The sequence below is a fragment of the Brevundimonas sp. PAMC22021 genome, assembly GCF_019443405.1.
Lineage (GTDB): Bacteria > Pseudomonadota > Alphaproteobacteria > Caulobacterales > Caulobacteraceae > Brevundimonas.
This window is the reverse complement of record NZ_CP080376.1, coordinates 2,238,235-2,683,966: the sequence shown is the minus strand read 5'-3', so window position 1 is coordinate 2,683,966 and position 445,732 is coordinate 2,238,235. Positions and strand designations below refer to the sequence as shown.

General features: G+C 67.9%; 434 protein-coding genes, 3 tRNA genes and 4 pseudogenes (1 of these 441 cut by a window edge). 226 read left to right on the top strand and 215 right to left on the bottom strand.

Annotated elements, in window-relative coordinates; translation table 11 throughout:
- Positions 1-41 precede the first annotated feature (41 nt).
- Positions 42-1,691: a chaperonin GroEL gene (gene groL / locus KY493_RS13240; RefSeq protein ID WP_219896788.1), complete on the top strand. Its 1,650-nt coding sequence runs from the start codon at positions 42-44 to the stop codon at positions 1,689-1,691.
- Positions 1,692-1,820: 129 nt separating this feature from the next.
- On the opposite strand, the gene KY493_RS13235 is transcribed toward groL, so the two are convergent.
- Positions 1,821-2,393, bottom strand: a complete 573-nt coding sequence (locus tag KY493_RS13235; RefSeq protein ID WP_370627332.1) for an OmpA family protein — start codon at positions 2,391-2,393, stop codon at positions 1,821-1,823.
- A gap of 200 nt (positions 2,394-2,593) precedes the next feature.
- On the opposite strand from KY493_RS13235, the gene KY493_RS13230 reads away from it, so the two are divergent.
- The 10 genes from KY493_RS13230 to KY493_RS13185 all read left to right on the top strand — a co-directional run bounded on the left by KY493_RS13230 (position 2,594) and on the right by KY493_RS13185 (position 14,183).
- Positions 2,594-3,523, top strand: a complete 930-nt coding sequence (locus KY493_RS13230; protein ID WP_219896787.1) for a hypothetical protein — start codon at positions 2,594-2,596, stop codon at positions 3,521-3,523.
- Positions 3,524-3,631: 108 nt separating this feature from the next.
- A complete protein-coding gene (locus KY493_RS13225) occupies positions 3,632-4,861 on the top strand; it encodes an argininosuccinate synthase (RefSeq protein ID WP_219896786.1) in 1,230 nt (409 codons plus the stop codon).
- Between the two features lie 87 nt (positions 4,862-4,948).
- Positions 4,949-5,425, top strand: coding sequence for a hypothetical protein (locus KY493_RS13220; protein ID WP_219896785.1), 477 nt, complete (start codon positions 4,949-4,951; stop codon positions 5,423-5,425).
- Positions 5,426-5,467: 42 nt separating this feature from the next.
- Positions 5,468-6,100 (top strand): LysE family translocator, encoded by a 633-nt coding sequence (locus tag KY493_RS13215; protein ID WP_219896784.1) that lies wholly within the window; start codon positions 5,468-5,470, stop codon positions 6,098-6,100.
- 78 nt (positions 6,101-6,178) lie between these two features.
- On the top strand, positions 6,179-6,745 hold the full coding sequence (locus tag KY493_RS13210) for a hypothetical protein (RefSeq protein WP_219896783.1): 567 nt from the start codon (positions 6,179-6,181) through the stop codon (positions 6,743-6,745).
- A gap of 77 nt (positions 6,746-6,822) precedes the next feature.
- The gene (gene gshB / locus KY493_RS13205; RefSeq protein WP_219896782.1) at positions 6,823-7,773 is read left to right on the top strand and encodes a glutathione synthase; all 951 of its coding nucleotides are present in this window, start codon (positions 6,823-6,825) and stop codon (positions 7,771-7,773) included.
- Positions 7,774-7,788: 15 nt separating this feature from the next.
- A complete protein-coding gene (locus KY493_RS13200) occupies positions 7,789-9,138 on the top strand; it encodes a M1 family aminopeptidase (protein ID WP_219896781.1) in 1,350 nt (449 codons plus the stop codon).
- 62 nt (positions 9,139-9,200) lie between these two features.
- Entirely contained in the window at positions 9,201-10,796 is a 1,596-nt protein-coding gene (locus KY493_RS13195) for a YifB family Mg chelatase-like AAA ATPase (RefSeq protein WP_219896780.1), read from the top strand.
- Between the two features lie 64 nt (positions 10,797-10,860).
- Positions 10,861-12,393, top strand: a complete 1,533-nt coding sequence (locus KY493_RS13190) for a response regulator (RefSeq protein WP_219896779.1) — start codon at positions 10,861-10,863, stop codon at positions 12,391-12,393.
- Positions 12,394-12,434: 41 nt separating this feature from the next.
- On the top strand, positions 12,435-14,183 hold the full coding sequence (locus tag KY493_RS13185) for an MFS transporter (protein WP_219896778.1): 1,749 nt from the start codon (positions 12,435-12,437) through the stop codon (positions 14,181-14,183).
- A 54-nt stretch (positions 14,184-14,237) separates the two neighbouring features.
- Here the strand turns inward: KY493_RS13185 and KY493_RS13180 are convergent, their stop codons facing one another.
- On the bottom strand, positions 14,238-14,375 hold the full coding sequence (locus KY493_RS13180; RefSeq protein ID WP_219896777.1) for an entericidin A/B family lipoprotein: 138 nt from the start codon (positions 14,373-14,375) through the stop codon (positions 14,238-14,240).
- Positions 14,376-14,543: 168 nt separating this feature from the next.
- On the opposite strand from KY493_RS13180, the gene KY493_RS13175 reads away from it, so the two are divergent.
- Genes KY493_RS13175 through rplS form a run of 4 tightly spaced genes read left to right on the top strand, consistent with a single transcriptional unit; the run spans position 14,544 to position 18,275 of the window.
- On the top strand, positions 14,544-16,403 hold the full coding sequence (locus KY493_RS13175) for a DUF885 family protein (RefSeq protein ID WP_219896776.1): 1,860 nt from the start codon (positions 14,544-14,546) through the stop codon (positions 16,401-16,403).
- Between the two features lie 22 nt (positions 16,404-16,425).
- Positions 16,426-17,058 (top strand): glutathione S-transferase family protein, encoded by a 633-nt coding sequence (locus tag KY493_RS13170; RefSeq protein WP_219896775.1) that lies wholly within the window; start codon positions 16,426-16,428, stop codon positions 17,056-17,058.
- Between the two features lie 47 nt (positions 17,059-17,105).
- Positions 17,106-17,819, top strand: a complete 714-nt coding sequence (gene trmD, locus KY493_RS13165; protein WP_219896774.1) for a tRNA (guanosine(37)-N1)-methyltransferase TrmD — start codon at positions 17,106-17,108, stop codon at positions 17,817-17,819.
- A 36-nt stretch (positions 17,820-17,855) separates the two neighbouring features.
- A complete protein-coding gene (gene rplS, locus KY493_RS13160) occupies positions 17,856-18,275 on the top strand; it encodes a 50S ribosomal protein L19 (RefSeq protein ID WP_219896773.1) in 420 nt (139 codons plus the stop codon).
- Positions 18,276-18,334: 59 nt separating this feature from the next.
- On the opposite strand, the gene KY493_RS13155 is transcribed toward rplS, so the two are convergent.
- The gene (locus KY493_RS13155) at positions 18,335-18,820 is read right to left on the bottom strand and encodes a PA2169 family four-helix-bundle protein (RefSeq protein ID WP_219896772.1); all 486 of its coding nucleotides are present in this window, start codon (positions 18,818-18,820) and stop codon (positions 18,335-18,337) included.
- 133 nt (positions 18,821-18,953) lie between these two features.
- Here KY493_RS13155 and trxA point away from each other — a divergent pair, with 133 nt between their 5' ends.
- The 3 genes from trxA (at position 18,954) to KY493_RS13140 (ending at position 20,899) form a co-directional block, all read left to right on the top strand.
- Entirely contained in the window at positions 18,954-19,856 is a 903-nt protein-coding gene (gene trxA / locus KY493_RS13150; RefSeq protein WP_219896771.1) for a thioredoxin, read from the top strand.
- Positions 19,857-19,901: 45 nt separating this feature from the next.
- Complete coding sequence (locus KY493_RS13145) at positions 19,902-20,561, top strand: LON peptidase substrate-binding domain-containing protein (RefSeq protein ID WP_219898573.1); 660 nt, start codon at positions 19,902-19,904, stop codon at positions 20,559-20,561.
- A gap of 143 nt (positions 20,562-20,704) precedes the next feature.
- Entirely contained in the window at positions 20,705-20,899 is a 195-nt protein-coding gene (locus KY493_RS13140) for a Trm112 family protein (RefSeq protein WP_219896770.1), read from the top strand.
- Here KY493_RS13140 and KY493_RS13135 read toward each other — a convergent pair.
- The gene (locus KY493_RS13135; protein ID WP_219898572.1) at positions 20,896-22,149 is read right to left on the bottom strand and encodes a UbiH/UbiF/VisC/COQ6 family ubiquinone biosynthesis hydroxylase; all 1,254 of its coding nucleotides are present in this window, start codon (positions 22,147-22,149) and stop codon (positions 20,896-20,898) included. The genes KY493_RS13140 and KY493_RS13135 overlap by 4 nt on opposite strands.
- Before the next feature lie 401 nt (positions 22,150-22,550).
- Between KY493_RS13135 and KY493_RS13130 the strand changes: the two genes are divergently transcribed.
- The 3 genes from KY493_RS13130 to KY493_RS13120 all read left to right on the top strand — a co-directional run bounded on the left by KY493_RS13130 (position 22,551) and on the right by KY493_RS13120 (position 26,858).
- The gene (locus KY493_RS13130; RefSeq protein WP_219896769.1) at positions 22,551-25,031 is read left to right on the top strand and encodes a DNA translocase FtsK; all 2,481 of its coding nucleotides are present in this window, start codon (positions 22,551-22,553) and stop codon (positions 25,029-25,031) included.
- Positions 25,032-25,279: 248 nt separating this feature from the next.
- Entirely contained in the window at positions 25,280-25,978 is a 699-nt protein-coding gene (locus KY493_RS13125) for an outer membrane lipoprotein carrier protein LolA (RefSeq protein WP_255567901.1), read from the top strand.
- A gap of 82 nt (positions 25,979-26,060) precedes the next feature.
- Complete coding sequence (locus tag KY493_RS13120; RefSeq protein WP_219896767.1) at positions 26,061-26,858, top strand: exodeoxyribonuclease III; 798 nt, start codon at positions 26,061-26,063, stop codon at positions 26,856-26,858.
- Here the strand turns inward: KY493_RS13120 and KY493_RS13115 are convergent.
- Complete coding sequence (locus KY493_RS13115) at positions 26,855-28,264, bottom strand: SLC13 family permease (protein ID WP_219896766.1); 1,410 nt, start codon at positions 28,262-28,264, stop codon at positions 26,855-26,857. The genes KY493_RS13120 and KY493_RS13115 overlap by 4 nt on opposite strands.
- An 82-nt stretch (positions 28,265-28,346) precedes the next feature.
- Here KY493_RS13115 and KY493_RS13110 point away from each other — a divergent pair, with 82 nt between their 5' ends.
- Entirely contained in the window at positions 28,347-29,186 is an 840-nt protein-coding gene (locus KY493_RS13110) for a hypothetical protein (RefSeq protein WP_219896765.1), read from the top strand.
- 4 nt (positions 29,187-29,190) lie between these two features.
- Here the strand turns inward: KY493_RS13110 and KY493_RS13105 are convergent, their stop codons facing one another.
- Together KY493_RS13105 and KY493_RS13100 are read right to left on the bottom strand one after the other, a co-directional pair.
- Positions 29,191-29,877 carry a response regulator transcription factor gene (locus tag KY493_RS13105; protein ID WP_219896764.1) on the bottom strand — a complete coding sequence of 229 codons (687 nt, stop codon included), beginning with the start codon at positions 29,875-29,877 and terminating at the stop codon, positions 29,191-29,193.
- Positions 29,878-29,939: 62 nt separating this feature from the next.
- Positions 29,940-30,665: a YggS family pyridoxal phosphate-dependent enzyme gene (locus KY493_RS13100; protein WP_219896763.1), complete on the bottom strand. Its 726-nt coding sequence runs from the start codon at positions 30,663-30,665 to the stop codon at positions 29,940-29,942.
- On the opposite strand from KY493_RS13100, the gene KY493_RS13095 reads away from it, so the two are divergent.
- The gene (locus KY493_RS13095) at positions 30,664-31,329 is read left to right on the top strand and encodes a thiamine phosphate synthase (protein ID WP_219896762.1); all 666 of its coding nucleotides are present in this window, start codon (positions 30,664-30,666) and stop codon (positions 31,327-31,329) included. The genes KY493_RS13100 and KY493_RS13095 overlap by 2 nt on opposite strands.
- Here KY493_RS13095 and KY493_RS13090 read toward each other — a convergent pair.
- Entirely contained in the window at positions 31,319-31,717 is a 399-nt protein-coding gene (locus KY493_RS13090) for an NtrZ family periplasmic regulatory protein (protein ID WP_219896761.1), read from the bottom strand. The genes KY493_RS13095 and KY493_RS13090 overlap by 11 nt on opposite strands.
- Positions 31,718-32,044: 327 nt before the next feature.
- Here KY493_RS13090 and KY493_RS13085 point away from each other — a divergent pair, with 327 nt between their 5' ends.
- The 4 genes from KY493_RS13085 to holA all read left to right on the top strand — a co-directional run bounded on the left by KY493_RS13085 (position 32,045) and on the right by holA (position 36,728).
- Positions 32,045-32,500, top strand: coding sequence for a DUF3576 domain-containing protein (locus KY493_RS13085; protein WP_219896759.1), 456 nt, complete (start codon positions 32,045-32,047; stop codon positions 32,498-32,500).
- Positions 32,501-32,629: 129 nt separating this feature from the next.
- Positions 32,630-35,179: a leucine--tRNA ligase gene (leuS, locus tag KY493_RS13080; RefSeq protein WP_219896758.1), complete on the top strand. Its 2,550-nt coding sequence runs from the start codon at positions 32,630-32,632 to the stop codon at positions 35,177-35,179.
- Positions 35,179-35,679, top strand: coding sequence for an LPS assembly lipoprotein LptE (lptE, locus tag KY493_RS13075; protein WP_219896757.1), 501 nt, complete (start codon positions 35,179-35,181; stop codon positions 35,677-35,679). Before leuS ends, lptE begins: the two co-directional genes overlap by 1 nt.
- The gene (holA, locus tag KY493_RS13070) at positions 35,676-36,728 is read left to right on the top strand and encodes a DNA polymerase III subunit delta (protein ID WP_219896756.1); all 1,053 of its coding nucleotides are present in this window, start codon (positions 35,676-35,678) and stop codon (positions 36,726-36,728) included. Before lptE ends, holA begins: the two co-directional genes overlap by 4 nt.
- A gap of 6 nt (positions 36,729-36,734) precedes the next feature.
- Here holA and KY493_RS13065 read toward each other — a convergent pair whose 3' ends face one another.
- From KY493_RS13065 to hemE, 10 genes are all read right to left on the bottom strand, one after another.
- Complete coding sequence (locus KY493_RS13065) at positions 36,735-36,920, bottom strand: hypothetical protein (RefSeq protein WP_219896755.1); 186 nt, start codon at positions 36,918-36,920, stop codon at positions 36,735-36,737.
- Positions 36,921-36,945: 25 nt separating this feature from the next.
- Positions 36,946-37,836 (bottom strand): ParB/RepB/Spo0J family partition protein, encoded by an 891-nt coding sequence (locus tag KY493_RS13060; protein WP_219896754.1) that lies wholly within the window; start codon positions 37,834-37,836, stop codon positions 36,946-36,948.
- 17 nt (positions 37,837-37,853) lie between these two features.
- Complete coding sequence (locus KY493_RS13055) at positions 37,854-38,666, bottom strand: ParA family protein (protein WP_255567900.1); 813 nt, start codon at positions 38,664-38,666, stop codon at positions 37,854-37,856.
- Positions 38,650-39,270 (bottom strand): 16S rRNA (guanine(527)-N(7))-methyltransferase RsmG, encoded by a 621-nt coding sequence (gene rsmG / locus KY493_RS13050; protein WP_219896753.1) that lies wholly within the window; start codon positions 39,268-39,270, stop codon positions 38,650-38,652. Before rsmG ends, KY493_RS13055 begins: the two co-directional genes overlap by 17 nt.
- Position 39,271: 1 nt before the next feature.
- Entirely contained in the window at positions 39,272-41,149 is a 1,878-nt protein-coding gene (gene mnmG / locus KY493_RS13045; RefSeq protein WP_219896752.1) for a tRNA uridine-5-carboxymethylaminomethyl(34) synthesis enzyme MnmG, read from the bottom strand.
- Between the two features lie 85 nt (positions 41,150-41,234).
- Positions 41,235-42,542 (bottom strand): tRNA uridine-5-carboxymethylaminomethyl(34) synthesis GTPase MnmE, encoded by a 1,308-nt coding sequence (gene mnmE, locus KY493_RS13040; RefSeq protein WP_219896751.1) that lies wholly within the window; start codon positions 42,540-42,542, stop codon positions 41,235-41,237.
- Positions 42,543-42,726: 184 nt separating this feature from the next.
- A complete protein-coding gene (gene rho, locus KY493_RS13035; RefSeq protein ID WP_370627385.1) occupies positions 42,727-43,977 on the bottom strand; it encodes a transcription termination factor Rho in 1,251 nt (416 codons plus the stop codon).
- Between the two features lie 377 nt (positions 43,978-44,354).
- The gene (locus KY493_RS13030) at positions 44,355-44,819 is read right to left on the bottom strand and encodes a CopD family protein (protein ID WP_219896749.1); all 465 of its coding nucleotides are present in this window, start codon (positions 44,817-44,819) and stop codon (positions 44,355-44,357) included.
- Positions 44,816-45,889, bottom strand: a complete 1,074-nt coding sequence (hemH, locus tag KY493_RS13025; RefSeq protein WP_219898570.1) for a ferrochelatase — start codon at positions 45,887-45,889, stop codon at positions 44,816-44,818. The genes KY493_RS13030 and hemH overlap by 4 nt, the downstream gene beginning before the upstream one ends.
- Before the next feature lie 5 nt (positions 45,890-45,894).
- Positions 45,895-46,944, bottom strand: a complete 1,050-nt coding sequence (hemE, locus tag KY493_RS13020; RefSeq protein ID WP_219896748.1) for a uroporphyrinogen decarboxylase — start codon at positions 46,942-46,944, stop codon at positions 45,895-45,897.
- A gap of 460 nt (positions 46,945-47,404) precedes the next feature.
- Here hemE and KY493_RS13015 point away from each other — a divergent pair, with 460 nt between their 5' ends.
- The 5 genes from KY493_RS13015 to dnaQ are packed head-to-tail and all read left to right on the top strand — an operon-like array spanning position 47,405 to position 51,090.
- Positions 47,405-48,298, top strand: a complete 894-nt coding sequence (locus KY493_RS13015; protein WP_255567899.1) for a pyruvate, water dikinase regulatory protein — start codon at positions 47,405-47,407, stop codon at positions 48,296-48,298.
- The gene (locus tag KY493_RS13010; protein ID WP_219896746.1) at positions 48,295-48,891 is read left to right on the top strand and encodes a nucleoside triphosphate pyrophosphatase; all 597 of its coding nucleotides are present in this window, start codon (positions 48,295-48,297) and stop codon (positions 48,889-48,891) included. Before KY493_RS13015 ends, KY493_RS13010 begins: the two co-directional genes overlap by 4 nt.
- Complete coding sequence (locus tag KY493_RS13005) at positions 48,888-49,712, top strand: shikimate dehydrogenase (RefSeq protein WP_219896745.1); 825 nt, start codon at positions 48,888-48,890, stop codon at positions 49,710-49,712. Before KY493_RS13010 ends, KY493_RS13005 begins: the two co-directional genes overlap by 4 nt.
- Complete coding sequence (gene coaE / locus KY493_RS13000; protein ID WP_219896744.1) at positions 49,709-50,326, top strand: dephospho-CoA kinase; 618 nt, start codon at positions 49,709-49,711, stop codon at positions 50,324-50,326. Before KY493_RS13005 ends, coaE begins: the two co-directional genes overlap by 4 nt.
- A gap of 38 nt (positions 50,327-50,364) precedes the next feature.
- A complete protein-coding gene (gene dnaQ / locus KY493_RS12995; protein ID WP_219896743.1) occupies positions 50,365-51,090 on the top strand; it encodes a DNA polymerase III subunit epsilon in 726 nt (241 codons plus the stop codon).
- Between the two features lie 165 nt (positions 51,091-51,255).
- Here dnaQ and secB read toward each other — a convergent pair whose 3' ends face one another.
- Entirely contained in the window at positions 51,256-51,780 is a 525-nt protein-coding gene (secB, locus tag KY493_RS12990) for a protein-export chaperone SecB (protein ID WP_219896742.1), read from the bottom strand.
- A 183-nt stretch (positions 51,781-51,963) separates the two neighbouring features.
- On the opposite strand from secB, the gene timA reads away from it, so the two are divergent.
- Both timA and KY493_RS12980 read left to right on the top strand, forming a co-directional pair.
- Positions 51,964-52,614 (top strand): TIM44-related membrane protein TimA, encoded by a 651-nt coding sequence (timA, locus tag KY493_RS12985; RefSeq protein ID WP_219896741.1) that lies wholly within the window; start codon positions 51,964-51,966, stop codon positions 52,612-52,614.
- 68 nt (positions 52,615-52,682) lie between these two features.
- Positions 52,683-53,759 carry an MltA domain-containing protein gene (locus KY493_RS12980; protein ID WP_219898568.1) on the top strand — a complete coding sequence of 359 codons (1,077 nt, stop codon included), beginning with the start codon at positions 52,683-52,685 and terminating at the stop codon, positions 53,757-53,759.
- A 66-nt stretch (positions 53,760-53,825) separates the two neighbouring features.
- On the opposite strand, the gene KY493_RS12975 is transcribed toward KY493_RS12980, so the two are convergent.
- Entirely contained in the window at positions 53,826-54,239 is a 414-nt protein-coding gene (locus tag KY493_RS12975) for a metallopeptidase family protein (protein WP_219896740.1), read from the bottom strand.
- Between the two features lie 148 nt (positions 54,240-54,387).
- Between KY493_RS12975 and KY493_RS12970 the strand changes: the two genes are divergently transcribed.
- Positions 54,388-56,733, top strand: coding sequence for an ATP-binding protein (locus KY493_RS12970; protein ID WP_219896739.1), 2,346 nt, complete (start codon positions 54,388-54,390; stop codon positions 56,731-56,733).
- On the opposite strand, the gene KY493_RS12965 is transcribed toward KY493_RS12970, so the two are convergent.
- Positions 56,734-57,423 carry a TMEM175 family protein gene (locus tag KY493_RS12965; RefSeq protein WP_219896738.1) on the bottom strand — a complete coding sequence of 230 codons (690 nt, stop codon included), beginning with the start codon at positions 57,421-57,423 and terminating at the stop codon, positions 56,734-56,736. It lies immediately after the preceding gene.
- A gap of 37 nt (positions 57,424-57,460) precedes the next feature.
- Complete coding sequence (locus KY493_RS12960) at positions 57,461-58,705, bottom strand: TIGR03862 family flavoprotein (protein WP_219896737.1); 1,245 nt, start codon at positions 58,703-58,705, stop codon at positions 57,461-57,463.
- A gap of 66 nt (positions 58,706-58,771) precedes the next feature.
- Here KY493_RS12960 and greA point away from each other — a divergent pair, with 66 nt between their 5' ends.
- The gene (gene greA / locus KY493_RS12955; protein ID WP_219896736.1) at positions 58,772-59,251 is read left to right on the top strand and encodes a transcription elongation factor GreA; all 480 of its coding nucleotides are present in this window, start codon (positions 58,772-58,774) and stop codon (positions 59,249-59,251) included.
- Between the two features lie 6 nt (positions 59,252-59,257).
- Here greA and KY493_RS12950 read toward each other — a convergent pair whose 3' ends face one another.
- The 10 genes from KY493_RS12950 to KY493_RS12905 form a co-directional block, all read right to left on the bottom strand.
- Positions 59,258-59,683, bottom strand: coding sequence for a helix-turn-helix domain-containing protein (locus KY493_RS12950; protein ID WP_219896735.1), 426 nt, complete (start codon positions 59,681-59,683; stop codon positions 59,258-59,260).
- Between the two features lie 74 nt (positions 59,684-59,757).
- Positions 59,758-60,141, bottom strand: coding sequence for a helix-turn-helix domain-containing protein (locus KY493_RS12945; protein ID WP_219896734.1), 384 nt, complete (start codon positions 60,139-60,141; stop codon positions 59,758-59,760).
- Positions 60,142-60,212: 71 nt separating this feature from the next.
- Positions 60,213-61,790 carry an apolipoprotein N-acyltransferase gene (lnt, locus tag KY493_RS12940; RefSeq protein WP_370627384.1) on the bottom strand — a complete coding sequence of 526 codons (1,578 nt, stop codon included), beginning with the start codon at positions 61,788-61,790 and terminating at the stop codon, positions 60,213-60,215.
- 16 nt (positions 61,791-61,806) lie between these two features.
- The gene (gene ybeY, locus KY493_RS12935) at positions 61,807-62,256 is read right to left on the bottom strand and encodes an rRNA maturation RNase YbeY (RefSeq protein ID WP_219898567.1); all 450 of its coding nucleotides are present in this window, start codon (positions 62,254-62,256) and stop codon (positions 61,807-61,809) included.
- Positions 62,256-63,239, bottom strand: coding sequence for a PhoH family protein (locus KY493_RS12930; RefSeq protein ID WP_219896732.1), 984 nt, complete (start codon positions 63,237-63,239; stop codon positions 62,256-62,258). The genes ybeY and KY493_RS12930 overlap by 1 nt, the downstream gene beginning before the upstream one ends.
- Positions 63,240-64,649: a tRNA (N6-isopentenyl adenosine(37)-C2)-methylthiotransferase MiaB gene (gene miaB, locus KY493_RS12925; RefSeq protein WP_219896731.1), complete on the bottom strand. Its 1,410-nt coding sequence runs from the start codon at positions 64,647-64,649 to the stop codon at positions 63,240-63,242.
- A 53-nt stretch (positions 64,650-64,702) separates the two neighbouring features.
- Positions 64,703-65,188, bottom strand: a complete 486-nt coding sequence (locus KY493_RS12920) for a Fur family transcriptional regulator (RefSeq protein WP_219896730.1) — start codon at positions 65,186-65,188, stop codon at positions 64,703-64,705.
- A 27-nt stretch (positions 65,189-65,215) separates the two neighbouring features.
- Positions 65,216-65,659, bottom strand: a complete 444-nt coding sequence (gene rimI / locus KY493_RS12915; protein WP_219896729.1) for a ribosomal protein S18-alanine N-acetyltransferase — start codon at positions 65,657-65,659, stop codon at positions 65,216-65,218.
- On the bottom strand, positions 65,656-66,327 hold the full coding sequence (gene tsaB / locus KY493_RS12910; RefSeq protein ID WP_219896728.1) for a tRNA (adenosine(37)-N6)-threonylcarbamoyltransferase complex dimerization subunit type 1 TsaB: 672 nt from the start codon (positions 66,325-66,327) through the stop codon (positions 65,656-65,658). The genes rimI and tsaB overlap by 4 nt, the downstream gene beginning before the upstream one ends.
- An 18-nt stretch (positions 66,328-66,345) precedes the next feature.
- Positions 66,346-66,903, bottom strand: a complete 558-nt coding sequence (locus KY493_RS12905) for a NifU family protein (RefSeq protein WP_219896727.1) — start codon at positions 66,901-66,903, stop codon at positions 66,346-66,348.
- A gap of 401 nt (positions 66,904-67,304) precedes the next feature.
- Here KY493_RS12905 and KY493_RS12900 point away from each other — a divergent pair, with 401 nt between their 5' ends.
- From KY493_RS12900 to KY493_RS12865, 9 genes are all read left to right on the top strand, one after another.
- A complete protein-coding gene (locus KY493_RS12900) occupies positions 67,305-68,144 on the top strand; it encodes an outer membrane protein (RefSeq protein WP_219896726.1) in 840 nt (279 codons plus the stop codon).
- Between the two features lie 212 nt (positions 68,145-68,356).
- A complete protein-coding gene (locus KY493_RS14670) occupies positions 68,357-70,114 on the top strand; it encodes a hypothetical protein (RefSeq protein ID WP_370627331.1) in 1,758 nt (585 codons plus the stop codon).
- A complete protein-coding gene (locus KY493_RS14665; RefSeq protein ID WP_370627330.1) occupies positions 70,069-73,203 on the top strand; it encodes an NAD-glutamate dehydrogenase domain-containing protein in 3,135 nt (1,044 codons plus the stop codon). Before KY493_RS14670 ends, KY493_RS14665 begins: the two co-directional genes overlap by 46 nt.
- Before the next feature lie 9 nt (positions 73,204-73,212).
- Positions 73,213-73,680, top strand: coding sequence for a universal stress protein (locus KY493_RS12890; protein ID WP_219896725.1), 468 nt, complete (start codon positions 73,213-73,215; stop codon positions 73,678-73,680).
- Between the two features lie 102 nt (positions 73,681-73,782).
- The gene (locus KY493_RS12885; RefSeq protein WP_219896724.1) at positions 73,783-74,886 is read left to right on the top strand and encodes an acyltransferase; all 1,104 of its coding nucleotides are present in this window, start codon (positions 73,783-73,785) and stop codon (positions 74,884-74,886) included.
- Between the two features lie 79 nt (positions 74,887-74,965).
- Positions 74,966-75,496 (top strand): CHAP domain-containing protein, encoded by a 531-nt coding sequence (locus tag KY493_RS12880; protein WP_219896723.1) that lies wholly within the window; start codon positions 74,966-74,968, stop codon positions 75,494-75,496.
- Positions 75,497-75,573: 77 nt separating this feature from the next.
- Positions 75,574-76,353, top strand: a complete 780-nt coding sequence (locus KY493_RS12875) for a tryptophan 2,3-dioxygenase (protein ID WP_219898565.1) — start codon at positions 75,574-75,576, stop codon at positions 76,351-76,353.
- A 100-nt stretch (positions 76,354-76,453) separates the two neighbouring features.
- Positions 76,454-77,467 carry a sensor histidine kinase gene (locus tag KY493_RS12870; RefSeq protein WP_219896722.1) on the top strand — a complete coding sequence of 338 codons (1,014 nt, stop codon included), beginning with the start codon at positions 76,454-76,456 and terminating at the stop codon, positions 77,465-77,467.
- Between the two features lies 1 nt (position 77,468).
- Positions 77,469-77,855 carry a response regulator gene (locus tag KY493_RS12865; protein ID WP_219896721.1) on the top strand — a complete coding sequence of 129 codons (387 nt, stop codon included), beginning with the start codon at positions 77,469-77,471 and terminating at the stop codon, positions 77,853-77,855.
- Positions 77,856-77,874: 19 nt separating this feature from the next.
- Here the strand turns inward: KY493_RS12865 and KY493_RS12860 are convergent, their stop codons facing one another.
- A complete protein-coding gene (locus KY493_RS12860; RefSeq protein WP_219896720.1) occupies positions 77,875-78,402 on the bottom strand; it encodes a prolyl-tRNA synthetase associated domain-containing protein in 528 nt (175 codons plus the stop codon).
- 50 nt (positions 78,403-78,452) lie between these two features.
- Between KY493_RS12860 and KY493_RS12855 the strand changes: the two genes are divergently transcribed.
- On the top strand, positions 78,453-79,193 hold the full coding sequence (locus KY493_RS12855) for a DUF6065 family protein (protein ID WP_219898563.1): 741 nt from the start codon (positions 78,453-78,455) through the stop codon (positions 79,191-79,193).
- A gap of 152 nt (positions 79,194-79,345) precedes the next feature.
- Here KY493_RS12855 and KY493_RS12850 read toward each other — a convergent pair whose 3' ends face one another.
- From KY493_RS12850 to dapF, 6 genes are all read right to left on the bottom strand, one after another.
- Complete coding sequence (locus KY493_RS12850; protein ID WP_219896719.1) at positions 79,346-79,909, bottom strand: hypothetical protein; 564 nt, start codon at positions 79,907-79,909, stop codon at positions 79,346-79,348.
- A gap of 128 nt (positions 79,910-80,037) precedes the next feature.
- Entirely contained in the window at positions 80,038-80,853 is an 816-nt protein-coding gene (locus KY493_RS12845) for a transglutaminase family protein (protein WP_219896718.1), read from the bottom strand.
- Positions 80,850-81,290, bottom strand: coding sequence for a YraN family protein (locus tag KY493_RS12840; protein ID WP_219896717.1), 441 nt, complete (start codon positions 81,288-81,290; stop codon positions 80,850-80,852). Before KY493_RS12840 ends, KY493_RS12845 begins: the two co-directional genes overlap by 4 nt.
- The gene (rsmI, locus tag KY493_RS12835) at positions 81,287-82,162 is read right to left on the bottom strand and encodes a 16S rRNA (cytidine(1402)-2'-O)-methyltransferase (RefSeq protein ID WP_219896716.1); all 876 of its coding nucleotides are present in this window, start codon (positions 82,160-82,162) and stop codon (positions 81,287-81,289) included. The genes KY493_RS12840 and rsmI overlap by 4 nt, the downstream gene beginning before the upstream one ends.
- A gap of 46 nt (positions 82,163-82,208) precedes the next feature.
- Positions 82,209-84,539 (bottom strand): NADP-dependent malic enzyme, encoded by a 2,331-nt coding sequence (locus tag KY493_RS12830; protein WP_219896715.1) that lies wholly within the window; start codon positions 84,537-84,539, stop codon positions 82,209-82,211.
- 123 nt (positions 84,540-84,662) lie between these two features.
- Entirely contained in the window at positions 84,663-85,493 is an 831-nt protein-coding gene (dapF, locus tag KY493_RS12825; protein WP_219896714.1) for a diaminopimelate epimerase, read from the bottom strand.
- A 39-nt stretch (positions 85,494-85,532) separates the two neighbouring features.
- Here dapF and KY493_RS12820 point away from each other — a divergent pair, with 39 nt between their 5' ends.
- The 3 genes from KY493_RS12820 to KY493_RS12810 all read left to right on the top strand — a co-directional run bounded on the left by KY493_RS12820 (position 85,533) and on the right by KY493_RS12810 (position 90,974).
- The gene (locus tag KY493_RS12820; RefSeq protein ID WP_219896713.1) at positions 85,533-86,330 is read left to right on the top strand and encodes a potassium channel family protein; all 798 of its coding nucleotides are present in this window, start codon (positions 85,533-85,535) and stop codon (positions 86,328-86,330) included.
- Between the two features lie 102 nt (positions 86,331-86,432).
- A complete protein-coding gene (locus KY493_RS12815) occupies positions 86,433-88,604 on the top strand; it encodes a prolyl oligopeptidase family protein (protein WP_219896712.1) in 2,172 nt (723 codons plus the stop codon).
- Between the two features lie 150 nt (positions 88,605-88,754).
- Entirely contained in the window at positions 88,755-90,974 is a 2,220-nt protein-coding gene (locus KY493_RS12810) for a prolyl oligopeptidase family protein (protein ID WP_219896711.1), read from the top strand.
- Between the two features lie 151 nt (positions 90,975-91,125).
- Here KY493_RS12810 and hslU read toward each other — a convergent pair whose 3' ends face one another.
- Together hslU and ppa are read right to left on the bottom strand one after the other, a co-directional pair.
- On the bottom strand, positions 91,126-92,424 hold the full coding sequence (gene hslU, locus KY493_RS12805) for an ATP-dependent protease ATPase subunit HslU (protein WP_219896710.1): 1,299 nt from the start codon (positions 92,422-92,424) through the stop codon (positions 91,126-91,128).
- 216 nt (positions 92,425-92,640) lie between these two features.
- Positions 92,641-93,195, bottom strand: a complete 555-nt coding sequence (gene ppa, locus KY493_RS12800) for an inorganic diphosphatase (protein ID WP_219896709.1) — start codon at positions 93,193-93,195, stop codon at positions 92,641-92,643.
- 135 nt (positions 93,196-93,330) lie between these two features.
- Between ppa and KY493_RS12795 the strand changes: the two genes are divergently transcribed.
- Positions 93,331-94,005 carry a DUF599 domain-containing protein gene (locus KY493_RS12795; protein WP_219896708.1) on the top strand — a complete coding sequence of 225 codons (675 nt, stop codon included), beginning with the start codon at positions 93,331-93,333 and terminating at the stop codon, positions 94,003-94,005.
- A gap of 235 nt (positions 94,006-94,240) precedes the next feature.
- Here the strand turns inward: KY493_RS12795 and KY493_RS12790 are convergent, their stop codons facing one another.
- Positions 94,241-95,059, bottom strand: a complete 819-nt coding sequence (locus KY493_RS12790) for an N-formylglutamate amidohydrolase (protein ID WP_219896707.1) — start codon at positions 95,057-95,059, stop codon at positions 94,241-94,243.
- A 116-nt stretch (positions 95,060-95,175) separates the two neighbouring features.
- Between KY493_RS12790 and cpdR the strand changes: the two genes are divergently transcribed.
- Together cpdR and KY493_RS12780 are read left to right on the top strand one after the other, a co-directional pair.
- Positions 95,176-95,532, top strand: coding sequence for a cell cycle two-component system response regulator CpdR (cpdR, locus tag KY493_RS12785; protein ID WP_219896706.1), 357 nt, complete (start codon positions 95,176-95,178; stop codon positions 95,530-95,532).
- A gap of 95 nt (positions 95,533-95,627) precedes the next feature.
- Positions 95,628-95,702: transfer RNA gene (locus KY493_RS12780), tRNA-Val, on the top strand.
- Positions 95,703-95,772: 70 nt separating this feature from the next.
- On the opposite strand, the gene KY493_RS12775 is transcribed toward KY493_RS12780, so the two are convergent.
- Positions 95,773-96,576, bottom strand: a complete 804-nt coding sequence (locus tag KY493_RS12775) for a phytanoyl-CoA dioxygenase family protein (protein WP_219896705.1) — start codon at positions 96,574-96,576, stop codon at positions 95,773-95,775.
- Positions 96,577-96,790: 214 nt separating this feature from the next.
- On the opposite strand from KY493_RS12775, the gene KY493_RS12770 reads away from it, so the two are divergent.
- Together KY493_RS12770 and KY493_RS12765 are read left to right on the top strand one after the other, a co-directional pair.
- Positions 96,791-97,216 (top strand): TadE/TadG family type IV pilus assembly protein, encoded by a 426-nt coding sequence (locus KY493_RS12770; protein ID WP_219896704.1) that lies wholly within the window; start codon positions 96,791-96,793, stop codon positions 97,214-97,216.
- A complete protein-coding gene (locus KY493_RS12765) occupies positions 97,217-98,884 on the top strand; it encodes a TadG family pilus assembly protein (RefSeq protein WP_219896703.1) in 1,668 nt (555 codons plus the stop codon).
- A gap of 13 nt (positions 98,885-98,897) precedes the next feature.
- On the opposite strand, the gene KY493_RS12760 is transcribed toward KY493_RS12765, so the two are convergent.
- On the bottom strand, positions 98,898-100,253 hold the full coding sequence (locus tag KY493_RS12760; protein WP_219896702.1) for a M23 family metallopeptidase: 1,356 nt from the start codon (positions 100,251-100,253) through the stop codon (positions 98,898-98,900).
- Between the two features lie 329 nt (positions 100,254-100,582).
- Here KY493_RS12760 and KY493_RS12755 point away from each other — a divergent pair, with 329 nt between their 5' ends.
- From KY493_RS12755 to KY493_RS12740, 4 genes are all read left to right on the top strand, one after another.
- Positions 100,583-103,753 carry a YdbH domain-containing protein gene (locus KY493_RS12755; protein ID WP_255567896.1) on the top strand — a complete coding sequence of 1,057 codons (3,171 nt, stop codon included), beginning with the start codon at positions 100,583-100,585 and terminating at the stop codon, positions 103,751-103,753.
- A gap of 85 nt (positions 103,754-103,838) precedes the next feature.
- Positions 103,839-104,030, top strand: a complete 192-nt coding sequence (locus KY493_RS12750; RefSeq protein WP_219896701.1) for a YnbE family lipoprotein — start codon at positions 103,839-103,841, stop codon at positions 104,028-104,030.
- 29 nt (positions 104,031-104,059) lie between these two features.
- The gene (locus KY493_RS12745) at positions 104,060-104,419 is read left to right on the top strand and encodes a YdbL family protein (protein ID WP_219896700.1); all 360 of its coding nucleotides are present in this window, start codon (positions 104,060-104,062) and stop codon (positions 104,417-104,419) included.
- Positions 104,420-104,437: 18 nt separating this feature from the next.
- A complete protein-coding gene (locus KY493_RS12740; RefSeq protein WP_219896699.1) occupies positions 104,438-104,719 on the top strand; it encodes a hypothetical protein in 282 nt (93 codons plus the stop codon).
- Here the strand turns inward: KY493_RS12740 and KY493_RS12735 are convergent.
- Positions 104,716-105,840, bottom strand: coding sequence for a DNA cytosine methyltransferase (locus tag KY493_RS12735; RefSeq protein ID WP_219896698.1), 1,125 nt, complete (start codon positions 105,838-105,840; stop codon positions 104,716-104,718). The genes KY493_RS12740 and KY493_RS12735 overlap by 4 nt on opposite strands.
- Before the next feature lie 52 nt (positions 105,841-105,892).
- Between KY493_RS12735 and KY493_RS12730 the strand changes: the two genes are divergently transcribed.
- From KY493_RS12730 to odhB, 8 genes and pseudogenes are all read left to right on the top strand, one after another.
- On the top strand, positions 105,893-106,333 hold the full coding sequence (locus KY493_RS12730; RefSeq protein WP_255567895.1) for a COG3650 family protein: 441 nt from the start codon (positions 105,893-105,895) through the stop codon (positions 106,331-106,333).
- A 28-nt stretch (positions 106,334-106,361) separates the two neighbouring features.
- On the top strand, positions 106,362-107,840 hold the full coding sequence (locus tag KY493_RS12725; RefSeq protein ID WP_370627383.1) for a spinster family MFS transporter: 1,479 nt from the start codon (positions 106,362-106,364) through the stop codon (positions 107,838-107,840).
- 91 nt (positions 107,841-107,931) lie between these two features.
- Positions 107,932-109,122: an ADP-forming succinate--CoA ligase subunit beta gene (gene sucC / locus KY493_RS12720; RefSeq protein ID WP_219896696.1), complete on the top strand. Its 1,191-nt coding sequence runs from the start codon at positions 107,932-107,934 to the stop codon at positions 109,120-109,122.
- The gene (locus KY493_RS12715) at positions 109,122-109,658 is read left to right on the top strand and encodes a hypothetical protein (RefSeq protein ID WP_219896695.1); all 537 of its coding nucleotides are present in this window, start codon (positions 109,122-109,124) and stop codon (positions 109,656-109,658) included. Before sucC ends, KY493_RS12715 begins: the two co-directional genes overlap by 1 nt.
- Before the next feature lie 35 nt (positions 109,659-109,693).
- Positions 109,694-110,596, top strand: coding sequence for a succinate--CoA ligase subunit alpha (gene sucD, locus KY493_RS12710; RefSeq protein ID WP_219896694.1), 903 nt, complete (start codon positions 109,694-109,696; stop codon positions 110,594-110,596).
- Between the two features lie 188 nt (positions 110,597-110,784).
- Positions 110,785-113,802 (top strand): 2-oxoglutarate dehydrogenase E1 component, encoded by a 3,018-nt coding sequence (locus tag KY493_RS12705; RefSeq protein WP_219896693.1) that lies wholly within the window; start codon positions 110,785-110,787, stop codon positions 113,800-113,802.
- A gap of 40 nt (positions 113,803-113,842) precedes the next feature.
- Positions 113,843-114,049: pseudogene (locus tag KY493_RS14660) on the top strand (biotin/lipoyl-containing protein); the annotation flags it as partial.
- Positions 114,050-114,181: 132 nt separating this feature from the next.
- Positions 114,182-115,420 carry a 2-oxoglutarate dehydrogenase complex dihydrolipoyllysine-residue succinyltransferase gene (gene odhB / locus KY493_RS12700; RefSeq protein WP_370627382.1) on the top strand — a complete coding sequence of 413 codons (1,239 nt, stop codon included), beginning with the start codon at positions 114,182-114,184 and terminating at the stop codon, positions 115,418-115,420.
- 40 nt (positions 115,421-115,460) lie between these two features.
- Here the strand turns inward: odhB and prfA are convergent, their stop codons facing one another.
- A complete protein-coding gene (gene prfA, locus KY493_RS12695) occupies positions 115,461-116,528 on the bottom strand; it encodes a peptide chain release factor 1 (protein WP_219896691.1) in 1,068 nt (355 codons plus the stop codon).
- Between the two features lie 162 nt (positions 116,529-116,690).
- Here prfA and KY493_RS12690 point away from each other — a divergent pair, with 162 nt between their 5' ends.
- Positions 116,691-117,470, top strand: a complete 780-nt coding sequence (locus KY493_RS12690; RefSeq protein ID WP_219896690.1) for a sulfite exporter TauE/SafE family protein — start codon at positions 116,691-116,693, stop codon at positions 117,468-117,470.
- Between the two features lie 5 nt (positions 117,471-117,475).
- Here KY493_RS12690 and ispG read toward each other — a convergent pair whose 3' ends face one another.
- From ispG to KY493_RS12670, 4 genes are all read right to left on the bottom strand, one after another.
- A complete protein-coding gene (gene ispG / locus KY493_RS12685; protein ID WP_219896689.1) occupies positions 117,476-118,624 on the bottom strand; it encodes a flavodoxin-dependent (E)-4-hydroxy-3-methylbut-2-enyl-diphosphate synthase in 1,149 nt (382 codons plus the stop codon).
- Between the two features lie 49 nt (positions 118,625-118,673).
- Positions 118,674-119,780: a helix-turn-helix domain-containing protein gene (locus tag KY493_RS12680; RefSeq protein WP_219896688.1), complete on the bottom strand. Its 1,107-nt coding sequence runs from the start codon at positions 119,778-119,780 to the stop codon at positions 118,674-118,676.
- A gap of 61 nt (positions 119,781-119,841) precedes the next feature.
- The gene (ptsP, locus tag KY493_RS12675; protein ID WP_219896687.1) at positions 119,842-122,118 is read right to left on the bottom strand and encodes a phosphoenolpyruvate--protein phosphotransferase; all 2,277 of its coding nucleotides are present in this window, start codon (positions 122,116-122,118) and stop codon (positions 119,842-119,844) included.
- A 48-nt stretch (positions 122,119-122,166) separates the two neighbouring features.
- Positions 122,167-123,456 carry an aspartate kinase gene (locus KY493_RS12670; protein ID WP_219898559.1) on the bottom strand — a complete coding sequence of 430 codons (1,290 nt, stop codon included), beginning with the start codon at positions 123,454-123,456 and terminating at the stop codon, positions 122,167-122,169.
- 68 nt (positions 123,457-123,524) lie between these two features.
- Between KY493_RS12670 and ubiG the strand changes: the two genes are divergently transcribed.
- Complete coding sequence (gene ubiG, locus KY493_RS12665; RefSeq protein ID WP_219896686.1) at positions 123,525-124,340, top strand: bifunctional 2-polyprenyl-6-hydroxyphenol methylase/3-demethylubiquinol 3-O-methyltransferase UbiG; 816 nt, start codon at positions 123,525-123,527, stop codon at positions 124,338-124,340.
- A 4-nt stretch (positions 124,341-124,344) separates the two neighbouring features.
- Here the strand turns inward: ubiG and KY493_RS12660 are convergent, their stop codons facing one another.
- The 5 genes from KY493_RS12660 to KY493_RS12640 are packed head-to-tail and all read right to left on the bottom strand — an operon-like array spanning position 124,345 to position 127,199.
- Positions 124,345-124,845 (bottom strand): GNAT family N-acetyltransferase, encoded by a 501-nt coding sequence (locus KY493_RS12660; protein ID WP_255567894.1) that lies wholly within the window; start codon positions 124,843-124,845, stop codon positions 124,345-124,347.
- On the bottom strand, positions 124,842-125,276 hold the full coding sequence (locus KY493_RS12655) for a DUF1178 family protein (RefSeq protein ID WP_219896685.1): 435 nt from the start codon (positions 125,274-125,276) through the stop codon (positions 124,842-124,844). Before KY493_RS12655 ends, KY493_RS12660 begins: the two co-directional genes overlap by 4 nt.
- Positions 125,273-126,112 (bottom strand): carbon-nitrogen hydrolase family protein, encoded by an 840-nt coding sequence (locus tag KY493_RS12650; RefSeq protein WP_219896684.1) that lies wholly within the window; start codon positions 126,110-126,112, stop codon positions 125,273-125,275. The genes KY493_RS12655 and KY493_RS12650 overlap by 4 nt, the downstream gene beginning before the upstream one ends.
- 8 nt (positions 126,113-126,120) lie before the next feature.
- Positions 126,121-126,378 carry a glutaredoxin 3 gene (gene grxC, locus KY493_RS12645; protein WP_219896683.1) on the bottom strand — a complete coding sequence of 86 codons (258 nt, stop codon included), beginning with the start codon at positions 126,376-126,378 and terminating at the stop codon, positions 126,121-126,123.
- Between the two features lie 26 nt (positions 126,379-126,404).
- Entirely contained in the window at positions 126,405-127,199 is a 795-nt protein-coding gene (locus tag KY493_RS12640; protein ID WP_219896682.1) for a ComF family protein, read from the bottom strand.
- On the opposite strand from KY493_RS12640, the gene KY493_RS12635 reads away from it, so the two are divergent.
- Positions 127,198-128,091, top strand: a complete 894-nt coding sequence (locus tag KY493_RS12635; RefSeq protein ID WP_219896681.1) for a methyltransferase domain-containing protein — start codon at positions 127,198-127,200, stop codon at positions 128,089-128,091. The two genes, KY493_RS12640 and KY493_RS12635, sit on opposite strands and share 2 nt — an antisense overlap.
- A gap of 5 nt (positions 128,092-128,096) precedes the next feature.
- Here KY493_RS12635 and KY493_RS12630 read toward each other — a convergent pair whose 3' ends face one another.
- From KY493_RS12630 to KY493_RS12605, 6 genes are read right to left on the bottom strand one after another with little or no spacing between them, the layout of a single operon-like run.
- Positions 128,097-128,273: a Flp family type IVb pilin gene (locus KY493_RS12630; RefSeq protein WP_219896680.1), complete on the bottom strand. Its 177-nt coding sequence runs from the start codon at positions 128,271-128,273 to the stop codon at positions 128,097-128,099.
- 24 nt (positions 128,274-128,297) lie between these two features.
- Positions 128,298-128,696 carry a (deoxy)nucleoside triphosphate pyrophosphohydrolase gene (locus KY493_RS12625; RefSeq protein WP_370627381.1) on the bottom strand — a complete coding sequence of 133 codons (399 nt, stop codon included), beginning with the start codon at positions 128,694-128,696 and terminating at the stop codon, positions 128,298-128,300.
- An 8-nt stretch (positions 128,697-128,704) separates the two neighbouring features.
- Positions 128,705-128,989: a hypothetical protein gene (locus tag KY493_RS12620; protein WP_219896678.1), complete on the bottom strand. Its 285-nt coding sequence runs from the start codon at positions 128,987-128,989 to the stop codon at positions 128,705-128,707.
- Complete coding sequence (locus KY493_RS12615) at positions 128,961-129,185, bottom strand: colicin E5-related ribonuclease (RefSeq protein ID WP_219896677.1); 225 nt, start codon at positions 129,183-129,185, stop codon at positions 128,961-128,963. The genes KY493_RS12620 and KY493_RS12615 overlap by 29 nt, the downstream gene beginning before the upstream one ends.
- Positions 129,185-130,579: a bifunctional glutamate N-acetyltransferase/amino-acid acetyltransferase ArgJ gene (gene argJ / locus KY493_RS12610; RefSeq protein ID WP_219896676.1), complete on the bottom strand. Its 1,395-nt coding sequence runs from the start codon at positions 130,577-130,579 to the stop codon at positions 129,185-129,187. Before argJ ends, KY493_RS12615 begins: the two co-directional genes overlap by 1 nt.
- A 2-nt stretch (positions 130,580-130,581) precedes the next feature.
- Entirely contained in the window at positions 130,582-131,475 is an 894-nt protein-coding gene (locus tag KY493_RS12605; RefSeq protein WP_219896675.1) for a peptidylprolyl isomerase, read from the bottom strand.
- 245 nt (positions 131,476-131,720) lie between these two features.
- Here KY493_RS12605 and secA point away from each other — a divergent pair, with 245 nt between their 5' ends.
- The 4 genes from secA (at position 131,721) to KY493_RS12585 (ending at position 136,380) form a co-directional block, all read left to right on the top strand.
- Positions 131,721-134,570: a preprotein translocase subunit SecA gene (secA, locus tag KY493_RS12600; protein WP_219896674.1), complete on the top strand. Its 2,850-nt coding sequence runs from the start codon at positions 131,721-131,723 to the stop codon at positions 134,568-134,570.
- Between the two features lie 75 nt (positions 134,571-134,645).
- Positions 134,646-134,927 carry a hypothetical protein gene (locus KY493_RS12595; protein WP_219896673.1) on the top strand — a complete coding sequence of 94 codons (282 nt, stop codon included), beginning with the start codon at positions 134,646-134,648 and terminating at the stop codon, positions 134,925-134,927.
- Entirely contained in the window at positions 134,924-135,223 is a 300-nt protein-coding gene (locus tag KY493_RS12590; RefSeq protein WP_219896672.1) for a type II toxin-antitoxin system RelE/ParE family toxin, read from the top strand. The genes KY493_RS12595 and KY493_RS12590 overlap by 4 nt, the downstream gene beginning before the upstream one ends.
- The gene (locus KY493_RS12585) at positions 135,220-136,380 is read left to right on the top strand and encodes an aminotransferase class V-fold PLP-dependent enzyme (protein ID WP_219896671.1); all 1,161 of its coding nucleotides are present in this window, start codon (positions 135,220-135,222) and stop codon (positions 136,378-136,380) included. The genes KY493_RS12590 and KY493_RS12585 overlap by 4 nt, the downstream gene beginning before the upstream one ends.
- A 4-nt stretch (positions 136,381-136,384) precedes the next feature.
- On the opposite strand, the gene KY493_RS12580 is transcribed toward KY493_RS12585, so the two are convergent.
- Positions 136,385-137,341, bottom strand: coding sequence for a hypothetical protein (locus tag KY493_RS12580; RefSeq protein WP_255567893.1), 957 nt, complete (start codon positions 137,339-137,341; stop codon positions 136,385-136,387).
- A 72-nt stretch (positions 137,342-137,413) separates the two neighbouring features.
- The gene (gene obgE, locus KY493_RS12575) at positions 137,414-138,463 is read right to left on the bottom strand and encodes a GTPase ObgE (protein ID WP_219896670.1); all 1,050 of its coding nucleotides are present in this window, start codon (positions 138,461-138,463) and stop codon (positions 137,414-137,416) included.
- 101 nt (positions 138,464-138,564) lie between these two features.
- On the opposite strand from obgE, the gene KY493_RS12570 reads away from it, so the two are divergent.
- The gene (locus KY493_RS12570) at positions 138,565-138,936 is read left to right on the top strand and encodes a cupin domain-containing protein (protein ID WP_219896669.1); all 372 of its coding nucleotides are present in this window, start codon (positions 138,565-138,567) and stop codon (positions 138,934-138,936) included.
- Positions 138,937-138,993: 57 nt separating this feature from the next.
- Here KY493_RS12570 and KY493_RS12565 read toward each other — a convergent pair whose 3' ends face one another.
- The 5 genes from KY493_RS12565 to KY493_RS12545 all read right to left on the bottom strand — a co-directional run bounded on the left by KY493_RS12565 (position 138,994) and on the right by KY493_RS12545 (position 143,367).
- Positions 138,994-140,448: an NAD-dependent succinate-semialdehyde dehydrogenase gene (locus KY493_RS12565; RefSeq protein ID WP_219896668.1), complete on the bottom strand. Its 1,455-nt coding sequence runs from the start codon at positions 140,446-140,448 to the stop codon at positions 138,994-138,996.
- Positions 140,449-140,527: 79 nt separating this feature from the next.
- Positions 140,528-140,665, bottom strand: a complete 138-nt coding sequence (locus KY493_RS12560; RefSeq protein WP_219896667.1) for an entericidin A/B family lipoprotein — start codon at positions 140,663-140,665, stop codon at positions 140,528-140,530.
- Positions 140,666-140,715: 50 nt separating this feature from the next.
- Positions 140,716-142,551 (bottom strand): sensor histidine kinase, encoded by a 1,836-nt coding sequence (locus KY493_RS12555; RefSeq protein ID WP_219896666.1) that lies wholly within the window; start codon positions 142,549-142,551, stop codon positions 140,716-140,718.
- Between the two features lies 1 nt (position 142,552).
- Positions 142,553-143,164 (bottom strand): sigma-70 family RNA polymerase sigma factor, encoded by a 612-nt coding sequence (locus KY493_RS12550; protein ID WP_219896665.1) that lies wholly within the window; start codon positions 143,162-143,164, stop codon positions 142,553-142,555.
- Entirely contained in the window at positions 143,161-143,367 is a 207-nt protein-coding gene (locus KY493_RS12545; RefSeq protein ID WP_219896664.1) for a NepR family anti-sigma factor, read from the bottom strand. Before KY493_RS12545 ends, KY493_RS12550 begins: the two co-directional genes overlap by 4 nt.
- Positions 143,368-143,566: 199 nt before the next feature.
- On the opposite strand from KY493_RS12545, the gene KY493_RS12540 reads away from it, so the two are divergent.
- Entirely contained in the window at positions 143,567-144,361 is a 795-nt protein-coding gene (locus KY493_RS12540; protein ID WP_219896663.1) for a response regulator, read from the top strand.
- 297 nt (positions 144,362-144,658) lie between these two features.
- On the opposite strand, the gene hisS is transcribed toward KY493_RS12540, so the two are convergent.
- The 6 genes from hisS to typA all read right to left on the bottom strand — a co-directional run bounded on the left by hisS (position 144,659) and on the right by typA (position 151,486).
- The gene (gene hisS / locus KY493_RS12535) at positions 144,659-146,191 is read right to left on the bottom strand and encodes a histidine--tRNA ligase (protein ID WP_219896662.1); all 1,533 of its coding nucleotides are present in this window, start codon (positions 146,189-146,191) and stop codon (positions 144,659-144,661) included.
- A 41-nt stretch (positions 146,192-146,232) separates the two neighbouring features.
- Positions 146,233-146,802 carry a DUF4893 domain-containing protein gene (locus KY493_RS12530; protein WP_255567892.1) on the bottom strand — a complete coding sequence of 190 codons (570 nt, stop codon included), beginning with the start codon at positions 146,800-146,802 and terminating at the stop codon, positions 146,233-146,235.
- 174 nt (positions 146,803-146,976) lie between these two features.
- Positions 146,977-147,744: a hybrid sensor histidine kinase/response regulator gene (locus KY493_RS12525; protein ID WP_370627380.1), complete on the bottom strand. Its 768-nt coding sequence runs from the start codon at positions 147,742-147,744 to the stop codon at positions 146,977-146,979.
- A gap of 6 nt (positions 147,745-147,750) precedes the next feature.
- A complete protein-coding gene (locus KY493_RS12520; protein WP_219896659.1) occupies positions 147,751-148,326 on the bottom strand; it encodes a HAMP domain-containing sensor histidine kinase in 576 nt (191 codons plus the stop codon).
- 64 nt (positions 148,327-148,390) lie between these two features.
- Complete coding sequence (locus tag KY493_RS12515) at positions 148,391-149,374, bottom strand: DUF4167 domain-containing protein (protein WP_219896658.1); 984 nt, start codon at positions 149,372-149,374, stop codon at positions 148,391-148,393.
- A gap of 279 nt (positions 149,375-149,653) precedes the next feature.
- Positions 149,654-151,486: a translational GTPase TypA gene (gene typA, locus KY493_RS12510; protein WP_219896657.1), complete on the bottom strand. Its 1,833-nt coding sequence runs from the start codon at positions 151,484-151,486 to the stop codon at positions 149,654-149,656.
- Positions 151,487-151,654: 168 nt separating this feature from the next.
- Here typA and KY493_RS12505 point away from each other — a divergent pair, with 168 nt between their 5' ends.
- From KY493_RS12505 to KY493_RS12470, 8 genes are read left to right on the top strand one after another with little or no spacing between them, the layout of a single operon-like run.
- A complete protein-coding gene (locus KY493_RS12505) occupies positions 151,655-152,554 on the top strand; it encodes a class I SAM-dependent methyltransferase (RefSeq protein WP_219896656.1) in 900 nt (299 codons plus the stop codon).
- A gap of 34 nt (positions 152,555-152,588) precedes the next feature.
- Positions 152,589-153,332 (top strand): pseudouridine synthase, encoded by a 744-nt coding sequence (locus tag KY493_RS12500; RefSeq protein WP_219896655.1) that lies wholly within the window; start codon positions 152,589-152,591, stop codon positions 153,330-153,332.
- A 33-nt stretch (positions 153,333-153,365) separates the two neighbouring features.
- Positions 153,366-154,007 (top strand): phosphoribosylanthranilate isomerase, encoded by a 642-nt coding sequence (locus tag KY493_RS12495; RefSeq protein WP_219896654.1) that lies wholly within the window; start codon positions 153,366-153,368, stop codon positions 154,005-154,007.
- Positions 154,008-154,039: 32 nt separating this feature from the next.
- Positions 154,040-155,254 carry a tryptophan synthase subunit beta gene (gene trpB / locus KY493_RS12490; RefSeq protein WP_219896653.1) on the top strand — a complete coding sequence of 405 codons (1,215 nt, stop codon included), beginning with the start codon at positions 154,040-154,042 and terminating at the stop codon, positions 155,252-155,254.
- A 1-nt stretch (position 155,255) separates the two neighbouring features.
- Positions 155,256-155,723, top strand: a complete 468-nt coding sequence (locus KY493_RS12485; protein WP_219896652.1) for a hypothetical protein — start codon at positions 155,256-155,258, stop codon at positions 155,721-155,723.
- Entirely contained in the window at positions 155,720-156,550 is an 831-nt protein-coding gene (gene trpA, locus KY493_RS12480; RefSeq protein ID WP_219896651.1) for a tryptophan synthase subunit alpha, read from the top strand. Before KY493_RS12485 ends, trpA begins: the two co-directional genes overlap by 4 nt.
- 9 nt (positions 156,551-156,559) lie before the next feature.
- Complete coding sequence (locus tag KY493_RS12475; protein WP_219896650.1) at positions 156,560-157,453, top strand: acetyl-CoA carboxylase carboxyltransferase subunit beta; 894 nt, start codon at positions 156,560-156,562, stop codon at positions 157,451-157,453.
- A 46-nt stretch (positions 157,454-157,499) separates the two neighbouring features.
- Entirely contained in the window at positions 157,500-158,375 is an 876-nt protein-coding gene (locus tag KY493_RS12470) for a pirin family protein (protein ID WP_219896649.1), read from the top strand.
- 6 nt (positions 158,376-158,381) lie between these two features.
- Here the strand turns inward: KY493_RS12470 and KY493_RS12465 are convergent, their stop codons facing one another.
- Positions 158,382-158,795, bottom strand: a complete 414-nt coding sequence (locus KY493_RS12465; RefSeq protein WP_219896648.1) for an HIT domain-containing protein — start codon at positions 158,793-158,795, stop codon at positions 158,382-158,384.
- Positions 158,796-158,798: 3 nt separating this feature from the next.
- Positions 158,799-159,692, bottom strand: a complete 894-nt coding sequence (locus tag KY493_RS12460; RefSeq protein ID WP_219896647.1) for an SIMPL domain-containing protein — start codon at positions 159,690-159,692, stop codon at positions 158,799-158,801.
- 129 nt (positions 159,693-159,821) lie between these two features.
- On the opposite strand from KY493_RS12460, the gene mdh reads away from it, so the two are divergent.
- The gene (mdh, locus tag KY493_RS12455; protein ID WP_219896646.1) at positions 159,822-160,784 is read left to right on the top strand and encodes a malate dehydrogenase; all 963 of its coding nucleotides are present in this window, start codon (positions 159,822-159,824) and stop codon (positions 160,782-160,784) included.
- A gap of 81 nt (positions 160,785-160,865) precedes the next feature.
- On the opposite strand, the gene zapE is transcribed toward mdh, so the two are convergent.
- Positions 160,866-161,966 carry a cell division protein ZapE gene (gene zapE, locus KY493_RS12450; protein WP_219896645.1) on the bottom strand — a complete coding sequence of 367 codons (1,101 nt, stop codon included), beginning with the start codon at positions 161,964-161,966 and terminating at the stop codon, positions 160,866-160,868.
- Positions 161,967-162,108: 142 nt separating this feature from the next.
- Here zapE and KY493_RS12445 point away from each other — a divergent pair, with 142 nt between their 5' ends.
- Both KY493_RS12445 and rarD read left to right on the top strand, forming a co-directional pair.
- Positions 162,109-163,155: an aspartate-semialdehyde dehydrogenase gene (locus KY493_RS12445; RefSeq protein WP_219896644.1), complete on the top strand. Its 1,047-nt coding sequence runs from the start codon at positions 162,109-162,111 to the stop codon at positions 163,153-163,155.
- 4 nt (positions 163,156-163,159) lie between these two features.
- Complete coding sequence (gene rarD / locus KY493_RS12440; RefSeq protein ID WP_219896643.1) at positions 163,160-164,077, top strand: EamA family transporter RarD; 918 nt, start codon at positions 163,160-163,162, stop codon at positions 164,075-164,077.
- Here rarD and KY493_RS12435 read toward each other — a convergent pair.
- Entirely contained in the window at positions 164,074-165,210 is a 1,137-nt protein-coding gene (locus tag KY493_RS12435; RefSeq protein ID WP_219896642.1) for a serine hydrolase domain-containing protein, read from the bottom strand. The genes rarD and KY493_RS12435 overlap by 4 nt on opposite strands.
- A gap of 257 nt (positions 165,211-165,467) precedes the next feature.
- On the opposite strand from KY493_RS12435, the gene KY493_RS12430 reads away from it, so the two are divergent.
- Both KY493_RS12430 and KY493_RS12425 read left to right on the top strand, forming a co-directional pair.
- Positions 165,468-166,115, top strand: a complete 648-nt coding sequence (locus KY493_RS12430; RefSeq protein WP_219896641.1) for a TetR/AcrR family transcriptional regulator — start codon at positions 165,468-165,470, stop codon at positions 166,113-166,115.
- Positions 166,116-166,279: 164 nt separating this feature from the next.
- On the top strand, positions 166,280-168,406 hold the full coding sequence (locus KY493_RS12425) for a transglycosylase domain-containing protein (protein WP_219896640.1): 2,127 nt from the start codon (positions 166,280-166,282) through the stop codon (positions 168,404-168,406).
- Between the two features lie 9 nt (positions 168,407-168,415).
- On the opposite strand, the gene KY493_RS12420 is transcribed toward KY493_RS12425, so the two are convergent.
- Positions 168,416-169,144: a M48 family metallopeptidase gene (locus KY493_RS12420; RefSeq protein ID WP_219896639.1), complete on the bottom strand. Its 729-nt coding sequence runs from the start codon at positions 169,142-169,144 to the stop codon at positions 168,416-168,418.
- 19 nt (positions 169,145-169,163) lie between these two features.
- Positions 169,164-169,784 carry an SCO family protein gene (locus KY493_RS12415; RefSeq protein WP_219896638.1) on the bottom strand — a complete coding sequence of 207 codons (621 nt, stop codon included), beginning with the start codon at positions 169,782-169,784 and terminating at the stop codon, positions 169,164-169,166.
- A gap of 46 nt (positions 169,785-169,830) precedes the next feature.
- On the opposite strand from KY493_RS12415, the gene KY493_RS12410 reads away from it, so the two are divergent.
- Together KY493_RS12410 and KY493_RS12405 are read left to right on the top strand one after the other, a co-directional pair.
- Complete coding sequence (locus KY493_RS12410; protein WP_255567891.1) at positions 169,831-171,327, top strand: ActS/PrrB/RegB family redox-sensitive histidine kinase; 1,497 nt, start codon at positions 169,831-169,833, stop codon at positions 171,325-171,327.
- Positions 171,328-171,378: 51 nt separating this feature from the next.
- Positions 171,379-171,936 (top strand): ActR/PrrA/RegA family redox response regulator transcription factor, encoded by a 558-nt coding sequence (locus KY493_RS12405; protein WP_219896636.1) that lies wholly within the window; start codon positions 171,379-171,381, stop codon positions 171,934-171,936.
- Between the two features lie 10 nt (positions 171,937-171,946).
- On the opposite strand, the gene KY493_RS12400 is transcribed toward KY493_RS12405, so the two are convergent.
- Genes KY493_RS12400 through thpR form a run of 4 tightly spaced genes read right to left on the bottom strand, consistent with a single transcriptional unit; the run spans position 171,947 to position 173,877 of the window.
- Positions 171,947-172,231, bottom strand: a complete 285-nt coding sequence (locus KY493_RS12400; protein WP_219896635.1) for an SWIB/MDM2 domain-containing protein — start codon at positions 172,229-172,231, stop codon at positions 171,947-171,949.
- Positions 172,232-172,288: 57 nt separating this feature from the next.
- Entirely contained in the window at positions 172,289-172,732 is a 444-nt protein-coding gene (mmcB, locus tag KY493_RS12395; RefSeq protein WP_219896634.1) for a DNA repair putative endonuclease MmcB, read from the bottom strand.
- 45 nt (positions 172,733-172,777) lie between these two features.
- Positions 172,778-173,341 carry a GNAT family N-acetyltransferase gene (locus tag KY493_RS12390; protein WP_219896633.1) on the bottom strand — a complete coding sequence of 188 codons (564 nt, stop codon included), beginning with the start codon at positions 173,339-173,341 and terminating at the stop codon, positions 172,778-172,780.
- Positions 173,338-173,877, bottom strand: coding sequence for an RNA 2',3'-cyclic phosphodiesterase (gene thpR / locus KY493_RS12385; RefSeq protein WP_219896632.1), 540 nt, complete (start codon positions 173,875-173,877; stop codon positions 173,338-173,340). The genes KY493_RS12390 and thpR overlap by 4 nt, the downstream gene beginning before the upstream one ends.
- A gap of 131 nt (positions 173,878-174,008) precedes the next feature.
- Between thpR and KY493_RS12380 the strand changes: the two genes are divergently transcribed.
- Entirely contained in the window at positions 174,009-174,758 is a 750-nt protein-coding gene (locus KY493_RS12380) for a Bax inhibitor-1/YccA family protein (RefSeq protein ID WP_219896631.1), read from the top strand.
- Positions 174,759-174,809: 51 nt separating this feature from the next.
- On the opposite strand, the gene KY493_RS12375 is transcribed toward KY493_RS12380, so the two are convergent.
- A complete protein-coding gene (locus tag KY493_RS12375; RefSeq protein ID WP_219896630.1) occupies positions 174,810-175,145 on the bottom strand; it encodes a DUF2794 domain-containing protein in 336 nt (111 codons plus the stop codon).
- A 283-nt stretch (positions 175,146-175,428) separates the two neighbouring features.
- Complete coding sequence (locus KY493_RS12370) at positions 175,429-176,529, bottom strand: S1C family serine protease (RefSeq protein WP_219896629.1); 1,101 nt, start codon at positions 176,527-176,529, stop codon at positions 175,429-175,431.
- 129 nt (positions 176,530-176,658) lie between these two features.
- Between KY493_RS12370 and rlmN the strand changes: the two genes are divergently transcribed.
- The 3 genes from rlmN (at position 176,659) to KY493_RS12355 (ending at position 179,344) form a co-directional block, all read left to right on the top strand.
- Positions 176,659-177,816, top strand: a complete 1,158-nt coding sequence (gene rlmN / locus KY493_RS12365; RefSeq protein ID WP_219896628.1) for a 23S rRNA (adenine(2503)-C(2))-methyltransferase RlmN — start codon at positions 176,659-176,661, stop codon at positions 177,814-177,816.
- 241 nt (positions 177,817-178,057) lie between these two features.
- Positions 178,058-178,498 (top strand): DUF350 domain-containing protein, encoded by a 441-nt coding sequence (locus tag KY493_RS12360; RefSeq protein ID WP_219896627.1) that lies wholly within the window; start codon positions 178,058-178,060, stop codon positions 178,496-178,498.
- A 3-nt stretch (positions 178,499-178,501) separates the two neighbouring features.
- Positions 178,502-179,344, top strand: a complete 843-nt coding sequence (locus tag KY493_RS12355; RefSeq protein ID WP_219896626.1) for a serine protease — start codon at positions 178,502-178,504, stop codon at positions 179,342-179,344.
- Positions 179,345-179,347: 3 nt separating this feature from the next.
- On the opposite strand, the gene KY493_RS12350 is transcribed toward KY493_RS12355, so the two are convergent.
- The 3 genes from KY493_RS12350 to KY493_RS12340 form a co-directional block, all read right to left on the bottom strand.
- Positions 179,348-182,224: a pitrilysin family protein gene (locus KY493_RS12350; protein ID WP_219896625.1), complete on the bottom strand. Its 2,877-nt coding sequence runs from the start codon at positions 182,222-182,224 to the stop codon at positions 179,348-179,350.
- Between the two features lie 96 nt (positions 182,225-182,320).
- Entirely contained in the window at positions 182,321-183,190 is an 870-nt protein-coding gene (locus tag KY493_RS12345) for an isoaspartyl peptidase/L-asparaginase family protein (protein WP_219896624.1), read from the bottom strand.
- Positions 183,191-183,260: 70 nt separating this feature from the next.
- Positions 183,261-183,674: a YkvA family protein gene (locus KY493_RS12340; RefSeq protein WP_219896623.1), complete on the bottom strand. Its 414-nt coding sequence runs from the start codon at positions 183,672-183,674 to the stop codon at positions 183,261-183,263.
- A gap of 55 nt (positions 183,675-183,729) precedes the next feature.
- Between KY493_RS12340 and KY493_RS12335 the strand changes: the two genes are divergently transcribed.
- The gene (locus tag KY493_RS12335; RefSeq protein ID WP_219896622.1) at positions 183,730-184,512 is read left to right on the top strand and encodes an SDR family NAD(P)-dependent oxidoreductase; all 783 of its coding nucleotides are present in this window, start codon (positions 183,730-183,732) and stop codon (positions 184,510-184,512) included.
- Between the two features lie 168 nt (positions 184,513-184,680).
- Positions 184,681-184,755, top strand: a tRNA-Gly gene (locus tag KY493_RS12330).
- Positions 184,756-185,218: 463 nt separating this feature from the next.
- On the opposite strand, the gene KY493_RS12325 is transcribed toward KY493_RS12330, so the two are convergent.
- Positions 185,219-186,439 (bottom strand): ATP-binding protein, encoded by a 1,221-nt coding sequence (locus KY493_RS12325; protein WP_219896621.1) that lies wholly within the window; start codon positions 186,437-186,439, stop codon positions 185,219-185,221.
- A gap of 294 nt (positions 186,440-186,733) precedes the next feature.
- Between KY493_RS12325 and KY493_RS12320 the strand changes: the two genes are divergently transcribed.
- On the top strand, positions 186,734-187,981 hold the full coding sequence (locus tag KY493_RS12320) for a DUF3363 domain-containing protein (protein WP_219896620.1): 1,248 nt from the start codon (positions 186,734-186,736) through the stop codon (positions 187,979-187,981).
- A 22-nt stretch (positions 187,982-188,003) separates the two neighbouring features.
- On the opposite strand, the gene KY493_RS12315 is transcribed toward KY493_RS12320, so the two are convergent.
- Together KY493_RS12315 and KY493_RS12310 are read right to left on the bottom strand one after the other, a co-directional pair.
- Entirely contained in the window at positions 188,004-188,297 is a 294-nt protein-coding gene (locus KY493_RS12315) for a hypothetical protein (RefSeq protein ID WP_219896619.1), read from the bottom strand.
- Positions 188,298-188,486: 189 nt separating this feature from the next.
- The gene (locus tag KY493_RS12310) at positions 188,487-189,404 is read right to left on the bottom strand and encodes a HEPN domain-containing protein (protein ID WP_219896618.1); all 918 of its coding nucleotides are present in this window, start codon (positions 189,402-189,404) and stop codon (positions 188,487-188,489) included.
- Positions 189,405-189,755: 351 nt separating this feature from the next.
- On the opposite strand from KY493_RS12310, the gene KY493_RS12305 reads away from it, so the two are divergent.
- The gene (locus tag KY493_RS12305) at positions 189,756-190,349 is read left to right on the top strand and encodes an SH3 domain-containing protein (RefSeq protein WP_219896617.1); all 594 of its coding nucleotides are present in this window, start codon (positions 189,756-189,758) and stop codon (positions 190,347-190,349) included.
- A 130-nt stretch (positions 190,350-190,479) separates the two neighbouring features.
- Here KY493_RS12305 and KY493_RS12300 read toward each other — a convergent pair whose 3' ends face one another.
- Positions 190,480-191,142, bottom strand: coding sequence for a glutathione S-transferase family protein (locus KY493_RS12300; RefSeq protein WP_219896616.1), 663 nt, complete (start codon positions 191,140-191,142; stop codon positions 190,480-190,482).
- 17 nt (positions 191,143-191,159) lie between these two features.
- Positions 191,160-191,828 (bottom strand): glutathione S-transferase family protein, encoded by a 669-nt coding sequence (locus KY493_RS12295; protein ID WP_219896615.1) that lies wholly within the window; start codon positions 191,826-191,828, stop codon positions 191,160-191,162.
- Positions 191,829-191,983: 155 nt separating this feature from the next.
- On the opposite strand from KY493_RS12295, the gene KY493_RS12290 reads away from it, so the two are divergent.
- A complete protein-coding gene (locus KY493_RS12290) occupies positions 191,984-192,877 on the top strand; it encodes a LysR family transcriptional regulator (protein ID WP_255567890.1) in 894 nt (297 codons plus the stop codon).
- A gap of 87 nt (positions 192,878-192,964) precedes the next feature.
- Here KY493_RS12290 and KY493_RS12285 read toward each other — a convergent pair whose 3' ends face one another.
- The 5 genes from KY493_RS12285 to KY493_RS12265 form a co-directional block, all read right to left on the bottom strand.
- Positions 192,965-196,318 carry a DEAD/DEAH box helicase gene (locus KY493_RS12285; protein WP_219896614.1) on the bottom strand — a complete coding sequence of 1,118 codons (3,354 nt, stop codon included), beginning with the start codon at positions 196,316-196,318 and terminating at the stop codon, positions 192,965-192,967.
- Between the two features lie 331 nt (positions 196,319-196,649).
- Positions 196,650-197,120 (bottom strand): hypothetical protein, encoded by a 471-nt coding sequence (locus KY493_RS12280; protein ID WP_219896613.1) that lies wholly within the window; start codon positions 197,118-197,120, stop codon positions 196,650-196,652.
- Between the two features lie 66 nt (positions 197,121-197,186).
- Positions 197,187-197,357 (bottom strand): hypothetical protein, encoded by a 171-nt coding sequence (locus KY493_RS12275; protein WP_219896612.1) that lies wholly within the window; start codon positions 197,355-197,357, stop codon positions 197,187-197,189.
- A 7-nt stretch (positions 197,358-197,364) separates the two neighbouring features.
- Positions 197,365-197,625, bottom strand: coding sequence for a hypothetical protein (locus KY493_RS12270; RefSeq protein WP_219896611.1), 261 nt, complete (start codon positions 197,623-197,625; stop codon positions 197,365-197,367).
- Positions 197,626-197,681: 56 nt separating this feature from the next.
- Positions 197,682-197,903 carry a DUF2188 domain-containing protein gene (locus KY493_RS12265; protein ID WP_219896610.1) on the bottom strand — a complete coding sequence of 74 codons (222 nt, stop codon included), beginning with the start codon at positions 197,901-197,903 and terminating at the stop codon, positions 197,682-197,684.
- A 129-nt stretch (positions 197,904-198,032) separates the two neighbouring features.
- On the opposite strand from KY493_RS12265, the gene KY493_RS12260 reads away from it, so the two are divergent.
- Both KY493_RS12260 and KY493_RS12255 read left to right on the top strand, forming a co-directional pair.
- The gene (locus KY493_RS12260; RefSeq protein ID WP_219896609.1) at positions 198,033-198,338 is read left to right on the top strand and encodes a helix-turn-helix domain-containing protein; all 306 of its coding nucleotides are present in this window, start codon (positions 198,033-198,035) and stop codon (positions 198,336-198,338) included.
- Positions 198,335-199,204, top strand: coding sequence for an ImmA/IrrE family metallo-endopeptidase (locus KY493_RS12255; RefSeq protein ID WP_219896608.1), 870 nt, complete (start codon positions 198,335-198,337; stop codon positions 199,202-199,204). Before KY493_RS12260 ends, KY493_RS12255 begins: the two co-directional genes overlap by 4 nt.
- A gap of 225 nt (positions 199,205-199,429) precedes the next feature.
- On the opposite strand, the gene KY493_RS12250 is transcribed toward KY493_RS12255, so the two are convergent.
- Positions 199,430-200,554, bottom strand: coding sequence for a TIR domain-containing protein (locus KY493_RS12250; protein ID WP_219896607.1), 1,125 nt, complete (start codon positions 200,552-200,554; stop codon positions 199,430-199,432).
- A gap of 174 nt (positions 200,555-200,728) precedes the next feature.
- On the opposite strand from KY493_RS12250, the gene KY493_RS12245 reads away from it, so the two are divergent.
- The gene (locus tag KY493_RS12245) at positions 200,729-201,292 is read left to right on the top strand and encodes a hypothetical protein (protein WP_219896606.1); all 564 of its coding nucleotides are present in this window, start codon (positions 200,729-200,731) and stop codon (positions 201,290-201,292) included.
- Between the two features lie 118 nt (positions 201,293-201,410).
- Here KY493_RS12245 and KY493_RS12240 read toward each other — a convergent pair whose 3' ends face one another.
- The 5 genes from KY493_RS12240 to KY493_RS12220 form a co-directional block, all read right to left on the bottom strand.
- Positions 201,411-203,009 (bottom strand): DUF5677 domain-containing protein, encoded by a 1,599-nt coding sequence (locus KY493_RS12240; RefSeq protein ID WP_219896605.1) that lies wholly within the window; start codon positions 203,007-203,009, stop codon positions 201,411-201,413.
- 144 nt (positions 203,010-203,153) lie between these two features.
- Positions 203,154-204,371 carry a hypothetical protein gene (locus tag KY493_RS12235; protein ID WP_219896604.1) on the bottom strand — a complete coding sequence of 406 codons (1,218 nt, stop codon included), beginning with the start codon at positions 204,369-204,371 and terminating at the stop codon, positions 203,154-203,156.
- A 7-nt stretch (positions 204,372-204,378) separates the two neighbouring features.
- The gene (locus KY493_RS12230; protein WP_219896603.1) at positions 204,379-205,461 is read right to left on the bottom strand and encodes a DUF4238 domain-containing protein; all 1,083 of its coding nucleotides are present in this window, start codon (positions 205,459-205,461) and stop codon (positions 204,379-204,381) included.
- A gap of 297 nt (positions 205,462-205,758) precedes the next feature.
- On the bottom strand, positions 205,759-208,152 hold the full coding sequence (locus KY493_RS12225) for an SIR2 family protein (protein WP_219896602.1): 2,394 nt from the start codon (positions 208,150-208,152) through the stop codon (positions 205,759-205,761).
- Between the two features lie 247 nt (positions 208,153-208,399).
- Positions 208,400-209,062, bottom strand: coding sequence for a phytanoyl-CoA dioxygenase family protein (locus tag KY493_RS12220; RefSeq protein ID WP_219896601.1), 663 nt, complete (start codon positions 209,060-209,062; stop codon positions 208,400-208,402).
- Positions 209,063-209,340: 278 nt separating this feature from the next.
- Here KY493_RS12220 and KY493_RS12215 point away from each other — a divergent pair, with 278 nt between their 5' ends.
- Positions 209,341-212,403, top strand: coding sequence for a DUF3857 domain-containing protein (locus tag KY493_RS12215; RefSeq protein ID WP_219896600.1), 3,063 nt, complete (start codon positions 209,341-209,343; stop codon positions 212,401-212,403).
- A gap of 290 nt (positions 212,404-212,693) precedes the next feature.
- Positions 212,694-213,320 carry a tyrosine-type recombinase/integrase gene (locus KY493_RS12210; protein WP_219896599.1) on the top strand — a complete coding sequence of 209 codons (627 nt, stop codon included), beginning with the start codon at positions 212,694-212,696 and terminating at the stop codon, positions 213,318-213,320.
- Positions 213,321-213,397: 77 nt separating this feature from the next.
- On the opposite strand, the gene KY493_RS12205 is transcribed toward KY493_RS12210, so the two are convergent.
- Positions 213,398-214,537: an LptF/LptG family permease gene (locus KY493_RS12205; RefSeq protein WP_219896598.1), complete on the bottom strand. Its 1,140-nt coding sequence runs from the start codon at positions 214,535-214,537 to the stop codon at positions 213,398-213,400.
- 246 nt (positions 214,538-214,783) lie between these two features.
- Here KY493_RS12205 and KY493_RS12200 point away from each other — a divergent pair, with 246 nt between their 5' ends.
- Positions 214,784-215,122 (top strand): hypothetical protein, encoded by a 339-nt coding sequence (locus KY493_RS12200; protein ID WP_219896597.1) that lies wholly within the window; start codon positions 214,784-214,786, stop codon positions 215,120-215,122.
- Positions 215,123-215,897: 775 nt separating this feature from the next.
- Complete coding sequence (locus tag KY493_RS12195) at positions 215,898-217,415, top strand: hypothetical protein (RefSeq protein ID WP_255567889.1); 1,518 nt, start codon at positions 215,898-215,900, stop codon at positions 217,413-217,415.
- Positions 217,416-217,434: 19 nt separating this feature from the next.
- Here the strand turns inward: KY493_RS12195 and KY493_RS14530 are convergent, their stop codons facing one another.
- Together KY493_RS14530 and KY493_RS14655 are read right to left on the bottom strand one after the other, a co-directional pair.
- Complete coding sequence (locus KY493_RS14530; protein ID WP_255567888.1) at positions 217,435-218,163, bottom strand: site-specific integrase; 729 nt, start codon at positions 218,161-218,163, stop codon at positions 217,435-217,437.
- Between the two features lie 294 nt (positions 218,164-218,457).
- Positions 218,458-218,745 (bottom strand): annotated as a pseudogene (locus KY493_RS14655) (Arm DNA-binding domain-containing protein); the annotation flags it as partial.
- Between the two features lie 332 nt (positions 218,746-219,077).
- Between KY493_RS14655 and KY493_RS12185 the strand changes: the two are divergent.
- Entirely contained in the window at positions 219,078-219,827 is a 750-nt protein-coding gene (locus KY493_RS12185) for a M48 family metallopeptidase (RefSeq protein ID WP_219896595.1), read from the top strand.
- A gap of 271 nt (positions 219,828-220,098) precedes the next feature.
- Here the strand turns inward: KY493_RS12185 and KY493_RS12180 are convergent, their stop codons facing one another.
- Genes KY493_RS12180 through ccmA form a run of 5 tightly spaced genes read right to left on the bottom strand, consistent with a single transcriptional unit; the run spans position 220,099 to position 222,819 of the window.
- Positions 220,099-220,623, bottom strand: a complete 525-nt coding sequence (locus KY493_RS12180; RefSeq protein WP_219896594.1) for a DsbE family thiol:disulfide interchange protein — start codon at positions 220,621-220,623, stop codon at positions 220,099-220,101.
- On the bottom strand, positions 220,616-220,768 hold the full coding sequence (gene ccmD / locus KY493_RS12175) for a heme exporter protein CcmD (RefSeq protein WP_219896593.1): 153 nt from the start codon (positions 220,766-220,768) through the stop codon (positions 220,616-220,618). Before ccmD ends, KY493_RS12180 begins: the two co-directional genes overlap by 8 nt.
- Positions 220,768-221,487 carry a heme ABC transporter permease CcmC gene (ccmC, locus tag KY493_RS12170; RefSeq protein ID WP_219896592.1) on the bottom strand — a complete coding sequence of 240 codons (720 nt, stop codon included), beginning with the start codon at positions 221,485-221,487 and terminating at the stop codon, positions 220,768-220,770. Before ccmC ends, ccmD begins: the two co-directional genes overlap by 1 nt.
- A 43-nt stretch (positions 221,488-221,530) precedes the next feature.
- Positions 221,531-222,196: a heme exporter protein CcmB gene (gene ccmB, locus KY493_RS12165; protein WP_219898552.1), complete on the bottom strand. Its 666-nt coding sequence runs from the start codon at positions 222,194-222,196 to the stop codon at positions 221,531-221,533.
- Complete coding sequence (ccmA, locus tag KY493_RS12160) at positions 222,196-222,819, bottom strand: heme ABC exporter ATP-binding protein CcmA (RefSeq protein ID WP_219898550.1); 624 nt, start codon at positions 222,817-222,819, stop codon at positions 222,196-222,198. The genes ccmB and ccmA overlap by 1 nt, the downstream gene beginning before the upstream one ends.
- Positions 222,820-223,183: 364 nt before the next feature.
- On the opposite strand from ccmA, the gene acnA reads away from it, so the two are divergent.
- From acnA to KY493_RS12145, 3 genes are all read left to right on the top strand, one after another.
- Positions 223,184-225,952, top strand: coding sequence for an aconitate hydratase AcnA (gene acnA / locus KY493_RS12155; protein ID WP_255567887.1), 2,769 nt, complete (start codon positions 223,184-223,186; stop codon positions 225,950-225,952).
- A gap of 129 nt (positions 225,953-226,081) precedes the next feature.
- Positions 226,082-226,549: an antitoxin Xre/MbcA/ParS toxin-binding domain-containing protein gene (locus KY493_RS12150; RefSeq protein ID WP_219896591.1), complete on the top strand. Its 468-nt coding sequence runs from the start codon at positions 226,082-226,084 to the stop codon at positions 226,547-226,549.
- A gap of 2 nt (positions 226,550-226,551) precedes the next feature.
- The gene (locus KY493_RS12145; protein WP_219896590.1) at positions 226,552-227,028 is read left to right on the top strand and encodes an RES family NAD+ phosphorylase; all 477 of its coding nucleotides are present in this window, start codon (positions 226,552-226,554) and stop codon (positions 227,026-227,028) included.
- Between the two features lie 15 nt (positions 227,029-227,043).
- Here the strand turns inward: KY493_RS12145 and KY493_RS12140 are convergent, their stop codons facing one another.
- On the bottom strand, positions 227,044-227,940 hold the full coding sequence (locus KY493_RS12140) for a hydrogen peroxide-inducible genes activator (RefSeq protein WP_219896589.1): 897 nt from the start codon (positions 227,938-227,940) through the stop codon (positions 227,044-227,046).
- A gap of 100 nt (positions 227,941-228,040) precedes the next feature.
- Positions 228,041-230,284 carry a catalase/peroxidase HPI gene (gene katG / locus KY493_RS12135; protein WP_219896588.1) on the bottom strand — a complete coding sequence of 748 codons (2,244 nt, stop codon included), beginning with the start codon at positions 230,282-230,284 and terminating at the stop codon, positions 228,041-228,043.
- A gap of 258 nt (positions 230,285-230,542) precedes the next feature.
- On the opposite strand from katG, the gene KY493_RS12130 reads away from it, so the two are divergent.
- Positions 230,543-231,097 carry a peroxiredoxin gene (locus KY493_RS12130; protein WP_219896587.1) on the top strand — a complete coding sequence of 185 codons (555 nt, stop codon included), beginning with the start codon at positions 230,543-230,545 and terminating at the stop codon, positions 231,095-231,097.
- Between the two features lie 121 nt (positions 231,098-231,218).
- The gene (locus KY493_RS12125; protein WP_219896586.1) at positions 231,219-231,752 is read left to right on the top strand and encodes a carboxymuconolactone decarboxylase family protein; all 534 of its coding nucleotides are present in this window, start codon (positions 231,219-231,221) and stop codon (positions 231,750-231,752) included.
- Positions 231,753-231,813: 61 nt separating this feature from the next.
- Here KY493_RS12125 and KY493_RS12120 read toward each other — a convergent pair whose 3' ends face one another.
- Both KY493_RS12120 and KY493_RS12115 read right to left on the bottom strand, forming a co-directional pair.
- Positions 231,814-232,575 (bottom strand): glutaminyl-peptide cyclotransferase, encoded by a 762-nt coding sequence (locus KY493_RS12120; protein ID WP_219896585.1) that lies wholly within the window; start codon positions 232,573-232,575, stop codon positions 231,814-231,816.
- Between the two features lie 5 nt (positions 232,576-232,580).
- Positions 232,581-233,417, bottom strand: a complete 837-nt coding sequence (locus KY493_RS12115) for a TerC family protein (protein ID WP_219896584.1) — start codon at positions 233,415-233,417, stop codon at positions 232,581-232,583.
- Between the two features lie 382 nt (positions 233,418-233,799).
- Between KY493_RS12115 and KY493_RS12110 the strand changes: the two genes are divergently transcribed.
- The 6 genes from KY493_RS12110 to KY493_RS12085 all read left to right on the top strand — a co-directional run bounded on the left by KY493_RS12110 (position 233,800) and on the right by KY493_RS12085 (position 239,431).
- A complete protein-coding gene (locus KY493_RS12110) occupies positions 233,800-234,354 on the top strand; it encodes a F0F1 ATP synthase subunit delta (protein ID WP_219896583.1) in 555 nt (184 codons plus the stop codon).
- A gap of 67 nt (positions 234,355-234,421) precedes the next feature.
- Positions 234,422-235,957 carry a F0F1 ATP synthase subunit alpha gene (atpA, locus tag KY493_RS12105; protein ID WP_219896582.1) on the top strand — a complete coding sequence of 512 codons (1,536 nt, stop codon included), beginning with the start codon at positions 234,422-234,424 and terminating at the stop codon, positions 235,955-235,957.
- Between the two features lie 33 nt (positions 235,958-235,990).
- A complete protein-coding gene (locus KY493_RS12100; RefSeq protein WP_219896581.1) occupies positions 235,991-236,869 on the top strand; it encodes a F0F1 ATP synthase subunit gamma in 879 nt (292 codons plus the stop codon).
- Positions 236,870-236,912: 43 nt separating this feature from the next.
- Entirely contained in the window at positions 236,913-238,463 is a 1,551-nt protein-coding gene (gene atpD, locus KY493_RS12095; protein ID WP_219896580.1) for a F0F1 ATP synthase subunit beta, read from the top strand.
- Positions 238,464-238,465: 2 nt separating this feature from the next.
- Positions 238,466-238,735, top strand: a complete 270-nt coding sequence (locus tag KY493_RS12090) for an ATP synthase F1 subunit epsilon (protein WP_219896579.1) — start codon at positions 238,466-238,468, stop codon at positions 238,733-238,735.
- 123 nt (positions 238,736-238,858) lie between these two features.
- Entirely contained in the window at positions 238,859-239,431 is a 573-nt protein-coding gene (locus tag KY493_RS12085) for a hypothetical protein (RefSeq protein WP_219896578.1), read from the top strand.
- A gap of 4 nt (positions 239,432-239,435) precedes the next feature.
- Here the strand turns inward: KY493_RS12085 and KY493_RS12080 are convergent, their stop codons facing one another.
- On the bottom strand, positions 239,436-241,262 hold the full coding sequence (locus tag KY493_RS12080; RefSeq protein WP_219896577.1) for a cation:proton antiporter: 1,827 nt from the start codon (positions 241,260-241,262) through the stop codon (positions 239,436-239,438).
- Positions 241,263-241,420: 158 nt separating this feature from the next.
- Here KY493_RS12080 and KY493_RS12075 point away from each other — a divergent pair, with 158 nt between their 5' ends.
- A complete protein-coding gene (locus KY493_RS12075; RefSeq protein ID WP_219896576.1) occupies positions 241,421-243,547 on the top strand; it encodes a M13 family metallopeptidase in 2,127 nt (708 codons plus the stop codon).
- Between the two features lie 73 nt (positions 243,548-243,620).
- On the opposite strand, the gene KY493_RS12070 is transcribed toward KY493_RS12075, so the two are convergent.
- Entirely contained in the window at positions 243,621-245,327 is a 1,707-nt protein-coding gene (locus tag KY493_RS12070; protein ID WP_219896575.1) for a hypothetical protein, read from the bottom strand.
- Between the two features lie 188 nt (positions 245,328-245,515).
- Between KY493_RS12070 and KY493_RS12065 the strand changes: the two genes are divergently transcribed.
- From KY493_RS12065 to KY493_RS12045, 5 genes are all read left to right on the top strand, one after another.
- Complete coding sequence (locus tag KY493_RS12065; RefSeq protein WP_219896574.1) at positions 245,516-246,220, top strand: response regulator transcription factor; 705 nt, start codon at positions 245,516-245,518, stop codon at positions 246,218-246,220.
- Positions 246,189-247,808, top strand: a complete 1,620-nt coding sequence (locus KY493_RS12060; protein ID WP_219896573.1) for a cell wall metabolism sensor histidine kinase WalK — start codon at positions 246,189-246,191, stop codon at positions 247,806-247,808. The genes KY493_RS12065 and KY493_RS12060 overlap by 32 nt, the downstream gene beginning before the upstream one ends.
- Entirely contained in the window at positions 247,805-248,248 is a 444-nt protein-coding gene (locus KY493_RS12055) for an HPr kinase/phosphorylase (protein ID WP_219896572.1), read from the top strand. Before KY493_RS12060 ends, KY493_RS12055 begins: the two co-directional genes overlap by 4 nt.
- Before the next feature lie 118 nt (positions 248,249-248,366).
- Positions 248,367-248,771, top strand: a complete 405-nt coding sequence (locus tag KY493_RS12050; RefSeq protein WP_219896571.1) for a PTS sugar transporter subunit IIA — start codon at positions 248,367-248,369, stop codon at positions 248,769-248,771.
- Complete coding sequence (locus KY493_RS12045) at positions 248,768-249,046, top strand: HPr family phosphocarrier protein (protein WP_219896570.1); 279 nt, start codon at positions 248,768-248,770, stop codon at positions 249,044-249,046. The genes KY493_RS12050 and KY493_RS12045 overlap by 4 nt, the downstream gene beginning before the upstream one ends.
- A gap of 7 nt (positions 249,047-249,053) precedes the next feature.
- On the opposite strand, the gene KY493_RS12040 is transcribed toward KY493_RS12045, so the two are convergent.
- A complete protein-coding gene (locus KY493_RS12040) occupies positions 249,054-250,154 on the bottom strand; it encodes a phytase (protein ID WP_219896569.1) in 1,101 nt (366 codons plus the stop codon).
- 240 nt (positions 250,155-250,394) lie between these two features.
- Between KY493_RS12040 and KY493_RS12035 the strand changes: the two genes are divergently transcribed.
- From KY493_RS12035 to KY493_RS12020, 4 genes are all read left to right on the top strand, one after another.
- The gene (locus KY493_RS12035; protein ID WP_255567886.1) at positions 250,395-252,668 is read left to right on the top strand and encodes a TonB-dependent siderophore receptor; all 2,274 of its coding nucleotides are present in this window, start codon (positions 250,395-250,397) and stop codon (positions 252,666-252,668) included.
- Between the two features lie 151 nt (positions 252,669-252,819).
- On the top strand, positions 252,820-254,226 hold the full coding sequence (gene lpdA / locus KY493_RS12030; RefSeq protein WP_219896568.1) for a dihydrolipoyl dehydrogenase: 1,407 nt from the start codon (positions 252,820-252,822) through the stop codon (positions 254,224-254,226).
- A gap of 25 nt (positions 254,227-254,251) precedes the next feature.
- Complete coding sequence (locus KY493_RS12025) at positions 254,252-255,043, top strand: SDR family oxidoreductase (RefSeq protein ID WP_219896567.1); 792 nt, start codon at positions 254,252-254,254, stop codon at positions 255,041-255,043.
- A gap of 63 nt (positions 255,044-255,106) precedes the next feature.
- Positions 255,107-255,457, top strand: coding sequence for a hypothetical protein (locus tag KY493_RS12020; RefSeq protein WP_219896566.1), 351 nt, complete (start codon positions 255,107-255,109; stop codon positions 255,455-255,457).
- Positions 255,458-255,468: 11 nt separating this feature from the next.
- Here KY493_RS12020 and KY493_RS12015 read toward each other — a convergent pair whose 3' ends face one another.
- Genes KY493_RS12015 through fsa form a run of 3 tightly spaced genes read right to left on the bottom strand, consistent with a single transcriptional unit; the run spans position 255,469 to position 257,772 of the window.
- Positions 255,469-256,383: a tyrosine recombinase XerC gene (locus KY493_RS12015; protein ID WP_219896565.1), complete on the bottom strand. Its 915-nt coding sequence runs from the start codon at positions 256,381-256,383 to the stop codon at positions 255,469-255,471.
- Entirely contained in the window at positions 256,380-257,081 is a 702-nt protein-coding gene (locus KY493_RS12010) for a DUF484 family protein (protein WP_255568142.1), read from the bottom strand. The genes KY493_RS12015 and KY493_RS12010 overlap by 4 nt, the downstream gene beginning before the upstream one ends.
- A gap of 37 nt (positions 257,082-257,118) precedes the next feature.
- The gene (gene fsa, locus KY493_RS12005) at positions 257,119-257,772 is read right to left on the bottom strand and encodes a fructose-6-phosphate aldolase (RefSeq protein ID WP_219896564.1); all 654 of its coding nucleotides are present in this window, start codon (positions 257,770-257,772) and stop codon (positions 257,119-257,121) included.
- Between the two features lie 186 nt (positions 257,773-257,958).
- On the opposite strand from fsa, the gene KY493_RS12000 reads away from it, so the two are divergent.
- Positions 257,959-260,121 carry a primosomal protein N' gene (locus KY493_RS12000; RefSeq protein WP_219896563.1) on the top strand — a complete coding sequence of 721 codons (2,163 nt, stop codon included), beginning with the start codon at positions 257,959-257,961 and terminating at the stop codon, positions 260,119-260,121.
- On the opposite strand, the gene KY493_RS11995 is transcribed toward KY493_RS12000, so the two are convergent.
- Entirely contained in the window at positions 260,118-260,519 is a 402-nt protein-coding gene (locus KY493_RS11995; RefSeq protein WP_219896562.1) for a Tat pathway signal protein, read from the bottom strand. The genes KY493_RS12000 and KY493_RS11995 overlap by 4 nt on opposite strands.
- A 156-nt stretch (positions 260,520-260,675) precedes the next feature.
- On the opposite strand from KY493_RS11995, the gene ahcY reads away from it, so the two are divergent.
- Complete coding sequence (ahcY, locus tag KY493_RS11990; RefSeq protein ID WP_219896561.1) at positions 260,676-262,067, top strand: adenosylhomocysteinase; 1,392 nt, start codon at positions 260,676-260,678, stop codon at positions 262,065-262,067.
- A 60-nt stretch (positions 262,068-262,127) separates the two neighbouring features.
- On the opposite strand, the gene KY493_RS11985 is transcribed toward ahcY, so the two are convergent.
- On the bottom strand, positions 262,128-263,282 hold the full coding sequence (locus KY493_RS11985) for a hypothetical protein (RefSeq protein WP_219896560.1): 1,155 nt from the start codon (positions 263,280-263,282) through the stop codon (positions 262,128-262,130).
- Positions 263,283-263,405: 123 nt separating this feature from the next.
- Between KY493_RS11985 and KY493_RS11980 the strand changes: the two genes are divergently transcribed.
- Complete coding sequence (locus KY493_RS11980) at positions 263,406-263,609, top strand: twin transmembrane helix small protein (RefSeq protein WP_219896559.1); 204 nt, start codon at positions 263,406-263,408, stop codon at positions 263,607-263,609.
- A gap of 4 nt (positions 263,610-263,613) precedes the next feature.
- Entirely contained in the window at positions 263,614-264,186 is a 573-nt protein-coding gene (locus KY493_RS11975; RefSeq protein ID WP_219896558.1) for a cob(I)yrinic acid a,c-diamide adenosyltransferase, read from the top strand.
- Between the two features lie 3 nt (positions 264,187-264,189).
- On the opposite strand, the gene KY493_RS11970 is transcribed toward KY493_RS11975, so the two are convergent.
- Complete coding sequence (locus tag KY493_RS11970; RefSeq protein WP_219896557.1) at positions 264,190-264,531, bottom strand: hypothetical protein; 342 nt, start codon at positions 264,529-264,531, stop codon at positions 264,190-264,192.
- A 129-nt stretch (positions 264,532-264,660) separates the two neighbouring features.
- Between KY493_RS11970 and KY493_RS11965 the strand changes: the two genes are divergently transcribed.
- The 6 genes from KY493_RS11965 (at position 264,661) to arfB (ending at position 270,461) form a co-directional block, all read left to right on the top strand.
- On the top strand, positions 264,661-265,428 hold the full coding sequence (locus tag KY493_RS11965) for an electron transfer flavoprotein subunit beta/FixA family protein (protein WP_219896556.1): 768 nt from the start codon (positions 264,661-264,663) through the stop codon (positions 265,426-265,428).
- A 1-nt stretch (position 265,429) separates the two neighbouring features.
- Entirely contained in the window at positions 265,430-266,359 is a 930-nt protein-coding gene (locus KY493_RS11960; RefSeq protein WP_219896555.1) for an electron transfer flavoprotein subunit alpha/FixB family protein, read from the top strand.
- 244 nt (positions 266,360-266,603) lie between these two features.
- The gene (locus tag KY493_RS11955) at positions 266,604-268,076 is read left to right on the top strand and encodes an amidohydrolase (RefSeq protein WP_219896554.1); all 1,473 of its coding nucleotides are present in this window, start codon (positions 266,604-266,606) and stop codon (positions 268,074-268,076) included.
- Positions 268,076-269,416: an amidohydrolase family protein gene (locus KY493_RS11950; RefSeq protein WP_219896553.1), complete on the top strand. Its 1,341-nt coding sequence runs from the start codon at positions 268,076-268,078 to the stop codon at positions 269,414-269,416. Before KY493_RS11955 ends, KY493_RS11950 begins: the two co-directional genes overlap by 1 nt.
- A gap of 188 nt (positions 269,417-269,604) precedes the next feature.
- A complete protein-coding gene (locus KY493_RS11945; protein ID WP_219896552.1) occupies positions 269,605-270,063 on the top strand; it encodes a YaiI/YqxD family protein in 459 nt (152 codons plus the stop codon).
- Positions 270,060-270,461 (top strand): alternative ribosome rescue aminoacyl-tRNA hydrolase ArfB, encoded by a 402-nt coding sequence (gene arfB / locus KY493_RS11940; protein ID WP_219896551.1) that lies wholly within the window; start codon positions 270,060-270,062, stop codon positions 270,459-270,461. The genes KY493_RS11945 and arfB overlap by 4 nt, the downstream gene beginning before the upstream one ends.
- A 3-nt stretch (positions 270,462-270,464) precedes the next feature.
- Here the strand turns inward: arfB and KY493_RS11935 are convergent, their stop codons facing one another.
- Genes KY493_RS11935 through KY493_RS11925 form a run of 3 tightly spaced genes read right to left on the bottom strand, consistent with a single transcriptional unit; the run spans position 270,465 to position 273,306 of the window.
- A complete protein-coding gene (locus tag KY493_RS11935; protein WP_219896550.1) occupies positions 270,465-270,920 on the bottom strand; it encodes a hypothetical protein in 456 nt (151 codons plus the stop codon).
- 14 nt (positions 270,921-270,934) lie between these two features.
- Complete coding sequence (ubiB, locus tag KY493_RS11930) at positions 270,935-272,461, bottom strand: 2-polyprenylphenol 6-hydroxylase (RefSeq protein ID WP_219896549.1); 1,527 nt, start codon at positions 272,459-272,461, stop codon at positions 270,935-270,937.
- A 44-nt stretch (positions 272,462-272,505) separates the two neighbouring features.
- On the bottom strand, positions 272,506-273,306 hold the full coding sequence (locus KY493_RS11925) for a class I SAM-dependent methyltransferase (protein ID WP_219896548.1): 801 nt from the start codon (positions 273,304-273,306) through the stop codon (positions 272,506-272,508).
- A 124-nt stretch (positions 273,307-273,430) separates the two neighbouring features.
- Between KY493_RS11925 and KY493_RS11920 the strand changes: the two genes are divergently transcribed.
- Positions 273,431-273,736: a 4a-hydroxytetrahydrobiopterin dehydratase gene (locus KY493_RS11920; RefSeq protein ID WP_219896547.1), complete on the top strand. Its 306-nt coding sequence runs from the start codon at positions 273,431-273,433 to the stop codon at positions 273,734-273,736.
- The gene (locus KY493_RS11915; protein ID WP_219896546.1) at positions 273,733-274,515 is read left to right on the top strand and encodes an SDR family oxidoreductase; all 783 of its coding nucleotides are present in this window, start codon (positions 273,733-273,735) and stop codon (positions 274,513-274,515) included. Before KY493_RS11920 ends, KY493_RS11915 begins: the two co-directional genes overlap by 4 nt.
- Positions 274,516-274,590: 75 nt before the next feature.
- Here KY493_RS11915 and rpsT read toward each other — a convergent pair whose 3' ends face one another.
- The 3 genes from rpsT to KY493_RS11900 form a co-directional block, all read right to left on the bottom strand.
- Entirely contained in the window at positions 274,591-274,863 is a 273-nt protein-coding gene (gene rpsT / locus KY493_RS11910; protein WP_219896545.1) for a 30S ribosomal protein S20, read from the bottom strand.
- 93 nt (positions 274,864-274,956) lie between these two features.
- Positions 274,957-275,823, bottom strand: a complete 867-nt coding sequence (locus KY493_RS11905; protein WP_219896544.1) for a haloacid dehalogenase-like hydrolase — start codon at positions 275,821-275,823, stop codon at positions 274,957-274,959.
- Positions 275,824-275,854: 31 nt separating this feature from the next.
- Entirely contained in the window at positions 275,855-276,370 is a 516-nt protein-coding gene (locus KY493_RS11900; protein WP_219896543.1) for an S-type pyocin family protein, read from the bottom strand.
- A 101-nt stretch (positions 276,371-276,471) separates the two neighbouring features.
- Here KY493_RS11900 and coaBC point away from each other — a divergent pair, with 101 nt between their 5' ends.
- From coaBC to KY493_RS11885, 3 genes are read left to right on the top strand one after another with little or no spacing between them, the layout of a single operon-like run.
- The gene (gene coaBC, locus KY493_RS11895; protein WP_219896542.1) at positions 276,472-277,695 is read left to right on the top strand and encodes a bifunctional phosphopantothenoylcysteine decarboxylase/phosphopantothenate--cysteine ligase CoaBC; all 1,224 of its coding nucleotides are present in this window, start codon (positions 276,472-276,474) and stop codon (positions 277,693-277,695) included.
- Positions 277,692-278,141, top strand: coding sequence for a dUTP diphosphatase (dut, locus tag KY493_RS11890; RefSeq protein WP_219896541.1), 450 nt, complete (start codon positions 277,692-277,694; stop codon positions 278,139-278,141). Before coaBC ends, dut begins: the two co-directional genes overlap by 4 nt.
- 15 nt (positions 278,142-278,156) lie before the next feature.
- Positions 278,157-278,522 carry a hypothetical protein gene (locus tag KY493_RS11885; RefSeq protein WP_255567885.1) on the top strand — a complete coding sequence of 122 codons (366 nt, stop codon included), beginning with the start codon at positions 278,157-278,159 and terminating at the stop codon, positions 278,520-278,522.
- Between the two features lie 3 nt (positions 278,523-278,525).
- Here the strand turns inward: KY493_RS11885 and dapB are convergent, their stop codons facing one another.
- The 3 genes from dapB to dnaK all read right to left on the bottom strand — a co-directional run bounded on the left by dapB (position 278,526) and on the right by dnaK (position 282,557).
- The gene (gene dapB / locus KY493_RS11880) at positions 278,526-279,266 is read right to left on the bottom strand and encodes a 4-hydroxy-tetrahydrodipicolinate reductase (protein WP_219896539.1); all 741 of its coding nucleotides are present in this window, start codon (positions 279,264-279,266) and stop codon (positions 278,526-278,528) included.
- Positions 279,267-279,269: 3 nt separating this feature from the next.
- The gene (gene dnaJ / locus KY493_RS11875) at positions 279,270-280,469 is read right to left on the bottom strand and encodes a molecular chaperone DnaJ (RefSeq protein ID WP_219896538.1); all 1,200 of its coding nucleotides are present in this window, start codon (positions 280,467-280,469) and stop codon (positions 279,270-279,272) included.
- Positions 280,470-280,652: 183 nt separating this feature from the next.
- Complete coding sequence (gene dnaK, locus KY493_RS11870) at positions 280,653-282,557, bottom strand: molecular chaperone DnaK (protein WP_219896537.1); 1,905 nt, start codon at positions 282,555-282,557, stop codon at positions 280,653-280,655.
- Between the two features lie 206 nt (positions 282,558-282,763).
- On the opposite strand from dnaK, the gene KY493_RS11865 reads away from it, so the two are divergent.
- The 3 genes from KY493_RS11865 to KY493_RS11855 all read left to right on the top strand — a co-directional run bounded on the left by KY493_RS11865 (position 282,764) and on the right by KY493_RS11855 (position 286,718).
- Entirely contained in the window at positions 282,764-283,408 is a 645-nt protein-coding gene (locus tag KY493_RS11865) for an alpha-ketoglutarate-dependent dioxygenase AlkB (protein WP_219898544.1), read from the top strand.
- A gap of 73 nt (positions 283,409-283,481) precedes the next feature.
- On the top strand, positions 283,482-284,381 hold the full coding sequence (locus tag KY493_RS11860; protein ID WP_219896536.1) for a dienelactone hydrolase family protein: 900 nt from the start codon (positions 283,482-283,484) through the stop codon (positions 284,379-284,381).
- A 90-nt stretch (positions 284,382-284,471) separates the two neighbouring features.
- The gene (locus tag KY493_RS11855) at positions 284,472-286,718 is read left to right on the top strand and encodes a S8 family peptidase (RefSeq protein WP_255567883.1); all 2,247 of its coding nucleotides are present in this window, start codon (positions 284,472-284,474) and stop codon (positions 286,716-286,718) included.
- Positions 286,719-286,729: 11 nt separating this feature from the next.
- Here KY493_RS11855 and grpE read toward each other — a convergent pair whose 3' ends face one another.
- Together grpE and hrcA are read right to left on the bottom strand one after the other, a co-directional pair.
- Positions 286,730-287,329, bottom strand: a complete 600-nt coding sequence (grpE, locus tag KY493_RS11850) for a nucleotide exchange factor GrpE (protein ID WP_370627379.1) — start codon at positions 287,327-287,329, stop codon at positions 286,730-286,732.
- Between the two features lie 32 nt (positions 287,330-287,361).
- The gene (gene hrcA / locus KY493_RS11845) at positions 287,362-288,480 is read right to left on the bottom strand and encodes a heat-inducible transcriptional repressor HrcA (RefSeq protein ID WP_255568141.1); all 1,119 of its coding nucleotides are present in this window, start codon (positions 288,478-288,480) and stop codon (positions 287,362-287,364) included.
- Between the two features lie 49 nt (positions 288,481-288,529).
- Here hrcA and rph point away from each other — a divergent pair, with 49 nt between their 5' ends.
- From rph to KY493_RS14650, 3 genes and pseudogenes are all read left to right on the top strand, one after another.
- Positions 288,530-289,246, top strand: coding sequence for a ribonuclease PH (gene rph, locus KY493_RS11840; protein ID WP_219896533.1), 717 nt, complete (start codon positions 288,530-288,532; stop codon positions 289,244-289,246).
- A gap of 66 nt (positions 289,247-289,312) precedes the next feature.
- Entirely contained in the window at positions 289,313-289,660 is a 348-nt protein-coding gene (locus tag KY493_RS14525) for a hypothetical protein (RefSeq protein ID WP_255567882.1), read from the top strand.
- A pseudogene (locus KY493_RS14650) lies at positions 289,660-290,568 on the top strand (acyltransferase family protein); the annotation flags it as partial. The gene KY493_RS14525 and the pseudogene KY493_RS14650, both read left to right, overlap by 1 nt.
- A gap of 100 nt (positions 290,569-290,668) precedes the next feature.
- Here KY493_RS14650 and KY493_RS11830 read toward each other — a convergent pair.
- The 7 genes from KY493_RS11830 to KY493_RS11800 form a co-directional block, all read right to left on the bottom strand.
- Positions 290,669-290,753: transfer RNA gene (locus tag KY493_RS11830), tRNA-Leu, on the bottom strand.
- 64 nt (positions 290,754-290,817) lie between these two features.
- Entirely contained in the window at positions 290,818-291,339 is a 522-nt protein-coding gene (locus KY493_RS11825) for a CcdC protein domain-containing protein (protein ID WP_219896532.1), read from the bottom strand.
- Between the two features lie 64 nt (positions 291,340-291,403).
- A complete protein-coding gene (locus KY493_RS11820) occupies positions 291,404-291,667 on the bottom strand; it encodes a hypothetical protein (protein ID WP_219896531.1) in 264 nt (87 codons plus the stop codon).
- Positions 291,664-292,719 (bottom strand): isoaspartyl peptidase/L-asparaginase family protein, encoded by a 1,056-nt coding sequence (locus KY493_RS11815; protein ID WP_219896530.1) that lies wholly within the window; start codon positions 292,717-292,719, stop codon positions 291,664-291,666. Before KY493_RS11815 ends, KY493_RS11820 begins: the two co-directional genes overlap by 4 nt.
- A 13-nt stretch (positions 292,720-292,732) precedes the next feature.
- Positions 292,733-292,915 carry a hypothetical protein gene (locus KY493_RS11810; RefSeq protein ID WP_219896529.1) on the bottom strand — a complete coding sequence of 61 codons (183 nt, stop codon included), beginning with the start codon at positions 292,913-292,915 and terminating at the stop codon, positions 292,733-292,735.
- The gene (hppD, locus tag KY493_RS11805; protein ID WP_219896528.1) at positions 292,915-294,015 is read right to left on the bottom strand and encodes a 4-hydroxyphenylpyruvate dioxygenase; all 1,101 of its coding nucleotides are present in this window, start codon (positions 294,013-294,015) and stop codon (positions 292,915-292,917) included. The genes KY493_RS11810 and hppD overlap by 1 nt, the downstream gene beginning before the upstream one ends.
- Positions 294,016-294,134: 119 nt before the next feature.
- On the bottom strand, positions 294,135-294,845 hold the full coding sequence (locus KY493_RS11800; protein WP_255567881.1) for an exopolysaccharide biosynthesis protein: 711 nt from the start codon (positions 294,843-294,845) through the stop codon (positions 294,135-294,137).
- A 24-nt stretch (positions 294,846-294,869) separates the two neighbouring features.
- Between KY493_RS11800 and KY493_RS11795 the strand changes: the two genes are divergently transcribed.
- The 8 genes from KY493_RS11795 (at position 294,870) to aguB (ending at position 304,831) form a co-directional block, all read left to right on the top strand.
- Entirely contained in the window at positions 294,870-295,412 is a 543-nt protein-coding gene (locus KY493_RS11795; protein ID WP_219896527.1) for a disulfide bond formation protein B, read from the top strand.
- Entirely contained in the window at positions 295,409-295,987 is a 579-nt protein-coding gene (locus KY493_RS11790) for a demethoxyubiquinone hydroxylase family protein (protein WP_219896526.1), read from the top strand. Before KY493_RS11795 ends, KY493_RS11790 begins: the two co-directional genes overlap by 4 nt.
- Positions 295,988-296,169: 182 nt before the next feature.
- Entirely contained in the window at positions 296,170-297,321 is a 1,152-nt protein-coding gene (locus KY493_RS11785) for an OmpA family protein (RefSeq protein ID WP_219896525.1), read from the top strand.
- Positions 297,322-297,699: 378 nt separating this feature from the next.
- Positions 297,700-298,959, top strand: a complete 1,260-nt coding sequence (locus tag KY493_RS11780) for a capsular biosynthesis protein (protein ID WP_219896524.1) — start codon at positions 297,700-297,702, stop codon at positions 298,957-298,959.
- Between the two features lie 155 nt (positions 298,960-299,114).
- The gene (locus KY493_RS11775) at positions 299,115-302,417 is read left to right on the top strand and encodes a TonB-dependent receptor (RefSeq protein ID WP_219896523.1); all 3,303 of its coding nucleotides are present in this window, start codon (positions 299,115-299,117) and stop codon (positions 302,415-302,417) included.
- A 127-nt stretch (positions 302,418-302,544) separates the two neighbouring features.
- On the top strand, positions 302,545-303,546 hold the full coding sequence (locus tag KY493_RS11770) for an agmatine deiminase family protein (protein WP_370627327.1): 1,002 nt from the start codon (positions 302,545-302,547) through the stop codon (positions 303,544-303,546).
- The gene (locus KY493_RS11765; protein WP_219896521.1) at positions 303,543-303,938 is read left to right on the top strand and encodes a four helix bundle protein; all 396 of its coding nucleotides are present in this window, start codon (positions 303,543-303,545) and stop codon (positions 303,936-303,938) included. The genes KY493_RS11770 and KY493_RS11765 overlap by 4 nt, the downstream gene beginning before the upstream one ends.
- On the top strand, positions 303,935-304,831 hold the full coding sequence (gene aguB / locus KY493_RS11760; RefSeq protein ID WP_219896520.1) for an N-carbamoylputrescine amidase: 897 nt from the start codon (positions 303,935-303,937) through the stop codon (positions 304,829-304,831). The genes KY493_RS11765 and aguB overlap by 4 nt, the downstream gene beginning before the upstream one ends.
- On the opposite strand, the gene KY493_RS11755 is transcribed toward aguB, so the two are convergent.
- The gene (locus KY493_RS11755) at positions 304,828-305,562 is read right to left on the bottom strand and encodes an alpha/beta fold hydrolase (RefSeq protein WP_219896519.1); all 735 of its coding nucleotides are present in this window, start codon (positions 305,560-305,562) and stop codon (positions 304,828-304,830) included. The genes aguB and KY493_RS11755 overlap by 4 nt on opposite strands.
- A gap of 141 nt (positions 305,563-305,703) precedes the next feature.
- Here KY493_RS11755 and infC point away from each other — a divergent pair, with 141 nt between their 5' ends.
- The 3 genes from infC to rplT all read left to right on the top strand — a co-directional run bounded on the left by infC (position 305,704) and on the right by rplT (position 307,035).
- Positions 305,704-306,225 (top strand): translation initiation factor IF-3, encoded by a 522-nt coding sequence (gene infC / locus KY493_RS11750; RefSeq protein WP_219896518.1) that lies wholly within the window; start codon positions 305,704-305,706, stop codon positions 306,223-306,225.
- A gap of 208 nt (positions 306,226-306,433) precedes the next feature.
- Complete coding sequence (gene rpmI, locus KY493_RS11745; RefSeq protein ID WP_219896517.1) at positions 306,434-306,631, top strand: 50S ribosomal protein L35; 198 nt, start codon at positions 306,434-306,436, stop codon at positions 306,629-306,631.
- Between the two features lie 50 nt (positions 306,632-306,681).
- Entirely contained in the window at positions 306,682-307,035 is a 354-nt protein-coding gene (rplT, locus tag KY493_RS11740) for a 50S ribosomal protein L20 (protein WP_219896516.1), read from the top strand.
- 72 nt (positions 307,036-307,107) lie between these two features.
- Here rplT and KY493_RS11735 read toward each other — a convergent pair whose 3' ends face one another.
- Positions 307,108-308,718 (bottom strand): ATP-binding protein, encoded by a 1,611-nt coding sequence (locus KY493_RS11735; protein WP_219896515.1) that lies wholly within the window; start codon positions 308,716-308,718, stop codon positions 307,108-307,110.
- A gap of 184 nt (positions 308,719-308,902) precedes the next feature.
- Between KY493_RS11735 and pheS the strand changes: the two genes are divergently transcribed.
- The 3 genes from pheS (at position 308,903) to KY493_RS11720 (ending at position 313,161) form a co-directional block, all read left to right on the top strand.
- Positions 308,903-309,991 (top strand): phenylalanine--tRNA ligase subunit alpha, encoded by a 1,089-nt coding sequence (pheS, locus tag KY493_RS11730; protein ID WP_219896514.1) that lies wholly within the window; start codon positions 308,903-308,905, stop codon positions 309,989-309,991.
- Positions 309,991-312,414 carry a phenylalanine--tRNA ligase subunit beta gene (gene pheT / locus KY493_RS11725; protein ID WP_219896513.1) on the top strand — a complete coding sequence of 808 codons (2,424 nt, stop codon included), beginning with the start codon at positions 309,991-309,993 and terminating at the stop codon, positions 312,412-312,414. Before pheS ends, pheT begins: the two co-directional genes overlap by 1 nt.
- A 138-nt stretch (positions 312,415-312,552) precedes the next feature.
- Positions 312,553-313,161: a DUF1134 domain-containing protein gene (locus tag KY493_RS11720; RefSeq protein WP_219896512.1), complete on the top strand. Its 609-nt coding sequence runs from the start codon at positions 312,553-312,555 to the stop codon at positions 313,159-313,161.
- Here KY493_RS11720 and KY493_RS11715 read toward each other — a convergent pair.
- The 4 genes from KY493_RS11715 to KY493_RS11700 form a co-directional block, all read right to left on the bottom strand.
- Complete coding sequence (locus tag KY493_RS11715; protein ID WP_219896511.1) at positions 313,158-313,535, bottom strand: VOC family protein; 378 nt, start codon at positions 313,533-313,535, stop codon at positions 313,158-313,160. The two genes, KY493_RS11720 and KY493_RS11715, sit on opposite strands and share 4 nt — an antisense overlap.
- A gap of 44 nt (positions 313,536-313,579) precedes the next feature.
- Entirely contained in the window at positions 313,580-314,464 is an 885-nt protein-coding gene (locus KY493_RS11710; protein WP_219896510.1) for an NAD-dependent epimerase/dehydratase family protein, read from the bottom strand.
- A 15-nt stretch (positions 314,465-314,479) separates the two neighbouring features.
- Positions 314,480-315,712: an NAD-dependent epimerase/dehydratase family protein gene (locus KY493_RS11705; protein WP_219896509.1), complete on the bottom strand. Its 1,233-nt coding sequence runs from the start codon at positions 315,710-315,712 to the stop codon at positions 314,480-314,482.
- Positions 315,713-315,789: 77 nt separating this feature from the next.
- On the bottom strand, positions 315,790-316,818 hold the full coding sequence (locus tag KY493_RS11700; protein WP_219896508.1) for a 2'-deoxycytidine 5'-triphosphate deaminase: 1,029 nt from the start codon (positions 316,816-316,818) through the stop codon (positions 315,790-315,792).
- A 92-nt stretch (positions 316,819-316,910) separates the two neighbouring features.
- Here KY493_RS11700 and apaG point away from each other — a divergent pair, with 92 nt between their 5' ends.
- Positions 316,911-317,318 carry a Co2+/Mg2+ efflux protein ApaG gene (gene apaG / locus KY493_RS11695; protein WP_219896507.1) on the top strand — a complete coding sequence of 136 codons (408 nt, stop codon included), beginning with the start codon at positions 316,911-316,913 and terminating at the stop codon, positions 317,316-317,318.
- A 54-nt stretch (positions 317,319-317,372) separates the two neighbouring features.
- On the opposite strand, the gene KY493_RS11690 is transcribed toward apaG, so the two are convergent.
- Entirely contained in the window at positions 317,373-317,933 is a 561-nt protein-coding gene (locus KY493_RS11690) for a GcrA family cell cycle regulator (RefSeq protein WP_219896506.1), read from the bottom strand.
- 200 nt (positions 317,934-318,133) lie between these two features.
- On the opposite strand from KY493_RS11690, the gene KY493_RS11685 reads away from it, so the two are divergent.
- Positions 318,134-318,961 (top strand): ABC transporter permease, encoded by an 828-nt coding sequence (locus KY493_RS11685; protein WP_219896505.1) that lies wholly within the window; start codon positions 318,134-318,136, stop codon positions 318,959-318,961.
- A 40-nt stretch (positions 318,962-319,001) separates the two neighbouring features.
- Here the strand turns inward: KY493_RS11685 and KY493_RS11680 are convergent, their stop codons facing one another.
- Positions 319,002-319,211 carry a hypothetical protein gene (locus KY493_RS11680; protein WP_219896504.1) on the bottom strand — a complete coding sequence of 70 codons (210 nt, stop codon included), beginning with the start codon at positions 319,209-319,211 and terminating at the stop codon, positions 319,002-319,004.
- A gap of 168 nt (positions 319,212-319,379) precedes the next feature.
- Here KY493_RS11680 and KY493_RS11675 point away from each other — a divergent pair, with 168 nt between their 5' ends.
- Together KY493_RS11675 and argF are read left to right on the top strand one after the other, a co-directional pair.
- On the top strand, positions 319,380-320,573 hold the full coding sequence (locus tag KY493_RS11675) for an aspartate aminotransferase family protein (protein WP_370627326.1): 1,194 nt from the start codon (positions 319,380-319,382) through the stop codon (positions 320,571-320,573).
- A 139-nt stretch (positions 320,574-320,712) separates the two neighbouring features.
- Positions 320,713-321,627: an ornithine carbamoyltransferase gene (argF, locus tag KY493_RS11670; RefSeq protein ID WP_219896503.1), complete on the top strand. Its 915-nt coding sequence runs from the start codon at positions 320,713-320,715 to the stop codon at positions 321,625-321,627.
- A gap of 55 nt (positions 321,628-321,682) precedes the next feature.
- On the opposite strand, the gene KY493_RS11665 is transcribed toward argF, so the two are convergent.
- Together KY493_RS11665 and KY493_RS11660 are read right to left on the bottom strand one after the other, a co-directional pair.
- Complete coding sequence (locus KY493_RS11665; protein WP_219896502.1) at positions 321,683-322,186, bottom strand: pyridoxamine 5'-phosphate oxidase family protein; 504 nt, start codon at positions 322,184-322,186, stop codon at positions 321,683-321,685.
- Between the two features lie 83 nt (positions 322,187-322,269).
- Positions 322,270-322,467 carry a hypothetical protein gene (locus tag KY493_RS11660; RefSeq protein ID WP_255567879.1) on the bottom strand — a complete coding sequence of 66 codons (198 nt, stop codon included), beginning with the start codon at positions 322,465-322,467 and terminating at the stop codon, positions 322,270-322,272.
- A gap of 232 nt (positions 322,468-322,699) precedes the next feature.
- Here KY493_RS11660 and KY493_RS11655 point away from each other — a divergent pair, with 232 nt between their 5' ends.
- The 3 genes from KY493_RS11655 (at position 322,700) to KY493_RS11645 (ending at position 327,410) form a co-directional block, all read left to right on the top strand.
- On the top strand, positions 322,700-325,579 hold the full coding sequence (locus KY493_RS11655) for a hypothetical protein (protein ID WP_255567878.1): 2,880 nt from the start codon (positions 322,700-322,702) through the stop codon (positions 325,577-325,579).
- Positions 325,580-325,680: 101 nt separating this feature from the next.
- Positions 325,681-326,604 (top strand): sulfite exporter TauE/SafE family protein, encoded by a 924-nt coding sequence (locus KY493_RS11650; RefSeq protein WP_219896501.1) that lies wholly within the window; start codon positions 325,681-325,683, stop codon positions 326,602-326,604.
- Positions 326,604-327,410, top strand: a complete 807-nt coding sequence (locus KY493_RS11645) for a TIGR02186 family protein (protein WP_219896500.1) — start codon at positions 326,604-326,606, stop codon at positions 327,408-327,410. The genes KY493_RS11650 and KY493_RS11645 overlap by 1 nt, the downstream gene beginning before the upstream one ends.
- On the opposite strand, the gene gluQRS is transcribed toward KY493_RS11645, so the two are convergent.
- Positions 327,394-328,254: a tRNA glutamyl-Q(34) synthetase GluQRS gene (gene gluQRS, locus KY493_RS11640; protein ID WP_219896499.1), complete on the bottom strand. Its 861-nt coding sequence runs from the start codon at positions 328,252-328,254 to the stop codon at positions 327,394-327,396. The genes KY493_RS11645 and gluQRS overlap by 17 nt on opposite strands.
- 111 nt (positions 328,255-328,365) lie before the next feature.
- Here gluQRS and KY493_RS11635 point away from each other — a divergent pair, with 111 nt between their 5' ends.
- The 4 genes from KY493_RS11635 to KY493_RS11620 all read left to right on the top strand — a co-directional run bounded on the left by KY493_RS11635 (position 328,366) and on the right by KY493_RS11620 (position 333,447).
- The gene (locus tag KY493_RS11635; protein WP_219896498.1) at positions 328,366-329,607 is read left to right on the top strand and encodes a PQQ-dependent sugar dehydrogenase; all 1,242 of its coding nucleotides are present in this window, start codon (positions 328,366-328,368) and stop codon (positions 329,605-329,607) included.
- A 56-nt stretch (positions 329,608-329,663) separates the two neighbouring features.
- Positions 329,664-329,891, top strand: a complete 228-nt coding sequence (locus tag KY493_RS11630) for a hypothetical protein (protein ID WP_219896497.1) — start codon at positions 329,664-329,666, stop codon at positions 329,889-329,891.
- A gap of 137 nt (positions 329,892-330,028) precedes the next feature.
- A complete protein-coding gene (locus KY493_RS11625) occupies positions 330,029-331,234 on the top strand; it encodes an acetyl-CoA C-acetyltransferase (RefSeq protein WP_219896496.1) in 1,206 nt (401 codons plus the stop codon).
- Positions 331,235-331,251: 17 nt separating this feature from the next.
- The gene (locus KY493_RS11620) at positions 331,252-333,447 is read left to right on the top strand and encodes a 3-hydroxyacyl-CoA dehydrogenase NAD-binding domain-containing protein (protein WP_219896495.1); all 2,196 of its coding nucleotides are present in this window, start codon (positions 331,252-331,254) and stop codon (positions 333,445-333,447) included.
- A 167-nt stretch (positions 333,448-333,614) separates the two neighbouring features.
- Here KY493_RS11620 and KY493_RS11615 read toward each other — a convergent pair whose 3' ends face one another.
- The 3 genes from KY493_RS11615 to KY493_RS11605 form a co-directional block, all read right to left on the bottom strand.
- Positions 333,615-334,451 carry an aldo/keto reductase gene (locus KY493_RS11615; protein ID WP_219896494.1) on the bottom strand — a complete coding sequence of 279 codons (837 nt, stop codon included), beginning with the start codon at positions 334,449-334,451 and terminating at the stop codon, positions 333,615-333,617.
- 46 nt (positions 334,452-334,497) lie between these two features.
- Positions 334,498-336,702, bottom strand: coding sequence for an AGE family epimerase/isomerase (locus tag KY493_RS11610; protein ID WP_255567877.1), 2,205 nt, complete (start codon positions 336,700-336,702; stop codon positions 334,498-334,500).
- A 64-nt stretch (positions 336,703-336,766) separates the two neighbouring features.
- A complete protein-coding gene (locus tag KY493_RS11605) occupies positions 336,767-337,771 on the bottom strand; it encodes an LLM class flavin-dependent oxidoreductase (protein WP_219896493.1) in 1,005 nt (334 codons plus the stop codon).
- A gap of 89 nt (positions 337,772-337,860) precedes the next feature.
- On the opposite strand from KY493_RS11605, the gene KY493_RS11600 reads away from it, so the two are divergent.
- From KY493_RS11600 to KY493_RS11585, 4 genes are all read left to right on the top strand, one after another.
- Positions 337,861-338,217: a ribonuclease gene (locus KY493_RS11600; protein WP_219896492.1), complete on the top strand. Its 357-nt coding sequence runs from the start codon at positions 337,861-337,863 to the stop codon at positions 338,215-338,217.
- A gap of 73 nt (positions 338,218-338,290) precedes the next feature.
- The gene (locus KY493_RS11595; protein WP_219896491.1) at positions 338,291-338,776 is read left to right on the top strand and encodes a hypothetical protein; all 486 of its coding nucleotides are present in this window, start codon (positions 338,291-338,293) and stop codon (positions 338,774-338,776) included.
- 32 nt (positions 338,777-338,808) lie between these two features.
- Positions 338,809-339,516 (top strand): hypothetical protein, encoded by a 708-nt coding sequence (locus KY493_RS11590; protein WP_219896490.1) that lies wholly within the window; start codon positions 338,809-338,811, stop codon positions 339,514-339,516.
- A gap of 8 nt (positions 339,517-339,524) precedes the next feature.
- Positions 339,525-340,460 carry a right-handed parallel beta-helix repeat-containing protein gene (locus KY493_RS11585; protein WP_255567876.1) on the top strand — a complete coding sequence of 312 codons (936 nt, stop codon included), beginning with the start codon at positions 339,525-339,527 and terminating at the stop codon, positions 340,458-340,460.
- Here KY493_RS11585 and glmM read toward each other — a convergent pair.
- On the bottom strand, positions 340,457-341,806 hold the full coding sequence (glmM, locus tag KY493_RS11580; RefSeq protein ID WP_219896489.1) for a phosphoglucosamine mutase: 1,350 nt from the start codon (positions 341,804-341,806) through the stop codon (positions 340,457-340,459). The two genes, KY493_RS11585 and glmM, sit on opposite strands and share 4 nt — an antisense overlap.
- 159 nt (positions 341,807-341,965) lie before the next feature.
- Between glmM and glmS the strand changes: the two genes are divergently transcribed.
- Positions 341,966-343,780, top strand: coding sequence for a glutamine--fructose-6-phosphate transaminase (isomerizing) (gene glmS / locus KY493_RS11575; protein WP_219896488.1), 1,815 nt, complete (start codon positions 341,966-341,968; stop codon positions 343,778-343,780).
- Between the two features lie 12 nt (positions 343,781-343,792).
- Here glmS and cysN read toward each other — a convergent pair whose 3' ends face one another.
- The 5 genes from cysN to KY493_RS11550 all read right to left on the bottom strand — a co-directional run bounded on the left by cysN (position 343,793) and on the right by KY493_RS11550 (position 349,220).
- The gene (cysN, locus tag KY493_RS11570; protein WP_219896487.1) at positions 343,793-345,694 is read right to left on the bottom strand and encodes a sulfate adenylyltransferase subunit CysN; all 1,902 of its coding nucleotides are present in this window, start codon (positions 345,692-345,694) and stop codon (positions 343,793-343,795) included.
- Positions 345,694-346,608, bottom strand: coding sequence for a sulfate adenylyltransferase subunit CysD (gene cysD / locus KY493_RS11565; RefSeq protein WP_219896486.1), 915 nt, complete (start codon positions 346,606-346,608; stop codon positions 345,694-345,696). The genes cysN and cysD overlap by 1 nt, the downstream gene beginning before the upstream one ends.
- Before the next feature lie 68 nt (positions 346,609-346,676).
- Positions 346,677-347,765 (bottom strand): glycosyltransferase family 1 protein, encoded by a 1,089-nt coding sequence (locus KY493_RS11560; protein WP_219896485.1) that lies wholly within the window; start codon positions 347,763-347,765, stop codon positions 346,677-346,679.
- Between the two features lie 77 nt (positions 347,766-347,842).
- On the bottom strand, positions 347,843-348,304 hold the full coding sequence (locus KY493_RS11555) for an Lrp/AsnC ligand binding domain-containing protein (protein WP_219896484.1): 462 nt from the start codon (positions 348,302-348,304) through the stop codon (positions 347,843-347,845).
- Between the two features lie 76 nt (positions 348,305-348,380).
- A complete protein-coding gene (locus tag KY493_RS11550) occupies positions 348,381-349,220 on the bottom strand; it encodes a phytanoyl-CoA dioxygenase family protein (protein ID WP_219896483.1) in 840 nt (279 codons plus the stop codon).
- 141 nt (positions 349,221-349,361) lie between these two features.
- Between KY493_RS11550 and KY493_RS11545 the strand changes: the two genes are divergently transcribed.
- The 7 genes from KY493_RS11545 to KY493_RS11515 all read left to right on the top strand — a co-directional run bounded on the left by KY493_RS11545 (position 349,362) and on the right by KY493_RS11515 (position 359,630).
- Complete coding sequence (locus tag KY493_RS11545; protein ID WP_255567875.1) at positions 349,362-351,851, top strand: glycosyltransferase; 2,490 nt, start codon at positions 349,362-349,364, stop codon at positions 351,849-351,851.
- 183 nt (positions 351,852-352,034) lie between these two features.
- The gene (gene putA / locus KY493_RS11540; protein WP_219896481.1) at positions 352,035-355,166 is read left to right on the top strand and encodes a bifunctional proline dehydrogenase/L-glutamate gamma-semialdehyde dehydrogenase PutA; all 3,132 of its coding nucleotides are present in this window, start codon (positions 352,035-352,037) and stop codon (positions 355,164-355,166) included.
- A gap of 76 nt (positions 355,167-355,242) precedes the next feature.
- The gene (locus tag KY493_RS11535) at positions 355,243-356,037 is read left to right on the top strand and encodes a class I SAM-dependent methyltransferase (RefSeq protein ID WP_219896480.1); all 795 of its coding nucleotides are present in this window, start codon (positions 355,243-355,245) and stop codon (positions 356,035-356,037) included.
- A 63-nt stretch (positions 356,038-356,100) separates the two neighbouring features.
- Positions 356,101-356,880 (top strand): ABC transporter permease, encoded by a 780-nt coding sequence (locus tag KY493_RS11530; RefSeq protein ID WP_219896479.1) that lies wholly within the window; start codon positions 356,101-356,103, stop codon positions 356,878-356,880.
- 28 nt (positions 356,881-356,908) lie between these two features.
- Entirely contained in the window at positions 356,909-358,069 is a 1,161-nt protein-coding gene (locus KY493_RS11525; RefSeq protein ID WP_219896478.1) for a chain-length determining protein, read from the top strand.
- The gene (locus KY493_RS11520) at positions 358,066-358,740 is read left to right on the top strand and encodes an ABC transporter ATP-binding protein (RefSeq protein WP_219896477.1); all 675 of its coding nucleotides are present in this window, start codon (positions 358,066-358,068) and stop codon (positions 358,738-358,740) included. Before KY493_RS11525 ends, KY493_RS11520 begins: the two co-directional genes overlap by 4 nt.
- A complete protein-coding gene (locus tag KY493_RS11515; protein ID WP_219896476.1) occupies positions 358,737-359,630 on the top strand; it encodes a hypothetical protein in 894 nt (297 codons plus the stop codon). Before KY493_RS11520 ends, KY493_RS11515 begins: the two co-directional genes overlap by 4 nt.
- A 48-nt stretch (positions 359,631-359,678) precedes the next feature.
- Here the strand turns inward: KY493_RS11515 and rfbA are convergent, their stop codons facing one another.
- The 4 genes from rfbA to rfbC are packed head-to-tail and all read right to left on the bottom strand — an operon-like array spanning position 359,679 to position 363,055.
- Entirely contained in the window at positions 359,679-360,545 is an 867-nt protein-coding gene (gene rfbA, locus KY493_RS11510; protein WP_219896475.1) for a glucose-1-phosphate thymidylyltransferase RfbA, read from the bottom strand.
- Positions 360,542-361,444, bottom strand: coding sequence for a dTDP-4-dehydrorhamnose reductase (rfbD, locus tag KY493_RS11505; protein ID WP_219896474.1), 903 nt, complete (start codon positions 361,442-361,444; stop codon positions 360,542-360,544). Before rfbD ends, rfbA begins: the two co-directional genes overlap by 4 nt.
- A complete protein-coding gene (rfbB, locus tag KY493_RS11500; protein WP_219896473.1) occupies positions 361,437-362,492 on the bottom strand; it encodes a dTDP-glucose 4,6-dehydratase in 1,056 nt (351 codons plus the stop codon). Before rfbB ends, rfbD begins: the two co-directional genes overlap by 8 nt.
- A gap of 11 nt (positions 362,493-362,503) precedes the next feature.
- On the bottom strand, positions 362,504-363,055 hold the full coding sequence (gene rfbC, locus KY493_RS11495) for a dTDP-4-dehydrorhamnose 3,5-epimerase (protein WP_219896472.1): 552 nt from the start codon (positions 363,053-363,055) through the stop codon (positions 362,504-362,506).
- 194 nt (positions 363,056-363,249) lie between these two features.
- Between rfbC and KY493_RS11490 the strand changes: the two genes are divergently transcribed.
- On the top strand, positions 363,250-366,960 hold the full coding sequence (locus tag KY493_RS11490) for a glycosyltransferase (protein ID WP_219896471.1): 3,711 nt from the start codon (positions 363,250-363,252) through the stop codon (positions 366,958-366,960).
- Here KY493_RS11490 and KY493_RS11485 read toward each other — a convergent pair.
- Positions 366,900-367,892: a cell wall hydrolase gene (locus KY493_RS11485; protein WP_219896470.1), complete on the bottom strand. Its 993-nt coding sequence runs from the start codon at positions 367,890-367,892 to the stop codon at positions 366,900-366,902. The genes KY493_RS11490 and KY493_RS11485 overlap by 61 nt on opposite strands.
- A 107-nt stretch (positions 367,893-367,999) precedes the next feature.
- Between KY493_RS11485 and KY493_RS11480 the strand changes: the two genes are divergently transcribed.
- From KY493_RS11480 to KY493_RS11470, 3 genes are read left to right on the top strand one after another with little or no spacing between them, the layout of a single operon-like run.
- On the top strand, positions 368,000-368,623 hold the full coding sequence (locus KY493_RS11480) for a prepilin-type N-terminal cleavage/methylation domain-containing protein (protein ID WP_219896469.1): 624 nt from the start codon (positions 368,000-368,002) through the stop codon (positions 368,621-368,623).
- Positions 368,610-369,635 (top strand): general secretion pathway protein GspK, encoded by a 1,026-nt coding sequence (locus KY493_RS11475; protein WP_219896468.1) that lies wholly within the window; start codon positions 368,610-368,612, stop codon positions 369,633-369,635. Before KY493_RS11480 ends, KY493_RS11475 begins: the two co-directional genes overlap by 14 nt.
- Complete coding sequence (locus KY493_RS11470) at positions 369,604-370,680, top strand: hypothetical protein (protein ID WP_219896467.1); 1,077 nt, start codon at positions 369,604-369,606, stop codon at positions 370,678-370,680. Before KY493_RS11475 ends, KY493_RS11470 begins: the two co-directional genes overlap by 32 nt.
- Here the strand turns inward: KY493_RS11470 and KY493_RS11465 are convergent.
- On the bottom strand, positions 370,628-371,128 hold the full coding sequence (locus tag KY493_RS11465) for a Tfp pilus assembly protein FimT/FimU (RefSeq protein ID WP_219896466.1): 501 nt from the start codon (positions 371,126-371,128) through the stop codon (positions 370,628-370,630). The genes KY493_RS11470 and KY493_RS11465 overlap by 53 nt on opposite strands.
- Positions 371,100-371,591, bottom strand: a complete 492-nt coding sequence (gene gspG, locus KY493_RS11460; protein ID WP_255567874.1) for a type II secretion system major pseudopilin GspG — start codon at positions 371,589-371,591, stop codon at positions 371,100-371,102. Before gspG ends, KY493_RS11465 begins: the two co-directional genes overlap by 29 nt.
- Before the next feature lie 115 nt (positions 371,592-371,706).
- Here gspG and KY493_RS11455 point away from each other — a divergent pair, with 115 nt between their 5' ends.
- From KY493_RS11455 to KY493_RS11445, 3 genes are all read left to right on the top strand, one after another.
- Positions 371,707-372,381 (top strand): hypothetical protein, encoded by a 675-nt coding sequence (locus tag KY493_RS11455; protein ID WP_219896464.1) that lies wholly within the window; start codon positions 371,707-371,709, stop codon positions 372,379-372,381.
- A 266-nt stretch (positions 372,382-372,647) separates the two neighbouring features.
- A complete protein-coding gene (locus KY493_RS11450; RefSeq protein WP_219896463.1) occupies positions 372,648-372,863 on the top strand; it encodes a hypothetical protein in 216 nt (71 codons plus the stop codon).
- A 16-nt stretch (positions 372,864-372,879) separates the two neighbouring features.
- A complete protein-coding gene (locus KY493_RS11445; protein WP_219896462.1) occupies positions 372,880-375,234 on the top strand; it encodes a secretin N-terminal domain-containing protein in 2,355 nt (784 codons plus the stop codon).
- On the opposite strand, the gene KY493_RS11440 is transcribed toward KY493_RS11445, so the two are convergent.
- The 6 genes from KY493_RS11440 to KY493_RS11415 form a co-directional block, all read right to left on the bottom strand.
- Positions 375,231-375,650 carry a prepilin-type N-terminal cleavage/methylation domain-containing protein gene (locus KY493_RS11440; RefSeq protein WP_219896461.1) on the bottom strand — a complete coding sequence of 140 codons (420 nt, stop codon included), beginning with the start codon at positions 375,648-375,650 and terminating at the stop codon, positions 375,231-375,233. The two genes, KY493_RS11445 and KY493_RS11440, sit on opposite strands and share 4 nt — an antisense overlap.
- Positions 375,650-376,861 carry a type II secretion system F family protein gene (locus KY493_RS11435; RefSeq protein ID WP_219896460.1) on the bottom strand — a complete coding sequence of 404 codons (1,212 nt, stop codon included), beginning with the start codon at positions 376,859-376,861 and terminating at the stop codon, positions 375,650-375,652. The genes KY493_RS11440 and KY493_RS11435 overlap by 1 nt, the downstream gene beginning before the upstream one ends.
- Positions 376,858-377,532 carry a class I SAM-dependent methyltransferase gene (locus tag KY493_RS11430; protein WP_219896459.1) on the bottom strand — a complete coding sequence of 225 codons (675 nt, stop codon included), beginning with the start codon at positions 377,530-377,532 and terminating at the stop codon, positions 376,858-376,860. Before KY493_RS11430 ends, KY493_RS11435 begins: the two co-directional genes overlap by 4 nt.
- A 4-nt stretch (positions 377,533-377,536) precedes the next feature.
- Entirely contained in the window at positions 377,537-379,279 is a 1,743-nt protein-coding gene (locus KY493_RS11425) for a GspE/PulE family protein (RefSeq protein WP_219896458.1), read from the bottom strand.
- Between the two features lie 5 nt (positions 379,280-379,284).
- Positions 379,285-379,557 (bottom strand): hypothetical protein, encoded by a 273-nt coding sequence (locus KY493_RS11420; RefSeq protein ID WP_219896457.1) that lies wholly within the window; start codon positions 379,555-379,557, stop codon positions 379,285-379,287.
- 100 nt (positions 379,558-379,657) lie between these two features.
- Complete coding sequence (locus KY493_RS11415; protein WP_219896456.1) at positions 379,658-381,319, bottom strand: hypothetical protein; 1,662 nt, start codon at positions 381,317-381,319, stop codon at positions 379,658-379,660.
- Between the two features lie 228 nt (positions 381,320-381,547).
- Here KY493_RS11415 and KY493_RS11410 point away from each other — a divergent pair, with 228 nt between their 5' ends.
- Positions 381,548-382,300 (top strand): sulfotransferase domain-containing protein, encoded by a 753-nt coding sequence (locus tag KY493_RS11410; protein ID WP_219896455.1) that lies wholly within the window; start codon positions 381,548-381,550, stop codon positions 382,298-382,300.
- Between the two features lie 21 nt (positions 382,301-382,321).
- Here the strand turns inward: KY493_RS11410 and KY493_RS11405 are convergent, their stop codons facing one another.
- Together KY493_RS11405 and KY493_RS11400 are read right to left on the bottom strand one after the other, a co-directional pair.
- Positions 382,322-383,749, bottom strand: a complete 1,428-nt coding sequence (locus KY493_RS11405; protein ID WP_219896454.1) for a sulfotransferase family protein — start codon at positions 383,747-383,749, stop codon at positions 382,322-382,324.
- A gap of 47 nt (positions 383,750-383,796) precedes the next feature.
- Positions 383,797-385,107 (bottom strand): glycosyltransferase family 1 protein, encoded by a 1,311-nt coding sequence (locus KY493_RS11400; protein WP_219896453.1) that lies wholly within the window; start codon positions 385,105-385,107, stop codon positions 383,797-383,799.
- Positions 385,108-385,226: 119 nt separating this feature from the next.
- Between KY493_RS11400 and argB the strand changes: the two genes are divergently transcribed.
- The 4 genes from argB to KY493_RS11380 are packed head-to-tail and all read left to right on the top strand — an operon-like array spanning position 385,227 to position 388,435.
- Complete coding sequence (gene argB / locus KY493_RS11395; protein ID WP_219896452.1) at positions 385,227-386,156, top strand: acetylglutamate kinase; 930 nt, start codon at positions 385,227-385,229, stop codon at positions 386,154-386,156.
- On the top strand, positions 386,153-386,827 hold the full coding sequence (locus KY493_RS11390) for a pyrimidine 5'-nucleotidase (protein WP_255567873.1): 675 nt from the start codon (positions 386,153-386,155) through the stop codon (positions 386,825-386,827). Before argB ends, KY493_RS11390 begins: the two co-directional genes overlap by 4 nt.
- Entirely contained in the window at positions 386,824-387,681 is an 858-nt protein-coding gene (gene dapD, locus KY493_RS11385; protein ID WP_219896451.1) for a 2,3,4,5-tetrahydropyridine-2,6-dicarboxylate N-succinyltransferase, read from the top strand. The genes KY493_RS11390 and dapD overlap by 4 nt, the downstream gene beginning before the upstream one ends.
- A gap of 7 nt (positions 387,682-387,688) precedes the next feature.
- Positions 387,689-388,435 carry an A24 family peptidase gene (locus KY493_RS11380; RefSeq protein ID WP_219896450.1) on the top strand — a complete coding sequence of 249 codons (747 nt, stop codon included), beginning with the start codon at positions 387,689-387,691 and terminating at the stop codon, positions 388,433-388,435.
- 14 nt (positions 388,436-388,449) lie between these two features.
- Here the strand turns inward: KY493_RS11380 and KY493_RS11375 are convergent, their stop codons facing one another.
- From KY493_RS11375 to KY493_RS11355, 5 genes are all read right to left on the bottom strand, one after another.
- Positions 388,450-389,817, bottom strand: coding sequence for a HAMP domain-containing sensor histidine kinase (locus KY493_RS11375; protein WP_219896449.1), 1,368 nt, complete (start codon positions 389,815-389,817; stop codon positions 388,450-388,452).
- An 88-nt stretch (positions 389,818-389,905) separates the two neighbouring features.
- Complete coding sequence (thrS, locus tag KY493_RS11370; protein WP_219896448.1) at positions 389,906-391,825, bottom strand: threonine--tRNA ligase; 1,920 nt, start codon at positions 391,823-391,825, stop codon at positions 389,906-389,908.
- Positions 391,822-392,073: a membrane protein insertion efficiency factor YidD gene (yidD, locus tag KY493_RS11365; protein WP_219896447.1), complete on the bottom strand. Its 252-nt coding sequence runs from the start codon at positions 392,071-392,073 to the stop codon at positions 391,822-391,824. Before yidD ends, thrS begins: the two co-directional genes overlap by 4 nt.
- An 87-nt stretch (positions 392,074-392,160) precedes the next feature.
- Positions 392,161-392,616 (bottom strand): iron-sulfur cluster assembly scaffold protein, encoded by a 456-nt coding sequence (locus tag KY493_RS11360; RefSeq protein ID WP_219896446.1) that lies wholly within the window; start codon positions 392,614-392,616, stop codon positions 392,161-392,163.
- A gap of 39 nt (positions 392,617-392,655) precedes the next feature.
- The gene (locus KY493_RS11355; RefSeq protein ID WP_219896445.1) at positions 392,656-393,456 is read right to left on the bottom strand and encodes a tetratricopeptide repeat protein; all 801 of its coding nucleotides are present in this window, start codon (positions 393,454-393,456) and stop codon (positions 392,656-392,658) included.
- Between the two features lie 100 nt (positions 393,457-393,556).
- Here KY493_RS11355 and KY493_RS11350 point away from each other — a divergent pair, with 100 nt between their 5' ends.
- Both KY493_RS11350 and KY493_RS11345 read left to right on the top strand, forming a co-directional pair.
- A complete protein-coding gene (locus tag KY493_RS11350) occupies positions 393,557-394,966 on the top strand; it encodes a M17 family metallopeptidase (protein ID WP_219896444.1) in 1,410 nt (469 codons plus the stop codon).
- A gap of 26 nt (positions 394,967-394,992) precedes the next feature.
- Complete coding sequence (locus KY493_RS11345; RefSeq protein WP_255567871.1) at positions 394,993-395,889, top strand: C40 family peptidase; 897 nt, start codon at positions 394,993-394,995, stop codon at positions 395,887-395,889.
- 56 nt (positions 395,890-395,945) lie between these two features.
- Here the strand turns inward: KY493_RS11345 and KY493_RS11340 are convergent, their stop codons facing one another.
- Positions 395,946-396,713 (bottom strand): cytochrome c family protein, encoded by a 768-nt coding sequence (locus KY493_RS11340; protein ID WP_219896443.1) that lies wholly within the window; start codon positions 396,711-396,713, stop codon positions 395,946-395,948.
- Positions 396,714-396,862: 149 nt separating this feature from the next.
- Between KY493_RS11340 and KY493_RS11335 the strand changes: the two genes are divergently transcribed.
- On the top strand, positions 396,863-397,600 hold the full coding sequence (locus tag KY493_RS11335) for a 3-deoxy-manno-octulosonate cytidylyltransferase (protein WP_219896442.1): 738 nt from the start codon (positions 396,863-396,865) through the stop codon (positions 397,598-397,600).
- 225 nt (positions 397,601-397,825) lie between these two features.
- Here the strand turns inward: KY493_RS11335 and purT are convergent, their stop codons facing one another.
- Both purT and tkt read right to left on the bottom strand, forming a co-directional pair.
- Complete coding sequence (purT, locus tag KY493_RS11330) at positions 397,826-399,022, bottom strand: formate-dependent phosphoribosylglycinamide formyltransferase (protein WP_219896441.1); 1,197 nt, start codon at positions 399,020-399,022, stop codon at positions 397,826-397,828.
- 149 nt (positions 399,023-399,171) lie between these two features.
- Positions 399,172-401,121 (bottom strand): transketolase, encoded by a 1,950-nt coding sequence (tkt, locus tag KY493_RS11325; protein WP_219898528.1) that lies wholly within the window; start codon positions 401,119-401,121, stop codon positions 399,172-399,174.
- Between the two features lie 145 nt (positions 401,122-401,266).
- On the opposite strand from tkt, the gene KY493_RS11320 reads away from it, so the two are divergent.
- The 3 genes from KY493_RS11320 to KY493_RS11310 are packed head-to-tail and all read left to right on the top strand — an operon-like array spanning position 401,267 to position 402,112.
- The gene (locus KY493_RS11320) at positions 401,267-401,566 is read left to right on the top strand and encodes a hypothetical protein (RefSeq protein ID WP_255567870.1); all 300 of its coding nucleotides are present in this window, start codon (positions 401,267-401,269) and stop codon (positions 401,564-401,566) included.
- A complete protein-coding gene (locus tag KY493_RS11315; RefSeq protein ID WP_219896440.1) occupies positions 401,566-401,892 on the top strand; it encodes a cell division protein ZapA in 327 nt (108 codons plus the stop codon). Before KY493_RS11320 ends, KY493_RS11315 begins: the two co-directional genes overlap by 1 nt.
- 13 nt (positions 401,893-401,905) lie before the next feature.
- The gene (locus tag KY493_RS11310) at positions 401,906-402,112 is read left to right on the top strand and encodes a KTSC domain-containing protein (RefSeq protein WP_219896439.1); all 207 of its coding nucleotides are present in this window, start codon (positions 401,906-401,908) and stop codon (positions 402,110-402,112) included.
- A 3-nt stretch (positions 402,113-402,115) separates the two neighbouring features.
- Here KY493_RS11310 and KY493_RS11305 read toward each other — a convergent pair whose 3' ends face one another.
- The 6 genes from KY493_RS11305 to phnC all read right to left on the bottom strand — a co-directional run bounded on the left by KY493_RS11305 (position 402,116) and on the right by phnC (position 408,017).
- Positions 402,116-402,910 (bottom strand): enoyl-ACP reductase, encoded by a 795-nt coding sequence (locus KY493_RS11305; RefSeq protein WP_219898526.1) that lies wholly within the window; start codon positions 402,908-402,910, stop codon positions 402,116-402,118.
- A 232-nt stretch (positions 402,911-403,142) separates the two neighbouring features.
- Entirely contained in the window at positions 403,143-404,030 is an 888-nt protein-coding gene (locus tag KY493_RS11300) for a UTP--glucose-1-phosphate uridylyltransferase (protein ID WP_219896438.1), read from the bottom strand.
- Positions 404,031-404,137: 107 nt separating this feature from the next.
- Positions 404,138-405,205 (bottom strand): substrate-binding domain-containing protein, encoded by a 1,068-nt coding sequence (locus tag KY493_RS11295; RefSeq protein WP_219896437.1) that lies wholly within the window; start codon positions 405,203-405,205, stop codon positions 404,138-404,140.
- A gap of 156 nt (positions 405,206-405,361) precedes the next feature.
- The gene (phnE, locus tag KY493_RS11290; RefSeq protein ID WP_219898525.1) at positions 405,362-406,189 is read right to left on the bottom strand and encodes a phosphonate ABC transporter, permease protein PhnE; all 828 of its coding nucleotides are present in this window, start codon (positions 406,187-406,189) and stop codon (positions 405,362-405,364) included.
- 14 nt (positions 406,190-406,203) lie between these two features.
- Positions 406,204-407,211, bottom strand: a complete 1,008-nt coding sequence (gene phnD / locus KY493_RS11285; RefSeq protein ID WP_219896436.1) for a phosphate/phosphite/phosphonate ABC transporter substrate-binding protein — start codon at positions 407,209-407,211, stop codon at positions 406,204-406,206.
- Positions 407,208-408,017: a phosphonate ABC transporter ATP-binding protein gene (gene phnC, locus KY493_RS11280; protein WP_219896435.1), complete on the bottom strand. Its 810-nt coding sequence runs from the start codon at positions 408,015-408,017 to the stop codon at positions 407,208-407,210. Before phnC ends, phnD begins: the two co-directional genes overlap by 4 nt.
- Before the next feature lie 262 nt (positions 408,018-408,279).
- Between phnC and KY493_RS11275 the strand changes: the two genes are divergently transcribed.
- Positions 408,280-409,545: a type III PLP-dependent enzyme gene (locus tag KY493_RS11275; RefSeq protein ID WP_219896434.1), complete on the top strand. Its 1,266-nt coding sequence runs from the start codon at positions 408,280-408,282 to the stop codon at positions 409,543-409,545.
- 127 nt (positions 409,546-409,672) lie between these two features.
- Positions 409,673-410,731, top strand: a complete 1,059-nt coding sequence (locus KY493_RS11270) for a deoxyhypusine synthase (RefSeq protein WP_219896433.1) — start codon at positions 409,673-409,675, stop codon at positions 410,729-410,731.
- 189 nt (positions 410,732-410,920) lie between these two features.
- On the opposite strand, the gene KY493_RS11265 is transcribed toward KY493_RS11270, so the two are convergent.
- On the bottom strand, positions 410,921-412,969 hold the full coding sequence (locus KY493_RS11265; protein ID WP_219896432.1) for an OPT family oligopeptide transporter: 2,049 nt from the start codon (positions 412,967-412,969) through the stop codon (positions 410,921-410,923).
- Between the two features lie 76 nt (positions 412,970-413,045).
- A complete protein-coding gene (locus KY493_RS11260; protein WP_219896431.1) occupies positions 413,046-413,477 on the bottom strand; it encodes a DUF488 family protein in 432 nt (143 codons plus the stop codon).
- Positions 413,478-413,603: 126 nt separating this feature from the next.
- Between KY493_RS11260 and KY493_RS11255 the strand changes: the two genes are divergently transcribed.
- Complete coding sequence (locus KY493_RS11255; RefSeq protein ID WP_219896430.1) at positions 413,604-414,599, top strand: complex I NDUFA9 subunit family protein; 996 nt, start codon at positions 413,604-413,606, stop codon at positions 414,597-414,599.
- Here KY493_RS11255 and KY493_RS11250 read toward each other — a convergent pair.
- Entirely contained in the window at positions 414,596-415,402 is an 807-nt protein-coding gene (locus KY493_RS11250) for an undecaprenyl-diphosphate phosphatase (RefSeq protein ID WP_219896429.1), read from the bottom strand. The two genes, KY493_RS11255 and KY493_RS11250, sit on opposite strands and share 4 nt — an antisense overlap.
- Before the next feature lie 104 nt (positions 415,403-415,506).
- Here KY493_RS11250 and KY493_RS11245 point away from each other — a divergent pair, with 104 nt between their 5' ends.
- The 3 genes from KY493_RS11245 (at position 415,507) to queG (ending at position 418,533) form a co-directional block, all read left to right on the top strand.
- Complete coding sequence (locus KY493_RS11245; protein WP_219896428.1) at positions 415,507-416,505, top strand: cation diffusion facilitator family transporter; 999 nt, start codon at positions 415,507-415,509, stop codon at positions 416,503-416,505.
- A 47-nt stretch (positions 416,506-416,552) separates the two neighbouring features.
- Positions 416,553-417,233: a glutathione S-transferase family protein gene (locus tag KY493_RS11240; protein ID WP_219896427.1), complete on the top strand. Its 681-nt coding sequence runs from the start codon at positions 416,553-416,555 to the stop codon at positions 417,231-417,233.
- 166 nt (positions 417,234-417,399) lie between these two features.
- Positions 417,400-418,533 carry a tRNA epoxyqueuosine(34) reductase QueG gene (gene queG / locus KY493_RS11235; protein ID WP_219896426.1) on the top strand — a complete coding sequence of 378 codons (1,134 nt, stop codon included), beginning with the start codon at positions 417,400-417,402 and terminating at the stop codon, positions 418,531-418,533.
- A 63-nt stretch (positions 418,534-418,596) separates the two neighbouring features.
- Here the strand turns inward: queG and KY493_RS11230 are convergent, their stop codons facing one another.
- Together KY493_RS11230 and KY493_RS11225 are read right to left on the bottom strand one after the other, a co-directional pair.
- Positions 418,597-419,118 (bottom strand): FKBP-type peptidyl-prolyl cis-trans isomerase, encoded by a 522-nt coding sequence (locus KY493_RS11230; RefSeq protein WP_219896425.1) that lies wholly within the window; start codon positions 419,116-419,118, stop codon positions 418,597-418,599.
- On the bottom strand, positions 419,099-420,301 hold the full coding sequence (locus KY493_RS11225; protein WP_219896424.1) for a threonine ammonia-lyase: 1,203 nt from the start codon (positions 420,299-420,301) through the stop codon (positions 419,099-419,101). Before KY493_RS11225 ends, KY493_RS11230 begins: the two co-directional genes overlap by 20 nt.
- 176 nt (positions 420,302-420,477) lie before the next feature.
- Here KY493_RS11225 and KY493_RS11220 point away from each other — a divergent pair, with 176 nt between their 5' ends.
- Both KY493_RS11220 and KY493_RS11215 read left to right on the top strand, forming a co-directional pair.
- A complete protein-coding gene (locus KY493_RS11220; RefSeq protein WP_219896423.1) occupies positions 420,478-420,990 on the top strand; it encodes a hypothetical protein in 513 nt (170 codons plus the stop codon).
- A 99-nt stretch (positions 420,991-421,089) separates the two neighbouring features.
- Positions 421,090-421,284, top strand: coding sequence for a hypothetical protein (locus KY493_RS11215; protein WP_219896422.1), 195 nt, complete (start codon positions 421,090-421,092; stop codon positions 421,282-421,284).
- A 19-nt stretch (positions 421,285-421,303) separates the two neighbouring features.
- Here KY493_RS11215 and KY493_RS11210 read toward each other — a convergent pair whose 3' ends face one another.
- The 3 genes from KY493_RS11210 to rplU all read right to left on the bottom strand — a co-directional run bounded on the left by KY493_RS11210 (position 421,304) and on the right by rplU (position 422,959).
- Positions 421,304-421,837 carry a GNAT family N-acetyltransferase gene (locus KY493_RS11210; protein WP_219896421.1) on the bottom strand — a complete coding sequence of 178 codons (534 nt, stop codon included), beginning with the start codon at positions 421,835-421,837 and terminating at the stop codon, positions 421,304-421,306.
- Positions 421,838-422,009: 172 nt separating this feature from the next.
- On the bottom strand, positions 422,010-422,297 hold the full coding sequence (rpmA, locus tag KY493_RS11205) for a 50S ribosomal protein L27 (protein ID WP_219896420.1): 288 nt from the start codon (positions 422,295-422,297) through the stop codon (positions 422,010-422,012).
- A gap of 95 nt (positions 422,298-422,392) precedes the next feature.
- Positions 422,393-422,959: a 50S ribosomal protein L21 gene (gene rplU / locus KY493_RS11200; protein WP_219896419.1), complete on the bottom strand. Its 567-nt coding sequence runs from the start codon at positions 422,957-422,959 to the stop codon at positions 422,393-422,395.
- Between the two features lie 176 nt (positions 422,960-423,135).
- Here rplU and KY493_RS11195 point away from each other — a divergent pair, with 176 nt between their 5' ends.
- The 4 genes from KY493_RS11195 to KY493_RS11180 all read left to right on the top strand — a co-directional run bounded on the left by KY493_RS11195 (position 423,136) and on the right by KY493_RS11180 (position 427,731).
- A complete protein-coding gene (locus KY493_RS11195; protein ID WP_219896418.1) occupies positions 423,136-423,795 on the top strand; it encodes a hypothetical protein in 660 nt (219 codons plus the stop codon).
- 120 nt (positions 423,796-423,915) lie between these two features.
- Entirely contained in the window at positions 423,916-424,782 is an 867-nt protein-coding gene (locus KY493_RS11190) for a cation diffusion facilitator family transporter (RefSeq protein WP_255567869.1), read from the top strand.
- 42 nt (positions 424,783-424,824) lie between these two features.
- Positions 424,825-425,922 carry a GTP-binding protein gene (locus KY493_RS11185; protein ID WP_219896416.1) on the top strand — a complete coding sequence of 366 codons (1,098 nt, stop codon included), beginning with the start codon at positions 424,825-424,827 and terminating at the stop codon, positions 425,920-425,922.
- 204 nt (positions 425,923-426,126) lie between these two features.
- Positions 426,127-427,731: an alkaline phosphatase gene (locus KY493_RS11180; protein ID WP_255567868.1), complete on the top strand. Its 1,605-nt coding sequence runs from the start codon at positions 426,127-426,129 to the stop codon at positions 427,729-427,731.
- On the opposite strand, the gene KY493_RS11175 is transcribed toward KY493_RS11180, so the two are convergent.
- The 4 genes from KY493_RS11175 to KY493_RS11160 are packed head-to-tail and all read right to left on the bottom strand — an operon-like array spanning position 427,728 to position 429,794.
- On the bottom strand, positions 427,728-428,552 hold the full coding sequence (locus tag KY493_RS11175; protein WP_219896415.1) for a TIGR00282 family metallophosphoesterase: 825 nt from the start codon (positions 428,550-428,552) through the stop codon (positions 427,728-427,730). The genes KY493_RS11180 and KY493_RS11175 overlap by 4 nt on opposite strands.
- Positions 428,549-428,968, bottom strand: coding sequence for a type II toxin-antitoxin system VapC family toxin (locus KY493_RS11170; protein ID WP_219896414.1), 420 nt, complete (start codon positions 428,966-428,968; stop codon positions 428,549-428,551). Before KY493_RS11170 ends, KY493_RS11175 begins: the two co-directional genes overlap by 4 nt.
- Positions 428,969-429,202 (bottom strand): type II toxin-antitoxin system VapB family antitoxin, encoded by a 234-nt coding sequence (gene vapB / locus KY493_RS11165; protein WP_219896413.1) that lies wholly within the window; start codon positions 429,200-429,202, stop codon positions 428,969-428,971.
- Between the two features lie 46 nt (positions 429,203-429,248).
- On the bottom strand, positions 429,249-429,794 hold the full coding sequence (locus tag KY493_RS11160) for a 5-formyltetrahydrofolate cyclo-ligase (RefSeq protein WP_219896412.1): 546 nt from the start codon (positions 429,792-429,794) through the stop codon (positions 429,249-429,251).
- An 81-nt stretch (positions 429,795-429,875) separates the two neighbouring features.
- On the opposite strand from KY493_RS11160, the pseudogene recQ reads away from it, so the two are divergent.
- A pseudogene (recQ, locus tag KY493_RS11155) lies at positions 429,876-431,741 on the top strand (DNA helicase RecQ); the annotation flags it as partial.
- On the top strand, positions 431,727-432,107 hold the full coding sequence (locus KY493_RS11150) for an endonuclease domain-containing protein (protein ID WP_370627378.1): 381 nt from the start codon (positions 431,727-431,729) through the stop codon (positions 432,105-432,107). The pseudogene recQ and the gene KY493_RS11150, both read left to right, overlap by 15 nt.
- Before the next feature lie 173 nt (positions 432,108-432,280).
- Here KY493_RS11150 and purL read toward each other — a convergent pair whose 3' ends face one another.
- A complete protein-coding gene (purL, locus tag KY493_RS11145) occupies positions 432,281-434,491 on the bottom strand; it encodes a phosphoribosylformylglycinamidine synthase subunit PurL (RefSeq protein WP_219896411.1) in 2,211 nt (736 codons plus the stop codon).
- Positions 434,492-434,558: 67 nt separating this feature from the next.
- Between purL and KY493_RS11140 the strand changes: the two genes are divergently transcribed.
- From KY493_RS11140 to KY493_RS11125, 4 genes are read left to right on the top strand one after another with little or no spacing between them, the layout of a single operon-like run.
- Complete coding sequence (locus tag KY493_RS11140) at positions 434,559-434,819, top strand: type II toxin-antitoxin system VapB family antitoxin (RefSeq protein WP_219896410.1); 261 nt, start codon at positions 434,559-434,561, stop codon at positions 434,817-434,819.
- Positions 434,819-435,205 (top strand): type II toxin-antitoxin system VapC family toxin, encoded by a 387-nt coding sequence (locus KY493_RS11135; protein ID WP_219896409.1) that lies wholly within the window; start codon positions 434,819-434,821, stop codon positions 435,203-435,205. Before KY493_RS11140 ends, KY493_RS11135 begins: the two co-directional genes overlap by 1 nt.
- Before the next feature lie 56 nt (positions 435,206-435,261).
- A complete protein-coding gene (locus KY493_RS11130) occupies positions 435,262-435,411 on the top strand; it encodes a hypothetical protein (RefSeq protein ID WP_219896408.1) in 150 nt (49 codons plus the stop codon).
- Positions 435,411-435,674 carry a Tat pathway signal protein gene (locus tag KY493_RS11125; protein ID WP_219896407.1) on the top strand — a complete coding sequence of 88 codons (264 nt, stop codon included), beginning with the start codon at positions 435,411-435,413 and terminating at the stop codon, positions 435,672-435,674. The genes KY493_RS11130 and KY493_RS11125 overlap by 1 nt, the downstream gene beginning before the upstream one ends.
- A 9-nt stretch (positions 435,675-435,683) precedes the next feature.
- Here the strand turns inward: KY493_RS11125 and KY493_RS11120 are convergent, their stop codons facing one another.
- Positions 435,684-436,484: a hypothetical protein gene (locus KY493_RS11120; protein ID WP_219896406.1), complete on the bottom strand. Its 801-nt coding sequence runs from the start codon at positions 436,482-436,484 to the stop codon at positions 435,684-435,686.
- Between the two features lie 132 nt (positions 436,485-436,616).
- Between KY493_RS11120 and KY493_RS11115 the strand changes: the two genes are divergently transcribed.
- A complete protein-coding gene (locus tag KY493_RS11115) occupies positions 436,617-436,910 on the top strand; it encodes a hypothetical protein (RefSeq protein WP_219896405.1) in 294 nt (97 codons plus the stop codon).
- 6 nt (positions 436,911-436,916) lie between these two features.
- On the opposite strand, the gene KY493_RS11110 is transcribed toward KY493_RS11115, so the two are convergent.
- Genes KY493_RS11110 through KY493_RS11100 form a run of 3 tightly spaced genes read right to left on the bottom strand, consistent with a single transcriptional unit; the run spans position 436,917 to position 439,687 of the window.
- Positions 436,917-437,747 (bottom strand): hypothetical protein, encoded by an 831-nt coding sequence (locus KY493_RS11110; RefSeq protein WP_255567867.1) that lies wholly within the window; start codon positions 437,745-437,747, stop codon positions 436,917-436,919.
- Positions 437,748-437,778: 31 nt separating this feature from the next.
- Positions 437,779-438,441 (bottom strand): phosphoribosylformylglycinamidine synthase subunit PurQ, encoded by a 663-nt coding sequence (gene purQ, locus KY493_RS11105; RefSeq protein WP_219896404.1) that lies wholly within the window; start codon positions 438,439-438,441, stop codon positions 437,779-437,781.
- Positions 438,442-438,451: 10 nt separating this feature from the next.
- On the bottom strand, positions 438,452-439,687 hold the full coding sequence (locus KY493_RS11100; RefSeq protein ID WP_219896403.1) for an MFS transporter: 1,236 nt from the start codon (positions 439,685-439,687) through the stop codon (positions 438,452-438,454).
- Positions 439,688-439,852: 165 nt separating this feature from the next.
- Here KY493_RS11100 and KY493_RS11095 point away from each other — a divergent pair, with 165 nt between their 5' ends.
- Positions 439,853-440,971, top strand: a complete 1,119-nt coding sequence (locus tag KY493_RS11095; protein ID WP_219896402.1) for an alpha/beta hydrolase — start codon at positions 439,853-439,855, stop codon at positions 440,969-440,971.
- A gap of 77 nt (positions 440,972-441,048) precedes the next feature.
- Here the strand turns inward: KY493_RS11095 and KY493_RS11090 are convergent, their stop codons facing one another.
- Genes KY493_RS11090 through purC form a run of 3 tightly spaced genes read right to left on the bottom strand, consistent with a single transcriptional unit; the run spans position 441,049 to position 442,528 of the window.
- Positions 441,049-441,534 carry a YbhB/YbcL family Raf kinase inhibitor-like protein gene (locus KY493_RS11090; protein WP_219896401.1) on the bottom strand — a complete coding sequence of 162 codons (486 nt, stop codon included), beginning with the start codon at positions 441,532-441,534 and terminating at the stop codon, positions 441,049-441,051.
- The gene (gene purS, locus KY493_RS11085) at positions 441,534-441,770 is read right to left on the bottom strand and encodes a phosphoribosylformylglycinamidine synthase subunit PurS (protein WP_219896400.1); all 237 of its coding nucleotides are present in this window, start codon (positions 441,768-441,770) and stop codon (positions 441,534-441,536) included. The genes KY493_RS11090 and purS overlap by 1 nt, the downstream gene beginning before the upstream one ends.
- Complete coding sequence (gene purC / locus KY493_RS11080) at positions 441,770-442,528, bottom strand: phosphoribosylaminoimidazolesuccinocarboxamide synthase (protein ID WP_219896399.1); 759 nt, start codon at positions 442,526-442,528, stop codon at positions 441,770-441,772. The genes purS and purC overlap by 1 nt, the downstream gene beginning before the upstream one ends.
- 305 nt (positions 442,529-442,833) lie before the next feature.
- Between purC and KY493_RS11075 the strand changes: the two genes are divergently transcribed.
- The gene (locus KY493_RS11075) at positions 442,834-443,157 is read left to right on the top strand and encodes a DUF1476 domain-containing protein (protein ID WP_219896398.1); all 324 of its coding nucleotides are present in this window, start codon (positions 442,834-442,836) and stop codon (positions 443,155-443,157) included.
- Positions 443,158-443,340: 183 nt separating this feature from the next.
- Here KY493_RS11075 and KY493_RS11070 read toward each other — a convergent pair whose 3' ends face one another.
- Both KY493_RS11070 and purB read right to left on the bottom strand, forming a co-directional pair.
- Entirely contained in the window at positions 443,341-443,838 is a 498-nt protein-coding gene (locus KY493_RS11070; protein WP_219896397.1) for a DNA-deoxyinosine glycosylase, read from the bottom strand.
- Complete coding sequence (gene purB, locus KY493_RS11065) at positions 443,835-445,136, bottom strand: adenylosuccinate lyase (protein WP_219896396.1); 1,302 nt, start codon at positions 445,134-445,136, stop codon at positions 443,835-443,837. The genes KY493_RS11070 and purB overlap by 4 nt, the downstream gene beginning before the upstream one ends.
- 96 nt (positions 445,137-445,232) lie before the next feature.
- Between purB and KY493_RS11060 the strand changes: the two genes are divergently transcribed.
- Positions 445,233-445,732, top strand: partial view of a glutathione S-transferase family protein gene (locus KY493_RS11060; RefSeq protein ID WP_219896395.1) — the 5' portion only. 160 nt of this gene lie beyond the right edge of the window; 500 of the gene's 660 nt are visible here — the first part of the coding sequence; it begins with the start codon at positions 445,233-445,235; the stop codon falls past the right edge of the window.

Below are 445,732 nucleotides of genomic sequence, written 5' to 3'. Positions count from 1 at the left end.
GCCACTAACCACTCGTCACTCATCCAAAAGGAGCAGCCCGCATGGCCGCTAAGATCGTACAGTTCAACACCGACGCGCGCGACAAGATGCTGCGCGGCGTCAACGTCCTCGCCAACGCCGTCAAGGTGACCCTGGGTCCCAAGGGCCGCAACGTCGTGATCCAGAAGTCCTTCGGCGCCCCGCGCTCGACCAAGGACGGCGTCTCGGTCGCCAAGGAAATCGAGCTGGAAGACGCCTTCGAGAACATGGGCGCCCAGATGATCCGCGAAGTCGCTTCGAAGACGAACGACAAGGCGGGCGACGGCACCACCACCGCCACCGTCCTGGCCCAGGCCATCGTCCAGGAAGGCCTCAAGGCCGTGGCCGCCGGCATGAACCCGATGGACCTGAAGCGCGGCATCGACAAGGCCGTGACCCTGGTGCTGGAAGAGATCAAGACCAACTCCAAGCCGGTCTCCAACAACTCGGAAATCGCGCAGGTCGGCACCATCTCGGCCAACGGCGACTCTGAGATCGGCGAGCTGATCGCCCAGGCGATGGCCAAGGTCGGCAACGAAGGCGTCATCACCGTCGAGGAAGCCAAGACCGCCGACACCACCGTCGACGTCGTCGAAGGCATGCAGTTCGACCGCGGCTACCTGTCGCCCTACTTCATCACCAACGCCGACAAGATGGAAGCGGTCCTCGAAGAGCCGCTGATCCTGCTGTTCGAAAAGAAGCTGACGTCGCTGCAGGCCATGCTGCCGATCCTGGAAGCCGTGGTGCAGTCGGGTCGTCCTCTGCTGATCATCGCCGAGGACATCGAGGGCGAGGCCCTGGCCACCCTGGTGGTCAACAAGCTGCGCGGCGGCCTGCGCGTCGCGGCCGTCAAGGCTCCGGGCTTCGGCGATCGTCGCAAGGCCATGCTGGAAGACATCGCCATCCTGACGGGCGGCCAGGTCATCTCGGAAGACCTCGGCATCAAGCTCGAGTCGGTCACGCTCGACATGCTCGGCAAGGCCAAAAAGGTCTCGATCACCAAGGACGACACCACCATCGTCGAAGGCGTCGGTGAAAAGGACGGCATCGAGGCTCGCGTCGCCCAGATCAAGCGTCAGATCGAGGACACCACCTCGGACTACGACAAGGAAAAGCTGCAGGAACGTCTGGCCAAGCTGGCCGGCGGGGTCGCGGTTCTCCGCGTCGGCGGCTCGACCGAAGTCGAAGTGAAGGAAAAGAAGGACCGCGTCGACGACGCCCTGAACGCCACGCGCGCCGCGGCTGACGAAGGCATCGTTCCCGGCGGCGGCATCGCCCTGCTGAAGGCGTCCAAGGTGCTGGACGGCGTGGAAGGCGACAACGCCGACCAGAAGGCCGGCGTCAACATCGTGCGCCGCGCCCTGCAGGCTCCGATCCGTCAGATCGCCGAAAACTCCGGCGTCGAAGGCTCGATCGTGGTCGGCAAGGTGCTGGAGAACGCCGACGCCTCGTTCGGCTTCAACGCCCAGACCGAAGAGTACGGCGACCTCGTCCAGATGGGCGTGATCGATCCGGCCAAGGTCGTGCGCACGGCCCTGCAAGACGCCGCTTCGGTGGCCGGCATCCTGATCACCACGGAAGCCGCCGTGGCCGATGCTCCGAAGAAGGCCTCCGCCGGCGGCGCCCCCGACATGGGCGGCGGCATGGGCGGCATGGGCGGCATGGACTTCTAATCCACGCCAGGCTCATCGCTTGAACAAGGAAGGGGCGGGATCGAAAGGTCCCGCCCCTTTCTCTTGCGCGCACAGAAAAGGGCGAGGCGCGAGGCGCCCCGCCCTTTGTCATGTTCGTGAGAGGACGTCCTAGCTGAGGACGATGATCGCCACGCGGCGGTTCTGGGCGCGGCCTTCGCGGGTGTTGTTGGGCGCGGCCGGCGAGGTGTCGCCGTACGAGATGGTCGACATCCGGTTCAGCGCGATGCCCTCGCGGCTCATGAAGCGGCGCACGGCCTCGGCGCGGGCCAGACCCAGAGCCTCGTTTGCCCGGGCGTCGCCGGTGGCGTCGGTGTGGCCTTGGATTTCCAGATAGACGTTGCGATTCTCGGCCTTGAGGCGCTGCACCAGTTCGCGCAGGCGCGCTTCGGCTTCCGGCGACAGCGAGTCGCCCTCGACCGGGAACTTCACCGAGTCGTCCGACAGCACGACCTCATAGAGGAACTTGCCCTCGGCCAGCTTCTGGGCGTCGGTGGCGCGGCGCAGGGCCTCGCCGGCGGTGCCTTCCACCTGGCCGACGCGCTGTTCGACGCCATCGACGCGGCTGTTCACGATCGCGTCCTGGTCACGGACGAAGCGGTGGCTGGCGCAGCCGCTGGCGGCGACGCCGACGGCGAGCAGTACGGCCGTTACGGAAGCGGTTCTCATCTTGGAACGGGTCAAAGTGCTTTTCTCCTGTTGGGGCGCTGGGGGAAGACGCCCGGTCCATCACACAATCGTCATCTGGACGGGGCCAAGAGGCCTCCTCATGTCCCGTCTAAGGCGAGAACCCGGCAGCTTGGCCGTAAGTTCCGCCACGATGCGGACGCGTTGCCGGTGATGGTGGGGTGGATCGCGGGCGTCGCCCCGCCGCCGGAGCCCGGATGACGCCCGTTTCCCGCCCATCGGCCAAGCCGCCAACCCGCCGCCGGGGCGCCCTGGCGGCGAGCGTGCTGCTGCATCTTTCGGTGCTGGCGCTGATGCTTCTGCCGCAAGCGCCGCGGGCGCCGCTGCAACCGCCCGCCGCGGTGGAGGTCACCCTCATTCCCGCGCCCACGCCGCCGGTGACCCCGGTCCCGGGGCCGGACGGCGAGGCGGGCGGCGGCGGATCGCCGGCCGCGAGCGCGCCCGATCCGGCGGCCAGCGCAGCCGCACCGTCGCCTCCGGCGCCGCAAACGCCGCCGCAGCCCACCCTAGCGCCGACGCCGGTGATCCGCCCGGCGCCCCGGCCGACGCCGACACCGGTCTCGCCCGTCCGGCCGCGCCCCGCGCGCCTGCCCGCGCCCTCGCCCGTGCCGACCGTAGCCCTGGCGACCGTGCCGTCCGACCTGATCCAGCGCCTGGGCGAAGGCGCGCTGGCGGGCGCGACCGTGGCGGGCGGATCGGCCGGCGGGCAGGGCTCAGGGGCCGGCAGCGGCGGCTCGGGCGGCGGCGCCGGCGGTGGATCGGGATCAGGCGTCGGATCGGGCTCCGGTGCAGGCTCCAACGGCGGCTGCGACATGGTGCGCCGGCTTCAGGATGCCTTGCGCGACGCGCCGGCCGTGCTGGCGGCGGCCGAGCGGGCCCAGGACGAGTTCGGTCCGGGCGGCGCGCTTCTGGTCTGGAACGGCGACTGGCTGCGCAGCCGGGGACAGGACGGCAAGGGGCTGGCCTCGGTGCGCCAGGCGGTGGCGGTCGAGGTCGCATTCGCCCCCGCCGCCTGCCGGGCGCCGCCGGTGCGCGGGCTGGTGGTGATCGCACTGACCGACCGCTCCGGCGGGCCGCGCGTGGCGCTGGGCCGCGACCGCTGGCGCTGGTCCGACCTGACCCGCTGATCACCTTTGGAACAGTAGAATTTGCATCAAGGCGGCGCGGGTCTTATGCGCGCGTCGATCCATCCTTCCCCCGCCTCCTCCCCGAGCGGTCGCGAAAGAAACGCCCCTATGTCCTCAAGCCCGATCAAGAAGGTCGTCCTCGCCTATTCCGGCGGCCTCGACACCTCCATCATCCTGAAGTGGCTGCAGACGGAATATGAGGCGGAGGTGGTGACCTTCACCGCCGACTTGGGTCAGGGCGAGGAGTTGGGCCCGGCGCGCGAAAAGGCGCTGAAGCTGGGCATCAAGCCGGAAAACATCTTCATCGACGACCTGCGCGAAGAGTTCGTGCGCGACTTCGTGTTTCCGATGTTCCGCGCCAACACCGTCTATGAAGGCCAGTACCTGCTCGGCACCTCCATCGCCCGGCCACTGATCGCCCAGCGCCAGATCGAGATCGCCCGCCAGGTCGGCGCCGACGCCGTCTGTCACGGCGCCACCGGCAAGGGCAATGACCAGGTGCGGTTCGAGCTGAGCTACTATGCCCTGAACCCCGACATCCACGTCATCGCTCCCTGGCGCGAATGGGAGTTCCGGTCGCGCGAGGCCCTGCTGGACTTCGCCGAGAAGAACCAGATCCCGATCTCCAAGGACAAGCGCGGCGAGGCGCCGTTCAGCGTCGACGCCAACCTTCTGCACTCCTCCTCCGAGGGCAAGGTGCTGGAGGACCCGGCGGTCGAGGCGCCGGAGTTCGTGCACCAGCGCACCATTTCTCCCGAAGACGCGCCGGATACGCCGACCGTCTTCACCCTGGGCTTCGAGCGCGGCGACGCCGTCTCGATCGACGGCGAGCTGATGAGCCCGGCCGAGATCCTGACCCGGCTGAACCAGCTGGGCCACGATAACGGCGTGGGACGCCTCGACCTGGTCGAGAACCGCTTCGTCGGGATGAAGTCGCGCGGGGTCTATGAGACGCCGGGCGGAACCATTCTGCTGGCCGCCCACCGGGGGATCGAGTCGATCACCCTGGATCGCGGGGCCATGCACCTGAAGGACGAGCTGGCGGTGAAATACGCCCAGCTGATCTACAACGGCTTCTGGTTCTCGCCCGAGCGCGAGATGCTGCAGGCGGCCATCGACCACTCCCAAGCCAAGGTCTCGGGCACGGTGCGGGTCAAGCTGTACAAGGGCAACGTCCAGGTGATCGGCCGCGAGAGCCCCTTCTCCCTCTACGACCAGGACCTGGTGACGTTCGAGGAAGGCGTGCAGGCGTACGACCACCGCGACGCCGCCGGCTTCATCAAGCTGAACGCCCTGCGCCTGCGGGTGCTGGCGCGCCGGGACCAGCGCGGGGGCTGACGCCGACCGGCGTCCATGAACGATCGCTCACTTGCCGCCGCCGTGATCCCGCGTCACGGTGGCGGACCTGTTTTTGGAGCCCGTCCCATGCGCCTGCTCGCCGCTGTTTCCATTCTGGCCCTCGCCGTCGCCGCTCCGGCGCTGGCGCAGACCGATGCTCAGACCCCGGCCTCGCCGCCGGCCGCCGCCACACCGGCTCAGCCGGCCACGCTCGACCCCGCCCAGTTGCAGGCCAAGGGCGAAGCCTTTGGCGCTCGCATTCAGGCCATGATCACGGAAATGCAGGCGGCCCGGACGGCTGCCGGCTCCGATACGGCCAGGGCGAAGACAGACCTGGACGCGATCCAGGCGCGCTACCAGCCGGAGGCCGACGCCTTCGCCACCGAACTGGAGACCTTTGTCGCCGCTCAGGCCTCGCAAATTCCTGATGATCAGCGCGCCGGCTTCACCACCGGCATGGCGCAAGCCGTGTCCGCCGTCAGAGGGGCGCCGGCCGAGGCCCGCGCCGATCTGGAAAAGGCGTCCGTCTCGGCCGCTCCGGCGACGGCGCCGCACCAGCACTGATCGCGGCTTGACGCGACGGGCGGCGGGTCCGACACCGCCGCCATGCCCGTCCTGCCCGTCGATCCGCACCTGTTCACCACCTTTCTGGGGATCATGGCGGTGATGGCGATCACGCCCGGCCCGGCGAACCTGTTCGCCGTGGCCTCGGGCGTGCAGCGGGGCCGCGCCTCGGCCCTGGTCAGCGTGGCCGGCATGAACAGCGCCAGCCTCGTCTGGTTCGGGGCGGCGGCGCTGGGCCTCGGCGCCCTGGTGGCGGCTTTTCCCGCCGTGTTCCGGCTGATCGCTATCGGCGGCGCGCTGTATGTCGCCTGGCTGGGGCTGAAGGCCCTGCACGGCGCCTTTCGCAACCCTTCCGACCCGTCCGAGATCGCGGTGCGGGGCGGCGGCAACGCCTATGCCAACGGCTTTGCGGTCCAGATCGCCAATCCCAAGGCCATTCTGTTCTTCACCGCCGTGCTGCCGCCGTTCATCGACACGGCCCGGCCGGTCTGGCCGCAGCTGGCGCTGTTCGCCGTCGCCATGATCGGTCTGGATACGTTGGCCATGAGCGCCTACGCCCTGTCCGGCGCCGCCCTGTCGCGCCGGATGCGGGAGCCGCGCTTTCGCCGGGGCTTCAACGTCTTCGTGGGCCTGCTGCTGCTGACCGCCGCGGTGCTGATCGCCATGCGGCTGTAGCCCGCCTTACCGCGATTTCACTTGAGGCCGGGCGGCGTTGGGCCGACCCTCGCGGCGGTCAAACACCGGAAGCCCGCCATGATCCGCGCCCTCCTTTCCGCCGCCGCCGTCCTGTCCGCCGCCGCGCCGGCCCTGGCCCAGCAGGCGACGCCCGCACCTTCCGCCGAAGCCAGGCTCGAAGCCGCCGCCGAGGCCTTTGAAGCGCGCATGGAGGCTTTCGGCGCCCGCGCCGAGGCCATCGCCGCCGACAAGGCCTTGAGCGAAAGCGAGCGCGCCGCGCGTGTCGCCGCCCTGTGGGCCGAGCACCAGCCGGAGGTCACGGCCTTCACCGCCATGGCCGCCGCCTCGGCCAGCGCCATCGCGGCCGAAGCCCTGGCCGAGGTCGACGTCGACGCCGTGGTGGCCGAGGCCATGAACGACCCGGAGGTGCAGGCCTCCATCCAGCAGGCCTCGGCGGTGGGGACGGGCATCGCCGCCAACAGCGCCTGGACCAATCCGGACCCGGAGCAGCTGGAGACCTACAAGCTGATGACCGAATACGCCCTGGCCGAAGTCGAGGAGTCGCTCGACGACGCGCCCGAGCCGCCGGAAGCGCCAGAGGCTCCGGAAGCGCCCGAGGCGCCGGAGGCCCCCGAAGCGCCCTGATCCTCCGGCGCGGCCTTGCGCCCCGGGGGCGGCGGACCCATTAGCGAAGCTGACCCGCCCGCCTTCAGGACCTCCCCATGCTTCGTGTCGCCATTCAGATGGACCCCGTCGAGTCCGTCAACATCGAGTCCGACACCACCTGGCTGATGGCCACGACGGCGCAGGATCGGGGCCACGCGCTGTGGATCTACGACTTCCGCACCCTGGCGCTGGAGGACGGCCGCCTGTTCTGCCGCGCGCGCCCGGCGACGCTGCGCCAGACGCAGGGCGATCATGTTTCCTTCGGTGAAGAGGTCCGGCTGGACCTATCGAAGGATGTGGACGTGATCCTGATGCGCCAGGATCCGCCGTTCGACATGGCCTATGTCACCGCCACCTACCTGCTGGAAACGGTGCATCCGCAGACCCTGGTGGTGAACGACCCGGCCGAGGTGCGCTCGGCGCCGGAGAAGCTTCTCGCCACGCGGTTCCCGGGCCTGCAGCCGCCGACGCTGATCTCGTCCGATCCGGTCGCCCTGTTGGATTTCCACCGCCGCCACGGCGACGTGGTGCTGAAGCCCCTGCACGGCGCGGCCGGCTCGGGCGTGGTGCGGTTGAAGGCCGACGATCCGAACCTGGAGGCGCTGATCGAGATCCACGCCGCGGGATCGCGCGACCCGCTGGTGATCCAGAAGTTCATTCCCGCCGTCTCGGCCGGCGACAAGCGCATCATCCTGATCGACGGGGAGCCGGTCGGCGCCATCAACCGCGTGCCGGCCAAGGATCAGGTGCGCTCCAACCTACGTGTCGGCGGCACCGCCGCACCGGTCGAACTGACCCCGCGCGACCGTGAGATCTGCGCCGCCATCGGGCCCACGCTGCGCGAACGGGGCCTCTTGTTCGTCGGCATCGACGTGATCGGCGACTACCTGACCGAGATCAACGTCACCTCCCCAACGGGCGCCCAGCAGCTGAAGCGCTTCTCCGGCGTCGATGCGGCGGCCCTGATGTGGGACGCCATCGAGTCCAAGCGCGTCCCCTCCGCCTGATCGTCGGCATTGGGCTTGTTTCGACAGGGGATCGCGTGGGCGGCGGTGACCCTGGTCGCCGCCTGTTCATCGACGCCGCCCGCCGCTCGGCCGGCTTCAGCGCCGCGGCCCGAGGCCGTCGTCGCTTTCGACATCCTGCATCAGGACGTGGAGATCGCGCCCTTCGCCGAACCGAACGAACTGACGGGCGCGCAGACGATGGTCTTCCAGGCCCAAACGGCCGGGGACCGGCTTCGCTTCACGGGCGGCCCGCTCCAGATCGCCACGCTGAGCCTCGACGGCCGCGCGCTCGAGGACTGGCGCACGAGCGGAGATGCGATCAACATCCGGCTTGGGCGCACGCTGGACGCGAACAGCCGGCATTCGCTGCGCCTGACCTACGAGGCGGCGCCCGGCCGGGGCGTCCGGCGGTCCGAGACCCTCGCCTATTCCACCTACTTCTCCTGCGACTGGATGCTGTGCAATCAGGCGGATTTCGCAGACCGGTTCACCTTCGACCTGACGATCCGAACGCCCCGGGGCATGCGGACGCTCGGCCCGGGAACGGAGCTCGGCGCCGCGCGCGACGGCGAGGACGAACTGCACCGCTGGCGCACGACCGAGCCCTACTCCGCCTATGTCCACGGATTTGTCGCCGGGCGGCTGAGGCCACACGACGTGACGAGCGGATGCGCCGCGCGGCTCGACGTCCTGTCGTCCGCGCCAGCCCAACAGGTCGCGGCCTTGTTTGGCCCGACCTGCGCCATGTTGGAATATTTCGCGGGTCGCGCCGGCGTCCCCTATCCCGCCGACCGCTATAGCCAGCTCTATGTTCCGGACGCGTGGGAAGCGCAGGAGGCGATCTCCCACAGCACCTTGGGCGGCGGCGCGATGGAGCCCATGCTGACCGATCCCGCCGAGGACTGGGCGGTCGCTCATGAACTGGCGCATCAATGGTGGGGCAATCGCGTCACGGCGACAGACCTGTCGCAGTTCTGGCTGAACGAGGGCGTGGTCACCTTCATGGTCGCCAGCTGGAAAGAACATCGCTGGGGCGACGCGGCCTACCGGCGCGAGATCGAGCTGGCGCGCAGCCGCTGGATGCGCTGTCGGGAGGCATGGCGCGATGTTCCGCTGGCCTATTCGGGCGATTACCCTTCCCTCGCCACGCGCCGGTGCTTCCAGTATTCCAAGGCGGCCGTCTTCCTGCACGAACTTCGGACGCGCATGGGCGAGGAGGCGTTCTGGCGCGGGGTGGCCGACTTTACGGCCGCGCAGGTCGGGCGTTCGGTGACGTCGCGAGACTTCGAGGCGGCCATGCAGGGCGCGACCGGCGTCGATCTGCACCCCCTGTTCGCCGAGTGGGTCCACCCCGCCGCAGAATAACGCCGCTCTTGCAATCGATCTGAGTTCATGGTTCGTTCTTCTCGGGTTTATGGAGGAACGGCATGGTCGCGCGGGTGGTGACGGTGGCCTTTGACGGGGTCGAGGCGCGGCGCGTGGACGTGGAGGTGCAGCTGGTCGGTCAAAACCAGCAGACCATCTTCACCATCGTCGGCCTGCCCGACAAGGCGGTGGCCGAAAGCCGCGAGCGGGTGCGCGGCGCCTTTGCCGGCATCGGCCTGGCCCTGCCGTCGCAGCGGATCATCGCCAATCTGGCGCCGGCCGACCTGCCCAAGGAAGGCAGCCACTTCGACCTGCCGATCGCTCTGGCGCTGATGGCGGCGATGGGGGTGATCGCGCCCGACGCGCTGGACGGCTGGGCGGCCATTGGCGAGCTGGGGCTGGACGGGCAGATCGCACGCGTGGGCGGCGCCCTGCCCGCCGCCGTGGCGGTGGACGGCATGGGGCTGGGCCTGATCTGTCCCGAGGTGAACGGGCCGGAGGCGGCCTGGGCCGGCGATGCGCGCATCCTGGCGCCCCGCTCCCTGATCGGACTGGTCAACCACTTCAAGGGCGCCCAGGTGCTGCGTCCGCCCGAGCCGGGCGCCATGGTCGAGGGCGGGGTCGTCCCCGACCTGCGCGAGGTCAAGGGTCAGGAAAGCGCCAAGCGCGCGCTGGAGATCGCGGCGGCCGGCGGCCACAACATCCTGTTCATGGGTCCGCCGGGCTCCGGCAAGTCGATGATGGCCCAGCGCCTGCCCGGCCTGTTGCCGCCGCTGACCTCGCAGGAGCTGTTGGAGACCTCCATGGTCTGGTCGGTGGCCGGCCTGATCGAGCGCGGGACGCTGACGCGCGACCGGCCGTTCCGCAGCCCGCACCACTCCGCCTCCATGGCCGCCCTGACCGGCGGAGGGGCCAAGGCCAAGCCCGGCGAGGCGTCGCTGGCGCACAACGGCGTGCTGTTCCTGGACGAACTGCCGGAATACAGCGCCCAGGCGCTGGACAGCCTGCGCCAGCCGCTCGAGACGGGCGAGATCGTGGTGGCGCGGGCGAACGCCCATGTGCGCTATCCGGCGCGGTTCCAGCTGGTGGCCGCCATGAATCCCTGCCGCTGCGGCCTGGGCGGGGCGGGACGGGGCGCCTGCGGCAAGGCTCCGCGCTGCCAGCGCGACTACCAGAACCGCATCTCCGGGCCGATGTTCGACCGCATCGACCTGACGGTGGAGACGCCGCCGGTGACCGCCGCCGACATGGCGCTGCCTCCGCCGGCGGAGGGCACGGCGGAGGCGCGGGCGCGCGTCGCCGCCGCCCGCGCCATGGGCGAGGATCGGATGCGCGAGGCCGGCCTTGATCCCGGGGTCAACGCCCGGGCGGGGGGCGAGCTGCTGGACCGGTTCGCCACGCCGGACGAGGCTGGACGGGCCCTGCTGATGCGTGCGGGCGAGGCCGGCGGCCTGACCGCGCGGGGCTGGACCCGCACCCTGCGCCTGGCCCGCACCATCGCCGACCTGGACGGATCGGCGGGCGTGCTGCGCCGCCACATCGCCGAGGCCCTGATCTATCGCCGCACCACCATGGACGCCCAGGGCGACTTCGATCGCGCCACGTCCGCACGCGGCATGGGGGTGCGCGAGGAAGCGCAGACGCCCTTCGTCCACTAGACGCCGCTTACATCATCCTTAACGCTTCGCTGACCATGCTCGGCCCCGCACGTGGGAGACGCGCATGACCCAGGCCGCCCGGAAGCCCCGCAAGACGCCGACGCCGCCTGCCGCCGACGTCGATCCGGCGGGCCAGCAGTTCCTCCGGCTGATGAGCCACGAGATGCGCACGCCCCTGAACGGCGTCATCGGCATGATCGGCCTGTTGCAGCGCACGCGGCTGGACGGAGCGCAGCGCGCCTATGCCGACAATGCGCTGCAGTCGGCCGAACACCTGCTGGGCCTAGTCAACGACCTTCTGGACTACGCCAGGCTGGAGGCCGGCAGGCTGGAGTTCGATCTGGCGCCAGTCGATCTGGAAGGTCTGGCGCGTGGCGTGGCCGAACTGCTCAGCCCCCGCGCGCACGACAAGGGGCTGGAGATCGCCTGGTCGGTCGCGGGCGATGCGCCGGACGTGATCGCCGACGACGGCCGTCTGCGTCAGATCCTGTTCAACCTGGCCGGCAATGCGGTGAAGTTCACGCAAACCGGCGGCGTGCGCATCGGCATCGAACGCTGCGGCGGCACGCGCGCGCGGCCGCGCCTGGCCTTTGTGGTCGAGGACACCGGCCCCGGGGTGCCGATCGAGGCGCGCGGCCGCATCTTTGAAGAGTTTGGTCACGCCGATGCGTCCGACGCGGTGCGCGTCGACGGCGCGGGCCTGGGCCTGGCGGTGGTGCGTCGCCTGGCCCAGGCCATGGACGGCAAGGTCTGGGTCGAGGACCGGCCGGACGGCCCCGGGGCGCGCTTCCGTTTCGAGGCCGCCTTCGAGGCCACAGCAATAGCGCGCGACCGCCCTCTGAGCGGTTGCGCCGTCGCCTTGCGCATCCACGATCCGCTGGTCGAGGCTTCCGCCGCGGTCCAGATCGAGGCGTCCGGCGGAACGGTGACGGATGAGGCGCCCGTGGTCCTGGTCGATCACGCCCTGGCCGCGCGGGAGGGCCGGCCGCTGGTCGAGGCGCCCGCCGGCGCACGCGCCATTGTGCTGCTGAAGCCGGGCGAGCGCGAACTGATAGCCCGATATCGTTCGGTCGGCTTCAGCGGCTATCTGATCAAGCCGCTGCGCCGCGCCTCGCTGGCTGAACGCGTGCTGGCGGCGCAGCGGTCGCCGTCTGAGGCCGCTCCTCAGGCGCCGGTCGAGGACGACCGCGTCCAGCCCGTCCGCTTCGCCGGCGTGCGCGTGCTGCTGGCCGAGGACAATCCGGTCGGCGCCCTTCTGGCCCGCACCCTGCTGCGCCGCGAAGGCTGCGTGGTCGAAACCGCCGGCTCGGGCGACGAAGCCATCGAGGCGCTGAAACGCGCGCGCTACGACCTCGTGTTCATGGACATGCGCATGCCGGGCCTGGACGGCCCCTCGGCGGCGCGCATCATTCGCTCGGGCGGCGATCGCACCCCGATCCTGGCCCTGACCGCCAACGCCTTCGCCGAGGATCGCCGCCTGTGCCTGGAGGCCGGCATGGACGACCACCTGGCCAAGCCGCTGGAGCCCGAGGCCCTGCGCGCGGCGCTGGCGCGCTGGACGGGCGGGGCCGTTCGCGCCAAGGTCGCCGGACAGTAAACGACGGCCGCGATCCGGCCGCCGCCGGAGCCGTAAGCCGCATGACCGACGCCGCCTCGCCCAAGTCCGCCTCTCGCCTTGGGGGCCTGGCGGTCTACGGCGAGCGGCGGGTGTTCATCATGCTGCTGCTCGGGTTTTCGGCCGGCCTGCCGAACCTGCTGATCTTTGACACCCTGTCGGCCTGGCTGCGGGAAAGCGGCCTGTCGCTGGAGGTGATCGGCTTCTTCGCGCTCGCCACCCTGTCCTATTCGCTGAAGTTCGTCTGGGCGCCGCTGATCGACCGGACGGCGATTCCCGGCCTGACGCGCCTCCTGGGTCACAGGCGGGCCTGGATGCTGACGACGCAGGTCGTGATCATCCTGGGCCTCTGGGCGATCTCGGGCCTCGATCCGGCGAACGCCCTGCTGCAGGTGGCGCTGTTCGCCACCCTGGTCGGCTTCTTTGGTGCGACCCAGGACATCGTCATCGACGCCTGGCGGATCGAGGCCGCCGACGACAGCCGCCACGGCGCCATGGCCGCCGCCTATCAGATGGGATACCGCGTCGCCATGATCGTGGCCGGCGCCGTGCCGCTAGTCCTGGCCGACCTCTACAACTGGAACCTGTCCTATGCGGTGATGGCGGCGCTGATGGGCTTCGGCGTCGCCGGCGTGCTGTTCGCCCCGCGCGAGAAGGCCCATGAGGTGCGCCGCATCCCCGTGGGCGACGCGCCATCGCGTCCCGCGCTGGAAGGGCTGGAGTGGATCGCGCGGCTGCTGGTCATCGCCGCTGCGGCCTGCGTGATCGGCTCCGGCCTGACCGGCCAACCGGGTCCGCTGAACGCGCTGTTGTCCCTGTTCGGTTTGAGCGACGGCGGGCGCGAGGCCGTGGCCGCCGCCTGGGAAGCGCGGCCGGAGGGCGTCTATCTGCAGGTCGCCTCGGTGTTCGGGGGCTTGAGCCTGCTGGTGCTGGCCTGCTGGCCGATCCCGCGCCTGCGCACGCGGCCGGGCGCCTATCTGGCGGGATCGTTCGGAGAGCCGTTGCGCGATTTCTATCGGCGGTTCTCGGGCGTGGCGACGCTGATCCTGGCGCTGATCTGCGTCTATCGCCTGGCTGACTTCGTGCTGAACATCATGAACCCGTTCTACCTGGACCTCGGCTTCACCAAGACCGAGCTGGCGGAAGTGCGAAAGGTGTTCGGCGTGGTGATGACGACGCTGGGCGTGCTCGTCGGCGGCTGGTCGGTGGCCAGGCTGGGCCTGATCCGCACCATGGTGATCGGCGCCTTCATGAGCCCGGTGTCCAACCTGGTGTTCGCCTGGCTGGCGACGCAGGGACCCAGCCTGCAGGCGCTGTTCGTCGCCATCGGCGTCGACAACCTGGCCACCGGCTACGCCGGCACCGCCTTGATCGCCTATATGTCCAGCCTGACCTCGATCGGCTTCACCGCGACCCAATATGCGCTGTTCAGCTCGCTGTATGCCCTGCCCGGCAAGCTGATCGCCTCGCAGTCCGGCCGCATCGTCGAGGCTTCGGCGCGGGCGGCGGAGGGCTCGGGACCGTTCTCGGGCCTTCGCGCGCTGTTTGCGGGGTTGCCGGAAGGCTCGCTGGCGGCGGGCGCGGCGACCAGCGGCGTCACGCGGGAGGCCCTGGGCGCCGGCTATGTGACGTTCTTCCTGTACTCGACCGCGATCGGTGTCTTCGCCGTGATCCTCGCCTTTATCGTGGCGCGCAAGCAGACGGCGCTTCAGGCCCGTCTGTCGAACCAGGCCGAGAGCGACGTGGCCCGGGTCGAACCGGCGCAGACATGAAAAAGGGCCCGCCGGCGACCGGCGGGCCCTGTTCCGAACCGTCGAAGGATCGACTTAGTTCTTGGCGTCTTCAGCGCCCGAGGTCACGGCCGAACCGGCGGCCGAGACGTCGCGGCCGGCGCCCGAGATGGTGTTGCAAGCCGACACGGCCAGGGCGGCGGCGACGACGGACAGAGCGATGATCTTGCGCATTTTGGGTATCCCTAAACGGTGAAGCTCTGAAAACGCCGACCCCCGGCTCGGGTTGCATGACGATGATGAAGCGGATGAAGGTGTTGCAGCCGCGCATCTGACGCTTCGGTAACTTGCGTCGGAGAGCGTGCCCTGTGAAGCTCCCTGCCGTTCTTGGGGGAGCCGCCGATGCGCCGATTTTTGATGGTTACAACCGCCGTGCTGGCCACGCTGTCAGCCGCGCCGGCGGCTTGGGCGCAAGGCGTTGCGGGGGCGCAAGCGGGTCCGGCGACGCAAGCCGCCGCGCAGGGCGAGGACGCGCGTCTCGCCGCCTGGTTCGAGACGGCCTTCGACCAGTCGCTGGCGCTCAGCCCCGAAAGCATGACCTCGCTGGGGATCAAGACCGACTACGACAAGCTGGACGACTACACCGACGCCGGCTCGGCGCAGGGCCAGGCGCTGGCCGAACGGCAGCTGGCGGAGATGAAGGCCGGCTTCGATTACGACGCGCTGTCGCCGCAGAGCCAGGTCAGCTGGCGGCTGTTCGAGCACGGCGTGGTGCAGAGCCGGCTGGGCGAGCAATGGCGCGACTGGGGCTATCTGTTCGCCGCCAACCGCAATCCGACCACCGGCCTGCCGGTGTTCCTGATCAACGAGCACGCGGTGGACAGCGTCGAGGACGCCCGCGCCTATGTGGCGCGCATCCGCGAAGCCGAACGCGTCATGGGCGAGGTCACGACGGTGCTAAAGGCGCGGGCCGACAAGGGCGTGATCTCGCCGGCCTTCGTCTTCGCCCCGTCCATCGCCAATACGCGTCAGGTGATCGCGGGCGCGCCGTTCGACGATGGCGAGGACAACCCGGTATGGGCCGATTTCAACGAAAAGGTCGAGGCGCTGGACGCCGACGCCGCCGCCAAGGCCGCTCTTCTGGACGAGGCGCGCGCCGCCCTGACCGGACCGTTCCGCCGAGGCTACGACACGGTGCTTGCGGCGCTGGGCGAACTGCAGACGCGGGCCGAGGCCATGCCCGACCGGAACGCCGGCGTCTGGCGCCTGCCGAACGGGAAGGCCTACTACAACGCCCGCCTGCAGCTCTCGACCACCACCGAACTGACGGCGGACCAGATCCACGACATCGGCCTGAGCGAGGTCGCGCGCATCCAGGCCGAGATGGAGGCGATCAAGGCGCAGGTCGGTTTCACGGGCTCGCTGCAGGACTTCTTTGTTTTCCTGAAGACGGACCCCCGCTTCCAGTATCCGAACACGCCGGAAGGCAAGGAACAGTATCTGACGGACGCGCGGGCCTTTATCACCCAGGTCATGGCGGCGGCGCCGCAGTGGTTCTCGACCCTGCCCGAGGCTGAACTTGAGGTGCGAGCGGTGGAGCCGTTCCGCGAGGCCACCGCGTCCATCGCCTTCTACAATGCCCCTGCGCCCGACGGGTCGCGGCCGGGCATCTACTACGTCAACCTGTCGGACATGACCCAGGTGCTGAAGCCGCAGATCGAAGGCATCAGCTATCACGAGGGCGCGCCCGGCCACCATTTCCAGATCGCCTATGCGCAGGAGTTGGGCGAGATGCCTCGCTTTCGTCGCTTCGGCGGATACGGCGCCTATGCCGAAGGCTGGGGCCTGTACGCCGAGGGACTGGGCAAGGAGATGGGCTTCTACCAGGACCCCTACTCCGACTTCGGCCGGCTCTCGACCGAGCTGTGGCGGGCGGTGCGGCTGGTCACCGATACGGGCCTGCACGCCAAGCGGTGGTCGCGCGAACAGGCCATCGACTACTTCCGCCAGAACTCGCTCCTGAGCGAGCGCGACATCGTCAAGGAGGTCGAGCGCTACATCACCAACCCGGGCCAGGCGACCAGCTACAAGATCGGCGAGCTGAAGATCGAGGAATTGCGCGACAAGGCGCGCGCGGCGCTGGGCGACCGCTTCGACATCAAGGCCTTCCACGCGGTCGTGCTGGGCTCGGGCTCGGTGCCGCTGGACGTGCTGGAGGAACAGGTCGACGCCTGGATCGCGGCGGGCGGCGGCCAATCCTGAAGATAATGGAGAGACACACGCCATGACCAACGACCTCGTGCTCTACACCAATCCCATGTCCCGGGGCCGCATCGCGCGCTGGATGCTGGAGGAGATCGAACAGCCCTATCAGGTGGAGGTTCGGGCCTTTGAGCAGCTCAAGTCCCCCGAGTTCCTGGCCGTCAACCCGATGGGCAAGGTGCCGACCCTGGTGCATGGCCAGGCTGTGGTGACCGAGGCGGCGGCGATCTGCGCCTATCTGGCCGACGCCTTTCCGCAGGCCGAACTGGCGCCCGCGCCGAGCGATCCCCTGCGCGCCCTCTATTACCGCTGGCTGTTCTTCGCAGCCGGGCCGATGGAGGCGGCGGTGACGGCCAAGGCGCTGAACCTGCTGGCTCCGGCCGAACGCGCGGGCATGGTGGGCTACGGCTCTTTCGAGCAGATGGTCGATGCGCTGGAAGGCGCCGTCGCCTCGGCCGATCCCTGGCTGTGCGGCGAGCGGTTCACGGCCGCCGACGTCTATCTGGGCTCCCAAGTGCTCTGGGGCATGCAGTTCAAGACCCTGCCGGAGCGCGAGGCGTTCACCGCCTATGCGGCGCGACTGACGGCGCGGGACGCCTATCGTCGGGCGGCAGCGGCCGACGACGCCCTGATCCCGCCGGCCCCCCAAGCCTGACTGGCCGCAGGCGCGCGGCCGATGGTTTTGCGCTATGAGCGCGCGCCATGACCGCCGCCCGTCCCTTCACCGCCACCGTCCTGACCATGTTCCCCGAGGCCTTTCCGGGCGCGTTGGGGGTGTCGCTGATCGGCACGGCGTGGCGGGAGAAGGGGCTGTGGGCGCTGGAAACAGTGGACATTCGCGACTTTTCCACCGATAAGCGCGGCTTCCTGGACGACACCCCCGCGGGTGGCGGGCCGGGAGCCGTGTTGAAGGCGGACGTGGTGGCCCGCGCTCTTGATTCTGTCGAGGGCGACTCCGGGTCGCGGCGGCCGCTTTTGTACATGAGCGCCCGGGGTCGGCCCCTGACCCAGGCGCGCGTCAAGGACTGGGCGAAATCGGACGGCGTTGTCGTCCTTTGCGGCCGGTTCGAGGGGGTGGACCAGCGCGTGCTCGACGCGCGCGGGTTCGAGGAGGTCTCCGTCGGAGACGCGGTTCTCGCCGGCGGCGAGGCGGCGGCGATGCTGGTGATCGAGGCGTGCGTACGACTGATCCCCGGAGTTCTGGGCCAGGCCGCGAGCCTGAGCACCGAAAGCTTCGAGGACGGGCTTCTGGAGCATCCGCAGTACACGAGACCGCGGACGTTCGAGGGGCTGGAGATACCCGAGGTGCTGCTGTCGGGCGATCACGCAAGGATCGAACGGTGGCGCCAGGCGCAGCGGGAAGAGACCACGCGGGAACGGCGTCCGGACCTCTGGGCCGCTCGCCCCGCCAAATGACAGCTAAAGGGCGCTAAAGCCCAGGAGACAAGAACCATGAACCTTCTCCAGCAACTCGCTGCCGAAGAAAAGGCGCGCGTCCTCGGCGATCGCACCATTCCCGAATTCCAGCCGGGCGACACCCTGCGCGTCAACGTGCGCATCAAGGAAGGCGAGCGCGAGCGCGTTCAGGCCTTTGAAGGCGTCTGCATCGCCCGCGACGGCGGCGGCGTGAACGAGACCTTCACCGTCCGCAAGATCTCCTTCGGTGAAGGCGTGGAGCGCAAGTTCCCGATCCTGTCGCCGAACATCGAGTCGATCGAGGTCAAGCGTCGCGGCGTGGTGCGTCGCGCCAAACTGTATTACCTGCGCGATCGTCGCGGCAAGTCGGCCCGGATCGCCGAGCGTCAGACCGTGCGTCCCGCCAAGGGTGCGGTGGTTCCGGATACGGGCTCGGCCGAGACGACCGAGGGCTGATTTCCCGGCCTCACGGCATGAACAAGGCCCCGGCGGAAACGCCGGGGCCTTTGTTGTTTCTACTGCGGGTACAGCGGGCTGGACGCGTCGCGTTGGCCTTCCAGGCTGTGCTTCAGCGCGCTCATCTCGTCGTGGCCGACCTGAACGGAGGCGTAGGCGCGGCGGATCACGTCGCGCGTGGTGGCCGAGATGCGCTGGTCCTCCAGCGCCCGTTCGAACCGGGCCTTCAAGTGGTCCTCGCCGCTTTCGACCGAGGCGACGACCGACTGGTCGTCGCGCAACAGCGCATGTTTGATGTCCAGAAACGCCCGGTGCGCCTTGGCCAGGATCGAGCCCTCGTGATCCGGCTCTCCGCCCAGGCTCCGCACCGCCGCTTGCAGATCGGCGGCGACGCGTCCGCGCTCCTGCGCCCGCTGCTCGAACAGGCCGCGATAGCGCGGCTGATCCGTGTCCTTGGCCGCCTCGCGATAGCCGTCGACGCTGTCCAGCGTGGATTCCAGCAGGTCGTTCAGCACCTTGATGTCGTGGTCGTTGGCGGAGTTCATTGGGGAGGTTCCTCTTCTTCGCTGACGGAACACACCAGAACGGCGACGGTTTCCGATCCGGGCGCTTGAGTCCGGGCGCGGGGGCGACCATCTCTCCCGTTCGCGCGTTACCGACCTGAACAGGGACCGATCCATGACCTTCGCCGACCCGACCACCGCCAAGGACGACCTGATCAAGGACGGCTCGGACGCCAGCTTCATGACCGACGTGATCGAGGTCTCGCGCACCACGCCGGTGATCGTGGATTTCTGGGCGACCTGGTGCGGGCCGTGCCGGACGCTGGGCCCCGCACTGGAAAAGGCCGTGCGCGCCGCCGGCGGCAAGGTGCGGATGGTCAAGATCGACGTGGACAAGAACCCGGCCTACGCCGGCCAGTTGCGGGTGCAGTCGATCCCCACCGTCTACGCCTTCGTCAACGGCCAGCCGGTGGACGGCTTCCAGGGCGCGGTGCCGGACAGCCAGATCAAGGCCTTTATCGAAAAGCTGACCGGCGGCGCGGGCGGGGCCTCGCCCGAGATCGACGAGGTGCTGGCCATGGGGGAGGAGTCTCTGGGCCTCAACGACTTCGGCGGCGCGGCGCAGGCCTATGCGCATGTGCTGTCGATCGAGCCGGAGAACCCCAAGGCCATTGCGGGACTGGCCCGCGTCTATCTGGCCGGCGGCGACGTCGAACAGGCGCGCCAGACCATCGCCATGGCGCCGCAGGACTCCACCGAACCGTCGGTGCAGAGCGTACGGGCCCAGCTGGCGCTGGCGGCCTCGGCTCCGGCCGCCGGCGAGAACGCCGAGCTGGAGGCCCGCATCGCGGCCGATCCCAACGACCACCAGGCCCGCTTCGACCTGGCCCAGGCGCTGGCGGCGTCCGGCGACATGAAGGGCGCAGCCGATCACTTGCTCGCCATCGTGCAGGCGGATCGCGAGTGGAACGAACAGGCGGCGCGCAAGCAGCTGCTGACCGTGTTCGAGGCCGCCGGCGCCATGTCGGACGTGGCCAAGGACGGACGGCGGCGGCTGTCGTCGATCCTGTTCTCGTGACCTGCCGTCCCGCATGACCTGCCCTCCCACATGACCTGGAAGTCGATGGCGCAAGGCTACAACAGGGCGGCGGACCTGCCGCAGGTGATCCCGGTGTTTCCGATCGGCGGGGTCATCGTGCTGCCGCGCGGCCAACTGCCGCTGAACATCTTCGAGCCGCGCTATCTGAACATGATCGACGACGCCATGGCCGGCGACCGGATCATCGGCATGGTCCAGCCGAGCGGAGGGTCGCGCGAACTGCCGGGTCTGTCGCCGATCGGCTGCGCGGGGCGGATCACCTCCTTCGCCGAAACGTCCGACGGGCGCTATCTGATCACCCTGACCGGGATCAGCCGTTTCCGGATCACGAGCGAGCTGCCGTCCAAGGCGCCCTACCGGACGGTGCGGGCGGATTTTTCGCCGTTTGAAGCCGACCTGATCGCGCCGGACGCAGATGACGAGGCGTTCGATCGACATGGATTCCTGGACGCCTTGCGGGTCTATCTGGAGCATCGGGCGCTGGAGATCGACTGGGACACGGCCGAGGGCGCGCCGGTCGAGGCGCTGATCAACAGCCTGTCCATGGCCCTGCCGTTCGAGCCGGCGGAGAAGCAGGCGCTGTTGGAAGCCGCAGACCTGCTGCGACGCGGCCAGGCCCTGACCGCCCTGATGCGCATCGACGCCGCCGACGCCGGCGACGACGCCTCTCCCTCCATGCAGTAGCAAGCGCGCGAGATAAGCCCTGCGCCTGGGCTCAAGTCGTGCGAAGCACGGTAGCCCTCAAAGAATGGCTCAAGTAGCGCGACCGCGCGATAGCCCCTAAAAGCGTGCCCTCAAGTAGCGCGACGCGCGATAGGCCCCTGAAGATGTCCGACGCCTTCCACACGCCCGCCTCGGTCGATCCGCGCCTGCTGGAGGTGCTGGTGTGTCCGGTGACGCGGGGCAAGCTGACCTATGACCGCGCCGCCAACGAACTGGTCTCGGCCGGCGCCAAGCTGGCCTATCCGATCCGCGAGGGCGTGCCGATCATGCTGGCGGAAGAGGCGCGTCAGCTGGATTAGAGCCATTCGCCCTTCAGGAGGCGCGGCAGGTCGCCGGTGGCGCCGCCGGCCTCATGCATGAAGGCGCGGCGCAAGGGGGCGATGCGGTTGACGGCGGCCATGCCGAGATTTCGCACAAGCCGAACCGGCGCGAGGTCGTTGGAGAACAGGCGCACAAAGGCGTCAAAGCCCGCGGCCAGGGCGGCGTTGTCGAACCGACGCCAGCGGGCGTAGCGTTCCAGCACCGTCTCCGAGCCGATGTCCTCGCCAAGACGCGCCGCGTCCGTCAGCACCTCTGCGAGGGCGGCGGCGTCCTTCAGCCCCATGTTCAGCCCCTGCCCCGCCACTGGGTGCACGCCGTGGGCGGCGTCGCCGATCAGGGCGATGCGCGGCGCATGCAGCCGCTCGGCCAAGGACAGCGCCAAGGGATAGACGAAGCGCGGCCCCTCCACCGTCACCTCGCCCAGGAAGTCGCCGAAGCGGCGCATCAGATGCGCGTGGAAGGCGGCGTCGGACGCGTCTCGCAACGCCTCGGCTCGGCGCGTGGTCTCCGTCCAAACCAGGCTGGCCCGTTGATCGGTCAGAGGCAGGATGGCGAAGGGCCCGCCGGGCAGAAAATATTCGTGCGCCACATTGCCGTGGTCGCGGCCGAGCCGCACCGTCGCCACCACCCCGCTCTGGCCATAGCTCCAGCCCACCGTATCGATGCCCGCAGCCGTGCGCACGCGCGACTGACGCCCCTCGGCGCCGACCACCAGCGGCGCATGCAGCGCCCTCCCGTCCGACAGGGTGACGGTGGCGCGGCCCGGCCCGGCCTCGACCGAGGCGACGGAGGCGGGCGCCAGCACTTCGATGCCCGCCGTCTGCACGCCTTGCGCCAAGGCCGCGCGGATGCGGCGGTTCTCGACCATATAGCCCAGCGGCTCGCCGCCGGTGCGCCCGCCGATCTCATCGGCGTCGAAGCGCAGAAACGCCGGCGAGGCCGGGCGGCTCGCAGCGCCGGGCCTGCGGCCGTCCGTCACCAGGATGCGGTCCATGCGACACGCGTGCGGCCGCAGCGCTTCACCCAGTCCCAGCACGTCCAGCATACGAAACGTGGAAAAGGCGATGGCGGTCGAGCGGCCGTCGAAGGTGGGCGCCAGCTGTGCGTCGAAGGGCTGGGAATCGATCATCACGACCTTCAGCCCGCCCTGCGCCGCCGCCAGCGCAAACGTCGCGCCCGACAGGCCCGCGCCGGCGATGATGATGTCGTGATCTTCAGCCTGGGTCATGCCGGCCTTGTCGCGCCCCAGCCTCTCGCCGTCCACCCTTCTCCCTGTTGCGCAGCAATGGGGAGGTGCGTCAGCGCGGTGACGCGTTCTGGCCGACACAGGGTGGTGAGTGCATCCAGCACCGCAGACCCCTCCGTCTCGTCAGCTACGCTGCCGAGCCACCTCCCCATCCGCGACGCGGATGGGGAGGAGAGCACAACGATCGTCCTTCTCCTCCCTGTCGCGGAGCGATGGGGAGGTGGCGCGGCGCGTCAGCGCCGTGACGGAGGGGTTCTGGTCGGAGCCGGCAGTGAGTAGATCCGCCGCCGCAGACCTCTCCTCCCCGACGGCTGGTAAACGCCTCTTAACCCTGTTGGCGCGACAAGGGGCGGATCGTTCGCGCCAAGGGTGTCCGCCCCGTCATGTCCACCGCCCTCGCCATCGGCCATCAAGCCTGGATCAGCGCTCGCGTGCTGTGGGGCGCGCCCTTTGTTGTGCGGTTCCGGGGCGTGCTGCAGGCCTTGCTGGCGGCGCTGCTGCTGGTGGCGTTGGTGTCGTGGAACCCGGCCGATCCGAGCCTGAACGCGGCCTCGACCGCCGCTCCGAGCAACTGGCTGGGGATGAACGGGGCGCTGTTCGCCGACCTGTTCATGCAGACGTTGGGGTTGGCCGCGTGGCCGGCGGCCCTGCTGCTGATCGCCTTCGGGCTGGCGCGGGCGGTGGGCGATGCGCTGGGTCAGAGGCTGACGCCGACGCCTCTGAAGGCGCTGGCCGCCACCGGATCGGTGCTGGCGCTGTCGGCGGCGTTGTCGGCGCCCGTCGCACCAGCCGCCTGGCCGCTGGCAACGGGGCTGGGCGGCCTTTGGGGCGACGGGGTCACCGGTCTGTTCGCAACCGGCGTGGCGGCGCTGAGGATGCCGGGCGGCCGGTGGATCGCGGGCTTGCTGTTCCTGATCGCCGGCCTGTGGGCGGGCGGATACGCCGTGGGGCTGAGGATCGCGGATTTGGGCGACGCCCTGCACTGGGGCCGATCGCTGCGTCGCGCGCGCCAGCCGACGCCGGAGGTCAAGGCGCCGCCCGCGCCCAACCCCGCTCGCAAGCCGCGCGTCCGCGCCGCTGACGTCGCGCAGGAGCCCACCCTGGATGACGGTGCGCAAGGCCTCTCCCGCCAAACCATTTCACGTGAAGCGGCGGCCGAGGCGCACGCCGACACCTTCTCGGCCCCGCCGCCGTGGGAAGATGAAGACGCCGACGACCAGGCTCCGCTGATGCCGGTTCCGGCCACGCCCGCACAGCGCACCGCCGCCTCCGCCCCCGAGCCGCGCGTGGCGGCGGTGAAGGCGCCCAGGCCCGCGCGCACGGACGTGGACCAGACCGCCTTCGACTTCGCCCGGCCCGAGGGCGAGTTCGACCTGCCTCCGCTCGGCATCCTGGCCAAGCCGGTTCAGCGCACCGCCTCGGTCGACGAGGAGTCGCTGAAGGCCAACGCCAAGATGCTGGAAGGCGTGCTGCAGGAGTTCGGCGTGCGCGGCCAGATCGACCAGATCCGCCCGGGTCCTGTCGTCACCCTCTATGAGCTGGTGCCCGCGCCGGGGGTCAAGCACGGCCGCGTCGTGGCCCTGGCCGACGACATCGCCCGCAGCATGTCCGCGCGCGCCTGCCGCATCAGCGTGGTACAGGGCCGTAACGCCATCGGCATCGAACTGCCTAACGCCAAGCGCGAGACGGTGTACCTGCGCGACCTGCTGGCCAGCGCCGAATACGACAAGAAGGGCCACCTTCTGCCGCTGGCGCTGGGCGAAACCATCGGCGGCGAGCCCTATGTGGCGGACCTCGCACGCATGCCGCACCTGTTGATCGCGGGCACCACCGGCTCGGGCAAGTCGGTGGGGGTCAACGCCATGATCCTGTCGATCCTGTATCGCCATTCGCCGGCCGAATGCCGCTTCATCATGATCGATCCCAAGATGCTGGAGCTGTCGGTCTATGACGGCATCCCGCACCTGCTGGCGCCGGTCGTCACCGATCCCAAGAAGGCGGTCGTGGCGCTGAAGTGGACCGTGCGCGAGATGGAGGACCGATATCGCCGCATGTCCAAGCTGGGCGTGCGCAACGTCGCCTCCTACAACGAGCGCGCGGTCGAGGCGCAGAAGAAGGGCGAGCATTTCGAACGCACGGTCCAGACCGGCTTCGACGAGCAGGGCCGCCCGGTCTACGAATCCGAGAAGATCCGGCCCGAGCCCATGCCCTATCTGGTCGTGGTGATGGACGAGATGGCCGACCTGATGCTGGTCGCCGGCAAGGACGTGGAAGGCGCCGTCCAGCGCCTGGCCCAGATGGCGCGCGCCGCCGGCATCCACCTGATCATGGCGACGCAGCGGCCGTCGGTGGACGTCATCACCGGCACCATCAAGGCCAACTTCCCGACCCGCATCTCCTTCCAGGTCACGTCCAAGATCGACAGCCGCACCATCCTGGGCGAACAGGGCGGCGAGCAGCTGCTGGGTCAAGGCGACATGCTCTATATGGCCGGCGGCGGGCGCATCACCCGCCTGCACGGTCCGTTCGTCGGCGACCACGAGGTGGAGGAGGTGTGCAAGCACCTGCGTAGCCAGGCCGAGCCCGACTACCTCGACCTGATCACCGACGAGCCAGACGGCGACGGCGACGGCGCGATGGGTGGCGAGGACGGCGCCGGCACCGGAGACGACCTGTACGACCGGGCCGTGGCAGTGGTGACGCGCGACCGCAAGGCCTCGACCTCCTACGTCCAGCGCCGGCTGCAGATCGGCTACAATCGCGCCGCCACACTGATCGAACGCATGGAACAGGAAGGCGTGGTCAGCCCCGCCAACCACGCCGGCAAGCGCGAGGTGCTCGCCGGCCCTCCGCCTATAATCTAGGGGCGCCCGGCTCGAGGCGCGGCCGCTCGCGGCTTGAGCGCCGGATTGCCCGCTCCCCTCGAGGGCGAAGAGGAACGGTGTGGGCTTGACCACGTTCTTCTCCCGCCTCCAAGCCAAGCTTGGCCGTCTGCGATGAACGCTGCTTCATCGGAGCGCCGGAATATGGCCAGGCTGGCGTCATGCGGACGCCAAGCCGGCCCGGCATGAAGGCGACACCCACAATCCCGAACGGGAGCGAGAAGAAGACCATGACCCAACGCGCCGCCACCCGCGCTTCAGCCCGCGCCATCGCCGTCGACCAGCACGACGCCGCCCGCCGCAATCTCCTGCTCGGCATGGGCGCCCTGACGGGCCTGGCCGCTCTCGGCGCGGCCCTGCCGGCCGATGCGCAGAGCAATCTGTCGGCCGAGGATCGCGCCGCGTTGCAGCAGGCGCAGACCTATCTGCAGAACCTGAGCGCGGCCCAGGGGACCTTTGTCGAGACCAGCGGCGCCCAGCGCCGCGAGGGCCGTTTCTACCTGCAGCGGCCGGGCAAGATGCGGTTCGAGTACACCAACCCGCAAGGGCTGCTGGTCGTCTCGGATGGGTCGAACGTCAAACGCTATGATCCGCGCCTGAACGTCTTCCGCCAGGTGCCGCTGAGCGCCACGCCATTGTCCACCTTCCTTGCCCGCAACGTCCGGCTGGACCAGGGCGTGCGGATCGAGCGGGTGACGCGGATGGACTCCGGCGCCTTCGCCATCACCGCGCGCGACAGCCGCCGGCCGAACGATGGCCAGGTCATCCTGGCCTTTGCCGGCAGCCCGATGCGCCTGCGCGAATGGACCATCACCGATGCGCAAGGCCAGCGCACGCGCACCCAGCTGACCAGCCTTCAACCGGCGTCGGGCCTTTCGGCCAGCCTGTTCCAGCTGCGCGACCCGACCCGCCGTCCGGGACGCAATTAGGGTCGCTACGCTCGCGACGCGGTCGCTCGCCGCTTGAGCGCCTTGCTAGGTATGAGGCGTCTGGCCTGCTAAGGCGCGGGCCATGACGCTTCGCCTCGCCACCTGGAACATCAACTCGGTTCGCCTGCGCATCGACCAGGTGGCGCGGTTCGTGGCCGAGCGCGCGCCGGACGTCCTGATGTTGCAGGAGATCAAGTGCACTACGGACCAGTTCCCGCGCGCGGCGTTCGAGGACATGGGCCTGCCGTATCTGCGGGTGCGGGGCCAGAAGGGCTGGCATGGCGTCGCCATCGCCTCGCGCCTGCCGATCGAGGAGAATGCGACGCTTGAGGTCTGCAAGCTGGGGCACGCGCGCTGCGTCTCCGGTCGGATCGCGGGCGTGGACGTTCAGAATTTCTACATCCCGGCCGGCGGCGACACGCCGGACCGTGAGCTGAACCCCAAGTTCGATCACAAGATGGACTTCTACGAACGGCTGACCGACGAGATCGGCCGCCGGGACAAGGCCGCGCCGCTGGTGCTGGCCGGCGACTTCAACATCGCGCCGGGCGAGAACGACGTCTGGAACCACCGCTACATGTCCAAGATCGTCAGCCACACGCCGATCGAGGTGGAGACGCTGAATCGGCTTCAGGAAACGGGCGGCTTCGCCGACGTGCTGCGCGACCGCTTTCCCGAGCCGCAGAAGCTGGCCAGCTGGTGGAGCTATCGCGCCGCCGACTTCAGAAAGTCGAACCGCGGCCTTCGGCTGGATCACATCTGGACCTCGCCCGGCCTGACCCCGGCGGTGGCGCCCCAAACCGCCCGCATCCACGACGACGTGCGCGAATGGGACCGCCCCAGCGACCACGCGCCGGTGACGGTCGATCTGGACCTCTAGAACGGAAAAAAGATCGGGATCGCCACCATGGCCGCGAGCCAGGTGATCAGGTTCAGCGGCGCGCCGACCTTGACGAAGTCCATGTAGCTGTAGCCGCCCATGTTGAAGACCAGCACATTGGTCTGATAGCCGAAGGGCGTCGCAAAGGCCGTCGAGGCCGCCATCATCACGCACACCAGGAAAGGCCGGGGATCGACCCCAAGGCTCTCCGCCAGAGCCACCGCTACGGGCGTGATCAGCACGGCCACCGTGGCGTTGGAAAGGAGCTCAGTCGCCAGCAGCGTCACGCCGTAGAGCACGATCAGCGCGCCCATGGGTCCAAGCGGCCGGATCACGTCGATCAGCCGCTCGGCGCCGGCCTGAGCGAGGCCCGTGACCTCGATGGCCGTGCCCACCACCACCATGCCCGCGATCAGCAGCAGGATTTCCGGACGCAGGCCGGCGTAGGCCTCCTCCGGCGTGATGACCCGCAGGAGGATCAAGGCCACCGCGCCAGAAAAGGCCGCAGCTGCGATGGGCGCCCAGCCGAAGCCGGCCGCTGCGATGACCAGGACGAACACGCCCAGCGACATCAGCGCCGGCCGCAGGCGGAAAGGCCGATCGGCGGCGCCGTATAGCTCTACATCGCCCAGATTGGCGTCGCCTGAGCCATCGGACAGGTTGCGCGCCTCGCCGATGCGCGGCAGGCCGAACGGCAGCACCCGCCGCCGGCGGCGCGACGCCTCCAGGCTGGCCGTCCGACGCGCTTCCTCCAACTCGGCCACGCGGACCGCTTCGGCTTCATCCATGGCGACGGACCGGCCGAGCTGACGCGCGCCCACGAAATAGAGCCACAAGCCGCCCGTCGCGGCGATGCACAGGCCCACCGGCGTGATCTCGAACAGGCTGAACACCGGCTGGCCGGCGTTACGCGCCATGTCGTTGACCAGGAGGTTGGTCGAGGTGCCGATCAGGGTCAGCAGGCCGCCCATCACCGTCACATGGCTGAGCGGCATCAGGAACCGCTTGGGCGACAGGCGCAGCGACTGGGCCACGTCACGGATCACCGGGGCGGCCAGCACCACCACCGGTGTGTTGTTCAGAAAGCCGCCTACCGAGCCGCACAGGCCGATCACGATCCAGATTCCCGCCGCGCCGATGCGCGCCGCCAGACGCGTGGCGTTGCGGATCAGCAGCCCCAGCAGCCCCGACATTTCGATGGCGTAGGCGATCACGAACAGGCCGGCGAGGGCGATCACCGCCGGGCTGGCGAAGGCGCCCTGCACCTCGACCGGCCGCACCACGCCCAGCAACAGCAGGACGGCCGCTCCAGTGAGAGCCACAACGTCGGCCCGCGCCTTGCCATGGATCAGCACGCCCACGACAGCGACAAGCACCGTCAGCGCCACGGCTTGGTCAAAAGTCATAGGGGCCTGCAGACCGTTTCCCTTAGCTTGCGTCAACCGTCATGACGGGCTCTTTCAGAGACTCCCATGCTAGAAGGGTTGCATGTTCAAACCGGTCGCGCTGATCCGCCCGTCGATGGTCATCCTTGCGGCGTCCGCCCTTGGTCTTTCCGCCTGCGAGCGCAAGGAAGCGCCACCCCCGGTTCCGGCCGTCGTCCCCCCGGTCAGCGCTCCGCCGGCCGTAGCCATCGCGCACGATCCGACCCTGGATCGCGCCGAACTGCTGCAGGCGCTTGACGCCGCCGCCTCGGCCTATGCGGCGGGAACGCCCGGAGGCGCGGACACGTCCCTGGCCGGCCGGCGCTTTGTGGTGCGCCAGGCTTTTGGCTGCGCGGGCGCCGTGCCGGCGGAGGCCGAAGGTCTGACCGAAGAAGGTCTTGCGAGCGCCGCGCGGGGGGCGGATGGCAGGACGCTCAGGCTGACCTTGTCGCCGGGCGACTGGACAGGGTCACCGCTGATCGCGGGCGGCGCCGAGACCTGGGAGGCGGCGGAGGGCTTCTGGCTGACGCGGCCCTGGATGCGGAGCGAGAGCTGCCCCGGCGCGGCGTCCGACCCGCTGGCCAGCGAAACGGGTGCGCCGTCGCCGCAGACGATGGGGCTGGCGGCGGTGTTCGAGGCTGACGGCTCTCGCCTGGGGCGGCGCAACGGACGCGCCTACAGCTTCGTGGTCCGGGGCGAGAACGACCAGCCGGCCGCGGTCCCGCCTGGCGGGTATCGCCTGGTGCTGGAAGGACGCATGGCCGCCTTCTCCGACGGCCGCGCCATCCGCTGCCGCGCCGCCAGTCCCGATCAGCGGCCGGTCTGCATTGGCGCCGTTCGGTTGGACCGCGTCGCTTTCGAGGACGCGCAGGGCGCGGTGCTCAGCGAGTGGCGCGCCGCCTGAAGCGTCAGGGCTGCAGCCGGTAGCCGCCGGCGTCCGTCAGCAGCAGGCGCGCCTGGCCGGGCTCGGGCTCGATCTTCTGGCGCAGGCGATAGATGTGGGTTTCCAGCGTGTGGGTGGTCACGCCGGCGTTGTAGCCCCACACTTCGGTCAGCAGCTCCTCGCGCGACACCGGCTTGGCCCCGGCGCGGTAGAGGTACTTCAGGATGTTGGTTTCCTTCTCCGTCAGCCGGATCTTGCGATCCTTGGCGTCCACCAGGACCTTGGCGGCGGGTCGGAACTCATAGGGACCGATCGAGAAGACCGCATCCTCGGATTGTTCGTGGCTGCGCAGATGGGCGCGGATGCGGGCCAGCAGGACGGCGAAGCGGAAGGGCTTGGTGACATAGTCGTTGGCGCCGGCGTCCAGTCCCAGAATGGTGTCGGCGTCGGCCGCCTGGGCCGTCAGCATGATGACCGGCGTGGACACGCCGTCCTTGCGCAGCAGGCGGCAGGCCTCGCGCCCGTCCATGTCAGGCAGGTCGACGTCCAGCAGGATCAGGTCTGCCCGCACCTCGCGGCCCATACGCACGCCGTCGGTGGCGGTGGCGGCCTGGACGGTGCGGAACTCCTCGTGCAGGGCCAGCTGCTCGGCCAGGGCCTCGCGCAGGTCGTCGTCGTCGTCGATGATCAGGATGGTCTTTGGGGCGGGCATCACAACAGAATGGCGGGGCTTGACGGCTACGCCAAGGCTTGAACGATGGAAATCACGCGGCGTTACAGCGCGGGCGCATCTTTAGAGGGCGCAACCGGCGGATTTCGTTCCCCGAACAGCGCCGAACCGACCCGGACATGCGTGGCGCCAAGGCGGATCGCGGTCTCAAAGTCGCCGCTCATGCCCATGGACAAGACCGACAGGCCATTGCGTTCAGCGATGCGGGCCAACAAGGCGAAGTGGGGGCCTGCGGCTTCCTCGGCCGGCGGAATGCACATCAGGCCCTCGACCCTCAGGCCGCAGTCACGAGCATGAGCGACCAGGGCATCGGCGTCGCGGGGATGAACGCCGGCCTTTTGCGGCTCGGCGCCGGTGTTGACCTGGATCAGGACGCGCGGCTGGATGCCCGCCTTCTGACCCGCGTCGGCCAGGGCGCGGGCGAGCTTCTCGCGGTCCACGCTTTCGATCACGTCGAACAGGGCCACGGCGTCTTGGACCTTGTTGGTCTGCAAGGGACCGATCAGCCGAACTTGAAGGTCCGGGAGATCGGCGCGGCGAGAAGTCCAGCGGCCCTGCGCCTCCTGCACCCGGTTCTCGCCGAACACGCGCAGACCGGCGGCCAAGGCGGCGTCGATCGCCTCAGGTAACTGGGTCTTGGATACGGCTGTCAGGATCACGCCCGCCGGGTCGCGGCCCGCAGCGCGAGCGGCCGCTGCGATGCGACCGCGCACGGCGCCGATGCGTTCGGCGATGGACGCGGGTCGGTTGGCGGGGGATGAAGCGGTCATGATCCTGCCGGAAGACTACAGCGACGAGGCGCGCGCGCTCTGGAACGCCGCGCTTGATCTAAACCGCGCCGCCATCGCTGTCAGCCCAGGCGCGGGACGTCTGCCGCCCCTGCTGTTCTTCACCGATCCGGATCGAACGCCGCGCCCCTGGGAGACGGCGGCGCGGCTGCCGAGGGGGGCCGGCGTGGTGTTTCGCGCCTTCGGCCGCGCCGAGGCGCTGGAGATCGGGCAGCGGCTGAGAGCAGCGACGGCCGGACGTGGAGTACGCCTGCTGGTCGGGCGGGACGCCGATCTGGCGGTGAGGCTAGAGGCGGACGGGGTTCACCTGCCGGAGCGCGCAATGGCCGAGGCGACAGCGATGCGCCGCATCCGGCCAGATTGGCTGCTGACCTCAGCCTGGCACGGCGCGCCGCTGCAGATCGGGGCGGTTGATGTCGACGCGCTGGTGCTGTCGCCGGTGTTCCCGGCCGGAGGCGCCTCGGCGCGCAAGCCGGCCTTGGGCGTGAGCGCCTTCAGGGCGAGGACGTTGGCGGCGCCGTGCCCGGTCTATGCGCTTGGCGGCGTCAATGGCGCGCGTGCGGCTGGGCTGGCGGAAAGCGGCGCATGCGGGATCGCCGGCGTCGAGGCGATCCAGGCCGCGTTCGCCCAGCCTGCTAGAACTTGAAGATGCTTTCCAGGCGCACGCGCGGCTGGGTGCGGGCGCCGGTCTCGGGGGCGCGGGCCGGGTCGGTCTCGGGTGCGGCGAGGCCGGCCGCTGCGCCCACGCGCAGGCGATCGTTGAGACGATAGTAGGCGCCCGCCTCCACGTCGCTCCAGTCCTGCTCGCGGCCGACCGGCTGGTTCAGGTTGAAGTCGAGACCCCAGCGGCCACGGTCGTTCAGGCGCAGACCGCGTCGCTGGCTCGGCGCGGCGCGCTGGGCGTTGGCCGCCTCGGACAGGGTAAGCGCCTGGCCCCGGTTCGCCTGAGCCTGGCCTTGCGCATGCGCGACGGCGCCCGTGCTTAACAGCACGGCAAGGCTCAACGCCGATATCGACAGGCCGCCAGCACGCATTTCCAACCCTTCGACGCCTAAAAAGGCGCAGAACTTCCTGAACCGGCGTTTTCGCCGTGAGCCGGTGGATTAGACACCCGCCGCTCGCCCGGTCAACGCAACGTCAACGTCTGGAGCCGGTTCCTCGACATCTTGCCCGCGCCATGTGTCGCCGACGTCACGGCAATGCGGCGGAAACCGCCAAAGGGGCGATGCGCCGCCGACCGGCGTCCGCCTTGTCATCGCCCCTTTTCGCCGTGTTATAGAAGATCGCTGCGGTCACGGTGCGCCGGATCAACCGCGCGCGTGACGGACCGTCCGCGATCACTTGGTTTGGAGACTATCCCGATGGGCCTCAACAAGGCTTTGGTTCGCGGCGCGACGGTCGCCCTGGTCGCCTCGGGCGTGGCGCTGGCGGGCTGTTCCAGCCTGCCGTTCGTCGGCGGAGAGCGCCGCGCGCCCCGCGCCGACGTGCAGCAGGGCATCGGCGTCAACGGCTATCTGTGGCGCGCCTCGCTGGACACCCTCAGCTTCATGCCGCTGGTGACCGCCGATCCGTGGGGCGGCGTGATCAACTATGACTGGTACATCAATCCGCAGACGCCCAATGAGCGGTTCAAGGCCACCGTCTTCATCCTGGACACCCGTCTGCGCGCCGATGCGCTGAACGTCACCGTGGTCAAGGAGGTGCGCGGCGCCGACGGCCAGTGGACGGGCGCCCCCGTCGCCGCCCAGACCGAGGCGGACCTAGAAAACGCCATCCTGACCAAGGCGCGCCAGCTGAACCTCGCCAACGCGGGTTAAGGCCCACGGCTTTTCTCTGTGGCGCTATCGGCCTTTGGCCTGCTTGAGCGCCATAATCTCTTGGGCGTCTGCGCCCTTCGGGCTAGTGGAGTGCGAGGGGCGCGAGCCCCTCTGCCTTTCAGGACGCCCGTGGCCCGATACGACCCCAAGACCGCCGAACCCCGCCAACAGGCCCGCTGGGCCGAAGCCGACGCCTTCGTCACCCGGGATACCGGCCGACCGAAATACTATGTCCTTGAAATGTTTCCCTATCCTTCGGGGAACATCCACATGGGGCATGCCCGCAACTACGTCATGGGCGACGTGGTGGCGCGCTCCAAGCGGGCGCAGGGGTTCGACGTGCTGCACCCCATGGGCTGGGACGCCTTCGGCATGCCCGCCGAGAACGCGGCCATGGAGCGCGGCATTCACCCCAAGGGCTGGACCTATTCCAACATCGCGGCGATGCGCGAACAGCTGAAGCTGTTGGGGCTGTCGCTGGACTGGTCGCGAGAGTTCGCCACCTGCGATCCCGAATACTACGGCAAGCAGCAGGCCTGGTTCCTGGAGCTGTATCGACGCGGCCTGATCTATCGCAAGGACGGGGTGGTCAACTGGGACCCGGTGGACAACACCGTGCTGGCCAACGAGCAGGTGATCGACGGGCGCGGTTGGCGCTCGGGCGCGGTTGTCGAAAAGCGCAAGCTTAACCAGTGGTTCCTGCGCATCACCGACTATGCCGACGACCTGATCGATGGGCTCAAGGACCTGGACCGCTGGCCGGACAAGGTTCGGCTGATGCAGGAGAACTGGATCGGCCGGTCCAAGGGTCTGCGCATGACCTGGAAGTGGGCGGGCGAGCCGCCGGCCGGGTTCGAAGACGGGGTGGAGATCTACACCACCCGACCCGACACCCTGTTCGGCGCCAGCTTCCTGGGCCTGGCGCCCGATCATCCAATCTCCAAGTCGCTGGCCGACGCGAACCCGGAAGTGGCCGCCTTCGTCGCCCAGTGCCGCCAGGGCGGCGCCTCGCAGGCCGAGATCGAGCAGGCTCCCAAGATCGGCTGGGACACCGGCCTGACCGTGCGCCATCCGTTCGACGGCCGCGAGGTCAGCGTCTGGATCGCCAACTTCATCCTGTCGGAATATGGCACGGGCGCCATCTTCGGCTGTCCGGCGCACGACCAGCGCGACCTGGACTTCGCCCGCAAATACAGCCTGCCGGTGATCCCCGTCGTGCGGCCGGACGGCGCCGGCGACGACTTTGCGGTGGATGCGGAAGCCTATACCGGCCCCGGCCTGATCTTCCATTCCGACTTCCTTGACGGTCTCGACATCGAGGCGGCGAAGGCGGAAGCCGTCCGCCGCATCGAGGGTGCCGGCCAGGGTCAGGGCGCGACCATCTATCGCCTGCGCGACTGGGGCGTCAGCCGTCAGCGGTACTGGGGCTGCCCCATCCCGATTATCCACTGCCCGTCCTGCGGCCCCGTGCCCGTGCCGGCCGATCAGCTGCCGGTCGTGCTGCCCGAGGATGTGACGTTCGACGTGCCGGGCAATCCTCTGGATCGGCATCCGAGCTGGAAGCAGGTCAAATGCCCGACCTGCGACGAGGACGCGGTGCGCGAGACGGACACGCTGGACACATTCGTCGACAGCTCCTGGTATTTTGCCCGCTTCACCGATCCGAGCGCGGCCGAGCCGATCAACACCGCCGCGGCCGATCGCTGGCTGCCGGTGGACCAGTACATCGGCGGGGTGGAGCATGCGGTGCTGCACCTGCTCTACGCCCGCTTCGTCACCCGGGCCCTGACGAACGCGGGCCTGATGAACGTGAAGGAGCCGTTCGCCGGCCTGTTCACGCAAGGGATGGTGGTGCACGAGACCTATCGCACCGAGGGCGGCCAGTGGGTCGAGCCCACGGATGTCGAGCTGGCCAACGAGGGCGGCGCCCGCTCGGCCCGGCGGCTGTCGACCGGAGAGACCCTGACCATCGGCGACATCGAAAAGATGTCCAAGTCCAAGAAGAACGTGGTCGCGCCGCAGGAGATCGTCGATGCCTATGGCGTGGACGCCGGACGCCTGTTTGTCTTGTCCGACAGCCCGCCGGAGCGCGACGTTCAGTGGACCACGGGCGGGGTCGAAGGCGCGAGCCGCTTTGTCGGCCGGGTCTGGAGCGAGTTCGACGCGTATGACCCGTCCGCTGCCGGCGACGAGGCGCAGAACAAGAGCCTGATCCGCGAGACGCACAAGGCCATCAAGGCGGTCACTGAAGGCGTCGAGGGCTTCCGCTTCAACTCGGCCATCGCCAAGCTCTATGCGTTCGTGGCCACGGTGAAGGCGCACGACAAGGCCGGCGGTGACGCCAAGGCTCAGGCGCTGTCGGCGCTGGCGCGGTTAGTCGCGCCCTTCACCCCGCACCTGGCCGAGGAATGCTGGACCCGTCTGGCAGAGGACGGGATGATCCTGGATGCGCCCTGGCCCGTCTATGACCCGGCTCTAGCCGCCGACGACGAGGTGGTGCTGCCGGTGCAAATCAACGGCAAGCGAAAGGCCGAGGTTCGTGTTCCACGTGGAACGGAACCGGCCGAGGTCGAAGCCGTCGTCCTGGCCGATGAGACGGTGAAAGCCCGACTAGAGGGACTCAGCATCCGAAAGGTGGTCGTGGTGAAGGACCGCATCGTCAATCTGGTGGCCGCCTAATGCGGCGCGCGGCGCTTTCGCTGATGCTGGCGAGCGGTCTGGCGGGCAGTCTGGCCGGCTGCGGCTTTACGCCCATGTACGCCGAACCCGCGACCGGATCGGGTCTGCGCCGGATCGCCGTGTCGACGCCGGACAATCGGCTCGGCTACCGATTGCGTGAGCAGCTGGAGGACGCGCTTGGCTTCGACCGCGCCTCCCCTGCCCTGTACCGGCTGGAGACCTCGGTCGAGCAGAGCCGTCGGGCGCTGGGGCGGCGCATCGACGACACTGCCTCGCGCTATGAGCTGACGGTGCGTGCGGTTTGGGTGCTGACGCCGCTGGATGGGCGCCCGGCCCTGACTGGCGACGAGACCGTCACCACCACCTACGAGGCGGCGGACCAGCCCTATGCCGCCATCGCCGCCCAGCAGGACGGCGAGGAGCGCGCAGCCGCCGAGCTGTCTCGCATGATCCGCCTCGACCTGGCCCAGGCCCTGAACCCGGCGTCGGCCGGCCGGTGATCCTCTCCAAACGGGCCGAGATCGAGCGTTTCCTCAAGGCGCCCGATCGCGCCGTCCGTGCGGCCGTGATCCACGGCAGGGATCGATCGGGCGTGACCGAGCGCGCCGAGATCCTGTGCCGCACGGTGACGCCCGACCTGAACGACCCGTTCAACGTCACCGTCCTGACCGACAGCGACATCGACGGCGACGAGGCCAGGTTGGAAGAGGCGCTGACCGCCCTGTCGATGATGGGCGGGCGACGGTTGGTGCGGGTGCGGCTTTCGTCGGACAAGGCGTCGGTGGACAAGATGCTGGCGGCCGCGGTCAAGACCCACGCCGAGGGCGGCTTCAATCCCGACGCCATGCTGGTAGTCGAGGCGAGCCAGCTCGGCCGCGACTCCGCCCTGCGCAAGACCGCCGAAAAGGAGGCCGGCGCGGTCGGCATCGTCTGCTACGAGGACGAGACCGGCGACGTGGCCCGCATGACGCGCGAAGCCTTGGCGGCGGACAAGGTGGGCCTGACGTCCGATGCGCTGGACCGCTTCGTCGCTCGCCTGCCGCGGGAGCGGGGGCTGATGCGGCAGGAGATCGAGCGGCTGGCGCTGTTCATCGGACCGGGATCGGGCAAGACCATCGACAGCGAGGAGCTGGATCGACATCTCGGCGTCGAGCCGGACGCCTCGCTTCAGGACGCGGCGCTCCAGGCGTTCGGCGCGCGGGCGGGTCCGGCGCAATCCGGTCTGCGCCGCGCGTTGGCCGAGGGCGAGTCGTCAGTCATGGCGGTGCGTCAGGCGGCGCTGCATCTCGGCAAGCTGCGTCGCATCAATGTTCTTCAGACCAACGGCGCCAATGCCAAGGAAGCCGCCAAGGCCGCCGGCGTATTCTGGAAGCAGGAGGCCGAAATGCTGCGCCAGGCCCGCGCCTGGCGGCTGGAGGCGTTGGACGAGGTGCTGGATAGCATCAACACCGCCGATGTGGCCACCAAGACCACGGGCATGCCGGATCAGCTGATCGCCGAACGGCTGCTGCTGGAGATCGCCGGACGGGCGCGGCGGCTCGGGCTCTGAGCCGCCTCAGCCGCGCTTGGACGCCTTGCGGAAGGCCGGCTTGGCCAGGGTCTGGTTGCGCTGGGCCACGACCTTTTCGGCCGCGCGTCCGCTCTCATGCGCCACGCCAGGCGCGCCCTTGACGCCCTTCTTGGCGGCGACCGCCTGCCTGAGCTTTTCGGTGGCGGTCAGAGGCTGTGCGTCATCGGTCATGCCGCACCTTATCACGCCGTGGGGATCAGGCCTGCATCAATCTGCGGCAGATGTCGTCGAGCTGTTCGAGGGAGGCGTATTTCACCACCACCTCGCCCGCACCATCGCGATAGCCGATGGAAACCTTGAGCCCGAGCACGTCCAGCAGATCCTGCTCCAGCGCCGCGATATCCTCGTTGCGGCCGCTTCCCGACGCACCTTTCGAAGTCGGCTTGGGCTGAGGCGGACCTTCGGCCGCGCGACGCGCCAGCGCCTCGGTCTGGCGCACGTTCATGCCTTCGCGGATGACCTGTTCAGCCAGGGCCTGCGGATCGGGCGCAGTGATCAGGGCGCGGGCGTGACCGGCGGTCAGCTTGCCGTCGATCACATGGTTCAGCACCCCCATCGGCAGCTGCAGCAGCCGCAGGGTGTTGGCGACGTGGCTGCGGCTCTTGCCGACGATTCCGGCGATCTCGTCCTGGGTGCGGCCATGGCGTTCGATCAGCAGGCCATAGGCGTTGGCCTCTTCCAGCGGGTTGAGGTCGGCGCGCTGAACATTCTCGATGATGGCGACTTCGAACACTTCGACGTCGTCCATTTCGCGCACGACGATCGGCACTTCGGTCAGGCGGGCGACCTGGGACGCGCGCCAGCGGCGTTCGCCGGCAATGATCTGCCACACGCTCGGCTCGTCCGGCTGGCTGCGCACCAGGATCGGCTGCAGCACCCCCTTGTCGCGGATGGAGGCGGCGAGCTCCTCCATGTCCGAGCGGGAGAACAGCTTGCGCGGCTGATCCGGGTTGGGCTTCAGGCTTTCGATCGGCACACGCTGCACGCCGGCGGGTGCAGGCGCGCCGGCCGCGATCGGGGCCTCGGTCGCCGCCTCGCCCATCAGGGCCGACAACCCTCGCCCCAGTCCTCTTTGTCGTTCCGCCACGTCTTTGTCCGTCCGCTTCAGGCTGCGTGCTTCAGTCGCTTGCGTTCGCGCTGCACCAGTTCGCGCGCCAGCTTGAGATAGGCCTGGCTGCCGGTGCATTTCAGATCATAGATCAGCGCCGGCTTGCCGAACGAAGGCGCCTCGGCCACCCGCACGTTGCGGGGAATGACGCTGTCATAGACCTTGTCGCCGAAGTGGGCGCGAACGTCGTTGGCCACCTGACCCGACAGGCTGCTGCGCCGGTCGTACATGGTCAGCACCAACCCCTGGATTTCAAGGCCAGGATTGAGGCTCTGCCGCACCATGTCCACCGTGCGCATCAGCTGGCTGAGACCCTCCAGCGCAAAGAACTCGCACTGCAGCGGCACCAGCACCGCGTCGGCTGCCGCCATGGCGTTCAGCGTCAAAAGGTTCAAAGACGGCGGGCAGTCGATCAGCACATAGTCATACGGCGTCATGCCCAAGTCATGCGCGCGCAAGGCGTCCCGCAACCGGTAGGACCGTCGGTCGGCTTGGCTGAGCTCGATCTCGACGCCCGACATGTCCGCATCAGCGGGAACGATGGCCAACCCCGGCACCAGCGTTTCCACGGCCGCATCCTGGATCGACCGGCCATCCACCACCACATCGTAGATCGTCACTCGCCGTGTTTCACGTGGAACACCAAGCCCCGTGGAGGCATTGCCCTGCGGATCCATGTCGACGATCAGTACCTTCTCGCCGATGGCGGCCAGAGCGGTGCCCAGGTTGATGGCGGTGGTGGTCTTGCCGACGCCGCCCTTTTGGTTGGAAATGGCGAGAACTCGGGCGGGCTTACGCTGAGCGGGCACGACGAAGACTCCGGACATGGACGATGCGGCCACGTGGATCGCTTTCGGAGGTCGACAGGGACACATCGAAACGCCAAGCCGCGCGCGCGGCCGCCACTTCGGTTTCGGCCTTTTCGCCCTTCAGGAAAAGACCCTCCGCCCCGCGCTCGAAGTATGGCTGTGCATAACCGAGCAACTTGTCGAGCGGAGCGACGGCGCGCGCGGTGATAATATCCACCGAAAGCGTCTGCGCCTCGGCCCGCCCATTGATCACGGTGGCGGGCAGCGCGAGATAATCCACCACCTCCTGAAGGAAGCGGCACCGCTTGCCGAGGCTGTCGATCAGCCAGACGTGCGCCCCTTCCCTCCCTTTCAGCAGGATCGACAGAACCAGCCCCGGAAAGCCAGCCCCGGCGCCGAGATCGGCCCAGGTGCGTGCGTCCGGTGCATGGCCCAGCAGTTGCGCGCTGTCATAGGCGTGGCGGTTCCAGAAGTCTGGCAGGGTGTCCGGACCGATCAGGTTCATCACCGCATTGACCTGTTCCAGGCGGTCTCGGAACGCCTCCAGATCGGCCATCTGATCCGGCGTGGCGTCGGCGGCTTGAGCGAACTGGCTCGCGTTCATCTCAGGCGGCGGCCGAAGAGTTGCCGCGACGGACGTGGGCCAGAAGCGCCGTCAGGGCGCCGGGCGTCACGCCTTCGATGCGACCGGCCTGACCCAGGGTGCGAGGCCGCACGCGCATGAGCTTTTCCCGCACCTCGTTGGACAGACCGCCGATGGCGTCATAGTTCAGATCGGCCGAGAGGGTCAGGGATTCTTCCTGGCGCAAGGCTTCCGCATCCATCGCCTGCCGATCAAGGTAGGAGGCGTAGCCGGCGTCGATCTCAACCTGCTCGCGCACCTCGGCGCTCCACCCGGCGATCTCGGGCACTGCGGTTTCGAACAGAGCCAGTGAGACGTTTGGAAACGCCAGAAGGTCGCGCATCGAGCGGCGGCGGCCATCGGCATTGACGGGCACGCCGACAGCGTTGGCCTCGCCGGGAGTGAACAGCCGCTCGCGCGCGATCCGGCTCGCCTCGGCGAGCTGCGCCGCCTTGGCCTCAAACCGCGCGAGGCGTTGTGCTCCCACCAAGCCGACGTCCACGCCGAGCGGCGTCAGCCGCTGGTCGGCATTGTCGGCTCGCAACGTTAGCCGGTACTCGGCCCGGCTGGTGAACATGCGATAGGGCTCGGTCACCCCGCGCGTCACCAGGTCGTCGATCATCACGCCGATATAGGCCTGCTCCCTGCCCAGCACGACCGGAGCCTGGTTCGCCGCCGCACGCGCGGCGTTGAGACCCGCCATCAGTCCCTGCGCGCCCGCCTCTTCATAGCCCGTGGTGCCGTTGATCTGGCCAGCCAGATACAGTCCCGGACGACGCTTGACCTCCAGCGCCGGCGTCAGTTCGCGCGGATCGACATAGTCATACTCGATGGCGTAGCCGTAGCGGAACACTTCGACCTGCTCCAAGCCGGGCATGGTGCGCAGAAACGCCAGTTGCGTCGCTTCAGAGACCGAGGTGGAGACGCCGTTCGGATAGACCGTAGGATCGTCCAGCCCTTCCGGCTCCAGAAAGACCTGGTGGCTGGATTTGTCTGCGAACCGCACCACCTTGTCCTCGATCGACGGACAATAGCGTGGGCCACGTCCGGACAGGTGTCCGCCATAGACGGCGCTTTCGCCCAGGTTCTCGGCGATGATCCGGTGCGTCTCGGCCGTGGTGTGGGTGATGCCGCACTGGATCTGCGGCACGCGGATCGCGTCGGTCAGGAAGGAGAAAGGCGTCGTCTGATCATCGGCTGCCTGCATCTCCAGCCGGTCCCAAGCGATGGTGCGTCCGTCGAGCCGCGCGGGCGTGCCGGTCTTGAGGCGACCGAGGCTGAGGCCCGCCGCATGAAGGTCCGCCGCCAGTCCGATGGAGGCCGCTTCCCCAAAGCGACCTGCCGGGATGCGTTCGTCGCCGCGATGGATCACGCCGTTCAGAAAGGTGCCGGTCGTCAGCACCACCGCCGCCGCCTTGAGCGTTTCGCCGTCGCCGGTGACCACACCGACAACGCGCTCGCCGTCCATCAACAGCCGTTCTGCGGTTCCCGCTTTCAGGTTCAGGTTGGGGGTCCGGGCCAACTCGGCCTGCATGGCCTCGCGATAGAGTCGACGATCGATCTGGCTGCGCGGGCCACGCACAGCCGCCCCCTTTGAACGGTTGAGCAGGCGGAACTGGATGCCCGAGATGTCCGCCAGTCGCCCCATCAGCCCGTCCAGCGCATCGATCTCGCGCACCAGGTGGCCCTTCCCGAGCCCGCCGATCGCAGGATTGCACGACATCTCGCCGATGGTTTCAAGCTTCTGCGTCAGCAGCAGGGTGCGCGCACCCACGCGAGCGGACGCCGCCGCCGCCTCACAGCCGGCATGGCCGCCGCCGATGACGATGACGTCGAAGCTGGTGTCTGGCGTGGAGTGCATGCGCCGCCACATAGGGGAAAACGCGCGCCTTCGCCAGCGTAGCAGGCAGGCGCCGCCTAGCTGGGTTTCACGTGGAACATCGGTATTACTTCCCGATGCAGAAGGTGGAAAACACCTCGCCGAGTATGTCCTCGACACCGATCGCGCCGGTGACGCGCGCTAGCGCCTCCCCCGCCCGTCGCAGATCTTCGCCCGCCATCTCGGGCGATCGGCTCAGCATGTGTCGGGACGCCTCCACCGACTGAAGCGCCTCTTCCAAGCGCAGTCGGTGACGCGCCTGGGTGACCGCGGGGAAATCGGCGCCGGCGAGGTCGCGTTGAAGACGTGCGGCAAGCCAGTCGTGTAGTGTCGACAGTCCTTCGCCCGAGCGGGTGCTGACGTTCAGCACCTCCAACTCTTCGCCCGACAGGCCGCCGCCGAGATCGGCCTTGTTGGCGATGACAAGATCGCCGGGGCGCACATAGGTCGCCGCAGCACTGGTCGGATCGCCGGGCGCGCGGACCCACAGGCGAAGGTCCGCCGCCTCCGCGCGAGCGCGCGCACGTCGAACGCCCTCGGCCTCCACCGGGTCGTCGCTGTCGCGCAGACCGGCGGTGTCGGAAAGGGTGACGGCGTAGCCGCCGATGATCAGATCGGCGTCCAGCACGTCCCGGGTGGTCCCCGCGATCGGCGTGACGATGGCGGCCTCGCGCTGCACCAGGGCGTTGAACAACGACGACTTGCCGGCGTTGGTTTCGCCGATCAGGACGATGCGATAGCCTTCGCGCACCCGCTCGCCGCGCTCTCCGGTGGCGATGGCGGCGCGGAAGTCATTGGCCAGCCGGTCCAGCACGGGGCCGGCAGTCAGCGCGAGATTGTCCGGCACGTCTTCGTCCGGGAAGTCGATCTCGGCTTCGATCAGGGCGAGCGCGTGCAGAAGATCGCGGCGAAAACCGGAATAGGTTTCGCTCAGCCGACCCTCGAGCTGACCGAGCGCCTGGCGCGCCTGGGCGGCCGTTTCGGCGTCGATCAGGTCGGCGACCGCTTCGGCCTGGGTCAGGTCCATGCGGCCATTCTGGAAGGCGCGTCGTGTGAACTCCCCCGGCTCGGCCGGTCGCAGGCCGAGCGCAATTAACGCGCGCTGGGCTGCCTCCACCACGGCGCGACCGCCATGGAGGTGCAGCTCGGCCGCGTCTTCGCCGGTGTAGGACCCCGGCGCGACGAAGCGCAGAACCAGAGCCTGATCGATGTGCTCGGCTGCATAAGAGAGGGTTCGGACGGCGGCCAGCCGCGGCGTCAGGGCGCCCGCACCGAGTTGCTTCAGGGTTTCATCAACCCCGGGGCCAGACAGGCGGATCACGGCGATGGCGCCGCGTCCCGGCGGTGTGGCGAGAGCGAAGATAGTGTCGGTCATCTCGATCCTCCCCTCTTGGGGGAGGGGGACCATGTGCAGCATGGCGGAGGAAGCTGACCACAAGCAATGCGTGTGGGGCTAACCCCCTCCACCGCTCCGCGGTCCCCCTCGCCCAAGAGGGGAGGATGGAGCGTCCTCGCCATCATCTTCGTTCCACGTGAAACATCGGCTCGCGCCGCTTGTCTCAGGTGTTCATCGACTGGAAGAAGTCCGAGTTGTTCTTCGACTGACGCAGCTTGTCGAGAAGAAACTCGATAGCGTCCTGTGGTCCCATCGGGTTCAGGATGCGGCGCAGGACATAGGTCTTGGCCAGCTGCTCCTTGGGCGTGATCAGGTCTTCCTTGCGGGTGCCGGACTTCAGCACGTCGATGGCCGGGAAGATGCGCTTGTCGGCGACCTTGCGGTCGAGCACGATTTCCGAGTTGCCGGTGCCCTTGAACTCTTCGAAGATCACTTCGTCCATCCGGCTGCCGGTGTCGATCAGGGCCGTGGCGATGATGGTCAGCGAGCCCCCCTGCTCCACATTGCGCGCCGCGCCGAAGAAGCGCTTGGGCCGTTGCAGGGCGTTGGCGTCGACGCCGCCCGTCAGCACCTTGCCCGACGACGGCACCGTGGCGTTGTAGGCGCGGCCCAGGCGGGTGATGGAGTCCAGCAGGATCACCACGTCCTTCTTGTGCTCGACCAGGCGCTTGGCCTTTTCGATCACCATTTCGGCGACGGCGACGTGGCGGGTGGCCGGCTCGTCAAAGGTGGAGGCCACGACCTCGCCCTTCACGGTGCGCTGCATGTCGGTGACTTCTTCCGGGCGCTCGTCGATCAACAGGACGATCAGGAAGACCTCCGGGTGGTTGCGCTCGATCGACTTGGCGATGTTCTGCAACATCACCGTCTTGCCGACGCGCGGCGGGGCCACGATCAGGCAGCGCTGGCCCTTGCCGAGCGGCGCCACGATGTCGATGACCCGGCCCGAGCGATCGCGAAGCGTCGGGTCCTGGATTTCCATGTTCAGGCGCTCTTCGGGATAGAGCGGGGTCAGGTTGTCGAACAGGACCTTGGTCTTGACCGCCTCGGGGTCTTCCAGATTGATTGTGTCGACCTTGAGCAGGGCGAAATAGCGCTCGCCCTCACGGGGGCCGCGCACCGCGCCGTGCACCGTGTCGCCCGAGCGCAGGCCGAAGCGGCGGATCTGCGAGGGCGAGACATAGATGTCGTCCGGTCCCGGCAGGTAGTTGGCGTCCGGACTGCGCAGGAAGCCGAAGCCGTCCGGCAGGATCTCCAGAACGCCGTCGGCGATGATCTCCACCTCTTCCTCGGCCAGGGCCTTGAGGATGGCGAACAGCAGGTCCTGCTTGCGCAGGTTGGAGGCGTTCTCGACCTCGAGCCCCTCGGCGAAGGCGACCAGATCGGCCGGGGTCTTTTCGTTCAGCTCGGCCAGGGTGATGCGGCCGTTGGAGACGACGGGTTCTCCGTCGTCCTCTTCATTGGCCTCCTGATCGACCACGCCCTCGTCGCCGGTCGGCAGGCTGTCCTGGACCTGATCGGCATCCAGGGTCTCTGCCTCGGGCGTGGTGATGTCGGTGTCGCGGACGTCGGTCATGGCAGGGCTCGCGGTCGCGCGCACGCGGGCGATCCCCGCGCGGGCGCTGTTCATCCAGATTGTCGGCCAGGGGCCGCAGACAGGGAGGCGCGACGGGCTCCCGCCGGTCGATCGGCAGGCGTCGCAAAGAGAGAGGGACCGCAGGCGGGTCTCGCCTCACGGTTCGCGAACAGCGGAACCACAGGCGGCAGGCGAGGTCAAGCTGAGCGGCGGCTCTAGAACCGCCACTCCGTCGTCACCGACAGCACCATGACGATGGCCAGCAGGAACGGAACCTCATTGGTCATGCGCCAGAAGCGGCTGGAGTATCTGGACGCTCCCGCCGCGATCTTCCGGCGCTGTCCGGCCAGAAAGCCATGCCAGCCGCTGAGCAGCAGCACCCCGGCCAGCTTGGTCAGCATCCACGGCTCGAGCAGAAACGCCGCGCCGCGCGCAACCGTGTCCAGGTGGATCAGCCAGAGGCCGAAGCCCCAGGCCAGGATCATCGCCGGATTGACGATGATGCGCAGCAGCCGCGTCTGCCACGTCCGCAGCAGCGCCTGCATCTCGCCGCGCAGAGGCTCCGGCTTCGCCGCCTGCTCCGCGTCGTAGGCATAGAGCCGAGGCAGGAACAAAAGGCCCGCCATCCAGGCGATCACCGCCAGGATGTGCAGGCCCCGCGCGAGGTCATAGGCGGTCATGCGGCTTCAGCCTTTCCCGGGCAGAGGTGGGGGCAAGCCTTCCACGGCTTGCGACACCCGGGGCCGAACGGAGCCGATCCGATGCGCGGCAGGGCGTCCAGCACGGCGTCGGCCAAACCGCTGATGAAAGCCGGCTCGGCCCCCACGGCCGGCGCGCGCAGATAGGGCGCCACGCCCAGCCTGTGCGCCAGTTCGCCATATTCGATGTCCAGCTCGACCAGGGTCTCGACGTGCTCGGACACAAAGGCGATCGGGACAACCACCACGCCGACGCGATCGCGCGCGGCCTGTTCCAACGCCTCCGGCGTGGACGGCCCCAGCCATTTCATCGGCCCGACCCGGCTCTGGTAGCACAGGGCGTGATCGATGCTGATCCCCTCGACCGCCAGCCGCGCGACCACGGCGGCCACCGTCGCCTCGACCTGCGCCTGATAGGGATCGCCCTTCTTCTCGACCAAGCTTTCGGGAATGCCATGGGCCGAGAACAGGACCCGCACCCGCTGGTCGCCGGCTTCGACCAGCTTCTGTCGGACCGCCTCGACCTGCGCCTCGATCCAGCCCGCGCCCTCCGGATAGCAGCAGACGGTGCGCGACCGGCCGGAGCCGGCGTAGGCCTCATTCCACAGCTTCAGCGACGACTGGGAGGTGGTGGTCGAGAACTGCGGGTAGAGGGGCAACAGCACGATCTCGTCGGGGCCGAACACGGCGACGTCCGCTGCGGTCTCCTCCGTCAGCGGCCGCCAATAGCGCATGGCGATGAACACCCGCACCTCGTCGCCGCCCAGCCGGTCGTTCAGCGAACTCTCCAGAGCCTCAGCCTGCTTGCGCGTTTCGGGCAGCAGCGGCGAGCCGCCCCCCATCAGGCCGTAGTTGGCCTGGGCCGTCTTCTCCCGGCGCGACGAGATCAGCCGGGCCAGAGGCGTGCGCGCAAAGCCCGGCAGTCCGATGATCGCCGGATCGTTGAACAGGTTGAACAGGAATGGCTTCACCGAAGCCTGGTCGTCCGGCCCGCCGAGGTTGAACAGCACCACCGCGATGCGCCGACCCTTGACGCCGCTTTCCGCCGGCATGTCGGTCATTGGGCGCCGATCCGCGTCAGCACCCGCTCCACATGGGCGATCGGCACGTCCGGTAGGATGCCGTGCCCCAGGTTGAAGATCCACGGCCCTTGCCCCCAGGCCTCCATCAGCTGATCGACGCGACGATCCAGCGCCTCGCCGCCGGCGCGCAGCAGCAGCGGATCGAGCGCGCCCTGGATCGGCTTGATCGCCTGGACGCGGCGACCGACCTCGAGCGGACAGGCGGTGTCCAGCGCCACCGCGTCCACCGCGACCTCCTGGGCGTAACGCTCGGCCAAGGCCGCCGAGCCGCGCGGGAAGCCGATCAGCGGGGCCGTGACGCCCAGCTCCCGAACGCGCCGCACCAGCGCCTGATGCGGCCGCAGCACCAAGGTCTCGAACAGGTCGTCGGGCAACCCTTCCGCCCAGCTTTCGAAAATCTTGAGAACCTGTGCGCCGGCGTCGGCCTGCATCTTCAGATAATGGGCGCTGGCTTCGACCAGCACCTCCAGCGTCGCCTCGACCCGCCGGGGATCGGCATAGGCATAGGTTCGCGCCTGCGTCCGCTCGCCCTTGCCGATGGTGCGGGCCTCGCCGTCCAGCATATAGGTCGCCACGGTCCAGGGCGCGCCGCAAAAGCCGATCAGCGCCCGCTCGGGCTCCAACGCCGCCCGCACCCGGCTGAGCGAGCCGCCGACCGCCGACAGATGCTCTCCGGCGGAGGCGGCGAGCGGACGCATCTGATCCGGCTCGGGCATGCGGCCAAGCCTTGGCCCCTCCCCCGCCTCAAACCACACGTCCTGGCCCAGGGCGCGAGGGATCAGCAGGATGTCGGCGAAGATGATGGCGGCGTCGAAGCCGAACCGCCGCATCGGCTGCAGAGTCGCCTCGGCCGCCATCTCCGGGTTCAGGCAAAAGGCGATGAAGTCCGGCGCCTGGCTGCGCAGGGCGCGGTATTCCGGCAGATAGCGTCCCGCCTGACGCATGAACCAGACCGGCGGCCGGTCCAGCGTCTCGCCTTGCAAGGCCCTGATGAGCAGAGGCGTGGTCAGCAAAGGCGTGGTCATGGTCTGAAGGCTTACGGTCCCCACCCCCCGCGCTCAATCCCTAATCAAAATAAGAATTAGAAGAATCGTGGAAGCAGGTAGGGCCATGGAATGACGAGGATGAATCCGCAGTCATCCCGAGAACAAAAGCGGATATCCACGCAGCCTGCCGGAACATCCAGAGGCCTCCCGAGGCGGCCGGCGCCGCTCGCCGATCCTTAATGAACCCTTAAGATGGGCGGCTTTGCGGGCCTTGACGCATGGAAGATAGCTAACTGGCGTTAACCCTTTGGTAAGAAAATCCACAGGTACGATCGATCCGGCTGTCCCGCGCTGGATAGTTTGACCGCGCGGGATCGGAGTCATCCTCACGGTCCCCCGCTCGCTCTAGCTCGCGGCCGGCGCTATAGGATGCGGACGGAAATTCGAGCTCGGGCGCCCACCGGATGTCCACAGTCGATCAAGCCAGATGAGGCCCGCCATGAGCCCAGTTACAAGTCCCGGCAGAGGTCCCGGCAGAACGGCGGCGCCGCTTCGGCTGGCCACCTATTTCCACGTCCACCTTGTGTCGGACTCGACCGGCGAGACGCTGAACGCCATGGCCAAGGCGGTCACGGCCCGCTTCGACGGGGTTATTCCGATCGAGCACATCTACGCCCTGGTTCGTTCGTCCAAGCAGCTGGATCGGGTGCTGGAAGAGATCGAGACCGCGCCGGGCGTGGTTCTCCACACCCTGGTGGACCGCGATCTGCGCGAGCAGCTGGAGGAAGGCTGCAGGCGTCTGGACATGCCCCAGATCGGCGCGCTCGATCCGCTGGTCGGCGCCCTGTCGCGGTATCTGGGAGCCTCGCTGTCAAAGCGGGTCGGGGCCCAGCACGCGCTGGACCACGACTATTTCAACCGCATCGCGGCGCTGGATTTCGCCATGGCCTATGACGACGGCCAGGGCACGTCCGAACAGCTGGAGGGCGCGGACGTGGTGCTGTGCGGGGTCAGCCGCACCTCCAAGACGCCGACCTGCATCTATCTGGCGCACCGCGGCATCCGGGCCGCCAATGTGCCGCTGGTGCCGGGCCAGGAGGACGGCGAGCGGCTGACGGGTTTGAAGAACCCGCTGGTCATCGGTCTGACGGTCTCGCCCGATCGCCTGGTGCAGATCCGCCGAAACCGCATCGACAACCTGAACGCCAACCAGGGCTCGACCTATACCGACCAGGACGCCGTACGCGACGAGACCATCAAGGCGCGCCGCGCCTTTGAGCGACGCGGCTGGCCGACCATCGACGTGACCCGCCGCTCGGTCGAGGAAACCGCCGCCGCCATCGTCAACCTGCTGAACGAGCGTCGCACCCAGCGCGTGGGCGCCAGCTGGTGAGCGCCCCCGAGCTGATCCTGGCGTCGGGCAGCGCCGCCCGGCGCGAGATGCTGCAGGGCGCGGGCGTCCTGTTCCGCGTCGAGGTCGCGCCGGTCGATGAGGCGGCGCTCAAGGCCGAACTCGGCGTGATCGACGCCGCCGCTCTCGCCGTGGAGTTGGCAAAGGCCAAGGCGGTGGCGGTGTCGCGTCTGCAACCGGACGCCTGGGTGCTGGGCGGCGACCAGACGCTGGCCTTCGACGGCGGCCTGGTCTCCAAGGCCCGGTCGCTTGAAGAGGCGAAAGCGCGATTGTCGGCCATGCGCGGTCGCTCGCATGCGCTCCATTCGGGCGCGGCGCTGGCGCGCGGCGGCGAGGTGGTCTGGTCGGGCGTCGAGACCGCGACCATGCAGGTGCGGCCGTTCTCCGACGCCTTCCTGGGCGCCTACCTCCAGGCCGAGGGCAAGGCGCTGCTGTCCTGCGTCGGCGCCTATCGGCTGGAGGGGCTGGGCGCCCAGCTGTTCGAGCGGATCGACGGCGACTATTTCACCGTGCTGGGCCTGCCTCTGTGGGCGGTGCTGAAACAGCTTCGCCACGTCGGAGCGTTGCCGGCATGAGGGCGCGCATCACGGGCGGGGCCGTCGTCCTGGGCATCGTCGGGAGGCCGGTCGCTCATTCCCTCAGCCCGGTGATCCACAACGCCTGGATCGAGGCGGCGGGGCTGGATGCGGCCTATGTACCTTTTTCTCCTATGGACGAGGCGGGATTCCAGACGCTGGTCGCCGCCGGTCGCGCCGGCATGATCCGGGCGCTGAACGTCACCGCCCCTTTCAAGGAACAGGCGTTCGCCCATGCGGACGAGGCCAGCGAGGCGGCGCGCCTGACGGGATCGGCCAACATCCTGCTGTTCGAGGACGGCCGCATCCGGGCCGACAGCTCGGATGGATTGGGGCTGTTGACGGCGTTGAAGACCCAGGCGCCGAAGCTGATGCTGGACGGCGCGCGCGTCGCGCTGCTGGGCGCGGGCGGCGCGGCGCGGGCGGGCGCGGGCGCGCTGGTCCAGGCGGGCGCGGAGGTGCGCATCGTCAACCGAACACACGAGCGGGCCTCGGCGCTTGCCGCCGATCTGGGGCACGGAGTGGAGGCGGCCGGAGACGAGGCGCTGGACGACGCCGACCTGGTGATCAACGCCCTCAGCGTTCAGCCGGAGTTTGACCTCGCCCGCCTGCGCGCCGACGCGGTGGTGATGGACATGACCTATCGGCCGGTCGTCACGCCCTTTCTGCAGGCGGCGCGCGCCCGCGGCCTTGTCGTCGTGGACGGACTGGCCATGCTGATCGGCCAGGCGGCGCCGCTGTTCGAAGGCGCCTTCGGTCAGGCGCCGCCGCCGCTCGACCTCCGCGCGCTGCTGATCCGCCATCTGGAGACGGCCGCGTGATCGTGCTGGGGCTGACCGGATCGATCGGCATGGGCAAGTCGACCACGGCGGCAATGTTCGCAGAGTTCGGCGCCCTGATCTGGAACGCCGATGCGGCCGTGCACGCCCTCTATGCACCGGGCGGCGCGGCGGTCGGCCCGATCGCGGACGCCTTTCCTGGCGTCGTCATCGATGGCGCGGTCGATCGTGCGCGCCTGGCCGAGGCGCTGGGACGCGACGAGACCGCCTTCCGGCGGCTGGAGACGATCGTGCACCCGCTGGTGCTGCAGGGGCGATCGGCCGATCTGGAGGCGGCGGAACGCGCCGGCGTGCGCCTAGCGGTTCTGGACATCCCCCTGCTGTTCGAGACCGGCGTCTACGCCGCCGTGGACGCGGTGGTGGTGGTCACCACGCGCGCCGAGGTGCAGGCCGCCCGCGTTCTGGCCCGTCCAGGCATGACCCGCGAGCGGCTGGACGCCATCCTCGCCCGCCAGACGCCGGACGCCGAGAAACGCGCGCGGGCCGACTTCGTCATCGAGACGGGCGAGGGGATGGAGGCGGCGCGAGATCAGGTGCGGGCTGTGGTCGCTACGGTGCTCAATCCGCTGTGGACATCACCTCGGCGCCGCCCGTGACTCTTTCGCAAAGGTGCGAACACGCCCATTAAGAAGCCATGGCGCGCGAGATCGTTCTGGATACCGAAACCACCGGCTTCGACCCGAAGACGGGCGACCGGCTGATCGAGGTCGGCTGCATCGAGATTGAGGACCTGTTGCCGACCGGCCGGACCTTTCACCGCTTCGTCAATCCAGAGCGGCTGATCCCGCCCGATGCGATCAAGGTCCACGGCATCACAGACGACAAGGTCCGCGACGCGCCCAAGTTCCACGAGGTCGTCCACGACCTGATGGACTTCATCGGCGACGCCCAGATCATCGCCCATAACGCCGCCTTTGACCGCAACTTCATTGACCACGAATGCGGCCGTTGCGGTCACCCGATCACGGGCGAGGCGCGCTGGATCGACACGCTGCAACTGGCGCAGAAGCGGTTCCCCGGCATGGCCAACTCGTTGGACGCCCTGTGCAAGCGCTTCAAGATTTCGCTGGTCGAACGCAGCCTGCACGGCGCGCTGATCGACGCGCGCCTGCTGGCCGAGGTCTATCTCGAGCTGCGCGGCGGCAAGGAGCGGGTGCTGGACCTGTCGGGCGCGCGCGCGGGCGGCGCCTCAGCGGCAGTCGCCGCCACAGCCTATCCGCCACGACCCCGGCCGCTGGCGCCCCTGTCGACGCCTGCCGAACGCGCCGCTCATGTCGAGTTCCTGCGATCGGTGTTGAGCGACCACTCGCTGTGGTCGGCTCAGGGCGTTCAGGTCGTTCAGGAAGACGCGGCGGCGTGACCTTTCCCTCCCCGTCCGGGGAGGGTGGCCGCGCAGCGGTCGGGTGGGGGCGGCAAGGTGATCCATCGCTACAAGCGAAGAGAAGGGCGGCTTGTCGCCGAGCCGCCCCCACCCCGTCGCTAGCGCGACGACCCTCCCCCGAGGGGGAGGGAGATCTTTAGATGCTTACGCCATCCCGGCTTCGGTCGGACCCTGGGCGATCTGCTGCTGGCGGGCGATATAGATCGCGGCGAAGTCGATCGGGTCCAGCATGAAGGGCGGATAGAAGCCGCCGTCCGACGTGGCGCCCGAGATGATCTCGCGGGCGAACGGGAACAGGTAGCGCGGACATTCGATCAGCAGCAGCGGCTCGATGTCGCGCTCCTGCACATTGGCCAGCTGGAACAAGCCGCCATAGACCAGTTCCACGTGGAACACCGGCTGGTTCTCGTGCGTCGCCTTGACCGACAGCTTCAGGTCCAGTTCGAACAGGCCGTCGGGACGGCCTTGCGCCGCCATCTCGACGCCCAGGTCGATCGCGGGCTTGCCGTCGATGCGCAGCGATTCCGGCGCGCGCGGGTTCTCGAACGAGAAGTCGCGCACATACTGGGCCAGGATGCGGAAGCCGGGGCCGGCGGGCTGGCCTTGCAGGGCCTGATCTTGCGGCTGGTCGCCTTGCGGCAGGTCGGCGGGCGGGGCGGCGTCGGTCATGGATAGGGCCGTGGATTTAAGCGCCCGAAGGCGGAATGAAGGCCGGGCGACTACCATGGCGGGACGCTTGGCCGCAACGTCGCGTGCGGTCCGAAGGGAGCGGATCGCCTTGCTCTGCCCTATATGTGTGCCTAAGCGTGTAACGGCCGGCGGAGTCCGGCCTCCCAAGACAGGACAGACGCCTTGCCGGTTTCGTTCCAGATCGTGATCTTCGCCCTGATCGCAGCCTTTGTGCTGTTCCAGCTCTACAATGTGCTGGGCAAGCGCGTCGGTCGCCAGCCCGAGGACAACAAGGCTCGCACGCCCCTGCCCTCCCCGGCTGGACCGGACCAACCGGCGGTTCCAAAGACCCCCGGAGTGGACGCGGCGACGCTGGCCGCCATCGCCGGCCTGAAGGCGCGCGATCCCGGCTTTGATCCGGCCCGCTTCCTGGAGGGCGCGCGCCAGGCCTATGAGACCATCGTGCGGGCCTACGCCTCTGGTGATCGCACGACGCTGAAGCCGCTGCTCGCGCCCGCCGTGATGAACTCGTTCGAGGCCGGCATCGCCGCGCGCGAAACCCGGGGCGAGACCGAACAGGTCGAGTTCCTTTATCCGCCCCGCGCCGACCTGGAGAGCGGCACGGTGGAGGGTGACCGCGCCGTGACCAAGGTGCGCTTCCTGGCCGAGCTGCGCAGCAAGGTGGTCAATGCGGCCGGTCAGTCGGCCGACCAGCTCACCGGCGAGCCGACCACGGAAGAACGCCGCACCGCCGAACACTGGACGTTCGAGCGGACGCTGGGCGCCTCCGATCCCAACTGGGTGCTGGCCCGCGTCGAGGCGGCCTCGGCCTGATGAGCCACGTCGTGGCGGCGCGGGGACGCCAGGGGCGGGTGAGTTCCCGCGTCCTGATCGGCGCATCCATGGGCGTGATCGGCTTGTGGCTGGCCGCCTGTTCGACCGCCGCCCCGCCTGCGCCGACGCGGCCGGCCTATCCCGCTCCCACGACGCCTACGCCGCCTCTGCCGGTTTCGCCCCAGCCGGGACCGGGGGTCAGCCCCGCCGCCCTGCCCGGCTGGGCGGAGGAGGATCACCTAGGCGCCTTCAACGCCTATCTTCGCGGCTGCGGCGTCTCGCGCGAGACGGCCGCGCGCCGACTGTGCGAACGCGCCAAGGGGCTCGCCGCGAGCCGCGTGACGCCCAGCGACGCGCGCGCGTTTCTGGAAGCCAGCTTCACGGCGATCGAGGCCGATCCGTCGCCGGACCGTCCCAGCCTGCTGACCGCCTATTTCGCGCCCGAGTATCCGGCCCGCCGGCGACCCGATCCGGAGTTCTCGGCCCCCGTCCTTCCCGTCCCCGCCAGTCCCAAGAGCGCCGGTGATCGTTCGGCGATCGAGGGCGGCGCGCGCGCGGACCGGGCGCTGGCCTGGATGCGGGCCGAGGACCTGTTTTTCATGCAGATCCAGGGCTCGGGCTATCTGACGTTCGAGGACGGCGGGCGAATGCGCGCCGCCTATGCGGCCGACAACGGCAAGCCTTTCGTGGGCATCGCGCGGCCGATGGCGCAGCAAGGCCTGCTGCCGGCGAACGGAACCTCGGGAGAGGCCATCAGCCGTTGGCTGGCGGACCATCGCGGTACAGAGGCGCAAAGGGTCATGGCGCTGAACCCGCGCTACATCTTCTTCAGGACCGATCCGGACGACGGCGGCGATCCGGCGGGCGCGGCCGGCGTGCCGCTGCCGGCGCGGCGCGCCATCGCGATCGATCCGGCCAGTTGGCGCTATGGCGATCTCGCCTGGGTCGAGGCGGACGGCGGAAACCTTCGCGGCGCGCGCTCCAGCTATCGCGGGCTGGTGATGGCGCTGGACACCGGCTCGGCCATTCGCGGCCCCGTTCGCGCCGACCTCTACATGGGTCGGGGCCAGGCCGCCGGCGCCGAGGCCGGTTCGGTGCGGCATCCCTTGCGCATCTGGCGGCTGGTTCCGCGCTTGACGCCTTGATCATAGCCTGCCGCTGCGTTCGGTCGCGCTGATTGCGTGAAGCGGCTCGATCGACCTCGCGCCCGTTCAGTCAGCGTTCGCCTCGATCGCGTCGATGTCGTCGTCCGACAGGCCGAAGTGGTGGCCGATCTCATGGATCAGCACATGCGCGATCAGGTCGGACAGGGTCACGTCGCCCCGTTCGCACCATTCGTCCAGGATCGGTCGGCGATACAGAAACACGCGCGACGGCTCGGCGGCGGGACCCAGCCCGTCTCGCTGGCCGATGTCCACCCCGTGGTAAAGGCCGGTCAGCTCGAACGCGTCTTCGATGCCCAGGTCGCTCAGCGTCGTCTCGTCGGCGAAGTCGTCGATGCGGAACACCACCTCGCCCGCCGCCCTGCGGAACGGCTCGGGCAGGGCGTCAAAAGCCTCTCGCGCGAGGCGGGCGAAGTCGTCGAGCGACGGGGCGACCTGATCGAGCGGGGCATGGGCGTTCATGTCTCGGGATGTATGACCATTGCGCGCCTCGTCACAAGACGGCCGAACGCCGCCGCTGATCCGTCTGCGGACGCATCGCTTTTCACCGGTCCGGGGTATGGTAAACGCCGAATCGGGCGGACGTCGCCCACGGAGACATCATACGTCCATGGCCGAGGCCGACATCGCCTATGTCGCAACCGCGGGCGCGGCCGGCCTGGCCCTTGCGGTCAGCGCCTGGGCCGTGCGCCTGCGCGCGCGTCTGCAGGCTCAGGCCGCGTCGGACGCCCAGAGGCTGGAGGCCCTGCAGGCGGACCTGGCGCGCCGCAACGGCGCCCTGGCGGCGATGGACGAAATCAGCCTGTCGCTGACGCCTGACGGGGCCGCCGACGCCCTGGCCGGCCCGCCCGACGCGACCGCCGCCCTGACCGGCGACGCCTGGGCCTCGCCGGGGGCCGTGCTGGCGCTGCTGGCGCCGACCCAGGACGAGCGCATCCGCGCCCTGGTCGAAGCGGGCGAGCCGTTCGACGCCCTGATCGAGGCGCCTGGCGACGCCCGACCCTGGCGCGTGGCGGGGCGGGTCGCCGGCGGCGCCGCCTGGCTGCGCCTGTCGCCGCTGGAAAACGCCTTGCCCGGCATGGGCGGCGGCGATGCGGCCGAGAGCGGCCTGGGCGTTCTGGCCGACGCCTCGCCCGTCCCGACCTGGGTGGTGGACGCCGCCGGACGCCTGGCCTGGGCCAACCGCGCCTGGCTGAGCGAGGTGCGCGCCGCCGATCTCGCCGAGGCGCAGGAAAAGGGCCTGACATTCGATCGCGGCGCCGACGCCTTGGTGGCGGAGGCCATGCGGCTGGGCGTGCGGCAGGAGGGCTTTCGCTGGACCACCGGGGGCGGTCGCCGCCGCGCCTGGCGCATCCTGGCCGAGCCGGCGGCGGGCGGCACGGGCGCGGTGCTGGCCTTTGCCCTGGACATGACCGAGGCGGAGGAGACCCGCGACACCCTGCGCCGCCACGTCGAGGCCCACGACGAGACGCTGAACCATCTGGCCGACGCCGTGGCCATCTTCGGCCCGCAGCGCCGCCTGGCCTTTCACAACACCGCCTTCCAGACCCTGTTCGACATCGATCCCGCCTGGCTGGACGAGCGGCCGACCCATGCCGAACTGCTCGACCGCCTACGCCAGCGTCGTCAGCTGCCCGAAGTCGTCGATTACGCCGGCTGGAAGGCGCGCGAGCTCGAGTTCTACGAAGCGTCGGAGGCCGCGCCGGACGACAGCTGGTCCCTACCCGACGGCCGCACCCTGCGCGTGGTGCGCCAGCCGCACCCGCTGGGGGGCGTCCTGCTGCTGTTCTCGGACATCACCGACGAGCTGAAGCTGCGCAGCCGCTTCAACGCTCAGCTGCAGGTCCAGACCGCCACGCTGGACAAGCTGAACGACGCGGTGGCCGTGTTCGGCTCGGATGGACGATTGCGCCTGCACAACGAGGCGTTCGAGAGCTTCTGGAGCCTGTCGGGCGAGCGGCTGGCGCAGGCGCGCGACTTCGACGCCATCGCCGAGTTGTGCAAGGCGGTGCTGCCTGATCCCGCCCTGTGGCTGGGGCTGAAGGCGCGCGTGGCCGATCCCGATCCCGAAAGCCGCGTCGCCATCTCGGGCGAGAGCCGCACCGCCGACGGCCGCATGGCCGCATGGCAGACCCGGCCGCTGCCGGACGGCGCCACCCTGGTGGCCTTCTCGGACGTCACCGCGCGCCGCAAGCTCGAAAAGGCGCTCGCCGAACGCGAGGCCGCCTTGGCCGAAAGCCAGGCGCTGAAGCGCGAGTTCGTGGGCAGCGTCTCCTATGAACTGCGCACGCCGCTGACTACCATTGTCGGCTATTCCGAGCTGCTGGAGACGCTGGGCGATCTGCCCGAGCGCAGCCGTCAGCACGCCGGCGCCATCCGCGTCGCGGCCAGCCACCTGGCCCGTTCCATCGACGACGTGCTGGACATGGCCCAGATCGACGCCGGCGAGATGGAGCTGTCCTTGGGCGACCTGCGCGTCTGCGACCTGCTGGATGAAGCGGCCGACAAGGTGCGCGCTCGGGTGAAGGGGCGTGGCGCGATCCTGACCGTCTCGTGCCCCGACGGGCTGGGCCCGATCCGCGCCGATGCGGGGCGCATCGGACAGGCGCTGGATCATCTGCTGGACAACGCCGCGCGCGCGGTTGGAGAAGGCGGGGCGGTGTCGCTCAGCGCCGAGCGCGGTCCGTCGGAGGTGCGCATCCGCATCGCCGACACCGGGCGCGGCATCCCCTATCACATGCAGGCCCACGTCTTTGATCGCTTCGTGCGACGCGAGCGCGGCGGGCCGGGCGTCGGCCTGGCCCTGGTCAAGGCGCTGGTCGAGCTGCACGGCGGCTGGGCCGAGGTCGAAAGCGAGCCGGGCAAGGGCGCGACTTTTATTCTGCACCTGCCCCTGCGCGCCGATCCGGTGAACGCTCCGCCGGAGCTGGTGCTGGAGGAGGACGGCGCGGTCTGATCAGCGCTCGTCCGCTTCCTGGATGTCGTCCTCCGGCGCCTGACCCGGCTGGTACAGCGGCTTCATCGGCGGCAGCAGATAGCTGGCGATCAGCAAGGCGTCGAGCCCCATGCCGACGCGCCAGAAGCCGGCCTGGGTGATCAGCGCGGCCGCCACAAAGGCCACGGCGGCGGCGGCGTGTTTCAGCGTGGCGCGCCGCACATAGGCGGACGTCAGAGTCGGATCGAGCAGGCCGGCGCGGACGCCGTACAACCACCGCACCAGCCAGGCGATCGATGGGCCAGCCAGTGTCCAGCTGTAGACCGATGACGCCAGCTGCACATTGTCCGGATCGTCGATGTGCAGAAAGAACGGCGTGTTCGGCACCGCCGTCACGCTGACCGAGACCAGGAACACCAGGGTCAGCAGGTTGAAGCCGTGGTCGGTCTTTCGGTAGATCTTGCCGCTGAAGTGCGAATGCGCCCAGTAGACGCCGATCACCACGAAGCTTGAAACATAGGAAAAGTAGATCGGGATCGTTTCCCGATAGGCTTCGGTCAGCGGTCCCCCGTCGGGGATCGGGTCGAGCAGCAGCTCGGTCAGCGGCAGGGTCATGGCGATCGCCAGCACCGCGTCGCTGAACGCCTCCAGCCGAAAGGTCTTGCGGTCGGTGGTCGACTCTTCGGCGACCTGCGGGGCGGTTTGGGGCATGGGGTTTCCGACCTTCGCAAGGGGAAGCGTCGAAAGATCAGGCGGTTCCTCCCGCCCGATCATCCGCCGACAAGCCCAGCCACGACAGCACGCCCGCCGCCGCCGCAGCGCCCGAGGCGAAACTGGCCTGAAGCAGATAGCCGCCGGTCGGCGCCTCCCAATCCAGCATCTCGCCGGCGACGAACACGCCGGGCCGCGCCTTCAGCATCAGGCCGGCGTTCGTCTGGTCCATACGCACGCCGCCGGCCGAGGAGATGGCGCGGTCCAGTCCCTGCATGGCGATGAGCCGCAGCGGCGTCGCCTTGATCCGTTCGGCCAACGTCGGACCTTGCACCGGCAGCTCGCCGGCCTCGCGCATCAGGCCGACGGCCAGCGGCTCCAGCCCCGCGGCCTTGCGCAGATGGTTCGACAGGCTGGCCTTGCCGCGTGGCCGCTCCAGCCGATCGATCAGCCGTTCAAGACTGAGATCAGGCTTCAGATCAATGCTCAGCACCGCCTGCCCGTCCGCATCGATCGCCTCACGCAAGACTGCAGACAGCGCATAGACCGCTCCGCCCTCTACGCCATAGGCGGAGATCATCGCCTCGCCTCGGATGGTGCGCCCGCCGAAAGAAAAGGCGGCCTTCAGCGGCTGGCCGGCGAAGCGCGTCCTGAACGCCTCGGACCAAGCGATGTTGAAGCCGGCGTTGGCGGACCGGAACGGCGCGACAGCCACGCCCGCGCCTTCCAGCCACGGCCGCCAGGCCCCGTCCGAGCCCAGGCGCGGCCAGCTGGCGCCGCCCAAGGCCAGCACCACGGCGTCGGGCCGCTCCAACCGCTCTCCGTCCGGCGTCTCCAGCACCAGCGCCCCGTCGCGCCACCCGACCCAGCGCGAGCGCGTGCGCACCTCGACCCCCAGCGCCTCCAACCGTTCCAGCCAGGCTCGCAGCAGGGGCGAGGCCTTCATGGCGCGGGGAAACACCCGCCCGCTGGAGCCCACGAACGTCGGCTGGCCCAGCCCTTCGGCCCAGCCGATCAGGTCCTCCGGCGAGAAAGCCTCGATCCATCTGCCGACGCTCGCCCGCTCGCCGCCATAGCGCGGGAGGAACGCGTCCAGCGGCTCCGAATGCGTCAGGTTCAGCCCGCCGCGTCCGGCCATCAGGAATCTGCGCGCCACGGACGGCATCCGCTCGTGCACCGTCACCCGCACGCCGGCGCCCGCCAGACGCTCGGCCGCCATCAGCCCGGCGGGGCCGGCGCCGATCACGGCGACGTGGCGGACAGGAAAAGGCGCATCGGTCATTCGCCCAGCCTTTGCCCTGCTGCGCCCGCGCTGGCCATAGGCGGTGTCTCTCGCCATATGACGTGAATGAGCGTCGCCTTTACTCGCGAAGAAGATCTGGAAGCCACCGCCGCCGACCTGCCGGACCGGCCGATCTCGCCGCATCCGAACCTCGTCACGCCCGAGGGCCTGCAGCAGATCGAAGCGGCCTTGTCCGAGGCGCGCGCCGCCTATGCCGCAGCTCACGCCAAAGGGTCCATCGAGACCGACCGCACCGCCATGGCGCGGGCGACGCGCGACCTGCGCTACTGGTCGGCGCGGCGCGGCACGGCGCAGTTGGTGGAGACCGGGAACAGCGGAGGCGCCGCCCGCTTCGGCTCGCGCGTGTCGATCCTGCGCGAGGACGGTCGCGCCCAGGCCTGGCGCATCGTCGGCGAGGACGAGGCCGATCCAGAACACGGCACCGTCAGCCACGTGTCGCCTTTGGCGCGCGCGCTGCTGGGCAAGCGGGTCGGGGATGAAGCCGTTGTTGCGGGCCAGGCGGTGGAGATCACCGCCGTCAACTGAAGCCGATCAGTCCTGATCGGCTTCGGCCGAAGCGACGCCCGCCATTTCGCGGATCATCTCCAGAACCAGCTTCTGCTTGCGCACCGGCAATTGCGGGGTCAGGCGCGCGATCTCGATGGTGTGGCGGGTGGCGGGGAAGTCGTGGTCGAAGCCGGCGGCCCGACCCTCGCCCTCATCCTCGGCCATGCCGGGATTCAGGCCCTCGTAGAAATAGCCGGGCTGAACGCCGAAGAAGCGCGCGATGTCCCACAGCTTGGACGCCGAAATCCGGTTCGTGCCCTTTTCGTATTTCTGCACCTGCTGAAAGGTCAGGCCCAGGGCGCGACCCAGGTCGCTCTGGTTGTAGCCCAGGCTGATCCGCTTTTCGCACACCCTGCGGCCCACATGGCGGTCTACCGGGTGGGGACCATCTTCGCCTGTGCCTCTGGCCATTCTCGCCTCGTTCATCTCGCGCGTTGGCGCGCCTTATCAGCTTTGCTTTATACGGTCACGCTTGTCTGGCGGTTTCATGGCCGTTTCAACTTTCGCGTGCCCATGCCGCGAATCGCCGCGAGCGCCAACCTCTGCTCGAACGGCGACAGCTGGGCGGCGGCCTCCATAATGGCGCACAGTTCGGGGGTGGCGGCGGTCTCGGTCTCGAAGCGGGCGCCGGCCTCCCTCACGCCGGGTTCAGCCAGGGCGGCCTGGGGGCCGACCGAGGACGGCAGGCCGCCGAACACCTCGTGCACATCCACGCCATAGATGTTGCAGAACTGCCAGAGCCGTGCGGCCGGGACGCGCTCGCCGCCTTCGTGGTGCTGGATGCGGCTTTCGGAGACCTGCAGCGCCTCGGCCACCGCTTGGCGCGACAGGCCCATGGCCTCGCGCAGCTCACGCAGGCGCGCTCCCATCGCCAGGTCGATGTGGCGAGTGGCGCCTTCGTCCTTTTCCCTCTCGCCCCCGCGCGCATTTGCCTCGCCGCCTACCAGCGCAGCCTCCCGCGTCGCGCCGGCCGGCCGCCGGCGACCCCGGCGGCGATCAGCATCAGCCAGAACAGACCATCGCCCCAGCGGCCGAACGGGGTGACGCCGGTCGGCGCCGGCAGCGCGGCGTCGATCACGCCCATGACGCCGGGCTCCAGCCTTTGGCCATCGACGATCCGGCCCCACGAATCGATCATGGCGGAGACGCCCGTGGGCGTCGCCCGCACGATGGGCAGGCCCGTCTCGATCGCGCGGTAGCTGGCGAGATTCAGATGCTGGCGCGGACCCGACGTCTTGCCGAACCAGGCGTCGTTGGAGGCGTTGACGATCCACTGCGGACGATCCGCCGCGCCCGGCGTAAAGCCCGGATACAGGCTCTCGTAACAGATCAGCGGCTGCACGCGCGGGGCGTTCGGCAGGTCGATGGGCGCAGGGACTGGCCCGGCGCTGAAGTCCGACGGCACGTGCACCAGGCTGCGCACGCCCAGCGTGCTCATCAGCCCGCCCAGCGGCAGATACTCGCCGAACGGCACCAGCCGGTGCTTGTCGTAGACGGACGCGATCCGCAGCCCCGCGCCTTCGTCATGCAAGGCGAACAGGCTGTTGTAGTAACGTGCGCCGTCCGCCGCATCGGCCGCCGCTTCGCCGCGCGACAGGCCCATCAGCAGGGTCTGGCCGGGCCTTAGCGCCTCTGCCAGCGCCTGTCCGTCGGTGGATGCGAAGACGTCGTTGGCCGTGGCCGGCAGCGCGCCTTCGGGCCACACCACCACATCGGGCAGGCGTGATCCGGGCTGGGATGTCAGGGCCAGATAACGATCGACAATGGAGCGATAGCTTTCCGGCGACCATTTGGATTCCTGCTCCACGTCGGCCTGGACGATGCGGACGGTCGTGTCGGTCAGCCTCAGGTTCGACTGCGCCAGCCGCGCGGAGCCCCCGGCGAACAGGGCCATCAGCACCGCCACGCCCGCGCCCGCCGCGATCCATCGGTCGCGCCGGCCGCCCGGCCCGATCAGGGGCGCAAAGGCGCAAACGGCCAGGACCGTCAGCAGGCTCAACCCATAGACCCCGGCGACCGAGGCGAACTGCGACACCGCGCCGCCTGCGCGCCAACTGGCCCCCGCCGGGTTCCAGGGAAAACCGGTGAGGATGTTGCCGCGCAGCCATTCGAACAGACAGAACAGGGCGGCGAACAGCAGCGCCCGTCGCGTGTCGAGCGGCGCAAATCGGCGATACAACACACAGGCGCATCCCCAGAACAGGCCCAGGCCGGCTGGAAGCAGGCTGGCCGCGAACGGGGCCATCCAGGCCTGTTCGGGATTGACGAAAAAGGCCTCCGCCACCCACCAGCAGCCGATGAAGAAGTAGGCGAAGCCCGCCAGCCACCCCATCCAGAAGGCGCCGCGCGGCCGATCCGACCGCTCGCTCAGGATCATCAGCAGCGGATAGCCGAGCAGGCCCGGCAGCACGCCGAACGGCGGATGCGCCAGCGCCGCGCCCGCGCCGGCCAGCAGCGCCAGCGCGATCCGGACCCAGCGCAGGAACGGCTTGCGTCGCGCCTCGGGCCAAGCCCTCACCTTGGCCTGCACCGCCTCAAACGGCATGGTCGTTCCGGTACGGATCGAGGACGCCGAGATCGGCAAGAATGGCGCGCTCCTCGCCTTCCATCTCTTCGGCCTCCAAGTCGTCCTCATGGTCGCGGCCCAGGAGGTGCAGCACGCCGTGGACCACCAAATGGGTCAGATGATCCGACAGGGTCTTGCCCTGCGTTTCCGCTTCCGCAGAGCAGACGCCGTAAGCCAGCACCACATCGCCCAGATGCGGCGCGGCGCTTTCCGCGGCCGGGAAGGACAGGACGTTGGTCGGCTTGTCCTTGTTGCGGAACCGGGCGTTCAGGTCGCGTACCGCCTGGTCGTCGCTCAGCAGCACAACGACCTCGCCCTCGGCCTTGCCCAGCGCCGCCTCTCCGGCGCGACGCACCCGCGCCTCGACGTCCGGCAAGACCTGGGTCCAGGCGTCATGCTCGACTTCGACCTCGATCATCATCCGGCGTCTTCGAGGTCCGGACCGGGGCGGCTGCGGGCGGCGTCGGCGTCATACGCCTTGACGATCCGCTCCACCATGGCGTGGCGGACCACGTCACCCGCGGCGAACTTCAGCACGCCCACGCCCTTGACCCCGTCGAGGATGCGCAGGGCGTGCGCCAGGCCGGAATCTCGCGCGTTCAACAGGTCGATCTGCGACGGGTCGCCCGTCACCACCATGCGCGCGCCCTCGCCCAACCGGGTCAGCACCATCTTCATCTGCATGCGCGAGGTGTTCTGCGCCTCGTCCACGATGATAAAGGCGTGGCTCAGCGTGCGGCCGCGCATAAAGGCGATCGGCGCGGCCTCGATCTCGCCCTTGTCGCGCCGGCGCTGCACGTCCTCAGGCCCCAGGATTTCGTTCAGGGCTTCCCAGATCGGCGCCAGATAGGGATCGACCTTTTCGTTCAGGTCGCCGGGCAGAAAGCCCAGCTTCTCGCCCGCCTCGACCGCCGGACGGGTGATGACCAGCCGATCCACCTGCCCACGCCTCAGCAGCGAAGCGCCATAGGCCGCCGCCAGAAAGGTCTTGCCGGTCCCCGCCGGGCCCACGCCGAAGCTCAGCTCGCAGCGCCCCAGCATGTCGAGATAGGCGGCCTGGGCCGGCGTCTTGGGCACGATCGCGCCGCGCTTGCCCACAGGCAGCGACACGCCGGCGAGCGCCATGCCCGCCCCCTTGCCCCCGCGAACATTCGCGAGCGCGGTGCGCACGTCCGCCTCCGTCACCTCGGCGCCCATCTCGGATCGCTTGGCCAGGTCCTCGATCACGGTGCGCGCATCCTGCCGGTCACGCGCGCCGCCGTTGATCGAAACGCCGCCGCCCGGCGCCTCGACCAGCACCTTGAAGGCGTCCTCGATCAGGGCGACGTGGCGGCTGTTCGGCCCGATCACCGCCCTCAATTCGGCGTCGTTCAGGGGCAGGAATTCGGAGTCTCTCGCCATTCAGGCTGCTTTGCTTTCTGCATTGTGGTCGGAGGCGTCCGCGATCAGCCGCCCGGTCAGGCTGTTCTGCTGGCCGCTGACGACCTCCACCGGCACGATCCGGCCGATCAGATGATCCGCCTCCTCGACGTGCACCGACTGGAGATAGGGCGAGCGGCCGATGGCCTGGGCGCCGTGGCGGCCCTTTTTCTCGAACAGCACCGGCAGCACGCGTCCGGCCTGGGACGCGTTGAAGGCGACCTGCTGTTCCAGCAACAGCGCCTGCAGCTGGTGCAGCCGCGCCTTGGCGACCTCCGGCTCGATCTGCTTGGCCATGCCGGCGGCGGGCGTGCCGGGACGGGGCGAATACATAAAGGAGAAGGCGCTGGCGTATCGCACCTGCCGCACCAGATCGAGCGTGTCCTCGAAGTCCTGGTCCGTCTCGCCAGGGAAGCCGACGATGAAGTCGCCGGACAGCGCCAGATCCGGCCGGGCCTCGCGGATGCGGGCGATCAGGTCGAAATACTTCTGGCGCCCATGCTTTCGGTTCATCAGCCGCAGGATGCGGTCCGAGCCCGACTGCACCGGCAGGTGCAGATAAGGCATAAGGGCGTCCAGATCGGCGTGCGCCGCGATCAGGTCCTCGCCCATGTCGTTGGGGTGGCTGGTGGTGTAGCGGATGCGGTCGAGGCCCGGGACCTCCGCCAGGGCATAGGCCAGCCGCGCCAGCGTCCAAGGCGTTCCGTCCGGGCCCTCGCCGTCATAGGCGTTGACGTTCTGGCCCAGCAGGGTGACCTCGCGCACGCCGCGTGCGGCCAGCGCCCTCGCCTCCTCCAGCACCTTGATGACCGGCCGCGACCATTCGGCGCCGCGCGTATAGGGCACCACGCAGAAGGTGCAGAATTTGTCGCAGCCTTCCTGCACCGTCAGGAAGGCGGTGACGCCCGTGCCGCCGCGCTCGGCCGGCAGGGCGTCGAACTTGTCGACGGGGGCGAAGTCTGCGCCGATCCGCTCGCCGCGCGCGCGGGCGGTGCGGGTCAGAAGCTCCGGCAGCTGGTGATAGGCCTGCGGGCCGACGACCAGGTCCACCGCCGGCTGGCGACGCATGATCTCCTCGCCTTCGGCCTGGGCCACGCAGCCGGCCACGGCGATGGTCATGGCGGCGCCGGACGCCTGCGCCTTGGCCTGCTTCAGCTCCTTCAGCTTGCCGAGCTCGGAGTAGACCTTCTCCGCCGCCTTTTCGCGGATGTGGCAGGTGTTCAGGATGACGAAGTCGGCGTCGTCCGGCGTGTCCGTCTCGGCATAGCCCAGCGGGCGCAGCACGTCGGCCATGCGCTCGGAGTCATAGACGTTCATCTGGCAGCCGTAGGTCTTGATGAACAGGCGCTTGGGCGCCTGCTCCGACCCGGCGGGAACGAGGGTATCGGTCATGTTTCGGCTTATGATCGCCGAAACGGGCGCGGGCAAGGCGGGGGCGCCAGCCGTCAGGGCACGTCCACGTCGGCCGGGTTCACCCGCGCGGCGTGACGGGTGAAGATCAGACCCTCGCGCGAGGACGGCTCGGCGCCTTCGATCGGCACGCCATAGAGCTCCAGCTTGTGCCCGATCAGTTCGAACCCCAGCCGCTTGGCGATCTCGGACTTCAGCCGCTCGATCTCGGCGTCGAAGAACTCGATCACTTCGCCGGTCCGAGTGTCGATCAGGTGATCGTGGTGGTCGTCGCCCGCTTCCTCATAGCGCGAGCGGCCGTCGCCGAAGTCGTGCTTCTCGACCACGCCCGCTTCCTCGAACAGGCGCACGGTGCGGTAGACTGTGGCGATCGAGATGTGCGGGTCGATGGAGGAAGCGCGGCGATACAGCTCCTCCACGTCCGGATGGTCCTCGGCCGAGGACAGCACCCGCGCGATGACGCGCCGCTGCTCGGTCATGCGCATGCCGCGGTCGGCGCAAAGTTTCTCGATCCGGTCCATGCGCGGAGAATAGGGGCTGATCGCGCGTCAGGGAAGAACCGGCGATGCGAGATCGAGGCTCATTACCACGGCGTCGATGCGCCGGCCGTCCGAAGACGGATAATAGCCCTTGCGCCGACCGGTCGAGACAAATCCAGCGCGGGCGTAGAGGGCCAGCGCCGCGTCGTTGTCTTCGGCGACCTCCAGGAACAGTCGACGGGCGCCGGCGCGCGAGGCCTCAAGCGCCCCCTGCCCCGTCAATCGACCGCCGAGGCCCTGCCGCCGCGCTGTGGGTCGAACCGCCAGCGTCAGGATTTCGGCTTCATCCAGCACCACGCGCAGCATGATGAAGCCGTCGTCGTCGGCCACCACCAGCACCCCCGGCTGGGCGAGCAGCGCCTCCAGCTCGGCCGCGCTCCAGGGCGAGGCAAAGACTTCGGCATGGATGGCGGCCAGCCGGTGCACGTCGGCGGACGACGCCGTCGACGTCACTTCACGGCCGCCTGACGTGGCTGGCCCGGCAGGCGGGTCGGCGCCGTGGCGTCCGGCGCGCGAAGATACAGCGGCCGGGGCGGGTGCGCCTCAGGGTCGAGCGCGATCGTCAGGCGCGCCAGGGCCGCTGGGCTCGGCGCCGGCAGCGGCTCGATCGCCGCCCGCAGCTCGGGATGAGCGGTCACGACCACCGGCGCGCCCGAGCCGACCAGCCGCCAGTCCCCTCCGGTCAACCGTGCCGCGGCCTCGGCCAACGGCAGCGCCTCGGCTTCGCCCTGCGGCGCTCCATTCCGGAACAGGCGCGCATAGACCTGCTCGCGCCGAGCATCGATCAGGGCCGCCGTGGGCTCATCGCCCGAAACCGAGGCGGCCAGGGCGTCCAGAGCCGACAGGCCGACCACCGGCCGGTCCAGCGCCTCGCCCAGTCCCAGCGCAAAGGCCAGGCCCACGCGCAGGCCCGTGAACGATCCCGGACCCACGGTGACGCCGATCCGCTCAACCAAGTCGAAGCCGATCCCGGCCTCCGCCACCGCGTCGCGCACAAAGCCGCCCAGCCGTTCGGAATGGCCCTTGCTCATCGGCTCGGAACGCACGCCCAGCGGCCGCTCGCCGTCGAACACGGCGGCGGTGCAGGCGCCCAGCGCCGTGTCGATCACCAGGACGATCATGAATAGTCCCCTGGCGCGCTACAGCGTCTGCTCGACGCGCGTCACCTCGGGCACATAGTGTTTCATCATCTGCTCGACGCCGGCCTTCAGCGTGGCCGAGGACGAGGGGCAGCCGGCGCAGGCGCCGCGCATGCGCAGGCTCAGCACGCCCGTCTCCTCGTTGAAGGCGTCAAACAGAATGTCGCCGCCGTCCTGGGCCACGGCCGGGCGGATCCGGCTGTCGAGCAGCGCCTTGATCTCGGCCACCACCTCGCTGTCCTCGCCCGTCTCCTCCGCCTGATCCCAGCCGGCGCGCAGCAGCGGCTGGCCCGAGACGAAATGATCCATGATGACGCCCAGGATCGGCGCCTTCATCTCGGACCAGTCGAGCCCCTGAGCTTCGCGAGTCACGGACACGTAGTCGCCGCCAAAGAACACGCCGCCGACGCCCTCCAGCTCGAACAGGGCCTCGGCCAGCGGCGAGGCCGTCGCCTCGTCTACCGTGCGGTATTCCAGCGCGGCGGCGGGCGAAACGTCCCGGCCGGGCAGGAACTTCAGCACATTGGGATTGGGCGTGGGTTCGGTCTGGATGAACATGGCGGGGAAATGCGCTCGCCCCCTTCGCCTTGCAAGGCCCAGAGCCCTCGCGCGCGACGCCTTCAGGCGGTGCGACCGCCTGCCGCGCGACAGATTCGCAAATAGATCGGACAGCCCCTTGCGGCTCCGACCGAGGGGCCTATCTACCGCCCATCGTCGCGGGCCCATCCCCTCCTGTTCGCGACGCCCGACCGGTGCCACCTCCCTCCCCCTCGGCGCCGGCCAAAGCAGGCCGTCGGACTCCCCCGGTCCGGCGGCCTTGTTGTTTGTGCCCTCAATGCCACGGTTTGTCGCAGCCTCTCTGCAGGAGGGAACGGCCGTTGGGGGTCGTCGTTGATCGGGCGGGACGGGCTGTCGCCAACCTCCAGCCGTTCGCGGCGATCGATCAAATGACCACCACCATGACCCCTCGCACGACGGCGGCCGCGCTCGCCCTTTTGACCGCCGGCTTGGCCGCGCCCGCCATGGCGCAGACGACCCCCGACTGGACCGGCCCCTATGTCGGCGTCTTTATCGGCGGCAACCAGGCCAATGATCAGGGCGACGAGCGCCTGCGCTTCGACCGAAACCTGGACGGAAACTTCGGCGACACCGTCACCCTCGCCGGAACCGGCGCCGACGCCTTCAGCCCCGGCTTCTGCGACGGCGCGGCCAACACCGCCGTGGCCGCCGACGGTTGCTCGGACGACAAGACCGGCTACGAGTTCGGCGTGCGCGGCGGCTATGACTGGCAGTTCGGCAACTTCGTGGTCGGCGGCGTGGGCGAATACAGCGCCGGCGCGGCCGAGGATTCGGTGACCGGCTTCTCCACCACGCCCGCCAACTATGTGTTCACCCGCGAGCTGGAGCAGCTGGCGGCGGCGCGCGTGCGGCTCGGCTATGCGGTCGGACCGGCCCTGGTCTATGCGACCGGCGGCGGCGCCTGGGCTCGCGTCAAGAACCGCTTCTTCAGCTCCAACACCGCCAACAGCTTCTCCGAGACGGTCGATGACCAGGACGCGGACGGCTACCAATGGGGCGGCGGCGTGGAATATGCGCTCGCGCCCAACCTGTCGGTGACCGGCGAATACCTCTACACCTCGCTGGACGCGGGCGACCATGTGGTCAGCGTGACGCGCGGTTCGGCGCCGATCACCAACCCTTTCGTGCTGGCTCCGAACACGGCGGGCACGGACATCATCCGCTCCAACAGCAAGTTCGGTCTGCACGCGGTTCGCCTCGGCATGAACTACCGCTTCTAGGCATGATCACGGCCGGTTTTGGTCGTCTTCTCGACTAAACGTCGATAATCCAGGCCGGGTCCGCCGAAAGGCGGGCCCGGTTTTCTCTTTGGGGGTTTTCGCCGCTTCGGATCGGGCCTAGTCAGTCGAATACGGCGGCGTTCCGACGTCACAGGACGACCGGGTACGCCGCGCCCTCCGCGGCCCAGCCGCGCCTTGCGAGACCGTTCTTCATGTCCGCCATCGACCTGCGTTCGAAGCCCTCCGCGCCTGCTGATCTGGACGCCGTCAGTCAGGCGTTTTCCCGCCTCGGCGGCGGCGGCGCGAACCCTGGGGCCGTGCGCGCCTTTCTGGCCCAGGCGTTCGAGGACTACTCCGCCGACGAAACGCCGCAGATCGACAGTGAGGATTTCGCCTGCCTTCTGGTCGAGGGCTGGCGGGCCGCAGAGGCGCAGGCGCCGCAGGCCGCGCCGACCATCACGGTAGGGCCGCTGACGGGCGCGGAGGGACGCGCCGTCGGCTATGACCTGGTGCGCATCGTTCAAGCGGACGCGCCTTTCCTGGTCGACAGCGTATTGGGCGAGCTGGCCGAAGCCGGCGTGTCGGTGCGCGCCCTGTTCCACCCAGTGGTGGAGATGGGCGAGGATCGCCGTCTGTCGGTGATCCTGCTGGTCCTCGATCCGGTGACGCAGGAGCGTCGCGACAGCCTGGGCGAGGGTCTCGCCGCGACGCTGGCGGACGTGCACCAGGCTGTGGCCGACCATCCCGCCATGCTGGATCTGATGCGCCGCTCCATCGCCGAGCTCGAAGCGGGCGCTCCGGTCGCCGAAGCGGCGGTCGTCGCCGAGAACGTCGCCTTTCTGCGTTGGCTCAAGAGCGACCACTTTGTCTTCCTGGGCGCGCGCGACTACGACTATCCCCGCGCGGTGGACGGCGACTACGAAGCCGAGGCGCCGCTGAGCCAGTCGGGCGAGGGTTTGGGCGTGCTGCGTGACGCCGAACGGCGCGTGCTGCGGCGGGGCAACGAGCCGGCGGTGCTGACGCGCCAGATGCGCCGCCAGATGGACCTGTCCGAACCGGTCACGGTAGCCAAGGCCAATCTGCGCTCGCGTGTGCACCGCCGCGCCTACATGGACTACATCGGCATCAAGAAGTACGGCCCGGACGGCCGCGCCTCGGGCGAGACGCGCTTTGTCGGCCTGTTCACCGCCGAGGCCTATGACCACGTCGCCGCCGAGGTGCCGCTGATCCGGCGCAAGGTCGCCAACGTCCTCGCACGCGCCGACAAGGCGCCGGGCAGCCACAACGAAAAGCGGCTGCGCAACATCCTGGACAATTACCCCCGCGACGAGCTGTTCCAGATCACCGAGGACGAGCTGCTGTCGATCGCGCTGGGCGTGCTGCACCTCTACGATCGGCCGCGTATCCGCATCTTCACCCGGCCGGACCCGTTCGACCGCTTCGTCTCGGTGCTGTGCTTCATTCCGCGCGAGCGGTTCGACGCAGCGGTGCGCCAGCGCATCGGCCAGATCCTGGCGCGGGCCTGGGGCGGTCGGGTCTCGGCCTGGTACCCGCAGCTGTCCGAAGCGCCGCTGGTGCGCGTCCACTACATCATCGGCGTGACGCCCGGCGACCATCCGACGCCGGACATGCAGCAGGTCGAAGCCGACGTGACCGAGGCGGGGCGCGGCTGGGTCGAGCGGTTCGAGACGGCGCTGCGCCGCGACGGCGTGCAGGAGGTGGAGGTCGGGCCGCTCAGCGCGCGCTGGGCCCGCGCCTTCGGCGCCGCCTATCGCGACCGGTATGACGCCGCCGAGGCTGCGATCGACCTGGAAGCACTGGCCCGGGTGGGCGAGGGCGAGGCGTCGCTGGCCGTTCGCGCCTTCCGTCATGCCGACGACAGTCCGCTGCAGTTCCGCTTCAAGCTCTATCGCCGGGGGCGGCGGTGCCGCTGTCGGACGTCCTGCCGATCCTGGCGGACATGGGGCTGAAGACGCTTGAGGAATACGGCTATCCGATCCGGCCGGCGGGCGACGCCGAGATCCACGTTCACGAGTTCCTGCTGGAGGACCCGCGCGGCGAGGCGCTGGTGTTCGAGGCCGTCCGCTGCCCGTTCGAGCAGGCGTTCGCCGCCGCCTGGACCGGCCTGACCGAAAGCGACGGCTTCAACCGACTGGTGGTCGAGCTGGGCGTGTCCTGGCGCGAGGCGGCGCTGATCCGCACGCTTGCGCGCTATCGCCAGCAGACGGGCCTCGACCCGTCCCAGGCGGTGCAGGAAGAGGCGTTACGGGAATATCCGGACGTGTCGCGCGCCTTGCTGAAGCTGTGGGAGGCCAAGTTCGCCGGCGAGGGCGACGCGGCCGGCCGCCAGGCCGCCGTGGCCGAGCAGGAAGCTGCCATCGCCGGCCAGCTGCAGGCGGTGAAGAGCCTGGATCACGACCGGGCGCTGCGCCGCCTCGCCGCCCTGATCGGGGCGGTCAAGCGCACCAACTTCTATCAAACCGACGCCGACGGCGCGCCCAAGCCGCACATCTCCATCAAGATCGCCTCGCGCGAGCTGGACGATCTGCCGCTGCCCAAGCCGTATCGTGAGATCTTTGTCTGGGCGCCGCATGTCGAGGGCGTGCACCTGCGCTTTGGTCCCGTGGCGCGGGGAGGCCTGCGCTGGTCCGACCGCCGCGACGACTTCCGCACCGAGGTGCTGGGCCTGGTCAAGGCGCAGCAGGTCAAGAATGCGGTGATCGTGCCGGTCGGCTCCAAGGGCGGCTTCTATCCCAAGCAGCTTCCGCGCACCGGCGATCGCGAGGCGATCCAAGGCGAGGCGATCCGCGCCTATCGCACCTTCCTGTCGGGCCTCTTGGACATCACCGACAACATCGGCGCGGACGGCGGCGTGGTCCGCCCGTCGAACGTGATCGCCTGGGAGGGGGACGATCCCTATCTGGTGGTTGCGGCCGACAAGGGCACGGCCACCTTCTCCGACATCGCCAATGGCGTCTCGGCCGCCTACGGTTTCTGGCTGGGCGACGCCTTCGCCTCGGGCGGCTCGGTCGGCTACGACCACAAGGCCATGGGCATCACCGCGCGCGGCGCGTGGGAAGCGGTCAAGCGCCACTTCCGCGAGATGGGCAAGGACATCCAGTCTGAGCCCTTCACCATGGTCGGCGTGGGCGACATGTCGGGCGACGTGTTCGGCAACGGCGCGCTTCTGTCCAAGGCCACGCGCCTGGTCGCAGCCTTTGACCACCGCGACATCTTTATCGATCCGAACCCGGATCATGTGACCGGCTGGACCGAAAGAAAGCGGCTGTTCGACCTGCCGCGCTCGTCCTGGCAGGACTACGACAAGAGCCTGATCTCCGAAGGCGGCGGCGTGTTCTCGCGCGGCGCCAAGTCGATCCCGCTGTCGCCCCAGATCAAGGCGGCGCTGGACATCGCAGAGGACAGCCTCGATCCGATCAGCCTGATCCGCGCCATCCTGAAGGCCCCGGCCGAGCTGCTGTATCTCGGCGGCATCGGCACCTATGTGAAATCGGCGGCCGAAACCGACGCCCAGGTCGGCGACAAGTCGACCGATCCGCTGCGCATCAACGCCGACGAGTTGCGGGTCAAGGTGGTGGGCGAGGGGGCCAACCTCGGCTTCACCCAGGCCGGGCGCATCGCCTTTGGCTACGCCGGCGGCCGCATCAACACCGACGCCATCGACAACTCGGCGGGCGTGGACACCTCCGACCACGAGGTCAACATCAAGATCCTGGTCGGATCGGCGGTCACCAACGGCACGCTGCCGGCGGACCAGCGCACCGACTTGCTGGCCTCCATGACCGAGGAGGTGGGCCTGAAGGTGCTGGCCCACAACTACGACCAGACCCTGGCGCTGACGCTGCAACAGGCGGAAGGCGCGAAGGCCTTGGACGCCCAGCAGCGGTTCATGCAGACGCTGGCCGCGCGCGGAAAGCTGGATCGCAAGGTCGAGGGCCTGCCCAACGACGCCCGCATGCGCGAGATGATGGCCACGGCCACCCCGCTCAGCCGGCCGGAGATCGCGGTGCTGACAGCCTATGGCAAGCTGGAGCTGTCCGACGACATCGTGGCGTCTTCGGCGCCCGAGGATCCGGCCTTCGAGGAGGTGCTGGTCCGCTACTTCCCCGAGGCGCTGGCGCGGTTCGAGCCGGAAATGAAGAGCCACCGCCTGCGGCGCGAGATCATCGCCACGGTGATGGCGAACGAGATCGTCAACATGTGCGGCCCGACCTTCCCGGACCGGCTGCGCGGCTCGGCCGAATGCGACACGGGCACGCTGACGGTGGCGTTCGAGGCGGCGCGCCGCATCTTCCGCCTGGACGAGGCCTGGGACGCGGTCTCGGCCCTGGATCACAAGATCTCGGCCGAAGCTCAGGTCGCCCTGTACAACGAGATCGCGGTGGTGCTGCGTCGCCAGACCTTCTGGATGGCCAGGCGCGCCAAGGCGGGGCAGGGCGTTCAGGCTCTGGTGGACACCTACAGTCCGGTCGCCCGGGCCATCTACGCCGAAGGGCCCGCGGTGCTGTCGCAGTTCGAACAGGCGCGGCTGGAGGAGCGGGTGCGTCGCTTCGCCGACCACGGCGCGCCCGAGGCGCTGACCCAAGGCGTCGCCATCCTGCGTCCCCTGGTGGCGGCGTCCGACATCGGCGACCTGGCGGCAGAAACCGGCTGGCCGGTGGCCGGCATGGCGCGTCTGTATCACCAGGTGGGCGCCGCCTTCGACTTCGACCGGCTGCGTGCGGCGGCGGGATCGATCCCGTCCGCCGATCACTTTGACCGGCTGGCCGTGCGCCGGCTGATCGAGGACCTGATGGGCGAACAGCGCACCCTGACCCGCGCCGTGGCCCGCGCCCCCGATCCGTCGGTGGGCGTCAGCGAAGAGGCGGCGGAGGCGGCGGTGGACGCCTGGATCGGCGCCCGCCAGGCCGTGGTCGAGGGCGTGCGCGCCTCGGTCGACGAGATCGAGGGCTCAGGCTCAGGCTGGACCTTCGCCAAGCTGACCATCGCCAACGCCACCATCCGCGACCTGGCGGTCTCGGCCGCGCAACAGGGCTAGGGCCGGGCCATGGCGCGCAAATTCCTGGTCGTCGCTGACGACAGCCCCGAGTTCGCGGCGGCCTTGCGCTTCGCCGCGCGCCGGGCTCGTTCGACCGGCGGCCGGGTCGTCATGCTGCGGATGCTGCCGGACAATACCGACGCCCACTGGTCGGGCGCGCGCGAGGAGATCGAGCGCCAGCAGCGCGAGGAGGCCGAGGCCCTGCTGAACCGCCTGGGCGAAGAGGCGGCCGAGCGATCCGGCGCCGCGCCCGTCTTCCTGATCGAAAAGGGCGACGCCCAAGGCGCCATCAAAAAGGCGGTGGCGGACGATCCGGAGATCAAGATCCTCGTGCTGGCGGCGGGGTCCGGCTCGCGCGGACCCGGGCCGCTGGTCTCGGCCATCATCAAGCACGGGGCGCAACTGGGCAGTCGCAAGCTGCCGGTCACCATCGTGCCGGGCGACCTGACTGAAGCCGAGCTCGAGGATTTGGCTTAGGCGAGGGGGGCGACGGCCCTGAGAGGTGTTCTCTCGGTTGAAGACGGCTGCCGCAACAACCGCGATTCACCGAATCGGAACCCCCGGCGGCGATGATGGGGCATGACCCCGGTCCAGACCCCCGCCGACCTTCGGCCGATCACCGCCCTGCGCTTCGCCGCCGCCGCCTGGGTGGCCGTCTACGCCTTCTGGGAAAACCTGGCCGGCGGAGGCGTGATGCCCGGCCTGGTCGCCAAGGGCTATCTGGGCGTCGAGCTGTTCTTTGTGCTGTCCGGATTTATCCTGTGCCACGTCTATCTGGCCCAGGCCGGGGAGGGGCGGTTCTCCTATCGAGGCTTCCTGTGGGCGCGGATCGCGCGGGTCTATCCGCTGCATCTGGCGACGCTGATCGGAGTGGGGCTGCTGGCGGGGGCGGCGCTGGTCGCGGGGCTGAACGTCGACAGCAATGTGCTGAGCTGGTCGTCGCTGCCGGCAAATCTCTTGATGGTCCACGCCTGGGGCCTGGCGCCGGTGGCGGGCTGGAACCATCCGTCGTGGTCGATCTCGGCCGAGTGGTTCGCCTATCTGTGCTTTCCCGCCTTCGCCTACGTCGCCTGGCGCATGCGCGAGCGCCCGCTGGTCGCGGTCGTGCTGGCGGGCGGCTTTCTGGCCGTCGTTTATGTCGCGTTCGAACGTCTGGCCGGGTTTTCGCTGACGGAGGCGACGATCCGCTGGGGCGCGCTGCGGATCGTGCCGCCCTTCCTGTTCGGCTGTGCGCTGTACCTGGTTTACCGCCGCCAGCCGGCGCGACCGGCCGGGCTCTTGGCTGGGATTTTCCTGGTTCTGCTGGTCACCAGCGCGGCGCTGCAGCTTTGGGACGGGATCACCGTGCTTCTGGCGGGCGGGTTGATCCTGTCGCTGGCCTCCTTGCCGAACGAGCGCGCGGGCTGGCTTGCCTCGCGCCCGGCCGTGTATCTCGGGGAGATCAGCTACTCGGTCTACATGGTCTGCGTGCCGTGGAAGCTGCTGGCGGTGAACCTGGCCGCGCGGGCGACGGGCGCGCCGGACAAGCAGCTTCAACTTTTTGTGTGGTTGGTCATTCTGGCGCTTCTGCCGGTGGTCGCGGCGGCGTCCTACCACCTGGTCGAACACCCGGCCCGCAAGGCTTTGAAGGGGATGACCCGACGCCCCAAAATCGCGTCAACCCCCGTCGGCGCGCCGTTGTGACACACTGAAACAGTTCTTCAACACTCGGGCGCTATCGGTTAGCTCTGGTCCTACGGGGACGTCTTCACGCAGGCACAGCATGACAAAACGGATCAAGGCCGCCTTGGTTGCGGCAAGTCTCGGTTTTCTCGCGGTGAGCGTCACGCCCGCCGCCGCCCGGGCCGATGATCCGTATTGGCAGTGCGTCACCTTCGCCCGCATGTTCTCGGGCATCAACATCTTCGGCGACGCCTGGACCTGGTGGAACCAGGCCGTGAGCAAGTTCCGCACCGGCAAGGCGCCGGAGACCGGCTCGGTTCTGGTGTTCCGCCCCGAGGGCCGCATGAGCCGGGGCCATGTCGCCGTCGTCTCCGACATCCTGACCGACCGCGTTGTTCGTGTGACCCACGCCAACTGGGGCGGCAGCCGTGGCAAGGTCGAGGAGAACGTCACGGTGGTGGACGTCTCGGCAACGAACGACTGGTCGCAGGTCAAGGTCTGGTACAAGCCCTCCAACGACCTGGGCTCCACCGTCTATCCGACCTACGGGTTCATCTACAAGGGCGACCGCGATGCCTTTGGCGGCTCGCGCCAGATGGCCGAGAACATCCTGGGCGCCGGCCAGCCCTGAGCCGAAACGGTTGCGGCGGCTTAGGCTGACGCGTTAGGCCTCTTGCCATGAGCGCCGATCCGCATTCGCCCTCGGGCATGACCTACGCCGGCTATCTGGCTCTGGACGACCTTCTGGCGGCGCAGCATCCGCTGTCGGACCAGCACGACGAAATGCTGTTTGTCGTGATCCACCAGACCAAGGAACTGTGGCTCAAGCAGATCCTGCACGAGATCGCCCTGGCCAAGACGCTGGTGCGCGCGGGCGACCTGGTTCCCGCCTACAAGAGCCTGGCGCGGGTCAGCCGCATCCAGTCGGTGATGACCCAGAGCTGGGACATCCTGGCCACCATGACGCCGGCCGACTACCTGCGGTTCCGAAGCGTGCTGGGCGCCTCCTCCGGCTTTCAGAGCGATCAGTTCCGGCGGGTCGAATATCTGCTGGGGCTGAAGGACGACAGCTTTCTGCGCTTCCACGAGGAACGGCCCGAGGCGCACGCCGCCCTGAAGTCGGCGCTCGATCAGCCCAGCCTTTACGACGATGCCCTGCATCAGCTGTCGGCCGCCGGCCTGCCCGTGCCGGACGACGTGCTGAACCGCGATGTCAGCCGACCCTATGAGCCTTCCGACGGCGTGGAGGCCGCCTGGCTGGAGGTCTATCGCGACACTGACCGCTGGTGGGCGCTGTACCAGCTGGCGGAGAAGCTGGTCGATCTCGACGACGCCCTGCTGACCTGGCGGCACAAGCATGTGGTGACGGTCGAGCGCATCATCGGCCGCCGCCGCGGCACCGGCGGCACCGACGGCGTGGGCTATCTGGCGTCCACCCTGACCCGCCGCTGCTTCCCCGAGCTGTGGTCGCTGCGGACCAAGCTGTAGGGCGTCCCGCTGCTGCTGCAACGCTGACAAGCGGCCCGGCGTTGAAGGGGTCCGGCGCGCGTGGTAGGCGGCCATAGGCTTGGAGTTGGCCCCAAAGGGAATGCCTCAGATCATCGAAGAGTTCGACTGGGCCACGACGCCTCTGGGGCCCCGGTCTGGTTGGTCGGATGCGCTGCGCACCACCTATGACATCATGATGGGGACGGGATTCGCCACCTGCGCGACCTGGGGACCCGAGCAGACGTTCATCTACAACGCGGCCTATATCCCTTTCCTCGGAAAGCGACACCCTGACGCGCTGGGCAAGCCGATCAACGAGGTCTGGCACGACGTCTGGGACGACATCCGCCCGCTGGTGGAGAAGGCGACCGCGGGCGAGCGCGTCTACATGGAAGACATGCACCTGGTGATGACCCGCAACGGTTATCCCGAGGACACCTACTGGACGTTTTCCTACAACCCTCTGCGGGACGGCGACCGGATCATGGGCATGCTCGACATCGCCGTGGAGACGACCGACCGGATCGCGGCCGAGCGCAACGGCGCCCTGATGATGGGCGAGACGATGCACCGGCTGAAGAACACGCTGTCGGTGGTGCTGGCCATCGCCAAGCAGAGCCTGCGAGGGGTTTCGGATAAAGCGGCGGTCAGCGGGTTCGAGCAACGGCTGCAGGCGCTCGCCAGCGCCCATGACGTTCTGCATCGGCAAGACTGGACGTCGGCCGACCTGGAGTCGCTGATCGACGCGGCCCTGGCCAAGCTGACCGACCGAGCCGGCTATGACCTGGAGGGCCCTCCGCTCAAGGTCTCGGCGCGGGTGGCGCAGAATGTGTCCCTGGTTTTTCACGAGCTGGCGACCAACGCCATCAAGCACGGCGCCTGGAGCGGCGGCGCGGGCCGGGTAGCGGTGAGTTGGCGCCTGGACGGTGAGCAGGTGCGGCTCGAATGGCGCGAACGCGGCGGGCCGACCGTGATCTCGCCCGAGAAAAAGAGCTTCGGCTCCAAGCTGATAAGCGGCGGCCTGGCGGGATCGGGCGGCGTCGAAACGCATTACGATCCGGATGGCCTCGTCGTGATCTTCACCGCGACAGCCGACAGTCTTCTGGAGAAGTAGCGTGGACGATCGGAAGACACCGACCGACCGGCCCCTGGTCCTGGTGGTCGAGGACGAACCCATTCTGCGCATGACCGCCGTCGATATGGTCGAAGAGGCCGGCTACACGGCGGTCGAGGCGCACAACGCCATCGAGGCTGTCGCCATTCTCGAGGCGCGTACCGAAATCCGCATCGTCTTCACCGACATCGACATGCCGGGCGGCATGAACGGCATGTTGCTGGCCGCCGCGATCCGCGACCGCTGGCCCCCGATCGAGATCATCCTGACCTCCGGCGCCATGACTCCGGCCGCCGACCTGATCCCGGCTCGCAGCGTCTTTCTGTCCAAGCCCTATTCGCAGCGGGAGCTGGAGGGCGCATTGGGCGGCTTTTCGGCGTCCCACTGAGACAGCGTTCCGACGACGCTCACCCAGTCAGAGCGGTGAAGTCCACCACGATCGGCTCCCGGCGCAGCAGCCTCAGGATGCGTCTAAAGGCGTCCTTGGTCAGGGCGGTGGTGGCGGTGTTGGTCAGCGGGTGGAAGTTGATAGTGTCGGCTTCCCACAGGCGTTGGTCGAGCACAAAGGTCACGCGGGCGTCCGCGTCGTTGATCAGGCCGAGCGCCGTGACCGAGCCGGGACGAACGCCGAGGGTCTCGTACATCAGGGCTTCGTTTGCGAACGACAGGCGGTCCGATCCGATGGCGGCGGGCGTTCGCTTCAGGTCGATGGTGGTGTCCTGCCGCGCCGAGATCAGCCAGAGGCGACCGGTCTTGTCCTTCAGGAACAGGTTCTTGGTGTGGGCGCCGGGCAGGGCGGCCTTGAGGTCCAGCCCTTCCTCGACGCGGAACACGGCCGGGTGTTCGGTGGTTTGGAAGGGAATGGCGTGGTCGTGGAGCCAGGCTTCAAGCGCCGTGCGGTCGAACAAGGGGGCGGGGATCGGTTGAGCGGTCATCAGCGGCGCGTTACGAAGGCTGCATGGTCACTAGCGTTCAAAATCGCCCGTTGGAACTGGAGTGCTATCCGATGTCGGCGCGGCCGCCGGACCTGGTGCCCGGCCGCCAGTCACGCAACTGGATGGACGCCTTCGCCAGCCGGCATCCCTATCGCTGCCTGCCGCTGAACATGGCCAACACCACGGGGTGGGAAATCCTGTGCCCGTTCGGCTTCGCCGCCGAGTGGACCGGCGGGCCGCGTCAGGAAGACATCACGATCACGCCCGACCGGCCCCAGCCGGAGCTGGATCACTTCGTCACCTCGCACTTCTCGCGCGGGGTGCTGACGATGCATCCGCAGTATCTGTTCCGCACGCCGCCGGGCTGGGGGATGATGTGCTCGGGGTCGCCCAATCATGTGAAGGACGGCATTCAGCCGTTGGTCGGCCTGATCGAGACCGACTGGCTGCCGTTCCCCTTCACCATGAACTGGATCTTCACGCGGCCGGGGCGGGTGAAGTTCGAAAAGGGCGAGCCCTTCTGCTTCATCAACCTGATCGAGCACAAGAAGGTCGAGCAGTTTCAGCCGGTGATCCGCAGCCTGGATTCCAACCCGACGATGCGGGATCAGTTCGAGGCCTGGAACCGCCAGCGCACCGACTTCAACAACCGACTGGCCTCCGGCGACCCCGATGCGGCCAAGGAGGCGTGGCAGCGGTTCTACTTCAAGGGCGAACTGCCCGAAGCCATGGGCCAGGCGCCCGCCAGCCACGCCAACAAGCGCCGGCTGAAGACGCCGCGCGTCGGCTGAGGACAAAGTTGAGCTCACCTCCCCACATGTGGGGAGGTGGCGCGGCGCACTTGCGCCGTGACGGAGGGGTTGTGAGACCTCAGGAACCCCTCCACCCCCGCTGCGCGGGCGGTCCCCCTCCCCATCGCGAGACGACGGGGAGGAGACAATCCTTACGACGGACGCGTCACGCGCGGGGCCAGGTTCTGGATCACCTCGCGGGCGTCAAAGGCGTTGGGATCGCCGGCGGGCTTGGGACCGCGGCCGAGGATGATCTCGGCGTTGGCCTCGTAGCGGTCGACCTGACGGATGTCGAAGTCGTTGCCCCAGGTCGGACCCCACGGGCTCCAGAAGCCGCTGCGATAGAACCGCCAGGACGGGCTCCAGTACGGACCCCGCGCCGGGCCGTAGTAGCGGTTATAGAAGGGGTCGGGCGTGGTGTAGAAGCGGGTGTCGCGTTCGGTGGCGCGGTTCACCGTGGCGAACCAGTCGTAGCCGTTCTCAGCCGCCACTTCGGCCGAGCGCAGCAACAGGCTCATCTCGACCTGCTCGCGCGAGGTCAGGGAATTGCCCGAGAAGCTGACGCGGAAGCGGTTGCTCTCCAGCCGCTGCTCGGCATAGCCGTTGCGCTGGCCGTTGAAGCCGGCGGGTTGATAGGGGGTCGCGGTGGCGCAGGCGGCGAGCGTCAGGCCCGCCGTCGCAACCAGCGCGAGGGTCTTCAGCGAGGGGGTTTTCATGGATGATCTCCTAAGCGACCAATGATCGCGCTTTGTAGTTGAACGGGACATGAACAAGGCCGTTCCAGTGCGAGGCAACCCAGCGAAATGCTTGAGCTATTTACGAAGCCGCCGGTGAACCGGATGCGTCAGTTCAGCTGCATCCGCACGCGATCGAAGCTGGTGGAGCGCAGGGCCTCGGCCGGGCCGTCCAGGCTGCGGGCGCGCGACAGCGCGTCCAGCGCGCCAGCGAGCGCGCCTTGTTTCTCGCGCGCGGCCGCGACATCCAGCCACGGCCGGTGGTCGGTCGGGTCCAGCAGGGCGCGTCGCAGGGCCGCCCGTTCGGCCGCCTCATAATCCGAAGCCTTGATGGCGCGGCTGAACAGCACGTTCTGAAGGCGGATCAGGGCGTGGCGGTCGCTGACCGGCGCCATCAACAGGTCCAGCCGGTCGGCCACGTGCGGCGTCAGGCCCGCCCGCAGCGCGCGCCGCGTCAGCTCGCTGGGCAGAACCAGACGGCCCTGGCTGAACGGATCCAGGGCGACCGGCCCGTCCGGCGTCTCAACCCGCATCAGGAAGTGGCCCGGAAAATCGACGCCCGCCGCCTGAAGCCCCGCGCGTCGCGCCGCGTCGAGATAGAAGATGGCCAGGGCGGCCGACAGGCCACGCCGGCGCTCCGCCACATCGATGATGTCGGTATTGCAGGGATGGTCGTAGCTGAGCAGGTCGCCGTTGAGCCGAAGGTCGGCGGCCATGGTTTCGGCCAGGGCGTCGTCGGGACTTTCGCCGCCGATCCGCTCCTTCAGCCGTTCGCCGGCGTTGCGGGCCAGAACCCGCACCGGCTCGCAATCGCGGAACGGATAGTCGTGGATGGCGCAGGCAATGGCCGCTTCCAGAAGCGGAAAGTCGCCGTCCTCGCATGGACCGGCTTGCGTCAGCGTGTCCTCGGCTTCCTCTCGCGTCACCTGATCCTCCGGTCTCCGGGCGCGGAGCGGTCAACGCCACAAAGATGCCTTGGAAAACGGCCGGGAGCCAGCGCCACCATATCGATTCGCAACCGCAGGTCTTTTAAAGCCGGCCGATGACGCATCGCGGCCTCGCCCGCCGCGAGGAGGCGGGCGTATTGGTCGGCGGCGAGTGCGGCCTGCGCCTCGACCATCGAGCGGCGTCGCTTGACCTCGACCACCGCCAGGACGGAGCCGCGTCGGACCAGCAGGTCGATCTCGCCCGCGCGGGTCTTCAGGCGAAAGCCGAGGACCTGATAGCCCTTCAGCATCAGCCAGGCGGCGGCGATCCACTCGGCGCCGTGCCCCTGCCGGTGCGCGCGACCGCCCAAGGCCTGGCGCCACGGCCGCTTTGCCGTCCGTGCGGGCGCATTCGGACGAAGCCGTTCCGGCTTCACCGTCCCTGCATCTCCAGCGCGCGGCGATAGAGGGCCTTGCGCGGCAGATCGAGGGCGCGGGAGACTTCGGACGCAGCCTCGCCCGGCGGCAGGCGCGTCAGGGCCTCGGCCAGAGCCGCATCGGCGTCGGCCTCCGACACGACCTCGGCCGCGCCGGGCGCCACCACCACGACGATCTCGCCCTTGGGCGACTGCAGGCGCGGATCGACGGCGAGGACGTCCAGCGCGCCGCGCACGCACTCTTCGTACAGCTTGGTCAGCTCGCGGGCGACGGCGGCGGGGCGGGAGCCCAGCACGGCGGCCATGTCCTTGAGGCTGTCGGCCAGGCGCGGACCGCTTTCGAAGAAGACCAGGGTCTGGCCCGGCCCCTTCAGGCTTTCCAGCAGGGTGCGGCGGGCGGCGGACTTGGGCGGCAGGAAGCCGGCGAACAGCACGCGGTCGGCAGGCAGGCCGGCGATGCACAGGGCCGCGAGCAGGCTGGACGGGCCGGGGATCGGATGGACGGGCAGGTCGGCGGTGATCGCGGCGCGGGCGACCACGAAGCCGGGGTCGCTGACCATCGGGGTGCCCGCGTCTGATACCAAGGCCACGACCTCGCCGGCCTGCAGCCGCTCGACGGCGATCTCAGCCGCACGCGCCGAGGCATGATCGTCGCAGCGTTCCAGCCGCGCCTTCAGCCCATAGGCCTGCAGCAGCTTGGCGGTGACGCGGGTGTCCTCCGCCAGCACCAGGTCGGCCGCCTGAAGCACGTCCAGCGCGCGCAGGGTGATGTCGCGCAGGTTCCCGATCGGCGTAGCGACCAGATAAAGGCCGGACGCCACGCGGCGGGGCGGAGGCGCTGTGGGCGGAAACGGCGGGGCGGCGTCGGTCATTGGCCGACCGTGCCAGCCGGACCCCGCCGCCTCAAGCCGCTTCGGCTCAGTCCTCGATGAACGGCGCTGGCGGCTTGGGCGCCGATGACACGCCCTCGCCGTGGAACACGGGGCCTTCGTGATAGGCGGCGAAGGTGGCGGCGGTGATGATCTCGCTGACCGAGGCGCCCAGAGGCACGATCTGCACCGATTTCTCCAAACCGACCAGCAGCGGCCCGATCACGGTCGCGCCGCCCAGCGCCTGCACCAGCTTGGTGGATATGGCGGCCGAGTGGATCGCGGGCATGACCAGGATGTTGGCCGGCTTGCTGAGCCGGTTGAAGGCATAGGCGGGGTGACCCTTAGGGTCGAGCGCGATCTCGGGCGGCATTTCGCCTTCGTATTCGAAGTCGACGCCGCGACGGTCCAGGATGCGGATGGCCTCGCGCACCTTTTCGCCCCGGTCACCCGGCGGGTTGCCGAAGGTCGAATAGGACAGAAAGGCCACGCGCGGATTGCGACCCAGCCGCCGCACCGAGGCCGCCGCCTGGATGGCGATCTCGGCCAGGTCGCAGGCGTCGGGCAGCTCATGGATCGAGGTGTCGGCCACGAACAGGGTGCGGCCTTTGGCCAAGAGGATCGACAGGCCGATCAGTGTCTCCTTGACCTCCAGCACGCGCTGAACCTCGCGCAGCGCCATGTTGAAGTTGCGGGTGACGCCCGTGACCATGGCGTCGGCCTCGCCCTGGGCCACCAGGGTCGCGCCGAAGTAGTTGCGGTCCTGATTGATCATCCGCTGCACGTCGCGGCGCAGATAACCACGACGCTGAAGCTTTTCGTACAGCCAGTCGGTGTATTCGACGTTGCGGCCGGACACGCGGGCGTTGGTGATCTCGATGCCGAGTTCGTCGAAGTTGAGCCCGGCTTCCTGGGCGTTCTGGCGGATCAGGTCTTCGCGCCCCACCAGCACGGGCGTGCCCAGCTCGGCCTGTTTGAAGCCCCAGGCGGCGCGGATCACGGCCGGCTCCTCGCCCTCGGCGAAGACCACCCGCTTGTTGGGCCCGCTGCGCACGGCCGAGGAAATCTTCTGCATCAGGGCCGCCGACGGATCGACGCGCGAGCGCAGCTCGGTGCGATAGGCGTCCATGTCCGGGATCGGCTGGCGCGCCACGCCCGTGTCCATCGCCGCCTGGGCGACGAACGGCGGGATGTACCAGATCAGGCGCGGATCGAACGGCGTCGGGATGATGTAGTCGGGGCCGAACTTGAGCTTGCGGCCGCGATAGGCGGCGGCGACCTCGTCCGGCACGTCCTCGCGGGCGAGCGCCGCCAGCGCGCGGGCGCAGGCGACCTTCATCTCGTGATTCACCCGCCGCGCGCGCACGTCCAGCGCGCCCCGGAACAGATAGGGGAAGGCCAGGACGTTGTTGACCTGGTTGACGTAGTCGGACCGCCCCGTGGCGATGATGGCGTCCGAGCGCACGCTCATCACGTCTTCCGGGGTGATCTCCGGATCGGGATTGGCCATGGCGAAGATGATCGGGCGCGGCGCCATGGAGGCCACCATCTCGGTGGTGATGGCGCCCTTGGCCGACAGGCCCAGCACCACGTCGGCGCCGACCATGGCCTCTGCCAAGGTGCGGTGCGGCGTGTCGGTGGCGTGGGCGGCCTTCCACTGGTCCATGCCGTGGTCGCGGCCCTTGAAGACCACGCCGTCGCGATCGACGATGACGGTGTTCTCCGCCTTCACCCCCGCCGCCTTCATCAGGGCGATGGAGGACAGGCCGGCGGCGCCCGCCCCCGCCAGCACAACCTTGACCTCCTCCAGCTTCTTGCCGGCGACATGGCAGGCGTTGATCAGGCCGGCGGTGGAGATGATCGCGGTGCCGTGCTGGTCGTCATGGAAGACCGGGATGTCCAGCAGGTCCTGAAGCTCGCTTTCGATCACGAAGCATTCGGGGGACTTGATGTCCTCCAGATTGATGCCGCCCCAGGTGTCGCCGATGTTCTTGACCACGGTGACGAACTCGGCCGGGTCGGTGGTCTTCACCTCGACGTCGAAGCTGTCCACGTCGGCGAAGCGCTTGAACAGCACCGACTTGCCTTCCATCACCGGCTTGGACGCCATGTGGCCGAGGTTGCCAAGGCCAAGGATCGCCGTGCCGTTGGAGATCACCGCCACCATGTTGCCCTTGGCGGTGTAGTCGTAGGCCTTGTCCGGATCGGCGGCGATGGCCAGCACCGGCACGGCCACGCCCGGCGAATAGGCCAGCGACAGGTCGCGCTGCGTCGCCATCGGCTTGGTCGGCGCCATGGAGATCTTGCCCGGCGTGGGCACGCGGTGAAATTCCAGCGCCTCGTTGTCGGAAAAGGTCTGCTTGTCGGTCAGGTCGGGCATCGGTCGTCCAGGCGTCGGCGGCGGGTGTCCGCCAGTCCTAGAACCGCCCGCCGGCCGTAACAACAGTTTACCCGACGGAACATCGTGCGGTCAGACGGCGGCCTCAGCTCGGCCTTTCCAGCTTCAGAGCGCGAGCGTTCCCGTGCGTTCGATCTCGACGGGGCCAGTCATGAAGACGTGGCCGGACGCCTCGTCCCAATCGATGAGCAACTCGCCGCCATCCACAGTGACGCGCGCCTTGCGGTTCACCAGGCCGCGCCGGGCGCTGGCGACCAGCGCGGCGCAGGCGCCGGTGCCGCAGGCCTGGGTCAGGCCGGCCCCGCGCTCCCAAACCCGCAGGCGGATGTGGTCGCGCTCCAGAATGTTAGCAAAGCCGACGTTGACCCCTTCAGGGAACAGCGGGTGGTGCTCGACCAGCGAGCCCGAGCCGGTGATGAAGCCGTCGTCCTGCCGGTCGGTGAAGAAGACGACGTGCGGATTGCCCATGGAGACGGCGCCCGGCGTGTGCAGCACCGGATCGTCGATCGGCCCGACCTGAAGCTCGATGCCGCGTGTGTCCATCTCCTCGGCCAGCGGCACGTCCGTCCAGTCGAGGCGGGGTTCGCCCATGTCCACGGTGACGCGCCGATCGCCAGCGCGCGTGGCGACGGTGGGGCCGCCCAAGGTGTCGATCTTCACGCGGTCCGAGCTGTTCGCCTGCATCAGCAGCCAGCCGACGCAGCGCAGGGCGTTGCCGCAGGTCTGCACCAGGGAGCCGTCGGCGTTCCACACCCGCATGAAGGCGTCGGCCGTGGTCGAGGGCTCGATGGCGATCAGCTGGTCAAAGCCTTCGCCGGTCGAGCGGTCGGCGAGCGTCCGCACCTGCTCCTCGGTCGGCGCAAACGGCGTTTCCAGCGCATTGACCACGACGAAATCGTTGCCGGCGCCGTTCATCTTGACGAAGGGGCGTGTCATGCCCGTCCTATAGCGCCGCCCGCGCTTTCGGAGAACCGCGTGAAGTCTGGAAAGCCGACCCCAAGGAACGGCGAGGGCCTGCGCCTGCGGGCGCGGGTGCGCTATCTCTATCACGGCTCCCAGCCGCCGGCCGTGCGGTTCCGCATGGCGGTGATCGTCATCGACGTGCTGATCATCGGCTTCTTTCTGGCCGCGCCGATCCTGCGCGAGGCGGGATGGGCCTTTTATGTCGCGGACTATTTCGTGGCGACCCTGCTGGCGCTGGACCTGGCGGCGCGGGCCTGGGCCTATTCCGACTGGAAGGACTGGCTGAAGCGGCCGATCGTGTGGATGGACCTGTTCATCCTGCTGACGCTGCTGGTGCCTGCCTGGGCGGCCAACCTCGGCTTCCTGCGGCTGCTGCGCATCTGGACGGTGCTGAACTCCGACTTCTTCTGGCGCACCGTGGGCCACCGCTTCGACGACACGCGGGTCGAGGGCGTCGTGCGTGCGCTGGCCGGACTGGTCACCTTCGTCTTTGTGGCTACGGGCTTCGTCTACGCCTTCTTTCGCGGACACGACGGCATCGCCGGCTATGTGGACGCGCTGTATTTCACCGTGGCGGCGCTGACCACGACGGGCTTTGGCGACGTGACCCTGCCGGGTTCGGTCGGCAAGCTGTTGTCCATCGTCATCATGTTGACGGGGATCACCCTGTTTCTGCGGGTGGCGCAGACGGTGATCAAGCCGAACAAGGTGCGGTACCCTTGCGACCGATGCGGCCTGCAGACGCATGACCCGGACGCGGTCCACTGCAAGGCTTGCGGCAACCTGCTGTGCATCCCGGACGAGGACTGAGCCCGGCCGTCATGTGACAAAATGGCGAGACAAGGCGCGCGCGGCTTGTGGAGCGAAGTCCGACGGTTAAGGTGCGTGCCAGATCTTCGGGGAAAGACGCACATGATCCGCACCTCCGCCGCAGCGTTCGCCGCGCTGCTCGCCTCCACCTCGCTGTCGAGCCTCGCCATGGCGCAAGTCGCATCCCCTTCCTCGTCCGTGCCGGCCGCCTTCGCTACGTCGGATGCGACCGACCCCTATCTGTGGCTGGAAGAGGTCGAGGGCGAGCGCGCCATGCAGTGGGTGCGCGAACACAATGAAAAGTCGCTGGGCGTGCTGCAGGCCGACGCCCGCTACGAGCCGCTGCACCAGCAGGCGCTGGAGATCGTCCAGGCGCGCGACCGCATCCCGGGCGTCGGCTTCAACCGCGATGGAAGCCTGAGGAACTTCTGGCAGGACGCCCAGCATGTGCGCGGCGTGTGGCGCCAGACCACGGTGAACAGCTATCGCACCCAGGCGCCCGAGTGGGAGACGATCCTCGACATCGACGCCCTGGCCGCGGCCGAGGGCAAGAACTGGGTCTACAAGGGCGTCAACTGCCTGCAGCCGGACGAGCGGCTGTGCCTAGTGTCGCTGTCGGACGGCGGCAAGGACGCGGTGACGCTGCGCGAGTTCGACGCCGAGACCAAGACGTTCGTCGATGGCGGGATCGTGCTGCCGGAATCCAAGGGGAACGCCGCCTGGATCGATGCGGACACCCTGCTGATCGCGCGCGACTTCGGCGAAGGCAGCCTGACCAACTCGGGCTACCCGATGGTGGTCAAGCGGATGAAGCGCGGCCAGCCGATGGAGCAGGCCGAGACGATCTTCACCGGCCAGCCGACCGACGTGTCGGTGCAGGGCTCGACCCTGCGCGACGCCGACGGAAACATCCAGGCGACGCTGATCACCCGCGCGGTGGATTTCTACTCCAGCGAGGTCTTCAGCCTGGGCAACGACGGCAAGCTGACCAAGCTCAGCCTGCCGGCCAAGTCGGACATCGACGCCCTGGTGGACGGCCGGCTGGTGTTCACCACCAAGGAAGACTGGACCGCGCCCTCGGGCCAGACGTTCCAGTCGGGGGACGTGATCGCCTATCCGCTGAAGGGCTGGATGGCCGATCCCACGGTGCAGGCCCAGCTGGTGCTGCGCCCGACCGAGCGCCAGGCGGTGGAGGGGATCACCGCCAGCCGCAACCGCCTGATCGTCGCCCTGTTCGAGAATGTGAAGGGCGCGGTGCGCGTCTATACGCCGGGCGAGGGCGAGTGGGCCTACAGCACGCTTGAGCTGCCGCAGAACGTCTCGGTGGGGGTCGGCTCGGCGTCTGAGGCGGACGACCGCGTCTTCGTCAGCGTCTCGGGCTATCTGAACCCGTCCAGCCTGTATCTGGCCGACGCCGCGACCGGCGCGGTCGAACAGGTCAAGTCCACGCCGGCCAAGTTCGACGCCGCCGGCATGACGGTGGACCAGTACGAGGCCCGCTCGGCCGACGGGACGATGATCCCCTATTTCGTGGTGCACAAGGCGGACATCGCGTTGGACGGCTCCAACCCGACGCTGCTTTATGGCTATGGCGGGTTCCAGAGCTCGCTGCTGCCCGGCTATTCGCCGACGGTCGGCAAGCTGTGGCTGGAGCGGGGCGGGGTCTATGTGATCGCCAACACGCGCGGCGGCGGCGAGTTCGGGCCGCGCTGGCACGATGCGGCGCTGCAGGAGAACCGCCAGCGGGCGCACGAGGACTTCCAGGCCGTGGCGCTGGACCTGACCGCGCGGCGCATCACCTCCCAGCCCAAGCTGGCGATCATGGGCGGCTCGCAGGGCGGACTGTTCATGGGGGCGATGCTGACCCAACGGCCGGACCTGATCAACGGCGCGGTGATCCAGGTGCCGCTGTTCGACATGCTGCGCTTCCACAAGCTTCTGGCCGGCGCCAGCTGGATCGGCGAGTACGGAAACCCCGACGTCCCGGAGGAGCGCGCCTGGATCGAACGCTATTCGCCCTATCAGGCGCTGCGGGCGGGCCAGCCCTATCCGGAGGTGTTCATCCACACCTCGACCAAGGACGACCGCGTCCACCCCGGCCACGCCCGCAAGGCGGCGGCGCGGCTGGAAGATCTGGGCTATCCGGTGCTGTTCTACGAGAACACCGACGGCGGCCATGCGGCGGGCGCGAACCTGCGCGAGACCGCTCGTCGGCTGGCGCTGGAGTACACCTATCTGTCGCGCCGGCTGATGGACACGCCGGCGCAGGAGTAGACATCTAGGCCCGCTCATCCCCGCGAAGGCGGGGACCCAGTGCTTTCGCGAGCATCGGCGCCTGGGATCGGGGTCGGTTAGGAACGGGCGACGCCGAACGCCCAAAGGTCTGGGTCCCCGCCTTCGCGGGGATGAGCGGAAAGTCGAGCCATGCGTCACCTGATCCTGTCCGCCGCCCTTCCGGCGCTGTTGCTGGCCGCGGCGCCCGCCGCCTTCGCCCAGGCGCCCGCCGCCGCCTCGTCCGCGCCAGCGACCACGCCGCCGCCGCACTATCCGCGCGATCTGACGGTAGAAGGCGTCAAGGCCGCCGACGACCATCTGGCGCTGGAAGAGGTGGACGGCGCCGAGGCCATGGCGTTCGTGGCCGAGGAGAACCGCAAGGCGCTGGCGACCCTCACCGGCGACCGTCGCTACGAGCCGTTCCGGCAGCAGGCCGAGGCGATCCTTACGGCCACAGACCGCATTCCGCAGCCGAGCTTCCTCGGCGATGGCATCGGCAACTTCTGGCAGGATGCGACCAACCCCAAGGGCGTGTGGCGGCGCACGACGCTGGACAGCTACCGCACCGAGGCGCCCCGGTGGGAGACGCTGATCGACATCGACGCCCTGGCGAAGGCCGAAGGGCGCGACTGGGTGTTCAAGGGCGCAAGCTGCCTGGCGCCGGACGACGACCGCTGCCTGATCATGCTGTCGGACGGCGGCAAGGACGCGGTGGTGGTGCGCGAGTTCGACGTGGCGTCCAAGGCGTTCCTCACTCCGGATTCTGGGAACGGCTTCGTCCTGCCCGAAGGCAAGCACCGGATCGAATGGCTGGACCGCGACACGCTTCTGGTGGCGACCGACTTCGGCGCCGGTACGATGACGGAGTCGGGCTATCCCTTCATCGTCAAGACGCTGGAGCGCGGGCAGTCGCTGGCGGACGCGACCGAAGTCTATCGCGGCGAGCAGGGCGACGGCGGCTATGGCGTCAGCCCCTCGGTCTATCGCGACAAGGACGGCCAGGTGCTGGCGGTCATCATCACCCGCCCCTTGGACACCTTCAGATCCGAGACCTGGCGGCTGGTGGACGGCAAGCCGGTGAAGCTGGCGGCCCCGGCGCGGGTGTCGGTGTATGGCGCGATCGGCGATCGCTTGATCCTGTCCAACGACGAGGCATGGCGCTGGGGCGGACGTGACGTGGCGGCGGGCTCGCTGCTGGCGGTTTCCATGGACGAGCTGGCGCGCGGCTCGGGCGGTCTTTATCCCGATACAGACCCAGAGACCCTGTTCACGCCGGAAGCACGGCAGTCTCTGCAGTCTGTCGCGGTGATGAGCGACGCGGTGCTGGTCGCATTGTCCGACAACGTGGCGGGCCGGCTGACCCGCTTCGCCTTTGAACGGGACGGCAAGCCGGTTTGGGGCGGAGCCTCTGTCGATGTGCCCGCCAATGTCGCCGTCGGACTGGGCGACTCATCCAAGGCGCGCGACGAGGCGTTTGTCTCCTTCCAAGGCTTCCTGACGCCCCAGACGCTGAGCCTGGCGGATGCCGGCGAAGCCTCCCTGGCCGAGCTGAAATCAGCGCCCGCCAAGTTCGATGCCTCGACCCATGTGGTGGAGCAGTTCGAGGCGACGTCGAGCGATGGGACCAAGATCCCCTATTTCATCACCCGTCCGCGAGACCTGGCGATGGACGGATCGGCGCCGACGATCCTGTTCGGCTATGGCGGTTTCCAGGTCAGCCTGAACCCGGCCTACAAGCCCGAGATGGGCAAGCTGTGGCTGGAGAACGGCGGCGTCTTCGTCCAGGCCAACATCCGGGGCGGCGGCGAGTTCGGGCCGGACTGGCACCAGGCGGCGCTCGACGGCGAGCGGCAAAAGGCGTTCGACGATTTCGCCGCCGTTGCGCGCGACCTGCAACAACGGGGCATTACCTCGCCGCGTCGCCTGGGCATCTATGGTCGCTCGAACGGCGGGGTGCTGACCAGCGTATCGATCACCCAGCATCCGGAGCTGTTCAACGCGGCGGTGATCGAAAGCCCGCTGATCGACATGCTGCGCTATCACGAGCTGCCGGCCGGCGCGTCGTGGATCGGCGAATACGGCGACCCGCGCATCCCGGAAGAGGCGGCCTGGATCGCGAAATACTCGGCCTATCAGCAGCTGCGGCCCGACGTGGACTATCCGCGCGTCTACATCACCACCAACACGCGCGATGATCGGGTGCATCCCGGCCATGCCCGCAAGTTCGCCGCGCGCCTGGGCGAGCAGGGCCACGACCACCTGTATTTCGAGGACACGGCCGGCGGCCACTCCAACGACGCCGATCCGGTCGCCAACGCTCGCCGCTGGGCTCGGCACTACGTCTACCTGGCCCAGCAGCTGATGGACTGAGCCTACGCCTCTCCCGTCATCCTCGCCCTTGTGGCGAGGATCCAGACTCCCGGTGCGGCCGAGCGCCCGGGCCGGTTCATGCCGGAGGCCGGAGTCTCTGATCCTAGGCACAAGGCCTAAGGATGACGGAGAGCGAGAGGCGAGAGCGACCTTAGAGGATGAATCTCGAGAGGTCGGCGTTTCTGGCGAGGTTGCCGACCTTTTCGCGCACCGCGTCGCCGTCGAAGGCGATCGTCTGGCCAGACAGGTCGGAGGCGCGAAAGCTGGTTTCCTCCAGCACCCGCTCCAGCACGGTCTGCAGCCGGCGTGCGCCGATGTTCTCGACCGCGGAGTTGGCCGCCACCGCTGCGTCCGCCAGCGCCTCCACCGCATCGTCGGTAAAGGTCAGGGTCACCTCTTCGGTGGCCAGCAGCGCCTGGTTCTGGCGGATCAGATTGGCCTCGGGCTCGGTCAGGATGCGCTTGAAGTCGTCGCGTGTCAGGGCCTTCAGCTCCACCCGGATCGGCAGCCGGCCCTGAAGCTCGGGCAGCAGGTCCGAGGGCTTGGCGACGTGGAACGCGCCCGAGGCGATGAACAGCACGTGGTCGGTCTTTACCGGCCCGTATTTGGTCGAGACGGTGGTGCCCTCGATCAGCGGCAGCAGGTCGCGCTGAACGCCCTCGCGGCTGACGTCCGCACCGCCGCGGTCCTGACGGCCGGCCACCTTGTCGATCTCGTCCAGGAAGACGATGCCCTCGTTCTCGGCCAGCAGCAGGGCTTCCTTGGTCAGGCTGTCCTGATCCAGAAGCTTGTCGCCTTCCTCGGTGGTCAGGGGACCGGTCGCGTCGCGCACGGTCAGGCGAACCGTCTTGGTGCGCCCGCCACCCATCTTGCCCAGCATCTCCGACAGGTTCAGCAGGCCGACCTGACCGCCGGGGATGTCCAGCCCCTGGATCGGCGAGGCGGTGTCGGAAAGCGCGACCTCGATTTCCTTGTCGTCCAGTTCGCCGGCGCGCAGGCGCGTCCGAAAGGCGTCGCGCGTGGCCTGACCGGCGCCCGGTCCGACCAGGGCGTCGAGGATGCGGTTCTCTGCGGCGGCCTCGGCCCGAGCGCGCACCTCGACCCGACGCTTGTCGCGCACCATGACAAGGGCGCTTTCGACCAGGTCGCGCATGATCTGGTCCACGTCGCGGCCGACATAGCCGACCTCGGTGAACTTGGTGGCCTCGACCTTGAGGAAGGGCGAGCCGGCCAGCCGCGCCAGCCGCCGGGCGATCTCGGTCTTGCCGACGCCCGTGGGTCCGATCATCAGGATGTTCTTGGGCGTGACCTCGTCGCGCAGGTCCTCCGGCACGCGCTTCCTGCGCCAGCGGTTCCTCAGCGCCACGGCCACGGCGCGCTTGGCGTCGTCCTGGCCGACAATGAAGCGATCGAGCTCGGAGACGATCTCGCGGGGGGAAAGGTCTGTCATGCCCCGCACATAGGAGCAGCGCGGACGAAGCGGGAGAGGATGCGACGTCTGTTCTCCCTCCCCGACCGGGGAGGGAGGTCAAGCCGCAGGCGAGACCGGGTAGGAGGGGCCAGACGACACAGATTCAGGCCTGTGGGCTATCGCCTCGCCGCCCCCACCCGGCCGCTTCGCGGCCACCCTCCCCGACCGGGGAGGGAGAGTGGCTTCTGTTGCGGTTCAAAGCGTCTTTTCGCCCTTGGCCTTGGCTTCCTCGTGGGCCTTCATGCCGATCTCGATCAGCTCGGCGGCCTTGTCGGCCTCGGCCCATTTGTCGACGCGGACCATCTTGCCCTTTTCCAGGTCCTTGTAGCGTGTGAAGAAGTGCTCGATCTGCTCGATCAGGATCTTGGGCAGCTGGGTATAGCTCTGGATATCCGAATAGTAGGGGTTCAGCTTGTCGACCGGCACGGCCAGGATCTTCTCGTCGCGGCCGGCCTCGTCTTCCATCAGCAGCACGCCGATCGGACGCGCGCGGATCACTGCGCCCGGCACCACCGGCGTCGGGTTGATCACGATCACGTCGCACGGGTCGCCGTCGTCCGCCAGGGTATGCGGGATGAAGCCGTAATTGCCCGGATAGTACATGGCCGTGTTCAGGAACCGGTCCACGAACAGGGCGCCCGAGGCCTTGTCCATCTCGTACTTGACCGGCAGGCCGCCGGCCGGAATTTCGATCACGACATGGATGTCGTAGGGAGGCTTGGGGCCGACCGAAATGGCGTCGATGTTCATGGCGGTGTCTGCCTGGCTGTATGTCTTGAGCGGAAAAGCGGCTGGCGTGATAGGACGCCGTAAGCCGGCGGGCAAGCAGCAGGGCTTTGCACAGGCCCTTGCGGGGGCGGCCCGGCGCACGGCAGGAATGACGCCATGACCTTTCTGGACGGGGCCGCCCTGGCCCTCTTCTTTCTGTGCTGGCTCGGCTACGGCCCGCTGCTTGGCTTGATCGGCCGCAAGGGCGGGTCGCTGAACGACGACATGCTGCATGTGCGCCGCGTCTGGATGCAGACCATGGGGCGCCGCGAGATGCGTCTGGTGGACAGCCAGCTGATGGGCCATTCCATCAACTCGGCCTCGTTTTTCGCCTCCACCAACCTGCTGCTGATCGCCGCCGTCGCCGGCATTCTGTTTGGAGGCGAAAGCCGGCTGCAGGGCTTCGCCGCCGTCGGGGCCGAGGACGTGCCGCTGCGCCTTCTGGAGGGCAAGCTGGCCCTGGTGCTGATCTGCCTGGCGCGCGGGTTCCTGGATTTCATCTGGGCGCTGCGTCAGCTGAACTACACCCTGGCCCTGATCGGCGCGGCGCCCGAGGACGACCGGGAAAACATCGCCTTCGGCGAAGCGGCCGCCAATCTCATCAATCCGGCGCTGGCGTCGTTCAGCCAGGGCGTGCGCGGCTATTATTTCGCCCTGGCGGCGGCGGCCTGGCTGTTCGGACCCCTGTGGCTGGGGGCGGGCGTGTTCTCCGCATTTGCGCTTCTGCTGTGGCGCCAGGAAGCCTCGCCCGCCGCCCGCGCCATTCGCGCGGCGCGCCGCCTGCTGGAGTAGACGAGTTTTTCGCTGTGAACGGTCACACCATCAGAAAGACGCACATTCCGTGCGTCGTCTCGTCGCACCGTGTAACTTACCGTGAATAACTTACCAGCGGTCAGCCTTGACGCATCGGGCCTGCGTCCCTAGATTGTTCCTCGACGCCTTCGGGCGTCTTGCCCTTCCTGGGCGTTTCCTCCCTATAGACTTTACATAGCCGCGCCGGTCTGGCGCGGCTTTTTTTTCCTGCGGCTCAGCGGTAGGATCCGCAGAGCTCCGCGATGATCCGCGACAAGGCGTTTGCAAGCGCGCCATAGCCGGGCGACGCCTCCAGAGTGTCCTCGTTTAGGTAGAGCCGACGGTTGATCTCGATCTGCACCGCCTCGAACCCCTCGTCGGGGCGTCCCCATTTCTGGGTCGAGTAACCGCCTGCATAGGGGTGGTTCAGCGACACCCGCCAGCCCTGCGCCTCCATCAGCTTACGCAGATGTTGGCTGAGCGCCGATCCGCAGGCGGCGCCGTGCCGCGTGCCCAGCACCACGTCCATGTCGCCGGCGCGACTGGGCATGGAATGCCAGTCGATCAGGACCGCTCGACCATGTCGCGTCTTCGCCTGCTGCATCAGGTCGGCGATGGCGGCGTGATAGGGCCGGTGCACGCCGTCCAGCCGCACCTGCGCCTCCTCCCGCGTCAGCCGTCGTCGATGCAGGGCCAGACCGTCGCCGCTCAGCCGGGGAATGACGCCATAGCCGGCGCGCACACGTGGGGACACGGGCTCCGCCCGCGCACCCTCCACCGCCAAGGGATCGAGCTCGTCCGGATCGCGGTTCAGGTCCACAAAGGACCGGCCGACGCCGGCGGCGATCAGCACCGCGCCGTGGGTCGGACCCGCGTCGATCAGCCGGTGCATCATCGCATCCTCCGCGCTTCGCAGGCTCGACACAGGCACATCGGCCGCGGCCGGACAGGGCGGATAGACGTCGCCCGAATGTGGAGATGCGAACACCAGCGGGATCGAGGCCGCGCCGGGCGGCGGGCGGCTGATGCGAAAAACCTCTCCAAGGGGGCTCATGCCTGTCGCCATAGGCTGTTTCTCCACCGCCGGCATAGCGGGGCGGCCGGGTTTTCACGCGCGGTTTACCGTTCCGCCGCTAGCGTCCGCGCCTGTTTTCGACGAGGACTTCGGTCATGGCGCGTATCCTTCTTGCGGAAGACGACGGTTCCCTGCGCGGCTTCCTGACGCGCGCCCTGGAGCGCGCCGGCCACCAGGTCATCGATTGCGAGAACGGCGACGACGCCATCGACGCGCTGGAGCACGGGCCCTACGACCTGTTGCTGACCGACATCGTCATGCCGGGCGCCGACGGCATCGAGGTCGCCCGCGTGGCCGCCGCCCGCCAGCCGGGCCTGCGCATCATGTTCATCACCGGCTTCGCCGCCGTGGCCCTGACCGCCGCCCAGGCCTCGCCCCAGGCCAAGGTTCTGTCCAAGCCCGTGCACCTGCGCGACTTGGTCAATGAAGTCGAGCGCATGGTCGCCGCCTGACTGCGCCACGCTTTTTGCCCCTTGCGGTTCGGGAACCCCCTGGGTTATAGACCGCGCCTTCCCGCCCCGGACCCCGCGTCCAGGGCCGCCACGGCGGACGCGTAGCTCAGCGGGAGAGCACTACGTTGACATCGTAGGGGTCACAGGTTCAATCCCTGTCGCGTCCACCATTCTTCTGTGACTTGGCGATGAGGGCGCGCGGCGGTGGCGATCCGGTGCGAGCGAGCCTGGTGAAGGGGCTCAAGCCTCGTCGCCGATCGCCTTGAGGATGGCGCGTTCGACGGGCGAATAGTCGCCGTCCGTACGATCGAGGCGGTTCGGCTCCTGCTGAAACAAGGGCGGTTGAGCCATGAAGCGGGGCGCCGCGCCTCGGTTGATCTGCGCGGCATGAACCAGGAACGGATGACAGAGATAGACGTCGCCGGCGTTTCCGGTGGCGAGCGTTTCCGGACACCCGTCGCTCAGGCTCACGTCGATCTGCGCGGCGCCGTCATCGCCCAGCGGCGCGAGATATCGGGCGATCGGACGATGTGAACCGACGCGAATGCGGGTGGGCGCATCGGTTTCGCCCACGTCGGAAAACAGAAACAGCATAAGCAGCGCCCGGCCGTCCGACTGGATGTTGACCCGCCACTTGGAAAAGTCGGCCTGATCCTCCGGATTGTCGTCCAATGGCGGCAGGCTGGCGTCGATGTGCCAGCCGGTGTCGCCGGTGTCCTCGGTTGACGGAAAGCGAACCGGAAAGGTTCCGATGCTGGTGCGAGGACGCCAGCGGCCCTGTCCAACAAGGCTGTCAAAGGCGCGGTGCAGCACCGGCGTGTTGGCGGCCTCTACAAAGGGCGGCTGGGCGTAGTCCCAGAGCCAGACGACCGGCTGGGTCCACGTCGTTGGATCGTCCGCACTGCAGTCCAGGTCCTGCCACAGGATCGCGCGGCATCGCTCCGCAAGCTCGGGGGAGAAGGCCGCCTGGATCTTCACAAAGCCGTCGCGGACAAAGGCGTCGATGTCCGAGGCTTCGAGCGTCCGTGCTTGATCAGGTCGCATGCCAGGCTCTGGGGACTGAGTGTCAAGCAACGAGAAGCCCGCAAAGGCGGTTGCGCTCCGGCCTATTCAACCTGCTCGCATCGCCCATTTTGCGGTGGTGCCGACTTTCGCTTTGATCACAGGCAGTCGATCTGATCTTTTGAATACGGATAAGGTCGGAAAACCATCGTTTAACGATCCTTTGGCATTGTCGTCAGCAGTGCAGGGGGGGCAGATGGCGCGTAGGGGATGGAGACCGTGGGCTCGGGACGAGGGCGGGGCTGCGGCGGTGGAGTTCGCGCTGGTCGGACCGCTGTTCGTGCTGCTGCTCGCAGGCGTGGTGGTCTATGGCGGCTGGCTGTGGCTGGCGCAGTCGGTGCAGTCGATCGCCTCGGAAGCGGCGAGAGCCGCTGTGGCGGGATTGGACCACGAAGAGCGCGAGAGCCTGGCGCGCACCGAGGTGGAACTGGGCCTGGCGCAGGCGTCGCGCGCGCTGGACGCCGATCACATGTCCACCCGGATCGTCAGCGACGACCAGCGCATCGAGGTGGTGCTGGTTTATGACGCGAGCGACCATCCGATCCTGCAGCTGATGGACCTGGTGCCTGGCCCGTCCAGGCGGATCGAGCGACGCGCGGTGGTGCGCGTGGGCGGCTACTGAGTGGCTCGGCCGATTGCGTCCTGGATAGGGTCGTGGCTGGGCGATCGGCGCGGCGGCGTCGGCCTGATGGGCGCGGCGGGGATGGCGCTGTTCAGCGTGCTCGCAGCCCTGTCGATCGATCTCGCTTTTCTGGAGATGGAGGGGCGGCGGCTGCAGTCCGCCGCGGACCTCGCGGCGATGGCGGCGGCGCGTGATCTGGACCGGGCGGCGGCGGCGGCCGAGGCCACGGCGCGGGACAACCTGTCCGGGAGCATGAGGGCGGCCTATGCGATCGAGACCCGCACCGGCGCCTATGACGCGGACCCGAAAACGGCGCCGCGCGATCGTTTTCGCGCCAAGGCCGAGGACCCGAACGCCGCGCGCGTGCGGGTGTCGGGTCCGGCGTCACTGCACTTCGGACGGGTGATCCTGGGGCGCGACAGCGTGCTCTTGACGCGCGAGGCGACGGCGGCGCGGCCGCACCAGGCGGCGGCGACCTTTTCCATCGGATCGCGCCTGGCGCGCCTGGATGGGGGCGTGGCCAACCAGCTGCTGAAGGCCCTGACCGGCGGCGAAGTGTCGCTTTCGGCACTCGACTACCGCGCCCTGGCGGAGGCGCGGGTCAGCCTGCTGGACACGATCGACGCGCTGGCGCTGGAGGCGGACCTGAAGGCCGGCGACTATGACGGTCTCGCCGACGCCGAGATCGAAGCCGGCGCGGCCTTGCGGCGGATCGCGGCGCTGGCGCCGCCGGGCGCCGCCTCGGCGTTGAACAAGATGGCCGCCGGCGCAGGTCGCAGCCGGCTAAGGGTCGGCGAACTGGTCGGCGTCGAGGCGGCCGCCCCGCGCGGGCTGAAAGGGGCGCTTGACGTCCAGGTCTCGGCGCTGGATCTGGCCATGGCCACCCTGGAAGTCGGCGGCGGCGAGCGACAGGCGGCGCTCGACCTGGCGGCGCCGACCGGTCTGGCGGACCTCGAGGTCATGCTGGCGATCGGCGAGCGCCCGAACAACAGCCCATGGCTCACGGTCACGGCTGAGGGCGAGCCGGTGATCCGCACGGCGCAGGCACGGCTTGCCGTCACGGCGAAGACCAGCCGCGCGCTGGCGCTCTTGGGACGGGTCGAGCTGCCGCTGGTGGTCGAGGTGGCGTCTTCAGAGGCCAGGCTGGCCGGCATCCGCTGCGCGCCGGACGCGGAGGTGCGTCTGGGCGTGCGGCCGGGCGTGGCGCGCGTCCTGATCGGCCGGGTCGACGGACGGACCTTGCGAGACTTCAAGACGCCCCTGCCGGCGCGGCCGACGGTGCTGATTTCGGTCCTCGGCGTGGCGACGATCAAGGGGCGAGCCGAGGTGGCGGCGGCGGACTCAGGGTTCCAGTCTGTGGCCTTTTCAGCCGCCGACATCGCCGAGCAGCGCATGCAAACGGTTCAGTCGCGCGCCTTCGCCAGCGGGGCGGTGACCAGCCTGCTGCAGCGGCTGGACCTGGAGGTGTCGGCGCTGGGGCTAGGGGTGAACGTCGGAGCGATCACGCAGGGCGTGGGCCTGCTGCTGACGCCGCTGGGGCCGGTTCTGGACGGGGTGCTGAACGGCGTGCTGGCGCCGCTGGGTCTGCACGTGGGAGAGGCCGACGTGACGGTGCACGGCGTGTCCTGCCCGCGCGGCGGCGCAGCGCCGCCGGTGCTGGTCGGCTAGCGGAGGACGGGTCTCAGCCGCGGGCGGCGCGCAGGCCGTCGGCCGAAGCCTGCTGCAACGCCGGGCGCTTCTGACCGCCGGCGGCGATGATGCGGTCGATGCGCGATTTCTCCGCGCGGAAGGCGGCGAGGTCGGCGCCGGACAGCTCGGAGCCTTCCTGCGTCTTCACGCCCGCCGGATTGATGCGCTGGCCGTTGCGCCACAGCTCATAATGCAGGTGCGGACCCGTGGAGGCGCCGGTGGAGCCTACATAGGCGACCACCTGGCCCTGGCTGACGCGCTGGCCGGCGCGGATGCCCGAGCCGTAGCGCGACAGGTGGCCGTAGCCGCTTTCCAGGCCGTTGGCGTGACGAATGCGCAGCCAGTTGCCGTAGCCGCCCCAGCGGCGGGCCTCGACCACCACGCCGTCGGCGGGCGCCACGATCGGCGTGCCGGTGCCGGCCGCGAAATCGATGCCCTGGTGCATCTTCTTGTAGCCGGAGATCGGATGGGTGCGGAAACCGAAGTTGGACGATACGCGGCGGAAGCTTTGCAGCGGCGTGCGCATCATGGCCGAGCGCAGGTTCTTGCCCTCGGCGTCGAAGAACTGGGCTTCCTTCGCGCCGGCCGGCTGAAAGCGGTAAAACGTGCGGCCGCGCAGCTCGGCGTAGAGCAGGTCGCCGGCGGCGACGACGCGGCCGGCCTCGGTGATCTCGCGGTCGAACACCAGGGTGAACTCGTCGGAGGCGCGGATGTCGCGCTGCATGTCGAACTTGGTGGCGAACAGTCGGCTGGCGGCCCGCACGATGCCGGACGTGGCGCCCAGCTCACGCGCGCTGGACGACAGCGAACGCTCCACGTCGCCCTTCAGCACAACCGTCTCGTGGGCGACCTTTTCCTCGAGCGAGCGCAGGCGCAGGGCGCCGTCAAAGCTGCGCGACACCGTCAGCTGGCTGGCGGGGCCCGTGCGCATGGTCAGGCCGATCAGGCGGGCGTCGCCGCGTCCGTCGCGCGGCTTGGCGATGGCGGTTTCGAACTTCAATCCGGCGCGCAGATCGGCGAGATCGAAGGCGCCGGCCACGGTGGCGGCGACAGCGCTGGCTTCCTCGGAGGTCACGCCGGTGCGGCGCACGGCGTCCTCGAAGCTTTCGCCGCGGCGGATCTGGACGGGAATGGCTTCGGGCGCGGTCAAGCCTTGCGGCGCGCCGGCGGCGGCGAAGGCCTGGGCCTCCAGGCTGTCCATCTGGGCGGCTGTGATGACCGGAACTTCTTCGGCCTTGGCGGGTTCATAGGCCCGTCCCGCCAGCAGGGCCACGGTGACCGCGGCGGCTGTGGTGAGCAGATGCGGCGCGAGACGCGTCGGCTGGCGGCGTGGGTCGAACTGAGCCATCGGTCCCCGTCGGTTTGCGACGCCGCGCGGCGCCCAATCGTTCACTATCAAGGACGCGCTCAACTCAGGCCCCGAGCGCGAGACGCGTCCTATATCGCGCCTGTCTCACTTTGGGAAGCAGATCGTTACAAAGGGTTAAGACGCGGCTCGTGTCTTAAGACATTCCCGTTCAGGAAACCGGCCGCGAAAGCGTCGCCCGCCCGAATGTCGCCGCGCTTTGCGGCAACGCTTTGCAAACCGTTAAGCCCTAGCGACAGAAGCATCTCTGCCGATCCAGCATCGATCATGGCGATGTCCAGGACCTGCTATCCGACCGCAAGAAAGGCCGCGTGTTGACCGAGACGCCGGCGCCCCCGCCCGCCCGACGCCCCCGCGCCCAGCGGGCGCTGATCCTTGTCGCCACGATCACGGCGGTCCTGCTGGTGCTGCTGGCGCTGGCCTATCTGAACCGCCGGATCGCCGCGCGCGAGGTGCTGGTCGGTTGGCTGGAACGGCAGGGCGTGCCCGCCGACGTCGAGGTCGAGCGGATCGAGCTGGACGGCTTCGTCGGGCGCATCCGGATCGGCGATCCCCGCGACCCCGACGTGGTGGTCGAGCGGGTCGAGGTGGACTACGCCGTCGGCGCGCCCTGGTCGCAGGCCGGCCTTGGGGTGACGCCCAGCCGCATCCGCCTGCTGAGGCCGGTGGTGCGGGCGAGCTGGCGGCAGGGCAAGCTGTCGCTCGGATCGCTGGACCCGCTGGTGCAGCGTTTCACCGGCCGACCGCCGCGCCCGGATGCGCGCGCGCCGCTGGTGATCATCGAACAGGGCCGTCTGAGGCTCGACAGCGAATATGGGCCGGTCGAGGCGCTGGGCGACGCGAGGCTGGAAGACGGCAAGCTGATGCGGCTGACGGCCCGCGTGCCGGAAGCGGCGCTGAAAAGCGGATCAATTGCCGCGCGCGGCCTGTCCGGAGATGTCGGCCTTTTGACGCGCGGCGACCGCATCGCCCTGAAACTGAACGCCTCGGTCACCGGCTTCACCACCGAGGGCGGTGAGGCTGAGGGCGCACGCCTGAACCTGAGCGGCGAGCTGCCCTATCCCGACCTGAACAGCCGCAAGGGCGACGGGCGCGCGGTGGTCGAGGCGGCGCTGGCGGCGGATGCGCTGTCCGGCGGCGGAACGCGCATGACCGACGCCGTGGTGCGGACCCATTTCGACGGCGCGACCAGCGGCTGGATCGAGGCTTTTCGGCTGGCGGGACGCACGGCCACGACGATGACGGCGGCGCGCATCGACGGGCCGGCGCTGCAAGGGCGCGGTCTGGACGTCCGCGTGGAGGGCGCAGCCGAACTCCGCCGCCCGTCCGACGGCGCTCTGCGCTGGAGCGTGCGCGGCCCCATGCGGCTGAGGTCGGCGCGTCTGTCCACGTCCGGCGTGGTGATGGACGGTCTCGATGCGCGATCCGGCGCGCTCGCGATCGGCGGGCGCGGCGCGGCGGTGGAGGCCACGGGTCGGGTCGATGCCGCGACGGACCGCTTCGTGTTCGGCGACCTGCGGCTTTCGCGGGCGCGCTCCGGCTTTGACCTCGATCTGGTGCAGGATGGAGGCTTGCGGCTGGCGATCGACGGCGGCCTGTCGGCCGGCGACGGTGCATGGCCTCTGTTCGGCCCGTCGGGTCCGAGGGATGGCGCGGACCTCATCGAGATGAAGCGCGCGCTGGGCCGTTTCACCCTCTCCGCGCCGCAGGTGTCGGTGCGGACGGATCGGGGCGGAACGCGGGTGCGTCTGCAGCAGCCGGCGACGGTGCGACCCGCCAATGGCGGCGTCCTGACGGTTCAGCCAGCGCGCACGCCAGCGTATGAGGCTCGGCCCGGCCGTTTGGGCGGCGGCGCCCTGACGCTGACCGCGACGCGCGGACGAGGGCTGCCGCAGATGCAGGCGGCCGTGCCGTCCTGGCGGCTGACGCCGACCGGCTTCGAGGCGCAGGTGGATGCGCGCGCCGGGCTGGATTTCGACATCGCACAGGGTCTCGTGGTCCAGACGCGGGGACGGCTGGCCAACGCCGGCGGTCGCCTGACCTATGCGCCGCAAGCCTGCTCGCCCTTTACCGTCGAGCGGCTGGAACTGGGCGAGAACGATGTCGCGGCCGTGGCGGGGGATTTGTGTCCGACGACGCAGCCATTGCTGGTTTCGCAGAATGGCCGCTGGCGCATGGCCGGCGCATTTCGGCAGGTACGAGGCGAGGCGCCGTTCCTGGGTATGCGTTTCGACGAGGCGGCGGGCGGAGTCACGGTCAATGGCGCGGCGGCCGGCCTTTCGGTCGACGCTGACGTGGCCTCGGTCCAGGTCGCCGACACGATGACGCCGCGCCGGTTCAATCCGCTGTCGGCGTCGGGTGAGGCGCGGCTGCGATCCGAGCGGTGGACCGGCGGCTTCGACCTGGCGTCGGGGCCGCACGCGATCGGACACCTGACCTTTCAACATGACGGGACGACGCGCACGGGCGGGCTGGAGATCAGCGCGCCTGAGCTGACCTTTGCCGAGAACGGACTGCAGCCGCAGACGCTGACCCCGCTGCTTGACGCCTTTGTCCAATCGCCGGTGACGGGCTCGGTTCGGTTCGACGGCCGGTTCGGCTGGACCGACACGCCGGAGGAGGGGACCAGCAGCGGGCGGCTCGTGATCCCGAATCTCGACTTCACCAGCCCCGCCGGGTCTGTGAAGGGGCTGCAGGGCGAGATCGACTTCGCCAGCCTCGCGCCCCTGGTCACCGCGCCCGACCAGCGGCTGCGTGTCGCCAGCCTGGATGCGGGAACCGACATCACCGACCTGGACCTGACGTTCGGGCTGGACGAGACGGCGATCACCGTGGCCGGCGCGCGGGTCGCGGCGGGCGGCGGCGTGATCTCGGTCGAGCCGCTGTCGATCCCCCTGGACCCGACACAGCCGTTCAACGGCGTCATCGTGCTGGAGCGCGTGCAACTGGGCGACGTGGTGTCCGACGCCGGGCTGGACGACAAGGTCCGGCTGGACGCGGTGGTGTCGGGTCGTCTGCCGTTTGTGTCCGATCCCAAGGCCGGCGTGCGCATCACCGGCGGGACGCTTCAGGCGGTGCAGCCGGGCCGGCTGTCGATCCAGCGCGAAGTGCTGAGCGATGTCAGCGCCGGCGGCGCAGGAGACGCGGCGCCGCCCGGCACGGTCGAGGACCTGGCCTATCAGGCGATGGAGAACCTGGCCTTCGACATGCTGACCGCCGAGGTCAACAGCTTGGACGGCGGGCGCGCCTCCGTCCTCTTCCACATCAAGGGACGCCACGATCCGCCGAAGCGGCAGGAGCTGCGGCTGACGCTGCGCGATCTGATCACCCGGGATTTCCTGAAGCGCCAGCTGCCGCTGCCGTCGGACACCGGCATCGACCTGACGCTCGATACGACGCTGAACATGAACCAGCTGGTGTCGGACATTCTGGCGCTGAACCGCGCCCGGGCAGGGCAGGCGAGCTCGGAGCCGGCGCCATGAACAGGGTAATCCTCCCCATTCAGGCGGCGTTCACCCACGGGCATGCTAAATGCCCCCAGTCGCATTCAAACGGAGCCCCGCCGCCATGACCCAGCGCCCGCTCGTTCTCGCCCTTCTCGGCGCCGGCCTTCTGACCGCGAGCCTTGGAGCCTGCGCGCCGACGATCAAGCTGGAAGTGGCCCCGATCCAGATTTACGCAAAACTCGACGCCGACGTGCGCGTTCGTCTGGATCGGGAGCTGCAGCAGCTGCTCCAGGACAATCCGAACCTGTTTTGACGCCGTCTTTTTTGAAAGGGCAGGCTGAAATGACCTTCCGCAAAACCTTTGTGATCGCCGCCTCCGTTCTCGCGCTGGGCGTGGCCGGCGCGGCCATCGCCCAGACGGGCGCCCAGAAGGCGCTGATCGACCAGGCCAAGAGCCAGGGCGTGGTGGGCGAGCAGGCCGACGGCTTTGTCGGCTTCCGCACGTCCAGCAGCGACCCCGCCCTGCGCGCGGCGGTGGACGCCACCAACGCCGGTCGCCGCCAGGCCTATGCTCGCAGCGCGGCGGACGCGGGCACCAGCGCCGACGTGGCCGGCGCCCGCATGTTCGAAAGCCAGCTGTTGCCCCGCATCTCTTCGGGCCAGTGGTATCGCAACGCCCAGGGCCAGTGGGTCCAGCGGTAACACCGGCGGGCTGAGGCCATGCCTGAACCTGGGCCAGGTCGGACGCGCCGCTTCCTGATCCGGCTGGCCCTGGCGACGGCGATCGGGGCCGGCGCGACCTGGGCGCTGGGCGCCTTCTGGGCCTTCATCGGCGGCGGCGCAATGTCGATCCATGGCTGGATCGCGCTGGGGCTCGGCGTCATCGGCACCCTGGGCCTGACCTGGGGCCTGATGAGCCTGGCCTTCCGCTCCGACCGCGAAGGCTGGGACGACGGCGTCGACAACACCTTCGATCCCGGCCGCCCCGAAGAAGACCGCTAGGCGGCGCGTGCGGCGGCGGTCAGCGCGGGCCGCAGCAATTCTTGGCTGAGGGTGCGCACCACCGGCACGGCGACTGCGTCTCCCGTCAGCTTCAGACCGGCCGACTCGCGCGCCGGCAACCGATAATCGTCCGGCAGACCCATCAACCGCGCCGCCTCCCGCGCGGTCAGATAGCGAATGCGCACGCGGCCCTGCTCGGCCGCCACCACATACTGCCGGGACGACCCGCCCGCGGGGGTGCGCAGGCACCCGGCCAGGCCGTCGAAGCGAAGCTCCAGCCGCTGATGCTTTCCATCGCCCTCGCGCCGAACCCGACGATAGGCCGCGCCGATCCGGCGCTCGCCGGACGCCGCGACAGCTTCCAGCTTCTGCCGGTGAAGCGGCGCCAGCAGCGACAGCAGGGCCTCGGCCCTTGGCGCGTCGAACCAGTCGCAGGCCGCATCCGGCGCGAGGACCGACGCCAGATCGAGGTTGCGCAGGGGCGGCGGCGTCAGCGACCACCAGCGCCAGCGCCGCCGCACCGCGTCGGGCAGGGCGGCCTGGGCGGCGATCAGGCGGGGCGAGTGGAAGGGCGTGCGCGGACCTGCCGTCGATGGTCCCTGCGCATCCTTCATGGCCACCACGAACAGCCGGGGTCGCGATTGCGGCAGCCACAGCGCCGCGTCGATCTCCAGCGCGCCGACGACGTAGCCCAGCTCGGTCATGGCCCAGCAGACGGCGGCGAAGTCCGCGCCTCCACCAGAGGACAGCAGGCCGACCACATTCTCCAGCACGATCAGCCGGGGCGCGCGTCCCTGCGCCTCCAGTCCCTGCATCAACCGCCAGAAGCCCCAGAAGGCGCCGGACCGCCGCGCCTCCAGCCCTCCGCGCGCGCCGGCCAGGCTGACGTCCTGGCACGGCGAGGAGGCCCAGCACAGGTCGGGCCGACCGGGCAGCTCCAAGGATCCAAGGTCCCAGACGTCGCCTTGATGGAAGGGAACCTGCGGATGATTGGCGCGGAAAGCCGCCGCCTTCATCGCATCCATGTCGTTGGCGAAGCCGATGTCGAAGTCGCCGGACAGCCCGATTCCGGCCAGGCCGCCGCCGGCGAAGAACTCATGGGCGACCGGTCGAATCGACATGTGTCCAGCTATAGCGCAGCATGTCCCTTCGCGCAGCGCAGGAGGAGCCGCCGTGTCCCGCATCACTATCGGCCTCGCCGCGGCGTTGGCCCTTGCCGCCTGTTCGGACAATGACGCGCCGTCGCGCAAGGCCGATGCGGCGGAGCCGGCGACGCTGGGCGGGGTCGATCTGACCCAGCCGGTGCGGGCGGTGGGGACCGAGCCCTTCTGGGGCGTCGCGATCGATGCGGATGCGGTGGTCTATTCCGATATCGAACAGGCCGAGCGCCGGGGCGCCAACGCCGGTCCGGTGGTGCAGGGCACGACCGCGACCTGGACCGTTAAGCCCTCGGAGGGCGAACCCTTCATCGTCATCCTGATGGCGACGGAATGTTCGGACGGCATGAGCGACCGGCTTTATCCTCTGACGGCGCTTGTGGAGCTGGGCGAGACGCGACTGAACGGCTGCGCCGCGTCCGCCGCCGCCTTGCTGCAGGGCGAGGCGGCGGGTTAGTCCGCCGCGCCGGAACGCCCCGATGTCGATGCAGGAAACTTCCTTGCCGCCGCGCTCGGCCTACCGCTTCTATGTGCTGGGCGTGCTGATCGTCGTCTATGCGCTGAACTTCATCGACCGGCAGATCATCGGCATCCTGGCCGCGCCGCTGAAGGCCGAGTTCGGCCTGTCGGACACCCAGTTCGGACTGTTGGGCGGCATCGCCTTCGCCAGCGTCTATTCGACCCTGGCCATCCCGCTGGCCTGGCTGGCGGACCGCACCAGCCGGGTCTGGATCATGACGGGGGCGCTGGCGGTCTGGTCGGGCTTCACCGCCCTGTGCGGCGCGGCGGGCGGTTTCGGCCAGCTGTTCCTGTGCCGCATGGGCGTGGGCGTGGGCGAGGCGGGCGGGGTGGCCCCGGCCTATTCCCTGATCGCTGACTATTTTCCGCCCGAGCAGCGGGCGCGCGCATTGGCGGGCTTCGCCTTCGGCATCCCGATCGGCATGGCCGGCGGCACGCTGGTCGGCGGATTGCTGGCGGCGACCTGGGGCTGGCGCACAGCCTTTGTGGTGGTCGGCCTGCTCGGCCTGGTCGTGGCGCCCCTGCTGCTGTTCACGGTGCGCGAGCCTCGACGGGCGCGACGCGAGGCGGCCGAGACGTCGCTGCCGCAGGGAGATGCGCCGGCGTCAGACCGCCTCGGGCGGCGGGCGGCGACGGTCATGCTCGGGCTGGGAGCCTTGTTGCTGATGGGGGCGGGTGTCGCCGCGGCCGTCGGCGCCGGCTGGACGGCCCTCGCTTTCGGCGGCGGGTTGCTGCTGGTGATCGGCCTGTCACTGGCGGTGGCGAAGCAGGCCGCGTCGGTGGTGATCCCAAAGCCCAGCTTCTGGCTCCTGGCGCTGGGCGCGGCGTCGTCGTCGGTGTGCGGCTATGGCGTGGCGGGTTGGTTGCCGCTGTTCTTCATGCGCTCCTTTGATCTGACCCTGGCCCAGACCAGCTGGTACTATTCCGGCATCGCCCTGATCGGAGGTCTGGCCGGCATCTGGGGCGGCGGCGTGGTGGCCGATCGGCTGGCGCAAAAGAGCAAGGGCGCCTACCCGCTGACGCCCGCCATCGCCTTTTTGATCTCGGCGCCCTGTTTCGTCCTGGCGATGAACTCGCATTGGCTGATCGGCCAGCTGCTGCCAGGCGGCGGATCGCAGGGGCAAGCGCTGGTTTTGGCCTTTCTGATCTTCCTGATCCCGACGGGGCTGAACCTCACGTGGCTTGGGCCGCTGACGGCGGCGGTTCAGTCGCTGGTTCCGGCGCCGATGCGCTCCACGGCGTCCGCCCTGTTTTTGCTGATCAACAACCTGCTGGGACTGGCGGTGGGCTTTTCCTACTTCGGCTGGATGAGCGACCTCCTGGCGCCGCGGTTCGGCGAGGAAAGCCTGCGCTGGGCCATCTACAGCGGCTTGGGCTTCTACATCCTGGCGTCCGTCCTGCTGATCGGCGCCTCGCGCACGCTGAAGCGCGACTGGGTCGACTGAGGCCGATCCGCCAGACGGTTGCGCCCGTAAAGAACGGGGGCCTATAAGCCCCGCAACCTTCTCCCAGCAGCGATTGCGGCGGTTCCTCCCCATGAACATCCACGAATATCAGGCCAAGCAGGTCCTCAAGGGCTTCGGCGCTCCGGTTGCCTCGGGCGTCGCCATCACTTCGGCGGACGAGGCGGAAGCCGCCGCCCGCCAGCTGCCCGGCCCGCTCTATGTGGTGAAGTCGCAGATCCACGCCGGCGGCCGCGGCAAGGGCAAGTTCAAGGAACTGGGCGCCGAGGCCAAGGGCGGCGTGCGCCTGGCCAAGTCGATCGAAGAGGTCGTCGCCCACGCCACCGACATGCTGGGCAACACCCTGGTCACCGCCCAGACGGGCGACGCCGGCAAGCAGGTGAACCGCCTCTACATCGAGGACGGCGCCGACATCGAGCGCGAGCTGTACTGCTCTCTGCTGGTTGATCGCTCGACCGGCCGCGTGTCGTTCGTTGTCTCGACCGAAGGCGGCATGGACATCGAGGCCGTGGCCCACGACACGCCCGAAAAGATCATCACCGTCGCCATCGACCCGGAAGCGGGCGTGACCGGGGCCGACGTCAAGGCCATCTCCGACGCCTACGGCCTGTCGGACGCCGCGGCCGAGGACGCCAAGTCTCTGTTCCCCGCGCTCTACAAGGCGTTTGTCGAGAAGGACATGGCGCTGCTGGAGGTGAACCCGCTGATCGTCATGACCGACGGCCGTCTGCGCGTGCTGGACGCCAAGGTCTCGTTCGACGGCAACGCACTGTTCCGTCACGACGACATGAAGGCGCTGCGCGACGAGACCGAAGAGGACGCCAAGGAGATCGAGGCTTCCAAGTGGGACCTCGCCTATGTGGCGCTGGACGGCAACATCGGCTGCATGGTGAACGGCGCAGGCCTGGCCATGGCGACGATGGACATCATCAAGCTGTACGGCAAGGAGCCGGCCAATTTCTGCGACGTCGGCGGCGGCGCCTCCAAGGAAAAGGTCGCGGCGGCCTTCAAGATCATCACCGCCGATCCCAAGGTGCAGGGCATCCTGGTCAACATCTTTGGCGGCATCATGAAGTGCGACGTGATCGCCGAGGGCGTGGTCGCGGCGGTCAAGGAAGTGGGCCTGACCGTGCCGCTGGTGGTGCGCCTGGAAGGCACCAACGTCGAAAAGGGCAAGACGATCCTGAACCAGTCCGGCCTCGCCATCACGGCCGCCGACGACCTGGACGACGCCGCCCAGAAGATCGTCGCGGCGGTCGGCTGATGCTGGGTTTGGCCGTTCTGCTGTCCCTGAATCTTCAGGCGGCTGATCTCGGCTCACCTTCAGCCGTGGCGGTCTTCGCCGACACATGTGGGACCGTCGCCGGTGATCGGAAGGCCATTCAGAAGCTCGCAGCAGAGCGCGACTGGGCCGAGGTTCCCTACCCGCAAACGGAGGGACACGACGGCTTCTTGTGGGCGGATGCCTATCAGGCCGGGCCCATAACGGTCTTTACGGGTGCCTATCCCGCGGGTCAGGTCGACCCCTCTCGCGCAGTAAGCGTCGTGTACCCGGCAGGCACCGTCTGCGGTGTCCTCAGTGATCGATGGGAAGAGTGGCGGGAGCCTCTACGCGCCATCGCAGAGGATCGGCTCGGGATGGTTCGCATGCGGCCCGCCGTGCGGCGCAACCCGGATGGCGATTTCCAGACAGCTGCCTGGCAGGCGGACGACGGCTACATAGACGCGCAATTTCGGCGCGCTCAAAGTTCCATGCGGATCGCCAGGGTTCGCAACGACACCACTCTGGCGGCCCATTAGCGCCGCCCTCAGCACAGTTCTAAGGCGACACAAACATGTCCATTCTGGTCAACAAGAACACCAAGATCCTGGTTCAGGGGCTGACCGGCAAGACCGGCAGCTTCCACACCGAACAGGCGCTGGCCTACCACGGCACGCAGATGGTCGGCGGCATTCATCCCAAGAAGGGCGGCGAGACCTGGACGGGCGCGAACGGCGAGAACCTGCCGATCTTCGCCACCGTCGCCGAAGGCAAGGAAGCGACCGGCGCCGACGCCTCGGTCATTTATGTCCCGCCGGCGGGCGCCGCCGACGCCATCATCGAGGCGATCGACGCCGAGATCCCCTTCATCACCTGCATCACCGAGGGCATTCCGGTGCTGGACATGGTGCGGGTCAAGGCGCGGCTGGACCGCTCCAACTCGCGTCTGCTCGGCCCCAACTGCCCGGGCATCATGACGCCGGACGAGTGCAAGATCGGCATCATGCCGGGCTCGATCTTCAAGAAGGGCAACGTCGGCATCGTCTCGCGCTCGGGCACCCTGACCTATGAGGCGGTGTTCCAGACCACCAACGAGGGCCTGGGCCAGACCACGGCGGTCGGCATCGGCGGCGACCCGGTCAAGGGCACCGAGTTCATCGACGTGCTGGAGATGTTCCTGGCCGACGACGAGACCCAGTCGATCATCATGATCGGCGAGATCGGCGGCTCGGCCGAGGAAGACGCGGCCCAGTTCCTGATCGACGAAGCCAAGAAGGGCCGCAAGAAGCCGATGGCCGGCTTTATCGCGGGCCGCACGGCGCCCAAGGGCCGCACCATGGGCCACGCCGGCGCCGTCGTCTCCGGCGGCAAGGGCGACGCGGAATCCAAGATCGCGGCGATGGAAGCGGCCGGCATCACCGTGTCGCCGTCGCCGGCGCGTCTGGGCAAGACGCTGGTGGACGTGCTGAAGGGCTGATTTCGCCTCTTCCGCCAAGGATGAACGCCCTCGGTTCGCGCCGGGGGCGTTTTTCTTTGTCCATCCGACCAATTTCTCGCCTGAGCGCCCCCTTTCGGTCATGACCCGTCAGGAAACCGGGCCTATATGACGGGCGCGCCTTCACGCGGTTGTGTGCGCGAGGGCTTCAGAGACGGACACGAAGCATAATGGCGGACGATGCGGGTCGGCTGAACCAGGTCTTTGCCGAGACCTCCTTTCTCTATGGCGCGAACGCCGCCTATATCGAGGAACTGCACGAGAAATGGGCCGGCGATCCGGCCTCGGTCTCGGGCGAATGGCGGGCCTTCTTTGACCAGCTTCGCGACAACGCCGCCTCGGTAAAGGCCAATGCGGAGGCGGGCGGCTGGGGCCGTTCGACCGCGACCGAGCCCACCGAGCAGACCGCCGTGTTTGACGGCCGCTGGCCGGCGCCCAAGCCTGATCCCAAGGCGGTCGCAAAGGCCGACAAGTCTGCGACGACGACGGTGCCGGCCGCGTCCGGCGTCACCGCCGAGGACGTGCGGGCGGCGGCCCACGACTCCATCCGCGCCCTGATGCTGATCCGCAGCTATCGCGTGCGCGGCCACCTGCAGGCCAATCTCGACCCGCTGGGCATCGAGCAGCCGATCGACAATCCGGAGCTGACGCCGGAATTCCACGGCTTCGGAGCAGGCGATCTGGACCGGCCGATCTTCCTGGACGGCGTGCTGGGGCTGCAGACAGGCACCATTCGTGAGGTGCTGGCGCTGCTGAAGCGCACCTACTGCGGCAATATCGGCGTGCAGTTCATGCATATCGCCGAGCCGGAAGAGAAGTCCTGGCTGCAGCAGCGTTTCGAGGGCTCGGACAAGTTCGAGCAGAACGGCTTCACCAAGGAAGGCAAGCTGGCCATCCTGAACAAGCTGATCGAGGCGGAAGGATTCGAGCGCTTCCTGCACAAGCGCTTCCCCGGCACCAAGCGGTTCGGCCTGGACGGCGGCGAGGCCATGGTCCCGGCGCTGGAGCAGGTGATCAAGCGCGGCGGCGCCTTGGGCGTCGATGAGGTCGTGTTCGGCATGGCCCACCGGGGCCGCCTGAACGTGCTGGCCGCCGTGATGGGCAAGCCTTATCGCGCCATCTTCCACGAGTTCCAGGGCGGCTCGACCGTGCCGAGCGATATCGAGGGTTCGGGCGACGTCAAATACCACATGGGCGCCTCGTCCAACCGCGAGTTCGACGGCGCCAAGGTCCACCTGTCGCTGACCGCCAACCCGTCGCACCTCGAGATCGTCAATCCGGTGGTGCTGGGCAAGGCGCGCGCCAAGCAGGCGTTCGACCTGCGCGACGCCGCTCGCGGCGAGGGCGATGCGCAACAGGCGCTGGACCGCGCCAAGGTCGCACCGATCCTGATCCACGGCGACGCCGCCTTCGCCGGTCAGGGCGTGGTGGCCGAGTGCTTCGCCCTGATGGGGCTGAAGGGCTATCGCACCGGCGGCACCCTGCACTTCGTCATCAACAACCAGATCGGCTTCACCACCAGCCCGCGCAACTCGCGCTCTTCGCCCTATCCGTCGGACGTGGCCCTGATGGTTCAGGCGCCGATCTTCCACGTCAACGGCGACGACCCGGAAGCGGTGGTGTTCGCCGCAAAGGTGGCGACCGAATATCGGCAGAAATTCCACAAGGACGTGGTGGTGGACATGTTCTGCTACCGCCGCTTCGGCCACAACGAAGGCGACGATCCGACCTTCACCCAACCGGTCATGTACGCCAAGATCCGCGCCCAGCCGTCGACGCGCGAGATCTATTCGCAGCGTCTGGTGGCCGAAGGCGTGATCAGCCAGGCCGAGGTGGACGCCGAGCTGTCGCGCTTCGAGACCTTCCTCGACGAGCAGTTCGAGGCCGGCAAGAGCTTCAAGGCCGAGCGCGCCGATTGGCTGGACGGCCAGTGGCAGGGCTTCCAAGCGCCCAAGGAAGAGCTGCGTGGCGACACCGCCGTGCCGCTGGACAAGCTCAACGACCTGGGCCACCGGCTGACCACCATCCCCAACAGCGTCGACATGCACAAGACGCTGAAGCGGGTCATCGACGGCCGGCGCGAGGCGATCACCAGCGGAGAGGGCCTGGACTGGTCCACCGCCGAGAGCCTGGCCTTCGCCAGCCTGGTGGACGAAGGCTTCCCCGTTCGCCTGTCGGGCCAAGATTCGGTGCGCGGCACCTTCTCGCAGCGGCACTCCGGCATCGTCGATCAGACCACGGAGGAACGCTACTTCCCGCTGAACAACCTGCGCGAGGGTCAGGCCGACTTCGAGGTGATCGACTCGGCCCTGTCGGAAGAGGCGGTGCTGGGCTTCGAATACGGCTACTCGCTGGCGGACCCCAACACCCTGGTGCTGTGGGAGGCGCAGTTCGGCGACTTCGTGAACGGCGCCCAGGTGGTGATCGACCAGTTCATCTCCTCGGGCGAACGCAAGTGGCTGCGGATGAGCGGCCTGACCATGCTGCTGCCCCACGGCTACGAAGGCCAGGGGCCGGAACACTCGTCGGCGCGTCTGGAGCGGTTCCTTCAGGCTTGCGCCGAGGACAACATGCAGGTCGCCAACTGCACCACGCCGGCCAACTACTTCCATATCCTGCGTCGCCAGATGCACCGGCCGTTCAGGAAGCCGCTGATCCTGATGACGCCCAAGTCGCTGCTGCGTCACAAGAAGGCGGTGTCGAGCCTCAAGGACCTGGCCGAGGGCTCGGCCTTCCACCGCGTGCTGCACGACGACGCCCAGACGCGTCCGGACGTCGCGGGCGTCAAGATCAAGGCCGACAAGGACATCCGCCGCGTCGTGCTGTGCTCGGGCAAGGTCTACTATGACCTGCTGGACGCGCGCGAAAAGAAGGCCAAGGACGGCCAGAAGGTCGACGACGTCTACATCCTGCGGCTTGAGCAGTTCTATCCGTGGCCGATCCAGTCGCTGCGCAAGGAACTGGCGCGCTTCCCCAAGGCCGAACTGGTGTGGTGCCAGGAAGAGCCCAAGAACATGGGCGGCTGGACGTTCGTCGATCCGTGGCTGGAGCTGACGCTGGACAAGCTGGACGTCGCCGCCAAGCGCGCGCGCTACGTCGGCCGTCCCGGCTCGGCCTCGACCGCCGCCGGCCTGATGAGCCGCCACCTGAAGGAACTGGAAGCCTTCACCACCGAAGCCTTCGCCTGATACCCTAAGACTGAACGACTAGAGCGCAGCTGGACCCGACATGGCCGACATCCTGACCCCGACCCTTGGTGAATCCGTCACCGAAGCCACCATCGCCAAGTGGACCAAGAAGGCGGGCGAGCCGGTGAAGAAGGACGAGATGCTGGTTGAGCTGGAAACCGACAAGGTCTCGCTCGAGGTCGTGGCCCCCGCCGATGGCGTACTGGGCGAAATTCGGTTCGCTGAGGGCGACACGGTGACGCCGGGCGCGGTGCTGGGCGTGGTGTCCGAAGGCGGCGCGGCGGCCGCTGCGCCGACCGCGAAGCCGGCCGCTGCCAAGGCCGAGGCGCCTCAAGCGGCGGCTCCCAAGGCCGGCGAGCCGGTGCGGGCCGACGCCCCCATGGCCTCCGGCGGATCGGGCGAGAGCCTGACGGTGGCGGTGCCGACCATGGGCGAAAGTGTCGCCGAGGGCACGATCGGCAAGTGGACCAAGAAGAGCGGCGACACCGTCAAGAAGGACGAACTGCTGGTCGAGATCGAGACCGACAAGGTCGCGGTCGAAGTGTCGTCGCCGGCGGACGGCGTGCTGACCATCTCGGTAGACGAGGGCGCGACCGTCACCCCGGGCCAGGCCATCGCCACCATCGGCGGCTTCAGCTCGAGCGCGGGCTACGGCGGCGCGCCCGCGCCTGAAAGCGGCGCCCCTGCGGCCGCCTCGGCCAACACCGGCTCGGCCCAGGCCGCGCCCGCGCAGAATGCGACCCTGTCGCCGGCGGTGCAGCGGGTGGTGGGCGAGAACAACCTCGATCCCAAGTCGATCCAGGCCTCGGGACCCAAGGGCAATATCACCAAGGCCGACGCGCTGGCCGCCATCGGCCAGGCTGCGCAGGCCGTGTCCCAGGCTCCGGCCGCCGCATCCGCCGCTCCGCGCGACCTGGCTCCGCGCGAAGAGCGGGTGAAGATGACGCGGCTGCGTCAGACCATCGCTCGCCGCCTGAAGGAGTCGCAGAACACGGCCGCCCAGCTGACCACCTTCAACGAGGTGGACATGACGGCTGTGATGGCGCTGCGCAGCCAGTACAAGGAAGCCTTCGAAAAGCGTCACGGCGCCAAGCTCGGCTTCATGAGCTTCTTCACCAAGGCGGTGGTCGCCGGGCTGAAGGAGATCCCGGCGATCAATGCCGAGATCGACGGCACGGACATCATCTACAAGAACCACTACGACATCGGCATCGCCGTCGGGACCGACAAGGGTCTGGTCGTGCCGGTGCTGCGCGACGCCGATGCGCTGTCACTGGCCGGCATCGAGAAGGGCATCGCGGCGCTGGGCAAGGCGGCGCGCGACGGCGCCCTGACCATGGACCAGATGCAGGGCGGCACCTTCACCATCACCAACGGCGGCACCTATGGCTCGCTGATGTCGACGCCGATCCTGAACGCGCCGCAGTCGGGCATTCTGGGCATGCACAACATCGTCCAGCGCCCGATGGCGGTGAACGGCGAGGTCAAGATCCGGCCGATGATGTATCTGGCGCTCAGCTACGATCACCGCATCGTCGACGGCAAGGAAGCGGTGACCTTCCTGGTGCGGTTGAAGGAACATCTGGAAGATCCGCAGCGCGTGCTGCTGGACCTGTAAGACAAGCAAGGGCGGCGGGATCATCCCGCCGCCCTTCTTCTTAGCCGAACTCGGCCTCCAGATCGGCCAGGCGCGCGGCCTGGTCCTCGGCGATCAGGGCGTCCAGCACCGGGTCGATCTCGCCTTCCATCACCTGCGGCAGGCTGTGCAGGGTCAGGCCGATCCGGTGGTCTGTCACCCGGCCTTGCGGAAAGTTGTAGGTGCGGATGCGCTCGGACCGGTCGCCTGAACCGACCTGAGACTTGCGGGCGTCGGATCGCGCCGCGTCCTTGGCCTGGCGCTGCATGTCGTACAGGCGCACGCGCAGGTTCTTCATCGCCTTGTCGCGGTTGACGTGCTGCGACTTCTCCGACGACGTCACCACGATGCCGGTCGGCAGGTGGGTGATGCGAACGGCCGAATCCGTCTTGTTGACGTGCTGGCCGCCCGCGCCGGAAGAGCGATAGGTGTCGATGCGGATGTCCTGGTCGCGGATCTCGATCTCCACGTCCTCGACTTCGGGCAGGACGGCGACAGTGGCGGCCGAGGTGTGGATGCGTCCGCCCGCCTCGGTCGCCGGCACGCGCTGGACCCGGTGGACGCCGCTCTCGAACTTCAGCCGGCCGAACACGCCGTCGCCTGTGACGGTGGCGATCACCTCCTTGTAGCCGCCGGCCTCGCCCTCGGTGGCGGAATCGACCTCGACCCGCCAGCCGCGCGTGGAGGCGTAGCGCGAATACATCCGGAACAGGTCGCCGGCGAACAGCGCCGCCTCGTCGCCGCCGGTGCCGGCGCGCACTTCCAGCACCGCAGAGGCGTTCTCATCGGCGTCGCAGGGCGCCAGCAGCAGCGCGACCTCGCGCTCCAGCTCGGGCAGGCGGTCGTTCAGGGCGCGCAGCTCGTCGCCCGCCATCGCCGCCATCTCAGGGTCGTCGGCCAGCGCGCGCAGGTCCTCGATCTCGTCGCGGGCGCGGGCCAGGCCGCCGACCGCATCCGCCACCGGCTTCAACTCGGCGTGCTCCTTGGACAGGCGCACGATCTCGGTCCCGTCGGTCGCCGCGCCCATGCGCGCCTCGACCTCGTGGAAGCGGTCGAGCACCTGATCGAGACGGGCCTGGGGCAGACGCAAAGCCGGGGTTCTCCTTGAAGACGCGGAGGCTTAGCGGCCCGCCCGCCTCCTGTCGATGCGAAGGCGCGGTGACGCAAATGTCAGAGGAGCGGGCGCAACCAAGAGCGCGCCCGAGGCTTTGCCGCTGCGGCGTGGCGCGCGGGCTACGCACATGGGGGCTCGATGGACACCTTTCTGATGTTTCTGCTGGTCGGTGCGCTGGCGCAGGCGATCGACGGCGCGCTCGGCATGGCCTACGGCGTGATTTCGTCCTCGGTGCTGCTGGCGTTCGGCGTGCCGCCGGCAACGGCCTCGGCCAGCGTGCATGGCGCGGAGGTGTTCACCACCGCCGCATCGGCCGGCAGTCACGTGCTGCACAAGAACGTCGAATGGCGGCTGTTTCTGCCCCTGGCCATCGCCGGGATCATTGGTGGCGTGCTGGGCGCCTATGTCCTCAGCGGGATCGACGGCGACGTCATCAAGCCGTTCATCGTCGTCTATCTGGCGCTGATCGGATTCTACATCCTGTGGCGAGGGTTCCGAAAGGCCAGGCCGCGCCGCCTGCCGACCTGGACCACCGGGCCGCTCGGCCTGATCGGCGGCTTTTTCGACGCCATCGGCGGCGGCGGCTGGGGTCCCACCGTCTCCTCGGCCATGGTCGGGGCGGGTCAGGAGCCGCGCCGCGCCATCGGCACCGTCAACACGGCCGAGTTCTTTCTGACCGTGGCGATCTCGGCCACCTTTGTCTGGGCTTTGGTCACCGGCCACTGGGAGGACGCCGAGGCCCTGACCGACCATGCGGCGGCCGTGGCCGGTCTGGTTGTCGGCGGCCTGCTCGCCGCGCCCTTCGCCGGCTACATCGTCAAAAAGGCCCCGCAGCGGGTGCTGACCTTCGCCGTCGGGGGCCTGCTGTTGGCCTTGTCGCTGTTCCAGGGCCTGCAGTTGGCGGGCGTAATGGCCTAGGAAGGTCAGGCCACCTGACGCGCCAGGTCCTGCACGTCGGCCTGGCGGGCGGCGTTGAGCTCGGCGGCCTTTTCCTCGACCAGGCCGACGATGTGCTCGACCATGCCGTCGTTGGACAGCTTATGGGCGATCTTGCCGTTCAGATAGATCATGCCCGCCCCCTTGCCGCCGCCGGTGAAGCCGATGTCGGTATAAAGCGCCTCGCCAGGACCGTTGACGACGCAGCCGATGATCGACAGCGACATCGGCGTGGCGATATGGGCCAGCCGCTCCTCGAGCAGGGCCACGGTCTCGATGACGTTGAAGCCTTGGCGCGCGCAGGACGGGCAGGCGATGATGTTCACGCCCCGGTGACGCAGGCCCAGCGACTTCAGGATGTCGAAGCCGACCTTGATCTCCTCGACGGGATCGGCGGCCAGCGATACGCGGATGGTGTCGCCGATGCCCGCCCACAGCATGGAGCCCATGCCGATGGCCGACTTGATCGTGCCGGTGCGCAGGGGCCCGGCCTCGGTAACCCCCAGGTGGAGGGGACAGTCGATGGCCTCGGCCAGCTGCTGATAGGCGGCGACGGTCAGGAACGGATCGGACGCCTTTACCGAAATCTTGAATTCGTGAAAGTCGTGATCCTGCAGGATGCGGGCGTGGTTCAGGGCTGACTCGACCATGGCGTCGGGGCAGGGCTCGCCATACTTCTCCAGCAGCTCGCGCTCGAGCGAGCCGGCGTTGACGCCGATGCGCATCGAGCAGCCATAGTCCTTGGCCGCCTGGACCACTTCCCGCACGCGCTCGGGCGAGCCGATGTTGCCGGGATTGATGCGCAGGCAGGCCGCGCCCGCCTGGGCCGCCTCGATGCCGCGGCGGTAATGGAAGTGGATGTCCGCGACCAGCGGCACCTTGGCCTCGCGCGCGATGGTGCGAAAGGCGGCGGTCGACTCCTCGTCGGGGCAGGAAACGCGGACGATGTCGGCGCCGGCCTCTTCAAGCTGGCGGATCTGGTCAATGGTGGCGGCCGCGTCCGTGGTCGGGGTGTTGGTCATCGACTGGACGCTGATCGGCGCATCGCCGCCGACCTCGACGGAGCCGACGCGGATCTTGCGGCTCTTGCGACGCTCGATGTGGCGCCAGGGACGGACGTGGGTGTGGTCGCTCATGCGGCCAGCATATAGGAGTTCGATGACGGCGGAACCACGGCCCCGCGCATCAGCCGGCGGGCGTTGACGGCGATGCGCCGGCCGGGGGCTGGACGGCCCGCCGAGCCGCCTCTTGTTGGGCCGCCTGCTGCTGAGCCGCCAGACGCCGGGCGTTCGCCTCGGCTTCGGCGGCGGCCTGGGCCTGCACGTCCCGCGCCATGGTCTGGGCGCGGCCGTTCAACGTCTGCAAGGGCGTCAGCGGCTGTTCCAGGGCGCCGGCGTGCTCGCCGTTCAGATAGACGTCGAAGGCGGCCGGCTCTGAGGCGTCCACCACCGCCGGCACGTTCAGCGGCGCGCGCCAGGATTCGCCCCGGGCCAGCTGCCGGGCGAACAGCACCTGGCCGCTGTTCAGGCGCACCACCAGGCCGGTCGGCTTCTTGGCTTGCAGCACCACCTGCGAGGCCGTCGCCGGCGCGCCATAGACCGCGCCGCGCGGATTAAAGGCGCGCTGCACCGGTTGCGCCTTCAGGGCCGCCGCCGCCGCGACCGCTTCAGGGTCCGCGGGATCGATCCCGGTCAACTGCATCTCCAGCCCGGGCGTGACGTAGAGTTCCGGCGTGGTCTGGTCCGGCGGCGCCTGCCGCGGCGCGTTCAGGGCGACGGCCTTCAGTTGGCTGGCCGCGTCCTGCTCGGCCCAGGTCTTGGGAACGGCGGCGATGTCGGACGGGTGCGGGGCCTGGCGCAGGCTGGCGCGCTGAAAGATGTTCCAGCCGATCACCGCGACGACCAGCACCGCCACCGCCGCGATCACGCGCGGCGACTGCCGGCGAACATCCTCGAAGGCGATGCCGATGGGGGCCTTGAGCGGGGTCGAGGTGTCAGGACTGTCCCGCTTGAACCGCTCAACCGCTGCAGCCTCGTTCAGCCGCAGCGCACTGGCGTAGGCGCGCACATAGCCGGCGGCGAACACCCGTGACGGCAGCGACGACCAGTCGTTCTGCTCCAGCGCGATGAGAAAGCGCGGGTGGACGCGGGTTTCCGTCGATAGCTGCGCCAGCGACCAGCCGGAGGCTTCGCGCGCCTGACGCAAGGCGTCGCCGAGCGTCGAGGCCGCATCGACCGGGTCGACCTCGCCAGAAGGTTGCGCCTGGACAGGGTCCACAGCCGTTCGCGTCATGGACGAGAGACATAGCCGATCGGCCCGGGGGGCTCAACGCGGAACGCCGCGACAGGCGACGTCAGACCGCGATGTTCAGCTTGCGCGCCAGCGACTCGATTTCGCCCCGGATCGAACTCGAGGACAGGCCCAGAAGCGTGTTCATGCCGCGCCTTGCGGCCGAAAGATCGGTCGACAGGATCATGCGCTTGACCGGCCCCACGCCGCCGGCGGGCGCCGATAGGCGGGTGAAGCCCAGGGTGATCAGCACGAACGCCTCCAGCGGCCGTCCCGCCAGCTCGCCGCAGATGGACACGGGCGTGCCGGTGTCGGCACAGGCCTTCTGGATCGTCTGCAGCGCACGCAGCGCCGGCGGCGATAGCGGGTCGTAGCGATCCGACACCAGCGGATTGGTGCGATCGGCAGCGAACATGTACTGGAACAGGTCGTTGGTGCCGATCGAGACGAAGTCCGTCAGCGGCAGCAGGGCGTCCAGGTGCCACAGCACCGAAGGGCACTCGATCATCGCGCCCACGCGCAGCAGCGCCGGCAGGGCGCGGCCCCGACGGCGAGCCCAGGCGCATTCGATGTCGACCAGTTCGCGCGCGGCGCGGAACTCGTCCACCGTGGCGATCATCGGGAACATGACCCGCAGCTCTCGCCCGGCGGCGGCGGTCAGCAGGGCCCGCAGCTGGAGCCGCAGCAGCGAGGGCCGGTCCAGCCCCAGACGAATGGCGCGGCGGCCGAGCGCCGGGTTCTCCTCCCGCTCGGCTTCGAGATAGGGCAGCACCTTGTCGCCGCCGATGTCCAGGGTGCGGAACACGACAGGGCGGCTGCCGGCGGAGTCCAGAACCAGCCGGTAGAGCGCGGTCTGCGCATCCAGCCGCGGCAGTTCGTCGGAGACCATGAACTGGAACTCGGTGCGGAACAGGCCGATGCCCTCCGCGCCCGTCTCGTTTAGGTTCTCCAGATCGACGGCCAGACCGGCGTTGGTCAACAGGGTGATCCGCTGGCCGTCCAGCGTCATGGCCGGGGTGTCGCGCAGCAGGGCGAACTCGGCGCGGCGCTGGTCCCGCACGGCCATGCGCGACTGCACCGCCTCCAGCATGTCGGGTCGGGGCCGCAGATAGGCTTCGCCGGTTTCGCCGTCGGCGATGACCATGTCGTTCTCGGACAACCGGTCGCGCAGGCCGGCCAGGCGCCCGACGCAGGGAATCTGCAGCGCGCGGGCGACGATGGCGGCGTGGCTGGCGGCCGAGCCTTCCTCCAGCAGCAGACCCTTCAGCTTGTCGCGCGGATATTCCAGCAGATCGGCCGGCCCCAGGTTGCGCGCCACCAGGATGGCATCGTCCGGCAGTTCACGCTCGCCCGGCTTGTCGCCCGCCAGCACGCGCAACAGGCGGTTGGCCAAGTCCTCGAAGTCGTGCAGCCGCTCGCGGATGTAGGGGTCGCGCGCTTGGGCGAAGCGGGCGCGGTGTTCGTTGCGCACGCGGTCCACGGCCGCCTCGGCGGTAAGGCCGTTGCGCACCGCCTCCTCCAGCGACCGGTTCCAGCCCCGGTCGTCGGCGAACATGCGATAGGTTTCCAGCACCTCGAACGACGGGCCAGCCAGACCCTGGCCGCCCTCCAGCATGGCGTCGAGACCCGACTTCAGCGCCGCCAGGCCCAGCTTCAGCCGGGCCTCTTCCATGGCCGGGTCGTCGGACAGCAGCCGCTCGGGCGCCAGCGGCGCCTCGTGCAGCACGACATGGCCATAAGCCAGGCCTTCGGCGAACCGTTGGCCGCGTAGCCGTTCGGGCCGATGGGGAGCCAGCTCCACGTCGCGCAGCTCGTCGGGGCCCAGCAGCTCGCCGGAGGCGACGGTTTCGGCCAGCACCATGGCGATGGTCTGGATGTCCTCGACCTCGTCCTCGTCGTAGCGGCGCTCGGTGCGGTTCTGCACCACCAGCACGCCGATCGCCCGACCGCCCCGCAGCAGCGGCGCGCCGAGGAAGGCGTGATAGGGGTCTTCGCCCGTTTCCGGCCGATAGGAGAAGCTGGGGTGCGTCGGCGCATCCGACAGGCTGACCGGCTGGGCCAGCCGCGCGACCTCGCCGACCAGGCCTTCGCCTGGGCGCAGGCGGGTGTTGTGCACGGCCTCGGGGTTCAGGCCTTCGGTGGCGAACAGCTCAAGCTCGCCCGAAGCCCTGCGCAGATAGATGGAGCAGACTTCGGCGACCATGGAGCGGGCGATGATCCGCACCACCATGTTCAGCCGGTCCTGCGCCGGAGTCGCGCCCGCGCCGGCCCCGCCCAGCGCCTCGCGGATCTGGCGCAGGAGGTTTCTCGGCCCCCTCGTCATCGCTCCGCCCGCCGGCATCCTGGCTCCTGTTCCTCAGCGCAAGAGACGCGCCGTTTCCGTTGCTTCCTAGACCGCTTCCAGGCCGTAGGCCGAATGTAGTGCGCGCACCGCCAGTTCCGCATAGGCGGCGTCGATCAGGACGCTGATCTTGATCTCGGAAGTCGAGATGGCCTGGAACTTGACGCCCTTGTCGGCCAGCGCCTTGAACATGGTCTGGGCCACGCCCGCGTGGCTGCGCATGCCGACGCCGACGACCGAAACCTTGGCCACGTCCTCGTCGACGCGGATTTCCTCAAACGACAGCTGCTCCTTCGCCGCGCGCATCAGCTCGGCCGCCCGCACCGCGTCGCGGCGGCCGGTGGTGAAGGTCAGGTTCACCGTTCCCGCCGTGCGCGCCTGACTTTGCACGATCATGTCGACGTTGACGTTGGCCTCGGCCAGGCGGGTGAAGACATCGGCCGGGGCGTCTACCCGGTCGGACAGGCCCAGCAAGGTGATCCGAGCCTCGTCGCGGCTCATGGTCACGCCGGACACGATGCGCTTTTCCACGATTTCCTCCTCGTCGCAGATCAGGGTCCCGCCCTTGTCCGGCATGACGCCGTCCGCATCGGGTTCGATAAAGCTGGACAGCACCCGCACCGGCACCTGCTTGGCCATCGCCAGTTCGACCGAGCGGGTCTGCAGCACCTTGGCTCCCAGCGACGCCATTTCCAGCATCTCCTCGTAGGAGACCTTGTTCAGGCGCCGGGCGCGGCTCTCGATGCGGGGGTCGGTGGTGTAGACGCCGTCCACGTCAGTGTAGATGTCGCAGGGACATTCCAGCGCCGCCGCCACCGCCACCGCCGAGGTGTCCGAGCCGCCGCGTCCCAGGGTGGTGATCCGCCCGCCCGGCGTCACGCCCTGGAAGCCCGGCACCACCGCGATTTCGCCGCCGTCCAGCGCGGCGCCCAGCGCCTCGCCGGGGATGTCGACGATGCGCGCGCGGCCGTGCGCCTCGTCGGTCAGGATCGGCACCTGCCACCCCATCCACGACCGGGCGTTCAGCCCCATGTTGCGCAGCGTCAGCGCCAGAAGCCCCGAGGTGACCTGTTCGCCCGAGGCGACCACCACGTCGTATTCATCGTCCGGCAGGACGCCATCGACGGCCGACGGTCCCGCGCCGTCGGTCCAGGCCACCAACTCGTTGGTCTTGCCGGCCATGGCCGAGACGACCACGGCCACCTTCTTGCCGGAAGCGGCCTCCGCCGCGACGATCCGGGCGGCCCTGCGGATGCGCTCCAGGTCGCCCATGGAGGTGCCGCCGAACTTCATCACCAGTCGCGAAGTCGTCTGCGGTGAACTGTCCGGCCGCGTCATCGTCGCGTGTCGCCCCTTGGTGCTGGCTGTCTTGCGTGAGCGGGCGCGAGGGTCCATCCCTCCCGTCCATGAGCGCTTCTAACGGCACAGCCACGCCTCGCCTACCCCGCCCGCAAGAGGGTTTTTCTGCAAGCGGCGAGGAGATCGCCTCCGGCGCCTCGATCGACCCGGCCGATGTGGCGCGCTTCTCCGCGCAAGCCGCCGAATGGTGGGATGCGCGCGGGCCATTCGCGCCGCTGCACCGGTTCAATCCCGCGCGGCTGAAGCTGATCCGGGATCATGCGGCGACGCGGTTCGGGCGTGATCCCAAGGCGCGCTCGCCCTTCGGGGGATTGAGCCTGATCGATATCGGCTGCGGCGGCGGCCTCTTGGCCGAGCCGATGCGGCGGATGGGCTTCGAAGTCACCGCCATAGACGCCTCGTCCGAGAACATCGGCACGGCGCGCGCGCATGCGATCCAGGTCGGTCTCGACATCCGCTATCGCGCGGCGACGGTGGAGCAGATGGAAGCGGACGGCGCCGGCCCCTTCGATGTGGTGCTGGCCATGGAGGTGATCGAGCACGTCGCCGATCCGGAGGCTTTCATCCGAACCTGCGCCCGCCTGGTGAAGCCCGGCGGCATGCTGATGGTGATGACGCTGAACCGCACGCTGCGCTCGCTGCTGCTGGGCAAGGTGGCGGCCGAGTATGTGCTGCGCTGGGTGCCGGCCGGCACCCACGACTGGCGCCAGTTCCTTCAGCCGGACGAGATGCGACTGATGCTGTCGGGCGAGCCGCTGTCGGTGCATGGCCCCTATGGCCTGGCCTACGATCCGCTGTCGGATCGCTGGAGCGAGACGGACGACGCGGCCGTCAACTATATGATGGTCGCGCTGCGCGACTAGCGGTTTAGAGCAGGCGAACCATGTAGCGGGCGTCCGGACCGTAGGTCGCCAGCTTCTCGGCCATGCCCGGCGGATCGCGCGGCTCGAAGCCGTGACGCATCCAGAAAGGGGCGGCGGCGTTAACGGCGACCAGGGCCAGCGCAGGCCAGGCGTCCGCACGGGCCTGATCCGCCAGGCGTTCGATGATCGCCGCCGTCGTCCCGCCGCCGCGCGCCTCCGGGTGGATGGCGAGGTCGTGCAGATAGATCAGGGCGGCGTCGTCCGGCAGGCGTTCGAAACAGCTGTTCAGCGGGGGTGCGGCGTCCGCCCGCCAGGGATAGGCGATCAGGTAGCCGCACGCCTTGCCGTCGCCCGCCGCCAGAACAAAGCCGCCCTCCGGATAGAGCCCTAGGCGGTTCTCGAAACAGAAGCGGTCTTCCGGGTGGTCGGGAAAGGACAGGCGAGCGATCTCGACCACGGCGTCGACATCCGCCAACCGCATTGGCCGCCAAATCAGGTCGGTCAATTCAGCTTCTCAGGTTCGGGCGGCGGCGCGGGGAGGGCGGAGACGGGCACGCCGTCTTCCTTCAGCTTTTTGACCTCGACAGGCGTCGCCTCGCCGTAGATATCGCGCTTCTCGGAACGACCTTCGTGAATGTCGCGGGCCTCGCAGGCGAAGCGGTCGCCGACGTAGTCGAAGTTGGCCTCGACATGGGCGCGGACCTCGCGCGCGGCCTCCATCATCATCGTCTGCATCTTGCGAGCGACGTCAGGCGCGTCGGCCGATGTGCGCGTCCCACCAACGGCGGGGGACATGATCGCCTTCTCCACCGCATGCGAGCCGCAGAACGGGCATTCGACCAGTCCGCGTGCGGCCTGGTCGTCATAGTCGGAAGAGGAGCCGAACCAGGCCTCGAAGCCATGGGCCTGATCGCAGCGGAGGGCGTAGCGGATCATCGGGCGGGAGCGAACTCGCGGTCGTGGAGCAGGGACGGGATGGCTTGTCGAGCCTTTTCCACCGCCTCCATGTCCAGCTTTGCCGTCACGATGCAAGGCTCGTCGTGATCTGCGCGCGCCAGAACCTCGCCCCAGGGCGACACCACGGTCGAGCGGCCCCAGGTGCGGCGGCAGTCCTCGTGCAGACCGCCCTGCGCCGGGGCCAGGATAAAGGCTCCCGTCTCGATGGCCCGGGCGCGCAACAGCACCTCCCAGTGCGCCTCGCCCGTCGGTGCGGTGAAGGCGGCGGGCACGGCGATCATGCGCGCGCCGGCCTTGGCAAGCTGTCGGTACAGGTGCGGAAAGCGGATGTCGTAGCAGACGCTGAGGCCCAGCCGGCCCCAGGGCGTCTCCGCCACCGCCGCGCCGTCGCCCGGGCGGACGCCCGCGCTCTCACGATAGGTTTCGCCGTTCGGCAGATCGACGTCGAACACATGCAGCTTGTCGTAGCGCGCCGCGACGCCGCCGTTCGGATCGATCAGCAGCGAGCGGTTGGCGGCGCGATCGTCGCCCGATCGCTCTGACCTGACGATGGCCGAGCCGATCAGCAACCAGACGCCGAGTTCCGCCGCCAGTCGCCGCAGGCTGATCACGGCCACGTCTTCGTCCTCACCGGCCAGAACGGCCAGGCGATGGTCTCGGCGCTGCTCCAGAAGGTTGGTCCCTTCCGGCGTCAGAATGAAGCGCGCGCCTTGCGCCGCCGCCTGCCGGATCAGCGGCTCGACATGCGCCAACGCCGCCTCCGCCGTCGCCGGCGTGCGCGTCTGGATCAGCGCGATGTCGAGGCCGCCGTCCATCCTCGGGCTCAGGCGGCGAGCAGGGGATCCAGACCGCCGCGCGCGTCCAGGGCGTGGATGTCGTCGCAGCCGCCGACGTGCTGTCCGTCGATGAAGATCTGCGGGAAGGTGGCCTTGCCGCCCGACTTCTCCACCATCTCGGCCTTCAGCGCCGGATCGTTCGAGGCGACGATCTCCTGGTAGTCCGCGCCCTTGCGCTCCAGCAGCGCCTTGGCGCGCGAGCAGTAGGGGCAGCCGGGCTTGGTGTAGATGACGATGTCGGCCAAGGGAGAACTCCTGAAGTTGATGGCGCCTAGATAGTCAGTTGCCGGGCGGTTCGCACCCGGGCGACGACCGCCAGGTCCACCGCCCTCGCCCCGGCGTCGATCAGGGCGCGAGCGCAGGCCTCGGCCGTCGCGCCCGTGGTCAACACGTCGTCCACCAGAAGGATGCGCCGCCCCTTGATCCGTCTGCGGCCAATTTCCGTGACGACAAAGGCCTTCTTGACGTTCAGCCGGCGGCCGCGGGCGCTCTTGCCGCCCTGGCTGGTGGTGTGCGTCGTACGAACCAGGGCGTCGGGCAGATAGTCGAGGCGGGCATGCCGGGCGAGCGGCCGGGCGATCTCGGCCGCCTGGTTGAAGCGGCGTGACAGGAGGCGAAAGGGGTGCAGCGGCACGGGCGCGATTGCATCCGCTTCGATCAGCAGATCGGCGGCAGAGCGGCCTATCCACCGGGCGAACAGTGGGCCGAACTGCTGCTGGTCGCCATGTTTGAAGCGCAGGATCGGCCCGCGTGACGCCTCGTCGTAGACGCAGGCCGCCCGCGCCCGCGCAAAGGCGTAGGGCTGGGCGATGCAGGCGGCGCACCGGTCGGAGGCGAAGACGCCGCCGTCGAACTCGAACGCCGCGCCGCAGCCGTCGCACACCGGCGCCTCCAGAAAGACGATGCGGCTCCAGGCGTCGGGCGGCAGGCCGGCCGAGGCGCTGGCCTCGCGGCTGTCGTGGGCGACCGGCGGCAGGATCAGGTCGGCCAGTCCGCGACCGGCCTCGCGCAAATGCAGGGAGGCGGCTTTGCACGCGCCCCGCCAGCCTCCATCTTGGTCGTGCATGACGCCTTCCCCCCCAGACCCGTCCGGACCGCCCCGCATCTTTGATCCCGCAAGACGCGAAGCCCGCCTGCGCCGAGCGGCCTCGACCTTTGCCCAGGCCGACTTCCTGCACCAAAGAGCGGCCGAGAACGCGGCCGGCAGCCTGGAGGCGATCCTGCGGGATTTCCCCGTCGCCGTCGACCTGTCGGCGCACGCAGGCGTGTTCGAAGCGGCGGTTCGCACAAGCGACGCCTCGGACCGCGTGGGACCCGTTGCTAGGCCGGCGAGCTTGCGCCAGCGCGCGGCGCCAGGGGCCGAAGCCCTGCCGATCGCGGACGCGTCCGCAAACCTGATCGTGTCGCTTCTGACGCTGCACTGGGCCAACGATCTGCCCGGGGCGCTGGCGCAGATCCGGCGCGCCTTGCAGCCCGACGGCCTGTTCATCGGCGCGCTGTTCGGGGCCGGCACGCTGAAGGAACTGCGCGCCGTGCTGACCGAGGCTGAACTGGCCGAGCGCGGCGGGGCGCAGGCGCGGGTCTCGCCATTCGCCGACGCCTATGACGGCGCGGCGCTGCTGCAGCGGGCCGGGTTCGCCCTGCCGGTCTCGGACGTGGACCGTTTCACCGTCCGCTATCCGGATGTGTTCGCCCTGATCCGCGACCTGCGGGCGATGGGCGAGACCAACGGGCTGGCCGGAGCCGTTCGACCGTTAAGCCGAGGCGTGATCGCACGCGCGGCGGCGCTCTACGCCGAGCGTCATGGCGAGGCGGACGGGCGCATCCCGGCCAGCTTCGAGATCATCCATCTGGCCGGCTGGGCGCCGCATGAGAGCCAGCAAAAGCCGCTGCCGCGCGGCTCGGCGAAGATGCGGCTGGCGGACGCGCTGGGCGTCAAGGAACAAACGGGCGAGTAGCCCGACTAGCCGAGGGCCTCCGCGAGCCGGATCAGTGCGGCGCCGATCTTGGAGCCGATCCCGCCGAGAGCGGCCACGATGGCGATGGAGATCAGAGCGACGATCAGGCCGTACTCCATGGCCGTGGCGCCCTTCCGGTCGCGCGTCAGCCGTCTGAGGATGGAAAGCGATGGTCGTCGCATGGCCGCCCTCCTTATGGCGAAACGTCAGAGCAAGTCGCGCAGCCAGGCGACCAGGGGTTCGTCGGCCGGAGGCATGGGATAGTCCGACAATCGGTTCGGCTTCACCCAGGCCAGGCCGGCGTGCTCGCGCGCGACGACCACGCCGGACCAGCGCCGGCACAGGTACAATGGCATGAACAGGTGAAACGAATCGTAAGCGTGGCTGGCGAAAACGAACGGCGCGAGACACGCTTCATTGACGTCGATGCCGAGCTCTTCCTTCAGCTCACGGATCAGAGCCTGTTCCGGCCGCTCGCCCGCCTCGACCTTGCCGCCAGGAAACTCCCAAAGGCCGGCCAACGGCTTGCCCTCGGGCCGTTGCGCGATCAGCACCCGTCCGTCGGGGTCGATCAGGGCGACGGCGACGACGAAGACAGTCTTCAACGGCGCGGTCACCCCGCCTTCCTGAGCCAGGAGCGGGACCGCTCGTCCACGTCCACGGCGCGGGCCACAGCGACCATGACGTCCCGTCCGTCCGTCAGCCGGTGCTCGACCACGACCTCCTCACCGGGTCGGAAGGCCCAGGTCTCGTCAAGCGGCGCGGGTGTGCTGGCCAAACGGTACACATGCTCGCTGATCGAGCGAGCGGGAACAGGCCGCCAGACGTCGACGGCCTCGTCGAGAAGACGAACGTGGATGTCGATCCATTCAATAGATGAAGCCGTCACCGCCGACATGAATGATCTCTCCGGACCTGTCGTCAATCACGACCGAACGCCCTGTTTGTGGATGAACATAACGCGTGGCCGGGCTGTTTGTCTCGCGACGGACGGCGGCGTGCCTGAGCCCACGCTCCACCGCCTCCTCGACCTGCGCCATCGTCCAGCCGCGGGCCGCCATCTGGCGCGCCAGCTTCTCGGACGACTTGACCATCAGCTGCGATAGTCGCCGTTGATTTCGATGTAGCCCTTGGTGAGATCGCAGGTCCAGACGGTGGCGGAGGCGCGGCCGGAGCCGACGTCCACGCTGATGTCGATCTCGGCGTTCTTCATGTAGGCGCTCATGGTCGCCTCGTCGTAGTCGGCGGCGGGCGCGCCGTCGATCGCCGCGACGTGGGGGCCGAAGCGGATGGCGAGACGGTCGCGGTCCACCGGCTCTTCGGTTTTCCCGACCGCCATGACCACCCGGCCCCAGTTGGCGTCCTCGCCGGCGATGGCGGTTTTGACCAGAGGGCTGTCGGCGATTGACTTGGCGAGCTTGCGGGCCGAGGCGGGAGAGGCGGCGCCGTCCACCTGGACCCGCACGAACTTGGTGGCGCCCTCGCCGTCGCGCACCAGCTGGTGCGCTAGGTCCAGCATGACGCGGTCGAGCGCGGCCGAGAAATCCTTCAGCCGTCGGTCGCCGACGCGGCCGATGCGCGGCGCGCCGGATGCGCCGGTGGCGAACATCAGACAGGCGTCATTGGTGGAGGTGTCGCCGTCCACCGTCACCGAGTTGAAGGTGGTCCGCACATGCAAGCCCAGCAGCGCCTTCAGGACCGGCGGCGCGATGCAGGCGTCGGTGACGATAAAGGCCAGCATGGTCGCCATGTCGGGCGCGATCATGCCCGAGCCCTTGGCGATCCCGGCGATGCGGACCGTATGCCCCTCGATCTCGGCCTCGGCGTAGGCGCCCTTGGGGAAGGTGTCGGTGGTCATGATGCCGCGACCGGCCGCCGCCCAGTTGTCGGCGTGGAGCGAAGCGGTGATCTGCGGCAACCGCGCGGCTATCTTGCCGTCGTCCAGCACCACGCCGATCACGCCGGTCGAGGCGAGCATCACGTCGCGCTGGCGACAGCCGAACCGCTTGGCGACCTCGGAGGCCGTGCGCCGGGCCGCGTCGGCGCCCTGCTTGCCGGTAAAGGCGTTGGCGCATCCCGCGTTGACCACCAGGGCGCGCACGCCCTTGCCGCCGTCCGCCGCCTCCAGACGCCGACGGCACCAGTCCACCGGGGCCGACCCCACCTTGTGCCGGGTCAGGACGCCGGCGCAGTTGGTGTCCTCGGCGAAGCGGAACACCACCAGATCGTCGCGCTCATGCTTGTAGAAGCCGGCGCGGGTCGTCGCGATCTCTACGCCTCCGATGGGCGGAATGGCCGGGAACGGCACGGCCAAAGGCGAGACCTTGAGGCCGGGCTTTCCCGCCGGCGCGGCTTCCGGCGTTGCGGCGGCTCCGCCGGACGTGCGTGTGGCGCGCTTCAGCGCCGACGCCAGCGGATCCAGCGCCTTCTCAAGCGCCTGTTCGATCTTGTGGCCGGTAGAGACGGTCCTGGAGGGGGGCTTGCTCATGATCATGCCGCCGGCGCGGAGGCGCCCGGACGGGGCGTGACGGGCGTGTCGGCGGGAAGCATCACATCGACCTCGGCCTTGCCCCGCAACTGCTCCAGCAATTGGCGCACGCCTTCATAGGTCAGATAGCGGACGATCTGCGGGCGCGCCTGTTCCAGCGTCGGCGGCGTCTCGCGCCGGCGATCCTCGACCCGCAGCACCGCCCAGCCGCCCTCCGTCTGGAACGGCCCGACGACCGATCCGGCGGGCCGGTCGCGCAGTGCATCGGCATAGGCCTGGGGCATCACGTCCAGTGTGGAATAGCCGAGGTCGCCGCCGGAAAAGCGCGTCGCCTCGTCAACTGACCGCTCGCTGGCCACCGCCTCGAACGCTGCGCCCTGGCCCAGGATGCCCAGCACCGCGTCGGCCTCCGGCTTTGTGCGCGACAGGATCAGGCGCACCCGCACTTCTTCGGAGCTCTTCGCCAGCCTGAGCTGCTCGTTGTAGAGGGTCTCGACGGCCTTCTCGGACACGGCGCCGTTGACCACCGTCTCGACCAGCATGTCCCCCAGGATACGCTCGCGCGTGGCCTCGAGCCGTCGCTCGGCCAGCGGCGAGTCGTCCAGCTTGCGGCGCTCGGCCTCGCGCGCCAGCAGCTTCTGGTCGATGACCTCGTCCAGCACCCGGCGGAACAGGTCGGAGGTGACGTCCAGAGTCTCGCCTTCGCCGATCAGCCCCTGCGCCACCGCCTCGCGCTTGACGTCCGAGGCCCAGATGGTCTGGCCCTGCACGGCGGCCACGGCGCGATCGTTCGGCTCCGGCGCACGATCGCCGCCGCCGCGCCCACAGGCCGACATCGCCAGGCTGGCGGCGAGCAGGATCACGATGGGACCGGGAGTTCGCCGGATGGGGCTCATGGGGCGCGCTCCGTCGCAGGGGGCGTGAAAACCCCTTGCGTTGACAGGGGTAGAGGCGGTGCTTAAGTCCGGCCTGCGCCCAAGTCGAGGGGTTTTGATCGTCCGCGCGGCCCTTCGCGTGCGCCAGTTTCACGGCGACGGGGTCGCCGCCGGTCGGACGCCTGGCTGGTCCGCATCACCGCCGCCCCACTCGGGATTTCAGAGCCGCTCAAGCTCCAGACGCCTGACCGCCTACCGGATCCAACATGCTCGGCTTCGCCAAGAAACTCTTCGGCTCTTCCAACGACCGCAAGGTCAAGGCTTTCCAGGACCAGGCCCAGCGCATCAATGTGCTGGAGCCCAAGTTCGCCGCCCTGTCCGACGACGAGCTGCGGATGATGACGGACGCCTTCAAGGACCGGCTGGAGCGCGGCGAAAGCCTGGACAAGATCCTGCCCGAAGCCTTCGCCGTGGTGCGCGAGGCCTCCAAGCGGGTGCTGGGACAGCGCCAGTACGACGTGCAGCTGGCCGGCGGCATGATCCTGCATGAAGGCGGCATCGCCGAAATGCGGACCGGCGAAGGCAAGACGCTGGTCGCCGTGGCGCCCGTCTATCTGAACGCGCTGGCGGGCAAGGGCGTGCACGTCATCACCGTCAACGACTATCTGGCGCGACGCGACGCTGAGACCATGGGCCGCGTGTACCGCTTCCTCGGCCTCGAGGTCGGCGTGATCGTCAACGGCCTCAGCCAGGGCCAGCGGCAGGCGGCCTACGCCGCCGACGTCACCTACGGCACCAACAACGAGTTCGGTTTCGACTATCTGCGCGACAACCTGGTCTATGACCGGCGCGAGATGGTGCAGCGCCCGCACAACTTCGCCATCGTCGACGAAGTCGACTCCATCCTGATCGACGAGGCGCGCACGCCCCTGATCATCTCGGGCCCGACCGAGGATCGTTCGGACCTGTACAAGATTCTGGACGGCCTGATCAAAGAGCTGATCACCGACAAGTCGACCTACGAATTGGACGAAAAGCAGAAGCAGGTCCTGCTGACCGAGGAAGGCTCCGAGCGGATCGAGCAGGCGCTGGAAGCCGGCGGCCACTTCGCCGAGGACACCACCGGCCTGTATGACGCCGCCAACATCAGCCTGGTGCACCACACCAACCAGGCCCTGCGCGCCAACACCCTGTACCAGCGCGACAAGGACTACATCATCAAGGGCGAAGAGATCGTCCTGATCGACGAGTTCACCGGTCGCATGATGACCGGACGCCGCCTGTCCGAAGGCCTGCACCAGGCCATCGAGGCCAAGGAGGGCGTCAAGATCCAACCCGAGAACCAGACGCTGGCCTCGGTCACCATCCAGAACTACTTCCGCCTGTACGAAAAGCTGTCGGGCATGACCGGCACCGCCGCCACCGAGGCGCAGGAGTTCGGCGATATCTACAAGATGGACGTGCTGGAGGTGCCGACCAACCGGCCGATCCAGCGCAAGGACCACGACGACGAGGTCTATCGCACCCACGCCGAGAAGAACGAGGCCATCGCCCGTCAGATCGCCGAGTGCCACCTGGCCGGTCAGCCGATCCTGGTCGGCACCGTGTCGATCGAGCGTTCGGAACAGCTGTCGGACCTGCTGAGCCGCTACGAATACAAGGTCGAGACCGCGCGCACGCTGAAGTCCGAATACGCGGGCAAGGCCAAAGAGGCGGAAAAGGTTGGCGACGCCGCCTATGACATCACCTACGAGACCCGGCTGCGCGGCATCCCGCACAGCGTGCTGAACGCGCGCCAGCATGAGCAGGAAGCCTATATCGTCGCCGATGCGGGCCTTCCGGGCGCGGTCACCATCGCCACCAACATGGCCGGACGCGGCACCGACATCCAGCTGGGCGGCAACCTCGAGATGAGGATGCAAAAGTGGCTGCTGGAACAGCGCAACATGGCCGTCGAGGTGACGCCCGAGGCCGAACAGGCCACCGAGGCCGAGTTCAAGGCCGATATCGCGGTGCAGAAGCAGAAGGCACTGACCGCCGGCGGGCTGTTCGTGCTGGGCACCGAACGCCACGAGAGCCGCCGCATCGACAACCAGCTGCGCGGGCGCACCGGACGTCAGGGCGACCCCGGCGTGTCGAAATTCTACCTGTCGTGCGAGGACGACCTGCTGCGCATCTTCGCCGGCGACCGCCTCGACTCGATCATGAAGACCTTTGGCGTGGCTGAGGGCGAGGCGATCACCCACCCGTGGCTGAACCGCGCCATCGAGACCGCGCAGAAGCGGGTCGAGCAGCGCAACTATGACATCCGCAAGAACCTGCTGAAGTACGACGACGTCGTGAACGACCAGCGCAAGGCCGTGTTCGAGCAGCGCCAGGAGTTCATGGATTCCACCGACCTGTCCGAGCTGGTCGGCGACTTCCGCCGCGAGGTCGTGGCCGATCTGGTCGAACGCTACATGCCGCCCAAGGCCTATGCCGAGCAGTGGGACATCGAGGGGCTGGACGAAAAGGTCCGCTCGACCCTGGGGCTGGAGCTTCCGCTGCGCGACTGGGCGGCCGAGGAGGGCGTGTCCAACGAAGAGATCGAGGAGCGGCTGCAGGACGCCGCCGCCGCGCGCGCGGCCGAGCGGCTGGAGCTGATCGGCGCCGACCAGACCCGCGGCCTCGAAAAGCAGTTCATGCTGCAGATGATCGATATGCAGTGGCGCGAGCACCTGGTCCATCTGGACCACCTGCGCGGCGTGATCGGCTTGCGCGGCTATGGCCAGCGCGATCCGCTGAACGAGTACAAGACCGAAGCCTTCACCCTGTTCGAGAACCTGCTGCACGAGCTGCGCCACAATGTGACGCGCTGGCTGATGACAGTGGAGTTCCGCTTCCAGCCGCCGCCCGAACTGCCGGAGTTCCAGGAAATCCACCTGAACCCCGGCACCGGCGAGAACGAAATGGCCAACCCGGCCGCCCAGAACCCGGAAGGTCAGCTGATCGGGGACGATCGCGCCCGCCTGCCGGTCGAGGCCCTGCCCGTCGGCTGGGAAATGACCGGCCGCAACGCCGCCTGCCCCTGCGGGTCGGGCCGCAAGTTCAAGCACTGCCACGGGGCGCTGGTCTGACGCGAGAGGCTTTCGGGGCCTCCGCTCTTGCCGCGAGTGCGTCGTTGCACGATCTTGAGCGGAAAGGAGGTTGCCATGGGCAAGCCTGAGCGCATCACCTTCGAGGCGTCGGCGGAGATCGCTGACGGCCTCCGTTCCGCCGTCTCGTCGGGAGAGTTCGCCTCGACTGGAGACGCACTGACTGAGGCCGTGCATCACTGGCTCATCGGCCGTGGCGCCGAAGATCCTGAGGCGAGTGCCTTGAAACGTCGTCTCTCGGCCGGACTGGATGGCGCCGGGATAGACGCTGACGTGGTCTTCACACGCCTTGAAGCGAAGTACCAGGCGATGATCGACGCTCAAGAGCGGGGAGAATGAAGGTCGTCTTCTCCTTGGGGAGCGCCCGCGACCTGGAAGATATCGCCGACCACATTTCCAAGGACAACCCGCGAAGAGCACGCAGTTTCGTCGCGGAGCTTCGTCAAGCGGCGTTGGAGTTGAGCGCGTCTCCGTTGATCCATCCAAGCGCCAGCTTCGACGCGCGCATCCGGCGTGCGGTCCATGGGTCCTGCAACATCTATTACGCCGTTCTGCCTGCCGAACTTCGCATCCTTGCGATCGTACATGGATCGCGTGCGCATGATGCGGTGTTGTTCGATCTGGTGCGAAGATGACGTTCAAGCCCCTGTTCTCTCGCGCCCTGTCGCTTGCGCCGGACCGGCTGCATTTCGCCGCGCACAGCCATCATCTGTGGCCCGATGCGAGCTTCGAGGCGCAGCAGCAGGCGTGGATCGACGCGAACGCCCATGCGGATCGCAAGTGGGACCTGGTGTTCGGACAGGTGATCCCGGAGGCTCAGGGGCATGTCGCGCGCGAGCTGAACCTGCCTTCGCCGGACAGCGTGGTGTTCTCGTCCAACACCCACGATTTTCTGCTGCGCATCTTCTCCGGGTTCGAGCGCCGGCCGGTCCGTATCCTGTCCACGGACGGCGAGTTTCACTCGTTCCGCCGCCAGGCGGATCGCTGGATCGAAACGGGCGAGGCGGTGGTCACGCGCGTGCCGCTGGAGCCGTTCGGCACTTTCAGCGAGCGGTTCCTCGCAGCGGCCGAACAGGGCGCCTACGACTGGATCGTGGCGAGCCACGTCTTTTTCCGCACCGGTCAGGTGTTCGATCGGTTCGAGGCGCTGGCGGAGCTGGCGCGGCCGGAAGGGCCCTGGGTGTTGATCGACGGCTACCACGGCTTCATGGCGACGCCGACCGACCTGTCGCGCGTGGCGGATCGGGTGTTCTACACCGCAGGCGGATACAAATACGCCATGGCGGGAGAGGGGGCCTGCTTCCTGCATGCGCCGGACGGCTTCTGCCCGCGTCCGGCGATCACCGGCTGGTTCGCGGAGTTCGGCGACCTGTCGGGGCCGCCAGGCGGGGTCCAGTACCGCAGCGACGGCGGTCGCTTCTGGGGCGCGACGTTTGATTGTTCGGCGCTGTATCGCTTCAACGCAGCGCGCAGGATGCTGGCGGAACGAGGGCTGGATACGGCTGCGGTCGCGGACCACGCCCGCACCCTGATGCGTTTGTTCCAGGACGCGGCGGCGGACGGCCAAGCCGGTCCCTTGTCGCAGGCGGCCCTGCTCAATCCGCTCGATGGGGAGGGCGCGCGCGCGCGCTTCCTGGCGCTGCGCCATCCGGAGGCGGCGCGCTGGCGCGAGGCGCTCTTGGCCCGCGACATCGTCACCGACGTGCGCGACGATGTGATCCGCTTCGGCTTCGGCCTTTATCAAGACGCGGATGACGTCGAGCGCCTGATCGCCGCCTGCGCCCAGCTTTGAACGGTCAATAGAAGGTGGTGTCGTCGCCGCGTTTCGCCTGTGGGGGCTGGCGCGGCTGCGCGGGACGCGGGGATCGAGGCGCTGCGGCCGGAGCCTGTGGTTGGGTGTTCGGGGCAGTCTGGGGTGTCGGCGCCGCGGGCGGGTTCACGGACGGTGGAGACGCCCCTGGAGGCGTCGCTGACGGCGGAATGGCGGGCAGATTCGGATAGGGAAGGCCAGGATCGACGGGCGCCGGTTGCGGCTCAGGGGCCGGCGGCTCCTCGGCGGGCGGTTCGGCGTCTGTAGGCGTCCGCGCCGGAGTTGAGCGACCAGAGGCGTCGAGGTCGTCTCGGACAAAGGCCCAGGATCGGTCGTCAGCGCAGGCGCAGGCCTTGAGGAAGCCTTGGCGGTCGCGCCACAGCACGATGGGATAGCGCGCCTCCACGCCCGCCTCGCGCAGCAGCGTCGTCAGCCGTTCGGCGAAGACCTGTCCGGCCTCGACCACCGCCGCGCGAGCCAGATTGCGATCGGCGTTTGGCAGGTCTTCGGCGGGCCATTGCCTGGCGGGCGTGGCGCTCCACCGCTCATAGAGGGTCCAGTCGCGCGTCAGCCACAGTTCTGCGACCGTGGCGCGCTCGGCCGCCGTGGACTGCCTCTGCCCGTTGCGGTCAGGCCGCGCAAAGACAATGGCGCGGACATCAACGCCGGCCGCCCGCAGTCGCGGCGCTTCCTCGCGCTCGAAGCGACGGGCGGCCGGGTTGTCGTGGTAGGCGACGATATAGAGCGGCGTGTCCCCGCCGCCCGGCGACACCCAGGAGGCCTCGTCCAGCAGGCGCTGGATCTCGGCCGGCGCGCGGCTGATCGTCACCGGCTGAAAGCGGGAATAGAAGTTCCAGTAGGCCCAATAGCCCGCCGCGACCAGCAGCGCCCCGACGACGAGGGCCAGGATCGACCAGATCAGCACGCGTCTCAAGGCGGTCACCGGCGTCTCCTCAGCTTCACCGTTCGTAGCCTGAACGCAGCCGGCGGCAAACCGTTGTCGGGCGATGTCGGATCAGGGCGTCCAGACGGTGGTCTGAGCGATCTCCGCTTCCGGATCGACGACTTCGCCGCGCGTCTTCCTGACCTCGGCCCAGGCCGCGCGCAGCAGTTCCGGCACGCCCTCGCCCGAGACGCCGGACACCAGCATGGGCCGGCGACCCGCCACCGCTTCGAGTTCCGCGGCCTTTTCCTCGCGCATCTCGGGCGTCAGGGCGTCGATCTTGTTCAGCGCCAGGATCTCGGCCTTGTCGGCCAGGCCCTCGCCATAGGCCTCCAGCTCGCCCCGGATGATGCGATAGGCCTCGGCCACATCGTCCTGCGTGCCGTCGATCAGGTGGATCAGCGAGGCCGAACGCTCCACGTGACCCAGGAACCGCGTGCCCAAGCCGGCGCCGTCCGAGGCCCCTTCGATCAGGCCGGGGATGTCGGCGATGACGAACCGCTCGGTCGGCGACAGATCGACCATGCCGAGGTTGGGCGTGAGCGTGGTGAAGGGATAATCGGCGACCTTGGGCCGCGCTGCGCTGGCGGCCGCCAGGAAGGTCGATTTTCCGGCGTTCGGCAGGCCCGCCAGGCCGATATCTGCGATCAGCTTCAGCCGAAGCCAGATCCACCGTTCCTGGCCGTCCTGGCCGGGATTGGCGTGGCGCGGCGCCTGATTGACCGGGCCCTTGAAGCGGGTGTTGCCCCAGCCGCCGTTGCCTCCCTTCAGCAGCAGTTCGGACCGGCCCGCGACATCCATGTCCAGCAGCACCGTCTCCTTGTCCTCGTCCAGCACCTGGGTGCCGACCGGCACCTTCAGCACCACGTCGTCGCCCTTGGCGCCGTGCATCTGGCGACCCTGGCCGTGGTTGCCGGTCTGGGCCTTGAAATGCTGCTGGTAGCGGTAGTCGATCAGGGTGTTCAGCCCCTCCACCGCCTCGATCCAGACATCGCCGCCCCGACCGCCGTCGCCGCCGTCGGGGCCGCCATTGGGGATGAACTTTTCGCGCCGGAACGACACGGAGCCCGCGCCGCCCGAGCCAGAGCGGATATAGATCTTGGCCTGATCAAGGAACTTCATCGGCGGCTTATGCCGCAGATGCGCGGCTTTTTCGAGCCTGCGGCCGAACCGCGTGCGCGCAGGGGTGTTGAGTCGGCTCCCCACCCGAGCAAGGACCGATCATGGCCGTCTTCAACAAAGACATCATCAAGCTGACCACCGACAACAAGCACTTCCAGAAGGAGGTGTACTACGACGAGCAGTGCCAGATCGTGATGATGAGCATCGAGCCCGGCGACGACATCGGCGAAGAAACGCACGACGCCGACCAGACCACCTTTTTCGTGGCCGGCGAGGGTCAGGTCGTGGTCGACGGCTCGCGGTCCAAGGTCACGCCAAACCACATCGTGGTCATCCCCAAGGGCGCCCTGCACAACATCATCAACAAGGGCGAGGAGCCGCTGAAGCTGTTCACCGTCTATTCGCCGCCCGCCGAAGAAGAAGGCGTGTCGCACAAGACCAAGGCAGAGGCGGAAGCGGCCGAAGAGGACTGATCCCCCTGTCATGCTGAACAAGGGGCGGGCGCCGAAAGGCCGCGCCCCTTGCGGTTTCTAGCGAAGGGCCAGGGTGACGGCCTTGACGTTCACATATTCGTCGACGCCGTGGTGCGAACCTTCCCGGCCGTAGCCGGACTGTTTGACGCCGCCGAACGGCGCGACCGCGGTGGAGATGATGCCGGTGTTGATCCCGCACATGCCCGCTTCGATCCGTCGGCCCAGCCGCATGGCCCGGTCCAGATCGCGCGTGAACAGATAGGAGGCGAGACCTAGATCGCTGGCGTTGGCCTTGCCCAGCACCTCTTCCTCGCTGTCGAAGGGAAAAACGGGCACCAGCGGACCGAAGGTCTCTTCCTCGCGGAACAAGGCATCGTCGCCGCCGAGCGTCACCGTGGGCTGGAAGAAGCGTCCGCCGCGCTGGTGACGGGACCCTCCGGTCAGAACTTCGCCGCCGTCCGCGAGGACCGCAGCCACGTGCTTCTCGACCTTGTCCAGCGCCTTGTCCTCGATCAAGGGCCCGACCTTGACGCCCTCGTCGAAGCCGCCGCCGACCGGCAGTTTGGCGACCTCGGCCGCCAGAAGTTGCGCGAACTCGCGCGCCACCGATCGCTCGACATAGACGCGGTTGGGACAGACGCAGGTCTGGCCCGAGTTGCGGAACTTGCCCTTGATGGTCTCACGGACAGCGAGGTCCAGGTCGGCGTCGGCGAAGACGATGAGCGGCGCAGCGCCCCCAAGTTCCATCGACACGCGCTTCAGCGTCGGCGCGCACTGCTCGGCCAGCATCCGACCCACGGGCGTCGAGCCGGTGAACGACAGCTTTCGGATCAGGGGCGAAGCGGTCAGGGCGCCGCCGATCGTGGCCGCGTCTCCGGTGACGACGCTGAGCACGCCCTCCGGCAGCCCGGCCTGGTAGGCCAGCTCCGCCAAGGCGATGGCGGTGAAGGGCGTCTGGCTCGCCGGTTTGACCACGGCTGTGCAGCCGGCCGCGAAGGCCGGCCCCAGCTTGCGCGTCAGCATGGCGGCGGGGAAGTTCCACGGCGTGATCAGGGCGCAGGGCCCCACCGCCTCGCGGAAGGTCAGGATCAGGTGGCCGAGCGGGGTGTCGTGCGTTTCGCCGACCAGGCGTTCGGCCTCGCCGGCGAACCATTTGATGAAGCCGTTGGCGTAGGCGACCTCGCCCTTGGCCTCCTCGAACGGCTTGCCGTTCTCTATCGACATCAGGGCGGCGAGGCCGTCGGTGTTGTCGTCGATCAGCCCGGCCCAGTCGCGCAGGAACCGACCACGCGCATGGGAATCGCCTTGGGACCATGCGGGAAACGCATCATGGGCGGCCTGGATCGCCTGTTCGGTTTCGGAAGCGCCCAGCCTGGGAACATGGCCGATGATCTCGCCGGTAGCCGGATCATCGACCGCGATACTCTCGCCGGATCCACGCGATGGTGTTTTGCCGATCAAGGCATGTTCGCGCAGCAGAGCGAGGCCGGCCTGGCGAGGATCTTGGGTCATCGGTCTGTCTCCACAAAGCAAAAGAGGCCCGCCGTGTGGCGAGCCTCCCGTGTTGTCTTCAGTTGCGCGTCCGAGCGACTCAGCAGGTCTGGCCCTGGGCGCAGTCGGTGACGGCCTGACCGGCCGCCTGGGTGTCGCGGCCCACGCCGGAAATGGTGTTGCAGGCGGCGGTCGTCAGGGCGGCGGCCGCGGCGACGAGAACGAACAGCTTGCGCATGGGAGCGGCTCCGATGGGGCGCCGGCGTTGTTGACGTCGGCTGTTCAAAGTCAACGCGACGGCCGGGCGACGGTTCCGAACGGCCGAACGGGCTGGTCGGTCGGATCCACCGGGGTCAGGGCTTCGGGCGTGGCGAAGGTCATCCGTGCGATGGCCCCGCCCGACGGCGCGGCGACCAGTTCGAACTCTCCGCGCAGCTGCTTGGCGAAGGCGCCCATCAGGGTGCGGCCCACGCCGGACTGGGCGCCGGCGGCCGAGGCGCCCGGGCCGTCATCCTCGACCTCCAGAACGCTCGTGTCGCCATTGACGCGGAAGCGCACGTCCAGCCGCCCGCCGCGACCGGCAAAGGCGTGCTTCTGCGCATTGGTGACCGCCTCGACCAGCCACAGGGCCAGGGGCGCCAGTTTGTCCGGATCGACCACCAGGGAGTCGGCGTCGATCCTGGAGACCACCACAGGCCCGCGCGACGCTTCGCTGGCGACCAGCTGACCCACCAGCTCGGTCAGGAACTCGCGCGCATCGGCGTGGCGGATGTCTTCACTTTGATAAAGCGTGCGATAAATCAGGGCCAAGGCGGAGATGCGCTGACGCGTGTCGCCGAGCGCCGCCTTGGCCGGCGCATCCGTCAGGGCCCTCTGCTGCATCGACAGCAGCGAAGAGATGATCTGGAGGTTGTTCTTCACTCGGTGATGGATTTCGCGCATCAGCGCGTCCTTTTCCATCAGGCTTTCCGTCAGTGAACGGTCGCGCGCGACAATGGCTTCGGCCATTTCGTCCAGGGTCCGCGCCATGGTGCGGATTTCCGAGGGGGCGTTCGTCGCCTGCAGAGGGCGCACAGAGAACCGACCCTTGGCGTAGATGGCGGCGATCCGCTCCAGATAGTCGAGCCAGCGGATAAAGATGCGCTCCGACAGCAGCATCACCGCCGCGAACGCCGTCAGCCAAGCCCCCAGCGGCAGCAGCAGCGTGCCGATCGGGTTCAGGCGCGCCCAGGACAGAAGGCCGGGCGCCGGCGCCGACAACAGCGCGTAGATATCGCCGCCGGCCAGGACGGAGCCGGCGTAGTAGCGCCGCTCTCCATGCGCGTCCTTGCCCTGGAATACCGACGCGCCCTCGTTGGCGCGCGCGACCCATCCGCTCAGCGCCTGATCTCCCGAAAGACGAAAGGTGTCGGGGTCGGTGGCCACCAGCAGCTGTCCGGCCGCATCGGTCAGGGCGGCCTGGGAATCCTCAGGCAGGGACGGATCGTCGATGTCCGGCTGCAGTGTCTGCAGAGGAATGACCGCAGCCATCGCCCCGTCGAAGCCGCCCATGGGCCGCTCCGCGCGAATGGCGACGATCAGGGAAGGCCGGCCGTCAGAGACGCTGGGCGGCGCGCGCATCACCACCAGCTCGTCGCCCTGCCGCAACCGCTGGAACCAGGCTTCGCCCGCGCTGCTGCGGCCGCTGATGGCGGGCGTCTCCATCGAAAGCGGATCGGCGGCGGCGGGATCGGCGACAGGCGGCGCCGGCGACGAGGAGTCGCAGACCATCCGGCCGTCGGGCGTCAGGCGATAGAGCCCCTCATAGCCCTCGAGCCTGTCGACAAGCGCGGCCATTCGGGTGCGGCAGTCGGGATCGTCAACGTCGGGGCTCATGGCCCTGAGCAGCACCTGCGCGCTGTCCAGGCGGCTCTTGGTCTCCGCCGCGCTTCGACCGACCGCGAGCGCCAGATCCTGGCGCCGCTCTTCCGCCTGGGCGCGGAAGTGATCCTGGGTCTGGATGATGCTGAGGATGAAGATCGGCAGCAGGGCCAGCGCCATGGACACGCCCAGCCGGAACCGGATGCCCTGAAAACGGGGCGAGCCGCGACCGAAACTTCGGCCCACGGCCGCCAGGCGCCTCATGTCAGTTCCGGGCGCCGCTCAGACGGTCGGCGTCGGCCAGAATCGAGCGCATGGCGTCGCCGGCGGCCTTGCCGTCGCGACCGTATCCGCCCTTCTCCAGGGTGGCCTGAAGCGCGCGGCGCGCGCGGCTGACGCGGCTCTTCACCGTGCCGACGGCGCAGCCGCAGATCTCGGCCGCCTCTTCGTAGGCGAAGCCGCCGGCTCCGACGAGGATCAGGGCTTCGCGCTGCTCTTCGGGCAGGGTCTTCAGCGCCTGGCGCAGTTCGTCCAAGGCGACCGGCGCCTCGGGGTCGTCCACGGCCACCAGGGTGCGCTCGGCGGCTTCCTGATCCAGTTGCGACTGGCGCCAGGAGCGGCGCTTTTCCGAATAGAACTGGTTGCGCAGGATCATGAAGGTCCAGGCCTTCATGTTGGTGCCCATCTGATACGAGGCGCGGGCGTCCCACGCCTTCATCATGGCGTCTTGCGCCAGATCGTCGGCCGCGGTCGGATCACCGGTCAGCGTGCGGGCAAAGGCGCGCAGATGCGGGATCAGGGTGACCAGTTCGATCTTGAAGGCCGCGTCGTCGGCGGACGGCGGCTTGGGCGCGGCGCCCAGGCGTGCAGTGCTCATGAGCGATCGCCTTCCGACGAACGAGCGTCGGCGCGGCGCAGGATGTCCAGGAATTCGTCGGGAACCGGCTCGTTGACCACCTGGTCGAACATGTGCCGCAACTTTACGCCGATGGCTTGCTGGCGCAGACGCGCCTCTTCGAGCCCGGCTTCCTCATTGGACGCGCCAGAGTCTCGCCGCGAGGCGTGGGAAGAATCAGTCATATACGGGACACCGCCCCCAATTGCAGTGTGATGGTCAAGCGGCCTAAACGCCGCCGCTTGCACGCGGTTCCGGGCGCGCTTGCACTTTATTGCGGGTCTTGCACGCCGTGGGGGAACCGTGGTGGTGTGTATACGTTCTGCACCGCTGTAACGCTTCCCCGATTGCATCGGGGCGGCCGATTTCCGTCGGGGAGTATTCATGAGTCTCTTGGCCAGGCTGGCGCCGCACCTTCCGTATGTTCGTCGTTATGCGCGGGCCCTGACCGGCGATCAGGCGACGGGCGACAACTATGTCCGCGTCGCGCTGGAAGCTCTGGCCGCCGGCGAGCAACAGCTGCCGCCCGAGATGACGCCTCGCGTCGCGCTTTATCATGTGTTCCACGCCATCTGGTCCTCGACCGGCGCGCGGCTGGAGGACGAAAGCGGCCTGGACGGCGGCGACGACGCCTCGCGCCGGCTGATGCGCATCTCGCCGCGCTCGCGCCAGGCCTTTCTGCTGACGGCGCTGGAAGGGTTCACCCCTTCGGAAGCGGCGCAGATCCTCTCGGCCGATCCGCGCGATGTTGAGCGGCTGATTTCCGACGCTCAGTCCGACATCGACGCCGAACTGGCCACGGACGTGCTGATCATCGAGGACGAGGCCATCATCTCGGCCGACATCGAAAGCCTGGTGCGTGAGCTCGGCCACCGGGTCACCGGCACGGCCACGACCCACGACGAGGCGGTCGATGCGGTGTCGCGCCATCGTCCCGGGCTGGTGCTGGCCGACATCCAGCTGGCGGACGGATCGTCCGGCATCGACGCGGTCAAGGACATCCTGAAGAGCATCGACGTGCCGGTGATCTTCATCACCGCCTTCCCGGAACGCCTGCTGACCGGCGAGCGTCCCGAGCCGACCTTCCTGATCACCAAGCCCTTCCAGCCGGAGACGGTGAAGGCGGCGATCAGCCAGGCGCTGTTCTTCCACCCTTCGCGTCAGAAGGAAGCCGCCTGATCCGCGACTGAATCGACAAGGCTTCAACAAGGCCGCTTCGCCCCAGGCGAGGCGGCCTTTGTCATGTCCAGAAGGCGCAGGCAGAGGCCCAGACGCGAAAAAGCCCGCTGCGGGGGATACATCGCAGCGGGCTCTTTGCGCTCTTGCTGAGCGGACGTTTCCTCCCCGAAACGCCTTCAAGAAGCACCGCGTTTGCGTCTGGCCTCTCGAGTGAGACCAAATGACGCCTTCCCCGGGCTCAAGTCAACGCGGCCACGCCGCACGATCAAGCTTTCTTCGAGAAAACGTCGAAAACGATCAAAAAGCGGGTTTGTTTATCGAAGCCTGTTCGAGAATGGACTGGAGAACGGCGGCCAGCTGGTCACGTGGGATCGTGCGCTGGCCGGGACGTTCCGCCTTCCACGCCTCATTGTCGGCAATGCCTTGGGCAGCCGCGCGGCCGGCGTCGAGGTCCTTGATGGTGACCAGACCCTGGGCGATCTCGTCGCCGCCCAGCATCACGGCGGCTGGCGCGCCCCGTCGGTCGGCGTATTTCATCTGCGCCTTCATGCCGGCCCGCCCGAGATAGAGTTCGGCCGAAATGCCGGCCTGACGCAGTTCGGCGACGGCTGACAGATAATGCGGCATGTCGGCGTCGGAGAAGGCGATCACCACCACCGGGCCTCGCATGGCGCCAGCCGCGCCATGTCCTGCGGCGCGCAAGGCGGCGGCGAGACGCGACACGCCGAACGAGAAGCCCGTCGCGGGCAGGTTCTGACCGGTGAAACGCGCGACCAGATCGTCGTAACGGCCGCCGCCGCCGATGGAGCCGAACCGCACCGGCCGCCTCTTGTCGTCCAGAGTCTCCAGCAGCAGCTCGGCCTCGAACACCGCGCCGGTGTAGTACTCCAGCCCCCGCACGATTGTGGGGTCGAAGCGGACAACCGACTCGTCCACCCGCATGGCCGCCAAAGCCTGATCGATGGCCGACAGCTCGCTCAGCGCCGCCTCGCCCGCCGCACCCAGGGCCGCGCCGCTGTTGGCCACCGCGTGCAACGTCTCGGCGCGTGTCCCGGGGGCGTCGGTCGCCGAGGCCAGAAAGGCCCCGATCGCATCGGCCACGGAGGCGGGCAGGCGCGCGCCCTTGGTGTAGTCGCCGGATTCGTCCAGCCGCCCCTCGCCCAGCAGGGCCGCGACGCCCTCCCAGCCCAGGCGGTCGAACTTGTCCACGGCCCGAAGCGCGGTCAGGCGCTGGGCCGGATCGGTGACGCCGCCGGCGTCGAACAGGCCGTCGAACAGCTTTCGGTTCGAGACGCGGATCACCGCCTGGCCATCGGCCAGGCCCGCCGCCCTCAACCCCTCGCCCGCCATGGCGATGATCTCGGCGTCCGCTTCAGGGCGGTCCGATCCGACGGTGTCGGCGTCGCACTGCCAGAACTCGCGGAAGCGGCCCGGCCCGGGCTTTTCATTGCGCCACACCGGGCCATAGGCATAGCGCCGGAACGGCTTGGGCAGGGTCTCCCAGTTCTGGGCCGCGAACCGGGCCAGGGGGGCGGTGTGGTCGTAGCGCAGCGCCATCCAGTCGCCGGGCGTGTCCGATCCCGCGTCGTCCTGAAGCGCGAACACGCCCTCGTTGGGCCGATCGGAATCCGGCAGGAACTTGCCCAGGGCGTCGGCGTATTCGAACGCCGGCGTTTCCAGCGCCTCGAAACCCCAGCGTTGGTAGACGCGCGACACCTCGGCCACGATGCGGCGTTCGGCCAGCAGGTCCGGTCCGCGCTTGTCTCCGAAGCCGCGAGGATTGCGGGCGAGAGGGCGGGCGGCGGCGTTGTTGGGGGTGTCGGTGCTCATGGCGGGCGATTAAGCCATCGCCTCCGCCGCCGCAACGCGCCTCAGGTCGCCGGAACCAGTTCGATGAGGTCCAGGGTCGATTCCGCCTGCGGCCAGGGCGTGACAAGCCGCCAGCGGCGCTCGCCGATCCGCTCCAGCACCGCCAGCACGTCCCGATCCGCAGATTGGCCGTAGGGCAGCGTCGTTGTCTCCCCGCCCAGAGCCATCGCGCCCAGCATGACCATGCGCTGGTCGTCATCGGCGAACAGGCGGCCCGACGGGCGCTGCGATCCGGTCAGCTTGGTGAAGCGCAGTCCATCGGAGCTCTGTTCGATGCGGCAGGCGAACCAGCCGTAGACGACATATCCCAGCCCCGCTTCCTCGCCTTCGACGTCCGATTGCGAGCCCAGCTTGACCGTGCGGCAGCGATAGGCGCCCGGCGGAGGCGAGACGCCAGGCCGCGCCGCATCCTGCGCGATCAACTCGCCCAGGCGCGTCAGGTCGCCCGATCCGGGCAGGCGCCGGGACTGCTCCAGCGCCCTGGTCCAGGCCTCGGCCAGTCGGTCATGACGGCCGCGGTCGGCGGCGCTGGCCTGCGCCCGCCAACCCGACAACGCGGGCGTCGGCGCCACTGACGCCTCTGCCGGAGGAATCGCGGCAGGAGGCGTCGCGCAGCCGGAGGCGACGAAAGCGAGGGCGAGGATCGATCCGGGGCGGGCGAGACGCAAATGGCGGCTCCTTGCAGAACACGCCCGTGTTGATCCGCAAGGAGGGGGTCGCGTCAAGAGCCATGTGCGAAGTCGGCCTCAAGCGCAGGCGAGATCGCGCGGCCGCATCTCGTCGTCTGCGCCGTCGCTGGACGCATGGTCCAAGGCCTGCTGAAGCGCCTGCAACAGTGCCGGGACATGCAGCGGCTTGGCCAGATAGGTCGAGAACCCGGAGGCCTGTGCTCGCGCCAGATCGTCCGGCAGGGTGCTGGCCGACAGAGCGATCACCGGGATGTCGCGGGTCAGAGGATCGCTGTCCAGCCGCGCCTTCAGCTCGATCCCGTCCATCCCGGGCAGGTTGATGTCCAGGATCACGACGTCCGGCCGCAGGTCGCGCGCCAGGGTCAGCCCCTCCGGCCCAGTCTCGGCCACATGCAGCGTCAACGGACCCAGCGCCGCGATCACCTGACGCATCAGGGCGATGTTGGACGGGTTGTCTTCGACATACAGCAGGGTCGCGTTCGGCAATGGACGGTTCGGCGCCGTGATCATCGGCGCTTCCCGACGAACAGCCCGGGCCAGGGTAAGGGCGAGGTCGAGACCTTGGCCGGAGGCTGCGGCCTCAAGGCGCCCGCCCATCGCCTCCGCCCATCCCCGCGCGAGGGCAAGGTTCATTCCGTCGCCTTGCGGGCTGTCGGCGCTGTTCGCGCAGCCAAACGGCCTGAACAGTTCGCCGAGGTCCTGGGGGCTCGGCGCAACGCCGCTGTCGGACACATGAAGGGTCAGCTCGGCCGCGGTCGCCTCTAGACCGATGTGAACCTCGGCGCCGGACGGGCTGCGCCGGATGGCGTGGCCGACGACGGTGATCAGCGTTTAATGCAGGCGCCCGCGATCGGCGGCGATGCAGACGCCGGCCTGCGGCGATGGGGGGCGCAAGACCACGCCCCTGTCCTGAGCGAGCGGCGCCAGCCGCTCGCAGACCTGGCGCAGAAGGACCTGCGGATCCACGCGCTCCATCGACATCGACAGGCGTCCGGCCTGCAGGCGGGCAAAGGCGGTGACCTGCTCAACCAGGTCCAGCAGTTCGGATCCGGCGCTCAGGATCTGATGGACCGCCTGATCCTGACGGCGGGTCAAAGGCTCGGCGCCCGCGTTCATCCGCATCAGTTCGGCAAAGCCGATCACGGCGTTGAGCGGCGTCCTGAGTTCATGACCGAGGCCGTCGAGGAAGTCCGACTTGGACCGGCTGGCCTCGGAGAGCCGCAGCGCCTGGGCCTGCGACAGCTCGAGCGCCTGATCCAGGGCCCGGGTGCGTTCCCGCACCCGTTGCTCCAGCCCGTCGTTTTTTCGTTGCAGGCGCTCGGCCGCGCGGCGCGACCTGATCGCCATCTTCAACCCGGCCATGGCCCCGGCGAGCGCCAGGGCGACCACCACCGCCACCAGTTCCATGCGTGATCCTCCCGTTCGAGGGGATCATGCGATCAACTGGTTGCTTGCGCGTGAATATTCGCGTTCAGGTTGTTTCGGGTTCTTCCGAACGCGGCGCGGACTCGGACTTGCGCCGGGGCGCGCGACGGCGAGGCGCATCCTCGACCGGCTCATCGACGCTTTCGGGACGGGTCGAGCGCGTCAGGAAACCGGGCAGAGCCGAGCCGGATTCGTCTTCAACCGGTGCACGCGGCGTTCGCGTGCGCCGAGCGGGACGTGCGGCCGGCGTCTCGGCTTCGTCGAAGGTCGTCACGGCCTCGTTCGACCCGGCGATCGGCGCCTCGGCTGCGGGCTCCCGATCAACCTCAGCACTCGCCTCGGACGGAGCGTCGATCGCGTCTCCGGCTTCGGCCTCGCCGTCTCCGGAGGATTGCGCCTCGAACCGGCGGGCGCGTTCCTCGCGGCGGCGCTCCCAGCGCTCGCGGCGGCTTTCGCGGCGGCCGCCACCTTCGCCTTCGGCGCGAGCCTCGCCCTCTTCGCCGTCCCGATCCTGGCGTTCGGACCGCTCGGGCCGCTCGAACCGCTCGGGGCGTTCCTGACGGGGGCGCTCTTCGCGCTCGCGGCGCTGCTGTTCGGCGCGCTCTTCGCGCTGACGCTGCTGCTCGGCCCGGTCCGTTTCGGCCTTTTCGGCGGCCTGCTGGGCGGCGATGAAGGCCGCGGCCTGCGCGCCGGACTCGTCTTCGAAGTCGATGTCGAAGCCCTGATGGGAGAGCTCGCGCGCGGCGATGTCGGAGAAGGACTTCTGCGGCTGAAGCGCCCGCAGCACGCGGTAGTAGTGCTCGGCGTGCTGCTGATAGTTCTCGGCCAGCACCCGGTCGCCCGAGGACGAGGCGTCACGCGCCAGCTGCTGATAGCGTTCATAGACGGTCTGGGCGTTGCCGCGGACCTTGATGTTCTCGGGACCTTGCGAGTCCCACGACCGGTTCGGATTGGCGTTATTGGCGTTGTTGGCGCCGCCGGGCTTCCTGTTGCGTCCGCGCTGACGCTTCATGCCCTTGAAGTCTCTCATGGAAACATAACCGTTCTGTGGGGCGACGACACCGGGCGAACGAAGACGCCGGGCGTGGTCCTGATCCGTCTTTCCGTCGCCTTGAAGCCTGGTCGGGGCCGATCCCCGGGGCTGGATTGCAGGAAAGCCGTCGCCGCCCGACATGGTGCGCCGACCGCTTCGGCCGACCGTCATGCATGCTCAAGGCGCAAGATTACCGGGCGACAGGCCCGACAGACTGCGTTCGAGTGGGAGACAGGGCGAGACTTAGCGCGCGTCTCGCCCCATTCCAAGTGCAAATCACTCGGGGCGAACGCGCTTTTTGCGGAACGAGGGGTTCAGCGTCTGCTTGCGCAGGCGGATCGACTTCGGCGTCACCTCGACCAGTTCGTCGTCGTCGATATAGGCGATGGCCTGTTCCAGCGACATCTGGCGCGGCGGGGTCAGGCGAACGGCCTCGTCCTTGCCCGAGGCGCGGACGTTGGTCAGTTGCTTGCCCTTGATCGGGTTGACGTCCAAGTCATCCCAGCGCGCGTTCTCGCCGATGATCATGCCCTGATAGGTCTTTTCGCCGGCGCCGACGAACATGACCCCGCGATCTTCCAGGTTCCACAAGGCGAAGGCGGCGGTGTCGCCGTCCGAGTTTGAGATCAGCACACCCTTGAGACGGCCGGCGATGGCGCCCTTGTAGCCTTCGTAGTGGCTGAACACCCGGTTCAGCACGCCCGAACCGCGCGTGTCCGTCAGGAACTCGCCCTGATAGCCGATCAGCGAACGTGACGGGCATTTCAGGCTGATGCGGGTCTTGCCGGCGCCCGACGGACCCATGTCGGTCATCTCGGCTTTACGGGCCGACAGCTTTTCGATGACGATGCCCGAGAACTCGTCGTCGACGTCGATCATGACGTCCTCGATCGGCTCCAGCTTCTCGCCGTTCTCACCTTCCTGGAAGACCACGCGGGGACGTGAGATCGAGACCTCGAAGCCCTCGCGGCGCATGTTCTCGATCAGAACGCCCAGCTGCAGTTCGCCACGGCCCGCGACTTCATAGGCGTCGCCGCCTTCGGTCGTCGTGACGCGGATCGCGACGTTGGCTTCGGCCTCCTTCAGCAGGCGGTCGCGGATGACGCGCGACTGGACCTTGTCGCCTTCGCGACCGGCCAGGGGGCTGTCGTTGACCGAGACGGTCATGGAGATGGTCGGCGGATCGATCGGCTGTGCGGGCAGCGCCTCGGTCACCTCCATGGCACACAGGGTGTCGGCCACGGTCGCCTTGGACATGCCGGCGATGGCGACGATGTCGCCCGCTTCCGAGCCCTCGTCCAGAGCCTGACGCTTCAGGCCGCGGAAGGCCAAGACCTTGGTGATCCGGCCGCGCTCGATTTCCTTGCCGTCACGATCCAGAGCATGGATGGCCATGCCGGGGACTGCCTTGCCGCTTTCGATACGGCCGGTCAGCAGGCGGCCCAGGAACGGATCGGACTCGATCAGCACGTCCAGCATGCGGAACGGCTTGTCCTTGTTCTCCTGAACCTTGGGCGGCGGCACATGGTCGACGATCAGGTCGAACAGCGGGGCCAGGTTGTCGTTGGGCTGGTTCAGATCCATCGTCGCCCAGCCGTTGCGGCCCGAGGCGTAGATGTGGGGGAAATCCAGCTGCTCGTCAGTCGCGCCGATGGCGGCGAACAGGTCGAACGTCTCGTTGTGAACGCGGTCGGGATCGGCGTGGGCGCGATCGACCTTGTTGATGCAGAGGATGGGGCGCAGGCCCATCTTCAGCGCCTTGGTCAGCACGAACTTGGTCTGGGGCATGACGCCCTCTTCGGCGTCGACCAGGATGACGCAGCCGTCCACCATGCCCAGGATGCGCTCGACCTCGCCGCCGAAGTCGGCGTGTCCGGGCGTGTCGATGATGTTGATGCGGGTTTCGCCCGCCTTGCCGTTCCAGAGCACCGACGTGCACTTGGCCAGGATGGTGATGCCGCGCTCTTTTTCCTGGTCGTTGGAGTCCATGGCGCGTTCGGTCGTCGCCTCATTGGCGCGGAACACGCCGGACTGGGCGAGAAGCTGGTCGACGAGCGTGGTCTTGCCGTGGTCGACGTGGGCGATGATGGCGACGTTGCGCAGGTTCATTTCAGGATCAGACGTGCGAGGCGGCCGGCGAGCGGACCAAAGGGTCCGGGCGGGCCGCGTGAAAAAGAAGCGACGGTTCGGGAGGCGGGCGCCTCATACAGCGTGACGCGCCGAAAGGCCAGAGGCGGCGGTTTTGGCGTTTGCCGACGCGCGAGCTAAGAGCCGCCCATGACCTCGCTTCTCTACGGCCGACCGCCGGCTGTGTTCGATCCCCCCGCCGACGCTATCCAGACCTCGCCCCTGATCCCCGAGTCCGCAGCCCTCGAGGCGATGGAGCCGGGCACGGCGGACAGCGTGATGGTCTATGCGCCGCCGGGCGTGCTGGAGCGGCGCTACACGCTGGCGATGGCGCTGAGGGCGCTGGAGGTCGGCGGCCGGCTGGACGTCATGGCCCCCAAGGACAAGGGCGGTTCGCGCCTGGCCAAGGAGATGAAGGCGTTCGGACTTGAGATCGCCGAGACGGCCAAGGCGCACCACAGGCGTTGCATCGCCCTACGTCCGCCAGCCGTGACCGGGATCGACGAGGCGATCACGGCGGGTGCGCAGCAGCTCGTGCCGGGGCTTGAAGCTTGGTCACAACCGGGGATCTTCGCCTGGGACCGGATCGATCCGGGGTCGGCCCTGCTGGCCGAGCATCTGCCCGGTCTCAAGGGCAAGGGCGCGGACCTGGGCTGCGGCTACGGCGCCCTGGCCACGGTGATCCTGCGCTCGCCACAGGTCGGCTCGCTCAAGCTGGTCGATATCGACCGGCGCGCTATTAGGGCGGCGCGTCGCAACATCGAGGATGCGCGGGCCAAGGTGCAGTGGGCCGACGTGCGAACCTTGGAGACCAACGGCGACTATGACTTCGTGGTCAGCAATCCGCCCTTCCACGACGGAGGCGCGGAGGATCGCCGGCTGGGATTGGCGTTCATCCGCAAGGCGGCCGAGATGCTGCGCCGGGGCGGCGTGCTGTGGCTGGTCGCCAACCGGCACCTTCCCTACGAGGCCGAGCTGAACGCCGCCTTCGCTCGCGTGCGCCCGGTCGCCGATGCGGGCGGCTACAAGGTGTTCGAGGCGGTGAAGTGAGCTCGCGCTCAAATAGTCCGAAGGACGATAGCGCATGAAGAAGACCCCGACCGCCCGGATCGACAAGCTGCTGGGCTCCACGGGCTACGGCTCGCGCGCGGAGATCGGCCGGCTGGCGCGGGCCGGCGGCGTGGTGCTGGACGGAGAGGACGTGCTGGACGTCTCGCGCCGCATCGCCGTCACGCCTGACCTGTCCGCGCGAATGGAGATCGATGGCGAGCCGCTCGATCCCGTGCCCGGGCTGGTCGTGCTGCTGAACAAGCCGCTGGGCATGACCTGTTCGCACAAGGAGGACGGGGCGCTGGTGTATGACGTGCTGCCCGACCGCTGGCGTCGGCGCGACCCGGCGATCTCGACAATCGGCCGGCTGGACAAGCTGACCACGGGCCTCTTGCTGCTGACCGACGACGGCGATCTGCTGCACCGCGTGATCAGCCCCAAACGCCACGTCGCCAAGGTCTATCGCGCGACCTTGGCGCGCCCATTGCAGGGGAACGAGGGGGTGCTGTTCGCCTCCGGCGAGCTGATGCTGGAAGGCGAAAGCAAGCCGCTGGCCCCGGCCGTACTTGAGGTCGTCTCTCCCACCGAGGCCTTGCTGACCGTGACTGAGGGCCGTTACCATCAGGTCCGCCGCATGTTCGCCGCCGCCGGCAACCACGTCGAGACGCTGCACCGCGAACGGCTGGGCGGCTTGGCTCTGCCTGATGATCTCGCACCGGGCGCGTGGCGGCTGTTGAACCCCGACGAGAGCGCATCGATCTTCGATGAGCCCGCTTGACCGGACGGGCGGCCGGCCACACCTGCATGCGCCATGACCCCGGCGATCAAAATTTGCGGCCTGACCACGACCCACACGCTCGATGCGGCGCTGGCCGAGGGCGCGGCGTTTGTGGGCGCGGTGGTGTTTCCGAAGAGTCCGCGCCACATCTCGCCCAGCGACGCCGGCGTCCTGTTCGAGCGGGCGAAAGGGCGGGCGAAGATCGTGGCGGTGGTCGTCGATCCAGATGACGCCTTGCTGGAGGAGATCGGGCGCACGCTGCGGCCGGATTTCGTTCAGCTGCATGGGCGCGAAACGCCGGACCGGGCCCAAGCGGTTCGGGCGCTGACCAGGGCGGGCGTGATCAAGGCGCTGTCGATCCGCGAACCCCGCGACCTGGACGCCGCGGCGCAATGGGAGCCGCATGTCGATCATCTGATGTTCGACGCCAAACCGCCGGAAGGATCGGCTCTGCCCGGCGGAGTGGGGCACAGCTTCGACTGGTCGCTGCTGGCGGGGCGTGCGTTCGGCAAGCCGTGGTTCCTGGCCGGAGGTCTCGATCCCGACAATGTAGCCGAGGCGCTGGCGGTCACGGGCGCGCCGATGGCGGACGTGTCCTCTGGCGTGGAAAGCGCGCCGGGTGTTAAGGACGCAGCCCGGATCGCGGCGTTTCTGCAGGCCGTGCGCCGGTCGTAATTCGGACGCCTCTCCGCGCCAAGGTCCTGCCCGTGAACGCCATTCTTCCCAACACCTACGCCTGGCCCGACGCGAAGGGCCGTTTCGGCCCCTATGGCGGGCAGTTTGTCGCCGAGACGCTGATGCCGCTGATCCACGAGCTGGATCAGGCCTATTCGGACGCCAAGGCGGATCCCGGCTTCCAGGCCGAGCTGGATGGATATCTGACCCACTATGTGGGGCGCGAGAGCCCGCTCTATTTCGCCGAGCGGCTGACCGAGCATTTCGGCGGCGCCAACGTCTGGCTGAAGCGCGAGGACCTGAACCACACGGGCGCGCACAAGATCAACAACTGCATGGGCCAGATCCTGCTGGCTCGTCGGATGGGCAAGACCCGCATCATCGCCGAGACGGGCGCTGGCCAGCACGGCGTCGCCTCCGCCACCGTCAGCGCGCGCTTCGACCTGCCCTGCACCGTCTACATGGGGGCGGTGGATGTGGAGCGGCAGCAGCCCAACGTCTTCCGCATGCGCCTGTTGGGCGCCGAGGTTCATCCCGTCACCGCCGGCGCGGCGACGCTGAAGGACGCCATGAACGAGGCGATGCGCGACTGGGTCACCAATGTCGCCGACACCTACTACATCATCGGCACGGCGGCGGGGCCGCACCCGTACCCGGCCATGGTGCGCGACTTCCAGTCGGTGATCGGCCGCGAGATCAAGATCCAGTCGCGCGCCCAGATGGGCAAGCTGCCGGAGGCCGTGGTCGCCTGCATCGGCGGCGGCTCCAACGCCATCGGCGCCTTTCACCCCTTTATCGACGACGAGGGCGTGCGCCTGGTCGGTGTCGAGGCGGCGGGTCACGGCCTGGACACGCCTGCACACGCGGCCAGCCTCAAGGGCGGGCGGCCGGGCGTGCTGCACGGCAACCGCACCTATCTGCTTCAAGACGAGCATGGGCAGATCGTCGAGGGCCACTCGATCTCGGCCGGGCTCGATTATCCCGGCATCGGGCCCGAGCACGCCTGGCTGCACGACATCGGCCGCGCCGAATACCGATCGGCCACCGACGCCGAGGCGCTGGAGGCGTTTCAGCTGTGTTCGAGGCTGGAGGGGATCATTCCGGCGCTTGAACCCGCCCACGCCCTGGCTCGCACCGCCGAGGTGGCGCGCGAGGTCGGCAAGGGCGGAGACGTGGTGCTGCTGATGTCGGGACGCGGCGACAAGGACATCTTCCAGGTGGCCCGCCACCTGGGCGTGGAGCTTTGAGATGATGAAGAGTTTGATCGCCGCCGTCTGGCTGACGGCACTCGCCTCCGCGCCCGCCGTCGCGCAGGAGCCGCAAGCCCCGACCGCGCCCGTCGCGGCGGCGACCGGCGCGCCGGCGACCGACACGCCGATCCTGTCCGGCGCCCAGGCGTCAGCGGATTGCGGCGGCCTGAACAACCTGGCCGGCCGCGCCTTCTGCATCACCGCGCCGCTGGGACAGATCGGCGCCCTGGCCGACGCCTATATCGCGGACTTCGGCACGCGCGGCTGGCTGCCGGCCGGCGGAGACGACAATCGCGTGGTCTTCGTCAAGCGCCGCGAGGCCGGCGGCTGCGACGGCCTGCAGATGGTCGCCTTCTACGACACGTCGAAACCCGCCGTCGCCGAAGCGCCCGCCTATCTCGGCTTCGCCACCATCCCCGGCGACGTCTGCGCCGACCAGACGCCTGCGCAGCCCCCCGCCCAATGACCACCGCCCGCATCGACGCCCGCTTCGCCAAGCTCAAGGCCGAAGGCCGGGCCGCCTTTGTCGCCTATGTTATGGGCGGCGATCCCTCGCGCGGCGAGGCGCTGGAGATCCTGCGCGGCCTGCCCGAGGCCGGCGCCGACATCATCGAGCTGGGCTTTCCGTTCAGCGATCCGATGGCCGAGGGGCCGCCGATCCAGAAGGCGGCGCTGCGGGGCCTCAAAGCCGGGCTGTCGATGCGGGGGACGCTGGACCTGGCGCGCGATTTCCGCGCGGGCGATGCCGACACCCCGCTGATCCTGATGGGCTATCTGAATCCGATCGAGAGCATGGGTTATGAGGCTTTCGCGCAAGCCGCAGCCGACGCCGGGATCGACGGCCTGATCGTAGTGGACTGCCCGCCGGAAGAGGCCGGGCCGCTGACCGACGCGCTGGACGCGGTGTCGATCTCGCTGATCCGGCTGGCGACGCCGACTTCGGACGATGCGCGGCTGCAGATCATCGCCGAGCGGACGTCCGGCTTCGTCTACTACGTCGCCGTGGCCGGGGTGACCGGGGTCAAGGAGGCGGACGCCGCGTCCGTTGCGCCGGCCGTCGAGCGGGTGCGGCGCGCGGCCGGGCTGCCGGTCGCCGTCGGCTTCGGCGTCAAGACGCCCGAACGCGCCGCCGAGATCGCGCGCGTCGCCGACGCGGTGGTGGTCGGCTCGGCCCTGGTCGAGGAGGTAGCGGCCGCGCTCGCCTCGAACGAGGCGCCCGCGCCGCGCGTTCTGGCAAAGGTCCGCGCCCTCGGCGACGCCGTCAGGGCTGCACGATCGGTCGAAACCGTCTAAGGACGCGTCATGGTCGACAAGAACAAGCCGCAATCCGACAAGCCCGGCGGTTGGCTCAGCCGCTTCGCGCCGGGCGTCCGCAAGATCGTCTCGCGCCGTGAGACGCCGGACAATCTGTGGGTCAAGGATCCGGACACCGGCGACATGCTGTATCGGTCCGAACTGGAGGGGTCGCTGTGGGTGACGCCGTCGGGCCGCCACATGCGGATTGATGCGCCGACGCGCCTGCGCTTCACCTTTGACGGCGGCGAGTATGAGTCGATCGACACGCCGGACGTGCCCGAAGACCCGCTGAAGTTCTCAGACGGTCGCTCCTATCGCGACCGTCTGAACGCCGCGCGCAAGGCGTCGGGCCGCAAGGACACCATGGCCATCGGCTTCGGTCCCGTTGGCGGACAATCCGCGGTGGTGATCGTGCAGGACTTCACCTTCATGGGCGGGTCGCTGGGCATGGCGGCGGGCGAGGCCTTCATCAAGGCGGCGCGCGAGGCCGTGGCGCGCCAGGTCCCGCTGATCTGCTTCACCGCCGCGGGCGGCGCGCGGATGCAGGAAGGCGCGCTGTCGCTGATGCAGATGGCGCGCACCACTTTGGCGATCGACGAGATCAAGCAGGCCAAGCTACCCTATGCGGTGGTGCTGACTGACCCGACCACCGGCGGCGTCACCGCCTCCTACGCCATGCTGGGCGACGTGCATCTGGCGGAGCCGGGCGCCCTGATCGGCTTTGCCGGTCCGCGCGTGATCGAGGCCACGATCCGCGAAAAGCTCCCGCCGGGCTTCCAGCGCGCCGAATATCTGCAGGAAAAGGGCATGGTGGATCGGGTGGTGGCGCGCGGAGAGTTGCCGCAGATCCTGGGTCAGATCCTGTCCATGCTGATGGGCGGAAGCCGCCTGGCGGCCTAGCGCCGTTTCTGCTGGCCCGCTGCGATCGGCCACCTATATGCGGCGGATGACAGACGCCCTCCAGCCTCGTTCCGTGCTGCGCCAGCACCCGGCCTATCGCGATGACATTGGCGATCTCGTCACGCGCCGGCCGGTGCCTGGACCGGCGATTGAGCAGATCGACCCCTTCCTGTTCCTAAACCATCACGGGCCGCAGACCTATTCCGCGAACAACCGGGGCCTGCCGTTCGGACCGCACCCGCATCGCGGCTTCGAGACGGTGACCTTCATCCTGGAGGGCGAGCTGGCGCACAACGACTCCGGCGGCGGCGAGAGCATCATCCGCGCGGGCGGGGTCCAGTGGATGACCGCGGGCTCCGGCCTGATCCACGCCGAGCTGTCGCCGGAGAGCTTCAAGCGGGCGGGCGGGCCGATGGAAATCCTGCAGCTGTGGGTCAACCTGCCCGGCCGGCTGAAGATGACCGCGCCGAACTACATCGGCCTGCAAGCCGCCGATCTGCCGACGTTCCGCACCGACGACGGCGGCGTGACGGTTGAGCCGGTGTCGGGCTCGTGGCTGGGTGTCGAGGCGCCGATCCAGTCGCTGATCGACATCCACCTGGCGGTGCTGCGCTTCCAAGCGGGCGCCCGCTTCCAGGCGCCGGTCGCACGCGGTCGCAACGTCTTTCTTTATACGGTGCGCGGCCACGTCTCGGTAGGCGGCGTGGCCGTCGAGCCCTGGAGCCTGATCGAGATGAAGGACGACGGCGACGAGGTCGAGATCACAGCCTCCGACGACGCAATCGTCCTGCTGGGCCACGCCCGGCCGATCGGGGAGCCGGTGTTCAGCCATGGCCCCTTTGTGATGAGCACGCGAGAGGAGATCGTGCAGGCGATCCAGGACTATCAGGCCGGCCGTTTCGGCCCTCCGCCCGCAGTCTGACGCGCCTTAGCCGGCCGCGATCTCGTCCATGGCTTCGACCATGGCGACCGAGCTGTAGGGCAGGGCCGGCCCCCGCCCCCAGACGGGATCCGGCCACAGCGGATCGTCGCGCCGCCGGCCCAGCACATGGACGTGCAGCTGCGCCGTCACATTGCCGATGGCGCCGACGTTCAGCTTGTCGATCGGTCGGCCCAGCCGCTCGGCGACACGCCGCACGATGCGGCCCGCCCGCACCGTCTCCTCCATCAGCAGGCTCTGCTGATCGGCGGACAGGTCCTCCAGCTCGACCGCGCCATCGATGCGCGGGATCAGGATGATCCAGGGAAAGCGCCCGTCGTCCTGCAGCCGCACATGGCACAGCGGCCATTCGGTCACGGCGACGGAGCCGGTGGAAAAGGCCGGGTCGGGGGCGAAGGTCACGCCTCAGTTCAACTCGAAGATCACGCAGGCGCTGTCGCTCATCCGCTGCTTGGGCGGCTGAAGCGTCAGCTGCGCCATGTCGATGGCGGCCTCGCTGGGCGGCGGAGGGGGTGCGGGCGGCGGCGGCGGCGGCGGCGGCGGGCCGACCCGGCTTCCTGTCACTATGATGTCCTCGGCGCTCACCGAATAGGCGGCGTCGTCCGAGCCGCCATAGGAGGGCCAGCCTACCAGCACGTCGGTCTGGCACGCCCTGCCCGTGGGATCGATCAGCTTGACGGCGCCCAGGGTCGCGCCGGCCGATTGCGCGGCGGTCTGGGCCCGCCTGCGAGCGTCCTTGACCGCCTCGGTCGCCAGATTGGCCTTCCAGGCGTTTTCCGGCTCCAGGCTGAAGCTGACCTGGCCCAACGAGGCGGGGCGGGCGGCCAGCAGCGTGGCGTAGATGCGCTCGATCAGCGACACGTCGTCCACGAATACGGTGACCGTCGCCTGCGCCTCGTAGCGCTCGATCCGGTCGGCGCGGCGGTTGTCGCGCAGAACGCCGTCTTCGTCGCGGTATTGATCATAGAGCGGCTGGGTGGTCAGCGAGGTCTGAACCCGCACCTTGTCCTCGCCATAGGCGCCCAGCGTGCGGCTGACGGCGCGTACCTGATCGGCGGCGGCGCGCGACGCCTCGGCCACGCTGCGATCCACCGCGCGGAAGCTGGCCGACACATAGGCGCGGTTGGCCGTCAGATCGACCTGCACCAAGCCGGTCGACGCGATCACCGGCGCGCGCATCCACCAGGGCGCCGACACATAGGGCTCGCCCCGCATCACAGGCGTCTGCGCCGAGGCGGGCGTGACAGCCGCAGCGGCGAACAGGGCCAGCAGCGAGGACGACAAGGCGGCGAAACGCATGGACTATCCTCCAACGATCCCGACTCTTCGCAAGCTATGGCTTGACCGTAAAGCCCGGTTCTTGCAGCCGCGCCGTGCGAGGTCTAGACCGCCGCCACCTATCCTCTTTCCCCATCCGGAGACCTCCCCATGGCTCGCGCGAAGATCGCCCTTATCGGCGCCGGAATGATCGGCGGCACCCTGGCCCACGTGGCGGCGCGCGAAGCGCTGGGCGACGTGATCCTGTTCGACATCGCCGAGGGCACGCCTCAGGGCAAGGCGCTGGACATCGCCGAGGCCACCGCCGTGTTCGGCTCTGACGTGTCGCTGAAGGGCGCCAACGACTACGCCGACATCGCGGGCGCCGACGTCTGCATCGTGACCGCCGGCGTGCCGCGCAAGCCGGGCATGAGCCGCGACGACCTGATCGGCATCAACCTCAAGGTCATGAAGGCCGTGGGCGAGGGCATCAAGGCGCATGCGCCGGACGCCTTTGTGATATGCATCACCAACCCGCTCGACGCCATGGTGTGGGCGCTGCAGAAGTTCTCCGGCCTGCCGAAGGAAAAGGTCGTCGGCATGGCCGGCGTGCTGGACTCGGCCCGCTTCGCCTACTTCCTGGCGGAAAAGACCGGCGTCTCGGTCCAGGACATCCACGCCTGGACGCTGGGCGGCCACGGCGACGACATGGTGCCGATGGTGCGCCATTCGACCATTGGCGGCCTGCCGCTGCCGGACGCGGTCGAGGCCGGCCTCCTCAGCCAGGGCGACCTGGACGCCATCGTCGAGCGCACCCGCAAGGGCGGCGGCGAGATCGTAGCCCTGCTGAAGACCGGCTCGGCCTTCTACGCCCCGGCGGAATCCGCGATCGCCATGGCCAAGTCCTACCTGAAGGACGAAAAGCGCGTCCTGCCTTGCGCCGTGTGGCTGTCGGGCGAATACGGCCTGTCGGACCTCTATGTCGGCGTGCCCGCCCTGATCGGCGCGAACGGCGTCGAGAAGATCGTCCAGTTCACCACCAACGAAGACGAAAAGGCCATGCTGGCCAAGTCGGTGGAGTCGGTCCAGGGCCTGATCCAGGCCTGCAAGGACATCGACGGTTCGCTGGCGTAAGCCGCCTTCCACTGAATGCGATGAGGGCCGCGGACCCGTCCGCGGCCCTTTTTGCATTCCGAGGTCGGGCGCCGAGGTCTTCTAACCGCGCTCGTGCGCGAGCCAGCTCTCGCTCTGCATCTCGTTGAGGCGCGACACGGTGCGCTCGAACTCGAACGCGCCGACGCCCTCACGGTAGAGGGATTCGGGCGCTGCATCCGCCAGAACGACCAGCCGCGTCTTCGCCTCGTAAAGGGCGTCGATCAGCGTCACCAGCCGACGGGCCTCGTGGTGGTTGGCGGGGCTCAGCGTCGGAACCTCGGCCAGGAACAGGGTGTGGAACCGCGCGGCTATAGCCAGATAGTCCTGCGGCCCCAGCGGACGGCCGCACAGCTCCTCGAACGTCGCGCGCGCCAGCGAGCCGGCCGTGCGCTCCACCACCACCTCGCGGCCCAGCACCGTCAGGTGCGCCGGCGCCTCCGGCTCTCCGCCCTTGAGGTCTGACCAAAGCGCCTCGAAGCCGCGCCGCGCCGGGGCGTCCAGCGGCTGGAACCAGACGGGCGATCCCGACATGCGGTCGCGGCGCCAGTCTCGCGCGCCGGCCGTCTCCACCACCTCGCAGCGCGCCTTCAGGATGTCGATAAAGGGCGTGAACAGCTGGCGATTGATGCCGTTCTTGTAGAGCTCTTCCGGCGCCCGGTTCGAGGTGATGGCCACCACCACCTTTCGCTCGAACAGCGCCTCGAACAGCCGGCCCAGGATCATGGCGTCGGCGATGTCGGTGACCTGAAGCTCGTCAAAGCACAGCAGCCGCGCTTCGGATGCGATCAGGCCGGCGACCGGCGGGATCGGGTCGTCGCCCTTGTGCGTGTCGAACACGCGCTTTCTGGTCTTTGCATCGCCCTCGCGCCACTGTCGGACCAGGTCATGGACGCGCGCCATGAAGGCGTGAAAGTGGGCGCGGCGCTTTCGCGGCTCCGGACTGGCTGCATAGAACAGGTCCATCATCATGGACTTGCCGCGCCCCGGCGGCCCCCACAGATAAACGCCGCGCACCTCGGGGACCGAGCCGAACAGCCCTTTCCTGCCCAGGTCCTCCTCCAGTCGCTCCAGCACCGTCAGCGCCTGTCCTTGCGCCGGATCGGGCGCGATCACCCCTTCCTCGATGCGGATGTCGTAGGCGCGGCGGATGTGGGAGGTCATGGGGGCGCACTTAAGGAGCCCCGCATCGAAAAGCGATTGCTTCGCGCCCGCGACGGCCTAAATGCAGACCCACAACTCCCCTCGCGCTCAAGCAGCAAGCCGCCGCGCGGCGAGCGGTAGCGCGTCCGAAGGACCAACAAACATGGGCTACAAAGTCGCCATCGTCGGCGCCACGGGCAATGTGGGCCGCGAGATGCTGAACATCCTGGAGGAGCTCAGCTTCCCCGTGGACGAGCTGCACGCCATCGCGTCGCGCAAGTCCAAGGGCGTGGAGGTCTCGTTCGGCGACCGCACGGTCAAGTGCCAGGACATCGAGCAGTTCGACTTCTCCAAGGTCGACATCGTGCTGATGTCGGCCGGCGGCGAGGTGTCGCGCGCCTGGTCCGAGAAGATCGGCAAGGCCGGCCCGATCGTGATCGACAACTCCTCGGCCTTCCGTTCCGACCCGGACGTGCCGCTGATCGTGCCGGAGGTGAACCCCGACGCGGTTAAGGACGCGAAGAAGAAGAACATCATCGCCAATCCGAACTGCTCCACCGCTCAGTTGGTGGTGGCGCTGAAGCCGCTGCACGATGCGGCCAGGATCAAGCGGGTGGTGGTCTCGACCTATCAGTCGGTGTCCGGCGCCGGCAAGGAAGGCATGGATGAGCTGTGGAACCAGACCAAGGCCATCTATGGCCTGGGCGACGCGACGCCCAAGAAGTTCCCCAAGCAGATCGCCTTCAACGTCATCCCCTTCATCGGCGCCTTCCAGGACGACGGCTACACCGACGAGGAGGCCAAGATGTGGAAGGAGACCCACAAGATTCTGGACCCCTCCATCAAGCTGACCGTCACCTGCGTGCGCGTTCCGGTCTTCGTCGGCCACTCCGAGGCGGTGACGGTCGAGTTCGACCGCCCGATCCAGCCGGACGAGGCGCGCGAGATCCTGCGCGAGGCGCCCGGCGTCCTGGTGGTCGATAAGCAGGAGCACGACGGCTACATCACGCCTGTCGACGCCGCCGGCGAGTTCGCGGTCTATGTGTCGCGCATCCGCAAGGACCCGACGGTCGAGAACGGCCTCAGCTTCTGGGTGGTGTCCGACAATCTGCGCAAGGGCGCCGCGCTGAACGCGGTGCAGATCGCCCAGTTGCTGGACGAGACGGGCGTGATCAAGTCGTCGTCGGGCTATCGTTCGATCACGGTGTGATCCAATGACAGAGGTCAGCGCGGCTGCTCCGGACGGCCGCGCGGTCACGACCGCCGTCGCCTGCTATGGGCTGTGGGGCTTCATGCCCCTGCTGTTCATGGCCATGGCGGCGAACGGCTTTGGAGCCCCAGAGATCCTGGCGCACCGGGCGGTGTGGTCGGTGCTGTTCGCCGGCGCGCTGGTGCTGTTGGCCGGTCAGGCGATGCAGGCGCGACGCGCTCTGGCGACGCCCAAGACCGTTGGCTGGCTTGCGCTATCGACCCTGCTGATCGCCGCGAACTGGAGCGTCTATGTCTGGGCCACGACCCACCATGCGACGCTCGAGGCCAGCCTCGGCTACTACATCAATCCATTGCTCAACATGGCGGCGGGCGCCGTGCTGTTTCGCGAGCGGATCGACCGCTGGGGCAAGATCGCCATCGCGCTCGCCGCGATCGGCGTGCTGATCCAGACGGCGGCGCTCGGGCGGCCGCCTTGGCTGTCGCTGATCCTGGCCTTCAGCTTCGCCGGATACGGCGTGATCCGAAAACGGGTCGCGGCCGACGCCCAGACCGGCCTGTTCATTGAGTGCCTGCTGATGCTGCCGTTCGGGCTTGTGCTGCTGGGGTGGCTCGGCGCGCACGGGCAGGCGGCGGGCTTTCAATCGGTGGAGCAGTGGCTGTGGGCCCTGTCCAGTGGTCCGGCGACGGTAGTGCCGCTGGCTCTGTTCGCCTGGTCGGCGCGCCGCCTGCCGCTGTCCACCATCGGTTTCATCCAGTTCCTGGCCCCGACGCTTCAGTTCGCCTGCGGCGTCTGGACCGGAGAGCCGCTGACGCCGCTGCGCATGCTGTCGTTTGTCTTCATCTGGGCGGGCGCGGGCGTCTTCGCCCTGGCCGCCTGGCGGCGTAGTCGCGCCGCCAGGTTGATCGCCGAACCGATCTAGAGGGCGGCGTAGAGCGCTTCCAGTAGCCGCCTGGGCCGGGGATCGCCGATCAGGTGCGGCGACTGGCGCGTCATGACATAGGCGGCTGACAAACCGCGCTCCGGATCGGCCATGGCCATCGACCCGCCCCAGCCGTAGTGGCCGAGCGCCCGTTCGCCCGGCCCGAAGACATGGAGGCCGGTGTTGCGCATCAGGCCGGCCGCCCAGCTGATGTCATAGGGCAGCACCTTGTCCGGCCCGTGGATGCGCTCGCGCGTCAGCTGCTCGATAGCCTCGGACGAGAGAACCGTCCTTCCATCCAGCTGTCCGCCGGTCGCCACCACGCCCAGCATCCGCGCCAGCCCGGCGGCGGTCCCATGCAGGTTGGCGGACGGAATCTCCATCTTGCGCCATTCCGCCGAGCCGCGACCGCCTGGCGCCGAGCCGCGATCCAGAAAGGCCGCCTGCTTGATCGGATCGACGGGCCCCAGGCTCGGGGCCGCCGCGGGCTTTCGCATCTGGGCGACGCGGCCGTGCTCGCTCTCCGGCAAGCCGATCCACAGGTAGAGTTCGGGGAAGTCCTCGCGCAGCGCCTGGCCCATGGTGCGGCCGGTCGCCAGCTGGAACAGGTGATTGGCGAGATAACCCACCGTTACAGGATGGTAGCCAGAGGCCGTGCCTGGCGGCCACATCGGCGCCTGGGCCGCCAGACGGGCGGTGACCGCCTCCGGCTCGAACCACAGCGACGGCTCGACCGCCTGGGAGAAGCCGGGCAGCCCGGCCTGGTGGCTCATCAGTTGGGCGACGGTGACGCCGCCCTTTCCGGCCTGGGCGAACTCCGGCCAGAGGTCCGCCACCGGCTGGTCATAGCGCAACGCGCCCGCGTCCACCGCTCGCGCCAACAGCAGCGCCATCACCGCCTTGCCGGTCGAGAACACCGGAACCAGGGTATCGGCCGTAAACGCCTGGGTGCGGCCCGTATCGGCGTATCCACCCCACAGATCTACGATCACTTCTCCATCGAGGCAGACGCTGAATCGAGCCGCCAGCTCGTTCAGGCCCTCGGGCGCTTCGGCGAAGTTGGCCCCAAAGGCGTCATGCAGCCCGGAGAAGCGGCTGGGGCAGAAGCCCTGGATCGAAACGGCGTCGGTCATGCCTCTTCATACCGCCCGGCGAGAAGCGCGCCAGCCCGGGCGTGTGCTCGCTCTGCTTGGTCGCGTGGCCCGCATCCGCAATTTTGAGGGTCCCGGCGACCCATTTTCGTCACGGTTCGATGGTCGAAGGCGCCGCTGACCGGTGATCGCTGGACGCGTGATGAAGCGTCCGTCGAGGGTCCGGCCTGTTGTCATCGCCCCGCGCCACGTACCCGGCTTCCCGCGTCTTCGGGAAGCGCAAGCGTAAGAGTATCCTCATGACCGAGACCCTCACCGCCGTTGGATCGGAAGCCGGCCAACGGCTCAATCGTCGTCAGGTCGCCAAGCAGCGCACGCGTCAGAAGGTGCTGGACGCCGCTCGCGGCCTGTTCGCCGAGCGCGGCTACGAACCCGCCACCATCCGCGACATCGCCAAGGGCGCGGGCATGTCCACCGGCGCGGTGTTCGCCAACTTCCAGGACAAGGCCGAACTGTTCGAGGCCGTGCTGGTGGACGAGATGGACCGGCTGGCGCAGGTGGCGAGCGACGCCAGCGGCGGCGACGAGGCGGTGGATCAGCGCCTGGCCGCGGTGATGGCCGCCGTTTATCACGCCTCGCTCGACCACCTGCCGCTGATGCAGGCCATCGTCGCTCGCTCCTGGTTTCAGCCGCAGGAGGCCGAGGTTCGGGCGCGCAAGGCGGTGGAGCCGCTGGTCGCCGTCTTCACCCGCGTGCTGCAGGACGGCCTGCGTCGCGGCGAACTGCGCCAGGACGCCGACCTGCAACTGCTCGGTACGCTGACGTGGGACGTTTATCTGTCGAACTATCGTCGCGCCGCCTATGACGAGTGGGACGCCGGCGTGCTGGCCGAACAGGCTCAGCGCCAGGTCGAGCTGCTGCTGAGCGGCGTGCGAACCAACGCCTGAGCGACGGCCGGCTCGTCATCTCGACGCCTTTCTTTCGGCGAAATGGATGCTCACGCTCCCGTGAACGGCCGCGCTTGTCGAGCGCGGCCGTATCGGCGTCGGTTCATCCGGGATACATCTCCCGCTGGCCCTATGGCCGCATCGCGCGAGCATGAGAGGTTTGGATGGCGGGTCCAGTCTACGGGGGCGGACAGGCGGATGACGGAGGTCGTCGGCCCCGGCGTACGCCGTTTCAGCGACTGCTCTATTGGGGCACGGTTCTGGCGGTCTGGGGGCTCATCTTCCTGGTCGTCTTCTTCGCCGTCTTCGCGCGCGGCCTGCCGGACACCTCCAGCCTCTATGAGGTCGATCGCCAGCCCTCGATCACCTATCTGGACCGCAACGGCGCCCTGATCGCCACGCGAGGCACCCAGCAGGCGCCGCCGGCCGACCTCGACGCCCTGCCGGACTATGTGCCGGCCGCCTTCATCGCCATCGAGGATCGGCGCTTCTATCACCACCCGGGCTTCGATCCCGTCGGCATGGCGCGCGCCATCGTCACCAACATGCGCGCCGGGCGGGTGGTGCAGGGCGGCTCGACCCTGACGCAGCAGCTGGCCAAGAACCTGTTCCTGACGCCTGACCAGAACATGCGCCGCAAGGTGCAGGAGCTGATGCTCGCCGTATGGCTGGAGCTGAAGTTCACCAAGAAGGAGATTCTCGCCCTTTATTTGAACCGGGTCTATTTCGGCGCGGGCGCCTATGGCATCGAGGCGGCGTCGCAGCGCTATTTCGACAAGAGCGCGCGTCAGCTGACGGTCGGAGAGGCGGCGCTGCTGGCCGGCCTGCTCAAGGCGCCTTCGCGCTATTCGCCGGTGTCGGAGAGCGAGCGTGCGGCGACCCGCGCCACCGTGGTCCTGAACGAAATGGAAGAGGCCGGCGTCATCACCCCGGCCCAGCGCGAGCAGGCGGTGACCCAGCCGGTGATCGTCTCGCGCACCCTGGCGACCCAGCACGCCCAGTATTTCATCGACTGGCTGGACAAGTCGATCCGCGGCCTGGTCGGCGAACCGACCGAGGACATGGTGGTCGAGACGACGCTGGACCTGACGCTGCAGACGGCGGCCGAACGCTCGGTGCGCCGAATCCTGGACCGTGACAAGGGCAAGGGCGTGGAGCAGGCGGCGCTGGTGGCGCTGGATGGCGACGGGCGGGTCCGCGCCATGATCGGCGGCGCTTCCTATGCCGACAGCCAGTTCAACCGGGCGGTGGATGCGCGCCGGCAGGCCGGCTCGGCTTTCAAGCCGTTCGTTTACCTGGCGGCGTTGGAGGCCGGCTATACCCCCTCGACGCAGGTGGTGGACCAGCCGGTGACCATCGGCAACTGGTCGCCCCGCAACTATTCCGGCGGCTATGTCGGCCAGATGACGCTGGCCCAGGCGGTGGCGCAATCGACCAATACGGTGGCCGCCTCCGTCGCCGACCAGATCGGCCGCGACAGCGTGGCGCGGGTGGCGCGCCGCCTGGGCATCCAGAGTCGCATCGGGCTGGAGCCCGCCATGGCGCTGGGCGCGGTCGAGGTGTCGCCCATCGACATGGCCGCCGCCTATGACGCTTTCGCCAATGGCGGCCGGCGGGTCGAGCCCTACGGCGTCAGCCGCATCCGCACCCCGCAGGGACGGGTGATCTACCAGCGGTCCGAAGCCGGCGGCGGTCAGTCGATCAACAACCCGCCGCTGACCTATCTGAACCAGATGCTGAAGGGCGTGGTCACCGGCGGCACCGGCCGCTCGGCGGCGATCGGCGGGCGCGACATCGCGGGCAAGACCGGCACCACCTCCGACTACAAGGACGCCTGGTTCGTCGGCTACACCGGCGGCTTCGTCGCCGCCGTCTGGACGGGCAAGGACGACAACACCGCCATGCGCGGCGTCACCGGAGGCGCGGCGCCCGCCGCCATCTGGCGCGGCTTCATGGAGGCGGCCCTGCCGCGCCTGGCCGTCCAGCCGATCCCCGGCGGCCCGCCGATGCCGGATGGCTGGCAGGCCCCCGATCCGGTCGGCGACCTGCTCAGCGGGCTTGGCGGAGGCATGGGCGACGAGGTCGGCGGCCAACCGTCGGAGCCTGTCGATCCGAACGAGGGCGATCTCTACGGCGACCCTGCCGAGCCGGCGCCTCAGCCGCAGCCCGGCTACGGGCCGCCGGTGGTGCGTCCGACCTCGCCGCAGCCGGGTCCCTCGCGCGGCGGCGTCGAGATCCCGCCTCCGTCCCGACCGGAGCCTGAGCGCCGCCCCGGCACGATGTTCTTCTAAGGAAACCGTTCAGCGCCCAACGGCGTGCAGCGCCGCGCCGTGCTCGCGCAGCCAGCGCCGATACGGCCTGTGATCGCCGACCAGTCGCTCGACCACGCTCCAATAAGCGGGGCTGTGGTCGGCGTGGACCAGGTGGGCGACCTCGTGCGCGGCTAGGTAGTCGATGACCGGCTCCGGAGCCATCACCACCCGCCAGGAGTAGCGGATCGAGCGATTGTGCGGGCTGCACGAGCCCCAGCGCGACCGCGTGTCGACGATGGAGACGCGAACCGGACCCGGACCCGCTTCCTTGGCGAGAGTGCGTAGATGCGCGTCGGTGCGGGCGGTCAGGATGTCGCGCGCCTGGCGCTTCAGCAGGTTCTCCACGCGTCGGGAGAAGGCCTCGCCCTCTCCGCCCGACAGGATGGCCGCCCCATCGGCTGTCCGACCGAGCCGGGCCGCGCCCGCGCCGCCCGTGGCGACCAGGCGAAAGGGCGCGCCCTTCAGCATCACCACGCCGCCGGGCAGCAGCGGCGCCTCGTCGGGTCGCGCATCAAGCCGGTCCGCGATCCAGCCCGCCTTGGTGCGGGCAAAGGCCAGGCCCTGCGTCAGCAACCGCTCGCGCGGCGCGACCACCACCGCCTCGCCAGCCCGCGCATCGATGCGGATCGACAGTCGTCTGGCGCGGGGATTGACCGACAGCCGCACCGTGGGACCCTCTAGACCCAGCCGCAGCCGATCTCCGTCCCGATAGGTCACCAACGGCGCCAGCAGCGCCTCAGCCGCGCGCCATGGCGTCGCGCACGATCTGCGTCGCCTTCTGCGGTCCCAGCCCATAGCCCAGGGTGGCGCGGAACTTGCCGTCCGGACCCATCACGTAAACCGTCAGGGCATGGTTCATCGTATAGCCCTCGCCCTCGCCGACCTTCTGGTAGAAGGCGCGATAGGCGCGGGCCGCCTGCGCCACCTGCTCAGGCGTGCCGGTGAGGCCGATGGTCCCCTGCGGGAAGCCGTCGGAGGACAGATAGTCCTTCAGCGCCCGCGGCGTGTCGCGCTCCGGATCGATGCTGATGAACACCATCTGCAGGTCGCGCGCCTGTTCGCCCAGCTGCTGCTGCACCGCCGCCATCTCGGCCAGGGTCGTGGGGCAGAACTCGGGGCAGTAGGTGAAGCCAAAGAAGACCAGGCTCCACTTGCCGTTCAGGATCGTCTGATCGACGGGTTGGCCGTCCTGATTGACCAGCTGGAAGTCGCCGCCGACCAGCGGCTGTCCGGTCGCCGCCATGTCGCCGCCCGCCGCACGCTCGCGGCCGGACACCACCACCAGGGTGACGATGGCCAGCGCCACGGCGATGACGATGCAGGCGCCCGCGAACAGCAGGATGGAGCGGCGGGGCATGGGCGGTTCTTTTTCCGATTACGGTCCATCGGTCTATAGAAGCTCGGTGAGCCATCCAGAAGCCCATCCATCGTCGCAAGCCGCCGCCGACCTGTCCGGCTGGCGCGCACGGCCGCGCGAGACGACGGGGCGGGGGCGGGGCCTGTCGCTTCGCACCCTGATCGTGATCAGGTGGCTGGCGCTGCTGGGCCAGACCTCGGCGATCCTGTGGGCCTATTTCGCCCTGCATTTTCCTCTGCCGCTGTGGCCGTGCCTCAGCGTAATCGGCTTTTCGGCGGCGGTGAACCTGGGCCTGATGGCGCGGGCGCGGCGACTGGACCAGAGCCTGCCGGATGGTCGCCAGACGGGGCTGCAGCTCGGCTTCGACATCCTGCAGCTCAGCGTCATGCTGGGCCTGACTGGCGGGCTCGACAATCCGTTCTGCGTGCTGCTGGTCGCACCCGTCACGGTGGCGGCGGCGGCGCTGCCCGCGCGCCACGCGGGCGTCTTGGGGCTGATGGCGCTGACGGCGGTGGTGGTGCTGTTCTTCTGGTCGCTGCCGCTGCCTTGGCGGCTGCACGAACATCTGCAGCTGCCGCTGCTTTACCGGCTGGGGCTGGGAACCGCGCTGGTGACGGGGGTGGTGTTCACCTCCGGCTATGCGTGGCGGGTGGCGACGGACGCTGAAAAGCTGGAGCTGGCGCTGGCCACCACCCAGGACGTGCTGCAGCGAGAGCAGAGGCTGGCCGCGCTTGGCGGCCTCGCGGCGGCGGCGGCGCACGAGCTGGGCACGCCGCTGGCGACCATCCAGGTCGTGGCCAAGGAGTTGCTGCGCGCCTCGCCCGCCGACAGCGCGGCAGCCGAGGACGCGGCCCTGATCCTGCAACAGGCCGAACGCTGTCGCGGCATCCTGGCCCAGCTGTCGGCCGAGCCGGAGGAGGACCGCGTCCTCTATGCCGACGTCGGCCTCAAGGCCCTGATCGAGGAGGTGGCGGCGCCGCATCGCGGCTTCGATCTTCAGTTCGTCCTGGAGGTCAAGACCCCGCCCGGCCAGGTCGCGCCGCGCGTCAAGCGCATGCCCGAGATCGTCCACGGCCTGTCCACCCTGGTCGAGAACGCCGCCGATTTCGCCGCCTCGCGGGTGGTCATGCGCGCGGTGGTGGACGCCGGCTGGATCGAGATCGACATCCTGGACGACGGGCCGGGCTTTTCCTCCGACATCCTGCCGCGCCTGGGCGAGCCCTATGTCACCAGTCGTCCGCACGGCAAGGCGAGACGGGCGCTGGCGGCCCAGATCGCTGAGGCGGCGCGGTCGGGCCGCGCCCGACGGCCGCGCGAGGATGCGGACGCTCCCATCGCACCCAGCCAGGGCGGCATGGGTCTGGGCTTCTTTATCGCGCGCACGCTGCTGGAGCGCAGCGGCGGCCAGGTCAGCGTGGGGCAGGGGCTGGCTTCAGAGCGCGGCGGACGCGGCGCCCGGGTCGCCGTCCGCTGGTCCCGAGCGACGCTTGAGGCGCCCAGCGGCTGGGATCGGGGCGAAAGGTCGCAGTCGCATCACGCTTGACCGCAAAGGTCTCGGCGCCGACTTGAACGTAGAGAGAAGCGAAAGGCCCTCATGTCCGACCTGGAATCCCGCGTCCAAGCCCTGCCCGACAAGTCGCTGCTGCTGCTGGACGACGACCAGGCGCTGCGGACCCGGCTGGGCCGGGCGCTTGAGGCAAGAGGATTTGAGGTCACGACCGCCGGATCGGTCGCCGAGGCGACCGAGCAGCTGCGAACGGGCGCTCCCGCCTTTGCGGTGCTGGACATGAGGCTGGAGGACGGCAACGGCCTGAAGGTCGTCGAGGCGGTGCGCGAACGCCGCGCCGACGCCCGCATCGTCATGTTGACCGGATATGGCGCGATCGCCACGGCCGTGGCTGCGGTCAAGGCGGGCGCCGTCGATTATCTGTCCAAGCCCGCGGACGCCGACGACGTGGCCAAGGCGCTGCTGGCCAGCGGCGAACAGGCCCCGGAGCCGCCGGAAAACCCGATGAGCGCCGACCGCGTGCGCTGGGAGCACATCCAGCGGGTCTACGAACTTTGCGACCACAATGTCTCGGAGACCGCCCGTCGGCTGGGCATGCACCGCCGCACCCTGCAGCGCATCCTGGCCAAGCGGGCGCCTCGCTAGACCGCTTCGATCAGGCGTCGGACAGGTGATCCGACAGGATCGCGTTCATCTCGAACATGGTGAAGCGGTCTTTTCCGAACACGGCCTTCAGCTTGTCGTCGGCCTTGATCTCCTGGCTGTCCTGAAGATCGTTCTTCTTGATGTAGTCCCACAGCGCGCTGACCACGTCGGCGCGGCCCATCGGACCCTCGCCGACGACCTCCGCCAGTTCGGGCGACGGCTTGACCGGTTTGTGCAGGCCGTCGTTCTCCTCGCCCGCGCCTGGGCCGGTCGGGTGTTCGTCCTTGTCCGCCATCGGATGTCCTTTCTCGGTGTGTGTCGAGCCTGAACAACCGGCGAGCGGAGGTTCCGTTCACGCCCTCAGCGATCGCATGGCGCCCAGCCGTGCGAACGCCAGCGTCAGGGCCTTTCGCCGCGCAGGCGCCAGCGGAACCGGCTGAGCCTCCCGCACCACCGCGCCGCCAAAGCCGTCGGCCACGATCAGGCCCGGCTCGTCCGGCAAGGCGTCCAGCGGAAACTCCGGCGCCACCGCGAAGTAGAAGGCGTCGCAGAAGGGCGCGTATTCGCTCCACTTCCGGTCCGAGCGGAAATCCTCGATCCCGGACTTGACCTCGCAGATGACGATCTCGCCCTTGGGACCCAGGGCCATCACATCGGCGCGTCGCCCGTTCGGCAGGCACACCTCTAGGAGCGGCGCATAGCCCATGTCCGACATCAGCCGCGCGGCCCCGCGCGTCACCCCCAGCGTCGTCTCGGGGCGGCTGAAGACCAATTCCAGATGCACGGCGGCAGACATGACGGACTTATGTTCGCTGTCCGTTCCTGTCGCAAGCGGCGCCGTTCAGGAACACAGCGCCTTTCGGCTCTCTCGCCACTCCGCCGCCGTCTGACCCCACAGATCGACTGCATGATCTGTGAAGGGTGCGGGCAGTCGGCCGGGGCCGCGATTGTGCGAGCCCAGCCGCCGCGCCACGGCCGCCGAGGCGTGGTTGTCTGGATCGATGCAGTGGATGACGTTCGGCCATTCGAGGACGTCGAAGGCGTAGTCCATCGCCGCGGCGGCGGCCTCGACCGCATAGCCCTTGCCGGTTGCCTCCGGATGCAGGCTCCAGCCGACCTCGCGGCCAGGCCAGTCATAGGGATGCAGCGGCCCGATCCGACCCAGCCACAGGCCGCTCACCCGCTCAATGACCGAGAACATGCCCTCGCCATGCAGTGCCCACATGCCGGCCGTCGCGGCCATGCTGCGCCACACCTCGTGGCGTGACTGCACGCCGCCAATGAAGCGGGCACTGTCCGGATCGGCCATCAGCTCGCACCAGCGCGGAAAATCTTCCAGTGCGGGCGGACGCAGGATCAGCCGTGCGGTGTGAAGCGTCGGGCCCAGCACCGGCGATGTGGTCACAGCAGATACTCCCGTTCCAATTCGTAATGGCTGCCGCCCGGCGTCAGAACGCTGGAATACAGGCCGAAGCGATCGGTGCGGATCGGCGGGGAGGTCAGGAGGTTGTGCCCGGCCATCCAGGCGCCGATGCGGTCCGGGTTCGCCTGCGGCTTCAGATAGGCCAAGGTGACGTGCGGACGATAGGTCCGCGCCTCCATCGTCAGACCCGCCCGCTCGCCCGCCTTTTTGCAGCGGCCGGCCAGCACCGACAGCGGCTCATTGGGCATGACGACCCCGGCCCACAGGGTGTGGCTCCGATGCGCGTCGCCGAAGGCGCCGACGCCCGAAAGCGCGATCTCGAACGGTCCGCCGGTAATGCGCGCCAACTCCGACGCCAGGTCGTCCGCTTGTCGTTCCTGCGCCTCGCCATAGAAGGCCAGCGTTACATGCAGCGCCTCCGGCGGGCGCCAGCGCGCCCCAGGCAGGCCGGACTGGCGTCGCTGCAGCACCTCGGCGACGTCCGGCGGCAGGGTCAGGGCGGTGAACAGGCGAGGCATGCGACCGTTGGTAGCGGCCGGAACCGCTGCTGATAAGCCTGGTTCTGCTTGCGAGCGGACCGCGAGGTTCCGATATTGGCATCATGCGACCGGCGACGTCTTGCCGGCGCCATTGGGAGAAACGTGTCGCGATGAGCGATTTCAACAACGGCTACGCCCGGCCGCTGCCGCAGACGGCGGACATGTCCGTTGATGCGGGTCTGCGGGCCTTCATGCTGGGCGTCTACAACAAGCTGGCCATCGGCCTGGTGGTCGCGGGCGTGCTCGCCTACGTCACCGGCAACGTGCCGGCCGTGCAGCAGCTGATGTTCCAGGTCACGCCGGACGGTCGCGTCGGCTATACCCTGCTCGGCATGATCGTGGCCTTCTCGCCGCTGGTGCTGCTGTTCGGTTCGATGTTCTTCATGAAGAACCCGACGGCCCGGGGCGTGAACATGCTCTACTGGGCGGTGGTCGCCTCGATCGGCGCGGGGCTCGGCGTGCTGTTCCTGCGCTACACCGGCGGTTCGCTGGCCACGACCTTTTTTGTGACGGCGGCGGCGTTCGGCGGTCTGAGCCTGGTGGGCTACACCACCAAGAAGGACCTGTCGGGCATGGGGACGTTCCTGATCATGGGCCTGATCGGCCTGATCGTCGCCTCCATCGTCAACATGTTCCTGCAGTCGGGGACCTTCTACCTGATCATCTCCGCCATCGGCGTGCTGATCTTCGCGGGCCTGATCGCCTATGACACCCAGCGGCTGAAGATGACCTACTACGCCATCGGCGCGGACCAAAACGCGCTGGGCGTGGCGACCGGCTTTGGCGCCCTGAGCCTGTTCATCAACTTCGTGAACCTGTTCCAGTTTCTGCTGGCCTTCACCGGCGGCAACCGGAACTGACGATCTGCAACAGGCGGATGTGGAAAGGGCCCCTGCGAGGGGGCCCTTTTTCTATTCCACCACGTTGAACTTGCGGGCGTCGAAGACGCGCAGCGCCTGGGCCAGGTCCCGACCGCGACGCAGGATCTGGCCGCCTTCGCCGATCACCGCCCACTGCCCCTGTTTGGCCTGCAGCGCCGGCCGTTTCTCAATGCGGTACAGAGGCGCATCGCCGGAACGACGGAAGACGGCGAACTCGGCGAAATCCTTGTGGCCGGCGACCGAATAGTCGCGCCATTCCCCTTGCGCCACCATCCGCCCATAGACCCTGAGCACCAGGTCCAGTTCACGTCGGTCGAAGAAGACGGGGCCGGCGAGCGGCCGGTCGGGCGAGGTGTCGAGGCTCATGACCACAATCTAGGCGACCGACGTCCGGGCGCCACCCCGGCGATCGACCGACCGAGCCGCACCACGAAATGGCCCCGTTTCGGTCCTTCGCCCGCCCGGTTGCGGCGCGACAGAAGCATCATCGGCCTGTCGGAGTTCGGAAGCGTCCGGATCCTGAACAGCCCCCCAGCCCCCTGGATGTTTCCACCAAAGGGCTTCGACGGGCCGGTGCTTCCTCCAAGCAGACGCCCGCTCCGCCATCCCCTCCCCCTCCCGGCAGAGCGGGCGTTCTGCTGTCTGGCCGTCAGGTCGTCGGGGTCGCGGGCTGATCTTCAGTCTCGTCGCCAGGCGCTTCCGCCACCGACATCCGCGTTGAGGCCGAGCGGCCGTCCCGCAGGTAATCCACCGCCAGCTCCGTCCCGGGCGTCGACAGGCCCACGGTGGCCAGCACCGAGCCTGAGTTGACCACCGGTCGGGCGCTGATCCGCGTCAGCACGTCTTCGCGCCGCAGGCCCGCGCGATCGGCCGCGGAGCCTGGAGCCACGTCCAGCACCACCGCGCCCCGCACGATGTTGAGGTCCAGTTCGCGCGCCCGCTCCGGCGTCAGGGAGCCGAAGATGGCGCCCACCGTGCCGCGCCGGACCTTGCCGGTTGCGCGCAGCTGTTCGGTCACGGTCTGCAGGATGCGCGTCGGCACGGCGAAGGCGATGCCGTCGTTGCCGCCGCCCGCGCCGCCCGACAGGATGGAGGTGTTGATGCCGATCAGCCGCCCCTGGCTGTCCAGCAGCGGCCCGCCCGAGTTGCCCGAGTTCACCGCCGCGTCCGTCTGGATATAGTCTTCGACCGCATCGCCCAGGCCTGACCGATTGAGGCCGGAGATCACGCCCATGGTCAGGGTCTGGTCCAGCCCCAGCGGATAGCCGACCGCGAACGCCAGGTCGCCGGTGCGCAGGGTGTCGGAATCGACGGTCCGCACCTGGGTCAGGTCCAGCGGGCGGCCGTCCGGCTCGATCCGCAGCACGGCGATGTCGGTGGCCTTGTCGGCCCCCACCAGCACGGCGTCGAACAGCCGGCCGTCGGTCAGGTCCACCGTAAACTTGCGCCCGCCCTGGACCACATGGTTGTTGGTCACGACGATGCCCTGGCCCGCGTCGATGATCACGCCCGATCCGGAAGAGAACGGCTTGGGATCGTCGGCCGAGCTGGGCCCGCGCGACTGACCCAGCGTCGTCACCTGCACCACCGCCGGCAGCGACTTCTCCAGCCCGCCCGCGAAGCTGAACACCCCGCGCTTCGCGTCGAACGGCGGATAGGCCGGCTGCGTCTGCGCAAGGGCCGCGCCGGAGGCTGCAAGCATCAAGGTCGCGGCCATGGCCGTTCGGGCGAAATCAGAGGCAGTCGGCATGAACGACCCTTTCAAGACGCCCGACCCTAGCCGCAGTTGCGGCGGGTGACGATGGCTCGACGTCGACAGCCATGCAAAAGCCCGCCTTTGTGCTATAAGGGACGGCTGAACTCCAAGGGAACTTCGTCCGTGAGCGTCACGCTCGACCTTTCGCGCGCCTCCAGCCCGGCTCTCAAGACGCCCGTCAACCTGTCCGGTCTGACGCGCGAGGCCCTGCGTCAGGCGCTGATCGACGCCGGGGTCTGCCCGCCGGAGAAGGCGCGGATGCGCGCCTCCCAGGTATGGCGCTGGATCCACCACTATGGCGTGACCGATTTCGCCCAGATGAGCGACATCGCCAAGGACACGCGCGCGGCGCTGGCGTCGGCCTTTACCCTGGCCCGTCCCGAGATCGTCGAGCGGCAGGTGTCCAAGGACGGCACGCGCAAGTGGCTGATCCGCACCGCGCCCGGCATCGAGATCGAGACGGTTTACATTCCCGACGTCGGCCGCGCCGGCGCCCTGTGCGTGTCGTCCCAGGTCGGCTGCACCCTGAACTGCACCTTCTGCCACACGGGCACGCAGAAGCTGGTCCGCAACCTGACCGCCGCCGAGATCGTGGCCCAGGTTCAGGTCGCGCGCGACGACCTGGAGGAATGGCCGTCGCCCAAGGAGGACCGCCGCCTGTCCAACATCGTCTTCATGGGCATGGGCGAGCCGCTGTACAATCTGGACCATGTCGCTGACGCGATCGACATCATCTCGGACAACGAGGGCATCGCCCTGTCGCGGCGGCGGATCACGGTCTCGACCTCGGGCGTCGTGCCGCAGCTGCAGGCGTTGGGCGAGCGCACCGCGGCGATGCTGGCGATCAGCCTGCACGCCACCAACGATCCGCTGCGCGACCAGCTGGTGCCGCTGAACAAGAAGTATCCGCTGGACCAGCTGATGGCCGCCATTCGCGCCTATCCGGGCCTGTCCAATGCGCGTCGAGTGACGTTCGAGTACGTGATGCTGAAGGGCGTCAACGACAGCCCGGAAGAGGCGCGGGCGCTGGTCAGGCTGATCCAGGGCATCCCGGCCAAGATCAACCTGATCCCGTTCAATCCCTGGCCCGGCACGGACTACGGCTGCTCGGACTGGAAGACCATCGAGGCGTTCGCCGCCATTCTGAACCGGGCCGGCTACGCCTCGCCCATCCGCACGCCACGTGGCCGTGACATCCTGGCCGCCTGCGGACAGCTGAAGTCCGAAAGCGAAAAGGTCCGCGCCTCGGCCCTGCGCCGCGCCGAACAGGCGGCGGCCTGACCCTCTCTCCTCCCTGTCGCGCAGCGATGGGGAGGTGGCGCGAGGCGCAGCCTCGTGACGGAGGGGTCGATTTCGCCTGACAGAACCGCTCCGTCTCGACGGCTTCGCGCCGATCCACGTCCCCATCTTCGATGGGGAGGAGAAGCGCACCGACACAAATCCTAACGCACTGTGTCCCTGAGGCGCTTGCGGATTGGGGCGGCAATGGGGCATGCGTCGGGTCCCTCGAGCGTGAGCCCTGATGGACTCGTCCCTGACCCAAGCTCTCTTCAGCGCCGAGCTGCAGGCCTTCGCCTCCGGCTTCCCGGTCATGGTGCTGCACCTGATCGCGACCCTGCTGCTGCTCGCGGCGGGCGCGGCGATCTATGCCGTGCTGACGCCGTGGAAGGAGATCGCCCTGATCCGCGAGGGCAATCCGGCGGCGGCGGTGGCGTTCGCCGGCGTGCTGGTGGGGTTGGCCATTCCGCTGGCGGTGTCGCTGTCGGTGTCGACCTCGGTGCGCGACATCCTGATCTGGGGCGTGGCCACGGTGGTGCTGCAGCTCTTGGCGTTTCGCGTGGTGGACGCGCTGCTGACCGGCCTGCCGCAGCGAATCGAGCACGGCGAGGCGCCGGCGGCCATCGTCCTGGTGGGGGCCAAGCTCGCGACCGCGCTGATCCTGGCCGCCGCCCTCACGGGCTGAGCCATGGCGAACCGCCGTCCGCCGGACTGGGCCATCTATGCGGCGGCGTCGGCCGTACTGCTGAGCCTCTCGCTGTTGCGCCGCGAGAACGCGGACGCGCCGCCCGCCCTGCCGGCGCCTTCCTCGACGCCGCCGGACGGGGAGGGGGCGCTGCTCGGTCCCGTGACCCCGTTCGACGCGACCGTGACGGTTCAGAACCCAGACACCCCCTTCAAGCCCCAGGCCGGAACCGCCTTTTCCATCGCCGAACGCGGACGCTGGGTCACCGCGCGCCATGTGGTCGAAGGATGTCGCCAGCCGGCTCTGGTGGTCGGGCCGGGCAAGGCGGTGGCGGCGGACGTGCGCCTGGCGCCGCATGCGGACATCGCCCTGCTGCTGACCGACGGCGGCCCGCCCGCCGTGCCGATCGCGGCGGCCGAACCTCTGCGCAAGGGTCAGCGCGGCTTTCATCCGGGCTTTCCGCAAGGCCGCGCCGGCGAGGCCACGTCACGACTGCTGGGCCGCGAGACGCTGAAGGTTCTGGGGCGCGGCGCGCGTGACGAGCCGGTGCTGGCCTGGGCGGAGGTCGGGCGCACCGCGGGCCTCGGCGGGACCCTGTCCGGCCTATCGGGCGCGCCGGTGCTGGACGCCCGTGGCCGCGCCGTGGGCGTCACCTTGGCCGAGGCGCCGCGGCGGGGCCGCATCTACACCACGGCCCCGGACACCTTTGGCCCCGCCATCCGGGGCGAACAGACCCTGGACGAGCCCCTGCTCGCCCAGCGAGTCACCGTCGACAACTATGGCCAGGTGGCGGACGACCTTCGCCGTGATCTTCGCGTGGCCCAGGTCGTCTGCCTGTCCGGCTGAGCCCTACTTCAGCGCGCCGGTGTTCAGGTCCAAGTCGCTAACCGAAACGACTTCCAGGTTCGGGTGACGGGCGCGCAGGGCGTCGATGAACACCTTGCCGTCGCCGACGATCACCAGGCTGGCCTGGTTGACCGGCAGATGCCGGGCGAACGCGGCCTCCACCTGTTGCGGCGTGACGCCTCGGACACGACCGACATAGGCCTGTAGGTCGCTGGTCGGCAGATCGTAGAGCGCCAGGTTGGCCACCAGCGTTCCAAGGCCGTCAACGGTCTCCAGCGAGCGACCGAACCCGCCGATCAGGGTGGCGCGGCGCGGAGCCAGGTCGGCTTCCGTGGGCTCGGTCGCGCCCAGCTTGCCGATCTCCTGCAGGATCAGTTCGGCCACTTCCGGCACGGCGTCATTGCGGGTCTGGGCCTGGGCGGTGAAGAGGCCAGCGTCGGCGCGCACGCCCAGCGACGATCCCGCCCCATAGGACAGGCCGCGCTTGATGCGGATTTCCTGATTCAGACGCGAGGAGAAGCCCCCGCCGAGCAGGGTGTTGCCCAGCGTCAGCGGGAAGTAGTCGGCGTCGGTGCGCGACACGCCCCTCACCGCCGCCACCACGGCCGCCTGACCCGCGCCGGGCTGGTCGATCACCACGATGCGCGGCGAAAGAGCTTGGCCGGCGGGGCTGGCGCTGGCGGTTGGGGCGGCGGCGCCGGGACGCCAGTCCCCGAACGCCCGTTCGGCCAGGGCGCGCGCGGCCTCGGGCGTGATGTCGCCGGAGAAGACCAGGGTGGCGTCCTCCGGCCGATAGCGGGCGGCGTGGAAGGCGCGCACGTCCTCGGGCGTCACGGTCGGCACCGTCTGCACCGTGCCGGACCCCGGCGCGCCATAGGGCGCGTCGCCAAAGACCACCCGGCCCGCGACCTGCGAGGCGATGGCGCCCGGCTGGCTCAACGAAACGCGCAGGGCGTCCAGCGTCTGCGCCTGCTGCCGCTCCAGCTCCTCCGACGCAAAGGCCGGATTGCGCACCAGATCGGCCATAAGCGTCATGGCCTGCGGGAACACGTCGGCCGGCGCATTGGCGTAGACGTTGGAGAAGTCGACGCCTGCGCCGGCGCCGACGCTTGCGCCCAGTTGCTCGATCTCGGTGGCGATCTGCGGCGCGGTGCGGGTGGCCGTGCCTTGCGTCAGGAGGGCGGCGGTCAGGGAGGCCACGCCTGCCTTGCCGGCCGGATCGTCGGACGAACCGGCGTCAAAGCCTAGTCGCGCGGACACCAGAGGCAGCCCTTGCGTCGGCGCCACCAGCACCCGCATGCCGTTCGACAGGCGGCTCTCGGCCACCGCCGGCGTGGCGGGCGCGACCTCTGCGCCGGGGCGGGGCAGGGGCGTGCGCTGCTCGGGCGGCAGCAGGGTGGCGGGCTCGCCCGCCGGGGCGAGGGCGGCGACCGTCACCGGCGCGTCCACATTCATCTTCTGCACCGAGGCCGGATTGGCGGCGTCGGCGGGCAGGTAGCGGATGGTCGATTGACGCTGCGGCGTCAGGTATCGGGCGGCGACGCGCTGAACGTCGGCGGCGGTGACGGCCTGGATCTGGGCGATCTCGCGGTCCGCAGCCGAGGCGTCGCCGGTGTTGATCAGGGCGAACCCGAGCGCGGTGGCGCGATCGTCCACGGTTTCGCGGCTGCGGAGCGCCGAGGCCACCAGCTCGTTCTTGGCCTCGGTCAGCTCGGCCTCGCTGATCGGTTGTTCGCGCAGGCGCGCGATCTCGGCGTTCAGGGCGGCGACGCCTTCCTCGACCGTGTGGCCCTGCGCCATGATGGCGAGCGCGCTGAGATTGCCGGCCTGCTGGGCGAAGTCGGGGGTGGAGCCGATCTGGGCGGCGATCTGCTTGTCATACACCAGCGAGCGATACAGCCGGCTGCTTTCGCCGGTGGACAGGACGCCGTCCAGCACCGTCAGGGCCGCGCGATCCGCATCGGCGTACTTCACCGTCGGCCAGGCGATCACCACGGCCGGCAGCGGCACATTGGGCGCATAGTAGGTGACCTCGCGCGGGCCGGCCGGCTCGGGCTCGGCGACGTTGTTGGCGGGGATGGCGGTGCTGGGGTTCTTCAGCGGCGCGAAATACTGATCGATCCAGCGATCCAGCTGCGCTTGGTCGAAGTTGCCCGCCACGATCAGATAGGCGTTGTCCGGCCGATAGTAGGTGCGGTGGAAGCGCAGCACGTCCTCCAGCGACGAGGCCTCCAGCTCCTGGATGGAGCCGATGCCCGGACGGCGGTAGGGGCTTTCCTGGTAGATGGTCTCCGGCACGAACAGGCCGAACAGGCGGCCATAGGGATTGGCCAGGATGCGCTGCCGGTATTCCTCCTTCACCACGTCGCGCTCCGACACAAAGGTCGGCTCATCGACGACCAGAGAGCCCATGCGCTCGGCCTCGGCGAACAGCATCCGCTCCAGGTGGTTGGCCGGCACGCTCTCGAAATAGGCGGTGGTGTCGTCTGCGGTGAAGGCGTTGTTGGAGCCGCCCACGTCTTCGGTCAGGCGATCAAAGGTCTCGGGCGGCAGGTTGCGCGTCGCCTTGAACATCAGGTGCTCGAACAGGTGGGCGAAGCCCGAACGCCCGGCCGGATCGTCCTTGGAGCCGACCTTGTACCAGACCTGAACCGTGACGTTGGAGGTGTCGGCGTCGCGCGCCGTATAGACCTCCAGCCCGTTCGCCAGCACCCGCTTGTCGAAGCCCAGCGGCGGCACGACCACGCCGGCGGCAGGCTGCGGCGAGGCTGCTGCGGCTTGATCGACGGTGGCCGGGCTCGACTGCGGCGTGGTCGCGCAGGCGGCGGCTCCCAAAAGCAGCGCCGAGAGGGCGGCGGTGGCGAACAGGCGGTTTTTCATGGCGTGGCGGTTCCGGACGCTGGCTTCAAGCTTAAGCCTTAGCAGGCCGCCCGTCCGGCGCACCTTACGGAGATGTAATCTCGGGCCGCACGGAACTTACCGGCCAAACACCTCGACGCCGATCTCGCCTGAGGGCGTCAGCCAGGCGCGCTTCATGCCCTGGCTGTTGAAGGGATGGGTGATGGCGCCGTCGCGGTCGAGCGCGATCAGGCCGCCGTCCCCGCCCAGGTCGCCGATCTGGTCGATGACGCCCTGAGCCGCTTCGGAGAGGGACTGGCCCGAGCCGACGCGCCAGGCGACCTGGCCGGCGGCGGCGACGCGAATGAAATACTCGCCCTGTCCGGTGCCGGACACCGCGACACGGTCGTCGGCCCAGGTTCCGGCCGCCGGAAGGGGCGTGTCGCCGACGCGCCCCGGCATCTTGCCGAACACGCCCCCGGTCGAGGTGGCGGCGGCCAGCCGCCCTTGCGCATCCAGCACGCAGCATCCGACGGTGCCGTGGCTGAGCCCTTTGGGCGGATGATTGTCTTCACCCTGACCGGCATGGGTGAACCAGGCGGCCTCGTCGCCGATGGGCTCCAGCCCCTGGTCGTGGGCGAACAGCGCGGCGCCTTCGCCGGCCAGCATGACGTGCGGCGTCCGGTCCATCACCGCCCGCGCCGTGCGGATCGGGCTCTTGAAGCCCTGCAGCGCCGCCACCGCGCCCGCCCGCTGCCCGCAGCCGTCCATCAGGCTGGCGTCCAGTTCGTAGGCGCCGGCAAGATTGGGAGAGGCGCCGCGACCCGCGACATAGAGGCCGGACTCTTCCAGCATCGCCACCGCCTCAACCGCCACGTCCAGGGCGCTGTCGCCGGCCTCCAGCCGCGCCTTCATGGCCTCGACCACCTCGCGCATGTGCACGACCTCGGCGTCGTAGTTGCGCTCGCGCCGGGCGCCGGCGCCGCCGTGCAGGATCAGGGCGGTCATGAAAAGCGGTCTCCTGTCGGCAATGGGTCGAGGGGCTTAGCCTGCGTCGCCCAGCCTCGCCAAGTCAGCCTCAACCCTCCTGGTTCTTCAGCCGTTCCAGAGTGTCGGACGCCTGGTCCCGATGGCGGCGCTTGATGTTGGCGCCCAGCGTCGCCACCAAGGCCGCGATCACCGCCGCGTCGTCGGTGAAGCCGATGCCGGCGAAGATGTCCGGAATGGCGTCCGTCGGAAGCACGAAATAGGCCAGGGCCCCCAGCATCATGCCCTTGGCCGGCAGCGGCGTTTCCGGATCGCGCGCGGCGTACCAGACGCTGACCAGCTGATCGGCGAAGGGGATGCGGGCGGCGGTGCGCACGACCTTGGGCCAGAAGCCCTTGCGCACCCGCATCTCGTTGAGGCGCAGCACGGAAGGGACCAGCGCCTTCTTGGGGTCGATGGCGTCGAGCGGCGCGCGGGCCGGCTCAGGTTTGGCTTTGGCGGTCATGGCCGCTAAATCCTTCGCAAGACTTCAGGTTCAGAGAAACATAGGAACACCAGGGATGAAACTCGACAGCAGCATCGCCGCAGTGGTCACCGGCGGCGCATCGGGCTTGGGCGAGGGCACGGCGCGCGCCATCGCCGCGACCGGGGCCAAGGTCGCCCTGTTCGACCTGAACGCGGAAAAGGGAGAGGCGATCGCCGCCGAAATCGGCGGCGTCTTCTGCCAGGTGGACGTAACGGACGACGCCTCGGTCGCGGCCGCCTTCGACAAGGCGCGCGCCGCCCACGGGCAGGAGCGGCTGACCATCAACTGCGCCGGCATCGCCACCGGCCAGAAGACCGTGTCGCGCAAAAAGGACACCGGCGAGATCCGCGCCCATGACATGGCGGCTTTCGAGCGCACGGTGCGGGTCAATCTGTTCGGCACCTTCCGCGTGCTGTCGCAGTCGGCGGCCGGCATGGTGACGCTGGAGCCGATGGCGGACGGCGAGCGCGGCCTGATCGTCAACACCGCCTCGGTGGCGGCCCAGGACGGTCAGATCGGCCAGGCCGCCTATTCGGCGTCAAAGGGCGGCGTCTACGCCATGACCCTGCCCGTCGCCCGCGACCTGGCCCAGGAAGGGGTGCGGGTGAACACCATCCTGCCCGGCATCATGTGGACGCCGATGATGGCCGGCATGGACCAGAAGATCCAGGACGCCCTGGCCGCCGCTATTCCGTTCCCCAGCCGCCTGGGCACGCCCGCCGACTACGCCTCCCTGGTGCTGGAGCTGGCCCGCAACGTCTACATCAACGGCGAGTGCATCCGGCTGGACGGCGCCATTCGCCTGGCGCCGCGCTGACGCACGAAGGGGGCGCCATGCTCGCCGCGCGGCGGCTCGCTGCTTGAGCGCAAAATCGGCCTCAAGCAGCGCGAAGCGCGATAGGCCAAAAAAGGGGTTGCGGCCTGCCGCGACCCTCCGCTATACGCCCCCTCCTCGACGGGGAGCGCACATCGCTCTCAACGGAGTGCGGGCGTAGCTCAGGGGTAGAGCATCACCTTGCCAAGGTGAGGGTCGGGCGTTCGAATCGCCTCGCCCGCTCCAGTCGAATGTAATAAAATCAGGGGCTTGCTGGAAACGGCAGGCCCCGGTTTTGTTTCAGCGGCAGCGCTGGTCATCACATGGTCATCAGAATTGGCGTGAGAGCATGATCGCATTTCGCAAAGCCACTGTTGCTTTGTTGCCACGCTCATCGGTCGGTAGGATTGCAGCCTTGGCCTGATGGCCGTCTCCGGGTCGAGATCACGTCGCAACGACGGGGGCATTTCGGAGATACCGGTCGGAGTACGGCTCAGGGCCGATCCCGCTTGCGAGGGATTAGCAGTTAAATAACGGGCGCCTGACTGTTCAGGTTTTTTCACCCGTTTTCGTAAGTGATGGCGTCAGCGATTTAATGAGCGTGGCGCCTTCGGGCCGCCAGCAAGCTGGCTTCGGGTCCGCGGGGTTGCACCTAGGCGATGCGGGCCTGACCGCCGCGTCGGGGCTCGACCGGCGATAGCCAGCTGCCCTAGCTCCAGAGAACGCTGAGGGGCGCGGCCCACAGTCGGTCGCCAAATGGCACGGCCTGGTCGTGATCATGGAGGATCAGTCCCTGGACGAAGCGGTCGCCGACGGCTTCGGCAAGGCGGCGCAGACCTTTGAAGTCTCGGCTTTCCACTGTTGCCGACGCCTTGACCTCGATCCCGACGATGCGCCCGGCGCGGTCCTCGATGACGACATCCACCTCCGCACCGTCCTTGTCCCTGTAGTGGCTGAACGACAGCCGCTCTCCGCCCCAATCTGCAGTCTTTGCGAGTTCGGAGACCACAAAGGACTCAAGCAGCGCGCCGAAGGGGATGCGGTCCCGCGCCACCGTTTCCGGCGTCAGGCCGCGCAGGGCGGCGAGCAGACCGGTGTCGACAAAGTGGAGCTTGGGCGTCTTGGTCAGACGCTTGAGGGCGTTGTTGTGCCATGCGGGCAAGGTGCGGATCAGATAGAGCTGATCGAATAACCCCGTGTAGGTCGCCGTCGTCACGTGGTTCAGGCCAATGACCGCGCCGACGGCCGTATGGTTGACCAGCTGTCCGGCGTGCACGGCCAGCGCGCGGAGCAGGCGCGGCATACGATCGAGGTTTTCGATCGCAGCGATCTCGCGAACGTCGCGCTGGACGATGGCGTCAACATAGTTGAGCGCCCAGTCCTGGCGTCTGGTCCAGCCGTTCCGAGCCAGGGCTTCGGGATAGCCGCCGGCGAGGACCGCTTCGACGAGAGCGTCTCCGAGGATGATGTCGCCTGCTTGGGGCGCTGCACCGTCGAAGGCGCGCCTCAGGACCGACGAGGTCCGACCAAGAAGCTCGGCCTGCGCCAACGGCAGCAGTCGCATCGTCTCCATGCGACCGGCCAGAGAGTCTGCGACCTGTGGCAGCGTCATCAGATTGGCGGAGCCTGTGAGCAGGAAGCGACCTGGTGTCGGATCGCGATCCACCACCGCCTTGATGGCCAGCAGGAGATCCGGAGCGCGCTGAACCTCGTCGATCACCGCCCGCTCAAGGCCTCTGATGAAGCCTGTGGGGTCCGAGCGCGCCGCCGCCCGCGTGGTCGCATCGTCGAGAGTAAGATAGGTGCGACCTCGATCAGCCAGGCTGCGGACCAGCGTGGTCTTCCCTGCCTGGCGAGGCCCGGCCAGCATCACGACCCGCGTGTCGGCGAGGGCCTGCTCTAGCCTCTGCGTTAGATTTCTCTGGTACATCCGCGTTTCCTAAAGCGCGTCTATCGGAAAGTCGGAGGCCGTCCAATCGAAATCATATGTGCGTCTAAACGAAAACGCCTCTTCGACTGATTGAAGCCGGGGCTTGGTAATCAGGAGAAAGCAGCAGCCATCAGCCGCTCAGAGACAGATTGGATGGGCAAGATAAAAGAAGGAGGCGTCGCTTCGCTTTTTGTCTTTGTTCTCAGCCCTTAGCGAGCGCTCCCGACCGACCCGGCGACTTGCGACGACTTAGGGCGATTGGAGAGCGGTTCGCGTCTTCAAGGAGAGGCCGCCATGACTGTCCGCAGCGATCTTGATCTCCGCGTGGCCGCTCTGTCCGCATCGGCTGACGAGGGGGTCCAGGTCCGATTGGCCCCCAGCCTGAAGCGGGACGCCTCAGTCCACACTTTGCTCCTTCAGCGTCTCTCCTCAACCATGCGCTTCAGCTACGGGGCCAAGGCTGGCGCGCTCAGAACGGCGGCAAAGCGATCCGGGAGCGCTTTTCGCCTGGATGTGCGCCAGCGGGTGATCGTCAAGGCGCTGGTCTCGCGCCACGTTGGCAAGGGGATGGCGCGAGGCAAGGCCCTGGCCGCGCACGTCCGCTATCTCGGCCGTGAAGGCACTGGTCAGGAAGGTGAGGCGGGAACCTTCTTCGATCGGGAGGTCCATGCGGTGGATGGGGCCGGGCGGATCGGGAACTGGGCTGAGCACCGCCACCACTTCCGCTTCATCGTCTCGCCCGAGCACGGCGACCGCATCGCCGATCTGCGCGACTATACGCGCGACGTGATGCGCCGGGTCTGTGCCGATCTCGGCGAGCCGGACCTGCCGTGGATGGCGGTCTGCCACTACGACACCGACCAGCCGCACGCGCACATCCTGATGCCTGGGCGGCGGGCGAACGGCCGGGACCTGGTGATCCCCCGGCACTATGTCGCCTATGGCTTCCGGGCTCGGGCGCAGGAGGCGGCGCAGGAGCGACTGGGCGACCTGTCGCGGATAGACGCCGAGCGGCGCATCTGGCGCGAGACGCAGAGGGACGGCTTCACCGGCGTCGACAGACGGCTACTGGCCGGGATGGACGCCGGGGGCAGGGTGGAGGACGCGGTCGGCGGACGAAGCGCTTGGGCGGCCCTTACGCGCGGGCGCCTGGCGCATCTGGAGGCCCTCGGCCTGGCGGAGCGGCAGGGACGTCATTTCAAGCTGGCGGAGGACCTGGAGGCGCAATTGCGGCGGCTGCAGATGTCGAAGGATGTGATCCGGACGCTGAACCAGCACCGGCTGGAAAGCGGTCGACCCGTCGGAGTCTTCCGCGAGGGGAGGGTGACGGGTCGGGTGACCCGGGCGGGCTTCCACGACGAGCTGGGCGGGTCGCCGTTCGTGATGGTCAGGGATGCGCAGGGTGCGGACCACTATGTCCGCCTGGCGGTCGGGACGGCCTTGCCGTCGGTGGGTGCGCAGGCGACGCTGGGTGTGGACGCCCGAGGTCTGGCGCAGGTCCTCCCCGGAGCAGGAAGAGGCGCGGCTGGGCGCAGCCTCTGAGCGGCACACGCTCGGCAGTGGATCAGGCGTGTGCGTCGTCGGCCGAGATGGGCGACTTCCAGTCTCCTGATCGACGTGGTTCGCTGGAGGACGAACGCAGGGCGGTCAGCTGGCTTCTCGCCCAGTCATGCAGCCGATGGCGGGGATAGTAGGGCGTGCGGCCGAGGTGAACGCAGGGCGGCCCATCCGAACGGGTGCAGAAGATCTTCGCCAGCGTGGACGGCGAGCGGCGGATGCCCATCCGCAGCAGCTCGGTGGACGCCTCCTTGCGGGTCAGCAGGACGTCTTCAGCATCTCCAAGGTAAAGGCCGGTCATCGCGAGAACTCCCAATGTGAGAGGTTCATCGAGCGGCGATTATCCACAGCCGGTCAAGCCCGTCTCCAGGCCGGCTTAGGAGCCGGTTCGCGCCGGTCGGTTTCAGGAGAGTTCGCCCGGTTTCAGCCTGTTCACCCTGGCCACGCCGCCTCGCGCGAACGTGATCGAGAGAGGGCTCGGACACCAAGATCAGACGATCTCAGCCTTGGATCTGAGCTCGGCGATGCGCTCTTGGCAGAGAGCGGCGACAAGGTCGCGCAGGGTGCGGGCGCGCGCCATCGACCAGTCGAGGTCATCGGCCGAGGCGTCGTACTGATCGCTGTAGCGGGCTTCGACGTAGGCGCGCTTCAGCAGTTCGAAGCGGCGGCGGTCGAAACGCTGCTCGCGCGGCCACGCTTCGACCAAGCGCGTGCTCACATCCTCGGCCAGCGACCGGAGGAACTTGATGTTGTGAGAGCGCGGGAAATAGAAGGTGTGGACCAGCAGGAAGCAGGCGTAGGCCCGCTCGACTGCTTGGTGGAGGTTGAACGCGGCATCTCTTCCCTCACCCTCAGAGATACAAAAGGCGGCGACTTTCAGCGCGGCATCGATCCTGTCTGTCCAATGCTCATAGTACCGCTCGGCAGTGGCGACAGCGTCTTCCGCCGTCACCGGCTGCGGCGCGGCAAATGGGTGACCTGGTATCTCGTAGAGCGCGATGCCGTCCCGGACGATGTCGGTCCAGAAGTACTCGCCGCGCCGAAGCGCATCGTTCACCTCGTGGAGGTCGTGGACGATGAGGTTGACCGCGCGGCCGACGACGGGATCACGAAGGATCTGATCCTCCGAGTTCCACCAGTAGTCGGCGATGTTGGTCAGCTTCTCGTTGTTGACGACGATCAGCAGGTCGAAGTCCGAGAGGTAGCCGTTCTCCGGCTCGTCGACCCAGTCGGTTCGGGCATAGGAGCCGAAGAGGATGATCTTCAGGACCATGCCGCCGCGTCGCCAGGCAGAGGTGCCTCCGCTTCCCCCGTTCTTTGCCGCTTCGAAGCCGGCGAGCAGAGTGTCGCGAATTCGCTCGAGTTCGCGCTGCTGACGCTCCGGGAGATGGTCGAGGTCTGACCGCATCAGGCGAGTCTAGCCGAAAAAGCAGAAGCTGCACCACGGAAGGGCGCCGCCCACAGAAATATACGAGCCGGATATTCAGACTGCTGCGCTGCCCGTTTCGGGTCGTAAGCTCTTGGGTGGGCTCGGCGCCAACAGTAGACCTGACACAAAGCTTGGAAGCGGACGTTTGCCAGCCGGAACCCTCTGCTGCCGTTCACACCCATTCAGTGGAGCCAGTCTCTGCGGATGAGCAACGTTGGCGACCTGCGGTGTCCGTCAAATGTTCAATTTGGAGAGCTTTGTGGCCATGGCTACAACTGCGCTGGACTCTCGCAAGGGTTGCTTTTACCCACCTTCGCGGGGGAGTGGAGCATGGCGAAGAACAACGGGTCAGGCTGTGCAGCCTGGCTGGTCATTGGTTTTCTGATCATCGCGGCGCTCAGCCAGTGCGGCAAGGATGATGCTGCGACGCCGACGACAGCTCTGACCAATCTGAGCAGTCAATCCGTGCCCGAACGTTGGCTCTACGTGCAGCCGAGCAGTCTCAACTGTAGGGCCGGCCCGACAGCGGGTAGCGCATCGCTCCGAACCCTCTCGGCTGGAGAAAGTGTGGGTGTCGTAAGCACTCGAGGCGACTGGTCGCAGATCACAGGTAACGTCTCGTGCTGGGCAAAGACCAGCTATCTCGCTTCCGAGAAGCCTGTCCCCGCCGAGGCCACCGCCACCCTCAAACCTGCCAAGTTAGCGGGTAGCCGGCCATCGGTCGCTGCCATCAAACGGCGTATGATCGCCGCATCGATAGAAAGCTATCCGGGGAACTGCCCATGCCCCTACAACACCGCTCGGAACGGCAGCCGATGTGGAGGCCGCAGTGCTTACAACCGCGGCGGGGGCTACGCGCCATTGTGCTACGCTGGCGACATATCGGCTGCAGATGTCGAAGCGTGGCGTGAGCAAGATGAGTGAGGCCATTGAAGCCGCTGGTGAACGCTCTCGCTCACGACCAAGCCAGGCTTGTGCGGCGTAGCGCCAAGAGGAGATCCTGATTAGCGGCCTACAAGCAGACGTTCAGCCGTCCTGCCCTGCATGCCCCTGCTCACCTCCGCCAGTGAGGTGGATAGGCAGCCTCGTAGCCCCGAATCGTTTCTATCCGCGACAACCAGGCGCCGAGTGCTGGTAGACGCGCACCGAGGTCTTCGAGGCCGAGCGCCATCTCGATGGCCTCCGGGCGCGCTGAGACCCGGCACAGCATTTGGATATGCGGCAGGGCGACGATGTCGGCTGCCGTGATGTGGTCATCCGCCAGATTGGGCGTAATCGACAGCGCCTCGTCTATCCAACCGAGCGCGTCGTATGCGCGAACGGAGGCCGCCCGCATGCCCTGGGGATCGTTCGTCGCCTCGCCGCGCAACAGTGGGCGGACGACCTTCACGAGTAGATCGCGAGTGTAGTTCTCGAACTCGTTCACGCGCTGCCAGATGCGGCCGTGCTCCTGCGGCGTCTGGCCGAACAGCGGCACGGCAGCATAGGTGCGATCCAAAAAGGCCATGATTGCCACGGACTCGTAGAGCGCCGCGCCGCCTGTCTTGAGCACCGGCACCTTGCCTCGCGGGTTAAGCTCTAGGAATGCCGGCGAGCTATGCTCCTGCTTGGCCAGCTCCATACGGTGAGAGGCGTACGGCACGCCCTTGTACTCGAGCGCCAACTGTACCCGCCAAGCGTAGGGGCTGCCGCTGATCCAGAAGAGTTCGTGATACATGGTCGAGCTTTCCGCGCTCAAAGTTGGATACCGGCGGCTCCGAGCGCGCCATCGATCCGCGCATCGACCTCACGCTTAGTTTGAGCCCACGCAGGCACCGTCTCCAGCAACCGCTGCTGCCAAGCCACGAGGTTCGGGAATTCACCGAGTGGTATCTTCGTCCGATGGGATTGGGAGAAGGGCGCTGCTATGTCGAGGTCCGCCAAGGTCACCCGATCACCGACAACAAAGCGCCGATCAGCTAGATGCGCGTCCAGCACGGCCGCGCCCGCCCGGATCTTCGCAAACGCCAATCGGACGATGCTCTCATCTTCGAGCTCGCCCATGAGGCGCTTCCCAATACGTTCATCGAACGTGAGCGTCGCGAATATCCGCCACTGCTCGCCCGACCAGAACATCCATTGAAGCACCTCATACCGCTCGCGCATGGAGGTCCCTAGCAGCTCGCCGCCCGCCTTCTCCGCGAGGTAGAGGTTGATCGCCGAGGACTCGTAAACAACGAAATCGCCGTCCACCATGACAGGCGATAGGCCATGGGGGTTCAGCGCCAGGAATTCGGGTGTCTGGCTCTCGCCCGCGAAGAGGTCGATGTTCACGCGCTCGACGGCGACGCCCATGATCGCTGCTGCGGATGTGACGCGGCGAAGGCTTCCCGAACCGGGGTCGCCATAGATCTTGATCGGCATGAAGACGTGATCCTTGCGGGAGGGGCCAGTCCCACCCGCCTCATCCTGAGGCGCCGGCGGGCTTTACGGCGGTGAAGCCGCCATGAGCGAGAACTAGGTCATTCAGCTCTGTCGGTGTATCCACCGCATTTGAACAACATCTATCCGAGTTTCGAATGGGCGATCGCTGGCAGGAGATGGCTGTGTTCGCGCGTGTCGCGGAGAGCGGCAGTCTTTCGCGCGCCGGCCGCGAGTTGAAGCTGTCGCAGCCGTCGGTCTCGCGGATCATCAGCGCTCTAGAGGCGCGGCTGGGCGCGAGGCTGCTACTGCGCACCACCCGCAGCATCTCGCTGACCGACGCAGGGGCGCTATATCTCGAGCGCGCGAAGTACTTGCTCGCGGAGATGGAGGAGGCCGAGCAGGCAACTCGGGGGGCAGACTCGCTGCATGGCGTGATCCGCTTGGCGGCGCCGGTGCTCTATGGCGCCCGTGCGGTCATCCCGGCCCTAGCGCCGTTCCTGGCGCAGCATCCGGAGCTTAGGGTCGAGATGATTATGAGCGACGCGCGTCAGAACCTAATCACCGACGGGGTGGATGTAGCCATACGCATCGGGGTCGGACCATTGGAGGACTCCACCTTCGGCTCCCGCCGCCTCGCACGCGTCGCGAGGCTGGTGGTCGCGTCACCCGCCTATCTGGCGGCGAACGGCCGGCCAGTAACTCCGGCTGAGCTCGCCCGGCACGATTGCATACTTCAGCACGGCCTGTTCGGTAGAGAAAGCTGGCGCTTCAGCCACAACCAGACCGTCACGGCCGTCGATGTGTCTGCAAGGCTCTGGATCAACTCAGCGCCGGGCGTGCTAGCGGCCGCGGTGGCGGGGCTGGGCATCGCGTTGGCGACCCGCGTGATGGCAGGAGAGGAAGTGCGCACCGGTCAGCTCGAACAGCTGCTCGGAGCCTATCAGCTCGATCCGGCAGAAGTGTACGCGGTCTTCCCCGCAGGACCGCGGCCATCATCGAAGGTCAGGGCGATCGTGGACCATCTCGTAGCGTCGCTCGACGTTCCCTAAGGTCAGCTGCGCGCCAGAAGCGGTCATCGAAATTCAATCGGAATGCGGACATGCGCGATGCGCCTGGGCCAGCCGCCATCACCGGTTCTAGTGGCCAAACACACGCAAGCGGGCGTTCGCGCGACCGCAGGCCGTGCCGAGGCTTTCCAGAAACATCAGCAGCTGACGGTCGCGATGGGAGAGCGTCTTCTTCTGGGTCTTCTTCCGGACAGCCTTCACGTCCAGCAGGCGGCCGGCGACGATCCAGACCTCACGCTCGAAGCTTGGGTTCTGCAACGCCTGGCGGACCGTCTCCGCGAGCTGGTTGGCGGGCACGGCACCCTCGTTCCGATAGATGCGCGAAAGCTTGACCGCCGTGTTGTTGAACATCGTGGCCCGGTCGAAGCGGTCGTCGGCGATGCCGTCGATCTGCGCCAAGGTCGAGCAGAAGGCCAAGGAAGCGACGCACTGGCGTCCGACCGTCTCCAGCTTGGTCACCGCCCCCGCGCTCATGGTCGCGCTGGCCTTCGCGTGGATGATCGCCAGCCGCCGCTTGCCCACCGCGATGAAGTCGCCCAGCTCGGTCCCATCGTCATCCAGGAGAACAAGGTCGAAATCCCGAAGCGCCTGTTCGAGCTCATCGGCCCCGCCGGCGCCCGCCGGTTCGCAATAGGTTTTCATCAAGCCGAACACGGATCTGGACCGCCACTCGGCCGGCTTTGAAAATATCTTCTCGCCCTTTTCACTGGTCGTCTTGGCCAAGGCCTTGATGGGGGTCGCGCATTCCAGCGGCAGGACGGTGCCGTCGGCCCGCAGCACGTCGCGGGCCTTCAGGAACTCGCCGTACATATAGACCACGCCCGGTTCGCCGGTGAGGACCCGAAAAGATTGCGCCTTGTTGAGACGCTCCGTCAGAGCGACGGCACGCCTTCCCCGCGCCGCAGGCTTTGGCGGATGCCGGGCGTTGAGAGCCTTGCTGTCGATCGCGTATCGCCGGTTCTCCGGATTATAACGGATTGAGCACGGCACCTCTGACCCATCGAGCGCCTTGAGCACGAAGGCGTTGTTGTCGATGTCCGCGCAAAGATCTTCGTATCCGAAGACGCCGTCCGGGGTTCCGCGCGGATCCCCGCCCCGAAGCCCGAACTCCTCCAGCGCTTCCTCGGTCAGATCGATGAGGATGTTCTGCGGCTTTTCGGCCATCTGGTGGTTCGGATGGACCCGGCGCGCATATCGCAGGAACACCGTGTTCGCTTCGGCGGCGCTGTCGGTCAGCTGCTTTTCGACCTCCTCGGCCCAGGCCAGGAATGCGGACAGAGGCACGTTTTCATCGGTCGAATCCGCCACCTTCGCGCGGACGATTCCCAGATACCGACCGCCGCCCTTCACGTAGCCGGACACCGTGGTGGGGCGCAGCATCGGATCGAGCAGATCGGTGAACGTCTCGGCGAATGAGCGCGTGCGCTGGGTCATCGAGCGGATCGCCCGATCCGACATGTCGAGGGAGTTGGCCGAAACCTGGGTGATGGTCGAGCCCTTGGGCAACAGCCGCGTCATCGCGGCTTCTGTGGGCTTGGCGACCCCTATGCGGGATGGTGAGAAGGTCACCCCGTCGGAATCGAAGACGAAGAGATGGTCGCCCACCTGGGCGCCGATGACGACGCCCAGGCGCCACTCGGTGACGAAGTGATTGGCGAGGTAGGGGCTCTCGTCGACCGTGAAGTAGGTCCAGCCGAAGATCCGGCTCGGCAAGCCGTCGATCTCCCGGACGACGAACCGGTTCGCCGCCAGGACGCTCTCCAGGATCTCCGTGCGCGCGACGGCGCTGTCGAAGGTGGACTCCAGCTCGAACACGGCCGCGCGACGCGGCACGACGATGTCCTCGGCCGTCAGCGCCACGTTATCGGGCAGCCGATGGCGGAAACTGCCGTCGACGTACTGCATCTCCGGCATCTGCCCGACGATTTTCTCCGGCAGGTAGGCCTCGCTGGGCACGATCACATTCAAGCCCCGACCGGCGTAGGCCTCAAACTCCAGGTAGCGTCGCCATTCCGCCTCCGCCGCGGCGTGATGGTCTGACGGCAGGAGGACATGGGCTGTTTGCTGCACGCTTCGCGTCGGGTCCGTCGAGCGGAGAACCCGTCCCACCTGCTGCACGAACTGGCGCGCATTGGTGAAGGGGTCGAAGATCGCCACCACGACGTAGGTGGGCTCGTCGATCCCCTCCAGCAGCTTGCTCTGGTGCAGCCAGACGGTGGCGTCGGCCGCATCCTTGCGCGCCAGTGCGACGTTGTTGTAGCGGCGCTGCGCCTTGTCGGCGGCCTGACCTTTCACGCGGTCGTGGATCAGCACGGGCGGCGCGCCGAGCGCCTGGCCCAGCTCGCTCTGCAGCAGCTCCAGGATCTCGTAAGAGGCTGCGCGCACGATCGCCTTGGCGTTTGCGACCCCGGAACCCGACAGGAGGGTGGGGAGATCTGTCTTCAGAGCGGCGACGAAGCCCTCCACCGCACTGCGGTCCTCGGCGGTCACCGTCTGTCCGACTTCGCTGTCTTCTGCGTCATCCGCGGCCACCGAACGGGATGCGCCCACCACGGGCAAGGGAACCAGGGTCACCGCCCGGATGATGTTCTCATCGCGCGCCGACGCGAACGGGTAGTTGAACACGAACCGGCCCTTGACCTGGAAGAGCTTGTAGTCGTTGCGGAACGGGGTCGCGCTCAGCAGAACCGTCGGCAGGCCCAGTTCGCGGATGCTGCGGCTCCATGAGGGTGCGGGCTCGTAGTGCCCCTCATCGACGATGACCAGGTCGAAACGCGTCAACCAGGCCATCATCTTCGTGGCGGTCTGCAGAGCGTCTTCCTCAGGGTCAGAGATCTGACCCTTCTGGCGGAGCTTCCGCTCCAGGCGGTCACGGGTGGTGCGCACGGCATCCAGAGCCTGCATCGTGCCGACGACGACCGTCCGGTTGCCAACGGGCGTCGCCATCAGTGCTTTCAGACGACCCGGATTGGGCAACAGCAGCTCGACCTTGGCCTCGGGAATATCGGCATCGGCGTAGGCTTTATCGGCGGCGCCGTAGCCGACGTTGCGCCAGAACCGGAAAGCGATGTCGTCTTTCAACTGCTCGGCCAGGGCGGCGCGCGGCGTCAGCACGAGGGCCCGGCGCACCCCGGGCAGGCATCGTGCGATGACGGCCACGACGCCGGACTTTCCGGTGCCGGTCGGCATTTTGATTAGGGCCGCTTCGATGGCCCCGGAGGGCAAGGCCTTGTCGGAGTTTAGGTAGGCGGTCGCCAGCGCGATGGCGGAGCGCTGGTGAGCCCAGAGCGCTCGAACATCGTCTCGTCCGGTCCAGAACGCCTGCTGCTCCAGCCTCTGCATCGCCTCGGCGTAGCCGGCGGCATCGGTGACCTCGGCTGCGCTGATGGACGTCCGGGTTTTATCGCCGAGATAGGCGTCCATCACTCGCTCCCAACATTCGCCGCCCCACGTCCTTCGGGCGCGCGATCTGAACATTGAAGTCGGGAAGGGCCTCACCCCCGACCACCGGTGACGACGCCGCGCAGGTCTGCGCGCAGGCGTGAGGCTCGAGCCCTCGCGTCGCACGCTGGACCCGACGAGGCCGGTGCCCGAGAGTAGCAGCCAAGGAAGATTCGCGCTAAGGTTAAGCTTGCAGCTTTCGGGTCATGGCTCTGAGGCCGCTCGCCGCCTGACGGCTGAGAACCTGCATACAGGGACGACTGCCGTCCCGAAGAGCGCCATCGGCCGATGATGGACCGACGCTCGTAGCGGGTCATCGGACCGTGCGTTTTACAACGACCGTCTGAGCGACGATGCGTCGGTTAATCTTGACCTTCCAGGCCAGCTGCCGTTCCGACAGGTTCCGCTTGCGCATGGTCTGTTTGAGGAAGGTGTATTCTCTCTCGCCGTAGAGATACCCCATGCGCATGGCATGCTCGATCAGATCGTTGTTCGCATTGGCCGTCGGATCCTTCGCGATCCGTTTCAGACCGTCGAACAGATTGCCGGTGTCGATCTGGATGAAGCGGTTGATGCAAACGTTGCCGACATAGGTCTCGCGGCCCGTCATCCGATTGCGGATGTAACAGTGCTCCTTGATGTCCTGGCCGCACGGACAATGGTCCCACTCGTCACTGATCTCCACCGCGACGAGCCCCCACTCTCGCCGTGCGACGTTGAAATCCTGGGAGAGGGACAGCGGCAAGATATGGGCTTTGAGCCTCTCGAAGTTATGGCCGTCCATCGTCGGCTTCTCCAATAAGGGCCTGGATTCACGCGCTACGGCTTCTCGAATGGGTTGCTGGCGCCCCTACTTCGACCAGTGCCCGAGCACCCACTCCCAGGCGTGGCGATCATAGTCCCAGCGCCAGTGGGCGCGGACCCATTTGGTTTTGCCCAAGGGGCGGATCGTCCGCATGTTCTGAAGGCGGTCGACGGGCTTGGGCGGACGGGGCGGGCGGATTCGACGGGGCTTCATCATGGGGACCTCATTTCAGGATATATTCGCGCCAGGGGATGGCGCTGAGGGGCACGCGGGCCAGGAAACGCGCGATGTCAGGCCGGCCGAAATAGGTGGCTGCGCCTCGATGGGTCTGAGCCATCAGCACCACGGGCATGCCGGGGAAGGCCGGTTGGAAGCTGCGCGCCACCCGGTTGGCTTCTGCGGTGTTGTCGAGGATGTGCCGCTTCACCACGACGATCGCGAAGACGATCCCCTGTTCGCGAATGATGGCGCCTTCAAAGCGCATGGGAATGCTCCTGATGACCGAAAGGCCGCGTCACGGATGACGCGGCCTTTCGAGGTTCAGCCTTTCGGCGGGTAGGGATCGTTTCCGAAGCTGTCGCGCTCGCGGATCTGACCGTTGCGACCGTGGATCAGCAGTTCGCTCTGCTGATTTTGAGCGATTCCTCGGGCCTGAGAGATCGCTTCGGCCTGCGTCGGATGCACCGTGGTTGCGCGCGCATTGCCCGCGCCACGGACGGCCCAGCCATTGGCGTGGGGGACGACGTGTTGGTTCTTGCCCATTTCCTTCACCTCCTTTCCCGCTCTCGATGAACGTGACGTATGATATAGTTTACGCCTACGACGCTTGTCAACCCCGTCTTCCGACGCGTATGATTCATCTGTACGGCGTTTCCGAGGGACCGAATGTCTTTGGCCACCAAGCTCAAGGACCTGCGGGTCAAAAGCGGGCAATCGCTTCAGCAGGTCGCCGACGGCGTCGGCGTATCCAAGGCTCACATCTGGCAACTCGAACGCGGCGACAGCACCAATCCGAGCCTGGACCTGCTGCGGGGACTGGCGGACCACTACAAGGTGACGGTGGCGTTCCTGTCGGACGAGAGCGAGCCTTCGGAAGAGGCGCCGGCCCTCCAGTTCTATCGGGAGTTTGACGGCAAGCTGGACGAAAAAGCCTGGGCGGCTGTTCGCGCCATGGCCGAGGCGTTGAAGAAGCCGTGAGCGAGCTCCTCATGGATTTGGCGGACTGCGGCTCTCCCGAGCGGCTGATCCAGACGATCCTGAGACATCACCCTGACTGGACGCCGCCTGTTCCGATCGAGGCGCTCGCGGCGGCCGTGAATATTCTTGAGATCAGGGATCTGGACACGACCTCCTTCGAGGGGGCCTTGCTGACCGATCCTGACAAAAGCCAGGGCATCATTCTCTGCAGGCCTGGCGTGCCCGGCGGCCGTCGGCGCTTCACCATCGGTCATGAGTTAGGGCATTTCCTGATCCCCACCCACGTCGGGAACCAGCGGTGCACCCAAGCCCATCTCAGCGAGCGTGGGTTCTCGACGCCCGCGCAACGGAGGGAGGCCGAGGCGAACCGTTTCGCGGCGGGCATTCTCATGCCGAAGCCCTGGTTTGAGCGCGACGCGGACCGACTTGGCCTCCCGGAGGTCGGCCACCTGCGCAAGCTGGCGAGATCCTATGACGTCAGCCTGGAAGCGGCCGCGAACCGGTTCGTCGAATTGGCCTCGATCCCGTGCGCCGTCATCTTCTCTTACGACGGCGTGATCCGGTACGCCCGTGCGCATGTGAGCTTCCCGCGTCTGGCCGTGGAGCGGAAAAGTCGCCTTCCGTCAGACTGCGCCACCAAGGTCAGACCGAACGCCGGCATTGCGGCGCCGTCCGACTGGATCGAGATGGATGGGACGATTTGGCTTCAGCATGATTGGGGGCGTCCGTCGCCTCGTGTTCTTGAACAGGTTCTCCGGCAGGCAAACGGGCACGCGGTGACCATGCTGCTCTTGGCCGACGCCCCGACCGACAACGAGGACGATGAGGAAGACGACGTGTTGGCGCGCTGGAGCCCGCGATTCTAGTCGCTGTGCGGCGTACAGGCAGCAACTGTTTCAGCAGTGAAGCGCCAGGAGCGGACATTGAATCTCCATCCGATACTGAACCCTCCGCGCGGCAAGACGGCGTTGGGCCAGCTTCTGTCTCATTCGAGCTCACTCACGCAGTCGATGCATTCCTAGGCAAGTAGCGACCTGCGGGGCTAGCCTGGCAGCGCTAACATGGGTAGGAAGCTATGCTTTGCGACCAACCTAACCCTCGATTAATTCTTCCCGTTCAAGGACGCGGCGGACCTCTTCGAAGCAGGCTGCGATGTTCCCCTTGGGAAAGCGGATTTGGCCCAGGCCCTGGATGTTGCTGAATTCAGCGCAGCCTTCCTCCAGAAGGACAATGGCTTTGGTGAACCCCAACCGCCCTTGAAATAGGCCAGCCTCGTGCACGACGTTCATTCGAGCCTGTATGTGTCCATCGATCATCTCATCTTCGGCAGTCATCACGAGGAATGCGATAGCTGCTGCGTCCAGCATCTCTGAAAGACGCGCGATGTTCGTGACGCCAGCCACCGGCACACGATTGAACTCATCCCAAGGCAGCTTGAGACGGTCGCCAACAAAATCCTTCAACTCGCGCCACATCGGCGACCGGCCATGGCCGATGAACACGTTAGTGCCGACTCGATCCTTCGCGCTCTTCCGGCGGCTCTGTCGTTCGAGGTGTGAGGCTGCCTTTGCGATCTTCTCGCTGAGAGTGCCGCACATCACCGGAGGCCCCTGAAGCTCCAGCGCCTCAGCGTAGGGGATCAAATGAGGCGGGGTCGAGATGCCTTGCCCCATTGCCAGCATGTCGCGGGTCATGAACTGCCCCTTGGGGCGGGCATAGTCGATGAACTGCTCGGCTTTGAAAATTTTCAGCCCCGCAACTTCGGATTTGAGTCCCTCCAGAAAGCCGTCGGCACGTTGGTCAAGCTCGCTTGAGACGATCGACAAGAACTCGGACTTGGCAGAATCAAAAGCCTTCTCGGCTTCCCGTGCAAAGGCCTTAAGCGCCCCCATGTCAGGAGAACCAGCCATTTGCACGATGGTCGCGGTGATAAACTCCGCCGTATATTCTCGCCAATCCCCCCTCGAACCCATGTCCGAAAAGACTTCTTTGGTGCCCCACTCCTGACTGAACGCGGCCCCGGGCGGTGGCGTGCTCAGACCAGCGTAATAGACGCGGGAGTGATAACCGATCCAAGACCCGCTGAAAGATCTGCCGACTCGCTCGGCGGCGCTCTCCAGTGCCCTAACGGGCCCCGCTAGTTCTGAGGCTTTTCCCCGTTCGGCAATCTCGTTGAGACGGCGGGTGAGGGCGAAAAGTTCTTCATGGGTATGCATGACAAATGCCTAGAACGGAGCGTGAACCGTAACAAGGTGGGCGCGCTGGCATGAGCCGTTTACATAGCTCAGAGTCGATGCTCATAGAGGCCAATGCGGGCCGCAAGCGATGCAGGGACGGCAAGGCGTCTCCCTGCTAGGTTGTACGGGCGTGTCAATCGGGAGGGTGTGGCCATGTTCGATGATTTTCCCAAATCCTGCTTTGAGGTCATCAGCCCCGAAGGCGAGGTCAGAGGATCGGCCGAAGGGATATTCGCGGGCGAAACAGTGATGGTGAGCGATATCACCCTGCAGATTTTCGCAGGTGACGAAGTCCGCCGACCACTTCCCAATGGATCGGACGACGTTTTTACTGTCGTCGATCCCCGCTTCTATGACGCCTTTGGCGGCATCGACGCGCATTTCCAACTCAAGGTTCGCCGAAAAGGGGCCTTCCCGCATCGGCAAGGTGGGCACTTCATCAATGTCACCGGGGCTAACGCGCGCGTGACATTTGGAAACGACTCTTCAACGAATCTCATTGTCACGGACGTCGTTCGCGGGGCCATCCAAGCGGTGGAAAACCAGATCGGCGACATCGAAGCCCGCAGCCGATTGATCGAAGCGCTGGAAGCCTTCGGCGGCGCCAAACAACCTGTCGAGAAGAGTTCTGCCTACCAAGCAGTGGTCGCAAGCGCCGCAAACCACATGACAGTTTTGGCACCCTTTCTGCCTGCTCTATCACAATTGCTGACCTAGATCACTCAGTTCTAATATCGAACATCCCGCGCCATAGCCAATATTAGGCCTGTCAAAAAACGCCAAGCCCTCTTCTACGGCGTGATCAGGCCCGCCTAACCCGCTCTATGTTGTAATGTTATTTGTTTGAAGGCTCGTCATCGGGCCGAGCATTGAAGTATTCGAAGGCTTCAGACGGAAGATCGGCCAATCCGACCGTGTCGTCGAAATGTTTGAGCGTCTTGTTCAGATATTTGGCTGCGAGGAAGAGCCAATGCGCATCTGGCTCGATCGACGCCATGGCGGGTGAACGGTGGCCGCGGTGCGCCGGGTTCTGGCAAAACACCGTGTTGAACATGCTGACGTGGGCCCAGTTGGAATGCGCGACACCGCTGAACGGCTGATAGACGTAGTTGTAGAAATCGAGGAACCCGGCTTCCTCGGCCATCTTCCGTGTGTTGAGGCCAGACCAGCTCCCGAGATTCACCTCCACGAACTGCTCCATTCTCTGCATCGTCAGCCACTCGCGCCACACATCGATCATCACCTGCAACTCGGCCGCGTCATCGGGCGTCGCGGTTTCGAGAGCACGTTCCTGATGGGCAATCTGGAGCTTGATCGCGCCCAGGCCGTCTTCAACAAACTTGCTCGCCCGGGGGGCCGGCTCTCTGAGGATCCAGGCCATGGTGATGAAGACATCGGCCATGGCTCGCAGCGTCACGGGGCCTGAGTGCGGGGTCCACATTGACGGCGCGGCGGCGAACTCGATGGCGAGCGTAGCCTGACGGCTCAGCAGTGCGGCGATGACTTCGAAGGCTTCAATCTCATTCAGATTCAGACGCCATTCTCTCAGGCGCGCGCGCAGATCGGTCCTGACCGCGTTGCGAAACCCTCGAACGAACGCTTCGATGGTGTCGCCGTCTTCGCCTTCTTCGTCTTCGAAGGTGTCCTCGAACAAGCAGGGCCCGAAGCCGGCTATCCCGTCCCAGAAGCGCCCCACCCAGCTGTCATCTTCGCGGAATCCCCCTCCGTCCTCCAAAGGCGTCATAAACAGCATCGGCGCGGCCGCTCGGAACTGGCCAGCCGCGCCTTCGGACGCCTCTGTCGTCGGAAAGTCGCCGATCACCGCAAACGCCTGGTTCAACCCGTCAACCAAATGCGGGGCGACGTGGATCTTGCCTTGGGCGAGCCCCAGCTCGTAGGCGAGCGCCAGAGAGAGAACCGCCAGTCTGCCATGACGGTCATAGAACTCTTGCAGGATCGCGGGCAGCCGTTGCGCATCTTCAGGTTCCAGTGCGGCGCCGTCGTCAAGGAACGCCAAAGGGTGATCTATGGACACCTGCCGGAGCGGTCGCAGCGCCGCCTTGATCCGGACGAGGGTCAGCTCGTCCAATTCGCCGGTGATCGTGGCTTTGGTCTCGGCATCAAGTGATCCGTAGGCGCTCGCCTTTACAAACAGCGGGGTCGGTTCGCCCCGGAAGGCGCCATGCGAGGCCAGCACGAGCGACCGGCATATCTCGCGCGCCTCCGCATAGCCGAACCGATCGATAACGAGCCCGAGCCACAACGCCTCTGGAACGAGTTGCCGGGTCCAAGAGTATTGGGCCAGCTTGCCTCCAAACGCACTTACGAACGGCGGGATGAGCTTGCGCTTCACCGGGACATGATCACCGAGGACCGGCTTGCGAGGTTCCTTGCTCATGCCATCTTCTGCGTCGCTGACCTCGAAGCCGGTCACGAGGAGAATGTGTCATCGACGGTCAGGACACGCTATGTCTTGTTACCCGCAGACGCAGACACCCCCAGCTCGACATCGGCCGCGGCTAGCCAAGCAGGTATGACGAAGACGACATATACGCCGCCCGGCAGCCTGACCTAATGACTAGGTCACGCCATAAGCCTCTTCGGCATATCGACGAACCTCATCGGTGGCTTGTGCTGCGAGCTGATCAACGTAGTCGATGAAGGCGTCTCCGGTTCGCATAGAGAAGAACTTCGCCTTCATCGTGAGGTCGCGGGCCAGCGGTTGTTCCCGCAGCAAGTTCTCGCACATCCGGTCGACGAACATGGCGTCCACGTAAGGGCCGTAGGTCGCGATCGCCCGGATGTCATTCATCATGCCCTTGTCCGGCGCGCGTTGATTGTTGGCTATGCGTCGCGCCAGACCCGCGAACAGGTAAGACGAAATCCGGTGCTGGGGTTGCTGGTGGTTGCCGGCCCATCCCCAGAACTTCAGCACCTCGGCGGTTGACGCTTCGAGCGCGACGCCGCGATTCTCGAAGAAAGCGCGCAGCGCCCGAAACTGTCGCATGATGGCGCTCTCGACGCCTTCGAACATCTCGACAATGTCGTCGTTTTCAATCGCCTTCTCGATGCGCTGCGCAGAGGCCAGCACGGCACCGCGATTGGCGCTCTCCATGCTGTCCAACTCGCGCTTGAGTACCGTCGCGAAGGAAGGTTTCTCTTGTGCCCAGTGCGCAGCGAGCGCCTGAAACTCGGCCGCCGCCGCATCCCGTCCCGCCCTCGTCGCGGGAGCAAATTGGCTGAAGGACATGTTGGCCGAGATGTGCAGGTCTGGGATCCAGGCATTGCGCTCGCCATCGAGAATGCCGTCGACGTCGAAGTCGAGATCTGGTGGCGGTTTCCCATCGGCATAGGCTTCGACGAAAGCCCAAACCTGGGCCATCGCGATGTCCTCGACGCGGTCGAACTCGGTCTCACCCGAGAGCATGTCGTGGGCCAGCGCGAGTCCGTCGGCCAACCCGCCGGCAACCAGCGTCTCGTCATCGTGGATGCTCGACGCCGGGAAGACGACCTGCTGCAGCAGGTAGGCGCGCTGCACGGCCGCATGAAGCCTGACCCAGAAAGCGCGGCTGGGAGCGGTCTCCCGAAGCGTGCCGGTAGAGACCTTGTAGATGTTGCTGATCGCGAACTGGTCCAGGTAAACCACCGCCTTGTCGACCGGCGGCAGCGGTTCGCGAACCGTGTGCCGGCATCGGCGGCAACGACGGGTCAGCCAGGCGCCGCCGACCGAGAGCACGCCCAAGCCATCGTCGCTCGAGCATGCGGGGCACTTACGAAAGGGCGCGCGCTCGAACATCGGGGCTCTACTGCAGCATTGATCGCGGCCCACCCCGGAAAGCCGGGTTGTCGGCAATCATTCGGCGCACCAAGGCGAAGTCGCCGTCGTGCGACAGGATGTGACGTTCGGCCTGTGCCACCTGCAGGGAGTTCACATAGTCGAGGTTGGAGGAATCCCACTGAACCGGCGTGCCCGCTCCGATATGCGCGAGTTCCTGCCGAATTCGTCCTTCGCGGCTGGCGAGATCGGCGCGCATTCCCCGGAGCTTCAGAACCTCGGGACCGATGCCGAACATCGCCGCAGCCGCCGTATTGCGAAGGCTGGTTTCGCACTGGTTCAGCGCGGTTTCCATGAACGTGACCAGTGTCGGACACCAGAAGCCGATCGCCAGATCAGGTGCGACTGGAAGATAGAGCTCGATGCCTTCGACTTCGAAGCCAATGTTTCCATAGGGGCTATGATCGGTCGAGTTCGACATCACGACCGGGGAGTCGCCGAGCAGGAAGGTTCGCCCACGGGGTGGTTGGAACAGGAACATCGCCTTGAGCGCCAGGCTCTTGGCGAAAACGTCCAGATTGTTCCGGATGAGCATCAGCGCTGTCAGCTTGATTTGCTCAGGATCCTGTCCGCCGGCCAGTTGGGGAATAGTGTCCGGATCGTCGCCGCCTTCCCGCAGTCTGGCGCGGATCTGCGCGTCCACATCGAGCATCTGCGCCCTGATCCCTAGTCCACGCAGGCGCTGAAGGGCCGCGAACACGCAGACAGCTGCACGGTCCTCGGCGGCGAGGTCTGCGAGGCTGCGCTCGATACGCAGGCGTTGAATTGCTTTCGAAGCCTGATCTTCGATCTTCCCCATACCGCCCTCGAGCGACAACGCCATCTCGCCATCGTCGAAGCTGTTGAAGTCCCGACCAAGCATGATGTTTTCGCCCGACGTGCGAAATGATCGACTGTCATGTTTGTCGAACACGTCGACCTGCGGGAGCTTGCCCTTCGCCGGCTTGGCCCACGCCCCCTGCAGCATCAGCGGCACGTGGTGGTGACCGCGAGGCTTCGACTGCCCTTTCGGCACCCGTTGATCGTTGTTCTTTCGCGAATCACGCGCCATGTCGAACAGTCTAAGACTTCCTAGTCCCGCGAGGGCATCAGATGCCTGAAGCAGAAATCGGCGGCGTCTGCAGTGAGCCGGACATGAGCATTCGACAGCTGGTCGACGCCTCGCCCGAAAGCAGGCTTTGCCAAAGACCGCGTTGAGTCAGGTGCGGCTATTGCTCAGCGCGAATGTGGAAGTCGGCAGCGGACTCACAGTCGACGTTGACAAGGTCCGCCCTAGGACGGTCATCTAGAAGCCAAGTGACACCCCCTGCCACCCCGCCCGTGCGATGCTGCGCGGAACGATCAAGCGTCACTCAATGCGAACTAAGTCTAGACCGCGTTTCAACCCGCTCAAATATCTCTGAAACTCGGTCGATATGTCCTCGACATCAACTTCTGCGGATAGGAGAATTTCCATATTGCCGTAGCTGGTTCGGTCAGAAATTTTCCATCCGCTAGAAGTAAGCACTTCACGTGCACGTTGAAGTTTTTCCGACCATATTCGGTCGAGGTTGGAGCGATTTGTCGACGGTAGGGCTTGGTTCTTAAAGCTGACGACAACGCGGTTGCGCTGGAGATCACCTTCCACGGTGATCGTTCGACCGGCTCGCGGCTCACGAGTGAATCGAACGCCGTTGATGTCTGAAACGTATTCAGCCTCTTCGGCTTGGCTGATCAATTCTTCAGCCCACATGTCTGCAGTCAGATGCGTAGTGGTGCCGGCGAGCGCCAGACGTATTGTGCGAAGCTCTGCAGCGATTTGGTCCATTACTGGGCGTTCGTTGGGGACTGGCGAAGTTGCGCGATCGATCAGCCGCCGCATCCTGGCGCCAGCGGACCGCCACTTGTGCTTAGGTTGCGCCCTAAAGCTCGCGTCAAGCAAACCTTGCCAATCAGTGGATTTGCTTCCCCCTGGTGGCGGCGGGGATTTTGTGAACGCGAAGTAGAGACACATTCCTAATCCATAAGAGTCCACCAAAGTGGATCTCTGATGCTCGAACTCAGCGCTAGCGTGTTCCGGCGCATAGTATCCAGATTCCTGCAGGTTTCCCGAAATTGCCTGTCCTTTGGCCTTAGAGTGCCAAGACATGTCGTAGTTAAGCAGCTTAACTTCGTGTTTCTCAGGCGGTTCGCCCTGAAGGAAGTCTGGCTGCCAAAAGAAGTATGGAACCATGATGTTCGAAGGTCGCACGTCGCGGTGCAAGACGCCTTGTGGAAGGTTGTGGCCGTACCGCAAGTGCTCACACACCTTCTCCATGATCGCGAGACCATCATCCCAAGGCTTGAATGATCTCGTCTCCACGATCTCAGCCAGATTGTTCCCTTCGACGAAATCCATCACTACCGCAGTCGGGATTTCGAAAGCGACCTTAAGGGCAGGCGTGCCAGGAACCCCTGCCGCAGTTAGGAAGCCGAGCGACTGGGTTCCGCGCCGGAAACTTTCGATCTCTGGGCCTTTGTGAAGATTTCGAATCTCGAGGACTTTTAGAGCATAATCCTTCCCGTCGTATCCCTTAAGTCGCCAAACGGTAGAAAAGGGAGACTGCGCGACCACGCCATCTACTGTATATCCGTAGAACACGTTGTCTGGCGCAGTGCTGGTCAACCACCATGCCTGATGGATGCACCTTCCGTATTCATTAAGAAACTGAGCATATTTTGAGTCGCGGCCGAACTCCTCCGACTCGAGAACATACTTCGCGTAACCGCTCAGCTTTGTCCGCATGGCATCGACATCGTCGGAGAGCAAGTTTCCCGGGCTGTCGAGGTGCGGAACGACAGCGACATTTGGGACAAGAGGCTTTAGAGGAGCGTCCTTTGAGACGTACTCTTTTATGTCAGTCAGCAACTCTGTTATCGGTTGCGTGTGGTCGGCAGAGGCGTCGGAGGTAACAGGCGTATAGCGGATTATCCCTAGACCGGCCTCCCCAGCCCAAGCGCGCGAGTTCGGATCTGTTCTGTCGGTAATCCAGAAGTGCTCTCCAAGGTCCACGCCAGATTTTGTGAGCTGATCGAGGAACCCGCCCGCGGAAGCGTCTTCAGCCGATATGCCGATAAATACCACGGACATCTGGCTGAATACGGCCGCGATAAAAGCGCGATAACCTACGCTCGTAATCAAGGACGATACTTCGTCGGTAGTGAAGATCCAGCTTTTCTGTGCGTCGATAACTCCGTGAAGGTTGGCAATGAAAGGGCGCCCCTTGCCAAGGATGTGGGTGTAGTCCGATGCGTCGCGACCAACGAAGCTCACGACGTCCTCGCTCAGCCGCGTTCGCTTGTGAGATTTGAGCGCAAACTCGTCGAGATTTAGGGTGAGCATGCCGCGAACGCCGGGCAGTTCCCAAATCAAACGATATGCATCCGGCACCTCCGCTTCTGTCGCATGGGACAGAACCTCGCGTATCTCCTCCCTGAATTCATGGGGACCCATGGCCGCTTTGAGCGTTTTGAAGGCATCCCATAGGCTGGGATCCACCTTGGCTAATTCTAGCTGCGCCTCGCGGTGAGCAGCGTCCGCTTTAGGCAGACCCACAAGTGTCTCAAGTGCCCGCCTAATGAGCTCATCGCGAAGGCCGGGCCAGCTTGGCAGCTTCGCTGGCATGCTGAGACCGGCACCCGTCCAGAAGACGATCGGCTTGCGACGCTCCGAGTGGATATCGCGAAGGCGCAAGAAGGCTGGTTGCTGCGTATTGAACGCCATTGGTGGACCCGTCTCGGCTGAAGTGCGGCGACTCGACCGCACGAGCGGTTTAGGTACCGGCTGCTTTCAGTGATTGGTAGATTCCGCCAGAGATTGTCGCGCGGACCCAAAGATGTGTCAGGTGGGGCCCTGAGAGATTCAGTGGCGGCCGATAGGCTCGAGTTCTCCGCCGAGGCTCGGCTTAGCGGCTCCTGCCGGGCCAACGTCCGCTTCGCGGCACTGAGCCAAGGTCTGCTCCTGGCGCGAGTCAGACGCCTAGCCACTGCAGTTCGCCGGGAAGTTCACTGACAGCGTAGTCCACCTGAAGAACTCGGCGGCGGGCTGCTACGGATGCCCGTTCGGACGCGTGCAGGATCGGCGTGGCGTAGATCCAGACGTCGCTCGCTTCAGCCAGACACATGGCGACGCCGCACTTGTCCACCACCTCCGCGACATCAGCCTCCTGGATCCTGCCGAAGCGGTGCGAGCCTGGCGCAATAAGCAGCGGAGCGTTCGTCTGCGGCACAGGGTCGAGATGGACGCGCAGCGTGAGCATGCCGGCCAGGAGTTCGAACGGTGGCGCGACATGCAGTGCGCCATGCTTGCGCTTCCACGGCCCGAAGCCTTTGACTTCTCTTCGAGCACGCACCGCAACCACGCGGTCTTGGTGCCAAGCCAATGACCAATTCCTGGACGCCGTCCTGTCAAACAGGATGGCCCGCACCGGCCGCGCCATTTCACCCAGCCTCCGCGCGGCGAGGGAGCCGATCGGGCCGTCGGTGGCGAGGGAAAGCCAGCAGCCCTTCCGCGCCGAAGAGCCTGACGCCGGCGACATCGGGCGCTTGGCTAGCGAGCACCCGTTCCAAAGCAGCGAGTGTGGATCGATCGAGCGCTCTCGGCGCGAGCTCAGCACCGTCTCGACCGAATTCAAGTTGTGGGATCGGCACAAGCATGCTGCTGCTTACCGGCCTGCAGTGGCTCGCTCAACGAAGGTCGGCTTCCGGCGAGATCACGATGCCCGCTCGTAGCGTCAAGCAGCCCCGCTGGGCCAGCGTACATCGAGGCACAGGTGCCGAGACTGGGTGGGGGAGTGCGCGCACCCACTATCCATCGCCTAAAGGCAACTCCCTGTTCCTTCGCGTCGTCGATCTGCTACGCAGATTATGGGGATCTGATAAGGGGGTAGTCGCTTTGAGTAGAAGCCTTGTAGTGGCCGTCTCGGCTTGGTTGTTCAGCACCTCGGCAGTCGCGGGCGAAGGGATTTTACGCGGACCGGCGCCGGATTGGCTCCCGGAAGTCGCGCCGCACCTATCGAACAAGCCCGATAACCCATCGCAACCCCTTCGCTACGAGGTTGTCGAAAGCCATGTGCGAGCCTTCGGCGATCATACAGATACCTATATGCACATGCGGTTGAAGGTGCTGTCGCCTTTAGGTCTGCAACAGGCGTCGCAGCTGAGCCTGGAGTGGAATCCAGCCCTGCAGACTCCCACCGTTCACCACGCCCGTATCATTCGCGCTGGCGAAACTACCGACATCTTGGACAAATCCGACTTCACCATTCTTCGTCGCGAGGTGGGGCTGGAACAATCGCAGCAAATCACCGGGGTTCTGACTGGAGTTTTGGTCAATCCCGACATCCGCGTCGGCGATACGATCGACTTTGCTTATTCCGTGCGCACGCAGTTTGACGTCTTCGACAACCCACTCGAAGCGATCGGCTACTCCCGTTCCGCACTCCCGATCGACCTTGGCGTGACGACGGTCAGCTGGCCGTCATCAATGACGGTTCAAACGCGTACCGGTCGTCACACAAAACTCCCCCCGATCACTCAGCGGGATGATTTCAAGGTGCTCACCTACCGCGTGACCGACACGGACGGGAGCACCTACCCGGACCGCATCGCGCCCCGGTCTCTCCTGGATCACGGATGGCAGATCAGCAACGTCCCGCAATGGGCCACGATCGCCGACCATGTCCGCCCCGCCTTCGACCAAGCCATCAGTCTGCCTGACGCGGCCGATCTTGCCGATCGGGTTCAGCGGATCAGGTCCGAGCACGGCACCCCCGAAGCTCGCGCCTTAGCGGCGCTGAGGCTGGTTCAGGATGAGGTTCGATACATGGCGCTGACGCTTGGCGAGGGAGGGTGGCTGCCGACCTCAGCTGGCGAAGTCTGGGCTAGTCGCCAGGGCGATTGCAAGGGCAAGACGGTGCTTTTGGTTGCGTTGCTTCGAGCACTCGACATCGACGCGGTTCCAGTGCTGGTGTCTTCGAACAACCTTCCGCTAGACAAATATCTGCCGATGGTCAGCGTGTTTGACCATGTCATCGTCAGGACGCGCATCGGCGAGCAGACTTATCTGTTGGATGGGGCGCGTATCGGCGATAGAAGCCTGAAGCCAGACGTTCCGCTGGTATATGAATACATCCTCCCCATCACGGAGCGCTCTAGGTTAGAGCAGGTCCCGCTTAGTCTTCCTTCGCGGCCGATCGGCGCGATGAACGTCGAGATCGACTTATCCGACGGCATATATAGCCCCGCACGCGTCACTCTCACCGACATAGATCGGGGGGACGGCGCCGCCGAAATGCGGGCTGTTGCCGCTCAGGTTCCGGCTGCCGAGCTCACGCGTCTGTTCGATGAGCGATGGAAGAAGCTGCTCGAAGGAAGCGGCGAGGTCTCCAATATCAAGAGCAAATGGGAATATCACGAAGACACCTACGAATTCGTCGCTAGCGCAACGGCGCTCATGGTCTTCGACTGGAGTGACGGGCCGATCAACATCCCGTTGGCCCATGTCACATGGCAAGGGACTGATCTGAACACCGATGAGCGGTTCAGGGATGCGGATTACGCCAAAGAATTCCCTGGTTTCAGTTCATTCCGCACCACCGTGATCCTTCCCGAGGGCCAGAACGACCTTGATATCTCGGTCGAGCCTTATGAGGTTGAGGCGGGCGCCACCCGTTATTTTCGCACTGTCCAGCGCAACGGCAATCGGTTGGAGACCGATCGGGGTTCGATCACCCTGCGCCCCTATGCGACAGCGACAGAGATCCAGGCCGAACAGACGGGAATGGACAGCTTCGAAAATCTGAAGGCCACCATGCAGGTGAAGTCGGGGTACGTGCTGACTGCGGCTGACCGCCAAACACTCACAGCTAGCCCTGACGGTCATCCGGAGGTCGCCCTACGTCGCGGGTACGCCCTCAACGATCAGGGTGACCATGCCGGGGCCATCACCCAGTTCGACACAGCGATCGCAGGCTTTTCTTCGCCGCACGCCAACGCTCTAGCCAATCGCGCGCTAGCCTATCTTGCTTTGAACGAGCTTGAAAAAGGGCGCGCAGACATCGCTGCCGCCGAAGCGGCAAACCCAGATGATGCGATCCTCTTCCATGCCAAGGGTAGGCTGGCCGAAATTGAAAGGGATGATCTAGAGGCCGTGCTGGCCTTCACAGGGGCTCTGCGTTCATGGCCAGAGGACGTTCACGCCCTCTATCGCCGGGCCGCCTCCTATGAGCGGATGGGCCAGTCAGCCCGCGCGCTCGCTGATCTCGAGCGGATTGCCGTTCTGCAGCCGCGAGACCAGGGAGCTCAGATGGCGCTGGCGACGCAGTTGCTGCGAATGGAGCGGTCAGCAGCGGCCTATGAGCAGGTGAAGGCCTTGGCGCAATCCCTCGGCCATCCCGACGCGCAGGTTCAGATTTTCATCGCCATGACGCAGTCTCTAGCTTCCGGGCTGAAGACGTCGGATCCGGCCAAGGCGGAGGCTGTTCTCACCGACGCCCTGTCGGTCGAAAGCGACTTCCCCGCTCTACTGATCGATCGCGCTGGTGTCCGCGAAAGGCTGGGCGACACGCGGGGCGCCGCTGCCGACAGAGCGCGCTTTACTGAGTTGACCAGCATCAATCTCGAAGACGCGTCGCAAGTCTGTATGTCGCAAAGATTCCTTCGGATCAGTAGGGGTGTCGCATTGGACATGTGCGACAGAGCAATCGAGCAGAAGGGCAACGATGCTGAACTCAACATACGGCGCGGGTTTTTGCTTCAAGGCATGAATCGGCAGGGAGAAGCTGTCGCTGCATATCGCTCGGCAAGAGACCTGGATCCGTCCAATCAAAAGGCGAAGTACGGCCTAGGCAAGATGCTCCGGGAAACCGGACAGATCGCTGAAGGCGAGGCTCTAATGGCGGAGGCGTTGGGCGCTGATGCAAAGGCTGGTGAGCAGTACGACGAGCCGTTGCTTGAGGTCCGCACCGCCGATTGAGAGGTAATGCGCAACGATTTCATCGAGCGACACCGCTTCAAATGAGAGCCAAGCTAAGTTCATCCATATCGGTGACCGACACCCGCGCTCAACAAAGCGTCCATATCGTCGATCTGACGGCCGCTTCAGCCTGATCTTAGTCTGGGTGCCAAATACGCACCGCTTGATGTGACCGTCCTCTCGAACGTCCGGTGTTGAGCAGTCCTTCGATGTCTCCTGTTGGCGCGCAGCAGCCGAGTTCGAGGCATGATGGGCGGGGCAGGGAGGCGCATCTTCGTTGGAGGTTGGCCATGCGCCAGTCTGACCTGTTCATACAACCTAAGCGGCCTTGGAACGCCGGACGTTTGATCGGCCCGAAAGCGCCGCTCAAGCCCAAGCACATTTGGGCTATTCGGCAACAACTGAAGGTCGCAAGACGCGTTCGCGACCTCGCGATGTTCAACTGCGCTCTCGATTCTAAGCTCCGAGCTTGTGACCTCGTGCGCTTGCGGGTCAGCGACGTGGCTCCAGGCGGCATGCTCCGCCAGCGATCTATCGTGATTCAGCAGAAGACTAGCAGGCCTGTGCCGTTCGAGATAACCGAGCCCGCGCGTGACGCCATTGCCTCTTGGCTGCAGATCCGCGGACGCCGAGACGATGACTGGCTGTTCCCAAGCCGCAGCCGGCCTGGTCAGCACATCGGGACAAGGCAGTATGCTCGGCTGGTCGACCAATGGATCTGCATGATCGAGCTCAAGCCGCAGGGTTACGGCACGCATAGCCTCAGGCGGACGAAGGTCTCCCTATTGTACAAGAAGACCGGCAATCTGCGGGCATGTCAGCTGCTGCTGGGCCACCGGAAGCTGGAGAGCACCGTGCGGTACCTCGGCATCGAGGTGGACGACGCCCTAGAGATGTCGGAGCAGATCGATCTTTGACGTGGGGCCGGGCTCTGAAGCGGACCCGGCCAACGTCGCCTAAGGGTGGAAAGCGGTCATTCGTCAGAACGACGCTCTCAACTCGCACTCGCCGATTCTATGCCTAGGAGCCCCGACCATCGATGACGCCGACGCTTCGGCTTAAGCGCCCGAAACAGTAGTCTGATCGCGAGTGCCGCTGCTGCGACAGGCAGCACATATTGGAACAAGTTCAGCCAGACATTCCAGGCGCTCGCAGCCACCAAAGCGTAGCCGGCAACTCGCACCAGCAGAAACGCTCCTGCCGCTCGTGCTATCCGAAGACCATATCCAGTCCGGCTGAACGCACCGCCCATGATTGCAGCCAACGCCATCGCCATGGCGGTGAAAGCGTAAAGGGGCGCGGACAGGCGGGAGTGAGCCTCGGCCTGCAACTCGGCACGCGAGCGTTGCTCTAGCAATCCAGAGTCTGGGTTTAGCAACTCTGTCATCCAGAGGTCGGCAGGCTTGTAGCGCACGACCTCTTCGGTGTTTACGAATGGAGCCAAGTCGAACGGAAGACGTTCAAAGGCTAGTTGGTTCAAGACGCCCTGAGACGAATATTCCTGCCAAGAACCGCTTCTTAGCGTTAGAAATGGTGAGCCGTTGATCCGCTCGAAGCGAGCCTCTCCAGCGTCCCAAGTCCGGACCGTTCCGTCCTCTTCTTTTATGTAGATAAAGAGGTTTCGCAGCAGACCGTTCTGCTCGATCTGCTCTACGTAGATCGTCAGGCCCTGAGGCCCCTGGACGAACTGCCCCTCCTGCACCAGCAAGGCCGCAAGATCGGTGCGGATGGCGAAGGTCTGAGCGCGTCCTTCACGCTGTGCCCAAGGTTGGGCGAAGAGATTGATGAACAAGGCCAGCAGTGCGACCAGAGCTGCTAGCCGAAAGGGAGGAGATATCACCGCCCATCGCGTCATGCCCCCTGCGAAGGCCGCCGTCAGTTCTTGATCGCGCTGCAGCCGCGTCAGTGCGATCAGGGCTCCAACGAATAGCCCGAACGGCAAAATCACTGCCAGCAACTGAGGCACCGCCAACAGCGTCAGCTTGATCATGATCCAGACGCTTTGGCCGCGTTCAACAATGACCTCGAGCTGATCGAGGCTCTGACTCAGCACGCCAATCGCAGCTAGGGAGGAGCATGCGGCAGCGACGCGCAGGCCGATCTGCCTGTAAAGGTAACCTTGAATGAGGTTCATGAGTAGCTTGCGATCGTCCAGCAGCCAGGAACGTCACCGGGCCACTTGGTAGATGCTCACGTGACTCTGTGGCGATCAACAAGGCGATGAACGTCCGCGACGGGTCGATTTGCGCAGTTGGCATCGCGCCCGGAGGCGGACCTTTGGCTCACGCGCTGAACGTCGTGTTCGCGGCTTGGTCCACATGACCGCTCGTGGCGCCGAGCGGACGTTGACGGCCAGTTCTATCGTCCATACGCCGGGGGCATGAGACGCGCCCTGGCACTGCCGCTTCACTGTACCGTTGGATTGGTGGCCACGCTTTCCTCGACGTTCATCGGAAAACGCTCTGCGCTGGCGACCTATCCCGATATCATGGGTTGTGAGGACGGCTGTATAGTTGCCGCTTCGGGTTGGCCGCTGATTTTCGCCCGAGACTATCTCGGCATGTCCGTCGTCAACACTGCCAACATCATGGAAGTCTGGTTCGCCGCTGACCGTTTTGACTGGCTGCCCTTTTGGGCGAACGTGGCCTTCTGGACCCTGCTATCTGTAGGTGCTTTTGCGGTATCCCGCAGCTTGTGGGGTCATCGACGGACCAGCTAATTGATGTCTGATGTCCGCAACGGGTCGTGAGGCGAAGTAGGCATCGCTCTCAGGAGCGGACATCTTGCTCACGTGCTGAATGTCGCGTTCGCGGCTTGGTCTGCGTGACCGCTCTTGGCGCCTCTCGGACCTGCCGAGGCGACTTCCGCCATGCATTCTGGTAGTCTCTTGAACTGGCCGGCAATCGTCTGCGATTACCGCCACCGTGGTGATGACCATATGGTGACCACGGGCTGGTTGGTGGCGCGGACTTCATCGCTGCCATTCAGAGCTTATCACAACGGATCGGGTGGCTTCAGCTTCATCAACCGGGTTGCTGAGACCGAGCGCTTCCACAGTTTTCAGGGGAGCAGGACTCAGGTTGCAGGGTGGATGAACCGTCTAGTGAGTGTCGCCTGCGAGGCGATGCATCCACGAGGCTCCCTTGTTCAATCCCTCTTCCAACTCGCCGACCTCTCGCCGAGGCCGTCGGCCTGATCCGGTCGTTCTACATCCAGAACCACTCTGGAGCCTGATCAACGATCCGGGCGATTTCCATGCCGCGCTCGACGCTCAGATTGCCCGGCACGGAGACAGTGTTTACCGGTTGCATAAAGCCGTGACGGCGGCTGGTGCGGCTATCAACTATCAGACGATCATCGCTTGGCGGCGTGGGTCCAAAACTCCGCAGACGTCGGAGGCTCTTGCTGTGCTTTCAGCAATAGAAGTTCGGTACCGCCTCGAGCGTGGCTACTTCATAGCCCGCATGAGGCGCCGGCGAGCGATCGCGGGTCAGATGCCGGCTTCGATCCCCAGAGCAGAAACACGCAGGCTCGCCTGGCACCTGCCGGACGACTTCCGGTCTCGAGATTTGGATCAGCAGGCAGAAATTCTGCAGTGGGTTCGCAGTCACATTCTGGCGGGCGGCACAGCCTACCGCCGGTACCATGCAGAGGTCTCCCGTCACCGCTTCGGACTCCGGTTTGACGGAAACGGTCCTGCCTGGCTGCAGGCCCAGCCTGGCCTTCGTGAAGAGATGGCGGCGCTGATCCGCTTTAAATCCGCAACGCTGACAGACCTTGGCTTTGAGCGATCAGGCGTCTGGGGTGAGGCGACAGCCGCGCAACGCGGTGAGCACCTGGCGCTGATGATGGGCGCGCTGGCGGCGCCGCCTGACAGTGAGGTGAAAGGGCTTGGTGTGCCCGTGGAGCACCTCACGCTCGGGCTGCTCGTCTTTCCGGCCGTCTGGGACTGGTATGTTCAATGGCGCGAACGGCGTCGCGGCTTCTACACAGGTTGGGAGGCGGAGATGCTGCTGCTCGCAGCCGCCTTCACCAAGGAGCGCACGGGTTGGCTGCGGCAGAACCCGCAACTCGCCGATCGCCTCGTCCCCATCCCGGGCGTGGTGTCGGAAGTTGAGGCTCAGGCAGCGCAATTCGACTGGAGCGCGGCATGCGAGATCGCACACCGACATGGGCTGGCGAGAACGCGCGAAATCCAGAGGGTGGCGAGGGTGCATCGCGACCCATTCGAGCCGATCCTTCCGATCCTGGAGGCTGGCAGCCCTGTCGGCGAATATCGCAAGATCGCCGAAGAGGTCATCTCCAGGATGCCTGATGAGCGGCATTACCCTCGGGCAGCCGCCGAGACCGTCCGGGCGTTTCTCATGATCCGACTCGGTCTGCACCTCGGCGTTCGCCAGAAAAATCTGCGCCAGCTGGTGGTGTGTGCGCGGGACGGAGCACCGCGCACCGAACGGGAACTGGAGGCGCTCAAGCGCGGCGAGCTGCGGTGGTCGGTTCGAGATGCAGGGTGGGAGGTGTTCATCCCGTGTGCGGCCTTCAAAAACGCGAACTCGGCCTATTTCTCCAGGCGGCCTTACCGTCTTGTTCTACCCGATCTAGGGGGGCTCTATGAGCGGATCGAGCGCTACCTGGCGCGGGATCGCGCAGCCTTGCTGGCGGGCGCCGCCGATCCCGGCACGTTCTTCGTTAAGACGGCAAAGACGACCACGCGCGACGCGGCGTTCACCCAGTCCGGCTTCTACGAGGCTTGGCGCCTGATCATCCAGCGATATGGCATCTACAATCCCTGGACCGGCCGGGGCGCTGTAGCGGGCTTGATGTCCCATGGTCCCCACAGCGTGAGAGACGTGCTGGCGACGCACGTGCTGAAGCAGACGGGTTCATACGAACAAGCCAGCTACGCCATCCAGGACACGCCAGCGACGGTGGCCGCGCATTACGGGCGCTTCCTTCCTCAGGACAAGGCAGCGCTTGCAGCGAAGGTGCTGAACGAGGTCTGGGCAGCGTAGAAGGCAGAGAGCAGCGCCTTCATTCCAGGTTGTGGTAGCGGTCCGCGATAAGCTGGGCCGCTGCTACACCTGCTCCGGCTCGAAGATGGGCGTAACGTTCCGTGGTCGTCGACTTGCTGTGTCCCAACATCTTGGACAGTGTGTACAGGCTTTCGCCGGTAGCGATGATCTGCGATGCGAATGTGTGACGAAGTACATGAAACGAGGCGTCGAGGACGCCGCTCTGCTTCAGGACACGATCCCAGGCGCCCTTCGGCGGGGTCATCGGTTTATCTTCGAACACAGCTGGACGTACTTCGCCGTCCCGGTTGCCCGCTTTCGACTGAGCGGAGAGGGAAGGAAAGACGTGCTGGAAGCCAGGGTGGTCACCCTTGAGCGATCCAAGGACTTCAAGCGCAGCGGGAGAAAGGTGGAGAGACTTCGGTCTGGATGCGCCACCCGACTTGTGGCGGAGTGGAGGGAGAAGCAGGAAGCCTCGCTGGAGATCAACCTCGGACCAGCGTAGGCCCAGAAGCTCCCCGCGCCTTGCGCCCGTCAGCATGAGTAGGCGGAAGAATGCCGCCTGAGCGGCGGTCAGTCGTCGATCGGCTGCCAGAACTCCAATTGCCCGCCAGATCGCCGCCACTTCGTCATCGCTGAGATAACGTTCACGGCGGCCATCAGGAATTTTCGGCACCTTCTCTGCAGGGTTTGTTTCGATCAGTTCCTGGGTGACAGCCCAGGCCAACATTGCCGCCAGCGACCTCATGGCCCGCGACGCCGCCCCTTTTCCACCTCGCACGTGAATCACGCCTCGGAGCTTGCCTGACGCAACTCGACGGGCGGTGGCCCCCGCCGCGACCCTGGCCTGCCACTCCGACAATTCCCCAGGGCGGAGGCTGGTGACAACCCTGCGTCCGAGAAGAGGGAGAACATGATGGGTGAAACTGTAGCGATCGACAGCCCAAGAGCTCTCGCGCTTCGTGACTTTGTGAGCCGGGCCGTCTCGCAGGTAGACTTCACAGAGAACCGAGATCGTTAGAGAGGCCCGAGCCGCCTTACGCTTTGCAAGGGGATCCTGCCCGTGATCGGCGGCGTGAAGGATTGCCTTAGCACGCTCTCTGGCAGCCTCCGGCGTCCAGGGGGAACCGTGCCGACCGATGGCGATCTGCCGCTGCGTCGTTGCTCCGTCGGGCCTGTAGCGAACTTCATAAACCTTGCGGCCGGTCGGTCGTACCCGCAGCCGGAAGCCTGAAATTTCGGTGTCCCAGATGATCACGTCATCTGCCGCTCGTGGTACCGTGGCATCGACAAGGCGCTTGGTGATCTTCCTTCGTTGAGAGGCGGACATGGCGTTCTGGTCATCAGATGGTCATCAGCCGGCATCAACTCGAGGTAATCCCGGCCAATCGCTGGAAGGTGGAGGTAAGAAGAAAACCGTCCTACTTTCAAGGTGTTGTCTATCTGCAGAAGCAAGCATCAATCGCGGGAAAAACCAATCTGGCATCGTTGCCAAGGTGAGGGTCGGGCGTTCGATCAGCCATCGCCCGCTCCAATCGAAACGCAAAAAGGCTCGGTCTTCGGACCGGGCCTTTTTGCTTTGGGGGGCAGCGCGTTTCGTCGCAGGAACCTCTGCGCGCATCGCCGGTTTTCCTGCGTTCAACTTTGCCGCAGGAGCCCGTCATGACCCGCGCCGTTTGCATCGCCTTGCTCGCCGCCTCGGCCAGCGCCGCCCTGGCCGCCTGCGCCTACAATGAGGCGCTGGGGCGCAACCAGCTGCTGATCGTCGACAACGGCTCGCTGGTGCAGCAATCCAACGCCGCCTGGGCCGAACAGGTGCGGACCCAGAACGCGGTCACCACCGGCGCTCAGGTGGATCGTATCCGCCGCATCGGAGACCGTCTGGTGCAGGCGGCGGGGCTGGGGAACCGGACCTGGGAATACGCCGTCTTCACAAACCAGAGCCCCAACGCCTTTGTGCTGCCGTCGGGCCAGATCGGCGTGACCACGGGTCTGCTGAGCCTGGTGCAGAACGACGATCAGCTGGCGGCGGTGATCGGACACGAGATCGGCCATGTGGTCGCCCAGCACGCGGCCGAGCGCACCTCTTCCAGCACCCTGACCAATGCGGCGCTGCAGTTGGGCACGCGCGTCGCCGGCGACTATGGCCAGGCTGTGGGCGCGATCGGCGGGTTGGGCGCGCAGTACGGCATCCTCCTGCCCTACTCGCGGCGCGACGAGCTGGAGGCGGATCGGCTTGGTGTCGATTACCTGCAGGGGGCGGGGTGGCGACCCAGCCAGTCGGTGGCCTTGTGGCGGCTGATGGCGGCGCAGCGCGAAAGCCAGGTTCCGCAGTTCGCCTCGACCCACCCGTCCGACGACACGCGCATCGCCGCGCTTGAACAGTATATCGCCAGCCGCGGCTGGAGCTGACCTCTAGATCCTTATGTCCAGCAGAGACCCGGGCCGCAGAGGCCGGCTGGGGTCGGGCGCCGGCGCGCTGGTCGCGCGCGTTGTGACCACGGCGGGGGCGGACGCTGAGGCCTGAGCCGTTGCCTGGGTCTGATCCACGGCGGCGCGGAAGAAGGCGGCGGCCTGAGCCGAGCGCGCGCGACCGGCGTCCGCGGGTTGCGGAACGATCTGCGGCAGTCCGGGACGAATCGCGCTCATTCCAGGAGTGTTAACGCAATCCGTCGGAAAAAGGTTAACGCCTCTGAAGCGCCTGCGTCAGGCGCGTGACGTCGCGGTCGTCCAGCAAGGGGCCGGCCTGTTTGGCGCGGATACGGCCGGACGCGTCCACCGCGAACGTCTCCGGCACCCCCGAGACGCCGAGGTCCAGGCCCAACCGTCCCTCGCGATCGACCAGCACGGCGTCGAATGGATCGCCCATTTCCTCCAGAAAGGCGCGCGTGGCGACCGGTTCGTCCTTGTAGGCCACGCCGATCACGACCACGCCCCGGGCCTTCAGCTCCATCAGCTTGGGATGCTCGATGCGGCAGGGCGCGCACCAGGAGGCGAACAGGTTCACCAGCACCGGACGTCCGGCCGCCAAAGTACGCAGGTCGGCCGCGGCTCCCTCATCAAGCTGCGGCAGGCTCGAAGCCGGGATCATCTGGCCGACCATGGCGTCCGGCTTGATTACCGGATCGCGCTTCAGCGACCAGCCGATGAACAGGGCGGCCAGCGCCGCCAGCACCACCAGCGGGGCCAGCGCCAACCATCTATTCATCGCCGGCTTCCAGGTCGCGCAGCGCCGCCTTCCAGCGCCGGGCCGCGGCCGCCGCGCGCACGACCAGCGCGGCCAGCACGACGCCGCTGATCGCCCAGGCCGGCCAGACAAAGGCGGCGTAGGGGCTCATGTCCAGGTCGATCATCACGCCTCCAGCGCCCGGCGCGCGCGCAGCGACTGCACCCGCCGGCGGCGCACCTCCGTACGGATGGCGGTCAGCCACAACGCCACGAAAAGCACGCCGTATGCCGCCATCATCACCAAGAGCGCCTGCAGATAGGGCGGCGCCAGCGAGGATCCTCCGGCGCGCAGCAGGCTGGCCGGCTGATGCAGGGTGTTCCACCAGTCGACCGAGAACTTCACGATCGGCAGGTTGATCAGGCCGACCAGGCCGAGCACCGCCGCAGCCCTCGCCGCGCGCGCCTCGTCGTCGATCGAGGCCCGCAGGGCCATGTAGCCGAGATAGAACAGGAACAGCACCAGCACGCTGGTCAGCCGCGCGTCCCACACCCACCAGGTTCCCCACATCGGCTGGCCCCACAGCGAACCTGTGACGAGCGCCAGCGCCGTGTAGGCCGCGCCCGGCAGGGCCGCCGCCCTTGCCGCCGCATCCGCCAGCGGATGGCGGAACACCAGAGCGAAGAAGCTGGATACGCCCAGCGCCGCATAGGCCACGAGGCCGATCGAGGCGGCCGGCACGTGCACGAACATGATCCGCACGGTGTCGCCTTGCTGGTAATCGGCGGGGGCGGAAAAGCTCAGCCAGGACCCGACCGCCAGCAGCACGCCCGCCGCGCCCCAAAGCCAGGGCGTCAGCGGCCGGGTGAAGGCCATGAAGCGAGCAGGGTTCGACAGGCCGAACATCGGGATCAGCGCTTACGCGGCGGCCGGGGTGCGGGCAAGCGCCTCAGCCCTGCGCATTGCGAATGGCCGCCGCGCCCGCGAGCGGCGCGATCACGACCGCGAACAGCACATAGGCGCCGAGCAGCGCCAGGGCCGGACCCACGGGCTGGTCCAGCACCCCGCGTTGCAGTCCGCCCGCGCCGAACACCACCGGCGGGATGAACAGAGGCAGGACGATCACCGCGATCAGCAGCCCGCCGCGGCGAGCCCCCAGCGCCAGCGCAGCCCCGAGCGCGCCGGTGAAGGAAAAGCTCAGCCCTCCGATCAGCGCCGTCAGCAGCGTCAGCGGGGCAAGATCGCCCGACTGTCCCAAGGCGAGGGCCGCGACGGGCGCGACAAGCGCCAGCGGGAGGCCGGTCGCCGTCCAGTGCGCCAGCGCCTTGACGCCCACGACGCCCTCCAGCGGCACGGGACCGGTCGCCAGGAGATCCAGCGCCCCGTCCTCGTGATCGCGCTCGAACATTCGCTCCAGCGACAGCAGCGACGCCAACGCCAGCGCCGTCCAGGTCAGGCCGGAGGCCACGGGGCTCAGCACGCGCGGATCGCCGCCGGCCGCGAGCGGGATCATCGTCGTCATGCAGAGCAGAAAGGCGCAGGCCAGCAGCGCGCCTCCGCCTCCGCCCCAGGCCAGCGCCAGTTCGCGCCGATAAAGAATGCCCAGCGCGCGGATCAACGCCCAGCCCCGATCTCGAACGCGCGGGCGGCGACGGGCAGGGGATCGTGCACGGCGGCCAGGATCAGGCCGCCCCGATCCAGATGGGCCAGCATCAGCTCTCCGGCCGCCCGCCTCCAGCGCGTGTCCAGCGGGCTCAAGGGTTCGTCCAGCAGCCAAAGCGGACGCGGCGCGGCGATCAGCCGGGCCAAGGCCAGCCGGCGCCGCTGTCCGGCCGAGAGCCGGCGCACTTCCAGGTCGAGCAATGGGGCGAGCCCCAGTCGATCCGCCGCCTCGGCCACGCCCGCGTCCGTTCCGCCCAGCCACCGCGTTTGAAACGTCAGTTCGTCGCGCGCGGTGCGTTGCCCTTTAAGCCCATCGAGATGACCCAGCAGGTGCAGGTCGCGGCCGCGCGCGGTCTCGGGTTCGATGCGGTCGCCCGTCGCATCTGCGAAGGCCACTTCACCGCCATCCGGTCTGAGGAAACCTGAAACCGCCCGCAGCAGCGAGGTCTTGCCCGCGCCGTTGGCGCCCGTCAGCGCCACGGCCTCTCCGGCGCGGAGATGAAGCGACAGGTCGCGGAACAGCGTGCGCTCGCCGCGCGAGAGGGTCAGGGACGTGACGGTGACGGAGGCGACGATCACAAGCTCTCCCTCCCTGTTTCGGGGAGGGTGGCTGAGCCGTAGGCGAAGTCGGGTGGGGAGGGCCAGGCGACGCATCCACAATCCTGTGCGGCCTTGCCTTGCCGCCCCCACCCGGCCGCTGCGCGGCCACCCTCCCCAATGTGGGGAGGGTGAGGCAGAGTATGCCTCGCTGTCATGCGAGCCGTTCTCAATGTCCCTGCGGGCGGCGTGGATACATGGACGGCTAACGGTTGCGGGATTATAGGCAGGCTCGCCGCAGCAGGCTTTCGCCGCGCGCGCCGGGGACCTGTGCGCCCCTGCGTCCAGCGCGCGAAGGCGCAACCGGATTGTCGGGCGGCGCTGATCAGAGGAACCCCTCCCTATGCCGTCGAACGACAGCCTGAACGTCCGCAAGGATCTATCCGTCGGGCGCAAGAAGTACGCCTATTACAGCCTTCCCGCCGCCGAGGAAGCCGGTCTGGCCGGGATTTCCCGCCTGCCGCGCTCCATGAAGGTGCTGCTGGAGAACCTCCTGCGCAACGAGGACGGCGTCTCGGTGACCGAGGCCGACCTGCGCGCCTTGGCCGCCTGGATCGAGAACAAGGGCTCGGTCGAGCACGAGATCGCCTTCCGCCCGGCCCGCGTGCTGATGCAGGACTTCACCGGCGTGCCCGCCGTGGTGGACCTGGCCGCGATGCGCGACGCAATGGCCGCGCTCGGCGCCGACCCGGCCAAGATCAACCCGCTGAACCCCGTCGACCTGGTGATCGACCACTCGGTGATGGTCGACTATTTCGGCGACAAGCGCTCGTTCCAGCAGAACGTCGAGCGCGAGTACGAGCGCAACATCGAGCGCTACAACTTCCTGCGCTGGGGCTCATCGGCCTTTAACAACTTCCGCGTCGTGCCTCCCGGCACCGGCATCTGCCACCAGGTGAACCTGGAGAACCTGGCCCAGACGGTCTGGACCCTGACCGAGGGTAAGACCACGCTGGCCTATCCCGACACCGTGGTCGGCACCGACAGCCACACCACCATGATCAACGGCCTGGCCGTTCTGGGCTGGGGCGTCGGCGGGATCGAGGCCGAGGCCGCCATGCTGGGCCAGCCCATCCCGATGCTGATCCCCGAAGTCATCGGCTTCAGGCTGACCGGGCGCCTGCCGGAAGGCGCGACCGCCACCGACCTGGTGCTGACCGTCACCCAGATGCTGCGCAAGAAGGGCGTGGTCGGCAAGTTCGTGGAGTTCTTCGGCGACGCCCTGGTCGGCATGACCATCGAGGACCAGGCCACCATCGCCAACATGGCCCCGGAATACGGCGCCACCTGCGGCTTCTTCCCCGTGTCGCGCGCGACGATCGACTATCTGACCGCCACCGGACGCGACAAGGCGCGCGTCGCCCTGGTCGAGGCCTACGCCAAGGCTCAAGGCCTGTGGATCGACGACACCAGTGAAGATCCGGTCTTCACCGACGTGCTGGAACTGGACATCTCCACCGTCGTGCCGTCGCTGGCTGGCCCCAAGCGCCCGCAGGACCGCGTCGAGCTGACCAACGCCGCGACCGAGTTCGACGGCCATCTGACCGGGACCTTTTCGCGCGCCTCCGACGCGCCGCGCGCGCCCGTTGACGGCGAGAAGTTCACCGTCGGCGACGGCGACGTGGTGATCGCCGCCATCACCTCCTGCACCAACACCTCCAACCCGTCCGTCCTGATCGCCGCCGGCCTGGTGGCGCGCAAGGCCAATGCGCTGGGCCTGAAGGCCAAGCCGTGGGTCAAGACCTCGCTGGCCCCCGGCTCTCAGGTCGTCACCGACTATCTGACCGACGCCGGCCTGCAAAAGGACTTGGACGCGCTGGGCTTCAACCTGGTCGGCTACGGCTGCACCACCTGCATCGGCAACTCGGGCCCGCTCGATCCGGCCATCTCCAAGGCGATCAACGACAACGCCCTGGTCGCAACCAGCGTGCTGTCGGGCAACCGCAACTTCGAAGGCCGCGTGAACCCCGACGTTCAGGCCAACTACCTGGCGTCGCCCCCGCTGGTGGTCGCCTACGCCATCGCCGGCTCGATGCGCATGGACATCACCAAGGAGCCGATCGCCCAGGACAAGAAGGGCAACGACGTCTTCCTGCGCGACATCTGGCCGACGGCCGCTGAGATCGCCGAAATCCAGCGCAAGTCGGTGACCCCGTCCATGTTCGCCAAGCGCTACAAGGACGTCTTCAAGGGCGACAAGCACTGGCAGGGCATCAAGGTCACGGGCGGCCAGACCTATGCCTGGGACGACTCTTCGACCTACGTCGCCAATCCGCCCTACTTCGAGGGCCTGTCGATGGAGCCGACCCCGGTCAGCGACATCGTCGAGGCGCGCGTGCTGGCCATCTTCGGCGACTCGATCACCACCGACCACATCTCTCCGGCCGGTTCGATCAAGAAGACCTCGCCCGCCGGCGTCTATCTGACCAACCGCGGTGTGGAGACGAGCGAGTTCAACTCCTACGGCGCGCGTCGCGGCCACCACGAAGTGATGATGCGCGGCACCTTCGCCAACATCCGCATCCGCAACAAGATCACGCCGGACATCGAAGGCGGCGTGACCAAGCACTTCCCGTCGCAGGACACGATGTCGATCTACGACGCGGCCATGCGCTACCAGGCCGAGGGGCGTCCGCTGGTCGTGTTCGCCGGCAAGGAGTACGGCACGGGCTCGTCGCGCGACTGGGCGGCCAAGGGCACGCGCCTTCTGGGCGTGCGGGCTGTGATCGCCGAAAGCTATGAGCGCATCCACCGCTCGAACCTGGTCGGCATGGGCGTGGTGCCGCTGCAGTTCAAGCAGGACGGCTGGCAGAAGCTGGGCCTGACGGGCGAGGAGATCGTCACGATCCGCGGCCTGTCGGACGTCAACGTCGGCAAGCTGCGTCCGCGTCAGGACCTGTGGGTCGAGCTGTTCCGCCCGTCGGACGGCAAGATGGCGCGCTTCCCCGTGCGCTGCCGCATCGATAACCAGACCGAGCTGGACTACTTCAAGGCCGGCGGCGTCATGCCCTACGTCCTGCGCAACCTGGCGCGCGGCCCGGAAGCGGCCGTGACGGCGCCGGTCGAAACGGCCCCGGTCGAAGCCGCCCCGACCACCGAAGTCGCTGAATAAGGCGGCGGTGAAGCCAAGATGACGAGGGCCGGCGGAACGATCCGCCGGCCCTTTTTCATGGCGCCATCCCCGACCTTGCGGCGGCGTCATTTGGCGATTATCTGTGCGTCACATGACGAAAGCCGCTTGATGACCGCCCTCGACATCTACGCCCAGCCCGAGGCCCTTCCGGCCAGCGACGCCGCCCGCATCGGTCGGCTGCTGGGGCTGAAGGACGGCGCCGTGCTGGACGACATCGCCTTGGCCGACCAAGTGTCGCGGGGACTGAAACCGACTTCCGCCGCGGCCCTGGGTGAAGTCATCGGCATGCCGCATGTGGTGGGTCAGCTGATCCCGGAGGCGACGCTGCGCCGCGCCCGGACCAATCGCAAGCCGCTGTCGCGCGAGATGAGCGAGCGCTTGTACGAGGTCGGCCGCGTGGTGGATGCGGTCAGCCGCGTCTATCACGGCGACACCGCCGCCATCGCCCGCTTCCTGAACCGGCCGCACCCGCTGCTGAATGGGCGCACGCCCTTGAGCATGGCCCAATCCAGTTCGGCCGGAGCCGACGCCGTGATCAATCTGGTGCGGCGCGCCGACGCGGGCTTCGCCGTCTAGGCATGGTTCGCCGGCTGGACGATGCGCTGAAGGCCTACCGCATCGGCGATCCGCGCGGCGAGCATCCGATTTGGAGCGACGGGGGCGCGCGTTTGGCGTCGGGCCGCTGGCACGAGGCGGGCCAGCGTGCGGTCTACGCCGCCGAACACTATTCCACCGCCATGTTGGAGAAGCTGGTCCACTTCGGCGGCGAACTGCCGAACGGCCAGCACTATGTCGAAATCCATCTTCCCGCCGGCCTGTCCTACGAGATGGTCAACCCGGACCTTGTTCCCGACTGGGCGGCGCCGGGCGGGGCGGCGGCGCGCGCCTTTGGCCGGGACTGGTTCGCGCAAGGGCGCTCAGCGGTGCTGATCGTACCCTCGGTCGTAGCGCGCATGGAGCGGAACTTCGTCTTCAACGCCGCCCATCCTGAGTTCGCGCGCGTCAAACCGGGGCTGGAGACGCCCGTCTGGTGGGATCAGCGGCTGTTCGGCTGAACCACTCCTGCCGTCCTAGTCGAGCGTCAGGGCCTCGGCCAGCAGGCGCGCCTCGGCCGCGCGACTGGAGCCGGAGCGCCAGGCGACGACGATCTCGCGGCGGGGCGGCTGGTCGTCCTCGCGCGCGAACGGACGCACGGCGACGGCCGGATTGTCGGCCAGGCCCGCCTTCACCGCCATGCTGGGTAGAAAGGAAACGCCCAGGCCCGACCCGACCATCTGCACCAGGGTGTGCAGGCTCGTGGCGGCGAACACGTCGTCTCCGCGCGGCGGGTCGATATCGAGCGCGGCCAGCGCCTGATCGCGCAGGCAGTGGCCGTCCTCCAGCAGGATCAGGTCGTCGGACTTCAGCGATCCCGGCCGGATGGTCGCGCCTTGGGCCAGCGGGTGGCCGGCCGGGGCCGCCGCCAGGATTTCGTCGTCGCCGATCCGCGCATGCTCGATGCCCGAGGCTTCATAGGGCAGGGCGATCACCGCCGCATCGACATGACCGGCCTTCAGAGCGGCGATCAGACGGGGCGTCAGGTCCTCGCGGATGAACAGCTTGAGCTTGGGATAGGCGTCGCGCAGACCCGGCAGCTTGGCCGGCAACAGAAACGGCGCAACTGTGGGGATCACCCCCAGGCGGAAGCGGCCGGAGAGGGGACGGCCGGCGTTGCGCGCCGCCTCCACCAGGTCCTCGGCGCGGGCCAGAACGTCCTCGGCGCGCTTGACAGCCTCGGCCCCGACGGCGGTCAGCAGCACCGCGCCGCGCGTCCGCTCGACCACGGGCGCGCCCAGGATACGCTCCAGTTCCTGTACCCCGGCGCTCAGCGCAGGCTGGCTGACGTGGGCGGCCTCGGCGGCGCGGCTGAACGAGCCGTGCTCGGCGAGGAGCTTCAGATACTGGAGTTGACGCAGGGTGGGGAGCATCCGGGCGTCATAGGCGCTCGCTATCGCCGGATCAAACGGCATTGATCTGATCTATGAAGAGCCCCCGCCCGACAACAGCGCCGGGCGGGGGGACGTCTCGTCAGGCGACGACCTTCTCGGCGTGCAGCGCCGGTCCCGGCAGGTCGTAGCGGTCGTTGTTCATCACCTGGACCCAGGCCTTGATGAAGTCCCGGACGAACTTCCCGCCGGCGTCCGCCGAGGCGTAGACCTCGGCCAGCGCCCGCAGCTGCGAGTTGGAGCCGAACACCAGATCGGTGCGGGTGGCGGTCCAGCGCTTCTCGTGCGTCAGGCGATCGGAGCCGACAAAGGTCTCGTCGCTGCTGTCGTCGACCTGCTTCCAGCCCGTCCGCATGTCCAGCAGGTTGACGAAGAAGTCGTTGGTCAGCTGACCCGGTCGATCGGTGAGGACGCCGTTCTCCGAGGCGCCATGGTTGACGCCCAGCACGCGCAGGCCGCCCACCAGAACCGTCATCTGCGGCGCGGTGAGGCCCAGCAGCTGGGAGCGGTCGACCAGCAGTTCTTCGGTGGGCACGTTGAACTGCACCTGCAGATAGTTGCGGAAGCCGTCGGCGCGGGGCTCCAGAACCTTGAAGCCTTCCGCATCGGTCTGCTCGTCCGTGGCGTCGGTGCGACCCGGGCTGAAAGGCACGACCACGTCGTGGCCGGCGGCCTTCGCCGCCTGCTCGACGCCCACCGAGCCGCCCAGCACGATCAGGTCCGCGATCGAGACATTGAGCCCGGACGCGGCCTTGATGTCCTCATAGACCTTCAGCACGCGCGCCAGCTTCGCCGGCTCGTTGACGTCCCAGTCCTTTTGCGGGGCCAGGCGGATGCGCGCGCCATTGGCGCCCCCGCGATGGTCCGATCCGCGCCACGTCGCAGCCGAGGCCCAGGCCGTGCGAACAAGGTCGGCGACGGTCAGCTCTGACGCCGCGATCGCCTGCTTCAGCTGCTGGATTTCGGCGTCCCCGATCAAGCGGCCCTGATGAGGCGGGATCGGATCCTGCCAGATCAGGTCCTCGCTCGGCACGTCCGGTCCGAGGTAGCGGATGCGCGGCCCCATGTCGCGGTGGCACAGCTTGAACCAGGCGCGCGCGAACTGATCGGCGAAATAGGCCGGATCGGCGCGGAACTGCTCCATGATCTGGCGGTAGGCCGGGTCGACCTTGAACGCCATGTCGGCGGTGGTCATCATTGTCGGGACCTTCTTGCCCGGCGTGTGCGCGGCCGGCGCGAGCGTCTCGTCCGGATTGCCGACGGGTTGCCACTGCTTGGCCCCGGCCGGGCTGCGGACCAGCTCGTACTCGTGGTCCAGCAGCATGTCGAAGTAGGTCATGTCCCAGGTAATGGGCGTCGGCGTCCAGGCGCCCTCAATGCCGGAGGTGATGGTGTGGTCGCCCACGCCGCTCTCATGGCCCGAGACCCAGCCCAGGCCCTGCTGGGCGATGTCGGCGCCCTCGGGGCTGACGCCCACCTTTTTGGCGTCGCCCGCGCCGTGGCCCTTGCCGAAGGTGTGGCCGCCGGCGGTCAGGGCCGCCGTCTCGACGTCGTTCATGCCCATGCGGGCAAAGGTCTCGCGGATGTCGTGCGCCGACTGCAGCGCCTCCGGACGGCCGCCGGGGCCTTCCGGGTTGACGTAGATCAGACCCATCTGGATCGCGGCGAGGGGCTCTTCCAGCACCATGCCCTTGTCGGGCTGGATGCGGGTCTCATTGCTTTCATCGCCGACCCAGTTCTCCTCGGTGCCCCAGTAGACGTCCTTTTCCGGCTCCCAGACGTCGGCGCGGCCGCCGCCAAAGCCGAACACCGGCCCGCCCATCGATTCAATGGCCACATTGCCGGTCAGGATGAACAGGTCGGCCCAGGACAGCTTGGCGCCGTACTTCTGCTTGATCGGCCAGAGCAGGCGCCGCGCCTTGTCCAGGTTGCCGTTGTCCGGCCAGGAGTTCAGCGGCGCGAACCTCTGCTGCCCCGCGCTTGCGCCGCCCCGGCCGTCGCCGGTGCGATAGGTGCCGGCCGAGTGCCAGGCCATGCGGATGAAGAAGGGACCATAGTGGCCGTAGTCCGCCGGCCACCACGGCTGGCTGTCGGTCATCAGGGCGTGGAGGTCGCGCTTGACCGCCGCATAGTCCAGCGTCTTGAACGCCTCGGCGTAGGAGAAGTCGTCGCCCATCGGGTCGCCCGTCTTGCCCTGCTGGTGCAGGATGTCGACGGACAGGTGGTTCGGCCACCAGTCGCGATTGGTGCGACCCAGCAGAGAGCGCAGGGCGGCGGGCTCCTTGCGCGGGTTGTGAAGCGGGGTTGGGGCGCTTTCGCCGTCCATGATGTCCTCCCTGGGTTTAGACCGGAGATGCGACTGTGAGACGGAAGCCGACGAAAAGCCAATCGATAAACTTTGCCGTTTGCAGCGGGAAAATCTATGCAGATCGCGTTGATCCGTGGGAGCAACTATAAGAACGATCTATCCCGCACGGCAGAACGATCCATTTGACTTCACGCCGGCGGAGGCACATATGGGTCTGCGTCGGCGGCGCTCCTCCCCCTTGGGCCGCCTCAATCATCAATCTAAACGGAGTTCGCGATGCTCGGCGTCGGACAAACCCTGCCTGACTTCAAGATCACCGGCGTGAAGCCGGGCTTCAACAGCCACGAAGAGAATGGCGTCTCCGCTTTCGAGACCGTCACCAAGGACAGCTTCGAAGGCAAGTGGAAGGTCATCTTCTTCTATCCGAAGGACTTCACCTTCGTCTGCCCGACCGAAATCGCCGCCTTCGCCAAGCTCGGCAAGGATTTCGAGGACCGCGACACCGTGGTGCTCGGCGGTTCGACGGACAACGAGTTCACCAAGCTGGCTTGGCGCCGCGACCACGCCGACCTCGACAAGCTGCCGATCTGGCAGTTCGCCGACAACGGCGGCAAGCTGGCCCGCGCGCTTGGCGTGCTTGACGAGGAAGAGGGCGTCGCCCTGCGCGCCACCTTCGTGGTCGATCCGCACAACGTCATTCAGCACGTCTATGTGACGAACCTGAACGTCGGCCGCGCGCCGGAAGACACCCTGCGGGTCGTCGATGCGCTGCAGACCGACGAGCTGTGCGCCTGCAACCGCCCGGTGGGCGGCAACGTCCTGGCGGCGTAACAGTTTATCGCCTGAACGTCACGAGAAGGCGGCGGCGGATTTCCGTCGCCGCCTTTTTCATACCGGCTCCCGCGCGCAGCGTGGTGCGAGCCGCAACCCTGACTCTTCAAGGAAACCGACCATGTCGATCGACGCCCTGCGCGAGCTCATTCCCGCCTATGGCAAGGACATCTCGCTGAACCTGTCCTCGCTGGCCAACGAGACGGTGCTGAACGACCAGCAGAAGTGGGGCTGCCTTGTCGCCTCGGCGCACGCGATCGGCGTGCCGGCGGTGGTGCGCGCGATCGAGACCGCTGCCTCTGAGAAGCTGTCGCCCGAGGCGCTGAACGCGGCCAAGGCGGCGGCGGCCATCATGGGCATGAACAACATCTACTACCGCTCGCTGCACCTGATGAAGAACCACGAATACACCACGCTGCCGGCCAAGCTGCGGATGAACGTCATCGGCAATCCGGGCGTGGAGAAGCTGGACTTCGAGTTGTGGTCCACCGCCGTGTCGGCGATCAACGGTTGCGGCGCCTGCCTTGATGCGCACGAGGGCGAGTTGCGCAAGCACGGCGTGCCGAACACCCATGTGCAGGCCGCTCTGCGTATCGGCGCGGTGGTTCACGCCGCCAGCCGCATCATTGCTTCGGAAGAGGCGCTGAAGGGCTGATCGTCTCTCGATCCGGAATGAAGAAGGCGTCGCTCTGACGGGCGACGCCTTTTTTTGCGTCTCAGGGGCGGACGCGGATTTCGAACAGGCTGGGCCAGCGCTTGCCGGTGACGAACAGGCGCTTGCCCTCCGGATCCCAGGCGATGCCGTTCAGGACTTCGTCGGCTGGATCGCGGATCGAGCCGGCCGGCAGCAAGCCCTTCAGATCGACAAAGGCGGTGACGGCCCCCGTCTCGGGATTGATGCGCGCGATGCGATCGCTCTGCCAGAGGTTCGCCCAGACCTCGCCGTTGATCCATTCCAGCTCGTTCAGCATCGGCACGGGTTCGCCGTCGGCGGTCACCCGCACGCGACCGGTCTCGGCCATGGTCTCGGGGTCGATGAAGCGCAGAAACGGCGTGCCGTCGCTCATGATCAGCCGGCGACCGTCGCTCGTCAGACCCCAGCCTTCGCCCGTGTAGGTGAAGCGGCCCAGCGGCGTGAAGTCGTCCGCCTTCCAGACAAAGCCGACGCCGTTGCGCCAGGTCAGGCTGTAGAGCTTGCCGTTCAGCTCGGTCACGCCCTCGCCGAAGTAGACCGGAGCCAGGGTGCGTTGTGCAACCGGCTTTCCGTCCTCCAGTCGCACGCGCCGCAGCACCGACGGCTGACGGCCCGTGGTCTCGATCAGGTGACCGTCGCGCCAGATCAGGCCCTGGGTGAAGGCCTCGGCGTCATGCGGATAGGTGCGCACCACCTCATAGCCCTGAACCGGCACCTCGGCCTGCGCGCAGAGCGGCGAGCCGAGGGCGAGAACCAGACCAAGAAGAAGCGCGCGCCGATCCACGGGCGTCAGGCCCGACCGGCCGTATCGACGGCGGCCTCGGCTTCGGCCTGTTGGGCGCGGCTCTCGGCCTGATCGGCCTCGGCCCGCGCGGCTTGCGCCAGCTCCTTCTTGGAGGCGGACTTGCGACCCAGCATGTTCAGCGCCTCCACGCCGGCGGAAAAGGCCATGGCGGCGTAGATATAGCCCTTGGGCACATGGAAGCCAAAGCCGTCGGCGATCAGCACCAGGCCGATCATCAGCAGGAAGCCCAGCGCCAGCATGACCACGGTCGGGTTCTTGGCGATGAAGTTGGCCAGGGGGTCGGCGGCCAGCAGCATGACGGTGACCGCGGCGAGAACCGCGACCACCATGATCGGCAGGTGCTCGGTCATGCCGACGGCGGTCAGGATGGAGTCGATCGAGAACACCAGGTCCAGCAGGATGATCTGGAAGATCGCCGCGCCGGCGTTGGAGATGACCACGTCCTTCTTGTCCAGGACGTCATGCGACGGCGTGGGATCGACGGTGTGGTGGATCTCCTTGGTCGCCTTCCAGATCAGGAACAGGCCGCCCGCGATCAGGATCAGGTCCTTCCACGAGAAGTCGTTGCCGAACACGGAAAAGACCGGCTGAACCAGCCCGACCAGCCAGGCGATGATCGAAAGCAGGGCCAGGCGCATGACCAGGGCCAGGCCGATGCCGATGCGGCGGACGCGCTGGCGGTGCTCCGGCGGCAGCTTGTTCGACAGGATCGAGATAAAGATCAGGTTGTCGATGCCGAGCACGACCTCCATGACCACGAGCGTGACCAGCGCCGCCCAGGCGGCGGGGTCGGAGAGCAGGGGAAGGATGCTGTCGAGCATAAAGGCGTCCGAAAGAAACTGTTGGGCTAAGCGGTAAAGCGAGCGTGAGCGCCCATCAAGCGGAAGCCGGAGGCGTCGTGGTCGCACCCAGAGGTCCGAGAACGTCGTCGCCGCCGATTGAATCGCCGGTGACCAGCCGCCGCTTCGGTTCCGAGACGCAGACGGTTCAAAGGCGCGATCTTCGTCAGCGCGGGTGCGGCGTTATCGTTCCGCGCGCCTTGGTTGCGAGCCGCCAAACCCCGTGCTATCAGGCGCCCGGCTTGAAGGGGGCGTTTCCGATGAGACGGCCCCTGTCGTGCTTTCCACAAGCATTTCAGGCCCTTGACCGGCGCGGACGTTCGCAGCCGGTTGCGACCCAAACGCAACGACGCGGACCATATTAGTGGCTGACGATTTCAGAACGACGCAAGTCGGCGAGCGCTACGCACAGGCGCTGTTCGACCTGGCCCTGGAGACGGGCCGCCTGGACGCCGTGCGTGCGGACGTTAAGTCGCTGAAGGCCGCCTGGACCGAAAGCGCCGACCTGCGTCGCCTCATCGCCTCGCCGGTGATGAAATCCGAGGATCAGGTCAAAGGCTTGGTCGCCATCGCCGCCCAGGCCCGCTTTGAACAGACGACCCGCAACTTCCTGGGTCTGCTGGCCCAGAACGGCCGCGCCCGCGACCTGCCGGGCGTGCTGACCGGCTTTGAGCGCCTGTATGCGCGCCACGCCGGCATCGTCGCCGCCGAGGTGGTCTCGGCCCAGGCGCTGGACGAGGTCCAGATCACCCACATCCGCAACGCCCTGCGCGAACAGCTGGGCCGCGCGCCGGAACTGACCGTTCGGGTCGATCCGTCGATTCTCGGCGGCCTCAAGGTCAAGGTGGGCTCGAAGCTGTTCGACGCCTCGCTCAAGACCAAGCTCGACTCGATGAAGTACGCCCTCAAGCGCGCCTAAGCGCGCCGACCCCACTGACGCCCGCGCCCGCAACGGCGCCGAAGAGACCGAAGACAGAGAGCCCATCATGGACATCCGCGCCGCTGAAATCTCGGCCATCCTCAAGTCGCAGATCGCCAACTTCGGCGTCGAGGCCGACGTCTCGGACGTCGGTCAGGTGCTGTCGGTCGGCGACGGCATCGCCCGTATCCACGGCCTCGACAACGTCCAGGCCGGCGAAATGGTCGAGTTCCCCAAGGCCGGCGTGAAGGGCATGGCCCTGAACCTCGAGCGCGACAACGTCGGCGCGGTGATCTTCGGCGCCGACGCCGCCATCGCCGAGGGCGACGACGTCCGCCGCCTGGGCGAGATCGTGGACGTCCCCGTCGGCAAGGGCCTGCTGGGCCGCGTCGTCAACCCGCTGGGCGAGCCGATCGACGGCAAGGGTCCGATCCAGTTCACCGAGCGCCGCCGCGTCGACGTCAAGGCGCCGGGCATCATCCCGCGCAAGTCGGTGCACGAGCCGATGCAGACGGGCCTGAAGGCCATCGACACCCTGATCCCCGTCGGCCGCGGCCAGCGCGAGCTGATCATCGGCGACCGTCAGGTCGGCAAGACCGCCGTGGCGATCGACACCATCCTGAACCAGAAGTCGATCAACGTCGAAGGCGCGTCGGAGGGCGACAAGCTTTACTGCATCTACGTCGCCATCGGCCAGAAGCGCTCAACCGTCGCCCAGATCGTGAAGACGCTCGAGGAGCGCGGCGCCCTGGACTACACCATCGTCGTGGCCTGCACCGCCTCCGAGCCGGCCCCGCTGCAGTTCCTGGCCCCGTTCTCGGGCACGGCCATGGGTGAGTACTTCCGCGACAACGGCATGCACGCCCTGATCGTGTACGACGACCTCTCGAAGCAGGCCGTCGCCTATCGCCAGATGTCGCTGCTGCTGCGCCGTCCGCCGGGCCGCGAAGCCTATCCGGGCGACGTCTTCTACCTGCACTCGCGCCTGCTGGAGCGTTCGGCCAAGCTGAACGAGGACAACGGTTCGGGCTCGATGACCGCCCTGCCGCTGATCGAGACCCAGGCCAACGACGTTTCGGCCTATATCCCCACGAACGTGATCTCGATCACCGACGGCCAGATCTTCCTGGAATCCGACCTGTTCTACCAAGGCATCCGCCCGGCCGTGAACGTCGGCATCTCGGTGTCGCGCGTGGGCTCGTCGGCCCAGATCAAGGCGATGAAACAGGTCGCCGGTTCGATCAAGGGCGAGCTGGCCCAGTATCGGGAGATGGCCGCCTTCGCCAAGTTCGGCTCGGACCTGGACGTGTCGACGCAGAACCTGCTGGCCCGCGGCGCGCGGCTGACGGAACTGCTGAAGCAGCCCCAGTATTCGCCGCTGACCGTCGAAGAGCAGGTCGTGTCGATCTACGCCGGTACGCGCGGCTATCTCGACAAGATCGCCGTGTCGGACATCGGCCGCTTCGAACAGGAGCTGCTGGCCCGCATGCACTCGGCGCACCAGTCGATCCTCGACAGCATCAAGTCGACCAAGGCCCTGTCCAAGGAGCTGGAAGCCGAGCTGAAGTCGGCGATCGAAGCCTTCGCCAAGACGTTCGCCTAAGTCTGACCCGGCAAGCTGAAAGAATAGCGCCCGATGGCCAGCCTCAAGGAAATGCGCAATCGGATCGACAGCGTGAAGTCCACGCAGAAGATCACGAAAGCCCTGAACATGGTCGCCGCGGCCAAGCTGAAGCGCGCCCAGGATCAGGCCGAAAGCGCCCGTCCCTATGCCAAGAAGATGGCCTCGGTCATCGCCAACCTGGCGGCGGGCGTGACCGGCGACGGCGCGCCCAAGCTGCTGGCCGGCACGGGCGCGGACAGAAAACACCTGGTCGTCGTCGCCACGGGCGACAAGGGTCTGGCGGGGGGGTTCAACACCAACGTCATCCGCGCCGCCCGCGACCGGATCAACAGCCTGACCGCCAACGGCAAGGACGTCCGGGTCATCGCCGTGGGTCGCAAGGTCCGCGACGGTCTGTCCCGAATCTACGGCGACAAGATCATCCAGACGTTCGAGCTCAGCGACCACAAGGTCATGAGCATGGCCGCGGCCGAGCCGATCGCCGACCTGATCGCCTCTGAGTTCGAAAGCGGCCACGCCGACGTCGTCACCCTCATCTACAGCCGCTTCCAGTCGGTCATCTCGCAGGTGGCGACGCCCAAGCAGCTGATCCCGGCCGTGGTGGACGGCGACGCCGCACCGATCGCCCTCAACGGCGCCGTCTACGAGTACGAACCCTCGGAAGAGGAAATCCTCGAGACCCTGCTGCCCCGCAACATCAAGACCCAGATCCTGGCCGCCCTGCTCGAGAATCAGGCCAGCTTCTTCGCGGCCCAGATGGGCGCCATGGACAACGCCACGCGCAATGCGGGCGACCTCATCAACGCCTTGACGCTGCAGTACAACCGCAAGCGCCAGGCCCAGATCACCACCGAACTGATCGAGATCATCGCCGGCGCGGAAGCGCTCTGATCCTCCGATCCTGACAGAACAGACCGCAACGGACCCCGAACCGATGACCGACACCGTCGCTCCCAAGAAGCCCGCCGCCCGCAAGCCCAAGGCTCCCGCCGCTCCCGTCGCCTCCGCGACCGGCAACGCCGTGATCACGGCCGGCACGGGCGTGGGCAAGATCGCCCAGGTCATCGGCGCCGTCGTCGACGTTGAGTTCACCGGCCACCTGCCGGCGATCCTGAACGCCCTGCACACCCAGAACGTCGACCAGAAGACGGGCGAGCCCTTCACCCTGGTCCTGGAAGTCGCCCAGCATCTGGGTGAGAACATGGTGCGCACCATCGCCATGGACACGACCGAAGGCCTGACGCGGGGCCAGCCGGTCACGGACACAGGTTCGTCGATCCAGGCGCCGGTCGGCCCGGGCACGCTCGGCCGCATCATGAACGTCGTCGGCCAGCCGATCGACGAACAGGGTCCGATCAAGACCGACATGTACCGCCCGATCCACCGCGAGGCGCCGTCGTTCGAAGAGCAGTCGACCTCGTCGGAAATCCTGGTCACCGGCATCAAGGTCATCGACCTGATGTGCCCCTACACCAAGGGCGGCAAGACCGGCCTGTTCGGCGGCGCCGGCGTCGGCAAGACCGTGACCATGCAGGAGCTGATCAACAACATCGCTAAGGCCTACGGCGGTTATTCGGTTCTGGCCGGCGTGGGTGAACGCACCCGCGAAGGCAACGACCTGTATCATGAGATGATCGAGTCCAACGTCAACGTGGACCCGACCAAGAACGGCGGCTCGACCGAAGGCTCCAAGTGCGCCCTGGTCTACGGCCAGATGAACGAGCCCCCCGGCGCCCGCGCCCGCGTCGCCCTGACGGGTCTGGCCCAGGCCGAGTATTTCCGCGACGAGGAAGGCAAGGACGTGCTGCTTTTCGTCGACAACATCTTCCGCTTCACCCAGGCGGGTTCGGAAATGTCGGCACTGCTGGGCCGCATTCCGTCTGCGGTGGGCTATCAGCCGACCCTGGCGACCGAGATGGGCAACCTGCAGGAGCGCATCACCTCGACCAAGAAGGGCTCGATCACTTCGATCCAGGCCATCTACGTTCCCGCCGATGACCTGACCGACCCGGCCCCGGCCGCGTCCTTCGCCCACCTGGACGCCCGCACCGTTCTGTCGCGCGACATCGCCGCCCAGGCCATCTTCCCGGCCGTGGATCCGCTGGATTCGTCCTCGCGGATCATGGACCCGCTCGTCATTGGCGAAGAGCACTACAACGTCGCCCGCTCGGTCCAGGAAGTCCTGCAGCAGTACAAGGCGCTGAAGGACATCATCGCCATCCTGGGCATGGACGAGCTGTCGGAAGACGACAAGCTGGTCGTGTCGCGCGCCCGCAAGATCTCGCGCTTCCTGTCGCAGCCGTTCTTCGTGGCCGAGCAGTTCACCAACTCGCCCGGCAAGTTCGTCTCGCTGGAAGACACTATCCGCTCGTTCAAGGGCATCGTGGCCGGCGAATACGACCACCTGCCGGAAGCCGCCTTCTACATGGTCGGCGCCATCGAGGAAGCCGTGGCCAAGGCCGAGAAGATGGCGGCGAGCGCCTGATCATGGCCGGCAAGCTGAACTTCTCCCTCGTCTCGCCGGAACGCGAGGTCTTCGCGGGTCTCGTGGATCAGGTGGACGCGCCGGGCGTCGAGGGCGACTTCGGCGTGCTGGCGGATCACGCGCCTTTCATGACGGCGCTGCGCGAAGGCGTGGTGACGGTGATCGACGGCGGCGCACGCCGGGTGTTCGAAGTGCGCGGCGGCTTCGCCGACGTGACCCCCGCCGGCCTGACCATCCTGGCCGAGGAAGCGTCGGAACGCACCGCCGCCTGATCCCGGCTTTATTCTGTTGATTCTTGGAAGGCTCCGCATGTCGATGCGGAGCCTTCTTTCTTGCGAGTTCTTGACGACCCGCAGTTGCGGAGACACCCTGCCCATCCGCTAGGGGAGGGGCCTATGGCGCGGATGATCACGACCGGCGTCGTGGCAGCGGTGGCGCTGGCGGGGTGCGCCGGGCAGCAGCACACCGTGCGGCCAGCCCAGCCGGCGCCCTGGGGCGCGCTGGTGTCTCCGAGCAAGGCGATGGAGATCGTCTTCTCCGATGTCTGCCTGACCGCCTTGGAACAGGCACGCGACGTGGAAGGCCTGGCCTTGGACCACTGGCTGCGGCCGGTTCCGCCCAGATCGACAGGCTCGTCGCAGGCCACGGCGGCGTGGCGGCTGGCGTCCTATTCCGAGGTCTATGTCGTGACGCTGCCGAACGGCGGCTGTTCCGCTTCGGTCGAAGCCGGCGATCCGCAGGCGCTGCATGACGCCGCCCTCAGCCTGATGAGCCGCCATGCTGTCTTCTCAAAGGGATTGAGCATGCCGGAACAGGACAATGTACGAACGGCGTGGTGTACGGCCGAACAAGACAAGCCTCTGGTGGTCGCCCTGGTCAGGCGCACAGGCGGCCGACGCGCCGCCTTCGTGGCTAACGTCTTCCGAGCTCAGGGCGCGCGGCCGTCGTTCTGCACGCCCGAAACCTGACGCCTCAGGCCCGCGGCCGTAACGTGGCGCGCAGGGCGCGGGTGGGGCGGGCGCGGCGGTCTTCGGGCACGGCGTCCTGGAACAGCTGGCGGAAGCGGTCGCGGCGCTCGTGGATCGAGGCCAGCACCAGCCCCATCGGCACGCCGAGATCGACCAGGGTGTTCTCGGCCAGCTGCAGGCTGGCCTCCGTCGTTTCCGGCACGGCGTCGGTGACGCCCAGCGCATAAAGCCGCGCGGCGTGGCGGTCGTCGCGGGCGCGGGCGATCAGGATCAGGTCCTCGCGCAGGGACCGGGCGGCGCGAACCACCTCGTCGACCTTGCCCGGCGCATCCATGGTGACGATCAGGGCGCGGGTGGTGCGCACACCGCAGTTCATCAGCATCTCGGCCGAGCCGGCGTCGCCGTAGAAGACCTGATGGCCGTCCTGTCGCGCGCGCTGCACCGCGGCGGCGTCGGTGTCGAGGGCGATGAACGGCTGGCCATGCTCGGTCAGCAGCTCGCCGATGAGCCGGCCGACCCGGCCGAAGCCGACGATCATCACCGCCCCGTCCGGACCGGACGGCGGGACCACCGGCATGGGCGCGGCGGGCGACCGGGCGGCCGCGCGAGACGACAGCCGCTCTCCGGCCAGCGCCATCAGCGGCACGGTGAACATGCTGAGGGTGGCGGCGATCAGCACGGTCGGGGTGAAGTCCGGCGAGGTCACGCCCTGGCTCATGCCCAGCGCCAGGACCACAAAGGCGAACTCTCCGGCCGGGCCCAGCACCAGCGCCGTCTCGACCGCCGAGCGGCCGCCCACGCCCCACAGTCGCGCAAGGCCAAAGGTGACCGCAGCCTTGATCCCGATGATCGTGGCCGCCAGCGCCAGCACCACCAGCGGCGCGGCGGCCACTGCGTCCAGGTCCAGTCCGATGCCGACGCCGACAAAGAACACGCCCAGAAGCAGCCCCTTGAACGGCTCGATCGACACCTCGACCTGGCGGCGGAACTCGGTCTCGGCGAGGAGAACGCCGGCGACCAGCGCGCCGATGCTCATGGACAGGCCGGACGCCTGGGCCGCGACGCCCGCCCCGACGACGACCAGCAAACAGGCCGCGACGAACAGCTCTCCGCCCTGATCGCCCTTTCTGGCGCGCGCCACCGAGCGGAACATCGGCCGCAGCACAACCCGCCCCAGCACCACCAGCAACGCCATGCCAATGGCCGCCGGAACCAGCGTCAGCAGCGAACGGCCCAGCACCGCGGGATCCAGCCCTCCTCCGCCGGAGGCCATCGCAGCCATCACGCCGACCGTCACCAGGATGGGCGCGACCGCCAGGTCCTGGGCCAGCAGGACCGCAAAGGTCGAGCGGCCGACCGCGCCCTTCAGCCGGCCGCGTTCCGCCAGCACCGGCATCACCACGGCGGTGGAGGACAGCGCCAGGCCCAGGCCCAGCACGGCGGCGCTGGCGAGGTTCTGGCCCAGCAGCATGAAACCCGTTGCCAGCACCAGGCTGCAGACGGCGACCTGCATCAGTCCCAAACCGAACACCAGCCGCCGCATGGCCCGCAGGCGGTCCCACGACAGCTCCAGCCCGATGGTGAACAGGAGAAAGGCGACGCCGAGCTCGGACAGCTGCGTCAGCTGGGCCGGATCGCTGATGGTGAACCAGGACAGCCAGTCGCCCGAGCCCGCGAAGCGGCCCAGCCCATCCGGCCCCAGCAGCACTCCGGCCGCCAGGAAGCCCAGCACCGGGCTGATGCGGAAACGATTGAACAGCGGCACGACGACGCCGGCGGCCGCAAGGAAGACCACCAGGTCCTTGTAGTCCCCGCCGCCATGCTCGGTCATTCACGTCGCCCCCTTCGCCGTCCATCTGACCGATAGGACGCCGCTTTGGCGAGAGCCCTGATTCCGATCATGAACTTTTTTTAAGACAAACTCACCGCGATGGCGCTTAGGGTTCCGGCACGCCGCCCGTGGTGAGGCGGCCTTGCGAGACCTTGCGTATGAAACGTCTGCTTGTCGGCGCTGCTCTGGGCGCCCTTCTTCTTCCGGCCAGCCTGGCCTTTGCCCACGACGGCCATGAGCATGAGTGCGTCGACGACGCCTGCACGGTGCAGGCGCTGTTCCAGACCGCGCCGGCCGAGGGCTCCAGTGGCTTCCAGGGCACCGAGGCGCCGCGCTACGGCACCTGGGGCTTCGACCTGAACGGCCGCGATACGTCGGTGAAGCCGGGTGAGAACTTCTTCGAATACGCCAATGGCGAGGCCCTGGAAGAGCTGGTGATCCCGTCGGACCGCACCAGCTACGGCTCGTTCGCCCTGCTGCGCGAGCTGTCGGACAACCGCATGAAGGCGCTGGTCACGGGCCTGGCGGCTCGCAACGACCTGACGCCGGGTTCGGACGAGGCCAAGATCGCCGACGCCTACCGCGCCTACATGGACGAGGCGCGTATCGAGCAGCTGGACGCCCAGCCGCTGCAGCCCTACCTGACGGCCATCCGCGCGGCCGACAGCCATGACAAGATGGCGGTCTACATGGGCCAGACGGCGGGCCGCTTCGGCGCGTCCTTCTTTGGCACCGGCATCACCATCGATTCCAAGCAGCCGACCCGCTACGTCGTCTCGACCGGCCAGTCGGGCATCGGCCTGCCGAACCGCGACTACTATCTGGACGCGCGCTACGCCGACAAGAAGGAGAAGTATCAGGCCTATGTCGGCCGGATGCTGGAGATGATCGGCTGGGAAAACCCGGCCGAGACCGCCGCCCAGGTCGTCGCTCTGGAGAGCCGCATCGCAGAGGCGCACTGGACCCCGATCCAGAACCGCAACCGCGACGAGACCTACAACGAATACACCATCCAGCAGCTGACGCAGGAAGCTCCGGGCTTTGCCTGGCAGGCCTATTACGACAGCGCCGAACTGGGCGGCGTGCCGCGCCTGATCGTGCGTCAGGACACAGCCATGCCGAAGATCGCGGCCATCTACGCCGAGACGCCGGTTCCGCTGCTGCAGGCGTGGGAAGCCTTCCACACCGCCGACGACATGGCGCCCATGCTGTCCAAGCGCTTCTCGGACGCGCAGTGGGAGTTCCGCGCCCGCGACCTCTCCGGCCAGCCCGAGCAGCGCACGCGCGACAAGCGCGCCATCTCCTTCGCCGAGAACCAGCTGGGCGAGTCTACCGGCCGCCTGTATGTGGCCGAATACTTCCCGGCCGAATCCAAGGCCAAAATGGAAGAGCTGGTCGCCAACCTGCGCACCGCCCTGTCGCATCGCATCGACAACCTGACCTGGATGGGCCCCGAGACCAAGGCGCAGGCGCAGGACAAGCTGCGCAAGTTCACGGTCAAGATCGGCTATCCCAACAAGTGGCGCGACTACTCCGGCCTGGAGGTTCGAGGCGATGACCTGGTCGGCAACGCCGAGCGCAAGGGCCTGTTCGAGTGGGAATACGACCTTGCCCGCCTGAACGAGCCGGTCGACAAGGACGAGTGGGGCATGACGCCCCAGACGGTGAACGCCTACTACAACTCGGCCAACAACGAGATCGTGTTCCCGGCCGCGATCCTGCAGCCGCCCTTCTTTGATCCGAACGGCGACGCGGCGGTCAACTACGGCGGCATCGGCGGCGTGATCGGCCACGAGATCGGCCACGGCTTCGACGATCAGGGCTCCAAGTCGGACGGCGACGGCGTGCTGCGCAACTGGTGGACGGCCGAGGACAAGTCCAACTTCGAAGGACTGACCACGCGCCTGGGCGCCCAGTACGACCAGTATGAGCCGCTGCCCGGCTTCCACGTCCAGGGCGGCCTGACCATGGGCGAGAACATCGGCGACGCCGCCGGCGTGGCCGTGGGTCTCGAGGCCTATCACCTGTCGCTGAACGGCCAGCCCGCGCCGGTGCTGGACGGTGTCACCGGCGACCAGCGCTTCTTCTACGGCTGGGCGCAGGTCTGGCAGTCGAAGTATCGCGAGGAGGCGCTGAAGCAGCAGGTCGCCACAGACCCGCACAGCCCGGCCGAGTTCCGCGTGATCGGTCCCTTGCGCAACTCCGACGCCTGGTACGAGGCGTTCGGCGTCACGGAAGGCGACAAATACTTCCTGCCGGCGGACCAGCGCGTCCGCATCTGGTGATCCGCTGATCGCTTGATCGACCTGAAGGGGCTGGGCGGAAACGCCTGGCCCTTCTTCGTTCAGGCCAGGTCCATCAGGCAGCCAAGCCGGCGGCCTTCATCAGGTCGCGCATGGCGTTCAGCTCGGCTGGTGCGGCCGACAGGGCCGTGCGCGTCTCCGGCGCGCGCAGCAGGCGCAGCGCCTCGGCCTTGGCGCGGTCGGCTGCGGGGCCCAGCGGCGCGGTCTCGCCGGCGGCCAGACGCAGCAAGGCCGACAGCTTCTGTGACGGCGCGGCGCCCGCGCGAGCGATCTGGGCGATCAGTCGGCTTTCGGTCTCGACGGCCCCTCCGACGCCGCCCAGCGCCGAGATCACCTGCGCCTCGTCCTGTTCGTTCAACTGAACGCCGCGCGCCGCCTTTTGCAGGCGCGCCAGGGTGGCCAGCGTCACCATCGGATTGGCGCTCTTGCGCATCTCGGTCTCGAACCGCAGCGAGGTGATGCAGGCATGAAGCCAACGCGCTGCGGCCCGCTTGTTCGCCGCGCCGGTGACGTTTTCGCACAGGCGCATCAGGTGCTCGGCCTCGCAAAGCACCGTGTCGCAGGGCGAAACATAGGCCTGGACGAAATCGGCGGCGACCAGCGCCTTGGACCGTTCCACAAAGGCGTTCTGCACCTCTTCCAGCGTCAGCAGGCGACCGGCCGTGGCCGTCAGGCTCATGGCCAGAGCCCGCAGGATGTCGATCTCGCCCCGAGGATCGGACGGACGAAGCCGGCGCGGGCTCATCAGCTCGCGCACCACCATACGGGCGAGGGCGGCGGCGAGCAGCGGAAACTCGCCCGCGTCCAGATGCGTGCCGAGCCGCGCCGCCGGCCCGTCCAGCGTCGGCGTCAGCAGCGCCAGGCGCGGGTCCATTCGCGTCAGGGCCTCGACCTCGCGCGGGGCGACCATGCGGACCACCGCGGCCAGGCTTCCGCCCTGGTCAAGGGCGGGCCCCAGGACCTCGGCCAGAATCTTGCGGTCCGACAGCATCTCGCAGGCGATCTGTTCGGCGCCCACCAGCACCAGGGCGCGCGGGCTTCCCTCCAACGGCGCGGCGTCGATCAACTCGATCAATCGCAACAGCCGCGCCCGTGCGCCCCGCAGGTCCTTCAGCGCGGCGCACAGCACGCCGCCCATGACAAAGGCGCGGTCGGCTCCGGCCTTGAGGCGCTCCGCAATGGCGGAAAGCGGCTGCGCCGAGGCGTCAGGAAAGCCTTCGCGCCGGCCGTGTCTGATCAGCCGATCGATGGCGCCGTCCGCCAGGCGCTGATAGTGGCGCATCAGTTCGTGGATCGGCTGGCCCGTCGCCTGGCTTTCGGGCACGGCGACCTTCTGGATCGCATGCTGAAGTTCGACCCCCGACGCCTCCAGCCGCTCGGCCAGATCCGGACGGTGCAGCAGTTCAAAGGCCGTGGCGCCCTGACGGGCCAGCCAGTCTTCGAGCACGCGCCCGATCAGCGTCCGCGCCTGGGGCGCATACAGGTCCATGGGGCCGGTGCAGGCGGGGCCGGCCGCGGCGGCGTCGCGGAGCTTCGGCTTCGTCTCGGGCGCGCCGCGCGTCAGGATGGTGAGGCTGTTGAACTCCATGGTTTCGGAGTCCAGCGTCTCCTTGGTGACGCGAACGGCGGCCGCGCCGCTATCGGCCATGATGTCCTCGGCCGTGGTCATCGCATGCTTGCGATCCTCCGTCGCGATCAGCAGCGTCCAAGGCGCGGGCGCCGTGCGGCGGATGAAGACTTCGTAGTGGACGGGACCAGCCATTCGCTCATCCTGCCGTTCACGGCTTAAGACGGGGTTTGCGCTGACGCCGATGTGTGACCCGATTGCAACCGACGGGGTGGCGGCCCATTTGCCAAGGTTCTAGTGTGAACGCGTTTTTGCGGCGGACGCGCGCGAGCTTGCCTCGCGTGGACGAGGTCCGCCCCCGGCAGATGGCAGGAGACAGGCCCTTGGCGAACATCACCCTGGTCGACGACGACGAGAACATCGTGGCGTCGGTTTCGCTGGCGCTGGAAAGCCACGGACACAAGATCACCGCCTATCACGACGGCGCCTCGGGCCTGGCCGCGCTGGAAAGCACGCCGCCCGACCTCGCCATCCTAGACGTGAAGATGCCGCGCATGGACGGCATGGAGGTGCTGCGTCGCCTGCGCCAGACCTCGCAGATCCCGGTCATCATGCTGACGTCCAAGGACGAGGAAATCGACGAGATCCTCGGCTTCAACCTCGGCGCCGACGACTACATCCACAAGCCGTTCAGCCAGCGGCTGCTGATCGAGCGGGTCAAGGCGCTGCTGCGCCGCACCGGCGCCGACGGCGTGGAGCCCGAGCCCTCTGCCGAGACTTCGGGCAAGGCGATCAAGCGCGGCAAACTGACCATGGACCCGGCGCGCCATGAATCGATGTGGGACGGGCGGCCGGTCAAGCTGACCGTCACCGAATTCCTGCTGCTGCAGGCCCTGGCCCAGCGCCCCGGCTTCGTGAAGAGCCGCGACAACCTGATGGACGCCGCCTACGACGACCAGGTCTATGTCGACGACCGCACCATCGACAGCCACGTCAAGAGGATGCGCAAGAAGTTCCGCGCCGTGGACCCCGAGTTCGACGCGATCGAGACCCTGTATGGCGTCGGCTACCGCTACCGCGAGAGCTGATCCCGGCCTGACCGGAGACGACGACACACCGCCGAGGCGCGCCTTCCGCTTCGGCGGCTCGCGTCTGGGCGGCTTTATCCTGGCGCTGAACCTGCTCAGCCTGCTGATCCTGTTCGGCGGGGCGCTGCTGCTGAACGAGCTGTCGCGCGGCCTGGTGCAGGCCCGACAGGAATCGCTGTCGGTGCAGGCCGAACTGCTGTCCAACGTCCTGGGCGAACTGGGCATCACGCGCGGAGAGCCCACGCCGGAACTGGACCAGGTCGCCGCGGCTCGCTGGCTGCGCGACAACTTCATCCCGCAGGGACAGCGCGTTCGGCTGTACGACATCAACGGCCTGCCGGTGGCCGACAGCTATCAGGTGACCGAGGCCATTCCCGGCGCACCCCTGCCTGCGGCGCGGCCGGCCGGCACGCCGCCGCCGGAGCGGGACATCCGGGCCGAGACGCTCACCGCCCAGCGGCTGGAGCGCGCGAACCGCGAACTCAGCGTCGAGATCGAGAACGTCTTGGCCGGTCAGTCGCAGCAGACGGTGCGCCGAAACGAGGAGGGGGAGCGCGTCGTCTCCGTCTCCATCCCCGTGCGCCACGTCAGCCAGGTGCTGGGCGTGCTGACGCTGGAGGCGGGCAATGTGGACGAGATCCTGGGCGCGCAACGCCGCGCGCTGGTTCCCTTCGCCCTGGTGGCTCTGGGGGTGAACCTCCTGGGCTCCCTGCTGCTGCATCTGTTCGTCGCGCGCCCGGTGATGCGGCTGTCGGCGGCGGCAGATCAGGTGCGGCTGCAAAGGTCGCGCGCCATCAGCCTGCCCGACCTCGAGGACCGCAAGGACGAGATCGGCGACCTCGCCCGGTCGCTGGAATCGATGACCGAGACCCTGTCGGCGCGGATGGACGCGATCGAGCGTTTCGCCGCCGATGTCAGCCACGAGATCAAGAACCCGCTGACCTCCATCCGCTCGGCGCTGGAGACCCTGCCGCTGGTCAAGACGGATGAGCAGCGCGATCGCCTGACCAATCTGTTGCAGCAGGACGTGCGGCGTCTCGATCGGCTGATCACCGACATCTCCAACGCCTCGCGGCTGGACGCCGAACTGTCGCGCGAGCGGCCGCGCGCGGTCGAGTTGAACACCCTGCTGCGCGACATCGTCCTGGTCTATGAGACGACGGCCAAGCCGGGCGATCCGTCGGTGATGTTCGAGGCGGGCGCAGAGCCGCAGCGTGTGGTCGGCCGCGACGGCCCGCTGGGCCAGGTGTTCCGCAATCTCATCGACAACGCCCGCTCGTTCAGCCCCGCCGGCGGCACGGTGCGCGTGTTCCTGTCGGGCGCCGACAACGAGGCGCGCATCCGGATCGAGGACGAGGGTCCCGGCATACCGCCCGACAATCTGGAGACGGTGTTTGAGCGTTTCTACACCTCCAGGCCCAAGGGCGCGGCTTTCGGCTCCAACTCCGGGCTGGGCCTTTCGATCGTGCGCCAGATCGTGGAGGCGCATGGGGGGCGTGTCTGGGCCGAGAACCGGATGAACGCTGAGGGCGAAGTGCAGGGCGCGCGGTTCGAGGTGGTTCTTCCCTCGGCCGGACGTCGGCAATGACGCCTGCCGGAACGCCGCCGCGTCAGCCGGTCCACGCCACCACCGTCGCCCGACGGTGCGGCGCCCAGTGGCGCGGGCTGATGTTGATGGGACCCTCAGGCTCCGGGAAGAGCGACCTGGCCTTGCGCCTGATCGACGCGGGGTGGCGGCTGGTCGCCGACGACTACAGCCTGGTCTGGGCCTCGGCCGGACGGCTTTACGCCATGTCGCCCGCCACGATCGAGGGCCGGATCGAGGCACGCGGGCTCGGCATCGTTCGGGCGCACACCCGTCCGATGGCGCAGATCGCGGCCGTCATCGCGTGCACGGCGGAGCCGGTGGAGCGGCTGCCGGAGCCGGAGGTTCGCGTCCTTGACGGCGTCTCCGTGCCGCTGTTCCGGTTGAACGCCCTGCACGCCTCGGCCGCGACCCTGGCGGCGCGGAGTCTTCAGACGCTTTGACCCGGCGCAGGATGGGTCTATGGAGTTCCGCTTGCGGTCCCGATGGGGCGCGTCCGTCCTCCTCCGGCGGTCGCTGATCCCCAGGGATGGTGTGGGGCGGGATGCGAGTGAAGCCTTCATGATCGGCCTGGTGATCGTCACCCATGGCGGGCTGGCGTCCGAGTTCCTTTTGGCGATGGAGCATGTGGTCGGGCCGCAGCGCGGGGTCGCCGCCATCTGCATCGGTCCCGAGGACGACATGGAACGTCGCCGCCGCGACATCGTCGACGCCGCCGCCGCCGTGGACGACGGCGACGGGGTGATCCTGCTGACCGACATGTTCGGCGGCACGCCGTCGAACCTGGCCATTTCGGTGATGGAGCAGACGCGGGCCGAGGTGATCGCCGGCCTGAACCTGCCGATGCTGATCAAGCTGGCCAGCGTGCGCACGCGCGAGCCGCTGGAGGTCTGCGTCGCCCATGCGCAGGACGCCGGACGCAAATACATCTCGGTCGCTTCCTGGGTCTTGGCGGGCGAGAAATGAGCGAGCGCGTCTCCGCCACTCTTGGCATCTGCAATGCGCGCGGCCTGCACGCGCGCGCCTCGGCCAAGTTCGTCAAGCTGGCCTCCAGCTTCGACAGCGAGATCCAGGTCACCCGCGACGGCGTGACCGTGGACGCCCGTTCGATCATGGGCCTGCTGATGCTGGGCGCGGGCAAGGGGTGCGACGTCGGCGTCACCGCCGAGGGGCCGGACGCCCAGGAGGCGATCGACGCCCTGATCGACCTGGTCGCCCGCCGCTTCGACGAGGACCAGTAGGCGCTGGCTAGAGGCCCAAGGCGCGCTTGATGTCGCGCCAGTCGATGTATTTGAAGTTCTGGGTGCCGACGTCGTTGATGTCGTCCTGAACCACCACCAGGCCTTGGGGGAACGGCCCCACCGGCCCGCCGAGCGCATCCAGACCATCGGTGCCGGTCACCTTGTCGACCGCCCCGTCCGTCACCACGAACCGCCCGACGTAGGCCGGCTGTGCGCCGTCGATGCGCCAGACCGGAAAGGTCGAGTCGCCCTGGCTCGAGCCGATCAGGTAACGGGCGGAGCCGTCCTCCAGGATCGTCAGCCCCTCGGCGTCGGCGACCAGGCGGCCCGGCGCGATCGGCTGGATCAGGGTGCGGCGCGCGCCGGCGGAAGGGTCGAGGTCGTAGCGCCAGACGCCGACGTTCTCTTCGCCGAGATAAAGGGCGCTGGTCGCCTCGTCGGCGGCGCAGCCTTCGGAGATGCTGCCGATCTCGAAGCGGCGGACCTCGCGCGAGGCCGGCTGGCCGCTCGCATCGGCCGTGACCACGAACTGGCGCACTTCACCCTCGTGCCCGACCATGACGGCGTGGACGTCCGGGCCGCGCCGGGCGAAGCAGAAGCCGTAGGGCTCGACCACGTCCGAGGTGATGCGCCCCCAAGGCCGCACCGCATTGGCCGCATCGTCGGCCGCCGGATCGAACAGATACAGCGACACGCCTTCGCGGCCCGGCGTGCGATCGCTGGCGCCCAGCAGCACCTGTGGCCGGCCGGCGACGCTCAGGCCTTCGACCAGATCGACATTGTTCAACAGGCCCTCGGGCAGGAACTGCAGCACCTTGCCGTCCAGACCATAGATATAGAGGCCGGCCTTCTTGTCCGTGCCGGCGACGAAGCCGGGGGTGCGCACGCCCATGACCGTGACCGGCGTCGCAGAGGCGAAGATCGCGGGATCGTCGGCTGCATCCTGGCCTGCCGTGCCGACCGAGGGCGTCTCCAGCACCGCCTGGACGGGCAATCCCTGGCCGATCACGCCCTCGCCCTCGCCTTGATAATCGACCTCATGCGTGGCGCAGGCGCCGAGCAGGGCCAGAACGCAGACAGAGGCCGCGAGGCTGATCGTCCGGGACATGACGGTTCCTTTCGTTCGATAGGGCTTCCTTCGGCACAGCTTGCCTGCGGGTCAACGGCGTCTGCGTGACGCTTCGGCTGCTGTGCGATGACAAACCGTCCGCCCGGTGAGCAGTTGTCACCCATTGGTCCCGAATCCGAAGGCTCAGCGTCTCGCAACCGTCGCTTTGGCGTCGCGCCCTGCGGCTAAGCGCCGCTTGCATCGGCTGGGCGAAGCGTCGTCGGCCTCGGGGATCTGACCATGAAACTTCACCTGCTGATGGGCGCAGCGTTCGCCCCCCTGACCCTTGGCTCCTTGGCCTTCGCCATCCCGGCCCTGGCCGCCGAGCCGGTCGCGGCGCCTGCCGTGCAGCCGCAGGATCGCGGTCCGGTCACGGCGCTGGATGAGGTTATCGTCACCGGCGAGCCGCAGGTTCGCAATCGCACCGACGACGTGGTCCCGACCCTGTCCTACGACCTGGAATATTTCCAGCGGTTCGAGCCGCTGACGGCCGGCGACGCCCTGAAGCGCGTGCCCTCGGTCGCCTTCCTGTCGGACGTGCTGGAATCCGACGGCGTGCGCCTGCGGGGCCTTGATCCCGGCTACACCCAGATCCTGATCAACGGCGAACGGGTGCCGGGCGCCGGCGTCGACCGCTCCTTCTTCGTGGACCGCATCCCGGCCGAACTGATCGAGCGGGTCGAGGTGGTGCGGTCGTCCTCGGCGAATCGCTCTGGCGATGCGGTGGCGGGCGCCATCAACATCGTGCTGCGCGACGCTCTCAGCCTGGACGGCGGCTATGTTCGTCTGGGCGCGCTGAAGTGGGAAGACAGCGAGTACGGCGAGTTCGGCGGCACCGCCGGCGCCGTCTGGGGCGGCGAGGTCGGTCCCGGCCGCCTGCTGCTGGGCGCCAATGTCCAGGATCGCCGCAATCCCAAGGAAAAGTTCAGCCAGCGGTTCGACGAGCCGAACGGCGAACTCGAGAACGTCGAGGTCCAGACGGACACCCGCGACGGCACCGACTATTCGCTGAACGGCTCCTACCAGATGGAAGTGGGCGGCGGGATGCTGGACCTGTCGGGCGTGTTCGTGCGCACCGACCGCTATCAGGACGAGGACTCGCTGGAATACGCCGAGGGCGTGCAGACTGCCGAGAACCTGGTCAGCAGCAGCGACAACGACCTGGACATCCGCACCGACAACCTGTCGCTGAACGCACGCTACGACATCGATATGCTGGGCGGCGAGACGCACTTCCGCCTGGGCTATGCCGACATCGACGACCAGCAGTTCGAGTTCGAGGACGAGCTGAACTTCGAGGACGCGGAGTTCGAATCCGCCCGCACCCTGACAGACCTGAAGGACGAGGAGTGGTCCGGCCGCATTTCGCATGAGCGCGACTTCGGCGGGGCCGTGCTCGAGGTCGGCTTCGACTACATCGACAAGACGCGCGACACCCTGATCCAGGAATCCGGCGCCGACGGTGATCTGGACGACGCGCCGGCGGGCGAAGGGGACTACTCCGACTACGAGCCGGTGACGGGCGGCTTCAACACAATCGAAGAAACGCGCTTCGACCCCTACGTCATGCTGTCGGGCGAGCAGGGGCGCGCCAAGTGGGAAGCCGGTCTTCGCTATGAGACCACCGACACCACCATCACCGACGAGACCGCCGACGCCGCCGATCGGGTCACCGACAACGACTATGGCGTGCTGCTGCCGTCGGCCAGCCTGCGTTTGGCCCTGAACGAGCGTGACCGGCTGACCCTTTCGGTCGCGCGCACCGTGCGCCGCCCGGACTTCAACGCCCTGTCGCCCGCGCTGCTGGAGGAAGAGGTCGGCGACAGCGACTTCATCGGCAATCCGGACCTGGAGCCGGAAACCGCCTGGGGCGTGGACGTGGGCGTCGAACGCCGCCTGGGTCGCCGCGGCGTCGTCGGGCTGAACGCCTTCTACCGCGACATCAGCGACCTGATCGAGAACGTCAACACCGGCGTCGAGGGCAGCGAAGGCGAGGGGACGTTCGTCTACAGCGTCGACAACGTCGGCGACGGCGAGGTCTGGGGGATCGAGTTCGACCTGTCCACGCCGCTGGACTTCATCGGCATGGAGACGACAGGCGTCTTCCTGAACTACTCCTGGCTGGACAGCGCCGTGGACGACTTCCTGGGCGAGCGCCGCTTTAACTCGCAGTCGGATTATGTGCTGAACGCCGGCTTCACCCATGACATCCCGAGCTGGGGCGCGGCCTTCGGCGCCACCTATCGCAAGCAGGGCGACGCCTCTTCGCGGGTGATCGCCGAGGAGGTCGTCACCTCCTACGGCGCCGACCTCGAGATCTTCATCGAGAAGAAGGTGGCCGACAACATCGTGGTGCGCTTCACCGGATCGAACCTGCTGAACGCGTCCAAGGACGAAACCTTCGACAAGTTCGACAATCTGGCCGACCAGATCGACCGCGACTACGACGAGTATGAAATCGAGACCGAGGAAGCCGGTCCCTGGTTCCAGGTCGTGGCGCGCATGGCGTTCTGAGGCTGACGGCCAATGTGGACGCAAAGAGGCCGGGCGGCGACGCCCGGCCTCTTTCGTTGGACCTCGCCGCCGGCTTGCGGTTGATTCCGGCGGGTCGGGCGCTAGTGTCCCAGCCGCCTTCCCCTGCGCTTGAAGAACCCCTGAGGACCCCATGGCCGAAGCCTCCGCTCCCTACGACGTCGTCATCATCGGCGGTGGTCCGGGCGGCTACAACGCCGCGATCCGCGCGGGTCAGCTGGGGCTCAAGGTCGCCTGCGTCGAGATGCGCGGCACGCTGGGCGGCACCTGTCTGAACGTCGGCTGCATGCCGTCCAAGGCCCTGCTGCATGCGTCGGAGCTGTATCAGGCGGCTAACAGCGAATTCGCCAAGATCGGCATCGAGGTGCAGCCGAAGCTGAACCTCCAGCAGATGCACAAGGCCAAGGACGACAGCGTCACGGCCCTGACCAAGGGCATCGAGTTCCTGTTCAAGAAGAACAAGGCCGAGTGGGTGCAGGGCAAGGGCAAGATCACCGGACCCGGCAAGGTCGAGGTGACGGCCGTCGACGGCGGGGTCCGCACCCTTGAGACCAGGAACATCGTCATCGCCACGGGCTCGGAGCCCACCCCGCTGCCCGGCGTCGCCTTCGAAGCCGGCAGGGTGGTCGATTCCACCGGCGCGCTTTCGCTGCCGGCCGTGCCCAAGAAGCTGATCGTGGTCGGGGCCGGCATCATCGGGCTGGAGCTCGGCTCGGTGTGGCGCAGGCTCGGCGCCGAGGTCACGGTGGTCGAGTTCCTGGACCGCATCACGCCCGGCATGGATGCGGAGGTCGCCACCGCCTTCCAGCGCACCCTGACCAAGCAGGGCATGAGCTTCAAGCTGGGCGCCAAGGTCACGGCCGCGAAGTCGGGCAAGGACGGCGTCGAGCTGACGGTCGAGCCTTCCGCCGGGGGGACCGCCGAGACCTTGAAGGGCGATGTGGTGCTGGTCGCCATCGGTCGTCGCCCCTACACCGACGGCCTGGGCCTGGAGAGCGTGGGCGTCACGCCGGACAAGCGGGGCTTCATCGCCCACGACCATTTCAGGGTTGCGGATCGCGTCTGGGTGATCGGCGACGTAACCTACGGTCCGATGCTGGCGCACAAGGCGGAAGAGGACGCGGTCGCCTGCATCGACACTATCGCCGGCAAGTTCGGCCACGTCGACTACGACCTGGTGCCCAGCGTCGTCTACACCTTCCCGGAGGTGGCCTGGGTCGGCAAGACCGAGGATCAGCTGAAGGCCGAGGGCGTGCAGTACAAGAAGGGCAAATTCCCCTTCACCGCCAACAGCCGCGCCAAGATCAACCACGAGACCGACGGCTTCGTGAAGGTGCTGGCGGACGCACAGACCGACAAGCTGCTGGGCGTGCACATCATGGGGCCGCAGGCGGGCGAGATGATCCACGAAGCAGCCATCACCATGGCCTTCGGCGGCGCCTCGGAAGACATCGCCCGCACCTGCCACGCCCACCCGACGCGCTCGGAGGCCGTGCGCCAGGCGGCGATGGATGTCGAAGGCTGGATGATGCAGGCCTGATCGGCCAGACGCGGGAGACGACGCCATGGACCTGAAGCTGACGGGCAGGCGGGCGCTGATCTGCGGCGGCTCCAGCGGCCTGGGGCGAGCCGTGGCGGCGGCCCTGGTGCAGGAGGGCGCGCATGTCGTCCTGCTGTCCCGCAACGCGGAGACGCTGAAGACCGTGGCGGACGAACTGACCGTCGCCGGCCCCGGACGGGCCCACTTCGTCGCCGCCGATCTGGCGGATCACGACGCCCTGCTGGCGGCCGTGGACGAGGCGGAGCGTCAGCTGGGCGGTCCGGTCGAGATCCTGCTGAACAACACGGGCGGGCCGCCGCCGTCCGGTGTTTCGGGGCTCGATCCGTCGGTGTGGCGCGAGCATTTCGAATCCATGGTGCTGTCGGTGTTCCGCCTGACCGACCGCGTGCTGCCGGCGATGCGCCAGGCGGGGTGGGGCCGAATCCTGAACGTCGCATCCATCACGGTGGTGGAGCCCTCGGCCGTGCTGGGCGTGTCCAACACCCTGCGCGCCTCGATCGCCGCCTGGGCCAAGACCCTGTCCAACGAGGTCGCGGCCGACGGCGTAACCGTCAACACCCTGCTGCCCGGCCGCATCGACACGCCCCGCATCGAGCGGCTGGACAAGGCGGCGGCCGAGAGGACGGGCGCGACGCCCGAACAGGCGCGTGCCGAAGCCGTCAGGACCATCCCCGCCGGCCGTCTGGGCGCGACCGAGGAGTTCGGCGCCACCGCCGCCTTTCTGGCCAGCCCGCTGGGCGCCTACATCACCGGCTCGCTGATCCGGTTGGACGGCGGCGCGATCAAGTCGATCTGATCTCAGGCGTACTCGCCGCCGGACCCTTGTTCTGCTATCCTTGGGTCAGGAGGGAAGGGTGCGATGATCGTTTCTTTGATCCTGCTGACGGCGTTGCAGGCGGCGCCCGGCCCGGTTGAGCCGAGCCGTTCGGGCGTCATGGCATGGCGGACGCCCCAGCTCGAACCCTCCGCCTGCGACGCCATGTTGCGCGAGGCGGGCCTCGCCCCACAGCCGCAGCCGCGCGGCTCATCGTCGCTGCTGGACCGCAATCCGGATGGTGGAGAGGCGCGGCGCTACCTGCTGCTGGATCGTCGCTATCGCGGGTGCCCAGCGCCCATCAGTTTCGATGTGCCGAACCAGCCGCGCGCGCTCGGCCGCGAACTGTCGCCCGGCCCGAACGTCCCGGCCACGCCCCGACGCCCCGGAAGCTGAGGTCCCCGTCGTCAGGCGCGCGGGTGCGCCGAGGCATAGGCGTTCAGCAGATGCGCCGCGTCCACGCCAGTGTATTTCTGGGTCGTCGTCAGGCTGGCGTGCCCCAGAAGCTCCTGGATCGCGCGAAGGTCCGCCCCGGCGCCCAGTAGATGAGTGGCGAAGCTGTGGCGCAGGGCGTGCGGCGTGGTGCGCTCGGGCAGGCCGAGGCGACCGCGCAGGCGCTGCACCGTCGCCTGGACATGGCGCGGGCTCAAGGGGCCGCCGCGTCGGGCGCGGAACAGGGCCGCGTCGGGATCAAGGACGAACGGCTGCAACGCGAGATAGCCGTCCACGGCCTCGCGCACCGCGGGCAGCACAGGCGCGATCCGCGTCTTGCCGCCCTTGCCGGTGATCCGCAGCGTCTCGGCTAGAGGCGCGTCCGCGCGGCGCAGGGACAGCGCCTCCGAGATGCGCAGGCCGCAGCCGTACAGCAGCGTCAGCACCGCACCATCGCGCGCCGCCTCCCACGGCTCGGCGTCGGGATCCTGATCCGGCTCGGCCAGCAGGCCGCGCGCCTGATCCTCGGTGACAGGACGGGGCAGGGACGGCTTGACCTTTGGGCCGCGGACCAGCGCCATCTGCGGCGTGGCTATGCCCATGCGCCGGTCAAGAAAGGCGTGCAGGCCGCGAATGGCCGACAGGGTCTGCGACAGCGAGCGGGCGTTCAGCGGCGCGTCGCCGGAGCGTCGCTCGGCCATGTGGGCGCGGACCTCGGCGGCCGTGACGGTTCCGAGATCGTCTGCAAACAGCGTCTCTCCGCGATGGCGCTGCAGAAAGGCGAGATACAGCCGACCGATGTGGCCGTAGGCTTCCAGAGTGCGCGGCGACAGCCGGCGTTCGAGCGCGAGATGCGCCAGCCAGGCGGCCAGCGCCTCGTCGGCCGTCATTGCAGAACTGGCCAGCGCTCGGCCATGCGCTCGACCACGCGGGCGAGAAAGGCGGCCAGTTCGCAGCCCATGTTGGGGGTAAAGCCCTCCGGCTCCGGCGAGCCGAAGGCGACCAGGGCCGAGCGCGCCGGACCGTCGGGATCGAGGTTCAGGCTCATCCGCACCAGGGCGACGGACGCCACGCCCTCGGCGGCCGCGCCGAACAGGTCGAGTTCCGGAAAGGCGGGGCCGAGCCAGGTCAGGCCATGCTCGCCCAGCCAGCGATCGACGCCGCCGGCCTCCAGCGCGCGCCAGCCGAACGGCACGCCGCCCGGCTTCTCCAGGGCGACCGCCGCCGACGTCAGGCCGAAGCGGCCCTGCGCCGCCGCATCCAGCCGCCGCGCCAGGTCGGAGTGGCTGCGGGATTCCAGCAGGTCCAGCGTCGCCACATGGGTCTGGGTCTGGGCGGCGAAGTTCGCCCGCGCAACGGCCTCGATCTGACGGCGCGCATCGGCCTCGCGTTCAGCCACGGCCTCGATGCGGGTCAGCGCGGCGACGCCGAAGTCGACGACATTGCGCCCGTGGGGCCGCAGGCCCACCTCTTCGAGCAGAGAGCGATCATCCAGCAGAGTCTGCGGATGCGCCTGCAACCAGCCGCGTACGCGCGGCCAGTGCAGGGAATCATCCACGTCCGCTTCCGGCGTCGCGAAAAGGTCCAATGAGCCGCTCAACGAACCTCTCCGGAAAGGCGGGAAACTACAGGATGGACTGCCCCGTCTTGGCCCAGTCCGACACAAAGGCATCAAGACCCTTGTCGGTTAACGGGTGCTTGACCAAGGCCTTGAAGGTATCCGCCGGGAAGGTGGCGGCGTCGGCGCCGGCGACTGCGGCCGCCGAAACATGGGCCACGTTGCGCAAGGAGGCGGCCAGAATCTGGGTCTCGAAGCCGTGCACATCATACATGACGCGGATTTCCTCAAGCAGGCCGATGCCGTCGGCGCCCACATCTTCCAGCCGCCCGACGAAGGGCGACACGAATGTCGCGCCGGCCTTGGCCGCCATGAGGGCCTGGGCCGAGGAGAAGCACAGGGTGACGTTGGTCTTGATGCCGCGATCGGCGAAGTGGCGGCAGGCGCGAAGGCCGTCCCAGGTCAGCGGCAGCTTGACCACGACATTGGGGGCGATGGCCGCCAGCTTTTCGCCCTCGCGGATCATGGTGTCGCAATCCAGCGACACGGCCTCGGCCGAGATCGGCCCCTCGACGAGGGCGCAAATCTCGGCAATGACCTCGGCGATGTTCCGGCCCGACTTGGCGATCAGCGACGGATTGGTGGTGACGCCGTCCACCAGGCCCGTGGGGACCATGTCCTTGATGACGGCGACGTCGGCGGTGTCGAGAAAGAGTTTCATGGGGCGGGGTTTTAGCGCCGCCCTTGGCGAGAGGCGACTCCCTTTCTCCTCCCTATCTTCGATGGGGAGGTGGCGCGGCGCGAACCGACGTGACGGAGGACTATCGCGCTGTCTGACAACCCCTCCGTCTCGCAGGCTCTCGCCGGCGATCCACCTCCCCATCGCTGCGCGACAGGGAGGAAAAGGGTGAGGATCGCCTCCGTTCTCGTGCCGCTGCCGGTGCCGGAAGCCTTTGACTACGAAGTTCCAGAGGGAATGACGCTGGCGCGCGGGGACCATGTGGCGGCGCCGCTCGGCCCCCGGTTGGTGCGCGGGATCGTGGCCGAAGTGTTCGAGACCACCGGCTCGAACCGGCGGCTGAAGGCGGTGGAGCAGCGGCTGGACGATCCGTCCCTGCCTCCCGGCACGGTCGAGTTCGTTGAGTGGGCCGGGCGCTGGACCCTTTCGGCGCCGGGCGAAATGGCGGCGACGGCGCTGAAGGGCCTGCGCGCGCCGCGCCCGCGACCCGAGCGGCGCGTGCGGCGCATCGAGGGACGAACGCCCAACCGGCCGACGCCAGCGCGGACAGCGGTGCTGGAGGCGCTGGGCGGGCGCAGTCTGCCGTCGGCGGAACTCGCGCGGGCCTCAGGCGTGTCGGCTGGCGTGGTCAAGGGGCTGCTTGACGAGGGCGTTCTGGAGACGGTGGAGATCGAGGCCGTGGCCGCCTTCGACCCCGCCAACCCGGATCATGCGCCCTCGATCCTGAACCCGGATCAGGCGGCGGCGGCGCAGGCGATGGCCGAGGGCGTTCAGGGCGGGGGGTTCAGGCCCTTCCTGCTGGACGGGGTCACGGGATCGGGCAAGACCGAAGCCTATCTGGAGGCGGTGGCGCAGACTTTACGCGACGATCCGGATGCGCAGGTGCTGATCCTGCTGCCCGAGATCGCCCTGACCCAGGCGCTGATCGAGCGGATCACCGCCCGATTCGGTGCCGCGCCCGCAGAGTGGCATTCCGGCGTCGCGCCGCCGCGTCGTCGGCAGGTATGGGAAGCGGTGGTCGCCGGCCGCTGCAGCATCGTGGTGGGCGCGCGTTCGGCCCTGTTCCTGCCATTCCGCAACCTTCGCCTGCTGATCGTGGACGAAGAACACGACAGCTCGTTCAAACAGGAGGACGGGCTCGTCTATCACGGCCGCGACCTCGCGGTGGCGCGGGCGCGGATCGAAGGGGCGGCGGTGGTGCTGGCTTCGGCCACGCCCTCGCTGGAGACGCTGTGGAATGCGCGCGCCGGTCGATACGGCTGGCTTCGACTAGGTGCGCGGCACGGGGCGGCGGTGCTTCCCGACATCGCCCTGCTGGACCTACGCGAGAGCCCGCCCGATCCTCAGACCTGGCTGTCGCAGCCCCTGCGCGAGGCGATCGGCGAAACGCTGGCGAGAGGCGAGCAGACCCTTCTGTTCCTGAATCGCCGGGGTTATGCGCCGGTGGTGCTGTGTCGCGCCTGCGGGCATCGAATGACGGCTCCGGACACCGACAGCTGGCTGGTCGAGCATCGCTACACCGGCCGGCTGGTGTGCCACCTGACCGGTTTCTCCATGGCCAAGCCCCGGCACTGTCCCTCGTGCGGGGCCGAGGACACGCTGGTGCCGGTGGGACCTGGCGTGGAGCGGGTCGAGGAGGAGGTGCGCCAGCTGTTTCCGCAGGCGCGCACCGCGGTGTTCAGTTCGGACACCGCCCCGGACGCTCGCTCCGCCCGCGCCCTGATCCAGCGGATGACGGATGGCGAGATCGACATCCTGGTGGCGACCCAGGCGGCGGCCAAGGGACACAACTTCCCGCGCCTGACGCTGGTCGGAGTGGTGGATGCGGACCTGGGCCTGCGCGGCGGCGACCTGCGCGCCGCCGAACGCACCTATCAGCTGCTGGCCCAGGCGACGGGTCGCGCCGGGCGGGCGGATCGGCCGGGCCGCGCCATCCTCCAGACCTGGACGCCCGAGCATCCGGTGCTGCAGGCGCTGGCGGCGGGCGATCGCGACGCTTTCGTGGAGGCCGAGATGGCCGAGCGCGAGGCAGGGTCGCTGCCGCCTTACGGCCGTCTGGCGGCGCTGATCCTGTCGAGCGAAAACGCCGCGGCGGTCGAGAAGACGGCCGCCGAACTGGCGCAGGCCATCCCCAACGCCGAGCGGCTGGAGGTCTATGGTCCGGCGGATGCTCCTCTGGCCCTGGTTCGAGGGCGTCGTCGCAAGCGGCTGCTGGTGCGCGCCGACCGCGACGTCGATCTGCAGGGTTTCCTGCGCGCCTGGCTCGCGCGGGTGAAGGTTCCGGGATCGGTCCGCCTGACGGTGGACGTGGACCCCTATTCCTTTCTCTAGACCGCCATCACCGTGCCGAGCAGCACGGTGGCGCCGGGGCGGCCCATGACCGTGTTGGCCGCCGCCTGGAGGTCGCGCGACAGCTGGTCCACGTTCGGCGCCTGGCCGGGGCGAAGACCCAGGGCGAAGCGCTGAACCGCCGTGTTGAAGGCGGCGCGCAGGCGCGGCGCCGACTGGCTGGCGCGCAGGCGCAGGGCGGGGTCCTGCACGTCCACGCCGGCTTCGACCGAGAAGACGCCGCGCTGGCCGTTCGCGCGCATGACGCTGGCGGTCACGATGGGCAGGCGGATGTAGCTGTCGGCGGGCGCGCCGCCTCCGCTTTTGCCTGAAGATGCGTGAACGGGAGAAGCCGAGGCGGCGGCGACGGCGGCGAGACCAAGAAGAGCGCGGCGATCCATGCGCAAGTCCCTAGCGCACGCCGGTTAAGAACCGCCTGACGCCAAGCGCCGGCCTGCACATACGTGGGTCGTATAAGGATGTCCTTATATGTTGCGTTGCTGGCGAGCGCCGCGACCGCTATAGAGCGCCAAACCTTTCCTGTGCAGGAGCCTGCCTTGGCCGACTACATCATCCGCGACATCTCCCTGGCCGATTGGGGCAAGAAGGAGATCGCCATCGCCGAGACCGAGATGCCCGGCCTGATGGCGCTGCGCACCGAGTTCGGAGGCGACCAGCCGCTGAAGGGCGCGCGGATCGCCGGCTCGCTGCACATGACCATCCAGACGGCGGTGCTGATCCAGACGCTGGAGGCGCTGGGCGCCGAGGTGCGCTGGGCGTCGTGCAACATCTTCTCGACCCAGGACCACGCCGCCGCCGCCATCGCGGCCTCCGGCACCCCGGTGTTCGCCGTCAAGGGCGAGACGCTGGAGGAGTACTGGGACTACGCGCACAAGATCTTCGAATGGGCGGACGGCGGCTATCCGAACCTGATCCTGGACGACGGCGGGGACGCCACCCTGCTGTGCGTGCTGGGGCCCAAGGCCGAAGCCGACGCCTCGGTTCTCGACAATCCGCAGAACGAGGAAGAGGAAGCGCTGTTCGCGGTGATGAAGCGCTACCTGAAGGAAAAGCCCGGCTTCTATTCGGCCATCCGCGACGCCATCGGCGGCGTGTCGGAAGAAACCACCACCGGCGTGCACCGCCTGTACCAGATGGCCGAACGCGGCGAACTGCCGTTCCCCGCCATCAACGTCAACGACAGCGTCACCAAGTCCAAGTTCGACAACCTGTACGGCTGCCGTGAATCGCTGGTCGACGCGATCCGTCGCGGCACCGACGTGATGCTGTCGGGCAAGGTGGCAGTGGTCTGCGGCTATGGCGACGTGGGCAAGGGTTCGGCCGCTTCGCTGCGTCAGGGCGGCGCCCGCGTGATCGTTACCGAAATCGACCCCATCTGCGCGCTGCAGGCGGCGATGGAAGGCTATGACGTCCAGACCCTGGACGACGTCTGCGACAAGGCGGACATCTTCGTCACCGCCACCGGCAACAAGGATGTGATCACCGTCGATCACATGCGGAAGATGCGGAACAACGCCATCGTCTGCAACATCGGCCACTTCGATTCCGAGATTCAGGTCGCCGGCCTGAAAAACTTCAAGTGGGACGAGATCAAGCCCCAGGTCCACCACATCGAGTTCCCGGACGGCAACAAGATCATCCTGCTGTCGGAAGGCCGCCTGGTGAACCTGGGCAACGCCACGGGCCACCCGTCGTTCGTGATGTCGGCGTCCTTCACCAACCAGACGCTGGCCCAGATCGAGTTGTGGACCAACGCCGCCAAGTACGAAAAGCAGGTCTACACCCTGCCCAAGCACCTGGACGAGAAGGTCGCCTTCCTGCACCTGGCCAAGCTGGGCGCCAAGCTGACGCAGCTGAAGCCGGACCAGGCGTCCTATATCTCGGTGCCGGTCGAAGGGCCGTTCAAGCCCGAGCACTACCGCTACTGATCCACGCTTCATCAGGTGGACGAAAGGCCGGCGGAAACGCCGGCCTTTTTCGTTTCGGGATCAGGCGGCGAGAAAGCTCGAGGTTTCGGCGAACTCGTCGCGGCCGAGCAGGCTGGTCTCGAAATCCATGAAGATGTCGATCAGTTCTTCCACCTGCACCTGGGCCGCGCCAGGGGCAAAGCGGAAATGCCAGTAGGACACGATGTGCTGGATCGCGCCCAGCTGGTCGCCCAGTCGACTGAACATAGCGGGGGCGTCCAGCAGGAAGTCCCTGAAGGCGGTCGGGCGGCCATGCACCGTCAGGTTCTCATAGGCGTCGTCATAGATCCTCAGCGTCCTGGCCACTTCGTCGCAGGTCCGGATGATGCGCGCACGCAGCACCTCGCGGCTGCGCGTCAGGTACTCGCGCGAAGGCTGGTCCAGCTTGCCGGCGGGCTGAACGGTTCGCACGGCCTCGGCCACCGTCGCCACGTCCCCCATGACGCGCGACAGGCTCCATTTGTAATAGAGGAAGCCCTTCCAGCAGAAGACGCCCTCTTCGTACTGTTCGGGCGCCAGACGCAGGGTTTCGCGAAGCGCGTCCAGCTGATTGCCGGGCGCGTTCGACAGGATCTTCGCCGTCATGCGTGCAGCCGATTCCGAGGCCACCGCGACGGTGTCATCGTCCAGGCTCAGCGTCACCAGCGGTTCGATCTGGCGGCGGACGAACTCGGTCATCTGCAGCAGATCGCCGTCCGATATGGAAAAGTAGCAGTCGGCGGGATCCTGGCCGGAGCGCCGTAACTGCTCGCGCAGCAGAAACGGGTCCAGCGACGGCAGCTTGTCGATCAGGCGCAGGGTCTCAATGTCCGGATGATCCGGCTGAAGGCCGAACGCCTCGGTGATCGAGCGTTCGAACCCGATCTGGTTGACGAAGACATAGCGGCCGCCGGTCTTCAGGTCGGCCTCGTCGATCGGCACCACCACCTTTGTCGCCACCTGGCGGCGGCCGGTGAACAGGTCGAACTCGTTGCGTCGGAGCCGGTGCTTGATGATCAGCGAGCGATTTAACGCCTGTGAGCGAAACATCGGCCGTTCCGCCCATTCCGCCGTGCGGGCGCCGCCATCGTCGCGGCTGTCGCCATGCCGTTCCCAGACGCGCAGCAGGTTGAGCACACGGGCCGTCGACGCCGATCGTCGCAGGTGATCAAGATTGCGAACGGCGCGGTCGGTCATGGCGGTCCTGAAGGCGGGGAGAACCCGCATGATGAACGGCAAAGGTGACCAAGGACTTAGTCGAGCGCCGTTCTGTGACCGAGGTGCTGGCGTGCGGCGCATCCTGGGCCTACAGCTTGCGGCATGGAGCCGTTCGACATCATCATCCTGATCGCGGTCGCGGCGGTGGCGGTCACCCTGGGGTTTGGCCTGTATTCGCTGTATCGCGGCGGCGACTACGCCCGGTCGAACTCGAACCGGCTGATGCGGCTGCGGGTCATGCTCCAGGCCGTGGCGGTGGTGTTGCTGATGGGCGGCCTTCTTTGGAAGGCGACAAGCGGGAGCTGATCCGATGGTCGTGCTGAACCGCATCTACACCCGCACCGGCGATGACGGAGAGACGCGGCTGGCGTCAGGCGCTCCCGTGTCCAAGAGCGATGCCCGGGTCGAGGCCTACGGGACAGTGGACGAACTGAACGCGGTGCTCGGCGTGGCGCGTCTGCACAGCGGCCAGAACGATCGCATCGACGCCATGCTGGGCCGCATTCAGAACGAGCTGTTCGATCTCGGCGCCGACCTCGCCACGCCGCTGGACCCGCCGCCGAAATGGGAGGCGCTGCGGATCGTCCCGTCGCAGATCGACCGGCTCGAAGGCGAAATTGACTGGATGAACGAGAGCCTGAAGGCTCTGGACAGCTTTATCCTGCCCGGCGGCGCACCCTTGTCGGCGCATCTTCACCTGGCGCGCACCGTCTGCCGTCGGGCCGAGCGCGACGCCGTGCGCCTGATGGAAGCGGGCGAGGCGGTCAATCCGGAGGCGGTACGCTATCTGAACCGGCTCTCTGACCATCTGTTCGTGGCCGCCCGGCGCGCCAACGCCAATGGCGCCGGCGACGTGCTGTGGAAGCCGGGTGCGACGCGATAGGCGCTACTGCGCCTGACGGTTCTGGATCTGCGCCTTCTCGCGGGCGACCTGTTCACGCAGGGCGCGCTGCTGGCGGGCGACCTCGTCCTCCAGTTCGATCAGCTCCCGGTTCTTGGCGTTGGAAGCTTCGGCGCGGCTGACGCCGGCGGGACGGCCGGTGATGTCGGGGATGTAGATCGGCTTGGCGCAGGTGCGGCTTTCAACGTCGTACCAGCTGCCGGCCGCCTCGCAGCGCTTGCCGGGATCGAGCCAATAGGTCTGCAGCACGAACACGCCCGCGACCGACAGGCCGAACAGGGCCAGGAACAGCAGGCTGAGGCGAGGAAAGGTCAGGAAGCGCTTCATTTTCCGATCCACATCGCCGATCTGAAGCCGCAGAGGAGCCTCTGAGCTTGACGCGGCGTTACGTTGACAGGCCCGGCGGGCCGCTCCATGTCCCTGCCACGATATTCAGGCGATTTCACGGATAAACCCATGAAGGTACTCGTCCCGGTCAAGCGGGTGATCGACTACAACGTCAAGGCGCGCGTGAAGGCGGACCAGACGGGCGTCGATCTGGCCAACGTCAAGATGAGCATGAACCCCTTTGACGAGATCGCCGTCGAAGAGGCCGTGCGCCTGAAGGAAGGCAAGGAGCATCACGCCGCCGGCACGGCGTCTGAGATCGTGGTGGTCTCCATCGGCGTGACCCAGGCGCAGGAGACGATCCGCACGGCGCTGGCCATGGGCGCGGACCGGGGCATACTGATCAACGCGGACTCCGACCTGGAGCCGTTGGCAGTGGCCAAGCTGCTGAAGGCCGTGGTCGATGAGGAGAAGCCCGACCTGGTGCTGATGGGCAAGCAGTCCATCGACGGCGACAACAATGCGGTCGGTCAGATGCTGGCCGCCCTGCTGGATTGGCCGCAGGCGACCTTCGCCTCGAAGATCGAGATCGCCGACGGCAAGGCCACGGTGACGCGGGAAGTCGATGGCGGCCTGCAGACCATCGCCGCGGCCCTGCCGGCGGTGGTGACGGTGGACCTGCGGCTCAACACGCCGCGCTATGCGTCCCTGCCCAACATCATGAAGGCCAAGAAGAAGGAGATCGCGACCAAGGCCGCCGCTGACTATGGCGTCGATCTCGCGCCGCGTCTTTCGGTCCTCAAGGTCACAGAGCCGGCCAAGCGTTCGGCGGGCGTCAAGGTCACCGACGCCGCCGACCTTGTCATGAAGCTCAAGAACGAAGCGGGAGTGCTGTAAGATGGCCGTTCTTGTTATCGCCGATCACGACGGCTCGGCCGTTCGCGACACTACGCACAAGACCGTGACGGCCGCTTTGAGCCTGGGCGGCGACGTCGACGTCCTGGTGGTGGGCCAGGGCGCGCAGACCGTCGCCGACGCCGCAGCCAAGATTTCGGGCGTGCGCAAGGTGCTGCTGGCGGAAAGCGCCGGTCTGGGCCAGACGCTGGCGGAGGCCGTCGAGGCCACGGTGCTGCCGCTGGCCGACGGCTACGATGCGATCCTGTCGCCCTCCACCAATGACGGCAAGAACTTCGCTCCGCGCATCGCGGCCAAGCTGGACGTTGCGCCGATTTCCGACATCGTCGAGGTGGTCTCGCCCGACACCTTTGTGCGCCCGATCTACGCCGGCAATGCGCTGGAGACGATCCAGACCTCGGACGCCAAGAAGGTGATCACCGTGCGGCCCACCGCCTTCAAGGCGGCGGAAGAAGGCGGCTCGGCCTCGGTCGAGAGCGTGACGGGCGCCGATGCGCCCAAGACGACGTTCGTCGGCGAGGAAAAGGTCCAGTCGGACCGCCCCGAACTGGGCGCGGCCAAGATCATCGTCTCGGGAGGTCGCGCGCTCGGCTCGGCCGAAGAGTTCCACGCCGTGATCGAGCCCCTGGCGGACAAGCTGGGCGCCGCTGTGGGCGCCAGCCGCGCAGCCGTCGATGCGGGCTATGCGCCCAACGATTATCAGGTCGGCCAGACCGGCAAGGTGGTGGCCCCGGCGCTCTACATCGCCGTCGGCATCTCCGGCGCCATCCAGCACCTGGCGGGGATGAAGGACTCCAAGACCATCGTCGCCATCAACAAGGACGCCGATGCGCCGATCTTCCAGATCGCCGACTACGGCTGGGTCGCCGACTACAAGACCGCCGTGCCTGAGCTGCTGACGGCGCTGGACTGATCGGCTGAACCGCTCTCCTCCCCATCTCCGATGGGGAGGTGTCGCGAGGCGAATCGCCTCGTGACGGAGGGGTTGAGGTCATGGCGCAAAACCCCTCCGTCTCGCCGGCTGTCGCCGTCGATCCACCTCCCCATCTCCGATGGAGAGGAAAGATCCGAAACGCTTTGACGGCTTCGGCCGTTGCCGCTTCTATGCTCCCCACTATTCAGTGAGCCGCCGGGCTGGCGGAGATCGAGGGGCTTTGATGATCGGACATGTTCTGCGGGGCGCGAGCCTTGCGGCCCTGGCCTGCGCCGTGTTGGGCGCATCGGCCTGCGCCACGACCGGCGGCGGAAGCGAGACGGAGCCTGAGACGGAGCGCGAGGCCCTGGCCCCCGGCTTGGACGCCTCGGCCAATCCCGATCCCTATCCCTCGACCTACCGGCCGCTGCCGCGCGAGAACATGGCCATCGTCGGCGCAACCGTGCTGACCGGCACGGGCGCCAGGATCGACAACGGCGTGGTGATCGTGACCGACGGCCGGGTGGCGGCGGTGGGCGACGCCTCGACGCCGACGCCGGCCGGTCACCGGGTGGTGGATGCGCGCGGCCGCTATGTCACCCCCGGCGTCATCGACGTGCACAGCCACCTTGGCGTCTATCCCTCGCCCGGCGTGCAGGGGATGAGCGACGGCAACGAGGCCACCAGCCCGAACACGGCGCAGGTCTGGGCCGAGCATTCGCTGTGGCCGCAGGATCCGGGCTTCAACACCGCCCGGGCGGGCGGCGTCACGACCATGCACATCCTGCCCGGCTCGGCGAACCTGTTCGGCGGACGCGGCGTGACCATCCGCAACGTGCCGTCCATCACCATGCAGGGCATGAAGTTCCCCGGCGCGCCCTATACGGTGAAGATGGCCTGCGGCGAGAACCCGTCGCGCGTCTATGGCGGCCGCAACCAGAGCCCGGCGACCGGCATGGGCAACATGGCCGGTTATCGCGCCGCCTTCATCGCCGCGCGCGACTACAAGGCCAAGTGGGACAAGTGGCGCGAGGACGGCGACGGTTCGCCGCCGACCCGCAACCTTCAGAACGAGACGCTGACGGGCGTGCTCGACGGCTCGATCCTGATCCAGAACCACTGCTACCGCGCCGACGAGATGGCGCTGATGATGGATCTGGCCAAGGAGTTCGACTACCGCATCACCACCTTTCATCACGCGACCGAGGCCTACAAGCTGGCGCCGCAGCTGGCGCAGGCCGGCATCTGCGCGGCCATCTGGACGGGCTGGTGGGGCTTCAAGATGGAGGCGCTCGACGGCATCGAGGAGAACGCCGCCTTGGTGGATGCGGCCGAGGGCGGCTGCGCGGTGATCCACTCCGACGACGCCGAACTGACCCAGCGTCTGAACCAGGAGGCGGCCGCCGCCCTGTCGGCCGGCCGTCGCGCGGGACTGAACATCTCCGAAGAGCACGCCGTGCGCTGGTTCACCCTGAACGCCGCCAAGGCTATCGGCATCGACAAGGAGACCGGCTCGCTGGAGCCCGGAAAACGCGCCGATGTGGTGATCTGGAGCGCCGATCCCTTCTCGGTCTATGCCCGCGCCGACCAGGTGTTCGTCGATGGCGGCCTGGCTTTCGACCGGAGCAACCCGGCCTATCAGCCGACCAGCGACTTCGAGCTGGGCCAGCCCGGCTATGGCCAATCGGCCGCCAACGTCCGCGAAGGAGCCCGCTGATGCGCATTTCGCAAATCGTCATGGGCGCAGTCGCTTCGCTGGCGCTCGCCCTTCCGGCGCTGGCGCAGGAGACGGTCGCCATTGTCGGCGGTCGAGTGCTGACCGGAACCTCGGTGGTCGAGAACGGCACGGTGGTGATCTCCAACGGCCGGGTGGTCTCGGTGGGCCAGGGCGGCGCGCCTGCCGGCGCCCGCGTGATCGACGCGGCCGGCAAGGTTGTCGCGCCGGGCTTCGTCGCGGTGGATTCCGGCCTCGCGGGATCGGAAGTCGGCTCGATCGGCGGGACCAACGACCTGGCCAACCGGTCGAATACCCTCAGCGCCGCCTTTGACGTCTCCTATGGATTGGATCCCTGGTCCTTCACCCTGCCGGTCGCGCGGCTGGGCGGCGTCACGCGTGCGGTGGTGGTGCCCCAACATTCCGGATCGTCCGGCGGCCATGTGCACGAGCATGACACGGCGGGGGCGGGCGAAGGCGGCTATCATACGCCCGGCCTGTTCGGGGGCCAGGCGGCGGTGATCCACCTGGGGCGCGGAACCGACATCCTGGTCAAGTCGCGGGTCGCCATGACAGCGCCGTTCGGCGAGGCCGGGGCCGGCGTGGCCGGCGGCGCACGCGGCGCCGAATACACCCTGTTTAAGGAAACCCTGGCGGAGGTGCGGCTCTACGCCCGCAACAAGTCGGCGTATGAGCGGGCGGGCCTGCGCGACCTGATGCTATCGCGCGCCGATCTGGAGGCGCTGATCCCCGTGGCCAACGGCGACATGCCGCTGATCGTCACCGTGCACCGCGCCTCCGACATCCAGCAGGTCCTGCGGCTGGCGCGCGAGGAAGGGGTCAAGCTGATCCTGGACGGCGCGGAGGAAGGCTGGCTGGTCGCTTCCGACATCGCGGCGGCGAACGTGCCGGTGCTGCTCAATCCCGTGTCCAACCTGCCGGCCAACTTCGAGGTCCGCGCCGCGCGCATGGAGAATGCGGCGGCGCTGGATGCGGCCGGGGTGGTGATCGCCATCAAGGGCAACGAGGGCTCGACCCACCGCGCGCGCGAGACCCGCTACAACGCCGGCAACGCCGTGTCGCACGGGCTGCCCTATGCCTCGGCCATCGCGGCGATCACGGTCAATCCGGCGCGCATCTTCGGCATGGCGGGCCAGTTCGGTCAGATCGCGCCGGGCGCCGCCGGCGATGTGGTGGTGTGGTCCGGCGATCCGCTGGAGCCGCTGAGCCAGCCCTCGGCGGTATTCGTGGATGGCGTGGAGCAGCCGCTGGAAGCCCGCAACCTCCTGCTGCGCGACCGCTATCGGCAGCAGACGCCGATGCCGCCGGCCTATCGCAACTGATGAACACTCTCCTCCCTGTCCGCGAAGCGGATGGGGAGGTGGATCGGCGGCGACAGCCGACGGGACGGAGGGGATCTCCGCGGCGGATGCAGACCCCTCCGTCACGACGCTTGCGCCTCGCGCCACCTCCCCATCCTTGATGGGGAGGAGAGATGACGTCGGACTTTGCACGCGCTAAGCCTCCGGGCATGACCACCCTCTTCATCGACGCCGACGCCTGCCCGGTGAAGGAGGAGGTGTATCGCGTCGCGCGACGCTACGGCCTCAAGGTCTTTGTGGTTTCCAACGCCTGGATGCAGGTCCCACGCGGCGAGCCCCTGATCGAGCAGGTGGTGGTGGACGCCGGTCCCGACGTGGCCGACGACTGGATCGCCGAGCGCGCCGTCCCGGGCGATGTGGTGATCACCGCCGATATTCCGCTGGCCGACCGGTGCCTGAAGGCGGGCGCGCAGGCGCTCAAGGCCAACGGGCAGCCGTTCACGCCTGACAGCATCGGCTCGGCCCTGGCCGGAAGGATGGTGGGCGAGCATCTGCGCTCGATGGGCGTCGCCACCTCCGGCCCGCCGCCGTTTTCCGCCGCCGATCGCTCGCGCTTCTTGCAGGCGCTGGATCAGGCGGTGGTGCGGGCGAGGCGCGCCGGATCATGACGACGATCCCGGAGGAGGAGCTGGAGTTTCGCTTCTTTCGCGCCGGCGGACCGGGCGGTCAGAACGTCAACAAGGTCTCGACCGCCGTGCAGATGCGGTTCGACGTCCGCAACTCGCCTTCGCTGAGCGAGGGACAGCGCGCGCGACTGATGAAGCTGGCGGGCAGTCGGCTGACGCTGGACGGGGTCATCGTCATCACCGCCACGCGCTTTCGCAGCCAGGAGCGCAATCGCGCCGACGCCATTGAGCGATTGCAGGCCATGGTCGACAAGGCCGCCGTGGCGCCGACCTATCGCGTGCCGACGCGGCCGACGCGTGCCTCGAAGGAACGGCGCCTGGTGGCCAAGGCCAGTCGGTCCAGCATCAAGAGCGGGCGCGGCAAGCCCCGGCTGGACTGAGCCTCAGCTTTCGGCCGGGCGGAACAGCAGCAGGGCGATCTTGTTGTCGGCGTCGAAGCCGATCAGCCATTCCGTGACCTGGTTGTCGAAGGTGACGCGGAACAGGTCGGCGCCGTTCTCCTGGCCGCGCGCCTCCACAGTCTTGATGGCGCCGAAGCTCTTGATCAGCGGCAGGACCTGCGCCTCCTGAGCCTTGATCTTCGTGCCGAGGTCCGACGTGAAGTCGCTGTAGTCAAATCCGGCGCCCTGAGCCGCGACGATGACCTCGCGAAGCGCGGTCTCGGCGCGTGCGGTGTCGGGCGCCTGCGCGGCGGGAGCGGCTGCCTGTGGCGCGGCGGTCTGAGGCGTCGCGGCTTGCGGTCCATCGAAGCTGTTGGGCACCGCTCCGGCCGCGACGCTCTGGGCCATGACGGGGAGAGGCGCGGCGAGGAGGGCGGCGGCGATCAGCAGGGTCTTCATGTCGGCTCCGGCGGTCAGGACAGGTGCGGCCACAGGGCCAGGGCGAAGGCGCCGAGCGAGGCGACGGTCGCCACGATCACGCAGGCCGCCAGCCAAGGCGCGGTTCGGGGCTTTTCGATGACCACGGTGCGGACCTCCGGCTCCTCCTGGATGCGCCGCGACAGGGCGCGGGCGGCGGCCAGAAAGTCCTGCAGAGCATCCCGCGCCTGAGCCTGCGGACCCAGCTCGCGGCGGATCCAGCGTTCGACCACCGGTTGGGCGGCCTTCCACAGGTCGTGGTCGGGATTCAGCCGGCGGGCGACGCCTTCGACGGAGACCATGGTCTTCTGCAGCAGGATCAGCTCGGGCCGCAGGTGCATGTCGAACAGGGCGGTGATCTCGAACAGCTGACCCAGCAGCCGGCCCATCGAGACCTGGCTGGCGGCGCGGCCGATCACCGGCTCACCCACCGCGCGCAGGGCCTGGGCGAAGGCTTCGACCGAATGCTGCGGCGGGACGTAGCCGGCCTCGAAATGCACCCGGGCGATGCGGTCGTAATCGCGCGAGATGAAGCCCCACAGGATTTCGGCCAGGTAGCGGCGCTCGGCCGGGCCCAGCCGCCCGACGATGCCGAAATCGATGGCGGTCAGGTGCGCTGGGGCGCTGGCGAACAGATTGCCTTCGTGAAGGTCGGCGTGAAAGGCGCCGTGATCCAGCGCCTGGACCAGAAAGGCGCGCACCACATTGTCGGCCAGCTGATCCTTGTCGAGACCGGGCAGGTCGATCAGCGCCGGATCGGTCATGGGCGTGCCGGGCGCCCATTCCAGCGTCAGCACGCGCTTGCCGACCCCGTCCCAGACCACGGCGGGGGCGGACATGTAGCCGTCCTTGGCCATGACCTCGGCCATCTCGGAAGCGGCGGCCGCCTCCAGCCGCATATCGAGTTCCAACTCCAGCGAGCGGGCGATGGTCTCGACAAAGGCTTCCGGCTCGAGCCGGCGGGCCAGCGGGATCAGGCGATGCACAAGACGCGCCGCCAGCCGCATGGCGTCCAGGCCGTGCGACACCCGCCGCTCCACGCCCGGGCGCAGCACCTTGACCGCCACGCGCCGCCCGTCGGCCAGGTGCGCGGGATGGGCCTGGGCCAGGGAGGCGGCGGCGACGGGCTGGCCCAGGTCGATGAACAGCGCCTCGACCGGTCGGCCCAGCGAACGTTCGATCTCGCGCCGGGCCTCCTCCAGCGGGAAGGGCGGCAGGCGGTCCTTCAGGCGACCCAGGTCGCGCGCGAACTGGAGGCCGAAGATGTCGGCGCGGGTGGCCAGCACCTGGCCCAGCTTGATCGCGACCGGTCCGAGGTTCTCGAACGCCTTGCCGACGCGCTCGCCTGGTCGTCCCAGCTTGCCTTCGCGCGTGGCGAACATCTGGATAAGCTGCGCGAACGGGCGCGCCCAGCGGGGCAGCAGCGGCGTGGCCTCGCGCGGGATCAGGGCGTCATGACGCACCAGCACCCACAGCCAGCCGATCAGACGCAGCAGCGAGCCGACCGGGTCGTTCACCGGCATCGCCGGCGGCGGCTCTGGGGCCGTGCGATAAGGCGGGCGCGGGGTCAGATGGCCCACCCGTGGTGAATGGCCGCCACGCCGCCGGACAGGTTGGTCACCGAGACGCGGCTGAAGCCCGCCTGCTCGATCATGGCCTTGAACGTCGGCTGGTCCGGAAAGCGGCGGATGCTTTCGACCAGGTACTGATAGCTGTCACGGTCCTTGGCCACCCACTGGCCGATGCGGGGAATGGCGTTGAACGACCAGGCGTCATAAGCGCGGCGGATCACGCCTGTCGTGGGACGCGAGAACTCCAGACACAGAAAACGGCCACCGGGCTTCAGCACGCGACGCGCCTCGCGCAGCGCCTGGTCGACGTCCGCGACGTTGCGGATGCCGAAGCTGATGGAATAGGCGTCGACGCTGGCGTCCGGCAGCGGCAGGGCCATGGCGTCGCCGACCGTCCATTGCATCTCGGGCGCACTGTTCTTCAGCACGCCGTTGAGGATCATCTCGGCGTTGTAATCGAGCACGATGACGGAAGCGTCGTCGCCTCCGCGCCGCTCCTGCGCCGCGCGCGCCATTCTGGAATAGCGTCGGGCCATGTCGCCGGTGCCGCCGGCCACGTCCAGGATCGTCTCGCCCGGGCGCGGGTTCAGCTTGGCGGCGGCGGCGTCCTTCCACAGCCGATGGACGCCCGCGCTCATCAGGTCGTTCATCAGGTCGTAGTTGGAGGCGACCGAGTCGAACACGCCGCGCACCATGCGCACCTTTTCGCGTGCATCCACATCGCGAAAGCCAAAGGACGATGTCTTGCCTGAAGGCGCGGCGTCGGGGCCGGGAGGGGGAGGGGCGGCGTCGCTCATGGGAAGGGGTTTAGCCGCTCGCCGCGCCGCCGTCATCCGGACGTTTGGCCCCATCCCGCCAGCAGGCTTGGCGCATGGGACGACGCGGGCTACGCCTTTGGGAAACCGGCTGAGAGGAACCGCCATGACCGACGCACCTATGGAGTTGCAACACGCGCTGACGCAGCTTCCCGCCTGGAGCGCACACGACGGGGACCGACCTGCTATCGTGCGGGCGTTGCGCTTCGCCGACTTCAACGCCGCCTTCGGCTTCATGAGCCGGGTGGCTCTGCTGGCCGAGAAGATGGATCACCATCCCGAATGGTCGAACGTCTACGACCGCGTCGAGGTGCTGCTGACCACGCACGACGCCGGCGGGGTGACGGACAAGGACGTGCGCATGGCGCGCTTCATCGACGAGGCGGCGCAAGGCGCGGGCGTGCGCGAATGAGCGGCCGGGTCGCGGGCAAGCGTGTCCTGATCACCGGCGGCGCTGGCGGCTTGGGTCAGGCCATGGCCTGGATGATGGCGCGCGAGGGCGCACGCGTCGCCATCAGCGACATCGACGGCGCGGCGGCCGAGCGGCTGGCGAATGCGATCAACGCCGAGATCGCGGGCGCGGCCGTCGCCTACGCTCACGACGTACGCGGCGAAGACGATTGGGCGCGGGTGGTGGAAGTAGCCGCGCGCGAGCTGGGCGGCCTGTCCGTCTTGGTCAACAATGCCGGCGTGGGCGGGCCGCTGGCGTTCGCGGAGGATGACACGGTCGAGAACTGGCAGCGGCAGTTCGAGATCAATCTGCGATCGGTGATGCTGGGCTGCAAGCACGCCATGCCGCATCTGAGACAGGCGGCGCCGGCCTCCATCGTCAACATATCGTCGCTGGCGGGCCTGGTCGCGGCGCCGGGCATGGGCGCCTACAATGCGACAAAGGCCGGCGTCTGGATGTACACAAAGACGGTGGCGCTGGAGGCGGCCAAGAACGACTGGAACGTGCGCTGCAACTCGGTGCATCCGGTGTTCATCCGAACGCCGATCCTGGATCCCTTCACCGCCATGGCCGGCGGCGACGAGGCTCGGGCGCACGAGCGGCTGGCGCGCGGCATTCCGCTGAAGCGGATCGGAGAGCCGGACGATGTGGCCTATTGCGTGCTCTATCTGGCGTCGGACGAGAGCCGCTTCGTCACCGGGGCCGAGTTCAAGATCGACGGCGGCACGACGGCTCAATAACGAAAACCGGCGGCCGCAGGAGCGACCGCCGGTTCGAAATGTCTGCAGCCTGGGGCGAGCCCGCCCCGAAGAGCGTCAGGCCGCAGCCGACATCTTCTTCAGCTGGGCGGCCAGGCGCGAGACCTTGCGCGAGCCGGTGTTCTTATGGACCACGCCCTTGGACACGGCGCGCATCAGTTCCGACTGGGCCTCGATGAAGGCGGCCTTGGCGGTGTCGGCGTTGCCGCCGGTCACGGCTTCCTGGAACTTGCGCAGGTAGGTGCGGACGCGCGAACGGCGCGCCTTGTTCACTTGCGTCCGGGCTTCGATCTTGCGGATCGCCTTGCGGGCGCCGGGGTTGTTGGCCATCGTCAAACCTATGATGCGGAAACGCCGCAGACCACCTGTCCACGGCGCGGAAATCTCAAGAGCGCGCGGCTATAGCGGAAAGCCCCGCGCGGGTCAACGCGCGTCCGCAGGCATCGCCCCCTCATTGATGGCGATGCGCCCGATCAGCCCCTTGACGATCAGGTCCAGCGCCGAACCCTCGCGATAGTCGGCGGCGGCGACGAAGTTGACCCGATCCTCGGAGATCAGGCTGTAGACCTTTTTCTGGTCCCGTTCGTTGGAGCGCGGATCATAGACCGCGATCGAAAAGCCCCCCTTGGTGTGCATCATCTTCATGGTCGGCACGTCGGTGTCGCCGTCGCCGATGAAGATCATCCGATCGAACGGGATCGGCCGTTCGTCGTCGGGAATAAAGTGGTTGATGCGCTCGTGCTCCCAGTGATTGCGCACGCCCTTGTTGATGCGGAACAGGTACTGGGTCTTGGTGGTGTAGTTGACGCCCACGGCCGGCCAGGCGGCCTCGCCCTTGTCGTCATAGACGTAGTGAGAGGCGAAGACGTGCGTCAGTGCGGGGCGGATCGGCGTGCCCTCGATCATCTCCTCCAGGCCGGCCGAGACGATGTAGTGCTCGATCTCCAGATCGTACCGGGCGCCGAAGGCGTTCATGCGCTCGAACCACGAAAGGTCCTTCAGCCCTTCGAACAGCGCCACCTCACGGCCGTGATCGCGCAGGGTCTCGCGCGTGATCGGCGCACCGTTCTGGCGGGCGTGATGCAGCATCAGCTGCATGTACATCAGGATGCCGTCGCCGTCGGCGGCCTGGGTCAGGCGTTCGGCCTCGTTCCAGAAGTCGCCGATGCTCATCCCGACCGACGGGATGAAGCTGACCTCCTGCATGTTGCCGCGCGCCAGCGTCCCGTCGAAATCGTAGATCAGCGCGGTCTTCAGCGGGCGGCGAGGCGAGGGCGGGACGTGCGTCATCCCGCCGCTTTACGCCTTGCCGGACGCGCCGTCAGCCCTCGTCGCGGCTGGAGGAGCGGCGCTGACCGAAGGTGGGCGCTCGCTCCTTTTGCTCGGCCCAGTAGGCGGGGCCGTCGTCGGGCTTGAACATGGTACGCGGGGTGCCGTTGCGGGCGACCACGGCGAAGGTGTTGGTCGAGGCTTGATAGATCAGGGTGTCGCCATTGGCGCGCTTCACCGTTTCGGCGTCCTTGGGCGGGCGGCGGGTGAAGGCTTCGATCTTGTCGGCGTACTCTTCGGCCGACTTGGCGCCAAAGGCGGAGCCGTTGCGCTCATACAGGCGCGTGACCTTGTCGTTCGCGCTTTCGCTGCGATTGGCGGTGACGGCGGCCTTTTCGATCGGAGCGTCCATGGCGGAGGCGTCGGCCGCCTCTGCGTCCCCGCCGACAAGGGTTTCAGCGGCGGATGCGGCGCGATCTCTCGTTTCGACGGCCGATGGCTCGCCACAGGCAGCCAGCCCCGAGAGCGCAAGGCCGGCAGCCGCGAGCGCGACGATACGAATGGTCATGATCCCCCTCATCCCAAAACCCCGGGTAAGCTTATCCACACGTGCGCCGATCCAGCAATGATCTTTTGCGCGGCCCAGTTCGCGCGGCTAAAACAGGAGGCATGACCCCGCTCCCGCTTTCCGACCGCAAGGTGCTGCTGATCGTGGGCGGCGGGATCGCGGCCTACAAGGCGCTGGAGCTGGTGCGGCTGATCCGCAAGGCGGGCGGCGCCGTGCGGGTGATCCTGACGCAGGCCGCGGCGGAGTTCGTGACGCCTTTGTCGCTGGCGGCTCTGAGCGGCCATCCGGTGCGCCAGGGCCTGTTCCTGCCCGATGAAGAAACCACCATGGGGCATATCGAGCTGTCGCGCTGGGCCGACCTGGTGGTCGTGGCGCCGGCGACGGCGAGCCTGATCGCCCGGGCGGCGAACGGCCTGGCCGACGATCTGGCCTCAACCACCCTGATCGCCACCGACAAGCGGGTGCTGTGGGCGCCGGCGATGAACGTGCGCATGTGGGAGCATCCGGCGGTCAAGGCGAACATGGCGCGGTTGCGCGGCTTTTCCGGCTTCCACGCCGCCGCCGTGGTCGGGCCGGACGATGGCGAGATGGCGTGCGGCGAATACGGCCCTGGGCGGCTGGCCGAACCGCCGGCGATCCTTCAGGCCATCGTCGATCTGATCGGGGGCGAGCGGCGGCTTGAAGGTCGACGCGCGGTGATCACCGCCGGTCCGACGTTCGAGCCCATCGATCCGGTGCGGGGCCTGACCAATCGCTCCAGCGGCAAGCAGGGCTATGCGATCGCCCGGGCGCTGGCGGACCAAGGGTGCGAGGTGACGCTGGTGTCGGGGCCGACCGCGCTGGCGGCGCCCGCGGGCGTGCGTCGCATCGACGTGGAAACCGCGCTGGAGATGAAGGCGGCGGTTGAGGCGGCGCTGCCGGCCGATATCGCCGTGCTGTCCGCCGCCGTGGCCGACTGGCGCGTGGACACCATCGCGGGCGGCAAGATCAAGAAGGGGCCGGGCGGGCCACCGACCCTGGACCTGATCGAGAACCCCGACATTCTGAAAGGCGTCGCCGCGCCGGGTCCGCAACGTCCCTCATTGGTCATCGGCTTCGCCGCCGAGACGGGGAACCTTGAGGCGAACGCCCGCGCCAAGCTGTCGAGGAAGGGCTGCGACTGGATCGTCGGCAACGATGTGTCCGAGGACGTGTTCGGCTCGGACGGCAATGCGGTGACGCTGGTGACGGCGGACGGGGCCGAAAGCTGGCCGCGCCAGTCCAAGGTCGAGATCGCGCGGGCGTTGGTCGCTCGCATCGTCGAACATCTGAAGGAGGACCGATGACCGCTGTCCAGCTAGAGCGCCTGCCGCACGCCGAGGGGCTGCCGCTTCCGGCCTATGAGACGAGCGGCTCGGCCGGCATGGACCTGCGGGCGGCGGTGGCGGACGACCAGCCGCTGGTGCTGGAGCCGGGCGGGCGGGTGCTGGTTCCGACCGGCTTTCGGATCGCGCTGCAGCCGGGGTTCGAGGCCCAGGTTCGGGCGCGCTCGGGGCTGGCGCTGAAGCACGGGATCATCTGCCCCAATGCGCCGGGAACGGTGGACAGCGACTATCGCGGCGAAGTCGGGGTGATCCTGGCCAACATCGGCGGCGAGCCCTTCGTGATCCGGCGCGGCGAGCGGATCGCCCAACTGGTGATCGCCCGGCACGAGCGGGCCGAGTGGGTCGAGGTGGAGGCGCTGGATCAGACCGCGCGCGGCGCGGGCGGCTTTGGATCGACAGGGCAATAGGCGATGGAAGCTCTGGTGGATCGGATCATCGAGGCCCTGAGCGGCGTCTTCTCGCTGGCGGGGGCGGGGTTCGACGGGGTCAATCAGGCGCTGGGCCTGGTGATCGCGCTGGCCGCGGCGCTGATGACGTCCTCCTGGCGGCGGCTGGCGTTCTCCGCGCTGGGCGCCGTGGTGGTGCACCTGCTGTTCCTGGCCATGCTGCCGCTGGCGCGCGGCGGATCGTTCGCCTTGCCTGACGTGCTTTCAACCGACTTCTGGATCGGCGCGGCGGCGCTGTTCCTCGGCTATCTGATCGTGATCGCGATCTTCTTTGTACTGAAGTCGCTCTTGACCGGCGCGCCTGTGGGGCGCGGACCCGGCCGACGTCGGCGGCTGAGGTAAGGCTCAGGCCTGACGAAAGCCCAGCACGTCCTGCATGTCGTAAAGGCCGGGACGGCGCGAGCGCACCCAGGCGGCGGCGACCACGGCGCCCTTGGCGAACAGGCTGCGGTCGATGGCCGAGTGGCTGAGGGTCAGGACCTCGTCCTCCGAGGCGAACAGCACGGTATGCTCGCCCACGATCCCGCCCGCGCGGGTGGATGAGAAGCCGATCCGTCCGGCCTCCCGCTCGCCCCCGACGCCGTCATAGGGGGCGGTGCGCAGGTCCTCCAGGTCGGAGCCGCGCCCGGCGGCGGCGGCTTCGCCCAGCATCAAGGCGGTGCCCGACGGCGCATCGACCTTGCGCCGATGATGGGCTTCCGAAATCTCGATGTCCCAGTCGGCGGCGTCGAGACGCATGGCGGCGTGCTCGACCAGGCCTATCAGGATGTTCACGCCCAGCGAGAAGTTGCCGCTTCTGACGATGGCGATGCGCTCGGCCGCCTTGTCCAGCTCGGCTTCCTGCTCGGGCGAAAAGCCGGTCGAGCCGATCACCAGAGCCGGAGCGCCCTGTTCCGCCGCCCGCCGAGCCAGATCCACCGAGGCCTCCGGTGTCGAGAAGTCGATCACCACGTCGCACAGTGACAGGTCCGCCGTCTCGCCCCAGTCGAACCGCGCCGAAACGACCACGTCGTCTCGGGCGTCGAGAACCTGGGACACCGCGCGGCCCATCCGGCCCCGGGCGCCGGAGATGCCGGCGTGGAACATGCGTTATGCGTTCTCTTTCGATCCGTCCGCGTCCTGATTGCCCAGGATGTCGGCCCAGAAGCGTTTGGCCTTTCCAGCAAAGCTGGAGTTGCGCGGGTTCTGCGCCTCGCCGAAGGACTGCGCAAGCTCCTGCATCAGCTCCTTCTGACGGGCGGTCAGCTCGGTCGGCGTCTCCACGAACAGCTCGACCACCAGATCGCCACGCGCGCGGCCGTTCAGGTGCGGCATGCCCTTGCCCTTGATGCGCACGGTCTTGCCGGTCTGGGCGCCGGCCGGCACGGTCACGCCCGCCTTGCAGTTGCCGTCGCAAGCCTCGGACACCAGGCAGGGCGCATCGATCTCGCCGCCCAACGCCGCCACCGTCATCGGCACCGGCACGGTGACCAGCAGGTCCAGGTTGTCGCGCTCGAACAGCTCGTGCGGCTGGACCGACAGGAAGACGTAAAGGTCGCCGCGAGGGCCGCCGCGCTGGCCGGCGTCGCCTTCGCCCGACAGGCGGATGCGCGAGCCGTCGTCCACGCCGGCCGGCACCTTCAGGCTGAGGGTGCGGGTCTTTCGGACCTGTCCATGGCCGTGACAGGCGGTGCAGACGTCGGCCGCTGCGATCTTCTGGCCGGCGCCGCCGCACGAGGGGCAGGTGCGCTCGACCTGGAAAAAGCCGTTCGCCTGGCGCACGCGCCCGGCCCCGTGGCAGGTCTGGCAGGTGGAAGCCTTGGCTCCGGGCTTTGCCCCCGCCCCGTCGCAGACGTCGCAGGTGGCGGTGGAGGGAATGGAGATTTCCCGCTCAGCTCCGCGGTACGCCTCCTCCAGGGTGATCTCGAGGTCGTAACGCAGGTCGGAGCCACGACGCGGACCGCCCTGGCTGCGGTTCTGCCGCCCGCCGAAGGCGTCCCCAAAGGCGTCGCCGAACACCTGCGAGAAGATGTCGTTGATGTCGGAAAAGCCCTGCTGCCCGCCGCCGAAGCCGCCGCCTGCGCCGCCGTTCACGCCTGCATGGCCGAAGCGGTCATAGGCCGCGCGCTTCTGGTCGTCCGAAAGGACGGTGTAGGCCTCGGAGATTTCCTTGAACCGGGTCACCGACTCTTCCGAGCCGCCGTTGCGGTCGGGGTGGTGGGTCATGGCCAGCTTGCGGTAGGCGGCCTTCAGACCGGGCGCGTCGATCGTGCGCTCGACGCCCAGAACCTCGTAATAGTCACGCGCCATCTGGCGTTGGTCCTCTTTGTTTCTCAGCGATCCAGCGGCCGCGCCGCCTGTACGGGCGCCGGCCGACACGGGCCTTCCGTCCCGGCTGAGATGGGCGCCGGGGCGTTTGATGCAACCTTCATGAAAGGGCCCCGCCTATCGTGTGACAAGCGGGGCCCGATCATTTCAGCGACCTGTTGCGGATCAGGCGCTCTTCTTGTCGTCCGAGTCGGAGACTTCCTCGAACTCGGCGTCGACCACGCCATCGTCGGTGGGTTGGGTCGAGCCGGCGTCGTCCGATCCCTGCTGAGCCGCGTACATGGCTTCGCCCAGCTTCATCGAGGCCTGGACCAGGATGTTGGTCTTGGCGCGGATGTCTTCCGGGTCCGTGCCGTCGCGCGCGGCCTTCAGCTCGGTCAGGCCGGTCTCGATCGCCGTCTTGTCGTCGGCCGAGACCTTGTCGCCGTGCTCGGCCAAAGCCTTTTCGGTCGAGTGGATCAGGCTGTCGGCGCCGTTCTGGGCTTCGACTAGGTCCTTGCGGGTCTTGTCGGCGGCGGCGTTGGCCTCGGCTTCCTTGACCATCTTGTCGATGTCGGCGTCCGACAGGCCGCCGTTGGCCTGGATGCGGATCGACTGTTCCTTGTTGGTCGCCTTGTCCTTGGCCGAGACGTTGACGATGCCGTTGGCGTCGATGTCGAAGGCGACCTCGATCTGCGGCATGCCGCGCGGCGCCGGCGGGATGCCCATCAGGTCGAACTGACCCAGCATCTTGTTGTCGGACGCCATCGGGCGCTCGCCCTGGAAGACCCGGATCGTCACCGCGTTCTGATTGTCGTCGGCGGTGGAGAAGACCTGGGACTTCTTGGTCGGGATGGTGGTGTTGCGCTCGATCAGCGGGGTGAAGACGCCGCCCAGGGTCTCGATGCCCAGGGTCAGCGGGGTGACGTCCAGCAGCAGCACGTCCTTGACGTCGCCTTGCAGCACGCCGGCCTGAACGGCCGCGCCCAGCGCCACGACTTCATCGGGGTTCACGCCCTTGTGCGGCTCCTTGCCGAAGAAGGCCTTCACGGCCTCCTGCACCTTGGGCATGCGGGTCATGCCGCCGACCAGCACCACTTCGTCGATGTCCGAAGCCTTCAGGCCGGCGTCGGCCAAGGCCTTCTTGCACGGCTCGATGGTGCGTTGGACCAGGTCGTCGACCAGGGCTTCCAGCTTGGCGCGCGACAGCTTGATGTTCAGGTGCAGCGGTCCGGATGCGTTCATGGTGATGAACGGCAGATTGACCTCGTACTGGGTGGTCGAGGACAGTTCCTTCTTGGCCTTTTCGGCCTCTTCGCGCAGGCGCTGCAGGGCCAGCTTGTCCTGGCGCAGGTCGACGCCCTGCTCCTTCTTGAACTCGTCGGCCAGGTAGTCGGCCAGGCGCACGTCAAAATCCTCGCCGCCCAGGAAGGTGTCGCCGTTGGTGGACTTCACCTCGAACACGCCGTCGCCGATCTCCAGGATCGAGACGTCGAAGGTGCCGCCGCCGAGGTCATAGACCGCGATCTTCTGGCCTTCGTTCTTCTCGAGGCCATAGGCCAGCGCCGCCGCGGTCGGCTCGTTGATGATGCGCAGGACTTCAAGGCCGGCGATCTTGCCGGCGTCCTTGGTGGCCTGACGCTGCGAGTCGTTGAAGTAGGCGGGCACGGTGATGACGGCCTGCGTCACCTTCTCGCCGAGGTAGGCCTCGGCGGCCTCCTTCATCTTGGTCAGGGTGAAGGCCGAGATCTGCTGGGGCGAATAGTCCTTGCCGTGGGCGCGCACCCAGGCGTCGCCGTTCGGACCCTTGACGATGTCATAGGGCACCATGCCCTTGTCCTTGGCCACGATCGGATCGTCGAAGTTGCGGCCGATCAGGCGCTTGATCGCGAAAAAGGTGTTGGCCGGGTTGGTCACCGCCTGGCGACGCGCCGGCTGGCCGACCAGGGTCTCGCCGCCGTCCTGAAGGGCGACCACCGACGGGGTGGTGCGAGCGCCTTCGGCGTTTTCGATGACCTTGGGATTCTTGCCGTCCATGACGGCGACGCAGGAGTTGGTGGTGCCGAGGTCGATGCCGATGATCTTGGCCATGAGCTTGGTCTAGTCTCCGTTGCGGCGGGCGATGCGGCGGCCTTGCTGAAGAAGCGCCGCGCTTGACCGCCCCCAGGTGGGTTGGCGTTGATTGATCCCGGATAGCCCCAAGCGTTGCGGGGTTTCTCCGGACTGGCCCCGATATGGGAAGAGGCCGGGGGGCTGCAAGAGCCGAGACGGGCGCACGCGGGATGCGGTTGCGCTATATGCCAGGGGTGGATGTATCCGAACGCCCTTGCCTGCGCGAGACGCCGACCGCGATCGACGGTTTTCGCCTGTGGAAGAGCGCCCTGTCGCCGGACCAGCAGCGAGCCTTGCTGGCCGAGGTCGAGGCGGGGATCGCCGCCGCGCCCTTCTACCGGCCGACCACGCCGGGCGGACGCCCGTTCTCTGTGCGGATGACCAACTTCGGGCCGCTGGGCTGGGTGTCGGACCGCGCAGGCTATCGCTACCAGCCGCATCATCCCGGCACGGGAGAGCCGTGGCCGGCGATCCCGCCCGTGCTGCTGCAGCTTTGGGATGCGGCGACCGGCTGGCTCGAGCCGCCGGACGCCTGCCTGGTCAATCTGTATGAGGCTGGCGCGCGCATGGGGCTGCATCAGGATCGGGACGAGGCGGACCTCCGGGCGCCGGCGTTGTCGGTGTCGCTGGGAGATGCGGCGGTTTTCCGCATCGGGCCGGCCGAGGGTGGGCGGACCACCTCGCTGAGGTTGGAGAGCGGCGACGTCTGCGCCTTGACGAGTGCGGCTAGGCTCGCGCGCCACGGGATCGACCGGGTGTTGGCGGGGTCGTCGAGCCTGATGGCCGGAGGCGGCAGGCTGAACCTGACGCTGCGACGGGCCAGGTGTTAGGGCGTTCTGTGCTGGACGTCGGGCGATTTGACGGCGCACTGTTCAGACCACAGCCCAGACGGAGCGTTTCGCCATGACCGTACTTACTCGCCCGGATGGGCCGCAGGCCGAAGACGTGCGGGTGAGCCGTCGCACGGTGGGGGCGCTGGGCGGCCTGCTGTTCGGCGGCTACGCCGTGGCCGCCCTGGCGCAGGAGGCGCACCCGATCACGACGAGCGGCGAAGGGTTGGTCGAGGAGACGGTGCGCTATTCCTCGCCCGACGGCTTTGAGCTTCCAGCCTTTGTGGCGCGGCCGCAGGGCGAGGGTCCGTTCCCGCTGATCGTGGTGGTGTCGGAGATCTTCGGCGTGCACGAATACATCCGCGATGTCTGTCGCCGCCTGGCGCGCGAAGGCTACGCAGCTATCGCCCCCGCCTTTTTCGTCCGGGTCGAGGATCCGGCGCCGCTGTCTGATGTGGGCCGGATCATGCAGATCGTGTCGGAGGCCAAATACGAGCAGGTAATGGGCGACATCGCCGCCACGCTGGACTGGGCCAGCCGGCAGGGTTGGGCCGGCGAAGGCAAGGCCGGGATCACCGGCTTCTGCTGGGGCGGCAAAGTGGTGTGGCAGGCCTGCGCCCGCTTCGCCGCCTTCGGCGCGGGCGCCGCCTGGTACGGACGGCTGGCGCCGTCGCCCGACGCCAGCACCGAACAGATCGCCTCCGGGCGGCCGTGGCCGGTGGATCTGGCCGAGGACCTGAAATCGCCGGTGCTGGGTCTGTACGGCGGCCGTGACCAGGGCATTCCGCTGCCTAGCGTGGAGGCGATGCGCGCCAACCTGGCGCGCGCCGGCCAGTCGGGATCGGAGATCGTCCTGTACCCTGATGCGCCGCACGGCTTCCACGCCGACTATCGTCCCAGCTACCGCCAGGCCGATGCGGTCGATGGTTGGCGGAAGATGCTTGCGCTTTTCTCCAAGACGTTGAAATCTTGAGGTAAGCCCGTTGCGGGCACGGTGTCCGCGAGGTCGATCTTCGAGGATGTAATGGCAAAGCTGGCGACGGGCCGCCCAAGAGCCGCCTGGATGTTGGGCGCGGCGCTGCTGTTCATGCCGCTGGCTGCTTGCGGCGGGGGCGGAGGCGGGGGAGGATCAGGCGGAGGGGCGCTGACGCCGCCGGTTCCGCCGCCCCCTCCTCCACCGCCGCCACCGCCACCGCCTCCGCCTCCACCGCCCTCCACGAGTTCGGCCGAGTACGGGCGCAACTACGGCCTGGCGAACATCCGGGCCCAGGCGGGTTGGAACGTCGGCGCGACGGGCGAGGGGATCACCGTCGCCGTGGTGGATGACGGCATCGACCTGGATCAGGCGGACCTGGTGGGGCGCATCTCCAGCGCCTCGACCGACGTGGTTCCCGGCCGCAACCAGCCCGAGGGGCCGGACAACCACGGCACCCTGGTGTCGGGCGTGATCGCCGCCAACTTCAACGGTTTCGGCACCATCGGCGTGGCCTATCGGTCGACCATCCTGTCGATCCGCGCCGACGTCAACGAGTGCGAGGACGACGAGAACGAGTTCTGCTTCGGCAGCGCGGACCTAGTGCGGGCGCTGGACTATGCGGTCGCCAACGGCGCGCGCGTCATCAACATGTCGCTGGGCGGCGACGGCCGGCTGGGAACCGCGTTCGAGGCGGCCCTGCTGCGCGCGACCAACGCCGGCATCGTCGTGGTCGCCTCGTCCGGTAACGACAGCGAGGACAATCCCGGTTGGCCCGCGCGATACGCCATCGACTCCCGCTTCGGCGGACGTGTCATCGCGGTCGGATCGCACACGGCGCAGGACGTCATGTCCAGCTTTTCCAACAAGGCGGGGGTGGCGGCGGCCGGCTATATTTCGGCGCCGGGCACGGACATCATCACTGGATGTGACGGCACGTCCTGCTATCGCGCCAATGGCACCTCATTCTCCGCTCCGCACGTTTCGGGTGCGGTGGCCCTGTTGCTGGACGCCTTCCCGAACCTCACTGGTCAGCAGGCTGTGAACATCCTGTTCGATACGGCGCGCGATGCGGGCGATGCGGGGACGGACATCGTCTACGGGCGAGGCCTTCTCGATTTGACGCGCGCCTTCCAGCCGGTGGGGGCGACCGCCACCCCGACCGCGAGCGGCGCAAGCGTCGTGGCGGAGGCCAGCCCCGGATCGTTCGTCGGCGCGGCGTTCGGCGACGCCTTTGGCCGCCAGAGCGCCCTGACCACCGTGGCCTATGACGCGTACGATCGCCTGTTCGAGGTGCAACTGGGATCGGCCTATCCGACCGCGCCGCGACCCTCGGTGCAGCCGCGCCCCTATGAGCCGAGCCAGCAGGCGACGGTCAGCCTGGTGGGTCCCGGATCGGTGCGCCTGAACCTGGTGGCGGCCCAGCCGGTTCCGACGCCCGAGCCGATCATGCCCCGGCGCAACCTGCTGGAGACGCCTTGGCGCGACGACGACGTGCGGCGCGAGGCCATGGTCGGCATAGACGCCGGCCGCCTGCAACTGAACGTCTGGCAAGGCGAAGGCGGCGCCGCCTCGCCGTTTGACGACGGCGCCGGAGACGGCTTCGCGGCGCTGGCCCAGGCCGACCGCGCGGTTCAGGGCGGCGTGCGCCTGGGCCGTGGCCTGTGGTTGTCGGCAGAGACGGGAACGGGCGATCGCCGCATGCCGCTGCAGCGCGTCGAGGACGAGGCGTCCTCCTATTCGCGGGCGATGCTGGCGTGGCGCGGCCGAGCGGGCGGGCTCAGCCTCGGGCTGGGCGGGCTGGACGAACGGCTGGGGCCGCTCGGCGCCTGGATGCCGTCGAACTCGGACATGGCGCTGCCGTCAAGGACGCGCTTCTACGCCCTGGCCGGCGACTGGGCGGTGAGTTCGCGCATCGGGCTGTTCGGCGAGGCCAGCATGGGCCGCACCGAGATCGAGGGACGGCTGATCGGCACGGACGGCGCGGCGACCAGCCTGGCCTGGCGGTTCGGCGCGGCGGCCGGCTGCAAGGGCTGGAGCCTCCTGTGCGACCGGGTCACCCTGTCTTTGGGGCAACCGCTGCGGATCGAGCATGGCGAGCTGACAGCGCTGCTGGCCGACGTGCCGCTCGATTACTTCGACCCGCTGACGTTTTCGCAGCGCCGGTTCTCGGCCGCGCCCAGCGGACGGCAGATCGACCTGACCCTGGCGGGCGAGCGGCGACTGGCGGACGGATCAAGCGTGTCGGTGCAGGGGATCGTCAGCCGCGAGCCCCTGCACATCGCCGGCGCCAAACCGGGTTTCTCCCTGATCGGCGCCTGGCGACGGGCGTTCTAGGACGCTTGCGGTCAGGCCTTGCCGTCGAAGGCCTGACCGTCCGGCGCGGCGGACGCGGCATAGGGCGATGACGCCTTGGCGCCCGACCCCTTGGCGGCCACCACCACCATGGCCGGGCGGATCGTGCGGCCGAACAGCTCGAAGCCCGCCTGCATGGTCTGGACCACCGCGCCGCCCGATACCGTGTCCGAAGGCTGCTCCATCATGGCCTGATGGAAGTTGGGATCAAAGGCGTCGCCGGCGCCGGGCGCCAGACGCTTCAGCCCATTGGTTTCAAAGGCCTGCAGCAGCGACTTCTGCGTCATCTCCAGACCGGTCACCAGGCCGGCGGCGGGACCCTCGGCGTCCTTGGGCGCGGCCTGCAGCGCGCGCTCCAGATTGTCGGCCACGCCCAGCAGATCGCGGGCGAAACGCTGAATGGCGAAGGCGCGGGCGTCGTTCTGCTGGGTCTCGGAGCGACGCTTCAGGTTTTCCATCTCGGCGGCGACGCGCAGGGCGCGATCCTTCCAGTCGTCGCGCTCGGCGATGACCTGATCCAGGGGCGCCAAATTGTCCGACGGGTCGGCGTTCAGCCCGGCCTCGGCGTTGATCTCGGCCTCGTCGGCGTCCAGTTCGGTGGGCTTGTTGTTGAAGTCTGTGTCGCTCACGTCTCGTTTCCGTCCAGCATTCGGCCCAGCACCCGGGCGGTGTAGTCCACCAACGGGATCACTCGGGCATAGTTCAGTCTCGCGGGGCCGATCACGCCGATGGCGCCCAGCACCCGCTGGCGGCCCGACATATAGGGCGCCGCGATCACGGCGGAACCCGAAAGCGAAAACAGCCGCGTTTCCGCTCCGATGAAGATGCGCACGCCCTGCGCCGCATCGACCCCGTCGAGCAGGCCGATCAGCTGCTCCTTCTGCTCGAGGTCGTCGAAAAGGACGCGGACCCGCTCCAGGTCCGCCAGACCGTCGCGATCCTGCAACAGGTTGGCCCGCCCGCGCACGATCAGGGCGCGCTCTCGATCAGGGCCGCCCGACCAGGCCGCAAGGCCGTCCTCGATAAGCCGTGCGGCGGCCTGATTCAGCTCCAACCGGGCGACGTCCAGTTCGCGGGCCATTTCTAGACGGGCGTCGGCGAACGGGCGGCCGCGTAGCCGGGCGTTCAGGAAGTTGGAGGCCTCCTGCAAGGTCGAAGGCGTGACGCCTGCGGACAGGGTCATGATGCGGTTCTCGACCGTGCCGTCCTCGGCGACGATCACCACCAGGGCCTGGTCGCGACCGAGCGCCACGAATTCGACGTGCTTCACGCCCGCGTCGCGCACAGGACTGGAGACCACGCCGGCGCCGCCGGCCAGGCCCGACAGCAGGTTGGAAGCTTCGTCCAGAGCCGCCTCGAAGTTGCGCCCCCCATCCTTTCCGCTTCTGGCTGCGAGGCGACCGTCGATCTCGCGCCGCTCTTCTTCCCCGAGGTCGCCGACCTGCAACAGGCCGTCCACGAACAGGCGCAGGCCCGCGTGCGTCGGGATGCGTCCAGCCGAGGCGTGCGGCGACGCCAGCAGCCCCGCCAGCGTCAGGTCCTGCATGGTGTTGCGGATGGAGGCGGGCGAAAGGGCCACCCCGGCCAGCGACAGGGTCTTGGACCCCACCGGCTCGCCGGTCTCCAGATAGCTCTCGACGATGCGGCGAAAGATGTCGCGCGCCCGCAGGTCGAGCCCGGCCAGGCCGCCGAGGCTCAGGGCCGCATCCGGGAACGGCGGGTTTTTCGGGGCATACAGCGACACGCTTTCAGGATAAGCAGCGCCGCCGCCGCTTCCAAGGATTTCCCGAGACATGCGCCCGTCCGATCGCACGCCCGAACAGCTTCGTCCCGTCACGCTGGAGACCGGGATCAACCGCTACGCCGAGGGGTCGTGCCTGGTGTCGTTCGGCCACACCAAGGTGCTGGTGACCGCCTCGGTCGAGGAAAGCATTCCCGGATGGATGCGCGGCAAGGGCCAGGGCTGGGTCACCGCCGAATACGGCATGCTGCCCAGAGCGACCCATACGCGTGGCCGGCGCGAGGCCGCGGCCGGCAAGCAGTCGGGCCGCACCCAGGAAATCCAGCGGCTGATCGGCCGCTCCCTGCGTGCGGTGGTGGACCTGAAGGCGCTTGGCGAGCGGCAGGTGGTGCTGGACTGCGACGTGATCCAGGCCGACGGGGGCACCCGCACGGCCGCCATCACCGGCGCCTGGGTCGCCATGGCCTCGGCGCTCGGCTACCTGCGCGACGAAGGCGTGCTGAAGACCGATCCGATCCTGGACCAGGTGGCGGCGGTCTCGTGCGGCGTGTTCGAGAACACGCCGGTGCTGGACCTCGACTATGAGGAGGATTCCAACGCCGAGGCCGACAGCAACTTCGTGTTGACCGGCGCGGGCCAGATCGTCGAGATCCAGGCGACCGGCGAGAAGCGCGGCTTTTCTCGCGCCGAGTTCGACCGGCTGTTCGCCCTGGCCGAGGGCGGGTGCGCCGAGCTGTTCGCGCTACAGCGGGCGGCGCTGGGGCGCTGAGCCTCTTTACCTTCCCCGGGTGATCCGGCCACTGTGAGCGCGGGATTGGGCTCGGGGGGACGGACCATGCGCCGGAGAGTGATGGCGGGACTGCCGATCGTGTTGACGGCGGTGCTGATCGGCTGCGCGCCTCCGCCGGGCGACCAGCCGTCGTCGGCGCGAGAGCCTCAGGCGACGATCCCGGAGGGGCCGGACATGCGCCCGCAGCGCATCCCTGGCGGCGAGACGCCGTGCCGGAGCGAGATCGGAGAAGCGGCGGCGGCGCGGCTGGTCGAGCGATGTCGCGACGTCAGTCCCGCAACCCGACCGCCCTGCAACGCGGCCAATCCTTGCGCTCTGATCCGCGAACACATCACTTGGGCCTGCGACAAGTGGGGACCGGGCGAGACGCGGCCACGGACCTGCGTCCGGTGATGAGGCCAGCCACGCAGCGCATCGATTGGCTGGATGCCGCGCGAGGGTTGGCCATCGCGCTGGTGGTGTTCGGACATGTGCTGAGGGGATTGGAGGCGGCGGGGGAGGCGGGGGCGAGCTGGGTCGGCGCGGCCGATCTGGCGCTCTACAGCTTCCACATGCCGCTGTTTTTCTTCCTGGCCGGGCTCAACGTCCGTGCGGCTTTGGAGCGCGGCAGGGGCCGCTTCATCCGCGACAGGCTGTGGACGGTGGTCTGGCCCTATCTGCTGTGGTCAGTAATTCAGGGTTCGGCGGCGGCGCTGGCGGCGGGCGCCACCAACGGCGAGCGGGCGTGGGGCGACCTGCTGCGCATCGGCTGGGCGCCGATCGGGCAGTTCTGGTTCCTGTATGCACTGGCGGTGCTGCACGGCGTCGCCGTGCTGATGGGCGGACGCACGCGACGGCTGTTGGCGTTTGGAGCGGCCGCCTTCGCTGCAAGCGTTCTGGTCGCGCCCGATCAGGGGCTGTGGCGCGGCCTGCTGCACGGCGCCCTGTTCTATACGGCGGGCATGTGGGTCGGTCCCGGCCTGAAGCCGTGGCGACTGAGCGGCGGCCTGGCTGGGGTCGGCGCGGCGATGGCGGCGGGCGTTTTCGCGGCGACGCTGCTGCTGCTGGCGGGACAGGCGCAGGGCGATCCCCGCTCGCCTTGGCTCCTGCCCTGCGCGATCTCAGGCGGGGCAAGCTTGCTGCTGCTCAGCCAGGCGCTGAAGGGCAGGGCGCTTCACGGCGCCGCCATTCTCGGGAGGGCGTCGATGACGATCTATGTGCTGCACATCCTGGCGGCGAGCGGGCTGCGGATCGGGCTGGAGCGGGCTGGGGTCGAGCTGCCCCTCCTTGCGGATCTGGGCATCGGCACGGCTGTCGGCGTGCTGGCGCCGCTGGCCGTGCATGGCCTCCTGAGCCGCCATGATCTGCTGTGGCCGCTGGGGCTGGCGCGACACCCGTCTCATCGACAAGGGTCGGGGCCCATGGTGCGGGCGGTCGGGGTCGAACCGACACTCCTTTCGGAACCGGATTTTGAGTCCGGCGCGTCTACCAATTCCACCACGCCCGCGAGCCGTAGGGTGTGCGACGCCTAGCGCGGGCCGGGGCGCTTTTCAAGCCGAGTGCGCGGCGGATCAGGCGACGGCGGCCAGATGGCTGTCGGGCTCGCCGGCCAAGACGCGGCGAGCGCGGATGTACATCTCGAGCCGCTGGGCCATGATCAGGCCGACCGCGAACAGCAAAAAGGCGTCGGTGAACACCGCGGCGTCGACGTGCCAGCCGGCGGCGTGCGTCTCCAGAAAGCTCCGCAGGGCGGTGCGGCCCGCCAGCAGGACAACCAGCACGACCAGCCCGATCGGCGAGGCCTTGGCCTTCAGCACGCCCTCCGAGGTCTTGTGGATGGTCACGGTCTTGCCTCGCCACCAGCCAAAGGCCGCACCCAGCGCCAGGGCCATGGCGAACGCCAGCCAGGCGACGGGGCCGAACGGCTGGTGCGGGGTGAAGAACAGGCCCATGCCGATAAGCGGAAGAACCAGGGCCGGCACGACCCACATGAACTGCGGCCGCAGCGTGCGGGGCGCGCCCCGGCTTTTCAGCACGATCAGCCCGACCACCAGGATCGGGATCAGGATGGGCAGAACCTGTTGCGGCGTCATTGCATCCCTCCCCCAAGAGCGTGACTTGGGCGAGACTTACGCCTGCCGCCGAGGCTGGCAAGACCTATTCGGATCGAGGTTCGGTCAGAAGCGCGCGGGCCTCATGCCCGGTGCGGGTCTCCGGATCGTGGACCTCGACTTCCACAATGACGCCGCCTTCAGGATCGTGGGCCCAGAGGTAGCGACGGGCGACCTCGACCTCTCGGCCGGACGGCAGAAAGCCGGTGAAGCTGTCGCCCCAAGGGGTGATCTTGCGGATCTCGGCGAAGGGCATGGCGCAGGCCGCGTCCAGCTCCTCACCGGCCATGGCTTCGAGCTCGTCGCTCATCGGTCTTCGTCCGCATAGATGGCGACGCGGGGCGACTGTGTGCTTGCGACCGAGCCCCGGTACATGCCCGATGTGTTCATGGCGAAGGCGGGGGATCCATTCGCGCCCATGACGATGACGCCGCCGTCCCCGCCGATCGCGCCGACCTCGGCGATTTCCGCCTCGGCCGCAGCCTGGACCGAGGCCCCGCTCGCCGTGCGTTGGCAGATGTCGCGGGCCACGGTAGAACGGATGAAATATTCGCCCGCGCCGGTCGCGGACACGGCGCAGCCGTCGGCGTTGGAGGCGTAGGTTCCGGCGCCGATCACCGGCACATCGCCGACCCGGCCCCATCGCTTGGCGGTCATGCCGCCTGTGGAGGTGCCGGCCGCCAGCCGCCCTTGGCTGTCCAGGGCGACCGCGCCGACGGTGCCGAACTTGCGCTCGTTCAGGGGCGGGGCGGGGAGGGCGGCGGTCTGGTCTGGCGACGGCGCGCCGGCGAGGCGGGGCGGGACCGGCTGGCCCTGGTCGGTCAGCGCCTTGACCAGGCCCTGCCACCGCCGCTCGGTGAAGAAGAAGGATGGATCGACCTGCTCGATCCCTTGCGAGGCGGCGAAGGCGTCGGCGCCCTCGCCGATCAGCATGACATGGGGCGACCGCTCCTTGACCGCGCGGGCGGCCGTGATCGGATGGCGGGTGGTGGTCAGGCCGGCGACCGCGCCGGCAGACAGGTCGCTTCCGTCCATGACGGCGGCGTCCAGTTCGTTGCGGCCCTCGGCCGTGAAGACGGCGCCGCGCCCGGCGTTGAACAGCGGGTCGTCCTCCATGACCCGGATCGCCGCCTCGATCGCATCCATGGCCGAGCCTCCTCGCGCCAGCACGGCCGAGCCAGCGTCCAGCGCCGTGTTCAGCGCGGCGCGATAGGCCGCATCCTGTTCCGGCGAAAGGCTGTTGCGCTCGATCACGCCCGCGCCGCCGTGGATGGCCAGCGACCAGCGCGGGGCCTCCTGCGCCGGAGCAGGCGTCGAAAGGACCGACAGGAGGGCGGCTGTGGCGAGCAGGGGAAGGCGCATGAGATGTCTCGCGTCAGGATCGATGATGGAGCCGCTTCCACACGCGATAGGCGACAATGGGCGCGAAGCCACAGACCAGGGCCGCGATCAGAACGACCCAGAAGCCGCCGCCCAGCCAGTACTCGCCCGCCAGCGCCCCGGCGCCGGCCGCCAGCAGCCCCAGCCAGGGCAGCCAGGCCGGCGGCCGTATCGCCATCAGGCGTCGACCTTGATCACGCCGCGACGGATCTGATCCAGCTCGATGGAATCGAACAGGGCCTGGAAGTTGCCGTTGCCGAAACCCTCATTGCCCTTGCGCTGAATGATCTCAAAGAAGATCGGCCCGAACACGTCGGCGGTGAAAATCTGCAGCAAGAGGCCCTCTTCGTCGGAGCCGTCGATCAGGATGCGGTTCTTGCGCATCCGCTCCACGTCCTCGCCATGGTTCGGCAGGCGCTTGTCGATCAGTTCGAAATAGGTCTCGATGGTGTCCTGGAACTCGACACCGCGCGCCCGCATCGCCTCCACCGTCTCGAAGATGTTCTCGGTGGTCAGAGCGATGTGCTGGATGCCCTCGCCGTTGTAGCGGCGAATGAACTCCTCGATCTGGGAGTTGTCGTCCTGGCTTTCATTCAGCGGAATGCGGATGGCGCGATCGGGCGCGATCATGGCCTGAGAGAACAGGCCGGTGGCCTTGCCCTTGATGTCGAAATACTTCTGTTCCTCGAAGTTGAAGATCGAGTTGTAGAAGCCGGACCAGGTCCGCATCTGGCCGCGCCGGACGTTGTGGGTCAGGTGATCCAGCACCTCCAGGCCGACGGTGTTCCGGGCCGCCGCCTCGCGCCAGCCCTCGATCTCGGTCCAGCCGTCGTAGATCGAGCCTGCATCGCCATAGCGGTCGATCAGATACAGCAAAGATCCGCCGATGCCCTGAAGGATGTAGGGGTGCTCGCCAAGCGCGCCGCCCTGCGCGTCCGGCGCCGCCACAGCGCCCCGCTGAAGCGCGCCTTCATAGGCGGCCTTGGCGTCCTCGACCCGAAAGGCCATGCCGTTGGCCGATGGGCCATGGTCGCCTGCGAAGGCGGCGGCCTGACCCTCTGCCGAACGGTGGACCAGGAAGGAGATGTCGCCCTGCTTCAGCCGCACGACGTCGGTGGTCGGATGCACGTGGGTGGCGACAAAGCCCATGGCCTCGAGCCGGTCCTGCATCGCCTTGGGGTCGGGTCCGGTGAACTCCACGAACTCGAAACCATCGACGCCCAGCGGGTTCTCCTGGTCGATGCGAGCGGCGGCGTCCGTCTGGGTAATGTCGGTCATGGGCGTGTCCTGCCTGATGCGATTGGGCCTTGCCGGCCGGTTGCAACGGAAACTAGTCGGACGCGGGCGCTTCGCCAAGGCAAGCAACGATCACCTGCCCGCGAGGCGCACATCCGCCGTCACGCGCCCGGGATCAGCTTGGTGGCCCAGCCCGCACCCATCAGAGCACCGGTCGCCAGGGCGCCCAGGAACAGCAGCCAGGCGCTGGCCACTGCAGTTCCGCCGAGAACAAGCAGGCCGTCACGCTGGATCAGGCCGACCGACAGCAGCGCCAAGGCGACCGAGGGCACGGTATTGGTGAAGGGTATAATGATGGTCAGGGTCGCCAGGATCATGAACACCGCCGCCAGCTTCTCGCCCGCGCCGCACGCAAAGCGGCGCATTCGCGGGCGCGACAGGCGGTCAATCCAGCTCAGCTTGCTTTCGGCGAAGTCCGCCATGGCCTTCAGCCACTTGCCCTTGGCGCGCAGGTCCAGAAGCCAGCGCGGCAGCCACGGCTCCTCGCGGCCGAGCAGCAGCTGAACCGCCAGGATCAGTATGGCCACCCCGACCACCTGCGGCACGCCATAAAGGCCTGGAACCAGGCACGGGATCGACAACAGCAGGATCAGCAGGCCGTAGGCGCGCTCGTCCATCCGATCGCGAATCTCATGCAGGGTCAGGCCGTGCTCGCCGCCGTCGTCGGACAGCCTGCGCAGGAGGCGGGTGACGTTGTGGCTGACGTCGTCCTCGTGGACGGAGGCGGGCGTGTCGGTCATGACCAGCTGCGGTGCTTGAGGGGGCGATAGCCGGACATAGCGCGCCTTGCCCACGCCGGTCGACGGGGACATGACCGCACGCTAAGAGGTTCGGCGATGACCCGCGCCTATCGCCTCTTGACCCGATGGTGGACCGCGTTCGCGCTGGCGGCCTCGCTCGCCATGCTGGGGATCGCCCATGCTTTCGAGCGATTCGGCGGAATGGAACCCTGCAATCTGTGTCTGAAGCAGCGCGAGGTGTTCTGGGGGGCGGCGGCGATCGGCCTTCTGGCGACCGCCTGGACGCTGCTCAGCGGCGGGCGGAGGGGCACGCCCCGCATCGCGTCCTTTCTCCTGGCGGCGGTGTTCCTGACCGGAACAGTCGCGGCCGCCTTTCACGCGGGCGGCGAATACGGTTGGTGGCGGCTGCCGGCGGCCTGCGCGGCCGGCGGCGACGTCGATCTGGAAGGGTTGGCGGCTTTGGCGCTGGGCACGGGACCGGCGCCGCGCGTGGTCGGCTGCGATGAAGCGGCCTGGATGTGGATGGGCGTCTCCATGGCCGGGTGGAACGCTCTGATCTCTCTAGCGCTGGCGGTGTTCAGCCTCCTGGCGGCCAAACGCCCCAAGGACGCCCGCGCACCCAGAGGACCCGCCCGATGACAGACATCTCAAGCCAAAGACGCATTCCGCTGGCGCGCCCGGGCTCCAAGGCGGACAAGGCGCGGATGGACGAAATCCTGCGGGTCGATCACGCCGGAGAATATGCAGCCGTGCGCATCTATAAGGCGCAGCGCGCGGTGTTCGAAGGACGGCGGGGACGGGACGCCGTTGCTTCCGACCTCCAGCACATGCAGGCACAGGAGGCGGTGCATCTGGCGCGCTTCGAAGGCCTGCTGAACGATCGACGCGTGCGGCCTACGGCGATGATCCCGGTCTGGCGGCTGGCCGCTTCGGCGCTCGGGGTCGGCACGGCCCTGCTGGGCGAAAAGGCGGCGCACGCCTGCACCGAGGCTGTCGAGAGCGTGATCGAGGAGCACTACGCCGATCAGATCGCCGAAATCGGCGAACGCGATCCCGCGCTTGCGGCCGACCTGACCCAGTTCCGGCTCGAGGAACTGGAGCACCACGACCACGCCGTTTCCCACGGGAGCCGCGAGGCGCCCGCCTACCGGCTGTTGTCGGCGGTGATCAAGACCGGTTGCCGCGTCGCCATCAAGATCAGCGAAAAGGGCTAGGCGCCCCGAGATTGCTGCCCGCCGGGCCGGGTTGCGTCAGGATGTGTTGAAACGGCGCCACAGTCGCCACATTCCGGTTCCGACGCGCGGAACTCCCCTCGAGCGGCGCCGTTCGGTTCGGGCACGTCGGCGGACTCAATGCCGGCATTTTTAGGCATTCCTTTTTCAGAGTGAGGACGCACATGAAGTTGAAACTTCTCGCAGGCGTCGCGGCAGCGGGGCTGTTCGCGGCCGGCGCGGCTTCGGCGGAGCCGGATGGCTGGTACGGCGCGATTGACGCGGGTTATCAGTTCATTGAGCCGATCAACATCGAGTCGGAAGCGAACGGCTCGAACTTCAACATCGACGTGAACGACGGCTGGGCGGCGTTTGCGCGTCTGGGCTACCGGTTCAACCCGAACTGGCGCGTGGAGCTTGAAGGCGGCTATCGTTCGGGCGACATCGGCACGGTTCGCGCCGTGTCGGGCACCCAGGGCGTGTGCAACTTCGCTCCGGCGACGGGCCCCTGCTATTCGCCGGAAGGCGACCTCGAGTCCGCCACCCTGATGGCCAACGTCATCTATGACTTCGGCTTCGAATACTGGGGTCTGCGTCCGTTCGTGGGTCTGGGCGCCGGCGCCAACTACGTCAACACCGACTTCGCCGGTCGTCTGCGCGCCACCCCGGCGGTGGGCTTCGTGGCCGACGACAGCTCGACCAAGTTCGCCGCCCAGGCGATCGCGGGCGTCGCCTTCGCCGTTGGCGAGCGCGCCAACATCGACCTGACCTACCGCTACCTGACCAGCGACCTGGAGTTCGATACGGTCACCGGCGGTACGGGCGCTCCGAACTTCGGCACCTTTGACGGCGACTACGACGAGAGCCACACGGTGACGCTGGGCCTGCGCTACAGCTTCGGCGCCGAGCCGGTCGCGCCTCCCCCGCCCCCGCCGCCTCCGCCTCCGCCTCCGCCGCCTCCGCCCCCGCCGCCTCCGCCGCCTCCGGCTCCGGCGACCCCGCAGGCCCGTCAGTTCGTGGTCTACTTCGACTGGGATCGCTCGGACCTGACGGCGGAAGCCCGCTCGGTGGTGACGCAGGCCGCCAACTACGCCAAGTCGGGCCGTCCGACCCGCGTGCTGGTGGTCGGCCACGCCGACACTTCCGGCTCGGCCGCCTACAACGTCGGCCTGTCGAACCGCCGCGCCCGCACCGTGGCTGACGCCATGGTCGCCCAAGGCGTGTCGGGCGGCGTGGTGTCGCTGGACGGCCGCGGCGAAACCCAGCTGGCTCGCGCCACCGCCGACGGCGTGCGCGAACCGCTGAACCGTCGCGCCACCGTCGACATCAACTTCTAAGACCCAAGCCATGGACAAGAGGATCGGCCAAACCGGTCCTCTTGCTCACCGGCCGGATCCAGAAGACCGATGACGAACATCAGGCCGTCGCTCCACAACCGGAGCGGCGGCCTTTTGGTTGAAGACACCTGCCCGATGCGAAGGCTTCTCAAGGTCGATCCCTTGATCACCACGGCCCGGCGGCTCACAAGGTATGTATGAACGGCGTGTGCGAGATGAGGGGCGGCGAAGCGCGGGCGGGCATGCGAATCCTCTTGCAAGGAGAGGTCAATGGTTGATCTGCCGTCCCAACGTCGCTCGCTGTCCGAACGCCAGATGTATCTTGAACGACCGCGCCGTGCGGGGCGCGGGTCGGTTTCGCCGGGTGCAGCGGCTCGCATGTCGACGCCGTTGGGCTCGACGTCGATAAGGCCCGCCTACGCCCAGAACGCGCGAGCCGGAAAGGGAGGGCTTTCGGGACGCCGCTTCCTGATCGTCACCGCTCCGTTCGGCGGCTTCGGCCGCATCCTGGCCCGAAGCCTGGAAGCCAGGGGCGCGATGGTCCGCCGGATGATCTTCAACGCCGCCGACGCCGCTTCCTGGCGACGGCCGGGCGGGGTGGTCTACAAGCCCGGCCCTGAGGCGTGGACGGCCGATCTGGCCGGTGTCGCACACGACTTCACCGATCTCATCGTGTTTGGCGAGGGCGGTCCGTACAATCGCGCCGTGCTGTCGCAGGCCGAGACGCTGCGGGCGCACGTCTGGGTGCTGGAAAACGGCTACTTCCGGCCCGACTGGATCACGGTGGAGCGCAATGGGGTCAACGGCTCCAGCGGGCTGCCGCGTTTTCGACAAGCCTATGCCGCCGCACCGCCGGTGCTGGCGCCGCCCCGGCCGGTAGGCCGTATCCTGCCGCACCACGTCGCCAACATCAGCCTGTACCATATAGCGGAGGCGCTGGGCTCGGCGGCGTTTCCCAACTTCGTCGTTCATTATCCGCATTCGCCGCTGAAGCAGTGCGTCGGCCATGTGCGGCGCTACCTGGGGCTGGCGTTTCGGCCCCCGCAGACGCGCGACGCCCAGCAGATCGCCGCGCGCGGACCCTTTTTCATCGCCTGCCTGCAGCGCGAAGGCGACATGCAGCTGCTGCGCTATTCGCGCTATGCGGACAACACGGCCTTTCTTGCCGCGACACTGGACAGCTTCGCGCGGCGCGCGCCGGCGGACTGTCGATTGGTGGTCAAGAACCATCCCCTCGATCCCGGCGTCGTCAGCCTGCGTCGCATCACTCAGAGACTGGCGGGAGAGCGCGGCCTTGCGGACCGGGTGGATTTTATCGACGGCGGCCACCTGAACGAACTGTGCCGCGCCTCGCGCGGCATGGTGGTCAACAACTCCAGCGCGGCCTTGTCCGCCCTAGGCTTTCACACGCCGGTCAAGGTGCTGGGGGACGCCTTTTTCGACTTCGAGGGGTTGACCGATCAACAGCCGCTGGACGGCTTCTGGACTTCGCCCACGCCGCCGGACGAGGCGCTGTTCACCCGCTTCCGCGCCCATGTGATCGCGGCCAGCCAGATCAACGGCAACTACCACGAACCGCGGACCCAGCCTCTCGCCGCCGAGGGTCTGGCCGACATGTTCGAGCGCGCTTCCGCCTGAACAATCCCCAGGTGTGGCGCATGCGTCACCCTTTCCCAGTGTCATGACTCTGTCATGCAAATGTCGCCCAGCATTCGGACACCCGGCCTAATGGGGCGCCATCAAGGCCGGGCCTCCGGCCTGTCCAGGCTCAGCCTGCTCTCTGGGGATAGCTTATGAAGTTCCGCAATCTCGCCTACGGCGCCTCGACCGTGGCCATCATGCTGTCGGCGTCCACCGCCGTCTTCGCGCAAGAAACCACGGGCGGCATCCGCGGCCTGGTGACGGACGCCGCCGGCGCGCCGGTCGCGAACGCCGAGATCACCATCACGCACGTGCCGTCGGGAACCTCCTCCACCACGGCGACCGACCAGGTCGGCGCCTACAGCGCCCGCAACCTGCGCGTCGGCGGTCCCTACATCATCACCGTCAGCTCGTCCGCCGGTTCCTCGACGACCGAAGCCGGCTCGATCGGCATCGGCACGCCCGCCAGCGTCGACATCATCGTCGGCGGCGGCGCCTTTTCTGATGACGCCGCTGACCTCGGCGACGTGGTCGTGACCGGCCAGCGCGCCGGCGGCCTGCGCACCTCCCCGCGCACCAACATCAGCCTGAACGACATCGAGACGCTGCCGACCGTCAGCCGCGACATCAAGGATTTCGTCCGCACCTCGCCGTTCGCCACGGTTGACCCGACCAATAACGACGCCCTGTCGATCGGCGGCCAGAACACGCGCGCCAACGCCTTCCTGGTCGACGGCGTGCGCCAGAGCGACGACTTCGGCCTGAACGGCAACGGCTATCCGACCCAGCGTTCGCCGATCTCCATCGACACGCTGGAAGCGGTCAGCGTCGATGTCGCCCCCTATGGCGTGCAGTACGGCAGCTTCACCGGCGGCGTGATCAACTCGGTCACCAAGTCGGGCGGCAACGACTTCCACGGCACCGCCTTCTGGGAAACCACCAACGACGGCCTGCGCGGCAACAGCTTCTCGTTCGAGGACTTCGTCACCGGCCAACGCCAAGACCGCACCGTTGCCGGTACGTTTGAGGAAGAGACATGGGGCGCCAGCCTCAGCGGCCCGATCATCCGCGACAAGTTGTTCTTCTACCTGAACTACGAGAAGTTCGACTCGACCCAGCCGGTGCTGAGCGGGCCGCAAGGTTCGGGTTCGGCCAATGAAGTGCCGGGCATCACCCAGGCCGACGTGGACACGGTCCGCCAGATCGCGCGTGACGTCTACGGCTACGATCCGCTGGACTGGAGCGCCGATGCACTGGAAGTCAGCGACGAGAAATACTTCGCCAAGCTGGACTGGAACATCAACGACCGCCATCGCGCGGTCGCCTCGTACCAGCAAACCGACAGCGGCGATCTGAACCTGAACGGCACCACGACCGGCGGCAACTATCCCAGCCTCGGATTGCTGTCGTCGGCCTATTCGCTGCAGCAGAACATCAAGGTCTACAAGGCTCAGCTGTTCTCGGACTGGACCGACACCTTCTCGACCGAGTTCTCGGTGTCGCGCAAGGAATCCGAGAGCATCTCCACGTCGCTGGCCGGTAGCGACTTCGCGGCTTTCCAGGTCTATCTCGACAATCCGACCGGGACGCAGGTTGGTCCCGAGCGGTCGATCCGGTTCGGACCGGAACGCTCGCGTCACGCCAACTCGCTGACCGTCGACACGACCCTGTACCGCGCCGTCGCCAACTGGGACGTGGGCTACGGTCATCGCCTGACGGGCGGCTACGAGCGTGAAGAACAGGACATCTTCAACCTGTTCGTTCAGGTCGCTAACGGCGAATACGAGTTCGCTTCGCTGGCCGACTTCCGCGCTCGTCGCGCGTCCTCGATCGGCTACACCAACGCTGCTTCGAACAACAAGAACGACGGCGCCGCCGCCTTCAGCTACGCCCTCAACACCTTGTTCGTGCAGGACGAATGGGCGGCCAACGAAGACCTGACCATCACGGCCGGGCTGCGTCTGGACTGGTACACCTCCGATGACGAGCCGCAGTTCAACCAGGGCTTCCAGAACCGCTTCGGCTTCGCCAACGACACCAGCCTCGACGGCATCTTCGTGCTGCAGCCGCGTTTCGGCTTCAACTGGCGCGCCTCCGACGATCTGACCGTCTACGGCGGCTTTGGCCGCTTCCAGGGCGGATCGCCGAACGTCTGGATTTCGAACAGCTATTCCAATCCGGGCAACCTGACCGGCAGCTTCCAGTGCCGTACGGCGGCGACCTACAGCTCGAACTTCGCCACCTCCTTCCCGGTGTGCTCGGCCGCGGAACAGGCCGCGCTGCTGAACGTTGACGGTTTCAACGTCAACCAGGTCGCCAAGGACCGCGTCACCACCAGCGCCAATCTCGGCACCGGCAACATCAACCTGATCGATCCGTCGTTCGAGACGCCTTCGATCTGGAAGACCTCGCTCGGCGTCAACAAGCGGTTCGACTTCAGCCGCTTCAATCTCGGCGACGCCTGGAACGTGACGGCCGAATACGTGCATTCCGAGCTTGAAAACACCGTGGGCTGGGTCGATCTCAGCCTGCTGCGCACCCAAAACGGGACAGCGCCGGACGGTCGTCCGGTGTTCGGCCCCAATCCGGTTCGCACCGGCCAGCAGGTTCTGATGCTGACCAACGTGCATGGCGGCCAGTCGGACCAGTTCGCGGTCGCCCTTTCCAAGGATTGGTACGACGGCTGGCTGAACGGCACGGGCTTCAACCTCAGCTATACCTATCTGGACGCGACCGATCCGTCGGCGGGCACGTCTTCGACGGCGAGCTCCAACTTCGGCAACATCGCCGTGTCGGACCCAAACATGCCGCCGCTGGCGACCTCGAACTATGAGATCGAGCACGCCCTGAAGCTGAGCCTCAGCTATCAACGCGCCTTCTTCGGCGACTATCGCACTCGCTTCGCCCTGTTCGCGCAACGCCGCTCGGGTCTGCCGTTCAGCTATACCTATAGCTCGGGCACGCTGTTCGGAGACTACACCTCGGCCAACCGCAACCTGCTGTATGTTCCGCAGGTGGACGCCTCGGGTAACGTGACGGCGACCAGCGATCCGATCGTGACCTACGCTCCGACCTTCAACGTCACCGCCTTCAACGATTTCCTGAAGCGGACCGGCTTGATCGACTTCGCCGGCGGCATCTCGCCGCGGAACGCCTTCAACTCGCCGTATGTGACCACGGTGGACATCCACATCGAGCAGGAGCTGCCGGCCTTCTTCCCGGGCGGCGCGCGTCTGACCGGCTACCTTGATATCGAGAACTTCGGCAACCTGCTGAACGACGAATGGGGCACGATCCAGCAGATCGGCTTCCCCTACATCTCGAACAATGTGGGCGCGACGCGGAATGCGGCCAACACGCAGTACACCTACAACGCCTTCACCGAACGCTCGCCATCGAGCTTCACCGCGCAATCGGTGTGGCAGATGAAGTTCGGCGTGCGCTATCGCTTCTAAGCGACAGCGAAAGCGTCAAAGCTGAGGAGGGCGGTCCGTTCGCGGGCCGCCCTTTTTCTTGCCTGTTGAAGTGGGGGAGCGCGGACGCCATATGGCGCGGCCGTTGCTTGATCCCTGGAGGCCGCCCGTGACCGACAAGCCCATCCCCGCCGAGTGGTCGCCGCATCGGGCGATGTGGGTCGGCTGGCCGTCGCATGCAGAGCTTTGGGAAGACAACCTCCTGCCCGCGCAGGCCGAGGTGGAGGCGCTGGTGCGCGCGCTGGCGGGGCCAGGCCGCGAGGCGGTGCGGCTGATGGTCGGAAACGAAGAGGCGCTTGAAGAGGCGCGGACGCGCTTCGCCGGCGTCGAAGGCGTGGAGGTCGTGGGCGGACGGTTCGGGGACATCTGGCTGAGAGACACCGGGCCGATCTTCGGCGCGGGTTCGGTGCGCGCGGCGGCCTTCCGCTTCAACGGCTGGGGCGGCAAGTACGACCTGCCTCACGACGACGCGGTGGCCGAGCAGATCGGGCAGGCGGCGGGCGTGGCTCTGGATCGTTATGCCTTCGTGCTCGAGGGCGGGGCGCTGGATCATGACGGGGTGGGGACGGTGCTGACCACGCGGCAGTGCCTGTTGAACCCCAACCGCAATGGCGACTGGACCGAGACAAAGGCCGAGGCGGCGCTTGCCGAGGCGCTGGGCGCGCGCAAGGTGTTGTGGCTGGGCGACGGCCTGTTGAACGACCACACGGACGGGCACGTCGACAATCTGGCGCGCTTCGTGGGGCCGGGCGTGGTCGCCTGCCCGATCGCCTGGGGCGAAGACGACCCGAACGCCGAAGTTTACGACACCGTCGCGCGCGACCTGGCGGGCATGACCGATGCGGACGGGCGCGCGATCCAGGTGCTGCGGGTCCCGTCGCCCGGCCGGATCGAGGATGACGGCGAGGTCATCCCGGCCAGTCACATGAACTTCCTCGTCGCCAACGGCGCGGTGATCGTGCCGACCTATGGCGACGACCGAGCGGCGGATCTGGCGTGCCAGGCGTTGAAGACCGCCTTTCCCGATCGCGAGATCATCCCGCTGCCGTCGCTGGCCATCCTGTCCGGCGGCGGATCCTTTCACTGCATCTCCCAGCAGGAGCCTGAATGAGTGGCGAGAGGCGAGTGACGGGTGGCGAGGTCAGGAGCTATCGTGACCTGCTTGTATGGCAAAGAGCTATGATCTGGGTCGAGGCGGTGTATGCAGCAACGCGCCCTTGGCCATCAGACGAAAAGTTCGGCCTGACCAGTCAACTGCGTCGCGCCGCCCTGTCTGTACCCTCAAACATCGCAGAGGGTTGCGCGCGGCGAAGCACGGCCGAGTTCCTGAGCTTTCTCGCGATCTCGCGCGGCTCCTTGGCTGAGGCTGAGACCCAGCTCATCCTGGGGGGACGCCTTGGCTATCTGGAAGAGGGCGCATCGAACGCGCTGCTCGACGGAGCCGATGAAATCAGCCGGATGTTGGCCGGCCTGATCACCAAGCTGGAGGAGCGTCAACAATGACTTCACTCGCCACTCGCCACTCGCCGCCCGCCACTCGATCAATCTCCGTCGCCGCGATCCAGACCTCGTACGGCGAGGACATGCAGGCGAATATCGCCAAAACCATCGACTTCGTGCGCCAGGCGGCGGATCGGGGCGCGCAGGTGATCCTGCCGTCCGAGCTGTTCCAGGGGCCGTACTTCTGCGTCTCGCAGGAGGAGCGATGGTTCGCAGAGGCCTATGCCTGGCGAGAGCATCCGTGCGTCACCGCGCTGTCGCCGGTGGCGCGGGAGCTGGGCGTGGCCATTCCGGTGTCGATCTTCGAGCGCGACGGGCCGCAGTACTACAACTCTCTCGTGATGCTGGACGCGGATGGCGAAGCGCTGGGCGTTTATCGCAAGAGCCACATTCCGGACGGGCCGGGATACCAAGAGAAATACTACTTCCGGCCGGGCGACACCGGGTTCAAGGTCTGGAACACCCGCTTCGGGCGCGTGGGCGTCGGCATCTGCTGGGACCAGTGGTACCCGGAAACGGCGCGGGCGATGATGCTGCAGGGCGCCGAGGTGCTGATGTATCCCACCGCCATCGGCTCGGAGCCGCACGACAAGGAGCTGGACACGGCCGAGCCCTGGCGGCGCGCGATGCAGGGCCATGCGGTGTCCAACGTCGTGCCGGTGGTCGGCGCTAATCGCATCGGCCATGAGCAGGTCACGGAGGCCGGGCAGGTCTTCTACGGTTCGTCCTTTATCACCGACCATCGCGGCGATCTGGTCGAGAGCCTCGGGCGGGACGAGGAGGGCGTGGTCGTGCACCAGTTCGACCTCGACTACCTGGATCGGCACCGGGCGGCGTGGGGCTTCTTCCGCGATCGGCGGACCGACCTTTACGGATCGCTGCTGGGGCCGCGTTAGCTCCGCATCGCCTCCACCGCCGCGATCAGCTGGTCGAGATCGGCGGGGGTGGAGAGGCGGTGATCGCCGCCCTCGATCAGATCGAGCCGCACGTCGCCGCCGCGCAGGCGTTCGATCAGCTCGACCTGATGACGCCAGGGCACGACGTCGTCGGCGCGGCCCTGAAGGATATGGATCGGGGCGGCGATGTCGATAACGTGGTCCAGCAGCATCCAGGCTTTCGCCTCTTCGAACATGGCGCGCGTCAGGACGTAGGCGCCGAGACCCTCCTCGACCACCGTGGTCTCGCCGTCGCTCAGGATGGCCTGCCGCTCGTGGTCGGCCAGGCCGGGCCACATCAGCCGCTCGGTGAAATCCTGTGCGGGATTGACCAGCACCAGGCCCTGCATCCGTTCAGGCCTCGCCAGGGTCAGCAGCAGCGCCACCCAGCCGCCCATGGAGGAGCCGACCGGGATCACCGGGCCTTCGAGCCCGTCGGTCAGGGCGATCGCGTCCTCGCGCCAGCGGCCGATGGTCGCCTGCCTCCAGTCGCCGGAAGAGGCGCCGTGGGCGAAATGATCATAGCGGACGAAGTTCCAGCCCCGCTCTCGTGCGGCCTGGTCCAGCGCCAGCGCCTTTGTCCCCTCCATGTCCGAGCGGAAGCCGCCGATCCACACCACGGTCGGCCCGGCCCCCTGAACGGAGCGAAAGGCCAGGGTCTCGCCGTCGGGACGAGTCAGGGTCTGGATCATCACGGCGGCTCGGCTTGAAAAACGGGGCTTTCACGGCCATATTGGCCCATCGGGAGGAACGTGGCGATCCGTCGCGCGCTCCGTCTCGTCAGAACACGCCTTCTCCGATCACATAAGGAAACGACGCCCATTCGCCGTCCCATGCAAGCGCCGCCCGTAAAGGACGGGCCGCGTATGAACCAGGAAATCCGCTCGCCGCGCGTGCTGCTCATCGACCAGAACGGTGAAAAGCAGGGCGTGATGCCGACCTCCGCCGCGCTTGAAGCCGCCGAGGAAGCCGGGCTGGACCTGGTCGAGATCGTCGCCACGGCCGATCCGCCGGTGGCCAAGATCCTCGATTACGGCAAGTTCCGTTTCCAGGAGCAGAAAAAGAAGGCCGAGCAGCGCAAGCGCCAGAAGGTCGTCGAGCTGAAGGAAATCAAGCTGCGGCCGAACATCGACACCCACGACTACGAGGTGAAGACCAAGGCCATGCACCGCTTCTTCGAGGAAGGGGACAAGGTCAAGGTGACCCTGCGTTTCCGCGGCCGCGAAATGGCGCACCCGGAGCTCGGCATGAAGCTGCTGAACAAGGTCCAGACCGACTTCGACGAGGTCGCCAAGGTCGAGTTCTCGCCCAAGATGGAAGGCCGCCAGATGATCATGATCCTGGCGCCGCGCTGAGGCTTCAGCCGTAGCGAACACGACGCCCCGGTCGAAAGGCCGGGGCGTCTTGCGTTGAGGCCGTGCTTGGCGTAGAAGCCGCGCCTTCGCGTACCGAGCCGTCGGGCGAACAGGCATGCCTGGGCGGCTCTTAAACTCTGGAAGGTTCATCACTCCGGCGGGCTCAAGCAGTCCGAAGGACGATAGGCCCTCCAACTAGGAGACTGAAATGCCGAAACTGAAGACGAAGTCGGGCGCCAAGAAGCGCTTCAAATTCACGGCGAGCGGCAAGGTGAAGGCCGGGGTTGCGGGCAAGCGTCACCGCTTGATCAGCCACAACTCCAAATACATCCGCCAGAACCGCGGCACCTCGGTCATGGCCGACGCCGACGCCCGCAAGATCAAGTCCTACATGCCGTACGCCTGATCGGCGCGCATCGGACGGATCTCATCGCACAGAATTTGAAGGACTAGATCATGGCTCGCGTGAAACGGGGCGTAACGTCCCACGCCAAGCACAAAAAGGTTCTGGAGCAGGCCAAGGGCTTCTCCGGTCGCCGCAAGAACACGATCCGCACGGCCAAGGCCGCCGTCGATCGCGCCGGTCAGTATGCGTACCGCGACCGCCGCACCAAGAAGCGCAACTTCCGCGCCCTGTGGATCCAGCGCATCAACGCCGCCGCGCGTCTGGAAGGCTTCACCTACAGCCAGTTCATCAACGGCCTGAACAAGGCCGGCATCGAACTGGACCGCAAGGTGCTGGCCTCGATCGCCGCCGACACAACGGGCTTCAAGGCCGTGGCTGACAAGGTTCGCGCCGCCCTGGCCTAAGCGCCGGTCTGCACGCCTGATCGATCATACGCCCGTCCCGGTTCGCCGGGGCGGGCGTTGGCTTGTCCGGTCTCAGGCGGCCTGGGCCACCACGGCCTGCGAGGCCTCGCTGAGCGTCAGGCGAATGGCGTTCAGCAGGGCGTCGGGCTGGATCGGCTTTTGCGCCACGCCGTTCATGCCGGCGGCGAAATAGGTCGCCTCGTCCCGTTCGTCGGCGTTGGCCGTCAGGGCCAGGATCGGTGTGCCGGCCGCAGGGCCGGGAAGCGAGCGGATGGCTCGCGTGGCCTGGACGCCGTCCATTACCGGCATCTTGATGTCCATCAGCACCAGGTCGAATCGACGGGCGGATACGGCATCGACCGCCTCCTGACCGTTCTCGGCCAGTTCGAAGGTGCAGCCGAACATCTCCATCAGCTTGCCCGCGACGAAGCGGTTGGTGGCGTTGTCGTCCGCCACCAGCACGTGCAGCGTCTCATGCGGCGTCGGCTCGGCCACCGCGCCATGGGTCGGGCCGTCGGCCGCCGCGCAAGGCGTCAGCGCGGCCTGGACATGAAAGCGTGCGCCGTCTTGCGGTGAGGTTTCGAGGCGTATACCGCCGCCCATCTGCTCAGCGATCTGGCGACAGATAGCCAGTCCCAGTCCGGCGCCGGCGCCTTCGCGTCCGGCCTCGCCGGTGTTGAACGGCTCAAAGATGCGGGCGGCGGCTTCCGGCGGCACGCCCGGCCCGCTGTCGTCGACGATGAGGTCCAGCGTCATCCGGTCGCCGTTTAACCGCGTGGCCAGGGTGACGTGGACGCCGCCCGCGCCGGTAAACTTCAGGGCGTTGCCGATCAGATTGTTCAGCACCTGCTTCAGCCGCATGCCGTCGACCAGCGCCCAGGCGCCGGCCTCGAGGCGGGTCTCGATCCGCAACTCGAGTGAAGACTCTTCGGCCCGGGGCCGCCACAGGGCGTCGATGTCGGCGGCGATCCGCTCCAGGTCGGTAGGCGTCTCGTCCAGCACCACCATGCCGGCGGACGCGCGCGACATGTCCAGGGCGTCGGTCAAGAGGCGCAGCAGGCTTTCGCCCGAATCGATAATGGTGCGCACATAGGGGCGCATCTCCGCCTGCTGAAGCTGGCGCTCCATCAGGGCGGCGACGCCGAGGACGCCGTTCAGGGGCGTGCGGATCTCGTGGCTCATCACCGCCAGGAACTCGGACTTGGCGCGGCTGGAGGCGCTGGCCTCCGCTTCAGCCAGGGACAGGTCGCGGGCCAGCGCCGCCATGGCCTCGGCCCGCTGGCGGTGCAGAGCGGCGCCGGCCTGGATCACCTGAAGCGCCGATCCGACCCCGACGTAGAGCCCCTGGGACACCACAATGAAGCCGCTCAGCAGCGCGCCCAGTTCGGCCTGGTCGTAGGTTTCGAAAAAGGCCTCGGCGCCCAGAGAGGCCTCGGCGACAGGGGCGTTCCGGTCCATCAGGCTCTCGGCCGGACGGCGAGCGTAGAGGGCGCGACCGAACTCGGCCGCCATGCGCAGGGTAAAGGCATTGCGCTCGATCAATCCCAGCGGGCGACCGTCGTCACCGACGACGGCGATGGCCATGGTGTTGGGCTCGTCGGTGAACCGGTCCAGAACCGAGGCGCAGGGCGTGACGGGCGAGATCGGCGCGATCCGCTCCACATAGTCCCCGATCAGCGGCATTCCGGTCCCCTTGGGTGGTCTGTGACAGGGCCGCTGTAGGACCTGATCTTTAACGCCAGCTTTGCCGTAAATGAACCTTTTGCAGCCGCTTTTCGAAGTTTTGTCCGTAGGCTGTGCAAGTTGGCGGCGCTCCCCTTGTGCGAAGGGTGACGAGCGGCGGCTGAGGCGCTAGACGATCCGCGCGATGTCACATCCTGATCCGGCCCTGGCCCAACTCGAACTCGATCTCATCAACGCCATCGGCTCCGCCGAGAGCGCCGCCGCCCTGGAAGAGGTGCGGGTGGCCGCGCTTGGCAAGAGCGGCTCGATCTCCGGCCTGCTGAAGGGCATGGGGGCGATGAGCCCGGACGAGCGGCGCGAGCGAGGGCCTCAGCTGAACGGGCTGCGCGACCGGGTGTCCTCGGCCATAGCGGCGCGCAAGAGCGAGCTGGAGGCCGCCGAGCTGGATGCGCGGCTGCTGTCCGAGCGCATCGACCTGACCTTGCCGGCGCGTCCGCGTCGCCGCGGCGCGGTGCATCCGACCATGCAGGTGATGGACGAGATGATCGCCATCTTCGCGGAGATGGGCTTTGCGGTGGCCGAGGGTCCCGACATCGAAGACGACTTCCACAACTTCACGGCCCTGAACTTCCCGCCGAAACATCCGGCGCGGGAAATGCACGACACCTTTTTCCTGAAGCCCGACCCGGCCACCGGCGAGCGGCGCGTGCTGCGCACCCACACCAGCCCGGTGCAGGTGCGCACCATGATGAGCCAGCAGCCGCCGATCCGGATCATCGCGCCCGGCCGCACCTTTCGTAAGGATTCGGACGCCACCCACACGCCGATGTTCCACCAGATCGAAGGCCTGGTGATCGACCGCAACGTCCACATGGGCCACCTGAAGACGACGCTTCAGACCTTTATCGCCCGCTTCTTCGAGCTGGACGGCGTGGAGGCGCGGTTCCGCCCGCACCACTTCCCCTTCACCGAGCCGTCGGCCGAGATGGACATCCGCTGCGACCGTTCGGGCGGCAAGCTTGTCTTCAACACCGGTGACGACTGGCTCGAGATTCTGGGCTGCGGGATGGTGCACCCGAACGTGCTCAAGGCCTGCGGGCTCGATCCCGACGAATGGCAGGGCTTCGCCTTCGGCATGGGCGTCGACCGGCTGGCGATGCTGAAATACGGCGTCCCCGACCTGCGGCCGATGTTCGAGGCCGACACCCGCTGGCTGAAGCACTACGGCTTCTCCGCCTTCGCCGCGCCCAATCCCGCTTCCGGTCTGTCCTGATGAAGTTCACCCTGTCCTGGCTGAAGAACCACCTCGAGACCGAGGCGGACGTGCATCAGATCGCCGAGGCCATGACCATGGCGGGCCTGGAGGTCGAGGAGGTCGTCGATCCGGCGGCGAAGCTGGCGCCCTTCACGGTGGCGCGGATCGTCTCGGCAGAGCAGCACCCGAACGCCGACCGGCTGCAGGTCTGCCAGGTCGAGACCGTTGACGGCATGAAGGAGATCGTTTGCGGCGCGCCGAACGCGCGGGCGGGGCTGGTCACCATCTATGCGCCGATCGGAGCCTATGTGCCGGGACTGGATGTGACCCTGGTCGAGAAGCCGGTGCGCGGCGTGGTGTCGAACGGCATGTTGTGCTCGGCCTCGGAGCTGGAGCTGGCCGACGAGAGCGACGGCATCCTGGAGTTGCCTGAGACGCTGCAGGTCGGCGCGCCGGCGGCCGGCGTGTTCGGGGCCGAACCGGTGATCGACTTCGAGGTGACGCCGAACCGGCCGGACTGGCTGGGCGTCGCCGGGATCGCGCGCGACCTCGCGGCGGCCGGCGCCGGAACCCTGAAGACCTGGGACATCGCGCCGGTGCGCGGCGGCTACCCATCGCCGATCACGGTGAGGATCGAGGCGCCGGAACTGTGCCCCGTGTTCGCCGGTCGGCTGATCCGGGGTGTGAAGAACGGGCCGTCGCCCGAGTGGCTGCAGCGGCGGCTGGCGGCGATAGGCCTGCGCTCGATCAACCGGCTCGTCGATGTGACCAACCTGATCGCCTACGATCAGGCGCGGCCCCTGCACGTCTATGACGCGGGCAAGCTGGTCGGGACCGAGATCGTGGTGCGGGCGGGACAGGTCTCCGCCGGCGCCGAGCACATCGCGGCGGGCACGCACGAGCAGCTGATCGCACTGGACGGCAAGACCTATTCGGTGTCCGAGGCGGACTGCGTGATCGCCGATGCGGCGGGCGAGCGGCCCGTCGGTCTGGGCGGGGTCATGGGCGGCGTCAGCACGGGCTGCGCCGACGACACAACGGACGTGTTTGTTGAAAGCGCCTGGTTCGAACCGATCGTCATCGCCCAGACGGGACGGGCGCACGGCATCCACTCGGATGCACAGTACCGTTTCGCGCGCGGCGTCGATCCCGCCTCGGTGATCCCGGGACTGGAGTTGGCGACGCGGTTGATCCTGGACCTGTGCGGCGGCGAGCCGTCGGAGATCACGGTCGCAGGCCAGGCGCCGGCGGGCCCGTCGGGGTTCGCCTTCGATCCGGCCTATGTGCGCCGCCTGTCGGGGCTGGACGTGCCCGAAGACCGGATCGCGGAGATTCTGCAGGCGCTCGGCTTCACGATCGAGCGCGGCGCGTCCTGGACCGTGACACCGCCGTCCTGGCGGCGCGATGTGGAAGGCCCTGCCGATCTGGTGGAGGAGGTGGCGCGGATCGAAGGCTTCGACCGCCTGCCCGAGACGCCCCTGCCGGAGGTCGCGCGACCGGCCGGAGGTGTGCTGAGCCCTCGCCAGGCGCGGGTCCGCACCGCGCGTCGGGCGCTGGCGGCGCTGGGCTATTCGGAAGCGGTCACCTGGTCCTTCACCAAACAGACGGCCGCCGCCCTCTTCGGCGGCGGCGACGAGCGGCTGGTGCTGGAGAATCCGATCGCCGCCGACCTCGACTGCATGCGGCCGTCGATCCTGCCGAACCTGATCGAGGCGGCGGCGCGCAACGCCGCGCGCGGGCACGCCGACGCGGCTCTGTTCGAGATCGGGCCGATCTATCTGGGCGACGGACCGGGCGACCAGCGCACCGTCATCGCCGGCCTGATCTCGCCGCACGCCGGGCGGCACTGGGGCGGGGCGGGCGAGGATGCGCTGTTCGGCCTCAAGGGCGACTTGATGAGCTTGCTGGAGGACATCGGCGCGCCGGTCGCCTCGCTCCAGCTGGCGCAGGGGCAGAACCGCGCCTGGTGGCACCCGGGACGCTCGGCGCGCCTGCAGCTCGGCCCCAAGACGATCATCGCCGAGTTCGGCGCGCTTCATCCGCGCGTGCTGAAGAGCCTGGACGCGGACGGTCCGATGCTGGCGTTCGAGATCGTGCTGGACGCCGTGCCGGAACCCCGCGGCAAGTCTGGCAAGGCGCGCGGCGCGGCCAATCTGGCCAATCTGATGCCGCTGACGCGCGACTTCGCCTTCGTGGTCGAGGAAGGCAAGGCGGCGGGCGATCTGGTCCGCGCCATCGCGGGCGCCGACAAGGCGCTGATCGCCGATGTGCGGGTGTTCGACGTCTATCGCGGCAAGGGCGTCGATGACGGCTTCAAGTCCGTGGCGCTGGAGGTGGTGATCCAGCCGCGCGAGGCGACGCTGACCGACGCCGAGATCGAGGCCCTGAGCGCCCGCGTCATCGCCGCCGCTGAGAAGCAGGGCGCGCGGCTGAGGGCCTGACGCCTTCTGGCGGTGGACAAGCGCCGCCCTGTAAGGTTCGGTTAACCATCAGGCCGCAAGGCTGCCTCAAAGCCCGGCGACGGTTCGGCCCTCGCGGCCGCCATCGCCGGGCGCGTCTGCCGGAGCCCTGTTTCGCCCATGCATCGTCGTCAACTGATCCTGTCGGGTCTCGCCACCGCCGCCGGCGCCTCGTCCCTGAGCGCCTGCGCGACCGCGCCGTCCGATCCGAACTATCCGATCGCCACCGACAACACCGCGCCGGCCTATACCTTCGAGGAGGTGGTCTCGGCCGGATCGCGCGAACTGGGCATCGCCGCCGAAGTGGTGGGCAGTGCGGTGGAGCGCATCTTCGCCGAACAGGGCGACCGCCCGACCGCCTATATCGCCGGCGAGGAGGGCGCGGGCGCGTTCGTGGTCGGCGCGCGCTATGGCCGCGGCGCCCTGCACATGAAGGAGATGTTCGCCCCGCAGGAGGTGTTTTGGCAGGGCGCCTCGGTGGGCTGGGACTGGGGCGGCAACGCCAGCCGGGTTTTCACCCTGGTCTACGGCCTGTTCCACCCGGACATGATCTATCGCCGCTTCCCGGGCGTGGAGGGCACGGCCTATCTGGTGGCGGGGCTGGGCGTGAACTACCAGCGGGCGGACGGCATCACGCTTGCGCCCATCCGCACCGGCGTCGGCCTGCGCCTCGGCGCCAACGTCGGCACCATGAGCTATAGCCGCCAGCGCAACCTGATCCCCTTCTAGGTCGCGGCGAAGGTCATAGCCTCGATCTTGTTGCCGTCGAGATCGCGCACAAAGGCGCCGTAGTAGTTGGGATCGTACTGCGCTCGCACGCCCGGCGCGCCGGCGTCGGTCCCGCCCTGCTCCAGCGCGGTGCGGAAAAAGGCGTCCACCGTCGCGCGATCTCGGGCGACAAAGGCGACGTGCGCGCCGTTCCCGGCCGTGGCCTCTCCGCCATCGACCGGCGTCTCCAGGCTGAACATGATCTCGCTGACGCCGTAATCGACGGCCCGGTCGTTGCTCTGGATGCAGCGCCACCCCACCACCGCCAGCACGGGGTCGTAGAAGGCCTTGGCTTTCGCCGCGTCGCGCGTGCCGAAGGAAACATGATGGATCATCGTCCGGCTCCCTGCCTTGGTGCAAGGAAAGCGGGCGAGGCCGATCAGCGTTCCCCGGCCTCCGAAGCCAGGATCGCCCCCAGGCCTTCTCGCCAGCTGGGATAGGACGGGCGCCAGTCCAGTTCGGCCTTGGCGCGAGCGTTGGAGACACGCTTGGAGTCCAGATAGAAGCGGCGCATGCCGGGTCCGACGCTGTCGTCCATCCAGTCCACTTCCGGCGGGCGGGGAAGACCCAGGCGCTCGGCCGCCCATTGCATCACCACGTCGGCCGGCGCGGGCTCGTCGTCGGTCAGATTGTAGGCGGCGCCGGGACGTGGCCGGACCATGGAGGCGAACAGGGCCGAGACCACATCGTCCACGTGGATGCGGTTGAAAATCTGGCCGGGCTTTCGCACCAGCCGGGCCGATCCGTCGTGCAGGCGGTCGATCACGCTGCGGCCGGGACCATAGAAGGCGGGGAGACGGAAGACCTGCACCGTCAGGCCCATGCCGCGCGCACCGTCCATCCAGTCCCGCTCGGCGTTGACGCGGCGGGCGCCTTCCAGGCTGGCGGCGTTCAGCGGGCCGTCCTCGAACACCCAGCCGCCCTCGCGATCGCCATAGACGGCGGTGGAGGAGACATAGCCGATCCAGTCGGGCCAGGCGTCGCCGGCCACCTCCGCCAGCGCGCGCTGAGCCGGACAGCCGCGCGCGTCCGGCGGGGCCGTCACCAGGATGGCCGAGTGTTCGGCCACGGCGCGTCCCAGCGCCTCGCGGTCCGCCGGATCGATGGCGTGGATCCCGGCGGCCTGGAGAGCCGCCCGACGAGCGGGATCACGCGAGGTGGCCGTAGCCTGCCCTCCGCGCCTGATCGCTTCACGCGCGGCCGCCTGCCCCAGATAGCCTCCGCCGAAGACCAGAAGCGAGGGGGCGGACGAGGCTTGCGGCATCAGAACTCTTGACGATCAGGCGCTGAGGGCGGACTGCGGCTCGACGTACGGCCGAGCTTGCTCGTGCTCCAGCGCCTGGGCGCGATCGGGGTTCCAGGCGGAAACGCAGGGGATGCGCGACAGGTCGACCCGGTCGGCATAGCGGCGGGCGTTCTCCGTCACGTCCTGCATCAGCCCCTCGGCCAGGGTGATCGGCTTCAGCCCCAGTTCGCGGAAGCCGTCGTTGGCGACGACCAGCTCGTTCTCATCCGCCTCCTGGCGCGGATTGGGGACATGGTGGACCTCGGCTCCCGTCAGGCGCGAGACGATGCCGGCGAGATCGCGCACGCGGCGGCTCTCGGTCATCTGGTTCAGGATGCGCACGCGCTCGCCGCGTTTGGGCGGGTTCTCCAGCGCCAGCTCGACGCAGCGCACCGTGTCCTGGATGTGAATAAAGGCGCGCGTCTGACCGCCCGAGCCATGCACCGTCAGCGGGTAACCCACCGCCGCCTGCATCAGAAAGCGGTTCAGCACCGTGCCGTAGTCGCCGTCATAGTCGAAACGGTTGATCAGCCGCTCGTCCTGGCGGGTCTCCGCGGTCTGGGCGCCCCAGACGATGCCCTGGTGCAGGTCGGTGATCCTGAGCTTGTCGTTCCTAGCGTAGAACTGGAACAGCAGGGCGTCCTGCGTCTTGGTCATGTGATAGATCGAGCCGGGGTTCGGCGGAAACAGGATCTCCTGCTCGGCCGGGCCGTTGTCGGTGTCCACCGTGACCTTCAGGTAGCCTTCGGGGATGCGCAGGCCGGCGGTGCCGTAGCCATAGACCCCCATGGTGCCCAGGTGCGCCAGGTGCACGTCCAGCCCGCTTTCGACAATGGCGGCGAGCAGGTGGTTGGTGGCGTTAAGGTTGTTGTCGACGGTGTACAGCTTGTGACGCGCCGACTTCATCGAATAGGGCGCTGCGCGCTGTTCGGCGAAGTGGACGATGCTGTCCGGACGCAGGTCGCGGATCAGAGCGACCAGGCGATCGAACTCCTTGCCCACCGTCAGGTTAACGAAGCCTATGTCGTGGCCGGAGACGTCCTTCCAGGCGCGGATGCGTTCGCCCATGGTGCGGATGGGCGTCAGCGACTGGACTTCCAGCTCGTTGTCGATGTTGCGGCGCGACAGGTTGTCGACGATCGTCACGTCCCAGCCGCGCGCCGACAGGTGCAGGGCCGTGGGCCAGCCGCAGAAGCCGTCTCCCCCCAGAACGATCACACGCTTCATGGTCGCCTCCGTGCTCATGGCGCCTGACTAGACCATGCGGGCGGCGTGGCAAAGCGTGGCGGGCGCGACGCCTCGCCTCAACCCCAGGGCCGGAAGTGCTTGGAAAGCTTGAGGCCCTGGCTCTGATAGTGGCTGCCGCTCTCGCCGTAGAGGCGACTGGGGCGCTCGGTCAGGGGCTCGTAGACGAGGCGCGCCACGATCTGCCCGTGCTCCAACAGGAAGGGCGTGTCGTGGGTGCGGACCTCCAGCACGCCCTTGGAGCCCGCGCCGTGCGCCTCGTCCGTGCCGAAGCCGGGATCGAAGAAGCCGGCGTAGTGGACGCGGAACTCGCCCACGGACGGATCGATGGGCGTCATCTCGGCGGCCTGATCGACCGGGATTTCCACGTCGTCGGACGAGGCCAGGATGTAGAACTCGCCCGGATCGAGCAGCAGCTCGCCGCGGCGCAGGGACAACGGCTCCCAGAAGTCGCGCGGGTCGTGGCCGTCGATGTGGTCGAGATCGACGACGCCGGCATGCCTGCGGCCGCGGAAGCCCACGACGTCGCCGCCGCGCAGGTCAACACCGACGCTGCGGGTCTCCAGCTTGGGCGGCTCTCCAGCCTTGAGCCGCAGCTGATTCAGGCGGGTGCCGGGCCGCACCAGGATGGAAAAGGTCTGCGGCGCGATCTCCATATAGAGCGCGCCCTCATAGCCCTCGGCCACGTCGTCGAAGGACGCGCCCTGATCGGTCAGCAGGCGCACGAACACGTCGACACGGCCGGTCGAGCTTTTCGGATTGGCGCGCGCGATCAGGCCCTTGGGCAGCTTAAGCCGCTCCTGAAGACGCGCGATGTAGACGCAGCCCTTTTCCAGCACCACGCCCGCGTCCGTAACCTGGACGGCGTGCATGGCCACGTCGCGGATGCGATCCTCGACCTTGCGCTGGCCGGGCAGAAAGGAGGCGCGCACGCGCCAGGCCTGGTCCGACAGGCGAAGGTCCAGGCTGGCGGGCTGGACCTGATCAAGGTCGAACGGCGTGTCCGAGGTGATGGCGCCGCCGGCGATCAGGGCTTCGATGCCCTGGGCGGGCAGGATGCCGGGGCGAGAAGGGGAATAGGCGCTCATGTCGTCCTGTTCTTGGCCGAAGGAGCCCGCACCGATCAATCCCGTACAGGCCACGCTTGCACCCGCCGCGCGGCGGGGCGAGCATATAGCCCATGCACGACGCGCCTGCCTATAGCGCCGAAACCAACGGCATCCTGGTCCGGGTTCGGCCAAGCTACCTTGCCGGACAGTCCGATCCGGACGGCGGACGCTGGGTCTGGGCCTATCAGGTGGAGGTGGTGAACCTGACGGGCATGGCGGTGCGGCTGATGGCCAGGCGCTGGACCATTACCGATGGTCTGGGCCGGACCGAGGAGGTGCGGGGCGCGGGCGTGGTGGGCGAGCAGCCGACGATCCAGCCTGGCGACGCCTATGCCTACGCGTCCGGCTGTCCGCTGGGTACGCCGACCGGTTCGATGGTCGGCACCTATTACTTCACCGATGCGGAAGGTCGGTCGTTCGAGGCGGAGATACCGGCCTTTTCGCTGGACACGCCGGAGGCCCGGCGCAGCCTCAACTGAGAAGCCCCGCCGGCAGGCCGACGGGGCTTTTCCGATCTTGAGGTGCAGGCGCTATTAGATGTAGCGGCGCAGCGAGCGAGCCAGTTCGGAGGCGCCATCCTTGCCGCCGCGGCGCACCTGCGGCTGATAGGCGACGCGCGCATGCTCGATGCAGTAGACGCCTTCCGAAGCCCGACGGCCGCAGAAGCTGAACTCGCGCGAGGACGGGTCGCCGATCGGCCACTTGCACATGTGGGCACCGAGCGTCAGCACCGTGGCGGTGCCGGGAAGGTCGGGAACGTGGGCGGGCGAAGGCGCAGCGACGGGCTCGGCCGGCTTAGGCGTCTGGACCACTTCGAGGCGGCGAACGACCGGAGCCGGAGCGGCCTCCGCGACGGTCTCCGCCACGGTCGAAGCCGCCGTGCGCGGACGGCTGGTGCGGAACGCGGGGGCAGGCGCACGCACCGGCTGCGACGGGGCGGCCCGGCCGGACAGGCCCAGGCGGTGCACCTTGCCGATCACGGCGTTGCGGGTCACGCCGCCACCCAGCTGCTTGGCGATTTGGCTGGCCGATTGGCCCTCCAGCCAGAGCTTCTTCAGCGCGCCTACGCGGTCGTCGGTCCAGCCTGCGGTCATGCCACCCTCCGGCGTTCGAGATTCAATATCTAGTGGTCCAGGCCCCCTCCGGGCCAGCAACCTACAATCCGTTGTAAACCTCCTGTTAAGGGACGCAACATGTGCGAATCAGCCTGTCCACAGAAACCAGATGTTGAATCGACGTTATGCGAGTGAGGGCCGCCTTGCGGTCTCGGGCATGCGAGCGCATCTGCGCGGCCATGAGCACGCCTGATCTTCTGTCCACGCGCCCCGCCGGGCTGCCGCAGCCCCGCCGCTATCCGGGGATCAACTGGGTCGGGGTGATCACCCTCTACCAGCGCGAGGTGCGCCGGTTCTGGAAGGTGGGCGCACAAACGGTGGCCGCGCCGGTGGTGACGACCCTGCTCTACATGCTGGTGTTCGTGGTGGCGCTGCAGGGCGCACGGCCGCCGCTGCACGGCACGCCCTTCGCCGAGTTCGTGGCGCCCGGCCTGATCATGATGGCGATCCTGAACAACGCCTTCGCCAACTCATCCTCCAGCCTGATCCAGGCCAAGATCATGGGCACGGCGACCGATTTCCTGACGCCGCCGCTCAGTCCGCTGGAACTGACGCTGGGCTTCACGCTCGGCTCGGCCACGCGCGGCGCCTTGGTCGGCCTGGTCACGGCGATCTGCGTTTTGCCCTTCGCGCGACTGGGCGTGGCCAACATACTGGCCATCGTCTGGTTCGCCGTCGCCGCCAGCTTCATCATGGGAATGCTGGGGGTGCTGGCGGGCCTGTGGAGCGAGAAGTTCGACCACCTGTCGGCGGTGCAGAACTTCGTGGTCATGCCGATGACTTTCCTGTCGGGCGCCTTCTATCTGGTCGAGAACCTGCCGGAGCCCTTCGCCACAGTCAGCCACTTCAACCCGTTCTTTTATCTCATCGACGGCTTCCGCTACGGCTTCATCGGCCATGCCGAAAGCAACCTCGCGGTCGGCGTCGTGGGCAGCGCGGTGCTGATGGTCGTCATGGCCGCCGCCTGCTGGTTGGTGTTCCGCTCGGGCTGGCGGCTGAAGAGCTAAGGCGTCCCCAGCCGCCGGACGGGCCCAGTCGCCTGATCGGTCAGGGGTGCGAGCGGCCGCGATCGTCGGGATCGACGGCGCCGCCGGGCCCCGCATTGTTGTCGATGTCGCCTTCGACCGTGTTGTCGCCCTCGATCTCGTCAAGGCCTTCATGGCGGTTCAGGCCCGGCGACTGGCCGATGCCCGGATTGGTTTCCAGATCGTCCGGCAGGTCGGCCGGCTGATCGACGGGGGAGGGGTGCTTGGACATGGGGCTCTCCATTTCTCTCCGGAATCTAACCGGGCGGGCGCCAGCCGGTTCCCCACGCCGCGGCCGGTGTTGACTAAGCCGCCGCACGGTCCGACAAGTCAGGCCTCATGCAATCCGGCTCCGTCGCGCCCGCGCCGGGGCCGTCTCGCTTTTGGAGGTCAAGGTCCCGTGTCCACGAACCATCTGATGGGTGTCTACAATCGCGCGCCGCTGGAGGTGGAGCGCGGGCGAGGCGCGCGCCTGTGGTCGACGGACGGGACCGAATATCTGGATTGCGTCGCCGGCATCTCGACGAACGGCTTGGGCCACGCGCATCCGGTGCTGGTGCAGGCGGTCAAGGACCAGGCGGAGAAGCTGTGGCATGTCTCCAACATCTTCCGCATTCCAGGGCAGGAAGCCTTGGCCGACCAACTGTGCCAATCGAGCTTCGCCGACGTGGTCTTCTTCACCAACTCGGGGACCGAGGCCGTGGAGTGCGCGCTGAAGACGGCGCGCAAATACCACTCCGCCAACGGCCAGGCTGAGCGGATCGACATCTACGGCTTCGACGGCTCGTTCCACGGCCGCACCTATGGCGCGATCAATGCGGCCGCCAATCCCAGCTACACCGAGGGCTTCGGCCCGCCTATGCAAGGGTTCCACCAGCTGAAGTGGGGCGACAAGGACGCGCTGGAGGCCGCCTTCAAGTCGCCGACCACCGCCGCCGTGATCCTGGAGCCGGTGCAGGGCGAGGGCGGATGCCGCGCCACGCCCGAAGAAGACCTGCGCTGGATGCGCCAGATGGCCGATGAGCACGGCGTCTTGCTGATCTTCGACGAGGTCCAGTGCGGCATGGGCCGGAGCGGCAAGCTTTGGGCGCACGAATGGGCCTGCATGGCGCCCGACATCATGGCGGTGGCCAAGGCGCTGGGCGGCGGCTTTCCCATCGGCGCCTGCCTGGCGTCGGCCAAGGCGGCGCAAGGCATGACGGTGGGCGTCCACGGCTCGACATTCGGGGGCAATCCGCTGGCCATGGCGGTGGGACAGGCGGCGCTGTCGACCATCAACACGCCCGAGATCCTGAACAATGTGGCCGAAATCGCCGGCTATCTGAAGCAGCAGCTGGCGGGGCTGCAGGAACGCTATCCCGACGTGATCGTGGACGTGCGGGGCAAGGGCCTGCTGATCGGGGTCAAGCTGCACCCGAACAATCGCGAGTTCATGGCGCTGGCGCGCGAGACGCAGCAGCTGCTGGTGGCCGGCGGCGGCGACAACTGCGTGCGCCTGTTGCCGCCCCTGAACCTGACGCTGGAAGAGGCGCGCGAGGCGATCACGCGCTTCGAGGGCGCGTGTGCGGTGGTGCGCGAAAAGCTTACAGCCTGACCCCATTTCCGCTCATCCCCGCGAAGGCGGGGATCCAGACCTTCAACTGAAGGACCGGGATCGGCGGACCGACATCCTCCGGCGCTGATGCGCCCAAAGCACTGGGTCCCCGCCTTAGTGGGGATGAGCGGAGTAGAAGATGACCCGCCACTTCCTCGACATCCACCGGCTGGAGGCGAGCGATCTGCGCGCCATCCTGGACGACGCCCACGCCCGCAAACAGGCGCGCAAGGGCTGGCCGCAAGGGCGCGCCGACGCCGATGCGCCCGGCAGGGACCGGGTGCTGGCGATGATCTTTGAAAAGAACTCGACCCGCACCCGCTTCAGCTTCGACGCCGCCATCCGTCAGCTGGGAGGCTCATCGATCATCGCGACCGCGTCCGACATGCAGCTGGGTCGCGGCGAGCCGGTGGAGGACACCGCGCGGGTGCTGTCGCGCATGGTGGATGCGGTGATGATCCGCGCCAACGACCACGAGGACGTGGAGCGTTTCGCCCGGGTCGCAACCGTTCCGGTCATCAACGGCCTGACCGACCGCTCGCATCCGTGTCAGATCCTGGCCGACCTGCTGACGATCGAGGAGCATCGCGGGCCGGTCGCCGGCCAGACGATCGCCTGGATCGGCGACGGCAACAACGTCTGCCACAGCTTCATGCACGCGGCGGCCAAGTTCGGCTTCCACCTGAACGTCGCCTGTCCGGCCGAATACCACCCGGACCTGCGCGACCTGGCCAAGGGCGGCGAGGCGGTCAGCCTGACCTCCGATCCGCGCGAGGCCGCCGAGCGCGCAGATGTGGTCGTCACCGACACCTGGGTGTCGATGGGCGACAAGGACTATGAGGCGCGCCTGCACGCCTTCGAGGCCTATCAGGTGGATGAGGCGCTGCTGGACCTCGCCGCACCGGACGCGGTCTTCCTGCACTGCCTGCCGGCGCACCGGGGTGAAGAGGTGACGGACGCCGTGATCGACGGCCCGCGCTCTCTCGTCTGGGACGAGGCGGAAAACCGCATTCACGCCCAGAAGGCCGTGCTGGCCTGGTGCTTCGGCGGCTGAAACGGCAAGGGGCGGCCGCATCGCGACCGCCCCTTCCTGATGGCCGGCGCTCGACCTAGCTCAGGTTCACGTCCGACACGCCGCCGACGTCCGGCTCAGTCTTGGTCAAGTTGGCCTTCAGCACCTTGAAGCCGAAGCCGAGGCCGCCTTCCTTGCTGACCCAGACCCGACCGTCCTCGCCGTCGAAGCGGACCAGCGTCAGGTGCGGATCGTCCTTGCCGTCGGGATACCAGGCGGCGACGACCGGGTTCCAGTATTTGTCGATGCGCGAGCGGTCCTGATCGACCGACAGTCGGCCCTGGACGCAGGCGTAAACCTCCTCGTCCTTGGCCTGGTAGGTGAACATGCCCGCCTGGCCGCCGGACGCGACTTCCTGGGCGAAGTCGGTGTCGTCGCGGGTAAAGAACCAGATCGTGCCGGTCTCGGGCTCGCCATAGCCCGTCATCGGCTGAGCGTGCTCGCCCGGCCGGTCGACGCGCAGCATGCCGGTGTTGGATTCCTTGAGGCTTTTCCAGAATTCGGTCTCGGCCTCTTGAGGGGTCAGGTCCTTGCCGGCCATGTTCGCGTCTCCTGCGTCATCTGTGGGGAAGTGCAGAGGCAAACCCTTTGCCCGGGCGTCGGGTTCCTCGCCTCGGACGCGGGCTAGACCCAGGGTGCGCGCTCGGCGCCGAACAGCGTCGTCAGGTGGATCAGCAGCAGCAGCGCCAGCGCCGCGCCGGCCAGCATCAGGAACCGCCACGGGATCATGCGCGGACCCTTCCGCGGATCAGGCGGCCTTGCGCCGCGCCAACCCGCCAGCAGCGTCAGGGCGAGGGATGCGGCCAGCAGGATCAGCGTCATCGTCAGGGTCATCGCCGCAGGGGTGGCCGATGACGCCACTTCCGGCAAGAGCGCGAATCTTTCCGGCGGGTTAATCTTCATTCGGCATTAACCATGCTGGCGGCACAACCATGCGTTCAGGAGCGGCTGTCCACAGGCGCGTGGCGCCGGCTCCAGATGTTGAGGTTAACGCCGCGTTTACACCCAGCATCTGGGCGGTTAGCGTTCGTTGAATGGGTCGGGAGGCGAATCAGTGAGCGCAGCGGCGGCGCCTTGGAGCGTTAAGGGCATCGACCCCAAGGCCCGCGAGATCGCCAAGGATTTGGCGCGTCGCTCGGGCATGACCCTGGGCGAGTGGCTGAACTCCATGATCATGGAGGACGGCGAGGAAGACGAAGGCTACGCCACCCTGCCGCGGCGCCCGCAGGTGGCCGAGGCGTTCGAGCGACGTGGTCGCTCGCGCCGGCTGGACGACGCCTATGACAGCCCCGACGAGCACTGGCTGCGGCTGAGCGCTTCGGTCGACGTCATCGCCTCGCGTCTGGAGGCGGCGGAGCGCAGATCCACCGTTGCGATTCAGGGCGTGGATCAGGCGGTGGCCGGTCTGGTGCGTCGACTGGAGGCCCAGGACACGGCCGCCAAGACCCAGGCCGAGCGGTCCGATGAGCTGGTCGAGGAGATGCGAGAAGGTCAGAAGCGCCTTCGCAAGTTCGAGCAGGACCACGGCCCCCGGACGCTGGAAAGTTTCGGAAAGATCGAGACCTCCATCGGCGCTTTGGCCGGTCGCCTCTACGAGATCGAGGAACGCCAGCGCGGCGGCGTCAACGAATTGCGCACGCGCATGGACGCGGTGGAAAAGGCCGCTGCCCGCGCGCCGGCCGGGACGCTGAGCGCGGATGCGCTGGCCCAGGTCGGACAGCGCCTGGACCAGGCCCAGGGCCGCACCACCGCCGCCCTGCGGAACCTCGAACGCTCGTTCGCCGACCTCGACAAGCGCCTGCACGCGGCCGAGGCTCGCATCGAGCCGGAAGGCGCGCGCGAGGCCGTTCGCTTCGAGAAGCTGGCCGAGACCCTGGCGCGCCAGGTCGAAGGCAATCGTATCGAGATGATGCGTCGCCTGGATGACGCCGAGGCCGAAGACCGGATGGACCGTCTGGAGCGGGCGCTGTCCTCCGTCGGCGATCAGGTCAAGGCGTCGGAAGAGAAGTCCGCCGAGGGCATTGAGGCCATGGGCCGCGAGGTGGTGCGCATCGCCCAGAACCTGGGCGAGCGTCTGACCCGGGCCGAAGGCGCGTCGCCCGCCACGCAGATGGAGGCCATGGCCCGCGCGCTGGCTGAAAAGGTCGATGGCGAGGTGGCGCACAAGGCCGCTCAGCTTTCATCGCGGATCGAAGCCGACATCGCCCGCCGTCTGGCCAAGGCCGAGGCGGACTTCGCCAGCAAGGCCGCCCATATCGACGGTCAGTTCTCGCGGCAGGCCGAGCGGATCGAGCAGCGGCTGACCGCCGCCGACGATCGCCATGCCGTCGCGCTGGAGCGTCTGGGCGGCGAGATCACCCGCATCTCCGAACGACTGTCGGAGCGGATCGCCCAGACCGAGCGGCGCTCGCAGCAGGCGCTGGACGACATCGGCCAGCGGCTGGCCGAAAGCTCCACCCGGATCGAGCAGCGCTACGACCGCGCCTCCGGCGAGCTGGCCGAACGCATGCGGTTGAGCGAGGAGCGCACCGCCCGCCTGCTGGCCGAGGCGCGCGAGAGCATCGATCAGCGTACGCCGACGCAAGCCGCGGCCGTTTCGGCGCCGCCGGCCCATGCCTCCGTCCGCGACATGCCGCTGGAAGCCGAGGAGGTTGCGCCCGAGCTCGCACCTGACGCGGCCCAGGCCGACTGGCGCGCCGCCGCCTTCCCCGACGCCTCCTTCGACGCCGACGACGACTGGGGCGACATCGACGCCGAGGCGAAGCCGGCGCCCGCCGCCACACAGAATGAGTCGCCGACACCGCCGGGACCTTTCGGGGCGTCCAGCTTCTCCTCCTTCGGCGGCGCCGATGTCTCGGACGCCCTCGACGCCACGGCCGACGCCGCAGCCCCCGTGCCCCCCAAGGCGGAGGCCAGACCCGCCGTCCAGCCGATCGAAGACGCGGAGGACGACTTCTCTGCGGATACCGACTTCGTCGATCCGCGCCGTCTGCGCGCCAGCATGAGCGCCGCCGCAGCCGAAGGCCGCGCCGCCTCGACCCGCAGCACCATCGACGCCGCGCGGGCCGCCATGACGCCCGCGGTGGCGGAGGCGCCATCGCGCCTGGGCTTCGGCCTGAACTTGAGGCGCGGCGGCAAGTCCAAGCTGCAGGAGCGGCTGGACAAGCAGGCGGCGCAGGATGGATCGACGGCCAAGAAGGCCTTGCTCGCTTCGGTCACCGCGGTAGCGGTCACCGGAGGCCTGTTCGGCCTGAACGGCCTGGCCGAGGACAACGGCCTCAGCTTTGGACTGTCGCGCCCCGGCGACGGGGTCGCTTCCGCTTCGGACGCCTCGGCCGTTCCGCTGGCAGCCGTGGCACTGACGCCGACGGACGCCGGCTTCCCGGGCGAGGGCACGCGCGGCGCGGAGACCTATGCTCGCGCGGTCGAGCAGTTGGACGCCAACGATCCGGCCGGTGTGGAAACCCTGCGCGCCGCCGCCAACCTCGGCAACCCCTCGGCGCAGCTGCATCTGGCGGGCCTCTACCAGGCCGGAGAGCGCGGCGTGGACATCGACCTGGCCGAGAGCCGGCGCTGGGCGCGCCGCGCGGCCGAGGGCGGCGATCCCAAGGGCATGCACGCCTACGCCATGTATCTGTACGACGGCGTCGGCGGCGGTCAGAACCGCTCGGAGGCCCTGAAGTGGCTGACGCGCGGCGCCGAGCTTGGGCTGACCGACAGCCAGTACAACGTCGCCCGCCTGTACGAGAACGGCGCGCAAGGCGTTGCTCCGAACACCACCCAGGCCCTGAAGTGGTACGCGATCGCCGCCCGCTCCGGCGACGCCGAGGCGCGCGCGGCCTATGAGCGGCTGAACGCCGGCGCCAGCCCTGCCGCACGCCAGATCGCCCGTCGCGCCGCCGACGCCTTCCAGGCCTCGGACGCCGCCGGCTGATCGTGCGCGCACGGGTGGCGGCGCAGCGGGCGGGCGGCTAGACAGGACGTCCGTTCGCCGTTCGGCGTTGTTCGCTTCCGCTCCAGCCGAAGGCGCGCGCTTTGGATATCTACCTGCCGATCGCCGAGGTTTCGGTGAACTGGCCGCTCCTGGTGATCCTGGGGGCGGTGGTCGGCTTCGTGTCTGGACTGTTCGGCATCGGCGGCGGCTTCCTGATGGCGCCGATCCTGGTGTTCTTCGGCATTCCGCCCACGGTGGCGGTGGCCAGCCAGGCCAGCCACGTGGTCGCCTCCTCGACGTCCGGCGTGATCCGCTACTCGGGCCAGGGCGCGGTCGACTACCGCATCGGCGGAGTCATGGCCGCGGGCGGTGCGACGGGCGCCCTGCTGGGGGTCGAGTTGTTCCGCTACCTGCGCCTGCTGGGCCAGGCCGATCTGGTGGTGGCGATCTCATACCTGCTGTTCCTGGGCGTGATCGGCACGCTGATGCTGCGCGAAAGCCTGACGGAGATCATCCGCCGGCGACGGGGGATCACCGCACCGCGCAAGGAGCGGCGCCGCCCTCTGTGGCTATACGGCCTGCCGTTGCGGATGAAGTTCCCACGCTCGGGCCTTTACATCAGCGCCATTCCGCCGTTCGGCCTGGGCGTGTTCGCAGGCGTGCTGTCGGCCATCATGGGGGTGGGCGGCGGCTTTGTCCTGGTGCCGGCCATGCTCTATGTGCTGCGGATGCGGGCGGGCGTGGTGGTCGGCACCAGCCTGTTCCAGATCATCATCACCACCGCCGTCACCACCGTGCTTCAGGCCGGACGCAACCAGACGGTGGACATTGTGCTCGCCACCATCCTGCTGTTGGGCGGGGTGGTGGGCGCGCAGGCGGGCGCGCGCTTTTCCGGGCGGTTCCGGGGCGAAGAGTTGCGGGCCCTGCTGGGCCTGATCGTGCTGCTGGTCGGATTGCAGATGGGCCTGGGCCTGTTCGTTGAGCCCTCCGATGTCTTCCTGTTCGCGCCGGGGGTGTCGGACTGATGATGCAGGCCCTGCCGCCGCCCGCCGTCGAGGCGCCGCCGCCCGAGCGTTCGGTCGCCACCACCGATGACCTGCGCGTGGCCGCCGCCCTGACCGAGGCGAGGGTGCATGTGGACTCCAGCTTTCGCGGCGCCTCCATCGTGCTGTACGGCGCGGTGTTCAACCCCAGCGACCAGCCGACCGACGTGGTTGTGGTGGTGCGCGGCCCCGATGCGCCGGTGCGCCTGGTGCGAAAGGTGCGGACCCTCGGCGTCTGGCTGAACAGCCGGCCCGTGCTGTTCGAGGGCGCCCCCGGCTTCTACATGACGGCCTCGACCCGACCGTTGTCCGACATCGCCGACTTCGGCCAGCTGCGTCGCCTGGGGGTCGGCGTCGATCACCTGCGCATCCAGGCGCCGGAGGAAAGCCGCACCGTCACCCGCTACGGCGTGCGCGACGTGGTGGTCAGCCGCCTGGGCGAGGATTACCTCGACTGGCGCCGCGCCGTGATCCGCCTGCGAGAGGCGGCCGCCCTCTACAACACCGATCCGCAGGGCGTCAGCTTCGTGGATCGCGGCCTGTTCCGCGCCGAGGTCGAACTACCGGCCGTGGCCCCCGTCGGGCGTTACCACGCCGAGGTGTGGCTGTTCCAGGACGGCGAACCGGCGTCGGTCTCTAACCTGACCCTGACGGTCGAGAAGGTCGGGCTCGAGCGCGACATCTACGACTTCGCCCACCGCCAGCCCTGGACCTATGGCGTGCTGTGCGTCCTGCTCGCCGCCCTGACCGGTTACGGCGCCTCGCGCCTGTTCAGCCGCCGGAGCTGAAGCCGAGTTCTGCGCGCAGATCTGCGGCGCTGACGCCGCTGTTGCGCAGCTCCGCCAGGGTCATCGATCGGTCGCGCTTGGCGTAGCGGCGGCCGGAGGCGTCGGTCAGCAGGGGGTGGTGGCGGTAGCGGGGTTCTGGCCAGTCCATCAGGGTCTGGATCAGGCGCTGGATGTGGGAGGCTTCGAACAGATCCTGGCCGCGGATGACGTGAGTGACGCCTTGCACGGCGTCGTCGTGGGTCACGGCGAGGTGGTAGGCGACGCCGGTGTCCTTGCGGCCCAGGACGACATCGCCGGCGGTTTCCGGCCGGACCGAGATGCGACCGGTCTCGCCGTTCGGGCCGGCGCCGTCCTCGGTGAAGGCGAGGGAACGCCAGGCGTCTTCGCCGATGGCTTCGCGGGCGCGGTCGAGGGACAGCCGCCAGGCGAAGGGGCGGCCTTCCTCCAGCAGGCGCGCTTCTTCGTCAGCCGAGTGCGGTCCGGGGCGAACAGCTTCGGCCGCTCCGTGCGGGGCGTCGCCGATGGCGTCGAGGATCTCCTTGCGGGTGCGAAAGCAGCGGTAAAGCAGGCCCCGCGCTTCGAGATCGGACAGCACGCGGGCGTAGTCGTCGAGATGCTCCGATTGGCGGCGTACGGGCCCGTCCCAGTCGAGACCCAGCCAGTGGAGATCCTCCAGAATGGCGGCCTCGTACTCGGGCCGGCAGCGGGTCGGGTCGATGTCCTCGATGCGCAGCAGGAAACGCCCGCCGGTATCCCGCGCCGCGCGCCAGGCGGTCAGGGCGGAAAAGGCGTGGCCTTTGTGCAGTCGGCCGGTCGGCGAAGGTGCAAAGCGGGTGGTCAGCATCGGCGGCGACCCTAGCGGCTGCGGCGTTTGCGCGCGATGGGCCGGGGCTTGGAACGCCGTCGCGCCTGTGCTCGTTTGCGCCCGAGCATCGTTCCTGGAGACCTAAAGCCCATGCGCCTGATCGCCGCCGCCGCCTCGACCTCGCTGATCGTTCTGGCCGCAGCCTGCGGCGCCAGCGGGGAGGCGCCCGGCAAATCCGGCGAGGCCCCTGCCTCTCGCGGAGCGCCGCTGGAGACGCGGGCGGCCAATGCGCCGGACCAGCGTCCCGCCTTCGAGGGCCAGACCCGGGCGCCGGCGGCGCGCACCGACCAGGCGCTGATGCACCGGGTGGTCGCCTCCGGGCTCGAGCATCCGTGGGGCCTGGCGATGATGCCGGACGGCCGCTGGCTGGTGACGGAAAAGCCGGGACGGCTGCGGATCGTCACGGGCGAAGGGCAGATCAGCGCGCCGGTGCAGGGTCTGCCCCGCGTCGATGCGCGTGGTCAGGGTGGCCTGCTGGACGTGGCGATCAGCCCCGAGTTCGCCCGCGACCGCATGGTCTACTGGAGCTATGCCGAGCCGCGCGAAAGCGGCAACGCCACCTCCGTCGCGCGCGGGCGGCTGTCGGACGACGGCGCGCGCGTCGAAAACGTCCAGGTGATCTTCCGCGCCCAGCCGACCTATGACGGCGACAAGCATTTCGGCTCGTCGCTGGCGTTCGACGGCCAGGGCCATCTGTTCATCACCCTGGGCGAGCGGTCGGACAAGCCGATGCGGCCGCAGGCGCAGGACCTGAACTCGCACATGGGCAAGACTATCCGCATCAATGCGGATGGCACCATCCCGCAGGACAATCCCTTTGTCGGCCGAGACGGCGCGCGGCCGGAAATCTTCAGCTTCGGCCACCGGAACGTGCAGGGCGTGGCGGTGCAGCCGAACGGCGCGGTCTGGACCATCGAGCACGGCACGCGCGGGGGCGACGAGATCAACCTGGAGAAGCCGGGCGCCAACTATGGCTGGCCCGAGGTGTCGTACGGCATCGAATACAACGGCCAGCCCGGCACCTGGGTCACGGCGCGCGAAGGCACGGAGCAGCCGGTCTACTATTGGGATCCGGTGATCGCGCCGGGCGGGGCCGCCTTCTATCAGGGCGCCATGTTCCCGGGCTGGGACGGCGACTTGCTGGTGGCGGGGCTGAAGGACAAGCAGCTGGCGCGGCTGGTGATAGAGAACGACCGGGTGGTGGGCGAGGAGCGGCTGCTGACCGATCTGGGCGAGCGCATCCGCGACGTGGCGGTGGCGCCCGACGGCGCGGTCTGGGTCATCACGGATCAGGACGACGGCAAGCTGGTTCGACTGTCCGTCGCCTCCTGACCCCGGATCGCCTTGCGGCGCCGGTGCGTTAGGTCTGACCAATGGAGGTTGTCATAATGAAGTCCACGGTCCGTCCGATGCTTGTGATCGCCGGTCTGGCGATGCTTGCCGCCTGCGCCAGCACCGGCGGGCCCAATCGCTATCAGGCCGAGTATGACAGGCTGGAGGCCGACTGCCGCGCCCGCGACGGCATTCTCCAGCCCACGGGCTCCCAATCCGCCCAGCCGGCGCGCGACTATGTATGCCGCATCACGGGCGGGGCCAGTCCGCTGACTGATCGCTGATTAGAATCGCGTTTTCGATCACGCGCCTTCTTACTTGACGTTGACGTAAACGTAGGGCTCTTGGCGGCCAGGTTTCGCAACCGGACCCTCGCCTTCGCCGTGCGGCGACAGGAGAGGCAGACAAGGAAGAACGCACCATGGCTGACGCCTACATCTACGACGCCGTCCGCACGCCGCGCGGCAAGGGCAAGAAGGACGGCTCGCTGCACGAGATCACCGGCCTGTCGCTGGCGACCCAGGTGCTGGAGGCGCTGCGCGACCGCAACGCGCTGGACACCCGCAAGGTCGATGACGTGGTGCTGGGCTGCGTGACGCCGGTGGGCGAACTGGGCGCCGACATCGCGCGCACGGCGGTTCTGGCCGCCGGCTGGTCGCAAGAGACGGCGGGCGTCCAGATCAACCGCTTCTGCGCCTCGGGGCTCGAGGCGGTGAACATGGCGGCGGCCAAGGTCAAGGCGGGCGAGGCGGACTTCGCCGTCGGCGGCGGCGTCGAGGTCATGAGCCGCGTGCCGATGGGCTCGGACATGGGCGCCTGGCCGACCGACCCGTCGTCGGCCTTTCCGACCTACTTCGTGCCGCAGGGCGTGTCCGCGGACATGATCGCGACGAAGTACGGCTTCAGCCGCGACGACGTGGACGCCTATGCGGTGGAAAGCCACAAGCGGTCGGACCGCTCGTGGGCCGAGGGGCGGTTCAGCAAGTCGGTGGTGCCGGTCAAGGATCAGCTGGGGCTGGTGCGCCTGGACCATGACGAGACCATTCGTCCGAACACCGACATGCAGACGCTGGGCGGCCTCAACCCCTCCTTCGCCATGATGGGCGAGATGGCGTTCGATGCGGTGATCAACCAGCGCTACCCCGAGGTCGAGCGGGTCAAGCACGTACACACGCCGGGCAATTCCTCGGGCATCGTCGACGGCGCGGCCGGCGTGCTGATCGGCTCGCTGGAAGCGGGCCAGGCGCTGGGCCTGAAGCCCCGCGCACGCATCAAGGGCGCGGCCTCGATCGGTTCGGAGCCGTCGATCATGCTGACCGGACCCGAGTACGTGTCCAGGAAGCTGCTGAACCGCCTCGGCATGACCACCGCCGACATCGACCTGTGGGAGCTGAACGAAGCCTTTGCGGCCGTGGTGCTGCGCTACATGCAGGCGATGGACATTCCGCACGACAAGATCAACGTGTGCGGCGGCGCCATCGCCATGGGCCATCCGCTGGGCGCCACCGGCGCCATGATCACCTCGGTGGTGCTGGACGAGCTGGAGCGATCGGACAAGTCGACCGCGCTGGTGACCCTGTGCATCGGCGGCGGCATGGGCACCGCCACCGTCATCGAACGCGTCTGATCCGGGAGTAAATGAGCATGGAAAACTTCAAGATCGACGTTGACGCCGACGGCATCGCCCTCGTCTCCTTCGACGTGGCCGGCCGGTCGATGAACACCCTGACCGGACAGGTCATGGACGAGATCCCGCAGGTCGTCGAACGCATCAAGACCGACGACGCCATCAAGGGCGCGGTTCTGACCAGCGGCAAGCCAAGCGGCTTTTGCGCCGGCGCCGACCTCGGCGACATGGCTTCGGGCATGCTGTCCGGCGCGGGCGACCTGCAGGCCGCATATGACGCGGGCTGGAAGCTGAACGGCGCGCTGCGGGCGCTGGAAACCTGCGGAAAACCGGTGGCGGCGGCCATCAACGGCTTGGCGCTGGGCGGCGGACTGGAGCTGACGCTGGCCTGCCACTACCGGGTGGTCGAGAACGACAACAGGATCCAACTGGGCCTGCCCGAGATCAAGGTCGGCCTGTTCCCCGGCGGCGGCGGCACACAGCGTTTGACGCGCCTGATCGGCGTGCAGGCGGCCCTGATGCAGATGAGCGAAGGCAAGTCGTGGCGTCCGAACGACGCGAAGGGCGCGGGCGTCGTCCACGAAGTGGTCGAAAAAGGCCAATCGGTCGAGGCCGCCAAGACCTGGATCAGGAACGGCGGCAAGGCCCAGCAGCCCTGGGACGACAAGTCGTTCAAGCTGCCGGGCGGCGGCCCCTACCACCCGGCCGGCATCCAGAACTTCATGGTCGGCAACGCCATGCTGCGCAAGCAGTCCTACGGCAACTATCCGGCCGTGCTGAACCTGATGAAGGCGGTCTACGAGGGCCTGCAGGTTCCGATCGACGCGGGGCTGCGGATCGAGACGCGCTACTTCATCAAGACCCTGATGACGCCGCAGGCGCAGGCCATGATCCGCTCGCTGTTCCTGTCCAAGCAGGAACTGGACAAGGGCGCGGTGCGCCCGGCCGGCGTTGAAAAGTCCGATCCCAAGAAGGTCACGGTGCTGGGCGCCGGCATGATGGGCGCGGGCATCGCCTATGTGCAGGCCATGGCCGGTATCGAGACGGTGCTGATCGACCAGACCCAGGAAGCCGCCGACAAGGGCAAGCAGCACGTCGCCGACCTGTTGAAGAAGCGGCTGTCGCGCGGCCAGATGACCCAGGAGAAGCACGACGCCACCCTGGCCCTGGTCACCGCCACCACCGACTACGACCTGATCAAGGGGTCGGACCTGGTGGTCGAGGCGGTGTTCGAAAGCCGCGAGATCAAGTCGGACGTGACCAGGCGGGCCGAGGCTCAGCTGTCCGAAGGCGCCGTGTTCGGCTCCAACACCTCGACCCTGCCGATCACCGGCCTGGCCGAGGCCAGCGTGCGGCCCGAGGACTTCATCGGCATTCACTTCTTCTCGCCGGTCGACAAGATGATGCTGGTCGAGATCATCATGGGCGAAAAGACGGGCGACGCGGCCCTGGCCAAGGCCATCGACTATGTCCTGAAGATCAAGAAGACGCCGATCGTGGTCAACGACAGCCGCGGCTTCTACACCTCGCGCTGCTTCTCGACCTTCCTGACCGAAGGGCTGGCGATGTTGGTCGAGGGCTATTCTCCGGCCCTGATCGACAACGTCGGGCGCATGACCGGCATGCCGCGCGGCCCGCTGGAAATGCACGACGACGTGGCGCTGGACCTGTCCTACAAGATCGCCAAACAGACCAAGGCGGACCTGGGCGACGCCTATGTTCCGAACCCCGGCGAAGACCTAGTCGCCACCATGGTCGAGGACGGCCGTTTCGGGCGCAAGAACGGCAAGGGCTTCTATGACTATGACCAGAAGCCAAAGACGCTGTGGGCGGGCCTGGGCGAACTCGCGCCCGTGACCCAGACCGAAGGCTTCGGCGAAAGCCCCGACGCCTTCGCCCACATCGATGAGCTCAAGACACGCCTGCTCTATCGCCAGGCGGTGGAGGTGGCGCGGTGCTGGGAAGAGGGCGTGATCGACGATCCTCGCGAGGCGGACCTCGGCGCTATCCTAGGCTGGGGCTTCGCGCCCTGGACCGGAGGTCCGGTCAGCTTCATCGACGGGGTCGGCCTGGCGACGTTCGTCGAGACGGCGGATCGCCTGGCGGACGCCTACGGAGACCGCTTCAAGGTGCCGCAGCTGCTGCGCGACATGGCCGAAAAGGGCGAGGCCTTCTACGGCCGCTTCGCGCCGGAGACCAAGGCGGCCGCCTGATCGCATTTCACCTCCCCATCGCTCGGCGATGGGGAGGTGGATCGACGGCGCAGCCGGCGAGACGGAGGGGGCGCTTTTATAGGTCTTCCTGATAAGAGCCCCTCCGTCACGGCGCTTACGCGCCGCGCCACCTCCCCTTCCGCAGGGCGGACGGGGAGGAGAGGAGGTCAGATGATGTCCAGCGGCGTTGCCTTGGTCGGTTGCGGGAACACCCGGTCCAGCCGTTCCAGATCCTCGGCGTCGAAGCGGATTTCCAGCGCCTCGGCATTGGCCTCGACATGTTCGACCGTGCTGGCCTTGGGGATGGCGATCACCCCGTCCTGGCGCAGCACGGCGGCCAGCGCCACCTGGGCCGGAGAGGCGTCGTGGCGATCGGCGATGTCGGTGATCAGCGGATGCTCGAGCAGCCCTCCGCGCCCAAGCGGCGAATAGGCCATCATCGGCATGTCGCGCGCCTGCATCCATGGCAGCAGATCGAACTCCACGCCGCGCGAACCGAGATTGTAGAGCAGCTGGTTGGCCGCGCAGTCGTTTCCGCCGTCGATGTCGATCAGCCGCTCCATCGCGCGAAGATCCAGGTTGGACACGCCCCAGCGGGCGATCATCCCCTCGTCCACCAGCTCCTGGAAGGCGTCCACCGTCTCTTCCAGCGGAACGCGGCCTTCCCAATGCAGCAGGTAGAGGTCGATCCGGTCCACGCCCAGCCGCTCCAGCGACTTCTCGCAGGCCAGCATCATCTTCATTTCCGAGGCGTTCTCGGGTCGGACCTTGGAGACCAGGAAGACCTCGTCGCGCCGGCCCGCGATCACCTCGCCGACCAGCCGCTCTGAGCGTCCGTCGCCGTACAGCTCGGCCGTGTCGATGACGGTGAGGCCCAGGTCGATCCCTCGCGCCAGCGCCGCCTGCTCCTCGTCGCGCCAGGCTGGATCGTCGCCGATTTCCCAGGTGCCCTGGCCAAGAACGGGGATGGTGGTCCCATCCGAAAAGGTGACGAGGCGTGTCATACGCTCATCAATGCGCGGAGCGGCCAAAGGATCGCAAGGCGGCGCCTCAGCCCAGGGTCAGGCTGTCGGCCTCTGCCGGATACAGGGTCGTCAGCGTCTGCTTCACCTGCGCGAAGGCGGCCATGATGTGGTAGAAAGAACTGGCCGGCGCGGCCTCGTCGATGAAGTCGCCGTTGGCCAGGCATTTGTCGCGCCAGAGGCCCTGCGGCGTCAGATAACGCCACACCGCACGCTGCGCCCGCGCCGCGTCCTGAAGGAAGGCTTCGCGCTCGGCGCCCCGGCATTCCTCGGCCAGGATCAGCGCCGCCTTCAGCCATTCGGTCTGTGGCCACAGACGCGCGCGGCGGCTGCGGAACGATCCGTCGGCGTTCAGCGCGTCCACCACGATCCGGCGCTGAGGCTCCACGCCCTTGAGGCCGAAGGCGTAGAGGCGTCGAGCCGCGGCCAGGGCGTCGGGGTCCGAGCGCAGGCGCGCATAACGCGCGAGCACCCAGGCCCATTCGAACTGATGCCCCGGCTCGACCAGCAAACCGTCCTCGCCCGCCGCCGGCGTCCAGGCGGCGTCGAAGAACTCGCGCAGGAAGCCGCCGTCCGCGTCGATGAACTGCGTGAGCGCGAGTTGGGCGATGCGGTCGGAGAGGCTGCGCCAATCGCCGTTGCCGCCCGCCTCCTCCCAGGCCATGCAGGCCTCGAGCAGGTGCATGTGTGCGTTGGACTGATAGGGATGAGAACCCGTCTCGATCAGCCCGCCCGAAGGAGGCGCGGCGTCCAGAAGCGCATCGCGAGTGCGAGCGGCGTTCGCGGCGCAAGGCTCCGCCTGATCGCAGGCAACGGCGAGGGCCAACAGCAGAAAGGCCTGGTCGTAGAGGGTCGCCGTCTCATCCAGGGGCGTGTCGTCATCGTTGAGGCGCGTCCGCATCAGCCCGTCCGAACGCAGATAGATGGCGTTGATCCGTTCCAGTCCCAACCTGACCGCACGCCGCCATGGACCGCGCCAACCCAGCCGGCCGGCCTCGGCGAACACCTGAACCTGGCGGGACTGCACCCGCGCCCGGCGCGAGGACGGCACCAATCGACCGTCGAGAGCCAGAACCTCGCGGAAGCCGCCGTCTTCGCCCTGACCCAAGGCGCTCCAGGTCGGAAGCGCCGACAGCCGCATCCATTCCGCCAGGCGGCGCGCGCCGTCGAGCAGGCTCTCGGGCGTCTCGCGCGGGAAATCGAGGTGGCGAGGCGAGGCGGTCCTCAACCGCTCCACGACGGCCTTGACGTCCTGGCTACGTGACAGGTCGGCGACCAGCACGGCGTCCGGCTCGACCACGATGGCGAGGTCGCGCACGCCGACAGCCGCCACCATCACCCCGTCGCAAGCGCGAACGAGACATCCTTCCGCATCCTCGAACAGGTGCGTGCCCAGGTCGCCTTCACCGGTCTGTTTGATGGCGTCCCAGGATCCCAGATCGGACCACTCGAAGTCGACCGGCAGCACCGATGCGCGGCGCGTGTTCTCCATCACCGCATAGTCGATCGAGATCTTGGGCGCGTCGGCGAACTCAGGTCCGAGGACGATCACAGGGCTCCCGCCAGTCGGCAGGGCCGCGGAGGCGGCGGCCTCCACGGCGGCGGCCGAGAGGCGCAGCTCCTCCAGCAGCAGCCCCGCGGGCGTGATGAAGTTGCCGCTGTTCCAGACGTAGCCGGCGTCAATGTACTGGCGCGCCGTGGCCGGATCAGGCTTTTCAACAAAGGCGGATACCGGAGACAAGCCTTCGCCTTGTGGCGCGATGTAGCCATAGGCGGAGGACGCCGCGCTGGGTCTCACCCCAAGGGTGACGATGCGGCCCTGCTCGCGCGCAGCCCGCGCCGCGTCCAATGCAGCCGCTCGAAAGGCGACCTCGTCGGGAATGTGGTGATCAGAGGCGACAAAGACGTTGACGCCGTCGGGATCGCGCCGGGCGGTCCAGAGCGCGGCGGCGGCCATGGCGGGCGCCGAGTCCCGGGGTTCGGGCTCCAGCAGCACCTGCGCCTCGATGCCCACGGCGTCCAGCTGAGACAGGATGGCGTCGCGGTGGGCGACGCCGCCCACGACCAGCAGCCGCCCGCCCTCCGCCAGCGGCGCCACGCGCATGGCCGTTTCCTGGAACGGCGAACGGTTGCCCGACAGGGGAATGAACTGCTTGGGCCGCGAAGGTCGCGACGCCGGCCACAGTCGGGTGCCCGAGCCGCCGCACATGATCACGGGATAGAGCTTCATCATCACCACACACCTTATGGCGGCGCGCGGCGAGCGTCAGCATAAGTTAGCGCGAGAAGCGCGAGTTTCAGTTGGCCGATGTAGTCGCCAGCTGTTCCCGCATCTGCGCCACGATCTCCAGGCTGCGGATGCGAGCCTGATTGTCGTGCATCATGCCCGTGATCATCAGTTCGTCGATCTTGGTCATTTCGATAAAGGACCGGATCTGGTCGCGCACGGTCTCGGGACCGCCGACGGCGGAATAGAGCAGGCGGCTCTGGGCGCCCATGAGCTCGCCGGGGGAGAGCACCGCTTCGATGTCGTCCACCGGCGGGGGCAACAGGCCGGGCCGGCCGCGTTGCAGGCGGGCGAAGCTCTGCTGCATGGAGGTGGATAGACGACGGCCCTCCTCGTCCGTGTCCGCGGCGAAGACGTTGATGGCGGCCACGGCGTGCGGCTTGTCCAGCCGCTCCGATTGACGGAACTCGCGCCGGTAGATGGCCAGCGCCTCCTTCAGCATCTCGGGGGCGAAATGGCTGGCGAAGGCGTAGGGTAGACCCATCTGACCGGCCAGTTGCGCGCTGAACAGGCTGGAGCCCAGCAGCCAGATCGGCACGCGCAGACCGGCGCCCGGCACGGCGCGCACAGCCTGGTTCTCGACCGCCGGCTCGAAATAGTGGATCAGCTCGGCCACATCGCGGGGGAACTGGTCCGCCGCCTCGAAATAGCGCCGCAGGGCGCGTGCGGTGGCCCCGTCGGTTCCGGGCGCCCGGCCAAGACCCAGGTCGATACGGCCCGGGTACAGCGTCTCCAGCGTGCCGAACTGCTCGGCGATCACCAGCGGCGCATGGTTGGGCAGCATGACCCCGCCCGAGCCGACGCGAATCCGCTGCGTGCCCGCGGCCACATGGCCGATGACGATGGCGGTGGCGGCGCTGGCGATGCCCGGCATGTTGTGGTGCTCGGCCAGCCAGAACCGCTCGTAACCAAGGGTGTCGGCGGCCTGAGCGAAGGCCAGAGTCTCGTCCATGGCGCGACGGAGATCGCCGCCTTCGACGACGGGGGACAGGTCAAGAACGGAAAAGGGGATCATGGCTGCTAGATCGGGGTCCGATCCCGCCGATCAAGGGGAACCGGCCTTGGCGCCCGCGCTTTGATGAGGCGACATCCAAGGAGCGCCCGATGACCGATTCCTCTTCCGAGAACTGTGAAGCCATGGAAGCCGCCGACATGGGTGAGAAGCCGGACCTGGGTCATCAGGCCGACACCCTGTCGAACGCCTTGGGCGGGACGGACATGGGATCGGACACCCGCGCCGGTTCGCTGGAAGGCGGATCGGCGTCAGGCTCGGAAAGCGACGCCGATCAGGACCGGATCAATGAGACGCTGGCGAGCGAGGGCATGGCTTCGGCTGATCCGCAGTCGCCGTCCGATGTTGATCCTGACCCGATCAACAACACCGGCGACGATCTGACCGGGCCCGCCGGCGACCCTGCAGAGGGCGGTCGTGGCAACGATGCGGACGCCGCTTCGGGCTGATCGCCTTGCGGGCGCCACAGCGAGGCGCCACGGTGACGAAGCAGACTTCTCGGGTTCAGGGACGCACGTTTCGATGATTCGCCAATGGGCGGCGGTCGCCGCCTTTGTCACGCTTGGGCTGGCCGGATGCGAACGCACGGCCGAGCGCGTCCAGGCGGACCTCCCGACGCCCCCGCCCACTGCGGACTCGCCTGTGGCTGCTCCCACGGCTCAGAGCGCGAGCACGACCTTGTCTCCGGCTGCGCCGGGCGCGCCGGGCTTTGCGGTGCTTTATCCCGGAGCCGCTGTGGAAGAGCCGGCGACCACGGCGGTCGGCCCCGACGGCGAAGGGGGGCTTGTCACCTTTGCGACGGACGCCGCGCCCGATGCGGTGGTCGCCTTTTATCGCCAGCATGCCGAAGCCGCCGGGCTGACCTCGGTGATGGGCATGAACCAGGGCGACGCGCGCGCCTATGGCGCGGCCGGCGCCCAGCCGGACAGCGCCAGTCTGCAGGTGGTCGCCTCGCCCGGAGAAGCGGGCCGAACCTCGGTCCAGTTGACGTGGAACGCCGGGCGATAAGCACGAACCTCGCCGCGGCTCTTGCCCTGAGCATGCTGGCGGGCTGCGCCACCACGCCTGCGGCGCCGGTCGTTTCCGGATACCTCGACACGTCCCGGATTGCTGGCGCGACCAGCGGCTTGATGTCGCATGAGGCGGCGCCTTGGGCGCCGCAGGCGGTCGTCGCCGGCGGCGACCGCTGGCTGCTGGCGACCGCGCATGCGGAACTGCGGCCTCGGTATGCGCTGCAACATTTCGACTGCGCCCTGGGCGTCCGTTCCGCCTCCGGCGAGACCAGGGCGTTGGAGCAGGCCTTGGCCAGGGTGTTCAGCGATGCGGCGAAGGTCGCGGAGCGGCTGCGGCGAAAACCCCCGTCCAGGCCAGCGGAGGCGGGTGGAAGAGCCTGCCGGCGGCATGGGGGCGAGACGGATGAGTCCGAGGCCCGTCTTCGGCCCGAGACGATACTGGGCTCCGCCTACGCCGAAGTCCTTGCAGCCGCAGCGCCTCAGGCCGCTTCGCCGATCCGGAGCATCGGGCATGAGATTGGCGTCAGCCAGGCGATCTGCGGCCTTGTCACGCCGGACGAGGCCGCAGAGGGCGAAGCGTTGGGTCGCCGCCTGGGGGCGGAGATCGTGGCGACGGAGGAGTTTCGGGCCGACCTGCCCGACCTGCGCCGCGAGGTTCAAGGCTTGCAACGATCAGGTCTGACGCATCCGGGTTGCGCAGCCGAGCGGCTGGCGCTGAGCGCGCCCGTGTCGTGATCGGCCTGGTGGCGGCCCTGGTCTTGGCGCAGCCAGCCGCGCGGGCCTGCACCCCGGCGGAAATGGCCGATCTGCTGAGCCCGTCGGCTGCGCCTTACCGGCTCGCCTGCCGCGCAGTGCTGCAGGCGGGCGCCCATGTTCAACGGCCGGTGCTGATCGAGGGCGCGGAAGCGTCCGGCGCCGGTCTCGACTGCAGCGGCGGGCGCGTCGGCGTGGCTCACCGCCCCGGCACGACCAAGCTGCCGACGGTGGCGGTCTGGTCGCGTCGGACACATGCAGGCTGGAGCGCGCCTCGAGACGTTTCCATCCGCCGCTGCGTCATCCTCGGCAACGTGCGGATCTGGGGCATGGGGGCGGGCGGCGCGATGAGCGATCTGCGCGACGCCTCTCGCCAGGCCGACTTCACCCGCGCAGCGCAGGCGGCGGCGCCCAGCGGCGTGACGCTGGACGCCGTGCGGATCGAGGCCAATGGATCGATCCCGCTCTATGTCGGGCCGGGCGTCACGCGGACGACGATGCGCGGTTCGACCTTCACCGGCCGCTCGGTGTCCACGGCCGTCTATCTGGACGCCGAGAGCGCCAACGCCGTGATCGACAACAACGATTTCAGCGTCCGCACTGGCCGCGAGATCATCGCCATGGATGGATCGGGCGCCAATCGCATCACCGGCAACCGCTTCGACCTGCAGGGCCGCGGCGGCGTCTTCCTGTACCGAAACTGCGGCGAGGACGGCGTGATCCGGCACCAGACGCCGTCGTGGAACCGCATCACCGACAACACTTTCACCGGCGCGTCCTGGCTCAGGCCGCGGCTGGTGGTGGTCGGATCGCGCGAGGGGGGGCGACCTTACTGCGGGGCGGACGCCGGATGGCCGTTCGGGTCCAGCGCCGACGACGGCGACAATGCGGTCGGCAACACCGTGGAGCGCAACCGCGCCCTTTAGCCCGCCGCGCGCACGGCGGCCGAGACGTCGGCCACCACCCGCCGGACCAGCGCCTCGTCGTCGCCTTCCGCCATGACGCGGATCAGCTTCTCGGTGCCGGACGGGCGCACCAGCAGACGCCCTGAGCCATTCAGCGCGCCTTCGGCTTCGGAGATTGCGGCCTTGACGCCGGCCGTGTCCAGCGGCGCAGGCGAGGTGAAGCGGACGTTCTCCAGCCGCTGGGGCACGGGATCGAACTGGCGCGCCAGCTCGCTCATCGGCTTGCCGGACTCGACCAGAACCGCCAGCACCTGCAGCGCCGCCATCAGGCCGTCGCCGGTGGTGGCGAAGTCGTGCAGGATAATGTGGCCCGACTGTTCGCCGCCGACGTTGAAGCCGCCCTCGCGCATCCGCTCCATGACGTAGCGATCGCCGACCTTGGTGCGCTCCAGCGTCAGGCCCTCGGCCTTCAGCCGCCGCTCCAGTCCGAGGTTGGACATGACGGTCGCCACCACGCCTCCGCCGGTCAGCAGGCCGCGTCGCGCCCAGTCCATGCCGACCAGCGCCATGATCTGGTCGCCGTCGACCACCTGGCCTTTTTCGTCGCAGATGATCAGCCGGTCGGCGTCGCCGTCCAGCGCAATGCCGATGTCGGCTCGGTAACGCTTAACCGCGTCCGCCAGCGCCGCCGGATGGGTCGAGCCGCAATCGGCGTTGATGTTGACCCCGTTGGGCTCGACACCGACCGAGCAGACCTCGGCTCCCAGCTCGAACAGGGTGGTCGGCGCCACGCGATAGCCCGCGCCGTTTGCGCAGTCGATGCAGACGCGCAGCCCTTTCAGGCTCAGGCGCTTGGGAAAGGCTTGTTTGGCGATTTCGATGTAGCGGCCCTGGGCGTCGTCGATTCGCTTGACGCGGCCTAGTTCACCCGCCGCGGCCAGACCCTCACCCAGCCCCTCGTCCATCATGGCTTCGATCTTCAGCTCGATCTCGTCCGACAGCTTGTAGCCGTCGGGCCCGAACAGCTTGATGCCGTTGTCGGCATAGTTGTTGTGCGAGGCCGAGATCATCACCCCCAGATCCGCCCGCATCGAGCGCGTCAGCATCGCCACGCCCGGCGTCGGCACCGGGCCAAAGGTCAGCACGTCCATGCCCACCGAGGCGAAGCCGGCGACCAGCGCCGGCTCGATGGTGTAGCCGGACAGACGCGTGTCCTTGCCGATCACCACCAGATGGCGGCGATCCGCCTCGGTGCGGAACAGCTTGCCGGCGGCCAGGCCGACCCGCAGGGCGACCTCGGCCGTCATCGGATGCGTGTTGGCCCGTCCCCGGATGCCGTCGGTGCCGAAGTATTTTCTCTGGCTCAAGATGCCGTCTCGCTGTCAGGAAACCTTCCGAAACCCGGATTTAGATGCGATCAGGCTTTCGTTTGCCTAGACGCTCACCGGAACGATGCGGATGGCATAGTCCGATCACGCCGTCGCTGCAAAGCCGGCAAGTTGTCCTGTCTCTTCTGGAGCATTCCCATGTGCGGCATCATTGGCATCACCGGCGAAGGCTCGGTCGTTCCGCGTCTGCTCGACAGCCTCAAGCGGCTGGAATACCGGGGCTATGATTCCGCAGGCGTCGCCGCCGTCGTCGATGGCCGGATCGAGCGCCGCAGAGCCAAGGGCAAGATCCGCGCCCTGGAAGAGGTGCTGGCGGATGAGCCGCTGAAGGCCACGGTCGGCATCGGCCACACCCGCTGGGCGACGCACGGCGCGCCGAACGTGCCGAACGCCCACCCGCACCGGGCCGGCCGCGTGACGCTGGTGCACAACGGCATCATCGAGAACTTCGCCGAACTGAAGGCCGAACTGACCGCGCGGGGTCATGTGTTCGAAAGCCAGACCGACACCGAGGTGGTGGCCCATCTGCTGGATCAGACCTTGTCTGAAGGCGCGGCGCCGCTCGCCGCCTTCAAGGCGACCCTGGACCGGCTGACCGGCGCCTATGCGCTGGCGGTGCTGATCGAAGGCGAGGACGGCCTGATCCTGGGCGCCCGGCGCGGCAGCCCGCTGGTGGTCGGCTGGGGCGAGGGCGAGATGTACCTGGGCTCGGACGCCCTGGCCGTTGGCCCGTTCACCCAGAAGATCTCCTATCTGGAGGAAGGCGATTACGTCGCCGTCGACCCTTCGGGCGCGCGCATGTTCGATGCGAGCGGTGCCGCCGTCGAACGCGCGATCGTCCAGGTCTCGGCTTCCTCGGCCATGGTCGAGAAGGGCGAATATCGGCATTTCATGGAAAAGGAGATCCATGAGCAGCCCGACAGCGTGCAGCACACCCTGTCGGAATACCTCGATCTGGTGACCGGCAAGGCGAAGGCGCCGGCCGTGGACTTCGCCGCCATCGACCGCATCCAGATCATCGCCTGCGGCACCGCCTTCTACGCCGGCCAGATCGGCCGCTATGCCTTTGAGCGCATCGCCGGCCTGCCCTGCGACGTCGAGATCGCGTCTGAGTTCCGCTACCGCTCGCCCGCGCTCGGCAAGAGCGCCCTGGCGGTCGCCGTCAGCCAGTCGGGCGAGACCGCCGACACGCTGGCCAGCCTGACGTGGTGCAAGCGCGAGGGGCTGAGAACCGCGGCCGTGGTCAATGTCCACTCGTCATCGATGGCGCGCGAGGCCGAGGTGCTGTGGCCGACTCATGCCGGCCCGGAGATCGGCGTCGCCTCCACCAAGGCCTTCACCGCCCAGGTCGCGGCGCTTCTGGCGCTGGCGGTCGCCGCCGGCGTGGCTCGGGGCCGGATCGACCCGGCTCAGGAGGCTGAACTGGTCAAAGCCTTGTTCGAGAGCCCGCGCCTGATCGCGGACGCCCTGCGGATGGACGGCGCCGTCCGCGCCGTCGCTCACGATCTGGCCAAGGCCGACGATGTGCTGTTCCTGGGCCGCGGGGCCATGTTCCCGTTGGCCATGGAAGGCGCGCTGAAGCTGAAGGAGATCAGCTACATCCACGCCGAGGGCTATGCCGCCGGCGAGCTGAAGCACGGCCCCATCGCCCTGATCGACGAGGAAACCCCAACCGTCGCCCTTGCGCCGCTGGACGACGTGTTCGAAAAGACCGCCTCCAACCTGCAAGAAGTCTCGGCGCGCGGCGGCCCGGTCATCATGATCGCCCCCGAGGCCGCCCCAGCCCCCCACGGCGCCAGCATCCGCCGCATCGACGCCCCGGACTGCCATCCTCTGATCGCACCGCTCGTCTATGCCGTCCCGGTCCAGTTGCTGGCCTACTATACCGCCGTCCAGAAGGGCACGGACGTGGACCAGCCCCGCAACCTGGCGAAGTCGGTCACGGTGGAGTGAGGACGCGGCGCGTCAGCGGTCGGTGTCCGCCTCGCTGATCCATCTCAGGACCTCGGCCGCCGCAATCTCCGGAGAATCGATGTTCGTATCGATCCGGATCTCGGGCGTTTCCGGCGGCTCGTAGGGGCTGTCGATGCCGGTGAAATGTTTCAGTTCGCCGGCGCGGGCCTTGCGGTAGAGGCCCTTGACGTCGCGGGCTTCGGCGACTTCGAGCGGCGCGTCGATGTGGACCTCGACGAACTCGTCTTCGCCGACCAGCTCGCGCGCCATGCGACGCTCGGCGCGGAACGGCGAGATGAAGGACACCAGAACGATCAACCCGGCGTCGACCATCAGCCGGGCGACCTCGGCGACGCGACGGATGTTCTCGACCCGATCCTCGTCGGTGAAGCCCAGGTCGCGGTTGAGGCCGTGGCGGATGTTGTCGCCGTCCAGCAGATAGGTGTGGCGACCCTGTGCGTGCAGATGCTGCTCGACCAGGTTCGCGATCGTCGACTTGCCGGCGCCGGACAGGCCTGTGAACCAGATCACCCGTCCCTTCTGGTGCTTGATGGCGGCGCGGGCAGTCTTGTCGATGGCAGTCGCCTGCCAGTGAATGTTGTGCGACCGTCGCAAGGCATACCGCAGCAGACCGGCGCCGACGGTTCGGTTCGACATCCGGTCGATCAGAATAAAGCCGCCGAGATCGCGATTGCGCTCATAGGGCTCAAAGGCGATGGGCGCGGTCAGCGACAGGTTGCAGACGCCGATGTCGTTCATCTCGAGCCGCTTGGCCGCCTGTTCTTGCAGGCTGTTGACGTCGATCCTGTGCTTCAGTTCGGTGACCGTGGCCCCCAGCGTTCGCGCCCCGATCTTCATCAGATAGGGCCGGCCGGGCAGCATGGCGTCCGCGTCCATCCAGACCAGGGTCGCCGCGAACTGATCGGCGGTTTCCGGCGGAGTCTCTGCGGCGGCCAGAACGTCGCCGCGCGACACATCGATCTCGTCGTTCAACACCAGGGTGACGGACTGACCGGACTCCGCCTCCGGCAGATCACCGTCGGCCGTGACGATGCGGCTGACGGTGCTTTCGCGTCCGCCGGGAAGCACGCGCACACGGTCTCCGGGCTGCACCAGGCCGGAGGCGATCCAGCCGGAAAAGCCCCGGAAATCCTGATGCGGCCGGTTGACCCACTGCACGGGCATCCGGAACGGTGACCCGGTCGAGGCCTGATCGACGTCGAGGCTTTCCAGCAGTGGCAGCAGCGCCGGCCCCTGGCTCCAGGATGCGTTGGCGGATGGCGCGATGACGTTGTCGCCACGCAATGCCGACACCGGGAGCGCGTGAACCCCGGTCAGGCCGATGCTGTCGGCGAAGCGGCCGTAGTCCGATGCAATGGCGCGGAAGGCGTCCTCCGACCAGCCGACCAGATCCATCTTGTTCACCGCCAGGATCACGTGCCGGACGCCGAGCAGTTTGACGATGTAGGAGTGTCGTCGCGTCTGGGTCAGCACGCCGTGGCGGGCGTCGACCAGGATCACGGCCGCGTCCGCCGTGGATGCGCCGGTGGCCATGTTGCGGGTGTACTGCTCGTGGCCCGGCGTGTCGGCGACAATGAATTTGCGCTTGTCGGTCGAGAAGAAGCGGTAGGCGACGTCGATGGTGATGCCCTGCTCGCGCTCGGCGGCGAGCCCGTCCAGCAACAGGGCGAAGTCGAGGTCGCCGCCCTGTGTGCCGTGGGCGCGGCTGTCCGCCTCCAGCGCCGCCAGCTGATCCGAGAAGAGCATCCTGGAGTCGTGCAGCAGACGGCCGATCAGGGTGGACTTGCCGTTGTCGACCGATCCGCAGGTGATGAAACGCAGCAGGCTCTTGCGCCGTTGCGCCAGCAGATAGGCGTCGATGTCCTCGGCGATCAGGCGGGACTGATCCGGCATCAGAAATAGCCTTCCTGCTTCTTCTTCTCCATCGAGGCGGATTGATCGTGGTCGATCATTCGGCCCTGTCGCTCGGAGGTGGTGGCCAGAAGCATCTCCTGGATGACCTCGATCAGGGTCGAAGCCGTGCTCTCGACCGCCCCCGTCAACGGATAGCAGCCGAGTGTGCGAAAGCGGACCGAACGCATCCGGGGCTGCTCGCCGGGGCGCAACGGAAAGCGGTCGTCATCGACCATGATCAGCGCGCCGTCGCGCTCGACCACCGGCCGGGGCGCGGCGAGGTACAGGGGAACAATGGGGATGTTCTCCTGATGGATGTATTGCCAAACGTCGAGTTCGGTCCAGTTGGAGATCGGAAAGACGCGGATGCTCTCGCCCGGCCGCTTTCGCGCATTGTAGAGCCGCCAGAGTTCGGGGCGCTGATCCTTTGGATCCCAACGGTGATTCGCCGATCGGAATGAGAAGATGCGCTCCTTGGCGCGCGACTTTTCCTCGTCGCGCCGGGCGCCGCCAAAGGCTGCGTCAAAGCCATGCAGGTCCAGCGCCTGCTTCAGACCCTCGGTCTTCCACACGTCTGTGTGCAGGGCCGAGCCGTGGTCGAAGGGATTGATCCCTTGCGCCAGGGCGTCGGGATTGCGGTGCACCAGCAGTTCGAAGCCATGCTCGGCGGCCATCCGCTCGCGCATTTCGTACATGGCCCGGAACTTCCAGGTCGTGTCGACGTGAAGGAGGGGGAACGGAGGCCGCGATGGAAAAAAGGCCTTTCGCGCCAGGTGCAGCATCACGGCCGAGTCCTTGCCGATCGAATACAGCATCACCGGGCGCTCGGCCTCGGCGGCCACTTCGCGCATGATGTGGATGCTCTCGGCCTCGAGGCGCTGCAGATGGGTGAGAGGGGGTCTGGTCTCGATCACGTCGGGCTCATCGCGGCGGCGACTTCCGCGCAAAGGTTACGGGAATGCGTCGCCGGGACGCTGACGTCCTAAGCCGCCGCCGCGCGCTTGCGGACGCGGGCGATGCGGCGAAGACGGCGCCAGAAGCGGCCGCGTTCCGGTTCGGGGTAGGGCTGGAGGTTCTCGACGAACTGTTCGGCGGATGCGCGCCAGCTGAACTTTTCGGCGTAGGTCCGCACGTTCGCCCGATCGAGTTCGAGACACTGCAGGCAGGCGGTTCGCAGATCGTCGTCGATCGCGCCGGCGCCTGAGCCGGGGATGATGTCGATCGGACCGTGGGCAGGATAGGCCGCGACCGGGGTGCCCGTAGCCATGGCCTCCAGGATCACGAGGCCGAAGGTATCCGTCCAACTCGGAAACACGAACACATCGGCGTCGCGGAAGCAGCGGGCCAGGTCTTCCCCGAAGCGCGCCCCGAGGAACTTGGCCTCCGGGTATTTCTCCTGAAGCTCGAGGCGGGCGGGACCGTCGCCGACCACGATCTTGGTGCCGGGCAGGTCGAGCTGAAGAAAGGCCTCGATGTTCTTTTCGACGGCGACGCGACCGACGTTCAGGAAGAAGGGGCGGGGCCAGTCCTTGCCGCCGAGCTCCTCGTAGATGCGCGGCAGGTCGGGATTGAACTGTTCGGTATCGACGCCGCGCGACCAGGGCGAGACGTTCTTGAAGCCATGTTCCACCAGCTCGTCGCGCAGGGTGGGGGTCGCCACCATCAGTCGACCCGACGGCTTGTGGAACCACTTCATGTAGGCGTAGCCGACCTGCACCGGGATCGGGAAACGGGCGGAGACGTACTCCGGGAATTTGGTGTGATAGCTGGTGGTGAAGGGCAGCTTCCATTCCACGCAGATGCGCCGCGTGGCGATGCCGATGGGACCCTCGGTAGAGATATGCACCGCCTCCGGCTCGAACGCGCGCAGCATCTCGCGGATTTCTTCCTCCGCACCCAGCGCCAGCCGGATCTCGGGATAGGTCGGGCAGGGAATGGTCTTGAACAGGCTAGGCTCGATGACCTCGACCTCGTGACCCATGGCGCGGCATTCCGCGACCGTGCGGGTCAGGGTGCGGACGACGCCGTTGACCTGCGGTTCCCAAGCGTCGGTGGCCAGAACGATGCGCATGAAGTCGGCGGAACCCTGGCCGTTTCGCAAAGAGCCGGAACCCTTAGCCCGTTCGGATGACGATGGCGAGACGTGGGCTACAGCGGCAGCACGGTGGTGGACTTCACCTCTTCGAGAACGGCGTAGGTTCGGGTTTCCCGCACGCCGGGCATCCGCACCAGCACGTCGCCCAGGAAGACGCGATAGGCGTCCATGTCGGCGACGCGGGCCTTGATCAGATAGTCGAAGCCGCCGGCCACCATGTGGCACTCCAGCACCTCGGCCTGGCGACGCACGGCCTCGGCGAAAGCCTCGAACATGTCGCCCGTGGTGCGGTCGAGCAGGACCTCGACAAAGATCAGCAGGTCGCGGCCCACGCGCGCCGGATCGACCATGGCCGCATAGCCGGTGATGATCTTCTTTTCGCGCAGCCGCCTGACCCGCTCGAAGCAGGCGGCGGGAGACAGGTTGCAGCGCCGGGCCAGCTCGGCGTTGGAGATGCGGGCGTCGGTCTGCAGCACCCGCAGGATGCGTCGGTCAACGGCGTCGATATCGGTCATCGGAAAAGCTTCAGCCTGTCAGGGCGGGTGATCGTCCAATGCGCCAGCCGGACAGCCATCGGCATGCGCTTGTCGATCAGGCGGCGACCGGATCCAGTTCGCCTCGAAGCGTGTGCGCCAGGTAGGCGCGGCCGCCCTGGTCACGTCTCAAGGCGTGCGCCTGCACATCGCTCGCGCGCCAGTAGTGCACGACCAGACTGCTGCGCGTCCGTGCGAAATCCTCGATGGCGGAACCGCCGTGTATCAACTGCCCGTGCCAGATGAACACGTCCCCCGGCCGGCCCCGGAAGGTCACACGCTTTAGCCCTCGCGCCTCGATCTCCGCATCGAGATAGGCGCGGCATGCTTCTTCTTCCGCCTCGATCATGTTGAGGCGACCATCAGAGAAGCGATAGGGCGGAATTTTGTGGCTGCCGGGATAGAAGAAGATGGGCCCGTTGGCTTCATCGACGGGATCCAGAGAGATGCTGGCGGCGATCATTCCCTCGTCGTTCGGAGGGGGCATGTACCAGCTATCGATGTGCGCGTTCTGCTGGCTTCCACGTTCGAAGTTCAGCGAGTTGCAGATCATGGGTTCGTCCGCGAGCAGGCAACGGAAGATCGCCTTCAGGCGAGGCGACAAGGCCGCCTCGCGGATGCGCTCATCTCGCAGGAACAGATTATTCAGCTTGTAGACCTCGCCCTTCACCTCTGGCGGCGCTTCGCTCATCGGGAACCAGCGGCCCGCGTGTTCGCCTGTGATGACGTCAACATGGTGGGGGTTCCCCTCCGGGTTCGCCCAGTGCCAGTTCACCGTCTGGCGAATCTTGTCGATTTCCTTGGGATTGAGCGCGCCGTGCAGGTGCAGATAGCCCTGCGCTTCCCAATGCTGGCGTTCCCGTGACGAAAGCGGAGGAAGGAAGGGCAGGCGGAGCATGATGGAGATCCCTGTGTGAGGTCAGGCTAATGATCCCCAGTCGCCGTCGCAACCGTCTGGCCGCCCGGACGCGCCGTTGTTACATGGCGCCTAAAGACCGCAAGCTGCGTCGGCTCGCGAGAGGACTGTGGCAAGGGGATAATGGTGGCCGGATTGGATCTGCTCTCGCGTGCGACGGCTCTTTTTCGAAAGTCCAACACGACGCCCTTTCGCGAGGCCGGCCGAGACGCGGCGAGGGAAGGCCGACTGGCTGACGCCGTTGCGGCGTTCAGACGTCATCTCGAACTCCGTCCAGGAGACGGTCAGACGTGGATACGACTGGCCAACTTGCTCAAGGACGCCGCGCGCTATGACGAGGCCGAGCGGTGCTATGAGCGCGGATGCAAGCTGCGGCCGGACTCGGCGGAAGCTTGGCTGAACCGCGGACATCTCGCCAAGCTTCAGGCAAGGGAGGATCTCGCCGCCACGTTTTTCCGTCGCAGTTTCGCGTTGAACGGGAATGTTGAAACCGGGCGGGAGTTGATGAAGCTGTCGTCAGGGCCGGGTTCCGCCTCCGTCAGTCCATCTCTGTCGGGAAGCATCGACGGTTTGGTCGCCAACACCATATCCGGATGGGCGGTCGATCCCGACCGCCCGGGCGAGGCCGCGGAAATCGAGTTCCTCCAGAACGGGACAAGGATCGGTTCGGGCGCGACCTCGATCGCGCGTCCGGATGTCGCCGCCTGCGGTTTTGGCTCAACCCACGCGGGGTTCCGGATACTGCTGGACGGGGCCTATCGATCGGATCGCGGCCCCGTCGTTGCGCGGCTGGTTCGCTCCGGCGCCGAACTGGCGAACTCTCCCTATCAACCCGATGAGGACGACAGCATTTCGCGCTGGCTGAATCGCTGGAGCGGCCTGAATGAAGACCGGCGAGAGGAGTTGCGCCGGTTGTTCGACGACGAAACCGACGGGTTCGCTCTGTCCATCGTCATGCCCGTCTACGACCCCCCGATCGCGTGGCTGCAAGACGCGCTGGACAGCGTTCTGGCGCAAATCTGCACGCGCTGGGAGTTGATCTGCGTCGATGACGCTTCATCGAATCCCGAGGTGGGGCGCGTGCTTGCAGCGTACGCCCTTCAAGATTCGCGCGTCCGGATCGTGACGATGGGTTCGAACGCCGGCATATCGAGCAGCACGAATGCAGGTCTACAGGCAGCCACAGGCTCGCATGTGGCGTTCATGGATCATGACGACGCCCTGGAGCCCGAGGCGGTGTACAGGGTCTTGGACGCCGCTCGCCATGACTGCGACCTCATCTACAGCGATGAAGTCATCACTGGACAAACGCTGGATGAGATCATTCAAGTCGTGGCCCGGCCGGCCTTCTCCCAGGAATATTATATTTCGCATCCCTACTTCGTTCACCTTGTCGCTGTGAAACGAACGCTGGCTTGCGAGGTCGGCGGCCTTGATCCGGACATGACGATATCCATGGACGTGGATTTCGTCCTGCGGATCATCGAGCGTGCTCGGTCTATCGCCCATATTCCCGTGCCGCTGTATCGTTGGCGAACGCATGCTCAAAGCGTGGGGCATGCCAAGATGGACGCCGTCATGGCCGCGACCCGCACGGCCTTGCAGCGCCATCACGAACGTACGGGACGGCAGGCCGTCGTCTCGGACGGGCCGGTGTTCAACACCTTCCGCCACGATGCGCCGCCGACGTCGGCGCGCACGCTCATCATCGTCCCCACCAAGGACAGGCTGGATCTCGTCAAGCCTTGCATCGACTCGCTGCTGGCGACCACCACGGCGGACATCCTGGTCGTGGATCACGAGTCCAGCGATCCGGATGTGCTCAGCTATCTCGCCAGCTTGCCGGATCGCGTCCGCGTTCAACGCTTCGTCGGGCCCTTCAACTATTCCAGGATCAACAACGAAGCGGTCAAGGCGTTCGGAACCGGATACGACCTGTTCCTGTTCGCCAACAACGACATCGAGGCGATCGAGCCGGGCTGGCTCGAGCACATGGCCGGCCTTAGCATGCGCGAGGACGTCGGCGCTGTGGGCGCGCTCCTGCTCTACGGTGATGGATCGGTTCAGCATGGCGGCGTGGTGCTGGGCGTGGGCGGCCCCGCAGAGCACGTCTACAAGAATGCGCCGCATATGTTGGGCGCTCAGCGCAACCCGGGGTACATCAGCGGACTGGTCGCGGTGCGTGACTATATGGCGGTCACGGGCGCCTGTCTGATGATGCGGGCCGACGTGTTTCGTCAGATCGACGGGTTCGACGAGCTGCTGGTTGTCGGCTTCAACGACATCGACCTGTGCCTGCGCGTCCGCGAACTGGGATTGAGCGTGCTCTTCGACGGGCATGCGGTTCTTCATCATCACGAGTCCGCCACACGGATCAAATCGCAGCAGCTGCGGCATCCAGAGGACACCGATCTCATGTCTGGCCGGTGGGCGGATGTTTTGGCGCGTCCCGATCCTTATTTCAGCCCGATGTTCGGAACCAAGGCGCCCGCCGCCCACGTGATCGTTACCGCCATCGATCCCTTCGCTCCAGTGCGGATTTGGAGACGAAAGGCCGGCGCCGGCAGGCCTTCCCGGGCGAGGCGGGTCGCGCCGCCCGTTGAAGCGATCTGAGGCGTCACATCTAGACTCGGGCTGCCTTTGACGCCGCCTTGGCTGGGATGAAGCGCGAAATCTCGATGTTTCTTGTCGTTCGGCTGCTCTCGACCAAACAATCGTCGGCGTGCGGGCCGATCATACGAAGCACCTTCAACGATCCCGGCATTATAGGGCGAGATCGACTCTGGAGCCCACGCCATGGCCGCCGCCGCATTCTCCGCCGCCTCGCTCGCCGTCTGGGACGGGCTGGACCACCACAAGTTCCGCGATGAGCGGGACGCCGTCGCCGCCAATCTGAAGCGCATCCCGCTGGATGCGGGCGAGCGCCAGGCCGTGGTCGCGGAGGCTGTCGACCTGGTCGAGCGCGCGCGTCGCAGCCAGAAGAAGCAGGGGGTGGTTGAAAGCTTCCTGCAGCAGTTCTCGCTGGGCACCCGCGAAGGGCTGGCGCTGATGTGCCTGGCCGAGGCGTTGCTGCGCACTCCGGACGAGGACACGCGCGACCGGCTTATCGCCGAAAAGATCGGCTCGGCCGACTGGGCCCAGCACCTGGGGCAGTCCGACAGCCTGTTCGTCAACGCCTCCACCTGGGGGCTGATGCTGACGGGCAAGCTGGTCGATGTGGACGATCAGGCGAAAACCGACCTGCCCGGCTTCCTCAAGCGTGTCGCCGGTCGGCTGGGCGAACCGGTGATCCGCCAGGCGGTCGCGGCCGCCGTCAAGATCATGGGCGAGCAGTTCGTGGTCGGCCGCACCATCGAAGGCGCGCTGAAGCGGTCAAACAAGGAAGGCTGGCTGTGCAGCTTCGACATGCTGGGCGAGGGCGCTCGCACCGAGGCCGACGCCGACCGCTATGAGCGCATCTACGCCCACGCCATCGAGGCGGTGGGCAAGACGTCCAAGGGTCAGGGGCCGGAAGCCGGCCATGGCGTGTCGGTCAAGCTGTCGGCGCTCTCGCCGCGCTATGAGGCGACGCAGGAGGAACGCGTCTGGGTCGAACTGTACCCTCGCATCCTGCGCCTGGCGCTGATCGCCGCGAAATACGACATCAACTACACCATCGACGCGGAAGAGGCGGATCGCCTGGCCCTGTCGCTGAAGCTGCTGGATCGGTTGGCGCATGAGCCGGCGCTGGGCGGCTGGACTGGCCTCGGGCTGGCGGTCCAAGCCTATCAGAAGCGCGGGCTGGAGACGGTTCAGCGTGTCGCCGACCTCGCCCGCCGCTCGGGTCGCCGGCTGATGGTGCGGCTGGTCAAGGGCGCCTACTGGGATACCGAGATCAAGCGCGCCCAGGTGTTCGGACGCTCCGACTATCCGGTGTTCACGACCAAGGCGGCGACGGACCTGAACTATCTGGTCTGCGCGCGGGCCATGATCGAGGCGGCGCCCCATCTGTATTCCCAGTTCGCCAGCCACAACGCTCACACCCTGGCCGCCGTGCGTCGCATGGCGCGTGACCGGCGCGTGAAGATCGAGCACCAGCGCCTGCACGGTATGGGCGAGGTGCTGTACGACGCAGCCCGTGAAGCCTGGGCGGGCGAAGAGGTGATCGTGCGCGCCTATGCGCCCGTCGGCGGGCATGAGGAACTGCTGCCCTATCTGGTGCGGCGCCTGCTCGAGAACGGCGCCAACTCCTCCTTCGTCCATGCCCTTCTGGACGAGCGGGTGCCGGCCTCGGCCGTCGCCGCCGATCCCATCACCCTGGTCGAGCAGACGCCCGACCGTCACCCCAGAATCTCGGTTCCCAAAGACATGTACGGCGATCGCCAGAACTCCCTCGGCCGCGACTACAGCCAGGCCGCCGACCGCGAGAAGCATGCGCGCGCGCTGGAACTGGTGGATCGCGAAAAGCTGACCAGCGGCCCGATCGTCGGCGGCAAGCTGCGCGCCGGCGTGAACCCGCGGGATGTCACCAGCCCGGCCGATCGCGCCCGCGTCCTGGGGCATGTCTCGGAGGCTTCTCCCGAAGACATCGATGCGGCCGCCGCGGCTGCGCAGAAGGCGCAAGGACCGTGGGATCGGTTAGGCGGCGCAGGTCGCGCCCCCATCCTGCGCGCCATGGGCGATGCGCTCGAGGCCGACATGGACCGGCTGGTCGCGCTGCTGGCGCGCGAGGCCGGCAAGACCCTGAACGACGGCGTGGCGGAGGTGCGCGAGGCCGCCGACTTCTGCCGCTACTACGCCATGCTGGCCGAGCAGCAGTTCGGCGGACCCAAAGTCCTGTCCGGCCCTGTGGGCGAGGTGAACACCCTGGTGCTGCACGGCCGGGGCGTTTTCGCCGCCATCAGCCCATGGAACTTCCCGCTGGCCATTTTCACCGGCCAGATCACCGCCGCGCTCGCCGCCGGCGACGCCGTCCTGGCCAAGCCGGCCGAGCAGACGCCGCTGGTCGCGGCCGAGGCCGTTCGCCTGTTCCACAAGGCCGGCCTGAACCCGGATCTTCTGGCGCTGCTGCCCGGGCGCGGCGAGACGGTGGGCGCGGCGCTGGTGTCGCATCCGCTGATCGACGGCGTGGCCTTCACCGGCGGCACCGACACCGCAACCGCCATCAACCGCGCCATCGCCAGCCGGGCCGGGCCGATCATCCCCTTCATCGCCGAGACCGGCGGCCTGAACGGCATGTTCGTCGACACCACTGCGCTGAAGGAGCAGGTGATCGACGACGTGATCCTGTCCGCGTTCGGCTCATCGGGCCAGCGCTGCTCGGCCCTGCGCCTGCTTTATGTCCCCCACGACGCCGCCGACGCCTTGATCGAGGGGCTGAAGGGCGCGCTCGCGGTCCAGGTGGTTGGCGACCCCGCGGATCCCCGGACCGACATCGGCCCCGTGATCGACGCCGAGGCTCGCGCTGCGCTGGAGGCCCACCTGAAGCGGCTCGAAGGCGACGCCCGCATCGTCGCCCGCGCCGCCGTGCCGGACAGCGTCTCGGCCGGCGACTTCTTCGCCCCCACCATCGCCGAGGTGCCGACCGCCGACTATTTGGAACGCGAGGTGTTCGGCCCCGTCCTCCACATCTGCCGGTATCACCCCTCCGACCTGCGCGAGGTCGCCGGCAAGCTGGCCGGGCGCGGCTATGGTCTGACGCTGGGCGTCCACAGCCGCATCGACGCCTTCGCCGACGAGGTCAGCCGCCTGGTTCCGGCCGGCAACGTCTACGTCAATCGCTCCATCATCGGCGCGGTGGTCGGCGTCCAGCCCTTCGGCGGCGAAGGCCTGTCCGGCACCGGCCCCAAGGCGGGCGGCCCCCACATCCTTATCCGCTTCGCCTCGGAAAAGGCCGTAAGCGTCAATATCGCGGCGCAGGGCGGCGATCCGGCGCTGCTGAATCTCTAGTACGCATGCTTCCGCTTCTCGACTTCCCGGCAGGGGGCGGGCTTGGTATGCACGGCGGCGCTTAGCAGGATGGATGATGTTCGGACGTTCAAAACTCAAGAACACGGTCGCGGCCGAACTCGGAAACGAAGAGCGAGCCAAGCTGCTCGCCGAAATCGACAAGCTGCGCGCGGAAATGGAGCGTCGCGAACAGCAGCCGCATTTCGTATCGGACTACACGGCCTACGTTCGCGAGCTCATGGACAAGCATCCGCTGGATGAGGCGATGTCCTACGCCGTGGGCGGCTCCTATGATCTGACCGGATCGCTGCTGGTTCAGGTTCTCAAGGGGTGCGGCCTCGAAGACGGCATGTCGATCATCGATCTGGGCTGCGGCAGCGGTCGGCTCGCCAAGCATCTCGGGCTGAACTTCGAGCGGATCGACTATCTTGGCATCGACATCGTCCAAGAGCTGCTCGATTACGCCCAGAGCCAATCGCCATCGACCTACCGGTTCCAGCTGAACCAAACCCTGAGCCTTCCCGCGCCGGACGCCTCCGCCGACATGGTCGTGATCTTCAGTGTCATCACTCACCTCCTGCATCAGGAAAGCTACGTCTACCTGCAGGAAGCCAGGCGGGTGCTGAGGCCGAACGGGCGCATCGTCTTTTCTTTCCTGGAGAGCGAGCGCAACTGGCCGATCTTCCAGGGCATGGTCGATCGTGCGGCGGCGGGATCAAAGGACGATCAGTTGAATATGTTCACCGAGCGGTCGCAGATTGAAGCCTGGGCGAAACATCTGGACATGGACGTCCTCGGCTACGATTTCGGCTTGCCTCACGAAGGCGACGGGCAAACCGTCGTCGTGCTTGTCCCGCGTGACGCCGCCTGATCGACCGAAGCCGGATGTCGGTCGTGGCGGGGAGTTGCTCGTGTTGATGGAAATGCGCCGCCTATGAGCTTTACCAGACCCGGTTCCCGGCACACGCGCATCCTTGAAGCCTTGATGATGCGCGAAGTCGTTACGCGCTTCGGTCGGGAAGGCCTGGGATTTCTGTGGCTTGTCGGCGAACCCTTGTTGTTCTGTCTTGGCGTGCTGGTGATGTGGTCGATCATCAAGCCCGAATACGAACACGGCGTGCGCCTGGGGCCGTTTATCGTGACCGGCTACATGAGCTTGCTGCTGCTTCGCCACCAAATCTCGTATTCGCAGGGCGCGATCCAAGGCAACATCGGGCTTCTGTTTCACAAACAGATCAGCATTCTTCATATCATGCTGTCGCGAAACATCCTTGAATTCATGGGCGCCACCGCCGCATTCATCATCGTTTACTTTGTGCTGATGGTTCTTGGTCAGGTGTCGTGGCCTGAGAACATATTGCTGGTCTACGCAGGTTGGCTCATCTTGGCGGTCTTCAGCGTAGGCTTGGCCAACGTCATGGCCGCCCTGGCGATCCGCTGGGAAGTGATGGAGCGCATCGTTCCCCTGCTCACCTATATGCTGATCCCTCTGTCGGGAGCCTTTTTCATGGTCGCGTGGCTGCCCGAGCGTGTTCAGGAAATCTACCTTCTGGTGCCGATTCCTCACGCCATCGAGATGATCCGCGCAGGGGTGTTTGGCCCCTTTGTCGAGACGCACTACAACGCGACCTATGTTCTGGCCTGGTCGGGGGTTCTGAACTTTCTGGGATTGATCCTGCTTGCCGACGCCCGCGATCGGGTGGATGTGGAATGACCGTCGCCCGAGGCGTTTGGAACCGAGTATGACCGAGCCGAAACTGAATTACGTGGGGCCGCTGCCGGAGCTCCTTCCTTATGCTCGCTCGACGCCGTGGTGGCGGCGCATCCCGCTCGCGTTCCTGATCGTGGTGGTGGTTCCGACCGTCATCGCCGCCATCTACTTCCTGCTGATCGCTTCGCCGCGCTACGTTTCGGAGGCGCGCTTCATTGTTCGGGATGCTGGTCAGGCTCCCAGCGCCTTTGGCCTTGCGTTGCAAGGCGTCGGGCTCAGTTCGGGCCAGACAGACGCGTTCGCCGTGCACGAATACATGACCTCCGCCGATGGCTTGCGTGATCTGCGCCAACGTTTCGACGTGCCCGCCCTGCTTTCACGTCCGGGGGCGGACTCGCTTTCCCGCTACCCACGGCTTTGGGAGAGCCGGAGCGAAGAGGGTCTGCTCAAGGCGCTGGGCCGCTTCGTCACCGTTGGATACGATTCCTCGACCGGCATCAGCACGCTGAGGGTCGAGGCCTTTCGCCCCGCCGACGCTCAGAACCTAGCGGCGTCCTTGCTGAATGGCGGCGAGGCCCTGGTGAACCGCCTGAACCAGCGTGCGGTGACCGACGCCGTTCAGCAGACGCGCGTGACCCGGGAAAACGCCGTGCGCAACCTCGCCCGCGCGCAGACCGAACTGACAGCCTTCCGCAACGAGCAGGCGATCATCGATCCCCAGACCATCGTCACCGAGAACGCCCAGCTGATCGGCGAGCTGAACGTGCGCGTGGCCGAGCTTCAGGCCCAGCGCGAGCAGATCGCCGCCGAGGCGCCGCAGAGCCCGCAGCTCAGGCCCATCGATGCGCGGATCGCCGCCTACCGCCGCCAGATCGAAGCGGAGCGGGCGAAGATTTCGGGCGGATCCGCGACCTTGGCTCCGCAGGTCGGCGCGTTCGAGGAACTCACCTTCGAACGCGAGCTCGCCACACGAGAGTTGGCGGCCGCCACGACGTCTCTGCTGGCCGCCGAACAGGATGCGCGGCGTCAGCAGGTCTATCTCGAGCGGGTGGTGTCGCCAAACCTGCCTCAGGCGCCGCTGGAGCCTCGGCGCTGGTTGTCCCTGCTTGCGGTATTTGCGTCGTGCCTGTTGATCTACGGCCTCGGCTGGCTGATCTGGTCCGGCGTTCGGGAACACAGGCAGGACGGATGACCACCGTCGCGCCGGAGGTGGGCCTGCAGGTCTCGAACCTGGGATTGACCTACAGAACCGCTCAACGTCCCGTCTTTAGCGGCCTCAGCTTTGATCTCGGACCCAGAGACCGGTTGGCCATCCTGGGTCGGAACGGGCAGGGCAAGTCCACGCTCATCAAGCTGCTCGGCGGCGTGATGTCGCCGACGCAGGGCCGTATTCGCTGGAACATCAGCCAATCCTGGCCGATCGGCTTTCATGGCGGTTTTCAGGGCAGCCTTTCAGGCCTCGACAACATCCGCTTTCTGGCGCGGATCTATGGCCGCGATTTCCGGGAGGTCCGCGACCGGGTAGATGACTTCGCGGAGCTGGGCCGGTCTCTTCGTCTTCCGGTGAAGCACTACTCCTCGGGCATGAGGGCGCGTCTCGCCTTTGGCCTGTCCCTGGCCATCGAGTTCGAATGCTACCTGGTGGATGAACTGGTGGCGGTTGGCGACGCTCGCTTCCAGCGCAAATGCCAGCATGAACTGTTCGAGCGCCGCGCCGAACGGGCGTTTCTTCTGGCTTCCCACAACGTCGATCTGGTCTCCAGCTACTGCGACCGGGCGCTGTTGGTCGAAAGCGGAAAGGCCAAGGTCTTCGACGACATCGAGGAAGCGGTCGAGATCTATAAATGGCTGAGAACCGCTTGACCGATCCTACCATCGACGGCGAAGGCTGGATGCGCCGCTGCGTCCTGATCGCCGCGCCCCGCCAGGCAGAGGCCTGGCGCATCGCCCTAGCCGAGGCCGCCTTGCAACAGGGGCGCGACGTGGTGTTCCTCGATCAGGCGCCGGACGCATCCGAGGCTCGCGATCCACATCGCATCTTTGTCGCTTCTGACCACCGCTTTCTGCGCCCCTCCGCCGACGCCGAGCGCGTGGTGCTGCTACACGGCCTGACCCATTTCGCCGGCCTCGATGCCGTGTCCGAGGAGGATGCGCGGGTCCACCTCATCGAGATGTCGCGCTTCGGCGTGGAGGCGATCGACTGGTCGCGCGGCGGGCGCCGCGTCGCCGAGGACGCGCCGCAGCGGCTGTCGTTGTTCGACGACTTCGAGGTGTGCAGCCCTATGTCACCGCCAATCGGCGAGGGCCTTCGAGACCAGGCGGCCAGCAAGGCGCTGACCTATCTTGAGGCCGGCGGCCAAAGCGAGTGGAGCCCCGCCCTGTTCATCACCAACGCGCGACCGGCTCCTGGCGCCGGCGGCGACTGGCTGGACATGACCGGACCGCCCCGCGCCCTGGTTCGGGGGCCATATCTCTGGGCACCCCCAGGACGCTGGAAGATCAAGCTGCGTTTCATGATCGACGGCGACGGCGCCAAACAGGAGTTTCAGTTTCGCTGGGGTCCGCCTCTCACGCCCGTGCTCCTGAAGGCGACCCCGGCACAGTCCGGGATTTTCGAGGTGGAGCTCGAGAACGACTGGGCGGAAGCCGACGGCATGGAACTGACCGTCGCCCTGCCGCATAGCGCGGTCTCGGGCCGATTCTGCGTGGTCGGCATCGATGTGTCGGAATTCGAGTTTCGCCCCTCTGCGTAAGATTCGAGACGCGTTCAAGCGGGGTCGATCAGCGTAGGCGCGGCCCGCTTACCGGCTCTTCAGCCGCGACAGATAGGCGCCGTATGAGCTCTTGCCCAAGCGGGCGGACAGTTCTTCCAGCCGATCGGCGTTGATGAAGCCTTTCTGGAACGCCACCTCTTCGGGGCAGGCGATCTTGAAGCCCTGACGCTTTTCGAGAACTCGGACGAACTCGGCCGCTTCCAGCATGCTGTCGGGCGTGCCGGTGTCGAGCCAGGCATAACCGCGTCCCATGATCTCGACCGAGAGATCGCCGCGCTCGAGGTAGGCCTTGTTGACGTCGGTGATCTCCAGCTCGCCTCTGGATGAGGGCTTGAGCGCCTTGGCGATGTCGACCACCTCCGCATCGTAGAAGTAGAGGCCGGTTACCGCCCACTGCGAGCGCGGCGCGGCGGGCTTTTCCTCTATGGACAGCGCGCGCATCTCGGCGTCGAACTCGACCACGCCGTAGCGTTCCGGATCGTTGACGTGATAGGCGAACACCGTCGCGCCGTCCGGGCGGCTCATGGCGCTGGTGAACAGGTCGGTGATGCCGTGGCCGTAGAAGATGTTGTCGCCCAGGATCAGCGCCGAGGGGCTGTTTCCGACGAAATCCGCGCCGATGACATAGGCCTGCGCGAGGCCGTCGGGGCTGGGCTGTACGGCGTACTGAATCTCCATGCCCCATTGAGAGCCGTCCCCCAGCAGGGCCTGGAAGTTGGGCGTGTCGCGCGGGGTGGAGATGATCAGCACCTCCCGTATTCCCGCGAGCATCAGCGTCGACAGCGGATAGTAGATCATCGGCTTGTCATAGACCGGCATCAGCTGCTTCGACGTGACCAGCGTCATGGGATGCAGGCGCGTGCCCGATCCGCCGGCCAGGATGATGCCCTTCATGCCGCAGTCCTTTCGGCGTTCAGTTCGGTCACGATCTCGGCGACGGCGTCCTGCCAGCTGCGGGGCGCGACGCCGTAGTGGCGGGTAAGCTTCTCGCTCGACAGCCTCGAGTTCGACGGGCGACGCGCCGGCGTGGGATAGGCGGAGGACGGTATGCCCTCGACCGTCGCGGACGGCCCGGCGGAAGCGGCGCTGAGGGCGAAGATTTCCCGCGCCAACCCGGCCCAGTTCGTCTCGCCTGCATTGACGAAATGGTAGACGCCGGTGGGAGCGTCCGGATCGTCGATCATCCGCAGCGTGATCACCTTGAGGGCGGCGGCGATGTCGCGGGCCGAGGTGGGGCATCCCCGCTGGTCCTCGACAACCCGCAGCGCCGGTCGGTCGGCGGCGAGGCGCAGCATCGTCTTGAGGAAGTTCGCCCGGTGCACGCTCAGCACCCAGGCGGTGCGGAGCACGACAGAGCGGGGATTGCCGTTCCTGACCGCCAGTTCCCCCGCCAGCTTGGAGGCTCCGTAGACGCCCAGGGGCCCCACGGGATCGGTCTCTACATAGAGGCCGTCCTTTTCGCCATCGAACACATAGTCGGTGGAAACCTGGATCAGCGGAACGCCCGCCTCGCGTGTGGCGTCGGCCAGCACCGCGGGGCCCATGGCGTTGGCGGCGAAGGCGGCCGCGACCTCCGCCTCGGCCTTGTCCACGGCCGTATGGGCGCCGGAGTTGATCACGGCGGCGAAGGGTGTGGCGGCGAAGGCGGCCTTGACCGAGGCCGCGTCCGCCAGATTCAGTTCGGCTCGCGTCGGAGCATGCAAGACGACGCCCTCAGGCCAGTCGGCCGCCTGAAGCTCCAGACCGACCTGACCGGCCCCCCCGGTGATCAGGATATGGACGGGATCAGCCATGGGCCACGCCGAGACGCTGGGTCGAATAGCGGGCGTCGAGGATGTCCCGCCACCAGGACTGGTTCTCCAGATACCAGGCCACGGTCTGTTCGATGCCCTGTTCGAAGGTCACCGACGGCGTCCAGCCGAGATCGGCGCGGATCTTGGCGGCGTCGATGGCGTAGCGATGGTCGTGCCCCGGACGATCGGTGACATAGGTGATCTGGTCGGCGTATCGGCCCTCGGCCTTGGGGCGCAGCCGGTCCAGGATCGAACAGATTGCCGTCACCACCTCGATGTTCTTTCGTTCGGCGTTGCCGCCGACATTGTAGGTCTCGCCCGGCTTTCCGGTCTCGAAGACGGCCTGCAACGCCCGGGCGTGGTCGTCGACGAACAGCCAGTCGCGCACGTTCGACCCGTCGCCATAGACCGGCAGGGGCTCGCCGTTCAGGGCGCGGATGATGATCAGCGGGATCAGCTTCTCGGGAAAATGAAAGGGGCCGTAGTTGTTGGAGCAGTTGGTCACCAGCACCGGCAAACCGTAGGTGTGGCCCCAGGCCCGCACCAGGTGGTCCGATCCGGCCTTGGACGCCGAATAGGGCGACCGCGGATCGTAGGGCGTGGTCTCGGTGAAGAAGCCGTCCTCGCCGAGCGAGCCGAACACTTCGTCAGTGGAAATGTGGTGGAAACGAAAGGCGGACCTGGCCGCCTCATCCAGGCCGCGCCAGTAGGCAAGCGCCTGGCTCAGCATCACGAATGTCCCGACCACGTTGGTCTGAACAAAGGCGCCGGGCCCGTCGATCGAACGGTCCACGTGGCTCTCCGCCGCGAGGTGGGCGACCACCTCCGGTGCGAAGTCGCGAAAGGCTCGAGCGACGGCGTCGGCGTCGCAGATATCGGCCTGGATGAAGCGGTAGCGATCGCTTGAGGAGACAGGGTCGAGCGAACTCAGGACGCCCGCATAGGTCAGCTTGTCGAAGACCAAGACTTCATGATCGCTGTGCCGGATCAGTCGCCGCACGAGCGCCGAGCCGATAAAGCCGGCCCCGCCGGTGACCAGGATGCGCATGATCGTCTCCGTCAGAGCGCGGACAGCGGCTCTAGCGCCTGACCGTCATATTCAAAGGGGCTGTGGAACTGGGCCAAGGTCGGCAGAACCCTGTCTTTGTCCGACAACACGGCGCCCGAGGCCGGCAACGGCCAATCGATGCCGATGGACGGGTCATTCCAAACCAAGCCGCCGTCGCAGTCCGGCGCATAGACGTCCGACACCTTGTAGGCGATCTCTGTATTTGGCTCGAGGGTGACAAAGCCGTGGGCGAAGCCGATCGGCACGAACAACTGCTCGCCGCCCTCGGCCGTCAGCTTGGCTGCGACATGCTGCCCATAGGTGGGAGATCCGCGGCGGACATCGACGGCATAGTCCATGATGGAGCCCCGGACACAGCGCACCAGCTTGGCCTGGGCGTGCGGTGGCCGCTGGAAATGCAGTCCGCGCACCGTGCCGGAAGCCGCCGAAAAGGACTGGTTGTCCTGAACAAACCGGACATGGATGTCTTGCGCCGCCGCTGAACCCTCGGAGTAGGTCTCCATGAACCAGCCGCGCGCATCGCCGAAGCGTCGCGGTCGCATCAGGATCGGCTTTGATGGCAAGGCGGACTGTCCTTCTTCAACCCGCTCCGCTTAACGTGGGGGGGTGGGGTTTACAACCCGATCGCCGTCCCGGTCCTGCGCGATGCCCCGCGTTTGCGCCGCTCATCATGCGTCTGAGGTTGCGAGAAGACGACGTTTCTTGCCATACCCGCGCGACCGCGAAGGAGGCTTGGGTGAAGCACAGGAACACGGACGACAGCCCGAGGTTCGACGCGGACTATTACCGCCGACGTTACCCCGACCTTCGACAGCTTCGTGATGCGGATGCGAAGGCGCACTTCAACAGCCACGGCCGCTTCGAGGGGCGGCGCCCCTCGGCGGAGGCGCGTTTCGAGGACAGTCCGCTTGGCGTCGATTTGCCCACGCTGTTCTCCGCTGGAGAGTATCAACGCCTGAACCCGGACGTCGCGGCCGCAGCCGCCGACGACTGGGAGGCTTGTCTGCACTATATTCGTCACGGCAAAGGCGAAAAGCGTCGGTTCACCGAACTCGATCCCGACTTTTACTGGCGCATGTACCTCCACGACCAGCCGTTCAATCTCCAGGCTGTGGGTCGGCATTTTCGCGCTCACGAGGGGCGGCCGGACATTCACCGCTCGCTTGACGCCATGCTGGAGGCGTATGGCGTCGCGGGCCGGGTCTGGCTGGACGCATTTTCGGATCGCGCCTTCTCGCTGTTGAACTTCCATTGGCTCGGCGAGATGATTGAAGGTCCGCGCGCCGTCGCCCGCTTCCTGGATGAGGGCGTCAAACGGCTCGCGCCCTTCAGCTTTTCGACCCGGTTCGACCCGGACTTCTATCACGAGATTCACCCGCTTCTGGCTTCGTCGCCTCCCGAGCGGGCTTACAGGCATTGGCTCTTCAAGGGGCTGGAGACCGGCGAGCCGGGCGATGGCGCCGAATGGCTGAGGCGCAGCGGACTCGAACTGTCGCAATATCCCGCCGCTCTTGTCTGGAAGGCTTATGCAGCCGGCCGGTTGGATCAGACCGTCGAACAAAATCGCTGGACGGCCTTGTCGCATCTGATCGCGTCTTCCGCGGAGGAGCCTGCCGAATGGCCTTTGCTGTCCGAAGGCGCGGGCGTGTTTCTGCTGGCCATGGCGAAGCTGCGCTCCAGCCGTGGCGATCCGCACACGGCGCTGGCCTGTCTTGAACGCGCCGTCGCCTTGGGCGTCGATGACCCAGAGGTCAGCCATGCGATGGGAGACGCCTGTCACCGGGCGGGCCAGTCGAGCGCCGCGTTGTCGCACTATCGCAGCTTTCACCGGAGCGGACGATCAACCCTTTGGTCCGTCGTGCTCGGCGCCGAGTGCGCCGTCAAGATCAGCGACTCCGACGGCGCCCTGGAAATGCTGCTGTCCAACAAGGACGCCTATGGGGGCGATCAGCCCTGGCTGGCCATGCTGGACAAGGTTGTCTCGGCCAAGTTCGAGGACGCCACGGTTCGGGCGCGGGCGTTGTACGCCGCGGAACAGCGACCCGAGGGGGATGCGCTTCTTGAGGGCGTTGTTTCTTGGACGGCGGACGCCTGGTCGCGCGGACTCGATCTTCCCGCGACCTTGCCGCGACGCAAGCGCAAGGTCGTCATCCTCGCCAACCAGAGCCTGCCTCAGTGCACCCATTACCGGGTCGAGCAGAAGCGGTATGTGCTCGAGGCGGCGGGTTACGAGGCGGAAATCTTCGATTGGACGGACACCGGTGAGTTCCTGGCCGCGCTTCCAGACGCCTGCGCCGCCTTCTTCTACCGCGTGCCCGCCTTCCCCGGCGTCGTGAAGGCGATTCTGTCGGCGCGATCGCAGGGCGTCGCCACCTATTATGAAATCGACGACCTGATCTTCGACCCGACTGACTATCCGGACCCCTTCGCATCGTTCCAGGGTCAGATCAGCTGGGACGTCTATCAAGGCCTGATCTACGGAACCACGCTGTACCGTTCGGCGATGCGGCTTTGCGACTTCGCGCTGGCCTCGACCACGCCGCTGGCGCGTCGAATGGAGCGAGAAGTGCGCAATCGGCGCAGCTTTGTCCTGCGCAACGGCCTAGATCCGCGCAATCTGGGTCTGGAGGCGCCGCTGTCCACTCGGGCGAAGCCGCCGGGCCGGATTCGCATCGTCTATGGCTCGGCGACGCTGGCGCATAACCAGGATTTCCATGACATGGCCGGCGACGCCCTGCGCGCCGTCATGGACCGCCATCCCGAGGTTGAGCTCTGCATCATCGGCCACCTGGATCTTGGCGACGCCTTCAGCGCCTACGGCGAGCGGGTGATCCAGGTGGAACTTTTGCGCGATCCTCGCGCCTATTGGGCCCTGTTGGCGGAGTGCGACATCAATCTCGCCGTGCTCGCGCCAGGCGCGATGGCCGATTGCAAAAGCGAGATCAAGTGGTTGGAGGCGGCCATCCTCTCCATTCCCTCGGTGCTCAGCGCCACCGAAACCTACCGCGAAGTGGTCGAGCACGGCGTCACCGGCCTTCTCGCCGAGACGCCTCAAGACTGGGAGCGGGCGCTGGAGCAGCTGGTGACCAACGCATCCTTGCGTGCTGAAATCGGCAGCGCCGCTCGGCAGGCGGCGCTGAGCCGATACAGCGTCGAGGCGTCGGCCCAGGCTCTGTCAGAGGCTCTGCAGCCCGCGCTGGCCGCCGCTGTCGAAGGCGAGGCAAAGAAGCGCATCCTTCTGGTCAATGTGTTCTTTCCACCGCAATCGATTGGCGGAGCCACGCGCGTGGTGGCGGACAACCTGGAGCATCTGCTCCAATCCGGCGCCTTCGATTTCGCCGTGGCCGCGACCGACTACGACGCACGTCCAGAGTATCGCGCTCGCAACGATTCCTACCGAGGCGCCCCAATATTCCGGATCGCGCCTCCGTTGGAGGACAACCTCGACTGGAAGCCCGTCGACAAGAAGATGGCTGACTGGTTCAGGCAGGTGCTGGCAACGTTCCAGCCCGACCTGGTCCATTTCCACTGCGTCCAGCGACTGACCGCCTCCATTGTGGATGTTTGCACCGAGGAGGGCGTGCCCTACTTCGTCAGCGTCCATGATGGTTGGTGGCTGTCGGACTACCAGTTCCTGTTCGACGAACAGGCGAGGATGCGGACCCCGGGGGACGAACTCCGTCTTGGATCGCGCGCCCCAGTGACGCTGACACAGACGCTGCATCGCCTTGGACATCTACGTCAGGCCTTGGACGGCGCCCGCAGGATATTCGCTCCGTCGCGCCGCTTCGCCGAACTGTATCGAGAGGCGGGCTTTGATCAGGCGGAGGCGCTGAGCAACGGCTTGTCCGATCTGCCCATCCTCGCCAGACGACCGTCCGAAAGCGGACGGGTGCGGTTGGCTCACATCGGCGACACATCCCCACACAAGGGCTTTGACCTTGTGGAATCTGTTCTCCGGCAGGGCGCCTACGATCGGCTGGAGCTTCTGGCCCTGTCCCATGGACGATCCCAACATCAGTTTACCGACGATGTCTGGGGCAAGACGCCGGTGCGACTGGCCGGGCGTGTTCCTCAGGGCGAGATTTCCGACCTTTACGCCGGAATCGACGTGCTCCTGGCGCCGTCGGCCTGTACGGAAAGTTTTGGGCTTGTCACGCGCGAGGCGAACGCGGCGGGCGTGTGGGTCGTCACCAGCGATCGCGGAGCCATCGGCGAGGACGTTCGACCGGGCGTGGACGGTTTCGTGATCGACGTCTCATCGCCGCAGGGCCTGGCCGATGTCTTGCAGGCCATCAACGACGATCCAGAGCGGTATTTGGCGCCGGCGCCGCGTAACCCCGCGGTCTGGTCGTCTCGTGAGCAGGCCCAAACCCTCACCGGCGTTTATGAGACGTTTTTCGCCAGATCCGAGGATGAAGCGGATCGTCCGGTCAGCAGAGCATAGGCCCGCTCAATGGCGTCGTTCTTGACGAACAGCAGGCTGCGGGGCGGCGGCGAGGGCGCCGCCCCGGGCGTCACGCCGCCGTTCATCGGCGAGCCGTAGAAGATGTGCGCGCCGATCTGACGGACGCGGGCCAGCCTGCGCGACCAGGTGGGGCGGACGTAGTTGGCGTGGTAGTTGACCGAGCTGCGCGGCAGCAGCGACTTCGACTCTCCCGCATAGACGCCGCGCGCAATGCGCTCGGCGCGCGACCACGCCGTCATGTTGATAGACGAACGCCCGATCGAACCGTCGCAGGTGAAGGTGAACTGGCAGGTGCGGGTGTTGCGCTGATACACGACCTGACAGACGTCCCGAGGATAGCGGCCGCTGTGCGCGCGGTTCAGCACCACCTCGGCGACGGCAGCCTGCCCCTCTTCGCTCTCGTTGCGGGCTTCATAGTAGATGGCCTGAGTCAGGCACTCGACCGGGTTGGTCGGCACGATCGGCATCCGCTTGAGGTCCAGGCGCGGCGGCGTGTAGCCCCGGCCGCTTACAACAGGCGCCCGGCTGGGATCGTAGGCCGGCGGAACAATGCTGGATGCCGGTTCGTTGAGGGGCAGAACCGCCGAACGGATGGCGGCTCCAGAACTTGTGGACGCTCGGACTGGTCTGACGGAACTTACGGTGCGCGGCGCTGATCCGGCGCGAGACGGTGGCGGGGCGTCCTTCAGGCGCCCGCCCTTGCCCTGGGCCAGCATCGCCTGCATGCGGGCGTTGAGTTCGGCGCGTCGATCCGCATCCGTCGGGATCGGCGCGACAAGAGGTTGCTCGACCTTTGTCGGCGCTTTCGCCGGCCCCGGCTCGGCGCGGGCCAGCAAGGCGCCGCCGCTCACCCCGCCCCACAGGACGAGCGCCAAGCCGCCGGCAAACATGACTGAGGTGGTCGCCCGCATCCCCGCGTCCCCGATTTCCCCTGCGAGATACCAAATGCCGCCATATTGGCAAGCGTGGCCGCAGCGATAGCATTGGCGCGGAGTGCTGAACGGACTACTAGCGCCGGATGCACGAGCGAAGCGCGCGGCCTGGGTTCTCGTTGATCGAGGCGCTGGTGGTGTTGGCCATCGGCGGAATGGCGTTGGCCATTATCTTCTCCATCGGGGTCAAGGCCGGCGATACAGGCTTCAGCCTGGGTCGGCGCGCGATGTCGGCCGCTGACCTTGATGTCTCGATCAGCGATGCGCGCAGCCTGATCCGCAGCATCGCCCTGCGCCCGCCGGAGACGTTCAACGCCGTCATTGATCGTCCCGTCCTTGCGCGAGCGGATCGCCTGGAGGTCGATGTGGTGACCGAGCGTGCGACACAGTGCGCACCCGTCGGCTGGGCTGGCCGGATGACCCTTTCAGTGCAGCGTCAGAATGGACAGGGCGTGCTGAGCTGCGAGATCGACGGCCGAACGGCGACGTTGATCACGACCAGCGATCCCTCCGCCCGGCTGTCCTATTCGACAGACGGGGTGACCTGGTCCGACGGGTTCGAGCCGGCCGAACGAACCGGCGCCTTCAACGACGGGCAGATGCGCTCCGTGCGACTGTTTGTGCGCTTTCAGGGCGGCGCGATCGACGTGCTGGACGCCGCCGGGTCTGGCCGACCCGAGAGCTGGATCCGGTTTGATGATCCGTTCTAGCCGCGCGCCGGAGAGGCTCGGCTTCGCCCTGCCGGCCGTTCTGGCGGTCACCGGCGTGGTCACCCTGATCTTTCTGGTGGCGATGACGGCGCTGAGCAGTCTGACGGCCGAAGCGGCTTCGGCGCGTGCTCGCATGCGCTTCATGACGCGAGCAATGACCGCCGAGGCGATGATCGCCTACATGGCCGCGACAGAGCCGACGGCGCCGACGGGCTTCAACACCGGTGCGCCGCGGATTTACGACGACATGTTCCTGGGCTTGTCCGATACCTCCGGCGAACCCGTGCGACTGGACGGGCGAGGCTACCAGGCCGACGGCGAGGATTTGTTGATCACGCTGCGCGATCAGGCGGGCATGATCAACATCCCCTATCTGACTGACGCCGGCCACCAGCGGCTCGGCGAGGCGCTGGGCGTCGACGAGCGATCAACGCGGACGTTGATCCCGCTCTATCGCGACTACATCGACCAGGACGATCTGGAACTGCCGAATGGGGCGGAGGCCAGCAGTTATGGCGCAGGCGGCCCGGCCAACCGAGTCATGCGTCGGCCGGACGAATGGCTGTCGTTGCTGGGCTTGCGTGGACGGGTGAAGCCGGATGCGTGGCGACGCCTTCGGTCCGACCTGGCGATGGATCCCACGTCCCCGAGCGAGAATGTGAACACGGCCTCGGCGCAGGCGCTGCACATTCTCTACGGCGCAACGCCTGCTCAGGCGGAAGCGGCGATCCGTGCGAGAGAACAGCAGCCCTTTCAGTCCTTTTCCGCCTTCGCCGCCGCCACGGGCCTGCCGGACACCAGCGGAGAGGGGTTCTACACCTACCCATCCGGTCGGGTGCTCCTGACGCTGGCCGACAGCCGGTCCGCGTGGGTGTACCGCGCCCGTATTACCCTTACACCATCCGGGCTTGAGCGGCCGGTGTGGATCGACCAGACTGAGTTGAGAGAGGCTCCGGGGCGAGCCGTGGCTGATTTGTCCAATGCAGTTCGATTTCCTTACGCCCCGCGTTGAGCGGCTGTCCGCCGATGGGCGCTGGACCACCGTTCACGCCGGCGGTCCAAGCGGCCGGCTTCGGCCGCCTGTTGTTCTGCTGGCGCGCGACCTGGCGACGTTCAGCCTGTTTGAAGCCGCCAACCTGCCGCGGGGGCGGCGCGCCCAGGCGGCGCGCCTGCACGCGCGCACCGGCTCGCCCTATCTGGTCAGCGCCTCCACCATGGTGAAGAGCGGCGGCGACTTCGGCATCTGGTGGTGGGACGCCGAGCGTGTGGATGCGCTTGTTCAGGCGCGGCACGGGGCCGCCAAGCTGGTGGTCCGGCCGGAAACCCTGGCGCAGCCCGCGGGCGTCGGCTGGCGCATCGTGCGCCTGGAACAGGGCTTCGAGGCGCAGCTCTGGCGCGAGGGGAGACTGGTCGCCTCGGCCTGGCGGCGCGAACGCTTCGATGTCCCGGCGTGGGCCGCGTTCACCCGCTTGCAGCGCGGCGCCGAGGATGCGCCGGAAACGCCGCCGGCTCCCCAGCCCCTGCCGATCGCATTCAACGCACCGGTGTTCGCCGTCGCCGCGTCGGATTTCACTCGCGAGCAGCTTCTGGGCGCGGGCGCCGCCGTGGTCGCGCTGGCGGCGATCGGAACAAGTCTGTTCCTTGTCGGGCAAGGCATGCGCCTGTCATCCGACAGCGAGCAGATCGAGAAGGAAACCGCAGAAATCCAGGCGGCGACGCCGCGCGCAGCGAGTATGGGCGGATTGGAAGGCGATCGTCGCAAGCTGGCCGCCTATGCGGAAATCGAGGCGCAGACCAATCCTCTCAGCGCCGCCGGCGCCGCGATCGGCATTGTCGCCTTTCATGATCTGACGCCGACGGCGCTCGAGGCGGAGGGGCAGGCGCTCACTCTGACGCTTCCGTACAGCGCGGTGTCCCTAGCGGACAGCCTGATCGCGGACTTCGAAGAGTCCGGCTACTTCTACGACATACGGCCGCGCACCGACGCGCCGAACCAGCGCCTGGTCATTGAGATGAAGACGCGCGAGGCGGCGCCGCCCCTGTCTGCAAGCGGATGAAGCGGCAGTCGCCCTCAGCCGTTCTCAGCGTCATCACCACTCGATCGCCGTTGATCAGGTTCGCCGTGGCCGCCGAACAGGCGCCGCCCGCCTCGATGTCCAGCGCCGGCGCCAGGGTGTAGCGCCAAGGCGAGCGCAGGGTGACGGTGCGTGATGCGTCGGTCTCCGGCTCAAGCGATCCGGCCCCGACCCGGTTGGTCGCCAGCGCCGCCTCGGGGTCGGCGACGCGCAGGGCGACGCCGGTGCGGTTCGCCTCCCGGCGAAAGTCCGAAATCTGCTTCTGGAACTCGAAGAACACCGCGTGCGAGCTCGCCTGATCCAGCATGCGCGAGGTGCTGGGCATGATCACCGCAGCGCTCATGGCGAAGATCGCCAGCACCACCAGGATTTCGATCAGCGAAAAGCCCCGGCGGGCGATCCTAGCGTTGGTCGGAGGTGATGTCGGCATTGGCGCCCTGGCCGCCTTCCTGACCGTCCGCGCCGTAGCTCGCGACACTGGCGCGGTTCTCGGGCGCGCCCGGCGTGCCGTCCGCCTCGGCGCTCGGCGGCGCATAGATGTAGGGCCGGTTCCAGGGGTCGGACGGCAGAGCCTTGTCCAGATAGGGGCCCGACCAGCCCGCCACCTGCTCGGGATCGCCCTGCATCAGCAAGGCCAGGCCTTCCTGTTGGCTCGGCAGCCGGCCGATGTCCAGGCGCATGGTTTCCAGGGCCGCTTCGATCGAGCGGATCTGCAGGCGCGCGGTGGTGGTCTTGGACCGGTCCAACTGGGCGAAAAGCCGCGGACCGACCACGGCGGCCAGCATGGCGATGATGGCGAGGACCACCAGGATCTCGAGCAGGCTGAAGCCCTCTCGCTCGGCGACCTCGCGGCGCAAGGAGCGGCGGAAACGGTTCAATATGCGATTGGACAAAGCGGACGCCCTTGTAACCATGGAGCTATTACCACAGCCCGCGGGCTGCTATAGCGGAAGGATGCGTGCGCGTCGATTGTGAACGAGCGCGCGCTCAGGACGTGGCGGGGCCAGATTGCAGGACATCATTGCCGGATTCAGAGCGTCCGCTCGGACGCAGACCCGCGCGCTGATCGAGAGGCTGCAACGCACCACCCCGCGTGAACGCGTGCTGCTGGCCGTGCTGGTGCTTGGCGCTCTGGTCTATGCGCCGATCGGGGCGGCGGACTGGCGCATTCGCCAGGAGGATCGCTATGTCGATGCGCTGTCGGCGCGCGCCAGCGCGCGGCTGGCGGCGACTACGGCTCGTCGGGTGGAAGCGGCCGCATCGGACGATACGGCGATCGAGGACATGCAGACCTGGGGCTTCGAAGCCACGAACATTGCTGTCGCTCAGGTGCGCATCGAGCAGCAACTCGCCAGGGCGGCGGCCGGCGCGGGCCTGACCAACACCTCGATCACCACCGACAGCGAGGTCGAGGCCATCGGTCCGACCCAGTGGCTGGGCGCGGAGGTGCAGGCGGACCTGCGCTGGAGCCCGACCTTCGCCTTCATGGATCGGGTCTCGGCCTGGCCTGAAGGCTTCCGCGTCGTCGGTTTCAACTATGAGATCACCCCGCAGACGCCGTTTCAGGTTCAACCGGTAGGGGCGCTCGGCGTCCAGCCGGCGGCTGGCAAGGTGCGCATTCAACTGGCGTTTCCGGTGATCCTGCCGCCCGGCGCGGCTGAACAGGAAGAGGGCGCCGGTTGATGCGGTGGATGCCGTTTCTCCTGCCGCTCTTTCTGCTGTGCGCCTTTGTTCTGGGGTGGCAGTCGCCCGGGCGTCCTGAAGAGCCGCCGGCCGTACGCCGCGGACCATCGAGCGACACTCAGCCGGTACTGCGCCCGGGCGAAAGCGCCGCGGCCGCGGTGCGCTTCCTGCGCACGCTTCGATCGGACCCGCCGCCCCCGGCGCCCCCGCCTCCGCCCCCGCCTCCGCCGCCCCTTCCGCCTCCGCCGCCCCCTCCGGACGTGGCGGTGGTGTTCAAGCAGGCGCTGAGCGGCGTCGAACGGGATCCCGCGACGGGCGGGCTCACCGCACTGGTTCGCGACCCTGCCGCGCCGGGGCCGCAAATCAGGTCTATCGCCGTTGGCGACCGTTTCGGGGACGGTTGGCGCATCAGCGAAATTTCAGAATACGCCGTGACTTTGAAGAAGGGCCGCGAGACGCGCGTGGTTCGTCTCTATGGCTAGGCTGCAGGAGTTGGATATGTCGAAGCGCGACACGCAGGCTCGCTCACATGGACGCGGCGCCGCCCTGATGGCTGCGGTCTGCCTGGCGCCGATGGTTTTTCTGGCCGGCTGTGCGGCCTTTCCGACCATGACGGCGACAACGCGCACGCCCGGCGCCGTGGAGGAGCCCGCCGTGGGCGAGGACGCGGTCTCCGGGGGATCGGACGCCGCGGTCGCGGGTCAGCGGCGGGGCGCCGAACGCCTGCCGATCCCTGGACGGGCCGCGCCGGTATCGCAGCGCCAACCCGCGACCGAGGCCGAGATCGCAAGCCTGGTTTCGGACGAGCTGGTCGATGCGGCCCTGGCGCCCCAGTCGATCCCGCAGTTCGCCGCCACCGTGTTCGGCGGGGTGCTGAAGGTCCCCTACGCGCTGAGCGGCGACGTGGCCGGCCGTACCGAGGTGATCGCCGGCGGCACGGGCGGCGCCATCAGCAAGCGCGCCCTGTTTCGTCTGACCCAACAGGCGCTGCGGCAGTACGGGGTCGACGTCTTTATCGACAATGGCGCGGTGACGGTGGGCGCCAACGAAGGCGGCGCCATCGGCAGCGCCATTGTTCGTGACCGCTCCAATCCGCCATCCGCCGGGCGGGTGGTGCAGTTCTTCAACGTCCAGACGATCGAAGTGAATGTTCTGCAGTCGCTGCTGACCGATCTCTTCCCCAACCTGGGCGGGGCGCGGGTCACGCCGGATCCCCTGACCAACAGCCTGATCATCTCCGGCACGGCGCGCGACGTGGCGCAGGTGGTGCGCACCCTGCGTGAGATCGACCAGCCGCGCTTCGCCGGCGCCGACGTCTTGCGGATCGAGCCGGTCTACTGGTCCGCCGACGCGCTGGCGAGCTCGCTCGAGCAGACCCTGACGACCGAGGGCTATATCGTCAGCCGCCAGGCGCTGGCCGGCCGCTCGATCGTCATACTGTCGTTTCCCCAGGCCAACCAGATCCTGGTCTTCGCCAAGGATCCTGAACTGCTGGATCGGGTGAACTACTGGGTGGCGACGTTGGATCGTCCAGCGGCTCTTGGCGACAAGGCGACCACCTTTGTCTACAATGTGCGCAATACCGACGCGCAGTCCCTGGGTCAGCTGGCCATGGGCCAGGCGCCGACCACCAGCCAGCCACAGCCGCCTGTGGGCGTGCCCGGAACGCCGGCTATCGGGGTCGGGGAGGCGCCGGACCAGGCGAGCCGACAGACGGCCGTGGGCCAATCCTCGGCGCAAGGCGCGTCGGGAACCTTCCTCGGCGGGCGTCTGCTGACCGACCCGATCGGCAACCGCATCATCTTCACGGGCACGGCCGGCGACTACGCGCAATTGCGCACTCTCCTGACGACGCTCGACACCCCCGCGCCGCAGGTGGTGATCGAGGTCATGATCGCCGAGGTCACCCTTTCCGATCGAACGAGCCTTGGCGTCAGCCTGTTCGGCACGGAAGCGCGGGGCGACGGACTTCTTTCAGGCTCGACGGAGGCTCTGGCGACGTCGGGCGGCGCGGGGGTCTTCACCTTCATCGGACCCCAGTTCCGCGCCAGGATCGTGGCAAACGCATCCAACGACAGGATCAACATCCTGCAGCGTCCGCAGCTGGTTACACGAAGCGGCGGCACGGCGCGGTTCCAGGTCGGCACGGACGTGCCGATCATCACGTCCCAGCGGGCGTCGGACAACAACTCCAACGGCGACACGGACATTCTGCAGAGCGTCCAGTACCGCCAGACGGGCACGATCCTGGAGGTCACGCCGGTGGTTTACGGCGACCGGGTGGACATCACCATCAGTCAGGAACTGTCGTCCGCCGGCGCTTCGCCTCCCGGCATCACCAGCCCAACGATCCTGAACCGCAGCCTGACGACGCAGATCGCGATCAAGGACGGCTGGACCGGCGTTCTGGGCGGACTCATCGGCAACAACTACAACAAGGTGAATACGGGCATCCCCTACCTGAAGGATTTGCCGGTAATCGGCTCCGCCTTCCAGTCGAACAGCGTCGAAGGGGATCGGACGGAACTGCTTCTTCTGATCACGCCGTCGATCGTTCGAGGCGACGACGACATGGCGGAGTTTGTGGATCGCAACTCCGCGAGCATGAACGCCGCATTCCGGACCGGCAGCGGCTGGTCGTACACTCTGTCTCCCCTCACTCTGGGGACACGTTTCAGGGGGCTAGGACGTGATCTGCCGGGTCCCGAGGCCGCACCGCTGCCCCCTGTGGAGGAGACGATCGAACCCGCCGCGGTGACGATTGCGCCCGGTCCATCCTCTACCATCACCACCGCACCTCCGGCGACGACCGCGACGCCGACGACGGATGCCACAGTGGCCGAGGCGCCCTAACCGTCTTCGCCGGTCATACGTCGCCAGCCCATGCGATCGAACACCAGCGGGGCGGGCGATCGGCCGTTGCGGCGGTCGATCTCGACGGTGACGGTGAACAGCTGAACCTGGAACAGGCCGTCGCCGGTCGGAAAGCCGGCGTTGGTGCGCAACTCGGTCTGTGGCTCCGACGACCAGCGGATGGTGTCGCCTTCAGGCAGTTCGAGGGTTCCTTCCGGCTGCTCCAGCGGGTTGAGGTCGCGGGTCAGGGCCAGGGCGTTCTCCTGGGCCGCGACCTGCTCCATGGCGTCGGCGGCGCGGCGTTGCCCGCGAATCATCTGCTGCTGAAGCTCGAAGATCGCCGTCAGGGTCATGGCGGCGATGGCCAGCGCGATCAGGGCCTCGATCAGGCTGAAGCCCTCGCGGGCGCGCCGCATCACACGACGCCTTCGTAGACGCTGGACAGCGCCAGAACCAGCGACAGGGCGACAAAGCCGACGATCAGCGAGATCGCGCCGATGGCCGTGGGCTCCAGCAGCGAGGTCATGCGCTTCATGCTGTCGCGCAGGCGATTCTCGTAGTTGTCGGCCATGAAACCGAACATCGAGCCGACGGCGCCGGACCGCTGGCCCGCCCGCAGCAGGCTGAGGTCCATGGCTTCGAGCTTGGTGTGCGCCGACAGGGATGCGTCAAGCGTCAATCCTGCCTTCAGGTCGGTGTCCAGCTGGTTCAGCCCCTGGCGAAATGGGCCGATGGGCACGGCGGCGCGCGCCAAGGCGACGGCTGACAGGATGGGCACGCCATTGGTCAGGGCGAATGAGGTCAGGCGGGCCCAGGCCGCGATCTCGCGCGCCTGGATCACTCCGCCCACCACGGGCAGGCCGTGAGCCAGGGTATAGGCGCGCCCCTTGATGGCGGGATTGGTGGCGATGACGACGGCCAGAGCGATCAGGGCCCCGAGGACAATGCCGACCAGGCCGATGTGGGCGTTGGCGTATTCGCCGGCCGCCAGCACCCAGCGCGACATGGCGGGCACGCGGCTGCGGTCCTCGCCGATCATGGCGCCGAAGCGCGGCACCACCTGGGTGAAGATAAAGGCCACCGCGCCCAGACCCGCCGTCAGCAGAAAGGCGGGATAGGTCATGGCGTTGCCGAAGTCGCGGCGCAGCCGGTCCTCGTAGGCCATCTGCTCGGCCGCCTGCTTCAGCACCTCGGCGATGCGGCCGGAGGCCTCGCCGACGCGGGCCATGGCGTAAAGGTAGTCGGGAAAGCCGGGCGCGTGCTCTTCCAGCGCCTGGCCCAGCGAATCGCCGCGGCGCAGGGCGGCGATGGCGGCCTGGAACTGGGCCTTGCCCTTTCTGGACTGCATCCCTTGCGCCACCGTGTCCATGGCCTCGAGCAGGGAGACGCCGGCCTCCAGCATCAGGCCCAGCTGGCGCAGCACCAGCACGCGCTCGCCCGGCTTCAGCCCGCGATTCTGGCCGTCGCCCTTTGGCGCGGCGGCGGGCGAGACCTTGAGCACCGTCAGGCCGTCCGCCGACAGGCGCCGGACCAGCGTCGCCTCGTCCGGCGCGCTCAGCACGCCGCGAGACACGGCGCCGGACCGGTCGATCGCCTGATAGGCGAAGGGAAGATGAGGTCCGGTCAATGTCGGATGAACGCCGCCATGTGTTGATTCCTCGGATGTCCCCAATCGCCGATGACGTTCAATGTCCAGGGGGAATCCGCGATCGCCCACGCGAGATCCGATGACCTGTAGTGGTACGGATCGCTGATGTCGTGAGAGACGATGCCGGTCGCGCCCTGCGCCCTCGGCTGATGGAGGTCGACGTCGCTGGGACAGTCGAAATAGGTGACAAAGAATTTGCCGCCCGATTTCATGTGCGGGGACAAGGTGTGCAGGCAGCGACGCAGATGGTTCAGCGGCAAATGGGTGAACACGGACTGGGCGATGGCCAGATCGACCTGGTGATCCAGGAAGCTGAAGGCAAAGTCATCGCTGACGCTGAAATGCTCGCTCGGAGCCTTCGCTCGCAGCGTGTCATCGAGCTCCCTTTGCCGCCCGGCTTCGATCAGATCCGGCGACAAATCCGTGCCGTAGTATCGATGCGGGTCCAGCCATGCGATCGCGCGCGATCCCAGTCTCAGCGATCCGCAGCCCACATCCAGCAGCCGGTCTGACGGCGCCATTCCTTGAGAAACCAGGAAGCTCATCTGATGCGCGCCGATCTCGTCCCACAGACCTCCGATCACTTCGCGGTGGTTGCTAGCCTCGACGGATTGCCGAACGGCGCCAAGATCGTAGTAGTTGCTGTGCATCTTTCTAGTCGCCCCCTCCGGTGATCCTGTGCACTTCATGCAAGGTGGTCATGCCGCGCCGGGCCTTGAGAAAGGCGTCGTCGCCGAAGGAGAGAAAACCGTCCTCGCGGGCAATGGCGGTCAGTTGGTCCTCGTCGGCGGAGGCGCGCAGGGCCTGGATCAGGGTGGGGGAGGCCGGCGCGATCTCATAGGCGCCGACGCGGCCGCGAAAGCCGGACTGTCCACAGCGGGGGCAGCCGACGGGCTCGCGCCAGCCGGCGGGCTCGGCGTCGGCGACCGGGCGCAGGTGGGCGGGGATCGACTGTTCGTGCACGGCCGCTTCCTCCGGCGTGGAGGGGCGGGCGCAGTCGCACAGGCGGCGCACCAGGCGCTGGCCCGCCACGCCGCGCAGCACATCGGCCAGCAGATAGTCCTCGATGCCGAGGTCCAGGAGGCGCGGCACGGCGGCGAGCGCGGTGTTGGTGTGGACGGTGGAAATCACCAGGTGGCCGGTCAGGGCGGCCTGGACGGCGATGCGGGCGGTCTCCGGGTCGCGGATTTCGCCCACCATGATGACGTCGGGGTCCTGGCGCAGGATCGAGCGCAGGCCGGCGGCGAAAGTCAGGCCGATGTCGGCGCGCACCCGCACCTGGATCACGCCCGGCAGGTCCAGCTCGACCGGGTCCTCGACGGTGATGATCTTGCGCTCGCCGTCGTTCAGATGGGTCAGAAGGCGATAAATGGTGGTGGTCTTGCCCGAGCCGGTCGGGCCGGTGATCAGGAACACGCCGTTGGGCTGTTCCGACAGCTCCAGCAGGGTTCTTTCCTGATCGGCGCCGACGCCGAGTTCGGACAGTTCGGGCAGGCGGCTGGTCTTGCCGAGCAGACGCAGCACGATCGATTCGCCCCAGGAGCAGGGCAGGGTGGAGACGCGCAGGTCCACCTCCTGGCCGGACACGCGCACCGACTGGCGGCCGTCCTGCGGCAGACGGCGCTCGCCGATGTCCATGCCTGAGAGCAGCTTGATGCGCGAGGCCACGGCCTCGAAGTTGGCGCGGGGCGCGGCGCGGGCGGTGGTCAGCACGCCGTCGATGCGCATGCGCACCAGAAAGCGGTCCTCATAGGGTTCGACGTGCACGTCGGAGGCGCGGCGGGTCAGGGCCTCGGCGAAGACGGCGTTGACGAAGTCGATCACCGGCGCCTCCTGCGCCAGTTCGCGCAGGCGCGCGGCGTCGGCCCCGCCGCCCATGCCGGCGTCCATCAGGGGTGAGGCGTCGGCGTGCAGGTCCTGGGTCAGGGCCTCGATCAGCGAACGCTGGGCCAGCAGGAACACCACCGGCTCGTCCACGGCCTGGCCGATGCGTTCGCCCAGGCGCGGCTCCAGCGGCTGGACGCCGGCGCACAGGACGCGGCCGGTCTCGTCCTCGCGCCACGCCACGGCCTCGGCCTCGGCCCACCAGTGCAGGGGCGAGCGGATTTCGGACAGGAAGGCGCCGACCTGCTCGGGGCGGGGGCTGTTCTCTGGCAGCAGGATCGGCAGGTCCAGCTGTTCGGACAGCACGTCCAGCAGCTGCGCCTCGGACACGGCGCCCAGCCGAACCAGGTTCAGCCCCAGCAGGCCGCCGTTCTGCCGCTGCAGCGTCAGCGCATTGGTCAGGTCCGCCTCGCGGATCATGCCGCGCGCGATCAGCACCTCGCCTAGGCGGCGGGGGGTCGGCGTCCGGGCGGGAAAGCGGATGGCGAGCGGCGCCGGATCGAGCGCGGTCATCGCCGTCAGTCCGCGAGTTCGGGCAGCATGTCCCGCATGACCTGACGCAGGTCCGGCGACGCGCCGGCCAGGGCGCGCATGAAGCCGACGGTCTCGCCGGCCGCGCCTTCGAAGGTGAAGGTGACGTCGAGGAAGCGGCAGCGGTCGAAGCCCGGCATCACGCCCCCGCGATAGACCAGCTCGGCCCCATCGAAGACGACCTGTCGGAAGACCTGTCCGTCCACCTCGACGCGGTCGAAGAAGGTCTGGTCCGTGATCGGGGCGAGGCTCGAAGACATGGGCGCTCAATAGCGCATTCTCGCCGGACGCACATCGGCGGCACAACGAAAAAAGGGAGGGCCGAGGCCCTCCCTTTCCAGATCGATCAGGTGATCGCTCTTATTGGCCCATCGTGGCGTAGTTGGAGCCCGAGTAACGACCCAGGGTCGTCTCGAAATTGCCCTGAGGGCTGGTGTTGCGCATCTTGGCTGTGAGGCCAGCAGAAGCGCCTTCGACGGTGATCAGAACGTCGCCGCGGGTGAAGGTGCCGAAGCAGCTCTGCATCGTGGCGGTCGAGATCACCAGGTCACCATCGGCCGGAACCTGGAAGGTCTGGGCGCAGGTGGTGGTGGGGAAGGTCGTCGGCGTGCCGTTGAAGTTGAACACGCCGTTGGTCACCGTGACGCGGACTGCGCCCGAAGCTTGACCCGTGCTCGACATGCGGATTTGCGACTGGCTTTGAGCGCCAGAACCGCTGAACCACGGCGCGATGAAGTTGGTGCCTTCACGCTCGATGGTTTCAAAGGCGCCGCCGCCGTTCGGCTGGGTCGCGTAGCCCGTCGCCAGGGTGAAGGCGATGCCGGCGTTGTAATCCGAAACCGGGATCACGCCGCCGTCAGCAACCACTTCGAACACGCTGCCGGCCGGCTTGGCTGAAAGCAGTTGCGTGATGTTGCCTTGGGCGTTCGCGAAAGTGGCCACGTTGCCGGACAGGGCAGCCTGCAGGACGCCGCCGCCGACGCCCGAGGTCAGGGTCGGGTTGCCAGCGGCGCCAGCGGCGCCGTCGAAGGCCGAGAAGTCACCGGTGACCGTGACGGTCGCGTTGGTGACGTCCGCCACGGCGGCGTTGGGGTCGGCCGGGATCAGGGTCCGGTTGGCGCGCGTGTCGACGTAGATGGCCAGACGGCCCAGGTCGTCGTCCCCGCTCAGAGCGGTGTACGGCGTGGTGCTGCCGGTGGCGGGAGCCAGTTGGGCGAAGGTGTCGGCGCCGGCGCCCGGACCGGTGTTGGCGGTCGAGAAGGTGGCGTTGACGGTGGGTTGGAAAGCGTCGATCGCATAGATGGCGTCAAGCGAGTCGGCGCCGCCGTCGATCGGAAGACCGGCTTCGGTCGTGTAGTTGGTGGTCACGGTGACCGTGCCGGCGGCCGTCGGCAGAACCGGCAGGTTGACTTCCGTGAAGCCGGCGCAGGTGCCGCCGCCCGCCGACGAAACCAGGAAGGTCACCGAGCTGGAGGTCGCGGTGCCGCCCGACGAGATCACCGAGGTGCAGTTCGCGCCGGTCAGGTCGGCGTTCGAGATGGCCCGGCCGAACGTCGCGTTGGTCAGGCTGATCGTGTAGAGGTTGTTGCCCGACGGCAGGGTTCCGGCGGTCAGCGGGTCCTGCAGGGCCAGTGTGCCGGCGCCGAGGCTGGCGCCGAGCGATTCCTGGGCGATCAGGTACAGGCCGACCAGCGAACGACCATACTTGTTTGCATCTTGGTCAGCTACGACGGCGTTGCCCGGGCCGGCGGCGGCGTTGGTGTCGGCCGACGTGATCGAGCCAGCCGGGCCGATGGCGCGGTACTGCACGTCGTGCGCCTGGGCGGCGCCGGCAAACAGCACGGCGACGGCCGAAGCGGCGGTCAGGAGAGTGGTCTTAGTCATTTGGATGAGCTTCCCCAGGGAAAACGGATGTGGACGTAGCCAACGATTGAACGCCTTTCGGCCACAGTTCATACCAAAATGCGGCATGGCTGCGTCCACGGCAGCCCGTTTGTAGCGGACGAGGATTTCGGGCGTCAAGCTTTCTCTCGACGTTCGGTGAGAGATGTTTGGCCACAAAAAAGGGCAAACACATTAACATCTTAGTCACATTAAGATGTGAATCGCGCCATAGCTCCGCTTCGGTCCTCGCGAAGCGTCGCCGTTCTTCGGTTACGGTGAAGCTTGCACAGATTCGAGCCACGGATGAGGCGCGGAAGAACAACGGTGTTCTAGGATTGTGGCGGCAAAAGGAACAGCAACGCCTTCATGAGCATGCAGCCTTCTTTGTTCTTCGTTGTCGGCGGCGCGCAGAAGTGCGGCACAACCGCGCTCGACGCCTATCTGAGATTTCATCCGCAACTCGAGATGGCGCGGACAAAGGAGACGCACTTCTTCGACGACGAAGAGGGGGTGAACTGGCGCGATCCCGACTATGGGCCGCTACACGCCCAGTTCAGCGATCGCCAGGATGTGCTGAGAGGCGAGGCGACGCCGATAAGCCTGTACTGGACACCGGCTCATCATCGCATCCTTCGCTACAATCCCGAGATGCGCTTCATCTTCATGCTGCGGCATCCCACCGAACGGGCGTGGTCGCACTGGCGCATGAACATCCGGCGTGAACTGGATCACCTGCCTTTTGGCGAAGCGATCCGCGCCGGGCGTTTGCGGGTTCTGGAGGACGGTGAACACTCGGGTCTGGCGCGGCATTCCAGCTATGTCGAACGCGGGTATTACGGGCGCCAGATCCAGTCGCTGGCCACGTTGTTTCCGCTGGAGAACATGCTTGTTCTGCGACAGACGGACCTTTCACACGATCCCGACGCCGTGCTGTCACGGGTCGCCCGTTTCCTGGGGGTGGACCCGTTTCCCGCGATTGATCCCCTGATCGCCAACGTCGGCGCCGTTCCTGACGATGCGGTGTTCACCCCCGAGGATCGCGCCTATCTGGACGATCTGTTCGCCGAGGATCTGAAACGCCTGACGACGCTGACGGGCGTCGATCTCACCGCCGCCTGAACCATGATCGACGCCGGCGCATCAGGATCTCTGGTGAGACGAGGCGCGCCGGATCGACAACACGGTGCTGAAGGGACGCCTCGCCAGGTCTTCCGTGAGACGCGTCAACCGATCCGACGCCTGACGGGTTTCCTCAACCGCCTGGCTCAGCGCGGTTGCGGCGGCTTGCTGTTCCGCCTGACGATCAAGCCTGTCCTGTTCACGAGCGGTGTTAAGCTCTTCGACCTGTCCCTTCAGGCAAGCGGCGTCTCGCAAGCTCTCTTGCCGTTCGGCGGCGCGTTCCTGTTCCAGTCGGCCATGCGCGTCCGACAAGGCCGCATGTCGCGCGTCCATGTCGGCCAGGATGGTGGTGAGGCGATCAACGGTTTCGACCAGCCGCCTCGCCTGCAGGCCTGCTTCCTCAAGTTCGATCCGCGCGGAGTCCGCCTGCTGGACCAGGGTGGCGACGCGCCCCTCCGACGCCGACAACGCCTCCATGGTCAGAGCCTGCACGCGCATGGATTCGGCGAGCGCCTCGCGCGCGTCCACGACCTCGCGCAGAGCCTGATCCCGCTCTCCCAGATAGATGGGCGCGGAATGGGCGTTCCACAGAACCGGACCCAATGCGGCGCCGAAGAGATCGCAGGCGGTCTCGAACCGGCGCCTCAGCGCGTCAAGCCGGCGATGGACGGCCGGGCTGTCCTCACGGGCCAGTTCAGCCATCAACGCATAGCCATCGGCCGCCCAGGCGTGGCTTTGATCGCCCACAAGTTCGGAGGGTGTGCTGCGTTGGCGATGCAGGTCTGGAGCCAGAAAGGCGTCGATGGCCGCCTCCGTCGCGGCGTCGCGAACCTTCGGCTTCCACGACAGCGCAGATTCCGCGAGCGCGATCTGAGCACGCCAATCGCCCATGAAGTCCGCCCACAACAGCACGCGACGAGGTCTGCCCCGCGTCTGGCGCTCGGCATGAAAGACATGCTGAAGCCAGAGTATAAGGCCTTCCGCCGTCGAGAAACCGTTCCGGGCCGTCAGCGAACGCGCGGTCTCCAACGGAGATCGGATCGGCAACAGATACTTCGCTGCATATCCGGCCTGTTTTAGAGCCGGTTCCCAGATCGGCCACAGCCGACAGAGCCTTGGGTCTTTGAGGATGATCTCCTCGGCGTTTCCGAACTCCGAGATCAGCAGATCCGGAATCTCGTCCTCGAACTCGCGTCGCTGCGTCGGCGACAGCTTGCGCATGTCAAAATCGCGCCAGTCGTTCCACCAGGATTCTCCGGCCTGGAGGATGCGGTCGTTGAAGTGGATGATCGCGCGGCTTTCCCAGAAGCCTTTGGGATTGTCGGGCGCGGGCTCCAAGAGGGTCTTGGGCGGCGTGGCGCCCAACAGCCCCAGCACGCCGGCCACCGAAGAGGTTCCGCTCCTGTGCATGCCCAGAACAACAAGGGCTGTCTTGGTTGTTGTACCCATTCCGCCTTCCGACCACGCAGCCTTGTCCGCCGGTGCAACCGCATCCATCAGGAGAATCGGGCGTACAGCCGCCGCAGTCTATCGGCGTACGCTTCCTTGCTGAATTGTCTTGCTTGTTCAATCCCGAGACGGGCCAGCTCAGCCGACAGATCGTTGTCCCCGTCCAGCGCCTGGACGCCCCGCCGGATGGCGTCGACATCCTCCGCCTCGACCCGCAGCGCGGCTTCGCCCGCCACCTCGGGCAGTGCGCCCGCATTGGAGGTCAGCACGGCCGTGCCCAGGTTCATGGCCTCCAGCACCGGCAGTCCGAACCCCTCGTCCAGAGAGGGAAAGAGCAGCGCCCGCGCCCCGCGGATCAAGCTAACCAGGTGGGACTGAGACATGTAGTCGTAGGTGCGGATGCGATCGGCGGCCGAGCCCGCGTCCTTGCGGACCTGGGCGATCAGCGCCGTCTCGTCCTCCTGCAGCCAGCCCCGGCCGCCGACGATCACCAGTGTACGCCGCGATCCCGACGCCAGAAAGGCCTCGACCACGCGGCCCAGGTTCTTCTTGGGCTCGATGGCGCCGAAGTGGATGAAGTAGTCCTTCCAGCCCAGATCGAAGGTCGATTCGAGTTCGCGCATGACGTCGATCTCGGCGCGCGCCTCATAGGCATCGGGGCTGGCCACGGCCTGATAGGTGTTGGTCACCCGATCTTCGGACACGCCCAGCAGCCGGATGACATCGCGTCGCGTCGCTTCAGAGACAACAACGATGTGGTCGGCGCGTTGGGCGACAAAGGCATGGAGCTTAATGAACGCTTCGCGGTCGTGGATGGTCGTGTGCGGCGCCTTGAGCGGGATCAGATCGTGCACGGTGTAGAGGTTTGGAACGCCGGGGGCGTGGAGCGGCAGCGCGGTGGTCCAATGCATGATGTCGGGCCGCGGGCGTCCCCCCCCGGAATGAAAGGCGACCGGCAGAGCTCGGCCATGACGCCGAAACGTGCGCTGTGCCCGATGAAACACGTTCTCGGCGGCCCACAGGCCATCCGCGTGCGGGGCGCCGCCCTGGCGCTCGGGCCAAAGCACGTCTCCGGAAATCTCGACGGGCCAGGCCTCGACGCTGAACGCGCCCAGGTGGCGCTCGAAGCGTCGCTTCAGCTTCTGCAAAGGGCCACGCACGAGACTGGCGCCCTCGGCGCCGACGATGTTGGCTTCATTGACGATGTTGGAGCGGCTTCGCGGCGCCTGCGGACCGAACAGAACTTCCCTGCGAAGTTGCAGACTGCCGGCCGCTTCCAGAAGGGACCGGCCATAGGTCGCAATGCCCGTGCCCCGCGGCATCGCGAGATTGTAGCCGTCGAGGCAGAGCGTCGTCATCTCCATGCTGTATGATGGCGGCTCCTTGGGTGCAAATGCGAAGCGCGCCGAGCCGACAAGGTCGAGCGCCTCCCGCTTTGGTCGTGACAGTGCGGTGTTCCCTCGCTATCTGCGCGCCCATGAGCGACATCCCACCCCCGCCCGAGGAACGCAGCTGGGAGACGGCGAAGACGCTGGCTGAGGCGCTGCCGTTTATCCAGGTTTATGACCGCGAGACGGTGGTCATCAAATATGGCGGCCACGCCATGGGCGAGAGCGCAGTGGCCAAGCAGTTCGCGGCGGATGTGGTGCTGCTGAAGCTGATGGGGGTGAACCCCGTGGTGGTGCACGGGGGCGGGCCGCAGATCAGCGCCATGCTGGACAAGGCGGGCGTCAAGTCCAGCTTTATCGACGGGCTGCGGGTAACCGATCGCGACACCATGCAGGTGGCCGAGATGGTCCTGTCAGGGGCGGTCAACAAGGAGATCGCCCACTGGATCACCATGGCCGGCAAGGAGGCGGACGTGCGCGGCGTGGGCCTGTCGGGCAAGGACGCGGGGCTGTTGACGGTCGAAAAGACGCGCCGCACCAAGCGCGATCCCGACAGCCTGATCGAGCACGAGGTGGACCTGGGTTTCGTCGGCGAGCCGACCAAGGTCGATCCCAAGCTGATCAAGGGGCTGATCGCGTCCGAGACCGAGGACTGGGTGCCGGTGATCGCTCCGATCGGCGTGGCCGAGGACGGCCAGACCTTTAACGTCAACGCCGACACGGTGGCGGGGGCGGTCGCCGGGTCGTTGAACGCCAAGCGGATGCTGCTGCTGACCGACGTGGTGGGGGTCAAGGGTGCGGATGGCGAGATCATCCGCGAGATGACGCTGGAACAGGCGCAAGGGCTGATCGACGACGGCACAGCGACCGGCGGCATGATCCCCAAGCTGGAAACGGCGATGGCGGCGGTGCGCGCGGGTGTCGAGGCGGTGGTGATCCTGGACGGACGCCGTCCGCACGCCATGCTGGTCGAGCTGTTCAGCGAATACGGCGCGGGCACTCTGGTGACGGCCGGGTGACGGTCGCCGCGCCCGATCTGTCGGACATCCGCTTCTGGGTGTTCGACATGGACGACACCCTTTATCCGCCCGAGCAGGGGCTGATGGGGCTGGTGCAGAAGCGGATCAACGCTTTCGTGGTCGAGGCCGTGGGCCTGGCGCCGGAGGAGGCGGCGGTGTTGCAGCGACAGTTCCTGGACGAGCACGGCACGACGCTGGCCGGCCTGATGGCCAACTATGCGGTCGATACGGAGCGTTTCCTGCGCGAGGTGCATGATGTGCCGCTCGATGGGCTGGAGCCCAATCCGCGTCTGGCCGAGGTGCTGAAGCGCCTGCCGGGACAATGCTTTGTCTTCACCAACGGTGCGCGCGAGTATGCGGGTCGGGTGCTGGACCGGCTGGGCGTGGCCGATTGCTTCGTCGATGTGTTCGCCATCGAGGACGCCGATCTGACGCCCAAGCCCGCGCCGGCGACCTTTCGCCGAATGGCCGAGCGGTTCGGGCTGGACATGCAGAGCGCGGTCTTCTTCGAGGACACGCCAAAGAACCTGGAGCCGGCCAAGGCGCTGGGCATGCGCACGGTGCTGATCGGCGACGGGCATGGAAAGCCGCTGGGCCCGCACATCGATCATCAGGCGCCGGACCTGCTCGATTTCCTTCAATCCCTCTCGTTCAAGGACGCCGCCGCATGAGCGAAGCCGCCCAACTCGAATCCGTGATCGAAGCCGCCTGGGAGGCGCGGGCGGAACTGTCGCCGTCCACCAAGGGCGAGACGCGTCAGGCGGTGGAACGCGCGCTGGAGCTGCTGGATGCCGGGGAAGCGCGGGTGGCATCGCGCGGAGCCGACGGCGTCTGGACCACGCACCAGTGGCTGAAGAAGGCGGTGCTTCTGTCGTTCCGCCTGAACGACAATGTGGTGATGCGCGCGGGCGACCGGGGCGCGGGCAGCGCGGCGCCTGGCGTCGGCCCCTTCTTCGACAAGGTGCCCAACAAGTTCGGCGACTGGACGGCGTCCGACTATCAGGCGGCGGGCTTCCGCTCCGTGCCCGGCGCCATCGTGCGGCAGGGCGCGTTCGTGGCCAGGAACGTGGTGCTGATGCCGTCCTTCGTGAACATCGGCGCCTATGTCGATGAAGGCTCCATGGTCGACGCCTGGGCGACTGTGGGTTCGTGCGCGCAGATCGGAAAGAATGTGCACCTGTCGGGCGGCGCCGGCATCGGCGGCGTGCTGGAGCCGCTGCAGGCCAATCCCACCATCATCGAGGACGGCTGCTTCATCGGCGCGCGCGCCGAGGTGGCCGAGGGCGTGATCGTGCGCGAGGGTGCGGTGCTGGCCATGGGCGTCTATCTGTCGGCCTCGACCAAGATCGTGGACCGGGCGACGGGCGAGGTGTTCCGGGGCGAGGTGCCGGCCTATTCGGTGGTCGTGCCCGGCTCACTGCCCGATCCGAACGGTGGGCCGTCGCTGTACTGCGCCGTGATCGTCAAGCGTGTGGACGCCCAGACGCGAGCCAAGACGGGCGTCAACGAACTGCTGCGCGACTAGCCCGGTCATGACGCCGCTGACCACGGCCGCCGTTCTGGGCGGACTGGGGCTGATCATCGGCAGCTTCCTGGCCGCGGTCAGCGTGCGATTGCCGCAGGGCGTCGACGTCGTCTCCAGGCCGTCGCAGTGCATGGGATGCGAGCGCCCACTCCGCCCGTGGGAGCTGGTTCCGGTCTTCAGCTGGCTGGCGCTGCGGGCCCGCTGCGCGCGATGCGGCGTCAGGATTTCCGCGCGCTATCCGGCGGTGGAGGCGGCGGCGGGTCTTGTGGGGGGCTGGGCGGGACTGGCGTTCGGCGATTGGACGCTGGCGGCGATCACGGCCGTACTCGGCTGGCAGCTCTTGCTGATCGCGGTGATCGACGCCGAGCACATGGTGTTGCCGGACGTGCTGACCTGGCCGCTGATCGGCACGGGGCTCGCGGCTTCCGTGCTGCTGGGGCAGGGCTGGCACGGGGTGCTGAGCGCGGGCATCGGCTTTGCGGCGCTGTGGCTGGTGGCTTGGGGCTATCGCGCCGCGCGCGGTCGACAAGGGCTGGGCGGCGGCGATCCTTTTCTGTTCGCCGGGGCGGGGGCCTGGGTCGGGTGGCAGGGGTTGCCCAGCGTGCTGCTGTGGGCCTGCGCGCTTGGCTTCAGCCTGGTGATCGCGCGATTGGCGGTTCGGCGATCGGTCTCATCGACCGACCGGATGCCGTTCGGGCCGGGGCTGGCGCTGGGCGTCTGGCTGACCTGGTTGATCGGGCCGCTGGGCTTCTAGGCGCAGGTTTGCGCTCACGCCGCACAGCTCTGGAGCTCAGAGGCGGGCCAGGCCAGCGCCTCCACCTCGATCGACAGACTGAAGGTCGAGCCCTGATCGGGCTGAGACGCGACCGTGATCTCGCCGCCCATCATGCCGGCGAGGCGCTGGCAGATGCTGAGGCCGAGGCCCGTGCCGCCGAAGCGACGGGTGGAAGAGCCGTCCACCTGGGTGAAGGGCTGAAACAGCCGCTCGACGTCCGAGGCCGCGATGCCGATGCCGCTGTCGGCAACGGCGAGCGTCAGGCGCGCCCCGTGGTCGGACAGGCGCTCGCCAATCAGGCTCAGACGCACCGAGCCCTGCGGCGTGAACTTGATGGCGTTGCCCAGGAGGTTGTGCGCGATCTGGGCCAGGCGCAGCGGGTCGAGCCGGACGCGCTCGGGCAGATCGCCGGCGATGTCGGTCTCGAAAGCAAGACCCTTGGCCTCGGCCTGCGCCTTGAAGGGGCCGATCAACCGTGGCGCGAGGTTGGAAATGTCGATGTCGGCAGGCGCCAGGTCCATGCGACCGGCCTCGATCTTGGTCAGGTCCAGGATGTCGTTCAGCAGCACCATCAGGCCGTCGCCCGAGGCGCGGATCACGCCGACATAGTCCTTCTGCCGCTCCGTCAGTTCGGTGAACTCGAGCAGTTGCGCCGCCCCCAGGACCCCGTTCATCGGCGTGCGCAGCTCGTGCGAGATGACGCCCAGGAAGTTGGACTTGGCGGCGTTGGCGGCGTCGGCCTTGTCTCGGGCGGCCTGAAGCTCGGCGATCAGCGAGGCCTGACGCGCGTTTACCGCCGCCAGTTCGTCGTCCCTCATCTGGGTGACGACGACCTTGATCAACAGCGACAGGCCCATGACGGGAACGATGGCGGCGAGCACCCAGAAGGTCTGGGTTCCCCACTGGCTGGCGATCAGCAGGGCCGCGACCGCCGAATAGGGGGCCGAGACGATCAGCGCTTCCTTGGGAGCCGCCCGCATCTGGGTGAAGACCAGGGTGTAACCGGCGACCAGCAGACCGACCGCCAAAGCCTCGCCCAAGGCGTCGCCGTAGAGGAACGCCAGAACGGGCGCCGCGCCCCACGCCGCGCAGGACACGAAGGCGGTGAACAGCTTCAACCGCGCGAGCTTGACCGGATCGGCCAGCTTCACGCGGGTCTCGACCACCGTTCGGGCAAGGCCAGACAGCAGGGCCACGACCATCCAGCCGAGGGCCGCAACCGGCTCGACCGTGGTGGCCAACGCCGCGGCCCAGCTGACGATGATCCAGTAGCGCAGGTTCCCCGCCGCGATCAGCCGCTGCAGCATGGTGCGCTTGATCAGGGTCGAAGCGGAGCTTGCGGTTTGCAGGGAGTGCGTCATCGCGGCTCCTTCAGAACGTCCGAAGAAGACTGCCGCTCGATGACCTAAGATACGGTGAAGACGGGACAAAGCCCGTCTTCACCCCTGCTCAGCGCAGGTCGGGCGGCGTGGCCTCTTCGGTCAGGATGCGGATCGCCTCTTCGACCGTGACCACCGTCTGGGCCTGCGAACCCAGGCGGCGGATGGCGACCTGACCTTCAGCGGCTTCGTTCCTGCCCACCACGGCGATGACCGGCACCTTGCCGACCGAGTGTTCGCGCACCTTGTAGCCGACCTTTTCGTTGCGCAGGTCGATCTCGGCTCGCAGGCCAGCCGCCTTGAAGCGGGCCTGGACGTCGCGGGCGTAGTCGTCGGCGTCCGAGGTGATGGTCGCCACCACCGCCTGCACCGGCGACAGCCACAGGGGGAAGGCGCCGGCGTAGTTCTCGATCATGATGCCGATGAACCGCTCGAAGCTGCCCAGAATCGCGCGGTGCAGCATCACCGGTCGGTGCTTCTGGCCGTCCTCGGCGATGTAGGTGGCGTTCAGGCGCTCGGGCAGGACGTAGTCCAGCTGAATGGTGCCGCAGGTCCATTCGCGGCCGATCGCGTCCTTGACGATGAAGTCCAGCTTGGGTGCGTAGAAGGCGCCGTCGCCCTCGGCGATCACCGGCTCGACGCCGGCGGCGCGGGCGGCCTCGGCCATCTGGGTCTCGGCCTTGTCCCAGAATTCGTCGGAGCCGGCGCGCACCTCCGGCCGGGTGGCCAGGTTGATGTAGGCGGTCTCCATGCCGAGATCGGCGTGGATGCTCTTGGCCAGGGTGATAAAGGCCGCCGTCTCCTCGACGATCTGGTCCTCGCGGCAGAAGATGTGGGCGTCGTCTTGGGTGAAGCCGCGCACCCGCATCAGGCCGTGCAGCGAGCCGGACGGCTCATAGCGGTGGCAGGCGCCGAACTCGGCCATGCGCAGCGGCAGCTCGCGATAAGACCGCTGGCCCTGGTCGAAGATCTGCACGTGGCCCGGGCAGTTCATCGGCTTGAGCGAGAGGGTTTCGCCCTCCACGGTCTCGCAGACGAACATGTTGGGGCGGTATTTGTCCCAGTGGCCGGAGGCTTCCCAGAACTTGCGGTCCAGCACCTGGGGCGTCTTGACCTCGACATAGCCGGCCGCCGTCAGGCGGCGGCGCATATAAGCCTCCAGCACCTGCCACAGGACCCAGCCCTTGGGGTGCCAGAAGACCATGCCCCGGCCCTCTTCCTGCATGTGGAAGAGCTCCATGGCGCGACCGAGCTTTCTATGATCGCGCTTTTCCGCCTCCTCGATGCGCTGCAGATAGGCGTCGAGGTCCTCCTTGGTCGCCCAGGCGGTGCCATAGATGCGCTGCAGCTGGTCACGCGAGCTGTCGCCGCGCCAGTAGGCGCCGGCCAGCTTGGTCAGCTTGAAGGCTTTGCCGACGTGGCGGGTGGAGGGGAAGTGCGGGCCCCGGCACAGGTCCAGCCACTCGCCCTGGCGATAGATGGTGATGGTCTCGTCGGCGGGCAGGTCGCTGATCAGCTCGGCCTTGAAGCGTTCTCCGCGCGCGGCGAAGAAGGCGATGGCTTCGTCGCGATCCCAGACCTCGCGCTCGAACTTGGCGTCGCGGTCGATGATCCTGCCCATCTCCTTTTCGATGGCGGCGAAGTCGTCGGTCGAGAAGGGCTCGTCGCGGGCGAAGTCGTAATAGAAGCCGTCCTCGATGGCCGGGCCGATCGTGACCTGGGTGCCGGGAAACAGCGTCTGTACAGCCTCGGCCAGCACGTGGGCCGTGTCGTGGCGGATGGTGTAGAGCGCCTCCGGGTCGTCACGCATGATCAGGCGGAAGTCGCCGCCGGTCTCCAGCACCCGGCCCATGTCGCGCTGCTGGCCGTTAAGTTCGGCCAGCACGGCCTTCTTGGCCAGCGAAGGCGAGATGGACTGGGCCACGTCGCGCGCCGTGGAACCGGCCGGATACTGGCGCACGGCGCCGTCGGGAAATTTCAGGTCGATCATGATTTCGTCTTCTCAGCCCGATGCTGGGCAGGCGGAACGGGATCGTAGCCCGAGCCGCCGAAGGGGTGGCATTTACAGAGCCTGCGCGCGGTGAGCCATCCCCCCTTGAGCGGTCCGTGTTGGATCAGGGCGTCGCGTCCATAGTCCGAACAGGTCGGCAGGAAGCGGCACGACTGGCCGAACCAGGGGGACAGCGTCAGCTTGTAGCCCCGGTGGGCCGCGCGGACGCCGCGTTCATAGAGAGACATTGCGCCTCTTCGCCGGAGACAAGCTGACTTGCGGTTCGCCGCGCTTATCCCCCGTGAGGCCTGGGGGATCAACCAGGACGCCTCTTGTCAGGCTGCTCCGGCGAGACGAGTTCGGGCCAGAAGCGCAGCATCCACCGCCTCAAGCGTCGCCTCGATGGTGACGGCGGTCGAGGCGTGGCGGGCGGGATAGTCGGCGACGGGCTTGAGCACGCGCAAGGCCTCGAAGCGGCCGTCCGGGCCCTCGCCGCCCGACTTCAGCATGGCCAGCAGGGCGTCGCGGGCGAAGGCGATCTCGTCGCGAGACGCGCCGATGGCGTGCTCGCCCACCACGCCGGCCGCGGCCTGGCCGAGCGCGCAGGCGCGCACGTCCTGGGCGAAGTCGGCGATGCGGCCGTCCTCGTCCAGCGTGACATCGACGATGGCCCTGGAGCCGCACAGCTTGGCCGTCCGCTGGCCCGTGCCGTCAGGCGTCGGCAGTCGCCCGCTGTGCGGCAGATTGGCCGCCAGCGACAGGATGCGGGCGCTGTAGAGATCGTCGATCATGCGCGGAAGATAGGATGGCGTCGGGCGCGAGAGAAGGCGTCAGCCGCCCAGCGAGCCCCAGGTGCGGGCGGCGTCGGGCGTCTGGCCGGCCGCCTGCGCCGAGGTCGAGTTCGCGCGGTTCCTGAGCCAGGCGAGATTGCGTTCGGCCTGTTCGGGCGGCAGGTCCCGGCGCAGGATGGCTTCGGCCTCGCCCGTCTTGCCCTGAAGCCCCAGAGCGATGGCGAGGTTCTGGCGCACCTGGATTGTGGCGCTCGGCTGGGCGGCGGCTCGGCGCAGCAGGGCCTCGGCGCCCGCCGCGTCGCCGCTGGCCATGGCCGCCATGGCGGCGTTGGTCAGGACATCGGGATTGTCGGGCGACAGGGTCAGCGCCTGGTTCCAGGCGGCGCGGGCGTCGTCGAAGCGGCGCACCTGCTGATAGGCCACGCCCAGAAGCGACAGCGGGCGCCAGTCGCGCGGCGCCGCATCGCGCGCCCGCTCCAGCGGCGCGACGCCGTAGAAGGCCTGGCCCCGCGCGATGTGGGCGCGGCCCAGCGCCAGCATGGCTTCCAGATTGTTCGGCTGCACCGTCAGCGTCGCCTCGGCCGCCTGCGCCGCCTGGTCGTACTTGCCGAGTTCACGCAGCGCCTGCGACAGCTTCACGCCCGCCACCGGATCGTTGGGATCGACCTGCTGTTCGTTGGCCCAGAAGACCGAGCGCGACAGGGCGTCCATCCGGTCATAGGTCGCGCGGATCTCGGCGGACGCCTTTGCGGGCGCGGCGGGATCGGCGGCGAGGGTCGGACCCGCGGCGCCGAGGAGCAGGGCCGCGATGGTTGCGATGGCGACGGGCATGCGCGACATGGAAGAGGTCCGGACGAGCCTTGGTGAGGCGCAAAGGGTCGCCTGTCCGCGTCAACTCTTGGTTAACTGGCGCCACGCGCGCTCGATTGAGGTCACGCCCATGTCCGCTGTTCATGCCGAAGTCCTGATCTCCGCCGCAGAGGCGGGGGAAGGCGTTCGCGTTGTTCGGATCGTTCGGTCTGGCGAGGCGCTGCCGGATGGCGTCGCCGCCTGGGCCGCCGCCCAGGATTTCACCGGCAAGGCGGGACAGCTGCTGCTGACGCCGGGCGCGGACGGCGGTTTGGGGCAGGCCCTGTTCGGCGCCGGGGAGCGGTTCGATCCAATGTCCGTGCGTGCGCTGGCGGCGCGCCTGCCCTCTGGCGTCTGGCGCTTGGAAGGCGTCGAGGGCGAGGATGCGGCGCAGGCGGCGCTGGCCTTCGCGCTCGGCTCCTACCTGTTCGACCGCTACAAGGCGCGGCCCGAGCGGGGCCGGGCGCGTCTGGTCGCGCCGAACGGCGTGGACGTCGAGGCCGTGCTGCGGATCGCCTCGGCCTGCGCCCTGGCGCGCGAGATGGTGGACACGCCGGCCGCCGACATGGGGCCGCTGCAGATCGAGACCGTGGCGCGCGAGATCGCCGAGGAGGCGGGCGCCGAGATCGCGGTGACCGAGGGGGAGGCCCTGCTGGATGCGAACTATCCGGCGGTGCACGCCGTGGGTCGCGCCGCCGCCCCGCATCGCCAGCCGCGCCTCATCGAGATCGGCTGGAAGCTGGATCGGCTCGAACTGCCGCTGGTCGCGCTGGTGGGCAAGGGGGTGGTGTTCGACACGGGCGGGCTGGACATCAAGCCGGCCGCCGGCATGCGCAACATGAAAAAGGACATGGGCGGGGCGGCGCACGCCCTGGCGCTCGGCCGGCTGGTGATGCAGGCCGATCTGCCCGTGCGGCTGGTGGTCGTCGTAGCGGCGGTGGAGAACGCGATCTCGGCCGACGCCTTTCGGCCCGGCGACATCCTGCGGACGCGCAAGGGTCTGACGGTAGAGGTCGGCAATACGGATGCGGAGGGGCGGCTGATCCTGGCCGACGCCCTGACGCGAGCCGGCGAGCATAGGCCGGACCTGACGCTGGATTTCGCCACGCTGACGGGCGCAGCGCGGATCGCGCTGGGGCCGGAGTTGCCGCCGCTCTATACCGATGACGATGGGTTGGCGGCGGGGTTGCTCCAGGCGGCGTCGGCGGTGCGCGACCCGCTTTGGCGGATGCCGCTGTGGCCCGGCTACGGCGCGGCGCTGGAGGCGGACATTGCCGACCTGCGCAACGATCCGGCGGGCTGGGCGCAGGCGGGCTCGGTCACGGCCGCCCTGTTCCTGCAGCGGTTCGCGCCGGAGACCGGAGCCTGGGCGCACATGGACATCTTCGCCTGGAACCCGCGCGGCCGGCCGGGGTGGCCGGAAGGCGGGGAGGCGCAGGGGATCAGAGCCTGCTTCCGCTATCTGCAGGATCGTTTCGGCGAAAAAAGCGAAGGGCGTTAACGGCCGCTTCGGCTTCGCGGCGCAGGATGCCGGCTCAATCCTTTCTGGGCCGCGAGTTCTTGACCGACCGCTTCGACCTCCTGCCGCCGGGCGCCTTGCTGGCCCGCTCCGATCTCGCCGAACAGGCGCTGGAGGGGCTGGTGCGTGCGGACCGCTATGCGGCGACGACGCCGCTGACGTGCGGCGCCCAGGCGGTCGACATCCGCGACAGGCCCGACGGGCAGGTCGTGGACCAGCTGGTGTTCGGCGAGCTGTTCGACGTGCTGGAGCGGCATGGACCGCTGGCCTGGGGCCGATCGCGGCGGTCGGGCGTGGTGGGGTGGGTGCAGGTCGGACCTCTGGCGGCGCCGGCCGAGGCGCCGACGCACCGGGTCGCGGGCGCCAGCGCCGACGTCTTTTCAGGTCCGTCCGGCGGCGCGGTGGTCGCGAACTTGCCGATGAACGCCTTGGTGCCCGAGGCGGGGCGCCGCGACGGCTTGAGCGAGATCGCTGGTCTGGGCTGGGTCGCCGCCGCCGATCTTTGCGATTTCGCCACGTTCGAGCGTGACCTGGCCGCAAGCGCCGAGCGTTTCGTCGGCGCGCCGTTCCGGCCGGGCGGTCGCACGGCGCAGGGCCTCGACTGCAGCGGGCTGGTGCAGCAGGCGTTGTATGCGGCCGGTCTTCCGGGGCCGCGCTTTGCTGTCGATCAGGCCGAGCTGGGCGCCGCGGTGCAGATGGGCGAGGCCCGGCGCGGCGATCTGGTGGTGTGGCGCTCGGACGTCGTTTCGCCTTGGGGCGGGCACGCCGCCATTCTGCTGGACGCGCAGACGGTGATTCACGCCAGCAGCGCGGCCGGCGTCGTGCGGACGGAGGCGCTGGCTGAGGTCGACGTCCGCTATCGCGCCGACGGCTTCGAGGCGCCGGTCGTTCGTCGACTGCCCTGACGCGAAAGAGGCGGCCCCGAAGAGCCGCCTCCTGATCTTTTCCGGACCTTGGCGCCTCAGCGTTGCGGGCTGTTCTGGCCCAGGCCCGTGGCGTTGGCTTCCGAGCTCATGGGCGCGGGGTTGGAGGTCTGGCTTTCCGGCTGGGCCGCGGCGCTCGTGTCCGGTGCGCCGCCGACCTGACCGCCGTTCGGCGCGGCCGCTTCGCCGGCGCCGGGAGCGACGGGCGTGTCGCCGGCGGCCGCGGCTTCGGCCGGAGTGGCGCCCGGCTGGCGGGCCGGATCGGGCGCAGGAACGGCGAAGCCGCCCGACCCTTGCGAGCGCAGATAGGCGATCAGATTGATGCGCGTCTGGGTGTCGCGGATACCGGCGAAGGACATCTTGGTGCCCGGCACATAGCGGCCCGGCGCGGTGATGAAGCTGTTCAGCTGGTCATAGCCCCAGGTCGGCGCCTCGGCCTTGTGCTTGGCCATGGCGTCCGAATAGGCGAAGCCGCCGGCGTGCATCACCGGGCCGCCCACCACGCCGAACAGGTTGGGGCCGATGCCGTTGGCGCCGCCCTGCTGGATGTTGTGGCAGGCCTGGCAACGGGCAAAGGCCGCCTCGCCGGCCGCGACGTCGGCGACGGGCAGCAGCGTGCCCCAGTCCGGCGGCAGCTCGGCCTCGGCTCCGCCGGCGGCCTCTTCCGGCGCATCGACGAAATAGCCCATCTTTTCAGGGGGCTCGGTGTGATAAATCGCGCCCGACACCTGCTGGACGACCAGGATGACGAAGGCCGTCCCCAGGCCTGCGCCGAAAATCTTATTCCACTTCAGATCGCCGCTCATGCCGTGGCCGCACCCCATCCCTTTGAGCCCCGCGCGACAGACGGTGATCGCGCGTGTTGCTTAGGCGTGTCTGGCACGCTAGCGCCACCTTCGCAACCGCGCCGGCGCCCCTGTCGAGGGCCAAGGCGACTCAGACGAGGCGCCCAGCCATGAATCCCCTGATCCTGATCCCCGCCCGGATGGCCGCGACGCGACTGCCGAACAAGCCGCTGGCGGACATCGGCGGGCGGCCGATGATCGTGCGGGCGTGGGCGCAGGCCGCGGCCTCGGGCCTGCCCGTCGCGGTGGCCGCCGGCGATCCGGAGATCGTGGAGGCGGTGGAAGCGGCGGGCGGCCGCGCCGTCCTGACCGACCCGGGCCTGCCCAGCGGATCGGACCGCATCCGCGCGGCCCTGGAGGCGCTGGATCCGGAAGGCCGCCACGACGCGGTGATCAATGTGCAGGGCGACATGCCCTTCGCCGATCCCGGCTTCGCCCTGGCCTGCGCCGAGCTGCTGGAGGCCGAGCCGTCCTGCGATATCGCCACCCTGGTTTCGGCCGAGGCCGATCCGTCGGACCGCACCAATCCGGACGTGGTCAAGGCCGTGCTGGCCCTGGGAGAGGACGAACGGCAGGGGCGGGCGCTCTATTTCACCCGCTCGACCCTTTACGGAGATGGGCCGATCTGGCGGCATGTCGGGGTCTATGGCTATCGGCGCGAGGCCCTGATGCGGTTCTGCGCGGCGCCGCCTTCGCCCCTGGAGACGCGCGAGAAGCTGGAGCAGCTGCGGGCCATGGAGCTGGGCCTGCAGATCTGGGCGCGGGTGATCGGCGAGGCGCCGCTGTCGGTGGACAATCCGGCGGACCTGGAGGCGGCTCGGGCGCTGGCGGCCGTTCAGGCAGGCTGAAGCCCCGCGCGTAGGTTCTCCCTCCCCGCTCGGGGAGGGTGGTCGCGTCAGCGACCGGGTGGGGGCGGCCCGGCAGGGTCGCACGGCGTGAAGCTGGACAAACCGTCGATGGGGCGCCTTGCCGCCCCCACCCGGCTTCGCCTGCGGCTCAGCCACCCTCCCCATCCGGGGAGGGAGAAGACCGGTCACCTCTCCTCCCCATCGGCGATGGGGAGAAGAGGCTGGTCAGCCCTGGACGACCCTGATCCGTCCGGCCGCCTCTCGCGCGCGTTCGCGGGCCTGATCCACGTCGGCGCCGCGCGCGACGGCGACGCCCATGCGGCGGCGCTCGAAGCTTTCCGGCTTGCCGAACAGGCGCAGGTCGGCGGTGGGCACGGCCAAGGCCTCGGCCACGCCTTCGAAGGCGACCCCGGCCGCCTCCATCCCGCCGTAGATCACCGCGCTGGCGGCGGGTTCGCGCTGGGAGACGTCGACCGGCAGGCCCAGGATGGCGCGGGCGTGCAGGGCGAACTCGCTGAAGGTCTGGCTGGCCAGGGTGACCAGGCCGGTGTCGTGCGGGCGGGGCGAGACCTCGGAGAACCAGACCTGGTCGCCGCGCACGAACAGTTCGACGCCGAACACGCCCCATCCCCCCAGCGCCTCGGTGACGCGCCCGGCGATGGACTGGGCCGAGGCGAGGGCGGCGGGGCTCATGGGCTGCGGCTGCCAGCTTTCGACATAGTCGCCCTTGACCTGGCGGTGGCCGATGGGGGCGCAGAAGTCGGTGCGGGTCTGGCCGTCCGCGCCGCGCGAGCGCACGGTCAGCAAGGTGATCTCGTAGTCGAAGTCGATCCGGCCCTCGACGATGACGCGCCCGCCGGCGACGCGACCGGCGCCTTGCGCATAGGTCCAGGCGTCGGCGATCTCGTCAGCGCTTTCGACATACGACTGGCCCTTGCCGGAGGAGGACATCACCGGCTTGACGAAGCAGGGATAGCCGACGCGCGCGGCGCCCTCGGCCAGTTCGTCGGCCGAACCGGCGAAGGCGTAGGGGCTGGTCGGCAGGTCCAGGTCCTCGGCGGCCAGGCGGCGGATGCCTTCGCGGTTCATGGTCAGCTGCACGGCGCGGGCGGTGGGGATGACCGTGGCCATGCCGGCGGCCTCGATGCCTGCGAGAATGTCGGTGGCGATGGCCTCGATCTCGGGCACGATGATGTGCGGCGCCTCGGCCATGATCACGCCGTTTAGGACCTGAGGATCGGTCATCGGAATGACGTGGCTGCGGTGGGCGACCTGCATGGCGGGCGCGTTGGGGTAGCGGTCGACGGCGACCACCTCGACGCCCAGCCGCTGCAGCTCGATCGCGACCTCCTTGCCCAGCTCGCCCGCGCCCAGCAGCATGACGCGGACGGCGGTGTCGGAGAGGGGCGTGCCGAGTTTCATGGTGGTGTTCCTTTCTCCTCCCTGCGAAGCGGGGAGGGGGACCGCGTAGCGGTGGAGGGGCTTTGGACGCCGCAACAACCCCTCCGTCTCGACGCTGCGCGTCGAGCCACCTCCCCATTCGCTCACGCGAACAGGGAGGAGACTGGGCGTTACAGCCGCGAGCGGGCGGCCGCGACGATGGCGTCGGCGGTGATGCCGAACTTGTCGTAGAGCACCTCGGCGGGAGCCGAGGCGCCGAAGCCGGTCATGCCGACAAAGGCGCCGTCCTCGCCGATGAAGCGGCCCCAGCCCTGGCCGATGGCGGCCTCGACGGCGACGCGCACCGTGCCGCGGCCGAGGAGGGAAGCCTGGTAGTCGGCGCTCTGCTGCTCGAACAGCTCGAAACAGGGGACGGAGACGACGCGGGTCGGCACGCCGTCGGCTTCCAGGGTTTCGGCGGCCTGGAGCGCCAGGGCCAGTTCGGTGCCCGTGCCGAACAGGGTGACGCGGGCCTCTCCGTTCGCCGACTTGATCTCATAGGCGCCGCGGGCCGACAGGTTCTCAGAAGAGACGGTGGTGCGGACCGCAGGCGTCTTCTGGCGCGACAGGGCCAGCGCGGACGGCGCGGTCCTGGACTGCAGCGCGATCTGCCAGCACTCCATGGCCTCGATCGTGTCGGCGGGACGGAAGACCAGCAGGTTCGGAATGGCGCGAAGGCTGGCCAGATGCTCGACCGGCTGGTGCGTCGGGCCGTCCTCGCCCAGGCCGATCGAGTCGTGGGTCAGGACGTGGATTGCCCGCACGCCCATCAGGGCGCCCAGCCGGATGGCCGGGCGGCTGTAGTCGGAGAACACCATAAAGGTGCCGCCGTAGGGGATGACGCCGCCGTGCAGGGCCAAGCCGTTCATGGCCGCCGCCATGCCGAACTCGCGGATGCCGTAGTTGATGTAGCGCCCCTCGTAGGTCGGGGCGTCGTAGATCGGCGTGTTCTTGACGAAGGTGTTGTTGGAGCCGGTCAGGTCGGCCGAGCCGCCGATCATCTCCGGGATCGCGGCGAACAGTTCGTCCAGGGCCGCGCCCGACGACTGGCGCGTGGCCTGGGCGGGCTTGCTCTCGATCAGTTCGGCCATGCGCGCGTTGAGGGCGTCGAAAGCCTGCTCCGGCAGATCGCCAGACATGGCGCGGGTGAAGTCGGCGGCCTGCGGATGGTCGGCGAGGCGGGCCTCCCACTTCTTGCGGTCCTTGGCGCCGCGCTTTCCGACCTTTCGCCACGCCGCCTCGATGGTTTCGGGCAGTTCGAACGGGTCATGGCTCCACGACAGGCCGAGGCGCGTGGCGGCGATCTCGGCGGCGCCGAGGGCCGCGCCGTGGGTCTTGTGGCTGCCTTCCATGGTGGCGGCGCCGCGCCCGATCTTGGTCTTGCAGGCGATCAGGGTGGGCTTGTCCTGCCGAACCGCCCACTTCATCGCGGCGCGGATCGCGTGCATGTCGTGGCCGTCGACGGCTTTGACCGCCCAGCCGGCGGCCTTGAAGCGCGCCTTCTGGTCGGTGGCGTCCGACAGGGAGACCGCGCCGTCGATGGTGATGGCGTTGTCGTCCCACAGCACCGTCAGCTTGTTCAGCTTGTAGCGGCCGGCGAGCGCGATGGCTTCCTGCGACACGCCTTCCATCAGACAGCCGTCGCCGGCGATCACCCAGGTGCGGTGATCGACCAGATCCTCGCCGAAGCGGGCCGCCAGGTGACGCTCGGCCATCGCCAGGCCGACGGAGGTGGCCAGGCCCTGGCCCAGCGGCCCGGTGGTGACCTCGACGCCCGGCATATGGCCGTATTCCGGGTGGCCGGCGGTCCTGGAGCCCCACTGGCGGAAGTTGGACAGTTCTTCCTTGGTCGCCGCCTCGTAGCCGCACAGGTGCAGCAGGCTGTAGATCAGCATCGAGCCGTGGCCGGCGGACAGGACGAAGCGGTCGCGGTCGGCCCAGTCGGGGCGGCTGGCGTCGAACTTCAGAAAGCGGCTGAACAGGACGGTGGCGACGTCGGCCATGCCCATCGGCATGCCGGGGTGGCCGCTCTTCGCCTTTTCCACTCCGTCCATCGACAGCACGCGAATGGCGTCGGCCATCTGCTTGGGGGTGGCCTTCACGGGGGCGGTCTTGGCGTCGCTCACGGGCGGGACCTTTCGGGCAGTCGGAGGAAAATGAAGCGTCCGCCGCTTTACCCCAGCGGTTTCGCGCGTTCTATACGCGAATCTCGCAAAGGAGCGACCGATGGCGGATGCCGTGACGGCCGCCCGGGCGCGCATCGATCGCGCCCTGGCGGACCTTGAGACCAAGATCGCGGGCCTGAAGGCTCAGGCGGGCGTCCTCGATCGTGACGACGACCTGTTCGCGCCCCGGGGTGCGGACAGCGCCCGCGTGGCCGAACTGGAGGCGGCGGGCGCGCAGGCGGCCGAGGCTCTGGGCCATGCAGCCGAGGTGGTCCGCGACCTGATCGACCGGCAGGCTGGGGGCGTTTCCGAAGACGACAGCGCGGTCGAAGCCGACGACGATGCGCAGGAGGCGCGCTGATGGCGACGGTGACGGTTGAGGTGAACGGACGCCCCTACAACGTCGGTTGCGCCGACGGGCAGGAGGATCGGGTGCGGGCGCTGGCCGGCCAGTTCGACGCCCTGGTGCGCCAGGTGGCGGGCGACGTGGGCCACGTCGGCGACATTCGCCTGTTCCTGATGGCGGCGCTGGTTCTGGCCGACGAACTGCACGAGACCCGCACCGGCGCGGCCCGCAAGAAGGGCGCGCCGCCGCCGGCGCTGGAGACGCCCGCCGCCAGCGACGGCGTGGCCGAGGCGCTGAACGCCGTGGCCGCCCGGATCGAAAAGATCGTCCGCTCGATCTGAAAACGGGCGCGCCATGCCGTCCAGCGTCATCCGCAGCTTTCGCTATGACGCGGCGGATCGGCGGCTGACGGTGACGTTCACGAGCGGGGCGGTCTACGCCTATCTCGACTTGCCGCCCGAGGTCGCGGCCGAACTGGAGGCGGCGGAGTCGAAGGGGCGGGTGTTCGGCGAAGCGATCCGCGATCGCTTCGCCTTCGACCGCCTTAGGCCGCCGGACTGAGGGTTACTCCTCGTCCGCGGCCATTCCCATCATGTGGAAGCCGGCGTCGACGTGGACGACTTCGCCGGTGGTGGACAGGCCCAGGTCCGAGCACAGCCACAGGGCGGCACCGGCGACGCCTTCCATGGAGGTGTCCTCCTTCATGGCCGACATGGCGCGGCCCTGCGCGATCATGCCGCGGCCACCCGAGATGCCCGCCAGCGACAGGGTGCGCATGGCGCCGGCCGAGATGGCGTTGACGCGGATGCCCTTGGGGCCAAGGTCGCGGGCGATGTAGCGGGTCGCCGCCTCCAGCGCCGCCTTGGCCACGCCCATGGTGTTGTAGTTCGGAATGGCGCGCTCGGACCCCAGATAGGTCATGGTGACCAGCGAGCCGCCGTTCGGCATCAGCCTCGAGGCGCGCTTGGCCACGTCCACGAAGCTGAAGGCCGAGATGTTCATGGCCAGGAGGAAGCTGTCGCGGCTGGTGTTCTCGACGAACGAGCCTTTCAGCTCGTCCTTGTTGGCGAAGGCGACGGAGTGGACCACGAAGTCGATGGTCCCGAACTCTTTTTCCAGCTCGGCGAAGGCGGCGTCCATGGAGGCGTCGTCGGTGACGTCGGCCGGGATCAGGAGCTTGGCGCCGACGCTTTCGGCCAGCGGGCGCACGCGCCGCTCAAGCCCTTCGCCGAGATAGGTAAAGGCGAGCTCGGCGCCCTGGGCCGCCAGCTGCGAGGCGATGCCCCAGGCGATGGAGTTGGCGTTGGCCACCCCCATGATCAGGCCCTTCTTGCCCTTCATCAGTTCGCCGGTCGGCATGGTCCAGCCTTCGGAAGCCGCCATGTGTCTCTCCTCTTGATTTGCGAGGAGGGTTAGCAGGGCGCGCGCGGGGGCTCAACCAAGGCCAGTCTTCTCCTCCCCATTGAAGATGGGGAGGTATTCGACGGCGAAGCCGGAGAGCCGGAGGGGTGCTGTGCGGCGGAAGCAACCCCACCGTCACGATGCTTGCGCATCGCGCCACCTCCCCACGTCGTGGGGAGGAGAGGACAGGTCAGAGCAGTCCGGCGATCGCGGCGCGCGCGGCGTCGCCGAGGTCGGGGCGCTTCAGGGCGAGGGCGACATTGGCCTTGAGCAGGCCGATCTTGTCGCCGCAGTCGTGGGTGACGCCTTCGTATTCGATGGCGGTGAACAGCTGCTGCGTCATCAGGCGCGCCATGGCGTCGGTCAGCTGGATCTCGCCGCCGGCGCCCGCCTCCTGGTCGGCCAGGACGTCGAAGATTTCGGGCTGCAGGATGTAGCGGCCGGCGATGGACAGGTTGGACGGAGCCGTACCGGCCGCGGGCTTCTCGACCATGCCCTTCATGGTGAAGCGGCGGCCGTCGCGTTCGGCGGGATCGACGATGCCGTATTTGTGGGCTTGTTCGATATCGACGGCCTCGACGCCGATGATGTTGCCGCCCAGTTCGGCGTAGCTGTCGGCCAGCTGTTTCAGGGCGCCGGGCTGGCCGTCGACAATGACGTCCGGCAGGATCACGGCGAAGGGCTCGCGGCCGATGATGTCGCGGGCGCACCAGACCGCGTGGCCCAGACCCTTGGGCTGCATCTGGCGGGTGAAGCTCATCTCGCCGGCGGTGGCCAGTTCGGCGTTCATCAGCTCGAGGATTTCGATCTTGCCCTTGGCCAGCAGCTGGGCCTCCAGCTCGATCTGATGGTCGAAATAGTCCTCGATGGCGCCCTTGGAGCGGCCGGTGACGAAGACGATGTGCTCGATCCCCGCCTCGCGCGCCTCTTCGACGATGTAGGACAGGATGGGCCGGTCGACGACGTTCAGAAGCTCCTTGGGCGTCGTCTTGGTGCCCGGAAGGACGCGGGTGCCGAGGCCGGCGACCGGCAGCACGGCTTTACGCAGACGCGCCGGGCGCGCAGGTGTGGTGGTCATTCGTGATCCTGACAGCTGTCCCGTCCCCTATAGCCAAGCCGGCGGGGCCGACGAAAGAGGCGGTAGAAAACGGAACGGGACAGCGTAGGTTCCGGCGACGGTGACGCTTATTGCGGACGCGTCATCGCCGTCATGGCCTGGACCTTGGCGCGCTCGGCCGTCAGCTGATCGACCGGCAGCGGCACCAGGCCGCGATCCTGCAGATAGCCGCCGCGACCGGCCGAGCCGTCCGACAGGAACTCCTGCACGAACTGCTGCAGGCCCGGCGTCACGCCGACGTGCTGCTTCTTGACGTAGATGTAGAGGCTGCGCGCCAGGGGATAGGAGCCGTCGGCGATGGTGTCGGCGGTGGGGGCCACGCCGTCGATGGTCTCGGCCTTCACCGTGTCGAGGTTCTGCTCCAGGAAGGAGAAGCCGAACACGCCCAGCGAGCCCGGCGTGCGCGTCAGGGTCTGGACGATGGCGTTGTCGTTCTCGCCCGAGTCGATCCAGACGCCGTCCTCGCGCAGGGTATGGGCCAGGGCCTCGAAGCGGTCGGCGTCGGCGGCCTCCACGGCGGCCGCGGCGGGAACCAGCTTGGCGCCCGGCGTCATGCCCAGCTCAAGAAAGGCGTCGCGCGTGCCCGAGGTGGGCGGCGGGCCATAGACCTGGATGCGCTGGTTCGGCAGGCCGCCGTTGACCTGGTTCCAGGTGGTGTTCGGGTTGGCGACGAACTGGCCATTGGCGCCCGGCACTTCCTTGGCCAGGCCTTCGTACAGGTCGTTCAGTTCGAAGTTGAAGCTGTTGCCCGAACGCGCGGTGGCGATGACGATGCCGTCGAAGCCGATCTTGATCTCGACGATCTCGGTGACGCCGTTCTGCTGGCACAGGTCGAATTCGGACGCCTTCATCGGGCGCGAGGCGTTGGCGATGTCCGGCGTGGACGGGCCGACGCCCTGGCAGAAGGCCTGGATGCCGCCGCCGGTGCCCAGGCTCTCGACCCGCGGCGCGGCGCCGCCCGAGGTGCGGGCGAAGTTCTCGGCCACGCGGGTGGCGAAGGGGAACACGGTCGAGGAGCCGGCCGCCCAGATGCCGGCGCGCGCCGTCTGGGAGCCCGTCCCGCCTTCACCATCGCCGCAGGCGGCGAGGGCGAGCACGGCGGCCGAGGCGGCGGCGATCTTGAGCATGCGGGTCATGGCGAGCACATCCTTCGATGAGGTTTGCGACGCTTAGAGCATAGGAATGTGACAGTCCGTCAAGCCGGCCGATGACGCTTTCAAGGAGCCGCGCGCCATGGAAAAGGCCGCCGATGACGATCATCGACGGCCCTGTTTCCGGCGAGGAGCGCCCTTTTAGAGCAGGCGCTTGCGCATGGCCTGGGACAACATGTCGATCAGGGTCACGGCGATGACGATGACGATGGCGATGGCCGAGACCTGGCGATAATCAAAGGCCTGGATGCTTTCGAACAGCAGCTGGCCGATGCCGCCGGCGCCGATCAGGCCCAGCACGGTGGCCGCGCGGCTGTTCGATTCGAAGCGGTAAAGCGCGAACGAGGTCCACAGCGGCGCGACCTGCGGGATCACGCCCCAGACGATCTCGTGCAGCGGGGTGGCGCCGGTGGCGCGCACGCCCTCGACCGGACCCTTGTCGATGGATTCCACCGCCTCGGAGAACAGCTTGGCGAGGACGCCGCCGGTGTTCAGCGCGATGGCCAGGACGCCGGCCAGCGGCCCCAGGCCCACGGCCACGATGAACAGGGTGCCGATCACCAGGTCGGGGATCGAGCGCAGCAGGTCCATGACCCGGCGCACGGGCCACACCACCCAGTTCGGCGCGATGTTGCGCGCGGCGGCGAGGCCCAGCGGCACGCCGATGAAGACGGCGATGAAGGTGCCCCACAGCGCGATCTGCACCGTCAGCCACATCTGGCCGACCAGCTGGCGGACGTTTGTGAAGTCGGGGTTCAGCAGGTCCCGGCCGTACAGCTGGATGTTCTGCGAGTTGGAGAACAGCAGCGGCAGGCGGCGCATGTCCACCGGGCCGAAGCTGATGATCAGCACCAGGGCGATGCCGCCCCAGAGCAGCGCGTCCAAGGCCCAGGCCGAGGCGGACTTCTTGGGCGGCTGCGGCACGGCGGACGCCGCCACGCCCGCGTTCAGGCCGCCGCGTGCGGCCATGTCGGTCGCCGTGTTCACGGCTGGACCTCGCGCTTGGCGCGCAGCGTCGACAGTTCGCGCTCGGCGGCGGCGACGCCGGCCTGGTCGTTCTTGGCGCGCGCCTCGCTCAGCTTCTGGTCGGCGACCATTTCGCGCACGGGGTCGAGGTAGCTGTCGTCGGCGGCGCGGAACATCGAATAGTTCAGGCCGGCCATCACCTGGCGCTGGCGATCAGCCTCGGCGCCCTGGCCCTGACCGTACGAAAGGAAGAAGGCGCGGATCTTTTCCTTCAGCGCCGGGTCCAGGTCCTCGCGCAGCAGGATGCCGGATTCCGGGATCGGCGGCGAGGTCCAGATGTCCTCGATCTGGTCGGCGACCTGCGGGTTCTCGCGGCGCAGGAAGACGGTGTTGACCGAGTTGGAGGTGGCGACGTCCACCACGCCGGTGGCCACGGCGAAGGCGTTGGCCTGGTGGTTGGCGGCGCGCACGGTGCGGAAGCACTGGTTGGGGACGATGCCGCGCGGATTGAACAGGAAGGTCATGGGCGCAAGCGTGCCCGAGGTGGACTGGGCGTCGCCGATGCCGAAGTCGTACTGCTTGCCGCAGGCCAGCACCTTGTCCAGCGTGATGCCCGAACCCTTCTTGACCACCAGGGTCGAGGTGTAGCTGTCGCGGCCCTCGGGATCGACGGTGCGGGCGATGACCTCGCCCTGGGCGCGGTCGACGGCCTCAAGCGCCGGCTTGGCCGAGAACCAGGCGACCTGGGTCTGGTTGAAGCGCATGGCCTCGACCAGGACGTTGTAGTTGGAGCCGAAGAAGGGCTTCACCGGCACGCCGATCGCCTTGGACATGTCGTCCAGCAGCGGCTGCCACAGCGGGCCCGAAGAGGCCTGGCCCTCGGCCGAAAGGATGGAGAAGACCACTTCGGACGGCGCGCCGCCCGCAGCCTTTTCGTCTCCGCCGCCGCAGGCGGACAAAGTCAGCAGGGCCATGGCGCCGGCGGCGGCCCCAAGCTTGGCGATGAAACGGCGGGACAGGCTCATGCCTTGGTCTCCCAGAACGCGTCCTCGAATTCGGGACCGTAGATTTCGATCAGGCGTTGTTGGTCCAGCCCCATGGAGGGGCCGTCATAGACGATCTTGCCGCCCTGCAGCGCGATCACGCGGTCGCAGTAGCGGATGGCGTAGTCGACCTGGTGCAGGGTGACGATCACGCCCATGCCGTCGCGCTTGTTCAGCTCGACCAGCAACTCCATCACCTTGCGGGCGGACACCGGGTCCAGAGAGGCGACCGGCTCGTCGGCCAGGATCGCCTGGGCGCCCTGGACGATGGCGCGGGCGATGGCGCCGCGCTGCTGCTGACCGCCCGACAGGGTGTTGGCGCGCTGGCCGGCGTAGTCGGAAACGCCGACCCGGTGCAGGGCCGCCATGGCCTTGTCCTTGTCCGCGCGCGGCCACAGGCCGAAGAGGCCCTGCCAGGCCGGGATGCGGCCCAGCGCGCCCAGCATGACGTTGGAGAACAGGCTGAGGCGCCCCACCAGGTTGAACTGCTGAAAGATCATGCCCAGCCGGCCGCGGGCGCGACGCGTGGCCGAGGTCGTGCGTCCGTCCTTCTGGACGGTCTCGCCGAACACCTGGATCACGCCGGGACCGGCGTCGATGGTCTGAAGGCCCGTGATCGAGCGCAGCAGGGTGGACTTGCCCGATCCGGACGGACCGATCAGGGCGACCATCTCGCCCGCGGCGACCTGGACGGAGACGCCGTCCAGCGCCTTGCGCGATCCGAAGGTCTTCGACACGTCGCGCGCCAGGACCAGGCCCGGGGCGGCTGCGGCGGCTGATGAACTCATGAACTCGCTGGGAGGCTGTGGCGAAAGGGGCGCCGCATGACGCGAGACATGCGCCAAGGCAACCCTTAATCGCACGGCGGCGGCGATCTCGTCCAGAGCGCAGCCCGCGAGCCGCACCGGCGCGGGGACCCGGCCACGAAATTGCCTCTTTACATGACAGGGCGATCACCCCATATCGCGCCTTCCGGCGGACCCCGTAGGTCTAACCGTTACGCGCTGCTAACGCCGGTCTGGGTTAACAACTAACAGGGGGTTACGTGAATTGCGCACGTACCAGCTTCCCCTGGACCTGGTCCGCGAGCGGCCTCCTGAACGTCCAGTCGCACTCGTGCGGCCGCGTTCGGTTTCCGTAGCGGCGCGCTGGTTCCAGGATAATCTAAAGGCCGACGTCTTCTATGCAGTGAAGGCGAACCCCTCGCGCTGGGTCGTCGAGACCCTGGTGGAGGCGGGCGTGCGCGGCTTCGACGTGGCGTCCCTCGCCGAGATCGAACTGGTGCGCTCGGTGTCCGCCGATGCGCGTCTGGCCTTCATGCACCCGGTGAAGAGCCGTTCGGCCATCACCCGCGCCTATTTCGACCATGGCGTCCGCACCTTCTCGCTGGATTGCGTGGAAGAGCTGGACAAGATCCTCGACGCCACCGGCGGCGCGGACGATCTGAACCTGATCGTGCGCATGGCCGTGTCGGCGGACGGGGCGGCCTATACGCTGTCGGGCAAGTTCGGTGTCTCGCCGGACCAGGCGCCGGCTCTGCTGCTGGCCACGCGCCAGGCGGTCAAGGACGGGCTGATGGGCGTTTCGTTCCATGTCGGTTCGCAGTGCATGCGCCCGACCGCCTATCAGGCGGCGATGGCGCAGGTCGGCCGTTCGATCAGCCGGGCGGGCGTGATCGTGGACATCGTCGATGTCGGCGGCGGCTTTCCGTCAGTCTATCCGGGCATGGTCCCGCCGGACCTGAACGAATACGCCGAGGCTATCCATCGCGGCTTCAACGAGATGCCGGTTTCGGAGACGACCGAGCTGTGGTGCGAGCCGGGCCGGGCGCTGGTGGCGGAATCGTCGTCGGTGCTGGCGCGCGTGGACCTGCGCAAGGGCGACGCCCTGTATCTGAACGACGGCTCCTATGGCTCGCTGTTCGATGCGACCCATTCGCGCTGGCCCTTCCCGACCAAGTTGGTGCGGGACGGGGAGGCGGCGGGCGAGCTGAAGGCGTTCCAGTTCTACGGTCCGACCTGTGACTCGATCGACCACATGCCGGGACCGTTCTGGCTGCCGGCCGACGTGCGCGAAGGCGACTTCATCGAGATCGGCATGCTGGGCGCCTACGGCGTGGCCATGACGACGGGCTTCAACGGCTATGGCGAGCATGACGTCGCCGTGGTCGAGGATGCTCCGATGGCCTCGCTCTACGGTCTGGCCCCGCGCTCCATCCCGACCGTGCGCACCACGGCGGAGGAGACGGCCCGCAAGGTCGTGCGTCTGTCGCGTCCCAAGGGCAAGGCCGGTCAGCGCCGGTCGCGCCGGAAGTAATCGTTTCATCGATCCCGGTCGGCGCCGTTTCGTCACCGAGATCCTGTAACCAGCAGCGGCCCGTCGCTCCGTCCGGGCCGCTGTTTCTTCTGACGACGGGCGCTCAACCCAAAGGGAAACCCGAGAGATGAACGCTCCCGTTCAAACCAACTCCAAGGCCGAGCTGCTGCAGAACGTTGTCGAGCATGTCGACATCACCTCGTTCGACGCGCGGCCCATCATCGACAGCATGCGCAAGATGAGCTTTTCGTCGCGCGACACCGCGCGCGCGGCCGACATCTTCAACATGGCGCTGGAGGACAAGGACTGCTCGCCGTGGCTGATCCTGGCCGGCTCGACCTCGGCCGGCGGCTGCATGCACGTGTACCGCGACATGGTGAAGTTCGGTATGATCGACGCCGTGGTCGCCACCGGCGCCTCCATCGTCGACATGGACTTCTTCGAGGCGCTTGGCTTCAAGCACTATCAGGCCGCCGGCCAAGTCGACGACAACGTCCTGCGCGACAACTACATCGACCGGATCTACGACACCTACATCGACGAGGAAGAGCTCCAGGCCTGCGACCACACCATCCTGGAGATCGCCAACCGGCTGGAGCCGCGCGGCTATTCCTCGCGCGAGTTCATCTGGGAGATGGGCAAGTGGCTGTCGGAGGGCAACGCCAAGAAGGAAGGCTCGCTGATCCAGACCGCCTATGAGATGGGCGTGCCGATCTTCTGCCCGGCGTTCGTGGATAGCTCGGCCGGCTTCGGCCTCGTCAAGCACCAGAAGGAGCGGGCCGCCGCCGGCCAGCCCTATATGATGCTGGACGCCATCGCCGACTTCCGCGAGCTGACCGACATCAAGATCGCGGCGGGCGTCACCGGCCTGTTCATGGTCGGCGGCGGCGTGCCCAAGAACTTCGCCCAGGACACCGTCGTCTGCGCCGAAATCCTGGGCGTGGAAGCCGAGATGCACCGCTATGCGGTCCAGATCACGGTGGCCGACGTGCGCGACGGCGCCTGCTCGTCCTCGACGCTCAAGGAAGCCGCGTCGTGGGGCAAGGTCCAGACCACGCACGAGCAGATGGTCTTCGCCGAAGCCACCACCGTGGTGCCGCTGATCGGCTCGGACGCCTACCACCGCGAAGCCTGGAAGAACCGCGAGCCGCGTCGCTGGCAGAAACTGTTCGAGAAGGCCGCGTAAACACCAGACCTTCTCCCGCTTGCGGGAGAAGTGGCCCGTCGATCGCGAAGCGATCCAGGGTCGATGAGGGGAGTCTTCTTCGGGAGACTTCCCTCATCGTCAGCCGTGTCGCTTCGCGCCACGAGCTGACGGTCGTCGAAACGGCTCCGCCGTTCCTTCCTCCACCCCCGACAAGCGGGGGAAGACCTCTCAGACCTTCGCCGCTCTCGACTTCGTCCAGGCGTACAGCCCTGCGGCGAGGGCTGCGAACACCACGACGCCGGCGAGCATGGCGGGCCAGGCATCGCCCAGCGGGAAGGCAGCCCATTCGGCGTCGCGGCTGGCCACGATGATGCCGGCGTTCAGCACGCCGAACAGGCTTTCGCCCACGATCAGACCGGACGCCAGCAGCACGCCCATTCGGCGCGCGACCGGGGCGTAGGACTTGGACGCCACCGCCCGCTCGTACAGCCAGCCGCAGACGGCGCCGATCACCAGCATGGTGGTCACCGCCGCCGGCAGGTAGAAGCCGATGCCGACGGCCAGCGGCGGCAGCTTGATGCGCTTGTTGGTGGCCTTCTCCAGCACCGCGTCCAGCACGATGATGACGACGCCGATCACAGCGCCCAGGCCGATCAGGTCCCAGCGCAGATCGCCGCCGATGACGCCGCGCGCCAGGGCCGAGATCAGGGTGGCCTGAGGCGCGGCCAGGGTCTGGGCGCCCTCGGCGATCGCGGGCGGGCCGCCTTCGAAGCCGAAGGCCTGGTTGAGCAGGTTCAGGATCAGCGGAATGACCAGGGCGCCGGCGCCGACGCCGACGATCAGGGCCGTCTGCTGGCGCCATGGCGTGGCCTCGACCAACTGGCCGGTCTTCAGGTCCTGGAGGTTGTCGTTGGCGATCACCGCGACGGCGAAGACCACGCCGGTGACGATCAGAGCGAAGGCGATGATCGAGGGATCGGCCGGTACGCCGGAAATGGCCATGACGCCCAGCATCAGCAGCGAGGCGATCACCACCGCCAGGATGCCGACGCCGGACACCGGGCTGTTGGACGAGCCGATCAGGCCGGCCATGTAGCCGCAGATGGCGGCGACCGCGAAGCCCACCAGCACCACATAGACGAGGCCGCCGATCACCAGCATGGCGGTGGAGCCCGCCAGCGCCGGCGCGCTCTGGGCGAACCAGGCGAGCAGGCCGGCGATGCCGACGAGGCAGGCCAGCGACAGGGCGCCGACCAGCTTGATCGGAAGGTCCTGTTCGGTGCGGTCCAGCACTTCGCCGTGGCTGCGGCGGGCGTTGGCGGCGAGCGCCGAGGCGAGGCCGGCGACCAGCGGCCCGGCCAGCTTGATCAGGGTCCAGATGGCGGCCACGCCGATCACGCCCGCGCCCATGAAGCGAACCTCGCGGCTCCAGACAGTGGAGGCGAGCTCCTCGGCCGAGGCGCCGGCGGGCAGGGTGGCGGCGATGGAGGGGATGCCGTGCGCCTGAAGCCAGGCGATGGTGTCCGGGCTGGTCAGGACCGGCACGGCGATGCCCCAGGCCAGGATCAGGCCGAACAGCTGCGACAGGCCGACCGTTAGGCCGATCAGGTGACCGGCGCCCAACAGCGCGAACTGGAGCCCGAAGCCCATGCCGGTGGCGCCGCCGCCGAGCGCGGCCGGCAGGCGCACGAAGCGGGCGGCTTCGGCCGCGAACAGCTGGGCCGCCGTCGAGAGGGCGTAGCCGGCCGAGGCCAGGGCGCCGCCGACCACGACCCACAGCCCGGCCTTGTTCTCGCGCACCGCGCTTTCGGTCTGTTCGGTTCCGCGCGAACCGACCTTGAGCACCTCGGCGGCGGCGACGCCTTCGGGATAGGGCAGGCCGCCATTGACCACCAACGCGCGCCGCAGCGGAATGGAGAAGGTGACGCCCAGAACGCCGCCGAGCGCGCAGATCAGCACCGACTGCCAGAACGGGAACTCCAGCCACCAGCCGATCATCACCAGGCCCGGCAGCACGAATATGATCGAGCTCATGGCCCCGCCGACCGAGGCCACGGTCTGAACGGTCATGTTCTCCCAGATGGTGGAGGAGCGGAACGCCCGCAGGATTGCCATGGAGATCACTGCAGCCGGGATGGCCGAGGCGAAGGTCAGGCCGACCAGCAGGCCCAGATAGGTGTTGGCGGCGGTGAAGATCACCGCCAGCAGGCAGCCGAGCGCCAGCGCCCGAAGGGTCAATTCCACGCGCTTTTTCGGCGCGGACGTGATGTCGGTCATGGCGGGCCCCCTCGACGTTTCGCCGGGAGCTAAGCGGCAAAGCCTGCCGCTGGCAACCGCGTTCGCCGAAAGGATGCTACAGGTTGATCACCTCGACGCCGTCGTCGGCCTGCAGCCGCTCGGCGAGCACGGCGCGGTGGCAACCCGCGTGGTCGGCTTCGAAGCACAAGAGGGCCACGCGCCGCTCGCCGGCCAGGGTCTTCAGCTGCTGATAGGCCAGCACGGCCTCGGGCTCGGCCAGGTGGTCGTCGAAGATGGCGCGCATCTCGGATATGCGACCCTTGCGCGCCGCCTCGCGCCCGGCCTTGGGCGTGCCCAGCGCCCGCAGGTGCAGATAGTCGACGCCTTCCGCGCGCAGGCTGTTTCCCAGAATGGTCTTGGAGAAGCCCGCCCGGCGCGAGGCGGCGACCGCGCGCACGTCGACCAGGGTCTCGACGCCCGCGGCCTTGAGGCGGCCGATGACCTCGGCCTGCGTCGAGCCTTCGTATCCGATGGTGAACAGGGGCATGACGGACATATGGGTGCGGGGCGGGATCGGCCCAAGCGTCCCTGCGTTGCTCGCTGCGGCCGCATCGTCTATCCCGCGCGACGAAGCGGCTTGCACGCCGCCGCGCCTGTGTCTTCGGAGCCCCCAATGGCTGAGTTCGTTCCTGGTCTGGTCACCCTGTTCGGAGGCTCGGGCTTTATCGGGTCGCAGGCGGTTCGGACGCTGGCCAAGCGCGGCTGGCGCGTGCGGATCGCCGTGCGCAATCCGACCCAGGCCATCGAGGTTCAGCCGCTGGGCGACGTCGGCCAGATCCAGTTCATGCACTGCGACATCGGCCGCGACGAGGACGTGGCCAGGGCCGTGCGCGGCGCGAACGCCGTGGTCAATCTGGTGGGCGTGCTGGCCGAGGGCGGCAAGCGGTCGTTCCAGGCGCTGCACGTCGAGGGCGCGCGCCGCATCGCGCAGTCGGCGCGGGCGGCGGGTGTCGAGCGGCTGGTGCAGATCTCGGCCATCGGCGCCGATGCGGACAGCAAGTCGGGCTATGGCCGCTCCAAGGCCGAGGCCGAGGCCGCGGTGCGCGCGGTCTATCCGGATGCGGTGATCCTGCGTCCCTCCATCGTGTTCGGATCGGGTGACAGCTTCCTGAACCGCTTCGCCCACATGGCCGCCTATGGCCCCGGCCTGCCGCTGATCGGCGGCGGCAAGACGCGGTTCCAGCCGGTCTATGTCGGCGACGTGGCCGAGGCGGTGGCGCGCGCCGTGTCGGTGCGCGAAGCGGGCGGCCGGACCTATGAGCTGGGCGGCCCCTCCGTCTATTCGTTCGAAGACCTGATGAAGCTGGTGCTGCGCGAGACCAATCGCAGCAAGCCGCTGATCGGCCTGCCGTTCGGCGCGGCCAAGATGCTGGCGACGCTGATGAAGCCGCTGGGCCTTCTGGGTATCGAGCCGCCGATCACCGGCGATCAGGTGCTGATGCTGCAGCGGGACAATGTGGTCGCCTCGGGCGCCGAGGGGCTGGCGGCGCTGGGCATCGAGCCGACGGGGCTGGAGGCGATCGCGCCGTCGTACCTGTGGCGCTTCCGTCGCGGCGGGCAGTTCGCCGAGGCCCCGATCTATGCGGGCGGCGCCGGCGAGACGGCCTAAAGCCCGCCGGTCATCGCCAGACCCGCGATGCCGATCAAGCCGACCGCGATCCGCCACCAGGCGAAGGGCGCAAAGCCGCGGCGGCTGACGAACTCGAGCAGGAACCGCACCACGGCCAGGGCGGTCACGAAGGCGGCGACGAAACCGACCGCGATCAGGCCCAGGTCCGAGAAGTCCAGCACGTCCCGGTTCTTGAACAGGTCATAGGCGACCGCCGCCCCCATGGTCGGAAGGGCGAGGAAAAAGCTGAACTCGGCGGCCGAACGCTTGTCGGTGCCAAGCAGCAGGCCGCCGGCGATGGTCGCGCCCGAACGCGACACGCCGGGGATCATGGCCAGGCACTGGAACAGGCCGATCAGGAAATAGAGCCGCAAGGGATAGGCGTCGGCGTCGATCCAGCGCGGCCGCTTCGGCATCCGATCCAGCAGCAGCAGGATCACGCCCCCGACGATCAGGGCCACGCAGATCACCAGGGGCGTCTCGAACAGCACCGTCTTGATGAAGTCATAGGCGAAGAAGCCGATCACCGCCGCCGGCATAAAGGCGAGGCCCAGGCCGATCAGGAAGCGACGCGCCTCAGCATCGAACGGCCAGCGGGTCGCCAGCGTCCAAAGCTTTCGGAAATAGACGCTGATGATGGCCAGCAGCGCGCCCAGCTGGATCACGATCTCGAACGTCTTGCCGGTGCTCTCGAAGCCCAGGAAGTGGCCCAGCAGCAGCATGTGGCCGGTCGAGGAGACGGGAATGAACTCGGTCAGTCCCTCCACCAGGCCGAGAATGAGCGCCGCCAGCCAGTCCGACATCCGATGATCCCTGTGGGCCGACGCCGCGCCGGTCCTTCGCGTGCTCCCTTAGCCTCATCGCGGCGGCCGTTGGCAAGGCCGCGCGTTTGCGCGACAAGGCGGCGATGACCCCTCCCGCCCTGCAAGACGCCCATCTGGCGACCCGCCGCATCACGCGCCTGTCGGTGGCGGTGGCCGTGTTGCTGATCGCGCTGAAGGCGTTCGCGCTGGGGGCGTCGGGGTCTGTGTCGATCCTGGCGACGCTGGCGGACTCGTGTCTGGACCTGATCGCGTCCCTGGCCACCTTCTACGCCGTGCGCTGGGCCGCAGCCCCGCCGGACGAGGACCATCGCTATGGTCACGGCAAGGGCGAGGCGCTGGCGGCGCTGGTCCAGGCGGGGCTGGTGTTCGCCTCCGCCGTCTTTATCGGCTGGGAGGGCGTCCAGCGCGTGTTCGAGCCCCGCCCGGTGACCGCCGGCGGCTGGGCCGTGGGCGTGGTCGCGCTGTCGATCGCCGTCACCGGCTGGCTGGTGTGGATGCAGACGCGGGCGCTGAAGACCAGCGGTTCGATGGCGGTGGCGGGCGACCGCGCCCACTACGCCGCCGACATCGCCGCCAATGTCGTGGTGCTGATCGGGGTGGCGTCCGGCGCCTATCTGAACGCGCCGGGGCTGGATGCGGCGGCGGGCATCGTGGTGGCCGTGTGGCTGTTCTGGGGGGCGACCGGCATGCTCAAGGCGGCGGCCGACCACCTGCTGGATCGCGCGGCCCCCGAAAGCGACCGGCAGGCGATCACCCAGGCCGTGTTGGCCGATCCGCGCGTGCTGGGCGTGCACGGCCTGCGCACCCGCATGTCGGGGCCGATGATGCTGATCCAGATGCACGTCGATCTGGAGCCCACCCTGACGCTGGAGACGGCCCACGCCATCGTGGTCGAGGCCGAGCGGCGCGTCCTGGCGCACTACCCGGCCGCCGACCTCCTGATCCACGCCGATCCCAAGGGGCGGGCCGAGCCGCACACCGGGGCTCTGGCCGAGGCCGCGCCGGCGCCTGCTGCCCCTATCCAGCCGACGGGCGAGCCGGCGGCGGACGCGCCGCCCAAGCGCCGCGGACCCTGGTCCTGAGCACGCGGTAAACGCGCGCTTAACGCGAGCGGGCCTATGGGTTCGCCATGGCCTGCGTCCTCTATCACTTCCCTTTCCATCCGGCGTCCCGCGCGGCGCGGCTGGCGCTGGGCGAGGCGAGGATCGAGTGGACGGACGTGGTGGTCAAACCCTGGGAGCCGAATGCGCCCACCCAGACGCTGAACCCGTCGGGCATGCCGCCGGTGCTGGAGGTCAGCGAGCGCGGACGGCCGCTGGTGCTGTGCGAACTGCATGCGATCATGGGCTGGGTCGAGGACGGCGTGAAGGGCGCCCTGCTGCTGCCGGCCGACGCCGCCGAGCGGGCCGAGGCGCGCCGCCTGATCGGCTGGTTCGAGCGCCGCTTCACCGACGATGTGGACGCCGTCCTGCTGCATGAGCGGGTGGAAAAGCCGCTGCTGAAGCTGGGCTCGCCCGATGCGCAGGCGCTGCGGGAAGGGCGGGTCTCGCTGCGTCATCATCTGGGCGTGCTGGACGACCTGCTGCAGACGCGCGACTGGCTGGCGGGGCGGCGGCTGTCGCAGGCCGACCTGATCGCCGCGGCCCACCTGTCGATCCACGACTATTTCGGCGAGGTGGCCTGGGGCTCATGGCCGTCGCTGAAGACCTGGTACATGAAGCTGAAGTCGCGCCCATGCTTCCGCCCGCTGCTGGGCGACCGTTTCAACGGCGTCGCGGCGGCGGCCTGCTACGCCGACCTGGATTTCTGAAAACCCTCTCCTCCCCATCGCAGATGGGGAAGTGGCGCGAGGCGCAAGCCTCGTGACGGAGGGGTGTTCCGCGTTCAGAGCCCCTCCGTCTCGCCGGCTGTCGCCGTCGATCCACCTCCCCGCCGCGTGCGCGGCAAGGAGGAGAGAGATGTGCTAATCCATTTTCGTGAGCGAACGCCTCAAGACCTTTATCCGCCAGCGCGCGGCCGAGCTCGGCTTCGACGTCTGCCGGTTCGCCTCGGCGGCGGACGCCTGGCCGGCGGGCGAGCGGCTGCGCGCCTTTGTGGGCGAGGGGCGCCACGGCGAGATGGCGTGGATGGAGACCACGCTGGACCGGCGCGACCACCCCACCTCCATGTGGACCGAAGCGCGGACCGCCATCGTCCTGGGCATGAACTACGGCCCGGACGAGGACCCGCTGCCGGCGCTGGCCGACCGCTCGGCCGGCTACATCTCGGTCTATGCGCGCGGCGACGACTACCATGAGGTCATCAAGGGGCGGCTGAAGCAGCTTGCCGGCCAGATCGCGGCGCGGAACGGGGCCGACATCAAGGTCTTCGTCGACACCGCACCCTTGATGGAAAAGCCGCTGGCGCAGCGCGCGGGCCTGGGCTGGCAGGGCAAGCACACCAATCTTCTCAGCCGCACCCACGGCAACTGGCTGTTCCTGGGCACCATCCTGACGGCCGCCGAGATCGAGCCGGATGCGCCGGAGGCGGAGCACTGTGGACGCTGCACCGCCTGTCTGGACGCCTGCCCCACGAACGCCTTTCCCGCGCCGTTCCAGCTGGATGCCCGGCGGTGCCTGTCCTACCTGACGATCGAGTTCGCGGGCGCCTGGCCGGAAGAGTTTCGGGCGGCTACCGGCTCGCGCATCTATGGCTGCGACGATTGCCTGGGCGTGTGTCCGTGGAACAAGTTCGCGCAAGCCGCCCGCGAGATGCGGCTGCAGCCGCGCGAGGCGTTCGTCGCCCCGCGCCTGGAGGCGTTGCTCCGGCTCGATGACGCGGCGTTCCGCGCCCTGTTCGCCAGGAGTCCGGTGAAGCGGATCGGGCGGGACCGGTTCGTTCGGAACGTGCTTTATGCGGCCGGCAACTCCGGCGATGCGGCGCTGGTCGAGCCGGTGCGGGCGCTGCTGGACGACGCCGACCCGGTGGTGCGCGACGCGGCGCAGTGGGCGCTGGCGCGATTAGAGCCTCTCCTCCCTGTGGCGCAGCGACGGGGAGGGGGACCGCCGGCGCAGCCGGGGGTGGAGGGGTCGCTTTCGCTTGAGGTCGTGCCGGCATCCACCGCCGCTTGACCCCTCCGTCACGGCGCCTCGCGCCGCGCCACCTCCCCATGAAATGGGGAGGAGAGTAGGCGTTTAGCCCATCGCCTGGCCGACGCCTGAGCCGCCGCCGGGAGCGCGGGCGATGTCGAGCAGCTTGAGGCGGAACACCAGAACGGCGTTGGGCGGGATCTTGCCGCCGCCGCCGGCCTCGCCGTAACCCAGCTCTGGCGGGAGGTAGAGCAGCCATTCGTCGCCTACGCGCATCTTCTGCAAGGCTTCGGTCCAGCCGGGGACCACGGTCTCTGGCGTGAACACCGCCGGCGTCCCGCGCGCGAACGAAGAGTCGAACACCGAGCCGTCCGTCAGCGTGCCCTCGTAATCGACCTTGACCAGATCGTTGAGGTCCGGGCTTTCGCCGGCGGGCGGGCCCGACTGGATCACCTTGTACTGCAGGCCCGAGGGCAGGGTCTGAACGCCCTCGGCCTTGGCGTTCTCGGCCATGAAGGCGGAGGCCTCGGCCTTGCCGGCGTTCGGATCGGACGGGGCGGCGGCGGGGCCGCAGGCGGCCAGCAGGAAAGAGGCGGCCAGCGCGCCCTTAACCCATGCGGAGTTCATATCCACGATCCTTCAGCGCCGCCCCGATCTCGTCGGCGTGGGCGCTATCGCGCGTTTCGACCATGATGTCGAACTCCGCCCCCTTGGCCGGCACGTCCAGCGCCAGGCGGTTGTGAACCACGTCGATGATGTTGCCGCCGAGGCCGCCGATCACGGCCGCCATGGCCGACAGCATGCCCGGCCGGTCGTCGCCCAGGATGCGGTAGACGATCATGCGCCGCTCGCGCACCATTTCGCGGTTCAGCACCACCGCCAGCATGCGCGCATCGATGTTGCCGCCGGTCAGCACCAGGCCGACCTTCATGCCCGTGAAGCGGTCCGGGTTGGCCAGCATGGCGGCCAGGCCGCCCGCGCCCGCGCCCTCGACCACCGTCTTTTCGTGGGTAACCAGCAGGGAGACGCCGCGTTCGAAGTCCGCCTCCTCGCAAACGAAGACGTCGTCGATCAGTCTGTCGGACAGACCGAAGGGGATTTCGCCCACGGCCTTGATGGCGATGCCCTCGGCGATGGTCTGGCCGGTGCATTTCGGCGGCTGGCCGGCTCTACGGGCGGTGAAGGACGGATAGCGCGCGGCCTCGACGCCGCAGACCTTGACGTTCGGCTTCAGGGCCTTGGCCGCGATGGCGCTGCCGGCGATTAGGCCGCCGCCGCCGATCGGGATCAGCAAGGCGTCGAGATCGGGCGCGTCCTCCATGAACTCCAGCCCGCACACGCCCTGGCCCGCGACAATGCCCTCGTCGTCAAAGGCCGAGACGAAGATAAAGCCCTTCTCCGCCTCCAGCCGCTTGGCCTCCTCGGTCGCGCCGGAGAAGTCCAGGCCGTGGATCACCACCGTCGCGCCGTGCGAGCGGGTGCCGTTGATCTTGGCGAAGGGGGTGCCCTCGGGCATGACGATGGTCACGGGCACGCCCAGGCGTCCGCCGTGATAGGCCAAGGCCTGGGCGTGGTTGCCGGCGCTGGCGGCCACGACCCCGCGCCGCCGCTCGTCGGCGCTCAGCAGCAGCAGGCGGTTCAGGGCGCCCCGCTCCTTGAACGAGCCGGTGAAGTGCAGGTTGTCGAACTTCAGCCAGACCTCGGCCCCCGTCAGCTGCGACAGGCGCCGGGAGTGGCGCGCCGGCGTGCGGTCCACCTGGCCCCGGATGCGGTCCTGCGCGGCCTGGATGTCGGCGAAGGTGACGGTCATGAAGGGGCTCCCCGGAACGCGTGTCTGTCGGCATCGCTCGAAGCGGCGATTTGTGCGGTGCTCTTTCGACCTTTGTCGGGCCGGGGTCCAGAGGCAGCGCGGGACGGTGGTCGTGGATGGCCGTTCGTGCGAACATGGCGCCACGTTCGAGACGCTCAGCCGGAAGGAAACCCTCCATGTCCCGTTGGATTCGCCCTCTCGCCGCGGCGGGGCTGCTGGCCGGCGCGCTCGCGGCCTGCGCGCCGACGCCCGGCTATGCGCCGGTCGGACCCAGCGCCCCTGCGGTGTTCCAGCCTCAGGATTTCGCCTGGTCGGCGGCAGGGGGGCAGGGCGCCCTCAACGGCCGCGTCGACTATCGGGAGGGCGGCCAGGTGTTCGGCTGCGTCGGTTCGGTGGGACTGACGCCGGACACCCCCTATACGCGTCAGCGGTTCCGCACGCTGTACGGCTCGACCGAGCGCGCGGCGGTGCCGGCGGCGGTGGTGCGCGCGCGCGACGTGCCGGATCCCAACGCCGACTATCGCGCCTTTGTGCGGTCCACCCGGTGCGAGAACGGGCGCTTCAGCTTCACGGGCCTGCCCAGCGGGTCGTGGTTCCTGATCGCGCCGGTCAGGGTCGAGGGCGGAGAGCCGGTGGTGCTGATGCGCCGCGTGGATGTGCGCAACGGCGCGCTGGACGTCGTCCTCTAGGTTGAACAAGGCCGGCGGACATAAACCGCCGGTCGCCATCCTTTGGCCGCGAGCCGCATGACAGATCGATCCTTCAGGCGATCAGTCGGGGAGCGTCTCTTGTCCCAGCACAACATCATCGGGTCGGAGGCTTTCGACCGGACGCCGTTCGTCATCATCCGCCAGGTCCGCGCCGGCGGGATGCGGCGCCGGCGCACGCGCACGGCCATGGCCTTTGTGGCGGGCGCGGCGGCCACGGCGGCGGTCGGCCTGATCACCGCCGCCGCCATCCTGGGACCGGCGCTGACCACCTGAACCCAAGCTGGCGGTCGGATCAGGCCAGCCAGACCATCATGCGGGTGTCGGCGTTCTCGCCCCGGGCGCGGCTGAAGGCCGTGCGGGTCTCGCCGGTGTAGAGAAAGCCCGCCTTTTCCAGCACGCGCCCCGAGGCGGGGTTGTCCGAGAAGTGACCGGCGACCAGCGCGCGGCGCTTCCACCGCTTGCCGGCCCAGACCAGGGCGCCTTCCAGCGCCTCGGTGGCGAAGCCCCGGCCCCAGAACTCGCGACCGATCCAGTAGCCGGTCTCGGGCACATGGTCGTCGCCCTCGTAGACGCCGATCACGCCGACGGGACCCTGGTCCTCGTGCTCGATGACAAAGGTGTTGGCCCGGCGCGGATCCTGCGCCGCAACCTGCAGCACGAAGTCCTCGGCGTCCTTCATCCGGAACGGATGCGGCATCCGCTTGGTCATGCGGGCGATGTCGATGTCGTTGGCCAGGGCGGCGATGCGGCCGGCGTCCGCCGGGCTGGGCGCGCGCAGCGTCAGGCGCCGTGTTTCGACCACGGGAGAGGTTTCGATGACGCACATGGATGTTTGCCTCGCTGTCGTGTCCGCCTCCTTGTGAGGGCTCGGGCGGACTTCGAGGCGGGGAAACGCGAACGGGGAGCCTGGTGATCCAGACTCCCCGCGGAATATTTCCCTTGGTCCGGATCGGCTGCTTCGACGAGGAGCAACGCGATCCGGGATCAATCGGCTGGCGTTACTCGGCGGCGATCGCCTGGGCGGCGGCGTCGTTGGCCGCAAGGATCGATACGTAACAACGGCCGCCACGTTTGGTGGTGAACTGCACCGCGCCTTGGGTCAGGGCGAACAGGGTGTGGTCGCGGCCCAGGCCGACGTTCACGCCCGGGTGGAAGGTGGTGCCGCGCTGACGCACGAGGATGTTGCCGGCCAGCACGCGCTCGCCGCCGAACTTCTTCACGCCAAGGCGCTTCGACTCGGAGTCGCGACCGTTGCGCGACGAACCACCGGATTTCTTGTGAGCCATCTTGCTGCTCCGTTCCCTGGCGGCGCTTCAGCGGGGAAGCGCGACGCCGATCAATCTAACACACCAGACGCCGATCCGGCGCCCATCGAATTCGCTTAGGCTTCGTCGCCCGAGGCTTGCGTCGTTTTGGCGGCGGCCTTCTTGCGGGCCGGAGCCTTCTTGGCCGGAGCGGAGCTTTCGACCACCGTGGCTTCGACGTTGGCGCCGTCGACGTCGGTCACGACCGTTTCGGTCGAGCCCAGGTCGGACGAGGCGGCGACGTCGCCGCGCGCAGCCAGGCCGCGAGCGCGGGCGTTGATTTCGGCCTTGGTCAGCAGTTCGACCTGACCGTCCCACTTGGCGCTTTCACCGGCGCCGTCGATGCCGGTGATGCGAAGCACCGACTCCTGCTGGCGGTGGCCATTGGTGCGACGATAGCCCTGGCGGCGGATCTTCTTGAAGACCTTGATCTTCTCGCCCTTACGGGTTTCGATCAGGGTGGCCGCGACAGTGGCGCCCTCGATCAGCGGCGCGCCCAGGGTCACGCCGTTGTCGCCGCCCAGCATCAGCACGCTGCCCAGCGTCAGTTCGGCGCCGGCGTCGCCCTCGAGCTTCTCCACGACGATGGTGTCGCCCGGTTGGACCCGGTACTGCTTGCCGCCGGTCTTGATCACCGCGTACATGTTAAGCCTCAGCGCAAACGCAAAAAAGAATGCGCCCGCCGGTAGGACCCGCGGGCGAAGAGGCGGCGACATATACGGATCGTGGGCGTTGAGTCAACGCGAAAGGCGCGCCGGCTGAAGGCGCCGGACGATCAAAGGGGCTCGACCGTTACAAAGTAACACGCTATAGGGCGCGCATGTCGCCGGCCGATCTTGAACAACCTGTCCTGCTGTCCCTTTTGGGCGGAGGCTTCGCGGCCGCCTTTCTGCACGCGGCCCTGCCGACCCACTGGCTGCCGTTCGTCCTGGTCGGTCGGGCGCAGGGGTGGCGGACCAGCCGGACGCTGGGCGCCGCCGTCCTGGCCGGTCTGGCTCACATCGGCTCGACGGCCGTGATCGGGTCCTTGATCGTCGCCGCGGGTCTTGCGCTGGATCAGTGGGTCGAGGGTCTGTTGCCGCACCTCTCGGCGGTGCTGCTGTTCCTGTTCGGCGCCTTTTACCTGTCGCGCGCCATGCTGAAGCGCACCGCCGTGGCCAGCGGTCCGGCGCTGGACGCGCCTGAACCCCGGGTCGTCGATCGCACGGCCCTCTTGGGACTGATCGCCCTGATGGCGCTGTCGCCGGGCGAGGTGCTGCTGCCCATCTATCTGTCGTCGGCGACCGAGGGGCTGGGCGTGCTGACGGCGCTGACGGCGGTGTTCGCGCTGGGCACCGTGCTGGGCATGGTGGTGTTCACGGCGCTGGCGGGCGCCGGGGCCTCGATCCTGCGGCTAGAGCGGTGGGCACGCTATGAAGGGGCCGTGCTGGGCCTGGCCCTGATCGGCCTTGGGCTTCTCGTGGCGCTTCACCAGCACTAGGCTTTGGGCATGGCTCACGACCCCGCACTCCACGACCATGACCATGCGCACGACCATCACCACCACCATGATGGGCACGGCCATCATCACCATGGTCATCACGGCCATGCGCACGGGCCGGTGGATACCGGCGATTGGCGCTATGGCGTCGGGCTGATCGTCAATCTCGCCTTTGTCGCCTGCGAGTTCGGGGCGGGGATCGTCAGCGGCTCGACCGCCCTGATGGCCGATGCGGGTCACAATCTGTCGGACGTGCTGGGCCTGGCCATGGCCGGCGGCGCGGCCTGGCTGGCGCGCAAGGGCGCGCATGGGGCGGCGGGAGGCCGGCGGACCTATGGTTTCGGCAAGGCCACCGTGCTGGCGGCGCTGGGCAACGCGCTTTTGCTGATCTTCGCCTGTGGGGCCATCGCATTCGAGGCGGTCCGGCGGCTGGCCGAGCCCGCGCCGGTGGCGTCCGGCCTGATCATGGGGGTGGCGGCGGTCGGCTTCGTCATCAACCTGGGCACCGCGCTCCTGTTTATGAAGGATCAGCACGACCTGAATGCGCGCGGCGCCTATCTGCACATGATGGCCGACGCCGCCGTGTCGGTGGGCGTGGTGATCGCGGGCGGGGTGATCCTGCTGACCGGCTGGTCGATCGTCGATCCGCTGGTGTCCGTCGTCATCGTGGCCGTGATCCTGTGGGGGACCTGGGGGCTGCTGAAGGACTCGGTGAACCTGGCCATGGACGGCGCGCCCAGCGGCATGGCGGTGCGCGAGATCGAGGGCGCGCTGGTGGCGCTGCCGGGGGTTTCGGCCCTGCACGACCTGCATGTCTGGGGCCTGTCCACGACCGAGACGGCGCTGACGGCGCATATCGTCCACGACCGGCCCGACGCCGACGCCCTGCTGGTCGAGGCGCAAAGGCTGATGCGGGATCGCTTCGGCATCCGTCACACGACGCTGCAGCTCGAGACCGCGCCGCTGGCGGACTGTCCCGGCTGCTAGAGGCCCTTTCCAAGCCGGGCCGGAGCCGCCATCTAGCGGCGCATGACCGACACGACCTCCAGCACGCCCGCCCAAGCCAAGATCCCCGTCACCGTCCTGACCGGCTATCTCGGGGCTGGCAAGACGACGCTGCTGAACCGCATCCTGACCGAGGATCACGGCAAGCGTTACGCCGTGATCGTCAACGAGTTCGGCGAAATCGGCATCGACAACGACCTGGTGGTCGGCGCCGACGAGGACGTGTTCGAGATGAACAACGGCTGCGTCTGCTGCACGGTGCGCGGCGACCTGATCCGCGTGGTCTCCGGCCTGATGAAGCGCCAGCGCCCCGGAAAGCCGGCGTTCGACGCCATTATCGTGGAGACCACCGGCCTGGCCGATCCCGGCCCGGTGGCCCAGACCTTCTTTGTCGACGAGGACGTCAAGGCCAAGACCCAGCTGGACAGTGTCACCGCCCTGGTCGACGCCAAGCACGTGATGGCGCGGCTGGACGACTCCAAGGAGGCGCGCGAGCAGGTGGCCTTCGCCGACCGCATCATCCTGAACAAGGTCGATCTGGTGGACGAGGCGGCGCTGGACGCGGTCGAGGCGCGGCTGCGGGCGCTGAACCCGCTGGCGCCGATCACCCGGGCCGAGCGGTCGAACGTGCCGCTGGACAGCGTGCTGGGCGTCCACGCCTTCGACCTGGACCGCATCCTCGAGGTCAAGCCGGACTTCGTGAACCCTCCGCACGGCGCCGACGGCCACGTCCACGACGAGCACTGCGGCCACGATCATGGGCACGATCATCACGATCATGACCACGCCCACCGTCACCACGGCGCGCGCGGCCATGCGCACCAGGATGACATCAAGGGCGTCGCCCTGTCGCTGGATCGGCCCATCGACGGCGCGAAGTTCACCCAGTGGCTGGACATGCTGCTGGGTTCGCAAGGCCAGAACATCCTGCGCGCCAAGGGCATCATCGACGTTCAGGGCGAGGATCGCCGCCTGGTGTTCCAGGCCGTGCACATGATCCTGGAAGGCGACCTGCAGCGCGCCTGGGGCGTCAACGAACGCCGCTGGAGCCGCGCGGTCTTCATCGGCCGCGACCTCGACGAAGCCGACCTCCGCCGCGGCTTCGAGGCCTGCGCGGCGTAAGATCTTCCCCCGCTTGTCGGGGGAAGTGTCAGGTCGTGGAGCGCAGCGACACGCCTGACGATGGGGGAAGTCTCCTGCTTACGAAAGACTCCCCTCATCGACCCTGGATCGGCTTCGCCGATCGACGGGCCACTTCTCCCGCAAGCGGGAGAAGGTCTTGGCGCCGCGACTCGCAGCGGGCGTTGGGGGCGCAACATCAGCGTCATGATCGGGGGCTATGCGCTTCAGGTCCTGTCGGAGTTCCCCATGCGCCTCGATCTTTCCCGCCGTAGCCTGCTGACCGTCTTCGGCGGCGGCCTGGCCCTATCCGGCGCCGGCTCCGCCCTGGCTCAGCCTGTATTTGAGGTGAACCCGTTCCGCCTCGGCGTGGCGGCGGGCGATCCGCTGCCGGACGGCTTCGTGATCTGGACGCGGCTGGCGCCCGATCCGCTGGCGTTCGGCGCGGGCATGCCGCGCGCCCCGGTGGCGGTGATGTGGGAAGTCGCCTCGGATCGCGGCTTCAGCACCGTGGTGCGCTCGGGCGAGGCTGTGGCGCGGCCCGAACTCGGCCACTCGGTCCACGTCGAGGTGTCCGGCCTCGAGCCCGGCCGCCCCTACTTCTACCGCTTCCGCGCGGGCGACGAGCGCAGCGGCGTGGGCATAGCCAAGACCGCGCCGGTGGTCGGCTCGCCCCTGTCGCGCGTGCGCTTCGGCGTTGCCGGCTGCCAGGCTTATGAAAGCGGCTTCTACACCGCCCACCGCAAGCTGGCGGCCGAGGATCTCGACTTCATCTTCCTCTACGGCGACTACATCTACGAAGGGCGCGGCAATCCGATCTATCAGGGCGGATCCGGCCCTCAGGACAACACCCGCGTCCACCTGGGCGGCGAGGTCTACAGCCTGGACGACTATCGTCGCCGCTACGCCCAGTACACCATGGACGCGGACCTGCAGGCCTCGCGCGCCTCGGCCGCCTGGTTCTGCACCTTCGACGACCACGAGGTGGACAACAACTGGGTCACCGATATCGATCAGGACGGGACCGACCCCGACCTGTTCCTGCTGCGGCGCGCCGCCGCCATGCAGGCCTTCTACGAGTTCATGCCGATGCGAAAGGCCGCCTTCCCGCGCGGCTCGGCCCTGCAGCTGTACCGTCGCGCGGAGTATGGCGACCTCCTGGACGTCAACTTCCTGGACACCCGCCAATACCGCACCGACCAGCCCTGCGACGATCGGTTCAACAGCAACTGCGCCGGCATCAACGCCGATGAGGCCCAGGTGCTGGGCCAGGCACAGGAGGCGTGGCTGATGCAGAATCTCGACCGCTCCAGCGCGCGCTGGAAGGCGCTGGCCCAGCAGATCATGGTCATGGACCTGAACCGCAACACTTCGGGCGGCGAGGGGGTCAACACCGACAGCTGGGCCGGGTATCGCATCCCGCGCAACCGCCTGCTGCGCCACGTCCGCGACCAGCGCATCGACAACGTCGTGGTCCTGACCGGCGACGAACACCAGAACTTCGCCGGCGAGCTGCACCTGGACGGGCGCAACCCGGAGGGCCGGCCGATCGCGACCGAGTTCGTCTCGACCTCCATCACCTCCGGCGGCGACGGCTCGGACCAGCGCGCCGACGCCCCTCGCTTCCTCGCCGCCAATCCGCAGTTGAAGTTCATCAACAGCCAGCGCGGCTATGTCGTTTGCGACGTGACGGCCGAACGCTGGCAGACAGAGTTCAAGGTGCTGGACAAGGTGTCGGAAAAGGACGGCGTGCTGTCGACGCGCAAGACCCTGGCGATCGCCTCTGGCGACCCGCGCCTGGTCGACGCCTAGGCGACCTCGGGCACCGACTGCTTCAGCCGACCGCCGACGCGGATCGGCTCGACGCGCTTGGCCAGGCCGGTGCGGTCGTCCGTCTCGACAAAGACGCCGCACACCGTCGCCGATCCCGACGCCGGCTGGTAGCGCCCCCCCGACAAACGGGTGGTGAAGCGGCGCAGCGGCTCTTCCTTTTCGTTGCCGATGACGGAGTCATAGTCGCAGCAGCCGCCGGCGTCGGTCTGATAGGCCGTGCCGCCCGGAAGGATCTGCGCGTCCGCCGTCGGCACATGGGTGTGGGTGCCCACCACCAGGCTGGCGCGGCCGTCGCAGAAATGGCCCATGGCCATCTTCTCGCTGGTCACCTCAGCGTGCATGTCGACGATGATCGCATCGGCCGCCATGCCGAGTGGACAGGCCGCCAGTTCCTTTTCCACCGCGCTGAACGGGTCGTCCATCGGGTCCATGTGAACGCGACCCAGCACGTTCATCACCAGGACGGTGCGCCCGCTCTGCGTCTCGAACAGATTGGCCCCGGCGCCCGGCGCGTCCATCAGGCGGGGATAGTTCAACGGCCGGATCAGCCGCGGCTCGCGTACGATATAGGTCAGGGCCTCGCGCTGGTCCCAGCTGTGATTGCCCAGCGTCAGGCAATCCGCCCCCGCCATGAACAGCTCGCGCGCCGTGTTCTCGGTAATGCCGAACCCACCCGCCGCATTTTCCGCGTTCACCACCACGAAGTCGAGCCGCAGATCGCGCTTCAGCCCCGGCAGATGATCGCTGATCCCGTCGCGCCCGGACTTGCCGATCACGTCGCCAAAAAAGGCCAGTCTCATGTCAGATAAGGTCCCGCCGGACCCGCCGGCCAATCTTCACAGCGCAGGCCTTCGACCCGCCCGAACTCACGTAGATTGCCGGTCACCACGATCAGAGAACGGCTTCGGGCATGGCCCGCGATCAGCAGGTCGTTGCCCCCGATCATCGTCCCTCGCCTTTGCAACGAGGCCTTGATGTCCGCCGCGTGATCCGCTGCGGCGCTGTCGAAATCAAGAACCACCATGCGCGACAACAGCGCCTCCACGGCGGCGCGCTGAACGTCGGGCCGCATAGACATCATCGCGCCGTGCATCAGCTCATGCTGAACAACAGCCGATGTAAAAAGACGGCTCGCATGGGCGTTGAGCCGCTCTGCCAACTCTGGAGGACGATTGCGAAGTAGCCTGACGCAGATGTCGGAATCCAGAAGGTACACCTAGTCGAACGACACAACTTCATCATCGACGGGATCGTCGGCGATCCGAATATCGATCCCAGGCTCCTTTAGAAAATCGTCCCACACGGCGTCTGCGGGCACCAGCAGCAATCCTTTGCCTTCCTTTATGACTCGCAACTCCTTGACGTCTTCAGGAAAGGCGACGGCCTTGGGCAAGCGCACCGCCTGGGAGCGGTTCGACTTGAAGACTGTGGCTTTCAGCGGGGCGTTCATGACCAGCACCATAGTCGATCGGACGTATATGTCCAAGACATATCCCTTAGTGGTTCGCCCGCCACCCCGCCTCAGTCAACACTCCGTTCAGCCGCATGTCGTGCAGCTCCAGCCTCAGCCGCTCGAACCGCTGCCCCGCATAGCCGAAGCCGATCCGCAGCGCCTGCGGGCGCGCCGCAAAGGTGCGGTCGTAGTAGCCGCCGCCCTGCCCCAGACGGCCGCCGAACGCGTCAAACGCCAACAGCGGCGTGACGATCAGGTCCGGCTCGACCTCCGCCGTCAGCGGCAGCGGCGCGGGACAGCTGGCAAGGTCCATCTCCAAGGGTTCGCCCGGCGACCAGGCGCGGAAGATCATGGCGGCGTCGCGCGCGACAACGACTGGCAGGCACAGGCGGCGGCCCTGCGCCATCAGGGCGCGGCCGAGCGGCTCTGGGTCCAGTTCCGATCCCATCGCACGGTACAGCGCGACCATCTCGCCAGGCGGCAGGTCACCGGCGTGATCGGCGGCGCGCATGGCGGCCGTCGGATCGGCTTCGGCCAGCTGCTTCCTCAAGGCCCGCATCGCCGCGCGCATCTGGTGCTTTTCGCTCATGCGGCCTCCTAGACCATCGCGGCGCGGAAATCCTGCACGGCTGCGCTTCGCTTAAGGGAACGGATCGGGCACAAGCCTCCGATGCCTGCCGATTCGAGCCTCCTTTCGCCCCCGACCCAGCCGGGTCTGGCCGAGGCCCGCGCCCTGTTGTCCCGCGTCTGGGGCCACGGCGACTTTCGCGGCCTGCAAGGCGACGTGGTGGCCGAGGTGCTGGCCGGGCGCGACGTGCTGGCGGTGCTGCCGACCGGCGGCGGCAAGAGCGTCTGCTACCAGATTCCCGCCATCCTGCGCCGCGGCCTGGGGCTGGTGGTCTCGCCGTTGATCGCCCTGATGACCGATCAGGTGGAGGCGCTGAAGCAGGCCGGCGTCGCCGCCGCGCGACTGGACTCCGGCGTGTCTCTGGACGACCGATCCGCCATCTGGCGACAGGCGCGGGCGGGCGAGCTGGACCTGCTCTATGTCTCGCCGGAAGGCTTGGCGTCGGGCGCCATGCTGGATCGGCTGCAGGAACTGCCGCTGTCCCTGATCGCCATCGACGAGGCGCACTGCGTCTCGCAGTGGGGTCACGACTTCCGACCGGACTATCGCACGCTGGGCCGTCTGGCCGAGCTGTTTCCAGGCGTCCCTCGCATCGCCGTCACCGCCACCGCGGACGCCCGCACGCGCGAGGACATCGTGCGCTCGCTGCGACTGGAGGGCGCCGAGGTCTTCGTCGCCAGCTTCGCCCGGCCCAATCTGCAGCTGTCGGCCGAGCGCAAGGAGAATGCGTCGCGCGCCCGGACGGACGCCCGCGTGATCGAACTGGTGCGCGAACGGCGCGGCCGCTCCGGCGTCGTCTATTGCGGCAGCCGCGACGGCTGCGACCGCGTGGCTCAGGCGCTGAGGGACGCCGGAACCAACGCCATCGCCTATCACGCCGGCATGGAGACGGCCGAGCGCGACCGCAGGCTCGCCCGCTTCCTGGCCGAGGAGGGCGCAGTGATGGTGGCCACAATCGCCTTCGGCATGGGGGTGGACAAGGCCGATGTCCGCTTCGTCATCCACGCCGATCCGCCGGGATCGCTCGAGGCTTACTGGCAGGAGATCGGACGCGCCGGCCGCGACGGAGAGCCGGCCGAGGGCATCACCCTGTACGGCCCTGCCGACATCGCCTGGTCGCTGCGCCGGCTCGATACGCGGCCGATGCCCGAAGAGGTCAAGGCGGTTCAGGTCAAGAAAGCGCGCCAGCTGTTCGCCATGCTGGACGGCGGCGCCTGCCGCCCCCAGGCCGTGCGTCGCTACTTCGGAGAGGCGGACGCGGCGCCCTGCGGCGTCTGCGACATCTGCGGCGACCCGCCGGCCCTCTATGACGCGACCGTGCCGGCGCAAAAGGCGCTGGCGGCCGTGCATCGGCTCGGCGAGCGTTTCGGCCGCACCCGCATCATCGATCACCTGCTGGGCAAGACCAAGGACGTCCAGCCCTGGGAGAGCGGCCTGTCCACCTGGGGCGTGGGCAAGGACACGGCCTCCCCCGCCTGGCGGGACGTGATCGATCACCTGCTGTTCGAGGGCTTGTTGCTGGAAGACCCCAATGACGGCAAGCCGCTGATCCGCCTGGGCGAGCCTGAGGCGGTCCGCGCGGTCTATCGCGGCGAGCGCCGGATCGAGGTGCGCAAACCCACTGCCCGTTTCTCGGGCGCATCCGCCCCGCGCGAGCGCACCCGCGACGGCCGCAACGCCGCGCTGGAGACGCTGGACACGGATGTCCGCGCTCGCTTCGAGACCCTGCGCGCCTGGCGCCGCGAACGCGCGGGCGAACAGGGCGTGCCGCCCTACGTCATCTTCCAGGACAAGACGCTGCTGGAGATCGCCCTCGCCGAACCCGGCGACCTCACACGCCTCGGTCGCATCCCCGGCGTCGGCCAGACCAAGCTGGATCGCTATGGTCGAGCGGTGTTGGAGGCGCTGGGAGGCGCGGACGGCCCAGAGGATCGTCCCAGCGATGTTGTGGACCGCGCAAGGGACCTGCGACGCGACATGACCTTGCCCGAGCTCCAGCTATGGCAGGCGTTGAAAGGTCGGCAGCTCGATGGCCTCAAGTTCCGCCGGCAGCATCCGGCTGCGCCCTATGTGCTCGATTTCTACTGCGCGGAGGCCAGACTCGCGGTCGAGATCGACGGCCAGACACATTCCGCCGGACAGGCCACGAAAGACGCGCACCGCGACGCCTTCCTGCTCAAACAAGGCGTCCGCACCCTCCGCATCCCCGCCAGTGCCGTGATGAACGATCTTCCTGGCGTCCTCGACTACATCGCCCGTGAGGCGCGCCGCTAAGACCTTCTCCCGCGTGCGGGAGAAGTGGCCCGTCGATCGGCGAAGCCGATCCAGGGTCGATGAGGGGAGTCTTCTTGAAGAGGACACTTCCCCCATCGTCAGGCGTGTCGCTGCGCGCCACGACCTGACACTTCCCCCGACAAGCGGGGGAAGAACCTACGGCGCTGCGCCGTTCAGCCCTCGATCCAGTTGGGCAGCCAGCCTTCGTGCCATTCGCGCAGGTGCTCCAGCGGGATGCGGAACAGGTCGCCGGCTTCGGAGCCAGAGGCGAAATCCTTGCCGCCGGCGCGGCCGACGACGGAGGCGTGCAGGCCCGCTTCCTGCGCCTTGGCGATCAGGGGCGAAGGGTCGGGCAGGGCGACGAGGTAGCGGCCCTGATCCTCTCCGAACAGCAGGATGTGGGCATGGGTCGGGCTGGTGGCGTCCAGGGTGACGCCGACGTCGGAGGCCAGCGCCAGGTCGGCGGCCGCGCCGATCAGGCCGCCGTCGGACAGGTCGTGAACCACCGTCAGCTCGCCCGCTTCGATCAGGTCACGCACGAAGTCGCCGGTCTTTCGTTCCAGCGCCAAATCGACCGGGGGCGGAGCGCCGTCTTCGCGGCCCAGCACTTCGCGGAGATAAAGCGAGGCCCCGAGTGCGCCCTCGGTGTGGCCGATCAGGACCAGCACGTCGCCATCGGCCATGGTGGAGAAGCCGGTGGTGACGTCGTAGTTGGGCAGGAGGCCTACCGCACCCACCGTCGGAGTCGGCGGAATGGCGACGCCATTGGTCTCGTTGTAGAGCGACACGTTGCCGCTCACGACCGGAAAGTCGAGGGCGCGGCAGGCCTCTGCCATGCCGTCGATTGCGCGCACGATCTGGCCCATGATCTCGGGCCGTTGCGGATTGCCGAAGTTCAGGTTGTCGGTGATGGCGATGGGGCGCGAACCGACGGCCGTCAGGTTGCGCCAGGCCTCGGCCACCGCCTGCTTGCCGCCCTCGTAGGGGTCGTTCTGGACGTAGCGAGGCGTGACGTCCGAGGTCATGGCCAGGCCCTTGTCCGTGCCATGGACGCGGACCACGCCGGCGTCGGCGCCGGTCGCCGAGTCCTGCAGGGTGTCGGCCATGACGTGGCGGTCGTACTGTTCCCAGATCCAACGCTTGGACGCCATGTCGGGACAGGCGACGACCTTCATCACCGCATCGGCCCAGTTATCGGGCGCCGGGATGGTCGAGTGATCCAGCTTCAGCTGAAGCTCCGGCTGGACCCAGGGGCGATCGTACAGCGGCGCGTCGTCGAACAGGGGCGCCAGCGGCACGTCGCAGACGGTCTCGCCGTGGTGCTTCAGCACCAGACGGCCGGTGTCGGTGGTCACGCCGATGACGGCGGCGTCCAGGCCCCACTTCTGGAAGATGCGGTGGCCGTCTTCCTCGCGACCCGGCTTCAGCACCGCCAGCATCCGCTCCTGCGATTCCGACAGCATCATCTCATAGGCCGTCATGCCGTCTTCGCGCTGCGGCACGGCGTCCATGTTCAGTTCGATGCCTACGCCGCCCTTGCCGGCCATCTCGACCGAGGAGGAGGTCAGGCCGGCCGCGCCCATGTCCTGGATGGCGGCGACGGCGCCGGAGGCCATCAGCTCCAGCGTCGCCTCGATCAGCAGCTTTTCGGCGAAGGGGTCGCCGACCTGGACGGTGGGGCGCTTCGACTCGGACTCATCGTCGAATTCGGCCGACGACATGGTGGCGCCATGGATGCCGTCGCGGCCGGTCTTGGAGCCAAAATAGACCACCGACAGGCCGGGCGCCGGCGCGGCCGAGTAGAACAGGCTGTCGGCCTTGGCCAGACCCACGCACATGGCGTTGACCAGGATGTTGCCGTTGTAGCCGCGGTGGAAGTTGGTCTCGCCGCCGACAGTCGGCACGCCCACGCAGTTGCCATAGCCGCCGATGCCCGACACCACGCCGGACACTAGGCGCCGCGTCTTCTCATGCGAAGGATCGCCGAAACGCAGCGCGTTCAGCAGGGCCACCGGCCGCGCGCCCATGGTGAAGACGTCGCGCATGATGCCGCCCACGCCCGTCGCCGCGCCCTGATAGGGCTCGATGTAGGAGGGGTGGTTGTGGCTCTCCATCTTGAAGATGCAGGCGTCGCCGTCGTCGATGTCGATGACGCCGGCGTTCTCGCCCGGGCCGCAGATCACCCGCGCGCCCGTCGTCGGGAACTTGCCCAGATGGATCTTGGACGACTTGTAGGAGCAGTGCTCGGACCACATCACCGAGAAGACGCCGAGCTCGACCTGGTTCGGCTCGCGCCCCAGGCGGTCGAGCACGACCTGATATTCGTTCGGGGCCAGGCCGTATTCGGCGGCCAGTTCGGCCATGGTCTTTTGCGAAGCGCTCATGGCCCGCGCTTCTAGCCGGTGAACGGGCGATAGGCTATATTCTAGACAGCAATCGGGAGCGTCTAGAATGGGCCTCAGCATCAAGCGGGTTGAGACGGAGCGCAAGGCGCGGGCGGTGGCGGAGCGGATGGGCGTAGGCCTGACCGAGGCCATCGACATGGCGCTGGACCGGACCTGGAAGGAGCTGAACGCCGACGACGCGGCCGCCGAGCGCGCGCGCAAGCGCGAGGCGCTGTTTGCGCGCATCCAACTTAGGGGCGCCGGCAACGGCAAGAGCCTGCAAGAAATCGAGGATGAGATGTACGACGAACACGGCCTGCCGCGCTGATGGTCATCGACACTTCTGCGCTGTTCGCCATCGAAATGATGGAGCCTGAAGCCCGGCTCTTTGACGAGCGCATCCGCGCCGCCAGCAGCCGCTTGATGAGCGTCTCCAACGCTCTCGAATTGGTGTCGGCGCTCAGCACAAGGCGCGGTTCAGACCAACGGGCGACTGTGGATGATCTGATCTCCGACTACGGCCTCACGCTTGTTCCCGTCGACGTCGAGCAGATGCGCATTGCCTGCGAGGCCACTGTGCGGTTCGGCAAGGGGCGGCATGCGGCGCGGCTGAACTACGGCGACTGCTTTGCCTATGCGCTGAGCCGGGCGAAGGGCGAGCCGCTGCTGTTCAAGGGCGACGACTTCTCCCGGACCGATGTGGCGGTCGCCTGATCGGAACATCGGGGCGGGGCGGGCGGTTCTTCTGAACCCACCCCAAGGAGAGCCCCATGACCGATCAGCCCATCGACCCGGCCGCGACGCCGGACGACGACAATGCCCCCGACATCGCCGCCGACGATGTCGGCGCCTCCGGCATGGCCGAGGAAGCGCAGAACGAAGCCGACGACGAAGACGGCGTGGACGGGGAGGGCGTGTGATGGCCGACACTCCCGCCAAGACCGCCCCGACCCCGGCGGATGGGCAGCAGATGAGCCGCTCCAACGATCCGGAGGTAACGGCCGCCATGGACGCCTCGGCGGCCGATCAGGCGATGCAGAGCCGCCGGCAGCGTCTGGCGGGCGAGGCGACCGGCGTCGGCAGCATCGGCTTCGACGATCCGGGCGCGTTTGACGTGGGCGCGGAAGGCCGCAATGTGCAGGACGAGCCCGAGCTGGACGATCCGGAGCAGTCCAGGCCCTGACGACCGGCTTCAGGCGGCCGGGCGTTCGACGCCCGGCCGCAGCTGGAACACCAGCACCAGCGACACCACCAGCACCAGCAGCGCGGCGCCGAGCGCAAAGAAGCCCAGCAGCGGATTGCGCGCCTGCTCGGCCACAAAGGCGCCCAGCAGCCCCCAGGCGACCGGCAGCGGATAGGCCAAAAGGCGCGTGCGGGCGGTGACGAAGAGGGTCAGGGCGACCACGACGACGATCGCCAGCATCGCCCAGCCGGTGGGCGCCAGGGCCGGCGGCAAGGCGTTCTCCGCCGTCAGCACGGTGATGAGGTTCAGCGGCGCGGCGACCGTCAGCCAGCCGGCAAGCAGCCCCAGGGGCCAGGCGACCAGCCAGCGATCCCGGTCACCCTTGGCAAGCGCGCGGATCAGGCCGCCATGCATCACCAGCGGAACCAGAAGCGCGATCAGGCTGGTGAAGATCAGCACCAGGGTTGCGATCCGCGCATCCGACGCCGCCGCGATGATCCAGGCGCCGATGCCGACAAAGGCGACGATCGAAGGCAGGGCGAACCGCCGGATGGCGTCGCTCTCGCCCGTCTGCGGCAGGACCTGGCGCACGGCGTAGGCCAGGATGCCGATATAGATCGGGCCCCAGATGGAGAAGGCGTAACCCGCCACGCGCAGAGTCCGGTCGCCCTGGGCGGCGAACTGGCCCTGATCCAGGCCGAAGCCCGTCGCCATCTGAATCACCGGCGCCACGATGGCGAAGGCGGCGGCGGCCAGCACCACCAGGCGGCGCGTCATCTGCTGCGGACTGGGGCGGACGACGGACGACATGGGAGGCTCCGGAACGGCTGCGGCGTCGAGCGCCGGGCCTGCATTACGCCTCAGTTCCGCGAAGGTTCAGCCGGAACCCGCGGCTGCTCCCGCCGGTTGACCCATCATCGCAGTGAACACAGGAGATCGGCCATGACCGACGTCACCAGCCCGCAGGGCGACATCAACCAGACCGGCCTGAACCCCGACGGCTTCCAGCCGAATGAGGTCGACGCGACCCGCGGCCGTGAACAGGGTCTGGGCGTCGGCGAGCGTGAACTGAACGCCCAACGCGACCCGGGCGGCGACCGCACCGCCGACGAGGACGAGGAGATGGAAAACGGCGTCTCCGTCAACGCGGGCGACGAAGATGCGCTGAACCAGAGCACCGGCGTGCAGGGCCTGTCCGACGATGACGAGGAGACGTCGCGCATCGGCGGCGGCTGACGCCCATCATCTCATGGCGAAGTTGACCACGAACAGGATCAACCGACCGTCGGGATTATAGCCCGCGGCGCCGGCTTCGTCGCTGACTTTGACCCGCGCGCGGGGCATGGCGTTCAGGGCGGAACGACCCAGATTGAAGCCGGCGGGATGTTCGGCTTCGATCTGGCAATCGTCGAGCTTGCCGTCCGCATGCGCGGCGCAAGTCAGGGTGGCGTAGCCGCTGGTCGGACTGCGCCCCTTCACCGGACCTGGAAAGGCCGGGCGCGGCGGGCGATCCCAGGAGAGACCCAGCGGCAAGCCGTTCTCCCCGTCGCCGTCGATCCTGAGATCGCGTGGGTCCACAAGCGGTCTCCCACACGCCGTCAGCGTCTGCTCGACGGCGGCGCTGGAGGGATCGAGGTCCATGACGTATCGCGTTCGCCGTGCGCCAGCGGCGGCGGGAAGCGCGATCTGCAATCGTCCGCCCTTGGCCAGTTCTCTGGCAAGCGGGGCGGGCGCCCGGCTGATGGCGGTGGTCTGCGATCCCAGGCTCCAGACCCGCTCGGTGAGGTCACCGTCTTCACCGATGGCGAACCCCAGTTGGCGGGACGTCGCTCGCGGTTCGCTCGGCGGCAGGTTCATCAGCAGCACATCGAACACACCGGCCATGCAGCGGGTCGCGAGCGTCACGCCGCTATCGAACGTCACGGCGGCGACCGTGAGATCGGCGTCTTCGGAGCGTACAAGGTCCCAATCCTGCGCGGCCGCAGGCGACGCCTCGGGTTCTTGCGCGGAGCCGACGGGAGGCATGGCGGCCAGGGCGAGGCCGAACAGCAAAGACGGAATCCAGCGCTTCATGAGGCGAGTGAGCCTCAACCACCCGTTGCGGTCAAGCCGCCGCCATGACGCTCTGGAACAGGACGGCGCCGTCGGCGGAGCCGAGTTCGGCTTCAAAGGCGCGGTCCGGGTGGGGCATCATGCCCAGCACGTTTCCGCGTGCGTTCTGCAGGCCCGCGATGTCGTTGGCCGAGCCGTTCGGATTGTCGACGTAGCGGAACACGACCTGGCCCTCGCCTTCGATGCGGGCCAGGGCCTTGGGATCGGCGAAGTAGTTTCCGTCGCCGTTGCCTTGGGTCATCACCACCTCGCGCTGGCCCTGATAGCCGGAGGTGAAGCGGGTCTGGCCGTTGGCGACCGTCAGGCTGATGGGCTTGCAGACGTACTTCAGGCCCTTGTTGCGCAACAGCGCGCCCGGCAGCATTCCGGCCTCGCACAGGATCTGGAAGCCGTTGCAGACTCCGACCACGGCCACGCCGTCGTCGGCCGCCTTCTTGACCGCCTGCATCACCGGCGACTGCGCCGCCATGGCCCCGCAGCGCAGATAGTCGCCGTAAGAAAAGCCGCCGGGAATGACGATCAGGTCCAGGCCCTTCGGCAGTTCGGTCTCGGCGTGCCAGATCATGGACACCGGCTCGCCGGTGGAGCGTTCGACGGCGACCTTGCAGTCGCGGTCGCAGTTGGAACCGGGAAAGACGATGACGGCGGCGCTCATGGGCGGCCCTCTAGCACTGTTGCACGGCCTTGTCAGCGAGGAGCGGCGCGCGGCGACCATCCAGCCACGCGATCCCCCAGACCGCGAGCCCGCCGAGCGTCAGCGCGCAGCCGACTGCGCCAGTGGACGGCAGGCCCCATCCGGCGGCGATGGCCGCGCCGGCCAGGAACGGACCCAGGGCGTTGGCGGTGTTGAAGGCCGAGTGGTTCAGGGCCGCCGCCAGGGTCTGGGCCTCGCCGGCGACGTCCATCAGCCGCATCTGCAGCACGGTGCCCAGGCCGCCGCCTGCGCCGATCATGAAGACCACCACCAGGATCGACCACAGGGCCGGCGTCGCGATGGGATAAAGCGCCATCCAGGCGGCGCTCCAGATCAGCAACATGGCGGCGGCGCGCATGCCGAAGCGATCGGCCAGGACGCCGCCCGCGATGTTGCCGGCTACCATGCCGAGCCCGAACACGCCCAGCGCCCAGGGCACCACCTCGGCGCCCACGCCCGTCACTGCCGTCAGGGTCGAGGCCACATAGGCGTAGACGGCGAACATGCCGCCAAAGCCGATCGCGCCGACGCCCAGCGTCAGCCAGACCTGCCGGTTGGCCAGGGCGCCGAGTTCGCGCAATGGGCTTGCCTGCGGCTGCGGCGGATCGCGTGGGGCCAGCGCATGGACCAGCGCCATGGTCAGGATCGCCAGCACCGAGACAATGGCGAAGGTCCAGCGCCAGCCGAAGATCAGGCTGACAAAGCCGGCGAAGGGCACGCCGACCACGGTGGCGACCGTCAGGCCCAGCAGCACGCGCGACACCGCTTGGCTTCGCTTGCCGGGCTCCGCGACGCCGGCCGCGACCAGCGAGGCCACGCCGAAATATGCCCCGTGCGGCACGCCGGCCAGAAAGCGGAACGCCAGCATCCACTCATAGGTAGGAGCCAGCGCCGACAGGCCGTTGCCTACCGCGAACATCGCCATCAGCACGATCAGCAGCACCCGCCGCGACATCCGCGCGCCCATCACCGCCAGCACCGGCGCGCCGGCCACGACGCCCAGCGCATAGGCGCTGATGACATGCCCGGCCGTCGGCTCGTCGATGCCCAGGCCGCGCGCGAACTCCGGCAGCACGCCCATGGCGGCGAACTCGGTGGTGCCGATGGCGAAGCCGCCCATCGCCAAGGCGAACAGCACGGCCTTGGCCGAGCGGGGCGGCGGATCGGAAGGCGCCTGTGCAGACGGCGGGAGCGCGCTGACAGCCATGCTGCACCTCGGATGGGGATCGATGGGGAGATGATTACCTAAACGCTGTTCATGTGGCCGCAAGATGATGGTCGCCACCGCCACGCATCACGAAATGCAACGCCGTTCGGAACAACAATGGTTGTCGGAGGTTCTTCCGCCCGAACCTCTACCGGAACAAACACCATGCAGATCAAACCGCTGGCGGCCCTTGCCGCTTCTGTCGCCCTGGGCGCCACCCTGGCCGCCTGCTCCTCGATGCCGATGATGGGCGAGGGCTCCTCGCCGATGGCGACGCCGGTCGCGCCGATGCCGTCGCCCGCCGCTCCGATGGGCATGAGCGGTCGTCCCGACGCCGACATGCAGGCGGTGCTGGACGCGCACGCCGCGCTCGGCGCCAAGCCGATCGAAAGCCTCACGGTGCAGCAGGCCCGCACCCAGCCTTCGCCCGCGGACGCGGTGATGAAGGTCAAGCAGATGCGCAACATGCCGACCGCGCCGGACGCCACGGTGACCACGCGGGACCTGACCTATCCGACCGGCGGGACGACCCAGCCGGTGCGCGTCTACAAGCCCGCGAACGCGACGGGATCTAACCTGCCGGTGGTGGTCTACTATCACGGCGGCGGCTGGGTGATCGCCGACATCAACGTCTATGACGCGACGCCGCGTTCGATGGCGCGCAACCTCAACGCCATCGTGGTGTCGGTGGAATACCGCAAGGGTCCTGAAAACAAGGTCCCGGCCGCGCACGAAGACGCCAACGCCGCCTATCAATGGGTGCTGCAGAACGCCGCGTCGTGGGGCGGCAACCCGAACAACATCGCCCTGGCCGGCGAGTCCGCGGGCGGCAACCTGGCCATGAACGTCGCCATCTCGGCGCGCGACATGGGCTGGACCCAGCCCAAGAGCATCCTGTCGGTCTATCCGATCGCCAACGGCGACCCGCAGCTGCCGGCCAAGCAGATGAACACCGCCAGCCTGCCGCTGCGCACCGCGACGCTCGGCTGGTTCGGCCAGTACGCCCTGCCGTCGCCGGCCTTCCAGCAGGACCCGCGCTACAACCTGGTGGGCGCCAATCTGCGCGGCCTGCCGCCGGTGATCATCGTCAACGCCGACATCGATCCGCTGCGCGACGACGGCGCGACGCTCGAGACCGCGCTGCGCAACGCCGGCGTCCAGGTCCAGCGCCGCAACTACGAAGGCGCGGTGCACGAGTTCTTCTCGATGGCCGACGTGGTGCGCGACGCCTACGACGCCCAGCAGTGGTCGTTCGGCTTGGTGCGCCAGTCGCTGATGCGCTGATCGTCAGGGCGATCGCCTGAATCAGAGAAGGGCCGGCGGATCGCTCCGCCGGCCCTTTTTCCTGCGCGGCGTCGGGCTCAGCCCTCGCCGGTGTCTTCGTAGGTCGCGGTGATCGAGGCCTTGGCCAGCGTATGGAAGTGCAGGTTGAAGCCGAACACGGCGCCTGAATCGTCTGCGGTGACCTCCAGCCTCTCCACGTCCACCGCGAAGACGGTGAAGATGTAGCGATGCGGCCCGTGCCCCGGAGGCGGCGCCGCGCCGCCGAAGCCGGCCTGGCCGTAATCGGTGCGCCCCTGCACCGCCGCCATCGGCAGATGCCCGCCCGGGGACCCCGCGCCGGTCGCAAGCTCGCTCACGTCCGACGGAATGTTGGCCACCGTCCAGTGCCAGAAGCCCGATCCGGTCGGCGCATCGGGATCATAGCCGGTGACGGCGTAGGACTTGGTCCCCTCCGGCGCGCCCGACCAGGACAGGTGCGGCGACGCATCGCCCTTGGCCTTGACCTGCGCGTCCGGCAGCACGCCGCCGTCTGAGATGTCGTTGGAGGTGAGGGTGAAGGTCATCACGCAACCTCGATACGGTAGCTTTCGATCACCGTGTTGGCGAGCAGCTGCTCGCACATCTTCTTGGCCTCGGCCTGCGGGTCCTCGACGCCGTCGAGGTCGAACTCGATCAGCTTGCCGACGCGAGCGTTGGCCACGCCGGTCCAGCCCAGGCCGTGCAATGCGCCTTCGACCGCCTTGCCCTGCACGTCGAGCACGCCGGGCTTGAGAAAGACGTGAACCTTGATCTTGCTCATCAGTGCAGTCCCCCCTGGATCACCGTCGGCATGCCCTTCATGATGCCCAGGCGCCGGGCGACCTCGGTGTAGCTTTCGATGACGTTGCCCAGGTCGCGGCGGAAGCGGTCCTTGTCCAGCTTCTCGCCGGTGGTGGAGTCCCACAGGCGGCACGAGTCCGGGCTGATCTCGTCGGCCAGGATGACGCGGGCGAAGTCGTTCTCCCAGATGCGGCCGAACTCGATCTTGAAGTCCACCAGGGTGATGCCGACCGCGCCGAACATGCCCGACAGATAGTCGTTGACCCGCACGGTCATGGCCAGGATGTCGTCCAGTTCCTGCGTCGAGGCCCAGTTGAAGGCGGTGATGTGCTCTTCCGTCACCATCGGGTCGTTGAGCTCGTCCTTCTTGTAGTAGAACTCGATGATCGAGCGGGGCAGGGGCGTGCCTTCCTCGATGCCCAGGCGCTGGCTCATCGAGCCGGCGACGATGTTGCGGCAGACGACCTCCAGCGGAATGATCTCGACTTCGCGGATCAGCTGCTCGCGCAGGTTCAGGCGCTTGATGAAGTGGTTGGTCACGCCGATGCCGTTCAGGCGCGACATGACGAACTCGCTGATCTGGTTGTTGATGACGCCCTTGCCTTCCAGCGTCGCCTTCTTCTGGGCGTTGAAGGCGGTGGCGTCGTCCTTGAAGTACTGGATCAGGGTGCCGGGCTCGGGGCCCTCGTACAGGATCTTGGCCTTGCCCTCGTAGAGCTTCTTGCGCTTGGTGTTCATCAGTCTGTCCCGGACGGGCCTTGGGGATTGTCGCCCGCCGGAAACAAAAATCGCGCCGCCCGAGGCCGCGAGGCCATGAGGGAAGACGCGTCTGAAGAACCGGCCGGGCGGGCGTTGGACCTGTCGCGGTTCCTTAGCCGAAGCCGCGCCCCAGCACAAATGACAGGGACGCAGGCACCCGGTCCGTGCTTGCCTGTGACACATGGGCTTCACCCGACGTAAGTCCGGTTGCGTTCGGGCGAGGGCGGGCTATAGACGGCGCTTGTTCCGGTTTTGACCCGGATTGTGGAGCTTTGCGGACCTAGATGACGACCTTCGACGATCGGGAAAAGGGCTTTGAGGCCAAGTACGCCCTCGATCAGGAACAGGAATTCAAGGCCGTCGCCCGCCGCAACAAGTCGCTGGGTCTATGGGCGGCCGACAAGATGGGCCTGTCGCCGGAAAGCGCCGATCAGTACGCCAGCGCCGTCGTGCGCGCCGACTTCGAGCAGCCGGGCGAGGAAGACGTGTTCCGCAAGGTCGCCGGCGACTTCAAGGGCTCGGGCCTGACGGTGTCGGAAGGCGAGATCCGGTCCAAGATGGACGAGCTGATGTCCATCGCGCGCGAGCAGATCCGCGCAGGCGAATAAGGCTCGAAGCTGAATCCAGAAAGTCGAAAGGGCCGCACCCGGGGGAAAGTGCGGCCCCTTCTTTTAGCCGGGGACGTTGGGGGGATGTCTCACCCGGCATGTTTGCGTCTCGCGCCCCTTGAGAACACGGGCGCCTGACTTTGGTTTCCGAGAAAAATCGCAGGAGGCGAATTTTCTTCGGGCTCAGTCAAACGCCGATTTCAGCACCGCCCAGGCCCGCGCCTTTTCTACGAGCGGACGAACGTGCGCAGGGCTGGATGACGGCAGGTCGATCAGCGCGACGCCGTTCAGCGGCGCCAGAACGCGCCGGCCCATGCGGGCGGAAAGGCCGCCGTTGAAGCCGATGGCGCGCAGTTGCGGCAGGCCGGCGACCAGGCCACGCAGATCGGCGGCTTCGGGCGAGCGGATGGCGGCGTCCAGACTGCCGGCCCGTTCCGCCGAGGCGATCACGTCCCACAGGCCTACGCCGCGCGCGAGCAGCCTGGCCAGCCGCTGCTCGTAGGTCAGGGAAACGAGGTCCTCGCCCAGCACGCCGCCGATCAGCGGCCAGAAACCATTGCGGGGATGGGCGTAGTACTGCGCGGCCTTCAGAGAAGCGTCGCCCGGCAGGCTGCCCAGGATCAGCAGGCGGGTTTCGGCGTCAACGACCGGAGGGAAGCTAATGCGGCGCGTGTCGCTCACGCGACGCCGAACACCCGGTCGAAGATCACGTCGATGTTCTTGGTGTGATAGCCGAGGTCGAACAGGGCCTCGAGCTGGTCGCCGGGCAGGGTGACCCGGGGATCGGCCTTGAGGAAGTCGATAAAGGCGCCCTCGCCGCGCCAGACCTTCATGGCGTTCTCCTGCACCGCCGCATAGGCGTCCTCGCGCGACACGCCGGCCTGGGTCAGGGCCAGCATGACGCGCTGGGAGAAGACAAGGCCGCCCAGGCGGTCCAGGTTCTTCAGCATGTTGTCGGGATAGATGTTCAGCCGCTCGATCACGCCGGCCAGGCGGTGAAGGGCGAAGTCGAGGTGGATGGTGGCGTCCGGGCCGATGCCGCGCTCGACCGAGGAGTGGCTGATGTCCCGCTCGTGCCACAGGGCGACGTTCTCCATCGCCGGAACCACCGACGAGCGCACCAGACGCGCCAGGCCGGTCAGGTTCTCGGTCAGGATCGGATTGCGCTTGTGCGGCATGGCCGAGGAGCCCTTTTGCCCCTTGTCGAAGAACTCTTCGGCTTCCAGCACCTCGGTGCGCTGGAGGTGGCGGATTTCGGTCGCCAGCCGCTCGATGGAGGAGGCGACGACGCCCAGCGCGGCGAAGTAGGCCGCGTGCCGGTCACGCGGGATCACCTGGGTCGAGACCGGCTCGACCTGCAGGCCCATCTTTTCGGCGACATAGGCTTCGACCTGGGGATCGACGTTGGCGAAGGTGCCGACAGCGCCCGAGATGGCGCAGGTGGCGATCTCCTCACGCGCGGTGACCAGGCGGCGACGGGCGCGCTGGAACTCGGCGTGGTAGCCGGCGAGCTTCAGACCAAAGGTCACGGGCTCGGCGTGGATGCCGTGGCTGCGGCCCACCGTGGGCGTATGTTTGTGCTCCTTGGCGCGGGTCTCGAGCGCGGCCAGCACGCGGTCGACCCCGCCCAGCAAGAGGTCGGTGGAGCGCGCCAGCTGCACGGCGAAACAGGTGTCCAGCACGTCCGAGGACGTCATGCCCTGGTGCAGGAAGCGGGCCTCTTCGCCGACGATCTCGGCGACGTGGGTCAGGAAGGCGATGACGTCGTGCTTGGTGGTGCGCTCGATCTCGTCGATGCGGTCGGCGTCGAACGTGGCGTCCTTGCCCTTGGCCCAGATGGCCTCGGCGGCTTCGCGCGGGATCACGCCCAGCTCGGCCATTCGGGTCGCGGCGTGCGCCTCGATCTCGAACCAGATCTTGTACTTGGTCTCCTGCGACCAGATGGCGACGGCGTCGGGGCGGGAATAGCGCGTGATCATGGACGCGTCGTGTCGGTCGCGGGCGGGGTGGAGTCAAGGCGAGCTTGCCCGGAAAGCCGACGCAGGGCACGAACCGGTCAGCAGAGGAGGCGCGCCGTGCAGCTGGTCATCGGAAACAAGGCCTATTCCACTTGGTCGCTCCGGCCATGGCTGGTGCTGAAACGATGCGGCGCCGCGTTCGAGGAGATCGTGGTGCGGCTGAACGCGCCGGACACGGCCGAGCGGATCGCCGAACATTCGCCCTCCGGCTTCGTGCCCGCGCTGAAAGTGGACGGCGAGACGATCTGGGATTCGATGGCCATCTGCGTCTGGGCGGCGGAGCGTCACCCCGAGGCGCCGCTGTGGCCGCGCGATGCGCATGCGCGTTGGCTGGCGCGGTCGGCGGCGTGCGAGATGCATGGCGGGTTCTCGAGCCTGCGCACGGTGTGCGGCATGGGCCCGGATCACCCGATGGTCGGCGACAGCCGCTCGCCCGCGCCCCAGGACGCGGGGCTGGAAAAGGACGTGCGCCGGCTGGTCAGCCTGTGGCGCGAGATGCGGGCGCGCTTCGGCGCAGGCGGGCCGCATCTGTTCGGCGAATGGTCGATCCCGGACGC

Excerpts from the sequence above, each read along its gene's own strand:
- groL (WP_219896788.1), top strand. The coding sequence starts at position 42 with ATGGCCGCTAAGATCGTACAGTTCAACACCGACGCGCGCGACAAGATG.
- KY493_RS13230 (WP_219896787.1), top strand. The coding sequence starts at position 2,594 with ATGACGCCCGTTTCCCGCCCATCGGCCAAGCCGCCAACCCGCCGCCGG.
- KY493_RS13225 (WP_219896786.1), top strand. The coding sequence starts at position 3,632 with ATGTCCTCAAGCCCGATCAAGAAGGTCGTCCTCGCCTATTCCGGCGGC.
- KY493_RS13220 (WP_219896785.1), top strand. The coding sequence starts at position 4,949 with ATGCGCCTGCTCGCCGCTGTTTCCATTCTGGCCCTCGCCGTCGCCGCT.
- KY493_RS13215 (WP_219896784.1), top strand. The coding sequence starts at position 5,468 with ATGCCCGTCCTGCCCGTCGATCCGCACCTGTTCACCACCTTTCTGGGG.
- KY493_RS13210 (WP_219896783.1), top strand. The coding sequence starts at position 6,179 with ATGATCCGCGCCCTCCTTTCCGCCGCCGCCGTCCTGTCCGCCGCCGCG.
- gshB (WP_219896782.1), top strand. The coding sequence starts at position 6,823 with ATGCTTCGTGTCGCCATTCAGATGGACCCCGTCGAGTCCGTCAACATC.
- KY493_RS13195 (WP_219896780.1), top strand. The coding sequence starts at position 9,201 with ATGGTCGCGCGGGTGGTGACGGTGGCCTTTGACGGGGTCGAGGCGCGG.
- KY493_RS13190 (WP_219896779.1), top strand. The coding sequence starts at position 10,861 with ATGACCCAGGCCGCCCGGAAGCCCCGCAAGACGCCGACGCCGCCTGCC.
- KY493_RS13185 (WP_219896778.1), top strand. The coding sequence starts at position 12,435 with ATGACCGACGCCGCCTCGCCCAAGTCCGCCTCTCGCCTTGGGGGCCTG.
- KY493_RS13180 (WP_219896777.1), bottom strand. The coding sequence starts at position 14,375 with ATGCGCAAGATCATCGCTCTGTCCGTCGTCGCCGCCGCCCTGGCCGTG.
- KY493_RS13175 (WP_219896776.1), top strand. The coding sequence starts at position 14,544 with ATGCGCCGATTTTTGATGGTTACAACCGCCGTGCTGGCCACGCTGTCA.
- KY493_RS13170 (WP_219896775.1), top strand. The coding sequence starts at position 16,426 with ATGACCAACGACCTCGTGCTCTACACCAATCCCATGTCCCGGGGCCGC.
- trmD (WP_219896774.1), top strand. The coding sequence starts at position 17,106 with ATGACCGCCGCCCGTCCCTTCACCGCCACCGTCCTGACCATGTTCCCC.
- rplS (WP_219896773.1), top strand. The coding sequence starts at position 17,856 with ATGAACCTTCTCCAGCAACTCGCTGCCGAAGAAAAGGCGCGCGTCCTC.
- KY493_RS13155 (WP_219896772.1), bottom strand. The coding sequence starts at position 18,820 with ATGAACTCCGCCAACGACCACGACATCAAGGTGCTGAACGACCTGCTG.
- trxA (WP_219896771.1), top strand. The coding sequence starts at position 18,954 with ATGACCTTCGCCGACCCGACCACCGCCAAGGACGACCTGATCAAGGAC.
- KY493_RS13145 (WP_219898573.1), top strand. The coding sequence starts at position 19,902 with ATGGCGCAAGGCTACAACAGGGCGGCGGACCTGCCGCAGGTGATCCCG.
- KY493_RS13140 (WP_219896770.1), top strand. The coding sequence starts at position 20,705 with ATGTCCGACGCCTTCCACACGCCCGCCTCGGTCGATCCGCGCCTGCTG.
- KY493_RS13135 (WP_219898572.1), bottom strand. The coding sequence starts at position 22,149 with ATGACCCAGGCTGAAGATCACGACATCATCATCGCCGGCGCGGGCCTG.
- KY493_RS13130 (WP_219896769.1), top strand. The coding sequence starts at position 22,551 with ATGTCCACCGCCCTCGCCATCGGCCATCAAGCCTGGATCAGCGCTCGC.
- KY493_RS13125 (WP_255567901.1), top strand. The coding sequence starts at position 25,280 with ATGACCCAACGCGCCGCCACCCGCGCTTCAGCCCGCGCCATCGCCGTC.
- KY493_RS13120 (WP_219896767.1), top strand. The coding sequence starts at position 26,061 with ATGACGCTTCGCCTCGCCACCTGGAACATCAACTCGGTTCGCCTGCGC.
- KY493_RS13115 (WP_219896766.1), bottom strand. The coding sequence starts at position 28,264 with ATGACTTTTGACCAAGCCGTGGCGCTGACGGTGCTTGTCGCTGTCGTG.
- KY493_RS13110 (WP_219896765.1), top strand. The coding sequence starts at position 28,347 with ATGTTCAAACCGGTCGCGCTGATCCGCCCGTCGATGGTCATCCTTGCG.
- KY493_RS13105 (WP_219896764.1), bottom strand. The coding sequence starts at position 29,877 with ATGCCCGCCCCAAAGACCATCCTGATCATCGACGACGACGACGACCTG.
- KY493_RS13095 (WP_219896762.1), top strand. The coding sequence starts at position 30,664 with ATGATCCTGCCGGAAGACTACAGCGACGAGGCGCGCGCGCTCTGGAAC.
- KY493_RS13100 (WP_219896763.1), bottom strand. The coding sequence starts at position 30,665 with ATGACCGCTTCATCCCCCGCCAACCGACCCGCGTCCATCGCCGAACGC.
- KY493_RS13090 (WP_219896761.1), bottom strand. The coding sequence starts at position 31,717 with ATGCGTGCTGGCGGCCTGTCGATATCGGCGTTGAGCCTTGCCGTGCTG.
- KY493_RS13085 (WP_219896759.1), top strand. The coding sequence starts at position 32,045 with ATGGGCCTCAACAAGGCTTTGGTTCGCGGCGCGACGGTCGCCCTGGTC.
- lptE (WP_219896757.1), top strand. The coding sequence starts at position 35,179 with ATGCGGCGCGCGGCGCTTTCGCTGATGCTGGCGAGCGGTCTGGCGGGC.
- KY493_RS13065 (WP_219896755.1), bottom strand. The coding sequence starts at position 36,920 with ATGACCGATGACGCACAGCCTCTGACCGCCACCGAAAAGCTCAGGCAG.
- rsmG (WP_219896753.1), bottom strand. The coding sequence starts at position 39,270 with ATGAACGCGAGCCAGTTCGCTCAAGCCGCCGACGCCACGCCGGATCAG.
- mnmG (WP_219896752.1), bottom strand. The coding sequence starts at position 41,149 with ATGCACTCCACGCCAGACACCAGCTTCGACGTCATCGTCATCGGCGGC.
- mnmE (WP_219896751.1), bottom strand. The coding sequence starts at position 42,542 with ATGACCGACACTATCTTCGCTCTCGCCACACCGCCGGGACGCGGCGCC.
- KY493_RS13030 (WP_219896749.1), bottom strand. The coding sequence starts at position 44,819 with ATGACCGCCTATGACCTCGCGCGGGGCCTGCACATCCTGGCGGTGATC.
- hemH (WP_219898570.1), bottom strand. The coding sequence starts at position 45,889 with ATGCCGGCGGAAAGCGGCGTCAAGGGTCGGCGCATCGCGGTGGTGCTG.
- hemE (WP_219896748.1), bottom strand. The coding sequence starts at position 46,944 with ATGACCACGCCTTTGCTGACCACGCCTCTGCTCATCAGGGCCTTGCAA.
- KY493_RS13015 (WP_255567899.1), top strand. The coding sequence starts at position 47,405 with ATGAGCCCAGTTACAAGTCCCGGCAGAGGTCCCGGCAGAACGGCGGCG.
- KY493_RS13005 (WP_219896745.1), top strand. The coding sequence starts at position 48,888 with ATGAGGGCGCGCATCACGGGCGGGGCCGTCGTCCTGGGCATCGTCGGG.
- dnaQ (WP_219896743.1), top strand. The coding sequence starts at position 50,365 with ATGGCGCGCGAGATCGTTCTGGATACCGAAACCACCGGCTTCGACCCG.
- secB (WP_219896742.1), bottom strand. The coding sequence starts at position 51,780 with ATGACCGACGCCGCCCCGCCCGCCGACCTGCCGCAAGGCGACCAGCCG.
- KY493_RS12980 (WP_219898568.1), top strand. The coding sequence starts at position 52,683 with ATGGGCGTGATCGGCTTGTGGCTGGCCGCCTGTTCGACCGCCGCCCCG.
- KY493_RS12975 (WP_219896740.1), bottom strand. The coding sequence starts at position 54,239 with ATGAACGCCCATGCCCCGCTCGATCAGGTCGCCCCGTCGCTCGACGAC.
- KY493_RS12970 (WP_219896739.1), top strand. The coding sequence starts at position 54,388 with ATGGCCGAGGCCGACATCGCCTATGTCGCAACCGCGGGCGCGGCCGGC.
- KY493_RS12965 (WP_219896738.1), bottom strand. The coding sequence starts at position 57,423 with ATGCCCCAAACCGCCCCGCAGGTCGCCGAAGAGTCGACCACCGACCGC.
- KY493_RS12960 (WP_219896737.1), bottom strand. The coding sequence starts at position 58,705 with ATGACCGATGCGCCTTTTCCTGTCCGCCACGTCGCCGTGATCGGCGCC.
- greA (WP_219896736.1), top strand. The coding sequence starts at position 58,772 with ATGAGCGTCGCCTTTACTCGCGAAGAAGATCTGGAAGCCACCGCCGCC.
- KY493_RS12950 (WP_219896735.1), bottom strand. The coding sequence starts at position 59,683 with ATGGCCAGAGGCACAGGCGAAGATGGTCCCCACCCGGTAGACCGCCAT.
- KY493_RS12945 (WP_219896734.1), bottom strand. The coding sequence starts at position 60,141 with ATGGGAGCGCGCCTGCGTGAGCTGCGCGAGGCCATGGGCCTGTCGCGC.
- ybeY (WP_219898567.1), bottom strand. The coding sequence starts at position 62,256 with ATGATCGAGGTCGAAGTCGAGCATGACGCCTGGACCCAGGTCTTGCCG.
- KY493_RS12930 (WP_219896732.1), bottom strand. The coding sequence starts at position 63,239 with ATGGCGAGAGACTCCGAATTCCTGCCCCTGAACGACGCCGAATTGAGG.
- miaB (WP_219896731.1), bottom strand. The coding sequence starts at position 64,649 with ATGACCGATACCCTCGTTCCCGCCGGGTCGGAGCAGGCGCCCAAGCGC.
- KY493_RS12920 (WP_219896730.1), bottom strand. The coding sequence starts at position 65,188 with ATGGACCGGATCGAGAAACTTTGCGCCGACCGCGGCATGCGCATGACC.
- tsaB (WP_219896728.1), bottom strand. The coding sequence starts at position 66,327 with ATGATCGTCCTGGTGATCGACACGGCGCTGGGCGCCTGCACCGCCGCC.
- KY493_RS12905 (WP_219896727.1), bottom strand. The coding sequence starts at position 66,903 with ATGTTCATCCAGACCGAACCCACGCCCAATCCCAATGTGCTGAAGTTC.
- KY493_RS12900 (WP_219896726.1), top strand. The coding sequence starts at position 67,305 with ATGACCCCTCGCACGACGGCGGCCGCGCTCGCCCTTTTGACCGCCGGC.
- KY493_RS14670 (WP_370627331.1), top strand. The coding sequence starts at position 68,357 with ATGTCCGCCATCGACCTGCGTTCGAAGCCCTCCGCGCCTGCTGATCTG.
- KY493_RS12890 (WP_219896725.1), top strand. The coding sequence starts at position 73,213 with ATGGCGCGCAAATTCCTGGTCGTCGCTGACGACAGCCCCGAGTTCGCG.
- KY493_RS12885 (WP_219896724.1), top strand. The coding sequence starts at position 73,783 with ATGACCCCGGTCCAGACCCCCGCCGACCTTCGGCCGATCACCGCCCTG.
- KY493_RS12880 (WP_219896723.1), top strand. The coding sequence starts at position 74,966 with ATGACAAAACGGATCAAGGCCGCCTTGGTTGCGGCAAGTCTCGGTTTT.
- KY493_RS12875 (WP_219898565.1), top strand. The coding sequence starts at position 75,574 with ATGACCTACGCCGGCTATCTGGCTCTGGACGACCTTCTGGCGGCGCAG.
- KY493_RS12870 (WP_219896722.1), top strand. The coding sequence starts at position 76,454 with ATGCCTCAGATCATCGAAGAGTTCGACTGGGCCACGACGCCTCTGGGG.
- KY493_RS12860 (WP_219896720.1), bottom strand. The coding sequence starts at position 78,402 with ATGACCGCTCAACCGATCCCCGCCCCCTTGTTCGACCGCACGGCGCTT.
- KY493_RS12850 (WP_219896719.1), bottom strand. The coding sequence starts at position 79,909 with ATGAAAACCCCCTCGCTGAAGACCCTCGCGCTGGTTGCGACGGCGGGC.
- rsmI (WP_219896716.1), bottom strand. The coding sequence starts at position 82,162 with ATGACCGACGCCGCCCCGCCGTTTCCGCCCACAGCGCCTCCGCCCCGC.
- KY493_RS12830 (WP_219896715.1), bottom strand. The coding sequence starts at position 84,539 with ATGCCCGACCTGACCGACAAGCAGACCTTTTCCGACAACGAGGCGCTG.
- dapF (WP_219896714.1), bottom strand. The coding sequence starts at position 85,493 with ATGACACGCCCCTTCGTCAAGATGAACGGCGCCGGCAACGATTTCGTC.
- KY493_RS12815 (WP_219896712.1), top strand. The coding sequence starts at position 86,433 with ATGATCCGCACCTCCGCCGCAGCGTTCGCCGCGCTGCTCGCCTCCACC.
- KY493_RS12810 (WP_219896711.1), top strand. The coding sequence starts at position 88,755 with ATGCGTCACCTGATCCTGTCCGCCGCCCTTCCGGCGCTGTTGCTGGCC.
- hslU (WP_219896710.1), bottom strand. The coding sequence starts at position 92,424 with ATGACAGACCTTTCCCCCCGCGAGATCGTCTCCGAGCTCGATCGCTTC.
- ppa (WP_219896709.1), bottom strand. The coding sequence starts at position 93,195 with ATGAACATCGACGCCATTTCGGTCGGCCCCAAGCCTCCCTACGACATC.
- KY493_RS12795 (WP_219896708.1), top strand. The coding sequence starts at position 93,331 with ATGACCTTTCTGGACGGGGCCGCCCTGGCCCTCTTCTTTCTGTGCTGG.
- KY493_RS12790 (WP_219896707.1), bottom strand. The coding sequence starts at position 95,059 with ATGAGCCCCCTTGGAGAGGTTTTTCGCATCAGCCGCCCGCCGCCCGGC.
- cpdR (WP_219896706.1), top strand. The coding sequence starts at position 95,176 with ATGGCGCGTATCCTTCTTGCGGAAGACGACGGTTCCCTGCGCGGCTTC.
- KY493_RS12775 (WP_219896705.1), bottom strand. The coding sequence starts at position 96,576 with ATGCGACCTGATCAAGCACGGACGCTCGAAGCCTCGGACATCGACGCC.
- KY493_RS12770 (WP_219896704.1), top strand. The coding sequence starts at position 96,791 with ATGGCGCGTAGGGGATGGAGACCGTGGGCTCGGGACGAGGGCGGGGCT.
- KY493_RS12760 (WP_219896702.1), bottom strand. The coding sequence starts at position 100,253 with ATGGCTCAGTTCGACCCACGCCGCCAGCCGACGCGTCTCGCGCCGCAT.
- KY493_RS12750 (WP_219896701.1), top strand. The coding sequence starts at position 103,839 with ATGACCCAGCGCCCGCTCGTTCTCGCCCTTCTCGGCGCCGGCCTTCTG.
- KY493_RS12745 (WP_219896700.1), top strand. The coding sequence starts at position 104,060 with ATGACCTTCCGCAAAACCTTTGTGATCGCCGCCTCCGTTCTCGCGCTG.
- KY493_RS12740 (WP_219896699.1), top strand. The coding sequence starts at position 104,438 with ATGCCTGAACCTGGGCCAGGTCGGACGCGCCGCTTCCTGATCCGGCTG.
- KY493_RS12735 (WP_219896698.1), bottom strand. The coding sequence starts at position 105,840 with ATGTCGATTCGACCGGTCGCCCATGAGTTCTTCGCCGGCGGCGGCCTG.
- KY493_RS12725 (WP_370627383.1), top strand. The coding sequence starts at position 106,362 with ATGCAGGAAACTTCCTTGCCGCCGCGCTCGGCCTACCGCTTCTATGTG.
- sucC (WP_219896696.1), top strand. The coding sequence starts at position 107,932 with ATGAACATCCACGAATATCAGGCCAAGCAGGTCCTCAAGGGCTTCGGC.
- KY493_RS12715 (WP_219896695.1), top strand. The coding sequence starts at position 109,122 with ATGCTGGGTTTGGCCGTTCTGCTGTCCCTGAATCTTCAGGCGGCTGAT.
- sucD (WP_219896694.1), top strand. The coding sequence starts at position 109,694 with ATGTCCATTCTGGTCAACAAGAACACCAAGATCCTGGTTCAGGGGCTG.
- KY493_RS12705 (WP_219896693.1), top strand. The coding sequence starts at position 110,785 with ATGGCGGACGATGCGGGTCGGCTGAACCAGGTCTTTGCCGAGACCTCC.
- odhB (WP_370627382.1), top strand. The coding sequence starts at position 114,182 with ATGGCCTCCGGCGGATCGGGCGAGAGCCTGACGGTGGCGGTGCCGACC.
- KY493_RS12690 (WP_219896690.1), top strand. The coding sequence starts at position 116,691 with ATGGACACCTTTCTGATGTTTCTGCTGGTCGGTGCGCTGGCGCAGGCG.
- ispG (WP_219896689.1), bottom strand. The coding sequence starts at position 118,624 with ATGAGCGACCACACCCACGTCCGTCCCTGGCGCCACATCGAGCGTCGC.
- KY493_RS12680 (WP_219896688.1), bottom strand. The coding sequence starts at position 119,780 with ATGACGCGAACGGCTGTGGACCCTGTCCAGGCGCAACCTTCTGGCGAG.
- ptsP (WP_219896687.1), bottom strand. The coding sequence starts at position 122,118 with ATGCCGGCGGGCGGAGCGATGACGAGGGGGCCGAGAAACCTCCTGCGC.
- KY493_RS12670 (WP_219898559.1), bottom strand. The coding sequence starts at position 123,456 with ATGACGCGGCCGGACAGTTCACCGCAGACGACTTCGCGACTGGTGATG.
- ubiG (WP_219896686.1), top strand. The coding sequence starts at position 123,525 with ATGAGCGCTTCTAACGGCACAGCCACGCCTCGCCTACCCCGCCCGCAA.
- KY493_RS12655 (WP_219896685.1), bottom strand. The coding sequence starts at position 125,276 with ATGATCCGCTACGCCCTCCGCTGCGATCAGGCCCATGGCTTCGAGGCC.
- KY493_RS12650 (WP_219896684.1), bottom strand. The coding sequence starts at position 126,112 with ATGGACGGCGGCCTCGACATCGCGCTGATCCAGACGCGCACGCCGGCG.
- KY493_RS12635 (WP_219896681.1), top strand. The coding sequence starts at position 127,198 with ATGACGCCTTCCCCCCCAGACCCGTCCGGACCGCCCCGCATCTTTGAT.
- KY493_RS12640 (WP_219896682.1), bottom strand. The coding sequence starts at position 127,199 with ATGCACGACCAAGATGGAGGCTGGCGGGGCGCGTGCAAAGCCGCCTCC.
- KY493_RS12630 (WP_219896680.1), bottom strand. The coding sequence starts at position 128,273 with ATGCGACGACCATCGCTTTCCATCCTCAGACGGCTGACGCGCGACCGG.
- KY493_RS12620 (WP_219896678.1), bottom strand. The coding sequence starts at position 128,989 with ATGTCGGCGGTGACGGCTTCATCTATTGAATGGATCGACATCCACGTT.
- KY493_RS12615 (WP_219896677.1), bottom strand. The coding sequence starts at position 129,185 with ATGGTCAAGTCGTCCGAGAAGCTGGCGCGCCAGATGGCGGCCCGCGGC.
- argJ (WP_219896676.1), bottom strand. The coding sequence starts at position 130,579 with ATGAGCAAGCCCCCCTCCAGGACCGTCTCTACCGGCCACAAGATCGAA.
- KY493_RS12605 (WP_219896675.1), bottom strand. The coding sequence starts at position 131,475 with ATGAGCCCCATCCGGCGAACTCCCGGTCCCATCGTGATCCTGCTCGCC.
- secA (WP_219896674.1), top strand. The coding sequence starts at position 131,721 with ATGCTCGGCTTCGCCAAGAAACTCTTCGGCTCTTCCAACGACCGCAAG.
- KY493_RS12595 (WP_219896673.1), top strand. The coding sequence starts at position 134,646 with ATGGGCAAGCCTGAGCGCATCACCTTCGAGGCGTCGGCGGAGATCGCT.
- KY493_RS12590 (WP_219896672.1), top strand. The coding sequence starts at position 134,924 with ATGAAGGTCGTCTTCTCCTTGGGGAGCGCCCGCGACCTGGAAGATATC.
- KY493_RS12585 (WP_219896671.1), top strand. The coding sequence starts at position 135,220 with ATGACGTTCAAGCCCCTGTTCTCTCGCGCCCTGTCGCTTGCGCCGGAC.
- obgE (WP_219896670.1), bottom strand. The coding sequence starts at position 138,463 with ATGAAGTTCCTTGATCAGGCCAAGATCTATATCCGCTCTGGCTCGGGC.
- KY493_RS12570 (WP_219896669.1), top strand. The coding sequence starts at position 138,565 with ATGGCCGTCTTCAACAAAGACATCATCAAGCTGACCACCGACAACAAG.
- KY493_RS12565 (WP_219896668.1), bottom strand. The coding sequence starts at position 140,448 with ATGACCCAAGATCCTCGCCAGGCCGGCCTCGCTCTGCTGCGCGAACAT.
- KY493_RS12560 (WP_219896667.1), bottom strand. The coding sequence starts at position 140,665 with ATGCGCAAGCTGTTCGTTCTCGTCGCCGCGGCCGCCGCCCTGACGACC.
- KY493_RS12555 (WP_219896666.1), bottom strand. The coding sequence starts at position 142,551 with ATGAGGCGCCTGGCGGCCGTGGGCCGAAGTTTCGGTCGCGGCTCGCCC.
- KY493_RS12550 (WP_219896665.1), bottom strand. The coding sequence starts at position 143,164 with ATGAGCACTGCACGCCTGGGCGCCGCGCCCAAGCCGCCGTCCGCCGAC.
- KY493_RS12545 (WP_219896664.1), bottom strand. The coding sequence starts at position 143,367 with ATGACTGATTCTTCCCACGCCTCGCGGCGAGACTCTGGCGCGTCCAAT.
- KY493_RS12540 (WP_219896663.1), top strand. The coding sequence starts at position 143,567 with ATGAGTCTCTTGGCCAGGCTGGCGCCGCACCTTCCGTATGTTCGTCGT.
- hisS (WP_219896662.1), bottom strand. The coding sequence starts at position 146,191 with ATGAGCACCGACACCCCCAACAACGCCGCCGCCCGCCCTCTCGCCCGC.
- KY493_RS12520 (WP_219896659.1), bottom strand. The coding sequence starts at position 148,326 with ATGGAACTGGTGGCGGTGGTGGTCGCCCTGGCGCTCGCCGGGGCCATG.
- KY493_RS12515 (WP_219896658.1), bottom strand. The coding sequence starts at position 149,374 with ATGAGAGACTTCAAGGGCATGAAGCGTCAGCGCGGACGCAACAGGAAG.
- typA (WP_219896657.1), bottom strand. The coding sequence starts at position 151,486 with ATGAACCTGCGCAACGTCGCCATCATCGCCCACGTCGACCACGGCAAG.
- KY493_RS12505 (WP_219896656.1), top strand. The coding sequence starts at position 151,655 with ATGACCTCGCTTCTCTACGGCCGACCGCCGGCTGTGTTCGATCCCCCC.
- KY493_RS12500 (WP_219896655.1), top strand. The coding sequence starts at position 152,589 with ATGAAGAAGACCCCGACCGCCCGGATCGACAAGCTGCTGGGCTCCACG.
- KY493_RS12495 (WP_219896654.1), top strand. The coding sequence starts at position 153,366 with ATGACCCCGGCGATCAAAATTTGCGGCCTGACCACGACCCACACGCTC.
- KY493_RS12485 (WP_219896652.1), top strand. The coding sequence starts at position 155,256 with ATGATGAAGAGTTTGATCGCCGCCGTCTGGCTGACGGCACTCGCCTCC.
- trpA (WP_219896651.1), top strand. The coding sequence starts at position 155,720 with ATGACCACCGCCCGCATCGACGCCCGCTTCGCCAAGCTCAAGGCCGAA.
- KY493_RS12475 (WP_219896650.1), top strand. The coding sequence starts at position 156,560 with ATGGTCGACAAGAACAAGCCGCAATCCGACAAGCCCGGCGGTTGGCTC.
- KY493_RS12470 (WP_219896649.1), top strand. The coding sequence starts at position 157,500 with ATGACAGACGCCCTCCAGCCTCGTTCCGTGCTGCGCCAGCACCCGGCC.
- KY493_RS12460 (WP_219896647.1), bottom strand. The coding sequence starts at position 159,692 with ATGCGTTTCGCCGCCTTGTCGTCCTCGCTGCTGGCCCTGTTCGCCGCT.
- mdh (WP_219896646.1), top strand. The coding sequence starts at position 159,822 with ATGGCTCGCGCGAAGATCGCCCTTATCGGCGCCGGAATGATCGGCGGC.
- zapE (WP_219896645.1), bottom strand. The coding sequence starts at position 161,966 with ATGACCTCCCACATCCGCCGCGCCTACGACATCCGCATCGAGGAAGGG.
- KY493_RS12445 (WP_219896644.1), top strand. The coding sequence starts at position 162,109 with ATGGGCTACAAAGTCGCCATCGTCGGCGCCACGGGCAATGTGGGCCGC.
- rarD (WP_219896643.1), top strand. The coding sequence starts at position 163,160 with ATGACAGAGGTCAGCGCGGCTGCTCCGGACGGCCGCGCGGTCACGACC.
- KY493_RS12435 (WP_219896642.1), bottom strand. The coding sequence starts at position 165,210 with ATGACCGACGCCGTTTCGATCCAGGGCTTCTGCCCCAGCCGCTTCTCC.
- KY493_RS12430 (WP_219896641.1), top strand. The coding sequence starts at position 165,468 with ATGACCGAGACCCTCACCGCCGTTGGATCGGAAGCCGGCCAACGGCTC.
- KY493_RS12425 (WP_219896640.1), top strand. The coding sequence starts at position 166,280 with ATGGCGGGTCCAGTCTACGGGGGCGGACAGGCGGATGACGGAGGTCGT.
- KY493_RS12415 (WP_219896638.1), bottom strand. The coding sequence starts at position 169,784 with ATGCCCCGCCGCTCCATCCTGCTGTTCGCGGGCGCCTGCATCGTCATC.
- KY493_RS12405 (WP_219896636.1), top strand. The coding sequence starts at position 171,379 with ATGTCCGACCTGGAATCCCGCGTCCAAGCCCTGCCCGACAAGTCGCTG.
- KY493_RS12400 (WP_219896635.1), bottom strand. The coding sequence starts at position 172,231 with ATGGCGGACAAGGACGAACACCCGACCGGCCCAGGCGCGGGCGAGGAG.
- mmcB (WP_219896634.1), bottom strand. The coding sequence starts at position 172,732 with ATGTCTGCCGCCGTGCATCTGGAATTGGTCTTCAGCCGCCCCGAGACG.
- thpR (WP_219896632.1), bottom strand. The coding sequence starts at position 173,877 with ATGCCTCGCCTGTTCACCGCCCTGACCCTGCCGCCGGACGTCGCCGAG.
- KY493_RS12380 (WP_219896631.1), top strand. The coding sequence starts at position 174,009 with ATGAGCGATTTCAACAACGGCTACGCCCGGCCGCTGCCGCAGACGGCG.
- KY493_RS12375 (WP_219896630.1), bottom strand. The coding sequence starts at position 175,145 with ATGAGCCTCGACACCTCGCCCGACCGGCCGCTCGCCGGCCCCGTCTTC.
- KY493_RS12370 (WP_219896629.1), bottom strand. The coding sequence starts at position 176,529 with ATGCCGACTGCCTCTGATTTCGCCCGAACGGCCATGGCCGCGACCTTG.
- KY493_RS12360 (WP_219896627.1), top strand. The coding sequence starts at position 178,058 with ATGGACTCGTCCCTGACCCAAGCTCTCTTCAGCGCCGAGCTGCAGGCC.
- KY493_RS12355 (WP_219896626.1), top strand. The coding sequence starts at position 178,502 with ATGGCGAACCGCCGTCCGCCGGACTGGGCCATCTATGCGGCGGCGTCG.
- KY493_RS12350 (WP_219896625.1), bottom strand. The coding sequence starts at position 182,224 with ATGAAAAACCGCCTGTTCGCCACCGCCGCCCTCTCGGCGCTGCTTTTG.
- KY493_RS12345 (WP_219896624.1), bottom strand. The coding sequence starts at position 183,190 with ATGACCGCCCTGATCCTGCACGGCGGCGCCGGCGCCCGGCGCGAGCGC.
- KY493_RS12340 (WP_219896623.1), bottom strand. The coding sequence starts at position 183,674 with ATGACCGCCAAAGCCAAACCTGAGCCGGCCCGCGCGCCGCTCGACGCC.
- KY493_RS12335 (WP_219896622.1), top strand. The coding sequence starts at position 183,730 with ATGAAACTCGACAGCAGCATCGCCGCAGTGGTCACCGGCGGCGCATCG.
- KY493_RS12325 (WP_219896621.1), bottom strand. The coding sequence starts at position 186,439 with ATGTACCAGAGAAATCTAACGCAGAGGCTAGAGCAGGCCCTCGCCGAC.
- KY493_RS12320 (WP_219896620.1), top strand. The coding sequence starts at position 186,734 with ATGACTGTCCGCAGCGATCTTGATCTCCGCGTGGCCGCTCTGTCCGCA.
- KY493_RS12315 (WP_219896619.1), bottom strand. The coding sequence starts at position 188,297 with ATGACCGGCCTTTACCTTGGAGATGCTGAAGACGTCCTGCTGACCCGC.
- KY493_RS12310 (WP_219896618.1), bottom strand. The coding sequence starts at position 189,404 with ATGCGGTCAGACCTCGACCATCTCCCGGAGCGTCAGCAGCGCGAACTC.
- KY493_RS12305 (WP_219896617.1), top strand. The coding sequence starts at position 189,756 with ATGGCGAAGAACAACGGGTCAGGCTGTGCAGCCTGGCTGGTCATTGGT.
- KY493_RS12300 (WP_219896616.1), bottom strand. The coding sequence starts at position 191,142 with ATGTATCACGAACTCTTCTGGATCAGCGGCAGCCCCTACGCTTGGCGG.
- KY493_RS12295 (WP_219896615.1), bottom strand. The coding sequence starts at position 191,828 with ATGCCGATCAAGATCTATGGCGACCCCGGTTCGGGAAGCCTTCGCCGC.
- KY493_RS12290 (WP_255567890.1), top strand. The coding sequence starts at position 191,984 with ATGGGCGATCGCTGGCAGGAGATGGCTGTGTTCGCGCGTGTCGCGGAG.
- KY493_RS12285 (WP_219896614.1), bottom strand. The coding sequence starts at position 196,318 with ATGGACGCCTATCTCGGCGATAAAACCCGGACGTCCATCAGCGCAGCC.
- KY493_RS12280 (WP_219896613.1), bottom strand. The coding sequence starts at position 197,120 with ATGGACGGCCATAACTTCGAGAGGCTCAAAGCCCATATCTTGCCGCTG.
- KY493_RS12275 (WP_219896612.1), bottom strand. The coding sequence starts at position 197,357 with ATGATGAAGCCCCGTCGAATCCGCCCGCCCCGTCCGCCCAAGCCCGTC.
- KY493_RS12270 (WP_219896611.1), bottom strand. The coding sequence starts at position 197,625 with ATGCGCTTTGAAGGCGCCATCATTCGCGAACAGGGGATCGTCTTCGCG.
- KY493_RS12265 (WP_219896610.1), bottom strand. The coding sequence starts at position 197,903 with ATGGGCAAGAACCAACACGTCGTCCCCCACGCCAATGGCTGGGCCGTC.
- KY493_RS12250 (WP_219896607.1), bottom strand. The coding sequence starts at position 200,554 with ATGCATACCCATGAAGAACTTTTCGCCCTCACCCGCCGTCTCAACGAG.
- KY493_RS12245 (WP_219896606.1), top strand. The coding sequence starts at position 200,729 with ATGTTCGATGATTTTCCCAAATCCTGCTTTGAGGTCATCAGCCCCGAA.
- KY493_RS12235 (WP_219896604.1), bottom strand. The coding sequence starts at position 204,371 with ATGTTCGAGCGCGCGCCCTTTCGTAAGTGCCCCGCATGCTCGAGCGAC.
- KY493_RS12230 (WP_219896603.1), bottom strand. The coding sequence starts at position 205,461 with ATGGCGCGTGATTCGCGAAAGAACAACGATCAACGGGTGCCGAAAGGG.
- KY493_RS12225 (WP_219896602.1), bottom strand. The coding sequence starts at position 208,152 with ATGGCGTTCAATACGCAGCAACCAGCCTTCTTGCGCCTTCGCGATATC.
- KY493_RS12210 (WP_219896599.1), top strand. The coding sequence starts at position 212,694 with ATGCGCCAGTCTGACCTGTTCATACAACCTAAGCGGCCTTGGAACGCC.
- KY493_RS12205 (WP_219896598.1), bottom strand. The coding sequence starts at position 214,537 with ATGAACCTCATTCAAGGTTACCTTTACAGGCAGATCGGCCTGCGCGTC.
- KY493_RS12200 (WP_219896597.1), top strand. The coding sequence starts at position 214,784 with ATGAGACGCGCCCTGGCACTGCCGCTTCACTGTACCGTTGGATTGGTG.
- KY493_RS12195 (WP_255567889.1), top strand. The coding sequence starts at position 215,898 with ATGCCGGCTTCGATCCCCAGAGCAGAAACACGCAGGCTCGCCTGGCAC.
- KY493_RS14530 (WP_255567888.1), bottom strand. The coding sequence starts at position 218,163 with ATGAGGTCGCTGGCGGCAATGTTGGCCTGGGCTGTCACCCAGGAACTG.
- KY493_RS12185 (WP_219896595.1), top strand. The coding sequence starts at position 219,078 with ATGACCCGCGCCGTTTGCATCGCCTTGCTCGCCGCCTCGGCCAGCGCC.
- KY493_RS12180 (WP_219896594.1), bottom strand. The coding sequence starts at position 220,623 with ATGAATAGATGGTTGGCGCTGGCCCCGCTGGTGGTGCTGGCGGCGCTG.
- ccmD (WP_219896593.1), bottom strand. The coding sequence starts at position 220,768 with ATGATCGACCTGGACATGAGCCCCTACGCCGCCTTTGTCTGGCCGGCC.
- ccmC (WP_219896592.1), bottom strand. The coding sequence starts at position 221,487 with ATGTTCGGCCTGTCGAACCCTGCTCGCTTCATGGCCTTCACCCGGCCG.
- acnA (WP_255567887.1), top strand. The coding sequence starts at position 223,184 with ATGCCGTCGAACGACAGCCTGAACGTCCGCAAGGATCTATCCGTCGGG.
- KY493_RS12150 (WP_219896591.1), top strand. The coding sequence starts at position 226,082 with ATGACCGCCCTCGACATCTACGCCCAGCCCGAGGCCCTTCCGGCCAGC.
- KY493_RS12145 (WP_219896590.1), top strand. The coding sequence starts at position 226,552 with ATGGTTCGCCGGCTGGACGATGCGCTGAAGGCCTACCGCATCGGCGAT.
- KY493_RS12140 (WP_219896589.1), bottom strand. The coding sequence starts at position 227,940 with ATGCTCCCCACCCTGCGTCAACTCCAGTATCTGAAGCTCCTCGCCGAG.
- katG (WP_219896588.1), bottom strand. The coding sequence starts at position 230,284 with ATGGACGGCGAAAGCGCCCCAACCCCGCTTCACAACCCGCGCAAGGAG.
- KY493_RS12130 (WP_219896587.1), top strand. The coding sequence starts at position 230,543 with ATGCTCGGCGTCGGACAAACCCTGCCTGACTTCAAGATCACCGGCGTG.
- KY493_RS12125 (WP_219896586.1), top strand. The coding sequence starts at position 231,219 with ATGTCGATCGACGCCCTGCGCGAGCTCATTCCCGCCTATGGCAAGGAC.
- KY493_RS12115 (WP_219896584.1), bottom strand. The coding sequence starts at position 233,417 with ATGCTCGACAGCATCCTTCCCCTGCTCTCCGACCCCGCCGCCTGGGCG.
- atpA (WP_219896582.1), top strand. The coding sequence starts at position 234,422 with ATGGACATCCGCGCCGCTGAAATCTCGGCCATCCTCAAGTCGCAGATC.
- KY493_RS12100 (WP_219896581.1), top strand. The coding sequence starts at position 235,991 with ATGGCCAGCCTCAAGGAAATGCGCAATCGGATCGACAGCGTGAAGTCC.
- atpD (WP_219896580.1), top strand. The coding sequence starts at position 236,913 with ATGACCGACACCGTCGCTCCCAAGAAGCCCGCCGCCCGCAAGCCCAAG.
- KY493_RS12090 (WP_219896579.1), top strand. The coding sequence starts at position 238,466 with ATGGCCGGCAAGCTGAACTTCTCCCTCGTCTCGCCGGAACGCGAGGTC.
- KY493_RS12085 (WP_219896578.1), top strand. The coding sequence starts at position 238,859 with ATGGCGCGGATGATCACGACCGGCGTCGTGGCAGCGGTGGCGCTGGCG.
- KY493_RS12080 (WP_219896577.1), bottom strand. The coding sequence starts at position 241,262 with ATGACCGAGCATGGCGGCGGGGACTACAAGGACCTGGTGGTCTTCCTT.
- KY493_RS12075 (WP_219896576.1), top strand. The coding sequence starts at position 241,421 with ATGAAACGTCTGCTTGTCGGCGCTGCTCTGGGCGCCCTTCTTCTTCCG.
- KY493_RS12070 (WP_219896575.1), bottom strand. The coding sequence starts at position 245,327 with ATGGCTGGTCCCGTCCACTACGAAGTCTTCATCCGCCGCACGGCGCCC.
- KY493_RS12060 (WP_219896573.1), top strand. The coding sequence starts at position 246,189 with ATGGCGTCGGCTACCGCTACCGCGAGAGCTGATCCCGGCCTGACCGGA.
- KY493_RS12055 (WP_219896572.1), top strand. The coding sequence starts at position 247,805 with ATGACGCCTGCCGGAACGCCGCCGCGTCAGCCGGTCCACGCCACCACC.
- KY493_RS12050 (WP_219896571.1), top strand. The coding sequence starts at position 248,367 with ATGATCGGCCTGGTGATCGTCACCCATGGCGGGCTGGCGTCCGAGTTC.
- KY493_RS12045 (WP_219896570.1), top strand. The coding sequence starts at position 248,768 with ATGAGCGAGCGCGTCTCCGCCACTCTTGGCATCTGCAATGCGCGCGGC.
- KY493_RS12040 (WP_219896569.1), bottom strand. The coding sequence starts at position 250,154 with ATGTCCCGGACGATCAGCCTCGCGGCCTCTGTCTGCGTTCTGGCCCTG.
- KY493_RS12035 (WP_255567886.1), top strand. The coding sequence starts at position 250,395 with ATGAAACTTCACCTGCTGATGGGCGCAGCGTTCGCCCCCCTGACCCTT.
- lpdA (WP_219896568.1), top strand. The coding sequence starts at position 252,820 with ATGGCCGAAGCCTCCGCTCCCTACGACGTCGTCATCATCGGCGGTGGT.
- KY493_RS12025 (WP_219896567.1), top strand. The coding sequence starts at position 254,252 with ATGGACCTGAAGCTGACGGGCAGGCGGGCGCTGATCTGCGGCGGCTCC.
- KY493_RS12020 (WP_219896566.1), top strand. The coding sequence starts at position 255,107 with ATGATCGTTTCTTTGATCCTGCTGACGGCGTTGCAGGCGGCGCCCGGC.
- KY493_RS12015 (WP_219896565.1), bottom strand. The coding sequence starts at position 256,383 with ATGACGGCCGACGAGGCGCTGGCCGCCTGGCTGGCGCATCTCGCGCTC.
- fsa (WP_219896564.1), bottom strand. The coding sequence starts at position 257,772 with ATGAAACTCTTTCTCGACACCGCCGACGTCGCCGTCATCAAGGACATG.
- KY493_RS11995 (WP_219896562.1), bottom strand. The coding sequence starts at position 260,519 with ATGGATCGCCGCGCTCTTCTTGGTCTCGCCGCCGTCGCCGCCGCCTCG.
- KY493_RS11985 (WP_219896560.1), bottom strand. The coding sequence starts at position 263,282 with ATGACCGACCGCGCCGTTCGCAATCTTGATCACCTGCGACGATCGGCG.
- KY493_RS11980 (WP_219896559.1), top strand. The coding sequence starts at position 263,406 with ATGGAGCCGTTCGACATCATCATCCTGATCGCGGTCGCGGCGGTGGCG.
- KY493_RS11975 (WP_219896558.1), top strand. The coding sequence starts at position 263,614 with ATGGTCGTGCTGAACCGCATCTACACCCGCACCGGCGATGACGGAGAG.
- KY493_RS11970 (WP_219896557.1), bottom strand. The coding sequence starts at position 264,531 with ATGAAGCGCTTCCTGACCTTTCCTCGCCTCAGCCTGCTGTTCCTGGCC.
- KY493_RS11965 (WP_219896556.1), top strand. The coding sequence starts at position 264,661 with ATGAAGGTACTCGTCCCGGTCAAGCGGGTGATCGACTACAACGTCAAG.
- KY493_RS11960 (WP_219896555.1), top strand. The coding sequence starts at position 265,430 with ATGGCCGTTCTTGTTATCGCCGATCACGACGGCTCGGCCGTTCGCGAC.
- KY493_RS11955 (WP_219896554.1), top strand. The coding sequence starts at position 266,604 with ATGATCGGACATGTTCTGCGGGGCGCGAGCCTTGCGGCCCTGGCCTGC.
- KY493_RS11950 (WP_219896553.1), top strand. The coding sequence starts at position 268,076 with ATGCGCATTTCGCAAATCGTCATGGGCGCAGTCGCTTCGCTGGCGCTC.
- KY493_RS11945 (WP_219896552.1), top strand. The coding sequence starts at position 269,605 with ATGACCACCCTCTTCATCGACGCCGACGCCTGCCCGGTGAAGGAGGAG.
- arfB (WP_219896551.1), top strand. The coding sequence starts at position 270,060 with ATGACGACGATCCCGGAGGAGGAGCTGGAGTTTCGCTTCTTTCGCGCC.
- KY493_RS11935 (WP_219896550.1), bottom strand. The coding sequence starts at position 270,920 with ATGAAGACCCTGCTGATCGCCGCCGCCCTCCTCGCCGCGCCTCTCCCC.
- ubiB (WP_219896549.1), bottom strand. The coding sequence starts at position 272,461 with ATGCCGGTGAACGACCCGGTCGGCTCGCTGCTGCGTCTGATCGGCTGG.
- KY493_RS11925 (WP_219896548.1), bottom strand. The coding sequence starts at position 273,306 with ATGAGCGACGCCGCCCCTCCCCCTCCCGGCCCCGACGCCGCGCCTTCA.
- KY493_RS11920 (WP_219896547.1), top strand. The coding sequence starts at position 273,431 with ATGACCGACGCACCTATGGAGTTGCAACACGCGCTGACGCAGCTTCCC.
- KY493_RS11915 (WP_219896546.1), top strand. The coding sequence starts at position 273,733 with ATGAGCGGCCGGGTCGCGGGCAAGCGTGTCCTGATCACCGGCGGCGCT.
- rpsT (WP_219896545.1), bottom strand. The coding sequence starts at position 274,863 with ATGGCCAACAACCCCGGCGCCCGCAAGGCGATCCGCAAGATCGAAGCC.
- KY493_RS11905 (WP_219896544.1), bottom strand. The coding sequence starts at position 275,823 with ATGACGCACGTCCCGCCCTCGCCTCGCCGCCCGCTGAAGACCGCGCTG.
- KY493_RS11900 (WP_219896543.1), bottom strand. The coding sequence starts at position 276,370 with ATGACCATTCGTATCGTCGCGCTCGCGGCTGCCGGCCTTGCGCTCTCG.
- coaBC (WP_219896542.1), top strand. The coding sequence starts at position 276,472 with ATGACCCCGCTCCCGCTTTCCGACCGCAAGGTGCTGCTGATCGTGGGC.
- dut (WP_219896541.1), top strand. The coding sequence starts at position 277,692 with ATGACCGCTGTCCAGCTAGAGCGCCTGCCGCACGCCGAGGGGCTGCCG.
- dapB (WP_219896539.1), bottom strand. The coding sequence starts at position 279,266 with ATGTTCCACGCCGGCATCTCCGGCGCCCGGGGCCGGATGGGCCGCGCG.
- dnaJ (WP_219896538.1), bottom strand. The coding sequence starts at position 280,469 with ATGGCGCGTGACTATTACGAGGTTCTGGGCGTCGAGCGCACGATCGAC.
- dnaK (WP_219896537.1), bottom strand. The coding sequence starts at position 282,557 with ATGGCCAAGATCATCGGCATCGACCTCGGCACCACCAACTCCTGCGTC.
- KY493_RS11865 (WP_219898544.1), top strand. The coding sequence starts at position 282,764 with ATGCCAGGGGTGGATGTATCCGAACGCCCTTGCCTGCGCGAGACGCCG.
- KY493_RS11860 (WP_219896536.1), top strand. The coding sequence starts at position 283,482 with ATGACCGTACTTACTCGCCCGGATGGGCCGCAGGCCGAAGACGTGCGG.
- KY493_RS11855 (WP_255567883.1), top strand. The coding sequence starts at position 284,472 with ATGTTGGGCGCGGCGCTGCTGTTCATGCCGCTGGCTGCTTGCGGCGGG.
- rph (WP_219896533.1), top strand. The coding sequence starts at position 288,530 with ATGCGCCCGTCCGATCGCACGCCCGAACAGCTTCGTCCCGTCACGCTG.
- KY493_RS14525 (WP_255567882.1), top strand. The coding sequence starts at position 289,313 with ATGCGCCGGAGAGTGATGGCGGGACTGCCGATCGTGTTGACGGCGGTG.
- KY493_RS11825 (WP_219896532.1), bottom strand. The coding sequence starts at position 291,339 with ATGACGCCGCAACAGGTTCTGCCCATCCTGATCCCGATCCTGGTGGTC.
- KY493_RS11820 (WP_219896531.1), bottom strand. The coding sequence starts at position 291,667 with ATGAGCGACGAGCTCGAAGCCATGGCCGGTGAGGAGCTGGACGCGGCC.
- KY493_RS11815 (WP_219896530.1), bottom strand. The coding sequence starts at position 292,719 with ATGCGCCTTCCCCTGCTCGCCACAGCCGCCCTCCTGTCGGTCCTTTCG.
- KY493_RS11810 (WP_219896529.1), bottom strand. The coding sequence starts at position 292,915 with ATGGCGATACGGCCGCCGGCCTGGCTGCCCTGGCTGGGGCTGCTGGCG.
- hppD (WP_219896528.1), bottom strand. The coding sequence starts at position 294,015 with ATGACCGACATTACCCAGACGGACGCCGCCGCTCGCATCGACCAGGAG.
- KY493_RS11800 (WP_255567881.1), bottom strand. The coding sequence starts at position 294,845 with ATGTCCCCGTCGACCGGCGTGGGCAAGGCGCGCTATGTCCGGCTATCG.
- KY493_RS11795 (WP_219896527.1), top strand. The coding sequence starts at position 294,870 with ATGACCCGCGCCTATCGCCTCTTGACCCGATGGTGGACCGCGTTCGCG.
- KY493_RS11790 (WP_219896526.1), top strand. The coding sequence starts at position 295,409 with ATGACAGACATCTCAAGCCAAAGACGCATTCCGCTGGCGCGCCCGGGC.
- KY493_RS11785 (WP_219896525.1), top strand. The coding sequence starts at position 296,170 with ATGAAGTTGAAACTTCTCGCAGGCGTCGCGGCAGCGGGGCTGTTCGCG.
- KY493_RS11780 (WP_219896524.1), top strand. The coding sequence starts at position 297,700 with ATGTCGACGCCGTTGGGCTCGACGTCGATAAGGCCCGCCTACGCCCAG.
- KY493_RS11775 (WP_219896523.1), top strand. The coding sequence starts at position 299,115 with ATGAAGTTCCGCAATCTCGCCTACGGCGCCTCGACCGTGGCCATCATG.
- KY493_RS11765 (WP_219896521.1), top strand. The coding sequence starts at position 303,543 with ATGAGTGGCGAGAGGCGAGTGACGGGTGGCGAGGTCAGGAGCTATCGT.
- aguB (WP_219896520.1), top strand. The coding sequence starts at position 303,935 with ATGACTTCACTCGCCACTCGCCACTCGCCGCCCGCCACTCGATCAATC.
- KY493_RS11755 (WP_219896519.1), bottom strand. The coding sequence starts at position 305,562 with ATGATCCAGACCCTGACTCGTCCCGACGGCGAGACCCTGGCCTTTCGC.
- infC (WP_219896518.1), top strand. The coding sequence starts at position 305,704 with ATGCAAGCGCCGCCCGTAAAGGACGGGCCGCGTATGAACCAGGAAATC.
- rpmI (WP_219896517.1), top strand. The coding sequence starts at position 306,434 with ATGCCGAAACTGAAGACGAAGTCGGGCGCCAAGAAGCGCTTCAAATTC.
- rplT (WP_219896516.1), top strand. The coding sequence starts at position 306,682 with ATGGCTCGCGTGAAACGGGGCGTAACGTCCCACGCCAAGCACAAAAAG.
- KY493_RS11735 (WP_219896515.1), bottom strand. The coding sequence starts at position 308,718 with ATGCCGCTGATCGGGGACTATGTGGAGCGGATCGCGCCGATCTCGCCC.
- pheS (WP_219896514.1), top strand. The coding sequence starts at position 308,903 with ATGTCACATCCTGATCCGGCCCTGGCCCAACTCGAACTCGATCTCATC.
- pheT (WP_219896513.1), top strand. The coding sequence starts at position 309,991 with ATGAAGTTCACCCTGTCCTGGCTGAAGAACCACCTCGAGACCGAGGCG.
- KY493_RS11720 (WP_219896512.1), top strand. The coding sequence starts at position 312,553 with ATGCATCGTCGTCAACTGATCCTGTCGGGTCTCGCCACCGCCGCCGGC.
- KY493_RS11715 (WP_219896511.1), bottom strand. The coding sequence starts at position 313,535 with ATGATCCATCATGTTTCCTTCGGCACGCGCGACGCGGCGAAAGCCAAG.
- KY493_RS11710 (WP_219896510.1), bottom strand. The coding sequence starts at position 314,464 with ATGCCGCAAGCCTCGTCCGCCCCCTCGCTTCTGGTCTTCGGCGGAGGC.
- KY493_RS11705 (WP_219896509.1), bottom strand. The coding sequence starts at position 315,712 with ATGAAGCGTGTGATCGTTCTGGGGGGAGACGGCTTCTGCGGCTGGCCC.
- KY493_RS11700 (WP_219896508.1), bottom strand. The coding sequence starts at position 316,818 with ATGAGCGCCTATTCCCCTTCTCGCCCCGGCATCCTGCCCGCCCAGGGC.
- apaG (WP_219896507.1), top strand. The coding sequence starts at position 316,911 with ATGCACGACGCGCCTGCCTATAGCGCCGAAACCAACGGCATCCTGGTC.
- KY493_RS11690 (WP_219896506.1), bottom strand. The coding sequence starts at position 317,933 with ATGACCGCAGGCTGGACCGACGACCGCGTAGGCGCGCTGAAGAAGCTC.
- KY493_RS11685 (WP_219896505.1), top strand. The coding sequence starts at position 318,134 with ATGAGCACGCCTGATCTTCTGTCCACGCGCCCCGCCGGGCTGCCGCAG.
- KY493_RS11680 (WP_219896504.1), bottom strand. The coding sequence starts at position 319,211 with ATGTCCAAGCACCCCTCCCCCGTCGATCAGCCGGCCGACCTGCCGGAC.
- argF (WP_219896503.1), top strand. The coding sequence starts at position 320,713 with ATGACCCGCCACTTCCTCGACATCCACCGGCTGGAGGCGAGCGATCTG.
- KY493_RS11665 (WP_219896502.1), bottom strand. The coding sequence starts at position 322,186 with ATGGCCGGCAAGGACCTGACCCCTCAAGAGGCCGAGACCGAATTCTGG.
- KY493_RS11660 (WP_255567879.1), bottom strand. The coding sequence starts at position 322,467 with ATGACGCTGATCCTGCTGGCCGCATCCCTCGCCCTGACGCTGCTGGCG.
- KY493_RS11645 (WP_219896500.1), top strand. The coding sequence starts at position 326,604 with ATGATGCAGGCCCTGCCGCCGCCCGCCGTCGAGGCGCCGCCGCCCGAG.
- gluQRS (WP_219896499.1), bottom strand. The coding sequence starts at position 328,254 with ATGCTGACCACCCGCTTTGCACCTTCGCCGACCGGCCGACTGCACAAA.
- KY493_RS11635 (WP_219896498.1), top strand. The coding sequence starts at position 328,366 with ATGCGCCTGATCGCCGCCGCCGCCTCGACCTCGCTGATCGTTCTGGCC.
- KY493_RS11630 (WP_219896497.1), top strand. The coding sequence starts at position 329,664 with ATGAAGTCCACGGTCCGTCCGATGCTTGTGATCGCCGGTCTGGCGATG.
- KY493_RS11625 (WP_219896496.1), top strand. The coding sequence starts at position 330,029 with ATGGCTGACGCCTACATCTACGACGCCGTCCGCACGCCGCGCGGCAAG.
- KY493_RS11620 (WP_219896495.1), top strand. The coding sequence starts at position 331,252 with ATGGAAAACTTCAAGATCGACGTTGACGCCGACGGCATCGCCCTCGTC.
- KY493_RS11615 (WP_219896494.1), bottom strand. The coding sequence starts at position 334,451 with ATGACACGCCTCGTCACCTTTTCGGATGGGACCACCATCCCCGTTCTT.
- KY493_RS11610 (WP_255567877.1), bottom strand. The coding sequence starts at position 336,702 with ATGATGAAGCTCTATCCCGTGATCATGTGCGGCGGCTCGGGCACCCGA.
- KY493_RS11605 (WP_219896493.1), bottom strand. The coding sequence starts at position 337,771 with ATGATCCCCTTTTCCGTTCTTGACCTGTCCCCCGTCGTCGAAGGCGGC.
- KY493_RS11600 (WP_219896492.1), top strand. The coding sequence starts at position 337,861 with ATGACCGATTCCTCTTCCGAGAACTGTGAAGCCATGGAAGCCGCCGAC.
- KY493_RS11595 (WP_219896491.1), top strand. The coding sequence starts at position 338,291 with ATGATTCGCCAATGGGCGGCGGTCGCCGCCTTTGTCACGCTTGGGCTG.
- KY493_RS11590 (WP_219896490.1), top strand. The coding sequence starts at position 338,809 with ATGCTGGCGGGCTGCGCCACCACGCCTGCGGCGCCGGTCGTTTCCGGA.
- glmS (WP_219896488.1), top strand. The coding sequence starts at position 341,966 with ATGTGCGGCATCATTGGCATCACCGGCGAAGGCTCGGTCGTTCCGCGT.
- cysN (WP_219896487.1), bottom strand. The coding sequence starts at position 345,694 with ATGCCGGATCAGTCCCGCCTGATCGCCGAGGACATCGACGCCTATCTG.
- KY493_RS11560 (WP_219896485.1), bottom strand. The coding sequence starts at position 347,765 with ATGCGCATCGTTCTGGCCACCGACGCTTGGGAACCGCAGGTCAACGGC.
- KY493_RS11555 (WP_219896484.1), bottom strand. The coding sequence starts at position 348,304 with ATGACCGATATCGACGCCGTTGACCGACGCATCCTGCGGGTGCTGCAG.
- KY493_RS11550 (WP_219896483.1), bottom strand. The coding sequence starts at position 349,220 with ATGCTCCGCCTGCCCTTCCTTCCTCCGCTTTCGTCACGGGAACGCCAG.
- KY493_RS11545 (WP_255567875.1), top strand. The coding sequence starts at position 349,362 with ATGGTGGCCGGATTGGATCTGCTCTCGCGTGCGACGGCTCTTTTTCGA.
- putA (WP_219896481.1), top strand. The coding sequence starts at position 352,035 with ATGGCCGCCGCCGCATTCTCCGCCGCCTCGCTCGCCGTCTGGGACGGG.
- KY493_RS11535 (WP_219896480.1), top strand. The coding sequence starts at position 355,243 with ATGTTCGGACGTTCAAAACTCAAGAACACGGTCGCGGCCGAACTCGGA.
- KY493_RS11530 (WP_219896479.1), top strand. The coding sequence starts at position 356,101 with ATGAGCTTTACCAGACCCGGTTCCCGGCACACGCGCATCCTTGAAGCC.
- KY493_RS11525 (WP_219896478.1), top strand. The coding sequence starts at position 356,909 with ATGACCGAGCCGAAACTGAATTACGTGGGGCCGCTGCCGGAGCTCCTT.
- KY493_RS11520 (WP_219896477.1), top strand. The coding sequence starts at position 358,066 with ATGACCACCGTCGCGCCGGAGGTGGGCCTGCAGGTCTCGAACCTGGGA.
- rfbA (WP_219896475.1), bottom strand. The coding sequence starts at position 360,545 with ATGAAGGGCATCATCCTGGCCGGCGGATCGGGCACGCGCCTGCATCCC.
- rfbD (WP_219896474.1), bottom strand. The coding sequence starts at position 361,444 with ATGGCTGATCCCGTCCATATCCTGATCACCGGGGGGGCCGGTCAGGTC.
- rfbB (WP_219896473.1), bottom strand. The coding sequence starts at position 362,492 with ATGCGCATCCTGGTCACCGGCGGGGCCGGCTTTATCGGCTCGGCGCTC.
- rfbC (WP_219896472.1), bottom strand. The coding sequence starts at position 363,055 with ATGCGACCGCGACGCTTCGGCGATGCGCGCGGCTGGTTCATGGAGACC.
- KY493_RS11485 (WP_219896470.1), bottom strand. The coding sequence starts at position 367,892 with ATGCGGGCGACCACCTCAGTCATGTTTGCCGGCGGCTTGGCGCTCGTC.
- KY493_RS11480 (WP_219896469.1), top strand. The coding sequence starts at position 368,000 with ATGCACGAGCGAAGCGCGCGGCCTGGGTTCTCGTTGATCGAGGCGCTG.
- KY493_RS11475 (WP_219896468.1), top strand. The coding sequence starts at position 368,610 with ATGATCCGTTCTAGCCGCGCGCCGGAGAGGCTCGGCTTCGCCCTGCCG.
- KY493_RS11470 (WP_219896467.1), top strand. The coding sequence starts at position 369,604 with ATGCAGTTCGATTTCCTTACGCCCCGCGTTGAGCGGCTGTCCGCCGAT.
- KY493_RS11465 (WP_219896466.1), bottom strand. The coding sequence starts at position 371,128 with ATGCCGACATCACCTCCGACCAACGCTAGGATCGCCCGCCGGGGCTTT.
- KY493_RS11445 (WP_219896462.1), top strand. The coding sequence starts at position 372,880 with ATGTCGAAGCGCGACACGCAGGCTCGCTCACATGGACGCGGCGCCGCC.
- KY493_RS11440 (WP_219896461.1), bottom strand. The coding sequence starts at position 375,650 with ATGCGGCGCGCCCGCGAGGGCTTCAGCCTGATCGAGGCCCTGATCGCG.
- KY493_RS11430 (WP_219896459.1), bottom strand. The coding sequence starts at position 377,532 with ATGCACAGCAACTACTACGATCTTGGCGCCGTTCGGCAATCCGTCGAG.
- KY493_RS11425 (WP_219896458.1), bottom strand. The coding sequence starts at position 379,279 with ATGACCGCGCTCGATCCGGCGCCGCTCGCCATCCGCTTTCCCGCCCGG.
- KY493_RS11420 (WP_219896457.1), bottom strand. The coding sequence starts at position 379,557 with ATGTCTTCGAGCCTCGCCCCGATCACGGACCAGACCTTCTTCGACCGC.
- KY493_RS11410 (WP_219896455.1), top strand. The coding sequence starts at position 381,548 with ATGAGCATGCAGCCTTCTTTGTTCTTCGTTGTCGGCGGCGCGCAGAAG.
- KY493_RS11405 (WP_219896454.1), bottom strand. The coding sequence starts at position 383,749 with ATGGGTACAACAACCAAGACAGCCCTTGTTGTTCTGGGCATGCACAGG.
- KY493_RS11400 (WP_219896453.1), bottom strand. The coding sequence starts at position 385,107 with ATGACGACGCTCTGCCTCGACGGCTACAATCTCGCGATGCCGCGGGGC.
- argB (WP_219896452.1), top strand. The coding sequence starts at position 385,227 with ATGAGCGACATCCCACCCCCGCCCGAGGAACGCAGCTGGGAGACGGCG.
- dapD (WP_219896451.1), top strand. The coding sequence starts at position 386,824 with ATGAGCGAAGCCGCCCAACTCGAATCCGTGATCGAAGCCGCCTGGGAG.
- KY493_RS11380 (WP_219896450.1), top strand. The coding sequence starts at position 387,689 with ATGACGCCGCTGACCACGGCCGCCGTTCTGGGCGGACTGGGGCTGATC.
- KY493_RS11375 (WP_219896449.1), bottom strand. The coding sequence starts at position 389,817 with ATGACGCACTCCCTGCAAACCGCAAGCTCCGCTTCGACCCTGATCAAG.
- thrS (WP_219896448.1), bottom strand. The coding sequence starts at position 391,825 with ATGATCGACCTGAAATTTCCCGACGGCGCCGTGCGCCAGTATCCGGCC.
- yidD (WP_219896447.1), bottom strand. The coding sequence starts at position 392,073 with ATGTCTCTCTATGAACGCGGCGTCCGCGCGGCCCACCGGGGCTACAAG.
- KY493_RS11360 (WP_219896446.1), bottom strand. The coding sequence starts at position 392,616 with ATGATCGACGATCTCTACAGCGCCCGCATCCTGTCGCTGGCGGCCAAT.
- KY493_RS11355 (WP_219896445.1), bottom strand. The coding sequence starts at position 393,456 with ATGTCGCGCATGCCCGTCGCCATCGCAACCATCGCGGCCCTGCTCCTC.
- KY493_RS11350 (WP_219896444.1), top strand. The coding sequence starts at position 393,557 with ATGTCCGCTGTTCATGCCGAAGTCCTGATCTCCGCCGCAGAGGCGGGG.
- KY493_RS11345 (WP_255567871.1), top strand. The coding sequence starts at position 394,993 with ATGCCGGCTCAATCCTTTCTGGGCCGCGAGTTCTTGACCGACCGCTTC.
- KY493_RS11340 (WP_219896443.1), bottom strand. The coding sequence starts at position 396,713 with ATGAGCGGCGATCTGAAGTGGAATAAGATTTTCGGCGCAGGCCTGGGG.
- KY493_RS11335 (WP_219896442.1), top strand. The coding sequence starts at position 396,863 with ATGAATCCCCTGATCCTGATCCCCGCCCGGATGGCCGCGACGCGACTG.
- purT (WP_219896441.1), bottom strand. The coding sequence starts at position 399,022 with ATGAAACTCGGCACGCCCCTCTCCGACACCGCCGTCCGCGTCATGCTG.
- tkt (WP_219898528.1), bottom strand. The coding sequence starts at position 401,121 with ATGGCCGACGCCATTCGCGTGCTGTCGATGGACGGAGTGGAAAAGGCG.
- KY493_RS11320 (WP_255567870.1), top strand. The coding sequence starts at position 401,267 with ATGGCGGATGCCGTGACGGCCGCCCGGGCGCGCATCGATCGCGCCCTG.
- KY493_RS11315 (WP_219896440.1), top strand. The coding sequence starts at position 401,566 with ATGGCGACGGTGACGGTTGAGGTGAACGGACGCCCCTACAACGTCGGT.
- KY493_RS11310 (WP_219896439.1), top strand. The coding sequence starts at position 401,906 with ATGCCGTCCAGCGTCATCCGCAGCTTTCGCTATGACGCGGCGGATCGG.
- KY493_RS11305 (WP_219898526.1), bottom strand. The coding sequence starts at position 402,910 with ATGCCGACCGGCGAACTGATGAAGGGCAAGAAGGGCCTGATCATGGGG.
- KY493_RS11300 (WP_219896438.1), bottom strand. The coding sequence starts at position 404,030 with ATGACCACCACACCTGCGCGCCCGGCGCGTCTGCGTAAAGCCGTGCTG.
- KY493_RS11295 (WP_219896437.1), bottom strand. The coding sequence starts at position 405,205 with ATGACCCGCATGCTCAAGATCGCCGCCGCCTCGGCCGCCGTGCTCGCC.
- phnE (WP_219898525.1), bottom strand. The coding sequence starts at position 406,189 with ATGGCCGCACGCGGCGGCCTGAACGCGGGCGTGGCGGCGTCCGCCGTG.
- phnD (WP_219896436.1), bottom strand. The coding sequence starts at position 407,211 with ATGAGCCTGTCCCGCCGTTTCATCGCCAAGCTTGGGGCCGCCGCCGGC.
- phnC (WP_219896435.1), bottom strand. The coding sequence starts at position 408,017 with ATGAGTTCATCAGCCGCCGCAGCCGCCCCGGGCCTGGTCCTGGCGCGC.
- KY493_RS11270 (WP_219896433.1), top strand. The coding sequence starts at position 409,673 with ATGAACGCTCCCGTTCAAACCAACTCCAAGGCCGAGCTGCTGCAGAAC.
- KY493_RS11265 (WP_219896432.1), bottom strand. The coding sequence starts at position 412,969 with ATGACCGACATCACGTCCGCGCCGAAAAAGCGCGTGGAATTGACCCTT.
- KY493_RS11260 (WP_219896431.1), bottom strand. The coding sequence starts at position 413,477 with ATGCCCCTGTTCACCATCGGATACGAAGGCTCGACGCAGGCCGAGGTC.
- KY493_RS11255 (WP_219896430.1), top strand. The coding sequence starts at position 413,604 with ATGGCTGAGTTCGTTCCTGGTCTGGTCACCCTGTTCGGAGGCTCGGGC.
- KY493_RS11250 (WP_219896429.1), bottom strand. The coding sequence starts at position 415,402 with ATGTCGGACTGGCTGGCGGCGCTCATTCTCGGCCTGGTGGAGGGACTG.
- KY493_RS11245 (WP_219896428.1), top strand. The coding sequence starts at position 415,507 with ATGACCCCTCCCGCCCTGCAAGACGCCCATCTGGCGACCCGCCGCATC.
- KY493_RS11240 (WP_219896427.1), top strand. The coding sequence starts at position 416,553 with ATGGCCTGCGTCCTCTATCACTTCCCTTTCCATCCGGCGTCCCGCGCG.
- KY493_RS11230 (WP_219896425.1), bottom strand. The coding sequence starts at position 419,118 with ATGAACTCCGCATGGGTTAAGGGCGCGCTGGCCGCCTCTTTCCTGCTG.
- KY493_RS11225 (WP_219896424.1), bottom strand. The coding sequence starts at position 420,301 with ATGACCGTCACCTTCGCCGACATCCAGGCCGCGCAGGACCGCATCCGG.
- KY493_RS11220 (WP_219896423.1), top strand. The coding sequence starts at position 420,478 with ATGTCCCGTTGGATTCGCCCTCTCGCCGCGGCGGGGCTGCTGGCCGGC.
- KY493_RS11210 (WP_219896421.1), bottom strand. The coding sequence starts at position 421,837 with ATGTGCGTCATCGAAACCTCTCCCGTGGTCGAAACACGGCGCCTGACG.
- rpmA (WP_219896420.1), bottom strand. The coding sequence starts at position 422,297 with ATGGCTCACAAGAAATCCGGTGGTTCGTCGCGCAACGGTCGCGACTCC.
- rplU (WP_219896419.1), bottom strand. The coding sequence starts at position 422,959 with ATGTACGCGGTGATCAAGACCGGCGGCAAGCAGTACCGGGTCCAACCG.
- KY493_RS11195 (WP_219896418.1), top strand. The coding sequence starts at position 423,136 with ATGTCGCCGGCCGATCTTGAACAACCTGTCCTGCTGTCCCTTTTGGGC.
- KY493_RS11185 (WP_219896416.1), top strand. The coding sequence starts at position 424,825 with ATGACCGACACGACCTCCAGCACGCCCGCCCAAGCCAAGATCCCCGTC.
- KY493_RS11180 (WP_255567868.1), top strand. The coding sequence starts at position 426,127 with ATGATCGGGGGCTATGCGCTTCAGGTCCTGTCGGAGTTCCCCATGCGC.
- KY493_RS11175 (WP_219896415.1), bottom strand. The coding sequence starts at position 428,552 with ATGAGACTGGCCTTTTTTGGCGACGTGATCGGCAAGTCCGGGCGCGAC.
- vapB (WP_219896413.1), bottom strand. The coding sequence starts at position 429,202 with ATGAACGCCCCGCTGAAAGCCACAGTCTTCAAGTCGAACCGCTCCCAG.
- KY493_RS11160 (WP_219896412.1), bottom strand. The coding sequence starts at position 429,794 with ATGAGCGAAAAGCACCAGATGCGCGCGGCGATGCGGGCCTTGAGGAAG.
- purL (WP_219896411.1), bottom strand. The coding sequence starts at position 434,491 with ATGAGCGCTTCGCAAAAGACCATGGCCGAACTGGCCGCCGAATACGGC.
- KY493_RS11140 (WP_219896410.1), top strand. The coding sequence starts at position 434,559 with ATGGGCCTCAGCATCAAGCGGGTTGAGACGGAGCGCAAGGCGCGGGCG.
- KY493_RS11135 (WP_219896409.1), top strand. The coding sequence starts at position 434,819 with ATGGTCATCGACACTTCTGCGCTGTTCGCCATCGAAATGATGGAGCCT.
- KY493_RS11130 (WP_219896408.1), top strand. The coding sequence starts at position 435,262 with ATGACCGATCAGCCCATCGACCCGGCCGCGACGCCGGACGACGACAAT.
- KY493_RS11125 (WP_219896407.1), top strand. The coding sequence starts at position 435,411 with ATGGCCGACACTCCCGCCAAGACCGCCCCGACCCCGGCGGATGGGCAG.
- KY493_RS11120 (WP_219896406.1), bottom strand. The coding sequence starts at position 436,484 with ATGTCGTCCGTCGTCCGCCCCAGTCCGCAGCAGATGACGCGCCGCCTG.
- KY493_RS11115 (WP_219896405.1), top strand. The coding sequence starts at position 436,617 with ATGACCGACGTCACCAGCCCGCAGGGCGACATCAACCAGACCGGCCTG.
- KY493_RS11110 (WP_255567867.1), bottom strand. The coding sequence starts at position 437,747 with ATGAAGCGCTGGATTCCGTCTTTGCTGTTCGGCCTCGCCCTGGCCGCC.
- purQ (WP_219896404.1), bottom strand. The coding sequence starts at position 438,441 with ATGAGCGCCGCCGTCATCGTCTTTCCCGGTTCCAACTGCGACCGCGAC.
- KY493_RS11100 (WP_219896403.1), bottom strand. The coding sequence starts at position 439,687 with ATGGCTGTCAGCGCGCTCCCGCCGTCTGCACAGGCGCCTTCCGATCCG.
- KY493_RS11095 (WP_219896402.1), top strand. The coding sequence starts at position 439,853 with ATGCAGATCAAACCGCTGGCGGCCCTTGCCGCTTCTGTCGCCCTGGGC.
- KY493_RS11090 (WP_219896401.1), bottom strand. The coding sequence starts at position 441,534 with ATGACCTTCACCCTCACCTCCAACGACATCTCAGACGGCGGCGTGCTG.
- purS (WP_219896400.1), bottom strand. The coding sequence starts at position 441,770 with ATGAGCAAGATCAAGGTTCACGTCTTTCTCAAGCCCGGCGTGCTCGAC.
- purC (WP_219896399.1), bottom strand. The coding sequence starts at position 442,528 with ATGAACACCAAGCGCAAGAAGCTCTACGAGGGCAAGGCCAAGATCCTG.
- KY493_RS11075 (WP_219896398.1), top strand. The coding sequence starts at position 442,834 with ATGACGACCTTCGACGATCGGGAAAAGGGCTTTGAGGCCAAGTACGCC.
- purB (WP_219896396.1), bottom strand. The coding sequence starts at position 445,136 with ATGATCACGCGCTATTCCCGCCCCGACGCCGTCGCCATCTGGTCGCAG.